Here is a 461,373-nt window from a genome sequence, read left to right on the forward strand (position 1 = left end):
CGATCCCCACGCGCACCCACGCCTCGACCCACCCGCCCGATCGCGCCTCGATCATGCCCCGCAACTCACTCCGCGCCTTGGCACGCGTCGATTCATCGCCAAGCCGCGCCGCCACAAGGCTCGACACCAGCGACAGCCCCGGGTCATTCCCCTCGATCCGAAGCAGCAATGAGAGATCGCCGACCTCCAGCCCGCACTCGCCACGCGCCGCCGCCAGATACAACCCGGCAAGTCGAGACGCGCGTCGTCGCGCTGGACCAGCGTCCTCTGACAGGTGGCTCACCTCGCTCAGCGTCTCGCCGCGCGCCAGCGCCTGCACCGCCGGCGTCTTCTGCCAGATCGGCGGGAGCGACGACACCAGCCCCAACTCCGCATCAAACTCCAGCCCGCGCTCCAGCGCCTCGCGATCCTCCGATCGTGCGAACAACTCCGAGATCGGGACGCCCGACCCCACCCACACGAGCCAGGGCTCCAGCGCTAGCGTCTGCACGCCCCGTGCCAATCGACATCGCACCAATCCCGCCGACGCGATCGCCGCCGTCGGGCCTTCCTCCCGCGCGAACATCGGCATCACCCGCTCGAACAAAGGCTCTGCCCCGGGAACATCACCGCGCTCCAGCCGTTCGCGCGCCCGCCACAGGTCCTGCCCGCCCTCCAGCCACGTCGTGATACTCGCCGCACGCTCCGTCCCCGCCGCGGCACCCTCGATCGACCCCACACGATCCCACCCGATCACCGTCGCCGCCATCTTCCCGTCGGCGTCACGCTGCCGGATCGTCACTCCCGCCGCCGAGAGCGACTCGACGCCCGCCCGCTCCCACCCGGCTCGCCGCGCATCACCAGCGCGCAGCATCACGGTCAAGACCTCCTTCGCCTCCGCCGGGGCCGCATCACCCTTCCCCGCGCCCTTCACAGGTGCGGCGTCCTGGGCCATCACAGGCGCGGCCCACACCCACGACACCGCCAACGCCGTCACACCCACACGAGAGGCTGTCCACACACCTCGTCTCATGGGGGCCCCGCGATAAACGTGTACGAACCCTTGCTCAGCGCCGCGATCTGCTTCATCACCTCTTCTGAGTCCCGCGTCCCGAAGCAGATGCAATGGATCGGCACACGCAACTTCGCATTCAGCACCGCGATCTCGTCCGCCGTCACCGGGTCGAACTCGCCGTCGGTCATGAAATAGATCGCCTCGGGGCGCGGCTTCATCGCGAACGCGACCTGAAACGCCGGCAGCGGCACCGTCCCCCCCGCATCATGCAGATTCCCGATCTCCGCGATCGCCCACCGCTTCCCGCTCCACACCGCCTCGGTCCACTCCGTCTTGTTCCCCAGTGGCATCGCCCCATCGCTATACGGCAGCACGATGAACTGAGCCGTCTCCGACAGCGACCGGATCGACTCGCTCAACTGCCCCTTCAAGGAATCGAGTTTCCCGCCGACACCCATCGACCCCGAAACGTCGACGATGTACACAAAGCGGTTCCCCGTCGCCTCGACGCCGAAGAAACTCGCCCCGCCGCCACCCGCGCCGCCCATCGCCTCGCCCGATGTGCCCACGTCGCCGCCCCCCGCGAGCGTGCCGATGTCCGAGATCTCCCCGATCGCGCCCTCCAGCCCGCTCGCCGCGCTCGCGTCCATCAGGTCCGCCGCCACAGGCTCCTGCATCGACATCTCCGGGACGGCCGGCGCATCAAGCGCCACGGCACTGTCCTGCAGCGACGCCAACTCCTCCTCCGACGCCACCGCGAACTCGACACCAGGCCCCTCAGAGTCCACCCGCCCCGGCCCCGCCGGCCCGCCCCACCCGATCAGCATCGACATCAGCGCCATCAGGATGTGGACGACCACCGAAACTAGGACGCCCACGACCGCCGCCCGCCTCCCCCAACGCCACAGCAGTACCCGCAGGCTGGGCGGAACCTCCGCGTCGCGGTCATTCTGCAGTTCAACGTACTCCGTCACAACCTTCTTCATGGATATCGCTCGGGCGGGCGTTGTCACACATCATCGGCGACACGCCACGCGCTCACGCACTCGGCATGAGAGTCCTTCGCGCACGCCCATGCTCGGGGTCACGCCGCCCACGCCAAGCCTGGTTCCAGACCCCGTTCGCGCAGGATCCGCCACGCGGGTCGTGCGACGCTCGTGCGGGTAGCGACCATTGGGGGCCGCCCCAACAGTCTACAGACATCGCCCGAGCCGGGTTGCAACCCCCTCGTCACCCCCAGCATGTCACCCGCTCAACGCGTGACCCGCCCATACGTGTCGATTCGACGCCGAAACGCCCCTGGTTCGCCCCCATTGGCCCACCCAACCGATTTCCAGACATATCCTTGGGCAAAGTCCCTTCCGCCAGCCCACGCACGCCACCATCCCGCCCCAGCCGCCCCAAACCATGCCAAACCACGCCGACGCATCCAAGCCCTACCGCCGGGTCCTCCTCAAACTCTCCGGCGAGTCCTTCGCCAAGCCGGGCCAGTTCGGGATCGATGGCGAGGAACTCTCCTCCATCGCCAAGGAGATCAAGGCCGCCACCGGCGCCACCCAGATCGCCGTCGTCGTCGGCGGCGGAAACATCATCCGCGGCGCCTCCCTCGCCGAAGCCGGCCGCATCGAGCAGGCCACCGCCGACCACATGGGCATGCTGGGCACCGTCATCAACGCCCTCGCCCTGAAGGAAGCCCTCTTCGCCGAGGGGGTCGATTGCCGCGTGATGTCCGCCATCGAGATCCGCGCCGTCGCCGAGCCGTTTATACGCTCCCGCGCCCTGCGCCACCTCGAAAAGGGCCGCGTCGTCATCCTCGCCGCCGGCACGGGCAACCCCTTCTTCACCACCGACACCTGCGCCGCCCTCCGCGCCACAGAACTCGCCTGCGATGTCCTGCTCAAAGCCACCAAAGTCGATGGCGTCTACTCCGCCGACCCCAAAAAGGACCCCAAGGCCACACGCTTCGACCGCCTCACCTTCGCCGAGGCCTTGAGCAAAAACCTCCGCGTCATGGACATGACCGCCCTCGCCATGTGCGGCGAGCACAAACTCCCCGTCCTCGTCTTCGATTACAAGAAGCACGGCAACATCGCCAAGGCCGTCCGAAAGGACCCCATCGGCACCCTTCTCTTGCCTTCGTAAGAACCCCACCCGATCAACCACCCGACCAGCCAAGGAGCCATCCATGTCCTTCACCGATCCCGATTCCATCCTCCTGTTCGCCGAAGAGCACATGGAGAAGGCCGTCGATTATCTCAAGCAGGAGTTCCGCGGCATCCGCACAGGCCGCGCCCACCCCGCCCTCGTCGAGTTCGTGAAAGTCGATTACTACGGCTCGATGACCGAACTCAAGTCCCTCGCCGCCATCAGCGTCCCCGAGCCGAGCCAACTCCTCGTCAAGCCCTTCGACGCCGGAAGCGTCGCCGCCATCAAGACCGCCATCGAGGGCGCGGGGCTCGGCCTCAACCCCATGCCCGAGGGCAAGCAACTCCGCATCACGATCCCCATGCTCTCCTCCGAGCGACGCCAGAAACTCGTCGCCCAGTGCAAGAAACTCGCCGAAGAGCAGAAGGTCGCCATCCGCAACATCCGCCGCGACGCCAACAAGCACGCCGACGCCCTCGCCAAAGCCCCCACCGGCGGCCTCCCCGAGGACGAGATCGACACCCTCAAGGAAGAGATCCAGAGCCTCACCAAAAAGGCCGAGGAAAACGTCGACACCCTCACCAACAACAAGATGAAGGAAGTGCAGGAAGTCTGAGCGACCGTCGTTGGCTCGACATCACGTCGTCCCGCAATGAAAAAGGGCTGGAGCACTCGCTCCAGCCCTGATCCTTCTCAGACTCGTGGCGCAGGCGTCCCGCCTGTGCTTCTCACTCTACAACTCAATACCGATAGTGATCCGGCTTGTACGGTCCATCCGCCGACACGCCCAGATACTCCGCCTGCTCCTTGCTCAACTTCGTCAGTTTCGCTCCCAACTTGTCGAGGTGCAGCCGCGCGACCTCCTCGTCGAGTTTCTTGGGCAGGACGTACACCTTCTTCTCGTACGCCTTCGTGTTCGTGAACAACTCGATCTGCGCCAGCACCTGGTTCGTGAACGAGTTGCTCATCACGAAACTCGGGTGCCCCGTCGCGCAGCCCAGGTTCATGAGCCGCCCCTCCGCCAGCACCAGGATCGAGTGCGCCTTCACGCCCTTCCCCGCCGGGAACGTCCACTCGTCGAACTGCGGCTTGATGACGTGGCGCTTCGCCCCGGGGAACTTCGCGAGCCCCGCCATGTCGATCTCATTATCAAAGTGCCCGATGTTCGCGACGACGGCCTTGTCCTTCATTCGCGCCATGTGCTGCACGGTGATCACGTTCTTGCTCCCCGTCGCCGTGATGAAGATGTCCGCCGACTCGATGTAATCCTCGGCGAGCACCACCTGGTACCCCTCCATGCACGCCTGCAACGCGCAGATCGGGTCGATCTCGGTGACGAGCACGCGGCAGCCCTGCCCGCGCAGCGCCTGGCAGCATCCCTTGCCCACGTCGCCATACCCGAACACGATCGCGACCTTGCCGCTGAGCATCACGTCCGTCGCGCGGTTCAGCCCGTCAAGCAGCGAGTGCCGGCAGCCGTACAGGTTGTCGAACTTGCTCTTGGTGACGCTGTCGTTCACGTTGATCGCCGGGAAGAGCAACTGCCCCTTCTTCTGCATTTCATACAGTCGGTGCACGCCCGTTGTCGTCTCCTCGCTCACACCGACGATGTCCTTGCCCATCTTCGTGAAGCGCCCCGGCCGGTCCGCGATCGAGTTGCGGATGGTGTCCAGGACATACTTCCATTCCTCGGGGTCGCTCTTCGCGTTATAGGCCGGCACCTTGCCGGTCTTCTCGAACTCCGCGCCCTTGTGCACGAGCAGCGTCGCGTCGCCGCCGTCGTCCAGCAGCATGTTCGGCCCCGAGCCGTCCGGCCAGGTCAGCGTCTGATCGACGCACCACCAGTATTCCTCCAGCGTCTCGCCCTTCCACGCGAAGACCGGGATCCCCTTGGGGTTGTCGGGCGTCCCCTTGGGGCCGACCGCGATCGCCGCCGCCGCCGAGTCCTGCGTCGAGAAGATGTTGCACGAGCACCAGCGCACATCAGCGCCGAGTTCCACCAGCGTCTCGATCAGCACGGCCGTCTGCACCGTCATGTGCAAACTCCCCGCGATCTTCGCGCCCTTGAGCGGCTTCTTGCTCGCGTACCGGCTGCGGATCGCCATGAGGCCGGGCATCTCATACTCCGCGAGACGGATCTCATCGCGCCCCAGGCGGTGCAGCGTCAGATCCTTCACGCGATAATCGGGCGTGCTCACGGCAGACTTGTTGCTCTTCATCTTCATACTCGGTGCTTTCGTCGGGGGCATGACAGTTCCTTTGTAAATGTCCAAATGGTCAAATGGCCAAATTGCCAAATAAAGTCGTTCGTCTCTTCGTCTCTTCGCTCTTATCTGTCTTCCTCTGTTCTCCCTCTGATCCTCTGCGTTCGCCTTTAGATCCTCGCCACGCACGCAAACAGCCCAGGCCCCATCGCCTCCGGTTCACTCGGCAGCGGCGTCACCTCGCACGAGCCAAACCCCGCCTCCAGCGCCCACGCGCGGATCGTCGCCGGCTCAAAGCCAAGGTGCTTGTGCCCCATCGTCCGTTTGTACGCCTCGCGCGTGTGCGGCAGCATGTCCACGATCAGCGCGATCCCACCGCCGCGCTCGGTCGTGAGCACGCGACGCATCTCGCGAAGGATCGCCCTGGGATCGTCCGCGTGGTGCAACACAAGCACGCACACCGCCGCGTCCACCGTGCCGTCCCCAAAGACGTTCCTCGGCAACTTCTCGAGGTCCCCCTTGACGAACCGCACGTTGTCGAATCGCGCCAGCCGCGCCCTCGCCGACTCCAGCATCGCCGCCGACGAGTCCACCGCGATCACCCCACCCACTCGTTTCTCGACGCCCCCCCCGACGCCCCCCCCGACGCCCCCCTCCCACCCGCGCTCATGGCTCGACAGCCACGGCGCGATCAACTCCGCCGCGTTCCCCGTCCCGCACCCAAGGTCCGCCACACGCCAGTCCGGCCACACCAGCGCCAAGAGCGAGACCGCCGTGAACGACGAGCCATACAGCGTCTCGCGCACGCGTTCCCACTCGCTCCCGCCCCCGCCGCCGACGCGCCCGAAGAACGACTCGCTGTCGGTCCGCCGCTCCTCGATCACCGCCCGCAGCCGCCGCAGGTCCTCATCGAGTTCCGGATCGCTCACGCTGTTCGCGCCGCTGGCCACGCCGATCAACTGGTCCTTCACCACCAGCCACAGCGCCCGCGACTCCAACGGAAGATCGTCGAGCACCAATCGATATAAGGTCTGCGTCCCCTCGTTGCGGCGCACCAGCCAACTCGTTCCCGATCCCCCCGCGCCCTCGGCCAGCACCTTGAGGTGCCGGCTCACCGTCGACTGCGGCAACTGCACCACGCTCGCCACCTCGCCCACCGAGAGTTCCTCGATCTCGAGGATCCGCAAGATGCGCAGCCGCACACGCTCGCTGAGCGCCGCCAGCCGCTCGGTCACCGGCGAGACCCGAGCCGAAGGCTCCCGGTCACCGGCCCGGCGCCTCGCCGACCCCACCCCCACCCCCGCCCCCACCCCCACCCCCGCCCCCGCCCCCGCCAAGGGCGCGGCCGGGCTCGCCGGATCTACCTGGGGCTTGGGGTGGGGTGCACGCGGAGTTGGGGTGGCTTTGTGCTTCATCCGTTCATCCGGATGAATGGTAGAAGCCGCGACATCCCTCGGCAAACTCCGACGCCAAACACCCCACCCGATTGTGGCCGCCAAATCAGCCTGTTCGAGTCCCGTCCAGGCCCATCCGGCCTAGACCCAGACCCGCTCCATGGCCCTCCACCCCTATTCCAAGCCCACAGGGCATCATCCGGAAGTTCTCCAGACGTTTTCTGGAACAAAAAAGCCCTTGACGAGAGTAGTAAAGCCCTTGACGAGAGCCGTAAAGCCCTTGACGAGAGCTGTAAAGCCCTTCACGAGAACAAAAAGGCCCTTTACGAGAACAAAATGGCCCTCTACGAGAACAAAAAAGCCCTGCACGAGCGTCATTCAGCCCTCTTCGAGAGTAGAAAAGCCCTCGTCAGGAACAAAAACCACGCCGTCTGCTACAGACGACGCCCTGTTCACGACCATCTCCAACGCAGCAACACCGGAGCAAAGGCCCGAGAACCGCATCGCGTCGCCGCGTGATCGCGTGACCACCGGCCCTCAGTTGTACTCCGGCACCGCGCCGAACGTCGACCCCTCGACCTGGTTGTACACCTTCATCATCTTCAGGACGCCCGGATCCTTGGGCGCGATCGCGTACGCGTACCGCAGATGCCGGATCGCGCTCACGCGGTCGTTGATGTCGCCGTAGAAGTTCGAGAGGTTGAACTCGTGCACGAACGACTTTCCGCCGTCGAGCCGCGCCGCCGTCTTGAGGGCCTGCTCCGCCTCGTCATTGAACCCGCACTTGTGCGCATAGATCCCAAGCAGCGAGTGGTCCTCGGCATTCCCACGCTCCTCGATCCGGTGCCGCAGGAACGTCATCAACTCGTCCTTGCTCCCCGCCTGATACATCGCCTCGGCGAGCAACTCCGCGTAGTGCTGGTTCCCCGGACGCGTGTCGAGCGCCAGGCGGAACTCGTACGTCGCCTCCTGCGCCTGCCCGGCCTTCAGCAGCGTCTCGCCATACCGCACACGCGCCTCGACGTCGTCGGGCCGGCGCGAGAGATACTCGCTGTAGTCCTTGAGCGACTCGGGATATCGCGCGTACAGCGCGTGCCGGTCCGCCGACTCGAGCACCGTGTACAGCGGCCGCTCCTTCTTCGCGCACCCGCCGAACATTCCCGCCATCGCGACCAGCATCGCGCCGCTCGAGATCGCGCCCAACACCACCGCCCGAGTCGAAGTCCGTCCCATCCGTACACTCCATTGGCTCTCGCTGTGCCCCACAACCAAGGCGCGGCAGCCCGCCGCACGCCAGATGGCACAGGTCGGCATCATACTCAAACCCAACCCGCTCATTCGATGATCCCCACAACGTTCCCGCACTACCGCGTGCCCAAGGCTCCACAGAACCTTGCCCATGTCCACCACCCCGCGTGACACCACTCCCCTCGGCCCGCCGACACGCACGGTCGTCCTCCTCCACGAGATGCCCGACGCCTCGCCCATCCCCACCCACCTCGACTGGCTCCTCGAACTCCCTCTGCACTGCCGCCCCGATCCACACAACGACCCCAACTCCCGCTCGCTGCTCGCCTTCCGACTCAAAGACGGCACCGACACCCGCCCCGATCGCCTCCAACCCAGCATCACCCTTTCCGCCGATCGCCTCGACAACCACCGAGCCCTCTACCTCTTCCACCAGGGCCCACTCCCACCCCCATCCGACGCCATCCCCCTCGGCACACCCCGCGGCTCCCTCACCCGCCTCGCCACCGGCGAGATCCACTGGAAGTCGCTGTCAGAAAACCAGTTAGAGTTCATCGCCCGCTGGCCCCTCACCGAGGGCCATCTTCTACGTGTCCATGAATACGCCGCCACGCTCACCCGCGAGCCAGAATCCGCCGCATGGCCGCGCGCCCTCCCCCCGGGCGTCCTCGCCCGTTTCGTCCTCGTGACCCACAAACCCTGACCCGAAAATCCCAATTCTGGTATGGTGGGTGGGAAGGATCTCACACAGGACGGACCGCCGGGCTACCTCGGCGTGCCCCGGCCACACACGGGAACTCTCCCGAGAAAGCCGGCCACACCAACGCCCGTCGACCGCCACTCGTCTTGACCAGGGACCGCGCGCCAAAGGCGGCCCCGCACGACACAGGGAGGCCGACCATGCCGAACACGCTCTTCTCGCCCGAGAGTCCCATGGGAAATGGTGGTGGAGGTAGTGCGGGGGGTGGTGCAGGCGGTGGGGGGGGTGGTGGAGGGGGGGGGATGATCCGCCACAACCGCCCCCTCGGCGCCCCCCTCGGCACTCCATCTCCAACATCACAACGCCAGGACCACGACGACGTCCTCCCCCCCGAGCCGCCGCCACCAAAGATCACGGCCTTCGAACAGAAGTTCGGCGCCAAACGCCACGAGGACGAGTGGGACCGCACCCCCAACGTGACAGGCACCGGCGCCATCCACGTCCGCTGCTTCCATTGCAAACTCAACGACGACGCCCTCGCCCTCCTCGAGCAATCCGTCAACGAATGGCTCGACGCCCACCCCCAATACGAGGTCAAGTTCGTCACCACCGCCATCGGCGAATGGCAGGGCAAAACCAAAGAACAACACATGGTCGTCCAGGTCTGGGTGTGATCGCCCAAGGACGCCGACGACTCTTCGGTGGCACCACTCTCCAGAGTGGTGAATCCCACACCCTACCAATTCTCGTGGGGCAGGCGGCCCGCCTGCCCCTACTTTCCTCTACATCCCTTCGTGGCACACGACAGGTGTCATGGCTCGACCCCTGCCTCGGGTGCCATCAGTTGGCCGCACCTGCGATGGGCGGATCGGCCAACTGATACCGGGCGTCGTGTGACGACGGACACCCCGCTCCACCGCACGGGTGTCGCCTCCTCATCGCGAATCGACACCGCCGCACGAGGCGACGGCCCAGAGCCGCCGTCGTCTCGTGGCACCCACCAGAGAGAGCGCGGACGCCACACGTTCCTACACTCATCGAAAGAGCATCAGTTGGTTCAGAGCAACCGACTGATGGCACCCAAACCTGAGGAACCCACGCCACCCGCCCGTAGTCATTTCTGAACATGATACTGCGTAACTCACTAATCACCCTGGCCTGTGTGTCTGTCACAGGACTATTCTGGAGACTCTCCGTACTGCAGGTCGGACTTCTTCCAGTATCTCATGGCTATTCAGCGGCATTTGCATACTCTCGCAACGGACAATTATTTACATCGTTCACATCGTCCAGCAACCCATACGATGTATTCATTGGAGGAGCTGGCGTGTCAGTTGTCAGCGACACTGAATGGTGGTTTTTTACCAGAGTTCAAAGAGTTGATGAGTTTAGCAGGACTGGCAGAGTTGCAACTATTCCAGATGAGTACAAGGCACTTGTTTCTCGTCCAGGTGAAATCGACGCCACCTATGACGCGTGCTTCATAAAGGCATTAGCTGATTCTGGATTGCATGTTGGAGCCAATGATGTTATTTTCCACACTCCGAATGCTTCGACTTTAATTATTTCAAGGCCTGGCGCCGTAAGATTATCATTTGCATTGATCGCATCGTTATTCACAGCACTCACATTTCTATATTGCTCTCGTATACTGCTCGATGTTCGCGGCATTCGTCGCTTGCATTTGGGACTTTGCCCACGCTGTGCATACCCATTAAATACCACCGGTGATCGAAAGTGTGTTGAGTGTGGCTGGAGTATGTCAGCATAGTGCCTCTTGGTTCCTTTACAAATATTCATCCTTCCTGTACAAATATTCATCTCGCCTGATTCGGTGGCAGTTCCGCCCGCATTCGCATCACGCCGCCTTCCGGTAGTAGTGCTTGATTACGCCGCCAAGCTTCCTGTACAAATACTTCCTGTACAAATATTCAGCCCGCCAGAACTAGCGGCCAACTCAGCCCGCAATCAGCATCACGCGGCCTTTCGGTAGTAATGCTTGATCACGCCACCTAGTCTTGATCGGCAGCGGACCTCAAGGCGACCAACCGGCCCGGCACGGGTCGGCCGCCTCCGATCCATCGGCGCCGCAAACTCCAGCGACGAGTGCGGCCGGTCACGGTTGTAGTGGTCGACGTACTCGCGGAGCATGTAGTCCAGATGCCGCGTGCCGAAGATCACAAAGTGATCAAGACATTCGGCCTGGACGCTCTGGAACAGCCGTTCAACATGCGCGTTGAGGTTCGGCGTTCGGCACGGCAGCGGCATCGACCGCATCCCACGCACACCCAACTCCCGCCCGACGCCGCATCGAGCCGATACACCACCCCATGTGCGGCCTGGTCGGCATCCTCTGTGCCCATGGGCATCGCTCCCAAGCCACGCGGGGCGATGTGGTCCGCATGCGCGACGCCCTCGCCCATCGCGGGCCCGACGACGCCGGCGTGCTGGTGTGGCCGGACGCCGCCACCGATTCAGCCGACTCGCCCAGCATCCTGCTCGCCCACCGCCGCCTGAGCGTCATCGACCCAGGCTCCGGCGGGCACCAGCCGATGACACGCGGGCATTCCGCACTCGTCTACAACGGCGAACTCTACAACGACGCCGAACTCCGCAAGGACCACCTCGCCGCCTTCCCCGGCACCCGATTCGAAACAACATGCGACACCGAAACCATATTACATATGTGCCTCGCCCGCGGCGGCCGCGACTGGCGCGTCGGCGAGGTCCCAAGACTCCTCCGCGGCATGCACGCGCTCTGCTACGTGGACATGGCCGCCCGAAAGGCCCTCCTCTCCCGCGATCCGCTCGGCATCAAGCCGCTGTACTACTGCATCTCGCCCGACCAGCGCGAACTCGCTTTCGCCAGCGAGGCCCACGCCCTCTTCGAGCATCCGGCGATCTCGCCCACGCCCGACATGCTGGGCGTGGCGGCGTATCTGGTCACCATCCGCACCACGCTGGGGCACCGGACGATGTTCGAGGGCGTGCGCACGCTCGAGCCGGGCGAGTCGATCGAGGTGGATTTCTCGGGGCCTCGCCTGCGGCTGTCTCGGCGGATCACGCCGATCGAGCGGTGCCACTTGGAACGCCCGGTGGAGGAATGCCGTGCGGTGGTGGAGGATTCGGTGCGGCGGCATTTGCGGTCGGATGTGCCGGTATGTTGTTTGCTCAGTGGTGGATTGGATAGCACGATTCTTACGAGTGTTTCACGTGAAACGTTTGCCGAGAATGCCGTGTTACGAACATATGTGGCCGGGGCGGCGGGCGGGGATGATCTTGATGTATCGACACGTGTTGCGCGCGCGCTCGGGACACATCATGCGACGGCGGTGGTGACTCGGGAGATGTTTGTGGAGCGGTGGCGATGGCTAGTGGAGGGGGCGGGGGTGCCGTTGTCCACGCCGAATGAGGTGGCGATCTATGAGGTGGCGCGGCGGCTGCGCGAGGACGGCGTGGTGGTGGCGCTCTCGGGGGAGGGGGCGGACGAGTTGTTCGCGGGGTATCACCTGCTGATGGAGGCGGTCGAGAGCGAGAGCGGCGGGGCGAGGGCGGACCGGTTTGACGGGGGGATGGCGATGCTGCGAGCGGCGTCGTGGCTGCCGGCGTCGATGCTGGGGGAGGTGCTGAGCGAGCGGGCGCTGCGGGAGGCGGAGTCGGGGCGCGGGCTCATGGAGTGGTATCGCGGGCGGTGGGAGGAGTTGTCGCAGCGCGAGGCGAGTCCGTTGCAGGTGGCGCTGCGGATGTTGCGGCGGATCAACCTGGAGGGGCTGCTCACGCGGCTGGATTCATCGATGATGCGGGCGGGCGTGGAGGGGCGAACGCCGCTGGCGGATGCGCGGGTGGCGGCGTTTGCGGAGTCGCTGTTGATGGGGGACAAGTATGACGGCGGGGTGGAGGGGGCGGCGGGGACGAAGGTGGTGCTGCGGCGGGCGTTTGCGGATCGCGTGCCGGTCGAGGTGCTGACGCGGGCGAAGGCGAGTTTTCCGCTGCCGTTCCAGGAGTGGATGGTGGGGGCGGGGCTGGAGGATGTGTTCGCGGGAAGCCCGGCGCGGGAGTGGTTTACTGAGGCCGCGTGGGAGGCGTTGACGGCGCCGGATGCGGCGCGGCGGTCGATCGCGGCGTGGCCTGTGGCGAATGTGGCGATGTGGGCGGGGAGGTGGTGGGGGTAGCAGTAGACACCGCAGAAAGCGATGAGCGACAGAAGCCGCTGGATCGCTCACTCTCCGTGTTCGGCTATCCACTTAGCAGTTGCAGCAGCGTTGTCGAGTGTGGGCATCAGTTTCGCATCAGACACCCCCTCGGCCATGAGAGCCAGCCGCAAGGCGTGTGCTTGAGATGCAGGTAGCGTCAGGCATCGCATGAACGGGTTTTCCAATGGCGGGTCTGTATCCTGAATTGAAATCGCCTCATTAATTGTCACGTCTAGCGGTACCCAGTTTCCGGAGTTCAGGTACTCCAAGAACACAAAAGGATCAAATATCAGTACCCCTTCTTGCGCAAACAGGAAGCTCGTTCGCGCTCGTGCGGGCGTGACATATTGGAGTTCGCCACCGTATTTGTCAACCCAGTATCGCTGGCGTCGGAGTGCCCACACACAGATACGTCGATCGGATCCGACAGGACTTGGGTCTTCAACTTTTCGAGCAGCGAAGAATGACGCAAATGTTGCGCTTCGTGTCCAATCAAGTAGGCGGCAATCAATGGCATGATGACGTGCGAATGCCCATGTGATCTGCTGGCCGGCGGGTATGGGATCCTTCATCGAGAGAAAGTGTCCAACTTTCCATCCCATTTCGATATTGAGAGGAGCGATTTCAATGCGGTGACTGGCAGGCCACTGCTCCAATGGAATTCCAATCGAATCGGCCTGATCAACAAACTCACGGACCGAATCTCGTTCGATTTGTATTAATGCCATGACATCTTTGAAACGTTCACGCACATCATCAGGGAGGTGTTGCGAACGTGAGGCAACGGATCTTTTGAGGACGATTCTCTCTCTCAAATCCTTCCATCTGCGAGCAAGTTTAGGAGCACTACTTCCTCTCCACTCAGTTGCTGTTGAACTATTCGAGAGATATCGCCACAGTGTTGGTATCAGCGGGTCGTCAACATTGGACTGGCCGCGAAACAGCCATGGGCATCGATGCGAGCCGTATGGAGTCCAATATGTGCTGCTTGTGCGAATGTGATTGAGAAATTCCTCAGCCGTGTCGAGATCAAGTCGTTCCACAGCGTTGTTTGGCTTCGTGTCTGTACTCATAATGTTGGCCATCAAGAGTAACCCGGTGAGTGCAAGGAGTGCGGCGTCCTACTCAGACCTCTTTTCATCGTACATGCCGGGTGTAGCAGGGTTCAGTCAATTCTGTGCTGACAGGGCGTGATCGAAGGAAGAATAGATCGGATGGGTATCATCGCTCAAGCGACGTGATTGGGATCTGTAATGGAGTAAGGCGTCTCCGCTGCCCCTTTGGGGCAGGGGGGTACTGGGGCGCGGGTGTCCACGGGTTGCGCTTTGCTTCACCCGTGGCTACAGGCCTTGGCCCCTTTGGGGCCGGGGTACGTGCGGCCACTCGGCGTGCTGATTATGAGTCGGTGCGCTTGTGGATTCTGGTCAGTGCACGTTTGAGGCCTGGATATGTGCGGCACCAGGGCATCGCCTTGGGGCATCTGGCGGGACATAGGGCATCTGATTCATTTCTGTCACGCTCGCGGATGCTGGCGAGAGCGATTACTGGTGGACGGGAGACTCTTGCATCAGTTGGCCCAGAGCGGCCAACTGATGGCACCCGGCTTCCTTGCTTCGAGTGTGCGGTTTCGGTTTCTTGGGGAGTCGATTGATCGGTGATGAGGATTCGCGTCTCGGTTGTGGCAGGGGGCTGCGTTTGGTTGGGGGCGACAGGTAGAACTTGTAGTAGAAGTAGACACAGGCGGGACGCCTGCCCCACGAGGAGGGGTTGTGACGTGCGTGTGTTTTCCCGCTTGTGATCAGGCCGCGGGGTGTGACGGTGGTTGTGTCGCAGGGGGGCGGGCGTCGGCTCGTTGGGCGGCGATGCGTTCTTTCGAGGGGACCTTGATGTCGTAGACGAGGTGGAGGGCGCGCATGGCTTTGATGATGAGGTAGGACGCGTCGAACTCCCACCAGCGGAGGCCGTGGCGTGCGGAGGCTGGGAAGGCGTGGTGGTTGTTGTGCCAGCCTTCGCCGAAGCCGAGGACGCCGAAGAGGGGGTTGTTTCGGCTTTCGTCGTGGCTGCGGAAGGGTCTGGAGCCCCAGAGGTGGCAGACGGAGTTGATGCTCCAGGTGACGTGGTGGACGAAGAAGACTCGGACGAGGCCGCCCCAGATGAAGCCGAGGAGTGCGCCCATCCAGGACATGGTGGCGAGGCCACCGATGAGGGCGGGGATGGCGAGGCCGAGCATGGCCCAGAGGAGGAAGGTTTTGCTGACGACCCTGCTGACGGGGTCGTTGTAGAGGTCTTTGACGTATTTCCAGGGGTCCTTGGCGTCGGTGGATTTGCCAAGGGTGTCTGCGGTGAAGACCTCGTGGTCGAAGAGCCATCCCATGTGGGAGTGGAAGGCTCCTTTGATGGAGGGCCAGAGTCCATCGCCATGGGTGTGTGGGGAGTGGGGGTCGCCGTGTTTGTCGCTGACCTGGTGGTGGCGGCGGTGGGTGGCGACCCAGCGGAGGAGCGGGCCTTCGAAGGCCATGGATCCGAGGATGGCGAGGGTTGCGGAGACAACCTTGTAGGTTTTGAAACTTCGGTGGGTGAAGAGGCGATGGAAGCCGACGGTGATGCCGAGTCCTGTGAGGAGGTACATGCCGACGAAGAGGGCGAGATGGATCCAGTCGAAGGCGACGCCCCAGAGGAGGATGGCGGCGGCGACAAGGCCCAGGAAGGGGATGACGACGACGGTGCCGTTGACGAGTTTGAGAGACCAACTCGGGGTTGGGTCTGCGGGGTGTTCTGTTGGGGTGGCGGGCTTTGGAGCCGGGGCGTTGATGTCGGTGAGGATGTCAACGATGTCTGGGATAGCGGTGCCTTGACTCGACATGGCGAATCTCTCCTTGACTCTGCACACGCCGAGTGCGACCAACACCCGGGAATAAGGGATGCCGCCTTTGGGCGACACCCTTCTCGGTTTTAGAACGAAGGCTGGTGATTACCAGCGCCGGTCGCCGCCGCGATCGCCACCGCGACCGCCGCCACCGAATCCGCCGCGGCCACCGCCGCCGCCGCCACCGAAGCCGCCACGGCCGCTGCCGCGATCTTCGCGGGGCTTGGCCTCATTGACGGTGATGGTTCGGCCGCCGAGGTCGGTGCCGTTGAGCGACTCGATGGCCTTTCGGGCATCGGCGTCGTTCATTTCGACGAAGCCGAAGCCACGGGGGCGACCGGTGTCGCGATCCATGACGAGGCTTGCCGACTGGACTTCGCCGTGGGCGGAGAAGGCGGCGCTGAGTTCTGATTCGGTGGTCTGGAAGGAGAGATTACCAACATAGATCTTCATGTGAGGATCCCTGGCCGAGTGCCGAGCCAACAGAGATCCTCGGAGACGATCTAGGTCGGGCTCGCCGGGTTGTGGGCAACGTTGTCCACGCGCCGGCGTATCAAGATGATTGCGGGTGATGATAGCCGGGGTGGGGCTGGGCGAGTGTGGGGTGGTTGAGTGCGGGTGGTTGGTTTGGGTTTGGTTCGTTGACTCGGTGGCTGGAGTGTGCTTTTATTGAGGCCCTTCCGGGAATGGCCCGGGAGACCGGATCAGGACGTCGGCCCGCAGTCGCGGACGGCCGGCAGATCGCCCGATGTGGATGCACTCCACGTTTGGCACCTCGGAGCCCGTTGGCATCCGAGAGACGGAGAAACTCATGGCACGTTACACGGGTCCCAAGCTCAAACTGTCTCGCCGCGTCAATGCTCCGATCGCGGACATTCCGAAGCACACGACGAAGCGTGACCTGACGTTCCCCGGGATGCACGGGTATCGCGGGCGTCGTCTGCGAGACTACGGCATCCGTCAGAACGAGAAGCAGAAACTCAAGTTCCACTACTCGGTGCTGGAGAAGCAGTTCCGTCGGTACATTGCGGAGGCGACGCGTCGCCCCGGGAACACGGGCGACGTGTTGTTGTCGCTGCTCGAGCGTCGTCTGGACAATGCGGTGCGTCGCGCGGGGCTGGCGCGGACGATCTGGCAGGCTCGCCAGATGGTGGTGCACGGGAACGTGTTCGTGAATGGTCGAAAGACGGACCGCCCGAGTTTCATGGTTCGGGTGGGCGACACGATCACGCTGAGGGCCAAGGCACAGAAGATCGGGAAGGACTCGATGGAGTCGCTCCCGGGGTTTGAGGTGCCTGGGTGGCTCGAGTTGAATCCTTCGGAGATGACGCTGAAGGTCGTGGCGATCCCGTCGACGGACCAGATTCCGTTTGACGTGAACACGAACCTGATCATCGAGTTCTATCGCTAAACCTTCGGGTGGGCACGTCTGCTGCGTGTGCCGCGCCGATGGGCGTGGATCGTGGCGGGCGAAGTTCTCCCACGCGAACCCCGTTCGTCGAAGCGAGGAGTTGGTGGCATGGTCAAGGCGCTGCGGAAGTATCAGAAGTGGGTGCTGGTGATCGGCGGCACGCTGCTGATGCTGGCGTGGCTGCTGCCGACGGCGATCACGCAGTGGGGTCAGAGCGTGGCGGCTCCGACGCTGGCGACGATCTCCGGGAAGAACGTGAAGCCGAAGGACTTTGAGCCGTCGCGTCTGGCGTACACGCTGGTGAAGAACATCATGGTGCCGTCGGAGACGCTGCGTGCGGGGCTGAAGCAGGAGGAGATGTTCGCGCGGATGAGCGGCGCGGAGAGCGCGTGGCACTGGTATCTGCTGGACCGTGAGGCGCGGGCGGCGGGGTTGGTCGGCGCGGCTGGTGACGGGGCGGCGTGGCGGCAGAAAGTGCTGGACTCGTCGGTCGAGGCTGAGATCATGCGGTCGGGGGCGAGGGACACGGAGGAACTCGCGAGTCTGCGGTCGCTGGCGACGCAGTTCTTCGAGATGCGTGAGGGGCGCGAGGCGGGGAACATGCGCCTGTCGGAGCGTGAGGTGAACGAGGCGTGGGCGTCGTTCGCGGGGATCATGCGGCTGCGGATGCAGTATGGCTCGATCGCGCAGTTGTCGGACGCGCGGGCGCGGAAGGACATCACGGATCGGAACGCGGCGGCAACGGTGAAGATCGCCGAGGTGAGCGCGCGGGCGCTGGCGTCGACGATGCCGGCGCCTTCGGAGGAGGAACTGGCGGCGCACTTCGAGACGTACAAGGCGGTCGATCCGGCGGAGGCGAAGAACGGGATCGGGTATGTGCTCCCGAATCGGGTGCGGGTGAAGTGGTTCGCGTTCTCGCGCGAGAAGATCGGGGCGGCGATCACGCTGGACGCGGTGGATGTCGCGAAGCACTACACGCAGAACCGCGAGACGTTCAAGGGGGAGTTGGGGGCCGAGCGGGCGAACGTCGAGAAGGCACTGCGTGATCGGAAGGTCGAGGAGGTCGTCTCGGAACTCACGCGGGTGTACTCGTCGTCGCTGACGACGCAGATGCGAGGCGTGGAAAGGCGGGGCGGGGTGTATGTGCTCGGCGATGACTGGGCGTCGAAGGAGTCGATGCTCGGCACGCTCGCGGGGCAGATGATCGAGGCGGTGAAGACGCGGACGGGCGTGACGCTTGAGGTGCCTGGGGTTGAGGGACGCGACACCTGGCTGACACAGGCGGAGGTTCAGAGCCTGCCGGGGATCGGGTTTTCGGCGATCCAGGCGGGGCAGAGCCGCATCCCGTTCAATGCGTTTGTGATGGGCGTACGCGAGTTGGACGCGGCGTCGCTGACGGGCGTGCAGGCTGGTGTGCCGTCGCCGGTGTGGTCTGAGGGGTTGGTCACGAGTGAGATCTATTTCTTTGAGGTGACGGGCGCACGGGAGAAAGGGCCTGCGGGGGACCTCTCGGAGGTCCGTGAGCAGGCGATCAAGGATTTCAACGCACTCAAGGCGTACGAGACGATCTCGTCGCGGCAGGGGGCGGCACTGGCCGAGGCGTGTCTGCATGGGATCGATGCGGGTGTGGATGCTTTGATGTCCGGGTTCACGGCGGAGAAGCCGAACGTCCGCGACACAAGGGTGGCGGGGGAGAACCGTCGCGGTTTCAGCGTGGAGACGACGGACGAGTTTGTGGACGCGTCGCTGTCGATCATGCGGCTGCTCGACCCGAGGGTGGCGTCCACGGACGAGAATCAGGCACAGCGGACGCTGGTGGTGCCGCTCCCGGAACGGCTCGTGGTGGCGGTGGCTCGGTTGGAGTCTCTGGAGCCGGTGACGGTGGAGGCGCTTCGGGGTTCGCGTGGGGCTTCGTGGATCAGCGGGGCGATCGGGGCGGAGTTCGAGAGCGCGATCGACAAGACCTCGATGCCGTTGGATTTCGAGACGCTGTCGAAGCGGTACGACTTTTCGATCGTGGAACGAGAGGACCGGCGGTAGGTTTCGCACGGGCGTTGGGTCGGGGGAGTTGGGGTTGCGAGGGTCGGGGTCGCGCTGGCGCGGGTTTTTGGCGTGCCGTATAGTCGGACCCCTGTTCGTCGGGCGCCGGTCGAGCGCCTTTGCGACTGGCGCATCGGATCCCTTCGTGGATGAAGATCGAGATCGACATTGAGATTGATGCGCAACCGAACGATGAGACGTGCGGGCCGACGTGTCTTCACGCGCTGTATCGGCACTTTGGCGTGGAGATGCCGCTTCGGAAACTGATCTCTGAGGTGCGTCGGCTGGACAGTGGTGGGACTCTGGCGGAGATTCTCGCGGTGCACGCGCTTCGGCGCGGGCTGAGCGCGACGATATATACGTACAACATGCAGATGTTCGACCCGACGTGGTTCGCCGATGATGGTGTGATCCACGATCCGGGGAGCGTGATCCAGCGGCTGGCGCAGCAGTTGAAGGCGAAGCGTTCGAAGGGGGATCGTCGGCTTCGGGCGTCGACGCGGGCGTATCGGGATTTTCTGACCGAGGGGGGCGAACTGAAACTGGAGGATCTGACGCCGGCGCTTTTGCGGGGGTATCTCGCGGAGAGGGTGCCGATCATTGTGGGGCTGAGTTCGACGTACTTGTATCGCACAGCGCGGGAGATCGAGCGGAACGGGGTGATCACGGATGATGACGTGCGTGGCGAGCCGCAGGGGCACTTTGTGATGCTGGTGGGGTATGACTCGGAGCAGCGCGAGGTGCTGATCGCGGATCCGCTGGATGCGAACCCGCCGTTTCATACGGCGAAGTATCGGCTGGACATCGATCGGTTGATCAATGCGATCCTGCTGGGAACGATCACGTACGACGCGAATCTATTGATCATTCGGAAGAAGGCGCCGGTGTCGAGTGGGCGGTCGAAGAGTCGAGCGAAGGCGGCGGCGGGGCGAAAGGCGTCGTCGCGGGAGCGCGGCGAGCGGGCGAAGGCCCCGGCACGGAAGGGGGAGCCCAAGCGGCGCTGAACCATGTCGGTCCTCATCGTGATGGACAACCCGAAGGACTGGCCGCTCAACATCGAGGGCGTGGAGGTGGTGTCGGCGCGGCAGTATCTGGCCGAGGCGGGGTACTCGCAGCGCAAGGGCGCGAAGGTCTTCAACCTCTGCAAGAGTTATCGATACCAGAGTTTGGGGTACTACGTGTCGCTGCTGGCGGCGGCGCGGGGGCACAAGCCGTTGCCCGACATCTCGACGATCCAAGATCTCAAGATCTATGAGTTGATCCGGTTCGCGGGCGAGGATGCGAGCGAGCAGATCCAGCAGGCGCTCAAGAACGTGAACGCGGACTCGTTCGTGCTGAATATTTACTTTGGGCAGTGCACGCAGAGCCAATATGCTCGGCTGGGGCTGATGCTGTTCAACCAGTTCCCGGCGCCGTTCCTGCAGGCGCAGTTCGGGAAGGAGAAGCCGCCGGCGTCGATGGCCGAGAAGGCCGATCCGAACAAGTCGGACTCGTCGAAGTTGTCGCCCAAGCCGGTGTGGGTGCTGGAGACGCTGCGTCCGATTGCGGCGAGCGAGATCCCGACGGATGATTTTCTGTTTGTGCTGAACGCGGCGACGCACTATTTCAACAGGCCGCATCGGCGACGTCGGCAGGTGGAGTCGCGGTATGACCTTGCGATTCTGCACGAGCCTGGCGAGGCGACCTCGCCGACCGACGCGAAGGGGATGAAGAAGTTCGTGAAGGCGGCGGAGTCGATGGGGTTCGACGTGGAACTGATCACGCGCGACGACTATGGACGCCTGGCGGAGTTCGACGCGCTCTTCATCCGGGCGACGACGAGCGTGAACCACTACACGTTCCGGTTCGCGAAGCGGGCGGTGTCGGAAGGGCTGGTGGTGATCGACGATCCCGAGTCGATCATCAAGTGCGGGAACAAGGTGTATCTGGCGGAGTTGTTGTCGCACGCGCGGATCGCGACGCCGACGACGCTGGTGTTGCACAAGGGCAACTGGGAGAGCGCGCCGACGATCCTGGGGTTGCCGCTGGTCTTGAAGCAGCCGGACAGTTCGTTCTCGCTGGGGGTGGTGAAGGTTCGGACGCAGGAGGAGTATGCGGCCGAAGCGGAGCGATTGTTCAAGGTGAGCGACCTGCTGGTGGCGCAGGCGTTCATGCCGACGGACTACGACTGGCGCGTGGGGGTGCTGGATCGCGAGCCTTTGTACTGCTGCAAGTACTTCATGGCGAAGAACCACTGGCAGATCCGCGACAAGACGAAGCAGGGGGACGCGGCACTGGGGAACTTTGAGACGTGGCCATTGGCGGCGTGCCCGCCGGACATTCTGAAGACGGCGGTGCGTGTGGCGAATCTCGTCGGGGACGGGTTGTATGGCGTGGACCTGAAGGAGATCAACGGGAAGGCTCACGTCATCGAGATCAACGACAACCCGAATATCGATGGCGGGATTGAGGACGAGATCCTGGGTGACGAGTTGTATCTGCGGGTGATGCGGGTGTTTTTGAAGCGGCTCGAGAGCCGGGGGCGATAGGCATGGCGCGGAAGCCGCTCCATCTGTTTGAGGCGTACGGGATCGAGCTTGAGTACATGGTCGTGGACCGCGAGACGCTCGCGGTGCGTCCGATCGTGGACGAGTTGCTGCGCGAGGCGATGGCGCTTCCCGGGGCGCGGATCGATGAGGAGGACGAGGAGGATCCGTCGTGGCCCGGGACTGTTGAGTTCGACGACGTGTCGTGGTCGAACGAACTGGTGCTGCACGTGCTGGAGTTCAAGACGACGACTCCGGTGGGGTCTCTCACGGGGGCCGACGTGCCTTTTGCCTCGCACGTGAGGCGGGCGAACGAGATGCTGGCGCGGCATGGGGCGATGCTGATGCCGACGGGGATGCATCCGACGATGGACCCGTATCGCGAGATGCGGCTGTGGCCCCACGGGTATTCGGATGTGTATGAGGCGTTCAACGCGATCTTTGACTGCCGGGGGCACGGGTGGGCGAACCTGCAGTCGGCGCATCTGAACCTGCCGTTTGGTTCGTGGGAGAAGGATGAGGACGAGTTCGGGAGGTTGCATGCCGCAGTCCGGGCGGTGCTGCCGATCATGGCGGCGCTCTCCGCATCGACGCCGATCATGGATGGGCGCGTGACGGGGATGCTCGACAATCGGCTCGAGGTGTACCGGACGAACAGCCGTCGGATCCCGCAGGCGGCGGGGCTGGTGATCCCGGAGGCGGTGTATACGAAGGGGGAGTATGAGCAGCGGATCTTTGAGAGGATCTATGCCGCGATGGCGCCATTGGACCCGAAGGGCGTGCTGCGAAACGAGTTCGCGAACGCGCGCGGGGCGATCGCGCGGTTCGTGCGGAACTCGATCGAGGTGCGTGTGCTGGATGTGCAGGAGTGCCCCAGGGCGGACGCGGCGGTGATCGCACTGAACTGTGGCGCGGTGCGGATGCTGTGCGACGTGTCGGGCGAGGATTCGCGGCGGCTGCGGGCGCTGGCGGTGCACTCGATGCACACGATCCTCTTGGATGTGATCCGGGCGGGAGAGCGGGCGGTCGTGGACGACGGAGAGTATCTCGGTGTTTTGGGATATCCCGGGACCCGATGCACGGCCCAGGAGTTGTGGCAGCACCTTCGAGAGCGGATGGCGAACGTTGTGGATCTCACTCCGCACGCGCAAACGGTCGATATTCTGTTGTCGAAGGGGCCGCTCTCGCGACGGATCGCGCGGGCGTTGGGGTTGTCCCTGGATCGAGGCATGGCGGCGCCGATGGACCGGGCGAGGATCGATGAGGTCTATCGGGCGCTGGCCCGATGTCTGCAGCAGAACGAGATGTTCCAGCCCGACTGACCGGGACGCCAGCGACACGACTTCAAACCATGCGCCTCATTGAATCTCCATTCCGCGCCCGGCGTTCGCGCTCTTCCCGGCCTGAGGCGAGGACGATGGCCGCGATGCGGTTGCGGTCGGACCTTCGCGCGTGCACGATCGATGGTGTGTTCTACCAGATCATGGTGGGGATCGCGGAGGTGTTCCTCCCGAACTTTGTGATCCATCTTCGGCTGGGGCCGATCGCGGCGGGGCTGGTGGTGACGGTGCCTGTGCTGTTGGGGTCGGTGATCCAGTTGTGGTCGCCGGGGTGGATCCGTTGGGCGGGGTCGTATGCGCGGTGGACGGCTGGGTGCGCGTTCGTGCAGGCGTTGGCGTATGTGCCACTGGCGGCGCTGGCGTGGGTCTCGCCGGAGATGGTGCCCGAGTCGCTCTCGACCGGGGCGACGTGGCTTCTCGCGGTGTCGGTATTTGCGCTGCTCACGCTGTACTGGGCGGCGGGGTTGGCGTGCGGGCCGGCGTGGTCGTCGCAGGTTGGAGCGATTATCCCGCGTAGCCTGGCGCCGAACTACTTCGCCTATCGCTCGCGGATCCTGCAGGCAGTCATGCTGGTGGCGATCCTGGGGCACGGGACTCTGATGGAGGAACTTGGCGGTGGGAAGGATTCGGCGCTGGGTGCGCCGGCGACGATGCGGGTCTTTGCGTTGGTGTTTGTGCTGGCCGCGGCGTGTCGTGTAGTGTCGGCGGTGTACCTGCTGCGATACTCGGAGCCCGAGCACACGCCCAGGGATGAGGTGGATGTCTCGCTTCCGACGTTCATCTCTCGATCGGCGCACAGCGCCGACGGGCGGCTGTTGCTGTATGCGCTTGCGGTGACGCTGGCGGCGGGGATCGCGCAGCCGTTCTTCAATCCGTTCATGCTGGACGTGCTGGGGCTGGATCGCACTCCGGCGATGGATGTGGCGGGATGGACGGCGAGTTGGTACAGCGTGCTGCTGGCGACGGCGTATGTGGGACGGATTCTGGCGCTGCCGGTGGTGGGGAAGATCGCGGCTTATCTCGGGCCCCGCAAGGCGCTGCTCCTTGGCGGCGTGGGGATCGTGCCTATGAGTTTGTTCTGGTTGTGGCCTCACAGCATGGTCGTGCTGATCGTGGCGCAACTCGCGTCGGGGGTCTTCTGGGCGGCGTATGAACTGGGGTTGTTTCTGATGTACTTCGAGGCGATCCCCAGGCGCGAGCGGATCGCGGTGCTGACGCGGTTCACGCTCGTGAACGAGTTTGCGCGGACGTCGGGGTCGCTTGTGGGCGCTGGCACGCTCTCTGGAGTGGGGACTGGTGAATCGGCGTATCGCACGGTGTTCTTGGTGTCGGCGGCGTGCCGCCTGTTGACGTTGGGGCTCCTCGCGCGGGTGGGGCGGCACAAGCACTGACGTGAGTAAGAAGTCGACGCGCGGTGCAACCAAAAGACAAACAGAACGAGAATGGTTCTCGGACGTTTGTGTCTCTCACCTCTGGTGGAAGCGATGTTGTGACACAGTTTGGGGTGTCATTGTGCATTTGTTCATTGCGATTTGGTGCCCGTGCGGATAGCCTAGTTGAGGTATCAACGCGGCAAGAGGGCGGTTCCACACACGGATCGTCCTCGCGTTGTGGGTCCTGAGGTGGGCTCGACAGGCCGAGGGTTTGTAGCACGAAGAAGGAGAAGGATCATGCGTAACTGGGCTATGGGTATGGGTCTGGCGGTGTTCGCCGGGTTGGCTGGTGCGCAGCCAGCGACGTTTACAGATCTTGGTGCTCACACAGGGAATGAGAGCCTTACGGTTGACGTGGTGCTTCCTGCACCGAACGCTGTGGAGTGGTATCGAATCGAGTTGCCCGCGGCTCAAGATGCGCTGGCGACGTACATGGACATGTGGACGGTGAGCGGCGGGGACAACCCGATGACGGACACCGAGGTTGGGGTGTACGACAGCGTCGGCAATCTTGTGGCGAGCGACGACGACGATAGCGATGGGCTCTTCACGGCCCTCTCGTTTGGTCAGATGAATCCGACACGACCGGCCGTCGGCACGGGTGTGGTGTTCAACGGTCGCGATGGACAGATCGACGCGGGCGTGTACTGGATCGCCGTGGGTCGATTCAACGTCACGTTCAACACGACCAACTGGGATGCGACGAGCACGTACACGGGGACGCAGACCACGACGACGCTGAATATGAACATCCAGGGCGTTCGTCCGCTCGCGGGGAGCGCGACGGTGACGCCCTCGCCGGTGGCACCGGGTGGGCAGATCCGGTTTGAGTTGACGGCGTCGCCGGCGGACAACCCCACGAGCACGGGGATCGCGGGGACGATCAACCTCACCGAGGTCGGCGGGAGCGCGTCGCAGGCCCTCTTTGACAATGGGACCAATGGCGACACGACCGCGGGCGACAACATTTTCACGTATACGTACACGATTCCCGGCGGGACCACGTCGGGCGTGAAGAACGTGCCGTGGACGCTGACCGACGCGCAGTCGCGTACGGCGAGCGGAAACCGCGCCTTCGCGGTCTCTGGCCCGGGGCTGTACTTCGACACCGAGCCGAACGACACAAAGGATGCGGCGACGATCATCAATGGGTTTGGCCCGGGGAACACGATCATCGGGTTGACCACCGGCGCGACGACCAATGGCGATGATGGGTCACAGGACACATACCGCATCAAGACTCCGGCGGCGGCTTCGGGGATTTACAAATACACCGTCACACTCTCTTCGGACACCCCTGGCCATACGGCGACGCTTCGTGGCCTGACGCAAACCGGAGGCGTGATCAACGCGGGAACCGATACCACGTTCCAGACTGCGTTTACCGATGTGGACACGACTCGGAAGAACGTGTGGTACGGCTTTGGCCGCGAGGAGGAGATGTACTACCGCGTGGCGGGAACGGCCTCGACGACTGGTTCCTACACGGTCACCATCAATCGCGAGTCGGTGACGCGCGAGGGTCTACTCACGAATCCATCCAATGCGGGACAACTCACCGTTCGCGTCACGGGCGGCGACCCTGAGATCTGGGTCATGAACGGCGACACGCTCGTCACGCTCGATGGCTACAACAACGACGACACAATCGGCGGCGGGTTGGTCTCGACGCTGACGCGAGACTTCCAGGCCGGGCGCTACACGCTCGTGCTCTCGGACTACAACCTCGGTTGCGATCTTCCCAGCCCGGTCGATGAGGCCGGCCCGGTCGATCCAGTCGTGGATTTCCCCAACAGCATGGTGAGCAGCGATCGCGAGACCACAGGCCCGACGTTCACGGTCGAGGTGTTCGAGGGCGATGTGAATGGGACGCTCGTGACGACCGAGACGTTTGTTCAGACCGGTGACTTCGGCATGGTCTTCGTCGACATGATCGTCGGCGGTGGATCGACCTGTGTCGCCGACGTCGATGACGGCTCGGGCACGGGCACGAGCGACGGCGCGGTGACGATCGACGACCTGCTCTACTACATCACGATCTTCCAGACCGGCGCGATCGCGGCCGACGTGGACAACGGGACGGGCACGGGCACGCAGGACGGGGCCGTGACCATCGACGACCTGCTCTACTTCATCCAGCGTTTCCAGGCCGGCTGCTGAGTCTGGTTGCGGATCAATCCTGAACCTTCGTGAATGCCGGCGCCCTCGAATGGGCGCCGGCTTTTTTTCGTCGAGAGAGGAAAAGGCGGGCCAATTTCGGAGATGTTCTGGTAGGATGGACTCGGCCGGCTTCGTGTTGGATTTCGATCGGATGTTGTTGTCCTCTTTGGGCCACCCTTTGTGAAGGTGACTGCCATGAATAACGTGAAGTTCGTGCTTGCAGGTGTCGCGTCGTTTGTCTCGGTGGTGATGGCCCAGCCGACGGAGTTCACGGATCTCACGGCGACGACGGGGACGCAGACGGTGGATGTGGAACTGGCCGCCCCGAACGCGATCGAGTGGTATCGCATCGAACTCCCCGCGGCCCAGGACGCGCTGGCGACTTTTGTGGACCTCTGGACGGTGAGCGGCGGCGCGAATCCAATGAGCGACACAGAGATCGGTGTCTATGACAACGCGGGGAACCTCGTGGGGAGCGATGACGACGATAGCGACGGGCTCTATTCGGCGATGTCGTTCGGGCAGATCTCGCCTGTGCGGCCTGCGGTGGGTTCGGGGTTCGTGTTCGATGGACGAGATGGTCAACTCAATCCCGGGGTGTACTGGATCGGCATTGGTCGGTTCAATGTGACGTATGGGGCCTCGGGTTGGGGCGCCGCGAGCACGTACACCGGGACACAGACGACGACGCAACTGGTGCTAAACATCTTCGGCGCGAGGCCGTTGTCGGGCGATGCGGCGGTTGCGCCCACGACGGTGGCGCCGGGGGAGCAGGTGCTCTTCACGCTCGCGGTCTCGCCGGCGGATGATCCGGTGAGCACGGGGGTCGCGTGCGTGGTGAATCTGTCGGCGGCGGGCGGGAGCGCGACGCAGGCTCTGTTTGACAATGGGACGAATGGCGACGCGACGGCGGGCGACAATGTCTATTCACTTCGTTACACCCTTCCCGGTGTGATGACGCCGGGCGTGAAGGTGATTCCGTGGTCGCTCGCGGATGCGGAGTCTCGGAACGACTCGGGAACGCTCGTGGTAGCGGTGACGGGTCCGGGGCTGTCGTTCGATGCCGAGCCGAACGAGTCGAAGGCGACGGCGACGACGATCGTGGCGGAGACGGAGACGCACTCGATCCTTGGGACGACAACGGGGAACGCGACGACGCCGGGTGATGCGTCGGTGGACTATTACCGGATCAAGACGGCCGCGGCTCCGGCGGGGATCTACAAGCACACGCTGACGCTGACCTCGCCGACGCCGGGGCATACGGCGACGATCCGCGGGCTCTCGCAATCGCTCTCGGGGATCGTCAACGCGAACACGGACGTGACGGCACAGAACGCTCTTGTAGGTGGGGATGAATCCCGGACGAACTCGTGGTATGGGTTTGGCCGTCGCGAGGAGGTGTTCTATCGCGTCTCGGGGAACTCGACGACGTCGGGGATGTACAGCGTGGTGCTGACGCGAGAGGCGGTGGCTCGGCAGCAACTCACGACCCAGCCGCCGAATGCCGGGATGCTGACGATCCAGTTGACGGCGACCGGAGCGACGACGGACACGGAGGTCTGGGTGCTCGACGCCGACACGCTCGCGCCGATTCCCGGGTTTAACAACGACGACACGGCAACATCGGTCTTCTCGTCCACACTCACGCGGACCTTTCAGCCGGGACGGTACATCATCGCGGCGACGGACTACAACCTGATGTGCAACCTACCCAGCCCGCTGGATGAGCCGGGGCGGGGCGAGACTGTGCTGGACTTCGCCGACGCGTTCCTCGCGAGCGATGCGGAGGGCGAGGTCACGGTCAATGTTGTGGTGCGCGAGGGCGGCACGGGCGGGGCGATCGTCAGCACGAACTCGTACACGCAATCCAGCCCGTTCGGAATCGTGTTCATTGACATGATCGTCGGAGGCGGTGGTGGGTGCGTGGCCGACGTGGATGATGGATCGGGGACCGGTGTCGCCGACGGGGCCGTCACGATCGATGACTTGCTTTATTACCTCGGACTGTTCCAGGCGGGCAACGCGGGGGCGGATGTCGATGACGGCTCGGAAACAGGCGTCACCGACGGAGCGGTGACCATCGACGACCTGCTGTACTTTGTGGAGCGGTTCCAGGCGGGGTGCTGAGCGCGATGTGATTCGAGTGAAAGCCCCGGTTGATGCCGGGGTTTTTCATGCGCGGAGGACTCATGCCGGAAGGACCAGCCCCTCGCACTCGCCGAAGGAGATCCGGGCCTTGCCTGGCGCCTCGCAGAATCCGCGGATGATGACTCGATCGCCGTCGGCGAGGAAGGTGCGGGTCTCGCCTGTGGGGAGGGTGATGGGTTTGCGCGGGAGGGGCTTGTTGTCGGGGCCGAGGCCTTGCCAGGTGAGTTCGAGGAGGCAGCCGCGCGATTCGGGCTCGGGGCCGCTGACGGTTCCGCTGGCGATGAGGTCGCCGGGGTGCATGTTGCAGCCGCCGGAGGTGTGGTGGGCGAGCATCTGGGCGAAGGTCCAGTACATGAATCGGAGGCTGCCGCGCGAGACGCGCATGGGGGCAATCATTTTTTCGCGCATCTGGGCGGACTCGAGGGAGACCTCGAGCGTGACGTCGAACCCGCCATGTGATTGGTCGTCGGCATCGAGGAGATACTCGAGCGGCCTGGGGTCGCCGGCGGGGCGCTCATACGCGGCACATCGGAAGGGCTCGAGCGCCTCCATCGTGACGACGTAGGGCGAGACGCTGGTCGCGAAGTTCTTGGCGAGGAACGGGCCGAGGGGCTGGTATTCCCACTTCTGGACGTCGCGCGCGGACCAATCGTTGACGAGGCAGAGGCCAAAGAGGGTGGCGCGGGCGTCACGGATGGAGACGGGGTGGCCGAGGTCATTGCCTTTGGCGATGTAGGCGCCGACCTCGAGTTCGTAGTCGAGCATGGTGCAGGGGCCGAAGGTTGGCGCGTCGGCGGTGTCGGCCTTGGTCTGGCCCTTGGGGCGTTTGATGCTCGTGCCCGAGACGACGATGGAGGAGGGACGCCCGTGGTAGCCGATGGGGATGTGCTTGTAGTTGGGGAGGAGCGGGTTGTCGGGGCGGAACATGCGGCCGACGTTGGTGGCGTGGTGGACCGAGGCGTAGAAGTCGGTGTAGTTGCGGACGCTCATGGGTTTGTCGAAGCGGGCGGTGAGACGGTCACGCAGGCATGTCGTGGCCTTCTCGATGAGTTGCTTGTCGGCGTCGGAACGAAGCAGTTCCACGAGCCGCTGGCGGATGGCCGGCCACTTCCCGGAGGTCGCGATATTGTCGGCATCTCCGAGGAATCCAACGCCATCGACTGCTGCTGAGAGCAGTCCGGCTTCGCGAGCCTGTTCCAGATCGAGGAGGTGGTCGCCGATCGCCACGCAGACGTGCTCGTGCCCATCCTGAACGGCTACGCAGATCGGCAGGTTCTGAATCGGAAACTCGCCGGAGGTGGGATCGGACTTGCGTGCGCCGGGGACCCAACTGGTGAGGGACTGATCGATGGCATGGCTCATGGTCGAGTGTACTCATGCCATTCGCATTCGCCCCTGGCGGAGCGGGAAATACCATTGCGGATGCACACTCCATGTCATTTTCCATCCCGCGTCGTGGCCGCGATCTTTGCCGGGGTGCTCTCGCTCACGCCGGTGGGTGTTGCGTGGAGTGGTGTGCCGGCCATATCGCCCGAATCGGACGCGGCGGCGCTCGCGATCTCGAAGACGCTGGCGGAGATGGAGCGTGCGGTGTTGGACGCCGACACGAGGGCGTATCTCGCGTGCGTCGATCCGGGTGAGGCGCAGTTTGTGGCCGAGCAGACGTACCTTGCGAAGGATTTGGCTCGCCGCACGCCCCAATCGATCGACTACACCATCACCGGTCCGATCGCCCTGGGCGACGGCTCGGCGCAGGCGCCCGTGACGATCCGATGGACGCTCCCTGCTCCGCCTTCCTCGACGAGCAAGGACGGCGAGCAGAAGGCCGCGTCACCCGTTGAGAAATCCATCGACATCACCGCGCGGTTTGTCGAGCGTTGGGTGAATGGCGTGCCTCGGTGGCTTTACGCGGGCGAGGTCTTCGGTCGTCTGGATGCGCCGGGCGTGATCGTGTACTTTGAGCCGGGGCTGGACGAGGTCGCGACGCGGACGCTCGAGGCCTTCTCAGAGATCCGCGAGCCTGTGCTGGTGGACTTTGGCCTCTTGAACGAGGGCGAGTCGGTGGAACTCTCGGCCCACGCTATCTCGACGGATGATACAACACCGTTGCCGCATCGGACGCAGACGATCAAGTTATATCGAACAATGGCGGCGTTGCAGTTCTCGATCAGTTACGCGTACACGGACTCGCTCTCGGGGTGGAACGAGCCGGGCGAGCCGATCAAGGTGCTGGCGAACCCGCGATCGTCGAAGGCCACGCTTCGGCCGCTGCTGGCGCACGAGTTCGGGCACGTGGGGGAGGCGGAACTCGCGACGTCGCTGGATGCGCTGCCGTGGTGGGTGATCGAGGGTGCGGCGGATCTTGTGGCCGAGCCGTTCGGGAGGTTGCAGAGCAGGCAAGAGGGCAAGCCCGCGCCCGAGATCGACGGCGTGGACCGGGCCGTGATCCGCTGGACCGATCGCGGCGAGATCGCCCCGTGGGCGGAGATGGCGGACTTCTACAACACGCCCGCAAAGTTTCGGCGGAACGTCTACACACAGGGGCACCACATGATGCGCTTCATCACGCGGCGGTGGGGGCAGGCGAAACGCAACGAGTGGATCGGCGTTGCGGGGAAGGAGGCGGCGCGGCTGACGGCGCTGGCTCGCGCGGGCGCTGGAGACGGGGCACCGATTGAGTCGCGGACGACGCTCGCGTTTGATTCGGTGAGCGTGGCGAAGGGTTTGGATGTCGCCTCGCGCGAGGTGCTGGGTGTGGAGGACTTCGCCGCGGTGGACGCGGCGTGGCGGGCGGCGATTCAAGACCTGATCGAATCGTCGAAGACGAGGAAGGAGGCAGAGGTGGAAGGAAAGACGGAAAACAAGAAGAGCGAGGACGGGAGTGCGCAATCGGAAAAGGGAGAGATCGACCCCGATCTGGCAAAGCCGTAAGGCGGGTGGCGAGGATTGCACTTGCTCGGGTGCCATCAGTCGGTCGCATTGGACCGACTGATGCAAAACGCACCAATGTGATCAGGCACAGGATCTCAATAATCGTAATGGAGCCGGGGGGAATCGAACCCCCGTCCCGTGGCAGTCGGCAGGCCGCGTCTACGGCGTGTGTCCGATTGTTTGATCTCGACCATCACAGCGGGAATCGGCACTCTCCGCGATGGTCCAGCCCCCGGTTAGGTCTTGGCTGATGTCCCGCGGGCGGCAACACCAACCGGAGCCCGATATTTTCGATCCACGCCCCATCGGGCGTCGGGCGTGGATCGCACGGCCAGTATTAGGCCGCGAGAGCGTAATTGCTAGGAGCAATTATTATGGTGCATGCTTTTTACGAGGCCAGCATGCTCCTCGACGCGCAACGGCAAGCTTCACATGCCCGGTCGAATCCAGTCGGCCCCGGTTGTCAAAGAGCGGCCCAGGGTGATGCCCTGTGACGAAGGGATTGTACGCGTGGGGCGTGCCGGGTGTTCGGCTTTGGTGATTCGGCATTCGTGATTCGTGATTTGGCATTCGTGGGGGAGACGGTGGCGGTGCATGGAGTGCTTCGGATATGGCGTGCGGACCATGGTCTGGTCCCAACACTTCTCCTCTGTGTTCGGCCTTGTGGGCCAGTCTGTCTCCAGGCTTGGCCACGGCCCCGCGCCCATCACATCGTGTAGAACCCGCCGCCCTGGTCTTTGATCTTGCCCTGTCGGGCGAGTTCCTGGTAGACCTCGCGCGGGAACTGGTTGGGCGGGATGATGCCCATCCCCTCGGACTTTCGGCCCGAGGTCATGGGCTTATTGGCACCGAGTTTGGATTCCGCATCGAGGCGCGTGAGTTTCAGCCGCTTCTTGAAGGCGTGGAGCGCCTGCTTGAGCGTGTCCTCCGGGATGGAGGATGACGTGGACGAGGAAGGGGCGGGCACTTGATTGGGGTTGTGATCGGCGGTCATGGAGAAGGGTACGGACCCGCCGGCGCGGCCGCACGAATCGAGAATGGAGTGTGGAATCGAGGGTGTGTCTCGGTGTTTACTTGGCGTCTGTGCCCTTGGCCGGCGTGACGCCCTTGATCGGGTCGATCGGGAGGGACTCGGTGCTCGGGGCGGCGGGTGCGCGAAGTCGGAGGGCCATCGCCTGGGCCTGGCGGCTGAAATCGATCGACTCGCCAAGGATCCGCGCGGCCTCCTGATCGGCGTGGAAGCCTCTGGAGTTCTCGCTGCTGATGTAATCCAGCCGCCACATCGCCTTGCGCTGCAGGGAGAAGACGGGGGCGAGTTGCTCGGGCGTGGCGCCCACGGCCTTGGCCTCGAGGATCGCGTCGAGCATGTCGGTCATGGCGCCCGCCGCACGCTCCATGAGCGCGGCGGTCCGCGACTGGATCGTCTCGACGCGGTGGCGCAGTTCCGTCTCGTCCATGTGGTGGCATTGCTGGCAGGCGCGGTTGATGTTCTCCAGGGGGCTTTGGACGTTGTGGCTGCTGACCTTCATGGCGCCGTGGCGTTCGTAGGGCATGTGGCAATCGGCGCAGCTCACGCCGCTCTGCGCGTGGATGCCCTGGCTCCAGAGTTCGAACTCGGGGTGCTGGGCCTTGAGAGCGGGCGCCCCGGTCTCGCCGTGCTTGAAATCAAAGAATGGCGTGCCGTCGGGGAACGTCTTGGCATCCCAGTGGGCCTCGAGTTGCTCGACCTTCAGCCCCTTGCCCCAGGGGAACTCGAGGGTGTCCTTGCTGGCGCAGTAATACTCGACGTGGCACTGCCCACAGACGAACGATCGCAGTTCCTGTCGCGAGGCGTCGAGGTTCGGGTCGTAGGCGCGGGCGCGATCGCCGCGGCGCCACTTTTCGATGCTGGGAAGATGGGGCGTGGGCTCGGCGCTCTCTGCGAGCGCGGCGATGCCCAGCACGAACCCGGGCCTGGTCACGCGGAGGGCCATCGACTCGGGGTCGTGGCAATCGATGCACGAGACGGGGTGGGCCTCGCCCCCGGCGTTGGCGGGGTGCCCCTCGGGGACCGGCTCACCCTTGAACTCGTGCGTGAAGCCGCCGATGGGGGGCTGGGGGACGATCGGCGTGTTCTCGCCGGGCGTGCCGTCGGGCGTGGCGAGCAGGAGCGCGAGCACCTCGTCGTACGGCTTCTTGCTGACCTCCTGGAAGCCGCGGATCACGGCAGGCATGTTGAAGTCGCCGGCGAGGGCTTTCTCGTCGGCAGGCTGGCCCATGGCTTCCAGTCCGATCCGGCGGTACATCACGGTGTTCGAGGCGTGGCAGTGCAGGCAGGCGCCGGCCTGGGGCTTCTTGGTCACGCGCTCGGTGACGCCCTGGTCGTACAACATGTACGCGTGCCCGCGCGCTTTGCGATAGTCGATGCTGAAGGCGTACCCCGCGTAGAGGCGCTTGAGCCAGGGCTGTGCCGTGAGTTTGCTCTCGGGCATGGCGTTGCTCCCGCCATAGAACGTGTCGCCCGCGGTTGCCTTCCACCCGTCGAACTGGTGGGGCCAGTTGCGTCCCCACGGCTCGGGGTCGGTGCTGATTTCTGTGACCTCGGCGACGCGGACGAAGGGATGGCGGGCGTCCTGCTTGTGCCCGAGCATCCGGATCAGCACCCACGTCACCAGCAGCGTGCCCACCACCGCGAGGATGAAGACCAGTGCGTAGAGCGAGGTGCGACCCCGGCGGGCGCGGGGCCGAGGCGTGATCGGTCGGGTCGTCGTGCTGGACATGGGGCTCATGATCGAGGATTCCTGGAAAGACGAGTTGGGTGCGCGGGACGAGGGGAGGATGGGAGGAGGGGAGGAGGGGGGGAGGGGGGGAGGGGGGGAAGGGGGGGGGGTCAGTCGCGAAGGGCGTGGCCCGCCGAGGCGTGGCAGTGAACACAGTTGAGCATGTCGCCCCCCCCCTCTCGCCCCCCATCCTTCGCGGGGAGCATGTGGTCGACGAACTCGGCGTGGCAGTGCAGGCACGCGCCCTGGGTCACGCGGCGGTTGCGGGGCTTGATCTCGATGGGCTCGTGGAAGGAGCCCGTGGTGAAGGCGAGGGAGTGGAAGAACCCGTTGTCGGCTTTGGTCGCCCACTTGCCGATCGGGTCGTGGGGGAGGTGGCAGTCGTTGCAGGTCGCGACGCCGTGGTGGCTTGATTTCTGCCACGAGTCGAGGTGGGCCTGCATGACGTGGCAGTTGGCGCAGGAGGCGGGGTTGTTGGAGAGATACGCGGCCCCGTCGCCATAGCCGAAGGTGAAGGCCCCAAGCCCCCCGAGCACGCCGATGGCGCCCGCGCAGAGCAGGGCGATCATCGATCGGCGTCGCGAGGGCGGTCGGTCGTGTGTCTGGAGTGCCATCGTGGAGAGCGTCCTGGCCCGTCACGCCGTCGCGCGCCATTCGCGAAACGGCGAGACGGCGAGGGGGTTAATAGGGGCAGGATGATATCGCACCGACGACTCCGAAATAGCCGGACGTCGCGAGACGATAGCGGCTCGGCATCGGTCGGCTCCACTCGCCCACCGCAGGGGCCGCCGACTGAGGGACCCCCCCCTCCCCCGAGGCGGGATCGGACCCATGCCCGACATCGTGCGTGTCGCTGAAAGTAGATTGACTGTCCCTTCGGGCGCGATGCCTGTCCCTTCCGGCGTGGCCTTTGTCATGGCGGGAGCCGTGTCTGTCGCTTTGGACGCGCGTTCTGTCGTTTCGGGAGTTCTTCCTGTCGCTTTGGGCGTCGTTTCTGTCGCTATGGGCGCCGTTCTTGTCACTGCGGGCGTCGTGTTTGTCGCTGCAGGAATCATTCCTGCAGCGATCGGAGAGGTTTCCGCAGGCTGTTTCGCGCAGGACTGCCGGATTCTGGCCCGAATCGCGGCTGTGTTTGGGTGTTGAGGGGGCCGGGAGAGAGATTCTTTGAACGTGGACGAAAGTGGGGCGCGGGACGCGTCGATGGAGGTTTGTGGAGTGTGTGGAGAGTGGCGAGTTGGACGAGTTCCGCGTATGAACGAGTGAACACGGGCGAGCGAGCGAAAGCGATGAGACGAAGATAAGAAATCGAAGGAGCGTGCGACGATGGCCAACGTGGCGACCGGAACGATGGAAGAGCGGATGGTCTGGCTCGAGACGCATCGGCAGTTGTGGGAGAGTGACCCACAGTCGCTCGGGCTCACGAGCGAGGACGTCCTGGCGCTGGGGGCGATGCTCACCGCGGTGCGCGAGGCGGATCGCGCCGCCGAGGTCGCGCGGCAGGCGAGCCGCAACGCGACGACACAACTGAACGTCTCGCTCGAGGCGGCGCAGGCGCGGGGGAGCGCCCTCTCGCGGCGGATTCAGTCTTACATTGACGAGACCCAGGACGAGACGCTCTGGTCGCGCGCGGGGCTGACGCCCCCGGCGCGGCGCGGCGAGGCGCCCCCGCCGGTCGCGCCGACGAGCCTCTTCGCCGCGCTCGACTCGCTGGGGAACCTGCGGATCACGTGGCACGCGCGCCAGCCGCGCGGCACGCAGGGGGCGGTCTACGTCGTGCGCCGCCAACTCGACGGCGAGGCCAACTTCACGCTCCTCGAGGTCGTCGGCGGCAAGGCCCTCGTCGACCGCACGATCCCCCGCGGCACGACGGGCGTGCGCTATGTCGTCCACACCCGCCGCGGCGAGTCGCTGAGCGCGCCCAGCCCGGTGCTGGCGGTGCGCTTCGGGAGCCTGGACGCGGGGAAGTCGGCGATGACCATCACCGCGCGGGCGGCGTGATCGCAATGCGACAAAATGGCCACATGGTCAAACTGCCAAATGACCAAATGAGGTGAAGAAGTCACGATGTCTCAGAGGTCACTGGGGCCTCTTCATTTGGCCATTTGGCCATTTGGTCCTTTGGCTATTTCACGTGTTGCTGTCCACGCTCTCAGGATTCTCAATACCCCACCGTCTCGACGATCTCGATGCCGTAGGCCTCGAGGCCGTGGGGGGGGGGGGTCATGGGTGGCGGGGAGTTGGTGAGCAGGCGGAGGCGCGAGAGGCCCAGGTCGCGGAGGATCTGGCAGCCGATGCCGAAGGAGTGGGAGGTGTCGGGCCGGGGGGGAGTGACCGGCGCCGAGGCGGCGGGTGATGACTGGAGCAGGGTCTCGAGGTCGTCGGCGGGGGTTCCGCCCCCCCCCGCTTTATTCCACGGCGTGCGGAGATAGACGAGGGCGCCGCCGCGGCCGGCTTTGGCCTCGGCTTGCAGGGCTCGCATGGCGCGATGCAGGTCGGCGTCGTGGGCGTTGGTCGTGCCCACGCCGAAGGCGTCGTTCAAGAGGTGGCGGCGGTGCATGCGGACGAGCGTGGGCTGTGGGTGCTTTGTGGCCGGCGGGGGGGTAAGCCCGACGCCGCCGACGGTGAGGGCCAGGTGGGGGAGGGGATCGACGGCCGAGGAGTAGGCGATGGCGTCGAAGGGGCCGAAAAGAGTTTCCAACCGAGTCGGCGGTGCCAGGCGCGTGACGAGCGTCTCGCGGGCGAGGCGGTACTCGATGATCGAGGCGACCGAGCAGATCTTGAGGTTGTGCTCCTTCGCGATTGTCTTCAGGTCGGGGAGGCGGGCCATGTGCCCGTCCTCGCGCATGATCTCGATCCCCATGGCGGCGGGGGTGAGGCCGGCGAGGCGGCAGAGGTCGATGGCGCCCTCGGTCTGTCCGTTGCGGACCAGGACGCCGCCGTCGCGCGCGCGGAGCGGGTTGATGTGCCCGGGGCGGACGAAGTCGTCGGGCTTGGCTTTGGGGTCGATGCACATCAAGATGGTGCGGGCGCGCTCGAAAGCGCTGACGCCGGTGGTGAAGCCGTGCTTGGGGTGCCCGTCGATGGAGACCATGAGGGGCGTGCCTCGGGCGGAGGTGTTGACGCTGGTCTGGGGGTGGAGGTCGAGGCGGTCGCAGGTCTCTTCGGTGAGGCTGACGAAGAGATAGCCCCCGGCGCGGCGGACCATGAAGGAGACGGCCTCGGGCGTGACGAACTGGACGGGGAGGATGAGGTCGCCCTCGTTCTCGCGGTCCTCGTCGTCGGTGAGGATGATCATCTTGCCGGCGCGGAGTTCGTCGAGGATCTCGGGGATGGGTGAGAAGGCGTCGGGCATGGTGGAAGGGGTCGGAGTGGGGTGGTTTGGGGTGGGGTTTGGGGTGGGGGTTGGGGTGGGGCGGGCGGCTGGGGCGTACGGAGCAGGCATGGGCATGGGAGATTGTTGGCGCGCGGCGGGGGGAGGCCGATCGAATGGCCGGTTGCGCGGGCGGGACACGTGCGGTTTCTGGTTCTCTGGTACACTGCACGCATGCAGAACCGGGTGATTCTTCGCGTGATCGTGGCGTTGATGGCGGTGGTGGGGCTAGTTGGGCTCGATGCTGGGCTTGATGGGGGTTTGGCGAAGGCGGCACCCGCTCCATTCACCCCCCCCGAGGCGGCCCATGGCGGGACGAATCGCCCGCCGGCGAATGGCGTGCGCCGGAGCGAGCCGAACTGGTACGCCCTGGTCGACGCGACGCTCCACCCCAGGCCCGGCGAGACGATCGAGCACGCGGTGATCCTGATCCGTGACGGACGGATCGTGGGCGTGACGCGCGGCGGCGAGGGTTCGACGCGTGTGCCGCTCGGGCCGACGCCGATCCAGGTGACGGGGATGCACGTCTATGCCGGGTTTATCGAGCCATGGCTCGAGATTGAGGCGCCGCAGCCGGCGATGGACGCGGCGAGCGAGCACTTCCTGAAGAACGTCACGCCGCAGCGGCGGGCCTCGACGGGCGACTGGGGAAGCAGCGCGGCGTCGCTCCGCAAGATGGGGTTCGCGGCGGCGGGGATCGCGCCGAAGGTGGGTGTGTTCCGGGGGAAGGGCGCGGTCGTGTCGCTCGCCGAGGCGCCCGAGGAGGCGTCGCTCCCCAGGCCGCCGATGCTCCTTGAGGACGCGTTCCACGCGATCAGTTTCGATCGGCGCAGCGAGGGGTACCCGGACTCGCTCATGGGCGCGATCGCGCTGGTGCGGCAGACGCTTTTTGACGAGGCGTGGCAGCGCGAGCGGCGCGAGGCGGGGATCGACACTGGGCCATTGAACGCGATCGATGCGCTGAGGCCGGCGGTGGGGGAGGGGAACGCGTCGCGTGCGGTGCCCTTGTACTTTGACACGGAGGACGAACTCGACGCGCTTCGTTCGCTGAAGATCGGCGAGGAGTTCGAGCGGCCGGTCGTGATCGTGGGGAGCGGAATGGAGTTTCGTCGGCTGGGTGGTGATGGCCGCGATGGGCTGGCGGGGCGGATCCTCGCGGACGACTCACGGCGAAGTGGACGCCCGGGATTGATCGTGCCGCTCGCGTTCCCGGAGGAGCCCGACGTCGAGACGCCGGGCAAGGCCGAGGCGGTGGAGATGCGGTCGCTGATGGCGTGGGAACAGGCGCCGACGAATCCAAAGCGGCTCGCGCAGGCGGGCGTGGCGTTCGCGCTGACCAGCGGCAAGGGCAAAGATCGCGGCAACTTCATGAAGAACCTGCGCCTCGCGATCGCGTGCGGGTTGAGCGAGGACGATGCCCTCGCGGCGCTCACGACCAACGCGGCACGCGTGCTGGACGTCGGCGATGAACTGGGGACGGTCGAATCGGGCAAGCGGGCGAACCTCGTCGTGTGCGATGGCCCGATCTTCGCGAAGAAGACGAAGGTCCGGGACGTGTGGATCGACGGGCGCCGGCATGTGATCACGCCGCCGATGCTGGAACTCGAGGGAACGTGGGACGTGACGCTCCCCGCGGGGTGGGCGGCACCGGGCGATTGGCCGCACACGCTGGAGGCGGCGAGTGGCGGCGGGCTGACGCTGAAGCGCGAGAAGGTCGAGGGCAAGGAGGGCGGCGGGATCGACGCGGCGAGCGTGTCGTGCGAGAAGGTTCAATCCTCGCCCGCCTCCTTCGACGCCCGGCGGGGGACGATCGAGTTCGTCTTCGATCGCGCGGCGTTCGCGGGCGAGGGGAACGCCGGCGTCGTCGTCGTGAGCGCGAGCGTGGACCTCTCGGAGAATCCGCCGACGATGCGCGGCGTGGTGGTTCAGCCCGACGGCACGCGCGTGGAGTTCTCGGCGTCGCGGCGTCCGCCCATGCGTGTCGTGGGAACATGGCGCGTGGTCGAGGCCGATGGAAAGCCCGTGGCCGAGGACGATCCCAAGGCGCCGGTGATCGAGATCGCGGGACTCGGCGACGATTCGCGTGGGCGAGACGACGACCAAGGCCACGGACGTCAAGGTCGATGCGACGCGTGTGCGGTACACGTATGAGGAGAACCGCGGCGACCAGGCCGTCCGCATGGATGATCAGGGCGCGATCTCGGGCGAGGGCGACAGCGAGCGGCTCGTGGGCCAGACGGTCTTCGCCGATGGGAGCCTGCACGAGTGGAAGGCCGCACGCGTTGGCGATGACGACGAGGCCGACACCCCGGCCCGGGCGCGGGATATCCCCGAATCGCTCCCGTTGCCGTTCGGGCCGTATGGGCTGGTGTCAATGCCGGAGCAGGGAACGGTGCTGCTCACGGGCGCGACGATCTGGCCATGCACGGAGGGCGAGAGTCCGGTGATCGAGCGCGGGCATGTGCTCATTTCCGACGGGAAGATTGCGGCGGTGGGCGTGGGCGACATCAAGATCGAGTTGCCGACGGGGGCAACCGTAATCGCGTGCGAGGGGAGGCACATCACCCCCGGCATCGTCGATTGCCACTCGCACACGGGGATCAGCAAGGGTGTGAACGAGGGAGGGCAGGCGATCACGTCGGAGGTGCGGATCGCCGACGTCACCGATCCGGATTCCATGAGTTGGTACCGCCAACTGGCTGGCGGCGTGACGTGCGTCAACAACCTGCATGGTTCGGCCAACGCGATCGGCGGGCAGAGCCAGACCAACAAGAATCGCTGGGGGTCTGCGCTCCCCGATGACCTGCACGTCGAGGGGGCGATGCCCGGCATCAAGTTTGCGCTCGGCGAGAACCCGCGCCAGGCCAACGGCGGGAACGGCTCGCGATACCCCAACACGCGCATGGGGGTCGAGACGCTCATCCGCGATCGATTCACGGCGGCACGGGAGTATCTGGAGGCGTGGAGGGCGTACGAGAAGAGTGGCGATCGACGCGAGAAGCCACGCCGGGACCTCGAACTCGAGGCCCTCGCGGAGGTCCTCGAGGGCAAACGCCTCGTGCATTGTCACTCGTATCGCCAGGACGAGATCGTGATGCTCTGCGAGGTGGCGCGAGAATTCGGCTTCAAGATCGGGACCTTTCAGCACATCCTGGAGGGGTACAAGGTCGCGGATTACGTGCGAGACTACTCCGGCGGCGGGAGCGCATTCGCCGATTGGTGGGCGTACAAACTCGAGGTCCAGGACGCGATCCCACAGGCCGGCGCGATCATGCACGAGCAAGGTGTCGTCGTGAGTTTCAACAGCGACTCGGACGAGATGGCGCGACGGATGAATCTCGAGGCCGCCAAAGCCAACAAGTACGGCGGTGTGCCGCCCGTCGAGGCGCTCAAGTTCGTCACGCTCAACCCCGCGAAGCAGTTGAAGATTGACTCGCGTGTGGGGTCGCTCGAGGTGGGGAAAGATGCGGACGTGGTTGTGTGGAGCGGGCCGCCGCTCTCCACGATGAGCCGCGTGGAACGGACGTTCGTCGATGGACGCCTGCTCTTCTCCCTCGAACAGGACACGGCGGCGCGCGAGGCCCAGAAGGTCGAACGACAGAGGCTCATCCAGAAGGTGCTGACGATCGACGCGAAGAAGCCGAAGAAGCCGCGTGATCGAAACGAGAAACCGGACCGCCCGCAACACCCGGAGTTCAAGCCGGGCGGCACGAATGAAACGTCCTCGACGACGAACGAAACCGATCTCGCGCGCCAGCGAGAGATCCTCCGAAGGTACAACCGCGGGCAACTCCCCGGCGGAAGCCGACCCGGCGAGTGCGGCTGTGGACTGGTGCACGAATGAGCCGACACATGCAGACACCCATGAATCACACGACCGACACATCCTGCCGCACTTCCACAAGGCCAACGGCGCGACCGACAGCGGTCTCGCGCGTGTCAGACATCACGAGAATCACTCGTGCTGTTCGACTCGCCATCGCGTGCCTCGTCAGCATGACCGTGACCACCACGGCTTCAGCACAGGATCTCGGCCTCAAAGCGCCCACCGACGCCCGTTCCATCGCCATCGTCGGCGGCGACATCCACACCATCTCCAGCGGCACCATCGAGAAGGGTGTCGTCCACATGCAAGGCGGGATCATCAAGGATGTCTTCACGCCGAGCGAGTGGGACTTTTACAAAGCGACGATCAAGACCAACTGGGGGCAGTGGGAGATCGTGAACGCCGAGGGCAAGCACGTCTACCCGGGTCTCATCGGAGCGTGGTCGCAGATGGGCCTCACCGAGTTCCAGGCCATTGATCAATCCAACGACACCAACGAGACCGGCTGGGCAACACCCGAGACCATCGCGGCGACTGCGGTCAACCCAGACTCGACGCTCATCCCCGTCACCCGGAGCAACGGCGTGCTCCTCAGCGCGACGTACCCCTCCGGCGGGACGATCTCGGGGCGCGCCTCGGTGATCCGCATGGACGGCTGGACGATGCCCGAACTCGCGATCGAGACGCGCTGGGGGCGCTCCGTGGGGTTGGTCGTCAACTGGCCGAACGTTCGACCGGTCCGCGCGTGGTGGATGCGTGACAACGAGGAGGAGCAGAAGAAGCGAATCGAGGAGACCCTGAGGAAGATCGGGACGTTCTTCGACCAGGCGGCGGCGTACGCGCGTGCCGTCGAGGCCGATCCGACCACGCCAAAGGACCTGCGCTTCGAGGCGATGAGGCCGATCTTCCCCGAGGCGGCCAAGGCCTTGGGTGTCGAGGCGATGCCGGTCCTGGTCTCGGCGGGCGAAGTGGATCAGATCACCCATGCCGTGAACTTCTTTGCCGAACGCGGCGTGCGAGTGGTGCTCGTGGGCGGGCGGGATGCGCCGCTGTGTGCCGACCTGATCAAGCGGGCGAATGTTTCGGTGATCGTGCTGGGGACCTTCAGTGTGCCCCGGCGCGACGACTCGGCGTACGACGAGGCCTACACGCTTCCCGCGAGACTCGCTGACGCGGGGATCGAGTTCGCGATCGCCTCCGGCGACGACACCGCCCACGAGCGGAATCTCCCCTACAACGCGGCCATGGCGGCATGCTTTGGGCTGGACCAGGATGTCGCCCTCCGCAGCATCACGCTCGCGCCCGCGAAGATCCTGGGCCTCGACGCGACCTATGGATCCATCGAGAAGGGCAAGAGCGCGACGCTGATCGTCGCCGACGGCCCGATCCTCGAGATCACCTCGAGCGTCACGGCGGCGTTCATCGACGGACGCCGGATCGATCTCTCCAACAAGCAGACCGTCCTCGCCGAGAAGTACCGCGAGCGGTATCGCCAGATGAAGCGAGCCGACGAAAACTCGAACGCCAAAGGCACAAACACGCCAGCGAGGAAGCCATGAACCACACGAATACTCCCGCGGCCGTCGCGAGAACACCCAGGAGAATCCGCGGAGTTGCCGGGTTTGTTGCCGCGCCCGCGATGGGCTTGGCTCTGCTGGCCGGGATGTTCACGGGCGCGATGGACGCATTCGCGCAGGGGTACGTCGTCGCCGAAGGTGGTGGTATTGGCGGCTCCTCCGCTTGGGCCGACGAGATCTTCTCATGGATGGTCGAGAAGGTGAAGTTGACTCCCGAGCACAAGCCGGTGGTCGCGATCATCGGGGCCGTGCCGCTCGAGATGGACGATCGAGTTCCGGTCTTTCAGAAGGCCGGCGCGGGCGAGGTCCGCACGATCGTCATCACCAAGGAGAACGCGAACGACCCCAAGGTGGCCGCCCAGATCTCCACAGCGAGCATCGTCTTCATCCGTGGCGGCGACCAGGGACGCTACGTCGGCTGGTGGAAGGGAACGGGCATCGATCGTGCGATCCACTCGGTGTACGACAAAGGGGGCGTCGTCGCGGGCACAAGCGCGGGCTGCGCGATCCAGGGCGAGGTGACCTATGACGCGCTCAAGAACTCGCTCCAGCCGCTCCAGATCCTTGCCGACGCGCAACACGAGAACCTCTCGCTCACGCATGGATTCCTCGGGCTGGTGCCCGGCGTGATCTTCGACACCCACTTCACCGAGCGCGGACGACTCCCCCGCCTCGGCGTCTTCCTCGCGCGATCGCGCGAGGACCTGCACGCCAACGTCGTGGGCCTGGGCGTCGATCCGCGCACGGCCGTCTGTGTGGGGATCGACGGGATCGCCGAGATCAAGGGCGAAGGCACGGTCACGGTCCTCGTGCTCGACCGCGATGCGGAGGTCCGACTCGAGGCCGGGAAGCCGCCGAGCGTGCCGTCGCTCTCCTACGCCCAACTTCCCGCAGGAGCGAAGTACGACATCAAGAAACGCCGGGTGATCTCCTGGCCGGCGTGGGTGAAGCCCTTTCCCGACCTCGTGCCAGGTGAGAGACCAAAGCCCCGGGCGCCCATGCCCCCCGGCGGGATCGTTCCTGGCGATCCATACGCCGAGAGGCCTGATCCCGTGGCGCTCGACGGCTCCACGCCCGAACTGGCCGAGCGCGGCGCGTGGTACATCCGCGACAACTCCAAGCAGTCGCCCAACGAGGATGGTGGGACCGACGAGCCGGCCGCGGATGCCTCGCTCATACCAGGCAAGGGCGATCTGCCTTTCCTCATCTCGACCCAGACATGGAGCGAGCGCGACGCGTGGACGGCGATGCTTCTTGGACAGGTCGCGTGCGCGAGAGAGAACGTCGCCGCGACACTCTGGCTCGATGACGGCGTCTTCGGCGAGTACGACGGCACGGGCATCCTTCGCATCGATCTCAAGTCAACTCGATCGGCCGTGCTCCTCCGCACGGACTCGGCCCGGATCCGCCAGGCGATGGCCAAGGGCCCGCCGCGAACCTCGAGACGAGGCAAGGCCCGTGAACGATGGCTCGTCGCGATCGACGGGGCCAGGCTCGACCTGCTCGCGCCGGGCGCCACGGCCGATCTCGGCCAATCGACCTCGCGCCTCGGTAACGACCGCACGCCGAGCCGAGTTCCAGACCCGGTCCGGGACGCCGATCGGTAAGACCATCCAGTAAGGCCCGCGCGTAAACGGACCGAGAATCCCGGCCCGAAATGCACGGGCGGCGAATCCGAAGAAGCCATGGCGCCGGCGCTCCTCTTCGCTGTGGCCGGCCGATTCGGAGGCCTTCCCATGCCGGGCATGTTCACGTGGTTCGGGCGTATCGCATTCTTTCCCGCGTGGATCCTCTGGCGCGGGTACACGGGCCTCTGGTGGGCCTTCGATGACACCCGCCCGGCGAAGCGGTTGTCCGGCAACGATAACCACACGTCGAATGATGGAAAGAGCGGTGCCGTCGGCGATGAACCGATGCCGCTGCTGGTGCCCAAGAGGCCGACGCCCGCGCTCGTGATGGGTCTTCTCGCGACGGTCGGCGTCTCCCTCGCCATGCTCGTGGCGATGTCCGAGGCCCGGGCCCAGGGGGTGATCACACCCGATCGCGCCGGGGCGGCGTGGATCCTCGCAACGCTCGGCACGGGCGTCGGGACGATCCTGCTCATCCGTTGGCGCCACCGCCAGCGGGTCGCCAAGGCGCAGCGCGGCTGGCGCGGGATCGTCGCTCGCGCGTCGAAGAAGGTGCAGGGCAACGTGGGTGCCGCTGCTCGCCACGCTGTCCATGGCGGCAAGGTCGCGATGGATGCCGTCGTGAGCAAGGCCGGGCCCGTGGTTGAGAACGTCTCTCGTGTGGCACGCACGGCCATCAACCCGCCACCGACTGGTCCTGCCGGTGAACATGCAAACCGAGCGGCGACGCTCACGAGTCCTCGTTCCTGGCGTGCGCGCGGCGAAGCCCACGTTTGCGCGATGTGCGGTCGGGCACGGCACGCCTGGTCCGCGATCTGGACCCCGGCTCGAAGGGCCCGGATGAAGGCGGCCTGGTCGCGGGTGAGCACGGGCGAGTCGGCGTCCTGATGCACAGCAAGACCCGCTCCGCACCGACACAATGCATCCGTTTATGGTGAAAGGCGCGTGTGGCCGTTCAAGTGGTCAGGCATGTGCCGTCAAAAAGAAGAACGGCCCGGGCGTTTCCACCCGGGCCGTGTTCACTCAAGAGTTGGCGTGCGTCTTAGCAGCCGGCGTTGAAGCGAGTGAGGTAGTAGAGGAGGTCGTCCACGGTCACGCCGCCGTCGGTCGTGCCCGTGCCGCTGCCGTCGTCGACGTCGGCGGCGAGAGCGCCCTGCCCGTAGATGGTGAGGTAGTAGAGGAGGTCGTCGACGGTGACGCCGCCGTCGGGCGTACCCGAGCCGGTGCCGTCGTCCACGTCGGCGACGCAGGTGGGCGCCGGGGTGAAGTCGAGGGTGAGCGTACCGTGGCCTTCGGCGCCGTTGAAGCCGCCAATGCGGATGAGATAGTGCGCGCCGTCAACAACGGGGATGGTGACCTCGCTCTGCAGACCGCAGAAGTCGTCGTTGCACGCGATGAAGAGGGCGTTGAAATCGCCGCAGGTCGGGCCCTGGTAGACAGCGATGATGGTGTCGAAGGTGGTGGAGACATCACAGGTGGAGATGCGGAGGGTGCCGTCGCCGACCTGCGGGTGGTTGAACCAGACGTCGTTGGTCGCGGTGCCGCAGCCGGCGTGCGCGGGTCCGTCCGTCGTGGCGTCCTGGGTCGAGAACGGCGTTGCGCCCAGGCCCAGGCCGATGCGTCCGGCGCAGTCGTCGTTCGCGGGCGGATTGGTGACCGTGCCGCCACCGCCGGTGACGAGGAGGTTGTAGTTGCCGGAGTTGCCATTGAATCCCGTGACGCGGATGTAGTAGGTCTGGCCGGCGTTCAAGGTCGCGGTGATGGCGGACTGGAGCGTTCCGGTGCAGGGACCGGTCGAGCCTTCGTCGTCGTTGCAGGCGACCTGGGTGAACGAGCCGCAAGCGCCCGAGTAGAGCCCGAGGACGGTGTCGTACGCGCTGCCGCAGGTGTTGATGGAGACCGAGGCGGTGTTCGCCGGGGTGTAGGTGTACCAGACGTCGGGCGACCCGCTCGACGAGCCGCAGGGCGTCGGAGAGCCGGGGAGGCCGCCGGAGTTTGTCGCGAGTGAGGTCGACCCCGTGATCGGAGTACCACCGCTTAGCGCACTGTCAGCGACGGGAATCGCATTGGCGCAGAGGTCATTGGCCGGGGGCTGAGGCCCGCAGTTGCCCGGCGCGGTGATGGTCAGCGTGCCCGCGCCTGTTGCCGGGGGGTTGGCGCCGCTGGCGTAGCCGCCGACGCGGATGAGGAAGGTCTCGCCCGCGAGAACAGGGAAGGTGACCTCGGACTGGAGCGTGCCGGAGCAGGACCCGGTCGTGCCCTCGTCGTCGTTGCACGCGAGAGCCGTGCCATCAACCGTGGGGCAGGACGAGCCCGAGTAGACGGCGATCTTCGTGTCGAAGGAACTGCCGCAGGTGTTGATCACGGCGTTGCCGTCGCACGGTCCGTTGGTCCAGAGGAACCAGATGTCGGACCCGATCTGCGAGTAGTTGGAGAAGGTGCATTCGTTGGGCCCGTCGGTGGTCGCGTCGGTGGTATTGAAGGCCGTCGCGCCCGCGGAGATGACCGTGGGGAGCGAGCAGTTGTCGTTGATTGGTCCCGGGACGCCGCTCGCGCTGGGCGTGAGCGTGGCGCCGGCGATCGACGAGAGGGTTCCGGGCTTGAAGAGCCCGATGGTCGCGGTCCCCGCGGCCGGGGGAATGTCGCAATCAAACCAGAAGTTGTAGATCGTGTCCCAACGGAGCGCGTTCGCGTTGGCGTTCTGTGCGAACGTCTCGGTGCAGTTCCACGTCACCGCGGTGGACGTGACCGTGTTGGTCCAGTCCGTGCCGTTGTACGGCTCGCCCGAGTGGTAGTCGACGTCGCTGAAGCCAACGTTCGTGATGTTCGCCGTCGTCGGAATGGCGACGCTGAACGATCCGCTCGAGCGGTCGGAGTTGAGATTCTGGACGGCGTACTCGTAGCGGTACGGGCCCGAGCCGGTGACGCGGACGCCGACGATGAACCGGCCAGTGTCCGGGTCGTCGATGTTGGTGAGCACCACGCCGGGATCGTTGTCCTGCCATGCCTTGATGGCGGGCTGCTCACGCTGGGTGGTGCCAACCATCGTGAGAGCCTTGGTGCTTGCGTTGACACTCACCTGTCGATACGACTGGTTGTTGTGCTTGTTGCCCGCGGCGGCATCGTCCGCAGCGACGTACATCGACGCGACGAAGTACAGCCCATCACCGGAGATAAGCTTTGAATCAAGAGCCTGGAGGCGCTTGAACTTTGTGCCACTGCCCGAGCCCGCAGCGAAGGGATACGGAAAGACACCGGTCGTGGCGTTGACCTGGTACTTCGGGCCGAGTCCGCTCTGCGTGCCGTTGAGCCCCGAGCCGTAGGGATCAGAGCATCCCGGGGGGAGCTGAGGGCCACCCGTGCCAGAGCACCCGAGGTTGCAGGCGTTCTGTGTCAATGCCGTGAAGCCATGCTTCAGCCACGATTGACCGAGTTGCTCGAAGCGGTTGTTCGACAGTTTGTACAGGTTCTGTGAGATGACGGGGTGGGCCGGAGTGCTGGAGACCCAGCTCAAGTTCGCGTCGCCCTTGTTGCACGAGACCGTGCCCACGGCGTACACCTGCACCGTGCCATCCAACCCGTAGTTCGACGGTCCCGTCAGGTCTCCCACGATCACGTCCGGGCCGGCCAACGCCGTCCCGCTACACGCCGCGATCGCGAGACACACGGCCCCGCCCCATTTCACGTGCTTCCCCATGTCCAGTTCTCCATTCTCTTGATATGAAACACCCACATACGAACAAAGCACTCACGGCAGAGGGCCGCGAGTGAGACAAACCGAGATAGTCGCTCCGTACGTCCGCAAACGTCCGAGGCTGCAATTCTTTTCCAACAACTCCAGAATGTACAGGTAAATTTCCCGATCGCCAACCAGACTTTTCCCCCAATCCGAAGATTTTTTTATTACCGTGCGCTTAGGCAACCTGGGTTGCGGGGGTTTTCCTGATTCAAGACTACGACATCATCCGGGAACCCAGAGCATGCCCAGGTCTTGCCCGATAACCCGGTCCGAGTGCGGGCTTGCGGCCTTCTGCAACCTCGCGAGCGGTTCGTCCGCCGCCTCGTTGCTGAGTTTGAACGTCCTGTGATGGATCGGCAGGAGGTACCTTCCGCCCGAAGCCTCGTGCATGGCCCACACCTGTTCGGGTGAGGCGTGGGCCTCGATCCAGGGGTCGTAGGCTCCGATGCCGAAGATGCCCAGGTCCACGCCGCCCTCATTGGCCAGGGAGTTGAACGCGTCGGTCTTGGCGGTGTCTCCGGCGAAGAGGGTGCGATGCCCGTTGGACTCGATGAGGTAACTGTTGAACCCGCGGTGGCGGTCCCAGGCGGTGCGTGCTCCCCAGTGCTGGGGCTGGAGGGCGCGGAGGCGCACGCCGCCCAGGTCGATGTCTCGGCCCCAACCAAGTTCTTGGACATCGGCGAACCCTCGCGGGATGAGGCGTCCGGTGTTGGCGGCGGTCACGACCACGGTCGAAGGGCGCACGAGCGCCTGGAGCGAGGGTTTGTCGAGGTGGTCGAAGTGCGCGTGGGAGATGAGGATCGCGTCGAGTTCCGGGAGGTCCTCGGGATGGACCGGCGCCGGCTCGAGACGCTTCACGCCGACGACGAGCGGACCGAAGCGAACGCCGATTCGCGAGGAGAAGACCGGATCGGTGAGGATCCACTTGCCGCCGAGGTGGAGGAGGACGGTGGCGTGCCCGAGCCACGACGCGGCGAGCGGCGCGGCGAACCCCTCGGGAATGAATGAGCCGGCGCGCTCGAGGCCATGCCCATGGTGACGCGTGCGGAGTGAATCAAGGATCTCGCGCGGGTACCGCCTGACACTGGAGCGGGCGATGTCGCCGGCCCTTCGGATCCGATCGCGGTGGTTTCGGCGCGGGGCACTCACGAGGCGTTCGCACCAAGGTCATCAGGGGAGATCGATGGGCGTGCCCGAGGGCTGAGTCTGTGGCTGCTGAGGCGTGACGGGCGTGGACGAGGCAGGCTCGTTCGGGGCGTCAATGATCGTCACACCTTCGGGGAGATCGTTCGAGGGCGTCGGCTCGACGACCGGTGCCGGACGAGAGGCGCTCCCTGTTGGGTTCCTTCTCGGTTGACTGACGGCGACGGGCTGCTGACGCGAGACGCCGACATACTCCTCGGCCCCGTCTCGCAGCGTCACGCTCACGCGACGGCTGGTCATCGGAGGCACCGTCACCTTGTTGCGATACGAACGTGACGTCGTGCTCGCGGAGACAAGGCTCCAGGAGAAGGTGTCCTCGCCGGTATCGACGGCCTTGGTGTTGTTCACGAACTGCCCGACGAGCCGCTGTCCGAGGGGGATCTCGATCGTCCAGACGTCCTCGCCGGTGTCGGTGTCGATGATGGTGACGTTGTAGAGCGCGTGGGGCGTGCTCCTGAAATCCACGCGGTCGCGGCTGACACCCAGGCCCGCCTGCTCCGCAGCACACCCGCCCAGCACGAAGCCGACGGCAATCGAGAGGGCGAGAACGATTCGGGAAGTAGAGCGCATCGATCCGGATCTCCTTGGTGCACGCCGAGGTCGAGCCAGGGCGGCATGGGAATGGTCGGCGGGCTGGCGACACGGGGCCACCGTGTCCGATAACCCGCGGCTTCGAGGAGAAGCCGAGGATGGTATCGGCGAAGTGACGCCCGGGTTCGCTGATTCGGGCGGGTGGCGTGGCGGGGTACAGTGGGCGAGCATGGGAGCCACTCCAGTTCAAACCCGATTCCGAATCGGGCATGGGTACGACCTGCACCGCCTGGAGCCGATCGGCACCGAGACCACAGGGCAGGGTGTCAAGCCGCTGGTCCTGGGGGGCGTCCGAATCGAGCACGATCGCGGGCCTGTGGCGCACTCGGATGGCGATGCGCTCCTCCATGCCGTCACCGATGCGATTCTCGGGGCGTTGGCGTTGCCTGATATCGGGCAACTCTTCCCCGATACCGATCCGAGGCATGAATCGCAGGATTCGAGTGTGTTCCTTCACGAGGCGATGCGTCACGCATCTTCACGCGGCTATCACGTGGTGAATCTCGACGCGACGGTGATTCTGGAGCGTCCGAAGTTGTCGCCCCACAAGGAGGCGATGCGAGAAAGAGTCGCGGCGATCCTGGGTGTCGATCGGTCGTGCGTGAACATCAAGGGCAAGACGCACGAGCGGGTCGATGCCGTGGGTGAGGGTCGCGCGGTTGAGGTGCATGTGGTCGTGCTGCTTGAAGCGATGAAAGAGTTGAAGTAGGACTGAGAAGGCCCAGGCGAGACGCATGGGTCACGAGAGAGGGAAGTGCCTCCCGCGGAGTTCACGTGCCGCCGCGTTTCTTGTAGCGTCGTCGGAGGATGGCGTCGGCGAACGGCGGGCAGGCCGTCCCCAGTGCGATGAGCAGGCGCGCGGGCAGGCTCGTCCAGACCTCACCCTTGGGGCGCTCGAGGCATCGGACGATGGCGTTGGCCACGCGCTCGGGGGATTGCTTGAAGGTGACGGACGTGCCTGCGGTGCGCTCCTTCCCGCCGGCACGCTCGACCATCGCCTTGCTGAACTCGGTGTGTGTCCCGATGGGGTGGATCGTCGAGACGTGGATGCCGCTGGATTCGAGTTCGATGCGCATGGCTCTTCCGAGGTGGTCCTGGGCGGACTTGGTCGCGGCATAGGCGAACATGAGCGGGATGGTGATCTTCGACATCGCCGAGGAGCAGATGAGGACATGCCCGGACTTCTGCGCGAGGAGGTGGGGGAGGGCGGGGCGGATGGTGTTGATTGTGCCGAAGAAGTTGCACTCGAAGATGTCGCGGAGGTCCTTGTCGGTCATCTCGTGGGCCTTGCACTCGACGCCGTAGCCCGCGTTGGCGAAGACCGCATGGATGGAGCCGAAGGACTCGATGGTGCGGGCGACGACGCGCGCGCAGTCGTCGGGGTTGGTCACATCGCACGCCTCGGCGACGGCCTTGCCGCCCGCCGCGATAATCTCGGCGACGGCCTTATCGAGCAGTTCGGTGCGCCGGGCGCAGAGCAAGACGTTCATGCCGTTGCGTGCGCAGGCGTGGGCGGTGACGAGGCCGATGCCGCTGCTGGCGCCGGTGATGAGGATGGATTTGCCGTGGAGATTGGTGGGCATGGCGGGACGTGGGGTCGAATGTCGGAGTAGGCGGCCAACAGATCGTGGAGGCAGGAGTAGATGAGCGTAGATGCCGGCTCGGAGAGCCGGCGTCCCTACTCGTTGATCGTGACCCGTTCGCCGGTGCCCTTGTGGAGGAGCCAGCGCCATTCGGGGGCGCGGAGGAGAATGGCAGCCAGGGCGTAGGTGATGCCGCCGACGACACAGAGCGAGAGGATGACCCAGGCGCGGTGCATGCCCGTGCCGGTGCGGGGGAGGAACGGGCTCACAAAGTAAACGGCGGCACCCATGATCGCGGCGGCGAGCACGATCCGTGTGATCGCGAGGATCGTGTGGCGGTCGAGGGTTCGCACGCCCTGGCGGAATCGAAGGAGGAACCCGAGAACGAGGCATTGCACGATGGCGGTCGTCGCGGTGGAGTAGGCGAGCCCCGCCTCGCGCAGGGGCCAGATGAGGACGAGATTCAGGACGAGGTTGAGCACGACGATGCAGGCGGCGAGCGTCATGGGGGTCTTCGTGTCGCCCCGCGCGTAGAAGGCGCGGGTGAAGACGTGGTTGAGGGAATATGCCCAGATTGCCGGGGCAAAGCCGGAGAGGACCACGCCGGCACGAGCGAGACCCTCGGCACTGAATCCACCACGGTCGCGTGAGCCGGTAAAGAGCGTGGAGACGATGTCGTCGCGGACGAGCCACAGGCCGACCGAGGCGGGGAGGCCGATGAAGAGTGAGAGTCGTACGCCTCGACGGAGGACATCGAGGAACTCATCGGGCTTGTCGGCGGTGCGAGCGAGGAGCGGGAAGACTGCGGTGGCGACGGCGATGCCGAAGACGCCGAGAGGGAACTGATACACGGTTTGGGTGAAACTGAGGATGGCGTTGGAGTTCTGGTCGAGGGTGACGCTCCGCCCGAGCATGGTGGGCCCGATCCAGATGGGCCACATGGCGATGAGCATGTCGAGGAAGGTGTTGAGTTGGAGCGTGCCCAGGCCCAGGCTCGCGGGGATGAATCGGTCTTTGACGTTTCTCGCGGGTTCTTTGACGAGGTCGAAAAGGCCGACCCATCGGACCTTGCCGCGGAGCGCGAAGAGCGACCACGCGACCTGAGCGGCGCTCGCAAGCAGGGCGGCCGCGGCGATCGCGTAGGCGAGTGTCGGCTGGTCGGTGAGGGTGCCGGTGAAGAAGAGCACACCCACGGCGATCTGGAAGAGATTGAGGATGATCGGTGCGGCGGCGGGCGGGGCGAATCGGCCGTGGACCTGGAGCATCCCGCCGAGCACCGCGGTGAGGCAGACCGCGGGCATCATCGGGAGCATCAGCATCATGAGTCGCAGCGACATCGCGAGTTCGGCGTTGTCACGGCGGAGCCATAGGCCGACGAGGAACGCGATCTCTCCCAGAAACGTCAGGGCACCGGTCGCGAGGAGGACGAGTCGAACGATGAGCGAGGAGAGTTGGTCGGCGCGCTTTGGGTCGTCGCGCGAGAGGAGGGTGTACTCCGGGAGAAAGGCGGCGGAGAGCGCGCCCTCGCCGAAGAGCCGGCGGAAGAGGTTGGGAATGGCGTACGCGGCACGGAAGGAGGAGGCGAGGGCCGTGTCGCCGAAGATCCGCACGATGACGACGTCTCGCGCGAGCCCGGCGAAGCGGGAGACGAGCGTCAGCCCGGAGACGGTGCGGACAGCAGCGGCGATGGAGCGTGAGGCGTGGGTGGGAACGGCGGGGGAACCTTGCCCGATGGTCGGCGCGGTGGAGGGATCACGCGGCGTTGCGTCAGGTGTGGGCCGCATGGGAGGGGTCATGCGTGCGTCACTTTGCGGGAGAGAACGAGCGCGACGATGCTGACAAGCACAACACCCAGGCAGTCGGCGGCCCAGTCGTCGAACGCCGCGGTCCGATGGAGGACGGGAATTGCCTGGAGGGCTTCGTCGAGGGCGGCGTAGGCGATGCCGAGCAGGCCCGTCGCGAGGATGTTCGTGCGGGAGAGGCGCGGGCCGAAGAAACCGCATGCGATTGCGAGGCCGGTCCACACGCCGAAGACGCCCGCGTGGACGTAGAGGTCCGAGCGCGGGACGACCATCGGGACCTCAAGCCTCGGCCAGTGGGTCGCGGTGAAGAGTGTGGCGGCGTAGAGGGCGAAGGCGACGCGCCACGAACGACGCGGGCTATCACTCACGCGGAAACTCCGACGTTGGGCTCGGGATGATCCTCTTGGGCCGGGGTGGATGTCGCGGGCTTGGTCTCGACCTGCGTCGTCGATCTCTTGGCGAGCATCGCGTCCCAGGCTTGCAGGAGGGCGTTTGCGAGGGCGGCGTAGTCCTCGGCCCCGGGAGCAATGGGGGCGTACTCGAAGATCGTCTGCCCGAAACTGGGGCACTCGGCGAGTTTGATGTTCCGGCGGATCACGGGCCGGAGCACGCGGGCGAAGCGCCAGGGGACGTCGTTCTCGCGCTGCTGGTCGAAGAACTGCTCGAGGTCGGCGACGACCTCCTTGGTGTGCGTGCTCTGGGCCTCGTGCATGCAGAGAACGACGCCCGCGACGCGGAGGCGCGGATTGAGCGACTGCGTGACGAGGGAGACGGTCTCGAGGAGTTTGCTGACGCCATGGAGCGCGAGGAAGTGCGCCTGCATGGGCATGATGACCTCGCGGGCGGCGACGAGGCCGTTGATCGTGAGTTGGCCCAGCGATGGCGGGCAGTCGATCAGCACGAACTCATAGCGATTCTGGAGGCGGGCGAGGGCGTGTTCCAAGCGGCGCTGGCGGTCAACATCGCTGGAGAGCGCGAGTTCGGTCTCGGCCCCGGCGAGATCGGTCTGGGCGGGAAGCACGTGCAGGTTCTCACGCGTGCGGTGGATCGCGGCATCGACGTCGGCGTTGGAGTCGATGAGCACGTCATAGACCGATCGCTCGATGCTCGACGTGTCCACACCAAGGTGGAGCGAGGCGTGGGCCTGGGGGTCCAGGTCCACGACGAGCGTGGGGCGACCGGCGCGGGCGAACGCGGCGGCGAGGTTCACGGTGGTCGTGGTCTTCCCGACGCCACCCTTCTGATTCATGAACGCGATGACCCGGGCCATGCCCGAGCGATTGGCGCTCAACTCCGTTTGGGCTGCCATGGATGGAGTGTATCAGCGGCACGATGGCGGGGAGTGCGGCCTACACGCGTGTCATTGGGACGCCGGTTCGGGCGTGGGGGTTCGCGGAGCGATCGGCGTTGCCGGGGACTTGGGGGCTTCGGCGGTTGGATTCGACGTGGAGGCGGGTCTGGAGTCGAATCGGTTGGCCTGTTCCTCGATGAGTTTCTTGCGGGCGATCTTGATGGCGATGACGCCGATGAACGCCGCGATGACCAGGGCGATGGCATAGATCGACCGGGCCCTGACCATGCTGATCAGGACGCCCAGCGTGGCGAATGAGGCGGCGATGCCATAGAGCACAAAGACCGCGCCCTTGACCCCCAACGACCGCTTGAGCATGTGGTGGAGGTGCTGGTCGTCGGCCTCGGAGATGGACTTCCTGGCCATGACCCGTCGCACGATGGCGAGGGAGGTGTCGATGACAGGAAGGGCAAAGACCAGCAGCCCCGCCACGACAATGAACGTCTTGCCAGTGTCGCCGAAGGACAGAATGATGACGCAGGAGGTGAACCCCAGGAGCATCGACCCGGCATCGCCCAGGAAGATGTTGGCGGGATTGAAGTTGTGGGGAAGGAAGCCCAGGCAGGCGCCAAAGAGGGCGAGGCAAAGGACGATGCGCTGGGAGTCGCGCGGGCCATCGTCGGCGAGCGCCAGTCCCAGGGCAAGGACAAGGAACCCGACGGAGGAGATGGCGGTGGTGCCGGTGAGGAGGCCATCAAGCCCGTCGATGAGGTTGGCGGCGTTGCACAGCCCAATGACCGCGAAGGCGATGATGGCCGTCCCGGTCCAATAGATCACGTCGAGGGTGATGTGGTCGAGGTTCAGGCCTGGGATCGAGAATGGGAGTGGGATATTCCAGACGAGGTGCTCATTGCCGATGAGCATGCCGATGGGCTGGAGGAATCCTGTGGCGAGTTTCACGCCGAAGTTCTCGACGGCGAGGGCGGCGGCGGCGACGAGTTGTCCGCCGACCTTCACGCGCGGGCTGATTCCCGTCACGTCGTCGATCAGCCCGATGATCATGATAATGGTGAGACCCAGCAGCACCGAGAGAGGCACGGGGGCGACATCGCCGGCGAAGTCGGTGTGCGTGGTGGCGTGCGTCGTGAGCAGGCCGGGGATTCGAGGACCGATGTAACTAAAGAGAATCCCGAGCATCAGGCCTGCATAGACGGCGACGCCGCCGAGGTAGGCGATGGGCTGCTTGTGGACTTTTCGCGCCTCGTTGGGGCGATCGATGATGCCGTGAGAGACGGCCAGCCGCCGCATGATCGGCGTGACGAGGAGCGTCCCGAGAAAGGCGATGAAGAAGACGCCGATGTAGCCGTGGAAGATGCTGAGGCGCGTGGCGTGGTCGGCGGCGTGCTCGATGCCTGCGGCCTGGGCGACCTGGTCGACCTGGTTCGAGAGTTCGACCACCTTGGCGCGCAGGATCTCGATCTGGTCGTTCACGTCGGGCGACTGGGTCTCAAAGAGCGAGGAGGAGATCTGGGGAATCATCGGGTATTCCCCTTGGAAACGGCAGTGTGGGCCGAGGACTGGAGAGCGGACACGTCGCGCCGGTTGATCGATTCGGCAAGATCCACGATGGTTTGGTCGAGCGAGAACCTCGGCTCGAAACCAACCGCGTCACGGAGCCGATCGAGCGAGGGGACGCGGCGAAGAAGATCCTCAAAGCCGACGGGATAGTCCGCGGCGTAAGGCACCATCTTTACGGACGACTTGGACTTAAGGACCAACTTCACCCGATTCGCCAGGTCGAGGATGCTGATGGGCGTGTCGCTCCCGACGTTGAAGACTCGGCCATGGCATGCTGGCGCGCGGAGGAGCCGGGGCAGGACCTCAACGACATCACGCACGTCACAGAAGCAGCGGATCTGTGTGCCATCGCCATGGACGGTCAGTGGCGCGTCGTCGAGAGCGGCGGCGACGAACCGGGGGAGGACCATGCCATACTCCCCGAGTTGGCGCGGGCCGACGGTGTTGAAGAATCGTGTGACCACTGCGGGGACGGCACGCTGGCGGTGATAGGCGAGGGCGAGGAACTCATCGATCGCCTTGGAGCACGCGTACGACCAGCGCGTGATCGTCGTCGAGCCATAGACCGAGTCGTCGTCCTCGTGGAAGGGCGTCTTGGTCGATTTGCCATACACCTCGGAACTCGAGGCGATGAGGACAGGCGCAGGCGATTGTCTCGGGCCCGCCCTGGCGGCGAAGCGAAGGACCGCGGAGGTGAGCTCGACATTCGTGTCGATCGCGGAGATGGGGTCGTCGATCACGAGTTTGACGCCGACGGCCGCGGCGAGGTGATAGATCTCGTCGAAGGTCTCGTGGGTGAGCGGTCCCAGAATCGCCTCGCGGACGTCGCTCTCGATGAAGGACAGATCCTCGTGCGTGGCGGGGAGATTGGAGCGTCGACCGGTGGAGAGGTTGTCGACGACGACGACGGATCGCCCCTCGGCGAGCAGTTGGTCGCACAGGTGTGAGCCGATGAAACCCGCCCCGCCGGTCACGAGGACGCGGCGCGGGTGTTTCGTCGTCGGGTTGGATCCTCGGTCGGGCATGGGTGGTCGTGCTTAGGACTCGGATTTCGCGTTGTACTCGCTGGCGACGCGGATGTTGCCACGGAGGTAGCCGCCGCTCGCGGCACGAACGGCGTTGATCACAACGCCCAGGAACTCGGCCTTGGTGTCGATGAGTTCGTTGCGGACGCGGGCGATCATGCCCCGCTTCTCGCCGAACGCCTTGACGACGAGGATGGAGGCGTCGCAGCGTGAGGCGAGCGCCACGCCGTCGCCGGCCACGATCGCCGGGGGCGTGTCGATGAGGATGATGTCGTAGCGATGTCGAAGATCGGTGAGCAGGAGGCCCATCGTGTCGCTCGCGAGTCGCTCGACGACGCGCTGGGTGCGAGACCCGGCGGGGAGGAAATCGAGCGTGCCATCGATGTGCTGGATGGAGCCATGAAGATCGGCCTCGCCGCTGAGGATGTCCGAGAGGCCCGGATGCTCGGGGCGAGCAAAGACCTTGTGGAGCGCGGGCTTGCGGAAGTTGGCGTCGACCGCGAGGACCTTGAGGTCAGCGGCGGCGGCGGCGAGGGCGAGGTTGGCCACGATGCTCGTGGCGCCCGACTCGGGAAGGCCCGGAGTGACCACGATCGTGCGAAGACCGCCGATCTGCGCACGCTTGAGGACCGACGCGCGGAGTTGGCGGAACGATTCGGCGACCACACCCTGGGGCGCGTCGCGGAAGGCCGTCTCGGGCGTCCCGCCGGTGATGTGGTCCTCTGCGGCGTCGGGGATCCAGCCGAGGAGTTTGGTGCGGGGAATCGCGGTGATGTCGGCGGGGCTTTTCACACGCTGGTCGATGAGTTCGCGTGCCACGGCGATGCCGCCCACGAGCGTGACCATGAGCAGGACGCCCGCGGGGAGCATGAGGGCGATCTTCGGGAAGTCGGGCTCGTTGGGGACCTGCTGCGGCTGGGCGATGACCACGCGGCTGGCGGTCTCGAGTTTCGCCGCGCTCAGGACTTCCTGGAGGTCGCGTTCGCGGTCCGCCCTGGCCTGCTCGTTGTTCTCGAGGCGTGCGCGAATGTCCTCGAGTTGGGCCTCGATGCGGAGGAGGTCGTTGAGACGCAGCGCGAGTGTCTGCTTTCGTTCGTTGAGCGTGCTCAGCGTGCTGAGGAGGACTTCGGTGATTCGTTGTGCTCTTTCGAGCGTGCTCGCGAAGAGTTTGCGCTGTGCCTCCTCGCGATTTCGTTCGAGCGTGGCCTTCGAGGCGTTGAGCTGCGACTCGACCGAACGGACCGAGCGGTGATCCGGGCCGTATCCCTGGTCGCGGAGTGCCTGCAGCGATGTCTGCAAGATGTTGACCTGTTGCTTGGAATCCATGACCGCGGGGTCACGCTCGGCAGAGTCGATGATCTCGTCCGTGTAGGTGATGCCCGCGGGGCTGGTCTGCTGGGCCAGGAGCGATTCGTACTGCTGCCGGGCATCCTCGTGCTGCCCCTGGACACGGACGATCTCCTCGTTGATGAAGCCGAGTTCCTGGAGCGTGGCTTCCTTGCGCTCAACAACGGTCCCGTCGTTCTGTGCCGAAGTGATGTTGTTGCGCTCCAGGACGAGCGCCTTGTTGTCGTTGCTCAGTTGCGTGATGGACTCGCGGATGGCCTTCGAGAGGTCGTCGGAGAGAGCCTTGCTGTTGTCGTCGAGATCGCGCCGGTAGGCATCGCCGATGAGGCGGAGGATCGAGGTGGCCTCGACCGGATCGCGCCAGCCGAAGGAGAGCTCGATGTAGACCGTGGACGTATAGATGCGGGCGCGGGCGTGGTCCACGAGTTCCTCGAGGGCCTTCTTGGAATCAAAGACCGTCCCGCCTGCCCCGGTCTTCATGAACCGTGCGCACCATTTGGGGGCGACGTTCTGCAGCTCGATGCTGTTGGCGACGCGAGTCAGGATCGACTCCTGCACCATGTGCTTCGCTTCGGTCGCCATGAACCGGGTCGTGTCCTCGGACGACATGTACGCCACCTGATTCGGATTGGCGCTCTGGGGCGGAAGGCACTTGAAGATGATGGCGGGGCGCCACACCGGAGCGAGTCTGCCCAGCACGAGATGCGACCCCACCCCCAGCGCCGCGCCGAAGATCGCCGCGGCGGCCAAGAGCCACTTGTACTTGTTGAGGAGTTTGATGGGATCGATCGCGCCGAGAGCCGCCTGGGCGACGGGCGTGTGGGCCTGCGATTGCGGGCGTGGCTGGCTGGGGTTGAGTGGTACGGTGCTCATGGGTCGTCCTTGAATCCGAGAGGGCGATCAGCGGGTGATCCCGGCCTTGAGGGTTGCCATCTGCGCCACGAGTTGGTCGCGATTGTCGCGGGGCATGCTCTGCCCATAGGTCTCGATGAGTTTGTCGAACTGCTCGGCGGCCTGCGCAGCGGCCGACATGTCGCCCTTCTTGATGAGCGCGTCGGTCAGATGCACGAGCGCGGCGGCAAGCGACGGCGGCGACTGCTCCAGTTCCACGCAGTGCTTCAACTGCGCAATCGCCTTCTCGAGGTCGCCCTTCTTGATCAGGACCGCCCCGTAGGTGTCCAGGATTTCCGGCTGGTTCGGAGCGGCCTCGACGGCGCGCTGGGCATAGGGGAGCGCCTCCTCCGGCCTGTTGAGGTTCTCGCTCAGCACATACGCGAGGTTGTTCGCCATCGTCGCCTCTTCCGGGACGAGTTGCAGGTGGGCCTTCATGACCTCCACACACTCGTCGTATTTTTGCGTCGCGAGAAGACACTGTGTCAGCGCGCGCGAGGCGAGGACTCGCAGGCCGATCGTCGTGTCCGTGCCGATTAATCCACGCAGGAGTCCGATTCCCTGCTCGCGCGTGGGCGGATCGTTGAAGAGAACGTTGCCCTTGAAGAACGCGACCCACTTGGGATCGAGGATCCCCTGGGAGAGTTGATCGAGGAAGGGGATCATGTCCTTGGAATCGGTATAGACCGTGGACGCCGAGCCGTACCAGCGCATGACAAGGTCGGCGTTGGTCTGGTCGGTCTTCTTGATCGCCAGCGCAAGCGTCTCTCGTGCTTCGGCGGGCTTCTTCTGCATCGAGAGGAGTTTCGCGCGTGTCTGGAGCATCGCCGGCTCCCCAAGGATCGTCGGGGGCAGCGACGTGACGATGCGATCCGCCTCCGCGAGTTGGGGCGGCTTCTGCGACATCAGGATCTCGACCACGGGCACCGCGGTCGAGAGCGACTGCTGGGCCTCGAACGCGGCCTTGTAGTAACGGAGCGACTCGGTCGCATTCCCGAGTTGGGCCCACAGGCGACCCATCTCGAGGCTTGCCGACGCCGGATCACGCGTGGTCTGCACATACGTCTGCGAGATCGCGCTCGCGTCGGCTTCCTTGCCCATCTGCACGAGTTGGGCGATCAACGCCCTTCGAAGGTCGTCGAGTTCCGGCGCGACCTCGAGGGCCTGCTTCAGGTCGGCGATCGCTCCGTCGGTGTCCCGGATCGAGTTCTTGTATCCGGCGCGCATCCGCAGAATCGCCGCCGACTTGGGCTGGAGCGAGACGGCCTTGTCGTAGTCGGCAAGCACGTCGCGACTCGATCCGTCGTGCCGCGCCATGAACTGCGCCCGCTGCAGGAAGATCAGGGCCGAATCGGGGAACTTGTTCACCGCCTGGCTGAGGACCTGCGCCGCCGCGGAGAAGTCCTTCGTGTCGTTCGCATTCGCCTTCGTCTCGAGGACGCCCGCCCGCGTCAGGAGCGCCACGGGGTCCGTGCCCTGGATCGGGTCGAGCATCGACAGGGCTCGCTCGGCCTCGGTGTATTGACCCTTGCGCAGGTACGCGTCGATGATTCGCCTCGCGTACACCATGTTCGGCGTGTCGGCCTTCGCGTCCACGACGCGCCGCGCCGCCTCGATCCCCTGATCGAAGTTGCCGAGGCGAAGGTGCGCCTCGGCCAGCGCACGGTCGGCGGGCATCGTGCTCTTGTCCTGGTACGCGCGAGCCTCTTCCAGGGCGGCAAAGGCCGCGTCGTACTCGCTCTGCATCCCGCACAGGCTCGCGAGCATGATGTACGGATCAGCCGTCAGTTTCGACGGCTCATGGCGATCGATGAACGCACGCATGATCTGGCGCGCATCGGCGATGCGGCCTTGCTCCTGCGCCAGGCTGGCCTCGAGCCGCGCCGCCAGAAGATCGTCGTCGCTCTTGCGCAGATCCGCGATCGTGGCGCTCGCATCCCCGAATCGTTTCATTCGAATGAGCAGCCCGGCAAGGGAGGCCGTGATCGCGCGATCATTCGGATCCTGCCGAAGCATGCCGCGATACATTCTCTCGGCCTTGCTCGCGTCGCCGACCGTGCCCTCCAGTTGCGCCCAAACTCGCACGAAGAGCTGGCTCGTGATCCCCGTGCCCTCGAGCGACCTTGCCCGCGCGAGCGCCTCGTCGGAACGCCCCTCGGAAATCAGCGCGCCCATGAGGTCGGTCATCGCCTCGACGTCCGACGCCCGCGCGGCGAGGGCGTTCTCGAAGGACCCGATCGCCTCGGCGGTCCGGCCCGCATGGACCAGGATCCGCCCGTGAAGGCGCCAGGTCTCGGGCTTGGGAACGCCGTAGTTCTTCAACACGCTCTGCATCGTCTGGAGCGCGGGAAGCACGTCACCCCGCGCGTCCTCGAGACGGGCCTTGAATGTCAGGCCATCCGTGCCATCGATGTTCTGTGAAGTCGCCTCGTCCACGAATGCCGTGGCCTTCGTGAAGTCCTTCGCACCGATCGCCTCGATGAAGTTCAACTCGAGGAGTCCCGGGTGCTTCGGATCGATCTCGTTGGCTCTCGCGAGGAAAGCCGCCGCCTCCTGCTGCTTGCCGTAGCGCTTCGCGATCGCGTACTTCGCGATCAGTTTCTCGATCTCTGACAGATTGCTCGCATCAACTTGCGCGATTTCCGCGTCATACGGCGAGGCGCTCGTCAACTGGATCCTCATCTGCTTGAGCGTCTCGTTGTCCTTATGAATCGTCAGCCCCTCCTCCACCGTGGCGAGGGCGCCCGGGCGATCACCCGAGCGGAGATGCAGCCCAGCGCCCGCGATGAAGAGGCGGACATCGTTGTTGTAGGTGGCGCGAAGGCCCTTGAGCGTCTCGATGGCCTTCGTCTGTGCGGGCGTTCCATCTTCCGCCTTGAACGCCTCGCTGATCGCCTTGATGACGGGATCCTCGATCTCGGCCTCGCCCTTGCGGATGGCGATGCGCTTGAGACCCTCCTTCGCCATCGCGTTCTGCGGGTCCACCCTGAGTGCCATCTCATACGCCCGGATCGCGGCGTCATTGTTGTTCGACGCGTCTTCAATGCGCGCCAGCATGAGCCAGGCCGCGGCGTTGCGTGGCGAGATCTCGAGCAGCCGCTGCAGCGGCACGCGGGCCGAACCGGGCGTCCCACGCTTGATGAGTGTCAATGCCGCGAGCGCCAGACCGTCGGTGCTGGTGTTGTTCGTCTTCTGGTTATACGTCGTGACCATCCGATCCGCCTCGGCGAGGTTGTCCTCGGCAAAGGCGATCTGGGCCGCCACCAGCATGAAAGGCGCAAGATCCTTGGAGATGAGTTTCTCCAGGCGGTCGCGGTACTTCTTCATATCCGCCAGAGCCGCTGTTGCGGCCGGTTCGTCCTTGTCGTCCTTCGAGATTTGCCACGTATGGAACGACCAGACGGCACAGTTGGCCTCCGCCGACACCTTCGCGTCAAAGAGACGCAGGGCATCGAGCGAGACTGGAAGCGGCTCCTTCTCTGCGATGCCGCTCGCCACCACGATCGCCGCGTTGCGATTCCCCGATGAGGACAACTGCTCGGCGTAGTAGAGCCCCAGAACCACGTCGTTGGGTCTCGCCTTGGTCATGCGCTCGGCGAGTTCGAGCGTCGCGGCCTGGCGCGACGCCGGATCGATGATCGATTCCATGTTCGCGAGCACGTTGAGGTGATTGATCTCCAACACGCGGGCCGCCTGGTCTCTGGTCTTCGCGAAGACCGCATCGAGCTGGGGCTTGAACCTCGACCCCAACTCACGGACAAGTTCGGTCTGCCGGACGGGATCGGTCTCGCGCACGATCGGTTGCTGGGCCGCGCGCAGGTCGAGCCGGAGGCGTGAGATCGCCATGCGCACGTCGTCCGGATTGCTGCCGAAGAACGAGTCGACCACCGCACGTTGCTTCGCGACAGTCACGTCCACCACGTCCATTGCTCCGAGATTCCGCGCCGACTCCTCGCGGCTCTCGTAGTACGCCATCAGCATCTCCGCAGAACCCGCGTCGGTCGGGTCGGCGGCGAGGGCGGCTTTGAGATCCGACTCGGCGCGCTCGACCCACTCCTTTGAGGCGTCTGGGGTTTCCGCGACGTATCGGGTGATCGCCAGGCCGCTGTACCGCCTGAGCACGTCCGCCTTGTCCTTCGACACGCCCTTCGCGGTCGCCGCAGCGATCGCGGAATCGACCAGGCGCGAGATGTCCTGGGTCGATTGGAGCGTCCCCTGCTGGAACAGCGAAGCGGAGAACTCGATGTACTCACGCTGGATATCCAGGTCGTCCTGCTTGAGTTGGGCGCGCTGCATCTTGATCGCACGCAGGTCCTGGATGAGTTTCTGCACCTTGTCGCGATTGGGCGAGGCGATCTTCGAGAGCGACTCGTTCCACTTATCCAGGTACGCGAGGACCGTCGGGTCCTTGTTCACCGCTTTCGAGAAGGACTCGGCGGCGTCCTCGAACTTTCCCGCCGACATCTGCGCCTCGCCGATCTTGACGAGATCGCCCGCCGATTTCCGCGTGAGTTGCAACGCGGCCACGGCCACGCCGAAGAGCACCACGGCTCCGATGGCGAGGGAGACGACGAACCGCGTGTTGACCTTGCCCTTCATCCGATTCTCCGATCGTGTGTGTCGCGGTCCAGGGGGCCGCGAGGTTCTGTGGAGCGTGCCGCTCCGCGGGTGGGTGTGGTTGATGACGATGCCGCGCCCGTCGTGGGCATGGCGTCGGCGTCCTTCGGCTTCGGCCAGTTGCCCTTCTCGACCTCGACCCAGTCCGGGACGACGGTCATGATCTCGCCGAGGAGTTCGTCCAGGAGCCGCGCCGTCTGGGTCGCGAGATCCTGCTTCGAGCGTACCGACGAACTGGTGATCTGCACCTTGAGGTAATAGGCGTATCGTTCCTTGAGGTTGAAGGCGAGGAGACGGACGTCGTTGGCGCTGGGCGTCGTCCGACCGTTCGCGATAAAAAAATACCCCGCGTAGAGATTGCTCCCGCCCTCGTTGCTCTTGAACTCGGTGCAGCGCATGCGGATCGACTCTGGCTCGCGCGGGAGGCGCACCATCGATCCGGGCTTGCTCGAGTACGTGTTGTTCAGGCGAACGTGCTTCACCTGTCCCTTGAGCAACTCGGGGGCGCTCGGGTCGTTGCTGAACCGCTTCGTATCAAGAGGGAGCAGCAGATCCTCGGGGAGCGAGCCGAGTTGCAGCCCGCCGCCCACGAAGCACCGATCCGGCACATGCGGCACGGTGTCGATCATCCCGGTGTAGTACGCGAGATGCAGTTCGAGCACGATGGGCTTCTCGCCCGGGGCGGGATGCTTCTCGATGTACACGCGCGAGAGGTAGTTGTCCGTCCCCAGCGTCTTCTCGACCTCGGCTTCTTCTCGACGGTCCGTGCCGATTCGGATCCACGACTCGGTCTCGAGGGGGATGTCGCTGGTGACTCGACCGGACTCGGGATGGATCGCCTCCTTGCGGAGCGAGAACTTCGCCGCTTTGATCGCGGCGTTCATCCCTATTGCCGAGGCGAGCATGAGCGTGAGCGCGACACCAAACGCAACGGTCTTGAAGGGGTGGCGGGTGTTCATGCCGCGGACTCCTTCGCGCCGCGATCGGTGACGATGATCCGCTCGAGCGCCCACATCATCAGGAGAAAAAGCCCCAAACCGGGGACGAGCAGAAGCGTCCCGATGATCTTGTGGGTCTCCCCCTTGGTGAACTCGGGATTCGAGAGCGAGGCCAGCCCCAGCACCGCGACGCGGATCACGTTCATGAAAACCGCGACCGGGACCGACATGAGCAGGAGCGCGATCCGCTGCCACCACTGCGTGCTCCGGATCAGCCCCACGGCCCCGGCGAGCGCCACGAACGCGACAACCATGCGCATCCCCGAGCAGGCGTCGGCGACATTGAGTTTCACCTCACCCGAGGAGGGGCTGGTGATCGAGAGGATGTTCCCCTGCACGTCCACCACATACCCAAAGAGCCCGCTCAGCATCGAGAGGAGCGCGCCTGCGCCATGCGAGGCGAGGATCTTCAGTGGAAACGTCAGTCCGTTCATGATCGCTTCCGAGATCGTGATCCCCATCGCCAGATACAGGATTGGCAGCGCGGTCAGTCGCAGCACGCCGGGCCCGAACAGCAGGAGAACCAGCGACCCCAGCGTCCCGATGATCGAGAGCCCCTGGAGCATGTGGTTCGGGAACCCGACGGTAAAGAAGACATACGAGAAGATGCCCAGGCACATCGGCGCCAGCGCCGGCCAGAACGCCCTCGCCGTCGTCCGGTTCAATGCCTCCCGACGGGTCCATACCAGATACCCTGAGACCAGAGGCACCACAAACGCGTGCCCCCAGTCATCCAGGTACATCGTCGAGTACTCGATCTGTGTCGCGAACCAACGATAGAACAGGCCCACAAACGCGAGCGTCAGCAGGCCCGCGCCCACGAGCGAACTCGGCGACGTGAACGCGCGCGCGACCGTGTCTGGGGCTCCAAGCCCAAGGGCGGTCCGTGTTTGCGTGCCTGCGGAACTCAACCGTTCAATCCCCGTCACGTTCGATGGACAAACAAGGCCTCGTCGTGAGTCGATGAGGCCCGGCATGCATTCTCGGTCTCTCGCCAATCCATCGGCTGTTGACAACGCCCACCCGCGTCCGATCGGGCGGTTCGGACGGTCTGGAACGCACAAACCGCCCCCCGTCCCCCCGCGCACCGACATTGGCAGCGATACCCCGACGATGCCAGAACGCGAGGAACCGAACCATCCATGCCCCACTACGCCTCAGGCGGGCAGGATTGTTCGCCGCTGCTCGCCCGGTTTCACCTGGGTTCACAGAGAAATAGCAAACAAATACCTACTGGACGATTGCGCAATAATTGCGCGAACGCCACGGAGCAGAATGAATCAGTTGTTGGTGAGGCGTCGGGCGCCGTAGACCTCGGTGTCGAAGTTTCGATCGAGGAGGAATCCGAAGCCATAGGACATCCGGAACCCGTTGCGGATGACCGCCAGGGGCTGGGCCCAGAAGTTGGTCCCGACGTTGATGAGGTCGTCGGGCTTGAGGATGATGTCCGGCTCGGTCTCGTTCGCGATCGCCCGGAGATTGATCCGGATTGTTGCCTGGCGCTTCTCGCTGACGATTCGGGTCAGTTCAGTACGCTCGGGGATGGCGAACGTGCCAAGACCACCGCTCGACACGATGGCACGGCGGACCGTGAACAGCCCATTGGCGGGCAACTGGTATGGCCCGGGCCGCCCGACGTTGCCACCCATGTACACAAACCCCGACGGCTGGGGCGGGATGCGGATCACGTCGCCCGGGCGGACGACGACATTCACCTCACGACGACCCTCATCGAGCAGTTTCTTCAACGGGATGCGGATGATGCGCTGGGTGGCGATGTCGCCGCCGGGTGTGCCTCCGGGCTGGGCCGCGGCGCGATCTTCCTGGATGCGGACCCACTGCCCGTTGAGGAAGACCCAATCCGAGAGGCCCGACGAGGCCGTGGCGCTGGGCTGAGCGTTGGCGGCCGGGGGCATGCGCTCGGGAAGATCGATCACGGGCTTGGACGCCTCGGGCTGCCTCGAGAGGGCCGCCGGCGAGGGCGTGCTCTTGGTGCCGTCCGGATTCGTGATGGTGTTGAGGAGTTCGTCGAACTTCGAGGGGTCCATCGGCGCGTTGCCGGCGTCTGGATCGGCCGGCGTCGTCGTGTTCCCGCCGGTCAGTCCTCGGGCCTGATCCGAAAGTCGCACCTGACGAATGACATAGACATAGGGTGCGTTGCTGTCGATCTGCCCGCCCGCGGTCAGGGCCTCGGAGAGTCGATAGTCGGAATCCGGGATGAAGTACTGCCCGGGCTGGTTCACGGCTCCAACGAGCGTGAAGACCTGCTGACGCTGCGACATCGGGCGGATCTGCGCCAACGGGTTCGGCACAAGGCGCTTCATCGCCTGCATCACCGCTTCTTCCGCCTGGGTCTGCGTCATTCTCGCGACGTACACGTCGCCCAACTGGGGCACGGGGAGGAACCCGCGCGTATCGATCGTCAGTTCGAGTTCCTCGGAACGCCCCGGCTCGATCAGGTCCCACGCCACCAATGTCACGCGATCGCCAGGCGACAAGCGGTACTTCGTCGGCACCGGGAGCAGGTCCGCCGGGAGCGGGTCGCTGTACTCGACCGCGGCACCACGATCCTCGATCACCGCGATGCGGTCGAGAATCGGCATGACCCGCGGCGTGTGGTTGAACGCCCCGAGTTGGCTCGGGTCCATGAACGATTGCACCTCACACCCGGAAAGCCCCGCGAGGCCCGCCAGCGCGAGAACGCCGCCGATCGCGACGCGGAAGGTGAAGGGACGAGTGGCAGCGGCAGAATGGGTGTGCGAGTCCACGCACGGCTCCTTAGGAAGCGAGCCCGATGCCGTGTGCACCGGGACAGGTGAGGACAGTACGTCGATGCCGCGACAAAGATCGCGACGGCCGATAATACGAGTGCAACCAGCGAGACGTTGGATCGGCGAGACCCTCACTGCAACGCGAGAATCCCCACCAGGAAGGCACCCCGCTCCGCGATGTGGCGGTCATCATCCTCGTGAGAGCGAGATTTCCATGCCATCATCTCGCGTCGTCGGAGCCGATCGGGCCGATTCCTACACTGTGGATATGGACGAGATCGGTACCACCGCCAGCGCCCCGGGTCCCAGGCACATCGTGCCTACCGCTGCCAAGCATGAAGCGGCGAAATCTGCGCTCCAGCCGGCCGCGTCGGATCCCACCACCCGCACCCTGGCCCGCCACCCCAGGCCCGCCGGGGGCGATCCCCTCCGCCGCGTCGATCCACCGGCCTTCAGCCTCAGCAACATGGTCCTCAACAACGAGGGCGGGGCCGTCTCGCAGTTGTCCCTCAAGCGCAAGCCGCCCTGGCTCCGAGCGAAGGTGCCCGGCGGCGAGGGATACAAACGCCTCAAGGGCGTCCTCTCGGAGCATCGCCTCTTCACCGTTTGCGAGGAAGCCAGTTGCCCCAACCTCGGCGAGTGCTGGGCGCGCGGCGTCGCGACCATCATGATCCTGGGCGACACCTGCACCCGCGCCTGCGGCTTCTGCAACGTGAAGACGGGCCGCCCGCCCACGCTCGACCGCGACGAGCCTCGGCGCGTCGCCGAGAGCCTGAGATTGATGTGGGAGGAAGCGAACCTCAAACACATCGTCATCACCAGCGTGAACCGCGACGAACTCCCCGATGGCGGGGCAGGGATCTGGGCCGAGACGATCCTCCGCAGCCGCGAGGCCTGCCCGACGATGTCGATCGAGGTGCTGATCCCCGACTTCGAGGGCAACTGGGGCGCGCTCCAGATGGTGATCGATGCGAAGCCCCACATCATCAATCACAACATCGAGTGCGTCCGCCGGATGTACCCCGCCGTGAGGCCGAGCGCCAAGTTCGACCGCTCGGTGGAACTCCTGAGGCGCGTGAAGGATCAGGGCCTTGTCGCGAAGACCGGCATCATGGTGGGCATCGGCGAGCGCGACGAGGAAGTCCTCGACCTGATGGATCAGGTCCAACGCGGCACACGCGTCACGAATGCCGAATCACGAATGCCGAATGCCGCGACACATGCCGCTGATTCCTGCGACATCCTCACCATCGGGCAGTACCTCCAGCCGACGCGGAATCACCTTCCGATCGACCGTTGGGTGACGCCCGAGCAGTTCCAGATCTTCAAGACCGAGGGACTCTCCCGAGGGTTCAAGGTCGTCGAGAGCGGCCCGCTCGTGAGGAGCAGTTACCACGCGGATCACCAGGCGGATGTCCTCAGCACGATCGAGGAGGAGCGCCGGCGTCGGTCGTAACTCTGCTGGCTTCGTTTCGTTCTGTCAAAGCCCCATCCACTCCCGCAGCACCTTCGCCAACGCCTCCGGCACGGGCATCGCGCTCAATCGTGACTGCTTCACCAGCCCGAACGCCGCGAATCGTGTGTCGGCCTTGATGGCCGCGAGCGTGACGGGTGTCTTCGTCGGCTTCCCCGGCATGAGATCCACCACCGCGAACTTGGGCAGGCCTTCGTCCGTCGTGCCGGGACGCTCGGGGTCTTCATACGGGTTCGACGCGGCCTTCGCCAACCCGACGATCGCCTTCTCGTTTCCCGTGTGATAGATGAATATCTCGTCGCCCTTGCGCATCGAGCGCAGCGCGATGAGCGCACCGGGGTTCGACACGCCCGACCACACGCAACGCTTCTCGCGCACGAGGTCGGCGAACGAGTACTCGCCCGGCTCGGTCTTCAGGAGGAACATCGCCATGCGAAGAGTCTATTGAGGCTCTTGGTGTTCGACGACCGTCGTGCACTCATCTCCAAGTTGCCCGGAGACAAGAAGCGAAAAAGCACAGGCGAGCCTGTGCTTTGGTGTGATCGATGTCGTAGTTGCGAAGTCGTAGTTGTCGAAGACCTCATTGTCGAAGATCAGTTGTTCGAGGCCACAGGCTTCGCGGCCTCAGGCGCATCGACCGGAGCCACGATCTTCGGCTCCGTCTTCTCATCGCTCGGCGTCGATTCACCCGAGCAGCACCCGCTCTTGGCCTCGCCGCCGCAGCAGTCGGACTTCGCTTCGCCCGAGCAGCACCCGGAGGAATCGGTACCGCCGGTCGTGCTCGTGGGCGTGATGCTCGACGACACAGAGTCTTTGGAGCACATGCCCAAGGGGCACCCGGTCGTGATGGCGTTGTAGCCGCCGACGCCGACGCCGATGATGCCGACAGTCGCGAGCAGTCCGGTCCAGAGGCTTGTTCCACAGGCGCACTTCATGAGCGGTCTCCTTGAGTTGATCTCTGATCGTACTGAGTCTGAATCGTTCTGAATCGGCGGGCCAGCGTGTCGCCGGTTTGGATGCGTGATCCGGTCGCGGGTTTCTCCCGCCCATGTGCCTCTACGCCGAAGCAGTCACCCGCATGTTATCGGTGTTCGGACGGGGCGACGACCCCATGGGCACACTGGGCGATCCGGATTGTGAGGGGGACATGGCCCGGAGATGCCGAAAACGACGCCCGTGGCATGCAGGCCGGTGCGCGGCGCGTCGATAGGACGCTGGTTTGAGGATCCGGCCGACGTGCCGGGTCGTGACATTGGAACGCAACTGCTTCTTCGGAGAAGAGGGCCATGGATCAATCGACGCCGCACACCAGTTCCGAGAACTCCGCCAAGCCCCTCGACGCGTCGCACGCGTCGAAGGTGATCTCGGCGTTCTCGAACTTCGAGGACGCGCTGACGGCGTTGCGCGCGCTGTACGACGAGGCCCAGTTCAAGAAGGCCGAACTCGAGCAGCGAGAGGTCGACCTGGTGATGCGCCAGAATCAGGTCGCCGAGCGTGTGCGCGAGGTCGAGAACGAGCGCGCCGGGCTGGAGGCGGAGGTCGCCAAGGCCCAGGAGGAGCGGTCGACGGTCGAGGCGCTTCGAGCCGAGTTCGAGTCTCGCGAGCAGGACCTGCGTCGGCGCGAGGCGGAGCATCTCGAGGCCGTCAATCAGTTGACGCGCCGGGCGGAGGAACTCGAGGCCGAGTCGACGGCGTCGGGCGAGGCGCTTGAGCGTCAGGGGCACGAGTTGTCGCAGGCGCGCGCGCAGGTGGAGCAGATGCGCTTGTCAACCGAGGACCAGCAGGGCGAACTGGCCCGCGAGCGTCAAGCAATCGAGTCGATGCGTCAGGACGTGGAGCGTCGCGAGCGGGATCTCAAGCGGACATCGCAGGAACTGATGGACGCGCAGTCGGAAATCGAGTCGCTGCGGACGCGTCTGCTCGAGGCCGAGGATCTGGCCGAGCAGCGTCAGCACCAGGTGGAGCGGGCGATCGCGCGGGCGGGCGAACTCGGGGCGGATCTGGGGCGGACGCTGATCCGGGCCTCGGAACTTGAGGCGCAGGTGGAGGAGGCGCGTCGCGTGACGCGGGTGGACCCGCAGGCCGAGGCCGCCCACGAGGCGCAGGTTGCCGAGTTGACGGAGCGCGTGCGGTCGCTGACGGAGATGGTGGAGGAGTACGAGAAGTCGTGGCGTGCCGAGCACGCGCACGTGGAAGAGTTGACGGCGTCGCTGCAGCAGCGGGCCGAGCACCTCTCGGAACTCGAGGTGGAGATCCAGTCGCTGCGTGCCCGACTTACCGAGGCGGAAGAGGCGCCGGGCGTTGCGCCCGACGACGCGGAACTGCGGGAATCGCTCGAGAGCGCCCGCTCGCTGGCGGCGGAACTCCAGCAGGAGATCGAGCGTCGCGACGCGTCGCAGCAGGAGATGCTCGATCGTGCCGAGGCCGCCGAACGCGAGTGGACAACGGCCCAGGACAAACTCGACACGGTGGCGGAGGAACTGATCAAGACGAAGCGGATGCTTCGGGAGGCCGAGTCGAACGCCGTGGCGGTGATGCCCAGCGATCGCGAGGAGGCGCTCGAGCGTCGCCTGACGCGTCTGCGTCACTACAAGTCGCTGGTGCGCGCGCGCGCGGACAAGTTGCGCAAGGCCGGCGAGATGATGAAGAAGAAGTTCGACCTGTGCGAGCAGTTGCTGCACCAGCGTGCGGAACTCTCGGAGGTGCATCAGAAGTTGATGCAGGCGCAGCGGAAGACGCAGAAGGTCAACGCGATGGGGAAAGCCGGGGTAGCCACGATGCTGACCGCGGTCGCCGTGCTGATCTGGGCGGCGATGAGTTGGGTCGTGTCGATGCAGGTGCTCCCCGGGCGGTATGTGGCGACGACAGAACTCCGGGCCGACGGTCGCGGGCGGGCGCTGAACCCGGCGGAACTCGCCGAGTGGCAGCGGTACCACGAGGAACTGCTGAAGGATCCGCGCTTCGTGGACGCCGTTGCCAAACGGTTTGCGCGCAAGAGCATGGAGTCGATGTCGTCGGCGGGGACGGTCTCCAAGCGCCTCGGCGAGGACCTCGCGTACACCTCGCCGGCGGACGGCGTGATCAAACTCGAATGGATCGGCGATGGGCCGGATCGTGCCGAGCGCGAGTTGGATACCGTGGCGACGGCGCTCGCGAGCGAGGCGAACGCGGCCCGCACCGAGCGGATCGACGGCGGCTCGACCACGCCCCCGACACCCGCGAAGGCGGCGTCACGCCCGATCGACAACACGCAGTTCATCGCGGCGGCGTCGATGATGGGGGGCGGGACGCTCTTCTCGCTCTTCGTGGGCTTTGCTGCCTGGCGACGCCTCGCCTCGGCGAAGACGAAGTTCGAGCAGGACACGCAGATGGCGGCGATCCTGGAGGACGCGCACTGGCCCGACCCGCGGAAGATGTGAGTGTGGTGATTGCCCGGGGCGGCGAGTGTGCCGCTCTTGCGAAGCGGGAGTTCGCGCCTGTCTGGTGGGATAAACGGAGTAGGACGAGGAGAGAGAGCCCTCGCGGAGCGAGGGGGTACCCCGGAGCGAGGATCGTCAGAGGGTGACGGTCATCAGGAGGCGGGCGGCCGACGACGACTGTCCGACGGCGGCGGACGCGATCGCGAGTCGCATGCCGGGTTTCAGTTCGCTCGCGGCGATGGGAACCTGCAGACTCACGAACTGCCCGTTGGAGGCGAACTGGGAGAGTTCGCGGAGGACAGCGCCCGATTCATCGACCTCGACGAGACGGAACGATTCGCCGGGGATGGCGGCGACGCCCTTGACGAAGAGTTGGGCCTTGTCCCAGGTGTCGGCGAAATGGATGGCGGCGAGGGCCTTTTCGGCATTGAAGCCCGGCTCGGCCTTGAAGACTCGACGTTGGTGAGCGTCGGTGAAGACGACATCCTGGAAGCGGTTGCCGCCGAAGGACTTCACGTAGGACCCGAGCAACTGGTCGCTCGCCATGCGTTCGGCGAGGCGCGAGTTGGTATCGAAGACATAGACGAAGGCGGCGAGGAGCAGGGCGGCGGCGGAGGCGAACCCGATGGCGCCGGCGCGCCACGCCGGGGAGACGCGGACCTTTGAGGCCGGGGCCATAACCACGTTGCCACGGGCGATCACACCCGCGACGGCATCGCCCAAGGCGCTGTCTTCGACGGTTGTGCCGGCTTCGATCTCGGCGCGGATGGCCTTGAGGACGCGCTCGCGGAGCGAGGCGGGAGGCTCGGTATCGAGCAGGATGGCGTGCGAGCCGGCCCAGCGGGCCTGCTCGGTGCGGACGTGGGCCTGGATCTCAGGCGAGGCGCGATCGAACGCGTGGTCGAACTCGCGGTGCTCGGACTCGTCAAGGAGGCCCAGGGCGTCGAGATGTGCGGCCTCGAGTAGTTCACGAATCGTCATACAACCAACTCCTCACCCATCCGTTCTCTCAGCCTCACGAGTGCGCGGCTGAGCGCCGACTTGATCGTCCCCAGCGGGGTGTTCAGTTCTTCGCCGATCTGTCGGAGGGTCTGCCCCCCCAGATACGCCCGGAGCACCACGGTTCGCTGGAGTTCCGGCAGGGCGTCTATTCGTTTCATCAGCGCTTTGAGTTTCTCTTCTTGCTCCAATCGTGACGAATCGGCCTTGGAGGCCGGGAAGTTGCCCGGGAGGGCCGCCTCCAACGATCCGGCCTTGATGCGGGCGCGGTTGCGTCGAAGTTTGTCCACCAGGTGACGTCTGGTAATCAGCATCACCCAGGTGACCAGGGCGGCCCGAGCGTCGTCATATCGGCCTGCGGTCCTCCAGAGGCGGACAAAGACCTCCTGGACGGCGTCCTCGGCCTCGGCGCGGGTAGGCATGGTCTGGAGGGCCATCCTGTAGACGAGGGAGCCAAAGCGGTCGTAAAGATGGGCGATAGCCTCCTGATCGTTCTGGGCTACCCGCTGCATCAAGTCGCGGTCGGAATCGTCGTGCTTGGTCCTTCGTTCGGCCATGTCCCCACACGATACCACAAATATTGGCCTTGGAAGAGTTTCCACGCGGCAATTCGTTGCCGAGTGGCGTCCTCCGTCGTCCGGGAACGATCCGGACAGGCACTGATACGTTGGTGACCACAAGTGGGATCCCCACGACCGAGATCAGGATTGTAGGAGACATCGCAAATCATGTTTGTGTTTTGTATGGAATCAGAGTCTTTGTGTGTGCATCAAAATAAGGTGGAATAGGGGCAGTATGTGGGTTGCATGAATCGAGAAAAGTCGATAGATTTTTTGAAGGACTACGTGGGCCGGGTGTGCCTGCGGGATCCTGAGTTGGGAATCGACGGCATGGACCTCTTGGGGAACATGCGGGGGCAACTGCAATCTGCATCAGGCGGCGGGCTTCGGGTTCGCGCGTCTCGTCGCGCGTTCACGCTGATCGACGTGCTGGTGACGATTGCGGTCATTGGCGTGCTCATCGGGATACTGATCCCCACGCTTTCGGGCGTGAACGAGGCGGCTCGCCGTGTGGCGTGTCGGTCGAACGTTCGGCAGATCGGGATTGCGATCGCGCTCTATTCGGATCAGCACGACGGGATGCTGCCCAGCAGCGTGTTCCTGCCGTTCGATTCGATCGTGGCGCGCGAGGCGTCCCAGCCGCAGCAGATGATCATGATCCGTGTGAATCCGAGCATGGCCTCGGTCACGCCCGCAACCTCACCGGCGATGACGGGGTGGGATGGGCTTGGCGTGCTGCACTCGTCCGAGTTCATCACCGATGGGCGTCTGTTCTACTGCCCCTCGCACCATGGCGAGAACTCGTTTCGGGTGTATGCCCAGGCGTGGAGCCAGGGCGCGATGAGCGAGATCGCGGGGAACTATCACTATCGCGGGGCGGGTCCATCGAGCAGCGGGCCTGGTGCGCCGCTCACGAACGTGATGTATCGCATTAGTCCGCAGCACTCGGCCCTGGTCTCCGATGGGCTTCGCACGCAGTCGGACTACAACCACCGCGTGGGTTCGAATGTCTTCCGGGCGGATCTCTCGGTGGTGTGGGTGCCCGATCCGCGGTTGATGGTGAGCGAGGCGCTCCCCGAGAAGAAGGAAGACGCCGTCAGCGCGTCGCCGGTCGAGAACGCGTGGCACTTCTTCGACACGTCCGAGATCGTGTCGGATGTCCTCGGCGCGGGCTCGATCAATCGTGCGGCCCTCGCACGATAATCCGAACATTCCAGATCGATGAGGGAGCGTGGACATCGCTGCACTCCTCGTCGTCACACGCGCCGGCGTGCGTTGTTGTGATGGTCGTGTGTGCCCTTTGCAGTAGTCGTTGGGGCACGTGATGCCCCTGGGTGCGTGGGCCTACATTTTGGCATGACCACACAGAACACTCGAACGATGATCTCTCGCCTCGTGCTCCTCGCTGGATGGGCCGCGATGGGCGCCCCGGCCTTGGCGCAACTCAGCCCCACACGCACCTATTTCGGCGTCGACAAGCCCGTGATGGTCGACGTGGCCGACTCAGGCGGCAAGGGCGAACTCTCGATCAAGGTCTATAGCGGCGATGTGTACGCGAACCCCGAACCCGTGGCGTCGGTCTCGGTCGTCGCGGGGAAGGTGGACCTTCGCTCGGCGTTCGACGGGTTCTGGTCGAAGACCGCGACGAGCGTGAAGTACTTGCAGTTGTACTCGGGGACCGAAGCGCTGGGCTCGCCGGTCGTCGTGCAGCCGATGCGGAATCCGGCGTCGGCGTCGATCAATCCGCAGACCGGTGGCGTGATGTTCGCGCCGGCGCCGCCCCAAGTCTCGGGCGTGCGGATCTACAAGGACCAGCACGCGGTGCTCAACACGACGCTGGGCGAGGTCGAGATCCGCTTCCGTCCGGATCAGGCTCCGAACACGGCATGGAACTTTCGCCAGTTGGTGGCCGACGGTTTTTACACGGACATCCCGTTCCATCGGATCATCGGGCCTCGCGATGGTCGCGAGGGGTTCATGGCGCAGTCGGGCGATCCGACGGGGACGGGCGGCGGCGGTCCCGGGTTCAACATCGACATCGAGCCATCGCGTCTGCCGCACGACATCGGCGTGATCTCGATGGCGCGTTCGGGCGATCCGAACTCAGCGGGGTCTCAGTTCTTCCTGTGCTTCAGCCGGAAGGGGACGAACTTCCTGGATGGGAACTACTGCGCGTTCGGCGAGACGGTGCGTGGGAAGGAGACGGTCAAAGCGCTCGAGAGCGTGAAGGTCGAAGCCTCTCCCAGTGGCGAGCCGAGCAAGCCGGTCGGTGAGCCGCCGAGGATCATCGATGCGAAACTCGTGGATGCTCCGCCGATCTTGACGGGCCCACGGCCGATCTCGCAACCTGCGGTGGCCGCGCCGAAGTCGGAGTGAGCCTGTAGTGGGTCCACATGTCGGGTGATGGTGTGATCACGGGCCGCCGACGGGGCGATCCCAGATCGCGGCGGGGACGCCGCGGCCGAAGTACCAGTCGTCGATGAGATAGAGAATCGCCTCATCAACGGACTTGCCAAGATCGCTTGCGAAGTTTTCTACGAGACGATCCTGATAGGCGGCCATGGAAGCGTCGTCGACTCGCCACTCGTTGTCCTCAAAGACCCAGCGGATGGTGACCTTGGCTTTCTGGCGACGGGAGAATCGGTATTCCAGGTCCATGTTCGCCCACTCGTCGGTGGCGCGGACCTTGGTCACGCGGGGCGGGAACTCATCGTCGGCCCACCAGACGGTATCGCCCAGTTCGGCGATGAGTTGACGCCCACTGAGTTTCGTGAGTTGCGTCGTGTTGAATTGGGCCCGAAGTTGGAGGACGGCGAGGCGATCGGAGGGCTTGAGGCGCTGCACCTCGGCCCGCGAGGCCTTGAGCGCGATCTTCGCCAGTCGTTCGATCTGTTCGAAGGTCGCCTTGGAATAGAAGTTGAGAACTTCCTCGCCCGTGGCGTTGAGGGAGGCGTTGAACGCGGTACGGACGCTCTTGGCATTGGGATCATCGCAGCCCGGGAGCGCCACGAGGAGCACCAACGCGAGGATGATCTGTTTCATGTTCTGCATGGCTGGCTCTCGAGTTTGGCCCGGAAAGTGGAGCGATGGGCTATCGGATACAACGATCCCAGACATCGGTGAGGTCGCGGTCCGTGAGTCCAGCAACGGTGCCGAGGCCTCGTACAAAGGCTCGGTCGGTCTCTGAACTGACGGTACGAGGCGATCCGGAGAGTTCTTGCTCGATCGCCTGGAGGCGGTCTCTCTCGTCGAACAGCCATCGATCTCCCACTCGAACGAGGCGGAACGTCGTGGCGGCCTGACCGTTGGCTTCGGCCTTGAGTGTGATGTCGGCGTAGTCATCGGTGGCACGGACCCTCATGATCGGGAGCATTCGCTTGCGCGGGTCCATCGTGTGCCCAATCCGGGCCATGTATTCCACGTAGGCCCGACCGTCCATCTTGAGGAGTTCCTTCCGAGGAACCATGGCCCGCATGAAGAGAACTTCGTACTTGTCAGCGTTGGACATCGCCCGGATCTCTTCCCGCTTGCCGAAGGCGAGCGCGATTGGGATGAGCCTGGTGTAGCGATCGATGGTGTCCTTCTGGCACATGTCGGCGATGGTCTTCGTGTCGCTCGACGAGTACGCGTTCTGCCAGGCCTCGAAAGCCTGTCGAGCCTCGCGGGCGTTGTAGTCCTTCTCGCCGCACGAGGGGAGGAACACAAGGGTGGCGCACACAAGCGTCGCGGCCAGGAGAACGTGGAAGTTCATTCGGAGTGGCAGGCGGGCGTGCACGGGGCCTCCTTTCGAAGTTCCCCGGCATGATACCAAAGAAAACGCCGCGGGTGGTCGCGGCGTGGAGGACGACGAATGTAAAGATTGCGTCAGCCGCGGGGGCCGGCCTTGCGGACGGCGTCGGGCATGTCGAACTGCTTGTCGTTCTCGCGGAAGAGAGCGGCGAGTTTCTTCGCCTGGGCGTCGTAGGCGGCGGAGTCCTTCCATGTGCCGCGGGGCTGGAGGACGTCGCTGGGGACGTTGGGGACGCTCGTGGGGATGGGGAGGCCGAAGATCGGGTCCGGCGAGAAGGTGGACTTGGCGAGCGAGCCATCGAGGATCGCGGTGACAAAGGCTCGGGTGTACTTGAGGCTGAAGCGTTTGCCCGTGCCATAAGGTCCGCCGGTCCAGCCGGTGTTGAGGAGCCAGACGTTGGTGCCGTGCTTCTTGATTTTGTCGGCGAGCATGTGGGCGTAGACGACGGGAGGGCGTGGGAGGAAGACGCCGCCGAAGCAGGGGGAGAAGTTGGGCTGGGGCTCGGTGACGCCGGCCTCGGTCCCGGCGAGTTTGCTGGTGTACCCGTTCATGAAGTAGTACATCGCCTGTTCGGGGCTGAGTTTGGAGACCGGGGGCATGACGCCATAGGCATCGGCGGTGAGGAAGATGACGTTCTTGGGGTGCCCGCCAACGCTGGGAATGACGGCTCCCTCGATGAAATCGACGGGATAGGTGACGCGGGTATTCTCGGTGAGTTTAGAACTGTCGTAGTCGGGGACGCGTGTCACGGGATCGATGATGACGTTCTCGAGGACCGAGCCGAAGCGGATGGCATTCCAGATCTCGGGCTCGCCCTCCTTGGAGAGTTTGATGCACTTGGCGTAACACCCGCCCTCGAAGTTGAAGACGCCGTGGTCGGACCAGCCGTGCTCGTCGTCGCCGATGAGGGCGCGGTTGGGGTCGGCGGAGAGGGTGGTCTTGCCGGTGCCGGAAAGCCCGAAGAAGAGGGCGGGATTCTCGTGGGTCTTGCGGTCCACGTTGCAGGAGCAGTGCATGGGGAAGACGCCGGCCTCGGGCATGTCGTAGTTCATGGCGTAGAAGATGCTCTTCTTCATCTCGCCGGCGTACTCGGAGCCGAGGATGACGACGCACTTGCGCGTGAGCGACTGGGCGATCAAGACCGGGGCTTTGTAGCCCATGGCGGCCTGCTCCTCAGCAGTGAGGCGGCGTGTGCCGGCATTGATGATCGTCCAGTCCTTCTTGAAGGCGGGGGTCGGTTGGCCGGGCTTGACGCCCGCGGCCTGGGTGCCCTGCTGGATGAAGAGCGTGCTCGCGAAGAGGCTGTGCCAGGCCTGCTCGGTGATGACCTGCACGCCCAGGCGATACTTCGGATCGCCGCCGGCGTAGCCCTCGAAGCTGTAGAGCCTCGGTCGCGAGTTGAGGTGCTTCTTGGCGATCTCGAGCGCCATGTCGAACTGCTTGGGCGTGACGGGGGTGTTGACCTTGCCCCACCAGATCTTGTCGTGGATGGCGGGGACATCCTCGAGGTGCTTGTCCTTGGGGCTGCGTCCCGTGCGGTCGCCGGTCAGGCAGACCAGGGCGCCGTTGGAAGCGAGTTTCCCCTCGCCTGCGGCGATGGCGCGCTCGACGAGTTCCGGTGACGGGGCGTTGGTGAGAACGCGGTGGGGGGTGAGGTCGAGGCCGTGAAGCAAATCGGTGCTCATGGTGTGGAACTCGTGGTCTGTTGAGTTGGCGTCGGGTATCGATGGCGCTCCCCCAACGCGGTTTCTCGGCCGGCGTCGCACAGGTGGACGGGTCGGGGGGAGCCGTAAGCCTAGAGCGCCATCCCCTGGTTTGGCCAGTGGTTGGAACGGTTTCGGTGAGGTGGACGGTTGGTCTAGGCGGACTTGGCGTTGGCCTGCGAGTTATCGCAGATTGCCGAGAGTGCCGTCAGATGCGATTCAGAGTCCTTGAGTGAGCCGGTGGTCTTGATGGACTCGAGGGCGGTCTCGGCGATGGCGATCAGGGGGCGAAAGCCCTGGGCACGGGAGATGTTCAGGATCCGCTCGACGGCGGTGGTGGCCTCATCGACGTTGGACTCGCTGACGGCGATCTGGAGGAGGGCGCCGGCCTGAGAGAGTTCGGCGGAGGAGTTTGCCTGGCCGGCGTTGGACCCGGAAGCCTGGGAGGGCGCCCAGTTCTCGCGCTCGATGAGGAGCCATTCGGCGCAGGCGCGCATGAGCGAGGACTGGCTGAGCGGGTGGGCGAGGAAGGCTTGGGCTCGCGCCCCGGAGATGTTCTGGCGCGTGAGCGGGCCCGAGTCGGCGGTCACCATGATGACCGGCGTGAGGGCGCCCATGTCGCGGAGGTCCTGGATGATCTCCGAGGGGGAACGTCCGGGGATGCCGGCGCTCACGATGACGAGATCGCACGATTGCAGCGATGACTCGTTCCCCTTGATCTCGTTGTGGACGCGGATCGCGAGATTGGTCGCGGAGAGGAGGCGGTGGATGTATTGCGACTCCATGGCGTCGTGGGCGATGATGACCACGCGACCCTGGAGTTGTTCCGGGTTGACCTTCTCGAGCGTGTTGGCGTTGGCGAAGGGGTCGGGGTTGATGAAGTCGCGGACTCGGATCGGCACATCGAAGCAGATGGCGATCTCGTGGATCATCCCCAGTCGATGGATGCATCGCAGGATCTTGCCACGGATGATGATCGCGCCCTTGCGGAGGTGGTGGAGTTTGATGCGGCAGGTTGAGCCTGGATGGAGGTAGGCGTTGTGGAGGACGGCGATGCCGTTGCGTGAGAGGTTCCGACCGGCGGCGATGAACTCGGACGACGTGCCATCGGCGTGCATGAGCCCGATGGGGACGAACTCGGCGGGGAAGGGCCAGCGTGAGGCCTCGCGTTTGGCGGAGGGTGCGCCCTTGGCGCTCTCGGCGGCATCGAGGGCGGCGAGGACCTTCGCGAGCGCTGGCGCACTGAGGTTGAGCGAGTTTCTTCGGGCAACTGGGGGCATAGGCGACCCGTCCGACGAACCGGCCCCGTGGTCGGGGGACCTGATGTCACCATCGGACAGGTGGGGTGAGTATGCGCGTGCGGATCCCCCGAGTGGTGTGCGGTTGTGCCGGTTGGGGGGATCGTTCGTATCGGGACGAATCTGGGGGGATGGCCTGGAGGTGGGTGTGCGGTTGTCGCCCGGGGGGTCAGGCCGTATGGTTACGGCTTGCGGGAATGGTCCCGCGGATGGTGGCCATAGCTCAGTTGGTTAGAGCACCGGGTTGTGATCCCGGGGGTCGCGGGTTCGAGTCCCGTTGGCCACCCTTTTCGAGGGATGTTTGGGGGCGGGTGATGGGGCGTTCGCCAATCAGGCGGCGCCGGCGGCGGCGGCCCGCTCCAGGGACGCGATCAGCGATCGAACGCTGCGGAGCGACTCGGTGACGCTGGCGGTGGCGGCGAGCATCGTGGCGGCCTCATCGGCGACGTTGCCCAAGACATCGAACCCGAGCGTGGGGGCGAGGCCCTTGAGTTGCATGGCGACGGTCCTGGCGACGTGGTCGTCATCGCGTGAGATCGCGTCGTTGAGGCGTTTCAAGAACTGGGGGATCTGCCCGATGAAGGCCTCGACGAGGACGTAGTTGGGGTTGTCGCGATCGAGGCTGGTCGTGCCGCCGATCGTGCCGTCTTTGCTGGCGACGAGGAACTCGGCGACGGCGCGGAGGAGCATGTCCTGGGTGACGGGCTTGGCGAGGAAGCCGTTGACCGAGACGGTCTCGATTTTCTGCCTCGTGACGGGGCTGGTGTCGGAGGTGGTGATGATGATGGGGGTGTTGATTCCGAGTTTGCGGACCTCGACGGCGAAGTCGATGCCGGTCATCCCCGGCATCTGATAGTCGGCGATGATGAGGTCGCACCCTTCTCGCGCGAGTTTGAGGGCCTCCTCGGCGTTGGGGGCGGTGCGGAGGCGGAGTTGGGTCTCGCGGAGGTAATGGCGGATGATGCGCAGGTCGAGTTCGGAGTCGTCGACGTAGATGAGAGTGCCGACGAGATTGCCGGCCTCGACGTGCTCGAGCGAGAACTGGGTGTTGGTGGTGTTGGTCTTGAAGTACTCGCGGGCCTGGATGGGCTTGTTGAACTTGATGCCAATCTCGTGGATCACGCCTCGGAGGTGGGTGCAACGGACCACAAACGCGGCGATGGAGACGTTGCCCCGCTCGGGATGGGGAAGGGTGACCTGGACCTTGGTGCCGAGGTGGACATAGGCGCTGTGGAGGAGGCTGATGCCGCCGCAACTGAGGTTCCGGCAGGCGACGTGGATCGGGGTTGGGTTGGAGCCGCCGTTCTGGAAGATGTGGACGAGGAGCGAGGACTGGCGGAAGGGCCAGCGGACGAAGTCTCGCTTTTTATTGGACTCGTTGGAACGTCCAGCATCGAGTGCTTCGAGGAGAGCATCGAGGTCTTTGCCCTGGATGCCAATGGTGTTGACCCGGCCTGAGGCGCCGGTCTTGGTCTTGTTGAGGGGGATTTTCCTCGCGGTCGACATCGCCACTCCCGTGCTGCGTCCGGCGGACCGCCGGAACAGGTGATGGCGGATCGATCGGCAACTGAGACAGTGACCTTCATCGGCAAGCACGATGTTCGAATTTGCAGTCGGGGGAAGGAATGGTGCGGGTTGTGCAGGCCGCACACGTCGCATGGTTTCACTCGGGAAACCTTGGCGGCTCTATGAGGTCGGGCGAAGATCAGACGTCGAGATTCTTCGCCTCGAGGGCGTGGTCCTCGATGAACCGGCGGCGTGGCTCGACGGCCTCGCCCATAAGGACCGAGAACAACTGGTCGGCGCCGCTGGCGACATCCCACGAGACGCGGAGGAGCGTTCGCGTGGAAGGGTCCATGGTGGTGGTCCAGAGTTCGGCGGCGTCCATCTCGCCCAGGCCCTTGAAGCGTTTCACGCGGAGGCCACGCCCGCCGATCTCGCGGAGGCCATCGAGGACGCTGGAGAGATTGGGGCACTCGACCTGGCGGCCTTTGGTGGGCGTGCGGCGGCGGACGGTGGACTCGGGCTCGGTGTCGTCGGACGTGTCGGCGTCGTCGGGCTTGGAGTCGTCTTTGGCGTGGTCGGCGTCGTGGGCCTCGTGGAGGATCCAGGCGAAGCGTGTGGTGAGTTTCTCGCCGGTGACGGACTCGACGAGGACGCGCGAGTAATCGTCGGGCTTGAAGCCGAGTTGGGCGAGTTCGACGAAGAGGCGGTCGAGTTCCTTGTTCTCGTGGAGTTCCTTGATCTGGGCGGGGCGACCTCGAGCGGCCTCGGGTGACTCGGTCTCGGTCTCGGCGGAGTCCACGACCAGGCGGAGTTGGTTCTTTGCGATGATGTCGAGGGCGTCGGCCTCGGACCAGGCGAAGGCCTCGCCCGCGCCCTCGTCGCCGGTGGTTCCAGTGCCGCCGCGCCAGGTGACGCGGTGGGTGGGGAGTCGGTGCTTCCTGGTCGGGTCGTTGTCGCGCTGGGCGAGGAGGTCGTTGAAGCGCACGCCGCGTCGCTCGGCGATGGTGCTGAGTTCGACAAGGCGCTTCAAAAGATGGACGGCCCGCTTGGCCTGATCGCCCTCGAGCGTGCGCTCGGTGGTGGGGGCGGCGCCCTCGTCGAGTGACTTTGGATCGCGGAGGACGAGGGAGGCGCGATCGAGGCCGAGGCGCTCGAGGGTCTCGTCGAAGACGCGATCGTTGAGGACGTACTCGCCCGAGTGCTTGGCGGCCTTGCCCGATTTCTCGAGTTTGTAGAGCGGGGGCTGGGCGATGTAGACGTGGCCCTTGCGGATGAGTTCGGGCATCTGGCGGAAGAAGAAGGTGAGGAGGAGCGTGCGGATGTGGCTACCGTCAACATCGGCGTCGGTCATGATGATGACCTTGCCGTAGCGCAGGCGGGAGATGTCGAGTTCGTTCCCGATGCCGACGCGGAGGGCGGCGATGAGGGTCAAGATCTCGTCGTGGCTGAGCATCTTGTCCACGCGCGCCTTCTCGACATTCAAGATCTTGCCCTTGATGGGAAGGATGGCCTGGGTCTCGACGTCGCGGCCTTGTGTGGCGGAGCCGCCGGCGGAGTCGCCCTCGACGATGTACAACTCGCTCTCGTCGACGTTGCGGGTCTTGCAGTCGCGGAGTTTGGCGGGCATGGAGCCAGAGTCGAGAGCGCTCTTTCGGCGGGTGAGTTCGCGGGCCTTGCGGGCCGCCTCGCGCGCCTGGGCGGCGACGATGCCCTTCATGCAGAGGCGCTTGGCCTCGGCGGGGTGCTCCTCGAACCATGTGTCGAGCGCCTCGGCGACGGCGGCGGAAACAAAACCCTCGACCTCGGGGTTGAGGAGTTTCTCCTTGGGCTGGTTGTTGAAGGTGGGGTTGGGGATCTTGACGCTGACGATGGCGATGAGGCCCTCGCGGAGATCCTCGCCCGTGGGGACGGGGTCCTTTTCCTTGAGGACGCCGGCTTTTCTCGCGTAGTTGTTGAGGACGCGGGTGAGGGCGACCTTGAACCCCTGGCCGTGCGTGCCGCCGTCAACGTTGTTGATGTTGTTGCAGAAGGTGAGGAGGGTCTCGTTGTAGCCGTCGTGGTATTGGAGGGCGACCTCGCAGATGGTGGACTGCTCTGGGTCTTCCTTTTTGATGACGACGGGGGCGGAGACGGGGCTCTTGCCCGTCATGAGATGGGTGACGTATTCGAGCAGGCCGTTCTCGGCGCGGAAGGTCTCGGCGCGGGTCTTGCCGTCGGCGCCGACGCGCTCGTCGGTGAACTTGAGGGAGACGCCGGGGTTCAGGAAGGCGAGTTCGCGGAGGCGCGTCGCGAGGGTTTCGTAGGAGAATGTGACGTCGGGGAAGATGGTGGGATCGGGGCGAAAGGTGACGGTGGTGCCGCGGGTTCGAGCGGCGTTGCCGGGGATCTTGCCGACGTGCGCGAGGGGCGTGGTGACGCGGCCGCGCTCGAAGCCGATGGAGTAGATGTCGCCGTCGCGGAAGACCTCACAGTCGAGGTATTCGCTGAGTGCGTTGACGCAGGAGACGCCGACGCCATGGAGCCCGCCGGAGACTTTGTACGCGGAGCCTTCCTGCTGGAACTTGCCGCCGGCGTGGAGTTTGGTGAGGACGATCTCGACGGCGGGCTTGCCGTTGAGGTTGGGGTCCTCGTGCTTCATGGGGTCGGTGGGAATGCCGCGGCCGTCGTCGATGACGCAGCAGGAGCCGTCGGGCTGGATGGTGACCTGGACGAAGGAGGCGTGGCCGGCCATGGCTTCATCGATGGAGTTGTCGACGACCTCGTAGACGAGGTGGTGGAGGGCGTTGAGGCCGGTGCCTCCGATGTACATGCCGGGACGTTTGCGGACGGCCTCGAGGCCCTCGAGGACCTGGATCTGCTCGGCTCCATAGGCTCCCGCCTGCTTGGTCGTGGTGGATTTGGCTGGTGTTGCCGCGTCGGCGTGGGGGGTGGGGGGCGTGGTGCTCATGTCGATTTTGGGGGCTGTTGTTCGCGAGCGGGCGTGCGACGCGGGGGCTTTGGTGTCGGCGGCGGGTGTATCGGTCGCGGGCTTGGGCATGGCGGCCTCGTGGGTGTGTGCCGGCTTATTCAGGGGGGATGCACGAAGAAGAAAATGAGAGAAGCGTGTTTGGTATCGTGATGAGAAACAAAGCAGATTGAAGGGGTCGCGAAAAGTCCGAAATGTACGCGAATTTCGGGTGCGTCTATGATAGGCAAATGGGGGCTATCTGGCCGGTTTTGTGGGCGAAAAACGTGGGTTCTTTGGTCAGAACGACACCATGTGATGAGGTCGGGATCGGGTTCCATGTCGAAGTCGAGTCTTGATGATTCGATTGGGTTGAACCGGTGAGATTCGTATGCAAACGACACCTGAACAAAACTCGATCAAATCGGTGGATGCAAGGCCGTCCGAAGTGGACGAGTTGCTGGGGCGCGTGAGCTTTGTGTATTCGGATTGGACGATCGAGGCAAAGGACTGGAATCGTGGGTCTGTATCGTCGTTCCGGATGCAGGTCGTGCCGACGCTTTCGCCCGGGCCGATCGCGGTTGTGGGTGTGGTGATCATGCTCGGCTCGATCGTGGCGATGGTGTTTGGATCGGCCATCGGGCCATACTTCGCTGATGTGGTTGGCATCATCACGATCGTTGCGGTGTTTGGTGCGTGGGTGGCGCTTCGGCCTCGTCGTGAGTCGATACCGGCGTGGTTCGAGAGTCGCATCCTGCCGAAGGGGACGAAGGGCGGCGAGCGTGGAGCGTTGGGGAGGGTGTGTGTGTTGGCGCGGAAGCCGCGACGGCTGTGGGCGGTGAGGCCGATGACGGGCGAGGCGTTCGAGCCGCGCGTCTTCTTTGTGCCGTTTTCATATCGCGGGGCGGTGTGGTTGAATGTGGTGCTCTACGTGATCGTGTTTGGCGTATCGATGGTGGCGATCTGGCAGTTGAAGCGATCACTGGGAGTGGGCGGTTGGTCGAAGATCCGGGCGTGGGACATCTGGGCGGCGATGGGCGTGCCCTCGCTCCTGGCGACGTTCATCTATCCGGCGTATGTGCGAGTTGTGCCGGGGCGGATGGATGTGTTCCGGTATCCGATGTTCGGGCGTGGGCGGCCCGCGGTCGAATCGGTGGATCTGCGGTCGGGCGAGGTGATTGTGCGTGCGGACGGGTGCGCGGTGAACGTCACGACGCCGACGGGTCCTCGCGAGTGGACTTTGCCGGTGTTGATGTTTCGTCGTGACGAGGCACTGCGATCGGTTCTGGAGGCGGCGATCTCGGAGCACGAGGCGCCGGACATGCCGATGGACGCGTTGAGCGGGTGAACGGGGTGGGGGGGGGGCGGGGAAAATGCGTCAGTGCATGTCGCTCGAACGTCGCTTCTTGATGTCGCCGCGGCGTTTCTTCTCGGCGATGCGGCGTTCGATGGAGCCTCGCGTGGGCTTCGTGGGCTTGCGCACCTTGGGCTCGGGGATCGCCTGGATGAGCAGGGCGCGGAGTTTGGCGAGGCACTCGGCGCGGTTTCGGGGCTGGGAGCGATGCTCGCCGGATTCGATGATGAGTTCGCCGGCGTCGGTAACGTAGTGCGAGCCGAGGCGGAGGAGGCGCGATCTCGCCGAGCCGCGCAGGGGGAGATCGGCGATCGAGAGGCGGAGGACGGCGCGTGTCGCGCGCTTGTTGACGTTCTGCCCACCTGGGCCGGTGCTGGTGGTGAATGAGAATCGCAGGGCGGCCTCGGGGACGCGGACACCCGGCGCGATCTCAACGCCTGATGGCACGGCATCGCGTGCAGGTCGAGCAGGGCGGGAGGGTTTGGGGTTGTCGCTACGATCGGGCATGATGAACACGGGTGAGAGGGAGACGCATCGGTCGTGGCTGCTGGAGGTGTGCGGGCTTCCGACGGCGTCGGGAAAGGAAGATCGCGTGATCGAGTGGATTCGCGCCTGGGCAGCGAAGCGCCCGGACGTGAGTCTTTCGGCAGATTACGCCGGGAACCTGCACCTGGCACTCGAGGCGCCGGCGTGGGCGGGTGGGGCGAGGCGGCCTGTGTACTTCACGGCCCACATGGATCATCCGGCGTTTGTCGTGGAGCGTGTGCTGGGGGCGGCGAGCGTCGAGGCGTCCTTCCGCGGCGGGGTGATGGCGGACTACTTCACGAACGCCGGAGTCGCGATCCACACGTCTCGCGGTGTCGTACGCGGGCGAGTGGTGAGGCAGATCGTGCCCGAAGAGGGCGTGAAGCAAGGGCCGCTCAAGCGATACGAGATCAAGGTCGAGAGTAGTGGTGGGGCGTCGGGGGTGAATGTTGGCGATGTCGCGACGTGGGACTTGCCGGCGGCGGAGATCAAGGACGGCATCCTCCACGCGCCGGTGTGCGATGATCTCGCGGCACTGGTCGCGGCGTTCGCGGCGTTCGATGTGCTGCGACGCGTCTCACCGCGTGAGGATGTGCGTCTGCTGCTGACGCGCGCGGAGGAAGTCGGTTTTGTGGGGGCGATCGCGTCGTGCCGGGCGGGGAGGCCCGCGACGATGCCGGTGGATGCGCGGGTGATCGCGCTCGAGAACAGCCGGGCGATGGGCGAGGTGCTGGTGGGTGGCGGGCCGATCGTGCGAGTGGGGGATCGATTGAGCGTCTTCTCGCCGAGTCTGACGGAGGCGATCGCCGCACGGGCCGAGGAGCACGCGGCGGCGGTCTCGGGCGGCGTCGGGGCGGCCTCGCCCACGGCGACTCAGAAGTCGAGCGAGATGTCGGCGTGGCGCTGGCAACGCCGGCTCATGTCGGGCGGGGCGTGCGAGGCGTCGGTCTTCTGCGCGTCGGGATATGAGGCGACGTGCGTCTGCCTGCCTTTGGGCAACTACCACAACATGGGCGACCTCGACGCGGTGCAGTCGGGTACGAACACCAGACCCGCGACGATCGAGCGCGAGTTCATCAGCGTGCTCGACTTCGAGGGGCTGGTGGACCTGCTCATCGCGTGCGGGACGCGTCTGCCCGAATCGCGGTCGCTGCTCCCCCGTTTCGAGAAGTTGTGGGGCGACATGGCGTATGTGCTGGGCGACGTCGGCGACGCGAGGGCGTAGCGACACACGTCAATCGCGTCGAAGTTCGAGGGTTCTACGAAGGTAGTTATTTGAAGATCTTGGGGATGCCCTTGAGGAGGTCATCGACCTTCTCGGCCGGGTTGAGGCTCTTGACGACGTCTTTGGCGAAGAGTTCGAGGTCCGGCTTGGTCGATGGGTTTGTGGCCGGCCCTCTGGTGCGGAAGGGCATCATCGTCGCGTTCTCGAGGCCCGGGATCGCGCGACCCGCGGCGGCGCCGAGACCCGTGTTGAGTTTGAAGAGGCCTGCCGCCTCGTCGGTGAGGGCGCCGAGCGGGATCCACGTCACGACATCCACAGAGTTGTCAGCGAGGTTGAAGGAGCCTTCGGTCTCGATGGTGAACTCGCCGAGGGGCAGTTTGTACTTGGGGTAGGCCGCGACGCCGTTGGTCACGGTGAGAGAGAGCGGAGCGAGTTTGCGCCCGACGAATCCTTCCGGATGGGCGCCGACGAAGGAGAGGGCCTTGGCGAAGTAGGAACTGGCGGCGAACTGGGCATCTCCTGGCGAGATGGTGAGGGTGCCGTTGAGTTTGGAGAGATCGCCGTTGAGCGGGAGCGCAAGGTTTTCGGCACGGATGAGCGCGGGTGCGTCTTGGGGCGATTTCTTCAGGCTGCCGACAAGTGGCAGGCCTTTGACGAGTCGCCCGCCGAGCGATTCGGTGATCTCGAGGATGGAAGCCTCAACGGGCTGGGCACAAGTGAGGACGCTGTCGCCGACGTTGCCGGCGAGCTTGGCCTTGGCACGCGGCGAATCGAAGTCCACGTCGAGAGTGCCCTTGGCGGTTGTGTTGGCCTTGGGATCGAGGGGGAACTGGACGATCGTTGCCTTCAGGGCAGTGGTGGGTCCGAGGGCGTCGGCAAGCAGGCCATCCTGAGCGGCGATCGCGTCGAGGATCGACGTGGGCACCGCGGCGAGATCGGCCTGGGCATCGACCAGGGCGCGTTCCATCGTGACCTTGCCGTTGGCGTCGGAAAGCATTGAGAGGATCGTCTCGGCGTGGAGATTTTGGGCGGGCGCGGCGTCGCCGCTGGTTGCAGAGGCGATGGTGAGTTTCACGCTCGCCGCGTCGGGACCAGGCGAGGCGTCGGCACGGCCCGCGCGAATCGTGGTCTTGAGATCGGTGAGAGTCAGCGGACGCCCATCGGACGTGGTCGCGGCGACGCTGGGCATGGTGACATCGACCGCGGCGCTGAAGACGCCGGGCTTCAGTGGGCCACCGGTCTCGTCGGAAGATTTTGAGAGCGTGAGCAATGGGATGGCGATGTCGATCGGGGCGATCTCGGTGAGGGTGAGCATCGGCTCCGCGGGTGTCTTGGTGTTCGCGGGCTTCTTCGAATCCGCCTCGTTCGCCTTGGGCTTGAGGAACGCCGTGGCCCATGCGGGGTCGGGCGTGAGCCGGACCGATGCGGGCTCGGCGAGCGTGATGGTGCTCTCTTCGATGTTGATGCGGAAGGGCTTGGGCGTCGAGAGGCGATCGGCGGTGGCGCTGGCGCTCGCGGTGAGGCGGGCGGCCGCGAACTCGTAAGGAGCTCCCGGGGCGGCGTTGGTCGGCGGGCGGAGGTCCGATTCGATGTTGAGGGTGATGGCGCTACCGATCGCGCCGACGAGCAGGCCGTTCTGTCCGGCGATCGCATCGACAAAGGGCGTGGAGAGGCGATCGGCGCGGAGTATGCCTTTCATCTCGCCTGCGGGCTTGGCGGCCAGCATGGGGCCTGTGAACTCGCCGGAGAGCGTGCCGAGATCGGCGCCGGCGGTGTCCTTGAGGGCGGCGGCAAGAGTTGCGCGAATCGTGGCGGGGGCGCCGGATTCCGCAAGAGCGACGAGCGGAACTCGCGCCTCGACGCCCAAGCCTTGCATGCCGATCGTTTGCATGTTCTCGCCGACCTTCGTCTCGACGACGAGGGGCGACGGGGACGAGAGTTTGAGCGCCAGCGCACCCGACGACGCGAGGTTGGGTGATTTGTCGTCATTGAGTTTCACGACGAGCGGCTCGATCGCGACGTGGAAGCGGGCGTCCTCAACGAGACGCGGCCTTGGCGCCTCATTGAGTTGGGGCGTGGCCGGCTTGGTGAGTGTGTCGAACGCGTGGGGCGTGACTCGGAGGTCACCAGAGGCGCTCGTGAGCGAGATCTCCCTGGACGTCGCGGCGAGACGTGTCGTCCACGTCGCATTGTCAGAATTCACGTCGAGCGCGAGATCGACGGCGTTCGAGCCCGCGGGGGCCGAGCCGGTGACGATCACGTTGACCTTGGGCCCAAGGGCCGCCATCGCGAGTTCGCCAAGATCGCGCGTCGGCGTGCCATCGGTTGAGGGCGTATTGAAGACGGCCGCGAGTCGCGAGGGGATGTCCTTGAGTTTGAACGTGCCCACGGGGCGGGCACCAGCGGGCGTGAGTTGCACGCCGCTCTCGGTCCGCGCGAAGAGGCCCTGGATGACCATGTCGGCCTCGATGGTGAAGGGGACGCCGATGTAGCCGAAGTCGCACTGGGTGATCTTGAAGGTCGGCGCGTCGTCGTTGTGGAGCGTGGCTGCGAGTGAGAGTTGGTTGAGCGCGACCGGTTCGGCTCGCGTACCAGTTGACGACGGCGGAATCGCGGCCAGCCCGCCGAAACTCATGCCGAGAGTGGCCGCGGCGTTGCCGACGACGGGCTTGCCGACGGGAACGCGGAGGTCGTGAACGAGCATCGTCGCCCACCCTGGTCCGCCGGCGAGGCCCTCGATCTTCCAGCCGGCGCTCGCGGGGATGAGTCGCGAGGCGATGGCGCCGAGGTGTTCGATGTCGAGTTTGACGGGTTTCTTGCTGACACCGGTGAGAAGTTCGTTCTCGAGCCGCAGGGGCGCATCGAGTTTCAACTCTCGGCAATCGACACTGATGGTGAGATCAGTGGGTGGGAGCGCGGTCGAGTTTGCGTTGGCGGCGGCGGCGTTGGTCCGCGCCTGAAGGCTCGCGTTGAGCGTCGGCCCGAGATCACGCGGGAGGTCGAGACCCGTCGCGCCGAGGAAGGGCTGGGCGATCGCGGTGGCGACGTTGGTGAGGGCCGCGGTTCCGGAAATCGAACGAGGAAGGCCACCGGTGGGCGCGCCCTTGTCGTTGAGCAGGCCGCCGACGATGAGATCGATGCCAAGGACCCCCGCGGAGTCGTTCGCGAGTTTCGCGGAGGAGTTGGCCTTGATGGTGACGCCACCGGCAAGATCGGCGGTGGCGACAGAAGCACGCAGCGGTTCCACGGCGAAGGGCTTGGCGGGCGCGTTGGGATCGAGTTTCACGCTCCCCGCGATCGCGGTGGTTTCGAGGGTGATCTGGGCCTTGGCGCCGCGGAAGTCGAGGGGTGCGGTGCCCAGGCCGTTCTTGGGCGTGGCGACGCTCAGACTCGCGATCGTGAGCGTGACGTCGGGCATGGCGTCGATTGTGGCGCCGCTGTCGATGATGGATTTCTCGAGTGAGGGGACGAGGTCGCGGAGCGTCTCTCCCTTGGCGCGTGCGATGATGGGCGTCGTTGCGGTGAGTGAGCCGTTGGCGAGGTCGAGCGTGCCCGACAGCGCGAGGCGTGCGTCATTGGCGCTCGTGCCGGTGTGGAAATCGAGGACGACGTTGGCACCCTTGGCGTTGCCGAGGGCCTTCAAGTCGAGTGACGCGGTCTTTCCGAGTGCGGCTGAGAGGCCGTTCGGCGCGACGCCCTCGGGAAGCGTCACGAAGGCGTCGGCGAGCGCGACGGGGAACGAAGGGACATTGATCTTGGCGTCGATTCGAGCGGCGTCGGGCGTCACGCGACCGGCAGCGTCAGACCAGTTCTGGATTTTGACGTCGATCGCGACAGGGCTCGGAGTGGAGGTGCTCTCCTTAGCCTCGGCATCGAGTTTGATCGTCGCGTCGCCACCGACGGTGGCGCTGATCGCGCCCCTGAGATTATTGAGCGAGGCGGAGATCGGCGTGGAGAGCGCCTTGTCGGTGAAGGTGATGTTGAGCGCGTCGATCGCGAGCGTAATGGCGGTTTTGGCGGGGAGCGTGGTCTGGCCCTGGTATGACGGGGTGGAACCCGAGCCTGTTGGCGTAGAGGATGACGCGCTGTTGGATTTCACCAGTCGCTGCAGGTTGGTCGTGCCGTCGGCCTCTCGGACGACGTCGGCGGTTCCCGAGATGGTGATCGTGCCGTGGTCGGCGCCCATGAGTCCGAGCAGGCCCTTGCTCGTGGAAATCGTGAGATCGGCGACCTTCGCGCCTTTGTCGTCGTTGATGGTGACCGGTCCGATCGATTGCCCGCCGAACCAGGAGAGACTCACCTTGTCGACCTTGAGCGTGCCGTTGATCGCGGGGGCGGCAGCGGAGGCGATGGCTCCCGGCGCGAAGGATCCGGCGATCGTCGGCAGAAGCGCGATCAGCGCGACAATGACGATCACGAGCGCCAGGAAGAGTTTCAGAATTATCCGACGTTTGCGCATGGGCTTCGGTGTTTCGATGTCGGTGGTGGTCATGGTTCCCTTCCCCGTTCGCGTCCCTGGTGCGTGCGTCGCTCGCGAGAATGCGGGCGAACGGTGCATCCTAAGCGTGGCATGATGGAGGGGCGAACGCCCCCGTCCACGACCCTACTCTCCCTCGCACAACTCTCACTCGCACATGAAGGAGTCCGCCATGTCGTACATCGATGCGTTCGTCCTCCCCCTCGCGAAGAAGAACCTGCCCGCGTACACCAAGATGTCCAAGGCGGCGTCCAAAGTGTGGATGGAGCACGGAGCGGTGGACTACCGCGAGTGCGTCGTCGAGGACCCCAAGCCCGGCTTCGGCATGCCCTTCCCCACGCTCGTAAAGGCGAAGAAGGGCGAGGTCGTCGTCTTCTCGTGGATCATGTACAAGTCGCGGGCGCACCGCGATCGCGTGAACGCGAAGGTGATGAAGGATCCACGCCTGGCGGCGATGTGCAAAGGCCCGATGCCGTTCGACATGGAGCGCATGACGACCGGCGGGTTCAAAGTCTTCGTCAAGCCCTGACCAGTGACGCGTCTTGGGTTCACGCACCGAAGGCGGGATCGGTGGCGTAGGCCAACCCGGTTGCGGTGAGCGCGGCCGTGGTCGTGGTGAACGCGCCCAGTGTAGAGTCGCGCCGGGTGAGTTGCGCGAAGGCGAAGGCCGAGATGTCGCCGCTCGCGGTGCCGGTAGTGCTCCCCGTGACGAGCAGGGAGAATCGGCGGAAGGCCGGACCCGACGAGACCTTGTTGAGCACATCGGTGATGGTGTTGATCGCGAGATCGACCCGCGCCTCGGCCTCGAGCGCGCCCGAAGCAACGGCGATCGACGTGCCATCGGAAAAGAGGGCCGTGACAGAGTACGTGGAGCTCGATCCGATGCGGGCGAAGGGGCTGAAGAGCGAGAGCGTCAGGACCTGCTGGTTGAGGTCGTGCGTGGGGTCGAGGAAGGCGTCGGTGAAATAGGCCGTGGACGTCGGGGCCGCGTTCGAGAACATCGTGGAGAGGCCGTCGCGGGGCGTGGTCGTCGCCTGGCCGCGATTGGTCTCGTCGACGCTGGTGTACTGCACGCTGACGCGGCTTCCGCTCGAGACCTCGTAGGTGATGCTGAAGGTCTCGCCATCGGTCAGGCCGAGGGCGGCGGCGTCGATGACGAAGTCGGTCCGGTTGTTGGCGGCGGTGATCGCGAACTGTTGGATCGGCGCGTCGCCGGTGAGTCGGCTGCTGCGCCAGAACTTCAGACGCACGATCGCGCCGGCGTTTGAAGGATTAAACACGCTGACGGTCGAGGTGAATCCGCTGAGCACTTCCGCGCCGGAGATAACACCCTTGGACGCCCCGCCGGCATGCGTGCCGAGGACGGCCCAGGCGGGCGTGGACGCGGTCCCCGTCACGCCCACGGCGGGCAGATCAAAGTCGGAGAGTGCCGCGACGATGGGCTTGGTCGAAGAGACGCGCGCGCTGTACACGCCGTCGGCGAGGCCCAGACTGAAGACCTCGATTCCGCCGCGACGGTACGCGTCGAGGGTGAACGTGAAGGTCTGTGGCGAGGCGCCCTGGGTGTAGAACGTCACGGTGATCGTCGCGCTCTCGTCGGTGAGGCTCTGCCAGAGGAGGAACTCGCGGCTCTGGCTGTTGCGTTCGATACGCGAGAAGTCCCACGTGCGGAGTTCGGTCGCGGTCGCCGTCGTCGTGTCGAAGAACGACTCGCTCGTCTCGGCGCCGAAATCGCGCCGGTGGGCCGTCGCGACGACGGGTTGGGGCGTCGTCACCGTCGTGGGGACGGAGGTCTGGAGGACAAGGGAGTAGGGCGTGTTGGCGCGGACGAGGCGTCCGGTCGCCTGGCCCGCGACGGAGATGGGGAGCGTGAGGGTGGAGTTCGCGGGGATCGTGCCCGTACTGATGATCGAGTCGCGGACGCCGTCCTCATAGTGGGCGATGAGTTGGTACGTCGCCTCTTCGGCATTGGGGTTGAACAACTCGACGGTCTCGGTCGAGGTCGCGGTGGCGTTCCCCTCGGGGAAGACCATCTCTCGCGTGAAGAAGCCGTTGGTGCCCGCCGGCTTGATGAGTTCGGCATTGATGACGTAGACCAGCGAGCTTTCGCGGATGCCGCTGGATTGGGAGTACTGCTCGGTGACGGGAAGGGTCGTGAAGACGCTGCTGAGGCTTCCGGCCCAGGCGGGATCCTCGGTCTGCGCGTTGATGATGTCGAGGGCGAAGATCTGCTGGATGACATCCCACCCCTGGATGACGCTCCCAAAGACGGCATACCCGGTGTTCGGTCCGGTGGGATCGAGGGCGGACGAGTTGTCGGTTGTGTTGATGAAGAACTGGCTGGTCGCCGAGTTGGGGTCGTTGGTGCGCGCCATCGCGATCGTGCGCTCGATGTTGCTGCGGTTGGTCGTCTCGAGGACGATCGGGGCGTCGGCGGTGGGCTGAGTGACGCCGGCGAGGTTGTCATACAGGAACCCGCCACCCTGGAGGATCCCGATCTGTCCGGTCTGGCTGATCATCCGGTGGAAGAAGGTCTCGTCGAGGCGCCCGGTGTTCACATACGTCAGGAAGTTCGCGACCGTGATCGGCGCGTCGTCGGTGTACAACTCGAAGTCCACGTCGCCATACGTCGTCTCGAAGCGGATCACCGGGTTCGTGGCCGTCTCGAGCATCGAGACATCCGGGAGCGGTGTCCCCGAAAGGGCGAGCCTTGGCTCGAGCGCCTCGAGGAGCAGCGTGGGGGCGTGGTCGACGGTGGTGGACCGATCGGTCATGGATCACTCCGGCTCAAGAAAACTCGACTCGACGGATCTGGTACTCTGGGTGGGCAACGTGGTCCGTCACGTTGTTCGGCGTCGTGCCGATCACGGGTCGTCCCTCGTCTGGTCTGCCCGCAGAATCAACTCCTCGACTCGACGAGTCCCACTCTCCCCCTGTGGGCAGGGCAAGCCTCGGTATCCCGCCTGTGGGATTTCCCGCGGACGATCATCATTCTACGGGCAAACTCGGCGTGCGGTTTGGATGGAGTCGGGGTCGGCTGCTGTCGTGGGAGGCGATTGATGGCCGATCTTGGTCATACGGAAAGTCCTAAGGAACCGGGATGGGCATGCCAAACGGATATACTCCACGAATGACAGCCCAGCCGGCGCCCACGGGCGTCGCCCCCGCGCCCCTGGCCGAACCTGGTCGGGCCCAAGCGGTCATCGAGTTCAAGCCGGTCCCGTTGCGTGAGCGGATTCGCCTGGTGCGCCCGCCGCAGCGGGCGAGCCGTCGCTACAGAGTCGCCGCGGTCACCCCGTGCTTCAATCGGGCGATCGACATCGAGCGGCTGCTCGGTGACATGGCCCGCCTCGATCGCCGCGGCATCGATCTTGTTGTCGTTGTCGTGGACAACGCCTCGAGCGTCCCGCTCTCTCAGATTCCCACGCCCCCGGGGCTGGAGGTCGAGCACGTCCGCCTGAATGAGAATCGTGGCGGGGCCGGTGGGTTCAACGCCGGGATGGCTCATGTCCTGTCGGGGTCGGGGATCTGGGCGAGGCGGCGCGAGCCGGACTTCATCTGGATCCTCGACAGCGACGCGCGGGCCACGAAGCGTTGCCTGCGTGAACTCATCCGCGCGATCCGCAGCCGCGATGATCTGGCGGCCGTCGGCTCGGCCCTCGTCGATCCATTGACCAAGCGCGTTTATGAGATCGGTGGCAAACTCCAGCGGCTCACGGGCTACTACGTCCCCGCAGCCCAGGGGAGCGTGGACCATCGCTACCTCGTCGAGGCCGATTATCTCGCCGCCTGCTCCACGCTCGTGCGGCGTGAGGCGATCCGGCGCACGGGCCTCATGCCCGAGATCTTCATCAATGGCGACGACGTGGAGTGGTTCCTGCAGATGCGGGCGGCCACCGGTTGGCGCGTCGCGGGCGCGCCTCGGGCGATTGCGTATCACCCGCTCCCCAGCCGAAAGTTTCAGACGTGGGTGCGCTACTACACGACGCGGAACTCGTACGCCCCGCTCGATTGCATGGGATATGGCCGAATCACCCGGTTCACGCGCGGGCTCGTGGACACGGCCCGAGCGACGGCCCAGGCGATCATGGGCCTCCCGGAACTCGCCGATCTCCATCTCCAAGGAATGGCCGACGCCGCTGCGGGACGGACCGTGGGCTTTGGGCCCAAGGGTGGCATCGCACCGATCGCGCAATCAACACGAATGACGCCGTTCGTCAGCCTCGCCGAGCAGGTGCGCGTGGCTCTGATGAAGCGGCCGGGTTCGCGGCTCTTCGTGCATCCGATCCTGAAGGTTCACTCGGTGGATTTCGATGGACTGCGTGAGCAGTTGGATTTGCTTGAGGTCCGTGCGACCGAGGCCGACCATCTGGCGTGGGGGAAGCGTTCGCTGGGCGCACGCCGATTCCGCGACATGGCCGCCGCCATGCTCCGAGTGCTCACTCCGGGGAAAGCGGATGTCGCGATCGTGCCGACCGGCTGGCCGACCGGCTGGTTCCGCGGGCGGACGCTCTTCCAGATCACCAACGATGGCTATCTCGTCCGCGAGATCACGACACAACGGAGCGTTGGCGAGGCGATTCGCGTGATCGCCCGGGGTGGTCTACTCGCGTTGAGACTCGCGATGCGTCGGCGGCAGTGCAATCCGCTTCCGCCGGCTCCGGTTCGATCCGGTGAGGCGAGGTTCGCCCCGCCGAATGCCGGGCCGAACTCTGTGACCAACTCACCGGTGCAATCGACCGCTTCGTGATTCACCGTTCGAAGAAAGACGAACCCAACCGCCCGGAGGCGCCGCGTGCTCTCCGTCATCGTCCTGAGTTTCAACCGACGCGACGCCCTCGGACGAACGCTCGACTCGATCGACGCATGGACTGTCGCGATCGATCGCGAAACGATCGTCGTCGACAACGCCTCGACCGATGGGACGTCGGTGTGGCTGCGTGAGGCGAGGCCAGGTGTGAATCTCATCGACCTTGAAGAGAATGTCGGCGTTGAGGGATTCAACATCGGCGCCCGTGCCGCCCGGGGTGAGACGCTCCTGATTCTCGACGATGATGCCCACGTGGATGAGCCGACGCTTCTCGCCGCGCTCGCCTGGCTCCTTGACGCCTCGGCTGGCGCGCCGCGAGCCGGAGTCGCCTTCGCGCCGGTGCATCCGTCAACCCGCGTCCCCGAGTGGCCGGGGCTTCATGAACCCACGAATCACTGGCCGGCGATGGGGTGCGCGAATCTCATCCGCGCCGACGCGTGGACCAAGGCCGGCGGCTACTGCCCTGCGTTTTTTCTCTACCGCAACGACACCGATCTCGCCCTCACGATTCGAGGGCTGGGAATGGATCTCCATGCCGACCCGGAATGGATCGCGTGGCACGACAGCCCTGCGGCCAAACAGAAATCCGCACGATGGCACACGCTCGCCACGCGAAACTGGATCTGGATGACCCGCCGCCACGCCCGAGGCCTCTGGATACTCCTCGGCGGGACACTCGGTGTTGTCTGGGCCCATCGGCTCGCGGGATGGAACCTTTCGCGACACGTGGCCACGCTGCGAGGCACGATCGCGGGGCTGTTTCGAAACGTGCCACCGGTTTCCGCACCGATCGGACGCGATGGCGAGGCCTATCGGTCCCTGATTCGTCATCAACTTCGAGCGCGAGGCCGCGCCACTCGCGAATGCCTCGGCACCTCTCAGGCTTCGTCGAGCAGTGCCAGCAGCCAGCGCCACTCCGCGTAGCGATACGACACGCCGAGTTCGTCGTGCACGTCGCGGATCCACCCGAGCGCCCGCTCGCTCAGGTCATGCTGCCACTCCTGGGCCGTGGGATCGCAGAAGTACACGCGGCACCCCAGCGGCTTGATCGTGTGCACGCCGCATGACGTGCCGTCGAGGAATGGACACGCGTCGAGGGTCGGCGCGTTGCTCAATACCGGCAATGAGCGTGGGGGCTTCTGCGCGCCGGTCTCATCTCCGGCGATTCGATGTGGTGTGACTGGATCTGCCGCCTGCACGCGTGCCCGCCGGATGGTGCACGCCGCCTCCAGCCCCGTGACATACAGCAGGTGTCCATACTTCGCGAAGTTGCAGCACCGCCCCGAGGCCTCGCACAAGGGCCGGCGCTCGGCGATCTCGGCACCGACGCGGTTGTAGATCTCATCAAGCCGGGCCACCACCGATTCGTCCATCACCGAGGCCTTCCACGCCGCCGCGTGGGTCCGGTCCTCGTCGTCGAACGTGCTGGGTCGGAAGGCCATCATCGCGAGCACCGCATTGCTGAAACTGTGGTCACATCTCCACGCGATCGCGCAGCACGCGGATCTCTTGCACGCTGTGGCGCGTGCCCTTGCCGATGCCCGGGCAGATCGCGCTCGCCCGCGCCCATGCCTGGGGTGACTTCACATTGCTCTTCCAGAATGGCCACGTCCGGCACTGCGTCGGGCGATCCTCGTACACGCCGCAGACCGCCCGCCCCGGCACGCTCGTCCGATCGAGAAAGACGCAGTCGTGTCCATGCTCGGTTTTCGTCTCGTTGAGCGATCGGCCCAGGGTCGTCTCGTGCGTGTAGCGCTCGATGAACTCAGCGTGGCTGAGTCCCAGACGTGCCGCGAGGGCCTTCGCCTCATCGTCGGTGAAGAGCACGTATCCCTCGGGCCCCGTGCAGCAGCGCCCGCACATCGTGCACTCAAAGGAAAGCCCCGCCTTCCCTGTCCCCTCGTCGGGAATCGCGAACCACTCGGTCGTGTCGTTCTGATACGCCATGGTGCTTTAGGCCTCACACGACTGCTCGACCTGGCGCACGAGTGCCGCCGAGTCGTGGAGCATCGCGTTCAACTGGCGGCTCGTGTGCAACCGATCCTGCTCCCCCGAGAGTTGGGCTGCGTTCACCACGACGTTCCACCGCGACGCGCGCGCGGCGGCATCGGCAAGCACGGCCGAGATCCCCAGATCGCTGCGAAGGTGCTTGTTCGTGATCGGCGCGAGTTCAAGAAAGAGCCGCAGGAGATCCACGCACGCCGCCATGGTGGCCAGGGGGACCTGCACGCTCGCGCGGAGCGCGTCATCGAGGGTCGCCTTCCGCCGCTCGTCGTCCTCGGGAAGCCTCTGGAGCGTGTTGACAAGGTTGTACGCCTCGGCGTCCTCGTCGGCGAGGCCCAGCAGAAGCGCCCGCGCCCGCTCCAGGCGCAGGATCGCCCCACGCAAGCGAGGCTCGTGCTCGGCGAGCGATTTCTTCCCCACCGAGTAGGCCACGACCATCTGCCCGAGTGCCGAGGCCAGCGCCCCCGTCATCGACGCGACGGCCCCGCCGCCGGGCGCCGGAGTCTTCGACGCCACCGCGCCCAGAAACTCCGCGACGCTCAGTGAGCCGAACGACGATTCCGATTCCCCATCATGCTCCATAGGCCCGATCGTACGGAGCGGACCACGGATCGTCCGAGCATCACCCGAACTTCGTGGGCAAAGCGATTGGGAGGCGCGTGATCCGATCGTCAAGACACGGTACCATGCCCCCAACCTTTCCACGAAGGAACGGGCGCATTTCTTCGAACTCTCTGTACCGGAGCCACCCTCAGCCATGGCCATCCCGCAACTCACCGAAGAGCAGATCAAGACCTACACCGTCGCCCAGAAGGACCGCTGGTGGTTCGAGAACGTCTTCAAGGGGAACATGCCCCAACTCACGCTCCGCACCGCTATAACCGGGTTCATCCTCGGCGGCATCCTGAGCGCCACCAACCTCTATATCGGTGCCAAGACCGGCTGGTCCCTCGGCGTCGGGCTGACCAGCGTCATCCTCGCCTTCGCCCTCTACCGCGTCATCTCCTCCATCGGGATCGGCAAGGACTTCACGATCCTCGAGAACAACTGCATGCAGTCCATCGCGACCAGCGCGGGCTACATGACCGGCCCCCTCATCTCCGGGCTTGCCGCCTACATGCTCATGACCAACGAGCCTATTGGCGTCTGGAAACTCATCCTGTTCACCATCGTTCTTTCGCTCCTAGGTGTGCTCGTTGCCTTCCCGATGAAACGCCGGTTCATCAATGACGAGCAGGCGCCTTTCCCCGAAGGTGCGGCGTGCGGCGTCGTCCTCGACACGCTCTACCACTCCGACCCCGGCATCGGCATGTTCAAGGCCAAGGCCCTGGTGGTCGCGGGCCTCATCAGCGGCGGCCTGAAGTTCCTGGGCGGGGCCGCCTATATGACGTTGATCCAGGTCAAGATGCTGGGGCTCGACGCCATCAAGTTCATGATCCCCGAGCATCTCGACGGGTGGTTCTATAGACTCTTCGAGAAATCGGGGAGCGGCATCCCCACACTCTGGGGCGCCGATCCGCGAAAGTTCGGCCTCTCGCCCACGCTCGACATCGCCCTCTTCGGCGCGGGCGGCCTCATGAACATCCGCTATGCCGTCAACATGTTCGCGGGGATGATCATCGCCTACGTCGGCATGGCCGGGTGGGTCGTGCAGAGCGGCTGGGTGAAAAAAATAGACGCGAAGACCCAGCAACTCACCGAACTCAGTGCGAGCAGTGCGTTCGGCTATCGCGACGTGCTCACCGGGTGGCTCCTCTGGCCCGGCGTCGCGATGCTCGTCTGCGCCAGCATGGCGGCCTTCTTCGCCAAGCCCCAGGTCTTCGTCGCCGCCTTCAAGGGCCTCACCGGCAAGCACAAGGCCGACGACGACGTCCTCAAGGACATCGAGTTCCCCCTCTGGATCTCCCTCGTTGGCGTCCCGGTGGTGGGGGCGCTGGGTGTGTGGATGATGCACGACTGGTTCGATGTGGATTGGACGATGGGCGCTCTCTCCGTTCCGCTCATCATCATCCTGACCCTCATCGCCGCGACCTCCACCGCCGCCACCAGCATCACGCCCACGGGCGCCGTCAGCAAGATCACGCAGTTCACCTTCGGCGTGATGCGCCCGGCCCAGCCCCAGGTCAACCTCATGACCGCCGTCATGACGACCGAGGTCGCGAGCAACGCCAGCAACCTCCTCATGGACATCAAGCCCGGGTACATGCTCGGGAACAAGCCCCGCCACCAGGCGATCGGGCACTGCATCGGCATCGTCGCGGGCGCCCTTGCCTCGACGCCCCTTTTCTACATCATGTTCATGAAGGACAATCCCAAGAACCCAATCATCGATTACTCGGACATGCCCGCGAAGTCGATGGAGGCGACGCTCATCACCGAGCAGTTCGGGTTCCCCTCCGCCGTGCAGTGGAAGGGCATCGCCGACTTCATGCAGGGGCTGACCGGTGACAAGGACATCACCTCGATCATCCACCCATCCGCGCTCTACGCCCTCGGGATCGCCGCGGTCTTCGGCGTCGTCTTCGAGGTGATCCGTCTCATCACCAAGGGCAAGAGCCTCATCTCCCCGGTCGCGCTCGGCCTGGGCTTCGTCATCCCGCCCGATTCCACGCTCTGGATGTTCCTCGGGTCGGCCTTCTTCTGGCTCATGCACCAGTTCTACGCCAAGTCCAAGGAGTCCTTCGGCAACCGACTCTGGGTCCTGACCCACGAGCCGATCTGTGCCGGGTTGATCGCCGGCGGCGCGCTCGTCGGCATCGGCGACACCCTCCTCGATGTCTTCCTGCTCAGCAAGTGACAACGAATCCAATGAGCGAGCCATCTACAACAACGGCCCGAGCAGCCGCGCGAATCCTTGCGCCGCACGCCGACCGAACGGCCGCTGTTTCCACGCCCCCAGCGTGATCCGCTCTGACTTCTCGATGTACGACTCCTGCAGCCGGGCGAGTTCCTCCGCGAAGGCCGCGTCGTACACGAACAGGCTCACCTCGAAGTTCAGCAGGAACGACCGGATGTCGATGTTCGCGCTCCCGATGAGCGATAGGCACCGGTCCGCTGTCACGGTCTTGGAGTGAAGCAGGCCGTCGGTGAACTCGACGACGCGCACGCCCGCGCGGAGGAGGGCCTCGTACGTCCATCGCCCCGCCGCCGCGACGACGATCGCGTCGCTGTGTCGCGGGAGGACGAGCGTCACCCGCACGCCGCGCCGTGCCGCTGAGATCAGCGCCGTCTCCGTCGCATCATCGGGCACAAAATACGGCGTGGTCACGATCAACTCCTGACGCGCGCCATAGATCATCGACAGGAGCGCATCTCGCATCGCCCCGGCGTCCGGCCCCGGACCCGTCGGCACAACCTGCGCCACGCGACCGTCGGTCACGTCCCCGATCGAAACGCGTGGCAAATACGTGTCCTCAAGGTGGACATCCTCATCGGTCTCGAGCGCCCAGTCGCGCAGGAAGACGAGTTGCAGCGCCTGGGCCGCCGGCCCCTCGACCCGCACCGACGCGTCGATCCATGGGCCGATCTTCTTGCGGATCGATCGCTTGAAGCCATGGTCCGTAAGATTCTGGCTCCCCATGTATCCCACGCGCCCATCAAAGACCGCGATCTTGCGGTGATTCCGTAGATCCAGTCGCGCCACGAGCATGCGCAGCGCACCCACCGGGAGCGCCTCGAGCACGCGCACGCCCTCGCGATCCAGCATCCGGCGCTGCTCGCTAGCGAGGAACTCCTTGCTCCCAGCGGAATCCACGAGCACTCGGCATTCCACGCCACGCTGCGACGCGCGCACGAGGGCCGCCGAAATCTCCTCCGATCGTCCCCGCGCCATCCAGATGTAGAACAGCAGATGGCAGTGGTGCGTGCTCGCGTCGATGTCGCGGATGAGCGAGTCGAGAAACTCATCGGTGTCGCTCAGGAGCGTCAACCGATTGCCCTTGAGTGGCGGGAGCCCGCCGACGGCCGTCGCGTGCGGCGCCACCAGTTCCAGCCCGCCCGATCGCACGCTCGGCCGCGACCGCGTCAGGCCCAACTCCGCCCATCGCGCGACGACCGAGGGCTCGGCCTGGCGCATGATCTGGTCGTGCTCCATCCGCCGGCGCGTGCCAAGACGGTTCTCGCCCACCAGAACGTACAGGATCGAGCCGATCAACGGCACAAAGAGCACAAGGACCAGCCACGCCAGCGTCGTCGGCACGGGCCGGCGACGCGCGATCACGACGAATCCCATGAGCACGCGGAGGCCGAACTCCACAAGAAGTCCCGATGCGGCCAGCCAGGGATGATTCGAGATCCACTCGAGCATGCGACAGATTGTCGCACGCTCGGGCGCTCTCCGCCGGGATTCGTCCGGTCGGATCGCGTAGACTGGCGCGTCAAAGGAGGCACCATGCCGCGCGAATCAGAATCCGGGCACGCCAGGGCGTCACGCCGAATCGTCCAGCAGGGCAACGACATCCGCTCACGGATCAACCGTCTCGCCCGCGGCGCGATGGCCGGGAACATGGCCGAGGTTCGTGAGGTCGTCTCGTCCACGCTCCATGGCGTGAAGGAGGAACTCGCGAGCGTCCTCCCCGAGAAGCGAGAGAGCGTGCTGCGCCAGGTCGTCGATGGTCTGGGCGACGCGATCGAGGCCGGCAGCGACGCCGTCAAGGAAGCCGTCGATCACGCCGCCAAGCGTGGCGAGCGCCTCCGCAAAACGGATCTCAAGGCGATCTCCAAGGAACTCCGTGGCATCGAGGAGTCGTTCGTGGACACCGTGAAGGAGTCGGCGAGCACGCTCGAGCGCCACGCGCGGCTCGAGGCCCGCGACGTCGCCGCGATCGCCAAGAAGGCCGCGAAACGAATCGCCCCCGCCGCCCGCTCCGCCGCCGACGCCCTCGATGGTCACGTGGTGGACGCGGCCAAAGAAGCCGCGAGCACCGCGGGAAAGGCGGCTCGTGTCCTCGCCGGATCCGCCGCCGAGGGCGTTGCGGGTGTCCTCAAGAAGGCCGGCAAATCGCTCAAGAAGGGCGCCGCGACTAACAAGGCCGCGAAGAAGACCACAACGAAGTCGAGCGCGAAGAAGGCCTCCAAGAAATCCGTGGCCAGAAGGTCGACCAAGAAAACAACGACCAAGAAAGCCGCGAAGAAATCGACCTCCCGGAAGGCCGCGAAGAAGACCACGAAGAAGAAGTCCCGCTAATCCTTCCGCGACCGCAGCCAGCGCCTGTTCCGCAATACGTGCCCGATGGTCAGCACGAGCGCCAGCGCCAGCCCGATGATCCCGATCGTCGCGAATGGAATCGTCTGTCCGGGCCGATCCGCGTGCACCAGGATCGATGACCCCACCACCAATCCCGCGATCGCCAGCGAGAACGCGATGTTCCGGCTGGCGTGCTCGATCGTCTGCGTCATCCGCGTCAGCCCGCGGTGCTCGAGATTCACCGCCAGTCGATTCCTCCGGATCTGCGTCAGAACCTGGCGCACCTCCGTCGGCAGGTTCTCCGCCAACTCGGCGTACTCCGCCATCCCGCGCTCGAACCGCCGACGCATCGCCCCCACGCTGTACTTCCGCTTCACCAGTCGCTCGACGTGGGGCGAGGCGAACTCCACGAGATCGAACTTGGGATCAAGGTCCCGGGCGACCGACTGGATCGTCGTGAGCGCCTTGATGAGCAGCACGAGATCCGCCGGGCATCGCAACTGGTGCCGGCGCAGTTTCTTGAAGAACGCGTCGAGCAGCGCGGGCATGTCGATCCGGCCCACCGTCGCGTGCTCGAACTGGGCCACAAAGTCACGCACGTCCGCACGCACCGCCCGATCCTCGAGTTTCGCCGGCTCCGCGTCGGACAGCGTCCCCACCACACGCATCACGCTGTCGAGATCCCCCCGCACGACCCCGAGCACCAGCGTCGCGAGGCTCTCCGCCGTCCGCGCCTCGATCTGCCCCGTCATGCCGCAGTCGATGAACCCCACCGCGCCGTCCTCGAGCACGAAGAGATTCCCCGGATGCGGATCGGCGTGAAAAAAACCAAGATCAAGACACTGCCGCAGCACCGCCTCGGCCCCATGCCGAACGACCGCGTGCCGATGGTCCTCGGGAATCTCGCTCGCCGGCACGCTCGACAGCAGCGTCCCCTTGAACTCCTGCATCGCCAGCACGCGATGCGTCGAGGCCGACCAGTAGATCTCGGGAAACCGGATCGACGGCGCGTCATCGAAGTACGCGCGGAGCCTGTCGGTCGCGCGCCCCTCGTGCGTCAGGTCCACCTCGCGCTCCAGTTCCCGCGCGAACTCGTCCACCACCTCCGTCGGGCTGTATCCAAGGTCCGTGAATCGCGATTCGGCAAACTCCGCCAGCGTCCGCAGGATCTCCATGTCGCTCTGCGTCACGTCCTCGATCCCCGGGCGGAGCACTTTGAGCACAACCGGCGTGCCGTCCGTCAATCGTGCCCGATGCACCTGCGCCATCGACGCCGCCGCCAGCGGCTGTGGATCAATCCACGCGATCACCTCATCCAGCCGATCCCCGAACTCCTCATTCAATCGCCGCTCGATCTCCTCGAACGGCAGGCGCACCGCATTGGATTGCAGGTTCCGGAACTCTTCTGCCCATTCTTCGGGAATCAGGTCGGGACGGCACGAGAGCACCTGCCCCAACTTCATGAACGTTGGCCCGAGATCCTCCATGGCGCGACGAAGTCGCTGCGCCCGCGTCTCACGCGATTCATGCTCCTGCGGCGCGCTCTGCCGGAGCAACAAGCGTTTCCCCGACTCCAGCCAGCGATCCAGCCCCGTCTCCGAGACGATGTCGCGGAATCCATGGCGAAACAGGACCTCGATGATCTCGCCATACCGCCGGACGTTCTTGATCGTGCGATGAATTCCACCGGCATACATGGCGGATGGTACCCCGTGCCGCCGCTACAACGAATACTCCGCATCCGCGCCGGGCGTCTCGGCGCGAACGCCGAGGTCCCTCGAGAGTCGTGTTGCGAGCGCCAAGCGCGCGTAATCCTCGCCATGATTGAGGAGCACCCGGGGCCTCGACTTCGCCCACGAACTCGCCCACGCGACCAGTTCGCTCTGCCCCGCGTGGGCCGAGAACCCGCCCAGCGTGTGGATCTTCGCGCGAACCTTTACCCAATCGCCAAGCACGCGCACCACCCCCGCGCCCTCGGCCAGTCGCCGACCGATCGAGCCCGATGGCTGATACCCCACGATCATGACCCGCGCGTCGCGCCGCCAGAGGTTGTGCTTCAGGTGATGCACGATCCGCCCGCCGGTGCACATCCCGCTCCCCGCGATCACCACCGCCGCCCCGCTCATGTCGTTGAGCCTTCGCGAGTCGTCGGCTTTCTCCAGGAACGTGTACACCGGAACCGAGTTCGGCTTCTCGGCATATTCGAACATCGCCCTCGCGTCCGTGTCCAGTGAGCCGCGATGCTTCATGTACACCTCCGTCGCCTCCGACGCGAGCGGGCTGTCGATATACACCGGAAACGACGGCACGCGCCCGCTCTGCCCGAGCGCCGCCAACTCATACATCAGCAACTGCGTCCGCCCCACCGCGAACGCCGGCACAAACACCCGCTGATGCTCCCACACCGCGTCGTGGATGATCGACCGGAACTCCTCGACCGTCGCCTCGCGCGAGCGATGGTCGCGATCGCCATAGGTGGATTCCATCACCACCAGGTCCGCGTGCTCGAAGCGCTCCGGGTTGTGGTTGATGGGCACGTTCGAGACGCCGATGTCGCCGGAGAAGACGATCGTCTTTGTCCCCCCACCCTCCTCGATCGTGACCTCCACGCTCGCCGAGCCGAGGATGTGCCCCGCGTCCACAAGCCGCACACGCACACCCGGCGCGACCTCCGTCGGCGTTCCGTACCTCACAGGCTTGAACGTCCCCAGCACCTGCTCCGCCTCGGCCTTCGTGTAGAGCGGCTCGACCGGCTCCTTTCCCCGCCGAAGATTTCTCCTCGTGTCCTCCCGCGCGTCGGCCTCCTGCACCTGGGCCGAGTCCCTCAGCATCACCCGGCACAGGTCGATCGTCTCGGGAGTGCACCAGATCGGACCCTTGTAGCCGAGCGACGCAAGCAACGGCAGACGCCCGGAGTGATCCACGTGCGCATGCGTCAGCACCACCGCGTCGAGACGAGAGAAGTCGTGCCGACGCCGATTCTTCGCGTCCTGCCCCGGGCCGCCCTGGAACAGCCCGAAATCAATAAGCACACGCGCCCGACCCGTTTCGAGCAGCGTCGACGAGCCCGTGACCTCGCCCATGGCGCCAAGAAATCGGATGCTTGTGCCCACGATAAGTTACCTCTCACTTGAAGTGGATTTTACGCGAAATGCAAGCCCGACACAGGGGAGAAACATACCCTAAATCGATCAGAGGGAGATACGGTCTGCGCCCAGGCGAGTGGTTCGATTCGTGTCCAGCGTAGCCATGACCGAAGCAACCCCAAAAACACTGGTGTACGTCCCTCGCCATTGGTCATCACATCTGGGGGTGGCGCTCGCCTCCATCTCCCAGGACAAAGTCGGTACGTTGCTCGATGCGCCCGACCTCTCGTCCGCGATTGACATCCTGATGCACGCCGAGCGCACATGCACCGTTGTCGTCGAGTACGACGGGCTCGACATCGTGCGCTCGGTCGAATCGGTGCGGGATCGCCTGGTCAACGTCCCGTGCGTCGCGATGCTGCCAGTCGAGGACTCCGGCATCGCCGAAGCGATCGTCAAGAACGGTATCGGCGCCATCCTCTACCCCGGCGAGTTCTATCCACCCAGAATCGAGCGTGTCATCACTCTCACAAACGTGAGACACCGAATCACCAGTGCCGAACGCCTCGTCCGCGAGCGATTCGAGTTCGCCGCCAGGGTCATCTCCGACACCATCTGAGACTGGTGGATCCACGAACCGCACCGCACCTATCACACGCCCCAGTTCGACACGCTCCTGGGGTATGAGCCCGGCGAACTCCCCGTCAGCGTGGACTCGTGGATCGAGAATCTCCACCCCGAGGATGCGCCGCGCGTCCAGGCCGCGATCCAACGCAACTGGGAGACCGGCGAGACCTACGACTGCGAGTACCGCCTCCGCCACAAGGACGGCTCCTATCGCCATGTCCGGGCCGTCGGCGATTGCCTGCGCGACTCCGCCGGCAAGCCCTATCGCATGATCGGCATCATCGAAGATGTCACCGATCAAAGGGCCGCCCTCGAACTCCAGCGCAAACGCGAGGAAGACCTCCGCCAGACCCAGAAACTCGAGGCCGTCGGCCTCTTCGCCAGTGGCGTCGCCCACGACTTCAGCAACCTTCTCGCCGCCATCCGCGGGTATGTCAGCATCGCCCGCGCCACGATCGCCCCCAGCACCCAGGCCGCGAAAGCCCTGGAGCAGGTCGAGAAGGCCGCCGCCCAGGCCACGGGCGTCGCGCGATCGCTCCTCACTTTCGCGAAAAAATCCGACTCCCACTTCGAGCCGATCAATCTCGCCTCGGTCGTGAAGGACACCACGCGTCTCCTCCGACGCATGCTCCCCGCAGGCGTCCACACCGTCATCGACACGCGCTCGGCCGCCTCACTCTGGGTTCGCGCCGACGCCGTCCAGATCCAGCAGGTCGTCATCAACCTCGCAATCAACGCTCGAGATTCCATTGCTGGCTCCGGCACCATCCGCATCGCCGTCGAGCCATCACCTCAGCCGCCCACAACCGACGTGCCCAAATCCAAACCCGCGCCCACCCACGTCCGCCTCGTCGTATCGGACACCGGCGCCGGCATCCCCCCCGACATCCTCCCTCGGGTCTTCGAACCGTTCTTCACCACCAAACCCAGAGAGGATGGCTCAGGCCTGGGCCTCTCCATCTGCCACGCCATCGCACGCGATCACGGCGGCTCCATCGACATCACCTCAAGGCCCACAGAGGGAACAACAGTTATCGTCACCCTTCCAACCATCCCCAAACCCGCGACGATCAGTGTGGCGACCGGTCCAAAGCCCACCGCCTGTGTCGTTCTCGACGATCCGCACGTCCGAGGCGTCCTCAACGCCATGCTCACCAGCCTTGGGCACGATGTCCCCCTCGTCTCCGCCGCGGACGCGCAGCGCACCATGCTCGATCCCGCCGCCGACATCGATGTTGTTCTCATGGACGAGTCGCTCGTCCCCGACACCTTCGCTGCCGGTCTCGCGGACCTCCGCGCCCGAAACAGCAAGAGGCGCTTCATTCTGGTCGCCGATCCCACCGAGAACCGCCTGCCCGCCTCCGATCCGCTCGTCTCGTTCCTAGTCCGTCCCTTCCGGCGTGAAGACCTCAAGTCCCTCCTCGAAGCCAAGCTCAAATCCGAAGGAGTCACGCGATGACAGGTCCGCTCACCATTGTCGTCGCCGACGATCACGCCCTCGTGCGACGATGCCTCGCCGAGATGCTCACGCGTCCCCCCGCGCTCCAGGTCGTCGCCGATGTCTCAACGACCGATGAGGCCATCACCGCCGCCATCCGTCACCAGCCCGACATCGTCATCCTCGACATCGACATCCCCGGCGTCGGCTCCTTCGAGGCCGCCAAAATCATCCAGTCCCGATGCCCCAAAACCAAAATCATGTTCCTGAGCGCCTTCTCCCACGACCGCTACATCGAGGCCGCCCTCAAAGCCGGTGCCATGGCCTATGTCACGAAAACCGATCCCCCCGAGGTCCTCGTCCGCGCCATCCAATCCGTCGGCCTGGGCAGCACCTACTTCTCCCCTGAGGTCCAGGATCGCCTCGTCATCGAGTCCAACGGCGTAAGCCTCAAGTTCACAGCCTCCACCAAAGTCTCCAGCCTCACGCCCCGCGAACTCGAAGTCCTTCGATACATTGCCAAGGGACTCTCCAAGAAAGAGATCGCCAACACGCTCCATCTGTCGGTCAAGACCGTCGAGAACCACGTCGCGAGAGTCATGGGACGCCTCAATATCCACGACCGTGTGGAACTGACGCGATTCGCCATCCGCGAGGGTCTCGCTGAGGCGTGATCAGACTTCTTTGTCAGATTCTCCGTAGATATACGTGCTCCCGACGTGAAAACGACCTTTAGGTTCTTTTTTACACTTGGAAACCATGGCGTTTGATCGCCAGAATAGGGTAGAAGTCCTCAATGGCCCTGCTCTTGCGCTTCGCCGATACTTCAGAGACATACGGGTAAATTATTTCCTCTGATGGGTCATGCAACAGTAATTGATTGAAGAACGGATTAGAGATGGACATCCCAAATCTTGAATCTACATCGAAGGTGGCGACCCTTGTCTGCCAGCATTGCGGCATGCCTGTGTCACACAATCAGGGGATGTTCACTGTTGAAACAAAGACCCTCCTCGGCAAACTCAGCGAGGCCCAGCGACGCGTCCTGGTCCACCTGCTCGAAGGCCTCTCCGAGCCCGAGATAGCCGATCGCATCCACCGCAGTCGGCACACCGTCCACGACCACACCAAGGCGATCTATGCCGCCCTGGGTGTCTCCAAGCGCGTCCAACTCGTCCACCTCTTCGCCGGGATCGAGCCCAAGGCCGTCGCGCCCTCGCTCTCGTGATCCCCGACACACGTTCCTGACGATCTCTTGATACTCTTGGCGTTCCTGGCGCGGGCCTTGCGGTTCGCGTCGTGCCATTTCTCAGGAGTTGGACGCGCATGAACACGCCCGAGCACTCGGATTCCCTCCCCCCGGCCGAGATCCCCGCGCTCCCTCCCGACGCCACCCCCGAACAGAAAGACCACCACTGGCACACCTATGTGTACCAGGGCGACCGCATGCCCCAACTCACGCTCCGAGCCGTCCTCATGGGCGGCATCCTGGGCATGGCGATGGCCGCCGCCAACCTCTACACCACCCTCGCCATCGGCTGGGGCTTCGGCATCGCGATCACCGCCTGCGTCATCTCCTACGTCATCTGGACGGCCGTCCGCGCCATCAGCGGCAACTCCATCTCCCAGATGTCCGTCCTCGAGAACGCCTGCATGGCGTCCACCGCGTCCGCCGCGGGCTATTCGACCGGCTCGACTATCGCCACGATGTTCGGCGCCCTGGTGCTCCTCAAGGACCCAGGCCCGGGACAGACCCTTGAGGACATCACCACGCTCGGCGTCTCGCCGTGGTGGGTCGTCGGCCTCTTCACGCTCTGCACGGGCCTCATGGGAGTCTTCCTCGCGATCCCCATGAAGCGCCAGATGATCAACCAGGAGCAGTTGCCGTTCCCCTCCGGAACCGCCGCGGCTGAAACGCTCCGAAGCCTCTACAGCCAGAGCAAGGAGGCGGTGCGCAAGGCGTACGTGCTCGTGGCCGGTCTCGCGGGGGGGCTGCTTATCGGTTTTCTTCGCGCGCCGCAGGACGTTGTCGATAAGGTCCCAATTCTCACGAAGTTCTTTGGCCTCTTCGGCGGACACGCTCCCATTCCCAGCGAGGTTCCGGTTGGCTGGTTCAATTGCATGTATGCCACGTCGGCCACCCCCAAGGGGCGTCATCCCTATGGCGCCGCGGTGGAGCCCTCGGCCCTCCTCATCGCCGCAGGAATGATCGTCGGCCCGCGCATCAGCACCTCGATGCTCATCGGCTCCTTGCTCCTCTATGGCGTGGTCGGCCCGAAGATGGCCGCCATGGACGCCGACCATCTCGAGCCGGGCGCCACCGCAGTGCACGCGGCGGTGCTGACCCAGAAGAGCACGCTCACGGATCCCGCCACTGCGGCCGATTCGATCGTGAACGCGATCATCGCCGCGGCTGGCGATCCCAAGATCGGCGTGACGTTCACGGAGGAACAACTCAAGAGTTTCCGCTCGGCGGGCGACGACGCCCGAAAGGCCGTGCTCGATGAGGCCAAGAAAGCCGCTGAGTCCAATCCATCGGCCCCTGCGGCAAAGCCGGAGGAGCTCGCGGAGGCGCAAATCAACGCGGTGGTTAAGGCCATCGATGATGCCGCGGTGCCCGTCGCCGCCGATGCCTTCGCCGAACTCCCGGCGAAGAAGGCCAAAGCCGACGCCATTGCGGCCGCAAAGGCCCGGGGCGATACCGATGACAAGGCCTCGATGGCCGGCGACATCGCCTATCAGGATGCGAAGTATCGGAAGAACTTCACCTGGTGGTCGTGGTTCGGCCACGAGAACAACTTCAACATGCTCCGCTGGGCGCTCTGGGGCGGCACCGCGCTCATGGTGTTCAGCAGCCTCATGAGCATCGCCTTGCAGTGGAAGACGTTCGTCCGCGCCTTCAAGGGCGCCCGCGCGGGATCCACTCCCGGCGCGGTCGATATGTCCGACATCGAGGTCCCCGGCTCGTGGATGGTCATCGGCATGCTGCCCATCACCATCGCGATGGTGTGGCTCCAGGTCCAGGCCTTCGGCGTCTCCTGGTGGGCGGGCGTCATCGCCGTCGCCATGAGTTTCGTCCTCTCCCTCGTCGCGAGTCGTGCCACAGGCGAGACCGACACGACCCCGATCGGCGCCATGGGCAAGGTCATGCAACTCATGTTCGCGGTCCTCGCGCCCAAGAACATCTCGGCCAACCTTGCCTCCGCGGGCATCGCCGCCAACAGCGCGAGTTCCTCCGCCGACCTTCTCACCGACCTCAAGACCGGCTACCTCCTCGGTGCCAACCCGCGCAAGCAGTTCATCGCCCAGTTCCTGGGCGTCTTCTTCGGCACACTCGCGATCGTCCCGATCTGGTATCTGATGGTCCCCGATCGCGCGAAACTCGAGTCCTTCGCCATGCCCGCGACACGCGCGTGGGAGGCCGTGGCTCGTGTCCTCGTCGAGGGTGTCAGCGAACTCCCGCCCTCCGCCATCACGTCGATCTTCGTGGGCGCGGCAATCGGGTGCCTCCTTCCGATCGTGGAGAAGTTCCTGCCCGCGAAGGCCAAGCGGTTCATGCCCAGCGCGATGGGCCTGGGGCTTTCCTGGGTCATCCCGTTCCAGAACGCCCTGTCCTTCTTCATCGGAGCCATGATCGCCGAGATCTGGCGCCTGCTTAGCCCGAAATCACAGGAGCATTACAACGTGCCGGTCGCCTCGGGACTGGTCGCCGGCGAATCCATGATGCTCGCGTTCCTCGCGATCTCGGCCACAGTTGTGGGTCTCATCTGGGGTTGATCGAATCGGAGTTTCGCGAAGTCGAGAGATCCACTCGCGTGTGCGATCACCGACATCCATATCGGGCGATCCGGCGTGGTACCGAGATCACGCCGCGCCAGACATGACAAACAGCTTCCGATGCGTCCACACGCTCAGCGGCAGCGTGAGCAGGTACGTCCCCGCGATCGCCGCCAGCGCCAGCCACGGGTCGCGCACGATGAGCCCAAGGATCAGCCCGATCGCCGCCAACAGCGGCGCAATCCAGCCCTTTCTCAATCGCATCTTCTTGAACGAGAACATCGGCACACGGCTGATCATGAGCCATGCGATCAGCAGCGTGAATCCCGCCACCACCCACGAGACCCACGATTCCTTGGTCTCAAAGTCGATCGTACGCGACTGCTTCAGCATCACCGGGATCAGCACGCACCCCGCGGCGGCCGGCGTCGGCATCCCCGTGAAGAACTTCTTCGCCAGCGCCGGCGGCAGGTCCCGACGCCCGGCCGAGTCCTCAGGCTCGTCGTCGCCGCCCGCGGGCTCATTCGCCGCCGCCGTGAATCGCGCGAGCCGCAGCGCCGAGCAGAGCGCAAAGGTCATGACGGCCGCCGTCACGTGCGCGTCCTGCTTGAGGGTCTCGGGGTTCTTCGCGAGCCAGAGATAGAGCATCATCGCCGGCGCCACGCCGAACGCGACAAAGTCCGAGAGCGAGTCGAGCACGACGCCGAATCGAGACTCACCGTGCAGCAGGCGGGCCGTGCGCCCATCGAGGGCGTCAAAGAGGGCGGCAAACGCGACCGCCAGGAGCGCCTTGTTCCAGTTCGCCGCGTGCATCGAGGTGTCCGGGGGAGAGGCAAAGGTCGCCTTGATCGCAAAGTGCATCGACGCCAGCCCCGCGCAGAGCGCCGCCGTCGTGATAACGTTGGGGATCACGATCCGCATCGGCACCCGCCCGTCACGGGCCGCACGCGTCGCCTCGCTCGCGCCGTTCGTCATCGCGTCCGAGTGATCATCATGATCGGGCATCATCTCGTGCATCCGCTCAGGCATCCGGCTCCTCCGCCTCGGCACACAGCGACCGATCCCTACCGCCTTCATCCACGACCGCCGCCGACGCCACCAGTCGCGCGAGCACGGTCTCCCCCGCGATCGCTCGATCGCCCACCCGCACCATCGCCTCCGCGCCCGCCGGCATATGGACATCGACCCGTGAGCCGAACCGGATCAGTCCATATCGCCCGCCTCGGCCCAGAACATCGCCCACCCGCGCCCGGCACACAATCCGCCGCGCGATCAGCCCCGCGATCTGCACCGCCACGACATGCGAGCCGTCCTCCTGCTCGAGCACCAGCGACAGCCGCTCGTTCTCCGCGCTCGCCTTGTCGAGTGAGGCGTTGAAGAACCGCCCAGTGGTGTGCTTGACACCCACCACTCGTCCCGAGACCGGTGCCCGATTCACGTGCACGTTGAACACATTCATGAACACGCACACACGCAGCATGCCACGGGACTCATCGTCGCTCAGCCCCGCGTCCTTCGGCGGCGGCACACGATCCACCGCGCACACCACGCCATCCGCCGGCGACACAACCACACCCGCGTCCCCCGGCACATCGCGGATCGGATCACGGAAGAACCACACGCACCACGCGCAAAGCACCAGGCCTATCGCCCCGATTGCCCACCCCACAACCCCGAACCATGCGAATCCGCTCCACGTCGCCAGCGTGGCACTCAGCACGAAGACCGCCACAATCGGCCAGCCCTCTCGCGCCACCACCGGGTACTTTCGTTCGTCGTTCTGCAAGCGTCATTCTAAGCAGAACCTCGTGCAATGCCACGTTACCGGACGCCAAACCGGGATGGCTCCATCCGCACGATCCGAGGACCCACTCCGACCCAGTCCCTTCACAGGGGATGTTGTCCCCACATTCCACAAGTCACGATCCGAAATCGACGAATCTCGATTCGGGCCTTATTCGCCCGTTGGAGAACCGCGACTTCATGCCCGAGACCCCGTACGTCCTCATCTGCGACGACGACGCCCACATCCGCTATGTGGTCGCGGCCAAGGTGCGCGGCGCCGGGCTTGAGGTCGCCCAGGCCCGCGATGGACAGGAAGGCCTCGAACTCGCGCGCATCCGCGTGCCCAGGCTCGTCCTCACCGACTTCCAGATGCCTCGCCTCAGCGGGCTGGAGATGTGCGAGGCCCTCAAGTCCGACCCACGCACCGCCGACGTCCCCGTTCTCATGCTCACCGCGCGCGGCTACACCGTCGAGCCCGAACGCATGGCCAAGACCAACATCCGACGACTCATCGACAAGCCCTTCGGCGCCAAGCAACTCCTCGACACCGTCTGCGAGACGCTCGGCATCGAACTGGATCCTGCCACCGGAAGGGTCCGCCAGGCCGCTTAGGAATCTATCCGCGTGGAGCCCCACCAGACGCACCACAAACCGGCCTTTGTCACGCGATGCGAGTCGCTCGGCGTTCCCGTGTGGACGCTCGATGAGACCTGCGCCATCATCACCCAGCCCGAACTCCACACCCGGCACCTCACGCCCGAAGTGCTCCGCTGGCTGGCGTCGTCCGCGATCACCGAACTCGTCGTCCAGTTTGCGACTTCGGGCACTTCCAAAGAGACCGGCCTGCGCTTCCTCCGGGCCGAGGACCGCGCCTCGCCGGGGCGATCCTTCGTCGCCCTCGTCCTCTCACGCGAGTTTCTCGGGAGCGAGCGCCTCGCGTCCGCGGTCAGCAACTTGGGCATGGATCCCGGGTCCTTCGGCGACGCCCTGGCGCCGCTCGCCGGACGAACTGCCGACGCCGCAGAAGCCGTCCACGAGTGCCTCACCCTTGCCGCCTCCGATCTCGCCGAACTCGACGAGTCCAAGACGGTGATTGACGGTTTCACCGCCCAACTCACCGACTCCTTCGACACCATCGACTTCCTCTATACCGTCGGGCGAGGCATGCGCAACCCCGAACACCCCGAGCGATTCGTCGAACTCGTGGTCGAACGCATCTTCACCTCGCTCAACTTCGAATGGGTCACCGCCCAACTCGGCGAAAAATCTCGGAGCGCCCTCTCTCTCCCCACCTTCCAGCGCCAGTTCCATGCCGGCGTCTTCCCCGAGGGCACGAAAAATCCGCGTGAGATCATCAGGGGCATTGTCGATCGCCTCCCGCGCGAGGCCGCCTCACACGTCCTCGACCGTGTCGAGGGCCTCAGTTCCGGGAAAGTCGGGCAGGTCCTCGTCCAGCCCATCGTGAAAGACGGCATTCCCTTCGCCGCCATCCTCGCTGGTGGCAAACGAGGCAGCGACCCGTGCGTCAGCAGTTGGGATATCCAACTCATCGAGTCCGCCGCGGGATTCCTCGGCTCGTTCCTCGAGACCGTCTCGCTCTACGAGACCCAGAAGCGAACCTTCATGGGAACCCTCCGCGCGATCACCTCCGCGATCGATGCCAAAGACCACTACACCCGAGGCCACTCCGAACGCGTCGCCCATCTCGCCGAGCAGATCGCCAAAGGCCTGGGCATGTCGGAGGAACGCTGCGAGCGCGTCCGCGTCGCGGGCCTGGTCCACGACGTCGGCAAGATCGGCGTCCCCGAGGCCGTCCTCACCAAGGCCGGGCGCCTCACCGACGCCGAGTTCGACGCCATCAAGCGACACCCGCAGATCGGCTACGACATCCTCCGAGATATTCCGCAACTCGAGGATGTCCTCGCCGGCGTCCTCTACCACCACGAGCAGTGGGGGGGCGGCGGCTACCCGTGCGGCCTGTCGGGCGAGAGCATCCCGCTCATCGCGCGCATCCTCACCGTCGCCGACACCTTCGATGCCATGAGTTCCACGCGGTCCTATCGCCCCGCCATGCCCCGCGAGCGCGTCCTCGAAGAGTTCCGCCGCTGCGCCGGAACACAATTCGACCCGACGCTCGTCCCCGTCATGCTCGCGCTCGACCTCTCCGGCTACGACGGCCTCGTCGCACGCCATGCCGCGGGCGCACCCTCGCAATCCCACCTCGCCGCTTGATCGCGCGTCGCGCGGAATCACAGAAAAATCTACGCGTTCTTGCTCGGACGGATCGCCGCCATGATCGCCTTGATCAGGTCCTCGGGCGGCTTGCTGCATGCCTTCGGCGGCTCACACGCCTTCTTCCCCATCCGGATCGTCTCGGCGTACGACTTCAGATAGTCCACGCACGGCGGGCACATCGCCATGTGCAGGTCGAATCGCTTCGCCTGCTCCGCGGGCAACTCCCCATCGACGTACGCCAGGATGAAGTCCGCACATTCTTTGCACGTCAGCCGTGGCTCACTCATGCCGCACCCCCGTGCGTGTTCGATTCGGTAGGACGCTCGGAGAACTTTGTATCGACCAGTTCCCGCAGCGCCTGTCGCGCCCGATGCAGGCGCGTCTTGACCGCATTCTCGGACGCGCCGATCACCGTCGCCGTCTCGGCCGTGTCCAACCCTTCAACATCGCGCAACATCAGCACCTCCCGATACGCCTCGGGCAGTTCCTCGATCGACGCACGCACAAACCGACGCATCTCCTCGCGTTCGATGCTCGCCAGCGCGTCCTGGTTCCACTCCCGTGGACGTTTCGAGTTGTGCCCATCTTCGGTGAATCTGGGCAGAAAATCCTCAATGGACCGCTCCGGGCGACGCCGCCGCGACCGCAGTTTCATCAGCGATGCGTTGATCACGATCCGATGCAGCCACGTCGAGACCCGCGACCCGCCCTTGAAGTCCTTGATGTGCTTGAACGCCGAGACATACGCGTCCTGAACGGCGTCGGCGGCGTCCTCGTCATTGCCGAGCAGACGCCGCGCCGTCGCCAGCGATCGGGGCATGGTCTCGCGGACCAACTCTTCGAACGCCGACTCGTCGCCCGTCATTAACCTCGGAACCAGTGCGTCCAGTTCGATCATCCGATTCGGCCTCGCGTTGCACGAGCGGCGCACCCCGCGCCCGTGTGGTCTGCTCTTCGAGCCGCCCCGTGTCCATACACGAGGCCGCACAGCATACGTCCCCGGATCGGGCGGCGTTCGAGCGGGCCCGCGGCCGCTACTCCTCGCTCACGCCCGGCAGCATCGGCTGCCCGCCCTCGGGAAGCCGGATGTTCCGCGACACGGGCTTGATCTCCGCGATCTCCTTCCCGCCGCGAACGCCCGCGTCCTCAAACTTCTTCAGCGTTGGCTCGAGGCGCGACTCATAACTCCCCACGAACCGGTTGTAGTGATCGACCGCCTTCTCGAGCGAACTCCCCAGTCGCCCCACATGCTCGAGCGCGCTCGCCGCCCGCTCGTGCAGTTCACGCCCGAGGTCGCGCAACTCACGGGCCTCCTCGGCCAGGCGCCGCTCCTGAAATCCCACGTGCACCGCGCGAAGGAGCGCGATCAGCGTGCTCGGGCTGGCGAGGATCACCCGCTGCGACGCCGCGTGTTCGATGAGGTCGGGCCGGCGCGACAACGCCGCGTCCACAAACTGATCCCCGGGCACAAACATCACCACAAACTCGGGCGATCCCGAGTAGTGCTTCCAATAGTCCTTTCGTGCGAGAGCCGCCGCCTGATTCGCAATCCCGTTCGCGAACGCGTCGAGGTGCCGGTCGGCCTCCTCAGGAGAACGAGCCTCGAGCGCATCGAGATAAGGCTTCAGGTTCGCCTTCGCGTCGACCGCGAGCGTTCTCTCGTTGGGCAGTTTCACAACCATGTCAGGGCGAAGCATCTGCCCGTCGTGGTCACGCACGGATTCCTGCTCCGAGAAATCGCAGTACTCACGCATCCCGGCCAGTTCCGCGACGCGCTTCAGTTGCATCTCCCCATACATCCCGCGAACCTTCGGCTCACGCAACGCCGTCACCAGACGCCCGGCCTCCTGACGCAGCATCTCGCTGGCGCCATGCAACTGCCGGAACTGCTCGCCGAGCGTCGCCTTGTCCTTCGTCCAGTCGCTCTCGATCTTCGCGAGTTTCTCGTCGGTGCGTTTCAGCGCCTCGCCGATGGGCTGGACGAGTTTGTCCACCGCCTCGCGCCGCTTGTCGATCTCCGCCGTCCCCGCCTGCTGGAGCGCCCCGAACTTCTCCGTTGCGAGTTTCAGGAACTCCTGCGTCGATGAACTCAGCGTCTTCGCCGCCAGCGAATCGAACGTCGCCCCCAACTGTGCCGAGAGCCGCGCGATCTCGGCCTCCTTCTCCTGCTTCAACTCCTTCTCCCGCGCCTGCAGCGACACCTCGCGGTCGTGCATGCGTTCCTGCAGCGCGCGCAACTCCGTCGCGTGCCGCTGCGCCATCCCGTCGGCCTCGGCCTCCAGTTGCGTCACACGCACCTCGAGCGCCGTGCTCGCGCGCGCACGATCGTCGAGTTCCTGCTGTGTCTGGGCCGCCTCGGATCGCGCTTCCCCCGCCTCGCGTTCGGCACTCGTCCACGCCGCCTCCGCCGCCGCCTTCCGCGCGAGCAGCCACGCCGCCGCCGCCATCAACACCGCCACCATCGCCGCCAGCACCACATGCCACACGTCCATAACCAGGAGTGTACCCGATTCTGGTGCATGTTCGGATCAAGTCTGGGTCAAGTCTCTGCGATCCACCGCAATCGGCGCCCTGCCGATTTGACACCTCGGGCATCATGCCGAGCGGCCAGACCACGCCGAAATCGAGCCAAACTGCCCGTGATATCTCCACACCCCCACAGAAGCCGCCCCAAACGCGAGGCCATGGAGCGGGTTGGCACGCCATTCGTTCCCCAGGATCGGCACACGGCTTGCCCTTGTCCCCTGTACATGCTCCCGCCCAGCGGCCAACCCGATCAGCCGGCAAACCGAATCCCGAACGGGACCGGCGGGAGGCTCAATCTGCTCCTGTCCTACGCCGGCTGGGAGCAGGACGCCTGGGTCGATCACCTGCCGCGACTGTTAGAGCCGATCGGCGTCTCGTCGTTCCGTGCCGGAACGGGTCGCCAGGCTTCCGAAGTCATCCGCAGCGTCCCCATCCACATCGCCGTCGTGGATCTCGGCCTCCCGCTCGAAGAGTCGGGCGCCCGGTCCGACGATGTGGCCGAGGGCGGCACGCGCCTCCTCGAGTTGCTCTCGCGCCTCCCCGAGCCGCCGCCCACGGTGGTCGTGAAGCGCTCACGCACACACCGCGATGATCTCCGCGAGATCTCCGCCGCCCTTCGCGCCGGCGCCTTCGCCGTCGTCGATCGCCCGCGGGGCACGGGGGACCTGAATCTCATGCTCGAGGTCATGCGCCGATGCCTGACTCGGTTCTATCAGGGGCGCTGGCCCACAAACGTTGTCTGAGTTGTGTCCCCGGCCGGGATCGAACACGTCCCCGCCGGTCATTGTCCACCAAGTTGATACGAGGAGTTCATCATGGCGAAGAAGAGCAGCGTCCGTCCCCTCCACGACAAGATTCTCGTCAAGCGCGACGAGGCCCAGACCAAGACCGAGAGCGGGATCTTTCTCCCCGAGTCCAGCAAGGACCGCCCCAAGTCCGGCACCATCGAGGCCGTCGGCACCGGCGCCCTCAACACCGACACCGGCGAGCGCATCCCCCTCACCGTCAAGAAGGGCGACAAGGTCATCTTCTCCTCCTACGCCGGGACCGAGATCAAACTCGACGGGCAGGAACTCCTCATCATGTCCGAGGACGACATCCTCGCGATCGTGGACTAAGAGATGACCACCGACCAGTTGCGCAAGGCGCTCGGAGAACTCAACGGCGAGCGTGACGCGGTCTTCGCGTTCACGTCCGTCGCCGAGCACGCCGGCCTCCTGACCGTCCACCGGGCGATGCTCATCCCCGACGAGCCCGACCACCTGGTCAAGGTCACCGACGGGCACAGCGTCTATCTCATCGACGCCGAACGCGTCGCGTATGTGCGGATCTCGCTGGGAAAGAAGGACCTGGCGCCGCGGATGTAGTCACCAGTTTTCGCATCACCCGCGGCCACAAACCGCGACCAGAAAAGTTCGAGAAAGGAACAGTTCCCATGGCAGCAAAATCCATCGCGTACAACACCGACGCGCGCGAGCGCATCCTCAAAGGCGTCCAGAAACTCGCCCACGCCGTCAAGGTCACCCTCGGGCCCTCCGGACGCGTCGTCGTCCTCGAGAAGTCCTTCGGCTCGCCCACCGTCACCAAGGACGGCGTCACCGTCGCCAAGGAGATCGAACTCGAGGACCAGTACGAGAACCTCGGCGCCCAGATGGTCAAGGAGGTCGCCAGCAAGGCGTCGAAGGACGCGGGCGACGGCACGACCACCGCGACGATCTACGCCGAGGCCATCTATTCCGAGGGCCTGAAGAACATCACCGCCGGTGCCAACCCCAACGCCGTCAAGCGTGGCATCGATGCCGCTGTCGAAGCCATCATCGATGAACTGAAGAAGATGTCCAAGAAGGTCGACTCCTCCAAGGAGATCGCCCAGGTCGGCACCTGCTCCGCCAATCAGGATGAGCAAATCGGCAAAATCATCTCCGAGGCGATGGACAAGGTTGGTAAGGACGGCGTGATCACAGTCGAGGAAGGCAAGTCCCTCGAGACCGAGGTCGAACTCGTCGAGGGCATGCAGTTCGACAAGGGCTACCTCTCGCCCCACTTCGTGACCAACGCCGCCACGATGGAGTGCGACCTCACCAACCCCTACGTCCTCATCCACGAGAAGAAGATCAGCAACGCGAAGGAACTCCTCCCGATTCTCGGCAAGATCGCCGACCAGGGCGCGAGCCTCCTCGTCATCGCCGAGGACGTCGATAGCGAGGCCCTCGCCACGCTCGTCGTCAACAAGATCCGCGGCGTGCTGAAGATCGCCGCCGTCAAGGCCCCGGGCTTCGGCGACCGTCGCAAGGAGATGCTCCAGGACATCGCCACGCTCACCGGCGGCAAGGCGATCATGGAGGAACTCGGGCTCGAACTCGAGAAGATCGACCTCGCCGACCTCGGGCGCGCCAAGAAGGTCACCATCGACAAGGACAACACCACCATCATCGAGGGTGCCGGCAAGAGCGCCGATATCAAGGGGCGCATCGACATGATCCGCGCCCAGATCGAGAACACCTCCAGCGACTACGACCGCGAGAAACTCGAGGAGCGCCTCGCGAAACTCGCCGGCGGCGTGGCCCAGATCAACGTCGGAGCCGCCACCGAGGTCGAGATGAAGGAGAAGAAGGCCCGCGTCGAGGACGCCCTCCACGCCTGCCGGGCCGCGGTCGAGGAGGGCATCCTCCCCGGCGGCGGGGTCTCGGTCATCCGCGCCCGCAAGGCCCTCGAGAAACTCCGCAAGAAGTTCGACGGCGACGAGCGCGCCGGCGTCGACATCATCCACCGCGCCCTCACCGCCCCCATCAAGCAGATCGCCGCCAACTGCGGACTCGACGGCTCGGTCATCGCCGCCAAGGTCGAGGAGGGCGCCGAGAACAACTTCGGCTACAACGCCCTCACCCACCAGTACGGCGACCTCGTGAAGATGGGCGTCATCGTCCCGACGAAGGTCGAACGCGTCGCCCTCCAGAACGCCGCCAGCATCGCCAGCCTCCTCCTCACCACCGAGGCCGCGATCGTCGAGATCAAGGAAAAGAAGAAGTCAGGCGGCCACGACCACTCGCACGACGACATGGACTACTAGTCGCAGAGAAAGACTCGCGGAGCGACCTACTCAAACTCGTAGCACAGGCGTCCCGCCTGTGCCTACCACTCCTTCCAGTTCTCTTGAAGAGTGGTTCGAAGCGACGCGAAACTCACAAGGCCCGTGGCACACGCCGCGGGCTTTTTCATTCATGTGAATCGATCAAGAAAACGCACTATGCCCGCGCGTCACACTCCGGACACGGCTCGTCGGTATGAAGACCCTTGCGGTCGTAGCCGCACTCGAGGCACTGGTTGAGTGACCGTCGTTCGCGCACTCTCTCAAGGCGATTTCGATAGAGGAGCGGAACGCCAATCACCCATATCGGGATCACCGCCAGAACCAGAAGACACATCATGACCCCAAGCCACCAGAATTTGAGACTAAAGACAACAAGGGCAAGCATGCAGAGCGTTAACTCAACGATTCCCATCGCGACAAGATGCAAGTCAGGATTGACGATCTTGGTGTGAATTTTGGGTGGATGCTCATGTTCGCTCGGTGACGGTGGCTCAGGAGGTGGCGGAAAAAGTGCATCGGGTGGGTAACGCAACGTTGGCGTGGCGATCTCCTTGTCGCCACCACGCACGGTGCGGACTTCGGGTCCAACCGGGTGCCTGTGTGGAGATTGGCCTTCGAATATGACCATGGAATACCTTGGGACCACCCGTTTTGATAAAGGGCCTGACGGTTTATTCGCCAGCCTCGACCTTTGAGTTCTCAACGGTCCACCGCGCCGGCGCCTTCGTCTCCGGCGCCATAAGGCTCAGCATCGCCATCGACGTCCCGAAGGCGCTCGATCTCGGGAAGACGCGGTCGTTCCACGAGCCGTCCTCTTCGCGTGTGGCGAAGAGGACCTCGGCGTAGCGCCGGCGGTACTCGCCCCGTTCCATCGCCGGGAGCATCTCGATCGCCCGGGCGGCGGCGAGGTGGGCGTAGTAGTAGTAATACGGCGCGACCCCGTACGGGCCCTCGTGCGTGCCGTTCTTCTGCCGGCGCTGGTCGAGCCAGGGCCAGTGGACCAGGAACGCGTCGATCGCGCCGCGCAGACGCGTCTGGTCGCTCCGCCCCGCGAGATACAGCGCGGTCTCGGCGGAAAGCATCCGCCCCACCGAGCCCGGCGTCGGCTCGCCACGACCGGCGCTCCCCGAGTAGACATACGACCCGCTGGGTGTGCGGGCCGCGTCGAGCGCGTCGAGCGCCCGCGACACGACCTTCGCGTCCACGTCATATCCCGCGGCGTGCGCCTCATACAGCGCCTCGAGCGTCGGCCCGGTCATGAACGGCGAGGGCGGCGCGACCTTCTCCTTCCCCGCAGGCCTCGCATAGTTCCACCCGCCGGCCTTGGGGATCTCCGTCTGCTCGATGCCATGGATGTAGAACTGGATCGCGTCCTCGACGCCGACGGCCAGGTCATCGGGGACCTTGAGTGCCGTCCGATACGCGAGCAGGAACTTCAGGCCATAGGTGTACCCCCAGCCGCGGACGTCGTATCCGCCGTCGTATCCGGGGTCCATGAGCGGATGCTTGATGGCGTCAACCACAAACCTGGCGCTGCGGCCAAGGGCGGCCTGACGGTCGGCATCATCGGCAAGACCCGGCGCCTGGAGGAGGGCCAGGCAGGTGATGCTCGTGCCGCCGACGCGATAGCCGACGGGGATCTCACCCCGAACGCGATAGACGCCCTCATACGGCCACAGGGCGATCGCCCCGGAAGCCTCGTCCGCTTCCTGCTTCGCCAGGAGCAGTTTCACGCCCTCGGTAATGGCGGCGGCACGTGACTCGGCGGTCACAGGTTGCAGCGTCGGCGGCGTCGGCGCGGGCCAATCCCGATTTGAACGTCGCTGGCCAAGTGCACCCGATCCGAGCGATCCGGCGATGGTCAGGGCTAGCACGATCGCAGCGGGACGAATGAGTATCATCACAAACTCCGAAAATGCATGGATTTACGTTGAATTCGCACAATCGAAGAACGAACCAGAAGGACACGATACCCGAAATCGAAGGGGGCCGAAAGCCCGGGGTTTTCACTGGGTATCTGTGACATAGATTTTTTCGGTCCTCCGGAACCGCCCCGGAACGAGGGCGAATCGGATGCCGCATGAGAGGGAGATTCCCTTTCAATGCCGGGCCTCGAGGATTCAAAACCTTGGCTCGCAACCCAGACCCCCACGAGACCCGGTGCTCGGCAACGTGCTGAGTGCCGGGTTTTTTCTCGCCCAACTGGCGGTCGCAACCGGCCTCATGAGCCTGCGGAGGGCTTTGGCTCTTCGGTCGGTGCGGCTGACGGCGTCGGCGTGGCGTCGGACGGCTTGGGCGTGCCCGGCTTCGCGGTCGAGTTCTTGAGTTTCAGCGCGATGTCGTCCGGCAGGATCTTGACCGATTCGATAAGGAAGTGCTCATCGCTGGAGTAATCCACGCGCATGGTGAACTCGATCTTGGAGCCGACCTTGACACCCTCGAGGGAGACGCCCTTCTTGAGGTAGGGGAACTCCATGGTCATCTCGCCCATGCCGACGTCCTTGCCCTCGCGATTGTGGAAGGGGTGGACGGGCTCGTGGTGGATGCGCAAGGGGCGACGCTTGGCGGCGGTCTCAGCGTCGGTGGTGGGGAGGGCGACGACGATGCCACGCATGGTGTAGGTGTGGACCTGGGCGGCGGGCTTCTTGATCGGGGCTTCCGAGTCCTTGTCTCGCGAGGTGCAGGCGGTCTGCATCAGGCCGAGGGCGAGCGCGGCGAGCACGATGGCGGTGGTGGTCTTCATGCAGAATGATTCGTTCGGCATGACGGCGGGTCCAGTCTTATGCTTGCGGCATGGAGCGATTCGGAAGTCGAATCTCGGAACGTGACGCACTAGTGCGTGTGCCGCGGCATTGCGGACGGCGTGGAACGCCAGTCCATGGACTCGCGGTCTGCATCGCATTGACACTCGGTGCGATCTCGTCAACGGCGATGGCCCAATCGCGCGAGTACACGCTCGACGCGAGCGGTCAGTGGGTGGAGGTGAAGGCGCCGGACGCGGGGACGGATGCCGCGGTGATCGCCGAGGCTCGAGTGGCGCTCGCGTCGGGCAAGCCCTCGGTCGCCAAGGAGATCCTGTCGAATTGGCTGGAGCAGCCGGGGTCACTGAAGAGCCCGTATGCCGCGGAAGGCTACCTGCTCCGAGGCGACGCGAAACTCGCCGAAGGTCGCGAGGAGGCCGCCATACGCGACTATGAGCAGTTGGTCACGCTCTTCCCATCCTCCGAGCACTTTGTGACGGCCTTGGAGCGCGAGTTCGAGATTGCGAACACGTACCTCAATGGGCGGCGTCGCAAGGTGCTGGGCGTGCGGATCGATACGGGCGTGCCCGTAGCCGAGGCGATCATCTATCGCCTCGGGCTGCGCCTGCCCAACAGCCGTCTGCTCGAGCGGGCGTTGCTCGCGCTGGGCGATTACTACTTCCGCGATCGAGACCTGAAGATGGCGATCCAGGCGTACGACGTCTTCACGGCGATGTTCCCGCGCAGCGAGTACCTCTCGCTCGCGAAGCAGCGCCGGATCTATGCGACGATCGCGATGGTGAAAGGTCCTCGCTACGACGCCTCGCCCTACAAGGACGCGATCGTGCTGACGCGCGAGTTCGCCGAGCAGTTCCCGCGCGAGGCCGAAGAGAAGGGCCTCAGCGATGCGCTCGAGGTGCGCCTCGTCGAGTCGATCGCCCAGCAGCGCCTGCAGACGGCACGCTTCACTATGAAGCGCGGCGACGACGTCGGCGCGCGATACATCCTCAATCGCATCGTCCGCGACACGCCCGAGACGGCGGCCGCGGCCCGCGCCCTCGAGATCCTCAAGGACAAGGGGTGGGCGGTCTCCAAGCCCGGTGCCGCAAGCACGCTCGAAACGACTCCAGATGGCTCGTCCGTCCCTACTCTGCTCGGGCCGGCGGCACCCGAGATAAAGAAGGATCCAAACGAATCGATGCCGAGTGTTCCAGTCGAGACGCCGCAGGAAGGCCCAGAGGGCACGCCATGAATCCATGTGCCGCGATTCGGACCGTGGGTCTTCTCGTCGTCTTCGCTACGGGCGCGTCGTTGCTGTCGGCGTGCTCGAACGACCCTTCGAAGGGCTATTCCTTCGCCAGCACGATGTCCTCGGCCGGCACGAGCCGCGTGCGGACGATTGCCGTCCCGATGTTCGAGAACACGACGTTCGCCCCGGGGATGGAGGCGACGCTGACCGAGGCGATCATCAAGGAACTCCAACGCTCCACCGACGTGCGCGTGGTGAGTAGCGGCGCGGCGGACACGCAACTCAAGGGCGTTATCCGCGGCGAGAACCTCCACCAGACGGCCCGCGACTCGCAAACGGGCTTTGTTGATCAACTCGCCGTCGAACTCCGCGTGGACTTCGACTGGACCGATCAGCGGACGGGTGACGTGCTCGTGAGCCGGCGCGGGTTCGCCGCCGTGGACACGTTCGTGCCTGCGCGCGGCACCGGTGAGCGGCTGGCTATGGGGGAGCGGGCGGCGATCGACCGCCTCGCTAAGGACCTCGTTCGCGAACTCCAGACGCAGTGGTAGATGATCTCGAATGCCGATTCGAGTTGCTCGTCCCACTCCACACGAACTTTGGATGTTCGAGTTGCGTATGGGACGTTGTCGAAGGTCACCCACACTGGGTGTGGTGCCATGACTTGGTGCTCCCGTGTGGGAACCCTTGGTAAATCCCTATACTCTGTGTGAGGGAGAGTTGGGCCGATTGGGCAACCCGGGGAGGTTGATGGGGGCAAGACCGAGAACCTTATCTCCTCGGGCTGCATCTGTATCTGAGTGGGACCGAAGAACGATGAAGTGGAGTCGGTCCGACAGGGACGCTTCAGGAGCACGACAAAGGGAGTTCAAGAACACACGGTCGCCAATTTCCCTGAGTGAGGGGCGACGTTCGAAGTGGACGTGAATCGAGGCAGGATGATCACAGGGCTGGCACAACGCGTTCTCGATCGGTTTGGATTCGCCGCGCCCGGTCCGTCGTCGGACGATGGGCAGGGGACGCCGCGCCCGCGTGTGTCAAAGGGATCAGGCCCGGGTGGTTCTGGTGGTGAGGGTCCGGGTGGCGGTGGTCCGGGCGGTCGTCCGCCGACACCGCAGCCGTCGCGTTCGCTCTTCGGCCTCGTGGCGTTCATGGTTCTCATCATGGTCGCGTTCATGCTGCTCAACACGCAGCATCGCGGGCGTGAGATCACGGTGCAGGAGTTCGCAAACCTGTACCCCAACTCGATCGACACCGACTCGGTGATCGTTCGAGACGAGTCGATCGAGGCGAGACTCACCGGCTCGGAAACCTCAGCCGTCATCATCCCCCTCAATATGGCGACACGCGAGACGATCACGAGCGAGGGTCCTGCGGATCACCTCGGGGAACGTCAAGAGCGTGGCGGCCAAGCCCTGGGTCACGCTGTTCTATACCTTTGTGCCCCTCCTGTTGATCGTGCTCCTCGGGTGGTACCTGATCGGCCGGATGCTGCGTGGCGCCGGGGCGGGCGCAGGGATGCTGGGGAACTTCGGCAAGAGCCGGCACCGCACGCTGAACAAAGAGATGACCGGCGTGAACTTCGCCGACGTCGCGGGTGTAGACGAGGCCAAGGAGGAGGTCCACGAGATCATCGAGTTCCTCAAGAACCCCAAGCGATTCGCGAAACTCGGCGGACGCATCCCGCGCGGCGTGCTGCTCGTCGGCGAGCCGGGGTGCGGGAAGACGCTGCTCGCCAAGGCGATCGCGGGGGAGGCCGATGTGCCCTTCTTCTCGATCTCCGGGTCGGACTTTGTCGAGATGTTCGTGGGTGTGGGCGCCAGCAGGGTGAGGGATCTGTTCAAGCAGGCCAAGGAGTCGGCGCCGTGCATTATCTTCCTGGATGAGATCGACGCGGTCGGGCGCCGGCGTGGCAGCGGCTACAACACGGGCGGGCACGATGAGCGCGAGCAGACGCTCAACGCGATCCTCGTGGAGATGGACGGCTTCACGCCCAGCGACGGCGTGATCGTGATCGCTGCCACCAACCGGGCCGACGTGCTCGACCCCGCGCTCGTCCGCCCGGGCCGATTTGATCGCCAGGTGACGGTCCCGCTCCCGGACATCAAGGGGCGCGTGGAGATCCTCCGCGTGCACGCGAAGAAGGTGAAGATGGGCCCGGACGTGGACCTCGAGCGTGTCGCTCGCGGCACGCCGATGTTCAGCGGCGCGGACCTTGCCGCGATCATTAACGAGGCGGCGATCTCCGCGACGATGCAGGAGAAGGACTTCGTTGAGCACGAGGACCTCGAGGAGGCCCGCGACAAGGTGAAGTTCGGTCGCGCCAAGAAGAGCCGCGTGCGGGAGGCCGAAGAGAATCGGGCGACGGCGTACCACGAGGCCGGGCACGCCGTGCTCAACGCGTTACTCAAGGACGCCGACCCGCTCCACAAGGTCACGATCATCCCGCGGGGGAACTATGGCGGGGCGTCGTTCAGCCTCCCCGAGAAGGATCGACACGGATACGGGCGGCGCTGGCTCAACGCCCACATGCGAATCGCGTGCGGCGGCCGCATCGCCGAGGAGAAGGCGACCGGCGATATCTCCTCCGGCGCGTCGCAGGACATCCTCCAGATCACGGGGATCGCCCGGGCGATGGTCCTGGAATGGGGCATGAGCGACCGGCTCGGGTTTGTGCGGTACCACGGCGTGGACACGCGCGAGCGGTACATCGCCGAGCGGGATTTCTCGGAGGACACCGCGAGTGAGATCGATCACGAGGTCAAGCGCCTCGTGGACGAGGCGTTCAACGACGCCGCTCGGATCCTCGAGGACAACTGGGAGAAGGTCATCGCGGTCGCCGAGGCGCTCCTGAAGCACGAGACGCTCTCGGGCGATGAGGTCCACCGCCTGATGCGGGGCGAGTTGCTCACGCGACCGACGGTGAGCGAGATCTTAAAGGCCGAGTCACGAAAGCCGGCGGACCCCAAGGCGCCGCGGGCCGGCGACGCCCCGCCCGACTTGCCGCCGGGGACGATGCCGACGCCCGCATAACTCGATCTCGTGGTCTTACTCTCGCTCGTGGTCGCGGGTGGCCGATCCTGACGCCATGAAGCGTCTGCATTTCGTCGAGCAATCGCTGCTCCGTGGAATGGCGTTGTTTGCCGGGATGCTGCTCGCGATCGGAGCGGTGGGGACAGCCCGCGGATGGGCCGAGGCGGGGGCGATCCTGGTTGATGCCCGGCGTTTCGGCGTCGCGGGGATTCCAATCCTTGTCGGGCTGGCCGCAGCGTTGATTGTTGGCGGAGTTCGATCGACGCCACTGGGCATACGGATCGCACGGGTGGGTCTGGCCATGCTCGCGTTGTGGGCGTGCGTCGATTCCATCCGATTCTGGAGGTTGATCCACGCACACGAGATCGACTCCCTTCTGCCTGTGCCATTCTCGATCGTCGTGGCGGGTGCGGCGATGTTGGCGGCGCTCCGCCTCCGCGCCCTCGACACGTCCTGGCGTTGGCTTGCCGGTGTTGTTGTGATGTCGGGTGTGTGGGCCGCGATGTTTCCGTTCGGTGTGATGATCTTTGCGGGTCGAACCGATTACCGCCAACCCAGCGACATGGCACTTGTCTTTGGAGCGCGTGCGTATGCCGACGGACGCGCGTCGGATGCGCTCGAGGATCGGATGCTGGCGGCCTGTGACGTCATTCGCGAAGGTTTCGCACCGGTGCTCGTCGTCTCGGGCGGTCCAGGTGATGGCGATTTCCACGAGACCGATGTCATGCGCCGGATTGCGCTCGAGCAGGGACTCGACGAGGGCCAGATCATCGTCGATCGGAATGGCATGAGCACCCGCGACTCCGTCGAGTTCGCGGCACACCTCGCCCGAGAGCCGCGGATTCACGCGTGCAATTGCGGTGAGCCATTTCTATCACGTGCCAAGGATCCGGCTGGAGGCCTCGCGCCTGGGGCTCGACGTGCGCACCGTCCCGGCCAGTCAACGCGGGCGGATCCTGAAGGCGCTCCCGTGGTTCATGTTCCGTGAGTCGGCGGCATGGTGGCGAACGATCGTGCGAAACGCGATTCTGTGATGCGAACATTCGCCCGAAATCGGCCCTGAAACCCGAACTCGGCCTTTCCGAACCAGTGTGTCTAGGGTTCCTTGCCAGGATGTCCGTCAAACGGGCTTCGGAGAGATAGGACGGGGGGGGGCACGAGGAGGTTTTCCATGTCGAATCGTCGAATGACCGCCGGGTTCGTGCTGCTCGCCTTGGTTGGCGCTCCAATCGGTGTGTGCCATGCTCAGGAGTCTGGCGGTGGACAACCCCCGGCCACGACACCAGCCGCCGCCGGGCAACCTGCGGATTCGGGCGTGCCCCGGAACGTGATGGAGGACTTCCTCCGCGGGTTCGATGGCGACACCGAGGCCATGACCCGGGCGATCGCCGCGACGGATGAGATTCTTCGACAGAATCCGAACAACGCCGAGGCCATGGCGTGGCGCGGCTCGGGCATGACCGCGAGTTGCGGGCAGGCGTTCGCCTCGGGCAATCCGCAGGAGGGCATGCGCCTGTGGACCGAGGGTGTCGCAGGGCTGAACCATGCTGTCGAACTCCAGGGCGACAACCCCGTCGTGCGCATGGTCCGTGGCAAGACCATGCTCGAGTCGTCGGTCTATGACCCCAATCCCGAGAGCAAGGCCAAGGCGCTCAAGACCGCCGTCGAGGATCTCGAACTCGCGCTCGTGCTCGTCAACGATCCGAACGAGCGCGTCCCCGCGTCGGAGTCGCGGATGATCGCGGCGTGGCTGAGCGACGGGTGGGAACGTCTGGGCGACAAAGCCAAAGCGGACAAGTACAAGTTGATGGCGGGCGAACAGCTCAAGAAATCACAGGCCGAGGACGCCGCGCGAAGGCCCAAGGACACGACGCTGCTGACGATCGACTCGGCCCTGGTGCTCCGTGAGGTCGAGTGGGTGAAGCCGCTGGTCAAGGACATCCGCGCGGGCGGGCGTGGCGATTACAAGGCGCTCGACCGCGCGATCGCGGTGGTGGATGCGCGCCTCGAGGCCGATGCCGCCGACGCGAGTTCGAGGGCCTGGCGCGGCTTCCTGCGCACGATTCGCTGCAGCGAGTGGTTCGCCAAGGGCGATTTTAAGGAGGGCATGAAGCACTATGGGCAGGGGATGCAGGAAATGGACCGGGCTATCTCCGACGACCCCACGGTCCTCGATGGGCGGGCGCTCAAGGCGGTGACGCTCCTCAACTCGGCGCGGCATGAGCAGGGTCACGAGCGGATCAAGGCGCGTGCGACGAGCGCGGCGTCGGAACTGGACCGGTTCGTACGGGCGTGCATCGACGCGAAGACACCTTTGGCAGGTGCCGCGGAGATCGAGTCTCGCCTGATGCACGCCGAGTGCGAGATGCTCTGTCGTGAGCCGGCCAAATCCCGGGCGATCCTGGCGAAGTTGCCGGGCGAGTTGACCAAGGAGCAAGCCGCGCGTCGCGACGAGTTGCTCGGCCGCGTGAAACTGCTCGAAGAGAAGAAGGCCGAACTCTCCCCCGCGGGCAAGTGATTTCTCGGACCGCGACATTCTCGGTCACGCGCCAAGGTAATTGAATGCCCGCACGATCGATGCGACCCGCGCGATCGCCACGCCGTCGCTTCCACCACCCCCGACGGGGTGGCATTTCCACACACCGTATCGCAGATCTCCGATGGTGAGTCGAAGCCGCGGGCGGAGGGATCAGGGATCCTCCACGAGCGGCCCATGCCCGTCGAATCGGAAGAGCAGTGTCGCTTTCCCGCGTCGGCGTCGCTCACTCTGGGAGGATGTCGATGGAAAAGAATGGGAATTGCTCGTGGCTGAATCGTCGAGCCGCCGCGGCGACGCTGATCGCCCTCGCGGGCGTCGCGGCGTTCTTTGCCGGTCGCGGACCCAAGAACGCCGCGGCCCAGAACTCGCCACCGGCCAGTTATCCGCTGATCACGATCGTCCGTGACTTCAACTCGGGCAGCGCCGACTTCCAGTCACACGTGATGTCGGGCGCTCGCCCCACCGCGGGAAACGTCTCGACCACGCTCGACGGCACGGGCGCCCCGGTCTATACCGGCGGTGGCAAGGTCGTGGACTCGCCCGCGCGTGACTCCAAGGGTCGCACGATCCCGCCTGGCGCCGTCAAGGCTCACGCGGTGTCGTCCTTCTCGATCTCGGGCGACCGCGTCGTCGCGAACGAGCCGATGGCGGCGAAGATCACCGTGATCGGGTCCGAGTTGTATAGTGGCAACCTCATCTATCCCGTGACCACGCAGATCCTCGCCAATGGATCCACCTTCGAGCCGTTCGGCCCGTACAACAGCCCGACTACAGGAAATGTCGACGACAAGAACAACCCGCGATACACGGTCCTTCCCGTGATGATCCAGCCGGGCTCGTACGTCGCCGTCAACGGCAAGAGTTGGGAGCCGGTCTCGGGCAACCAGGCCTCGACCGTGGACTCGGGATGGAAGACGCTCATGGAGGCGAACTCCAGCGCCGGCAGTGCCTAGGTGATCGCGCTCCGCAACGGCGACACGGTCCCGACGGTCGCGGGATTCGGCAAGCAGACCTCCGTCGCCCAGATGCTCAGCACCACGACGGACGCCTCGGGCAAAATCAAACTGAAGGACAACCAGGTCGTCTACCTCTTCGAGTTGTATACCTCGAACCAGAGCAACTCGGCGTTCGACCTCCAGGACCTCGTTGTCCTGGTTGAACTCGCGAGCGATCCGTCGTACTTCAACACCACGACAACCGGTACGACGGGCGGATGTCTTGCGCTCAGCGATACGGCGGCTCGCCTCGGTTCGGCCAATAGCGGCTCGATCACCTCGTCCAACAGTTTCTCCCAGTGGTTCACCAACGTGAGCGGGCAGAACCTCGCCGCCAAGCACACTCTCAAGATGATGCTCGATCCGGCGACCGGGGTCTATTCCTACTCGACGCCCGACCTCCACCCCATCGACGACATGCTCTATGGCAACATGGGCGCCGCGCACAACCGCGGGTTCACGATGGTGATCGACGCCGAGATGGACTGCAAGGCCTGCGGCGGGCAGTTCATCGAGGTCGCCGGCGACGGCGACGCCTGGCTCTTCGTCGATGGCAAACTCGTCATGGATATGGGCACCACCAGCGGCAGCGGGTCGGGCGGACAGTACCTCGAGTTCGATCGACTCGAACTCGGCGACAAGACCGTCCGTGTCCAACTCTTCTACGCACAGCGCGGCGACAGCGCGGCCTTCACCCTCCGCACCAACGTCCACCTTCGCTCGGCCAAGAGCGTCGATCTCCCCCCCGTCTCCGGTCTCTACGACTGATCCGGATTCCGAACACATCTCACACGGGTGGCGAGAAATCGTCACCCGTTTGTCATTGGACGATCCCGGGTACCCCCACGCTCCGCGTGGGGTTCCACTTCTCCCCACCCTCCACTCCACGCGGTAGCGATCTGGTTCATCTTCACGCACGAATCCCGGCACCACCTCGGCACATCGCCTCACATCCGCTCGACCGTGGGCATTCCCAGCACGCCAAGCCCATCTTCGAGAACCCGGGCCGTCAGATGGCAGAGACGCAGCCGCGATCGTCGCGTGTCCTCGTCCGAAGCCGCCAGCACGGGGCACTGGTCGAAGAACGTGCTGAATGTTCCCGCGAGCGTGAAGAGATACGTGCAGAGCCGGTGCGGCTCGAGCGACGCCGTCACGCCCTCGAGCGCGCTCGAGTAACCCAGCAGCGTGAGCGAGAGCGCCTTCTCCGCGGGCTCCTGGAGCGTGATCGGCGTCGACACGAGATCGGTCTGGGTCGTGGGGATGCCACGGGCCGCCGCCTTCCGGAAAATGCTCTTGATCCGCACCAGCGCATAGAGCAGATACGGCCCGGTGTTCCCCTCGAACGAGAGCATCCGGTCGAACGAGAAGACGTAGTCCTTGATTCGGTCGTTGCAGAGGTCGGCGTACTTCATCGCCGTCACCCCGATCGCCTCGGCGGTGCGCGAGATCTCGTCGGGCGTGAGCGGCGGCTCGGCGGTGGCCGCCCGCGACTCCACCGCGACGCGTGCCCGCGAGACCGCCTCGTCGATGAGCGACTGCAAGTTCACGCTCTCGCCCGATCGTGTTTTGAAGGGTCGCCCGTCCTCGCCCAGCACCGAGCCGAACGCCGCGTGCTCCATGACCGCGACTCGATCCGTTCCCGGAATCGTGGCGTATCCAGCCTTCGCCGACGCCCCAAAGACCTGGCGCAGGTGCAGATTCTGTCTCGCGTCGATCACATAGATCAGTCGCGTCGCGTGCATCGTCTGCACGCGCCGGCGGATGGCGGCGAGGTCCGTCGTCGCATAGAGATATCCGCCGTCGGTCTTGCGGATCAGGCACGGCTCCTTGATCCCGCCGTACGTGGGCTCCTCAAGCCGCACCACGAGAGCGCCCTGATCGACCTGCGCCACGCCTCGCGACTCGAGGTCGGCGACCAGCCCGGGGAGTTCCTCGGCATAACTCGATTCCCCCGCCGAGTGCTCCGCTGTGACGTTGACATTCAATCTCTTCGCCACGCTCAGACACACCGACATCGTGACATCGGCGAGGCGCTGCCAGACGCCAAAGGTCCTGGGCTCCTTGCGCTGCAGCGCGACGAGCGTCTCGCGTGCGTGCGTGAAGGCCTCGGTCGCGCCCTCGACCTGGGCCTCGAGTTCGGCGATCGCCTTCGGGCCCATGCCGAAGCGTTTGGCGGCCTCCAGCCCCGCCATGTCGCGCTGGCACTCGGCCTGGGCGAGTTTGTAGTTGCGATCAAGGTCGTCAAGCGTGAGAGTGTTGAGATCGATCTCGCCGCGTTCCTGCTGACGCATGAGGCGTGCTGTCACCATCGCGATGGGCAGGCCCCAGTCCCCGACGTGATTCTGGCGGATGACGGTGTGCCCGAGCCGCTCGAGCGTGCGCGCGATCGCATCGCCGATGAAGGGCGAGCGCAGGTGTCCCACGTGCATCTGCTTGGCGAGGTTCACGCCGAAGAGATCGACGACGATCCGCTCGGGGTGTGATGACGGGGTGACGCCGAGCGAAGGCGTGTCGAGAGCCGCGAGCATCGCCGAGAGCGCGTCGGGATCGAGCGTGATGTTGATGAATCCCGGCCCTCCAATCGACGCCTCGTCGAGAGGCAACGCCACGTCTCGAACATCGACCTTCGAGACGATCGCCTTCGCCACCTCACGCGGCGGCTTGCCGACTCGCTTGGAGAGGCCCATCGCCACGTTGCACTGGAAGTCTCCGGTCGCGGCATTCTTCGCGCCGGCCTTGCTCGCGACGATCAATGGATCGACGTCGCCCGTGAGTTCCGGGAACGCGGCGTGGATCGCGCGGATGAATCGATCGCCAAGAATCGCGACGGGATCGTGCCCGCCGGGTGGTGTGCCGTGAGTCATGGGCGGATGGTATTCGCGGCGTCTGCCGGTTTCGGTGTGCCCTTTCGCGCGTCACGCCACGACTCCAGCGTGCGGGCCAGTCGCTCGCCCACGTCGATCAACGCCGTGCTCGGCGTCTGACAGAGCGGGTCACTCTCGATCGCGACGCGCCCGGACCGAATGGACGGCAGATCTAGTCGAGAGAGCGGACCCATCGATTCAAGAGCGGTGGGGGAATCACGAGCTGGCTCATCCGGCCCCCGCGGCGAGAAGAGCACGATCCCATCGGGCGCGAGCCGCACCAGGTCCTCGTGGTCCAGCCGCATGTACGCCAAACCCTCCGCCATCGCGGGCACGCCACCGAGCCGCACGAGCAGATCATGATGGAACGAACCCGGTCCGAGGGCGGTCGGCGGATCGACCGAGGCGAGCAGTAGGATCTTCCCCGCGCCCTCCAGCCCGTCGCGCCGCCGCCACGCTTTGGTCATGCGATCGGCGAGCGCTGCACCTCGCGACGCGTCCTCGGGCGAGAGCCACGCCGAGAGTTCGAGCGTGACGCGCGGAATGTCGTCGAGCCGCACAAGCCCGACATCGTGCAACGTCCAGTGGTTCGCCCGCGCGAGTTCCTTCAGCCGCGGCGGCAACTCGCGAGAGCCCCATTGCGTGATGATGTGCGTCGGGTGAACCCGAAGCAGCGCCTCAAAGTCGATCCCCGCCTGATCGCCACAGATCTCCAGCGTTCGTGGCAGGGCGATCTCGTACGACGATCGCCCGACGACTCGCTCCTGAAGATCAAGATCTCTCAGGATCGCCGACACCGCCGGGCTGAGCGAGACGATCCGTAGTTGGCTCGACGCCTCTCGTCCGTCCGTCGGCGATGTGTCGCCATGGCTCTCGCCCGTCGCCGGCGTTCCCGACGATCGCCGTTCACACCCGGCAACACACACAACCACGAAGACAGCAAGCGCAACGACGACACGGACCACCCACCGCGCGGGCTCGTCGACACATCGATCGATGGAAAGAGAGCCCATCATCCAATGCTCCCCAAGTGCGTGCCCTGAAGCAGCGTGAGACGCACACGATCACGGAGTTCGTCGAGCGCGCGCGTGTCGTGGAGCAGCACGCTCCACGTCCGACTCCGGGCGATCGACGCGCCCGAAGCCCTGCTCGCGATGGCTCGTGCGTCCAGATCCGCAAGAGTGCCCGCGTGCCTCGATCGGAACTCGGCCAGCCCCGCGTGCATCTCGCGATACAGCCGCGCCCGCTCGTCACGATCCGTGCTTCGCGCGATCAGGCCGACGCGCTCGAACTTCGTCTCCTGAGCCGCGGCACTCTCCGCCGAATCCGCGAGCACCGGGTTGTGCCTCGCTGCGTGCGCCACCCACGCGAGCCGATCCGCGTCGTCGTTGGCGGGAAGGTCCAGTCGAACGGTCGCCGTCGCCACGCCCATCGGCGCGAGCCACGCACCTCCACCAAGCCACCCGGCGATCCAATCGTGCATCACGGCGTCGTATCCCTCGTGCCCCTCGTCTCCGCCGCCGCCGGTCCCGTGCACGAATAGATCGCACGCGTATCGCCGGAGGAGGTACGTGAGCAGGAGCGCCCGCGGCACAAGCCGGGCATCTCGATCCGCCAGAAGCGATCGAACCTGGCTCGCGTACACGGGCCGTCGCGTCGAGTCTCGTTCCAGGCTCCACAGCGGGAGTTCGATCTCATCGCCGGCGATCCGCAACGGTCGCACGCGCGTCGCGCGATGCTTCAATGCTGCGGCGTTGTATGCCATAACGCACGCACCGGCCTCGCTCGACATCCGCTCCACAATGTCCCTTGTCACGGGCGCGTCCAGGAGCGACGTCGCCCGAACGATCGTCGGCGTAGCCGAGAATCTCCGCAGAAACTCCAGCATCACTCGCGTCGCCTGCGTGCCCGCGTCCGGCGCATCCGCCTGGGATTCGATCAACTCTAGTGCGCGAGCCACCCGATCCCGGATCTCCACAGGCACATCATTTGGCACACGCACGCCCCGCGTGGACACCGCCGGGCGATCGCACGCCGCTCGTCCCCGCGCCTCGCCCCGCTCGGGGAGCACACGCACGCGCCGAACGACTCCGTCGCCATCGATCGTGGGCACGTCGAGCGTGAGAGGTGCGACGGCATCATGATCCACGACCACCCACGCCGGAGTCGCGCCCCACGAGTTGACCGCCGCTCCGATCGCTAGCCACTTCGCCGCGATCCCCGCGTGCCACAGCGTCGGCTGGTGCCCACTCATCACGATCGCGCGATCCACAGGAAGCCCCAGCGCCTCGCGGAACGTCCGCGCCCCCTCGTCGATCGCTTCACTGCGGACGCCTCCACCAGCGCGGAGCGCACGAGACCACGCGGATCCCTCGGGGGCCACGCGGACGCTCTCGATCTCTGAACGAAGGGGCACGTCAGGAGTATTGGACGCGATCGGCACCGGCGTGCTCAGGCCTTCTCGTCCGCCATCGCCGACGCGCCGAGGTGACGCATCGCCCGCGTCCCGCAGATATCAAGACCCGCGAGAGCCTCTTGCGGCAGGTGGTCGGCCTGGCGACAGATCTCGCGGTGCATCACCTGGCGATAGTGCGCCAGCCGAATCTCCGGATTATCCAGCACCTCGCCAAACGTCCGGTTCGGGTCGTTGTAGATGAGACTCACCGGGAGTTCCGCGACGCGGAGCCCCCGGGCCGCCGCCTGCGCCCAGAACTGCATCGGGAACGCATATCCGCTCACGGACGGGCGGAGCGACCGCAGCGTCTCGACGCGGTACGCCTTGAATCCGCAGAACGCATCGGTGATCGTCGCGCCCAGACGCCCCGCGAATCGGTCGTTGATCTCTCTGGTGATGGTCCGATTGATCGCTCGCCGATCCGCGGGCGCGGCCGACGCGTCGTGTCCGGCGGCGTCATGGCCCATGTACCGCGAGCCACTGATGACATCCACGTCGAGTTGAGCCGCGGCCTTGATGAAGTGCGGGATCGACTCGGGCTCGTGCTGCTCGTCGCAGTCCATCGTGATCAGCCAGTCGTACCCCTCTTGGATCGCCCATCGGAACGAGTCGCGCATCGCCCGCCCATACCCGCGATTCCGCACGTGCCGGATCATGTCCACCGGGGCGTCGGCGAGGTAGTGGGGGGTGTCGTCGGTCGAGCCGTCGTCGATCACCAGGACATGCTGGGCAAAGGAGAGCACGCGATCAAGCACGCGCCGGACATACTTCGCCTCGTTGTAGACCGGAATAGCGACCAGCGTTCGTGCCATGCGAAACTCCACGAGAGGATCAGATCAAACCACCACTGCCCGCTTCCGATGCCGAACCCGACGCCGGGTTTCGTGCATCGCCGGCGAGCCGACACGCCCATCGGTCCCAGAAGTCCTGTCAGTGGACCCATCAACACCAAACCGAACGCCTCACCAACACGCGTGACACCCCCAGCCATCCTTGCTGGTTGATTCCAGCCCCTGGCCTTACTCCCCAAAGTACCCCGGCTCATACGTGTGCTCGGACTCCCCTGACCCTTCCGAGCCTCGGGCGAGCGAGGTGAACGCCGCGAACCCGAATGGCGCTTCCTGGGCCGTCTCACCCGCTTCCTCACGAGAGGACTCGACGAGTTTCTGCATGAGTTCATCCGTCAGCGAGTGGAACGCCCGGATCTCGTGCACGGGGAGCGTGAAGACCTCGCCCGCGGGCGTCCGGATCTCAAAGACGGTGCACTCGATGGCCGTCGAGAGCCAGTGCTTCCCGCCAGGCCCCGGCACGCCGCACGCAAAGACCGGACTGACCTCGGCGATCGGGATGCGCTGCCCGAGCGTCGTGATCACGGCCAGCCGTCCATCGAAGAGCGCCTCGGGCCCGCTCGGTCTGGTCGCAAGGGCCCGCTGATCCTGACCCTCGCCCTCGCCCGCGTTGCTCGCCGAATCCGCCATGCTCGTGATCGACGTCAGCACCGGCCCGCCGGAGTTCTCGAGATCGTCGTCGTCCTCGAACGCGCTCCCCACGCCGCCGGACTCTGCCGCGAGTTTCGGCGGCTTCGCGGGCGAGCTCGGCGACGGTCGGCGGGCCCCGATCCGCGCCGACAGCACTGAGAGCGAGGTCAGGATCTCACGGATGATGTTGTTCCAAAACAGTTCACGAGCGGCGGCCACATTCGCCATATCGAGCCGACCCGTGTGAGCCATCGATGCCATGGGCCCCGCGCCCGACCGAACGCCACGAGCGCCAGACGATGGCCTCCCACCCCCCGGCACTTTCGGACGGGCCGCGGCCTTGGCTGGCGCCCTCTTGGGATCCCTTGCCGCGTTTGTCGCAACGGACTTGCCGGAGCTGGTCGTCTTCGCCTTCTTCGCCATGATGCGTGCCACGCCTCCTACGCCCGAGTCTGCACGCCCAGCGTGAGATTCGCGCCATATTCCCCAGGCTCAAAGACATGGACCAACGCGGCATCAACGCCAAGCGTCGCCGTCTCCCCCGACGAATGCGTCACGCTCGCCGGGACCCGCGCCACGACTTGTTTCCCACCGGGTGAGACGCACGTCAGATCCATCGTGTCGCCCAGCGGCTCAACCACGCGAACCTTGAAGGCCCCGCTCGGCATCGTCGTCGGCGGCCGGTCGATGAGATGCTGAGGCCGAATTCCAAGAACGACTCGCTGCCGGGCACGGTTGCGAACTTTGGCGCTCTGCTCACGCGTGAGCGTGACGACGAGTCCACCCGAGCCGTCCTCGCGGAATGCCACGTCATCGCCCGACGCCTCCAGCACGCCCTCCAGAAAGTTCATCGGTGGCGTCCCCACAAACCCCGCGACGAACCGGTTCGCCGGGTGGCGATAGACCTCCAGCGGCGGGGCGGCCTGTTGGATCACCCCCGCCGACATCACCACGATCCGGTCCCCCAGCGTCATCGCCTCTTCCTGGTCGTGCGTGACATAGATCGTCGTGGTCTTCAGGCGCTGGTGGAGGCTCTTGAGTTCCGCCCGTGTCGTCACGCGGAGTTTCGCGTCGAGGTTCGAGAGCGGCTCGTCAAACAGGAACGCCCGCGGGCTGCGCACGATCGCCCGCCCAAGGGCCACTCGCTGGCGCTGCCCGCCCGACAGAGCCTTCGGCTTGCGATCCAGGAGTTCCTCGATCCCCAGCAGCCTCGCGGCGTCTCGCACGCGAGTCTCGATCTCGGCCTTGGGCGTCCCGCGGAGTTTGAGCGCAAAGGCCATGTTCGCCCGCACGGTCATGTGCGGATACAGCGCATAGTTCTGGAAGACCATCGCGATGTCGCGGTCCTTGGGGTGGACCTGGTTCACCACGCGGTCGCCGATGGAGACCGTCCCGTCGGTGATGTCCTCCAGCCCCGCGACCATGCGCAGGGTCGTGCTCTTGCCACACCCCGAAGGGCCGACCAGCACCACAAACTCACCATCGGGGATGTTCAGTGACACGCCCCTGACGGCCTCGAAACCACCCGGATAGGTCTTGCGGACAGAAGAAAGAGCCACGCTCGCCATGATGGGCATCGTACCCGATTCCAAGCCGGCGGTACGTGATTCGACATTGGATCAGGCGTCCCGGCCGCATAGCCCGCACACCCGGCACGCGTTCACGCCACAAACCGACCGAAACTCCGCCGGTCCGAAAGCCACCGGCAAAACCCGCCGATGTGCTTGCCAATCAACCGGGGAGCAGCCTCATGGGACCGTCCGAGAAGTCATTCAACCAAGTCAAGGCGATCCTGAACAAACTGGATCAGAACATCGACCAGTTGCGCGCCCGCCGATCGCACAAGCCCGGCGCCGACGAGCCGCGCTCCGCCTCGCGCCAGCCCGAGCAGGCTCCGGCACCGCAGGCTCAGCCCACGCCGGCTCCCGAGGCTCGCCCCGCGCCCAACTCCCCCTACGGGCAGTATGGCCGGGCCACCCCGATCCCGCCGTCCTTTGCCTAAGGCCTACCGCCGGTTCACAAAGTCCACGACGACGGGCATGTGATCGCTCACGTCCGAGTCCGACACGTCCAGACCGATGCCCATCAGGGCCGCATCCGACAGCCGCCGCGTGTCCAGCACGAACGAGTCGGCCACCATCAGGCTCGAGTCCGAGAACAACACATAATCCAGCCGCCCGGGCGTGAACGACTCCGCCTTGTGGTACCACGTCGAGAGCGTGTTGTCCCCAAGCACCTTCGCGTTCGCCATCGACAACTCGCTCCCGTCGGCATCAAGGCCCGTGGCCAGAATCTCGAGCGGCGGCCGCGAGCCGACCAGGTTCATGTCGCCCGCGATCACACGACCCTTGGGAGCCCTTCCTGCGGCGGCAAACTCCTTCCACGCCGTGTTGATCGCCTCCGCCTCGGCCATGCGTCGAAGATCCTCGGGGCTCCCCTTGCTCCCGCCGCTCTTGAGGTGCGTGCTCCCCACCAGGATCTCGCCGCACGGCGTCCCCGAGACGACGGCACTGATAAACCGCACGTCGGCGGAGCGCCCGGCCTGGCTGTTGGGAGCCGTCGTCAGGAGCGCCGGCCCGCCCGCGAGGGGATACCGGCTGATCACCGCCACTCCTCCACCATGCCCCATGTCCGTCTCCGTGGAGAAAACGTGCCAACCGCTCGCGAGCGGGGTGTTGCGCTGGAAGTAGTCGAGCAGCGTCTGAGCGTCGGTGACCTCCCATTCCTGCACGAGGATGATGTCGGGGTTGAGCGCATCGAACATCCGCTTGAAGACATCGGGCTTGGACATGGGCGAGGAACGCAGCACGTTCCATGACACGACCCGCACGCTGTTGGCCGCCTGGGGCGGGATCCGCACGTCGCGCCGGACCGACTCGAACGTCGCGCTCGCCCGCGGAAGATCCACGTACGAGGGATCCGAGTACTGATCGAGCGTCGATTCCGGCGTCAGCGTCGCGAAGAAGGCCCCCGCGCGACCGACCGACCGCATCCCACCCTCGGGCAGTTCCGCCAGCACGCGCGCGTTCCGCCGAATCCGGCCCTCATACCACACCGATGCGTACGTCGGCGAGAACTCCACCCCCGCGTCATTGGCACCGATCGGCGACCGCGAGCCGTCCGACCGAACCTCGAAGACCTGCACACCCACGCCATCCTGCGTGCGAGGCGAGAACTCGATCTGCAGATCGATCCCCAGATCGGTCAACTCGGGCTCGCCCATCCGCAGGCCTGTCGAGGCGCTCCCGTCGGCGTCAATGAACATCACCACCGACTGCGGCGCCCGCTGCAGCGTGAACTCACGATCCTGCACCGTGAATCGGAAGTACACGTAGTTCGCATCGGCGGCCAGCACCTTGTCGCTCGGCCAGTCCGTGATGTCGCCATCAAGAAGTGGCACATTCGACGAAACGCGGGAGATCACCGTCCCTTCCGAACCCCCGCTCGGGCGGCCCGATCCGCACCCCCCAAGGAGCGCGGCCGCCAGCAGCCCCAAGCCCACTCCATAGAGACCCCAAGCCCTGCCCGTCGTCCGCGTCGCGTGGTGCGTGTTCATGCCGACATGGTTGGGATTCTCCAGGCCAATGGCAAGCACGCCACCCTGCTCCTTCTCTCACGAAAGCGGTTCGACCCACCCCTGGCTTATGAAGACCACCCGGGCCTCCACCCTCGAACGCGCAAGAGTTGCGAGTCTCGCCGCCGCTTCTCTATACACCTCGACCTGGGGTCGATGGGTCTCGGCCGCCGAATGAGCGCCCGCCCGGTCCGTTGCCTGCGCCTCGGTCTTGAAGTCGATGACCTCCGCCCGTGTGGTCTTGCCGGAGGCGTCAAGATGGAGCACCAGCCGGTCGATGCGCCCCGTCCGCAGCACGCGCGAGCCATCCTCGCCCGACTCGGTGAACGCGAACGACTGCTCACGGAGCACTCTCGTCGGCAACTCGGGCCGCACGAGCAGCGCCCGAACCTCGTCCGCACCGATCGCCGCGCGGAAGAGGCCGGCTTCTTTCGAATAGTCCAGCGTCGCGAGAGAGGGCACCTCCGAGGCGAGTTCCTCCCAGCGGGCGCGGAGCGCCGCGTCCGTCGGCCCCTCGCCCTCCAGCCACTCGATGAGTTCGAACCACGCGTGGGCGACAAGCCCCCGGGCCCGCGCCACGCCATCGTCCAGCTGGGGTCGGTGGCGACTCACGCCCGCACCGATCTCCACCTCGCGCGTCGCGCTCACACGCACGACTCGCCGTGACGCGGGCACAAGCGAGATTCGCACGGGTGTCTTGACCTCCACCTCGCGCTCGACCGGGCTCGTGCTCGCGGGCGGTGCCGTGCCGATTGCCCACACCGTCCGAAGACGCAACTCGTCATGCGTCACGTCGGTCATGCCTCCCGATGCCCCCTGACAAAAGAGCGTGCCCCGCAGCACCCGCTCAAACGTCGGCGCCGCACTCGATTCCGACCTCGGCTTCGTGGTGCGCTCAACCGACGCCGGCACGATCATGTCCAGCCGCTGCCTCGCTCGCGTCATCGCCACATACAGCACGCACAACTGCTCATGCACACACCGCGCTCGCCACGCCCGCCACGCCTCATCCAGCATCGGATGGCACGCCTTCACCTCCGCGCTCGGATACCGCCCCGCCCACGCCGCTGGCTTCATCGGATCCGGAGCGTGCACCAAGACCTGTGGTGACCTTCCCACCAGGCTCTCCATCAGCGTCGGCAGCACCACGGCATCGAACTCCAGCCCCTTGCTCGCGTGCACCGTCATCACCCTGACCCGCTCGGGCTGTGGCGACTCCACCCCATGCCGCTCCACACGATCGACAAATCGCCGGGGCCTCTCCCCGGCCTCAGGCCCGAATCGCTCCGCCACCTCCACCAACTGCGACAACCGCCGACGGCTCCACGCGTCGAGTTCACCTTCAATCGATCGAGCCCACGCGGCGAGCACGCTGTCATACCCCTCGGTCGCCAGTCGGAACCGAAGCCGAGACGCCGCCCGCCGCACACGCGTCCGGCTTGGGAACTCGTCCTCGATCCCCAAGAGTGACCGTGCCGGCGAGTGCATCGCGTGGTAATACGCCACACCGTCGCTCGGCGAATCCGCAAACGTCAAGGCGCTCATCGCCGCCCGCACGATCGGCGCATCGGTCAGCGGATTACCCCCCTCCTGGCTCGCCGGAATGCCCCGTTTCCGCAGCGCCCGCATCACCGCGAACAATCCCTTGTGGTCGCGTACGAGCACGCCGATCGTCCATCCCGGCTGCTCGGCCATGAGCCGTTCGACCAACAACGCCGCACTCGCCGCACACTCCGCGCGCCGATCCTCCTTCGTATCGCTCACGTTCGCCTCACTACCCTCGTCCGACGGGCCAACGGTTTCATGCAACGCGGCAAACCCCACGGCCTCCTGCCGCGTTGCCTTCGGGTCCTTGCGATGCTCCCGATACATCGACGACCACGCCGAGGCCACATCGTCAAACCCATCCCCCAATCCGTCGTGCAAGTTCAGGAACACCTCGTTCACCGCGTCGAGCACCGCCGGATCACTCCGGAAACTCGTGTCCCGAGGCTCCGCGACGCCGCGCTCCGCCAGCATCGGGAGCAGCCGCGGCTCGGCCCCGCGCCACTGATACAAACTCTGCTTCGGATCGCCCACCAGCAGCACGCTCCGCCCCATCGCCGACTCGCCCGCCCGCGCCCCCTCACCCCCACCGATGATCTCGTCCAGGATCGGCCCGAACAACCGGTACTGGTCCATCGACGTGTCCTGGAACTCGTCGAGCAGAACATGATCGATCCGCCCGTCAAGCCGGTAGTACGCATCGTCGATCTTCAAGTGACTGAGCGCCCTCGACAGCGCCCGTGGCACGTCATCAAACTTCACCAGCCCCCGCGCGAGCTTCAAGCGCGTGTAGTGCGCACCAAAGTCCTTGAGAATGTCATGCAGCGCCAACCCGCCACGAATATGACGTGTGAGCAGGTCGTTCCTCGCCTGCTCGACGATTGGCCAGAGTGCCGAGAGCAGGTCTTCGCGGAGCGGACTTCCGGAGAACATGATCGTCTCGGCGCCGCTCGAAATGCTCTCCACAATCGGCTTGCCGAATCCAACAGTGATGATCGCCTTCGCGGTTCGATTTGTGACGTGCTCGCGAAGCCGAGCGAGCGCATTGACGTAGATCTTGTTCGGCGAGCCGTCCTTGTTCTTCGCCAGCATCTCCTCACGAATCGCGGCAGCGCTCCTCTCCGCGATCCCCCATTCCGCCTCGCCCGGCGGCGGAATCGTCTCCCACGCCCCATCCGCCACATCCCGCGACACGTCATACGTCGCGGCGACCGACCGCTCGAGCGACGAAACGATCTCTCGCTTCGCGTACTGCCCATGCAACGTCCGAATCACCTGCGCCTGCTCGATCACGTCTGCGGCCTCGAGCGAATCCAGCAACGCCACCCGCCGCAGCTCCCGGTCCGTCTCCTCGTCCGCGATCGACCACGTCAGCGGCAGGTCCAGGTCGAGCGCACACGATGACGCAAACCGATGGAAGAACGAATCCAAAGTACCAACAAACGCCGTGTGGATCGATCGCGTGAACACGCGCAGTGTCGAGAGGCACTCCGCCGCCGTCAGGCCGTTCACGCCGATCGCTGCTCCCAGCGTTCGCGCCTGCGTGTCATTCGCCGCCCCCTCACCCAATCGCTTCAGCAGCCGATCAAGAATCTCACCCGCCGCTCGCCGGGCGAACGTCGCCGCCAGAATCCGCGTCGGCGGCACGCCATGCACGAGCAACCGCAGATACGCGCTCGTCAACTCGTGCGTCTTCCCCGAACCCGCCGAAGCCAGAATCGTCCGCAGCCTGGGCGGACGCTCGAGCGGCACTCGCGCGCGAGCGTCGCCCGTCTCGCCGTTCGCGCCGCCGTTCAACTTCCCCGGAGTCACGCTCATTCGTCCACCTCATCGGTGTCATCACGATCGAACATCCCCAGCAGCCGCACCAGCGACGCCCCAGCGTGCGTCGGCACGTCGCCCTCCTCCTCAAACTCCCCATTCACCATCGCCTGCGCGATCTCCTGCGCTCGCGCCTGCGCCTCCGCAAGCGACGATTTCTCCCACGTCGCGGGCGTGAACGCCACCGCGTCACCATCCTCGCCCCCAACGCTCGCCGGGATGCACACATACCCCGCCTTGATCGTCGCCTTCGGATACAGCGCCGCCACGCCGCGGACATACAGCGGCAGTTGCAAATCGATCCATCCCCGCATGCGTTTGTAATGGGCGCTGTCTGCCGTCGTCGCCTTGTCGCCGGTCTTGAAGTCGATGACGCGAATGTCGCCCGTCTCGGCATGAACATCCACGCGATCGATCCGCCCCGTCACGAGCAAAGATTGAGGCGTCGCCCCGCGCTCCCGGTCGAGATACTCCACCTCAAACCTCGTGAGCACGTCGCCAACACCCTTCCACTCGCTATGCATCACGCGCCACCCCGCCTGCGCCTCGCGCGCCTGCCACGCCGCCACCGCCAGAAGCCGCTGCCGCGCCGCCTGAAGTTGCAACTCCACATGCCGGGGCACGTGGCCACCAATGTGCGTGCGAACCCAGCGCTCCAGCCCCGCGTTGAGCGCGTCTCCCACACGATCCTCGAAGAGGCTGTCGCCCTCCGTCATCATCGAGATCGCCTCGATCGCCCCGTGGATCATCGTTCCAAACCCGAGCGCGCCGATCTCCCACCCTTCCTCCTCCCGCTCGCGAAGCCCCAGGATGTGCTTGTAATAAAAGTACCGGGGCGAGAGGAGATAGTCCTTGAACGCCGTCACAGGGACACGGAACACGCCGACGTCGACCGGTTCGAATCGCGCCTCGACCCCTCGCGACCCGTCGCCCACGACCACCGGGCGCGATCGCTCGCTCCCGTCCCTCGTCCACAGGCCCACCCGCCGGAGCAGCGTCTCGTCATCGCCACGAAAGAACAACCGGCTCGGCGTCACCGCGTCCGCCCGGGCCGACCTCCGGGGCACAAAGACGCGAACCAGTCGCCTCGAACGCGCCACCCACTGAAGCAGATACGCGTCACGCGCCGCCCGGCTCTCGTCCGTCTCCAGACCGAGTCGCGTGCGCACCCGCCCCGGAAGCAGCGGATGCGCCGCGACTCTCGTGGGCACCACGCCCTCGCTCAGGTCCAGCACGATCGCCGTCGGAGCATCGTCGAGCGCCAACTCCAGCCACCCGATCATGTCCACGCTCTCACGAGTGGACTCCTCGGCCACCACGCGATCACGCACCAGCGACAGCGCTACACCGAATCCCTCGGCCACGCCCACACGCGGCGCACTCGTCGGGTTGGTCTCTTCCTCAATGCCCACGAGTTCCTCGCACGCCCCACGAATCGAATCCAACGCCGCACGCGTCACGTCAGCAAAGTCATTGCTGATCTCTCGATGACTGTCCTCGTGCACCTCACGCCCATAGCCCGACGCATACACCACACCCAGCACGCGCCACACCCGCCGCGCCCATTCTCTAATCGTGGTCGTCGTTGCAGACGTCTCCCTCGAAACTCGCACAGAGTGCTCTACCCCACCTCGTGGCCCAAGCGTCCCGCTTGTGTTTCCCTCATCGACAAGCATCCTCCCCGCTACGTCGTTGCATCCGCCACCGTCGCCGCCTGGCGACGACCCCATCACCACATCCACAAGATCCTGAACACACCGGAACAGGGCACGGAGCACCACCGCGTCGCTCCGTGTCGCGTCGGTCGCCTCTGCCGCCAACTCGCGTGCCTCGATCCGCACCGATGGCCGCCGGCTCACCGCCCTGTCCAGCGCCTCCAGCCACATCTCCGTTCCGCCGCGTGCATCAACACCCGGCGATCCCAGCCGATTCGAGAGCCACCGCTCCATGTCGGGATGGCGCACGAGCGACGAGAGGTGCTCCAGCGTCGGCGACTGTGCATACGCCGCCAGACCCTCGAGCAGACGAACCGGAAGCGTGTGCGCAAGACGCACACCCGCGGCATCATGGAACGCCACGCCCCGCGAAACCCCTTCGATCTCCAGGTGCCGCGATCCCTCGGGCGAGGGTGCACACACGACCACATCATCTGCGGCCAGATCGATTCCGCTCGACGCCGCCTCCCCCGCGAGCGAGTCGATCGTATCGAGCACCCCCTCGGCCTGCTCGCCCTGATCCTTCACGACCCGCACCGGATCTTCGCCATCACGCGACAGATCGATCGCACGCTCCGTCCAGCCTTGGGCGTGAGCCGCGTCAACGCATCCATACTCATCAAAGAGAGAATGATCGCTCTCCGGCGCACCCACAAGCGACACGACGGGCACCTTCGCCTCGAGCATCACGAGAATCGCCGCCCGCGAGAGCCCGTCGAGTTCGGGGACACCGAGCAGCACGACCGCCGATGGTCGCCGGTCCGACTCACGCAGGCGTGGCAGAACGTCCTCCTCAAAACCCAACGATCGTTTCGACAGAATCGATCGTGTCCTCACCTCGAGCCGCTCGAGCGTGCCCCAGCGTTCCTCGTCGCCGGGATGGATCTCGCTTGCGACCGCGCCCGCGCGTTCAAAGCACGACCCTTCCACAATCCCCGATCGTGCGATCGTCCCGCGCAGCGACTCGAACGACCTGGCCAACCCCAATCGCCCCATCAGCGTCGATCGTCCCGACTCCAACGCCGGCAGCGCGTCGAATCTGCCCCGCTCCTCGTCGATCGCTCGCGCCCACGCGAGCAAACGCTCGGCCTCGCTCGCCACACGTCTCACCGGATCCCGTAAACGCAGAAGCGACACCAACGCCCGTGGCTGCACCACTCGTGGCGGCACGCACACACCCTCTCCCGCCCCCTCGGCCAGCACCACCACCAACCGCCGTCCCGCGCGGGCTCCGGGAATCACGACGATCACATCCCCCAGCGAGACCTCGCCATGGAATCGCTCGCGCAGCCACGCCGCCGCCCGCGGAAGCAGCGGCCCGTCCCAGCCCAGAAACACACGCTCGATTCGCACGATGGTCTGAGCATATCGCCGAGTCGGCGATCCATGTCCGTGCCGATGCTCCACACTTCCAAAAAACAACCCGCCCGCGATTCTCTCGCGGGCGGGCGTAGGTGTCGGTTGAGTTGCGTACGTTGGAGGCTTAGCAGCCGGCCTGGAAGCGGACGATGTAGTAGAGCAGGTCGTCGATCGTTACGGCGCCATCGGCGGCGCCCGTCCCGCTGCCGTCGTCGACATCGGCCCCGATGTTGCCGTTGCCGAAGATCCCGACGTAGTAGAGCAGGTCGTCCACAGTGACGCCGCCATCAGGAGTGCCCGTGCCGGTCCCGTCGTCCATGTCGGCGACGCAGGTCACGCCAGCCGTCACCGAGATGGTGCCCGTTCCAGTGGTCGTCCCGCCGACGCGGATGGTGTAGTTGCTGTTGGCGTTGGCGGCGAAGGTCACCGCGGCATTGGTCCCCGAGCCGCCCGTGTCGCTGCACATCACCAGACGCGAGGCCAGATCGGTGCAGCCCGCGCCGGAGTACACAGAGATCGCCGAGTCAAACGTCGCGTTCGTGGTGATCGTCACGTCGCCGGCGGTGTCCGTGTGGAGGTTGTACCACACGTCATTGGGAACCGGGCAGCCCACATGCGTCGGGCCATCGGTCGCCGAGCCCAGGTTGTTGAAGTTGGTCGTGCCGAAGGGCAGGACCTGGCGGTTGAGGCAGGCGTCGTTGGGCGCCGGGAGCACGCCGCCGCCGCCCGTCGCCTTCATGGCGTACGAGCCGCGAGAGTTGTTGGCGCCCGCGAGACGAACGCGGTACGTCGTCCCCGCCGTTCCGACGATCGCGGCCAGAGACTGGTTGCTCCCCGCGCAATCGCCCGACTGGGCGTTGTCGTTGCACGCGATCTGGGCGCCGCTCGCGTGGTCATAGACGCTGAGCACGGTGTTGAGTTGGCTGCCGCACGTCGTGAAGAAGATCACGCCGCTCGTCTGCGGACGGTAGAGGAACCACACGTCGGGCGAGGTCGCCGAGTTGCCGCACGTCGCGGTCCCGTCGTTGGTCGCGAGGCTGGTCGTCCCCGTGACCTCGACCGCGTCGGCCAGCCACTGAGCGCCAGCGATCGCGTTGTTCGCCGGGGGCTGGGGCGTGCAGGACGGCCCGACGATGCTCATCTCGGCATCGCCCGAGAGGTCACCGTTCCCGCCGATCCGGATGAAATACGTCGCATTCGCCGTCGCGTTGAAGGTCACGCGTGACTGCGTCCCGTTCCCCGTGGGGCAGAGTGGATCGTCGTTGTTCGAGGCGATCTCCGACCCCGCCGCCGGAACACCGGCGCTCAGGGCATACACCGCCATCTTCGTGTCGAAGGCGCTCCCGCACAGCCCGATCGTCGTCGAGCCCGTGCACGCCGCCGTGTAGCGGAACCACACGTCGTTCGCGATCGTCGTCCCGTCGGTCAGGTTGTTCCCGTCCGTCGAGGCGCCCGTGGTTGTGAACGGTGTCGTGCCCGCGCCCACCGGCGGCGCGAACACGAAGTCGTCATTCGTCGGGCCCGTCTGACCCGTCACGCTCGGCACACGGATCCCAACGCTCGCGCTCGCGGGCGTCCCGGGCTTGAAGAGGCCCAGCGTCCCCGTCCCGTTCTCCGGCGGGAAGTTCACGTCCATCCAGAAGGAGTAGATCGTGCCCCAGCGCAGCGCGTTCGCCGTGTCCGCCGTCTGCGGGGCCGGTGGCGCCGGATTCGGCACATACGTCCCCACCACGTTCCACGTGATGGAGTCCGCCGTGACCGTGTTCGTCCAGTCCGTGTTGTTGTACGGCTCGCCCGAGTGGTAATCCACGTCATGGAACCCGACGTTGGTCACGACCGCGCCCGCAGGGAGCGGGATGCTGAACGAGCCGCCGGAACGATCCGACGTCAGGTTCTGGATGGCGTATTCATACCGCCACACGTTCGTCCCGACCGAGGTCGCCTTGGACCCGACAAAGAAGTCGCCATCCTCGGGCACCTGGAGGTGCGTGATGATGACGCCGGGGTCGGGGATGTTCGCGCCAAGGCCGTGATCCTGCCACGCATAGATCGCCGGGATCCCGCGCTGCGTCGTGCCCGTGACGGTGATGTTGCGGTTCGGAGCCGCACCGACCGTCGCGCGGCGATACGACTCGTTATTGGTCTTGTTGCCCGCCTGGGTGTCGTCCCACGTGACATACTGCCCGGAGACGAAGTACTGCGATCCATCCTCGGGCGTCAGTTCGGTGTCGTTGACCTGCAACCGCTTGCCGATCGTGCCCGTCGTGCCCTGATTGATGAACGGATACGGATAGAACCCCGTCGCGGCATTGACCTCGGACTTTGGTCCAAGGCGCGACTGCCCGCCGTTGAGCGATGAACCGTACGGATCCGAGCACAGAAGGCCCAGCCCCGACCCGCCGCCTGGATTGGGCGTGCAGCTCGTGCTGCAGACCGTTCCCTGGAGTGCGGTGAAGCCGTGCTTCAGCCAACTCTGGCCGATCTGCGTGAATCGCCCGTTGCTCAACTTGTACAGGTTCTGCCCGATGACCGGGTGCCGGTTGTTGCTCGCGATCCACTGCAGGACGACCGTGCCGACGTTGCACGACGTCGTGCCCACCGAGTACGCGCGAATGCCGTTGACCGGCGTGCCCGCGGTCCAGTTCGAGATGTCGGGCAAATCGCCCACGATCACGTCCGGACCATCCGCCGCCAGACACGTGCACGCAAGACCGGCGCTCATCGCGAACGCCCCGATACCAATCAGACATTTCTGTTTCATGGGAAACCTACTCCATAAAGCCGGCACGTTGACGACCGGGCACACCCAACGACACCCACTTACACCCCGCACCGTTTCCAGTGCGAGTCTCCAACCTCCACGAGATCACACGACCCGAACGGGTCCTGGACAAAGACAGTGTACCGAAAACTGAACGCATCGCAAGCAGAACGCCCGTACTCAAAGACCCCAATTCGTCTCCAACTTCGCCTGGCCAACCATTCCAGATTCCGAGAATGTGCCTGTTCGTAATGTGTTAGCACCCTGCGTTGAAGCGGGCAAGGTAGTACAGCAGGTCATCGATCGTCACCCCGCCGTCGGGTGTCCCCGTGCCTGTGCCGTCGTCCACATCCGCGCTCACCTGGCCGAGGTTGAAAATCGACAAGTAGTAGAGCAAGTCGTCGATCGTGACACCGCCGTCGGGTGTGCCTGTGCCCGTGCCGTCGTCCACATCAGCGACACACGTCGGCACGCTCACACCGAACGATCCGTCAGGATTCACGCGCAGAGCCCGAATATCCAGATCGCCCGCCGACGCCTCGCCATACGCGAGCGCCATGGACCCGTCCGCCGTCGCCGCCGCGCTCAGGCGCGTCTTCGACGCAAAGTTCGTGTCCACCGTCACGACCGAGCCAACGACGGCTCCGGTCTCATCGACCTTCGCCGCACGCACGTTCGACGCCGTTGGTCCCACGGCGTCGAACCACGCCACCATCGCCCCGCCGCTCGTCTTCGTCGTGCGGACAAAGGATGTCTGACTCGACGACAGCGCCGTGATCGCCGCGCCGCCATCACCCCACAATCGCGCCCCCGTCGCGTCGAACTTCTGCCCATAGACGGCGAAGTTCGCCTGCAGCGCATCGGACTCGCCATAGAACACATACGTCGAACCCGATCCCGCGTCGAACATCACGTCGGGCGACACCCGCAAAGGCCCGGCCGTCGACGCCACCGCCGCCCCACCCGCCGGGAACAAGAGCGCCCCGCTCGAATCCACCCGCTGCGCCCGGCACATGAACGCGCCATTCGGCACCTCATACCACGCGATCACCGCGCCGCCCGCCCCATCCGAGACCGCCGACGCGAAGTTCCCGATCTGCAACTGGTTCGCCGTCTGCACCACGATCGGCACGCCAGCGTTCCACACCTGCGCCCCCGTCGCGCTATCGAGTTGCTGCACGTGCACGCGACGGTTCGCCGTGAAACTCCCGGACGTCTGAAGCACCGCAACCACCGAGCCGCTGTCTCCCGCGACCATCGTCCCCGCCGTGTAACTGTTCGTCGCCGGCGCGATCATGACGCCCGATCCCCACATCGCCGTGCCCGTCGGCGTGATCTTGTGGTACCACGCGCGGCCGTTCGTCGTCGTCGTCCCGCGCGAGTACCCCACCACATAGTTCCCGTCGCTCGTCACCACCACGCCCGGTGAGTGCACCTCGCCCGCCGAGGTCGCCGCCGACACCGTCACGCCGAACGGCCCCCAGGGGAGCGACCCATCCGGCGCGATCTTCTGCAGCCCGATCTGCGTGAACGTCCCATGGTCATCGCGGAACGCGACGAGCGTGTTCCCATCGCCATCGACGGCCAGCCCATAGTCCTCGGTCGAACTGAAGTTGGTGTCGGCGCAGTTCACGCCGTTGTGCGCCCACTGCTCCACGCCCCCCGCGTCCAGCCGCTGCACGAACGTGTCCCACCCCGTCCCCTGCGTGCTGAGGTATGAGATCGAGAACCCGCCGTCAGGCCGGAGCACGATCTTGGGCTGATTCTGATCACCCGCGGCATTCCCCACCAGAAGGTGGTTCGCCGGATCTGTGGACCATTGCCCATACGCCGACCCCGCCAGGAGTACAGCCAGAGACGCGCCAGACAACCACCCCGTGCTCAACATCTTGCGGTCAAACATCTTGGAACCTCCAAGCCCCGTGAGAATCGTGCGAACCCAAACTTCGCCCCGAAACGATGGGGCGAAGGCTAAGTGTAAAAAATGACACTGCGCACTATACCCGAGATCATGGGCAAGTGCCAAACAAATTCTCCATCACAATGACTCGGAGTCCCGGGTACCACCTCGCTCCGCGAGGTGCTCCCACTTCTACCTCTATCTCCATCCTGCCCCCGGCAGGTGCGGACCCGGGGGCCCGCACGTACCTGAATCAGAACTCCGCCTGCTTCGGCGCCCGCGGGAATGGGATCACGTCGCGGATGTTCTGCATCCCCGTCACGAACTGGATCAGGCGCTCAAACCCCAGCCCGAACCCGGCGTGGGGCACCGTCCCATATCGCCGAAGATCCCGATACCACCAGTACTCGGCCTTGGGCAAGCCCATCTCATCAATACGACGATCGAGCACGTCCAGCCGCTCCTCGCGCTGGCTCCCGCCGATGATCTCGCCGATCCCCGGCACGAGCACGTCCATCGCGCTCACCGTCTCGCGACCCTTGTCGCACCCGTCGTCCATCCGCATGTAGAACGCCTTGATCCCCTTCGGATAGTTCGTCAGGATCACCGGCTGCTTGAAGTGCTGCTCGGTCAAAAACCGCTCGTGCTCCGACTGCAGGTCCTTCCCCCACGAGATCGGGAACTCGAACTTCGTTCCCTTCTTCACGGCCTCCTCGAGAATCCGGATCCCCTCGGTGTACGTCACTCGCAGGAACGGCTTCTCGATGATGTGCTGGAGCCGCGACACCGCCTCCTTGTCGATGCGCTCAGCAAAGAACGCCATGTCGTCCGCACGCTCGCTCAGCACGGTCTTGAAGATCGACTTCAGCATCGCCTCGGCGAGCGCCGCGTCCGCCGCCAGATCCGCGAAGGCGATCTCCGGCTCGATCATCCAGAACTCCGCGAGGTGCCGGCTCGTGTTGCTGTTCTCCGCCCGGAACGTCGGCCCGAACGTGTACACCTTCGACAACGCCATGCAGTATGTCTCGACGTTCAACTGCCCCGACACCGTGAGGTGCGACTCCTTCCCGAAGAAGTCCTCGGCGTAATCGATCCCGCCCTCGGGGGTCTTCATGGGATTCAACGCGTCTAGCGTGCTCACGCGGAACATCTGCCCCGCGCCCTCGCAGTCGCTCGCCGTGATGATCGGCGTGTGCACCCACTGGAACCCCTGCTCGTGGAAGAAACGGTGGATCGCCATCGCCAGCGTGTGCCGCACGCGCGCGATCGCGCCGAAGGTGTTCGTCCGCACGCGAAGGTGCGCCACCTCGCGCAGATACTCGAACGTGTGCCGCTTGTTCGAGACCGGATACGTGTCGGGGTTCTCCACCAGCCCGATCACCCGCACCGCGCCGCCCTGCCCCGCATCCACGGCGATCTCGACGGCCTGCCCCTTTCCCTGGCTGGCGACGAGCACGCCATCGACCTCGACCGAGCAGCCCGTCGTGAGTTTCTGGACCTCGCCGAAGTTCGCGATCGAGCCGCGAACCACGCACTGGATCGGGTCGAACGCGCTCCCGTCGCTGACGCCCAGGAAGCACAGCCCGCCGTCGGCCTTCGACTCCCGATTCGTCCGCACCCACCCCTTCACCGTGACCGTGGTGCCGACCGGAGCCTTGAACGCCTCAGAAACGCGGAGCCACGACATGCCGAATCTCCCAAAAAAGTCGAGCCGATCCTAGGCACAAACGGTTCCCGAACTTGTGTTTTCCGCCGAGTGTGATAAATTACAGTCATGATTCGGAAGGCGTTCACCCTCATCGAGTTGCTGGTCGTCATCGCCATCATCGCGCTGCTGATCTCGCTCCTGCTCCCCGCGCTCAGTAAAGCGCGCGAAGCCGGGCGGACCGTCGCGTGCATGTCGAACAACAAACAGATCGGCGTCGGGCTTCAGGCCTACGCCAACGACTTCAAGGGGCGCGTCTGGGAGACCGGAGTCAACAACCCATACCGCTTCTGGTACGCCCAGCCGCGCAATCCGCTGCAGGCGCTCTCGGCGGCCAACCCGGCGGTCGTCGGTCCAGGGTTCATCTATCTCACCAACGTGGACAACATCTTCGCCTGCCCCACCAACAAGCGCCGCACGCCGACGCAGTTTGTCGCGAATCCATCGGCGCCGGAATGGCAGGACCCGGCGCGGCGATTGCAATTGGTGCTCTTCAACGAGTTCCTCACGCCGCGCGCCATTAACTTTGATTACACCATGATCACCGGCGCCTCGGGCGCGCGCGTGGATGGTTTCTATGAGACGGCGTGGGACAACCGATGCCGCACGCGCACGGCCCAGGCGACGCGCGCCGGTCAGCCGCCGGCGATCAATCTCGAGAAACTCGCCGGTTTGCCGGCGTATCTCGAGGAGGACATCGAGTGGTGGAACAGCCGCAGTCCTGACGGCATGTTCAGCAACTGGGATCAGTTGACGAATCGCCACGGCGGGAAGGGGCACATCCTGTACATCAATGGCGACGTGCAACTCGTTGGTTTGCCGCGCGGGCCGCGCGGCGATTCGCAGGCGGACTTGGGCGACTGCGTGGCGAACGACATCTATGTTCGCGGGAAGACGGGTTGGTTCACGATCGGTCCGAGTTGGCCGGCGACGGTGAGGCCGTTCGGCTGGGCGGACAATCCCAGGCCCTGAGTGACTCGAGTGTGCGAGTGTTCCACGTGAAACGCTGGCGTGGCGTTGTTGCGCGCGCGACACGCACACTCGCGGGATCGGGTACACTGTCGGCGAAATCGTGTGTGAGAGTTTCGCAATCACCAGTATCGGGCGGCGAGGCGTGCACCAGGCCGGATGCTCGAGATGGGGGTCACCATGCAGTTGATCGTGCTTGTCATCGCGATGGTACTGGCGGTGGGAATTCTGTCCACGATTCCGAGGATCCCGATGAAGGGTTTGCGGATCGTGGCGCTCATCGGGGCGGTTCTCGTTTTCGTGGGCGGGCTGGTGATGAGTTCGGTCGCGTATGTCGGGGCGAACGAGGTCGGCATCGTGACGAAGAACGCGCTGGGCTCATCGCTCAAGGACGGGCGGATCATTGCGGTGGACGGCGAGATGGGCGTGCAGGCCGAGGTGTTGGCGCCGGGATGGCACTGGGGGTTGTGGCCGGTGCTGTACAGCGTGTCGAACGAGGATCTGGTCGTCGTGCCGGCGGACCAGGTGGGGATCATCGAGACGACGGACGGCGTGGCGATGACGCAGGGGATGCTCTTTGCGCCCGAGTGGGGGGCGGGTGAGGTCTCCAGCATGCTCGACGCGCAGACGTTTCTCACGACGGGCAAGGGGTTCAAGGGCAAGCAGACGACGGTGCTGAAGCCGGGGACGTATCGCCTCAATACTCGGCTGTACAAGGTGAAGTTCTCGCCCCAGACCGTGGTGATCCCCGGCGAGGTGGCGGTGCTGACGGCAAACTTCGGCGACCCGCCGACGAAAGTGGTCGAGGGTCCTGCCGGCTCGCTCGAGTCGGGGGCTGATTCGCCCGAGGCGAACGCGACGCCGCCCTCAAATTCACGGCGGTTGCGGCTGGCGGGCGAGGGGGAGATGGGGATCCGGGCCGAGACGCTGCCGCCGGGGAAGTATCCGCTCAACACGGACGCGTTCACGGTGACGGAGATCTGGACGACGCAGATGATCGCGCACTACACGGCGAGCGGGTCGTCGAACCCCGTGCCGAGCAAGAACGATCCGTCGCGGGCCACTCGCGACGCGGCGTCGGACGAGCGGGCGATCACGGTGATCACGCGCGACGGGTTCCAGTTCCCGGTTGATGTGCGGATCGAGTATTTCATCGAGCCGCATAGTGCACCGATCGTGGTGGCGAAACTTGGGGATGACGAGAAGGACCGTTTCCACAACGCGCTGAACTCGGCGGTGCGGGCGATCTTCCGCAACAACGCGGAGAAGGTCGCGGCGCTGGATTATGTGCAGCAGCGATCGCACCAGGAGAAGCAGAGCCTGGACATGCTGGCCGACGAGATGTCGCGATTCGGCGTGAGCATCACGGCGGTGCGCATCGGGGCGGTGGGGGACGAGGAGACGCTGGGGACGCTGCTCAAGACGCAGCGCGACCGCGAGATCGCCAAGCAGCAACTCGAGACGTACAAGGAGCAGGAGAAGGCGGCGGAGCAGAAGAAGTCGCTGACGCGGGCCGAGCAGGAGGCCGAGGAGGAGCGGAAACTGGCGACGGCGTCGTATGCGGTGCAGATCGCCGAGCAGGAGAAGTCGAAGAAACTGATCGAGGCGGCGACGGAGGCGGAGTCGATCGAGATCCGCGCGAAGGCGCAGGCGGCGGCGTACGCGAAGATCGCCGAGTCGATCGGGGCGAGCAACGCGGCGCTCATTGAGATCCTGAAGGTAGTGGGGGAGCGGAACATCCAGATCACGCCCCGGGTGATGGTGAATGGCAGCGGGGGGAGTGGCGAGGGTGCGGCGCTGGTGGGGACGATGCTGGACGCGCTCGTGAAGGAGGAGGGGGCGGGGGGTGGGGAGGGGAAGAAGTAGTGGGCCTTGTGACGGGGGCGGGGCGCGAATGGGTGATCGATGTTGGTGGTTCATGAATCGGCATTCGTGATTCGTGATTCGGCAATCGTGGGTGGGCCTTCGTGGGGCGGGTCGGGGGCCCGGTCGTTTCCCTGAATCTTCCAGAATCCGGCTCCTTAGGTTGACAAACCGGAAGCGTGGTGCACATTCCTCCCTGGAGGCCCCAGTGTGACGGGGTCCAACCTGACGGGGTCTGGAGGCGGCACGATGCGAACTCGGGCGAAGACTGCAGTGGCGACGAGTGTGGCGACGAAGGCGGTCGTGTGGGGCGTGGTGGCCGGGGTCGCGGGCCTGACCACGCCTTCCACCCCTGCCTTCGCCCAGACGCCCTCGATCGAGTACATGCAGCCTTTGCCCGGATATGCCATCACACGGATCAGCGGCATCGCGGACGATGGCACGGTGGTTGGATGGCACGATCCCAACGGCGGGTTCCAGCCGGGCCCGGTGTTCCGGTATACCCCTGGCGGGACGCGAACAGAGCACGGCGTCGGATTTGGCCCGGTCATCTCTGGGGACGGGCGTGTGATCTCGATCGGCACCAGCGGCGCGCTGGCGACGCCCCGGCTCTATTACGACGACGGCACCACGCGCGATCTTCCGAACCTGACGCTGGCCGGGCAGGAGCGCCAGGGGTTCGTGACCCATCTCAACCACGACGGCAGCGTCGCGATGCTCGCCGCGAGTTACGACCGCCCGGGCGAGGGCCGCAAGACGTCGTACCGCTGGACGGAATCCGGCGGCACTCAAATCCCACCCTTCCCCCTTGGCGGGAGCACGTGGAACCAGACCAACGGCCTGTCGAGCGATGGACGCGTGGCCGTGGGCGATTGGTCGCCCTCGTCGTTTTCATTTGAGATGCCGTGGGGGTGGACGAACGCCGGATCGACGCTCGATCCCCTCGTGGACCTCGACGGCAACATGATTACCAATGGCCGGATGCTCTCGGTCACGGGCGACGGCCTGACGCAATATGGGTGGTACGACACGGGGAGTTTCAACATACATCCGTTCTCGATCACCGGCGGCGTCATCAGCCCGCTGGACCTTGGCGTGGTGATGGGCATCCGGCCCGTTCCCGAGGGCACGTCCTACGACGGCAGCGTCCTCGTCGGCAGCCTGGGCGGGAACAACGGCTCCTGGATCTGGACGCAGGAGACCGGGGCGATGCGGGCCGCGGATTTCTTCGTCGCGCACGGCGTGAACGTCAATACAGAAGATTCGTTTTTTCGTATGCTCGTCTCGGCTGATGGTAAACACTTTGCTGCCCTTGCCGAGTCCGGTGCGTCGATTCTTGTAACGATTCCGGCATCGGGTCCGACTACGGTCCTGATGCTTTCATGGATCGGAGCATCGCTCCGTCGGCGTCGTCGGTAAGAACCGCTTCTCCCACAGCACAACGGAACATGATTGGATTCACGTGAAAGGAGTCGGTCCATGCGTCCTCGAAGCATTCTCGGCCCTGGCGTCGCGTGCACGCTCGTTCTGCTGGCACCCTCTGCCCAGTCCCAGCGGGTGCCCCGAGACGAGGGCTGCTCTGAGCCATCGCCTCGGGCCGAGGGGACGTGGCACTGAACTCATGATCCCGTGCCACTGAAGTCCGGTTCCTCCGGACTTCGGTATTCGTCGGCCCCAAGGGTCCACAGGGCCGTCCCCCCCCCGCCCCCGCCCCACGCGACGCGGGCGGGCCGGGCGGCGGGGTTGATCTGTCCTTCGGCGTGGCGCCCTTTGGGCGCGAGGTCCCGTCCCTTGGGCGCTGCTCTTGGTCCCTGCGGCTCGGCTTTCCGTCCCTGCGGCGCGGTTTTTCGTCCCTGTGGCGCGGTTTTTCGTCCCTGTGGCGCGGTTTTTTGTCCCTGTGGCGCGGTTTTTTGTCCCTGCGGCGCGGTTTTTTGTCCCTGCGGCGCGCTTTTTTGTCCCTGCGGCGCGATTTTTCGTCCCTGCGGCGCGATTTTTCGTCCCTGTGGCGCGATTTTTCGTCCACAAAGAATCGTGCTCGAGATCTCGGAAAACGATTTTTCCTGTCGTGGAAAATGATTTTCGAAAGTGTTATCCGGTCCTTCCTCGCGGGACGGGCGTTGGATCGTCGCACGACCAGCATGGAATGACGATGGGGCGGAACGGACAGGGCGCACGTTCTGCGCCCCCCCCCACCCCCCTACCCACCACCCCCCACCCCCCACCCCCCCCCCCACCCCACCCCCCACCCCGTCCGTTTCAACCGTGAGCGTGTGGCCTGTCGCGGGCGTTCGCGGGGCCGGGCCGCGGGTGGCCCCGGCGCGTGTAGTAATAAGGCTTGGGGGAGAGAGGATGAGCAGGTGAGCAGGTGAGCAGGTGAGCAGGTGATTGTCCCCCCACGCGCAAGGAATGCCCTCTACACCCCCCCACCCCCCCCACCTCTTCACCTCTTCACCTCCCCACCTTCCCAGCTTTTCACGACATCCCCACCCACCTCGCACCCTCGTCCTTCTCTACGCCCCTCGGCCGGCGGCGCGGATGGTGTTGGCGGCGTCGATCGCCTGGGCGAGAAAGAGCGGGACGATCACGAGTCCGGCGAGTCCCGTGAGGACGCCGACAAAGGGGATCGCGCCGAGGATCGAGCAGACGCACCAGGCGATGCCCAGGCCTCGCGAGACGCGCGGGGAGGGGGGGGAGTTGGGATGGACGTGGCCCATGGCCTCGAGGGTGCGGTTCACGTCGGTGGCGAGGCCGGGGACCGCCTGGAAGGCCCAGTAGAAGTTGAAGAAGGGGATGAAGAGGAAGCCGACGGCCTTGCCGGGGGTGGTGCGGGCGAGGCCTTGGATGCCGCCGCCGATGGGCGGGGCGGCGATTGTTTTCCAGCAGGCATGCAGCGTTGTCGCGATGAGGACGGCGACGAGGATGACGGGGATGAAGGAGAGCCCGATCAGGCCCATCGCCAGGCCCGCGGTCTTGCGGTCCTGGGCGAGGGCGACGCCCAGGGCGACAAGGAGCAAGGTAAGAATCGCGGCGAGAACGATCCCGCCAAGACGGAAGCCCTTGGAGATCGGGGGGAGGCTGGGGAGACCGGGAAGGGGCGGCATGGGGGCGGCGGAGGTCGCGTTCCCGGCGTTGAGGCTCTGGGTTGGTCCTGCGGAGGCGACGACGACGGATCTCGCGCCCATGAAGGCGGCGAGGATCAGCAGGGCTTTGGAGAGGAGGCCGAGTTTGTCGAAGGCGAACGAGCCCCAGCGGATGGCGTTCGAGACGTTGTCGCCACGCATCGCCCAGTCGGCGTTGGTGGAGACGACGTATCGCATGTAGGCCATCGAGCCCCAGCGGGTGATGAGCGCCAGGACCATCGCGATCGCGACAAGGATCGCGGCGCGTCGCAGGCGGTTGGAGTTGAAGATCAGGATGCAGGCGGCGATGAGGGCGGCGACCTCGAGCAGGGTCGAGAGCACGACCGACGCCATGACGAGCGGGTCCTGGCCTTCACCAATGGCAAATGCGTTGGGACTCATGGTTGCGCAGCCTAAACCGGGGGGATGGGGCGCGTCAAACATTGGGGCGTCGGCCACGCGGGTTGCACACGAGACCATCGTGGACATTTGGGGGTCTCATTCCTACCCTTCGCGGCTTGTTCCGGGGGCTGTTCGGGGAATCGTCGGGTCTGGGGGGGGATGGGGGGAGGACGAGCAGGAGGGGGGAGTCGTAGGGGTGGGGAATGGCTCCGTGATCGTGAACCAGGCTCGGACGGGATGACTCCCGGCGGGCTGCAAGAGGGAAGCGAGGTCCCGGGCGATGGCGAAGAAGACCTCCAAGAAGGCCGCGAAGCCTGCGGCGAAGAAGGCGGCGGCCAAGGCGTCGAAGCCGGCGGCGAAGTCGTCGTCCAAGTCTGCCGCGAAGCCCGCCAAGAAAGTGGCACCCAAGGCCGCGAAGTCGGCTCCCAAGGGCACCTCGAAGGTTGCGGGAAAGGCGAAGGCTGGGGTGAAGGCTGGGGCGAAGGCCACCGCGAAGTCAGTCGCGAAGACCAACACGAAGGCGGCCCCGAAGGCCGACGCGAAGAAGATCGCCTCGAAGAAGGTGGAGTCGGCGAAGGTTGATCCCAAGAAGGGGGCGGGGAAGGGTGCGGCCGGGAAGGGGACACAGGCGCCCGCTCCGGCTCCAGTGACGGGGAAGAAGGGGAAGGCCAAGACGCCCAAGGGTGTGTTTGTGTCGGCGGTGCCGGCGCATATGACGCGTCTGTTGCCGCTGGGGCCGACGGGGCAGCCGACGGGGAACGCCTCGGGCCACTCGTCGGGGAAACACACGTTCAAGCCGCTGATCCCGTCGGGGCCGAAGGCGGCGAGCATCCGACCGCTGGGGGCGCAGTCGCCCGAGCCCGAGATGCCCGAGGTGCAGAAGGTCAAGAGCCCGTACGGCAAGCGAGACCTGGAGAAGTTCAAGCAGTTGCTGCTCAAGAAGCGCGCGGAACTGGTGGGGGATGTCTCGCAGATCGAGGAGGGGACGCTGGGGCAGAGCAGCGGGGCGCTGTCGAACAATCCGCAGCACATGGCCGACGCGGGGAGCGACACGTATGACACGACGCTGGCCCTGGACCTCGCGGCGGCGGACCGGAAGTTGATCCGCGAGATCGACGCGGCGTTGCAGCGCATCGCGAATGGAACGTTCGGCGTCTGCGAGATCACCGGCAAGCCGATCAACCCGGAGCGGCTCGACGAGTTGCCCTGGGCGAGGTATTCCATCGAGGCGGCGCGCGAGATGGAGCGTCGCTCCATGCGGGTGTAATCGTTCATGGCGGACGCCGCGACGCCAGCCTCGCCTGTATCGGCTCCCCGACCGACGGGTATCGACGTGGCGAGTTGGACGAGCGGGCGTGCGTGGGCGTGGCTGCTCGGCTCGACGGCGGTTTCGCTGGCGATCGATCTGTGGACGAAGGCGGCGGCGTTTGCGCGGGTGGCCGACGCGCCGGTGGATGTCGTGCGTGAGCGCGTGGTCGAGATGCAGAACTCGGGGCGTTCGCTGCAGTCTCTGATTCCGCCGCACGAGCCGGTGAGGGCGCTGGGCGACTGGTTGCATCTGACGCTGGTCCTGAACCCCGGGGCGGTCTTTGGGATCGGGGCGGGGAAGCGGTGGTTCTTTGTGGTGTTCACGTTGATCGCCGTCGCGTTCGGCGTGTACCTCTTCAAGACGTGGACGCGGGCGCGGGACACGATGGCGCACGTCGCGCTGGGGCTGGTGCTCGCGGGTGGGCTGGGGAACCTGTACGACCGCCTGGTGTTCGCGTGCGTGCGGGACTTTCTGCATCCGGTGCCCTTGATGAAGATGCCGCTGGGGCTGAAGTGGCCGGGCGGGAACGACGAGTTGTGGCCGTATGTCTCGAACGTGGCGGACCTGTGGCTGATTGTGGGCGTGGGGTTGCTCCTGATCTTCTCGTTTCGCGGGCATGCGGAGCCGAAGGAGCCGGCGAAGGCGGACGCGGCGGGGTGAGTGGGCGAGATAGTGGGGCGAGATTCAAGCGTTACGACACTCGGGGCGAGGGCGGTCGTGGCGGTGTTGATGCCGGCCTTCAGGCGTTGGTCGTCCGGGGTGGTCTCCTAAACTTGGCGAGTCACGCGGCATGGGTCGCGTGATTGGTGGACTTTGCTTTGGGTCTGGTGCCTGAGGCTTTGGTGGTCGAGTTCGGGTCTGTGTGCCGCACGTAGCTCAGGTGGATAGAGCAGCCGCCTTCTAAGCGGCAGGTCGCTGGTTCGAGTCCAGCCGTGCGGGCTTGTTCGATTGGGTGGTGCGGGTTTGGAGTGTGCCTCCAATGTGTCGTTTGATTGCATCATCCGCGTGGAGGCGTGCGGATCTTGGGGTATGTTTTCGTGAGCGTCGTCGTCTCGTGGGAGTGATGCGATGGATCGCGGAAAACCAGGACCGGGGCAGGTACGCTCGCGATGGTCGTGGTGGTTCATCACGAGATGGATGATCGCCGGCGCCGTCTTTCAGGTTGTCATGGCGTGGCATCTCGCGTGGAATGGCGATGCGATGAGCGTGCGAATGCGAGTGCCTCCACCGGGCACGAGGGAGGTGTCGAACGCGCCGGGTCGCGTGATTCGATTCTTGACCCTGGCTCGCGAGTGCGTGGAACGTGTGAGCGTTGAGCGTGGGGTCCCGAATCTACAGATCGTTGTGGCGTGGTCCACGAATCGCGGCGTCTATTCACCCACGTGGACGATCACGCGATACGACGATCTAAACGCCAAGGTCTCACGTGGCCGGCTGGAGACTTCGTGGGAGCCGGCGTGTTATCTCGTCGTTGAATACGGCTTCCCGATGCGTGGGCTCGCGGTCGATATGCCGCTTTCGTGGAGGGGACCGTATGAAGCGGGACCGGGCGCCGATGATCTTCGCCCGTCTGTGCCGATCGATGAGATCGATCCAGGCGGCACGTGCGTGGGCCTTTGGCGTGGAGGCCTCGCCGTGGAGGAATCCCGATGGCCACTTCCGACTGGGGTGCTGCCCCTGGGTTTCCTGGTGAACTCATTCTTTCATGGTTTGCTTGCGTGGTCGGCGCTGACCGGCACGGTTCACTTTGTGAAGTGGTCGCATCAACGGGCCGAGGAGCAACGTCGGCAGCAAGAAGAGCGGCGACGCCTCGGCGGGGTGGTAGTGAGACTGGTGCCGCACTGCCCCGAGTGCCGATACGAGGTGCGCGGGTTGGTCATCGACGAGGGGTACATCCGGTGTCCGGAGTGCGGGCATCTCCACCGGGCGGAGATGGAAGACGACGAGGTTCGCGTACGGATCGAGCGGATCGATCCTTCCTTTCGCTGATTGGGTCAATCGGACCGTCATTCAGGCATCTCTGCGCCCGACTCAGTGTGAGAATTTTGACTCCGATTCGAACCGGGCATGGGCCGATCAAGTATGCTAGTCGAGCCTGTATCCGGCTTGTGTCTGGTCGGAGCATGCCCTTTGGAGTTCATTGATCATGCCCACGGAACGCTCATGGTTTCGGCTGCTTGATGCGCTTCTTCGTGGCGAATCGACTCGCGATCCGGTCGGGCTGACCGAGCGGTTGCCGCTGCGGCGGTTCACGTTGTTGGGCGTGGGGCTCGGGGTCGCGTATGGCGTGTTCATGGGCCTGTACGCGGTGACATGGCGGTGGGGGACCGCTGGGGCCGTCGATGGATGGAAGCAACTCGCGGCGGGGGCGTTGAAACTTCCGGCGCTCTTCTTTCTGACACTGCTTGTCACGTTCCCGTCGCTCTATGTCTTCAGTGCGCTCATGGGGACGCGACTGGGATTCCTGGCCACGTTGCGTGTGCTGGTGTCGGGGATCGTCGTGAACTTGTGCGTGGCGGCGTCGCTCGGGCCGATCGTCGGGTTCTTCACGCTCAGCACGAATGACTATTCGTTCATGGTGCTCCTGAACGTGATCGCCCTTGGTGTGGCGGGTCTCGTGGGGATGGGGTTTCTGCTTCGAACGATGCGGAGCCTGGGGCGTGGCGACGGGCGCTTGGCGTGGGAGTCACACCCGGATGTGCCTGGTGAGATGTCCCACGGTGCGGCTGGGAACGGGCCACTACCACTGAACACGGTCACGGTGCCTGGCGCGTCGAACGGCCGGGGTGGCGTGATGGGGATGTTCGTGATCTGGATGTTCATCTATGGCCTGGTCGGCTCGCAGATGGGGTGGATTCTGCGGCCGTTCATTGGGCATCCGAATATGCCCTTCGTGCTCTTCCGCGCGGCCGAGGATGGGCGCACGGGGAGTTTCTTTGAGGCCCTGTTCCAGACGCTCGGGCGGCTGCTCGGCGTGAACTAAGGCTGCTCCTGCAAAGCGATGCCACCTCTCGCGATCATGTCACGGTTCACACGAGTTGCCGCATGGATGGACGCGGAACTGCTGGTGCTCGGCGGTGTTGCGTCGTCGCGTGCGCACGTTGCGCACTTGTCGGCCCGAGGTCTCGTCGTGGTGGCGCTCGTGTGCGGTGCCTTGTACGGCGGCGTGATGGGATCGTGGGATCTCTCGGACTCGCAGCGTCTCCTGCAGGTGGTCTATGGCGCGATCAAGGTGCCGCTGATGGTGGCGGTGTCGACGCTGCTGTGTCTGCCGGGATTCATCGTGTTGAGCACGATTCTTGGGCTTCGCCACCAACTGGGGCGGTCGCTCGGCGCGATCCTCGCGTCGCAAGCGTCCTTCACGATCGCGCTGGTGAGCCTTGGGCCTGTGACTCGATTCCTGTATTCGTCGGGGCTTGACCATCGCGGGGCGATCCTGATGAATGGCGTGATGTTCGCGCTCGCGACGTTCATCGCCCAACTCGTGCTCCGCCGGCGGATGCGTGTCCTCGTCCGTGAGGCGCCCCGGCAGGCGATCATGCTGTGGGTGTGGGGCGTGCTGTATGTCTTTGTCGGGATCCAGATGGGATGGATGATGCGTCCCTTCATCGGCACGCCGGGGAGGCCGATCACGTTCTTCCGTGAGGAGCCGTTCAGCAACGCGTACATGGCGCTCATCGACATCATCGCTCGGTAACAACATGCCAGCGAGCCCCTTGTTTACGAGACGGCGCTCAATCAGGCCGGCAATGATCCACCATGTCAACGGATCTGACGTGGATCGGGCGCGTGTTCACCTCGTGGTGGATGTTTGGTGGCGGCGTCGCGCTCGCGTTGGGCGGGGGATGGTTGCTCTGGCGGGCGATCGGGCGTGACTGGTGGATCGGTCGGCGTGAGGCCAGCAAGGGCACCCCCCGGCGGCGGTGCCCGAGGTGCTGGTATGACCTGGCGGGGCTGACGGCACTCTCGTGTCCAGAGTGCGGGCACGTCGCGGCGAGCGAGCGGGCCTTGCGGCGATCACGACGGCGATGGGGCGCGGCGGGTGTCGCGATGGTGCTGGGTGTGCCGTTGGTGCTGAGTGTGTTCGCGCGATGGCATCAGCCGATCCTCGCGTTTGTGCTGCCGGAGCGAATTCTGAAAGAGCGGCGAGAGTTCGGTGGTGGGGGCGGTGTGGGTCGTGGAGGCTCGGGCTTGTTGCGCGCCGAAATTCTCACGCCGCTGTGGGTCAACTGGCTCGAGCGGGTTGGGTTGCGATATGAACCAACGGAGATGGAGGACCTCGCGATCGTGACGATCGATAGCGAGCGTGTGTACGAGAAAACTTCGCGCGTGGGGTCGCTGGGCCTGCCCATGTGGACGAGCGGCACGGAGAGTTTCATCGGTAACCCGATCGATCTCGATGCCGACGGGACGGAGGAACTCGTCGTTGCGTCATGGTCGGGCGGGGCGCACTGCTGCTGGACGGTGGCGATCTTTGAACTTGGTGCATCGCCTCGACTCATCGAGGAGATCGACGCGCAGAATGGGATGGGGATCGTCAAGGAAAGCGACGTGACGGGCGTGCCGACGAGTGGCGGGCCGGCGCGATACCTGCTCGACATTCCGGATCAGTCGTTCTGCTACTGGAACGCGCCGTATGTCTCGTCGCCGAAGCCTTCGGTCTATTCGCGGCTCGATCACGGACGGCTCGTGGTCGCGCTCGACGTGATGCTCGCGCGCCCTGTCGACTGGCCGGCGTACGAGAAAGAAGCGGGCCAACTCAATGCGAGCATGTCGCCCGAGGGGGCCGCGCTCGAGCCGCGGTTGTGGGGTGGGATGCTCGAACTGCTCTATCGCGGGCGCGATGACCTTGCCCAACAGTTCTTCGACCTGTGCTGGCCAAACGCCAGGCCCGGCCAGGAGGAGTTTCTCGACGAGTTCCACGACGTGCTGGACAAGAGCGATCGCTGGCGGGCGTACCAGACGGCACGTGGCAAGGCGGACTAAAGTTAGTGCATGCATACAAAGCCCCCCAAGGTACTCATTGTCGTCGCCTCGCTCATCGTTCTCGTCGGGCTCGGGTGGTTGCTGAGCGGGCTTGGGCTTATGCCTGAGGTCAACTGGATCTGGGTCGGCGGACTCACGGTCTCGGGCTTGCTCGTCGTGGCGCTCGGCGGGATCGATCGCATGACGCTGACTGTCGGCCCTTTTCTGCTTGCGGCAGCGATCGGCTCGTTCCTGCGTCAGAGCGGCTCGCTGGACGCGAAGATCGAGCTGCCGGCGCTCGTGCTGGTCTTCGGCATGCTCATGCTGCTCAATCTTGTGCTGCCCGTGAAGAATCCGGAGTGGATGCGAACCGATGGCGGCACGAAGCCAGGCGCGAGGTAGCCCGGCACGACGCTCCCGCTCGATGACCAAGGGCGTCCGGGCGATGCTGCTCCTACCCTCTCGCTCACGGCGGCCTGATCCCCGATCTCGCCCCGAAAACCGTACCCAATCGACCACTTTCTGGAGGTTCCTCCCATGGCGTCCGCGATCACGATGAAGGCCGGCACACTCAGCGTCCCCAACGACCCCATCATCCCCTTCATCGAGGGCGACGGCACCGGGCCCGACATCTGGCGCGCGAGCGTCCGCGTCATCGACGCCGCGGTGGCCCGGGCCTCCGAGGGCAAATGCAGGATCCACTGGCACGAAGTCCTCGCCGGTGAAAAGGCCTTCAACAAAACCGGCAACTGGCTCCCCGATCAGACCATCGAGGACTTCAAGAAGTACCTCGTCGGCATCAAGGGCCCGCTCACCACGCCCGTTGGCGGCGGCATCCGCTCGCTCAACGTCGCCCTCCGCCAGCTCCTCGATCTCTACGTCTGCCTCCGCCCCGTGCGCTGGTTCAAGGGCGTCCCCAGCCCCGTGAAGCGCCCGCAGGATTGCGAGATGGTCATCTTCCGCGAGAACACCGAAGACATCTATGCCGGCATCGACTTCGCCGCCGGCAGCCCCGAGGCCAAGGTCATCCTCGACGCCCTCGCCGAGAAGATGCCCAAGGAGTTCAACAAGATCCGATTCGGCACGCGCGAAAAGGCCCTCGACTACTTCGCCGCGGCCATGGGGGGCATGGACAACGTCAAGAACCTCCCGCTCCCTGTCCTCGTCGGCATCGGCATCAAGCCCGTGAGCAAGTACGGCTCGCAGCGCCTCGTCTGGGCCGCCATCGAGTACGCCCTGAAGGGAAAGCGTAAGTCCGTCACGCTCGTCCACAAGGGCAACATCATGAAGTTCACCGAAGGCGCGTTCAAAGACTGGGGCTACGAAGTTGCCGTCCAGGCCTTCCGCGAGCAGTGCGTCACCGAGCGCGAATCCTGGATCCTCGGCAACAAGGAAGCCAACGCCGACTGCACAGCCGAGCAGAACGCCAAGATGATCGATCCCGGCTACGACATGATGACCCCCGATCAGAAGGCCAAGCTCGTCAAGGAAGTCGAAGGCGTCCTCAGCGCCATCTGGCCGACCCACGGCCAAGGCAAATGGAAGTCCAAGCTCATGATCAAGGACTCCATCGCGGACATCACGCTCCAGCAGGTCCTCACCCGCCCCAAGGATTTCGACGTCATCGCTACGCTCAACCTCAACGGCGATTACCTCTCCGACGCGCTGGCCGCCCAGATCGGCGGCATCGGCATCGCCCCGGGCGCCAACATCAACTACGTCTCCGGCCACGCGATCTTCGAGGCCACGCACGGCACCGCCCCCAAGTACGCCAACCTCGACCAGGTCAACCCCGGCTCGGTCATCCTCTCCGGCGAGATGATGCTCCGGTATCTGGGCGCGGGCGACGCGAGCTCGCCGTGGTCCAAAGCCGCCGACCTCATCATCAAGGGCATGGACGGCGCCATCAGCGCGAAGACGGTGACGTATGACTTTGAACGATTGATGAAGGCCGAGGGCGACACGAGCGTGAAGAAGGTGAAGTGCAGCGAGTTTGGGGATGCGGTGATCAAGCACATGGGGTGAGTTCTCGTTGATTGAGACTTCGAGAGCACGCATGAAATGCCATCAATGCGAGTCGGAAGCGCGTGCTATCTGCAAGTTCTGCGGGCGAGCGGTCTGCAAGGATCACGAGAGCACTTCGAACTACTTTGCGGGGTATGGGAAAAAGGACTGGGAGTCTCTGTTCTTTCGTGGAACGGAAACGGCTGTAGTCGTTCACAATGCTGTTTGGTGTGGCAAGTGCAAGGTTGACTATCACAAGACCTATTGACCAGAAGCTTCAGTTGTGTCTTGACAAAACACACCGCCCCGGGCATCATCGCCCGGGGCATTTTTGGATATGGCGTTCTCTCATTCTCTGAAGTACTCGTCGCGGTTTACGCCATCAAAACCAGCCTGTGGCCAGGCAGCACTTCTTAAAACCGCTTCCCGGATCCGCACGGGCAGAGATCTTCTCGCCCGAGTTTCTCCTCAAAGTCCTTGAAGCTGGTCATGCCTTGGCCGAGATTTGTGTGCACACCTCGCGAACCACGTTTGACCTTTGTCTCGGACGGGAAGCCCTTTCGTCGCTTTCGTGTGACCTCGAACGGGATGTCATCAAAAGCAATTCCAATCGTTGCTGTTGCACATGGTGCACCTCCTTGGTTTGAGTGATGTGCCCGTCACGTCATGCTCAAGGACACATCACAGTATGCGCAACACCGAAACTCAAGAAAGTGCTGCTCACCCCTGCCGTGTCACCGCATACAACCCGCCCAGAATCGCCGCGGCCACGACCCACTCCATCGCGATTGAACTCACGAGGTAGGTGTCGGCACAGATGGCGATCCCGGCGAGGGCGGGCCACATCGACGCTGCTTCTTGGCGTACATGAGCAGCACCGTGCCCACGAGGCCCAGGAAGAGGCCGGTGAAGAGTGAGGCGGGGTCGGTCAGGTCCATGGTGGGGTCCTCTCGGGCGTGCGGTTTACGAGGACACCGCTCTGGAGAGCGGTGCTACCTGGGTGCACCACGCTGGAGAGTGATGCCGCCATTGGAGCATCGGCGAGTGGCCATAGTCGGCCCAGAGTGGGTGCCTGGCCTGGGCGGATTCGCGCGAGGCCGTAGGGCGCGGTGGGGCAGGTCCGGGAATGTGTCGCCTGTGTAGAAGATGGAGAAGCAGGCGGGCCGCCTGCTCCGCGAGAGTGGGTAGGGCGAGCTACCGCGTGCTGACGGGTTCGAATCGCGTTGGAATACCATTGGCCTCGCGGCTCGCGTGGAACGCGCGAGTCGCCTGCATTTCGTGCCCCATCGAACACGAGGAGAGTCCCGCATGGCCGGCAAAGCGCCCGTTGACCCCAACAAGAAGTACATCTCGCACCACCTCGCCGAGTGGGCAACGAAGTTGCGGTATGAGGATCTCTCGCCCGCGGCGATCGAGAAGGCCAAACTCTTCTGGTTCGATTCCATCGGCTGCGCCCTCGGCGGCAGCCAGCAGGAGGACGCCCACATCCTCCTCGCGCATCACAAGGAGATGGCACCGGCGTCGAATGGGCCGTGCACCAGTTTCGTGACCGGCTTCAAGACGAATCCCGTGGACGCGGCGTTCCTCAACGCCCACATGATCCGCGCGATGGACTACAACGACATCTACTGGAAGGCCGACCCGTGCCATCCCAGCGACATCATCGCCGCGCCACTCGCGCTTTGTGAGATGCTGGGCCTCTCGGGGAAGGACCTCATCCTCGCGACGGTGATCGCGTATGAGGTCGAGCAGCGTCTCTGCGAGTTCGGCGTGCCCGGCGTGCGTGAGTATGGCTGGCACCACGCGACGCTGACGGCGTTTGCCGCGCCGATCGCAGCGGGGCGTGTGCTGAATCTCGGCGTGGACCAGATGGTGCAAGCGATCGGGATTTGTGCGAGTCGCACGTTCACCCCCGGTGCGGTGACCGCGGGCAAACTCACGAACATGAAGAACACGGTCGATCCGTGGGCGGCCCGCATGGGTGTCGAGAGTGCGATGCTCGCGAAGCGCGGCTACAGCGGGCCCGAGCACATCTTCGATGGCAAGGAGGGGCTGTATGCCGTGTTCGGGCACGTGCAGTACAAGGGCGCCCCGGCGAAGTTCAACACCGAGATGCTGCTGGAGTCATTGCCGCACTGCCCGAAGTGCCACTATCGCATCATCGACTGCGGCATGAAGTCGTTCCCCATCGAGGCGCTCAGCCACGCGCCGCTGACGGCGATGATGAAGTGCGTGAAGGAGAACGCGATCAAGGCCTCCGACGTGCAGGAGATCAAGGTCGAGGTCATCGCGCGGGCGGCGGACATCCTGGGCGACCCGCACAAGTATCGCCCCGACAGCAAGGAGACGGCGGATCACTCGCTCCCGTATTGCATGGCGGTTGGTCTCGTGGATGGCATGGTCACGCCGCTGCAGTTCAAGGAGGAGCGCGTGCTCGACAAGAGCCTGATCCCCGTGATGGACAAGGTGAAGGTCGTGGCGAACGACGAGTTCGAGGCGCTCTTCCCGAAGTTCCAACCGAGCCAGGTGACGATCACGACGACCGACGGCAAGTCGTTCACGAAGCGCGTGGACGTCCCCAAGGGCGACCCGCGCGACCCGATGACGGCCGAGGAGATCGGCGTGAAGTTCCACGCGCTTGGCGACGGCGTGATCGGCAAGGCGGCGTGCGATGCGCTCGCGAAGGCAACGCTGGAGATGGAGAAGATCGGCAATGTGCGGGAGTACACGCGGCTGGCGGTCAGGGCGAAGTAGCATCCGATGCCCAAACGACCCGCCAAGAAGGAACGCAAGGGACGAGGTCCTGCTCGCGGCAATCCCGCATCGTGTCAACTTCGGGTGGGCACAGTTCTGGAGACTCGGTACTACGAAACGAGCGACGGGGAGGGCGTCTATCGCATCGAGGCGGTGCGGTGGAGCGATGGCACGATCCGGGCGCGGTGTGCCGTGGAGTTGATGTGCGAGGCTCGGGTCCCGAAGGGTACATACAAGGGCGCAGCCGCATTGAGATGGTGTACGGTGTCGCTGTTCGATGAGGATCGTGGATGGCCTGTGGGTGACGACGCCGAGTTTGCGTCGGTTCAATCCATGTATGAAGTCGCCGAACGTGAACTGGCAAAGCACGTGGACCGGTGATGCCCACAGCCAACTGCACAGTACGAAAGGAATGGATCGAAGGACATGAAACATATACACGTCCCTTGGACGCGGGGCGACAGCCGATGGGCCATCGCAGCATTCGCGTGGGGACTCGCTGAGGGCACTCTGTTCTTCATCATTCCGGATGTACTGTTGTCGTTTTCTGCGGTACAACGACCACGAAAGTCTCTCGTTCATCTTGCTTCGATCGTTCTCGGGGCGTTGCTCGCGGGGCAGATCATGTTCGCGTGGGCATCGCGAGACCCAGAAGGAGCCGTGCACACTGTTGACCAGGTCCCGTTTGTGACGGAGAAGGTTATTGCTCGTGCTGAGGCCGATTATGAGCGTGTGGGGATCTGGGCGCCATGCCTCGGGCCACTCAGTCGAACGCCATACAAAACGTACGCGGTTGTCGCGCCTCGGCATTCGAGTTGGTGGTCTTTCGGCATGATGACGATTCCAGCGAGGGCAGAACGACTGGTCGTGACGTGGACGATGTTTGCCGCATTCGGCATTCTTGTACGCCTCAAGTCAGTTGGATCAACGGCCTGGGTGAATGCCACGATCATTGTGTTCTGGGTAGTTGTATATGCGATGCTCTGGTTGAACCCGTGATTGCGGTTGCAGAGCGTGGGTCTATGTCGGATACTCTTTGGCGCGGATATGGAGTCTAGCCGATGCGAGGACCAGGACAGACTGAGCGGTTTGATCGTCGGCCGATTTCGGCGCGACGTTTCAAAGTGTCACGAGCGATCGCGTCGTGGCTCGCACGCCTCGGCGTTTCACCCAACACGATATCGATCTTCGGTCTCATCGCGGCGGTGGTGGCGGGATCGTGTCTTGCATGGACCGGCTCGTACGAGTCGTATCGACCGCTCCTGTTCATTGGCGCGGCGGGGTGCATCGGCCTACGTCTCCTGGCGAATATGCTCGACGGCATGGTGGCGGTTGAACACAATCGGCTTTCGCCAACGGGAGAGGTATTCAATGAGGTGCCGGATCGACTGGCGGACATCGCCGTGCTCGTCGGTGCGGGATACGCCCACACGTCTGAGCCTGCATTGGGGTATCTGGCGGCGATCGCCGCACTCATGACCGCCTATGTCCGTGCGCTGGGCAAGTCGCTCGGACTTCCTAGCGATTATCGTGGGCCCATGGCGAAGCCGCATCGTATGGGCGTTGTGATACTCGCCTGCCTCGCTCTTGCGATCATCCCTTCATTGAGTACAGCGCGAATGTTCTGGGACAGTGTTGGTGGTATGGGCGCGGCGATTGGTGTTGTGGCTCTAGGATCGACCGCGACGACGCTTCGACGATTGGTACACTTGCTCCACAGACTGCGATCACAGGGGTCCTAAGCGATGCAGGAGTTGTTGAGCACCAATGGGTACCTTGCGCATCCGCTGACCCGGTTCTCCGTCGTCACCGTAGCCGTCGCGCTGCTTATCACCCCGGGCATCACCGTTGTGCTCTCGCGCATGGGTGTGATGAGCAAGAAGACATCGGATGATGTCTGGGTTCGTTACTGGACATGGCTGGTGCTCGCACCGGCCATGCTCGTGCCATTGATCCTCTGCCCGGCCTCGGCGATGAGTGCGGTGCTCATCATGTCGTTGCTGTGCTATCGCGAGTATGCACGGGCAACAGGAGTGTTCCGAGAGCGGCTGATGAGTGCGATAGTCGCCCTGGGGATCGTAGCGATATGCCTTGCCAGCCTCGACAACTGGTACGGTCTCTTTGTGGCGCTGCCCTCTGTAACCGTGACCATTCTTGCCGCGTCGGCGGTGCTCAACGATCGACCGAGCGGTTATATCCAACGCGTATCGCTTGCCACGGTTGGATTTCTTCTCTTTGGTGTTGGATTAGGCCATCTTTCGTACCTGGCAAATGCGACTCAGTTTCGGCCCCTGCTCATTCTGATCGTGATGAGCACGCAGGCATCCGACATTGTTGCCTATTGCGCGGGCAAGGCCTTTGGTTCGCGTCATGTGTTCCCAAACACGAGTCCCAACAAGACACTTGCGGGCCATCTCGGCTCGCTCGTGATTGTCGCGCCATTATCGGCCTGGGGGCTTCGGCTTATTGTCGGTACCGATTCGGACATGAGCTTGTGGCATCTGCTAGGCTTTGGACTGGTGGTCGCGGCGGGAGCACAACTCGGTGACCTTGTGCTCGGATCGATCAAGAGAGATCTTGGAATCAAGGACATGGCCGCAACGCTACCAGGGCATGGTGGGATTCTTGACCGATTCAACTCGATCTTGCTCGTCGCTCCCGCCGCGTTCCACTATCTGAGTTACTACGACGCGCTCGAGTTCATCGCATCACCACGATTCCTCGGAGTCATCGATTGAAGCGATGGGACTATGCAAGTGCGCGAGATCATTCGCTCTCGCTTTGGGCAAGAATCAGGAGCCCCATGCGAGAGAAGGGACTCGTGTCGAGTCTCGCGCACGAGACGGCTGGGATCGTTGTTGGAGCGGCGCTGCGGACATACAACCGGCTCACGGTCATCGGCGCGGATCGGCTTCCGACACGGCCGCCCTTTGTGCTTGTTGCGAACCATACAAGCCATCTTGATGCGCTGATACTCGCCGCGACTCTCTCACGCGAGGCGAGAGACTCTGCCTATTGCGTGGCCGCTGGCGACGCGTTTTTTGAGAGCGTTGGAGTCGCAGCGGCAACGACGATCCTCTTCAACGCTCTTCCTCTCTGGAGAAAGAAGGTCACCTCGCACACCCTGCAAGGGCTGCGCGAGCGTCTCGAATCGGGACACACGGGATTGATCATCTTTCCGGAGGGAGCACGTTCGAGAGATGGCCTGCCGCTGCGGTTCAAGCCGGGAGTGGGCATGCTCGTTTCGGAAAGCTCGATACCGGTGTATCCCTGCCACATCGACGGTGCATTTCAGGCCCTTGCACCTGGTGTACGAATGCCCCGGCCTGTGCGGATTACCGTTCGTGTCGGGACGCCGTTGACATTCCAGTCGCTTCACAACTCACGTGAGGGATGGAATCAAGTTGCGAATCAGATACGCGAATCAGTTGCGGTGCTATCACCGCATCCGTGGCCAATTGTGGAGTAATGCGTAATGGATCGTCTGAGTAATCGTTCGCTAGTGTAGAACTCATGATGAAGCGGCAAGGGCTGTTCCCGACCTCGCCAACTCCCACACGATCGTCCCGATATAGAGCGCCACGAGGAATGCGCCCTCGAGGCGTGCGATGCCGCCCTTGGCCGTCTTGCTCATGGGCCAGAGGAGCGTGCCGAGTATGAGCATGAAGATGGTCGAGGGGAGCGAGCCTTGGGGTGGCTCGGCGGGGTGGACCACGCCGCAGAGCCCGTAGATCGCGCCGATGTTGAACATGCAACTGCCCACGGCGTTGCCGACGGCGAGGTCCACCTGCTTCTTGCGAACGGCGATGATCGAGGTGATGAGTTCGGGCATCGTGGTGCCCACAGCGACGACCGTCGCGCCGACGACGCGGGGGGACATCCCGAGCGAAACGGCGATGTCGGAGGCGGCGTTCGAGGCGATGCTCCCGCCAAGAGTGAGCAGGCCGATGCCGGCGAGGAGCATGAGGACGCTGACCCACGCGGGGCGAGTTTCGAGGGCCTTCTGGATCTGGTGAACATCGACGGCGAGTTCGACGTTCTCGACGCGCTCTTTGAGTCCCGCCCAAAGGATGAAGGCGCTGTAGGCCGCGAAGAGCACGAGAACGATCACGGGGACCGCGACGTCGGCGAGATGGCTGTGAAGGGCGACGACCACGGCGAAGCACGCGAAGAGCGCGAGCATCATGGGAATCTCACGCTTGATGACACGGGCGTCGATGATCAGCGGCGCGATCATGGCGCTGATGCCGATGACCAGGCCCAGATTGCAGATATTCGCGCCGACGACGTTGCCGAAGACGAGGTCGGGCTTACCCGAGAGGCTCGAGGTCAGGTTGAACGTGAGTTCTGGAGCGGACGTGCCCCAGGCGACGATGGTGAGCCCGACCAGCAGCGGCGGCACGCGCGCCCGTGTCGCGAGATCAACAGCACCAGAGACGAGGATGCGCCCGCCGACGAGGAGGAGGGCGAGGCCGAGGAGGAAGAGGAGGAGGGCCATGTCAAGGATCTATCAATACCACGGAAGCGTGAGTCTCGTCGAACTCATTGTGGATCAGAGTTGATGCGTTCGTCAATCCCCCTGATCCAGCACCGCCATGAACGCCTCCTGCGGGATCGTCACGCTCCCTATGGACTTCATGCGTTTCTTGCCCTCTTTCTGTTTCTCGAGCAGTTTGCGCTTGCGGCTCACGTCGCCGCCGTAGCATTTCGCGAGGACGTTCTTTCGGAAACTCTTGATCGTCTCGCGGGCGATGACCTTGCCGCCGATCGCCGCCTGGACGGGGATCTCGAACTGGTGGCGTGGGATCTGCTCGCGGAGTTTGGCACAGAGGGCCCGCCCTCGCTGTTGGGCACGATCTTTGTGCACAATGACGGCCAGTGCCTCGACCGGATCGCCATTGATGAGAATGTCGAGCCGCACGAGGCGGTCGGCGCGATACTCCATCACCTCATAGTCCATCGTGCCATAGCCACTCGTCATCGACTTCATCTTGTCGAAGAAGTCGTAGATGATCTCGGCGAGAGGGATCTCGAATGTGAGCATGTCGCGCGTGGGCGAGATGAACGACTGGTTCTTGTACAGGCCGCGGCGATCAAGACAGAGTTTCATCACGTCGCCGATGAACTCCTTGGGCACCATGATCTCGATCTTGCAGATCGGCTCGCGGATCTCCTCGATGTGCCCCATGTCCGGGAGGTCGGCGGGGTTGTGGACCTCGAGGAGTTGCATCCCCTCGGGCACGCCTTCCTTCGGGTAGTTCGGGCTGTCCTTGTCGACGGGCGTGAGGGCCTGGCCGTTGCTGCCGGTGACGGTGGACGTGCCGCGGACGAGGACGTGGTACGAAACGGTGGGGGCGGTCTGGACGATCTCGACATCGCCCTCGCGCTCGAGTCGCTCCTGGATGATGTCCATGTGGAGCAGGCCCAGAAACCCGCAGCGGAAGCCGAAGCCGAGCGCCTCGGAATGCACGGGCATGAACGTGAACGAGGAGTCGTTCAGGCTGAGTTTTTCGACGGCCTCGCGGAGTTCCTCAAAGTCCGATCCTTTGCCGTCCTCGCTCGTGGCGGGATAGAAATCGCAGAAGACCATCTGGCGTGGCGGCTGATATCCCGCGAGGGCCTCGGTCGCCGGGTTGTGCTCGAGCGTGATGGTGTCGCCGATGCGCACGTCCTTGAGCGTGCGGATCGCGGCGACGATGTAGCACGTTTCTCCGGGGCCGACGCGACCGTTCTCCAGGCGATACGGCTTGGGGTTCATCTTCCCGATCTCGGAGACCTGGAACGTGCGCCCGATGCCCATCATGCGGATCTTGTCGCCGACCCGGAGTTCGCCATCGAAGATTCGGGCGTAGACGATCACGCCGCGATAGTCGTCGTAGACTGCGTCGAAGATGAGCGCCCGCAACTGCGGCACGACGGCGGCCCGGGGCGCGGGGAGTTTCTCGCAGATCGCCGCGAGGAGTTGCGGCAGGCCGATCCCCGACTTTGCCGAAACGAGAAGGCAGTCCTCCGCGGGGAATCCGAGCGTCTGTTCGATCTCCTCGGCGACCTCGACGACGCGGGCCGAGGGAAGATCGATCTTGTTGATAACCGGGATGATCGTGAGATTCTCGTTGACGGCGAGGTACGCGTTGACCAGCGTCTGCGCCTGCACGCCCTGTGTCGCGTCGACGACGAGGATCGCGCCTTCGCACGCCTTGAGCGCCCGGCTCACCTCATAGTTGAAATCGACGTGCCCGGGCGTGTCGATGAAGTTGAGCATGTAGACCTCGCCGTGCGACTCGGCCGACTCGCCCTTTTTCGTCTTGTGGCTTGGTGCCGGCGCGTCGTCGTCGACGGGGTTCTCGAAGTCCGACTCGAGTTCGTCCTGTGAGGTGCCGGGTTTGTGGCGATGGAAGACGGTGACGGCGGAGGCCTTGATGGTGATGCCCCGCTCGCGCTCGATGTCCATCGAGTCGAGCATCTGCTCGCGCGCCTCGCGCTTGGAGACGGCGTTGGTCGCCTGCAACAGGCGGTCCGCGAGGGTGCTCTTGCCGTGGTCGATGTGGGCGATGATGGAGAAGTTACGGATGTGCGGCGTCTGGTCGGGCATTCGGGGAGATCGTAGGGAGGCACGTGTTCGGGGATTCGAGCAAACCTATGGACGCCGCGCTCATACACGCGAATCTCGGGGCGAATGGTGTTGATCGGGATGGCGGATGTTTGGTACGCTGGCGGAGTCGATCAGCAAACCCGGAACAGCATTCGGAGGCCATCATGTCGCGATCACCAGTTCATCGGCCAAGGCTGCAACACATCGCCTTCGGGGTAACGCTCGCGCTGTCATCGGGTGCGGTTCTCGCCCAGTCGTGGTTCTGGCCTCCCGAGAGTGTCCAGATCGAACGCCAGTGCGTCGGACCGAGCAACATCTCGCTCCGAATCACGGCTTCTGGTCAGTGGCCGGACAGTTGCACCCCGAGTGGGGTCGCCGAAGTCCAGGCCTCGCCGGGGCGTGTTGATGTCATCGTGCAGCACGGGTATCAGGCCGGGACGGGTTGTCTCGCCGTGATCTCTTCGTGGTCACGAGATATCTTCATACAGATTCCGCGCGACAACGCCGAGGTGTACGTGTCGCTCTCAAGCGAGATGGGCATCTCACAGCCGCCAGTGCTTGTGGGGACGATCCAGGCGCTCGAGCCTGGAGAGATTCCGGTGATCTGTTGCAACGGCACGTGCGCGACGGACATCGATGACGGATCCGGCACAGGCACGCCTGATGGCGGCGTGACCATCGACGACCTTCTCTATTACATCCAACTCTTCCGTGAAGGATCGAGCCTGGCGGACGTTACCGACGACGGACTTCAATGCCATGGCGACGGTGCGGTCACTATCGATGATCTCTTGTGGTACATCAATGCATTGCATGGGAGCTGCTGAGAAATGCATTCCTGAGATGAGTCCGGGAAGTACTTGGTTGGAACTCCTAGCACCCCGCGTTGAACTCTCCGAGGAAGTAGAGCAAATCGTCGATCGTCACGCCGCCGTCGGGTGTGCCCGTTCCAGTGCCGTCGTCAAAGTCGGCATCAATCGAGCCCATGTTGTAGATCCCGAGGTAGTACAGCAGGTCGTCGATGGTGACGCCCGCGTCGAGGGTTCCCGTGCCGCTGCCGTCGTCGACATCGGCCGGGCAGCACGAGGCGCTCATGGTGCTGACCGCCGTCGTCGAGAGGCCCTGCGCGTCGGTCACGGTGAGGCGGAACTCATAGAAGTATGTCTCCGGTTCGCAGCCGATCGGTGTGAACGTCGCGGACTGCGAGCAGCCGACCATCGGTGGGTCCGGGTGGGTGTGCGTGTTGTGGTGCAGGATCAGTTGCCACGAGCACGTCGTCTGCCCGGGGGTCTCGGCGTCAGAGACGTTTGCGGTCATCGGCACCGTCACGTCTGGGAAACGCATGGTGTAATACGACCCATCGAGGGGTGAGGTGATCGTCACGCTCGGCGGCGTGTTGTTCCCGAAGACCTTGACCGTCTTGGTGACGGCGTTCGATGCCGTGTCTGTCACGGTCACGCTCGCCGTGAATGTCGTCGGTGTGCCGGGTGAGCCGGCGTAGGTGTGCGAGGGGTTCGGGTTGGTCGAGGTCGGCGAGCCGTCGCCAAAGTCCCACAGATACGTCAGCGGCTGGCTCTCGGGGTCGAAGGTCCCCGCGGTCGAGAACTGCACGTTGAGCGGGAGCGGGCCGAAGTTCGGCGTGGCCGAGGCCTGCACAACGGGGAGACCGTCGCCGCCGTACGAGATCCTGTGCAACTCCGAGACGCCCTCGAAGTTGAAACTGACGTAGTACATCGTGCCGTCCACGGGGTTCACCGCCATAGAGACCGGTCCCATCGCGTTCTCGAACTCGCGGACCTCGGTGATGTTGTAGTTCGCATCGAAGACGATGTTGCGGATCCAGTTCGCGGCATAGTCCATGATGAAGAGTGTGTCGTGGTACTCCTCGGGGAAGTTCTCGCCGTGGTACCAGGCACCCGCGCCGGCGGCGTAGCCGAAGAAGTCGTTCCCGGTCGTCGGGCAACCCGGCGTGCCGAGGCGCGACGCCGTGGGTTGGCCCGAAACGTCGTAGGTGGGGACGTACGCGCCAAAGCCATGGCTCCACATGATGGCGGCTCGCCGATGCTTGTGGCGCGGAATCGACGCGGGCACGACCTCGAGCACGTTGCACGGGTTCGGCCAGATGGGCGCGGTCTGGGTGTCGGGCGCGAGTAGCGCCTGGAAGTTGAAGAATGTATCGCACGTCGGCGGCGAGGCCAGCGGATTCGGCGCGTCCATGTTGGGGGCGTACGTGCTCCCGTTGTTGTACAGGGGTTGCAGATCGAAGCCCTCATAGATCGGCCAGCCGAAGTTCTGGGCCGCCGCTGTGCAGACGTTGAGTTCCTCCCAGTCGTTCCACCCAACGTCGCCCGAGATCAAGACGCCGGGGAAGTTGTCTCCGGGATGGCTGTGTCCCGTGCCCGGGACGAGGACGAGTCGATACGGATTGCGCAGGCCCATCGCCCAGACGCGTGACCGGGGCGCGCGGGGCTGGGCGGCGTCATAGAACGGATTGTCGGGAAGCCCGTCGCCCGTGGCGGGATCAAGGCGGAGGATCTTGCCGCAGAGCGAATCGACGAGTTGAGAGCGGTACGCGCCGACGTCCTCCTTGGGCTGGCAGATGCCGTCGGCCATGAAGTTGTAGATCGTGCCCGGAACGTCGCCGCCGGCATCCTGGATCACGAAACTCGCGGCGTCACCGGTCGTCACGATCATCGACCCGTCGTCGCCGAACAGGATCGTTCCCACGCCGTGCGACTCGTTCACGACCGGGATGCCGGTCGTGATCGTCTCGCCAACGAGGATCGTGCGCGAGCCGGGAACGACGGTCGTGTAGTTCGTCGCGGCGTCGGCGGTGTATCGCGTGATGCGCCCGATGCTGTCGAACGAGGTGAGCGAGACGGCGGGGTTGTACTCTGGCTCGTTGAGGAACTCGAGGTAGTACCAGTCCACGACATAGAGCAGATAGATGTAGTGGTTGGTGTCGTAGTTCGGATCGAGCGCGAACCCGAGCAGGCCGTAGTCACGGAAGTTGCGGACCTCTTCCGTGATGTCCACCAGCGGCTGCGACGACTTCACGCCGCCGTCCACCGTCCAGACCTTGCCACCCTTCTCCCACACATACGCACGCCCCGAATCGTGGAACGCGATGCCCACGGCCTGGTCGAACGAGAGCGGAAGCGTCTCATCGAGAAAGTTTGGCGGGAGCGCGGACGCCGATCGCGGCATGCTCACAAGCATGATGAAGGACACAAGAGTGATCACCAATCCGTTGAAGCATGCGCGCACAGTCATCACTGAGCCTCCACCATTTTTGGCCACCAGATTGGGGCATCGTAGCGAGTCTTCACCGCAACACATGAGAACAGACACCAACCGTGGCGTCATGCGTATGTCAATTTCGTCCCGACACGCGAGTTCATGAAGCCACAACTCTCGATTCGCGCTTATCGGGCGTCGCATTCCCACACAATCTGACACAGCAACCCTGCGATCGCTCGAGACAGTCCGACCAACAGGGCCTCACGCGGGCGATCATCGATCGAGATCAGCACCCGTCCTGGAAACGTTGCAGGTAGTAGAGCAAGTCGTCGATCGTGACCGCTCCGTCGTGGGTGTTGGTCGCGGTGCCATCGTCAAGATCGGCGGCGATGTCGCCGAGTTGGAAGAGGCCGAGGTAGTACAGCAGATCATCGATCGTGATCGCGCCGTCGATTGTGCCCGTGCCGCTCCCGTCGTCCACGTCCGCCGGGCAGCATGCCGCGGACATGAAACTTGAGACGGTCGTCGTCAATCCCTGGGCGTCGGCGACCACCAGGCGGAACTCGTACGAGAATGAGTCAGCCTCGCACCCCAGCGACGTGATCGATGCGACCTGCGTGCAGCCGACGATCGGCGTCTCCGGGTGCGTGTGCGTGTTGTGGTGCAGGATCACCTGCCACGTGCACATCGTCTGTCCGGGCGACTCGGCGTCGCTCACGGTGGCGCTAAGCGGGATCTCCACGAGCGACCCGCTCAGCGGATAGTGCGAGCCATCCACGGGCGAGGTGATGCTCACGCTCGGCGGCGTGTTGTTCCCAAAGACTCTGACCGTCTTCTGGACCGCATTCGACGCGGTGTCCGTGACGGTCACGGTTGCCGTGAAGGTGGTGGGGGAGCCGGGCGATCCCGCGTAGGTGTGTGAGGGATGTGGATTGTTTGAGGTGGGCGAGCCATCGCCAAAGTCCCACAGGAATGTGAGCGCCTGACCCTCGGGATCGATCGTGCCCGTGGTCGAGAACTGCACCGCAAGGGGGAGCGGACCAAAGTTGGGCGAGGCGCTCGCGTGCACGATCGGCATCCCGTCACCGCCGTACGAGATCCGGTGCATGGAGGCCGTCCCGTCTTCGTTGTAACTGATGTAGTAGATCGTCCCGTCGAGCGGATGGATGGCCATGCACACCGGACCCTGGGCGCCGTCGAACTCACGCACCGCGGTCACGTTGTAGGTCGGGTCAAAGACGATGTTGCGGATCCAGCCGGCGGCATAGTCCATGAAGAAGAACGTGTCGTGATAGTCCTCGGGGAAGTTCTCACCGTGGTACCACACGCCCGCGCACGCCGCAAACCCACCGAAGGAGTTCCCGGTCGCGGGGCAGCCCGGTGTTCCCAGTCGAGAGGCCGTCGGCAATCCTGACGGTCCATACGTCGGGACAAACGCCCCGTCGGCGTGATCCCACGCGATTGCCGCACGCTTGTGGACGTGACGTGCGATCGACGAAGGAACAGTCTGCAGCGTGTTGCACGGGTTGGGCCATGCGGCAGGGTTCAGTGAGTCCGGCGCGAGCAGGGCCTGGAAGTTGAAGTACGGCCCGCATGTTGGCGGCGACGCAAGCGGATTCGGTGCGTCGAGATTCGACGCGAACGAGTTCCCATCGTTGTACATGGGCTGGAGGTCGAAGCCCTCATAGATCGGCCAGCCGAAGTTCTGCCCGGGCGCGGTGCACACATTGATCTCTTCCCATTCCTCCCAGCCGACGTCGCCGATCACGAGAACTCCCGGGAAACTCGCGCCCGGGTGGCTGTATCCAGTCTCAGGCACGATCGTGACGCGGAAGGGATTGCGAAGGCCCATCGCCCACACCCGCGATCGCGGATCGCGCGGGCGTGCCTCGTCATAGAAGGGATTGTCGGGAAGCCCATCGCCCGTCGCCGGGTCGAGGCGGAGGATCTTGCCATTGAGCCCATCGACGAGTTGCGCGCGATACGCGCCGACGTCCTCCTTGGGCTTGCAGATGCCGTCGGTCACGAAGGTGTAGTACGTCCCGGGGACGTCGCCGCCGTGGTCGGCGAGTGCGAAACTCGCGGAGTCCCCCGCGGTCGCGAGGAGCGACCCGTCCTCGCCGAAGACGAGCGTGCCCACGCCGTGGGATTCGTTGACCATGGGGATGCCGGTGGTGATCGTCTCGCCGACAAGGATGTGCCGTGAGGAGGGGATCACGCTGTTGAAGTTCGTCGCGGGGTCGAGGGTGTATCGCGTGATGCGCGCGATGGTGTCGAAGGTGTCGAGCGAGGCGTTGGCGTCGTAATCCGGTTCGCCATAGTTGAGGATGTGGTACACGTCGGCGACGTAGAGGAGATAGATGTAGTGGTTGGTCTGGAAGTTGGGATCGAGGGTGAACCCGAGCAGGCCATGGTCGCGAAAGTCGCGGACCTCCTCGTGGATGTCCACAAGTGGCTGGGCAGACTTCACGCCGTTCTCGACCGTCCACACCCGTCCGGCCTTCTCCCAGACATACGCCCTGCCGGTGCTGTCAAAGGTCAGCCCGGTCGCCTGCTGCCAGGAGATATCGAGCGCCTCGTCAAGAAAGCCCGGCGGAAGCGCCGCCGACATGGAAGACAGCCCGATCAGCCCCGCCATCGAGACTCCACGAGCACCAAGCCCCACAGACCAGTTTCTCACAGTCCAATCCCCCAAAGGACAAGGCCACCCCTCTACCACTCGTGACCCACCACACGCGAGCCCAAAGGAATCATCGACGCCACATAAGGGCGCATCAAGGCTCTACGCTCCGAAACCTCTGCCCCTGCCGGTCTTATCGGGCAAAGAACGTTCGTCTTGCAAGGAGAAACCTGGCGACGAGTTGGCGTCGCCACGTGATACCCGTCGCGATCACTCGTGCGAGTAAGCTTTGGTGGATTGGTTTTCGCTCAGCGTGATCAGCACCCGTCCTGGAACCGCTGGAGGAAATACAGCAGGTCGTCGATCGTGACGGCACTGTCCTGGGTGTTTGTGCCCGAGCCGTCGTCGACGTCGGCCGCGATGCTTCCGCTCTGGAAGAGGGTGAGGTAATACAGCAAGTCGTCGATGGTGACGGCACTGTCGGGCGTGCCCGTCCCCGAGCCGTCGTCAAAGTCCGCAACACACGCGGGTATCGGCGAACCTGCCGCCCAGAACCCCCCGACGATCGTGAATGACCCACCCGACATCGGAGCGCCGGCGTCGGGCTGTCCGATCGTCCCGGAAAGGGTGAAGAGACCTCCAGAGCTCGTCCCGCCACCGCCGTCGATCGTGTACCAATCGATCGTGGGCTGTGCTGCCGCGAACGGTACGAACGCGAACGCCAAACCAGCGGCCAGACGCAGTCGATTGCTTGCCATGTTGTGGCTCCTCGATCTCGTGCGGAAGACTCATTCCCTACCCCACCAAGATACCCGATTTCAGGCAGGATTCAAGCCCGACTCGTGAACTCTGGAAGTTATTTGTTTGGGTACTGGTCCAATTGACGCATTCTGCCTGGATTCACAGCCCGAAAACCATGCCTCAAGCCTCAGTATCAATGTCTGTTTTCAGATCATGACGGGACTGATCCGTGAATGGGCGGTGTGACGGTGGTGGACGCGGGCTTTGTCGAGGTGTGCCACATGTATCCCGCCGCCACGATCAGGATGCCCGCAACGATCCATTTGAGCACATTCCGCGAGACTCGATGTGTGAGCGAGGCCCCAATCCAAGCGCCCACCACACCTCCCGCGCCAACGACTCCGGCGATCCCCAACGCGTGAGCAATGGTCAATCCGTGCTCGGCGAGCGTGGGTGTCGTGAGGCTCCACAGTTTCGTCCCGGAACCGATCACCGATGAGACGCAGATAACCGCCGAACTCGTCGCGATGGCACGACGGAGGTCCACACGGGCGAGCACCTGCAACGCGGGAACGAGAATCACGCCGCCGCCAAGCCCCAGCAATCCTGCGATCACGCCCGCGGCGAGTGAAACCATGAATACCGCGATGGGATGAGGTCCTGGGTGCTCGCCCTCGTGCGACTGGGCCTGTTTGACGAGAACATCCCGTACAAGACCGATCACGACCATCACGACGATCAGAATCGCGAGCCAACGCCCAATCATCAGCCCGCTGAGTCGATTCCCGACAAACACGCCCGTGACGATGCCGACGATCTGCCCAGGGAGGACGCTCTTGAGAAGATCCGCGTGGACGGCTCCGGCACGGGCGTGCCGGATCGTTGCCGGGACCGCCACGGCAAAGTTCACGCACATGGCGGCGGCGGTGTACAGGTGCTGCTCGGAGTGTGCTTCGGTCGCGTATCCCAGAATGAGAGCCAATCCGGGGAGGACAAAGAGCGATCCGCCAAGCCCCGCCATGGCTCCAAGCATGCCCGCGACCAGGCCGAGCGCGAGGAGCCAGGGCATGTGGATGAGTTCGGGCATCGTGAAGAGTGGGGGGAGTCGAACAACGCGGCCGGCGGGATTCGAACCCACGACCTGCGGTTTAGGAAACCGCCGCTCTATCCAACTGAGCTACGACCGCACGATACAAGCATATTGCGGATTCGCACCCCCCGCACGCGATGTCGTCCCATTCGTCCTCGCGGCATGCTTCCCGAGTGGCGCTACCATCCCCGCCCCACGCCGAATCGGGCGTTTTTCAGGCCACACACACCCTCTCCGGAGTTTCCCAGCAGGATGGAAGCAGGAATCGTCGGTCTCCCCAACGTCGGCAAGAGCACGCTGTTCAACGCCCTGACCCAGGCCGGGGCGCTCGCGGCCAACTATCCCTTCGCCACCATCGAGCCCAACGTCGGCGTTGTCCCCATCCCCGACCCACGACTCGACATCATCAAGTCCCACATCCAGACCCAGAAGATCCTCCCCGCGTCGCTGCGACTCGTCGACATCGCCGGCATCGTCAAGGGCGCGAGCGAGGGCGAGGGTCTGGGCAACAAGTTCCTAAGCCACATCCGCGAGGTCGACGCCATCCTCCAGGTCGTTCGCTGCTTCACCAAAGCGCCCGGTGGCGAGGACATCGTCCACGTCTCGGGCAGCGTCGATCCCCTCCGCGACATCGAGATCATCCAGACCGAACTCATCCTCGCCGATCTGCAATCTGTGGAGCAGGCACTCTCCAAGGCCGAGCGAGCGGCGAAGGGTGGCAAGCCCGAGGACGTTGCACGGGCCGCGATGCTCAAGGCCGTCCTGCCCGCCCTCCAGGCCGGCAAGCCCGCGCGCACGGTCAGTGTCTCCGACCCCGAGCAGCAGCGTCAACTCCGCCAGTTCGGGCTGATCACGGCCAAAAAGATCCTCTACGTGATGAATGTGGACGAGGACGACCTGCTGGGCGAGAGCGAGATGTGCAAGGCCGTCCGCGCCCACGCCGCCAAGGAAGGGGCCGAGGTCGTGCCGGTCTGCGCCAAGATCGAGAGCGAACTCTCGCAGATGGAGCCCGCCGAGCGGCAGGAGATGCTCGAGGCGTTGGGGCTGAAAGAGCCCGCCCTCGCCGCCGTTGCCCACGCGGCGTACCACCTGCTCGGCTTGCAGAGTTACTTCACCGCCGGGCCCAAGGAGGTCCGCGCGTGGACCGTCCCCGTGGGCGCGACCGCGCCCCAGGCCGCGGGCGTCATCCACACCGACTTTGAGCGTGGCTTCATCCGCGCCGAGATCTACTCCGTCGCCGACCTCGAGAAGTTCAAGACCGAGAAGGCGATCCGCGAGGCGGGCAAAATGCGCGTCGAGGGGAAGGACTACGTCATGCGCGATGGCGACGTCTGCCACTTCCTCTTCAACGTCTGACGCCCCGCGTTCAGCACCCAGCCTGGAATCGGACCAGGAAGTACAACAGGTCATCGATCGTCACGGCACCATCGGGGGTTCCTGTGCTCGTGCCGTCGTCCACGTCGGCCGCCGTCGTGCCCGACTGGAAGATCACGACGTAGTAGAGCAGGTCGTCGATGGTGACAGCCCCGTCGGGCATGCCCGTGCCGCTGCCGTCGTCGATGTCCGCCGTGCATCCGACGATCCTTGCGATGTTCGCGCCGGAGGCGTTGTCGATCGCCGCGAACGTGCCGCCGATCACGAGCGTCCGGGCGCCGCCGCCCTGGTATGAGTACCCAACGCGTGGCTGGGCGCCAAGCGTGGTGTCGGCGCCCGTTCCGACCTGGCACCAACTCGTGCCGTTCCACTTGGCGATTCGTGCCGCGGGGATGCCGCCGATCGTGTTGAAAAAGCCGACGGCATAGAGGGCGTCGCCCGACCCGTCGTTGTGCGTGAAGAGGTCATAGATCTCGCCATCGGCGCCGCCGGCCACGTCCTGCCAGCCGTTGGTCGAGTCCCAACGCGCGATGCGATTCGCGGAGGTCAGGCCCGCGGTGGTGAAGGTGCCCGCCACGTACAACTGACCGTTATAGATGGCCAGGCAGTTCGCGTTGTTGTTGAGCCCCTGCGCGATCCGCATCCACGTCTGCGTCGCCTCGTTGTAGCGGGCGATCCGCAGCGCGGGCTGGGCGGCGTTGCTGTTGTAGTTCTGGGTGAAGATCCCGCAGGCGTACAACTCGTTGTTGTACACGACCATGTCGTACACCCAACTGTTGAACCCGTCGCCGACCTGCGTCCAAGCCGTCCCGTTCCACCGCGCGACGCGACCCACCTGCGTGGAGCCCGAGAAACTGAAGGCCCCGGCCGCGATCAGTTCGTTGTTGAATGTTGTGAAGTTGTACACATCGCTGTTGAACCCATCACCCGCGGCGACCCAGTTTGATCCGTCGAATCGCGCGACCCGGTTGTATCCGGTTCCCGCGTTGACGTAGAAACCGCCGCCCGCCCAGAGTTGACCGCCGAACGAGGTGAGGGCGTAGATGTCCGCGATGAAGTCGTACGAGCCGACACGCTCGAAGGTCGCCCCAGTGAATCGCGCGATGCGCCCCACCGGCAACCCGTCGGCCCGGCTGAACGAGCCCGCGACGTACAGGTCATTGTTGTGCTTCACGAACGCATACGGCCGACCGTTCACGCCGTGACCGAGGTCCGACGCGTATGCCCCATTCCACTCCGCGATGTAGTTCGCGTAGAGCAGTGGTAGATTCGCCGGCGATCCCACAGCGTTGAAGTCGCCCCCCACGAGGAGTTTCGTCCCCGAGCCGTCGTTGTACGCGATCATGGATCGAATCGTGGAGTTGAAGTCCGCGATCTGGGTCCACTCGGTGTTGTTCCAGCGTGCGAGGTATCGATAGTTGTCCACGCCCGCCACAGAGAACGCTCCGCCCACAAAGAGCGCGTTCCCGCTCCCGTCGTCATGCTCATAGAGGGTGTACACAGTGCTGTTCACGCCCGCTCCGACATCCACCCAGGCCGTCCCGTTCCAGCGAGAGAGTCGATTGAGCGAGGTCGTCCCCGACTGCGTGAAGTTTCCGCCCGCGTAGAGCGAGCCGTTGTAGGTTCCGAGGCAGTAGACGTCGTTGTTGGCGAAACCGGCGCCGACGGCGGCAAATGAGTTCCCGTTCAGGCGCGCCACGCGGTTCACGGTGACCCCATCGGCGGTCAGGAAGCGTCCCGCGACGTACATCTGATTGTTGAACACCAAAAGCGAGGAGGCCGAATCGCTCAGCCCGCTCCCGATCGAGGTCCAGATTCCCCCGCTGAGCCTCGCGATCCTGTTCAATGGTGTCGCGCTCCCGAAGGCCGCCGTGAAATCACCCGCGACGTACAACTCGTTGTTATAGACCGCGAGCGCATTCACACCGGAGTTGAAACCCACGCCAACAGGCTCCCACGCCGAGCCGTTCCACTTGGCGACGTACCGAGTATTGGTCGTCCCCGACATCGTGAAGATGCCCCCCGCGTACAACTCGTTGTTGAAGACGCACAGCGTGTACACGTACGAGTTGAAACCGTCCCCGATTGGGTGCCACGATCGCCCGTCCCAGCGGGCGACGTATCTCGCGGTCGTGCCGCCGGCATGGCTGAAGAGCCCCGCCGCGTACACCTGTCCGTTCCAGATCACCATCGAGCGCACGGAGTTGTTCATGTCTCCCGAGGCGAAGGAGTCGCTCCAGGTCGTGGGACACGACTGGGCCCGAGCCGGCGAAGCACACAGGAAAAGAACAACGCCCGCAACCAGCGCGAGCCCGCGCCACACGTTCGTCATGCCACGCATTGCCAAGCACTCCAGACGGACAGGGTTCAATCTCGGATGAGTCGAATCTGAGAACTACCGACCTCATTAGGCTACCGATTCCAAAGGCGACGTCAAGGAAGAGCATGCACCACCGGGTCTCTCGCCATCTCGATCGATGAACCTCGGACATGCATGGACGCGACTTGGAGTTGGTCCCATAATCGCGTTGGTCTGGCGTCCGCAAGCCAACGTTACCCGCCCACAAGGAGGCTGAAGATCGCCTCGGAGCCGAGGATCACGCCGGTGTCAAGGCCGAGCGCTCCGGCGATCATGGCGAGACGGCGCTCGAGTTTGGCGCGTTGCCACCACGCGATGCCGAGCATCACCAGGCTGATCGCGAAACCGGCGATAACGATCTCGGGCCCGCCTCCCCAGTGCCGCGCCGCCGAGAGCCCCAGCGAGAGCATCGCCGCGCTCGCCGCCGCGAAGACGCTCAGCCAAAGGAGGAGCAACGACGCGCCGACTCGTCGAAATCCGATTGTGGTGTACCACGGATGACTCAGGAGCGTTCGCGCCGACTCGAGGGAGACCGTACGGAGGAGATCGGGGAACCCGAACGCCCTCTCGAGCAGCGCGGGATTCTGCGAGGTGAAAGCGCGGAGGAGCGCGCGTTTCGCTTCGAGTCGCTCGCGATTTGGAGCCAGTTCAAAGCCACGAGGCCCGCACACGAAGTTCGCTCGAGTATGCACGGCCTGGATCGCGAGTGCGCGTGCCAAGAACGGGATGCTCATCACCAACTGCAGGAGCGCCCGCTTGGGCGTGCGAGTGAGCGAGACGGCGGCGTTGTACTCGGGGGCTTCGAGGATCTCGAGGTCCGGGCGATCCACGGTGCGGAGCGCCGAGAGAGACAACCGCCGCGTGGTCGCGTGATCGGCGTGCAACTCACCGTCCGCCGGGATGACCACGCGAGAGTGTGTCGGGACGCTCCGCAGCACGTCCGCGATCGCGGCCTCGGCGTCACGCAACTCCGCCACCGTCTGGGCGCTGTTCATGCCGATCGGCGTCTCGGGGAGATCCATGAACGTCAGCGACGGCTCCGGAACGCCCACGGATTCCCAGGCGGCCACGGTCTCGACGCGCCGACGCGTCGAAATCTCCGAGCCGGGCTTGGTGCACCCTGCGGTCAGATAGACAATGCGGACCTCGTGTCCCTCGGCGAGGGCCGCGAGCGCCGTCTCGCCCGCCATGATGACGCAATCGTCCGGATGGGCCGCGAGTATGAGCAGTGGCTTGGGCGCGATCGCGCGTTGCCCGGGGCGGAACATCACCCACCAGACGCCGACGCACGTCATTCCTACAAGCACGGGGACACTCGCGGCCACAGGAACATACTGATACATTGCGCGATCTTCCGTGAAACGACGGGTTGAACTCTCGTGCACGCCGGTTCCACCGGCGAGAGCGTCATTCTACAAACAAAGAAAAGCCCCCGCATAGGGGCTTCTTTGAAAGTCTCAGATTTGTGGCGACTCGGATCAGGCTCGGGCGAGTTTCCGCCGGCGGGCATACCGAACGCCAGCCAAGCCGACGAGCATCCCGACGCCGGCCAACGCCGCCGGGGGCAAGGGGATGATGATCAACTGGTCCTGGCTCCCGCCTCGCGAGACCGCGCTGAACCCGGGGAGTGCTGTGCTGTACGACAGCGCCGCGTCACGGAAGTTGAGGAAGTAGTTCATGACCGACGTGCTCATGTTGCTGAAGCGCATCATGCCGTTGGAGGCGAAGTTCGCCGCGTCGGGGTTGTCGAAGACGATCTCCCAGACGAGCATCTGGAAGGCGGCGGCCATGTCGGAGTTCGCGGCGTCGGCGGCGGATGCCGTGCTGGTGTTCATGTTGTTCCACCCGCCGAACGTGTTCAGGAGCGGATTCGGGCCGCTCTGGGCGAAGTTGTAAAGTTGGGCAAGTCGCTCGGATCGGGCCAGGCCCATGGGCGAGACGATCGGGCCGTTGGTGGCCGGTGCGTTCTTGGCGTCGATCATCTCGTAGCGGCGCCAGCGGGAATCGACGCTCTCGAGCACGTCGGTGCAGAACGTGCCGAGGACCATCCCGTCGAGGGTGCTCGCGGTCGCGTTGTTCAGTTGCGTCATCGAACTGGTGCCGCGGTCGCTGAACTGGTGTTGCAGCGCCCCGATGCGAAGCGCGCCGTTGTACACGCGAGCGCTCCCGGCCCAGATCTCGGTGTTCACGACGCGGCTGGGGCCTGCCCCAATGAACCGCATGTCCACCTGATCCGCGAGTGCCGATGTGCCGACGACCGACCCGGCGACCAGCGCGGTCGCCACCACGAGAAGTCCCTTCCGCATGGCCCAACTCTCTTTCTGTCCGTTCGCCGTCGCGTCCCTCCCAGGATGACGGCGAACTCCCTCAAACCCAATCTCCCACCGATGCTCCCTCAGCACCGGCGCTGGGTCGCCACAAGTTCGCAAGCACTAGGCTCGCGGTTGCGACGAACTCAAACCCGATTGACAAAGCCATCGCCTTGCCAACAGTCCATGCTCCCAGGCGGTTCAGAAACCCTCACCGCAGGCCGCTCTCCCAGCAGCCCTAGAAACCGATCGCGTCAGACACGACCGCTCCCACATTAGGGAAAAATACTCCGCTCCGTCACGTGAAGTGTACTTGACAATCTGCCGTCCGACAAGGTATTACGCGCGATTATCACGAAGATTCATTCAGATTTTTTGTCTGTTGTGTAAAAAACAACAGACCTCACGGCTATCGACCCTGAGTCGCGGGATCGTGTCCGGCCGAGAACGTGTTCCGAAGCACGGCGAGTTCACGGATGGACCCCAATGACAGAGCCGAGAACTCCGACGGGCGTTGAACCAGGGATTCCACCAGTCCACGCGCCTCCTCACGCTCGGCATGGCTGCCATCCATCAAGAGGGACGCCAGGACTACCCGCGCGTTCCCGGAAGCCGGCTCCAAGGCGATGCCCTCGCGTAGGCGGTCGATCGCCTCGCTTCTCGCACCCAGACGGCGCAAAGCCCGCGCGAACGTTGTGAACGTCGCCGCTGAGGGAAGGTCGGCACACGCCACCGAGGCCAGTTCTCGGGCGTGGTCGAGCATGGCCCGCTCAGACTTGGTGTTCAGGATCGATCCTGCGACGTTGTTCATGATTCCGGCTCGAACCTCCTTGGAGAGCCCCTCCAGGCGGAGCAGCCGCTCTCCGATCGCAATGGCCGCAGCCGGGTCACCCGCAAGATCCTGGGCCTGGGCGAGGGTGAGTTGGAGCGACAGATCGCCCGGGCGACGATTGGCAAGTGGGGCAAGCAGCGATACGGCCCTCTTGGCGACCGGGGCCGGATCGGTCTGGTCTCGCTGGGCGAGCCTCGCGTCGATGCCGTCGAGGAGTGCTTGCGCCAGCGCCAGATTGAGCGCCGGAACGTTCGCGCCAAGGCGGGTGTACGCGTCCTCGAGCATGGCGAGGGCCTCGGCCCGATGCTCGGGCTTCGCACGAAGGATCGACGCGAGGTTCACGATCGCGTCCACGTTGACCGGATCGATCTGCAGCACACGCCTATAGGAATCGGCGGCCTCATCGAGTCGATCTGCACGCTGGAATGCCTGCGCCAGAATCCGATGGATTCCCGCGTCGGAGGGCTCGGCGTTGCGCATCAGCGTGAGGATGTCGAGGGCCTTGGTTGAGAAGCCCGCACGCTGGGTCTCGAACCGCCCGGCGAGCGTGGACCACGCTGCCGCCAGCGCGAGCCGGTCCTCGCGCGAGGATGACGCGCTCGACGCGGAGGCCCGCTCGATCCATCGCTGGGCGACATCGAGGGTCCCGAGTTCGCTGGCCGCAGGGAGCCACACCGCGTCGCGGATGATCGGGGAGTTCTCGATGAGCGGGCCGACGAGCGACTCGGCCTCGTCCGCGTGCCCGCTCGCGAGGGCGGCCCGAACATAGATATCGATCACTCCGCGCGAGAAGGGATCCGACGGCGAGGCGACGGCGGCATGGATCACCTCGCCGAGCATCTCGTACGCCCTTCGGCTCTCGTCGAGGGAGAGATTGGCCATCGCGATCGCGGCGACCACGAACTCGTCGGAGGACGGGTCGCGATCGCGCCATGCGCGGGCCGACGAGATCACCATGGGCCAGGCGCCAAGCCCGGAATAGACGGTCGTCGCGAGTCGCGCCGGTTCCGAGGCCGTGGGAAATCTCGAAAGTGATCGGCTGACGACGCTGGCCGCCCGCTCGAGTTCCGGCGGATCGAGCGTGAGGAGTTGGCGCACGACGAGATTCTGCACGGGGAGGCTCGCGGGATAGCGCTGGGCGAGCGAGACGAGGAAGTCCGGTGTGTCGAGTTGGCCCGCGTCGTACGCGCGCCCGATGGCGCGGACGATCTCGGCATCGTGCGCGTGCCGAGGATCGTTGGCGAGCGCATCGGCGAGACCCGAGAGTCCGCTCATTCCATGCTCGGCGACGAGCGTCTGCTGCTCGAGGAGCGCGATGGGGGCGCTCGACGAGAGCGTGGCCTTGGCGCGGGTGATCGACTCCTTCGCGCCGCGGAGGTCGCCACGTCGCAGGAGCAGCCCGATCCGGCGGATCCACGCGTCCTCGTGCGATGGTTCAGCGTCGCAGGCCTCGGCGTATCGATCGAGCGCGAGTTCAAAGTCGCCCTGGAGTTCCGCCGACTCGCCCACGATCACGAGTCGTTGTCCCGGCGAGATGGACAAGGTCTCGAGTTTGGCCAGAACACTCGCGGCCTGATCCCGATCGCCAAATCGAGCGAGCGCCGCGCTCACGATGGGGATCGAGGAGAGCGACAGGTTGGCATCGACGAGCGAACGGTACTGACGCCGGGCCTCGGTGGTCTCGCCAGTGTCGCTCAGGAGTTCGGCGTACGCGAGCACGAGATCAGGGTCGGGCGTCGCGCCACCCGTCTGCACGAGGTCGCGATAGATCGCGAGCGCGGGCTGATCGGCGCCTTGGACGCGGAGCATCGAAGCGGCACGACGGCGGAGATCGTGATTGGTCGGGTTGTCGCGCGCCACACGCTCGAGTTCCGTGCGGGCCGCCTCAAAATCCTGGAGCGATTGCAGCACCGCGGCGACGCGGAGCCAGATCGGGCCCGGGTTGGGCGAGGCGACCGCGGCCAAGCGGAGGTTCTCGAGCGCCTCGCTGGGCATCGGACGGACGCCGCGGTCGGGGGCCTCCATCAGCAGCGCATCGGCCAGGAGCACGCGAGCATCGACCATCCTTGGGAAGTCCCGGCAAATGCCGCGCAGGATCGCCGCGGCGTCGTCACGTTGTGCGAGCGTCGGGTTGTTCAGCAGAATGGCCTGCGCACTCGCGAGGCGGGCGTCGACGGAGGACTCGGGGTCCTGTCCGGTTGCCGCGCGGAGGCTTCGGTTGATCTGCGCGAGGAACTCCGCATCGCGCGAGGCGAGCGAGGATCGCAACGCGGCCTGGAGCACGCGCGCCTGATCGCCGCCCTCACGCACCACGCCGCGCCACGCCTCTGCGGCCTTGTCCGAGTGGACCGAATCCAGATAGACCGCGCGCGCGAGTGAGAGATCGAGTTTCTGTTCGGGCGAAGCGCCAGCGATCGCGTCGTCGAGAACCCTGAGCCCCTCGTCGGGTGTGCCGCGATCCGCGAGGATCGCCGCGTTGCACGAGGCGAGGTTGGCATCCATCCCGAAAGCGCGCTCGGCCGCCGCGATCGCCTGGTCCTCGACGCCCAGGTGATGCCGGGCCGAGACCCGCGCGAGTTCGACGAGTCCGTTCTGTCCCAGTCGCTCGGGCGAACGGGTCCACGACTCGGCGAATGTGGTCGCATCCTTGGAACGATCGAGCATCGCGAGCAGGGCCGCTTTCTTCGGCACGATCTCGCTCATCATGCCCGTGTTCGCATTTGCGTCGGCCTCGAGCGAGACTAGGGCATCATCCGCGAAGCGCAGGAGCGCCTCGGCGTCGTTCGGGACAGTGGCCGCCACCCCCGCGCGCGCGACGCCCGCCGAGAATCGGGCGAGTGCCGCCGCCGAACTCCGTGGCGCGATCTGTTGCGCGACGTCGGCCGACTTGATCGCGTCCTCGATCAGACCGAGCGAGAGGTATCCGCGGGAGAGGCTGACATGGGGGAGCGCCCACCCCGTGCTCGCGGGGAGTTCGACGCACGCCTTCCATGACGCGATCGCCTCCTCGGTTCGACCAACGCCCGCGAGCATCTCGCCGAGCATGAAGTGCAGGATCGGTTCTGCGGCGTACACACTCAAGGCCTCGCGCACCGGGGCCAGCGCCTGATCGAACGACTTGGTATCACCAGGCGTCGAGCGCATCGTTGCCCGGGCCGCGAGCGCGAACGCGTGCGCGCGATAGTCGAATGCCCCGCGGGCCTCGAGCATCGTGAGCCGCTCGTCCGCCGCGGCGTTGTCTCCACGCTGCTCGGCGGCGAGGACCTGGGGAATCAGGAGCAATGTCCCCGGCTCACCGCGCGGCCCGGAATCATCGCGGAGTTGCATTACATCGTCGAGGCGTCCCGCGTACAGCCCACGACGGGCCGCCACCATCACGAGTTCCGGTGAGAGCGTCCGCAACGCTCCTGCGGCAAGGACGGCGGCGGCGTGCTCGTGCCCACCGAGTGCGTCCATGATCGAAGCCACACGCGTGACGAAGACCTCATCGTCCGGTACAACGGCGTGGTCGGTGGTTCGAGGCGGTTGCACGGTCAGGCCCACGAGCGTGCACAACTGCGGGAAGAGCGATTCGAGGTCCGAGCGCCGTGAGAGATCCGCCGTCGCGAGCAGCGAGATGAGCCGCGCCCGCTGGTCCAGCGGGTTCGCCTCCAGCAGTTTCGCGGCGATGGCGGCGCACTCCTCGGGCTTCCGCGCGTCGCGAAGGAGCGTGAAGAGGTCCAGGTGGGCCGCGACATCCAGTGGGCGGATGTCGATGATCCGGCGAACCAGTGGCATGATCTGCGACTCGGGGGCGCGAAGTCCCACGAGCGCGCCGACCTCGGCCCTCAAGACAGGAAGATCACTTTCTGTCGCGAGCGAGAGCGGATCGGGGCGGATGAGGCGGGCGCGATCCCGCGCTTCGAGCATCATCCCCGCGCGTTCATACACTTTGAGGAGTTCGATCGACACATCACGATCCGTTGGGCTCGTGCTCAGGTACGACCCGATCCAGCGTGCCGCATCGCGCAAGCCATCTCCTGTGGGACTGGGCGACTCTCGACGCGCCCGGCCGTACTCAAGCATCGCACGCGGTGCCGCTTGCGACGGCTCGACTCGACGCAGATACGAGCCCAATCGCTCTTGCACCATCGCGTAGTCGTGGCGATCCGCGGCGGCGAGTCCCTCTCGAAGGCTCACCGTCGTCGCCTCGTGCAACTGGCTTTGTCGTGCGGCGTACAGCCCGCCCCCGGCCGCCGCGCCCACCACCAGGATGATCGCGAGGAGTTTCAGACGACGCACGGTCTTGGTTCGAAGTCTCATCGGCGCGTGAATCCTCGGACCATCATCTCGACGGTCTTGTAGATGATGTACAGGTCAAACCAGAGGGACTGCTTCTCGACGTATTCCATGTCGTACTTGATCCACTCCTTGAAGTCCTCGTCCTCCTGGCGCGTGCGCCGGACCTGCCACAGCCCCGTGATACCCGGGCGGACCGAGAGACGCGTCTCGCGCCACGGGGGCGAGAACTGGTTCTCCTTGTACGGGCTGGGCCTCGGGCCCACGATCGACATGTCGCCCTTGAGCGAGTTGAAGAACTGGGGCAACTCGTCGATCTGGTACTTCCGAAGGACCTTGCCGATCTTCGTGAGGCGAGGGTCCTTGTCCGGATCAAGAAAGAACTGCGGGCCGTCGGCCTTGTTCTCGGCTTTCAGACGCTGGGTGATCTCGTCCGCGTCGTTGCGCATCGAGCGGAACTTCATGCACCCGAACTCGCGGGCGTGGATCGTCTCCCGCTTGTGGAAGTAGAAGATGGGGAGGCCGTCCTCGAGCCACGTGAGCAACGCCACGATCGGATACACGGGGAGCGTGAGCAGTATTGCCAGGATCGAGAAGACGATGTCGAACCCGCGCTTCACCATCGCGGAGAAGGGCGGGATCTGGGGGACGAACTCCTCGCTCTTGCCGTCGAGCGCCTCGAGTTCCATCCACTCGACGGTGTCGCGCGGCGGACGGGCCTCGGGCTTGTCCCACATCACGCTCGGGCCGACGGCCGTCGTGCCGTCCTTCACCTCGCGCCCCGCGCCGATCCACAAGGGACCGACGCACGCTCCGGGTCGATCGATCGTCGAGGAAGCGTGGGCCCAGACGCCCGGCGTGACCTCGCGCAGTTGCCGGATCGTCGCGTCGGGTCTGGTCCACGTCGCCATGAGTTCCTGGAGGAAGAGCGCCCGTTCGAGCGGATCGCTCGCGTTGAAGACCCGCCCCTCGATCTTGCAGGTGTACCGCTCGGCCCGCGGGACGCGCTGCAGGAAGAGCGCCCGGGCCGTGTGCGTGTCCGAGGCCAACTGCCAGATCTTGGCGATCTCGCGGTCGGGCGTGAGTGCGACGCGCGCGACGCGGTGGTCCACGCCGCGATACACGCGTGAGAAACGCACGAATCCGCCGTCGTCAGTGGTCTCGACGTCCTCGCGATAGCCGCTCTGCCGCGGATCGACAAGGCGGATGTTCGTCAGTTTCGGGTCGAGCCAACTGATCTCATCGAGGATGCGTGCCGGCCGGAAGATCGCCAGGGTGTCGGGGTGGAGCAAGAGGTACAACTCCGCCTGGGGCACGAGTTCGACGCTCTTGTCAGGAACGACGACCTGGATCCCACGCGACGCCCAGAATCGCGCGTGCAGATCGGCGGGTCCAAGTCCCCACAGGCTCTGCTCGCTGGTGCTCTCCTGGACCACGCACGCCTCCTCGTGGTCAGGACTTTGTCGCCTTCGGCGCGCTGGAATCGCTCGAGCGGGGCGTGCCAAGGTCAGCATTGGTGCCCGCGTCGTCAAAGGCCTCATCGTGCGCGTGATTCGAGGTCCCGTTCTTGCCGGCGCGGTCGTCCTCGCCCACGCCGATCTCCATCGCGAGCGTCTGCGCGATGGGTCCGGCCTTGGAGAGACGGCTCTTGGCGCGATTGAGCGCCTCGCGATCAGGGAGTGCGCCCGGCACCGTCCGGACAGACGCCGTCGTCACCGAGCGACGGAAGTCGCCCCCGGTCGCTCGATTGAACACCACGCCCAAGACGCGCCCGCCCAGCGAGTTGATGCGGTTGATGGCCTTCTGCACGAACGAACTCTGCTGCCCGCGCCCGACCACGAGCACCACGCCGTCCACAAGCCCCACGCACATCGACGCCTCGAGGCTTCCCAGGATCGGTCCCGTGTCGATGAGCACGGTATCGAAGTTCTCGCGGGCCTCGGCGATGAGGTGCTGGATTGCCTTGGTTGAGATCCGCGAGACGTGCGCGTCGTCGCCGGCATTGCAGGGAATGATGCTCAATCCCGGGATCTGCGTCTGCTCGACGTACCCCTTGATCGTCCCCGCGCGGATCGCCGCCATGACCCCGGGGCGATTGCGGACATCGAGATTCGACGTCAACCCCGTGCCCACGAGGTCGAGATCGATGAGCAGCGTCCGCGCGCCCGAGGCGGCGTACGACAGCCCGAGCGAGAGCGTCAGGCTCGTCTTGCCATCGCCCGAGGTCGGGCTGGTGAGAGAATAGACGCTCCCGCCCTCGATCTGCTGCGCGTTGATCTGCATGAGCAGACGGATCTGGTGCACGCAGTGCGCCGCCATCGCCCGTTGCTCTTCGGTCGCCATTTCCTTGGGAAGAATCGGCAGGATCCCCAGGAGCGGCCCGGGAAGCCCCGTATGGTCGCCATCATCTGAATACCGGAAGCGACGATCGACGAGTCCGATCAGCAGCATCGCGGCGATCGGGATCGTTCCACCAAAGACCAGGCCTGCCGCGGCGTACGTCTTGCGCTTGTCCACCGTCGGCTCGCTCGGCGAGAGCACGTCGGGACCGACGGCAACCTCTTGCAACCCCTTGGATCGATACTGCCGATCGATCATGCGCCGGCGCAACTCGCTCTCCAGGTTCGTCGCGTACTCCACCCGCTCCTTGAGCTGCGAGGTGAGTTCCTGGATCTTGGTGCTCTTTACCGCAATCTGGCGGGCGTTCTCGGTGGCGGCGTCGGCGGCACGCTTGGCTTCCTCGTAGCGCTGCCGAAGCACCTCATCGGAGTCGCCGGGGTTAATGCCGGTTCCATTCGGCGTGATCGCGATCTCGCCGCCGTTGTACTGACGCACGCGCACGTCGATCTCGGCGTTGACCTGTGCGAGTGTCTGCCTCGCCCGTTGGAGCGGCGCCCACTCGTCCTTGTAGCCGACCTTGGTCCAGGCCTCGATCTGGAGCTCAAGATCCTGGCGATTCTTCAGCAGTTCCCTCATCGCGGGATCGATGAGCGCGATGTCCGCCGGGGTCTTGGGCGTGACGGGGTCCGTGGTCTTTGGCTTGCCCGCGCCCTCGACATCGAGAAGCCCCCGCGCCCGCATCTGCTCCTCGAGCGCGATCTTCTTCAGGCGATACATGCTCGCGGTCTGCTCGGCGGCCTGATACACGTTGCCCAGGTCGGGCGTCCCGAACTCCTCGGAAAGACTCGCGACCTGCTTGCGCAGAGTGTCGATCTCGTTCCGTCGGACCTTCAGTTCGTCCTCGAGGGTCTCGAACTCCTGCTCGTGCCCGAGTTGCTGCTCGACGGAACGATCCTCCTTGAACTTCTCGAGCAGGAGCGTCGCGGCGACCCGCGCGAACTCCCGGTCCTTGCTCACCATCTGCACATAGATGAAGTCCGAGTTCGGCGAGACACGGATGTGCATCGCGTCCACCACGTCGTCCACCGCGTCGGGCGCCTGCGAGTACCCCGCCTTGCGCCAGCGGTCGTCCGCGATCACCTTCTGGAGCAGTTGCGGGCGTTGCAGCAGCGTCGCCTGCGTCTGGGCGAAGCGATCGGGATTGACATACGGCTGGGCCGGTCCAACAAGCCCGCCCTGGTTCGGGTTCAGGCGGATCGTCCCCTCGCTGAGGAACATCGGCTTGGTGGACTTGAACCCGACGACCGCGCCCGCGACACCCAACGCCGACGCGAGGCAGAGCGTCAGCGTGTACCGTCCGCGCAGGAGTTTGTGGACCGTCTTGAAGAGGTTGGAACCAGACGACGCCTGGCCGGCACCCATGTCGGGCATCGCCGGCGCACCGCCATAGGGCAAGTACCCCGCCGGTGCGCTGTGGAACCGAGGGTCATACGAGGGCTCGCCATCACGCGGATAGCCCTGTGGGGGTTGTGATCGGAAGTTGTTCATCCCTCGTGCTCGGCACTCCCCTGTAGGTTCTCAGGCGTTCCTGGGTTCGCCTGGATCGTACGAATGACGTCGGTTATCAGACCAATCATCATCGAGACGTCTTTTTCTTCTTCGGCCCGAGGACGGGTGCGGGTCAAGAGCACCTGGACCTGAGTCGCGCCGAAGTTCCGGAGCGTGAGGTCTCCCGAGGCGTCGCGGACCGCCGCCATCGACGCGACCACCCCGCGCTGAGGAAGCATGAAGAAGTCGTACACGACCATCTCGGAGCGCGAGCCGAAGGTGTCCTGGAGATAGGTGTAGCGGACCATCGGGATCGTCCCAGCCGGGGTTGGCACAAGGACGCCCTCGCCGGGTGTGGTCTCGACCCAGCCGTGGGCCGGGTAGCAGTTGGGGGGGTAGTGACCGCTGAGATCGCGGATCCGCTCGCAGTGGACGACAACGAGGCGCGCGCTGGCGCCGGTCCGAGTATTGGTGTACTCGCGGGCGAGCGTCGCCGTCGGGCGGAGGAGTTCCTGCGCCTCGGTCGGAACGGGAATCTCGGTGCTCTCCCACTCGCCGAAGGTTGCTGGCACGCGCTCGATCGCGGCGGCCACGCGCTCATGGAACGGGCCGGCATCCACGAGCACCGTGCGCGCGCGACGCTCGAAGAACAACCCCACCAGGAGCAGCACGATCAGGATCTTGGCGAACTTGTTGAACACAGGTCGAGGATCTCCGGGCTATTGGTACGCGAGCGTGTATCGGTTGACGGGGAGGAGCGCCCACTGCAGCGCGCGCACCACGCCCAGCAGCAGGAAGAAGCAGATCGGCAGCATCAGCCACCCGCTGATCCGGTGGACGTCCTCGGCGTATCGGCTGATCGTCTCGCTCCCAAAGAGCAGGGCGAGCGCCGAGAGACGGAGGACGTTCATGCCCAGCGCGATCGCGGGGCTGGCGATCAGGATCGTGATCCGGGCCCACGTCTGGAGCGGGCGGCTGAAGGCGAACGCGTACGAGACGAGCACCAGGGCAAAGACCATGCGCATCCCGTTGCACGCCTCGGCGATGCCGACGTCGACGCCATTGATCTGGAGCACGTTTCCTGTTCGCTCCACGTTTTTGCCGAGCGTCTCGAGCAGGGCCTGCGAGGCCTGGGCGCCGAGTCGCTGGAGCGGGATCGAGAGCGACTGGCGGACAACCCCGGGGACGGGAACGAGGAAGAGGAGCACGAGAAACGCCGGGAGGAATCGGAAGAAGACGTACTTTCCCAGCGCGCCCATCGCCAGCCCGACCGTGACCAGCACCGCTCCCAGATGGAAGAGCGATTCAAAGCCCTGACGCGAGCCGACAAAGAGCGAGAGCCAGCCGAGGCCCGCGATGATGGGACCGATGATGAGTCCGCCCGGAGGGCAGCGCAAGAGTCGGATCCGACGCGTGTGCGCCATCCACACCGCCACGATCGGGACGAGGAAGATGTGGCTCGCTTCCTGGTCCTTCACGGCGATCTCGAAGATGTCTCTCCACGCGTCGAGCGTCAGCCAGACCCCGGCGCACGCGAGGGCGATCGCGCACAGGACGTGCGTGGGCTTCCAGCCTTGCTGTCGAAGCGACTGAGGGATCACGCTCGGCCTCCCGAGCGGCTGCTCCCGGAGAGCCCGCGAACGACCGTGCCCACGACCGTCTCACCCGCGCCCACCTTGCCGCCGGGGCAGACGACCGAGCGGATGACCAGGGCTCCGGCCTCGACGCGCCCGCCGCGCAAGACGACCGCGTCGTGCAACTTCGCCGACTTCTCCACGATCGCCTCGTTCTCCATGAGGCTGAAGGCGCGTTCCCACTGCTCGAGGTTCGCGAAGTCGGCGCGGGGCTTGCCGTCGCGCGCGTGGCACCACTCCTCGAGCGCGTAGATGTAGTTCTCCAGCGTGCGGATGGGGAGGCCCACGCCATGCGATCGCCGGACGACGCGGACGCGATGCGACTTCGAGAGCAGCGGGAGCGCCTGCTCCTTGAGATCGAGGTAGCCGCGCTCCTTCAGCGATCGAACAGCCCCCGCTCGAATGAGGTAGAGGCCGACCGGCATGCCGTCGTCGTGGGCGAGGAGCGCGATGTCGGCCCCGGTCGCCAGGAGGTCGCTGACGATGGGCGCGAGTTCGTCGATGAGCAACTGATTCCCGCTCGCGACGAGCAGATAGTCGTCGGGCGCATAGTCGCGTGAGAGATCACGAATGATGCCGGCCGTCCCGCGGATCTCGGCGAAATCGGTCTCGATCGTGACCGAGGTGCGCGGCATGGCGCGCGGGCGACGTGGGACGGGCGAGGTCCGATCGATGATCACGCGGATCGGAAGGCTTGAAAGGCCGAGGCGCTCGGCCGTCGCGGAGACGTTCTTGCACCACACGCCCATGACATCAAGCCCATCGGCGACGGGGAGTTCGATCAGCGGGCGCTCGGCGCCGATGGAGAGGTCGCTCTGGCGCAGCGTGCCGCCGAGCAGGAGCATGGCCTTGAGTCGGCTCGGGGCGATCGGGGGTGTTGTGGGCATCGTTGGGCGTGGGTCCTTGGCGATGCCGTGGCGTGGATCCTGTGTGGGCGACCCCCCAAGACCAGGGATCGACGCCGATCCCGATGTGCGATTCTCCTCCAACATGCCAGCCCCCGCGCACGAGATACCTACCGGGCGGACGGTTCATCGGCCATTTTCCCGGCATAGTCCACGCCACTGTCACGAGTTCACGGAGGCCCCAAAGAGGAGCCCGGCGTGGACACGATGGTAAGCCCAAAGGCCTGTGGTTTCCGGACTTCGTGGTCAGTTGCCGCGGAGCCCACGCCACGCCGACCACACGAACAGCCGTAGCGCAAATGGAAGCCCGTCCACCAGATACCGCTTCATCAGCCTTCCCGGCTCCTGGATCATGCGGTGCAACCATTCAAAGCCCAAACGCTGGATCCACATCGGCGCGCGTTGGACCTCGCCGGTGACGAAACTGAAACTAATTCCGATGCCGAGGAACCAGGCCTTGGGGACGGCGTCGCGGATGGCGGCGGTCAGGTGCTCCTGCTTGGGGAAGCCCAGGGCGACAAAGACGATGTCAGGCATGGCACGCATGACCTCGTCGGCGATGTGGGCGATCTTCGCGGGATCGTTCTCGAAGCCAAACTCGGGACAGTGCGTCCCGGCGATGACGAGCGTTGGATGCTTCGCGAGGAGTGTCGCGGCGGCACCTTCGGCGGCCTTGGGGTTGCCGCCGAGGAAATAGACGCGATGGCCGAGGCGGGCGGCTTGGGCGGTGAGCGACCAGATAAGGTCGGAGCCGGCGACGCGCTCGGGGAGGGGCGTGCGCTTCAGGCGGCTGGCCCAGATGAGCGGCATGCCGTCGGGAACTCGCACGGTTGCGCGCGCGACAAGGGCTCGCTCGTCGGTATTGGTAGCGCAACGTCGGAGGATCTCGAGATTCGGCGTGACCACCCAGCCACCTCGACCTGCGGCGAGTTCGGCGGCGACAAACGACGGCAGAGAGTCATTGGTGAAGGCGTCGAGATCCACGCCCATCAGGTGAACGACGGGAGGGCGCGGCGGGGAGTCTTGTGAGTTGGTGGACATGGAAGGCGAACGCAGAGGACGTGGAGGAGTTTCAGAGGGAGACAGAGTGGAAGAGGGTGGATGGTGTGGGATGGGGGTCTATGTGAGTCTGTTCAACCAATGGAGAAAGGGGAGGAGGGGAATCCCCATGCGGAGCGTGGGGGTACGCAATGCAAGGAGTCACTCTTTCATCCCTTTGTGTTCCTTTGTGAATCCTCGGATTTCCTCTGTGTTCCGCCTTTCGGGTTCCAGCGACTCGCCTGGCGCTCGTTGAGCGATCTGGTGGCGGCGGCCTTGCCATGGATGAGGGCGTCGCGCTGGTAGGCGCGGAGGAACTTCCGGAACTCGAGGTCGTTGTAGCGGGGCTTGGCGGTGAGCGCGCTCTTGATGTAACCCCACCACATGGCGAGGCCGCCGATGAGGACGGGGTGCTTCGGCAGGCGGAAGATGGCGCTCGCGGTCATGTACGAGAAACTGGTGCCCATGAACCACTGGCCGAAGCCGTGACGAGTGCGGCCTTTCCAGATGCTCTGCTGGCTGGACCCCATCGGGCGAAGGTGGGTGAAGCGGATGTCGGGCTCGTCCCACGAGGCGGCGATCCAGCCGAGCATCCGGCAGCGGTGGCAGTCGATGCCATCCCACATGACCTCGCGGACGAACCCGCCGATCTGCTTGAAGCACTCGACGCGATAGAACTTGATCATGCCAACGGACATCTCATCGCCGCACCCCTCGCTGACGAGTTGTCCCGTCGAGGGGTGGGGGAAGTACGGCTTGCCGGAGCACGTGCCGAGGCGGGGCTGCGCGGCCATGCGTTCGCACATGATCTCGAAGTATCGGTTTGGGATGTCGAGGTCGAGATCGAGTTTGACGATGAAGTCGAACTCGTCCATGGTGATCGTGTCGAGCCCGGCATAGAAGGCCTCGATGACCCCGGGGCCGACGGCCCGCTTGCCGCGGTCGCTGCGCGTGAGCACGCGGAGGTAGGGCATTTTGGGTTGGTATTCGGCGAGGATCTTCGGGGTGTCGTCGGTGGAGCCGTCATCGACGACGAGGAGGAGCGCGGGCTGGATGGTCTGGTTCAGGAGTGAATCGAGCGTGCGGCGCATGTACGCGGCTTCATCGCGACAGGGAGCGACGATGGCGTAGCGCGTGGGCATGGCGGGCGAGGGCGGCGTGGTCATGCGGCGATCGCCTTGTCGCGGTTGTAGGTGCGGCGCTCACGCCAGCGGTCGAAGAGCACGCCGATCGAGACGCCCGCGAGGCACGCGACCAACGGCGTCGCGGGGATGATGTATCGATCCTGGATGACATAGATCGCGTGAAGGAGGGCGAAGTAGACCCAGATGACGAGGATCGGGTTGGTGACGGTCTTGAGGAGACCGACCTCGCGGACGAGCATGACGATGCCGACGATCGCCCCGGCGATGGCGGCGAACCAGTAGGCAGTGCTGAGACCCTTCAGGAGTTTCATGCCCATCTCGCCGATGCGCGGGCGCAGGGCGTCCTTGTTCCAGACGACGCCGATGGTCTGCGGGCCGTGCTGGAGGATGAACTTGGTGGTGGTGCGTTTCACAAACGCGCCGGGTTCCTGCTTGATGTAGTCGGTGGCGCGGCGCATCAGTTCGCGATCGATCTGGGCCTGGTTGAGGTCGGGGAAGACGGGCGGCTCCTGGTAGTTGCCGTTGGTTCCGGGGTTGTTGCCCATCCAGAAGTTGGTGCCGTTGTTCGCGGAGATGGGGACGAGGTCGTGGTAGAGGGTGTAGTTGCGATAGGTCCACGGGGCGATGATGGCGGCCATGAGAAGGCCCAGGCCGAGCGCGGTAACGAACGTCCGGGCGCGGCGTGGCATGAAGAGGAACTCCAGGCCCGCGAGGATGGGCGGAATGAGGATGGCGGTCGCGCGGATGTAGACGGCGAACGCGAAGAGAACGCCCGTGAGCAGAGCGCGAATGACTGGTTTCTCGCGCATCGTGACCCAGGCGAGCGTGCCGCCGACGAGGAACGTGGTGAAGGGGAGCTCGCTGGAGAGGACGGAGGTGAGTTGGATGTGGACAGGCCAGAGGGCGAGGATCGCGCCGGCGACCAGGGCCGGGGTTCGCGAGAGGAGCGTGTCGGCGAGGCGGATCGTGAGGTAGACCGAGAGGCTGCCGAGGATGATGTTGAGGACGACGACGGGGAAGAAGGCGATGCCGAAGATCTTGTACATCGCGGCGATGATGAAACTCGTGCCGGGCGCCCAGAAGGCGGAAGGCTCGTCGGGATGGAAGCCGAACGTGCCGTGGTTCACGAGATTCTGGGCGAAGGTGTCGTAGGCGACGCAGTCGGAACTGGGGATGCAGGGGATGAGCACACCCCAGAGCAGGCGCAGGCCCAGAGCGACGAGGACGATCAACTGGACCTCGCGCGAGCGCCACGACAGCGGTGGGGCGGATGGATCGGATTGGACGGTCGTGCTCGTCACGTGCGTGTTTCCGCGTGGTGTGGGTCGAGGTGCTTGAGAAAGAGATCGGTCATCTGGCGGCCGAGATTGGCGATGTTGTACTCGTCGATGATTGTTTGTCGGGCGGCGCGGCGCATGGACTGGAGTGTGTCGGGAGATTCGGCGACGGTTCGGATGATCCTGGCGAGGTCCTCGGGCGATCCGGGCGGGCAGACAAGGCCCGAGACGCCGGGAACGATGAGTTCGGGGACGCCGCCGACGGCGGTGGAGATGGGGATGAGTTCCTTGGCCATCGCTTCCATGAGGACGACGGGGACCCCCTCCATGAAACTGGAGACGATGAGCGCGTCGTTTCGGTCGTAGGCGGCGGGGATGTCGTCCTGGCCGAGCGGGCCGGTGAAGGTGATGCGGTCGGCGAGGCCGAGGCGCGCGGCCTGGTCCTTGAGCGAGCGCTCCATCTGTCCCGAGCCGACCATCTCGAGGCGCCAGTCGAGGCCCTGGGCCTTGAGCATGGCGAGCGCATCCAGGAGCATGGGATAGCCCTTGATCGGCTCGAGGCGACCGACGGTGAGGAGGCGGATGGGCCCGGGGTGACGCGGTGGGGCGGGTGTCAAGACCTGTGGATCGACGGCGCAGTGGGCGATGTGGAAGCGATCCCAGACGCTGGGGCTGGTCCACGCCATGATCTGGGCGCGGCAGAAGTTGGAGATGGCGCGAACGAAACGGGCGGACTCGCACTTGGCCTTGAGGTTGATGCGATGGACGTCGAAGAACTCGGCCGAGCCGTGGATCGTCATGCTGAAATCGATGGATGGTTCGGCGACGCAGGCGAGGAGGGCGACGGCGGCGCCGTTGTTGGCCATGTGGACGTGGAGATGGCAGATCGATCGGCGGGCGAGTTCGCGCGCGAGGAGGATGGCCTCGCAGGCGTAGGTAACGGATCGGAGCCGAGCGGCAAGGCCATCGGCGGAGATGGATTGGGCGCGGGCGTGGGTGCGGAGCGTGCGGATCGGGTGCGTGATCGCGTGAGCGAGTTGGGCGAGGAGGAGGCGTGGCTTGGAGGCGAGGAGGCAGAACGTGTTGGCCGCTTCCTTCGCGTGGTGCTCGCCCAAGGTGTCCTCGCGTGAGGGGATGCGCACGGAGAAGGTGTCGATGGTGAGATCGATGGAATGGGCCGCGACGTGCTCGCGGATGGCCCGGATCTCGCGCTCGATGAACGTGTGCGAGAGTTTGGGGTATTGGGTGTTGAGGTAGGCGATCTTCACGATTGGTGTATCGGCTGGGTTGGGGAGGCGGTGGAGGAGTTGGGCGATGGCTTGGGTGCAGGCGGCGCTTTGCCGGCGAGTTTTCGGATGGCGTGTCGGAGGAGGGAGATCTCGGCGAGGAGGGCGCGCGGGTCGTGTGTGCCGTGGGCCGTCACGTGGTGCGGGTTCATGTCGATGCGCGGGATGGCGTAGGTGTCGGTGTGCTCGTCCATTCGGCCTGGGGCGGTTGAGACGGCATAGGAGTATCCCGCGAGGCGGACGGCCCGCGCGGTGTCGGTGGAGTAGGAGCCGTTGGGATAGCAGAAACCGGTGGGGGCGTTCGGCTCACCGAGGATCGTGGTGAGGGCGGCACGAGAGGAATCGATCTCGGTGCGCTGGGCGTCGAGTTCGAGCGTGGTGAGGATCGGGTGGGTGACGGTGTGCGCGCCGATCTCGTGGCCCTTCGCGGACATGGCGCGGAGTTCGTCGAGCGACATCATGTGATCGAGGTCGTGTCGCGGCGGGGTCGAGGGTGATTCTTGAAGAGCGTCAATGGCGGCGTCGCGGGCGGAAGGAGAGAGCATCTTGAGCGCGTTGACCCACTCGCGGGCGGTCATGGTGGAGGAGGAGTTGGCGAGAGTGGCCGCGCCGAGGGCGTTTCTTGCGGCGTCGGGCGTCGAACCACGGAATCGACGGATGGCGCGATCGAACCAGAGTTCGCCGGGCGTGCCGACGAGACCGGTGACGATGTAGAACGTCGCGGAGAGACCGGCGGCAACGAGGATGGGGGCGGCGACCCGGGCGTTGTCGGCGTAGCCATCGTCGAAGGTGATCGCGATGGTGGGGCGTTCTTCGGCATAGTCGCCCATGCGCGCGCGAGCGACGGCGTCGTGGGCGCGTCGGACATCGAATCGGCGGGCGAAGAGTTCGACCTGGGCGCGGAAGGCCGACTCGGGCATCACGAGATTGGGGAGCGTGGAGCGTGCCCAGAGATCGTCGGGAAGGACGCGGTGGTACATCAGGATCGTCACGCCATGGCGCATGGCGCGGGCGCGGCGTTCGATGACGCCGAGCGCGCCGAGCGTGCGATCGAGGATGGACCTGGCGAGGGACATGATTGCGTTACGATGCAACGTTGCGTGTGGGTTGTGGCGATGGAGATTGAGCGGCCGCGGGGCCCTTGTACTCGATCAGTCGGCGATCGCGGCGGAAGATCCCATCGAGGATGCTGCGGAGGACGCCGATCGCCTGCGAGCCCTTGCAGAGCAGGATGAACGAGGCGTAGCGCTCGGCGACGTCCTCGTCGATGCGCCTGGCCCGGCGGTAGAGCGACCACCAGATACGCGCATAGAGCAGCGTGAGCACGAGTGCGGCGGGCCAGAAGACGATGGCGAGCGTGAGGATGAAGATCGGCAGGAACAGGCCATAGATGAGAGCGCTCGCGGCCCGCTTGACCCACGGTTTGCCTGGGCCATGGCGGTGCATCCAGCCGACCTGGGCGTAGCAGTAGCCGCTGCGTTGCTCGCGTTTCCAGAAGGCACGGAAAGATCGCATGTTGATGTCGTGGAGGACCATCTCGTGGGCGAGGCGGTGTGAGGACCAGCCGTGCTCGGTGAGGCGGAAGCCCAGGTCGGGGTCCTCGCCGGCGATGAGGTCGGTGCGCCAGCCGCCGATGTCTCGCAGGGCGGCGACTCGGCAGAGGGAGTTGCCGCCGGGATAGGGCGCGGGGCCCGGTTCGGCGTGCCAATCGACGTTGGTCAGGCGGTTGTAGATCGTACGCTCGGGGAACTCCTCGCGCCAGCGCCCGCTGACGGCGGCGACCTTGGGGTTCTCGTCGAGGAACTCGACGCCGACATCGATCCAGTCGGGGTCCATCACGCAGTCGCCATCGATGAACTGGACGAACTCGAGGCTGGGCAGGTCGGTGAGGAGGGCGTCGAGGCCGGTCTGGCGTCCTCGCGCGGCGGTAAAGGGGCCATCTTTGAGGGCGATGGTGTGCACGCCGATCTCGTGGGCGTTCTCGACGCTGTTGTCGCTGGAGTTGGAATCGACGTAGACGACGCGCGCGACATGGGGCAGCGCGGCATGGAGGGCGCGGACGAGGCGCTCGCCTTCGTTGCGGCCGATGATCACGGCGCCGACGCGATCCTTCGCGGGCGGGCCATTTGGCGAGTTTGGCGGTTGCTCGTGGTCCATAGCGTGAGAAGGGCCAGATTCCCGTTACAGATCCAGTCGGCTGGTGATCGTCTCGTACGCGGCGTGATTGTACTGGTATTTGTCCGAGGCCTTGCCCGATCGGAATCGATGCCACAACGCCCTCGCACCAAAGAGGAGCGTGTCGGCGGCCCGCACGATGAACTCGGCGAGGCGGCCATAGCAGATCCGCTGAACGAGGTACCGCCCTCGCCAGAACTGCACGCTGCGGGCGGCCTGGGCCATGCGCGTGGGATCCGACGATGAACCGCCGAGGTGGGTCGTGGTGCTCGTGGGGTCATAGAGGAGACGCCAGCCGTGCTTGCTCAGGCGGTGCGAGAACTCAATGTCCTCGCCATAGAAGAAGAAGGCCTCGTCGAGTAGGCCGAGTTTCTGGACGATCTCGCCGCGGGTGAGGATGAACGCGCCGATGATCCAGTCCACGTCGCGCTTGGTCGTGGCGCGGTCCCACTGAAGATCCTCGGTGTCGGCCCACTCGAAGAGCGACGGCAGATACCACGGCAGACCCAGACCCCGCACGACAAGACGCAGCGGCGTGGGGAAGCGTCGCGTGCAGACCTGGACCGTGCCATCGGCGTTGAGGAGTTTGCACGTCATCGCGCCAACGTCTGATTCACGTTCCATCACGTCGATGCAGGCCTTGAGGCAGCCGGGGTGGACGATGGTGTCGCTGTTGAGGAGAAGGATGTACTTCGCGGCTGGGCCGGCCTCGTAGCCCCGGTTGTTGCCATACGAGAATCCGCCGTTCTTGGGAAGCGGCGCGAGCGTGCACCACGACGCCCACTCGTTCTCGTCGATTGCGGCCTGGATGCGTGCCAGGGAATCATCGCCCGAGGCGTTGTCGGCGACGACGACGTGGGTCGTGGCGACGGTTGGGATCTCGGGCGCGAGCGAGCGCAGGCAATCGATCGTGACGTCGGGCGTCTTGTAGTTGACGATGACGATGAGAAGCGTGTGGGTGGTGCTCGTGCTTCCCTCGCGCGATGGCGTTGTGGTTGGAGCCGTGGAACTCATGGCGAGGCGCTCCTGGAACCGGTCGCCGAGGGGCGGTAGGGCATGCTCATGGTTCGCGCCTGCGAAGGGCGATACGCCATGTGTGCCGCGGCAGCCATCATGCGAGCCTGCTGGGGCGACGGCACAAGCCCGCCCGCGGCACCGAAGGCGAGAATGAAGACCGGATTGATCATCGCGTTCGAGAGGCAATCTGCGAGATATAGCCCGCACGAGACGACGATGAAGATGACGGGAGCGACGGCGGGGTGGGTCCAGGTGTGCCTGGGCGTCGATCGGAGAAGGGCGACGATCGGCGCAAGCATCGAGGCGAAGAATGTCGCGAGACCGATCAGCCCGAGTTTGCCGAGATAGATCATCCAAAGGCTGTCGGCGATGATGCCCTTGCTGCTCTCGCTGGTTTTCAGCCCGACGAACATGAACCGGGCCGCTCCCAGCCACTTCTGGCCTTGAACGAAGTACCAGAGTTCATTCTCGCTGTTGAGGCGCGTCCAAAGCGAGTCGGCCCGCGCGGGTCCGGCGATGCTCTTGGCGAGGTCCACGAGTTGGTGCCCGTCCCACCCGCCGAAGGTGCGGGCGATGGGGTAGAGCAGGGGCAGAAAGAGGATCGCCCACAGGGGCGTGCGGAGATTCGCGAGACGCATCGCCGCGAGGATCAGGATCCCGACCACCATCCACACGAGCGCGCCGAGCGAGAGGCACCCCGCGGCGGTCACGAGGAGCACCGGGACGATGATGATGAGCGGGACGCCCAGGATCTTCCGATCCGTGCGGCTCCACCAGAGCCAGACGCCGGCGAGCGCACCGGTGCACATGAACGTCGCGACGGCGAGGCCGTGGACCATGAAGACGGTTGGTCGGAAGAACGAGCCGCGTTTCGATTGCTGCCAGTCGGCCTGGTGGAACCCATAAACCATCTCGTGGAGTCGCGGGCTCATGCGCATCTCGAAGAGGCACAGCGGGACATAGATCATCGCGCCGATGAGCATCGCGAGGACGAGTTCGCGCGCGGCCTTGAGATCGGTGATGTAGATCCGACCGATGGCGTAGGGCAGGACCCAGGTCACGAGCTGGTTCAGTGTGTTCGACAGCCCGTCGTAGATGCCATAGCCGTTCACCATCGATGAGGCGAAGGGGATGATCGCCCACAAGATCATGGGGAGGTCGAACCAGCGAAGTCGGTAGGCGATGAGAGGCCTGGCGTCGGAGATCAGCGTCGCGAGGAAGATGCTGATGCATGTGGCCGAGGTCTTGGTGTAGTCGGGCCACCCCTTGAAGCTATAGCCGGCAACGGGGAGGAACATCCACGCGGCGAAGAAGGCGACGAGCATCGCCCGCCGCGCGGGGAGCACCTGGAAGAGGATGATGATCCCCGGGATCAGCCCGAAGAGCGTGAGGGGGACGAGCGGGCTCATGCGTCGGCCACGCGCCGCAGCGCGCCCTCGAAGAGTTCGACGGCCCGATCCCAACTATGGTGCTCGGCGATCGTGCGGGCCTGCTCCGAGCGGCGCGACCACTCGTCGTCATTTAGCAAGAGGATCTCGTGCAGTCCATCGGCAAGGGCGTTGGCGTCGTCGGACGGAACGAGAACGCCGCCATCGCCGCTCGCGAGGAGATCGGGCGCGGCTCCCGCGCGGGTCGCCACGACGGGAGTTCTGCAGGCCATCGCCTCGAGAATCGGGAGCCCAAAGCCCTCCTGGCGGCTCCCCCAAGCCCAGGCGGTGCAGGAGGAGTAGAGATCGACGATGCGTGCGTGCGATGGGCAGGTGGTGTGCTCGACCCAGTTGGGAATAGAGAGCCGCGGCGTGGAGCCGATAAGCCCGAACGAGCGCACGCGGAGATCGGGATGCTTGGCCCTGAGTTTCTCGAGCGCGCCGAAGATGAGATCGCAACCCTTGATGGGCAGATCGTGATACACAAAGCCGATAGTGGGTGTTGCGGGCTTGGTGCGACGTGGAGCGGCGTTGAAGAGCGTCGTGTCCACGCCGTTGGGCACGATGATCGCGTTCGGGTCGTTGAACTCGTCGCGTGCCATGTCGGCGAGCCACTGGGCGACCGTGATCTTCTGCATCGGAAGCCGCCACGTGGCGTCGACACGGTCTGCCGGTTGCCCCGAACCCGCGTCGTATCCCTGGAGGAAATAGACGGGTTTGCCCTTGGAGGGCGAGAGATGTGAGACCCACTCGGCCGTCTCCCACCACGTCGCGACCACCACGTCGGCATCGGGGAGATCGTGATCGTCGATCGGGCGAAACTCGTTGATAACATGGAGATCGGAGTCGATGCGGTCGAAATGGGTGGGGTCGGCCCAGCGTCGCCACACGCCGCGACCCGCGAGGAGTTTCCTCGCGATGTGCGACTTTCGGAGCGGTCTTGGCCGCCGGGCGGCGAGGAGGATCTGGTGCCCGCGCGCGGTGAGCCTCTCGGCGTAGAGCGCGGCGACGCGCAGGCCGCCGTCCAGCCCGATGTTGGGGATCACGATGGTGATGCGCATGGGCTTCATCGGCGTCGGAATACCTTGGTGAAAGCATGCCAGCAGGGGTACGCGAAGCACGCCGTCACGATCGTGCCCTTGACGAGGAAGGCAAGGATTGTGCCGTCGCGAAGGCCAAGGAGGCCCGCGCCCTCTTTCGCGAGCCAGAACGCCGCGGCACATCCAAGGAACAAGACCAGGTCGTGCTTGAGGAACGAGAGTTTCAGTCTTTTGGCGGCGAAGGCGAAGACCGCGTATCGGCCGAGGTCCGCGACGGTGACGCCCGCGACCGCCCAGAGCAGGCTCTCGTGGCTGTTGGTGTGCCCGACCCACTCCTTGAATCGCTCGAGCGTGGTCCAGGCCCACCCCTGTGGCGTGAACCACTCTTGCATCGCCGAGAGGTGCGACTGTTCCCACGCGATCCACGAGTCGGGAATCCAGCCGCCGATCATCAGGCCCAGCGTCACGAAGATCAGCAGCCCGATGACCTTGGCGAGGTTGCCGTAGGCGATTATTTTGGCGTTGCCCGCGGCGAGGACGGCGGCGCCGACGGTGAACTCAAAGAGTTGGAAGAGTCCGCCCGCGGCGATGATCGGGACAAACGCCGCCGCGCCCGAGTAATCTTTCTTGTACGCCATGAGCACGAAATCAGGCCCTACGGCGGCGGCGCCGGTGATGAGGAGCGCGCCCCCGATGGAGATCGGAGAGCGAATGGTCTTGAACGTCCGACGGAGATCGCCACCCTCGTGGATCGTGCGGCTGTATGCGGGGAAAGCGACCGACTCGCCGATTCGGCGCGAGACATCGAGGGGCACGATCGCGAGCATCACAGCGATGCTGTAGACGCCGAGGACCTCTTTGGTGATGTGGTCGCCGAAGAGCAGTTTGTCACCCTGCTGCGCGAAGAAAGTGAAGACGGTGCTGACGAAGATCCAGCCGCCGAAGTGCATGAGCGACTTGACGGCCTTTGGCTCCCACTGGAAACGGTCGCCCGGAGCAGGCTCGAGGTAGTGGCTCGCGACGGCTCGAACGACCGCCGCAGTGATCGTCCCGGCGACGAGCGCCCACACGCTGGGATAGAAATACGCCCACGCCACCATGACGATGGTCTGGACGATCTGCACCGCGACATCGAGGAGGGCGATCTTGCGGACGTCCATTCGGCGTTGCAGCGTGAAGAGCGACGTCGAGTTGAACCCCGAGATGAGTGCGGCGACGGAAACGAAGAGGATGACGGGCGTCAGGGCGGCGGCGTTGGTGTCTGGCGAGTCGGCGTCGCCGAAGCGTAACGCAAACGGATACGCGAGCGCGCACGCCGCCAGCCACACGATCACGCCGCGGATGACCTGCATCGTCCACGCGGTGTTGAGGAACGCGCGGTTCCTGCCGCGTGGATTCTGGACGACGCTTGGCCCGATCCCGATGTCGCTGAACATCTGCAGGCCCGACATCAGCGTCCCGACGATCACGGTCATGCCGAAGTACTCGGGAAGAAGAAGATTCGCGAGAAGGATGTTGCCGATCAGTCGAATGACGTTCGAGGCTCCAAAGGCGATCGTGGACCACATCGACCCGCGGATCGCGAGCGAGCGCATCGAGTTTGATGGTGCTGCTCTTTGAGTCGGGGCGGCTTGGGCTCCCGTGCCTGCGGCGCTCATGACCGGACCCCGTGCTGATCGACGATGCGCTTGAGCCCATGGAAATATCGGCGGACGTGCTCGTCCATCGCGTCGCCCTCACGCCCCAGGGCGCGCTCGAGGCGTTCGGACATGTGCACCATCCACAGCGCGTGGATCGGCTTCATCTTCGAGAGATCCACGCCCCGGCCCCAGAGCGGAACGACGGTCTCGCCCTTCTCGATGATCGGGACGAGGTCCCGCAACTCCTCCGGCGAGCCGCCGATGAAGTTGTAGTAGGGAATCATGAAGAGGTTGTTGTTCCCAGGGACGAATCGACCGGCGCGATGGTCCACGTACTGGCAAATCATCTGGCTCGGGTGGACGAGTTCGGACTCTTCCATGGGAAGCACGTCGCGCGTGCCGGCCCTGGTCTCGGCGTGGAGAAACGTGTCGAACTCCACGCGGCGATCGCCACGCCGACCCATGCGGTTGAAGAGATCGATGGCGTTGAACCGCTCGCGGACGAACGCCGCGTCGAACATCATCTCGAACGTGCGGACGAGCCGGTCGGACTCGATCACGCCAAGGCCCGAGTACCAGTCGATGCCGAGATACTCGACGCCCCGAGCCTTGATCGCGTCCGCGCGCTCGCGGAGCAGGCCGGGCCGAAGCAGGAGCGCATCGAAATCGTGGAGCATCGCGTATCGCGTCCGCGTCCTGGAAATGCCCAGCGTCCACGACAGCCACGAGTACACCCAGCCCCAGTCGACGCGCCGGGCGCGATCCACCTGGGCCTGCGAGTAGTACACGAACTCCAGTGGTCTTTCACCCGCGATCTCTCGTGCCCGCTCCTCAAAACCCGCAGGGCGTTCGGCGAGCGTGCAGTCCACCACGCACAGGATCTTGTCGCACCCCGTCAAGTCGAGGCGGCACAGAAACTCGAGATTCGCCCAGAGCATCGACGCCAGGCGATGGGCACACCCGATAATCACGGTGTACCCGTCGACGGGGTTCTCGAGCGGCGTCCACGAGGAGAGCCCCCGGATGTACATCCGCAATGCCGTGCGGGAGAGCGACTTGCGCGCGAATCGGCCCAACCCGTGCGAGCCGGGAGCGACGGTCGGGGCACCGGGGGGCGCCTTGGTCTGGGCGTTCTGCGTGGTCATCGGTCCTCACCCCCATCATCGGCCCGAAGGGTGGCCTTCCTTGGGGCAACGAGGGTGAGGATATACGCCCGGCGTGCGGGGGCCGTTCGTACCCAGGAACGGGCTTTGCACACAAAGAAGCACCGGCCGAGTCTTTCGACCCGGCCGGCGTGGAAGTCAAGAAAATGAGATCGCCGTTGGTTATGGCGTGACCGTGTAGCCCTGACGGAAGTAGGAGAGCAGCGAGTCGATGGAGTAGTTGGTCATGGGGTTGCCCCGTGAACGCTGCTTGATGGCGGTCATGAAGGCGTCGTGGGTGTTGCCGCTGCCCTGGGTGGCCTGGTAGGTGCCGAGGGTTCGGCTGGGGTCGGTGAAGGTGATCGTGCCGCTCGAGGAGCCGGTCTCGCCGGTCTGGGTGAGCCACTGCTGGTAGGTGTAGAGGTCGCCGGCGATGTCGAACCAGCGGTTGGCGGGTCCGGCGTCATTGTACTTGTTCCCGTTGAAGCGGATCACCGAGGGCGTCGTCGAGAAGGTGTTGACGAGTTGGGAGAAGGCGAAGCCGGTGCCGGTGTCGACGATCACGTTGTTCTCGACGAGGTGCCCGTTCGAGACGCGCCCGTTGTTGGGGGCGTAGGCCTGGATCGGCCCGTGCCAGTCGTAGACGATGTTGTTGCGGACGGTGGCGTTGCGGCACCCGATGCCGACGGTCCCGTCGATGTTGATGGCGAAGTTGGGGTCGTTGCTGATGCTGTGCGCGAAGATGTTGTTCTCGACGATGGCGCCCGAGGCGTTGACGTTGAGGAGTTCGATGCCCCACCCGCGGGGGTTCGTCGAGTTCATGTCCCGACCCTCGAGGATCACGTTGCCACGGATGGCGGCGGTGATCCCGAGCGGGTCGGGGTTGTCGCGGCTGCCGATCATGATCGCGATGGCGTTGCGAGCGAAGATGTTGTCCTCGATGATCCCGCCGGCGCGCATCTGGAGACCGTGCGAGGAGCCGTCGGCGACGAAGTTGCGCCGGAAGGTGACGTTGGTGCAGTCGGGCTGGATGTAGACGTTGTGGTTGTAGATGGTCGCGTCGTTGGTGGTGCGTGACCAGCCGTTGTGGTCGAAGATGTTCTCCTCGAGGAGGAAGTTGTCGATCTGCGAGCAGTACATGCCCTCGGAGTGGGCGGCGCCCGTGGGGCGGTTGTCGGCGATGATGCAGCGGCGGATGGTGACGCCGTTGATGCGCCCCGTGTACCCCTGCATGGTGATGCCGTGGGTGAAGCCGTGGATGTAGAGATCCTCGAAGGTGACGTTCTGACCCGGGTCGAGCCAGGTGATGCCCTCGGAACTGGGATTGCCGTTGGGGGTCATCTCAACGCCGGAGATCACGATGTGGTCGACGCTCGGGGGCGCGCTGCTCCCGACGGTGCGGAGGAAGCCCGTAGTGCCCGAGGGGACGATGAAGAGGGGGCGGCTGGGGCTGTTGCCATAGGTCGTGACGACCATGGGCTCGGTGGCGCTGCGCCCGCTCTTGCGCCAGGTCGGGAAGGTCTCGTTCCACGTGTCGCCGCGCTTGAGGTAGAGGAAGTCGGGCATGCGGTCGCGGAGGAGTCCGACGCCGGCGGCGATGGTGCGCACCGGGGTGGACGGGGTAAGCCCGTCGTTGCCGTTGTTGCCTTCGGTAGCGCTGACATAGATGGTGCGCGAGTCGGCGCTGGGACGGCCGACGTAGTAGCCGTTGGCGTCGTAGTCGCCGTTGGTCCCGCCGCCGCCTCCCTGGGGCGTGCCCGCAGCGATGGTCGCGGTGACCCAGGCGGTGAAGGCCGAGCCGCCCGCGGCATTGAGCGCGCGGACGCGGTAACTCACGGTGTCCAGCCCCGGGGTCTCGGTGAACCCGGTGACGTTGGCGCTGACGGTGCGCGTGCTGGGCGACCCGAACGAGGGGTTGCGCTCCAGTTCGAAGGAGGTCTCGTTGTTGGAGTTGTCGCTCCAGGTGACCTGGGCGACGCCGTTGCCGCCGTCGACAACGCTCAGCCCGCTGGGCGCCGCGGGGACGCCGGCGATCGTGACCGTCGCGAAGGAGGTCCAGGCGGAGAAGGCGCTGCCGACGCCGGCGCGGACCTGGTAGCGGTGCGTGCCCGGACCGGGCGTGTCGGTGTAGGCGGTGGTGTTGGCGGGCGAAGAGAAGACCTGACGCGAGCCCCACGTCGAGCCGCTCTGCGTCTCGCGAGCGACCTCGAAGGTGGACTCGTTGGACGAGTTGTCGGCCCAGGTGACACGCGCCTGCGTGCCGTTCACGATGGAGACGACCGTCCCGCTCGGCGCCGAGGGGGCGACGACGGCGACGGTGACCTGCGCGTTGGTGGTGTAGGCCGAGTTGCCCGCACTGTTGACGGCGCGGACGCGGTAGCGGAAGGTGCCGACGCCCGGAGCGTCGGTCAGCGTCGTGGTGTTGGCGCCGGAGTTGAGCGTCGTGGCGCCGGTCCAGCTCGAGCCGCTCTGCGTCTCGCGGAGGACCTCGAAGCCGGTCTCATTGGTCGAGTTGTCGGTCCAACTGACGCGGACCTGCGATCCGTCGCCGAGATCGCTGGCGGTGGGGCTGCTGGGCGCGTCGGGCGGGATCTCGAGAACCTGGGCCGTGACATACGCCGTGTAGGTCGAGGCGCCGACGCCGTTGACGGCACGCCCGCGATAGCGGTGGGTGCCCAGGCCCGGAGCGTCGATCATGGAGGTCTGATCGGCGGCGGCCGAGAGGGTGACGCTGTTCACCCACTGCGAACCCTGCTGGGTCTCACGCACGATCTCGAACCCCGACTCGTTGTCGGAGTGGTCGAGCCACGTGATTTGGACCTGGGAGCGATTGCCCAGGTCCGTCGCGGCGAGGCCCGCCATGGGGTCCGGCGGAATGTCGGCGATCGTGGGAATGACCCACGCCGAGTACTCGGAGTTGCCGGCGCTGTTGATGGCGCGGATGTGGTAGCGGAAGGTGCCCACGCCGGGGCTGTCGTCGATCGTGGTGGCATTGGCGCTGGCGTTGATCTGCGTCGTGCCGATCCAACTCGCGCCGCTCTGCTGCTCGCGCACGATCTCGAACCCCGTCTCGTTGAGCGAGGTGTCGTTCCAGGTGAGGCGGGCGCTGCCGCCGGTGCCGAGGTCGGCAACCTGCAGACCCGTCGGGGCCGTGGGAGCGACCTCGTTGACGGTCACGAGCGCAAAGGCTGTGAACGCCGAGGTTCCCGCCGCGGTGATGGAGCGGACCTGATAGCGATAGACACCCGGACCCACGCTGTCGGTGAGCGTGGCGCTCTCGCTGGTGATGACGGTGCGCTCGACCCAGGTGGAGCCTTGCTGACGCTCGCGGGCGAGTTCGAAGGTGCCGTCGGCCGGGTCGGCATCGACCCAGGTCACGAGCACGTTCCGCCCGTTGGCCATATCGAGGGCGCGGAGCGTGGTGGGGGCGATGACGGTCCCGCCGCCGGATGTCCCGGGCGTGCCGCCACCGGTTGAACCACCGGTCGAGCCACCCGTGGATCCGCCAGTCGAGCCGCCGGTGCTCCCACCGGTCGATCCGCCTGTGGAGCCTCCCGTGCTGCCGCCGGTGGAACCACCCGAAGGCGTTGGGTTTGTGGATCCGCCGCCACCCTGGTTGTTGGCGTTGTTGATCGCGGCGCGAGCGGCTGCGGCCATGGCACGACGCCACGCCCGGCTCCCGACTGGAGCCGAGGTCGTGGGTGTGCTCGTGTTCGTTGATGTTGAGGTATCAGACGGCGGTGGTGTCGCCGGCGCTTGGTTCTGCTGTCCATGTTGGCGCGAGCGACGGGTGTGCGGATTACCAGACGAGTTCTGGGCCCAGGCCGCAGGCGCAGTTGTGCCCGCAACCATGACCCAGACCAGGCCATACGTGATCGGACGAACGTAAGACTTCATCAATCCCTTTCCCTCCACGCGAATCGGTCGCGTGAAGACACTGTCGGATACAGAGGGGAGTTTGCCGAGGTGGGTGATCCAGGTAGTCTGGAGAATTCACATGGGCACATCCTGCATTCCGACAACTCTGCCCGCGCCCCACCATGGGCACAGACACCCCCGAGGGCAAATCTTGACGGCGAATGTCCGAGAAAGAAACCCCAACATCTGCCTTCTACGCGCAAATCCGCTCTTCAACCTACGAACAAAGCACTACCATAGGCGAATTCCCATCAATCTCTAGGATCGATAGCAGAATCAGGGCCCAATTGGGAGCAGATCCGAACCTCGAACGACCACGTCCGGATCGCCTACGCCCCGCGGTGGCCATATTGACGCTGGTAATAGTCCCGGTACGCCCCGGACCGCACGCGTTCCCACCACTGTGGATGGTCCACGTACCACTTCACGGTCTTCTCGAGAGCACTCGGCCAGGCCGACCGGCTGGGGCGCCAGCCGAGTTCCCGGTCCATCTTCGTCGCGTCGATTGCGTAGCGCCGGTCGTGCCCGGGTCGGTCGGCGACGGGCTGGATCATGTCGTGGCCCTTGCCCAGGATCTTGAGGATGGAGTGCGTGAGTTCGAGATTCGATCGCTCGTTGTTCCCGCCGACGTTGTAAACCTCGCCGGCCTTGCCCTTCTCGAGCGCGACGCAGATCGCCTCGCAGTGGTCGTCGACGTGGAGCCAATCTCGGACGTTCTGCCCATCGCCATAGAGCGGGACCTTCTTCCCCTGGATGAGATTGGTCACGAAGAGGGGGATGACTTTTTCGGGGAACTGGTAGGGTCCGAAGTTATTGGAGCAGCGCGTGGTGACGACGTCCATGTGGAAGGTGTGGTGGTACGCGCGCGCGAGGAGGTCGCCGCCGGCCTTGCTCGCGGCATACGGACTATTCGCGGCGAGGGGCGTCTTCTCGGTGAACAGAATCTCGGGCTTGTCGAGCGGAAGGGAGCCATAGACCTCGTCGGTCGAGACATACACAAACCGGCGCGAGGCCTTGGATTTCCAGACCTTGCGGGCGGCATCGAGCAGGACCTGCGTCCCCACGACGTTGGCGAGGATGAACGGCGCCGAGTCGAGGATCGAGCGATCGACGTGGCTCTCGGCGGCCATGTGGACGCAGCAGTCGCACTCGTCGAGCAGGCGTGAGACGAGCGCGGCGTCGTTGATGTCGCCCTTGACGAAGCGGTAGCGAGGGTCCTGGTCCACGCCGGCGAGATTCTCGAGGTTGCCCGAGTAGGTCAGGCTATCGAGATTGGTGACGCGCCAGGTGGGGCGGTTGGCGAGGACGAAGCGGACGAAGTTGCTACCGATGAATCCGGCGCCGCCGGTGAGGAGGAGGTGCATGGTGAATCGTTGGCAGGGTCGGCGACGCGGGTTCGAAGTTCGAGCGATCAGCAGTTAGTTTTCGCGCTTGGCGATGATCTCAAAGACCGGCGGGCAGACGACGAACTCGCTGGGCGAGCGCTCGATTGTCTCAAGGTCCGCAAACAACTCGACCTGGTCGTGCTCGGTGAGCAGGCCCATGGCGACGAGTTTGGGGGTGTAGATGTGCCACCAGGTCTTGAGCCAGTGGAACATCGCGTCTCCGGCCCGACCGAGGCGTTGGTGGACGCGGATGCTCTCGATCGTGAGGCCCGCGTTGGCGCAGAAGGCGGGGACCTTGCCCATGATGTCGGTGTCGCCGCCCCGGGCTTCCCAACTGCGGATCGTGGCATCAACGGCCTTGGACATCGATGATCGCCTCGGGGCGGTCGTCATCGCCCGATAGTTGAAGTAGTCGTGGATCACGAGCCGCCCGCCTGGCGCGAGCAGTGAGGCGGCCTCGCGTACGACGCCGGCCGGGTCCTTCACGAAACAGAGAACCCAGCGCGTATAGGCAAGGTCGTACGGCCCGCCCTCGCGCACGGCATCGATTTCGCCGAGAGCGTGGACATCGCCAACGACGCCACGCAGGTGGGCGAGCGAGCGCGAGGCGGCCTGCTCGTTGAACCATTGGATATAGGTCGCGGACTCGTCCACGCCGACGACGGAGCCGGAGGGCGTGACCAGGGCCGCGAGGTCGAACGACGCGTATCCGGGGCCGCAGCCGATGTCGAGCGACCGCTTCCCCGGCGCGATCCCGGCGTCACGCCACGCGGCATGGGCGGCGTCGGCCCAGAGGCGATGCTGGAACGAGAGGCGAGCAAGTTCATCGGCGCCCGTGCCCAGCACGTATTCGCGCGGTGGTGTGGTGTTCGGCATAATCGTCATCGCGTGGAACGAGCACGATCGTGAATCGGATCGAGTGAGTCGGCGCCTCAGGCCGGGAGGAAGTATCCCAGGTGCAACTCGGCGTGACGAAGGTTCGCCTGGATCCACTCGTCGTGGGTCATGGGCCCGACGATCGGGTGAGGCTGGACCGGCATGGTGTGCTCCAGACGATCGAAGGCCTTGTTGAGTTCGTCGAGTCCCTGCTGGGTGGAGACGGGTTCGATGCCGAGGGTGCCGCCGGGGATGTTGGGGATGCGCAGACCTGCGGGAAGCGGGCCACGGAGGAACTTCTTCTTGAAGGGTTTGAGCAAGACGCGGATGAGGAATGGCGGACGGACGGGATAGCCGTCGAAGGCGAAGTGGACCCACGTGGCAAGGTGGTGGAGGGTCTGCCCGAGTTCCCAGTTTCCGAGGCGTTTGAGCGTGCCGGCGTTCTCGGCGGCGATGAGGGTCTGGACCTCGCGATTGGCATCGCCGAGCGTCAGGAACTTGAGCGTCCGGCGGCCTTTGACGGCCTTTGTGTTGACGTGTTGGGCCATCATCGTCTCCGTGTCGCGGTCGTTTGCGGCGTGGGGCGAGGTATGGTAACCTGATATGTGGTCTGGCGGTCTCGCGGGGGCGATGAGGCCAGACCGAATCCATGATGCAGGAGAACTCGATGAACACGCCGCGTTTGTGTGTGAGTGGATTGGTTGGTGTGGTGATCGCTGGTTTGTGCTTCGGTTTGGGCGCATGCCATCAGCACCGGCACACCCAAAGCGCGTCGATGGCCGTCGTGGGTGCGCCTGACGCCGCCCACAAGGCGGCGTTCGACCGGCTGGCGTCGCTCTCGGGGACGTGGCAGAATCTTGGTGAAGATGGCAAGCCCACGGGCACGGTCGAGTTCGCCTTGTCGTCGAACAAGTCGTGCGTGCGGGAGATCATGTTCCCGGGTTCGGCGCACGAGATGACCAACATGTACACGCTCGACGGGCCGGAACTTCTCGTGACGCATTACTGCGCGATGGGGAACCAGCCGCACATGCGGGCCACGAAGGTCGAGGCGAATCGCATCGTCTTCGACATCGTCTCGGTCTCGAACATGCGGGCGGAAGAAGAGATGGTCATGGGGCATCTCACCGTGGACTTCACGGACGCGAATCACATCACCCAGACCTGGCGCACGCTCACCAAAGGCGAGCAGAAGATTGAGCCCACGATCATCACGCTCCAGCGTGTGGGGTCTTGAGCGACTGATATCGTGACTGACCCTGCCGACGGGCCGGGCATCAATCTTTCCCTCGCCCCGCGAGGTAGTTCGACGATTCCTTGGTGATCGTGATGTCGTGGGGATGATTCTCCACTACGGTCGCCGTGGAGACCTTGCAGAATCGGGCGTGGGTGCGGAGGTCCTCGATGGTGGGGCAGCCGCAGTATCCCATCGCGCTGCGAAGGCCACCCACGAGTTGATAGACAAACTCGGCGAGTGTGCCTCGGAAGGGGACGAGTCCCTCGACGCCCTCGGGGACGAACTTCTTGGCGGCGGCAGCCTTGTCGGCCTGGCCATAGCGGTCGGCGCTCCCCGCGTTCATCGCGCCCTCGGAGCCCATGCCGCGGTAACTCTTGTAACGCCTGCCGTGGGTGATGATCATCTCGCCGGGGCTTTCCTCGAGCCCGGCAAAGAGCGAGCCGAGCATGACGACGTGGGCGCCCGCGGCGATGGCCTTGGGGATATCGCCGCTGTGGCGGATCCCGCCATCGGCGATGACGGGGATGTCCACGCCCATGTCCTTGACCTGCTGGGCGACGTGCATGACGGCGGTGATCTGGGGGACGCCGACGCCGGTGACAACGCGAGTGGTGCAGATCGAGCCGGGCCCGATGCCGACCTTGATGGCGTCGGCGCCCGCCTCGATAAGGTCGCGGGCGGCTTCGGGCGTGGCAATGTTGCCCGCGATGATCTGGACGTCGCCCCTCGCAACACGTGGCAGCGCCTTGATCGTGCGAACTGAGCGAAGGACGTTCTCGCTGTGCCCGTGGGCGGTGTCGACGACGATCACATCGACCTCGGCATCGAGGAGCGCCTCGACGCGGTCGTACTGGTCCACGCCGACGGCCGCCCCGCAGCGGAGCCGGCCGCGAGCGTCGCGACAGGAGCGTGGGAACTGGCTGAGGCGGTCGATGTCGCGCATCGTGATGAGGCCCGCGAGATTCCCTTTCCCGTCGGTCAGGATGAGTTTCTCGACTTTCGCTTTGTTCAATACACCTTCGGCCTCGGCGAGTGTTGTGCCCGCGGCGGCGGTGATGAGGGCTTTGCCGTTGCTCGGGCCGCTCATCACGTCGGCGACGGTGGTCGCGTTGTCCTCGACGAACTTGAGGTCACGCCGAGTGATGATGCCCAGGACCTTGCCCTTGCCGCGGAGGCTCCCCCCGGCGACGGACGAGCCGTCCTCGGTGACGGGAAAGCCCGAGACGTTGTACTGACGCATCAGGTCCCGCGCCCGGGCGACGGTGTCGGTGGGGCCAAGGGTGATGGGGTCGGCGATGATGCCGTTGGCGGAGCGTTTGACCTTGGCGACCTCGCGCGCCTGGGCCTCGGTGGAGAGGTTCTTGTGGATGAAGCCCAGGCCGCCCTCTTGGGCGAGGGCGATCGCCAGCGCCGACTCGGTGACGGTGTCCATCGGGGCCGAGAGGAGCGGGATATGGAGGGAGATGGCGCGGGTGAGCCGCGTGGTCGTGTCGGCCTCGGCGGGCATCACGCCAGAACGTCGCGGGAGGAGCAGCACGTCGTCAAACGTGATGCCGTCGAAGGCGATCTTGGTGCCGGGGAGGAATCCGCCCGTCGAGGGACGCGGCGTCGAAGCGGGATGGCTGGAGGTCGTGGCGGCGGGCTGGCTGGCGAGGTTCGGCATCACACAGCGTTGGGGGCCTCGTCCCCAACGTCAAGATGGGCGTGCACCGGCGAGCGAATTCTCGTGAAATCGCGTGTGGTTCAAGCGGGAGTGGGGGAGGGAGCCGATGGGTTCGTGCATGCAGCATGACGCCTCGATCGATCCCCAACCGAACCCCCTGGCCGAGGTCTCCCTGCGCGGTCGGACGCTGCGAGAGTGGGCCCGGAGCGAGTGGGTGCTCACCAACAGCCTGGGCGGGTTCGCGATGGGGACCGTCTCCGCAACGCCCGAGCGGCGGTATCACGCCTTGCTGATCGCGGCGACAAAGCCGCCGGTGGGACGCGTAGTCGCCCTGTCGGCGGTGGATGAGGTCGTCGTTCTGGAGGCTCAGGGCGGGAACGGCTGCGTCGCGCTCCGGCGGGAGTCACTGTCGTCGTTCCGCTGGGCGAGCATGCCGGCGTCGGCCACGACCGTGAACCCGGCGCTCGTGCGCTTCTCGATGGAGCCGGGCGTGGTCCGCTGGGAGTATCGCCCCGGCGGTCGCGAGTCGGGAGTGACGATCCGCAAGGAACTGGCGCTCGCGCATGGACGCAACGCGTGCGTGCTCCGGTACACCATCACCGCGCCCAACCGCCGGGCGTGGCTGGAACTCCGCCCGTTGGTGGCGCTGCGTGACTTCCACGAGTTGCTCGGCGGCGTGCTCGAGGCGGAGAGATACACCGTGGGCGTCGAGAGCGATCGCGAGTTGGTTGTGGATGCCGGGGCCGAGCGCGTGCGTGTGATGGTGAAATCCTCGCGCGAGGATCGGCGAGCACTGGCGCCGCCCAGGCTTCGTCCCGAGGTCCACGTGTGGAAGGACTTTGAGTATCGCAAGGATCTCGAGCGGGGGATGCCGGGGCGGGAGTCATTGCTCTGTCCGGGCGTCTTCGTCGCGGAGTGCGGCGGCGGGCGCGGGCACGCCGATCCGCATGCGCCGATCATCGAGGTCGCCGCCTGGTGCGACGAAGACGAGCCGCCGACATTCGATCAGGTCGTGGCCTCGAACGCGGCACGCACCCGCACGCTTGTTCGCCTGGCGCAGGCCACGAGTCTCGAGCGTCGCGCGCTCGTGCTCGCCGCGGATCAGTTCGTTGTGCGGCGTGTCGAACGCGACCAGGGCGAGGTCTCGTCGATCATCGCGGGGTATCCGTGGTTCAGCGACTGGGGGCGCGACACGATGATCGCGCTCCGCGGGCTGCTCATTAGCACCGGACGCCTCGACGAGGCGCGCGAGTGCCTCCTCGCCTTCGCCCACTTGCGCCGCGACGGACTGATCCCCAACTGCTTCGATAACGGGAGCGGCGAGGCCGAGTACAACACCGTGGACGCGTCGCTGTGGTTCCTCCAGGCCGCGTGCGACCTCGCCCAGACGCCGGGCGGGCACGACGTGGTGCGTGGCGAGATCCTCGACGCCTGCCTCGACATCATCGAGTCGTACTCGCGGGGCACGCGCTTCTCGATCGGCGTCGATCCCGCCGATGGTCTCGTGAGCGCGGGCGACGCGACGACGCAACTGACGTGGATGGACGCGAAGCGTAACGGCGTGGTCTTCACGCCGCGATGGGGGAAGCCCGTGGAGATCAACGCCCTGTGGATCTCGGGGCTTCGGCGCGTCGCGTCGCTGCTCGGATCGCTCGAACGCAAGGGATCGGAGAAGTTGAACGCGTGGGCGGATCGCGCGGGCGAGTCCTTCCTCGCAAAGTTCTGGGATCACCAACGTCGTTGTCTCATCGACGCCCTCACGCCGACACGCGGCGGCGACGAGACACGATCGACAGAGATCCGTCCGAACCAGATCTTCGCGGCGGCCCTCTCCGGTGTGCCACTCACCCAGACGCAGCGTCAGGGCGTCGTCGCGTGTGTTCGCGAGCATCTGTTGACGCCGATGGGCCTTCGCACGCTCTCGCCCCAGGATCCGAAGTACAAGCCGCGGTTCGAGGGCCCGCTCTTTGATCGTGACGCGGCGTATCACAACGGGACGGTCTGGCCCTGGCTCATCGGGGCGTATGGCGAGGCGGTGTTGCGGGCCGGCTGCTTCTCGCCCATGGCTCGCCACGAGGCGGCGTCGGCGATCGAGCCGCTCGAGCGTGAGTTGCTTGGTCGCGGGCGCGAGACGCCGCCGAGCGTGCTGCAACTCTGCGAGGTCTACGACGCGGACTCGACGCCGAGTCGCCCACGCCGTGGCGACGGGTGCATGGCCCAGGCGTGGTCGATCGCGGAGGTGCTGCGCGTGCGCACCCTTCTCGAAAGCAACGAGCGTCCGCGCGAGTCTACCGCGCCTTCGCCACGACGCGCCGGCGTGCGGCGTCCATGAGTTCGGGGAGCGTGGTCGCTCTGGCCTCGGGCGAGAGACCCAGCGCGACCTCATCGACCAGCGTGAGCGGTGGCGACGACTCCAGGTCGCCCGCGAGTTTCTTGCACGCGGTGATGATCGTCGAGTGGTTAGGACGTCCCATCGCTCGGGCGATCTCGGGGTAACTCAGCGTGGTCAGTTCGCGGGCGAGTCGCGCCACGAGCGCCCGGGCCATCACCACGCGCTTGTGGCGGCCCTTGCCGACGAACTCGGCGCGCTCCACGCGGAGCAGCGCGCACGTCTCGGCGATGATGAGATCCGGGGCGATGGGGCGACGAGGTCTGCTGGCGCCCGAGTCGCGCGTGCCCTGGAGCGCCCGGCGGACAAGCCCCGCATCGCTGATCTCTTCGGCGCTGCTGCCCAGCACGTTCCGCGTCGCGATGGTCTGGACGATCATTCCCTCGATGTCGCGGACCGAGGCCGGCTCGCCGTGACGGTTGCAGGCCTGGGCGGCGAGGCTCGCCATCACGCCCACCGCGTCGTCGGTGAGCGAGAGCCCGCGGAGGTGCGCCAGGTGGCGGATGACGTCGCGTCGAGTCGTGTCATCGAGCGGATCGATCTTCACGACGGGACCGGCCGAGAAACGGCTGGCGAGGTGCTTGCTGATCTTGCGGAGGTCCTTGGGGTGCTCGTCGCTCGCGAGGATGAGGCGCGCCCCGGTGCCGGCGATCGCGTCGAGCGTGTGCAGGAGTTCGCTCTGCGTTGCCTCCTTGCTCGCGAAGAAGTGGACGTCGTCGATGCAGAGCAGGTCGAGTCGGCGGTAGGCCTTGCGGAATGAATCCACCTTGCTGGTGCGGAGCGCCTCGACGAACTCGTTGGTGAACTCCTCGGCCGTCACGTAGCGGATTCTCGCGCCGTGGTGCGACTCTGTGAAGGCTCTGGTGCTGGCGCGGAGGAGGTGGGTCTTGCCCATGCCGCATCCGCCGTGGATGAAGACGCAGGGGAGGGCGCGATCGCCCTGGGCCACGCGCCGGCAGGCCTCGAACGCGACGCGATTCGACGGGCCGACCACGAACCCCTGGAAGGTCTTGTCGCCCAGGTCGCTCAGCGTGCGCCTCGGGCGGACGTGAGTGAGTGTGGGTTGGGCCGGAGATGCAACCGGGCGGGACTCAGGCGTCTCGCTGGGAGCCGGCGCGTTCGTGCGATCGACCAGAATGCGCACCTCGCTCGGCGCGCCCGAGCCGAGAACCCCCGCGGCGTCGGCGAGCGTGCGCCCGAATCGCCTCTCGATGAGGCGTGCAACGGTCTGATTCGGAACGGCAATCTCAAGCGCCGAGTCGCGGACGGTCGCGCTCGTGCCCTCGCCGAAGTATCGATCGAACTGGTCCTGCCCGACGTGCTCGCGGATGGCGCTCAGGACACGCTCGTCGGCGTCCTGGCGGGCTGGCGAGGACGGGACGGGGGACGGAGCACGCGTCGTGCCCCGGTCCCCGCCCGCTCGTTCTGACGCGTTCGGCACGTCGTGTGCCGCCATCCCTGTCCGTGCGTCGGCAAAGGTTCGGCCCATCGTCACCGCAAACCTCGTGTTCCACACTGGGCCCGATCCCGCGAGTCCACGCGGGGCGACGGCGAGAGGCTCCACGCCTCAGCGCCATCCCGAGCAGTCCCTTGCCGAGCGAATCCTTTCCCCCATCGAGTCGTCCACGCATGCGCCGTCGTCGCGTGATCGAGAAGAGTCTCGAACACGCTCGGGCTCGTCCGGGCGTCGTGCCCGCGTCGGACGCCTCGTCGGTCGTTCCCTGACCTTCCGCGAGTCGTGCATGACCTCGCGGCGAGTGCTCCACATCCCGCTTAGGCCGGGTGTGGAACCAGTCGATTGTCATGAGTCATTCGTCCACCACCCTTTGCAATGGGTGCACGCCGCGTGCACCCTGACGATCCAGTCTTTCGGATTCCGCACGCGTCGATCTCCCTTCGGAGATTCGAGCGTGCACGCAACCACAGCGTTCGGCGGGGGCTCATCACCTCTGCCGTTTGGCCACAGAGTCCTTCGGTCGGATGTGGCACTCGAACTCGTCACGACGCCGAACAAATCATCGTGGCGAACTCGAGTGGGGTGAAAAATAGTGCATGTCGGACCGCCGAGCAACCCCGCGTGTCCATCGCCACAGACACCGCGCAGCGCAGTGAGCATCTTTTCCAAGACTTAGCGAATCGAAAAAAAAGTTGTCCACGTTTGCAGAACTTCGTGTGCACCGGGTGTCGCCACTCAAGGCGTTTCAGTCGAGAGTGGACAGACCCACGCCTGGCGTCGCGCAAACGCCGTGAATCCAAGGGATTCGTACACCTTTCGCGCCGGCGTGTTCCGCTCGTCGACCGCGCACGCCACCCCGAAGCCGGGATGCCGCCCGCAGATCCGACGCAAACCGTCCACGAGTAACGGTTTCCCAAGCCCGCGACCCCGCAACGCAGACCCGAGACCCATGTACACCAACTCGATCGTGCCATGCTCGGCACTCTTGCTCAGCAGCAGGCACCCCACCGGCTGATGGTCCACGACATACACCCACCATGACGTGGGGTCGAACGACCCCGTGGCCTTGTGCGACTCGAGGATGTCCCGAGTCGAACGGAGACCGCACAGTTCCGGACAATCGAGCGTCCCCTCGTAACTCGCATCCAATGCGGCGATCAAAATCCGATCGCGATCGCGCCCAGGAAGGTCCGCCACCGCGCGCGCGTGCACGCCCGATCCCGCGGGGAGGCGAATCTCGGGGAGCGTGCCCGGCTGGCGTCGCAGGTAGAGCAGCGTGCCCACCGACTGGAACCCGGACCGGATCAAGGGTGTGACGGCCCAATCGTGCTCAGGCTCGGGAAGGGCTTGAGCGATCGCCGCCTCGTGCGCGCGCGAGCGGCGCACATGGTCGCAGAGCGCCCGCATGCATGCCGACCGCTCGGCACACGCGGCATCGGGGCCGTCTGGGTCACCGCCCGGACCTGGCTCGGAGAAGAACGTCATCGCCGTCCGCCCCGCGCCGAGGACGCCGAGGGCTACCTGGCGAACAGGAACAGAGTCGTCGGAGCCGAGCACACTCGCGAAGGCGAGCGAGAAGTCGATGTTGTGAGACTGGGCGGAGGCGACGAGATTGCGGGCGGCTTGGTCGATGTTCGGGACACGCTGCCCGACAAGCCGACGCGCGATCCGCAGGGCGTGGAATCGGTCGCCCTGGATGATCCTAACGCCGGGTGCCAGGCGGTCCTGGTCGTCGTCGGCGAAGCCTGGTTGAGTTGGTATGGCTTGGGTCACTGGAATGACACGGTTCGGAGAAGGGCGGGCCGGTTGGATCAGCGATACGTTGGGGAGCGTATCAAGGTCACGTGATACTGAGGTCTGGGTGATATCGGGGATGTGGGGTTTGTTGGGTTGAAATCGGGTGACGCGAATCAACCGGGGACACGGGAAGGTTTGACGCGTCGCCGATGGACCGTAGACTTGCGGGTCTACGAGCGCCTGCCCGAACTCGGGCTTTGTGCGTGAAGAGATCGAGTTTGGACCTTGATCCGCGAAGATTGGAACGCTAACGCATGTGTACTTCACGCTTGTCCTCGCGTTGTGGTTGGCTGCTTCCGGTGCTGGTGGCGATCGCCGCCTTGGTGCCTCTGGCGTTTCTGGCTTCGCCGGCCCCGTCGATGGCTCCCGAGCCGGATCCGGTGCCCCGGCGTTGGCAACTGAATCTGAAACTGGGCGATCTGCGTCTGGTGCAGGTGCCGGTCACGACGCCGGGCGGGAGCACGGAGATTCGTCGGTACTACTACCTGACATACACCGTGACGAACGGCACCAAGGACGATGTCCTCTTCGCCCCGAGTTTCGAACTGACCGATGGCGTGACCGAGCCGATCCGATCGGGGAAGGACGTGCCCGCGGACGTGACCAAGCAGGTCCTTGCGATGCTGAACAACCAGTTCCTCCAGGACCAGATCTCGATCCTCGGTGTGCTCTCGCAGGGCGAGGCCAACGCGAAGGAAGGCGTCGTGATCTGGCCGGTGCAGAACTCGTCGGCGGCTGAACTCACGATCTACGCCTCGGGATTCAGCGGCGAGACACGGAGCATCGAGGTGATCGATCCGGAGACCAAGAAGCCGACGAAGATCACGCTGCGCAAGACGCACATGAGCCGGTATCACCCGCCGGGAACGTTGGATGCGTTGCGGGCGAACGACGCGATCGAGCGAACGGAGCAGCGCTGGATCCTGCGTTGAACGCCGTTGGCCGCGACGGGCTTTGATCGACAGTCACCCCAGTGATTCGGCGTCCCGTGGCCTCGATGAATGTTCACTTTTCGTGCAGAATGGCGTATAGTCCCGCCGGATCGGACACTGATCCAACAATCTGGCCTCCCTAGCTCAGTTGGTAGAGCAGCTGACTCTTAATCAGCGGGTCGAAGGTTCGAGTCCTTCGGGGGGCACTTCGAGATCGCCTCTGGACATGGTCCGGAGGCGATGTCGTTTGGGGATGAGGCCTTCGAGGTCTGTTTGAATAGTTCGGTCGTGTGGTGGCTGTTGTTCTCGGCGTAGCACAATACATGGATGTGGTCTGAGTGGTCGTGGGGTTGGACGTACGCTGTGCGTCGTGGCGAGCCGATCGACTCGGATAGGGCGGGTGTGTTGGGTGGAGCCGATCCATGTTGCGGCATGGGTGGTGGTGTTGGTGTTCTCACTCGTGCCGATGGGGCTGGTGGTGGTGGGGATCGGGCGGGCGGTGGGGCATGGGTGGGGCGCGAAGGCCGTCTCTGGCGCTGGCGCCGGGGCGTGGACGTTTCAGGGCGGCGACGTTGCGTTGTTTTTGAGTTCGCTGGGGTGGGCTCTCGGCGTTGGGGTGCTGGCGACGGTGTTGGGGTTGCCGGGGGGGTGGGTGCTGTCGAAATGGTCGGATGGGAAGAGGAGGGGTGGCGGGGGTGTGTGGTGGTGGAGTTTGGTGGTGTTGCCGTTGGTGTTGCCGAACTACATCGCGTATGCGGGGTGGGGCGTGCTGCGCGGGCCTCGGACGCCGCTGTATGACTGGCTGGAGTGGCTCTCGACGCACGGGTATCCGTTGGCACCGGTTCTCGCGGGGCGAGTGCTGGCGGCGATCAGTCTTGCGGTGTGGGGGAGCGCGATCGCGAGTCTTGTATTGCGGAACGGGCTGGCTCGCGTGAGCGGAGGTGTGCTGGAGCAACTTGCGGTCGATGGAGGTGCGGGCGGCAGCGTTGATGGAGCGGGGCGGGGCCGACTGTGGGCCCGGATGGTGGCGGCGATCGGGCGCGCACGCGTGGTGGCGCGGTTGGCGTTTCCCGGCGTGTTGATGAGCGTGGGGGTTGTGTCGCTGGTGATGCTGGGGTCGGCGGTGCCGTTTCATCTGGCGGACGTGCCGACGTATGCGATCAAGGTGTGGTTTGAGTTGACGACAAATCCCGGGGGCGCAGATGGCTGGATCGCGGCGTGGCCAACCATGCTCATTGCGGCGGTGTGTGCGGGTGTGGCGGCGTGGCGGCTGCATCTGGACGGCTCGGATGGTGCGCCCGACGCGGATCTCGATGGAAATGTGTGTACTCACCCGTGCCTGAAGTGGGCGAAGTTTGGCGTGGTTGGTGTGGTGCTGGTCGGCGTGGTGGGGCCGATGGTCCTCCTGGTGGGCGACATGAAGTCCTACTCGCCGATCGTGAGCGTGGCAAAGGCGAACGCCAGGGAGATCGGGCAGACGCTCACGATCTCGGCGTGGGTGGGCGTGTGTCTGGTGCTGGTGTGCACGGCGTCGTGGGTGGTGGGGGACGATCGGCGTCGCGGAGCCGCGTGGCTCCGGGCGGTGGTGACGTTCGTGATGCTCGTGCTGGGGCTGGTGCCGGGCGTGCTGGTTGGGGCGGCGATGCGGCGCGGGGCGGATCTCCTGGGCGACCGCGTGATGGAGTCGGATGCGATGATCGTGCTCGCGCACGTCGCGCGGTTCGGCTTTGTGGCGATGCTGGTGGGCGAGGCGCTGCGGCGGACAGAAGCGAAGGAGTTGAGGGCGCTGCGACGCCTGGAGCGCGAGGGCGGGACGCTTGCGGCGTGGTGGGGGGCATCATTCCGGCCAGCGATTGGCGTGCTGATCGGGGTGGGGCTGCTCGGAAGCGTGCTGAGTGGTCACGAGATTGAAACAACCATTCTGGTGCAACCCTCGGCGGGGAGCGGCGGATTGGCGCACGTGGTGCTCGGATACCTTCACTTTCAGCGGATGGACGATCTCGCGGCGAGCGCGGTGCACATCGTCGGTGCCAGCCTGGCTTTGGGTGCGGCAGCGTCGGTGCTGGTCGGCTGGTCGTGGCGTGAACGAACGATGGCGCGAGCGAGGCAGGCGCCATGACGGCGCGAACCCGCGGGAACGATCATGTCTATGGAAGGCGGGAAGTTGGGACCTGTGAATCCGAAGGAGGTGCTTGGTCCAGATTCTGGGTGGAGTGGCTGGAGAGAGTTGGATCCAGGAATCGAGGATTGGGTCGCAACGCGTTCGGTTGGAAGTCTGTAGGATGTTGGGCATGCCGAGGCCGGGACAGGCTCGTGGGACGGGATCGGGGCGGACGTGGGTGTCGCGCGCGCCGATCGTTGGTCAAATGCTGGTCGTGGGGTTGTTGGGCGGTTGTGGGGGGAAGGCCGGGCCGTACAACGCGACAAATGTGGAGCGGCACGAGCGGATCGAGCGTTCATTCGGGGAGACGGGGTTGTCGCCCGGACAGTTCGCGTATCCGCGGTGCATGGACAGCGATGGGCGTGATCTGTGGGTGATCGACAAGGTCGCGCGGGTGCAGCGGATCGATGGGCAGACGGGGGCATCGGTGGTGTCGTGGCGGATGCCCGAGTGGGAGAAGGGGAAGCCGACGGGGGTGACGGTGTGGACGCCGGCGGGGCAGGATGAGGACGAGTACGTCTTTGTGGCCGACACGCACTATCACCGAGTGATGGTGTTTCGCGTGGGGGCACCGACTGGCGATCGGGGGCGGGAGCCTGAGTTGGTGACGCGGTTCGGGGAGTATGGCGAGGGGCCGGGGCAATTCATCTATCCCACGGATATCGCGGTGGAGCCGACGGAGGATGGACGTGGCGTCGCGAGGTTGTGGGTGAGCGAGTATGGCGGGAACGATCGGATCAGCGTGTTTGTGCCGGCGGATGCTGCAACGGTCGGCGACGCGGAGGCGAGTGATCGGCAAGCGGCTCTCCCGACGGCGTGGCGCTGCGAGCGGACGCTGGGCGGACGGAGCGATGGAGAGCCGAACGCAGAGGTGTTGTCGTTCAGTCGACCCCAGTCTCTCGCGCTGGATCTCTCGCGGAAGCGGCTAGTGATCGCCGACGCGTGCAACCACCGGCTCATTGTGGCCGATCTGGAAGGCGCGGTGGAGCGAACTATCGGGAGCATGGGCGAGGTGGGGGAGGAGCCGGGAAGGTTCTCGTATCCGTATGGGCTTGAGTTGTTGGATGACGGGAGTGTGCTGGTGTCGGAGTTTGGGAACTGCCGTGTGCAGCGGATCGACCCCGGGACTGGGGCGTGTCTGGGTGTGTATGGTGGGCGTGGGCGGGGGCTCAAGTTTCTTGCGATGCCCTGGGCGGTCGCGTCGATTGGGGGCGAGGCGTATGTGCTCGACTCCGGGCACGATCGCGTGGCGGTGTATGAGTTGCCGCAGGGTGTTCGGGCGGCAGACGATCGTTTTGGACGCGGCGCGATCGCGTCGGGAGGTGCTCATTGATGCCGGGCGGACTGCATCTTGGAGCGTCGGTGCTGGCGTCGATCCATTTCGGGCCGTTGCAGTTCGATCGTCCGTGGTGGCTGATCCTGATACCGGTGCTGGGCGTGATCGCGGTGGTGATCGCGACGGTGAACATGTCGGGGCTGGGGCGGGTGACGCGGGTGATGTCGCTGGTGGTTCGGCTGCTGGTGATCGCGCTGATCGGGATGTCGCTGGCGGAGCCGCAGTGGAGGCGTGAGGCGAAGGACGTGGCGACGACGCTGGTGTTGGACACGAGCGACAGCGTGCCCGGAAAACTTCGCGAGGACGTCACGACATACACACGGCTGGTGCTGCAGAACGCGGACCCGTCGAACGAGCGATTCGGGCTGGTGACGGTGGCGAAGGACCCGGTGGTGCAGGCGATGCCCAGCCTGAAGGCTCGCGACTTCGGGTTCTCGTATGTGGGCGAGTCGAGCGCGACGGATCTGGCCGGGGGGCTTCGGTCGGCGCTGGCAATCGCGCCGAGCGACGCGATGAATCGCATCATCGTGGCGAGCGACGGGAACGAGACGGTCGGGAACATCTTGAAGGTCGCGGAACTCGCCAAGGCGATGCAGATTCCGGTGGACGTGCTGCCTCTGAAGTTCTCGTACGACAGCGAGGTGATCGTCGAGCGATTGGCGGCGCCGGGGAGCGTTCGCGAGGGCGAGATGGTGTCGCTGCGCGTCGTGATCAATGCGACCAAGCCCGCGAGCGGACGACTGGCGATCCTGGTCAACGGGCAGGAACAGGATCTCAACGGCGACGAGCCTGGGAACAGCGTGCCGATCGACCTCCAGGCGGGGTCGAACGTGCGCCAGTTGACGATCCCCGCGATGGCGAAGGGGGCGCTGGAGTTCGAGGCGAAGTTCCTTCCCAATGAGCAGGCGGGCGTGTATGTCGGCGATTCACGTCCGGAGAACAACGTCGGGAGCACGGTGACGTTTGTCGCGGGTGAGGCGCGCGTGCTGATGATCACCGAGGACGACGCGTCGGCGGCCCCGATCCTGAAGGCGCTGGGCGAGGCGGAGATCAAGACGGAGGTGGTGCACGCCGATGCGGCTCCGCAGACGCTCACGGAGTTCAACGGGTATGACCTGATCGTGCTGATGAACGAGCCGGCGTACAGCTTTTCCGAGCGCCAGCAGGAGGACCTGCGTCAGTATGTCCACGACAGCGGCGGCGGGTTGATCATGATCGGGGGGGATCAGTCGTTCGGGGCCGGGGGCTGGATCGGCTCGCCGCTTGAGGATGCGCTGCCGGTCAAGCTTGACCCGCCGCAGAAGCGGCAGATGCCCAAGGGAGCGCTGGCGCTGGTGATGCACTCGATCGAGATGCCCCAGGGAGTCTTCTGGGGGAAGAAGGTGGCCTCGTCGGCCGTCGATGCGCTCTCTCGGCTGGATTACGTCGGCATCAACGAGTATCGCGGCGGGATGGGCCCGGGAACGAACCAGGGCGTCGAGTGGGTGTATCCCATGTCTCTCGTGGGCGACGGCACGCGCGTGAAGCAGGCGATCCAGACGCTGCAGTTCGGCGACATGCCCGACTTCACCCCATCGCTGGAGTTGGCGTATCAGGCGCTCTTCAAGACTGATGCCGGGCAGCGACACGTCATCATGATCAGCGATGGCGATCCGCAGACGCCGGGCACGAGTCTGCTCGACAAGTTCCGCGACGCGAAGATCACGGTCAGCACGGTCGGCGTCTTTCCGCACAGCGGGAGCGACACGAGCCGCATGGCGTACATCTCGACGTATACAGGCGGACGGCACTACCACGTGGACACTCAGGCCGCCCTCGCGACGGTGCCGCAGATCTTCGTGAAGGAGGCGCAAACGGTGCGGCGTTCGCTCATCCAGGAGTATCCGGGCGGGTTCCAGCCCAAGGTGCTCGCGGGGATCTCGGAGACGCTGCGCGGGATCTCGAGCGTGCCGGTCGTCCGCGGGTGGGTGGTGACGGCAGAGCGCGAGGGGCTGGCGCTGACGACGATCAAGGCCAAGGAGGGCGATCCGATCCTGGCGCAGTGGCAGCACGGTCTGGGCAAGGTCGTGGCGTATACGTCGGACGCGGCGACGCGGTGGAACTCGGACTGGGTCTCGTGGTCGAACTTCCGCTCATTCTGGGAGCAGCACGCGCGCTGGGCGATGAGGCCGACGGGGAGTGCGAACGTGCGCGCGTGGACGGAGTCGCGCGGCGACGAGACGGTGATCCGCGTGCAGGCGCTCGATTCGAATGGCGAGCGATTGGACTTCGCGAGATTCGCCGGGCGTATCGCGAGCCCCAAGGGGTCGGAGTCGTCCGAGGTGGAGTTCAAGCAGACGGGTCCGGGGATGTACGAGGCCGTGGTCTCCACGTCGCAGGCGGGGACACACGTCGCGGGGATCCGTTATGTCGCGCCGAACCCGATGGGCGAGGGGACGCTGGAGGGGAGTTTGCAGGTCGCGATCAATCGACCTTTTGCGGACGAGTATCGCGCGACACGCGACAACACGGCGCTCCTGGTCCAGGTCGCCAAGAGCACGGGCGGGCGGGTGCTGACGTTCGATCCACAGAAGGACACGGTGTGGGAGAAGGCGGGTCTCCGCGTGCCGGTCGCGCTCCGCCCGATCTGGCTGGCGCTGGCGCTCATCGGCGTGGGCGTGTTTCTCATGGATGTCGCGGTGCGACGCGTGCGGATCGATATTCCGGGAATGGTTCGCGCGGTGCGTCGCGGGATGGGGCGTGGCGCGGCGAAGAGTGGCGAGCAGATCACGTCCTTGAAGGCCGCACGGGCGACGGCGCGGCAGCGGATGTCGACGCGCGAGATGTCCCAGGCCGAGCGAGAGTCGGTCCGGGCTGCCGAGAGCGCGATGGCTGCGGCGAAGGTGAAGTTCGAGGCGTCGCCCGAGCGGGCGAAGAAGACCTCGGGCGAGGTGGCGCTCGGCGGCGCCGACGCGAGGCCAACGCCCACTACGCCCAGGTCGCCACAGAAAGATGGTGGCGCGTCGGACCCGGAGGGCATGAGCCGACTGCTCAAGGCCAAGCGCAAGGCCCAGGACGACATGCAGGATTAGAACGAATCTGCCTATTTTGGACAATTGGCCACGAATCACGAATCACGAATCACGAATCACGAATCACGAATCACGAATCACGAATCACGAATCACGAATCACGAATCACGAATCACGAATCACGAATCACGAATCACGAATCACGAATCACGAATCACGAATCACGAACCCCGACCTCAAGGAACACGAACAGTCGTGTGACGCCGCAGGAGTGAAGGCATGAGCGAGCAACAGATTGGATCCCCCGACAAAGTCCGTCAGATGTGCGAGGAGTTCCGCACGACCTTCCAATCGCTCAAGGGCGAGATCGGGAAGGTGGTGGTGGGGCATAGTGAAGTCGTGGAGGCGGTGCTGATCGCGCTCTTCGCGGGTGGCAACGTGCTGCTCGAGGGCGTGCCCGGGCTGGGCAAGACGCTGCTTGTGCGCACGCTGGCGCAGACGCTGCACCTGCCGTTCAGCCGCATTCAGTTCACGCCCGACCTCATGCCCGCGGACGTCGTGGGGACGAACATCGTGATGGAAGATCCCGACACGGGCCGGCGGAAGTTCGAGTTCCAGAAAGGTCCGATCTTCGCCCAGATCGTGCTCGCCGACGAGATCAACCGCGCCACGCCCAAGACCCAGTCGGCATTGCTCGAGGCGATGCAGGAACGCAGCGTGACCGTCGGCGGCACGACGTACGCGCTCGAGAAGCCCTTCCTCGTGCTCGCGACGCAGAACCCGATCGAGCAGGAGGGGACGTATCCGCTTCCCGAGGCCCAACTCGACCGGTTCATCTTCAAGATCGTGGTGGGGTACAGCAAACTCGATGATCTCGTGACCATCCTCGACCGCACGACAGGGGCCGCGAACCCGGACGCCTCGCGAGTCATGGACGGCTCACGCATCCTGAGCGCGCAATCGCTCGTGCGAGGCGTGGTCGTGGCGCCGCACGTGAAGGAGTATGTCGCGCGGCTCGTCCTCGCGACGCACCCCGGCACGGCTACGGCCGCCGGCGGACCAGAGGGCGTGACAAACAAGTACATCCGCTGCGGCGCGAGCCCGCGCGGGGCGCAGGCGCTGCTCCTTGGCGGCAAGGTCAAGGCGATGATCGAGGGTCGCTACAACGTCGGATACGCCGACATCAAGTCGATCGCGGCGATGTGCCTGCGTCACCGCGTGCTGCTGAACTTCGAGGCTGAAGCCGACAAGATTGACCCGGACGAGATCGTGCGTCAGATCGTGCAGTTGACGCCGACGGAGCCGGTGAAGGCGGGGGTCTAGCGGGAGAACGCAGAGGACGCGGAGGGGTGAGGAGGAAGACAAAGGGGAAGATGTGATTTGAATTGATGATCATGGATTGTTCTGGCGCGGAGTGTGATGACTAGGAATCAGGACATCGAGGCCTTTGAGGGTGTGCGCACGCTTCGGAGCGGGCGTGTGGTGCCCGCTGAGTGGAACGAGCTCAGCCGACGCGTGATCGGCGCGGCCATGCGCGTGCACACGGAACTTGGGCCTGGTCTTCCCGAGAAGTTGTACGAGAACGCTCTCGTGCTGGAGTGTGCTCGTTCTGGTGTTGTTGCGAATCGACAAGTTGTTGTGCCGGTTGCATATGGCCAGGAATCCATCGGCGAGGTCCGCCTCGACCTGGTGGTCGAAGGTGTCCTCGTCGTTGAGTTGAAGGCGGTCGAATCGATCGCCGACCTCCATCTGGCGCAACTCGTGAGTTACCTCCGCGCCGGCAAGTTCCCTCTGGGCTTGCTCATCAACTTCAACGTTCCCCACCTCCGTGATGGTCTCTACCGCCGCCTCAACGCCGAAGCCCTCCCGCCCTGAGATCTCAACAGTCCCTTTGTTTTCCTCGCCTTCCCTTTGTGTCCTCTGCGTTCGCCTTCTCCCATGCTCAAGAGCCTCTCCACCAAGCGTCCCCAGTCCCTCGAGGATCTGCTCCCCGGCGAGTTGATCGCGCGGCTTGATCCGCTCGATCTCCAGAGCCGAAAGGTTTTCTTCGGCAAACTCAAGGGCGAACGCCGCAGCAAGAAGCGGGGTGAGTCCGTCGAGTTCGCCGACCATCGCCCGTATGTCATGGGCGACGACATCCGGCACATCGATTGGAACATCTTCGGGCGGCTCGACAAACTCTTTCTGAAGCTCTTTCTTGAGGAAGAGGATCTCTCGCTGCATCTCGTGATCGACGCGTCGGCGTCGAGCGACTGCGGCGACCCGAACAAGTTCTTGTTCATGCAGAAGGCCGCGATGGCGCTGGGGTACGTCGGGCTCGTGAATCTCAACCGCGTCGGCGCGACGTCGATGGGCGGCTGGACGGGCGGGCGTGAGGAGAGCGACGGCGAGGAGAACGGCGTGCAGCCCTCGCTCGCGGTGGGGGCGACGATCCGCGACCTGCGCGGGCGGCGTCGCGTGCTCGATCTCTCGCGATGGGTCTGCTCGCTCCGCCCGGGCGGGGCGCTCTCGTTCCGTGCGGCGGCGGAGCGCATCACGCTGACCCGGCGCGGCAAGGGGATCATGCTCGTCTTCTCCGACTTCTTCTTCAAGGAGGGGTATGAGCAGGGGCTGCGGATGCTCGTCGGCGGCGGGTATGACGTCTTCTGCGTGCAGGTTCTCTCGCCCCAGGAGGTCGATCCCGCGGGCGGCGGGCGCGGCGGCAAGCCCGGCGACGGGATCGCGGGCGATCTTCGACTGAAGGACATCGAGGACGGCGACACGGCCGACGTCACGATCTCCGCGCCGCTCCTCAAGCGGTACAAGTCCAACCTCGCGGCATACTGCGACCAACTCCGTGAGTTCTGCCTGCGGCGTGACATGCAACTGCTGACGGTGCGCAGCGACACGCCGATCGAGACGCTCGTGCTCGATTACCTGAGGAAGCGAGGGATCGTGCGATGACGTATCTCACGCCGATCCTCGCGGGTGTGGCGGCGGCGATCGCCATCCCGTCGCTGATCATCCTGTACTTCCTGAAACTGCGCCGGCGCAACGTCGAGATCTCGACAACGCTGCTCTGGAAGAAGGCGATCCAGGATCTGCAGGCGAACGCGCCGTTCCAGCGTCTCCGCCGGAACATTCTGCTCCTGCTCCAACTCCTGATCCTGGGCGGGATGCTCTTCGCGATCGCCCAGCCGCAGATCTCTCGGATCGCGCTCGATTCGCAGCGGCACATCATCCTGATCGACCGCTCGGCGAGCATGTCGTCGAACGACGAGCCCGACGGGCGTGGCGGGTTCCGCTCGCGTCTCGACGCCGCGAAAGAGCAGGCGCTGGCACTCGTCGCGTCCTTGCGTGAAGGCTCGGCCTTTGCCACGGCGGGGGTCGGCGGCGGGGACGAGGCGATGATCATCGCCTTCGACGCGTCGGCGGCCATCCTCCAGAACTTCACCTCCGACAAGGCGCGCCTGAGCGACGCGATCCGCTCGATCCAGCCGACCGATGCGAGGACGTCGATCGAGGAGGCGTTGCGGCTCGTTCGAGCGCAGGGCAAGCAGCGCGTCATCACCGATACGGGCAGCAACAGCACCATCACGTCCGAGGAACTCTTCTCCGACGACAACGATCTGGCGCTGCACCTCTGGTCCGACGGTCGAATCTCGGATCTCTCGGCCGCCAAGCCGGGACCGGAGCGCTCGTTCGAGTATCACCAGGTCGGCAAGGCGGGGAGCGGAAACGTCGCGATCACGTCGATCCGGGCCGAGCGATCGTTCGATGATCCCAAAGAACTCTCGATCTTTGTGGGGCTTCAGAACAACGAGGCGATCGAGCGTGCGATCGATGTTGAACTCCGCGTGAACGACACGACGGCGCAGATCCGTGCCGTCCTTGTTCCGAAGGCGGCAATGCCAATCCAGGGTGGCGACGCGGCGGACGCGGCGACAGCGATCACACCCGGCGTCGGTGGCACGGTCTTCAAACTCGATCGCCCCGAGGCCGCGCTCATCCAGGTGACGCTGCGACAGCCCAGCAGTCCGGAGTCTCCGGCGGGGGATGTCTTGGCGACGGACAATCGCGCGTGGCTTGTGGTGCCGCCGGCGAAGCGGATGTCGGTCGCCCTCGTGAGCGATGGCGATCTCTTCCTCGAGTCTCTCCTGAGCGTGCTGCGACTATCCAAGGTGGACACGATGTCGCTCGCCCAGTTCGAGAAACTGGCGTCGCAGGGAAAGGCGACGGACTACGACGTGGTCGTGCTCGATCGCGTGCTCCCGAAGGTGGCTCTGACGCCAAGTGGGTTGCCTCCGGGTCGTTACATCGTCTTTGGATCGATCCCGACGGGTCCCGAGGCACCTCTGCAGACCACGGGTGAGGCCGGTTCGCAGGGCTTTCTCCACTGGAACCGCGAGCATCCGGTGCTCGATGGCGCCGACCTAGACCCCGTGAATATTGCCGAGTCGCGACAGGTCTCGATCGCTCCCGGTGGCGGGGCGATCACGCTCGCGATGGGCGACAAGGGACCGCTGATGCTTGAGGTAACGACGCCCGATACGCACGCGATCGTGACGGCTTTCCACCCGCTCGACAGCACCTGGCCGTGGAACGTGTCGTATGTCGTCGTCGGGGCGTCGATGGTTTCGTACATGGGCGAGGGGTTCGAACAGGGCGTGGCCGCGCGAATGGTGTCGCCGGGGTCGGTGATCTCCGATCGGTTGCCCTCGGACGCAAAGGACATCACGATCGACCTCCCGGGGAACGAGAAGGAGTCGCTCGCGCTCAGCCCCGATGCCCGGGTCACGTTCGGTCCCGTGGGAACATCGGGCGTGTATCGCATGACCTGGGACGGGTCGATGGGGCCTTCCGACATCACCGTCGGCGGGCGGGCGGCTCGGTATTTCACGGCGAATCTGCTCGATGGCGCGGAATCCGACACGCGCGCGGCATCGACGATCGCGCTTCCCAATAAGAACGTCGAGGCTGCGGCCAGATCGAGCAGCGATGGCAACCGCCCGCTCTGGCCCTGGATCCTTTTGGGAGCGCTCGCGATCATCATGCTCGAGTGGTTCGTGTACAACCGGAAGGTGCAAGTGTGAGCCACTCGCGGTTGATCGCGTCGTGGGTGGCGGCGGCGGTGATCGCGTTGCTCGCCGCCGCGTCGCCCTCGATCGCTCAGCGCCGGCTCGAGGTGGACATCACGCGTGTGGATTGGGGCGTCGCGGGCAAGCGGGCCGTCAGCCTCGAGTGGACGCCGATCGTCGTCCATGTGCGTTCGATGCGAGGCCCGGTCTCCGGTTTGATGACGGTGACCGCGAAGCAGGACGATCTGCACGAGGTGGCGGTCTCGACGGGGTTCTCGGCGACCATGGCGGACGACACGCCGATCGAGATTGCCATTCCGTTGTCGTGGGGACTCTCGAGCGTGGGGATCACGTTCGAGGCGGACAACCCGTGGAGGAGAAGAACGTTCGAGTTCACCACGGTCTCGAACGCGCTCACGGGTCCCGGACCACGGGCGCTTCCGGTCTTTGTTGGGCAGCGCCAGCCGAGCGTGTGGGTGGTGGAGGATGTGCGCCTCGGCGAGAAGGAGGCCGAGACTTCCGCGCCGCGGAATGGATACGTCGGCACCCCAAATCCAAAGCCTCAGCCCGTCGCGAATGACGCGAAGGCCGCGCTGGCCTCCGCCGCGGTGGTTCGTGTCGAACCGGAATCGATGCCCACATCATGGATCGTGTACCGTGGCGCGGACGTGGTGGTCGTTCGAGGCGATCTCGGCACCAAGGACGAGGATCGTGCGTCGAACGAATCGATCCGGGCCCTCATGGATTGGGTGCATTCGGGGGGCAGCCTGTTTGTCGTGGTGGACGGCGCCGGCACCGAGTGGCGACGATTCGTCGAGCCGCCCCAGAACTCCGTGAGTGCCACGCCGGTCGAGGCCCTGGAGAGCACGCCGGTCGCGACGCCGGACCGGATCGCCAAAGCGGTGGAGCGATGGAACGCCTTTGCCAGGATGAAATCGAGTGACGCCACGAGCGTGGAGGTCTCGTCCACGATCCGCGTGCGAGCGCTACGGCTGACGGATGCTGGCCGGCGCCTCGGGTGGACACTCGATGATGACGCGGTGCTCGATTCGCTCGAGGCCTCGGGTGTACGCACGGGTGCGGTGGCAACCGGCCCGGTCGGGCTGGGCATGGTCACGCTCGTGGGTTGTGATCCGACCGACGTTCCAAGGATCGTCCACTCGGGCGCCTCGGCAATGGTGTGGGACGCCCTGCTCTCGCCGACGCTCGACCACCTATGGAAGGGTCTCAACGACGCCCGTGAGAGCGGGAACTGGTATTGGGACAGTTATTCCCCGCGTGCCTCATCCGACATCCGAAGCGCCCAGGCGATTGTGAACTGCCTCGAGAGCGTCAGCGTGATCCCCCCCGTGGGGCACGGCACGTTCCTGACGCTCGGACTGGTCGTGCTCGCGCTCGGCCTGCTCCTGGGCCCGGGCGACATGCTGTGGCTGAGGTTCATGAAGTGGCGCCAGCACTGGTGGATCACGGCCTTGGGATGGATCGTGCTTGCGACCCTGGGTGCATGGTATCTTCCGAGGATCGTGCGTGCCGCGCCGAGTGCCATGTTCCGACTGACGCAAGAGGACGCGATCGTAGACGAATCCGGGAACACGCTGGTGTGGCGCGACGGCGTCACCGGCGTCTTTGCGGGGCGATACCTCCAGATGAATATCGAGGACTCGCAGGCGGGGACGTGGTGGCGCCCGGTCCAGCCTGAGGTCATGACCTGGCGTGATCCTGATCAGTCGGGGAAGGGACGACGGGTCGTCCAACTCGATCATCTCCGACCCAGCCCCGGCTCGCCCAGGCAGTGTGCGCTGGTGCCGTTCGCGATCCCCCAGTGGACGGCTCGAACGTTTGTCGATTCCGCCCCATCGGGCACAACAAGCCTCCCGGTGAAGTTCGAACTCAACAGCAGCAACGGCGACCAAACCGGCCCAATGGTTGTTGTGAAGACACGCCCGGGGTGGACCATCACCCAACCGCCCGCGCTCGAGGTTGAGAACGCGTGGATCACGTTCGCGAGCACCACGCCAATCGAGAATGGCGAAGGTCTGATCTACACCAAACCCTCCAAGAGCACGTCGCCGCCGCCAACGTCCGGGATGAATCGACAGAACAACGATTACGCGTACATGAATCTCGGCACGGTGACCTCGACCGATCTCATCGGACCTCGTGAGCGATCGCAGGCGATCGATGCCATGATCCACTCGGGCCATTGGGGCGTGATGCATCTCACGATCGTGGGCGACACGGATGGTGTCGCCATTGCTGGTCAGTCGGCCACGCGTGTGGAGCGAATCAACATGAAGACGACGCGATCGCTGCGTGTGCTTCTGCCGCTTTCCGAAGAGTTCAAGGCCGCGCTCGGACTGCCCAGTATCGAATCGGTTGACAAGAGAGACACCGGCACCTCACCCAAACCAGAGTGGATCACGTCGCCCGCCGCAGGCACACCCGGAGCCGTCGGCGAGAGCGGAGCCAACGAACCATGATCTCGACGCGCAACCTCACCAAGTCCTTCGGCTCGCTCGTCGCGCTCGACGCCCTCACGCTCGACATCGGGCCGGGCGAGATCTTCGGATTCATCGGGCCCAACGGCGCGGGCAAGTCCACCACTATGAAGATCCTCGCGGGCCTCACGAAACCCTCGTCGGGCAGGGCCTCCGTCGCCGGGCTGGATTGCGAGACGCGGATGGAGGACATCCGGCGCGTTATCGGTTACATGCCCGATTTTCTCGGGGTCTACGACGACCTCACCGTCCATGAGTATCTCGGCTTCTTCGCCGCGGCCTTCAAGATCCCGCGGGGCGAGCGCTCCAAGACCATCGACGGTGTTCTCGAACTCACCGATCTGCGTGAGAAGCGCGACGCCATGGTCGATTCCCTCTCGCGGGGCATGCAGCAACGACTCGGCGTCGCCCGCGTTCTCCTCCACGATCCCAAGGTCCTCCTGCTCGACGAGCCGGCGAGCGGCCTCGACCCGCGCGCCCGCATCGAGATGCGATCGCTCCTGCAGGAACTCGGGCGCATGGGCAAGACCCTCATGGTCTCGTCGCACATCCTGAGCGAACTCGGCGAGATGTCCACGTGCATCGGCATTATCGAGCGAGGGAAACTGCTCTACTTCGGCTCCATGGCCGACGCCTTCAAGCGCACGCGCGAACTGGGTGGGCATGAACGCGTCGATGTCCTGATCCGCGTCGAGCCGGGCGGGAACTCGGCACAGTCCATCGCGGATCGATTGACCCTGAACAATTCCATCCGCGCAGCCCGTGTCGTGAAGTCGCCGCCCAACTTTGCACTGGCCGCATCGACTCTTCCTGATGAATCGTCCTCGGCTCACGGGACCGCCGCGGAGCCGCCGCCCCTGCCCGCGGTTGAGGGCCTGGAGATCGAACTCCACCCTGGCGTCCACGATCACGGCTTCGTCATCGACGAGATCTCCAAGGCCGGCGGGCGCATCCTGCGTTTCGACGCCCACCAGATCAAACTTGAGGACGCCTTCCTGAAACTCACGACAGGAGCGCTCCAGTAGCACGCCATGCGACTCCGCGCACTCAATCCGGTCTACTGGGCGAGCCAACTCCGCAGCCCGATCTTCGCGAAGGAGGTCTATGTTGCCGGGCGGAAGTCGGGCCCGTTCCTTCAGCGGATGATCTACACGCTCGTGCTGCTGGTGATCGGCACGCTGATCTATGTAGGGATGATGTCCACAGGGCGTGGCGTACGGTCGGGGCTCGCACAACTCAGCCTGCTCGAGACGATCGCCCCGGCCCTCACCATCGGAACCGTGGCCGTCCAGGGCGTCTTCATGCTCCTCGTCCCACCGATTCTGACCTCGGCCCAACTCTGCGACGAGCGTCGCAAGGGGACGCTCTCGGCCCTGCTCACGACACCGCTCACGTCGATGCAGATCGTCCTGGGCAAACTCTTCGCCTGCCTCGTGCAGGTGATCGTGCTCGCGCTCGTCTCGCTCCCGGTGCTGCTCGCCGTGCGCGTCTTCGGCGGCGTCTCGACCGAAACGATCATAGGGTTCGAGGCGATGCTCCTGGCCTTCGCGATCAGCGGGTGCAGCATCGGGCTTGCGTGCTCGGTAAACGCGAAGACGCCGCTCCGGGCGGCGTCGATGGCGTTCGGGTGGATCGTGCTCCTGAACGGATTGCTCTCGCTGGGTGTGATGATGATCGCGGTGGCGCGTCAGGTTGGAGGATTCCCGATTGTTGAGTTCGCGATCGCCGGGTCCTGCTCCACACCGTTCGCGGTCATCCTGCTCATGACGCAACTTATGGGCGATGCCCCGCCGATGCTCGTAATGCCGGTCGTCTGGGCGAACGTGGGTTGGAATCTTTTCCTCGCGATCGTCTTCGTGCTCCTTGCGGTCGCGCGGTTCCGCAAGGCGATGCTCAAGGAGGCGACCGGGGAAGCCGCATCCGCGGTCGCCGTTGCTTCGCCGAATACCCCGACAACGTCGACGCCACAGGCATCGCCCGGCACGCCCGACCCGGTGGTGGGTGTTGCCGCGTCGGGGGTGCCCTCTCTTCCGCCGGCGATTCCTCAACCGGTGGCGGGTGTGACTCTCCCCCAGACACGCGTCAGTCGTGAGGTCGGCGACCAGCCCGTCCTCTGGCGTGAGATGCGTCAGCCGATCTTCCGTTCGAAGAAGTCGTCCATCGCCGCGGCCATCGTCGGCGTGGCGATCGTCATCTTTCTTCACGTCATGATCATGGTGAAGGGCGGCGATGAAGAGAATCACGCCATCCTCGCGACCGTCGCCGTCTGTGCCAGCGGGTTTATCTATTTCATCCTCGCCACGATCGGAACGACCGACGCTATCACGGGCGAGCGAGAGTCCCGCGCCCTCGATGTCCTGTTGACGACGCCGATGGCGCGCATCGAGATCCTTGCCGGAAAGTACTGGGGCGTGGTCCGGCGATTCACCCTCGTGCCCCTGATCTGTGCGGCGTATGTGTTTGTTGTGGCGCTGCTCTCTCCGGGCGCGCGGAGCATTCCGATCGCGATCGAACTCCTTCTGGCGATGTTCAGCGGCGTGATCCTCCTCGCGGCGAGCGGCATCTTCTTCAGCACCATCTCGCGCAGCACGACCCGGGCCGCGGTCCACAATCTCGCGTTCATGATCGGTGTCTGGGTGGTTCCCTTTGTGCTTCTCGCGATGGCCGACGCGTTTCTGGGGATTCACGACTCCGACGACGCCGCCCAAGCGCTCGCCCTTGCTCATCCCCCGGCCCATGTTGTCTGCACGCTGGTCTCGGGGTTGCACGATCGGGGATATGGGAGTTCACGCCCCCCGGTCGATCTCTTTGACATCGGAAGAGTGACGCACCTCCAGTACATCATGGTCCTCGCCGGTCTGCTCATCGTGCATGTCCTGGCCGCCGGGGCGTTGCTCGCCTGGGCCGCCCGGCTCGTGGATCGGCGCCACCAGGTGCTGGGCAAGTGACCGTATTTTGCTCGAATCGCCGGTCAATACCGCCCGTCCATTCAGCCCGGCCCGGATCCCAGCCGATAACGATTCCATGCGCCGTGCCGTCCCGCACCTGGTCCCGTTGCTCATCGTTCTGATCGCGATCCTTGTCGCGCCGCGCTTCTTGTCGGCCCAGCCGGTACCGATCGACCACGCCTCGACAGGATGGCGTCCCACCTTCGCCGGGCGTGTCGTGCGGACGTTCGACTTCGAGCAGGATGGCAAGAACCCCGACGCCGTCCCGCGATACTGGACCCGTCTCTACGACCGGGCGACCAACGACACGCCGGACTTCCCCGCGTGGAACAAGGGCGGCCTCCTCGTCTGGACGCCGACCTCCGGACTCCCTCGTCCGCCGTCGGGGGTCTCGTGCATTCGTCTCCCCACGGCCGGTGGCGGCACGCGGCTGGTCCTGGATCCCGGCGTCGTTCCGATCTTTCAGTCCGCCGACTATTTCGTCGCCGCACGCGTCCGCACGCGGGGCCTCCAGCACGCCCGGGCGCGCGTCACCGCGCGGCTGCTCTCTGCCGATTCCGTCCCGATCCAGGGAACCGAGCAATCGTCCGAGCCGATCCTCGCCGAGTCCGACTTTGTGGATGTCTACGTCGAACTCCGCGGCAACCAGCCCGGGGCGGCGTTCGTCCAAATCCAACTCGAACTCCTCCAGCCGGCACAACTCGTGCCGCAGACCTCGCCCAATCGCCACACGCTCCCCCAGGACTACCGCGGCGAGGCGTACTTCGACGACGTCAGCGTCGTCCAACTTCCCAGGCTCGAACTCGAGTCGAACGTCGAGTCCAATATCTCCTGGGAACAGTCGCCGCCGGGCGTTCGGGTGCGCGTTCGGGACCTCACGGGTGAGTCCCTCCGTGTCACGCTCACGGCCGTTGACGTGCGCGGGATCACGGTGGACCAAGCCGAGCGCGAACTTCGTCCGGGGCAGCGGTCGGTGGACTGGGTTCCCACGCTCCCCGAGCCGGGCTGGTTCCGCGTGGTGCTCGATGTGTGGAACAACGACGCCCGCGTCGGGGCGGACTATGTCGATCTCGCTTGGCTTCCGAACCGGATCGCCACCGAGGCGTTGCGTCCGGACTGGACCGCGCGTTTCGGACTGGTGGTGGACGACGCGAGCATGCCCGGCTTGCGAGCCACACGCCGCGCGAGCCAGGTCCTGGGCATCTCGAGCGTCACGATTCCCGTGTGGTCGTCAAAGACGGTGACCAGCCCTCTCGACGAGACGAATCGCGTCATCCGCGCGACGATCGATGAACTGATGAGCCAGGGCAAGCGCGTCACGATCGCGCTCCCGACCCTTCCCAGCGCACTGCCCGCGCACGAGCCGATGACGGTGATGGAGTATCTCGCCACCGAGCGCGCGAAGTGGATGCCGTTCCTCGAGAACTATCTCGATGTCTTCGGGCAGCGGGCGGCGGGGTGGCAGATCGGGCAGTCCGCCGAGGCCGACGTCCACGCCGAGCGTCTCGCGTCGGATCTTCGTCTCGTGGCCCACGCGTACCTGCCGTCGGTGGTGAAGCCGCATCTGGTTGTTCCGGCCGAGCCGAGGGTGATCGAGATCGCCGACGCCAAGGACGCCGGGGCGTTGAGCGTGCGTGTGGGTCACGAACTGATCCCCGATGCCGCCGCGGATATTGCCAGCGCGATGGAGCAACTCCCGACGCGTCCCGAGGCCGCCGCCCTGGAGACGAGTTCGATCGGTCGCGTGCTCCCCATCGAGTCTGCAGCGGCCCTTGTGCGCCGTGGCGTTTCCATGCTCGCCCACTCGACGAAGTTCCGGCTCGATCTCGTGCAGCCATGGGATGTTCCCTCGCGGCGGACCCCGGTCGCGATGCCCCGCCCGGAACTCGTTGCCTTCGCGGCGATGGCGCAGGAGTTGGGTGCGCGATCATACATTGGTGAGTATCCCGCGCCGGAGGGCGTCCGGTGCTATATCTTTGGTCCCCGCGCGGATCGCGCCGGCGACCCCGGCTTGCTCGTCGCCTGGAATCAAACGGCACCTGTTGAGAAGTCCTACGTCGAGGGCTATTTCGGCAACTTCCCCGTCGCCGTGCGCGATCTCTTCGGGAACGACCGCACGAGCGCCCTCTCGAGCGCCGAGTCGGGCCTCGTCTCGCGCATCGCGCTCTCGCCCGAGCCGATGTACATCGATGGCATCGACATCCCCCTGGCCCTCTTCCTCGCCTCGATCCGCATCGATCCCGAACTGATCCCCGCGACCAACGACCTCCACGATCACGCGATCGTCCTTTCGAACCCGTGGAACGTGCAACTCAGCGGGAAGATCAGCGTCGTGGAGCCGGGCCGCGGCCCCGACGTTGATCGCACGCTCGAGTGGCGTATCTCGCCTCGCGCCCACGAGTTTTCCGTGGCGCCGGGGCGTGAGGTGCGTCTCCCATTCACGGTCTCCTTCGGGCCCGGCGTCGAGACGGGCGACCACCAGTTCGTGCTCCAGATCGACGCCGCCGCGCGCGAGCAACTGCCGAGCATGAAAATCGTTCGCCCAGTGACGATCGGTCTGGAATCGCTCTCGCTCTCTGCAGCCGCTCGCGTGCAGGGCGAGAACGTCATCATCGAGGCCACACTCTCCAGACTCAGCGGCGAGAGCGAGGGGTACTCGCTCATCGCCCACGCGCCGGGATCGCCACGCCTCACCGCATCGGTCCCGAACCTTGCGGCGGGCGAGAGCGTCGTGCGCCGATTCGTCGTGCAGAATGCCGCGAAACGCCTGCGAGGGCAGCGCGTGATCGTGGTGGTGAACGGCCGTGAGGGAGGCGCCAGGCTCAACGCGGGCGCGACCGTCGAGTAGGCGGGCGCATCGCACGTTCTTGACTCTTCGGCTTAACGCCAAGGATCCACACGGCATACCCCGGCTCCGTGGGCATCGTGTCCACGCCATCCTGATCCACAACTCCCAGCACCGACAGCCCTGCCAGGTCCACGAGCCGACGCCATTGGTCCAGGCTATAGGTTCGCAACCAGTACGTGGAGACATCCTCGAAGACCACGCGCCCGGCGCGTGTGGAGCACGAGACATGGCTGATCACCCGCTCGCGCCGGCTTCCGAGCGTCGGCGGGATGTACTGCACCACTTGCGTCACACGCGCAGACCCGTGCCGAGCCGACCAGACGTCCTCGCTCTCCTGCTCGAATCCATACGCCGACAGGCTGAGACCCACGGCATAGATCCCACCCGCCCTGAGCACACGCGTCATCCCCCGCAGATGATCGAGCATCGTCCGGTCGGTCGCGAGATGGCGGATGGAGTTGATGAGGACGAAGGCCACGTCCACGCTGGCCGACGGCACAAGATCGCCCACACGGGCGATGTCGCCTTGCACGATTTTGGCGCGTCGAATGAGCGAAGCCTCACGCAGCCTAGCACGGGCGAAATCGAGCATCTCGCGCGAGGTGTCGATCCCGATGACCCGGGCGCCACGTGCCGCCGCGATCCGCAGGTGCCGGGCCGTGCCGCACGCCGGTTCCAGCCAGACCGCAGCCCGATGCGAGCCTGCCGCAGGCATCGCGCCGAATCGCCGGGCGAGGCGCTGGAGCGTCCGAACCTCCGCCCTGGTTCCGGGCAGGTGCAGCGCGTCGTACACGTCGGCATGTCGATACAACCCGATCGTTCCCAACAGGTCCCTCCAAGAATGCGGCCTTACGCGACCGTCTCGGTCGACGCCCGACGCACTCCTATATTGTGCCCGGAACCGTGGCGTGGCGAGGGCTCTCGTGGCTGATTCCCGAAATGGTTGATTTCCAAAGTCGAGGCCGAGCGTGAAGATCTCCGTGGTCATCCCCGCGTTCAACGAGGAATCCACGATCGTGCAGGTGATCGACGCCGTGCGCGCCCAGGGCCTCGATACCGAGATCATCGTCGTGGACGATTGCTCGACCGATGCCACGCGAACCAAAGTACAGTCCCTTGCCGATGCCGGGACCATCCGACTCATCCAGCACTCGATCAACAAGGGCAAAGGGGCCGCACTGCGGACCGGGATCGCCGCAGCCACGGGTGAGGTCGTCATCATCCAGGACGCCGACCTCGAGTACGACCCCGGTGACTATCGCAAACTCCTGCAACCGATCGAGGAGGGCCGGGCCGACGTGGTCTTCGGCTCGCGCTTTGCCGGCGGCGAGGTCCATCGCGTGCTGTACTTCTGGCACAGCATGGCCAACAAGGCCCTCACGCTCACCTCCAACATGCTCACGAATTTGAATCTCTCCGACATCGAGGTCGGCTACAAAGTCTTCCGTCGCGAGGTGATCCAGTCGATCCGGATCGAGGAGGACCGCTTCGGCTTCGAGCCCGAGATCACCGCCAAGGTCGCCCGGAAACGCTGCCGAATCTACGAGGTCGGCATCTCGTATCGCGGGCGGACCTATGAGGAAGGGAAAAAAGTGGGCTGGCGCGACGGGTTCAGGGCGCTCTACTGCATCGTCCGATACAACCTCTTCGACTAGCCCCGATCTCAACCGACCATGATCCACCGCCGCTCGCGACATCTCCTGGCTCTCCTCGCCATCGTCCTTGTGGCTCTCGTCGCGGCGGCGATTGGGGGCGGACTGCTCAAACTCGGCGTGATGTCCTCCGAGGCCGTCAAAGAAGCGATGGACAAGGCCTCGCCAGATGGCGTCGCGAGAACATTCCCCCTCGAACGCGTAGCCAAGATCGTGGAACGTTCCCGGCTCTGGGGCATCGTCTTGATCGCGTCATCGGGGACGATGCTTCTCGTGTTCATCGTGGTGCGTCGCCTGCTCGGTCGGGCCCTCGCCACGGCGATCGATGCCCTCCGTCGTGCGCCTTACCGCGTGGTGCGATGGTTGCGCGAAGAGCCGGCCCATGCCGCCCTTCTCGCGGCATTCCTCCTGATCGGCGCCGCCATCCGGGTCTCGTTCCTCTGGATGGAGATCCGAGGCGACGAGGCCGTCACCATCATGACGTTCGCCTCGCGCCCGCTCGCCTACGCCCTTTCCGACTACCCAAGCCCGAACAACCACGTCTTCTACACCTTCCTGTGCCATGTCGCGCTCCGCGTCTTCGGGTACCCGACCGGTTCCAGTGGCGAGATCTGGGCGGCCCGTTTGCCCGCGTTGATCGTCGGCGTGCTCACGATTCCCGCGCTCTATGCCGGCGCCCGATCGATCTTCGATCGTCGTGTCGCCCTGCTCGCGAGCGCGATCGCGATGGGCATGCCATATCTCGTGTACTACTCCGCCAATGCGCGCGGCTATGGGATTATTGCCCTGGCGACAGTCCTGCTCATCTCGCTCGCAACACGGGGCGTGCGCTCCAACGCCTCTCGTGCCTGGCTGTGCATCCCCATCGTGGGCACGATCGGGTTCCATGCCGTGCCCACCATGCTCTTTCCGTTCCTGGGTGTGTGCCTGTGGATCGGGCTCGAGTCGCTCGTGGCCACGCGAGGACCCGGGCGATGGTCCCGACTCGGGCGGCTCATGATCTCGGGACTCGCCACGGTCTGGCTGACGCTCCTGGCCTACATCCCCGTGCTCGTCGTCTCCGGGCCCCGGGCGCTCGTGGCCAATCGATTCATCACTCCAATGACGACGCCCGAGTTCTGGCACGAGATGGCCTTGCGTGGCGGCGACTTCCTCCGACACCTCCATGCCGGCGTGCCCTTGCCGATCGTCGCCATCATCGCGCTCGGACTTGGGGCGTCGTTCGTGGCCCACTTCTGGATCGCTCGGCACCGTGTGCCGTGGATCATCATGCTCGCCCTGGGCGCCGGAATAATCCTCCTGGTCCAACGGGCAGCGCCCTATCCCGGTGTGTGGATCTTTGTCGTTCCCGTTTACATCATGCTCGCGGCGAGCGGGCTCGTCTGGCTTGGGGACATGATCTTCCGCGATGTCGACGCGCGCGATTCCACGTCCATGGTGCTTTCCGCCGCCCTCGGCTCCGGGCTGCTCGCCTTCCTCGTCATCCGTCGCGGGCCGGAGGGCATCCGTGAGGGCGACCTCTTTGGACACGCGGAAGTTGTCGCCGAATATCTCACCCAGAACGCCCATCCCGACGATCGCTTGCTGATGGCCTGGCCGACGCTCCCCGTGCTGGAATACCACGCCCCGCGAGTCGGCCTTTCCAACGACCTGATCTCCCGCGACACGCCCGACGGCTCGCACACGCTAGTACTCATCACGACGCCCCCCGAACTCCTCAGAATGGTCGCGCCCTCGCGCGTCGATGAGGCCGCCCTCGACGACTTCAACAAGAAACTCGAGTTCCTCCACAAGTCGACGCTCTCGCTGGACCAACTCGTGCTCATCCACGACTTCGAGAACGCGAGGCTCTATCGCATCCGGCGCACGATCGGAGACGGGCCGACATCGCCTGATTCCGAGCATGGATCGGAGAGAAGCGAAGAGTCCGGGTCCAGTGCAACCCCGCTCCCGTGAATCGAATCACTCGGCCTCATCAGACGATTCCGATGGGCCTGAGCCCGCATTGCCAAGCAGTGACTCCACGACCGACGCGATCTCGCGTTCGTGCGCGGGCGAGTGCCCAGTGCTCCCGTACACCACAAGCCCGTTCGCGTCGATGACATAGAACGACGGAAACCCCTGGATCTTGTACGGCCCGAGCGTCGGGTCCGCGCCAAGCAGCAACTGGTACGTGTAGTTCCGCTCGCGCATGAACGCCGCCGGGTCGGCCTTCGATTCGTGCTCCTTGTTGATCCCCACGATCGCGACGTTCTTGTCCTTGAACTTCTCGTGCAGACGTTGCATGCCCGGCATCGCCTTGCGACACGGCGGGCACCACGAGCCCCAGAAGTCCAGCACGAGCACCTTCCCCTTGTAGTCCGCGAGCGACCAGGATTTCCCGTCCGGATCCTTGAGTTGGAAGTCCGGTGCCTTGTCTCCCACCGCGAGCATTCCGGGGTCGGTCCGGCGCTCACTGGGCTTGCTCTCATTCGTGCTCCGCCCTGATGGCCGCCGAACGCCAGGCCCCGCGAGCGGATTCGGGTCATCCGTCTCGGGAGCGATGTTCGTGCGTGGCTTGGCGCCGGTGCGCACGCGATATCCATCGGGGACGGCCAGCGTGTACCCCCAACCGGAAACGTCGCGATCCGTCTTCACTTCGCTGAGCGTGAGGCGGTGGACCCGCCCTCCGATCGTGCGTTCGACCATCCGAGGCAGGTGATCGCTTCTTGCGATCGCGAGGCGGAACGACGTGCCCAACTCGTCCTCGCCCGGGGCATCTGTGTTGCTCGTCGAGGAGGCCACAGGCCCGATCGCGAGCACGTCGCACTCCACGCCGTCGATCGTGCGGGGCGCCTCGAGCGTCGCGGCGAGCGGCGCAAACCGCATCGGGGTCTCCGCGAGCATCGACCAGAAGACGACCTTCCACGCCGACTGCTCTCGGAAGAATGTCTCCACATCTATTAGTGACACGGCGGAACGCTCGAAGATCGATTGCTCCTGGGGGACGATCGCCCGCGCCTGCACACCATCGAACCCGAGTTGGATCGAGGTGATCTCAGGCGTGCCGTCCTTGAGCGTGGTGACCTCGCCCTTCACCGCGAGTTTCCATCCCCCCGCGTCAGCCCGCCCGGCTATGACGCTGGCGCTGTGCTTCGGGGCCGACGGATCGATCGTTCCGTCCTTCTCGATGACCGAATCAGCGTGATATCCGAGCACACGGACCTTCGCGATCGCCTCCGCGCTTTGCTTCAGCACCGCCTCGGCATCCGCGCCATCTTTGACCGGCCCGCCCCACGCCACCACCGCCCACGCCGCAGCGAACGCGACTCCCCATTGCGTACCACGCATGACGTCCTCCAGATCCTGCCCGGTCAAAATCCGACCCCGGCCTGGACTAGTCTACCACATCACCACAACTTGGGGTGGTCTTTCGCGACTGCATGTGTGTCCTGTGCTTCCACGCCCGATGCATTCGTGGGCTGGGACGTCCTATTGCCCCTGCGCCAGGCTGTACCCGCGGGCCCCATCGAACGTACGCAGCAGTTCATAACTGCAGACCGTGAAACTCTCGGCGATGCGATCCAGGAGCGCGATGCACCGGCTCTGCCCGAACGTCCCGGGCGTGACGCCATCCTTCAGTTCGAACCGCACGCGGTAATAGTCCACACACTCGGTGTACACGCTGCCCGTCGGCCACACCTGCGTCCCGCGATTGCTGATCAGCGTCAACCGGAACGGCGTGTCCACCGCCGCACGCTGCATCTCCTCCGCCAGCGCGAGCGGCGCGAGCGGCGTGTCGAGATAGATGTCGCACCCCACCGCGTGCGTCACCAGGTTCTTGAACGTCCGCATGATCTGCGGGCCCGTCGGCTTGGGAGGCCGCGTCCAGCACGCCTGCGAGAACTCCGCGTCGGGCACCGGCGGCACGCTCGTGGGCTTGGTCCCCAACCGATCGACGATCGCCTTCATGAACTCCCCCGTCCCGACCGAGGGCGTCTGCTTCGAACCGAAGTCTCCCGTGTGCACGCCCGATTCCAGCGTGGCAAGCAGCGCGTTCTCGATCGCCGCGGCATGCTTCTGCATGCACACGTGGCGGAGCATCATCAAGCCAGACAGGATCAGGCTCGTTGGGTTGGCGATGCCGCGCCCCGCGATGTCCGGTGCCGTGCCGTGCACCGCCTCAAAGATCGAGACGTGATCGCCGATGTTCGCGCTGGGCGCGAAGCCCAGGCCGCCGACGAGGCCCGCGCACAGGTCCGAGACGATGTCGCCCTGCAGGTTCGGGAGCACGATCATCATGTACTGCTGAGGGCGGACCACGAGATTCATGCAGAGCGCATCGACGATCACGTCCTGGGCGTTGATCTCCGGGAAATCCTTCGCCGTCGCGCGGAAGCGATCGAGGAAGAGCCCGTCGGTCATCTTCATGATGTTGGCCTTGTGCCCGCAGTGGACGTGGGGGAGGCCCAGTTTCCGGGCCGTCTGGAAGGCAAAGCGATGCACCTGGTCGCTCCCCGGCGCCGAGATCAGTCGCTTGCACTGCACCATGTCGTTGGTCAGGCGATGCTCCACGCCGCCATACGTGTCCTCGATGTTCTCGCGAACGACGCACATGTCGATCGACAGCCCGGCCTTGGAATAGACCGTCTCCACGCCCGGCAGCGTCTTGAAAACCCGATAGTTCGCGTACGCGTTCCACAACTTCCGCGCCGTGACGTTGATGCTCTTTCCGCCGCCACCCTTGGGCGTCTCCATCGGGCCTTTGAAGAGGATGCCGCACTCCTCAACGGAGCGCACGGCCTCTTCGGTCATGCCGCGCGTATTCCCGCGCGCAAAGACGCTCGCCCCCATCTCGACCGGACGGAACTCGATGTGCTCCTGGACGCCCGCCGCCTGGAAGAGCGAGAGCGTCGCCTCCATGATCTCGGGGCCGATCCCGTCCCCAGCCGCACACGCCACCGTCACCTGCTTCGCCATCCCGCCACACTCCTCACGCCATGAGTCCACGTCGTCCCATCTGCTCGCGCCCGCCACGTCCGACAAAAAGTCTGGTGCTGAAATCGACCGGAACCCGAACGCCGGCTCGTGTCGGGCGAAATATGCTTGGCACGGGGTGTCTAGCGTAGACCCCCGGCATCCAATGCCGCGCCCAACGACCCGACATTCCACCACTCCGATCGTTATCGGCACACCGGAGACCTCACATGACCGCATCCCCTAAGACTGGACACTCTCAAAAGCCCAAGGACCACGCGCTGGAACTCCTCCAGTTCGGGCACTCCGTACTCATGCAGCAGGTCGAGTCCTTCCCACCGGACAAGGCCCTCTTCCAGCCGACGCCGACCGACAACCACCTGATGTGGACACTCGGGCACCTCGCGATGACGTACGCGTGGGCCGTCTCGCTTTTCGATGGCAAGGGGGTGCCCATGCCAGAGTCCTACGAGGCCAAGTTCGCGTCAGGCTCGAAGCCCACGCCCGATGCCGCCGAGTATCCGCGTCTCGCCGAACTCCGCCGCCAGTTCGAGGCCGCGTACGACGAGATGGTCCAGACCGCCCAGGGCATGAGCGATGAGGACCTTCGCGTCTCCATCGCCGACAAAACCGGCGGCTTCGCGACCGACCGCCTCGACCTGCTCATGAAGATGTCCTGGCACGATGGCTGGCACGGCGGGCAACTCGCATCGCTCAAACGCGCGTTCAAGTCGTAAGAAGACAACTTCCAAGTTCGGCGGAGCACGTGATTCGCCGTCACGCAGGGCCGCACGCGCGCCGCAACCGGTCCATGATCGCGTCCCACAACGCGCCATGGCCGTCATCGGTTAAGGGCATTGGATCCACGACGAGGATCGTGTCGGGTTCCATCGCATCCGCGTCGCGTAGGGCCGAGTACAACCTACGCGCATATCCGACGGCGTCTTCGGGTAGCACGATCTGCCGCATCCCTTCGGGAACTTGATCGCGCTCCGTCGCCACGACGACAATCGCGGTATGTGGCCTCATTCGCCGAGCTCGATCGAGTGCCTCTACCAGTTGCTCGCGCGGCACAAGGCGGCACGTCGCCCGCGGCGCATAGTGAACCTCGAGAAGCCCCGGGCCAGGGAGCGCCACGTTGCTCTCTCCTTGTGCGTGTGTGACCATCGCCACGGGCCGATTGTCTCCCGTTCCACGAAGCATGCGCCCGATCGCCTCCGCCGACACCGCGCCAAGCCGAAGTATCTCCGCGCTGACTCCCTTGCTGTCTCTCGGCCTCAATCGCACCACGGTGGACTCGATCCCAACCTCGCGTGTCGCTTCTGCATCATCCAGCACCATGACATCCTCGGCGTTGAACGCCTCGCGAACGTGGGCCGCCGTGGTGGGGGAGACATACCCCGACCGATTCGCGCTTGGCCCAACCACGCCCAGCCCTCCCAATCGCTCGAACGCGCGCAACAGACCAAGCGCGATGTTGTTCCGAGGACAGCGGATCCCAACGCTCGCCCCGCCGCCGCTCACCAACTCGGGCACGCGTTCACTCTTGGGAACCACGATCGTGAGCGGCCCGGGCCAGAACGCCGACGCGAGCGCCTCGCACCGCGCGTCCCACGCCCCATCGGCACACAGACGTCGGGCCGCCTCAACACCAGACACATGCACGATGAGCGGATTCCGCGAGGGCCGACCCTTGATCTCATAGACACGGCGAACCGCGATTTCGTTCAACGCGTCCGCGCCAAGCCCGAAGACCGTTTCCGTGGGGAACGCGACCAGTCCTCCCGCGCGGAGCCGCGCCGCCGCGGCGTCGATCGCCTGTTCATCCGACTTCTCAGAATGGGTAACCGGCTTCGCCACGCGAGCATTGTTGGATCGCTCGATCGCAGCCACTGATCGATCACCGTTACGATCCCAGGGCACATCGTCTCGCAGAGAAATGGCGTTACTACCGCTCGTCCGCCGTCGGGACGACAAAGTTGATCCTGTTCCGCTCCAGGTTTGTCCCCATCGCGGCGTAGAGGTCCGTCAGGGCCGAGTTGTACTCCGCGAGTGCCTGCGACTCCTCGCGCTCGGCCTGGGCGAGGGCCTCCTGCCGCGAGAACTCGAGGTCCAATCGCTCGGGCGTGATGTTCGGCGCGTTCTCTTTCTCGATGAGGAGCACGCGAAGGACCTCCGCCGCCGCGATCCGGCTCGTGCGCGTCTGCTCGATCAGTTTGTAGTTCAGGACAAGCCGGTCGAGCGCGCTCTTGACCTCCTGCGTCACCTGCTGCACCGTGTTGCGATACGCGATCACCGACTGCATCCGCTCCAGCACGCGCCGGCGATAATCCCCCTCGGCCTTGCGATTCCCGATCGGCATCTCAAAGACCAGCGCAAAGAGCGCATCGAAGAACCGCCCCTCGATCGATTGCCCATACGCGTCATACGTCGTGTCGTCGAGCGACGAGAGTTTCGCCTGGAGACGAAGCGAAAGGTCGGGCAGGCGTGCGTTTTCTGCGACGATCGCCCGGATCGACGAGTCATCGATCGCCAGCACCGCCTGCTGCACCTCGGGGCGGAACTGCACCGCCGCCAGCACCGAATCCGGCAGGCTGAACCGCACCGGCTCGTCCACCGGGCGATCCGTCGGAGCCAGAATGATCTCCGACCCCACAGGGACAGCAGGGTCATTGATGAGTTGCTTCAGGCGATCGCTCACGATGCGCAGTTGTGTCTGCGCCCGGATGATGTCGGCCTTGCGTCGCTCGACCTTCGCCCGCGCGTCGGCCAACTGGGCCGTCGTGCTCTCCCCCTCGCGCGCGATCAACTGATCGCGCACACGCTCGCCCCGCTCCAGGAGACGCTGCAAGATCAGAAGGTCCTTGTGCGCCAGCGTCAGTTGCCAGTACGTCCGTTCGACGTCCGAGACGACCTGTCCCAGGTCCCGCCGAAGCGTCTGCACACTGTTCCGCTCGGCATTCCTCGCCACGCGCACATCCGCGAGCGACACCTCCGACCCCAACCCCCGCAGCAGCGGCTGGTCATACTGCACCGTGAACGACAGCAGGTTCGCCGGGTTCGGACGGCTGGTCTGAAAGGGCGTGCTGTCGTCGGTGTAATCAAGCCCGTGCTGCAGCGTCAGCCGCCCGCCGCCGACGAGATTCCGACGCAACCCGACCGAGGTTGTCAGGCCCGTCTGCTCCGTGGTGCTGGGCACGCCCTGCGTGTTGCTCGAGAAACTCGTCGCGACGCGTGGCGAATCGGTACGCGTCGCCGAGAAGTTCGCCGTGAACGTCCAGTCGAAGGCTGCCTCCGCCGCGACGACCTGCGCCTCGCCGATCCCCGGCCCGATCCGCGCAAAGCGAACGGCGATGTTGTGCTCAACCGACGCCTTGATCGCGTGCTCCAGGCTGATCGCGACCGTCTCGGCCTTGGTTCCCAGCAGGTTCACGCCGAAGTCCGCCTTGGCGCCTTCATACGACCGCGGCCCGGAACTCTTGTCGAGTTCCTCCAGAATGCCAGGCCAGAGTCTCAGCCCCTCGACCCCGCTCTCACGCGAAAGGACAACCGCCTTGTCCTCGCGTCCGGCCTCCGCCACCTCGCGAGCCGCCGCATCAATCACAAGCCGCCGAAGATCGCGATCGGCCTGATCCCCAAGCGGGCTTGGATTCGAGCACGACCCAGCCCCAAGCGCCAGCATCAGCCCCACGCCCACCCGTGTGTGGCGAGACGCCCGACGCCAACCGTTCATTTCACAAGGCCGTCGATTCAAAGTGTGTTCCGAGCGTGGGTTGTGATCGGGTCATCCGATTTTTCGGAGACCGGCCTGGTGCTCATGTGTGGCGTGGCCTCATCGAGCCTCGTCCATGGCTCGTGTGTCCCGGATTGTTCGTCCTGGTTCCGACGGTTCGGCCCGTCGGCGTCGCGGTTCCCACCTTCACCCGGGCGTCCTGCCCGGAAGGCCGTGCGAACAATAGCCATCCGAACCCCGATCGGCCCTGTCACACGCCTCCAGCGACGCGTGTTTTCGTACTCTCTGACACGTCCGTGACCATCGCAAATCGACCGCCTTGCCTAACGTCCTGACCCGGGTCGAACTGTCGCATGATCGACGCTCTGAGCCCGGCAATTATGGATCGTTCGCCAGCGAAGGGAGGCGCGTGACATGAGTTCTCGTCCGTGGCATTGGGTCGCGACCAGTGGTGTCGCCATCGTTGCATTCCTCGGTCTGCCGTCCGCGAGCACCGTCGCGGCCCAGGCCGAACCGTTCTACGTCGTCGTCACCGCCGACAAGGCCCCGCTCCGCTGCGCCGACAGCGAGCAGCACTACTCCATCGCCGAACTCGCCAGTGGCACCGTGCTCCTCTGCGATGAGCAGCCCGGCAACTGGATGCGCGTCGCCTATCCGCCGACCCTCGGCGTCTTCGTGCGCGCCCAAGAGGCCGCCGTCAGCGGCGACACGGTCACCCTCACCAAGGACACCTCGCTCAAGGCTGCCAGCCTCGTCTCCGGGTTTGCCGGGAGTTGGAAGTCCGTCCTTGCCGAGTCGCTCCCCGCGGAAACCACGCTCAAACTCATCGAGCCGACGATGGACGCCAACGGCACGGTCGTTGCCTATCGCGTCGTCCCGCCGGCCCAAGCACGAGCCTGGGTGAGCAACCAACTCGTCCGCCGAGCCACCGACGCCGAGGTCGACGCGTACACGACGGCAAAGGGCCCCATCGCGGTCGAGGGTGCTGTAAAGGTGGCGAGCAAGACCGAGCCGGTCGCTCCCGTCTCGCCGACCGATCCCAACGCCAATCCGAACGCTGTTCCGAACAAGGCCGCAGACGGCACGATTCAACCCAACATCAACCCGGAGGCCACAACACCCGGCGCTCAGGACACCACGCCAACGACGATCACCGGCAACAACCCCGAGGGCGTCAAGACCGACCCCACCAAGGTTGAGCCGATCGATCCGGCCAAGCGTCTCGTCGCCTCCGTCGAGAGCCTCGAGGGCTCCTTCAAGGCCGTCCTCAAAGAGCCGATCGCGACCGCGGAATACGGCGAACTCAAGGCCGAGTTCGAGCGCACCATCGCCGACTGGGACGCCCAGAAGGCCAACCTCAAGGACGACTTCGCGATCCGCAAGCACGAGTACGTCCAGAAGCAACTCGATCGCCGCCTGCAGTGGCTGACGATCGCGATCGACTCGCGCGAGCGGGCGGCCCGCCAGCAGTCCGAGCGCGTCATGCTCGACCAGGGCCAGATTGCCCTCGCACAGCGCCTCCAGGAGTTCGAGGCCAGCCGCGTCTACCAGATGATCGGCACGCTCCGCGCCTCAACCCTCTACGACGGCAAGCGCCTCCCGCGCATGTTCCGCGTCGAGTCCGTCGGCGGAATTCCCCACACCATCGGCTACGTCAAGCCCGACACCAAGCGCAACCTCGACGTTCTCGTCGGCCGCATCGTCGGGATCATCGGCGACACCCAGATGGACCCGACCCTCAACGTCCAACTCATCACGCCCACGAGGATCGATGAACTCAAGGACGCCGCGGGCCAGAACCTGACGCCGCCGCAGGCTCCGGATCTGGGCACGCAGCCCAACGCCGCGCCCGCCAGCGACGTCCCCGCCGCGGAAGGTGCGAACGTCGGCGGCTGAGCCGATTTCCACATGTCTGAAACACCCCACGCCCCTCGGCCCACACGTCGAGGGGCGTTTCGTTGCGCCCCGCCAACAATCCCACGACACGCTCGACCACACCGATGATGCCCATCCACCACGAGTCCGGCCTCAAACTCGCCTCGGCCCTCTCGACCAATGCCCGGTCCGAGGCCGCGGGCGCCCACGTCGCACGCCTGCTCAGCGAATCGCTCGGATCCGATACTCCAAATCTTGTCCTCGTCTTCTTCTCGCCGCACCACGCCGAGTCGGCCCATGAACTACTCGCTGCGCTTCGCCGGGATCTGCCGAACGCCGCGATCGTCGGCGCCTCCGCCGGGTCGGTCCTCGCCGACGCCGTTGAACTCGAGGGCTCTCCCGCCGTGGCGGCCCTCGCCCTCCACGCCACGGGCGCCCGCATCCACCCCTTCGCCCTCGACCACGCCGACCCCATCGACGACACCCAGGCCGCCCACGAGCACCTCCGCGAGCGACTCGGCATCACCCGGGATCTCTCGGGGATCCTCTTCTTCCCCGATCCCTTCAGCATCCCGCTCATCAAACTCCTCCCCTCGCTCAACGCCGTCTCCACGCTCGCCTGCCCGGACCATCCCGCGCCCATCCTCGGCGGGCTGTGCTCTGGTTCGAAAACACCGGGCGGCAACGTGCTCTTCCTGAACGATCGTGTCATGCGCGCCGGAGCCGTCGGCGTCTCCATCTCGGGTGATCTCACGATCGACACCGTGGTCTCGCAAGGGTGCCGCCCCTTCGGTCCGCCGCTGGTCGTTACCAAGGCACGCCACAACCTGATCCTGGAACTCGGCGGCCGGCGCGCCCCGGAGGTCCTCGCCGAGGCCATCCAATCCCTCGGCGAGAGTGCCCGCGCCACGCTCAGCGACGGCCTGCTCGTTGGCCTCGTCATCAACGAATACAAAGAACGCTTCGGCCGCGACGACTTCCTTATGAGGCCCGTCGTCGGTCTCGACCAGAACTCCGGCGGCGTCGCCATCAACGATCTCGTCCGAGTCGGCCAGACCGTCCGCTTGCACTACCGCGACAAGACCACTGCCGAGGAGGATCTGGCTCTGCTCCTCGACGCCCAGCAACTCCGCGACCCGCCGAAAGGTGTCTTTTTGGTCACATGTCACACCCGGGGCCGACGCCTCTTTGGAAGGCCGCACCACGACGCCCAGGCCGTCCAGCGGGCCTTTGAGCCTCCCCAGGCCGGCGAGGACCTCGCCAAGGGTGGACGCCCCGTCGCCGGAATGGCCAGGTCGATCCCTCTCGCCGGATTCTCCGCACTCGGCGAGATCGGCCCGATCGCCGGCCAGTCCTTCCTCCACGGGAGCACGGCCTGCCTGGCCCTCTTCCGCCCCAAGGCCAGGATTCACGAACCGAATCCAAGCCAGTCGCCACAGGGGTTGCCTTGAGTGGCCAAACGCCTACAGTTGCCTCCCTCACGCCGGGAGCATTTCGGCGTGACTTGTTCGTACTTTGATCTGTTTCGCCGAGGTTTCCCATGCCTGCTACCTGCGCGTTCACCGGTAAGACTGTCTCCCGCGGCTTCAAGCGCGCGTGGCGTGGCCAGGCCATCGCCAAGGGCGGCTTCGGTCTCAAGCCCACCGGCATCACCCGCCGAACCTTCAAGCCGAATCTTCAGGACGTCGTCGCCCTGATCGATGGTCGCCAGGAGCGCGTCCGCGCCTCCACCAAGGCCATCCGCACCGGCATGGTCGTTAAGGCCCTCAAGCGGAAGTACGGCTACACCCGCCAGCAGAAGGCCGGCGCCTGATCTCGCACACGAACGAAGTGTCCTCACGAGCCGTCCCACGCGTGGAACGGCTCGTTCCACTTTTGAGATGCGCAAACGGCGAACCGCGACCTTCGCGTACCATTCCTCGACATGAAGTGCGATCAGTGCGACAAGGAGGCGACGGTCCACGAGGTCACGGTCCGCAACGGCGTGAAGGTCGAACGCCACCTCTGCGAGTCCTGTGCAGCCAGCCAGGGCATCCCCGTGCAGGCGCCCGTTCCGCTCAATGAGTTGATGTCGAAGTTCCTCGTCAGCCAGGCCGTGGGCAAGACTCCCGCCGCCACGCCGCCGAAGCAGACCTCCTGCCCCGGCTGCGGGCAGACGTTCAACGAGTTTCGAAAGTCCGGTCTGCTCGGGTGTCCGCGCTGCTACGCGGCCTTCGTCCGCCAACTCTCGCCCCTCATCGAGCGTGCCCACGAGGGCGGCGTGAAACACATCGGCAAGCAACCGCGACGCGCTGGCGCAGGCCACGAGGTGTCCGAAGCGCCGACGCCAAGCCCGGAGGTCTCGCTCCTCGCCGAAAGGGCCGAACGCCTCAAACGCCTCCGCGCCGATCTTGATTCCGCCATCAAAACGGAAAAGTACGAAGAGGCCGCCAGACTCCGCGACGAACTGAAGAAACTCAACGAGTCGAACGCGAGCGACGCGGAGGACCAGGCGTGAGCGATGCCCCCGGCGTGCCGTCGTCGCCCCAGCCCTGGAATCGCGGGACGGAATGGCTCAAAGGCGAGGGCCCCGCGAGCGACGTCGTGATGTCCTCTCGCGCCCGCCTCGCGAGGAACATCGCCGACTGCACCTTCGCCTCGCGCGCCTCGCGCGCACAGCGACAGCACACCCTCGACACATCACGCAACTGGCTCCTCCAAGCGGGCCTCGCCGACCGCATGATGTGGGTCGATCTCCACGAGACGAGCGAGGTCGACAAACTCCTGCTCGTCGAGAGGCACCTCATCTCCAAGCACCTCGCGCGAGGCAAATCGCACGGGAAGTCCAAGTCCGACGACGCCTCGGGGGATCCGCGTGGCGTCGCCGTCTCTCTCCCCGACGAGCGACTCTGCATCATGGTCAACGAGGAGGATCACCTCCGCATCCAGGTCATCCGGTCGGGACTGGCGCTGGGTGAATGCTGGCGCGCAATCGATCAGATCGACGACCGCGTCGAGGCCGGGATCGAGTACGCCTTCTCCTCTCGCTTCGGCTATCTCACCGCCTGCCCGACCAACGTCGGCACGGGCCTGCGCATGAGCGTCATGCTCCACCTGCCGGGGTTGCGTCTCTCGGGCGACATCGACAAAGTCAAACGGGCCGCCAGCGATATGAACCTCGCCGTCCGCGGGTTCTATGGCGAAGGCTCCGACTCCGCCGGCGATTTCTACCAGATCTCCAACCAGACAACGCTGGGCAAGACCGAGCAGACGATCGTCGAGGAACTTGACACGCAGATCATCCCCCGCGTCGTTGAGTATGAACGACACGCCCGTCGCCAACTCGTTGAGAAACGCCGACTGACCCTCGAAGACCAGGTCTTTCGCGCCTTGGGCGCTCTGACCCATGCACGGCTGCTCTCGACCGACGAGGCCATGCAGCACCTCAGCCACGTGCGATTGGGCGTCATGTTGGGCATGATCCCCAGCGTCGAGGCCACAACCGTGAACACGCTCATGCTCCAGGTCCAGCCCGGGCACCTCCAGCGCGCGCTGGGCAAGGACCTCGACCAGGACCAGCGTCGCAGCGCGCGCGCCATGGTGGTCCGCCGCGCCCTCGGGCGATCCTCGTAATCACGACACGCCGTCGAAATCAGTGAATCACGGTGGAACCCACAACGACCCAATCCGCCGACTTCCGCTGGCCTCCAGGGCCATCTTCAGAGCCTTCGTCCACACCCCAGGCCGACGCACACGCCACGCCGGTCGCTCTGCCGCCGCCCAAGCACTGGTGGCGCGAGATCGAAGAGCAGTGGCTGGGCCTGACCCACGCGACGTGGCCCGAGCGAGCACGCGATCACTCGTGGGCCGCGGATCCGCCTGGGTCGTACTGCCCACGCTGCCTGACGACACTCGGGCCGAACGAGCGATTTGAGGAGGGGTGCCGGCATTGCGCGCGCAAGAAAGTCGCCTGGGCCCACGCTGTGCGACTGGGCGAGCACGACGGCCTGTTGCGCGATTGTGTGCTGGAGGTGAAGTTCCACCGCTCGCGGCGGCTGGGGATCGATCTCGGTCGTGAACTCGGACGCGCACTTCTCAATGCACTCTCGAAGTCATCGATCGATCGGAACTCGGTCGTTCTCGTCCCCGTGCCGACGTCGTTTCGCCGGCGTGTGGCCCGCGGTATTGATCACACGGTTGTCCTCGCCAAGGGCGTCTCGCGTGAGACGGCGTTCCCGATCGTCCGGGGCATCGCCCGACGACATCGTCCTCAGCAGGCCAATCTCCCGGCTTCCAAGCGCAAGGCGAACGTTTCTGGCTCGATGCGGGCAACCCGAGAGGCTCTCGGACTCGACGGGCATCATGTCGTGCTCCTGGACGACGTCCTGACGACCGGGGCCACGATGAGCGAGGCCTGCCGGGCGCTCCGAGCAGTGGGGGAAAAGCACGCTCCGGCAGGTATCTGGGCGTGCGTGCTGACGGCGGGTGGGGTGTGACGCAAACACAAACCGAACATACGGAATATTAGGGGTTGTTAGTGACCGTGACAAGTTCCCAACAGGTTCCGGATTTGGGACTTAGGAGAATTTACGACGAGATGGCTTCCCGGCGGCTTGACCGTGGAGGAGTTTGGCTTAGACTTGTCCCCTGCCCATTGAGCAGGCCGGACGACGGGCGTGATGCCTGAAGCCTTGGAAACAACTGGGAAACCAAGTGGTTTCTTCGGCGAGTTGCCCGGCGGATCTTTGAAAAGTGAACAGTTGGGAGCCGCGCGAGAGTGTGCGTCTTCGACATGGGGACCATCCCCAGCCCTTCGGACAGGGCGGTCGTTGACGAATCCACAAAACCGATCCACCAAGAGATCGGTGTCCGAGCCGGGGTCACAGCCCCTGGCGTTGGCATTCTCGTGTGGTTCACGAGTGAACCCTTAAATTTAATGATTCACAAGTGAGTGAATGCCAGATTTTTCCGTCGGAACAAGCGCCGACGGCATCGGGATCCATCCGAGAGGATGGGTTTCGGTGGAGACCACCACGAGTCCAGTTCCATTCCAAGTCGCAAGACTTGGGACGGGTTGGATGAGTGGATAACCTGGTCAGCACTTCCATTGAAGATCACCCGTCACGAGAAATCGTGTTCGGGTCCAACGGAAATCAATTGAAGAGTTTGATCATGGCTCAGACTGAGCGCTGGCGGCATGGCTAAAACATGCAAGTCGAACGAGCCCGCAAGGGCAAGTGGCGAAAGGGTCAGTAATACGATCGAACGTGCCCTGAGGTGGGGGATAGCCGCGGGAAACTGCGAGTAATACCTCATGATCTCTAAGGAGCAAAGCTTTCGCGCCTTGGGAGCGGCGATCGGCCTATCAGGTAGTTGGCGGGGTAAGAGCCCACCAAGCCGAAGACGGGTAGCAGGTGTGAGAGCACGACCTGCGACATCGGGACTGAGACACTGCCCGGACTCCTACGGGAGGCTGCAGTAACGAATCTTCCGCAATGGGCGCAAGCCTGACGGAGCAATGCCGCGTGTGGGATGAAGCGCCTCCGGCGTGTAAACCACTGTCAGGGAACAGAAACACTGATCGTTCCCAAAGGAAGTGGCGACTAACTCTGTGCCAGCAGTCGCGGTAATACAGAGGCCACAAGCGTTAGTCGGAATCACTGGGCTTAAAGGGTGCGTAGGCGGGCTCGTAAGTGTTGTGTGAAAGCCCTGGGCTCAACCCAGGAACTGCACGGCATACTGCGAGTCTTGAGGCAGGTAGGGGCCGGAAGAACAGTAGGTGGAGCGGTGAAATGCGTAGATATCTACTGGAATGCCGATGGGGAAGCCGTCCGGCTGGGCCTGTCCTGACGCTGAGGCACGAAAGCGTGGGGAGCAAACAGGATTAGATACCCTGGTAGTCCACGCCGTAAACGATGCGCACTAGACCGGTGCGGTTTTGACGCCGTATCGGTCGTAGTAAAAACGATAAGTGCGCCGCCTGGGGAGTACGGTCGCAAGGCTAAAACTCAAATGAATTGACGGGGGCTCACACAAGCGGTGGAGCATGTTGCTTAATTCGAGGCAACGCGAAGAACCTTACCTGGGTTTGACATGGCCGGATTAACTCCTGGAAACAGGAGCCACACCCTCTGGGTGGAACGGTCACAGGTGCTGCATGGCTGTCGTCAGCTCGTGCTGTGAAGTGTCAGGTTAAGTCCTTTAACGAGCGCAACCCCTATCGTTAGTTGCTCGGCGCAAGCCAGTACTCTAGCGAGACTGCCGGTGTCAAACCGGAGGAAGGTGGGGATGACGTCAAGTCCTCATGGCCCTTACATCCAGGGTTGCAAACGTGCTACAATGGCGCGCACAAAGCGAAGCGAGGCCGCGAGGCGGAGCAAATCGCAAAAAACGCGCCCCAGTTCGGATTGCAGGCTGCAACTCGCCTGCATGAAGTCGGAATCGCTAGTAATCGGAGATCAGCTACGCTCCGGTGAATGTGTTCCTGAGCCTTGTACACACCGCCCGTCACGTCATGGGAGCCGGGAGCGCCCGAAGCCGCCACATCTCAGTGGTGTCTACGGCGAGATCGGTGACTGGGACGAAGTCGTAACAAGGTAGCCGTAGGAGAACCTGCGGCTGGATCACCTCCTTTCTAAGGGATTTCCTTAGACTCGCCCAAACCGAAGACGAGAATACCGGTCCAAAGCCGGCAACTCGAGAACCCTTCGGCCGCACAGCGATGTGCAGCGAGTACGTCAACACAATCTCGTTCGCCCTCTTCGGAGAGCGACAGCCTGGCCGTGAGGTCAGGCAAACGCGGCCCCAACTGTTTTCTTGTATACCAATGCACATGCGCGCCGGGCCAAAACCCGGCGTGCTGTGTTTTTGTGCATGCATTCTATTTTTCAACGCCACCAGTTCGGCCGAACGCTCGTGTGTTCGCGATGCTCGCGGCTATCGCGTGCGTGTGGCCAGGGCGTTCCCGAGTGCGAGGAGGCCATCCGCCGATGGCCCGAGCGGTTTGAGCGACTGGAGGCAGACCTCGCGCAAGCGTGCGACCTCCGCACGGGCCTCGTCGATGCCGACGACGCCCGGATACGTCACCTTCCCCGCGGCGGCATCCTTCCCCGTCTTCTTGCCGGCATGCTCGGCGCTCTGCTCGAGATCGATCAGGTCGTCCACGATCTGGAACATCAGACCCGCGGCCTCGGCAAAGGCGGTGATCGCCTTGAACCGTGGGTCACGAGATGAGCCGCCCGAGCCCAGGACACCCAGTCGGCATGCGGCCCGGATGAGGGCGCCCGTCTTGAGACGGTGGATGCCCTCGATTCGGTCGAGCGCGGTGTGATCGCCACTCGGATCGGTCCTGACTCGTGCGGCATGAGTGCCAGACACGATGCCGATGGGAAGTTCGTCGCCGATCGTGTCGCAGACCTGACCATCGATCATCGCGCGTGTGGCCGACGAGAGTTCGAGCGACATTTCCAAGGCATGGGCGGACGACGGCGCGACCTGCTGGATGGTCTCGAAGGCGAGCGTGAGCAAGAGATCGCCCGCGAGGATGGCGAGGGCCTCGCCCGCGTGCTTGTGGAGTGTGGGCCTCCCGCGACGGAGATCGTCGTTGTCAAGCGCGGGGAGATCGTCGTGGACCAGGCTGAACGCGTGGACGAGTTCGACGGCCCGTCCGGCTCCGAGCGAACGCGTCGGATCAAGGCCGCACGCCGCGGCGGCCCACCAAGCCAAGAGCGGACGGAGGCGCTTGCCGCCGCCGAGCAGGGCGTATCGCACCGCCTTATGCGTCCTGGGCGTGGTCGAGAGCGAGTCGACATACCGGACGAGCGACGACTCGATCGCGGGGAGGGTCGCGAATGGATCGATCGGGGTGATCATGGTGGCGTGAGGCGTCGCCGGCGTGGCGATTACGACTTGTTCTCTTGGCTCTGGAGCAAGGCGAAGATTTCTTCGGAGGACTGTGCGGCGTAGATGCGCTCGCGAAAGTCGTCCATGATCATGAGGCGCGTGACCCGGGCGAGCGCCTGGATATGGTCGCTCGTGCGATCGGGGGGGCTGGCGAGGAGGACGACCAGTCGGACGGGCTGGCTGTCGATGGCCTCAAAGTCGAGGGGCTTGGCGGGCTTGCCGATGGCCATGGAGAGGCTCGCCATGCCGGCGCACTTGCCGTGGGGGATGGCCAGCCCATTGCCGATGCCGGTGGTCCGGGTCTGCTCGCGGGTCCAGACGGCGTCTTTGAGGGCCTTGGGGTCGCCGACGCGGCCGGCGTCGGAGAGGACATCGACGAGTTCGTGGATAACGGCGCGCTTCTCCTGGCCTTGGAGGGGAACGCGGATGCAGTCGAGCGTGAGGATGTCGAGAAGGTTCATCGATCGTCCCCGAGTTGGGCGGAGTGGAGAGAGGGCGTGGATGACGCTCGGCGACACGAACGCCGGGCGGCAACTGTGGAGATCGTACGCCGATGACACGAACGGAAATGCTGGTGCGTTCGGCGTTGTCGACTCGGTTCAAGCAATGAACCGGTGGTGACTCATCGACGGCGGAGAATCGCGGAGAAGGAGCCGTCGCGGTAGGAGTGGGGCGGCTCGCCGGGGCCTCCGACCGGGAGGGCGAGATGATGGGATTCGAGCTCGATCGGCGTCTGGAGACGATGCTGGGCCTGCTCGACACGCTCCAGATTTTCGCGCGGGTCGATGCTGCAGGTGGAATAGACGACTCGGGACTCACGGCCGGACGCGAGGAGTTCGAAGGCCTTCTTGATGAGGCCTTCTTGGATGCTCGCGAGCCGGTCGAGTTGGCCGGTCTGCGTGCGATACCGGGCCTCGGTGCGTCGCGCGAGGACGCCGGTGTTGGTGCAGGGGACATCGAGAAGGATCAGGTCGAACGTACCGGCATGGTCGCGCAGGGTGTCGAACGCGATGACGGTGACGTTGGGCAGGTGGCGAGTGGATGATGAGAGCGTGCTGAGGCGAGCATGATCGACATCGGTGGCGAGGATGCGCGCGTTGGGGAACGTGGCGGCGAGTTGGCGCGTCTTGGTCCCTTGGCCGGCGCACGCATCGAGGACGACACGTGGCGTGAGATGGGCGATGCTCCGCACGGCCATGCCCGCGGCGGCGTCCTGCACCCAGATGCCTCGGTGTTCATTGAGAGCCGTGGCGAGGCGGGCGCCCACGAGCGGCGTGACGGCGTGCCCGGGCGTTGAATGCGGCGTGAGTTCGAGTGCCGCGAGATCGGCGTCGCTCGCCCATTGAACATTGAGCGTGATCGGCGGGCGGGCATGGGAGTGGAACGCGAGTCGGACGGCCTCGTCCTGGCCGAAGTCGGTAGCCCACGCGCGAAGGAGCGCCTCGGGGTGACTCAGGAGCACCGCGGCCTTGGCGAGCGGGTCGGGAGGCAACTCAAGAGAAAGAACCGCGAGCGAGCGTGTCGACGTGGCGTGGAGCGGGAACGAATCCGGTGTCAGTCCATCGAGGCGCTCGACCTTGAGTTCAGAGACTCGGCGGAGGATGGCGTTGACTAGGCCGCTGGCCTTGGGCGATTCACGCTTGATCCACTCGACGGTCTCGTGGAGGGCGGCGTGTGGCGGGATGCGGTCGAGAACGAGGAGTTGGGCGGTGCCGGCGAGGATCGCGGCGCGGACGACGTGGGAGAGCGAGTTCCACGGACGCGACGAGAAACGGGCGGCGATGAACTCGAGGGAGAGCCAGTGGCGGAGGACGGCATCAACGATCGCGTTGGCCAAACCCGCGTCCTTGGGAGAGAGCGAGCGTTCGTCGATCGCGAGCGGCTCCAGGTCCGGAAACCGGCGGACGTGCTGAGCGATCACGCGAAGGGCGCTGTCGCGTGCCGAATGTGGCGGCGTATTGGCCTCAGAATGTGATCGTGGGTTCGGCATGGCGATTCGGACGGGCACGAGGCGGGCGTCGGGATTGGAAGTCGCGGCCCGGCTAGGGTTTCGAGCGTATGACGCCCGGAACGAACACTTCGGAATGGAGCGAGACGGGCGACCCAAAGCGTCGGGCCGGGCTTCTGGCCGGGATGCGTATCCGGAAGAAACTGATTTTCCTGCACACGGCGTTCTCGCTCGTGCTCGCGGGGATTCTGATTCTGGCGCTCCGCCCGGCGGTGCGAAGCGTGGTCGAGGCCGCAGAACAGGACGAGTCGCTAGTCGTGATGCGGGCGCTCGTGCCGTCGGTGTTGCGTGAGGGGTGGCACGACGGCGTGAACCTCGCGGTGTCGATGGAGTCGGTCCGTGTGCGTCACGGCTCGGCGTCGGAACTGGGGCTGCTCCCGGATCAGGCCGCGGAGATCCGGGCGCGATTCGGCGACGCGGTGATCGCACCGGTGGCGGATCTTGGCGCGAGTGCCGTGTCCTACGTCCCCGGGGCGCGTGAGGGCGATTATGTCGCGATTCGAGTCGTGATTCCCGCGGCTCGGCGCGCGGTGTGGCTGCTCTATCTGCTCGCGTCGCTCGCGGTAGTCGCGGTGTACGCGTTCGTGGCGGTGGCGCTCGAGGTCTTTGTCCTTCCCAGGAACGTCTACGACCCGATCCGCAGGCTGCTCGCCGCCGACCGGGCGACACGTGAAGATCGACGGACCGACGAGATCATTCCTGCCGCGGTGATCCCTGCCGACGAGCTCGGCGAGATCATGCGGTCGCGCAACGAGACGATCGGGATACTCCGGAAAAACCAGGCGGATCTCGCGGCGGCACTGGAGCAGTTGGAGGTCGTCGCCGTTGATATGAAGCGGAGGAACCATCTTCTGGAGATGGCGCGGCGGAATCTGGCCGACGCCGACCGGCTGGCGAGTCTGGGGATGATGTCGGCGGGCCTGGCGCACGAGTTGAACACGCCGCTTGCCGTGCTCACGGGACTCGTGGAGAAGTTGAACGGCTCGCCCACGAAGAGCCTTCCGGCGGCCGAGGCGGCGCTCATGGGGCGCGTGGTCCATCGACTGGAGCGATTGGGCGAGAGCCTCTTGGACTTCGCGCGGGTGCGCCCGCCGAGGACGAGCGTTGTGCGGATGGCGGACATCGTCGAAGAGGCGGCGACGCTGGTGAGACTCGACCCGGATCGGCGTGGCGTCGAGATCCGAAACCGCGTGCCGCTGGAAGTGGTGGTGGAGTGCGACGCCGATCGGATGGTGCAGGTCTTTGTGAACTTGCTTCGGAACTCGTGCGATTCGGTTGTGGCATATGAAGAGGGCTTGCTCTTTCGGAGCGAGGGTGGACGATTGGGATCGGTCGAGGTGCGTGGCCGCGTGGGGCCGCAGGAGTCGGTCGAATGTGAACCGGACACAAGGGACGCGGAGTGGGTGACGATCACCGTGATCGACGATGGCGGCGGAATCGATCCGGCGGTGCTCCCCCGGCTCTTTGAGCCGTTCGCCTCGACGCGGCTGGACGCACGGGGCACGGGACTGGGATTGGCCGTCGCGGAGGGGATCGTGCGCGAGCACGCGGGCGTGATCCTCGCGAAGAACCGTCCGCCGGTGGGTGGGGGTGAGCACGGGGCGATCTTTGAGATTCTGATGCCGCTGCGTCAGCGGGTTGAGCACGAGGATGATTCAACTCGGGCCTCGGCCCACGCGGGGAGGTCGTGACGCATGGATCCATCCCACACGCCCCAATCTCGTACGCCACAGAATCGGCAAGGCACTGGGCATGCGTCTGCGGAGGAATCGGTCACGCCATTGAACATCGTCGCGCTCGACGACGATCCCGATTTTCGCGAGTACATCCAGGGCGTGCTGGACGCCGATGGGCATCGTGTGCGAGTGGTGGCGACACCCGATGAGTTCTATCGCGCGTGCGAGGCCGAACTCCCCGACGTGGTGCTCCTGGACATCAAGATGGGCCGGCACAGCGGCGAGGAGGTCCTCTCCGAGATCCGCAAGCGTTGGACGAAACTCTGCGTCCTCGTCGTCACGGGCTATCCGACGATGGAGGGCATGCGAACGACCTTCAAGCAGGATGTCTTCGACTATCTCAGCAAACCCTTCACGATCGCCGAACTGCGTCGAGTGCTCGCCCAGGCGACGGCGGCGCTTGGGCTTGGGGACGCGCCCCAGGATCGGCTCCGTCGCGAGGTCGGGCACCAGATTCGCATGAGTCGGACGGCCAAGGGCTGGACGCTCCGCGACCTTTCCGAGGCGTCGGGCGTCAGCGTCAGCCAGTTGAGCACGATCGAGCGCGGGTCGGTTTTTCCAAGCCTGGAGTCCATCGTGGCGATTGCGACGGCACTGGGCTCGCGGCCTTCGGCGTGGTTCATCGCGGCGGGGCTGTAAGGGGAGTGGGCGTCTCTGGGCGAATCGCCCGGTTTGGGGTGCGCTTCTACCATCTTGCGGTGGCCACGATGAACGTGGCTGTGGTCTTTGGTTGATTGAGTTCGGCGTCCGGCGAGTGCTCACGCATCGAGCCGGGGTTGGAGGATGTTGGCCTGGTGGTCTCGAACGCGGAACAACAGAACTCAACGCCCAACGCCCCGGATCGGGCGTCGGTGTTGTTCACCGCCTTTGAGCCCAGCGGCGACGACCACGCCTCGACCGTGATCCGCGAACTCAAGCGGATGCACCCGGAGGTCCAGGTCTTCGCGTGGGGCGGGCCCAAGATGGAGTCCGCGGGCGCAAACCTCATCGAACGCACCGGCGAGGACGCGGTCATGGGCGTGCCGGGGATCACCAAGATCATCGACCACCAGCGGATCAACGCTCGGATCGAGAAGTGGATGGGCGAGCACCATGTGTCGGCCCATGTCCCGGTGGACTCGCCCGCGGCGAACTTTCCGATCTGCGCGATCGCCAAGAAGCGGGGTGTGCGCGTCGTCCATCTCGTCGCGCCGCAGATCTGGGCGTGGGGGCGCTGGCGGATCCACAAACTGCGGCGCCTTACGGATCTCGTGCTCTGTCTCCTGCCCTTCGAGGAGCGGTTCTTCGATCGTCGGCGCGTCCCGGCACGATTCGTGGGGCACATGCTCTTTGATGAACCGCTCGACTTTGGCACACTCGACCGGATCGCGTCAGCGTATCCCAAGGGCGAGCCGCGAATCGCGATGATGCCCGGCTCGCGCCCCGACGAACTCCTCCGGAACTTCCCGCTGATTCTGGAATCGTTCCGGACGGTCAAGGAGCGGTTCCCGGGTGCCGTCGGCGTGGTGGCGGCAACGAGCGAGCCGGTGGCTCGGCACCTGCGCGAGATGGCGGGGGAGCACGGCGGCTGGCCGAACGGTGTCTCGATCGCGGTGGGGAACACCGACGCGGTCGTGCGCTGGTGCCAGTTCGCCCTCGTCAAGAGCGGGACGGTGACGCTGCAGGTCGCCAAGCAGGGGCGCCCGATGGTTGTCTTCTACAAGAAGTCCAACGTCCCGATGTACTGGCTGGCGAAACTGGTCCTCTCGACCAAGACGTTCACGCTCCCCAACCTGATCGCGGGGAAGCGGATCGTGCCCGAGTTTGTGCCCCACTTTGCCGGGGCCGAGCCGATCTCGGCGGAACTGCTCCGATTGATCGAACAGCCCGAGGTCGCCGAGCAGCAGCGCCGCGACCAGGCGGAGATGGTGGGACTGTTCGCGGGGCTTCGCGCGTCGGAGGCGTCGGCGAGAGCGATCGCGGATGTGCTGGGGCTTGAGAAGGTCAACGCCCGCGCGCCCGTGGCCCCTTCGCGCCTCACGCCCGCAACAGCGTGAGCGAGCAGCAGACGTTACCGATCCGATCGAGAATCGGGAGTGTGGCCGAGGCGTGCTCGCGGAGGCGTGCGCCCAGGTCGATCGCGCGGTGCATCGCGGCGACACGGTCGTGTGTGGCCGTCGCCTCGTCGGCGGTGAAGAGGACCAGCAGCAGGCCGGCGTGGGTCATGGCGGAGGCGGAACTCCTCGTGCCACGTTTCGGCTGTTGTGTCACTTCATTATCCTGGTGCTCGATTTCGCGTGAAAGTTTCAGAAGATCATCTCGAATGGCGGCGGTGATCTCGCTCGAATAGGCGGAGTTGGGTGTCGGCACGCCGGCGCGGAAGCAGAACTGCCCGACGGCCTTCACCTCAAGCCAGAAGGCCTCGGCGGGATCGACGCCGGGTGTCGGCGGCAGTTGGGCGCTCTCGAAGAGTGAACCAACGAGAGCATCGCGCTCGAGCGTGGCGGCGACGGGATCGCGGAGCACGACGCCTGGCTTGTGCGTGAGGACCAGATCGCAGCGCTCTCGCGCCGAACGCTTGGCCCGCGAGCCGGGCTTGCCCGGAAATGGCTGCTCGCGGAGAACGCCCAGGCCTTCGGTGGTGATGGCCGCCGCGAGAATCTCGTGGATCTTGAGTTCGTCGAGCGCGTCGAGGCCATAGACGGCCTGCTCGCGTCGGAGGAGATCCTCGCGGGCGATCAAGGCCCGGGCGCACAGGTCGAGGACATGCTGGGTGGACCACACGGACGACTGTAGTTTGCGGAGGTATAACGAGAATGGCGGGACGGGAAATAGATTGCGCTGTTTCGCGTCACGATTCCGAGTTGAGCACAGCCCGCAACGACTCGATCTGTTCCACGGCGTGCTCGCGGGCTGCTGGCTCGGCGGCGTTGCTCATCTTCCGCCACACCCATGGCACGGGCAGGACAAAGAGCGGGAGGTACCACGCCGCGGTAATCCACATGGAGACCGAGTACGACGGGATGTAGGTGCGGATCATCGAGTCGGTGATCCACATGCCGGGCCAGATGGAGAGGATGGTCACGAGCGCGATGATCATCGCCGGTCGCTTGGGATGGATGATCGAGAAGGAGACCTCACGCGGCTCGGCGTTTTCGGTGATGCGGGCAATCATCGTCGCGTTCAGTCGTCCCGCGAAGAGTTTGGTTTGGAATACTTCACCCGCGGGGGCGCCCGGTGAGGCCTCGAACCCCGGGAGTTTGCCCTTCTTCGCGAGCGCCTCGGCCCGAGCCACGATCTGTGTGGCGGCGAGTCGGGTCGTGATCGTGGGGAGTGGGTCCATGTCGGCGTTGTTCTCGGACGAACGTCGGCACCTGATGCCGCACCCTTGTGCAATCCGGGGCGAGACGATACGCTCTCATCGGCCCGGCGAGTGGTGGCTCGCGAGCGTTGCATGGTGAGATGTTCGGTGTCGGGAGTGTGGCATGGGTGGTCGGGCGTGCACATTACGGCTGGTGGGGGGGCGTCCGCGTGATGGTTCGGCTGGTGATGCGCGTTCACGCGTGGCCTCGGCGAACGTTGAATCGGCGTCGTTGTCGGCGAGCGACGTGCGTGCGGCGTTTGCGATCGAGGTCGCCGGGTCGCTCGAGGGCGGGCGGGCGGCGCTCCTCCGGCCCGAGGTTCGAAGGCGTCTCATCGCATCGGGTGTGGACATGGGACTCCGCGAGTTTGATTCCAATCTCGTGATCGCGATCGTGCAGGATGCGGCCCGGGCGGGGGAGCGTGTGGATGATGGTCGACTGGCCATGGTTGGAACGGCGAGGCGGCCAGAGCGGGTGTGGCGTGCGGCGGCGATTCTGGGGTGGACGCTGGCACTGGCCCTGGTGATCGCGACGGTGCTGGCGTCGTGGGTGCGCGACTGATCATGCCGGCGCGGCGCTTGCTTTGAACTGAAAGACAATGTAGAAGATGTAGACACAGGCGGGACGCCTGTGCCACGAGGCTTGGTCGCGTCGTTGCGCCAGTACCTAGTTTTCGTCGGCCCTTCGGAGCCACTCGGCTTCGAGTTCGCTCAGTTTCCTCTGCGCGACCTCGCGGCGTTCGGTCAGGTCCTGCATCATCTCGGCATCTTTCCATGCCTCGGGCTCGCCGAGATCCTTGTCGATCTCGTGGACCTCGACTTCGAGCATGGTGATGCGCTTCTCGAGTTCCTCGTCCTTGAGTCTGGCGAGCGGGTTCGAGGCCTGGTTGGACTTTGGCGCGGGCGACTTTGATCCCTCCGGCCTTCGCGGCTGGTTGCGTTGCTTGCGTCGCTCGGCTTCCTCGCGTTCCAGGGCGGCGGCTCGCTGCTTTCGGACCTCGGCCTCGTGCCATTCGGTGTAGCCGCCCAGGAACTGTTGGGCGTTCCCCTCGCCATCGAGGATGAGGAGGTGATCGCAGGTCGCGTCGATGAGGGCGCGGTCGTGGGAGATGAGGATGAGCGTGCCGTCGAATCCGAGGGAGCCGTCCTCGTCGGGGATGGAGAGGGCCTCTTCGAGGCGTTCCGAGGAGGGGATGTCGAGGTGATTCGTTGGTTCGTCGAGCACGAGAACGTTCTTCGCCGAGGCGAGGAGCGACGCGAGGACGGCCCGGGTCCTCTCGCCCCCCGAGAGCATGCCCATCTGGCGATCCTGCTCGCTCCCCGAGAAGAGGAACGCGCCGGCGAGATTCCGCGCCTGCTGCTCGCTGAGCGCTTGCCCGGGAGCCTCGCGGAGGATCACATCCTGAAGGAATCGATAGACGGGGACCTCGGCGGGGAGGTTCTCGTGGGTCTGGCGGAAGTAGCCGACTTTCACGTTGGTGCCGAGGCGAACGGTTCCGGTGTCCGGGGCGAGTTCATTCAGGAGGCACTTGACGAGCGTGGACTTCCCCGCGCCGTTGGGACCCAGGATGCCCCAGCGCTCGCCCCGCGCGACGACGAGGTCGAGGTCCTTGAAGAGGGTCTTGGTGTTGCCGTGCTCGTCGGTGTAGGCCTTGGAGAGTCCGCGTGCCGCGACGACGACGTCGCCGGTGCGTTCGGCCTTGGGGAGCGTGAGTTTGAAGGTGCCGAGTTCGGCGGGGCGTTCGAGCGTGGACGACAGTTTCTCGCGCTCGAGTTTGCTGAGTCGTCCCTGGGCCTGGCGGGCGCGCTGCCCGGCCTTGTAGCGGCGGATGAACTCCTCTTCCTTCTTGAATCGCGTCTGCTGGGCGTCGAAGGCGCGCTGCATGACCAGTCGCCGCTCGGACCGGAGGGCGCGGAAGGCCTCGTAGTTGCCGGGGTAGTCGATCAGGCGCGACTGCTCGACCTCGATGATGCGGTTCACGACGTTGTCGAGGAGGTAACGGTCGTGGCTGATGAGGACGACCGCGCCCTTGTACTCGTCGCGGAGGAACGATTCGAGCCAGAGTCGTCCGGCGAGATCGAGGTGGTTCGTCGGCTCGTCGAGGAAGACGATGTCGGGCTGCTCGAGGAGCAGTTTCGCGAGCGAGAGACGCGCCCGCTGCCCGCCCGACAACTTGCCGACGAGGATCGAGAACTGGGCGTCGACGAACCCGAGGCCGTGGAGGACCTCCTCGATCTTGTGATCGGTGACATAGCCGCCCGCGGCCTCGATGTCGGCCTCGAGTTTCGCCTGCTGCTTCATCAGGCGGTCGAGGGCGTCGCCGGTCGCGGTCGCCATCTGGTCGTAGACATCGTGCATCGCGTCGTGCAGGCGGCGGAGTTCGGCGAAGGCGTCCTCGGCGGCCTGACGCAGCGTGTCTGTCGGCTTGAGATTCGGCTCCTGGCTGAGGTGGCCTACGCGGGCGCCGCGTTGGACGACGACCTCGCCCCGATCGGGCTTGAGGAGGCCCGTCAAGACGCGGATGAGGGTGGACTTGCCCGCGCCGTTTCGGCCGACAATGCCGATGCGGTCGGTCGGTTCGATGGAGAGCGAGACGCCGTCGAGGATGACGCGTTCGCCGTAACTGTGGGCAATGTTCGTGGCGGCCAGGACGGGCATGGGGCGGAGAGTGTATGAGTGTCGGGGCGGGGAGTGGCCATTGTGCGGGCGTTGTGAGGCACGGTCGGCACCCGTCATGCACCCCTAGTACGATCTGGGCGTGAAACGACGCCAATCAGCCGGATCGAAGGACGCGGGGCGAGTTCCATCGACGAATCCCGGAGGCATTCCGAGCCTGGGGTTCGAATCGAAGGGCCGCGAGGCCAGGGTGACGCTCCGCACGATCCGACGCATGGTCCGCGATGGCGAGGTCTTCGCCTGCCTGACGTGCTATGACGCGACGACGGCCCGTTGGCTGGAGCGTGCGGGGGTGCACGTGCTGTTGGTGGGTGACACGGCGGCGGAGATGATCCTGGGCTTCGATCGCACGGTGGACATGCCGCTGGATGTGCTGTTGGCGTTGACAGCCGGCGTGAAGCGTGGGGCGCCGTCGCGGTTGGTGATGGGCGACATGCCGTTCATGTCGTACCAGGCCGACGACGCCGAGGCGATCCGGAATGCGGGCCGGTTCGTGACGGAGGGGCGTGCGGACATCGTCAAGGTGGAGGTGGACGCGTCGTTCGGCCCGCTGGTGCAGAAGATGGCCCGCGCGGGGATTCCGGTGTGCGCGCACATCGGGAGCCGGCCGCAACTCGCGGGACTCACGGGCGGATATTCGAGTGCGGGCAAGACCAAAGAGCAGGCCGACGCGATCGTGAAGGCGGCGAAGGTCATGGAAGAGGCCGGGGCGGTCATGCTTTTGATCGAGGCCGTGCCGGATGAACTCGCGGCTCGGGTCGTGGAGCGTTCGGGGATTCCAGTGATCGGGATCGGGGCCGGCCCATCGCCGCATGGGCAGGTGCTGGTGTTGCACGATCTTCTCGGACTGAACGATCAACCCCCGACGTTTGCGATGCGTATGGCCAGCGTGGGCGAGGAGATCCAGCGGGCGGCACAGGAGTGGGTGCGGGCGAGCGCCGAACGTAGGGTGGGCGGTGTGGCGTCGATCGCGCCGCGGGCATCCAAGACACCAGCGGCTCGTGGCGGCGGACGACGACGCAAGCCATAGTGGGCGGCACGTGTGAGGGGTTGGAGGTGGTGTGATGCGGCGAATCGTGGCCTTTGGACCCGCGTTCGTGGTGCTGGCGACGGCCGGCGTGGTGCTGCTCGCCGCGCCGGAGGCCATCCGGCGGATCTCCGGCGCACGCACCGAGGCGAACGTCTCGCTCGCCCGCCACGAACTCGAGGTCGATGACATTCTCGAGCGCGTGAATCGCGCCACGAGGTCGATCGCTCAGGCCGTCGAGCCGTCGGTTGTGCACATCGAGGTGTGGTCGGCGACGGGTCCTCGCTCGGCGAACGGGTCCTCTGGCTCGGGGTGGATCTATGACACGCAGGGACACGTCGTCACCAACGCGCACGTCGTGGCGGGAGGCACAAGACTTCAGGTCCAACTGCACGATGGGCAGGTGATGCGGGGCGAACTCGTGGGGGCCGATCCGCTCTCGGATATCGCCGTGATTCGCATCCGCGAGTCTGCGTCGCTCATTCCGATGGAGCGAGCGACGCTCGATCGCCCGGAGTTGGGTGACACGGTCTTCGCGTTCGGCTCGCCCTTTGGCTTCAAGTTCTCGATGACGACGGGGATTGTCTCGGGGCTGGGACGATCGGCGCGCGGCGTCTCGGGGACGACGGGCGTCACGAACTACATCCAGACCGACGCGCCAATCAACCCTGGAAACTCGGGTGGCCCTGTCGTCGATATCCGTGGGCGGCTCGTCGGGATGAGCACCGCGATCGCCACCAACCACGCGCCCGACGGCACGACCGAGGGCCAATCCGCCGGGATCGGGTTCGCGATCCCGCTCGCAACGATCGAGTCGCGCGTACCCCAACTCATCAGCACGGGCACGACCGAGTCGGGATTCCTCGGCATTCGCTTCCAAGGCTCGACATTCATCGACGATAACGGGCAGAGCGGGAAGTCTGGCTATCGCGGGCGAGCGTTCCCGGTCGAGGTGCAGGCCGGCACCCCCGCGGACCGCGCGGGGCTTCGCACCGGCGACGCGATCATCAGCATCAATGGCACCTCGCCCACGGAGGAGAGCGGACTTCGGTCACTCATTGCCAGCGAGCCACCCGGCTCAACGATCGACCTTCGTGTCTGGCGTGACGGCTCGATCGTGAGCATCCGTGCCACGTTGGGCGACGCGCCCTCAAGCATCAAGGAGGATCAACTCCGGCGGATGCTCGAGGAGCGCGCGGGGCTCACGGTCATGACTCGGCGCCGGGGGGTTGTCCTTGGTGCGATGATCCCGGGAACCGTGGCCTCCGATGCCGGACTGAAGCCAGGCATGCGCGTCACCCACGTCGGCGGCACGCCGGTCGCCGACGAACCGGAGTTTTTGCAGACGCTCTGGACCCAGGGGTTCTTCGTCGGCTCGCCCGTGAAACTCTCGGTCGAATCGAGCGCGGACAGCGGCGAGGTCGCCCAGGAGTTCACGCTCGAACTCGCGCGCTAGCCGTGGACGTTGGTTCACTCGGCGGGGCGGATGCGGACGACGATCGGCGTGCCGCCCGGCGGCGTCGCGTCCTCGCGCAGCACGAAGACCGGCGCCTCGACCGATGTCTCCGGGCTGTGCATGTTTCGAAAGGCGATCGTCTCGGTCCCGAACGTCGTGAGGCCGATGAGCGTCCCCGAGCCGTCCGCCTCGTATTCCTCGGGAAGGCCAGGCCCGCGCACGACGAACCCTGAGCCTGCAAGCACGAACGCGCCGCGGCTCGACTCGCCCAGCGTCTCGCGGAGCGTCTTCCCCGTCGTCTCGAGCGTGATCCAGTCCAGGGGCGACTCTTCCCGCGTTGTGCCATTGCGATCGATGACGAAGGTCACGTCGAGTGCCGGTCCTTTGGGCGGGATCGGGATGAGTTTCTTGTCCTTCCATTCCCATGATCCGGGCGAGCCGGGCTCGAGGCCCAGCATCATGATCGCCGCCTGGATCTCGGAGGGTTTCGCGTCGGTGATCGCGAGGACCTCATGGTCGCGAGTGCCACGTGTGCAGACGACCTGCTCGAGATACACGACGGCGAACGCGCGTGGCGGGACGACGGCGTCGAAGTCGACCGTGCGTGCGTCGCGGTCGAGGCGGATGTGGGGGAAGACCTCGATCGGGCCGGTGGGTGTTGTGCGCGGAGGCGTGGCGGGGTTGGTTGCAGATGGCCTGTCTGTGGATGGCGTCGGCGCGGTCGATTCTGTTGATTGGGTCGCCGTGTGCCGTGGAAGAATCGAGTCGTGCGATGATTCCGGCTCGTGTGGTGTTACGGTGATGCGCCCATGGCAGCCGAGGAGCAAGACGGACGAGGTGAGTATCGCGAAGGGCAGCATCTTCACGCGTGTGGCTCCATGATGGTCGAGGAATGGTGTCTGGTATTCGACGTGGTGGAGCGTGTGGGCTGGGTGTGCGTCGATCGCGCGAGGCTCGCGAATCGTTCGCCGCGTGCTTCGTAGTTCTCGAACTGGTCCCAGGAGGCGCAGCCGGGGCTGAGAAGGACCGAATCGCCCTGGCGTGCAACGTTGGTGATCTCGCACATCGCCGAGTCGAGGTCACCCAGGTATCGTGCACATGCACCGCGTGATTGCGCGGCGATGGCGAGAGCCTCGCCCGTGGTGCCGATGGTCCACAGTCCCGCGAGCATGGTCGCGGCGTCGGCGATGGGGGACAAGTCGGAGCCTTTGTCATAGCCGCCGGCGATGAGATGCGTGCGCGAGGGGTCGTCCATGGCGTGGATCGCGAGCGATGTCGCCTCGGGCGTTGTGGATTTGGAGTCGTTGATGAACCGCAGGCCGTGGTGCTCGCCGACGAACTCCAGGCGGTGGGGGAGGCCGCGAAAGGAGCGAAGCGCTACGTCGATGTTGTCGATCTGGGGTATGGCTTTGTGCTTAGCGCCAAGTCCATCACGAACGGTGTTGTCGTTGTCGCAGAACGCACACCGCACGGCACAGCGTGCGACCGCGGCATTGAGCGCGTTGTGTGAACCGGGAATCGAGAGACCCTGCACGCGTTCACTCACGCCCACGCGCTCCACCCGTATGCCGCCTGGCGTCGACCACGTCACGACATCCGGCCCGAGCACGAGCGTGTCGCCGGGTTGCTGATGGGCCGTGATGAGCCGTTTGCACGCGGCATAGTGCTCGGCGGTGCCATGCCAGTCGATGTGGTTCGGGGTGATGTTCGTGACGACGCCGATCCCGGGCGACCATGTGCCGCGTTCCGCGAGCCAGTAGAGCATGGCGCTCGAGACCTCGAGCACGACCCAGGTTTCCGAATCGATCGACGCGAGCGCGGGGAGCAGCGACCCGCCGATGTTGCCGCCGAGGACGGACTTCACGCCGAGTTCCCTGAGGGCGTGATGCACCAGCGATGAAGTCGTGCTCTTGCCCGCCGAGCCGGTGATCGCGATGACACGCTCGCGCGCGGGCAATCTATCGACGAGCAGGCCGATCTCGGTCGTAATGGGGACGCCCGCCGCCTCGGCCGCGCGAAGGAACCGATTCTCCCAGGGCTTGGGCACGGCCGGGTTGGCGACGACGATGTCCGTGTCGGTGAAGTCCGAGACGTTGTGCTCGCCGAGGCGGAGTCGCACGCGGCCGGTGTCGATGAGCGGTTTCAACTCACGCAAGCCGCTCTCGAGTTTCACCGCAGGGTCCTTGTCGGTGACGAGCACGTCGGCGCCCTGGTCGACGAGCCAGCGCGTGACGCCCACGCCGCCACCGAATCGGCCCAGGCCCATCACCGTGACGCGTTTCGACTCAAAGTTCTTCACGCCCGCTCCATGGCTCGTGCCGCTGGTCCATCTCACACTCTGGATTGTTCCACATCCAGTCACATGATCGTGTCACATCAAGGATACGGGATCGACATCGACCGCCGTGGCGTGGTCGCTCTTGAGCCAGCCGCGCCGTCGGGCGTCGGCCAAAGCCTGCTGGATGGTCCCGGCGGATCGGGCGATGAGCCGGAGTTCCCAGCGATGGAACCCCGCGATCCGTGCGATCTCGCAGGGCATCGGCCCCTCGACGGTCACGCGATCGCCCGAGACCGAGGCGATCGCCTCGGCGAGATCCTTCGCTCGTGTTCGGGCGACCGATTCATCCTGATCACGGCAGACGACTCGCGCCATGCGTGCCATGGGTGGCAGTCCGAAGAGCGCTCGGTCTTTGAGTTCGTCTGCTGCGAATCCCTCAAAGTCGTGCGCCGCCGCGCGCACGATCGCGCGGTTCGTGGGGTCAAAGGTCTGGACGATGACGTGTCCCTCGTGCTCACCTCGACCGGCTCGGCCGGCGACCTGGGCGATCAGTTGGAACGAGCGCTCGCTGGCGCGAAAGTCGGGGAGGTTGAGCGCCACGTCCGCGTCGAGCACACCGACGAGTCGCACGTTGGCGACGTCCAGCCCCTTCGCGATCATCTGGGTGCCCGCGAGGATTCGGATCTCGCCTTTGGAGAACTTGCCCAGCACCTGGAAATAGTCGGCCGCAGAACGCATCGAGTCGGAATCGACGCGCCAGAGCGTCTCGCCCGCGCGGATGCCATGATCACCGAAGGTGGCCTCGATCTCCTGCTCCAGGTGCTGCGTGCCCGGGGCGAGGCGCCGGAGCGTCGCGTCGCACTGCGGGCATTGTTTCGGCACGCGCGTTTCGGCATGGCAATAGTGGCAGCGCACGACGCCTCCCAGACGCAGCGCCGCGTCGGCGTGCAGCACAAGCCGGCTGTCGCAATGCTCGCATCCGACGACATGGCCGCACGCCGCACGCGGGCAGGCGAGATACGCGTTCAGGCCGCGACGATTGTGGAGGAGGATGATCTGGCCCTGAGCCTTCAACGTTCGCTCGATAGCGCTACGCAAGGTGGGGCCGATGAGGTCGCGGTCGCTGGCGCCGGGATGGCGTCGCTCCTCGGCTCGATCGACGATGCGCACCGCGGGGAGTCTGCCGCCCGCGACGCGTTCGCTGAGCCTCCAGAGTCTGGAGCGATGTCCCTCGTGGGCGAGGCGTTGCGCGTTGTGCCATGATTCCAGGGAGGGCGTCGCCGAGCCGAGGACGATGGGGCAACCCTCGAGTTGGGCGCGCTTGATCGCGACATCGCGCCCGTGGTAGCGGGGCAACTGGTCCTGCTTGTAGGAGTGGTCGTGCTCCTCGTCGACGATGATCAGGCGGACGCGATCAAGGGGCGCGAAGACTGCGGATCGTGGGCCGATGGCGATGCGTGCCTCGCCCCGCGCCAGCCGGTCCCATTCCGCGTGGCGCTCCGACGCGGATAGCCCCGAGTGGAGGACCGCGACGTTCTCGCTGCCGAAGCGCGAGATGAACCGGTCGGCGGTCTGTGGCGTGAGGGCGATCTCGGGGACGAGCACGATGGCACCGGGCGCCGGCCTCTCACCACGCCCATCATCGCTCGCCTTCTCGTTCATCAGCGTCAGTTCGAGCAGACGCAGGTAGACCTCGGTCTTTCCCGAACCGGTGACGCCGAAGAGCAGGTGCGTCGCGAACGTGCCGAGAGTCTTCGAGATGCCCTCGACCACTCCCGACTGGCTCGGCGTGAGGGCATGACCGGTCGAACGAGTCTCGCTCGCCACGCTGTCGATCAGCGTCGTGAATCGCCCGCGGGCACGCACGCGGTGCCGATGCTCGGCGTGCAGCGCCCCGGCCGCCAGGAGCGCCCGCACCGACCTCGGCGACTTCAGCCCCAAACGCACGACAAGTGCCGACTCCTCGATCGGGAACTCTGCTTCGTCCAGGTCTGCGATGGCGCTCCATGTCTTCTTCGAGAGAGGCGTGAGCGAGTCGAGATCGGGTGCCTCGCCCCTCGACAGCATCGTCTGTGACTCGCGCCCCACGCCCTTCTTCACGGCACTCGGGCGCATCGTCGCGAAGACCATGCCGAGAGGGCAGACGTAATAGCGCGAGATCCACTCGCCGAGTTCGACGAGTCGTGTCGGCAGGGTGCCACCGGATCGCGACTCGACCGCGCGCACAACGTCCTCCGGCACGCCGCCGAGCAGTTCCGGGCCGCCGATCTGGACCACGACACCCGGCACGCTTGCGCCGCGCAGGGGCACGCTCACGCCCTCGCCCACGCGAAGTCCCAGCGGGTCGGCATAGACCAGCGACGCCTCGGGCGCGTCCTCGCGGGTTCCCGGCCGCCGCGATCCGCGCTCCACGCCCCGCTCAATGGCGACGAGGACATAGCGTCCAGCCTGGTCGGCGGAAGCGTCGGACTGGAACAGCGAGGTGCGTGTCACTGGCGCGTACACTGTAGAGGTCGGTCCCGAACCGTCGGCACCGGATGCCGTCGCGCCCGACCTGGCCCATCGTTGGGAAGGAGCGGCTCGCGGTGCACACGAATCAGACTCGGTCAGAAGGTCGCTTGGCGCTCGCGGACGGCTCGGTCTTCCGCGGGCTGGCCTTCGGCGCCACGGGCCAGGGCATCGTGCAGGCCGCCGAGGTCGTCTTCAACACCGCGATGTCGGGCTACCAGGAGTCGCTCACCGACCCGTCGTACACGGGCCAGATTCTCGTGCAGACCTTTCCCATGATGGGCAACACCGGGGCGAACCCGGAGGATGTCGAGTCGAGCAAGGTCCAGGTCGCCGGGTTTGTGGTGCGCGAGTTGGCACGCCGTCACTCGAACTATCGCGCGGATCAGTCCTTGAGCGAGTATCTCGGGTCGGAGGGCGTCCTCGGCCTCGAGGGCGTGGACACTCGCGCGATCACCATGATTCTGCGCACGCAAGGCTCGATGACGGGCGTCATCACCGATCGGCCCGCGACGGGTTCAAACTCGATCAGCGATGCCGAACTCGTCGAACGCGCGCGCAACGCCCCCAACATGGCCGGGCAGAATCTCGTCACGGGCGTCGGCTGCACCGCGCCGCTGTCCTGGTCCGAGACCCTCGGCGTGTGGTCACCCAACGTCGGCCACTCGACAGAGCGACCGCTCACCGTTCTTGCTCTTGACTGCGGTGCGAAACGGAACATCCTGCGGAATCTCGCGGATCGCGGGTGCGCGATCAAGGTCGTGCCCCATGACGCTTCGGCCGCCACAATCCGCGATCTGTACGCGCATGGCGAGATCGACGGACTCTTCATCTCCAATGGTCCTGGCGACCCCGCGGCTGTTGAGGCGACCATCGCGACGCTTCGAGAAGTCTTGAAGGATGCGGGTCCGAGAACCATCCCGACCTTCGGCATCTGCCTTGGACACCAACTCCTCGCGCTGGCGGTTGGGGCGAAGACGTACAAACTCAAGTTCGGGCACCGCGGGATCAACCAGCCCGTCTTCAACGCCGATCGCGCACGCGTCGAGATCACGAGCCAGAACCACGGCTTCGCGGTGGATCGGGCCTCACTCGATGCGGCGGGGGCCGAGGCGACCCATGTTCACCTGAACGATGGCACGGTTGCCGGGTTCAAACTCCGCCACGCGCCGGTCTTCTGCGTGCAGTATCACCCCGAGGCTTCCCCGGGGCCTCACGATGCTGGGTATTTGTTCGACGACTTTGTCGAGGCAATGCGAGCCCGGCGACATGAGGCCAGCATCGCGGCGAACTCGCGGTAATTGGGCGGGTTTTGCTTGCGTCATGCGGTGATCGTTCGGTATCATGCGAAGTACGTGTGAGCGGCGTCGATTCCGGGCAACCTCTCGGGCATCATGCCCGTAGGGTCTTTGGAGCGTTGGAAGCTGCGGGCTGTCGGTGTCGGCGTGCGGAGTCAAGGTGTGATTGTCGCGAGTTTGTGCGTCCCTCGCATCTCGGTTTGGTTGAATGACAGAGGAAACGCACAGAATCAGGAAGTCGTGATCTCTAGAAGCGAGGAGTCTGAATCATGAGGTGTTCCGTAGCCCTTGGTGTCGTGCTGGCCGCGGGTGCGGCGACTTCGGTGTTTGGTCAGGCCGTTCCCGCGCCGGTGTTCGTGCAGGAATCACCGGTTCGCCTGGAGATCAACTCAGTGAATGGTGTGCCCTTCACAGCCCAGCCGGTGATAACGAACCGTGCCGTGGAGTTGACGTATGACAACCTCACGGGGCGATGCGCGAACTTCCTCATGGGCGCTGCGGCGGGCGTGGATGATGTCTCGTTCGCGCCGGGACCCTGGGCGACGACCAGCAACAACCTCATCACGGCGCTCTCATTCCGGATCGGGATCACCCAAGCGGTGAATGCCCGGCCTTTCGATGTGATCATCGGGATTTACAACACTGGCGACTTTGCCGCGGCCAACATTCCAGGAGACGTTATCGCGCGATTCCGCGTGGGCTTCAATCCGATCACCACGGCTGGCGCCGGCCTGTTCGTCGGCAATTTGCCGCTGGATCAGTTCTTCCCGGAGACGGGCGGCATCATCATCCCCGATGGCGACATCTTCGTCGAGCAGGTCTTCACCGCGCCTGGCGGGAATGTGCCTCTCGCCAACGGCGATGTGTTCACGCTTGCCGCCGCCGTGGTGAATGGCGGCGTGACGCTGGGTTCGACCGAGGACGACTATTCGCTCGATTTCGCCGCGCCGTTCCAGACGTACACGGGCGGCGTCACGGCCGATCAGTTCAATATCAACGCTCCCCCGGCGGGAATCAATAGCGAGCGTTTCATCTTCACGGCGCCCGCATCGGCCTGTGGCACGCAAGTCCTCCAGATGCCCCTCTCCATCTCCGGGGAGACGGGCACGCCCATTCCGGCAACGCCCATCGCCCTCGGCTCGATCGCCGACGCGGGGCTGAATCGCCTCACCGAGACGCTGAACAACGACATCAAGTTCTACACGTTCACCCTCGCGGGCGACGCGACCGATGCCGCCCTCCAGTTCCTGGATGTCGACACGGAAGGCTCGGCGACGGATGTCTCGATGGCGCTGTACTACGCCAACGGTCGCCTCGCCGGACGGAACACCGGCGTCGGCAACTCCGCGATCGATGACAACGATGGATCTGGGAACAACGCCCTCTTGACCTATGGCATCGGGCGTCGCGCCGCCGTCAGCGATGGCACGCAGTACGACGGCCGCGACGGGCAGCTCTTCGCGGGCGACTTCGTCCTCGCGGTTGGGCCCGGCGGCTCGCTCTTCGACCAGAACTTCACGACCTTCCCCGGCGCCGGCGCGGGCAACTTCCAACTCCACTTCCGCACGAACACCAACGGCGCGGCTCTCACGCCAAGCGTTCCGCCTTTGGTGGTCCAGGATCTCGGGCAGATCCTCTCGCCCGGGAACACGACGGCGACGACGGCCCAGACCGGGCCGGGCGGGATCGTGTGGTACAAGTTTGATGTCTGCGCCGGGATGCGTGATCCGGGAACGTTCTTCGACATCGACCTGAGCCGATCGGGCTTCTTCGGTGGTGCCGTGCCGAACTTCGGGACGGCGGCGTTGTTCGATGCGAACGGGAACCTCGTGGACGCCGATGGTCCCGATTCGGTCGACATTGTCTGGCCGACGTTGTCCTATGGCAATGTCGGTCCGCGTCCGGCGCACAGCGGGAACGCCGCCGAGGTGAACAACACGGGGCAGGACGGCGCCCTCGGGCCTGGAACGTATTACCTCGCGGTGGCTTCGGGTTTCCTCGATGTCTCACCCGCCGCGCTCGCCGATGGTCGCTGGCACGTTCGTCCTGACATCGCCGAGACGGTCGATGTGGTGGTGCAGCCCGATTTCTTCACGGACGCGGCCCAGTGCGATCCCACGCCGGTCGCGCCGCCGGCCTTCAACTTCACCGAGGCCGAACCGAACAACGACAAGGCGACCGCGACGCTCGCCGCGGGCATGAGCAACGGACAGATCCTGGGCGGCGTGACGACCGGCATCATCGCCGAGCGAGCCGCGCCGGGAACGCCTGATTTCTGGAGGATCAGGACCGCGCCCGCGGCGTTGGGCATCTATCGCCACCAACTCGAACTCAACACCAACGGGTGGGATGGACACGGGTCGGCGATCATGGGTCTCGCGCAAGCGAACGGCGTCATCACCGCCGATGACGCGATTGTGCAACTGGCGCAGATCCTTGAGGATCTCAACCGTCGAACCGTGTGGTACGGATTCGGTCGACAGGAAGAAATCTTCTGGCAGGTCCAGGGGAGCCCGAGCACGACCGCGCCGTATTTCGCAACGCTGACCACGACACAGGTCTCGCCGACCTCGCTCGGTGCCGCGTTCGAGGCGGGCGATATCACGATCACCACCGTCGGTCAGACGGGCGCCGCCCAGACCGACAGCGACCTGTGGATCTATGACTCGAACCTCGAGGCGATCGCTGGCGCGGGCAGCGACGACGCCGGGGCCTCAACGGGGAGCACGCTCACGCGGAACCTCGGCGCGGGGACCTACTTCCTCGCGCTCACCAACTTCAACCTCGCCAACAACCAGGCCTCGCCGGTCGCCGACGGCTTCCCCAATGGCAATGTTCTTGACTTCGCCAATGCCATTGCGAACTCGAGCGTCACCACAGGACTGGATCTGGGCTTTGCGATTACCGATTCGACAGGGACTCGAACCTTCACCGCGACCAAGGATCAGGCCCACCAGATCCTCTGGTTCCAGATGGACGTCAGCGGGGGCGCGTGTGTCGCCGACGTGGACGACGGGTCCGGCAACGGCACGCCCGACGGGGCCGTCACCATCGACGACCTGCTCTTCTACATCACGATCTTCCAACTCGGGAGCGTCAACGCCGACGTGGACGACGGCTCGAGCACGGGCACACCCGACGGGGCCGTCACGATCGACGACCTTCTCTACTATCTGATCCGTTTCCAGGCCGGGTGCTAACGCCCGTCTAGAATCCGAACCAGTGGCCCTCGGGAGCATTCCCGGGGGCCTTTTTTGTCCCTGGAGGCCCTACCGCTCGCCATGGCCTGGGCTTCGGCTATTATCTCGGCCCAAAGGGAAGGCGACGCCGACCCTGCTTGAAGAAGTTGGAGTGGACGATGTACGCGATCATTGAAGAATCCGGCTCGCAGCGGTGGGTCAAGAAGGGTGATGAACTCCTTATCGACCTCGCCGAGGGTGGCGAACTTGCCGCCGGCAAGAGCATCAAGAACAGCCACGTGCTCGTGGTCGGTGAGATCGGTGGCACGGCCAAGGTCGGCGCGCCCTACGTCTCGGGCGCCCATGTCTCCTTCGAGGTGATCGAGGGGAAGGAACTCGGCGAGAAGGTGCACATCCAGAAGTTCCGCGAGAAGAAAGCGTGGAAGAAGAAGACCGGGCACCGCCAGCCCTACACGCGGGTCCGCGTGACCGAGATCAACGGCTGATCGATTGGTGCGCCGCGTTGGGTGCGCCGATGTCGCCGCCACAGTGTGAATCAACTCGACGAGGGTCGGCGCGTGCGCCGGCCCTCGCGTTGTTTGGTGCCATGCGAGCCATGTTGAGACCATGTGAACGAGTGCGACACCGATCGGCTTGGACGCGTAATGTCGATCGAGGAGGTCCAGCCTTGTGAGCCCGGAACTCGCCGACCTTGTGCCGATCGCGCTCCACACGAGCGTCATCGAGATCGGTCTGTTGCTGGCCTACTGGGCGTATCGCCTGTGGCGTGGGTTCGAGTCCACGGTCGAGTCGCCCCAGCACTCGGTGTCGTTCAACGGTCGCGTCGGGGCGATGGTGCGTGGGCTCGTGTCGAGACGCGGGTGCTCGGTGCGGGCCTCGCGTCGGGGGCTTCGTGCCGTGGACACGCCCGCGTTGCTCCTCGCGGTCGCGGGGCTTGTCTTGGTGCTCATGAGTTCGCCGATTGGCCCTCAGATCGTGGACCTGGCGCTGGTGGCCGTGCTCCTTGTCGAGTTTGTGCGACTTGGGGGCTGGTTGCTCCACGGCACACTCGCGCCGCTCATGCTCCCGCTCACGTTTTTGGGGGCCATGCTGATCGGCTCGATCGGCCTGAGCCTTCCCGCGTGCACCAACGAGAAAATCCCCTGGATCGACTCGCTCTTCACATCGACCTCGGCCGTGTGCGTAACGGGTCTCACCGTGCGGGACACGGCGTCGACGTTCACCATCGCCGGGCAGGTCATCGTGCTGGTCTTCATCCAGCTCGGCGGCCTGGGCATCGTGCTCTTTGGGGCGGGCGTCGGCTGGCTCTTTGGCGAGGCCGGGGCGTCGGAGTCTGGTGCACGGAACAACGAACGACGAGCACGCGGCAGCACTCGGGCAGTGACACCCATGGCGGCGTCGCTCCGCGGGAGCATCACTCTCCGCGAGGTTCTTGAGCACGCGTCGATCGGCGGCGTGCGGCGATTCGTGCTCGTGGTTCTGATCGCGACAATTGCTTTCGAGTTGCTGGGCGCGGTGCTCCTCTTCGCCGCGAGCACGCCCGAAGACGGCAGCATTGCGCAGCGTCTCTGGTCGAGCGTTTTCCACTCGGTCAGCGCCTTCTGCAACGCCGGGTTTGACATCTCGGGGAAGAGCGCCATCGGCTGGCGCGAACGCCCGGCGATGCTCCTGCCGCTGATGGCGCTCATGATGCTCGGGTCGCTGGGGTTTCCGGTGGTGCTCGAACTGTGGCGCGTGGGTCGCGAGCGGTATCACGCGTGGAGGTGCAGGGAATCCAAGGGGCGGCGCGTGATGCCACTCAACCTGCACGCCCGGGCGACCATCATCACGACCGCGGTTCTCTACATCGCGGGGTTCATCGTTCTGGGGCTCGCGCAACGGACTGCGACCCAGGATCAGGAGTGGCGTGTGCTCAGCGATGCCGCGTTCATGTCGGTCAGCGCCCGCACCGCGGGGTTCTCGAGCCTTCCGAGCGAGGAACTCGCCCCCGCCTCGCGCGTGGCGCTCACGGCGCTCATGTTCATCGGCGGGAGCCCCGGCTCGACAGCGGGCGGCATGAAGACGACGACGCTCGCGGTGCTCGTGCTCGCGGCGGTCGCGACCGTTCGCGGGCGCGCCGAGACCGAGGCCTTTGGGCGGGCGATCCCCGAGCGCCTCGTACGCAAGGCCGGAGCCGTCGCGATCAGCATGCTCGCGATCACGCTCGGCTCGACGCTGCTGCTCTCGATGACCGATCCCTTGCCGATGCACGGCGACATGGGCGTGCGTGTCTTCGAGAGCGTGAGTGCCGCGACGACGACGGGGCTTTCTCTGGGCATCACGCCGGAGTTGTCCACGTCCGGCAAACTGGTGCTCATCGCGACGATGTTCCTGGGGCGCGTCGGTCCGTTGTTCCTCGTCGGCGCGCTCATCATGCACAAGCCGCCGGGTCGCGGTTTCGCGTTCCCGCGCGAGGAGGTGACGCTTGGCTAAGGAGATGGGACGATGAACGGACCCGTGGTGGTCGTCGGTCTGGGCCAGTTCGGGACGCCGCTCGCCAAGAGCCTGGCGTCGCGGGGCGTCGAGGTGGTGGCATTCGATCGGCGTCGTGACCTCGTCGAGTCGGTGCGAGATGACGTGACGCTCGCCGTTGCGCTCGACGCGACCGACGAGGAGGCGGTGAAGGCGAACCTGCCCTCGAACACCCGTGTCGCGGTCGTCGGCATCGGCTCGAGTTTCGAGGCGCAGTTGCTGGTGACGGTGCTTCTCAAGCAACTGGGCGTGAAGCGGGTCGTCTCTCGCGCGACGTCGCCCCTTGAGGCGAGGATCCTCCGCAAGATCGGAGCCGACGAGGTTGTGAGTCCGGAAGAGGAATCGGCCGAGCGCTGGGCGAACCGCATCAGCGCGCCGCAACTCTTGAATCAGATCGAGTTCCACGAGGGGTACAGCCTCGTCGAGATCAAGACCCCGCGCGATTGGATCGGCAAAACGCTCATCGACCTCGACCTGCGCTCCAAGTTCAAGTTGCACGTCGTCGCGGTGAAGAGCCTGCGCAAGGACCGGCATCCGGCACCCGCGGAGCACGCCTCGGACGCGACGCCGAGCAACGCCGACGCCAAGATCGAGATGCCCAAGGCCAACGAGCCGCTGCGCGAGGACGACATCCTCATTTTGATGGGCAAGGACGAGGACATCGCGAAGGTGCCGATGGACAGGCACTGATCGATCGTGCCGGTCACGAACGGTCCGGGCGGACGTCGGCCTTGGCGAGAAAATCCTGGATCGTCTTCCAGTAGGCGCGGGCATCGCGTGGATGGTCGTTGTGCCCGCTGGGCGTGATGCTCAACTCGACGATCCGTCCCGGCCGCGGGTGTGCGTCGAGGATGGCCCGGAGTCGACTCGCGTGCTCGGTGGGAACGATCGTGTCCGAATCGCCGTGGAGGATCAGCACACTGGCATCGAGCGATTCGAGCACTCGATCGGTTCGGTATGAGTCCTTCACCAGGAACGTCGGCACGCCATACTTCGGCGCGAAACTGGCGACGCTTGTGAACGACGATTGCAGGATGAGGGCCTTGGGCGTGTGGCGTGCCGCCAGTTGGGCCGCGATGCCGCCGCCGAGAGAGCGCCCGTGGAAGACGAGTCGATCCGGATCGATCGGGGCGCTTGCGAGCGTTTCTTCAAGGAACCACGCGGCGTCGTCCACGATGGCCGCCTCAGATGGCTTCCCGCCGCTGCGGGAGTACGAGCGATACTCGGGGAGCAGCACGGCACACCCGAGCCTGTTGTAGACGCTCGCCGTGGTCCACGCGTCCACGATCGACTCGGCGTTGCCATGCGTGAAGACCACGAGTGGTACGCGATCCTTGTCGCTTGCCGTGGTGGGTACGCTCAGCCAGGCCTCGACCCTCTCACCGCCGTCGATGTTTCGCCACAGCACTTGCACGCCCGGCGGCACATGATCGTCGCTCGTGATCGTCGACCCGAAGCGGGGGAGATACATCATCGACCGCTGCATGAAGTAGATCGTGGAGCACCACACCACATAGATCACGGCACCGAGGCTCAGCACGCGAACGAAGGCACGCCGCACCGAGCGCGGGCGTTTCGGGGTTGCTTGTGGATTGTTGGGGGTGCTCATGAGTGTGGTTCGATAGCAGAATGTGAGCAATGTAGAGTGTGAAGCGACCCGTAGTCACCATGAGGAATGAAGAACACAGGCGGGACGCCCCCCTCCCTGTGCCACGTGATCATGAAGATACGGACAAGCCGCCTACCGGTTCATCCGATCGGCCAGCACGCCCGCGACCTGATCGAGCGCGATGCGTTCCTGCTGGCCCGTGTCGCGATCGCGGAGCGTCACCATCTGCCCGCTCACGGTGTCGCCATCGATCGTGAGGCAGAAGGGGCACCCGGCCTCGTCCATGCGGGCGTAGCGTTTGCCGATGGACTGCTTCGCGTCGATCTCGACGAAGCCGCTCGTGCCGAAACGCTTGAAGAGTTCCACGTGCAGGCGCTCGGCGATCTCGGGCATGCCGTCCTTGTTGACCAGCGGGAAGACGGCGGCCTTGATCGGCGCGACGCGCGGGTTGAGTTTCAGGAACTCCGGGCTGGCGCGGCTCTCGTCACGCGTGTACGCCTCGCAGAGGAGCGCGAGCACGCCGCGATCCAATCCGGCCGCTGGCTCGATGCAGTGGGGGAGGTATCGCTCGCCCTTCTTGCCGCCGTTGGGGAGCGTCTCGCCGCGATCGGTGTCGAAGTAGTCGAGTTTGATGCCCGAGTGCTTCTGGTGCTGGGTGAGGTCATAGTCGCCCCGGTGGGCGATCCCCTCGAGTTCGCCATAGCCCGGCGCGGTGAAGGGGAAGCGATACTCGACGTCGCTCGTGCCGCAGGAATAGTGGCTGAGTTCGTCCTTGTCGTGCTCGCGGAGGATGAGGTTCTCGCCGGCGAGGCCGATGGACTTCCACCATTCCATGCGGAAGTCGCGCCAGAAGGCGTACCACGCCGCCGACTCGCTGGGGTGGCAGAAGAACTCGAGTTCGGCCTGCTCGAACTCGCGCGATCGGAAGGTGAAGTTGCGTGGCGTGACCTCGTTGCGGAAACTCGTGCCGGTGTTCCCGATGCCGAAGGGAACCTTGACGCGTGTGGTGTCAACGACGTTTTTGAACTGGACGAAGATGCCCTGGGCGGTCTCGGGGCGGAGGTAGGACTTGTCGTCTTCCGAGGCCGTGGCGCCGATGTAGGTCTTGAACATCAGGTTGAACTGGCGTGGTTCGGTCAGCGACCCGACTTTCTCCGCGTCCGGGCCTAGGACCTTGGAGAACTGGGCCACCGGAATCGACGTGAGGGCAACAACCTTGACGGCACCGAATGCCTTCTCGGCTTTCTTCAACTGCTTCGTCTCGCTCGGCGAGTCTTTCATGAATGCGAAGAGCGGCTTGTCCCCCGCGTCACCGGATTGTGGCACGAAAACACTCACGTGGTCATAGCGATACCGCTGCTTGGTCTCTCGACAATCCACCATCGGGTCGTTGAACCCGCCGACGTGTCCGCTCGCCTCCCACACCTTCGGATGCTGGATGATGCGTGTTTCCACCGGCACGCATCGCACGCGCTCGCCGTTGGGTCCCTGGCGTCCCCAGCAGGGGTTGAGGATCATGTCCTGCCACCACGCGTCGCGGAGGTTCTTCTTCATCTGGGCGCCCAGCGGGCCATAGTCCCAGAACCCGTTGATCCCGCCATAGATTTCAGAGGCCTGATAGATGAAGCCCCGGCGTTTGCAGAGCGCCATCAGGGCGTCCATGGACTTCACAGGAGAGGCCGCCGAAGCGGGTTGGGCGGCGGGATCAGGCTGTTTCGAAGGCTCATTGCTCATAGGAGGCGATCGTAGCGTCCGATCACGCCCGACTTGATCTCGAAGCGCCGGCGACTGGCGGGTTGCTCTCATTCTTGCGGTGCTCTCTGCGGTCGGATCCGGACAATCCGCGTCGCTTCTGGACATTCCGGAGCACCACGAAAGTCACTTGATTCATGGGCCGATGCTCCGCGTGCATGGATCTCTCCCAGATGACCTTCGACCAGTTCAGCGAACTCATGGGGCGATGGGCCCCGGTAGTCGTCGGTGGGCTCTTTCTCGTCGTCGGCGTCGTCATGGCCATCCGCGCCACACGTCTGGCCGTGGCGAGCCGGAACTGGCCGAGCGTGCCCGGGCGGATCCTCAAGAGCCTCGTCACGACCGAGCAGCCTCCGACCCAGGTCGGTGAGTTCCGCCCGGATGTCTTTGTCGCCAAGATCGAGTACGAGTACGTCGTCGCGGGCGAACGCCACACGGGCACGAACATCAGCGTCGGCGGCGACCTGCACACGAGCAACCGCCAGCGTGCCGAGGATGCCGTGGCGACGTATGGCGTGGGTGATGCCGTAGACGTGTTCTATGACCCGAGCAAGCCTTCGCGAGCGGGGCTGGTGCACGACGCACCGGGGATCGGCGTGATGCTGGCCGTCGCTGGCGTGGGGACGGTGGTGCTGATCGTGTCGGTGGTCCGGGCCATGGGGTGAGGTTGGACGTCACGACGCGCCGGAACCCGAATTGAATCCAAACATACTGATCGCGGCGACACGTGTCTCAACTCTTCATGCCAGAATCTCGTGTCGGCTCGAGCCTTGGCGTGGCCCCGCTCGACCCCGACGGGGGCAGCCGCCTAAACTCTCGACCCTGCGGAGGGCATGGTCCCTTCCAGGTCACGAACGACGAACCGCGAGAATCTGACATGGCACATAAAAAGGGCCAAGGCTCCACCAAGAACGGTCGCGACTCCAATCCCCAGTATCGCGGGATCAAACTCTACGGCGGCGAGGTCGCCCAGCCCGGCTCGATCATCGTGCGCCAGGTTGGCACGCCCTTCCTCCCAGGGTTCAATGTTCGCCGGGCGAAGGACGATTCCCTCTTCTCGGTCGCCCACGGTCGCGTGATCTTCAAGGGTCGCAAGGTCCATGTTGATCCGAGCGATCCCAAGGCCGCCCGCCCGAACTATCTCGTGGCGAGCGCAAACTGAGCGACTCTCGCGACCTTCGCATCATCACGATCTCAACGCAACCCGGCCCGCGAAGCCGGGTTGTTTGTTTGCCGAGTTGTTTGGTTTTTTTATTTTGGGTTGTGCCCGCGACTACATCAGTGTCGCAGATGACGTCGGCGTGAATGACGCGAGTTCGGGCGGGATGAGGTCGCGGATCTCGACGACACGTCTCGCGAAGTCTTCGAGTTCTGCGGGCTTGGGCGTGCGGCGGATGGTGACGCAGATCGCGCCCTGGCCGACGTCCACGCGGAGTTGGCCCTTGTCCTTGGGGAGGTTCATGCACCATCGCTGGGCCTCGGGCGTGAGGGCCAAAAGGGCGAAGTCCTCGTCGTCGCAGTTGACGCGGTAGCGCTTGTTGAACTCGGCATCGTCGAGTTGGAGGTCCTTCTTGCCGAAGCGTTCGGTGAGACCGAACTTGTCGGCGAGGCGGTGCATGAAGTGCTCGCCATACACGGAGAGGATCGGCCAGGCTCGCGGCGCCTCGAGCCAGGCGATGGTGTGGATGTGGACCTGGCGGTTCTTTCCCGAGCCGGTGGAGTAGAGATGCCCGAGCATCCGCACATTTGTGGTGCCATGCGGGAGAATGGAGAGCGGCACGGTGGCGAGCCATTGCACGCCGCGTGAGCCGGTCTGGAGTTTCTGCCACGGGCCGACGCACAGGAATGCCTCGTGCTTCTCGTGGTCCTGGGGCTTCTCGATGAACGTTCCGCCGAGAGCCATGCAGCGTTCGCTCATCTCGCGGCGCCAGCGGCGCTTGTTCATGACCGTGGCAAGGATGATGGTTGCCACGATGCCGAACATCCCGCCCACGACGAGGAACGGCAACCATTGCGGCGATGCGGCGAGAGTCCACATGATCCGAGTCTAGACGATCGCTTTGGGCAAGGCCTTGCGGATCGCCGCGAGATCCTGGAGGAGCGCGGGCACATCCTTGAGCGGGAGCATCGTCGCGGCGTCCGACATCCCCTTGGACGGCTCGGGATGGCACTCGAGGAAGACGGCGTGCACACCCGCGGCGACGGCGGCCCGCGCGAGGAGCGGCGCGCGATCGGGACGTCCGCCGGTTTGCTCCGCCCCGCCGCCGACGCTGCCGCCGCCGGGGAGTTGCGTGGAGTGTGTCGCGTCGAAGCACACCGGTGGCGAGCCTCCCTCGGCCTTGAGTTCGATCAGATCGCCGACGCCGAGGAAGTCGTTCACGAGGCGACCATAGCCGAACGTCGTGCCACGCTCGGTGCACATGACGTTGGAGCAGCCGGCCTCGGCGAGTTTCTTGACGGGCCCGCGCATGTCGCCTGGGGCGAGGAACTGGCCTTTCTTCACGTTCACGCCGCGTCCGTGCCTCGAAGCCGCCGCGCCGGCAGCCGCGAGGAGATCGGTCTGGCGGCAAAGAAACGCGGGGATCTGGAGCAAGTCGATCGACGTCGCGATGGGTTCGGCCTGTGACGGATCGTGGATATCTGTGGTCGTCGGGCGTTTGGTCTCGATTCCGATCTCGTGGATCCACGCCACGCCGCGTTCCAGTCCGGGGCCGCGAGGCGAGGTGATGCTCGAGCGATTGGCCTTGTCGAAGGAGGCTTTGAAGATGTACGAGAGGCCGAGTCGATCGCACGCCTCGCCGACAGTGCGCGCGATCTCCAGGCCGAGTTCCTTGGTTTCGAGCACGCACGGGCCGGCGATGATGGCGAGGGGTTGGCCTGTGCCGATGGAGACCGAGCCGGCCTTGCAGAGTCGCGTCATGCGTCAAGCGTAGCGAGATCGCGGGGACTTACGCCCGCTTGATCACCGGGAACGGATCGAAGTTGCCCTGGAGCACGTCCTTGCTGCTCGCGACGAGCCACGACTCGAGGATCGCGGCGTAGACGCTGCGGAAATCCACACCATAGATCAGATCGCCCTCGTCGAGTTTGGTGAGCGAGGGGTGATCGGCGTGGACGCCGGGCTTGACCATCTCGCCCATGAGGAACATGGGGGCGGCGGTGCCGTGGTCCGTGCCGCCGCTGGCATTCTGGCTGACGCGGCGGCCGAACTCGGAAAAGGTCATGGTGAGGACTCGGCCGGAGTTGCCCTGCTGGCGGAGGTCTGCCTGGAAGGCCTTGAGCGCGTCGCCGAGTTGGCGCAGGTTGTTGGCGTGGCGACCCTGGGCGCCGCCCTGGCCGGCGTGGGTGTCGAAGCCGCCGAGTGTTGCGTAGTAGACGCGCGTCTTGAGTCCCGCGGCGATCATCTGCCCGATCATGCGCAACTGGCCCGCGAACTGCCCGTTGGGATACGCGACGCGCGGCGCCGAGGCGATGGCCTTGCGGATGAGGTCGCTCGAGACCTGGGCGTCGAGCGCGGTGCGCAGCAGGAAGTCGGCGTTGGTCTCCTTGCCCGCCTTGTTCTCGCTTCCGCGCAGGTTCGACTGCTCATAGGCCTTGGCGAGGTCCTTATCGACGGTCTCGCCCGACCAGCGGAACATCTCGGGGGACTCGAAACTGACGCCGGTGATCTGACGGCCTTGCATCGAGAGCGGCGCGGTGCGCCCGATGGCGATGCCGGGGGGGCTGGAGGTGGTTGTGGAAGACTTCTCGCTAGTGTTGTCCTTGTGCCCGCTCTCGCCTTTGCCGAAGCCGCAGCATTCGGAGTCGAAGTAGCGGCCCAGCCACCCCTCGCCGGTGGCGCTGATGTCGGCGGTCTGCCAGATGTCGGTGGACTTGAAGTGCGACCGGTTGGGGTTGGGATAGCCGACGCCCTGCACGACGGCGAGCGCGCCATCGTCATAGATCTCCTTGAGGCCGGCGAGCGCGGGATGGAGCCCAATGCCGTCGGCACCGGAAAGGGCGAGCGCGTCTTTGGCTCCGACGCCGATCCCCGGGCGGGCCTTGTGGTACGCGTCCATTCCGAAGGGCACGACGGTGTTCAGCCCGTCGTTGCCGCCCGAGAGTTGGATGACGACGAGGATGTGGTCATCGGGAACGCCTGCCACGCTGGAGACGCCCAAGAGCGGTTTCGACATCGCGATGGCGCTGCGCTGCAGGAACGCGGGCACGGCCAAGGCCGCGGAGGCGAAGACCAGCCCGCTGCTGAGGAACTCCCGCCGTGTGTATGCGCTGTGCTCAATGCTCATGATCGGTCTCCAGCCTTTGCGTACCCGTCCGACTCCATCTCGTGGCACAGGTGTCTCGCCTGTGACTTCGTATATCTACTCAGATCCGTCCGCATCTCAACTCAAATCTGTTCGTTCCACACTCGATCCTGATTCTCTAGCACAACTGATACTCGGGCATGGCCGTGATGAGCAGGAGCGTGCCGACGATCGCCTCGCGATCGGAGGGGTTCTTGGCCTTGCCCATGACATCCATGCACACTTCTTTGGCCGACGATCGCACGCTACCCAGGGTCTGGCGCAGCAGGTGCTCGACGACGCGCTCGGCGTCGCGTTTGGCCGCATCGCCACCCTCGATGTCCGCAAGGAGGTGCGAGGGGTCGTACTGGGCGTCGGGCTTGCCACGCCGGTTGGTGCTCATCCCGGTGAGCGAATATGTCAGGACATTCTGTCGCACGAACATCGTGGTGGTGTTGACCCATGCGCGCCCGCCGTCCCAGCCTTTGACACTCGGCGGCATCATGAGGTTCTGGCCCATGCGGTCCATCGCGTCGAGGAGGATGTTGAGGTCGCGCACGGGCGTATTGAGCGAGCGGATGGAGCCGACGACGAGTTGGGCTGGGCTCTTGATCTGCTGCCCGAGGAAGGCCGGCGAGTAGAAGTGCTCGCTGAGGAAGAGTTTCTTGAGGACGGGCTTCACGAAGTAGTTCCGGGAGCGCAACTCGTTCGAGAGGTTGCGCAGCACGGCGCGCTGTGGAGTAGGGAGCGCCGAGTCGCCGCCGCGTTCGTCGGGGGGCACATCGGCGACGAAGAAGTTGTACAGGCGCCGGACGACGAAGGGTGCGCACGCCGGATTGGCGAGGATCGCCTCGACGAACTCGTCGCCGTCGAGGTTGCCCTTGTGACCGAGGATCGCCTTGCTGCCGTTGTCGTGGTTGCGCTGGTCGAAGTCGAAGTCGTCGTCCTTGAAGGTGTACCCGGTGAGGGCCCGCGCGCCCTCCTTGATGTCGTCCTCGCTGTAGTTCCCGAGGCCGAGGCTGAACAACTCCATGATCTCGCGGGCGAGATTCTCGTTGGGTTTGCCCTTTCGGCTGCGGTCGTTGTTGAGATACTTGAGCATCGCCGGGTCTCGGATGAGGCCCTTGAGGAGATCGCGGAAACTCCCCATGCCGTTGGTCCGGAACATGAGGTTCTGCATGTACATGTGGAACGAGTCCTCGACGCCGCGATAACTCGTGGCGAAGTGCCCGTGCCAGAAGAGGGTGAGTTTCTCTTCGAGGGGGCGCGAGGTCTCGATCATCCGGGTGAGCCACCAGCGCTGGAGTTCGCGGAGTTGCTGGCGATCGAGGCGTTCGCGCTTCTGTCGCTCTTCCTGGAGGCGGGCGAGAGTCTCCTCGTCGCGGTCACGACGCGCGCGGCGCTGGGCCTCGGCTTCCTCGGAGGTCGCCGGGCGCATCAGGTCGCGGTCGAACTGATCGAGTGACGGCTCGGGATAGGTGCTCTTGTCGTCGTTGAGGAGGATGTCCACGGCCCGCTCGGGGCCGAGGTCGGCGAGATATCGAACTTGGGCCGAGGTGCCGCCGAAGCCGGCACGCCACAGGAGATGCCGCGCCTGGTCGTAGCCGAAGTCCTTGCGAGCGATGGGGCGGAGCGAGGCCTCGATCTCATCGCCCGTGGGTTCCGGGCCGTCGGCGTGAGGCGCGCCGGTGAGAATCTGGGCAAGACGTGCCGCGAGGCCTTGGGGCGTGGGTGTGATTCCGGTGTGCACGCGTCACCTCCAGTCGTGCCGTGCGGGACCACAAGCGGGGCTCCGCGCGGGCCATGACCAAGGCCTAACGCTCGGCGTCGGCCTCTGATTGCAGCGTACCACGACAGGGCGTGGGCTGCCAAGGAATATCGGCTCGTTCGTGGAACACGGGCCTGAATCCTGGGTTGTTTGGTCTCACGAACTTCGGATTGCACTCGTCGCGCGACGGGCTGTTCCGAGCACTTCGAGGACTGAGGGGTTAGGCCGATGCCGCTGTTGCCCTTCGATGGAGTTGGCGGGCAAAGACCGCGAGGATGGCCATCGAGCCGAAGAGGAGCGCCCCGTTTGCCTGGTGGGCGGTGCGAACAACGGCCTGAATCGCGTTCTCGGGCGTGAGCGTCTTTCCGCCGAGTAGGAACGCGACCCACCCGAGCACGAACTGGAGCGAGACGAGCGTTCCCACGGCGATGCCCCATGTGCGAGTCGCGCGGGCGAGCGGGCCGGCCTCCTTGTCGGGGCGGAGCGCGAAGGCCACCGCGACGAGGCCGAGGGCGAGCACCACGATCGACATCCCGATGTGCGACATGAGGGCGTGCCCGCTTCGCAGGTGGCGATACATCGCGCCGAAGACGAGTTGGAGGATCGCGGCGTGGAACGCGCCCGTGGCCATGCCCTTGATGGCCTTGGTCTTCGTGACCTCGTGTGAGAGTGGGGCGGTGTAGGCCGGGCTGAGATACGCCGCGAGTGCGCAGCCGGCGGCGAAGACGAGTTGCCCGAGCACGCCGTGCAGCAACGCGAGCCAGCGCTGATCGGATTCGGGATCGGCGTTGCCAAGACGCACGCGATACCCGCCGAGCACGCCCTGCGCGATGACGAGCGCGAGAATGCTGAATGTCCAGATCATCACGAAACGCCGTGGATTCGAGGCCACAATGGAAACGGTCGCCGAGATGATGGCCATGCCCGCGAGGATGCCGAAGAGTCGGTGCGCGTGCTCCAGGAAGACGCCCGGTTCCGAGCGTGGTCCGATCGGATACAGGAACATCATGCTCCCGAACGTCCCCGGCCAGTCGGGCACGGCCATGCCCGAGTTGGTGCTCGTTACGAGTCCGCCGATAGCGATGAGCGGCACCATCGTGAGCGCCATCACGCCGGCGATGCGCGCGTTCGCCTGCTGGGTGGTGATGGCGCGTTCGGTGCGCGAGATCGCGTGTGCCACGAGCGAGATCACGAGCGACGTCGCGAGGAAACCCAGCACGATGAGCGCCGCGTCGGGCCTCGTCGCGCCGGCCGTCCCGCTTGCAGAGGGTGCCTCGGTGAGTTTCGATCCGACGGCGAGCAACCCGATCACGCCGGCGACGAGGCCCGCGATGGCTGCGACTGACCACTTTGTAGACGGCGCGAGCCTCGCGCCAGCAATCGCGGCTAAAAACCATGCGATTCCGATGATGCCAAGGGCGACCGGTTCGCTGATGCCTGCCCAGGGGATGTGCGTCGCGAACCATGCCACCCACAGGCCGAGTGAGATCACCAGCCCGCGGAGGATGCCAAGTCTCCAAGTGGCTGCGGATTCAGCAGTTGCGTTCGAAAGTGGTGTCGGTGTTCCCATGGATCAAGGCTCCGATTCGGTGTTCACGCAGGACTGATGAAAGAAGTACTTGGCCAAAGTTTTATATTTGTTTGGTATTCTTGGTGTTCTCGGTCTTTGATGTTCGGCCGAACACGAAAGGTTTCCGGTTTGACAGTAATCCGCGTGTGCGGCTAAAAATAGGCTGACCAAATCCTGAACTCGTCGCCGGGGGCATTCGGAACGCGCCACGGTGACGCCAATTGGAAAGGGGTCGCCCGTTGTCCGTCTCGATATTTCCGAAGTCGATCAACACGATTCGTGTGATCGCGGCCGTCGTGGGGCTTGGGGGCGTCTCATCGGTGGTGGGCGGGATGTGGTATTACTTCACGCCGAAGTATTGGAGCGTGGGCTATCAGCCGACGCAGCCGGGGGGCGGGTTCAATCACCAGATCCACGCGGGCAAGTTGGGGCTGGATTGCCGCTATTGCCACACGAAGATCGAGCAGAGCGACGAGGCGAACATCCCGAACGTGGCAACGTGTTATGGCTGCCACGCCGACGGGCGTCTCGCCAAACTCGTCGATCCCTCGCCGACGAACACGCACAAGGGCAAGACGCAGTTCATCCGTGACGCGTTTGCCCTGGATGCCTCGATTGATTGGCGTCGCGTGCACAAGGTGCCGGATTATGTCCGCAACTTCCCGCACGCGGCCCACATCAAGGTCGGTGTGAGTTGCGTCTCGTGCCACGGTCGTATCGACACCATGCCGGTGGTCTATCAGCACGAGCCGCTGAGCATGAGTTGGTGTCTCGATTGCCACAAGAGCGGCAAGGAGAACCTGGTGGACCCGACGCGCGTGACGGACCTCGCGTACGCCGAGGAGACCCTCCGCGAGCGACAGAAGGTCAAGAAAGAGACAGGAAGTTCGCAGGGCACGCTGGGCGACACGAAGATCCCAGCGTTCCACGTCCAAGGCCCGACCAACTGCGGCGCGTGCCACTACTAGTTCCACTCTGAGTCATTGGCGAACCGGATCGATTTCCCCCGGGCCTGAGAGCCACGACGCCTCGCCCGGCACAGTGAGCAAGAACCCATGAGCCACGCCGATCAATGTCCTTCGACGAACGGGCCCAAGGCCAAGTCGCCCAAGGCGTCCCGAGAGGAACTCGCCGGGATGCGGCGCGATCTGCCCCGTCTGCACGGCAAGCCCGTCTGGCGCAGCCTCGACGAGGCGGTGGACTCCGCCGACTTCCGCGAGCACCTCGAGCGTGAGTTCCCCGCGGGCGCGTCGGAACTCTCGCGCGTCAGTGGCGAGGCCGAGGCGCTTGGATTAGCGGGCGTCGCGGGAGGCGAGACACGCCGAGACTTTTTGAAACTCATGGGCGCTTCTATGGCGCTCGCTGGCGTGGCGGTCATTCCCGGCTGCCGGCGTCCGGATCACAAGATCATGCCCTACTCGCGCGAGGTGCCCGAGGAGATCGTCCCCGGCAAGCCCCTCTTCTATGCGACGAGCATGCCGCACCCCGATGGCGGCGCCGAGGGCCTCCTTGTCGAGACCCACGAGGGCCGCCCCACCAAGATCGAGGGCAACCCGCTGCACTCGATCAACCGCGGCCGCGCCTCGCTCTGGTCGCTCGCGAGCATCCTCTCGCTGTACGACCTCGACCGGTTGAAGTGGCCCGAGTATCGCGGCGAGCGAGCGGCGAGTGCGCCCAAGGACGCCGAGCCGACGTGGGACGACTTCAAGGCCTGGGCCGGGCCTCACTTCTCGACGCACGCGAACGATCGCGGTCGCAAACTCGCCTTCATCGTCGAGAAGAAGTCGGGTCCGACGCGTGAGGCGTTGCGGGCCGCGGTGAAGAAGCGTTTCCCTGAGGCGTCGTGGGTCGAGTATCGCGCGATGGACGACATCGCCTCGATCGAGGGCTCACGCGTCGCGTTCGGGAAGCCAATGCGCCCTGTGTACAACTTCTCGCGGGAGAGCACCAGGTGCATTCTCTCGCTCGATAGCGACTTTTTGGGCTTCGGTCCCGATGGTCTCACGAACGCCCGCGGCTTTGCCAGCACGCGTCGCGTGATGGACGTGCACGACCCGATGAGCCGCCTGTATGTCATCGAGCCCGGGTTTACGGTGACGGGCGGACAGGCCGATCACCGTCTGCGGCTGTCGCCCTCGCGCGTCGTCGCCGCGGCGGTCGAACTCGCGAAGTACATGCTGCCCAAGTTGGGCCAGGGAAGCGCGGCACTTGTCTCCGCGCTCAACGCCGTCAAGGCGGCGCCTTTGAGTGACGACGAGTCCAAGTTTGTGAAGTACGCCGCCCAGGATCTGCTCGACGCGACGAATCGCGGCAAGTCGCTGATCGTCGCCGGGCCGAGCATGCCCGCGGCGGTCCACGCGATCACGCACGCGCTCAACGCCGCGCTGGGCAACGTGGGCACGAGCGTCTCGTACCTCCCGCTGACGGACGAGGAAGCGACGAATGGCACGACGATGCTCTCGCAACTCACGCAGCGCATCCTCGCCAACGAGATCTCGACGATCGTCTGCGTCGAAGCGAACCCGGTCTTCAACGCGCCGGGCGATCTGAAGTTCGCCGAGGTCTTCGCGAAGGTCCCGACGCGGATCACGCTCTCGGTCGGTTCGACCGAGACGGCCGCCGCCTCCACCTGGGCGCTCAACGGGACGCACTTCCTCGAATCGTGGGACGACACGATCGCGTACGACGGCACGATCGCGCCGACACAGCCGATGATCGCGCCGATCTATGAGCCGGCGCTCAGCGAGGTCGAGTTCCTCTGGATGCTCGCCCAGGACGCGATCCCCGAGAAGATCGAGGCGTATGAGATCGTCCGCGAGGTGTGGAAGCAGAAACTCGGAGCCGCCGACTTCGAGAAGAAGTGGCGACGCGCCCTGTTCGATGGCGTCGTCGCCGGGAGCACGGCGAAGACCGTGACCCCGGCCGCCGACCCCGCGAGCGTGGCGCGGTCGCTCGGCTCGCTCGATGGGCTGGCCAAAGAAGGCCTGGAGATCGTCTTCACGCTCGGGCGCATCCACGACGGGCGGTACGCCAACTGCTCGTGGCTCCAGGAACTCCCGCAGATCGGGACGATGGTCACGTGGGACAATCCGGTGCTCATGAGCCCCAAGACGGCGGAGCACCTCGGGCTCGCGCCCGTGTCGTACAGCGACCGCGATCCCAACACGATCTACAACGACGAGAAGTATCCCAAGGCGCGCATGGCCGACATCACGCTCGACGGGCGCACGGTCCATGCGGCGGTGTGGATCCTTCCGGGCATGGCCGACGACACGATCCTCGCCACGGTTGGCTATGGACGCGAGAAGACCGGGCGCGTCGCCGATGGCGTGGGGTTCAATGTGTTCCCACTCCGTCACTCGAGCATGGCGTCGCGTTCGGCGGGCGGCGTGGTCGTCGCGAAGGCCGATGGCACACACATGATCGCCAGCACGCAGAATCACTGGTCGATGGAGGGTCGCACATCGATCGTGCGCACCGCCGACCTCGCCGCGTGGCAGAAGCATGGCGGCCTGATGAAAGAGGGCGGCGCGACGTTCTATCAGGACTCCGCCGAGATCAAGTTCGGGGAGTGGCTCGGCGAACTCGCCCACGCTCCGCCGCTCAAGTCGATCTACGAGAATCCGTACAACGCCTCCAAGGGCGACGCCGCCCCCGGCTCGGTCTACTCGATGGACCAGCAGTGGGGGATGACGATCGATCTCGCGTCGTGCACGGGGTGCGGCGCGTGCACGGTCGCCTGCCAGAGCGAGAACAACATTCCCGTCGTCGGCAAGCGCGAGGTCGCCAAGGGCCGCGAGATGGCGTGGATGCGCATCGATCGCTACTTCATCGGTGACGATTTCAACAACCCCGAGTTCATGCTCTCCCAGCCCGTCGCGTGCGTGCACTGCGAGAACGCGCCGTGCGAGACCGTCTGCCCCGTCAACGCGACGGTGCACGGGCCCGAGGGGATCAACTACATGACGTACAACCGCTGCATCGGCACGCGGTACTGCGCCAACAACTGCCCGTACAAGGTCCGGAGATTCAACTTCTTCGAGTACGGCAAGTTCTCGTTCAACGGCGACTACATCGGCAAGGACATCGTCGAGTCCGTCGCCCCCGATCGCGGCGGCGTCAACGGGAGCGGCGAGCACAACAAGATCAATATCAACCTCATCCCGCCCCGCCTCCGCTCCACCAAGGAGAAAATGGCCGAGATCGAGCGCATGAGCAAGAACCCCAACGTCTCGGTCCGCATGCGTGGCGTGATGGAGAAGTGCTCGTACTGCATCCAGCGCATCAACGGCGCCCGCGTGGAGGCCAAACTCAAGGACCTGCGCGACGATCAGGGTCGCGTCGTCGTCCCCGACGGGTTCTTCCAGGTCGCGTGCCAGCAGGCCTGCCCCAGCGAGGCGATCACCTTCGGCAACACCATCGATCCCAAGAGCAAGGTCCATCACACGCGCAATCACGCCCGCAGTTACATGCTCCTGGGCTATCTCGACACACGCCCGCGCACCAGCCACATGGTCCGCATCAACAACCCCAACCCCGCGCTCCGCACGCCGGTCGCCGATCCTGTGCACCACGAGGGTGGGCACGACGAGGGGCATGCCGAGCCGGGCGCCGGACACGCGCCGTCGGAGCATTCCTTCCGCATTGATCCCAGGAAGCGCCGCGGTGATCGGGGCTATGCCCTTAGTCTCAACGTCCTGTCGGACCAGAACGCCGGCATGGGAGTCCACGCATGAGCAGTTCCTCGACGCACCATCCCGACGACCTCGCCGCACGTCGCGAGGCCGGCCTCGAGCGGGGTGCCAACATCGGATTCAACCTCGATCCCGTCACGGGCGACGGCTCGCTGATCGACACGCCCGGCGTGCGCTCGCCTCTCGTCCTCAACAACCGCTCGTTCCACGAGGTCACCGACATCGTTTGCGGTTATGCCGAGAACCGCGCGCCGCGATGGTGGCTCCCGGTCTTCATGGCCGCCTTCACTCTCGCGCAGATCGGCGGGCTCTTCATCCTCTATCTCGTGATCACGGGCATCGGCTCGTGGGGTATGAACAACGCCGTCGATTGGGCGTGGGACATCACCAACTTCGTCTTCTGGATCGGTATCGGGCACGCCGGAACGCTCATCTCCGCCGTGCTCTGTCTCCTAAAGCAGAAGTGGCGCACGGCGGTGAACCGCTCGGCCGAGGCGATGACGATCTTCGCCGTCGTCTGTGCTGCGACGTTTCCCGGCATCCACATCGGGCGCCAGTGGATGGCGTGGATGCTCCCGCCGATCCCCAATGCCAACGGCATCTGGCCGAACTTCCGCTCGCCGCTCTTGTGGGACGTCTTCGCGATCTCGACCTACGGCACGGTCTCACTCCTGTTCTGGTACATGGGCATGATCCCCGACCTCGCGGCTCTCCGCGATCGCGCCCAGATGCGGTTGCTCAAAGACCCCGAGCGCCCGGTGCTCACGCCGCTGATCCCGATCCGGATCGACATGATCCGCGCCAAGGTCTATGGCCTGCTCTCGCTGGGCTGGCGATTCAGCAGCCGTCACTGGCACCGGTATGAGGCGGCATACCTCATCCTCGCGGGCATCTCCACGCCGCTGGTCTTGAGCGTGCACTCGATCGTGTCGTTCGACTTCGCGACGTCGGTGCTCCCCGGGTGGCACACGACGATCTTCCCGCCCTACTTCGTCGCGGGCGCCATCTTTGGCGGGTTCGCCATGGTGCTCCTGCTCATGATCCCGCTGCGGGAACTCCTCCCCAACTTCAAGGACCTGCTCACCCTCCGCCACCTGGAGAACATGGCGAAGATCCTTCTCGCCACGGGCTCCATGGTCGGCTTCGCGTACTCGATGGAGTTCTTCATCGCGTGGTACGGCGGGAGCGATCCCGAGGTCTACGCCTTCATCAACCGTGCGACCGGCCCGTACTGGTGGGCGTACTGGACGATGATCACGTGCAACGTGCTCTCGCCGCAACTCTTCTGGATGAAGCGGATGCGTCAGAGCCCCGCCGTGATCTTCCTGGTCTCTTGCCTGGTCACGATCGGGATGTGGTTCGAGCGATTCGTCATCATCGTGACGAGCCTCCACCGGGCCTACATCCCCGCCGAGTGGCACATGTTCCACCCGACGCTCGTGGACATCATGATCTTCGCCGGCTCCTTCGGGATCTTCATCACCCTCTTCCTGATCTTCATGCGAGTCATCCCCGTCTTCGCGATGGCCGAACTCAAGGCCGTCATGCCCCAGGCCAGCCCGCACCACCACGACGACCACCACGATCACGCCGCCCACGCGGCGACCGGAGGGGCCCACTGATGTCCCACGCCACCAAGGTGTACGTGACCAAGTCCGGCGAGGAGATCTTCGGCGTCATGGCCGAGTTCAAAAATCCCGCCGACCTTTACCACGCCGCCGAAAAAACTCGCGACGCCGGCTTCACCCATTGGGACGTCTACACGCCCTTCCCCATCCACGGCATGGAAGAAGCGATGGGTGTGAAGCGCACCATCCTCCCGGTCATCGTCTTCGTGATGGGGATCTCGGCCGCGGGCCTGGGCTACCTCATGCAGTGGTGGATGAGCCGCGACTATCCACTCCCCGTGCAGGGCAAGCCCTACGACGCGTGGGAAGCGTACATCCCGATCACGTTCGAGATCGGCATTCTCATCTCGGCGTTCACCGCCCTCTTCGGGATGCTCATCATGAACGATCTCCCCCTCTGGTTCCATCCCCTCTTCAACCGCGAGCGGTTCCTCCGTGTGAGCGACGACCGCTTCGTCATCGCGATCGAGTCCAAGGACTCGAAGTTTGATCCCGAGAAGACCAGGGCGTTCCTGAGCGGCGTCGGAGCCACTCATGTCGAGTTCGTGGAGCAGTAAGCCATGCGAGGGAACACCATGAGCACACACTCAATGAGCACGACACACACAGCACGGCACGGCAGGATCGCCATCGCCGGCCTCCTGGCGCTCGCTTCGATCGTCGCCGGCGGCTGCCGCGGCGAGCGATCCGACAAGCCGCCACACCAGTTCTTCCCCGACCTCGACGACCAGCCCAAGTGGCGCACGCAGTCGCAGAGCGAGTTCTTCGAGGATGGGCGCACCATGCGCCACGTGGTTCCGGGCACGGTCGCTTTCGGCCAAAACGCCATGACCACGGACGATCTCGACAACGCCGATTGGGCCAAGCGACGCGCCGCCGACCGCGAGGCGTATCTCCACGAGGACACTGTCTACTACACAGGACTTGCCGACGCCTCCAACCCCGACTCCTTCGTCAACACGCTCCCCGCGCGAGTCGCGGTGGATGAGGCGCTCCTCGCCCGAGGCCGTGAGCGGTTCGATGTCTACTGCTCCGCGTGCCACGGCTACGCGGGTGACGGCCAGGGCATGGTCGGGCGCCAATGGGCCTATCCGGTTCCCAACTTCCACGATCCCAAGTACAGCGACAAGACGCAAAAGACCGGTAAAGACGGCTACCTCTTCTCGACCTCCCGTAACGGCGTCGAGAACGGCGCCAAGATGCCCGGCTACGCCCACGCCCTCTCGATCAATGACTCGTGGGCCATCGTCGCGTGGATCCGCGTCCTTCAGGAAAATCGCCCGGCAACGGGCGCAACTCCGGCTGCGGCAACCGCGCCGGTCTCGTTGCCAGCCGCGAGCACACCGATGAACTCGACAACCACTGGGGGCCGCTCATGAGTCAGATCTCGGCCGAATCCGCGAGCGTCCGAGCGGCGATCAACCACCCCGCGCTCCGCGACCTCTCGAACATCACGCTCCCCACCGGCTCGAAGGCCATGAGCCAGGGACTGATCGGTGTGGGTGCCGTTCTCGCCATAGCGACCATCGGTCTGGCGAAGGCCGGACTCGCCGGCGTGAGCGTTGCACAGGGCCTGGCTGCTGTTCACGTCGGCGCGTGCTCCGTCCTCGCGATCTGCTGCGCCGCGACGATCTTCGTGATGATCTTCCACCTGCTCAACGCCGGGTGGACGGCCACGGTCCGCCGCCAGTTCGAGAACATCGCCGCCTTCACGCCCTTCGCCCTCATCTTCGTCGCGGTCATCGCCCTGCTCGACCTCTTCATGTTCCATGGCAAACTCTTCACGTGGATGGACCCCGCGATGCGGAGCGACCACTTCCTGCAGAAGAAGTGGGCGTTCTTCTATCTCCCCGCTGGTCTTCCCAAGGGCGATCACGCCCACGACTTTGTCTTCCCCCTCTTCTTCTTCGCTCGCATGGCCTTCTACGCCTTCCTCTGGACGTTCCTCACGCGTCGCCTGATCTCCCTCAGCCGCGCCCAGGACACCCATCCCGATCCGCACCTCTCGGCCAAGGCCCGCTTCACCAGTTCGTGGGGCATCCTCGCGATGGCCCTCTCAACCGCCTTCGCCGGGTTCGATTACACCATGTCCCTCGACTTCCGCTTCTACAGCACGATGTGGGGCGTCTACTTCTTCGCGGGCGGGGCGTATGGCGCGATCGCCGTCGTCATCTTCCTCTTCGCCCGCCTCAGCGCCGCGGGCAAACTCAAGGGACTCGTCACCCAGGAGCACTTCCACGACCTTGGCAAACTGATGTTCACCTTCACCATCTTTTGGGCGTACATCTCGTTCAGCCAGTACTTCCTCATCTGGTACAGCAATCTCCCCGAAGAGACCCACTACATGATCTACCGCACGGAAAACGCGTGGAAGACGTTCTTCGTCGCCATCATCCTCGGGCACTTCGCCTTCCCGTTCCTGTTCTTCATCAGCCGCGTTATCAAGAAAAACGTCGGCCTCGCCGCCGTTGGCGCGTTGATCGCCCTTCTCTTCCACGTCGCGGATATCTACTGGGTCGTCCGCCCCTTGACCTACACCGGCGTGCCCGAGTCGGAACTCCCCGGGGCCGGCCGATTCCTGATCGACGCCCTGGGCATTCTCGCGGCGTTCGCCTGCTTCGCCGGGTTCGTCGCGATGCGGATGCGTTCGGTCCCGCTCGTCGCGGTGAACGATCCCTGGATGCCCGAGTCCCTGGAGCACAAGAACTACGTCTGACCTTCGCACCACTGTTCGAGCCAACCCGGGCCCACCCGCCCGTTGGAGACCGTGACCATGGCCCACCACAACCCCACACTCGGCCACACCCCGTCGCTCCACGAGCACGCCGACGACTGGCACAGCCACACCCGGGCCGAGGGCATCCCTCAGCAGGAGCACGCCGGCATCGCCAACGCGAGCGTCATCTCCCTCTGGGTCTTCGCCACCATCGTCGCGGTCGCGATCACCGTTGCCGCGCTGTGGTACTACTTCCAGTCCTACACGGCCCAGTACAGAGACACCTTCGTCGAGCGCGAGGGTTGGACACGACTCTCACAGCCCGCACGCGAGTACAAGGCGACCGCCCGCGAGCAGGTCGACGCCAGCCTCGATGCCGCTCGCACCGCCGTCATCAATCGATACAAGACCCGGGGTTCCTGATCACGATCCAGAACCGCTGAACCAACACACGCCATGACGCAACACGCCGCTCCAGCACGCCGCACACGACTCTGGGTTCTCACCCGGGCCGTTGTTGCTGCGCTGTCGGCATTCGCGTGTCTGCCGGGCCTCGCCCAGTCCAACGAGCAGCCCGAGGCGACCACGGGACTCGACATCGAAGAGCACCTTGGCGCCAAACTCCCCCTCGAGACCACGTTCACGAACCAGGATGGCAAGACAGTCCGACTCGGTGACGCCTTCACCTCCAACAAGCCCTCGATCGTGGTGATGGTCTACTACAACTGCCCCGTCGCCTGCCCTGCCGTCCTCGACAAACTCCTCTCCGGCGTCAAGAACCTCGAAGGCCTCGACGTCGGCAAGGACTTCCAGATCCTGATCTTCAGTTTCAACCCCGACGAGACGCCCGACCAGGCCAAGGCCCAGCAGACGTACTTCCTCGAGGCGTACAACCGGGACACAAGCGACACCACCGTCGCCCAGAACATCAAGGACCACTGGCAGTTCCACGTCGGCGAGACCGCGTCCAACCGCGCCCTCGCCAACGCCCTGGGTTTCCCGTACCGTCGCCTCGACAACGGCGAGTACGCTCACCCAACCGCGATTTTCATCACCACGCCCGACGCCAAGATCGCCCGATACTTCCACGGGTTTTCGTATCCAGCGAAGGACCTCAAACTGGCACTCAACGAGGCCGCCTCGGGCCGTCTGATAAAGTCCATCGGCGAGAGGATCGTGGCGTACTGCTACCTGTACGACCCCAAGTCCGGGTCGTACACGCTCCAGGCTTTTCGCATCATGCGTGTCGGCGCGCTCGCCACGCTCATGCTGCTCGCCTCGACGATCGCGATCTTCCTCGTCGGCGAGCGCGCCATCAAGCGCCGCCGCAAACGCCTCGAGGCCGAGAACACCGCCACACCTTCGACCGATCCCGTTCCACACGATTCGCCCTCTGACCGTCCGTCGCGAGGAACTCCCGCGGCTGGCTCGGGAACCCACGCATGATCGACATGTTCCACTCCATCCCGATGTTCACCACGCTCGCAGAAGCCGATTTCTTCAAGAAACTCTGGCTCCGGACCGACGCCGCCTCCGATGCTGCCAATCACACCGACTTCGTCTTCATGGCGATCTGGTGGATCTGCGTCGCATGGTTCGTCTTCCTCATGGTGCTCATGGCGTACTTCGTCGTCCGCTATCGGCGCGTCCAGGGCAAGCCCGCCGAGCCGAGCAAGGCCCACAACACCACGCTCGAGATCGTGTGGACGATCATCCCCACGCTCTTCTTCGTCTGGATGTTCTTCGCGGGGTTCAAGGGCTACGTCGCCAAGCAGATCGCGCCGGGCGACGCCGAGGAGATCATCGTCGACGCCAAGAAGTGGAACTGGACCGTGACCTATCCCGGCGGGTACCAGTCCTACGACGCCAAGGACCTCGGCGCCAAGTCGCAGCCGGTCTTCTATATCCCCGCGGGCCGGCCCCTCAAGTTTCGCCTCCTGAGCGCCGACGTGATGCACGCCTTCTGGGTCCCGGACATGCGGATCAAGTCCGATGTCTTCCCCAACCGCTACACGTACGTGTGGTTCGACGCGAAGGAACCCTCAGGCAAAGAGACCATCTCACGCGACATGGTCCAGAAGGGGTACGAGGACCTCATCGGCGCGCCCTACGCAGACCACTGGCTCTTCTGCGCCGAGTACTGCGGCGACGACCACTCCGAGATGGCCGCCATCTTCCGCGTCGTCCCCGAGCCCGTGTACAAGAAGTGGCTCGCCGCCCTTGACAAGGCCTCGCAGAACATGCCCCCATGCGAACTCGGCGAACGAACCTTCAAGATGCAGTGCGCCTCGTGCCACAGCGTCGATGGCTCCAAGAACACAGGCCCCTCCTGGAAAGACATGTTCGGGCGCACCGAAACCTTCACCGATGGCAAGTCCGCCGTCGTCGATGAGACTTACGTCCGCGAGTCCATCCTCTATCCCGCCGCCAAAATCGTTCAGGGTTTCCCCAACTCCATGAACAGTTTCCAAGGCCAACTCTCCGAGAAACAGATCAACGGCCTCATCGCCTACATGAAGAAGATCAGCGCCAACTACACGGGCCCTGATCCCTGCGTCGGCGCCGTCACCCCCGAGGGCGAGACGCCCGCTGCAAATGAGGCCCTGAAGACCGATGCGCCAAAGCCCGAGGCCGTACCAGCCCACTGACCAACGAACCACCGCCACGCGATTTCCCGACTTGAGTAGGACGAAGCCATGAGCACGATCGACACATCCAGAGCCAAGCCCCACGCGGCCTCGCACGGGCACCACGACGAGAGTTACCTCGCCTCCCGGGGCAGCCTCTTCTCCAACATCTGGGACTGGTGCACCACAGTCGACCATAAAAAGATCGGCGTGATGTACCTCTTCGCTGTCCTGATCCTCTTCTTCATCGGTGGGCTCGCCGCCATCCTCGTTCGCCTCGAACTCTTCGAGCCGACACGCGTCGTCGGCGGCAAGGTCGTTGGCTCGCTCTTCCAGTCGCTCACCGCCCCCGAGGCCACCAGCACCGCCGCCGGCAACAACTGGTACAACCGAACCTTCACCCTCCACGGCGCGATCATGGTCTTCATGGTCATCGTCCCCAGCGTCCCCGCCTCCCTCGGCAACTTCTTCCTCCCCATCCAGATCGGCGCCAAGGACGTCGCCTTCCCGCGCCTCAACCTGCTCTCCTGGTACATCTACGTCATCGGCTCCATCTTCGCCGTCCTCTCCATCATCCTTGGCGGCGTCGACACCGGCTGGACCTTCTACACCCCCTACTCCACACTGACCGATCTCGGCTTCTCCCGCGTCGCCATCATGGTCTTCGCGGTCTTCGTCCTGGGTTTCTCCTCCATCCTCACCGGGCTGAACTTCGTCGTCACCGTCCACAAACTCCGTGCCCCCGGCATGGGCTGGTTCGACATGCCCCTCTTCATCTGGGGCGTCTACTCCACCGCCATCATCCAGGTCCTCGCCACCCCCGTCATCGGGATCACGCTCCTGCTCCTCTGCATGGAGCGGCTCTTCCGCATCGGCATCTTCGATCCCTCTCTCGGCGGCGACCCCGTTCTTTATCAGCACTTCTTCTGGTTCTACTCCCACCCCGTCGTCTACGTCATGATCCTCCCGGGGATGGCCATCATCTCCGAGCTCATCGCCGTTCACGCCCGCAAGCGGATCTTCGGCTATCGCGCCGTCGCGTTTGCCTCCCTGGGCATCGCCGCCGTCTCCTTCCTCGTCTGGGGACACCACATGTTCACGGGCATGGGCGAGATGGCCTCCTTCATCTTCTCGGGGCTCACCTTCCTCGTCGCGATTCCCACCGCCGTCAAGGTCTTCAACTGGATCGCCACGCTCTACAAGGGCTCGATCGCCATCAACACCCCGATGCTCTACGCCCTCATCTTCCTCTTCCTTTTCACAATCGGCGGGCTCACCGGACTCCCCCTCGCGACACTCGCGACCGACGTCCATCTCCACGATTCCTACTTCGTCGTCGCCCACTTCCACTACGTCATGATGGGCGGCACGATCATGGCCTTCGTCGGCGGGATCCACCACTGGTGGCCGAAGATGTTCGGCAAGATGTACGCCGAGAAGCCCGCGATGGTCGCCGCCATCCTCGTCTTCATCGGATTCAATCTCACCTTCATTCCCCAGTTCCTCATGGGCGCCCAGGGCATGCCCCGCCGATACGCGTCGTACGTCGATGACTTCCACATCTATCACCAACTCTCGACCTATGGCTCCTTCCTCCTCCTCGTCGGCTTCCTTCTCCACGCGTTCGTGCTTGTCCACTCCCTCGTCGCAGGGAAGAAGGCCCCCGCGAATCCCTGGGGTGGCCTCACCCTCGAGTGGGCCACCGACTCGCCCCCGATCGCCCACAACTTCCACCACGAGCCGATCGTGACCCACGGCCCATACGACTACGACTCGGTCGTCCCGCCACACTGGGATCCCAAGGACTACCCACTCCCCGACCAGAAGCAGGTCGCCCAGATCCACGCCGGCCACTGATCGACCACCATCGCTGGTCCACAAGCGACCCAGGAACCCACGATGACCACTCTCGACGCTCACACCCACAACCCGGCGGACCCCAACTCCCCCGCCTTCGCGCGATACAAGCACGGGCACCATTGGCGCTCGCAAGCCGAAGAGTTCGATGGCACGAAACTCGGCTTCTGGCTCTTCCTCTCGACGGAAGTGCTCCTCTTCGCCGGGATCTTCTGCGCCTACGCCATCTTCCGCATGCTCTACCCCGAGGCGTGGGCCGAGGGCTCCAGCCAACTCGACTGGCGCTTCGGCGGCGCGAACACAATCGTCCTGCTTCTCTCGTCGTACACCATGGCCGCCGCCATCTATTCCTGCCAGACTGGCAAGTTCGCCCGCATGAGGATCAATCTCCTCATCACCATCGCCTGTGGCATCCTCTTCCTCGCCATCAAGTTCCTCTTCGAGTACACCCCCAAGTGGTCCGGCTGGTTCTTCTTCCTCGATCCACACCTTGCCGATGTCCACCACACCAAGGAAGCACTCGGTGGGCTCTTCAAGTTCGTCGAGGGCTACGGCGGCAAACGCCCCGGCCAGTTCTTCGACTACCCCTTCGCCAAAGACGCCAACATCCCCCTCTGGTGGTCCGTCTACTACTGCGGCACCGCCCTCCACGCCCTCCACGTCATCATCGGCATGATCCTCATCGCCCGAGTCTATCTCAAGTCACTCAAGATGACCTACGGCCCAACCTACTACACCGGCGTCGAGATCGCCGGCCTCTACTGGCACCTCGTCGACCTCATCTGGATCTTCCTCTTCCCCCTCCTCTACCTCATCCACTAGCACGTAGCACTCTTCATCCACTTCCCCGCCCCATTTGGCCATTTGGTAGTTTGGTCCTTTGGAAATTTGGATCTCCCCATGTCCCACACCAACGACCCATCCCAGGCCTTCGACGTGCTCGACCCCCATGGCTTTGAGCAGCCAGGCCATGGCCAGCACCACTCCCACGTCATCGTCGGGCCCTTCACCCTGCGCAACATCCTCGTCGCGCTCCTGTTCCTGACGCTCCTCACCGTGGGTCAGGCGCAGGCCGAGGCCTATCTCGCCCACGCCTTCCACATCGAGTTCCCACGATGGGTCAACGTCGTCTTCTGTATGGGCATCGCCGTCGTCAAGGCCCTCCTCGTCATGGCCTACTTCATGCAACTCAAGTACGACAACCCTCTCAACACCGTCGTCATGGCTGTCACCCTTTTCGCCTTCATTCTCTTCCTCGGCTTCACGTCCATCGATCTCGGCAGCCGCGGCATGATCTACGCCGAGAAGGGCGGCCAACTCCAACGCGGCGGCATCGCTCAGGGCGGCATGAAAAATGTCGCCGATGGACACGCGATCGTCACCGACAGCCGCGAGCGTTGGCTCAAGGAGTGGGGCCCCGAAAAGTTCGCCGAACTCGAGGCCCATGCTTCGCATGCCCACGCCGCCGAGCACCACACAACCCGCAGCGACCGCGATCGCTCTCGCCCCTCCACGGGCATCTCCGGAGTCATCCCCGGCGTCGCCGCGCCAGATCACGGTACATCCAGCCATGGCGCCGCCGAGCACGCTCCCGCTAGCCACTGATCCGAACCCCATGCCCGATCCCTCGCCAGCCTCATCGAGCGACGATCGCCCCGCGATCGCGCCCTGGCTCCCCTGGCTCATGATCCTCCTCGGCGTCGCGGGCTTCATCGCCAGCGGGCTGGCCCTCGCCTATCGCGTCCACAACGACAACGTCGCCAAGGATCGCAAGTACTGGGTATTCCGCGCCGTCGGCGAAACCGAGTTCACGTACGCTGGCAAGCGCGTCACGCTCTCCGAGATCGGCGATGGCCATGGGCCCGATGACGCCGTCCTCGTGACCTTCGGCGATGAACAACTCCGCCTTCGCGTTCAGATCCCTCCCCAGCAACCGCTCCCGGGTCTGGTGAAGCACGCCGATTGGCTCACGGTCCTCCGCTTCTTCGATGCCACGGGCCTCAAAGACAAAGAGATCGAGCAGGCCTTCGGCGATGAAGGCCGGACCGATCGCCTCGTCATCGTCACGCGCAACCTCCCCCCGGGCATCAACCCCGAGACCTTCGGCAAGGTCCTCAAGACCGACTGGACCTTTGACCTCTACGAGGTGATGTCCGACGGCACCTTCCACAAAGAACACTTCCAGTACCCATCGCGGAAGAAACGCCCCCAGGAACTCCAGGTCGGCACGTGGCAGTACGACGCCGCCCTCCACCTCATGCCCCGCAGTGGCCCGACGCACCAGTTCATCGACAGCCCCGTCCGCAGCACCGGGTGGCTTCTCCCCGCCGCCGCCGCCGCGTGCGTGCTCGCGATGCTGGGCATCGTGCTCGTCGCGATCAATCGCAAGTCTCGCCCCACACCGGCTTGACCTCGTAACACAACTCGAGTTTCAAGTCGTGGTCAGTTGAACACCGACTGCACCCCGCCGGTGATCATCAGGTCGATGTCGTTGAGCACCTTCGCCAGCACCAGGCTCAGGATGATGATCGCGATGAAACTCGCGACGAACGCCTCCGTCGTCGCGCGCCCCACGCCCTCCGCCCCCGCGTCGCACGTGAAGCCCTTGTAGCACGCGATCGTCCCGATCGCCCCGCCAAAGAACACGCTCTTGATCAGCCCGCTCAGGATGTCGTACCCATTGATGAACTGGGCCGAGAATCGCCAGTACGCGCTCGGGTCGGCGTCGTAGAACTTCGTCGTCACGAGATACCCACCCAAGACGCCGCACAGGTTCGACACAACCGAGAGTGCCGGGATCATCGCCACGCAGGCCACAAACCTCGGGACCGCCAGCACCCGAATCGGATCCGACGCCATCGCCCGCATCGCGTCGAGTTGCTCGGTGACACGCATCGTTCCGAGTTCCGCCGCGAGCGCGCACCCGACGCGCCCCGCGAGCATCACCGCCGCCAGCACCGGCCCGATTTGCTTCACCATCGAGAGGTTGATGACGCCGCCTAGTCGAGACTCCTGCCCGATCGAGGCAAACTGGAGATACCCCTCGAACGCCAGAATCATCCCGATGAACGCCCCAGTCAGTCCGACGACCGGCATCGACATCGTCCCGACAAAGAACAACTGACGCGACAGCCGCTCGCCACGCGTCCACGTCCGCACCGACGCCAGCCCCCCGAGGATCGCGAGCGTGAAGCGCACCAACCCGCCGAACCCCTCGATCGAGGATCGCACGTGCCGCCCAAAGTTCTCGATGGGTTGCAGGACCATTGGTGAAACGGAGCGTAGCCACGGCGAATACGAGCCGCGATAGACCCTCTCTGTGTACCCCCTCGCACGCGAGGGGCCTACTTCCTCCTCTTCTTCTCCATATCCCTTCCCAATTCCGACACGGCCGTTCCACTCTCTGGATACGACAACACAATGCGTCCAATGAAAAAGGGCCCGCGTCACGCGCAGGCCCGTTTGAATAGTGTTTCAATCAACAGGAGTGAGGCGAACGATTCACTTTGTGACGTCGATCCCTCGCTCGGGCTGCGACACCTTCTCGGGCTGTCCCTGCACGTTTGTGGTCGACGCGCCAGACTCCCGGGCCCTGGCCAGATAGATCTCCACGCGACGATTCGCCGGCGTGTTCCCATTGGAGTTGTTCGCCACGGCCGGGCGATATTCGCCCCAACCCGCCGCCATCATTTTCGCCGGGTTGACGCTGAACTGAGACAACTGGTCGATGACCGCGATCGCCCGGTGTGCCGAGAGCGCCCGGTTCGTCGGGTGCTGGCGGAGCGTCGCGGGGTTGGCGATCCGCTGCGAGTCGGTGTGACCCTCGATCCACACCTCATACCCGTTCGCCGCCGGCGAGTTCAGCACCTGCGACAACGCCTGCAGCGCCGGCCGGGCCTCGCTCTTGACCTCCGCCGATCCGGATGCAAACGTGAGATCCGAGTTGAACCGCAGCATCCCGCGGCTCGCATCGAACGCGATCAGGTCCGGGTATCGAGCCGCGAGATCCTCGAGCGCCGCCGCCGTCGTCGCGTCGAGTGGCCCGAACTGGATATCGCTCATCGACCGCTGGAGATCGCGATAGTCCGCGAGCGCCCGATCTAACTGCGACTTGAGCGAACTGTTCTGGGCGAGCAGGTCCGACATCGTCCCCTCGCCGCGACCGATCCCCTGGCTCAGGCGGTCACGCTCCGAGGTCAGGTCCGTCACCTCGCGCTGGAGCGTGGCGTTCTGGTTCTGGAGCGAGCGATTCATCGCGCTCAGACGATCCACCTCGCTCTGGCTGACGCACCCCGTCAGACCAAGGACCATGCCCACAAGCCCGCCCACGACCACGATCGCCCGCACTCCGTTTCGCTTCTTCATGACGCCTCCGAAATGTGTCCTTCCACCTGCGTCGCGCGATCCCTCGGGCGCAACTCCGAGCTTGGTCCCCAGGCGTTCCCGCCGGGCCTCCATCCTATCCTCCGCGCCAAGACAAGTGGCTCACGGGCCACGACTTGCGACCCGCCTCGTCTATTTCACCAGGTCCCCACACCGGCACAACCATCTGTGAGCCAAGGTGTTACGGAGTTATCTCGATCGCCGCCCACCGTGACAAACATGAATCACCCGCAAGATTGGTCCCAGGCGATGCCGGTCTGATCCGCCTCGATCTCGCCGGTATCCACACGCTCCCGCCCGGCCCATCGACCGCCATCCTCGAACTCCGCCACGCCGAATCCTCACCCTTCGGCGTCACTCGCGCGCGCATCACGATCCTCGCCCTCGCGCCGACCACCGAGTTTGCAAGTTCTTCGCGCTTTGCCTCCGCCCAACGAATCAACGCCACCGATTCGATCCTCATTCCGGGCCTTATCAACGCGCACACTCACCTCGACCTGACGCACATCGGCGCGCAACCCCACAACGCCGATCGCGGGTTCGTGGGATTCGTGGATCTCGTGCGCGCGCACCGCGCGTCCGACGATGAGGCCATCGCTCGCTCCGTCAGTCTTGGTATCGAGCGCTCGCTCCGCGGCGGCGTCGTCGGCGTGGGCGACATCGCTGGCGCCCCGCGCGGCACGCCCAGCCTCGTCCCATTCCAAACACTTGCCGAATCGCCACTCTTCGGCACGTCGTTCCTCGAGTTCTTCGCCATCGGCAAGGGCGAGGCTACGGGCATGGCCGCCATCGCTCGCGCGGTCGCCGAGGCCGCTCCTCGATCGCGTGGCGAGCGCGCCCGCCTCGGCCTCCAGCCCCACGCCACCAACACCGTCTCACCCCGGGCGTACGGGCACGCGATCACGTTGTCGCGTGCGCACGATTTCCCGCTCTCAACCCATCTCGCCGAGACGCTCGAGGAGCGCGAGTTCATCGCCCACGCCTCCGGCCCACAGCGGGAACTCCTCGAACGCCTCGGCGCTTGGGACGACTCGATTCTCGAATCGCACGGGCACGGCCGGACACCGGTCGAGCACCTCTCGCCGATCCTCAGTCAGGCACCATTCATCGCGGCCCACGTGAACGACGCGACGGACGCCGATCTCGAACGTCTGGCACGAACACACACGACCGTGGCGTATTGCCCACGCGCCCACGACTATTTTGGTGCCCGTGACCGATTGGGCCCGCATCGCTACACGCAGATGATCCGAATGGGTGTGCCGGTCGCCCTCGCGACGGATTCGGTGATCAATCTCGATCCGAGCGAGGCCTGGCGTCTGACGCCGCTGGACGATGCCCGCTTGCTGTACCAACGAGACGGGACGAACGCGGACCTGCTGATGGAGATGATCACCACCACCCCAGCGCGTGCGATCGGACTTGATCCAACTCGTGCGGAACTGCGCGAAGGCGGCAAACCGTATGGATTGGCACTGGTGGCGGTCGCACCCGATGCCGAGGGCGCGCCGCCGAGATCACCCGCGTGCCGTGTGCTTGAATCGATGGCCACACCAGAGTTGTTCTGCATCGCGACACGATAAGTCATGCCCGTCCCTTCACCCATGCCCAGACCCTCTCGCGATTTCTATGACGTCGATGCCCAGACGCTCGCCGAGCGATTGATTGGGATGGTGCTCGTACGCGCCACAACACACGGCTCGCGGTTGGCGGGCCGAATCGTCGAGACCGAGGCCTATCTCGGGCCCATCGATCGCGCCTGCCACACGTTTGGCGGGCGGCGGACCGAACGCAACGAGACCATGTGGGGTCCCGTCGGGCACGCATACGTCTACTTGACCTATGGCATGCACCACATGCTCAACGTCGTCTGTGTCGAGCCTCGGGAAGGGCAAGGTGGGGCAGCGGTCTTGATCCGGGCGCTCGAACCGATCGAGGGGACCTCACTCATGGCAGAGCACCGCGGGCTGTCGGCGCCGAGATCACTCTGCAGCGGCCCCGGCAAGTTGTGCCAGGCGCTCCGGATCGATCGCGCCCTCGACTCGACAGATCTCGTCACGAGCGACGTCCTCTGGCTGGAACTCGGCGATCGCCCGGCGGATTGGCGAGTGATCCGTTGCTCCAGAATCGGTGTGGACAACGCCGGAGTGTGGGCCACGCGACGCCTCCGCTGGCTGGTGCGCGCGCACCCGCACGTCAGCGTCCGCGCCAAGAGCGAGCGGGCGAAATCCCCATCAGCGCGAGCCTCGACGACATCGAGTGTGAATCGGAAAGTGGGACGACGACGCCCCCAATGACCGATCGGAGAGTTGCAGAACCCTTGGCCGGTGCCACGTGCGTGGCGCGGGCTTTGCGTGGCATCGGAACGGGTCTGGCACGGGCCTAGGATCCGTGCCCGCGTCCGGTTGGCGTGTGTTTGGTTGTGTGCCACGTGCGTCGGGTGAGATTCGTGGGACGGGGAGGTCGAGCGGTGAGCGATTCCAGTTGGTCAGAATGGAAACTGTGGAAGACCATGCAGGGTTCGGCGGGGCCGTTCCCTCCCGAGGCCTTCCAGTTCGTTCGCGAGGGACTCTCGCACACGGTGAAGATCGTCCACGGCGACGCGGCGGCGTCGGCCCCCGTTTCCGATGAGGACGACTCACGCCACGTCTCCGGGCAGCAGTTGTGCATCGGCCTGCGCGACTTTGCGATCCGCCAGTATGGACTGCTCGCCAGGACCGTGCTCACTCGCTGGCACATCCAGCGGACCGACGACTTCGGGCGGATCGTCTTCGCCATGATCGACGCTGGGCTTCTCCGCAAGACCGACGACGACACACTCGAGGACTTCCGCGAGGTCTTCGATTTCGATGAGGCCTTCTCCGAGTTGAAATCGAACTGACCGGATTCCACCGGGATTCGCCGAACGGACGGCCGATTCCGGTTCACTTCACCCGACCGACTCTTCTCTCACACACGAGGAGCCGCATGCCCGAACGAGAACCGTCGAAGAAAACCTCGACGTGGGAGCATCTGCACGTCTGGCAGATCCAGCCGGTGCGCGACGGGCTGGTGGTGGCGGCGGTGCTCTCGATCTTCTGGCTGGGGTACAAACTGAGCGTCGTGACGGTGCCGATGCTGCTGGCGCTCGCGCTCGCGTATCTCTTTGAGCCGCTCGTTGGGTGGATGACGCGTTCGAAGCATGTGAGCCGGAACGGGGCGGCGTTGGGGATCATCATCGCGTTTGCCGCCTTCGTGATCACGCCTGTCGTCATCGGGACGGGCTTCGCGACCGTGCAGGGCGTGCGATACGTCCAGCGGATGGTGGGGGACGTGGACGAGTTGATCGTCTCGCTCGATCGCCCGAATGATGCCGAGGCACGCGAGCGTGTGCGGGCCAACGGGAAGACATGGCTGAAGGTCCGCGACTACGTGGTCGAGCAGGAGGAACGCCGGCGCCAGCAGCAGGAGCGCCAGGCAGAGGAACTCAAGATCCCGCCATCCGAGGACACCAAACCCGAATCATCGAACGAGTCCACCAAGAGCGCGGAGCGTCCGACACTTCTCTCGGACACAATCCGCCAGACGATTGAAGGGACGCCCGCCAAGCCCGCCGAGAACGCCGACGCGTGGCCGAGCGGCGGGAGCGTGATCGCTCCCACCGAGTCAACACCCAACACCGCCGAGGCCAGCACACCGAGTGTCGCTCCGGCATCTGGCGCCATCAAACCCTCGCACCCGATTCCCGTCGGCGTGGTGAGCCCCTCGGGCGAGCCCTCAGATGTCTATGCCTTCCTGCGCTCTTCGATCGTGTGGATGCGCAACAACATGGCCGACATCGGGCAGAAGGCGCTCAAGAGCGGCGCGGGAGCCGTCGGCCTCCTGAGCGGGCTGGTTGGTTCGATCTGGAAGATCGGGTTCACGGCGTTTCTGACGGCGTTCTTCTTCTACTTCTTCTGCACCGGTTTCGGCCGCGTGATCGCCTTCTGGCAGGGGCTCATCCCCCAGCGAAAGAAAGGCCGCGTGATCGAACTCGCGCAGAAGATGGACCGCGTGATCGCCGGGTTCGTCCGTGGTCGCATCACGATTTCCGCATTGATGGTCGTGTGGTACTCCCTCGGGTTCTGGCTGATCGGCGTGCCTGCGCCGCTGGTCGTGGGGACGGCCGTGGGCCTGAGCGTGCTCGTGCCGTATCTCGCCGGGGCGGTCGGCGTCCCGCTCGCGATCCTGCTCATGGCTCTCGAGCCACCGGGCGCCGCGGGAAGTTGGCGCAACGAGTGGTGGTGGATCGTCGGCTCGCCGATCGTCGTCTTCGCGATCGCGCAGGCCCTCGATGACTATGTGCTCACGCCGCGGATCCAGGGGAAGACGACGAACATGGACACGCCGACGATCCTGTTCGCGTCGATCGCGGGCGGGTCGCTCATGGGCGTGTATGGCCTCTTGATCGCGATCCCGCTCGCCGCGTGCATCAAGATCCTCATCATCGAGGTCTTCTGGCCGAGGTTCCGCGCGTGGAGCCATGGCAAGGCGCCGGACGTGCTCCCGATCTCCGAGCGATAACCGCAACACTCTCAGGCCGAGCGACGATCACTTGCGCTTCTTGAAGCGTGACTTGCCCCCGCCGCCGCCCGCGGATGATCCCTTGAGTTTGGGCATGCCGGGCATGGACATCCCCGGGAACATCGACCCGATACCACCCGTGCCGCCCATTTCCTTCACCGCGCGGATCTTGTCCATCGCCGACATCGACGCCATCTGCTTGCTCATCTTGTTGACGGCGGAAAACTGCTTGACGAGTTGGGTGACCTCCTCGACTCCGACGCCACTGCCCCTTGCAATACGCTTGCGGCGCGACATGTCGATGAGTTCGGCGTCGTTCTTTTCCCTTTGCGTCATCGACGAGATCATCGCCTCGACGCGGTCGAGGTGCTTCTCGTCGAGGTTGAAGTCCTTGAGCGCCGAGCCGACGCCCGGGAGCATGCCGAGGATCTGGCGCATCGGTCCCATCCGTCGCAGGGCCTTGAGTTGCTTGAGGAAGTCGTCGAAACCCATCTGCCCCTTGGCGAGTTTCTTGTTGAGTTCCTGGGCCTCTTCTTCGGAGACTTCCTGCTGGGCCTTCTCGACGAGCGAGACCACGTCGCCCATGCCGAGGATCCGCCCCGCGGCACGCACGGCGTGGAACTCCTCGAGCGCGTCGAGTTTCTCGCCCACACCCACGAACTTGATGATCGCGCCCGTGACCGAACGCGCCGAGAGAGCGGCACCGCCGCGCGTGTCGGAATCGAACTTGGTGAGGATCAAGCCATCGACTTCGAGCTGGCTGTGGAAGGCTTTCGCCGAGGCGAGCGCATCCTGGCCCGTCATCGAGTCCACGACAAGAAAGATGTGGTGCGGCGAGACGGCCCGATTGACCTGGGCGAGTTCACCCATGAGCGCATCGTTGACGTGCAGGCGACCCGCGGTATCGAGGATCAGCGTGTCGATCCCCTTCTCGCGAGCGGCGGCGAGCGCACGACGGCACACATCCACCGCGACGCCGACGGCTTTGCCATACTCCGCGACCTTCTCCGGCTCGGCGTAGAAACTCACCTGCGCCCCGCCGGACATCTCGGCCTGGACCTGTTTCGCCACCGTCTCCAACTGCTCCACGGCGGCGGGGCGCTGAAGGTCCGCCGCGGCGAGCATCACGCTGCGCCCGCGCTTCTTCAGGTACGCCGCGAGCTTGCCGCATGTCGTCGTCTTTCCCGACCCTTGCAGGCCGCACATCATGATCACGGTCGGCCCGGGGCTCATCCGCATGATCGGCGGCGGGAGCGTGGCGGCCGGCCCGGCCTCGGCATCCTCGGCGGTGCCGCCGAGCAAACGGACGAGCTCGCGGTGGACAACGCCGACGATCTCCTGCGCCGGGTTCAGCCCCTTGGTCACCTCGTGCCCGAGGGACTCCTTGACGACGCGATCGCAGAACGAGTTGACGACGTCGACGTGGACGTCGGCCTCGAGGAGCGCGCCGCGCACCTCGCCGATCGCGTCCTTGACGTTCTTCTCGGAGAGTTCGGACTGGCCCGCGAGTTTCTTGTACAGGCCCTGGAACGTGTCGGTCAGGCGATCGAACATGGAGACTCCTTCCGCACGCGGATCGCGGCGGTGGATGGCGGCTCAGATTCAGGACTTGACCGGACGTGAGGGTACGCCGGAGACGCGATGAAGGTCTAATCGCGACGGCGCCACCCGGCGAACATCCCTGCCGACGCCGCAGCCCCTGAGGGAAGCGCGCCGGTCACGAAGGTCTTCACCGATTCGAACTGCGACGAGAGCCACGAGGTGAACGAATCGATGTGGTCGCCGCCGAAGTGGTCCCAGTGGATGGTGATGAACCCGATCCGCTCGAGGCCAAAGAGCGCGAGGGCGAAGAACCCCAGCGAGGCGAGGCTGAACTTGAAGAAGGCCCGGAGGGCGTATCCGACGGCATAGGCGGCGGCGAAACTGAACCCAAGGCGGAATGTCCCGCTGCCCAGGATCGACTTGGTCTCTGAAGTCGCGCCGGAGTCCGCGGGCGAGCCACCATCGATGAGTGAGGCCCCGCCGGGGACTGCGCCTCCGCCCGTTGGAGCAGCCTCGTGGCTTCCGCCGGCGAACAAGGGCCAGGCGATTCCGAAGACCATGAGCACGACCGCGCCGATCAGGAGCCATCGCGCCCACGACGGGCTTCGTCCCATCACGCGTGCCGCGCGTTCCGCGTGCGATTCGTGCTCGCCCGTGGCCTGGTTCCCGCGTTCGTCCTCACGGCTCATGCGCTGTGTCCATGCCCGAGGGCTTCACCATCTATCGCCGAATGAAGAACGCGATGTATTCGAACTGCTCTTCCGTCACGCGGACCGGGACCCACGTCGTCGTGGTCTCGGTGTAGGTCGAGTAGCGACGACGCCCATCGGTCGCATCGGGGAATCGATCCGTTCCCGTCGTGTACGAGGTCACTGGCGTCGGCTGGATGCGATCGGCCATCCCGCGCGAGCAGGCGCTCCACACGACGAGATTCGCTCCCACCTCGCGAGCAAACTTCACGATGCGTCCGCGGCCCTGCTCGGTATCTGGGCGCGCCGAGTCGGTCGTGATGAACCGAGACTCACCCAGGACCGTCACGCTCATGGGCGCCTCGGACACCTGGAGACCATGAAGCAGCTTCGTCTTGGCCTCGAGACGCCGTGCATCGTCCCATTCGTCGGGATGGGTGTTCGTCGCGTTGGCCATGTCGGCCATCTGCTGCTTGGTGTCCTGCATCCGTGACCAGGTGATCTGGCGAACGTCCACCGAATCGCCCGCAGACAGGGCCGGTGCCGCCGTGGCGATGGCGTACGAGGCCTTCCATTCTGAGGCACGACAGCCTCCCAACCCGCATGCGAGGAGCACCATCCCCACGGCGATGGCGGCAACCGAAACGAATCGCTGTCCGAATAGTGCGTGCAGAGTCATGGGAGAAGTGTAGGGTCCAAGAAATCTCGGACCTTGCCGGTTCAACAGGGAGTGGGACGGAACGAATCAAGACCATCCGGTCTGGGTTCGGGATTTTGGGGTGGGGTGTCTTTACAGGGAGTGTGGCCCGATCGGTGTTTCGGGTCGCAATGGGGGCATGACAGTTCACGGTACGAGGTTTGATCGGTCGATGCTTCCAGGTGGTATTCTTGCGCGCCCGACGAGGTCGCATTTGCCGCATTTGGGGTTTCCGTCCGATCGTCCGCTCCCGCCCATGTGTTTCTCACCGGATCCATTCATCCCACGTCGCTCCTTGCCAGGCATGCCACGCGTGCTCGTGGTGACGGGGATGACCCACTTCGGCCGGGGCGGGATCCAGCGCGAGACGGATCGTCTACTGATATCGATGCGTGCCGGCGGAGCGGCGATCGCCCTGGCCTCGGATCGAGCCCCGGGCGAGTATGAGCCGTCGCTTGTGGGCCTCGAGCACTTTCCTCTCGCCTATCCATGGGACGCTGCCTCGGAGCACGATCTTTCGCGGGCGATCGAGGCCTTCGCGCCCGACGTCATCCACGTCATCGGCGGCGGCGCCCGACTCCTCACCCACGTCACGACGCACGTCTCCGTGCCCGTGGTCCTCACAATCCACTGCGTGCCGCCGTTCGAGCAGACGGCACCGGCATTCTTCGGCATCAACGCGGGCTATCGCATGCTGCGAAACCTGATTCGATCGCCCCGGCATGCGCTCTGGAGCCGAGTGCTTGGCGCGGGCCGGTTCACACACGCGATCACCCACAGCCAGGCGATATTGGAGAGTGCGCTCCGCGCGGGCTGCGCGGGGACGAAACTGCGGAACATCCCGCTCGGTTGGGAGCCATCGCCCATCGCCTCGACGCGCGTGGGCACGAACAAAGGCGCCACGTTCTCTATCGTCAGCGTCGGGGGCATGGTCCACCACAAGGGCCACCACGACACCCTTCGCGCCATGGCCGCCGCCCGCGAGCACCTGCCCCATGCCCGGCTCACCATCCTGGGCGAGAATCGCCAGCCCAAGTACCACACATGGCTCCGCAGGCTGTGCACGAGACTCGGGCTTGACGACATCGTGACCATCATCGCCGACGCGCCCGAGCACGAGCGGGCGTCGGCCCTTGCGAACGCGGACCTCTACGTCCAGGCCTCTCACGAAGAGGGGTTCTGCCTCTCGTTCATCGAGGCCGCGGGGATTGTCCCAAGGCTCGTCGGCACGCGCACCGGCGCAATCGCCGCGGTCGCGGGGGGCGATCCCCTGGCGCGCGTCGTCACGCCCGGCGATCCCATCTCGATCGCCCACGCCCTGCGGGCGCTCTCGGCGCTCCCGGCGTCGGAGCGAGCAATCGCCGATCGCGTGGCTCGGTTGCGCCGTGAGTTCTCATGGGCCGCCCATGCCGAGGCGCACGTCGCGATCTATCGGGAAGCCGTCACCGAGTCTCGAGTGCTTGCCAAAGGGTCGTCTCGATCGAGTCTGCCTGCAGCGCCCGCCCCGAGTTGACGATCTTCCCCGTCTTCGCGTCGAGAAGATAGATGAGCGGGTTGCTCGACCCGACGTGGTACGTCTCAACAAACTCCGAGGCCCGCATCGCGTCGAGCGCCTGGGGCCAGATGAGTCCGGCACGCTCCCACTCGCCGGCCATGGCGCTCCGTGTCGCCTCGCACCACGCATCGGGGGCCGGCGGCCCCACAAGTCCATCCACCACGGGAATTACGAGGGCGTCGGCACTCACACCGATGTACTCAATCACCCGCCGATTCGCTCCAATCGGCGTGGACTCGCCAATCGCCACTCGAGCACGGTTGACGCCCTCGGCCAGTTCCATGCTTGGTCTGTACGACAATCGGTAGACATGGACCAGGACCAGATGGTCCGCGAAATCCTCGGGGAATCGCCTCGTCGTGCCGTCGGCCATGTCGAGCGTGAATGGCCTCGCCGTGGCGCCCGGTCGAACGTCTGGTGGGAGGGCTATCTCGCGCACCCAGGCGTAGGAGTGTGCGAGCATGAATGTGGAGCCATCGGCGACCATGTCCTGGGCCTGATACACCACGCCGCCCACGTTGAACGGTTGATGCGGGTCGAAGATCTCGCCCCGCTTGCTGAACGCGCCGTCGCCGTTGAGATCGAGGAGCAGACGGATGCTCGAGTCATTGCCGTTGACATCACCGCGGTAGTCGCCCCGTCCGGTCTCGTCGAAAAGGAGTGCCACGACCTCGGGCCCGTCGGGCGCGAACCGAATCTCGCCCGCCATTCCGAAATCGCCGATGACGAACAGCGATCCCTTGAACGGCGCGCGGGCGGCGTCGCGATCGTCCCAACGAGTGAGCATCACGCTTCCGGGTGTCCGCACACCATTGGTGTAGGGAATCGTGACCGGCGCGGTACAGGTGAACTTGATCAGCGTTTCTCCAGCCTGGCCAAGATACTCCTCGCGAGTCAGAACAATCGGCGGATCATCCGTGAGATCGGCGTTGGCGTTCGAATCCACCCAGATCATGGGCGGGTGCTCCGCATCGGTGTCCCGCCAGGCGATGTGGGTCGGGTGCTCGAGCGGGGCGTCGCCCAGATAGACCTGCGTGAAGAGAAGATGATCCTGATCGGCGGGCACGCGGATCGCCGCTGGGCGCGTGTCGGTCAGGCGGCAGGCGAGCGGGAAGGCGCCGCCACGCCGGGTGGCGCACCCGGTCGGAGATGGATTCAACTGGACCTTGATGCCGGGCGGCGCACCCGATGTGTCGGGTGTCGGGGGGTCGGAGGACACCGGAGAACATCCAAGTCCCACGGACATGATGAATACGGCCAGACCTTGTCCATTCGACATCATCGACAGAGGCATATCCGGATCATTCGCAGCATCCACGAACGAAACCGGAGCGAACGATCCGGCATGAGAATGCTTGAGGTCTCCCAGTGGCTCCCTGTGACGACCGATGAACTGTGGCCCTTCTTCACGGACATCGCAAATCTCGAGCGGATCACGCCCGAATGGGTGAACTTCAAGATCCTGACGCCGCCCGGAACGCCGGTACACGAGGGTGTCATCCTGGACTATCGGATTCGGATCCGGGGTGTGGGCGTCCACTGGCGGACCCGGATCTCGGTCTTTGAGCCGCCGCATCGTTTCGTCGATGAGCAGATCAAAGGGCCGTATTCACTCTGGAGGCACGAGCACCGATTCCACGAGGAACGCGGCGGCACACGCTGCCTCGATCGCGTGGACTATCGATCTCCGCTCGGCGTCATCCTGCACCCGATGTTCGTGGATCGTGATGTCCGCCGAATCTTCGAGTTTCGTGCGCAGGCGCTTCGGAAACTCTTCGGCGGCATCGACGCCGATCACCCCGTGATATCGATCACCCGACCCACGGGCACTCCCGTGAGCATCGCGTAGGACGTCACCACACGATCGCGGCTTGCCGGTGGCGGCTCCGCTGCCACGGGAAGCACCTCGCCCAACCTTGCCCAACCGGCGGGCACCAATCCTGTGTGACGAGCGGGCGGCTCAACGGACGCTGCTGCCTCGGCCTTCGGCGTGGATTCCACACGCGGGCATGACGCGACATGCCGATGGAGACGATCCTCGCCGCGTGAGAGTTCTCGGACGCCATGTCCATGTCGCGGCGTTGACTCGATGCCGAGCACGCGTTGCCAACCGCTTTGGAAACCTTCCACTCGCACGAGGAACCAATGGCGAGCGGCATGCCGACGAGGGCATTCGACGATCCGTCCGAGAAGATCGCGTCACTAGTTGTCGGAGGCCCATCGCCAGACCGAGCGAGCCGGCCGGTTCTACCGTGTGTTGACGTGTGGCAACACCACAAAGTCGCGTGCGGAGGACGGCGTGCTTCGAACCAGCGATCTCGACTACGACCTGCCCGCGCACCTGATCGCCCGGCATCCGGCCCGGCCTCGCGATTCGGCGCGGATGCTCGTCACGAGAAACTCACAACTACCCGAGCATCGTCACGTGGGTGATCTGCCGGACTTGCTCCGAGCGGGGGACTTGCTCGTCCTCAACACAACGCACGTTCTACCGGCATGGCTGGTCGCCCGTCGCGAGGACACCGGAGGCTCGGCCGAGGGGCTCTTCATCCATGCCCTCGCGGGCGAAACGGGTGATTCGCCACGCTGGGTCGTGTTCCTGCGGGCCAAGCACGTGCGCGAGGGCATGGCGTTCGAGTTGCTACGAAGCGATCGCGAGCCGTCCGGCGTGCGACTCCAGGTGGAACACCGAGCCGAATCTGAACCGGGTGCATGGGTCGTTCGTGTCGAGGACTCGGCACCGGGCAAGAGCGCCTCGGAGATCCTTGCCCGTGTCGGAGACACGCCCATCCCGCCCTACATCCAAAGGGCACGGCGCGAGGCGGGCGAGCCCGAGCACATCGAGCGCGACGCCACCGACTATCAGACAATCTTCGCCGACGCGACAACCGACGCCCCGACCCATTCGAGCGTCGCCGCGCCGACGGCTGGCCTCCACCTCACTCCCGAACTGCTCCAGGCGATCGAGTCAAAGGGTGTCGAGCGCGCTGGCGTGGTGCTCCACGTCGGCCCGGGGACGTTCAAGCCCGTGGAAACCGAGTATGTGGAAGATCACCCGATCCATGCCGAGTGGTGCCTGGTGCCCAAGATGACGGCGGATGCCGTCGCGCGAGCCAAGCGAGAAGGGCGTCGCGTGATCGCCGTGGGCACGACGTCGGCGAGAACGCTCGAGGCCTTCGCCGGGCTGGAGGATCCGAGGCCGGACGAGTGGTTCGAGACGCGGATTCTGATCACGCCCGGGTATCGGTGGCGGTGGGTCGATGGGCTGATGACCAACTTCCACCTGCCCAAATCGACCCTGATGGCGATGGTGGCGGCGATCCTTCCCGGCGGTCCAAAGGAACTCCGGTCGCTGTACGCCGAAGCCGTCCAGGCCGAGTACCGGTTCTATTCCTTTGGCGACGCGATGCTGATTCTCCCCCAAAGCTGAAACATGGGCCGGGCGCGGGCGGGTGGTCGATATGATCGCCGGTGCGGCGCGTGGCGCCCGCGGGAAACGTGGCGCAGGCGAAGGGGCGACCGATGAGACTTGGGGGCCTGATCGAGGGACTGCCGATCCAGTGTTCATCGGTCCCGCCACGGGTCCGCGACTGGGCCTCGATCCGAATATGCGATATCACGGAGGACAGCCGGACCGTCGTGCCTGGATCTTTGTTCGTAGCCCGTCAGGGATTGAAGCAAGACGGCAAGAAGTTCACGGCCGAGGCTCTCCGCTCCGGAGCCGTGGCAATCCTGGCCGACGCCCCAATCGACCCAGCGCCCGGCGTTCTTGTGCTGACCACCGAGGATGTTGATGCCGCCACGGCCCGCCTTGCCGAGCGGTTCTATGGCGATCCGTCGTCGGCGATGAAGTTGGCGCTCGTCACCGGGACGAATGGCAAGACGACGACGTCGTTCCTGATTTGGAAGATCCTGAACGCCGCGAGCGAGCGGTGCGGGCTGATCGGGACGGTGATGGTGGACGATGGCGCGGAGGTGGCGCGGGCGTCGATGACCACGCCGCCGGCGATCGAGTTGTCACGATCACTCGCGGTGATGCGCGAGGCCGGGTGCACGGCGGCGGCGGTCGAGGCCTCCAGCCACGCGCTGGACCAGCGTCGCGTGGATGGGCTTCGCGTGAGCGTGGCGGTCTTCACGAATCTGACGGGCGATCATCTGGACTATCACAAGTCCATGGAGGAGTACGCGAGCGCCAAGGCCCGCCTCTTCGAGATGCTCGACAAGGACGCGACGGCGGTCATCAACATGGACGACGCGCACGCCGAGCGGATGGTGCGCGGGTGCAGGGCGAAAATCGTGCGCTGCACGGCGTGCGGGGCCAAGGGTGCGGACGCCTCGGTTCGGATCATCGAGGGCGATATCCATGGCATGGTGCTGGAACTCAAAGGCCCGTGGGGCATGCTCACCTCGCGCGTGCCTCTCATCGGCGTGTACAACGCCATGAACGTCCTTCAAGCGTGCGTCTCGGCCTACGCGATGGGCCTGGACGACACGCGCCTCGCCGAGGGCCTGGCCCACGTGAGCGCCCCGCCGGGACGGCTGGAGCGAGTGTCGCGCGACGACGAGCCGGTCTCGGTCTATGTGGACTTCGCGCACAGCGACGACAGTTTGAGAAACGTTCTTGCGGCCGTGGCCGGGGCGATGCCCGCACCGAGGCATCGCGCCAGCCCCGTGGTCACCGGCGCGGGTTCCGCCGCATCCTCCTCAAGCCCGCTCCTCTGGTCGATCTTCGGCTGCGGCGGTGACAAGGACAGGACCAAGCGTCCACGTATGGGAAAGGTCGCGACGAGCATCGCGGATCGTGTGGTCGTCACCAGCGACAATCCAAGGTCTGAGAAGCCCTCGGCCATCGTGGACGAGATCCTCACCGGCATCGATGCTCGAGATCGCGAACGAGTTGTGGTGCAGATCGATCGTGAGCGGGCTATACGCCACGCCATCGAGCACGCCACGCCCGGCGATGTCATCGTGATCGCCGGGAAGGGCCACGAGACCGAGCAGATCGTCAGCGACGGGCACGGCGGCCTGCTGAGCGTGCGTTTCGATGACCGCGAGGTCGCGCGGGCGATTCTCGACGAGCGTCACCCGGGAAAACCCAAGGCACGACGCCCACGCGCGGCCGGCATGAGAACGCGAGGAGCCGTGTGACGAGTTGGACAGGCGAGTTTCTGTCGCGATCGACGGCGGGCCAGTGGCTCTCGCGCGTGGATCCCTCACGCGAGTTTTCCGGAGTCTCGACCGACACGAGGGCGATCCTGCCCGGACAACTCTTTGTCGCGATCCGAGGCGATCAGTTCGATGGTCACGAGTTCCTTCAGGACGCCGCCCGCGCGGGGGCCGGGGCCGCGATGGTGCATCGCGTGCCCCGCGACATCCCCTCCGGCCTCGCCGTGCTTCGCGTCGCCGACACACGCAAGGCGCTCGGCGACCTGGCCTTTGCACACCGCAGTCGGCTGGACGCGACCGTGATCGCCGTCGCCGGCTCCAATGGCAAGACCACCACGACGCGCCTCATCGACGCGGTGCTCTCGGCCTCGATCAAGGGCACGGCGTCGGCGAAGAGTTTCAACAACGACATCGGAGTCCCGCTCACGATCCTGCGTGCCACGCCCGAGGACAGGTACCTCCTGTGCGAAGTGGGGACCAACGCGCCCGGTGAGTTGCTCCCGCTCGCGAGGATGATCCGGCCCGACGTGGGCGTGCTGACCTCGATCGGGCGCGAGCATCTCGAGGGGTTCTCGACGCTCGAGGGCGTGATCGAGGAAGAGTTATCGATCCTCGACGCGATCGCGCCCGGCGGATGCGTGATCGTGAACGCGGACAATGAGGACTTGGATCGTGCGGTCACGGCTCGCGCCCCCTCGTGTGTGCGGCGTCGTGTCGGTAGCAACGGCGACACGGAACTCGCGTTCTCGCTTCGGAGCGCGTCCTTCAATGGCTCGACCTTCTCGCTCGGCGGACGCGAGTGCACCACGAAACTGCTCGGTATCCACAACGCCCTCAACGCGGCGCTCGCTCTGGCGGTGTCGCGCGAGATGGGTCTCGATTGGTCCACCAGCCTCAAGGGCCTCGCGGCGGCATCGGGACCTCCCATGCGCCTCGAGGCGGTGGAGGAAGGCGGTGTTCGAGTCCTGAACGACGCGTACAACGCGAATCCGGACTCCGCCCTCGCGGCCCTTCGCGTCTTTTCGAGCGTGAAACCCGCGGGATCTCGCGGCGTGGTCGTCTTCGCCGACATGCTGGAACTCGGCCCCGACGCGCCGGCGATGCACCGGGAGATCGGACGCGCGATCGCCTCGACGCCGGGCGTCGACCGGGCGTTCTTCATCGGTGAACTCTCGCGTCACGCCGCCGACGAGGCGATCGTCTCCATGGCGCCGGCGTCGGTCACGAGGCACGACCATGCTGATGATCAGACAATGACATTGGTCGCCGAGATGCTCGAGCCCGGCGACTTCGTGCTGCTGAAGGGTTCACGCCGAAACGCGCTCGAGCGGATCGTCCGCCGACTCTCGCCCGCGGCCGCCTTCGCCCGATAGAGCCACTACGCGAGCGATGATCTACCTTCTCCACGAGGCTCTGTACAAACTCGAGACCGACCTTGGGGTCTATCGATACCTCCAGGTGCTGGAGCAGCGAGACTTCCGCGCCCTGGCCGCCAGCCTCCTGAGTTTCGCGATCGTGCTCCTTCTGGGCAAACGCGTCATCCGCCAACTCGTTCGAATGAAGATCGGGGACTCCGGGCTGAGCGACGCCGACGCCCTGAAGATCCACGCCAACAGCAAGGCCAACACCCCCACGATGGGCGGCATCCTCATTGTCGGCGCGATCCTCGTCAGCGTGCTCCTCCTCGCCGACATCCGTTCGTCGTACATCTACCTTGGCCTGACCGTGATGCTGTGGCTGGCGGCGGTCGGCGGCGTGGACGACTACTTGAAACTCACCGCGAAGTCACGCGGGAGCGCCAGCCGCCAGGGGCTCTACGCCTGGGAGAAACTCGTCTTCCAACTCGGCATCGGCCTGATCGTCGGCTATTTCCTCTATCGCCAGGGAAGCGGAGCCGAGGACCTTCGCCACGTCCTCACTCTTCCGTTCCAGAAGACGTATGTCAAAGGAAACCCGTCACCAGGCCTCATCTATCTCTCGGCGCCCGTCTTCATCGTGCTCGCCACGATGATGGTCGCGGGGATGAGCAACGCCGTGAACATCACCGACGGGATGGACGGCCTGGCGACCGGGACGAGCGCCATCACGACGGTGGGGGTGCTGGTCGTCTGTGTCATCGGGGTGAACCAGTCGCGGGCGCAAGAGTTGCTCGTGCCGTTCGTGCAGAATGCCGAGGAGTTGCCCGTGCTCGCGGGGGCGGTGATCGGCGCGTGCCTTGGATTCCTGTGGTGGAACTGCTCGCCGGCCCAGGTCTTCATGGGCGATGTCGGCGCGCTGAGTCTCGGCGGATTGATCGGGTACTTCGCCGTCGCGATCCGCCAGGAGTTCGTCGTGCTCCTGATGAGCGGCGTCTTCCTCGCCGAGATCGGGTCGGTCGCGCTCCAGGTGGGCTATTTCAAGGCCACCGGCGGCAAGCGCATCTTTCGTGTCGCGCCGTATCACCACCACCTGCACCTGGGTGGATGGACCGAGCAGCAGGTCGTCGCGCGGGCGTGGATCGTCTCGATCCTGCTCGTGGCGGCGGCGCTCACGACCATCAAGATGAGGTGAAGCGATCGTGTGCTATTCGAGGAGCAGCGCCCGCCGGACGAGGATCTCGTTCTGGATGGGCCCCGCCTTGCCCGGCTCGATCGTGATCGAAAAGGTGCGGTCCTTGGCGTTGCCCGACTCACCCAGGTCGGCCTGGACCTCGGCTCGAGGCGACTCGGGCGTGAGATGGTGACTCGCGACCTCGCGTGAATCGATCAGCACACGGACGGTCATGTCGCCATACTCGCGGCTTGTGGGCGCGAGTTCGATGATCATGGAGGTCCGCGTCGTCGCGTCTGGGATCAGCCATGACGCGGTTCCCGGGCCGGAGATGTGAATGTCCGCGGCTCCAAGGGGCGCCGCACGATCACGCTCGACACGCATTGGAGGGATCCAGAAGCGAGAAACCGGGCCGGTCATCGAGCCGCTGTGGCGAGCGAGCGGCACGAGTCGCTCGCTCGCGAGATTGACGCTGACGACCTCTCGGAGCGAGATCTCCTTCGGCTCGGCGCTTCCGGCGGTCGTGATCGTGAGGGTGCCGGCGTCGTAGGCGTTGATTGTGCAGGCGACGATCGTGCCGTCATCGAGGCGCAGCCGCGTGCCCTTGGCCGGCATGCCCGGGTTGGCGAGGCGCACCACGCGGACCCGGGTCGCCGGGATCTCGAGGGGTTGCCCGCCGACATCCATCGTGAGCATCTCGCCGATGGAGGCGACAAAGCCTTCGAGTCGATCGCCGTTGGTGAGCAGGACGACGTCGCCGGCGGAGGGCGGCGGGACGTCTTTCGCAAGAACATCGGACTGCATCGCGAGGATGCTCACCGATTCGAGCGACCAGGACGAGACGCCCAGCGACGGATGCCGCCAGGAGACGGTCTCGGGCTTGGAGTTCGCGACCTCGAGTCGCCCTGGGAGGTGCTGCCCATCGGTGAGTTCGATCCATCCCGAGGGGGCGATGCGATCGCGACCGACCTGGATCCACTCGGAATCCTCGGGTTGGGTCGCGCTCGTGGCCCGATCCGGGAGCAGGGCGAGCACACCCGAAAGCGGCAGGGTTTGTGGCGTGTTGGAATGCTCGAGGAAGTGGAGCACGCCCCCCTCGAGCCGCAGCTCACGCACGTGGTGCTCGCGGAGGTGGGCGTCGAGTACGACCTGCGCGCCGGCCGGAGCCGCCGCGATCAGGGTGACAAGGGCAAATCGATGGAAAGGCTTGGGAATCACTTCTGGAAAATCGGCAGATATCGCTTGGGCATTTGCAGGATAATGAGGGCCATGGCGGTTCCGTAGGGTTTTCCGACGGAAGGATCGTCCCAAAGCCCATCTGTTCCCTGTTTTCTCAGGAGTTCTTCTCGGACCTTGGGCCACCAGGTGCTCCAGTGCTTCCCCCCGGCGAGGAACATCGCCTGCACGCCGTAGTACTGCCCATAAAAATAGTGCATCTGGCCCATGGACATCGAGGCGTTGGCGGAGTTGATCTCGAGGTAGTCCAGGCCAGACTCGATGGCGCGGTCCTCGTAGATCCCCGCGTAGTACAGCGTGGCCACGCCCGCCGCCGACCGGGGCCAGGCCGACGCGCCGACCTGTTTCATATATCGAAACCCGCCGTCGTCGTTCTGGCACGAGCGCACGTAATCCACGGCCTTGTCGATCACGTCTTTCGAGACTTCCAGCCCCGCGTTGCGGGCGGCACGCAGGCCCATCACCGCGCAAATCGTCACGCTCACGTCGGCCTCGAACGGAACGGGGTTGTACCGCCAGCCGCCATCGGGGTTCTGCGTCGTCTCCAGGAGCCGCACCGCCTTGACGAGCGCCGTGTGCACGCGCTGGGAGAGGGCGGCGTCTGGCCCACCACGCGTCATGCCGTAGATCTCGCCCAGAAAGACCGTCGCGAAACCGTGACCATACATCGGAACATTGGCCGAGGGCGTCGCGACCAGCCCGTTCTCCTGCGAGTTGGAGAGGATGAACTCGAGTCCCTTGGCGACGTTCTCGCCATAGATCCCGCGCCCGGGGACGTGCCCGTCACCCATGAACGCGAGGCAGGAGAGGGCGGTGATCGCGACATTGCTCCCAAAGGCGCCGTCGCCGAAGGATCCGTCGTCGCGCTGCTCGCGCGCCAACGCGGCGAGCCCCGTGCGCCACGCGGTCTCGAGTTCGGGCGTGATCTCGTTCTCGCTCGGCGCATTGACCGCGGAATCGTGACGCGGCGCCGGGGCGCCCGTCGAGGGCGCGTCGGGGACGGGCTGTCCCGCGTACCCGGCGACGAGCACGCCGAGCAGGGCTGTGGCGAAGGTCGGCGTCATGGATTGGTGTTCTCGCCCCGTCCCGCTCGGGTGGCATCCTCGGCAAGGCGCTTGTAGTAGGCCTCGGTCTTGGCTCGGTACGCCGCGCTGAACCGATCGGCAAGGCCCTGGCGGAGCGCGTCACGCATGTGCGCGGGCAGATTCCCCCACAACGCCTCGCCACCGGCACGCACCTCGGCGCCCGGGCCATCCTGCCTCGCGATGTTGGGCGCCCCGGCCTGATTCGTCGGTTGAGACTGTTGCTGCTGCTGGCTCTGCTGCTGTTGTTGCTGCTGCTGATCGGGCTCCTGCCGATCCTGCGGCTTGTTCTTCTTGTCTTGCTTCTGTTGCCGCTGCTTCGCCTCCTCGATGAGTTTGTCGAGTTTCACGAGCACATCGGCCTGGGCACGCTGCGTCTGGATCCCCGTGTCCGACGCCGTGCGCAGGCGATCGGTCACGAACTCCATGAGGTCGATCGCCGACTCAAAGGGATCGGATCTCGTCGTCCCATCGAGCGCGTGATCGAGGTCGCGATCTCGCCGTGCCGCCCCGGTTGGATCATCGCCCGAGGCCGGCGTCGACGTGTCCTGTGGCTTGGCCGTCGGAGTCAACCCGAGAAGATCATCCAGCGTCGGCTCATCGGCAGCTTTCGACGAGGCCGCGTCCATATTCACGTTCGTCGCTGCCGGCTTCGCGTCTGCCGGCGGATCTGTATCGGGTGCGGCCCATGCAGACATGGCGAGTCCAGTTCCGGCAATGAAAGCCACGAACTTGGCGAGCACAGTTTCCGACAATCGTGTCATGACGCACCTCCCGGTGGCGCTGGTGGTTGAGCAGGCTCCTCGGGCGTCTCGGGTGGAGTCTCACCGCTGTTCGAGAGTTCCTCGAGCAGTTTCTTCGCAAGGCCCGTGATCTCGCCCTGCAACTCCGACGCGGCCCGGGCGTCGTCGGTGGAGTTGTTGTCGGCTGCGTCGCGAGTCAGCGTCGCCGCCTCCGCCTGGAGATCGCGAAGGAGTTTCAGTTGAGCGACCGGTGGCACGAGCGGCGGCGGCCCACCCGATCCACCTCCACCCCCGCCACCACCTCCGCCAGAATCTTCCTCGAACTCGTCACGCTTCTTCTTCGCCTCGGCCAATGCACGAAGCAGCGATGCGAGCGTACTCTCCGTCAGAGTCTGATCCCGACGGACCGCTGTCGGGACCGCACCCTCGCCCAGCGCCGCCGACGCACGCTGCATCGACCCATCGATCCGACGGTGCGCGAACGCGAAGACCACGGCGTCGGTCAACCCTTCAGCCTCCGATTCCATCGCCTTCACCCGCTCGCGCAATTCGGCCTGCTTCGCCCCAAGCGCCCGCACGCTCAGCCGATCCCGCCGCGTGAGGTCCTTCCCCGCAAACGCCTCGGTCTCGGCGCTCAAGGCAACCTGGAGTTCGAGGATCTCCGCGTACTTCTTCGCCAGTTCCGCCCGCTGCCGATCCTGCTCACGCTCGCTGGCGTCTTCGTCAACCTTCTTTGCCGCGTCCTCGGCGTCGACGAGTCGCGCGAGACTCTCCCGCTCACGCTCCTCGGCCAGTGACGCCGTCGGTGGCGACGCACGCAACCGGCCCACGGCCTGCGCCTGCGCCGATTCCGCGGCGTTCAGGTGCGCGCGAACCTGACCGAGTTCATCACCCTCGGCCCTATCAATCACGCCCAACGTCGCCTTGTCGAGTGCAACCATTCCCGCGTCAAGTCCCGTAAGGTCGCCCTCGCCGGCGTCAATCAGCCGCTTGAGTTCGCCCTGCTGCATGGCGATCAGCCCACGAATCAACTCTAAAACTTCCGCGACCTGCCGGCGAAGGGCCGCGTCACGCTCACGCTCGACTTGCTGCAGTTGCTCGAGCATCTGCTGGAGCGCCTCCGCCGCCTGCTCCTGCTGCTGATCGGCGCGACCCGTCTGATTCTGCCGGATCTGCTGGGCCGCGTCCCGCTGACGTTCGGCGAGTTGGGCCTCGCGTGCACGCTGCGCCGCCTGACGCATCGCGTTCGCCTGCCCGGGATCGGCCTGCTGCATGTGCTGGGCACGCTGCTCGATCGTGTCGATCGCCGCCGACGCCGTGCGCGAGAGTTCTTCCTGTCGCTGTCCCAGCCGCTCGAGATCCACTCGCTGCTGCTCGGTGAGATTCTCCAAAGGCTTTCCCTGCGTCTCGGCGGCCGCCGCACGCGTCTGCGATTGAATCTGCCGCTGGTCACTCAGCAAGCGCTCCAGCGTGCGACGGATCGCCCACGAATCCTGCCCCGATTCGAGGAGAGCCGCGAGTTCTGTCAGGTTCCGCGCCGCCTCACGCTGGGCCTTCTCGGCCTGGGATCGTGCCGCTTCACGCGCATCGCTCGATGTCTCATCCTGAGCGAGCGCATCGAGCGCACCCTCGGCGGACTCTGCCGCGTCCGAGGCCCTCTGCACCAACTCGCCCGCCTCACCAAGCAGATCTTTGATCGCGTCATCGTCCAGCCGATTCCGCGTGACACGACTTTCCAGCCGATCAAGCGTCTCGTCCACCGGGTGCAGCCGATCACGAATCGCGTTCTGAACGGCACGCTGCTGGCGGGCGGCGGCGTGTTGCGCCGCAGCCAGACCGAGCGATTGCGTGAGCCGCGACTGCTCTTCCTCGAGCCGCCGGGCCGCATCGCGCACCGCCTGCAGTTCGGTGCGAATCTCCTCGACGAGTTGCGCGTCGCTGATAACAAGCAAGCGTCGCACCGGCGAAACCACCGGCCCGCGCGGCGACTCGCCAAGGTCAAAGCCATCGGTCGCGATCGCCGTCAGCCAGATCTCGTCGCCAGGCGTCACGCCCAGAGGTGCAAGGTCGAGCGTTGATTCTGCCCGCACGCGAACGCGGGAGCCGCTGGTCTCTGTGGTGCCCGCGGTGATGAACTCGACCGGCTCCTCGATCGCTTCCGCAGGTGCCCCCGCGGAGTTGCCAGGAGGCCTCGCCGTCTGGCGTTGCACGATCAGCGAACGCACGCCCACGTCGTCACGCGCCTCACCCACGATCTCGACCACGGCCGACGCCAGCACCGATTCATCGCTCGCGGGCGAGAGGATCGCGCTCGTCGGCGGCGTGTCCTCGAGCACATCGAACGCGAACGCCGTGTCCTGCTCGCTCTCGATGCCGAACGAATCGACAAGGCGCGGCAGAAGCGTCATGGCGCTCGTCGCGTGGAGCGTGAGAGTCCATCGTGTCGCGTCACGTGTGAGCAAGGGTGCGGCATTCTCGGCAAAGCCGGAGAACATGGCGCCGACGCCGCCATCGGGTTGAGCCGGGTCCACGACAGGGATGGGCTTATTCAGTAAGAGTTCGAGCGTGACCATCGATCGGGCCAGGATCGGGGCAATCGTGACGCGGTCCGTGGTCTCGATCGGGAGACCTCGCGAGCCGTGCACGAAGACGCCGGCGCTCGAGACGTCCGCGTCGGCGTACTCGGGCGGATCCACACGCACGCTCGCCGAGAGAATGCGAGGAGCGCGGACCAGACGCAGACGCTCGACGTCGGTCGCGTCGTCGGACGACTCGAACCAGTACTCGAGCTCGATCTTCTCGTTCTCCGGGACTTCTTTCCCTACAGAGCCGGCGCTCGCGAGGATGGGTGTGGTCTCGACCAGACGCTCAAAGAGCGGGAGCGTGAGGGACCGCGCGGTATCTCCCTCGGCGCGCGGCTGGAACGTCATGAGCGCTCGCCGCGCCTCGCTTGCGATGCCGTTGATCCGGGCGCGATAGAACACGCTCACCTCGGCCTGGTCCGCGGACGTTGTGGACTTGGTGAGGACCGCGCGGAGGGGGACCGCCGACCCGAGGGCAAACGCGCGGATCTCCGTGGCGTTCTCGACCCCGGTCCGCTTCGGCCACGAGACATTCGCCCACGGCGTGAGCACGCGACGTGTGCCGATGCCCATGAGCGTCGGCGTCCACGCACCCAGCGTCACGACCACGATCGCGGCGACGCCGCCCCACACCAGCGCCCGCCGAAGGTGCTCGGCCCGATACAGGCGTTTCACCCCGCCGCGATCGAGCCGCTCGAGCGCCGACTTCGCGAGCGAGTCGGCCTGTTCGGGCGCGATCCGACCGAGTTCAAGCCCCGACGTGAGTACGCCCCGGATGCCGGCGGCCTGGGCCTCGGGGAGTTCCTCCAATCGAAGCGCGACATCCGAGAGCCGAGGATGGAACCCCCACGCCGGCCGGACGAAACGCCACAACGCCACGCTGATGCCCGCCAGCCCCGCAACCCAGACGACGAAGCGTGCCGCCTTGGGAAGCCGGAGCAGGAAGTCGAGACCGGCGAAGGCGAATATGCCCAGAATTGCCAGGGCCACGACGAGCGCGAACGCCGAGAAGACCAGACGAAGCCACGCCAGTCGGCGGACGCGAGCAAGGCGCGATCGCAGTGTCGAGACCGACGCCGGCTCACCGCGTGGATCGTGCTGTGCCTCCTGCCTCTCGACCCGATCTGACATCCGTGGCGCTCCGTCGTCGGCCAGACATGGTGGGCCGATTCAGCATGGTCGTATCGACTCCTTCTCCGAATCGGTACGGTCTCAGAATACGGTCCGGACCATTCTATTCCATAGATGCGTGTTTCTCGGACCTGTGACGCCCAAGTCACACGTCCCAAGACCCACGCCCAAATCACACGAATCGTGCCTGCCTTCGCTCAGGCCAACCGCACCAAACGACGCCCGATCCATTCCACGACGAGCAGCAGAAGCAGAATCGTCCAGATCCCAGGCTTGTCCCACAGCGTCTCAACCTCCGAAAGCCCAAGCGTCCGGACCTCGCGGTTAGGGAGCAGCGGCGCGATCGAGGCGATGTCCGAGGGCTTGATGACCTTTCCCCCGGTCGCCTTCGCGATCGTCTCCAGCGTCTGATGGTCCGTCTGGGGCACGCGCATCTCATCGTCGGGAGCCACCACAAGCATTTCCGCAGAAACACCCGCGGCGGCCAGCGCGGGGTCACGAGTCACGATCGTGTACTCGCCAGGCTCTGTGAGAACAAGTCGCCCGCTGTACACGCTCGAGAGCGACTCGGTCGCGCCATCACTCTCCGGCACGAGTTCGACATCACCAGCGGGCTCGCCGCTTCCCTTCTTCACCGCACGCACGGGGATCGTGCCCAAGCGTCGAGACAGCAGCGCCTGGTCGAGCACTCGCACGAGCACCCGCACCGGCTCGTCGGAGACCACCTGCTCCGCCGACAGTTCCATGATCGCCGGCTTCCCTGCCCGTCCCAGTCCCTCGCGAGCCAGCATCCGGATCAATGGCAGATAGAACCGCTCGGGCAGCGCCTCACCACGCGCGTAGCGAAGCCGCCAGATCTCGTCCGTCCCCACATACACCACGCGGCCCGCCCCAAACCGCATCGTCGCCACCAGCGGCACGCGCTCGCCATCGACCGAATCAGGAACGCGCGCATACGCGAGCGTCTCGGCCGTCGGTTTCAGTTGGCTCGTCTCGATCCGCTGCGCCCAACGCAATACCGCCCACGATGACGAGCCATCGTTCAAGAACTCCGGCCAGCCCTCGCCGGCGGTATCACCAAGGTGCAGCACGCCCAATCGCTCGGCCGCCGGTGCCGGGTCCATCACCACACCACTCGTCCATGTCGAGAGCGTGCCCAGCCCGCCCGGTCCATCTCCCAGCACAAACGGCATGAGGTCCGCCAGCGCCGTCTCCCGCCACGCGTCGGGCATCGCCCCCTCGCCCCCGATGAACATCAGCCCGCCGCCGCGCTCGGCGACATACATCTTCAGCGATTCGAGTTGCTCCTCGCTCATCTGCCCCGGGCGGAAGTTGCCCAGCACAACCGCGTCGAAGGGTGCCCAATCCTCCGGGCTGCGCGGAACGAACTCGATCGGATCCGTCCCCTCCTGGATGAACCGCTTCCCCGACGCGAGGATCATGCACGTCGAGCGGATCGACGACTCGCGAAGCACGAGGTTCTTGATATACCGATACTCCCACCGCGGCGTCCCGTCGATCACCAGCACGCGGATCGGGCGATCGATGAGTTCCAGCCGAACGTCGCGCGTGTTGTTCGACTCCGACAGATCGCGCGAGCCCGAGACGATCCGCACGCTCCACGAGGCGCGCCCCGTCCCGCCGGGTTTCGCCGTCAGCGTCAGGCGATGCCGCCCCGACGCGAGATCGCCCGCGGAGACGTCCGCCGAATCCAGGACATCGCCGGTCGTCGTGTCAATGAGTTCGACTCTCGCGCCCGCGCCAGGCCCGTTCGTGCCCATCTCGCTCTGGGCGTGACGCTGGATCTCCACGCTCACCGGCACAAGGTCCTGCACGAACGCCGCGGTGGGAGCGTCAACCCGCGCGATCGCGTCGTCGGTGAGCGGCTCCTTCCCGCCAATCTCCACCGGATAGATCGGCACACGCCTCGCCTCAAACGACCGCGTCGCCCCTCGGCCGAACGAATCCGTCGATCGACCATCCGACAGCAGGATCACCCCCGCGAGCGGTCGCGACGCCATCCGTGACGAGACCTGCTCGAGCGTCCGTCCCAGCGAGGTCTTGGAGCCGCTCGCCTCGCCAAGATCGATCGCCAGCGTGCCCTGCTCGATCCGGCTGGGGAGTTCACGCACACCGCTGTCGAACCCGAAGATCGCCACCTCGCGCGTCTGCTTGAGTTGTTCGATCATCGCCCCCGCGCCGGCGAGAGCGCGCCGGAGTTCCGCGTCACGCGATTCCAGTGAGCCGTCGTTGCTGAGCGAGTCCTGGATCTGCATCGACGCCGACCGGTCCGCCAGCACGACCACCCAATCCTTCTCCACTCGCTCGACACGCTTCTCCAGTTGAGGCCCGGCGATCAAGACGAGCACCAGCCCCAGCACCAACGCCCGAACCACCCCCAACGTCACTCGCGGCCACCGCCTCCCGACCAGCCGCCAATATCCCCAACCGGCCACGAGCGCGACGACCAGTCCCAGGCAGACCCACACCCACGCCGCCATCGGGTGTGCGAAGGCAAACTCCACCTGCGGATCGCTCGGATCGAGCGACTTCACGCCCAGCAATCTCCACCAGAGGCCGCTCATGCCCCCACCCCCGCCGCCACATCCTCTCGCGTGGCCCGCCCGGCGTGGCTGAAGATCTTGCCGAGCAAGACCTCGATCGCACCAATCACGGCCGCCGCGATCAGCAGCGGCAGACTGATCGGTGGCGCACGATCGAGCGAGGACGCCGCCTCAAACGTGCCGTTCTTGCCCAGCCACGCCACACCCCCCGACGTCGTCCCAAGCCCCTCGAGCCACGCCCCGATTCGGTCCTGATCCTGCGTCTCGACATTGCCGCCACGCGAGGCGGCGTTCGCGGCGATGAACCCTACCAGCCCGCCATCGCTCCCGCGCGATTCCCAAATCCCAGTTCGCCGCACGACAACCGGCGCGTCGCCGGCCACACGCCGCTCGTCACGCTCCTCGCCCACGCGAGGCTGCACCAGCCGCAGGTCCGTCGTGTGGGCCGGCGCCCGGAACGACTCCCCCGCGACCACAGGCCGATTGGAAAGCCCGCGCCCCACGCCCTGACGCACGAGATCCTGGAAGAGCGCCACCATCAGCGACCGCGCGGGAAGATCGGTCCACTCGAGCACCGGCGCACTCGCCAGATACGCCACGACCCCGCGCGAGGTAGTGCTCTCGCCCGTCCGGTCCGCGCTCGCCGCGCCGAGGACGAGCCAAGGCGAACCGTCCGAGAGCGTGAGCATCGCGTCACCGCTCGCCGAAGTGCCCAGGAGCGGAAGCGTCCGACGGACCGCGACCGGTCCGACAAGTTCCTCGAGTTCCGACGAGATGCCCATGAGCAGTTCGCTCGCCCTCGGGCCCGTCGCGAGCCGAAGCCCCGCGTCTCCCTCGCCCACAACCGCCGACTCGCGCGCGATCTGCCACGACACGCCCAGCGACGACATCATCGCGTCCGACCACGTGTGCACCGTCTCGCCCGCCGGTGGCATGACCAGCACAAAGGCCCCGCGGTCCAGCGCCGCACGGATCCATCCCCATCCCGCGGCCGCCAGTCGCTGCGGCTCGGTGACGATCACCGCGTCCAGCCCACCCAGCGCCGACGCCGAGCCCACATCGCGAGCCGCATCCAGCCGCACGATCTCCATCTCCTCCGTCGAACGTGTGCGGATCGTGCCATCATCGAGTGGTGCCAGCGCCGCCGCGATCCAATCCTCGGCATGGAACGCGCCAAGCCCGTCGGCCCGCCCGGGTTGCCCGACCAGCCCCACACGCACCTTGTCCCGGATCTCCACGATCGTCTCGGCGACATTGTCCGCCTCGAGCGCGTCGCGATCGATCTCCGCTCGGATCGCCACCACGCCACGCCCCGCGCTCCCCGAGCCGCCCGTCCCGCCCTCAACCGTTCGCCGAAGATCGAGCGGCACGACCACCGATTGCTGCTCCTGCCCCGCGTCGAATCGAACCACACGCTCGGAGGTTCCCGCCGTGGCGCCGATCGAGGGCCACAACTGCCGAGCCGAAAGTCGAACACGGATCGACGCCGGCTCGTCCATGGCCGCCGCACTCCGCCGCAGATCCACACGCAGACTCGTCGACGCCGTCTGCTCGCCAAGATTCGAGGCCTTCGCGATCAGCACGCCGCTCGACGCCTCGAGCGCCGCGATCGACGTGTTCCCCGAAGCAACCACGCTCGGCGGCGTCGCCACAAGGTCCAGCGTCCTCTTCTCGAGTTCCACGCGCGACAACGCAGCGCTCGTGTCCGCCGACCCCGCACGAAACTCCGAGACCACGCCCAGCACCACACGCTGTGTCTGTTCCGTGCTCACCATCGAGGCCGCCAGCGGTCCAAGCCCCGTGAAGTCCGCCCGGCTTTCGACCGGTTCGAGCGACGAAAGTGCCGCGAGCACCGACGCGTGATCCAACGTCGGCTCGCGCACCAGCGCCTCGGCCGGCGACGCCAGCGCGATCAGCGCCACGCGGTCGCCCCGAGTTGCATCGAGGTCGCCCACGAGCGCCTTCGCCTGATCCTTGAGGGTGTCAAACGCCAGCGTCCGATCGCTCGTGAGCCCCGACGTGATCGAGTTGTCGATCGCGAGAATCAGCGTTCGCGCCCCCGATCCGCCCCCAGATGATCCGCCCAGCACAGGCTTACCCACGGCGAGCGCCAGGAGCGCAATCAACAGGCACCGCGAGGCCAGCAACAGAAACTGCTCGAACCGCACGCGACGCCGCTGCTGCCGATACGCCTCCAGCAGGAACTTCATCGCCCCCCACGCGATCGGCTTGCGACGCCGGCGCAGCAGGATGTGGATGAGGATCGGCAGCGCCACGCACGCCAGACCGACCGCCGCCAGTGTTGGATTCAGAAACTGCATCACGCTCCCAAAAGTCCCACAAGGACTCAGCCGTACTTGCTCTTCTTGATCATCGCGTTGCGTCTCGCCACAAACGTCGCCAGCGGCGGCCCCAGCCACTCGTGCGTGCTCACCCGCTGGTAATCAAACCCGAACCCCATGACGAGTTTCTCCACCGCCTCGAGGTGGGTGTTGATCACACGCAGGTACGCCTCGCGCAGCGAGCGTGGATCGACGCGAAGCGACGCCTCGCCCTCCAGCCCCTCGAACGGGGCCGCATCGAGAAAAGCAAAGCGCGTCTCCTCACGATCCAGAACCTGGAACGCGATGACATCGTGCCCGGCATGCTTCAGCCGCGCGAGCGCCGCCCGGATCGACTCGAGGTCGCCGAAGAAGTCGCTCACCAGCGCGATCATGCAGCGATTGGTGACCTTCGCGAGCGCCTCGTCGATGGCGCGCCCGAGATCCGTCGTGCGGTTCTTGTTCTCCGCGTCCGTTGGGTGCAACGCGAGCGCGCCCACGATCTGACGCCAGGCGCTCTGGCTCGACGAGCGACGCACCATCGCCCGCACGCGATCCGAGAAGACCACCAGACCCGCCCGGTCGCCCTGGTGCAGCGTGATGTACGCTAGAGCCGCCGCGAGTGCCGTCGAGTGGTCGAACTTGCTCCAGTGCGAGCGCCCGTCCGGGCTGAGCGTGTGTCCCGCGCCCGACGCCTCCTCGAAGGCCCGGCTGCCATACATCATCGATCCCGACGCGTCCACGAGCAGCACGAGATCAAGGTTCGTCTCCTGCTGATACTGCTTCAACTGCAGTTTGTCGGTGCGGCCAAAGACCTTCCAATCCAGGTGTCGAAGGTCGTCGCCCGCAACATACGGCCGGTGCTGCGCGAACTCCACGCTGAACCCCTGGAACGGCGAACGATGCAGCCCCGAGTTGATCCCCTCAACGATCAACTTGGCTCGCAACTCCAGCGAGCCGAGTTTCGCCAGCGTCTGCGGATGCAGATAGAGCGACGCCTCCATCTCTGGAGCCGCGGCCCGACCTCCCGAGGGGTCGCCAGCGTTGGAATCCGTTCCGCGTGTGAACATCCGAGAACATGCTATCGGCCGATCCGGGCGTTCGAACAACTGTCATCTGTGAGCCATCGAGGAGCGGAAGGTTCACGGTTCAAATGTGACCCAAAAGTCACATAAATCGACGACCGACGACTCTTCCAAGCGACGTGGAGTACGAATGTGCGAATTCACAATTGTGTAATCAAGCAACTGGTGATTTTACCTGGTATCAAATTGCTCCATCAATATTGTGTTGATACCGTACAAAATAAGACTCTGGGAATCGTCCAGGAAAAATGTCAGAAAAACTAAAAAAAACGAGCAGATGCGCGTGACATAAAGGGCGATTTCGGGTAAAACTCTCCCAAGAGATAGCCGCATAGGTGCGTGAGAGAGACGCTTACCTGGAGTGCGGCGAATGAAGCGTCTGGTGTTTGCACTGGGTATTTTGGGTGGAATCACCCCGGCGTATACGTGGGGTTCTGCGATTCCACTCCCTGACAGTATCCAAGTGAGGGATCGTGTCGGCGGCGAAACCGGCTTCGGGACCCCCGACGGCTACTACGCCGACGGCACCGGAAGCCGGGTCCGGGGCACCGCCATTGACGGCCGGATCGGACGCCAAAGCGTCGGCCTCCTCGATTTCGAGATGAAAGCCCACGGCGATTTGGCATTCACGCCCATCAAAGCGTTCGTCCTCGACCCCTCGTGGCGCGATGGCATCGGCTATGACCCCCAACCCGCCGACACAAACGGCATGTGGTACGTCACCGTCTCGCCGACGGACCCCCGGCTGAAGTTGCCGATCACACCCGCCGACGAACTGGCCCTTACGGCCCTCTTCACCCACGCCTTCGACCTCGCCCAGACCGAGCCCCGATACGCCGCGGCGTTCCAGTGGCTGGTGTGGGAGTATGTCTGGGATTCCCAGGTCGATCTGAGCGTGGGAAACGTTCGCATCGTCGCGGGTGACGGCTCGTACAGCGATCGAGTCGCCGACATCGCCCAAGCCTGGGCGGACATGATCTCAAATGGCGAATGGACCCCCTCGGGTGGCGTCGCCGTCCTTTACAACGGATGCACCGCCCCGCTCATTGTGCCCAGCCCGGCTTCCGGGGCACTCCTGCTCGCGAGTTTCGCGGCCTTCGCCGGACGCCGCCGCCGCAGAGTCTGAATCGGGTTTCTCCCTCGGCCGACGAACGACCGGCTGAGTTTCTGACCAACGACGATGCGGGCCGAGTCCTGGAGGGAGCGGCCCGCACGTCGTTTTTGGACATCGAACTCTCGCCGGCTCTGGATCCATAGGGCCGAACGACCGATATTCCACCCATGAGCCTTGCCACCACGTGCCCGACCGTCCGCCGAATGGCCATCCTCACCGGAGGTGGCGACTGCCCCGGTCTCAACGCCGTCATCCGGGCGGTCGCCAAGGATGCCATGAACTGCGGCATCGAGGTGCTGGGCGTCGAGGACGGCTACCTCGGCCTGATCGAGAACCGCTTCAAGGAACTCACGCCCAACGACGTTTCGGGGATCATCGCCCGCGGCGGCACCATCCTCGGCTCGAATAACAAGGCCAACCCCGCCCGGTTCGCCCTGGGCAAGAACCCCGACGGCTCGATCCTGTACAAGGATGTCACCAGCGATTGCCTGCGCAACCTGCGTGATCGCCGGATCCAGGCGCTCGTCGTCATTGGTGGCGACGGGACCATGACCTCGGCGGCGTGGTTTGCGCGCCAGGGCGTCGCGGTGGTGGGGGTCCCCAAGACGATCGACAACGACATCGAGGGCACCGAAATCACCTTCGGCTTCCAGACGGCCGTCGCGACCGCCACCGATGCGCTCGACCGATGCCGAACGACCGCCGACTCGCACCACCGGGCGCTGGTCGTCGAGGTCATGGGCCGCAACGCCGGGTGGATCGCCCTCCACGCGGGCGTGGCGGCGGCGTCGGACGTGATCCTGCTCCCCGAAATTCCCTTCTCGATGACCTCGCTCTATGAGACCGTGCTCGCGCGGGCGAAGATGGGCAAGCGATCCTCGATCATCTGCGTCTCGGAAGGGGCGCTCCCCGAGGGCGGCAAGCAGGTCGTCGCGAAGATCGATCCGACCTCGCCCGACCCGATCCGCCTGGGCGGCATCGGCAAGGTCATCGCCGACCTCATCGAGAAGGACACCGAGGTCGAGAGCCGGCACGTCGTCCTCGGTCACGTGCAGCGCGGCGGGACTCCCGTGGCGTCGGATCGTGTGCTCTCCACGCTCCTGGGCAATCACGCCATGACGCTTCTCCGCGAGGGAAAAGTCGGACGCATGGTCGCGGTGCAGAAGGGCTGCCTGACGGACGTGGATCTCGAAGAGCCCGCCGGCAAGCAGCGGCGTGTGCCGAAGGACGAGCCGCTGCTCCAGGCGGCAAAGGCCGTGGGCACGTCGTTCGCGGACTGACTCGAGGCCACTGAGCGCAAAACCAAAGCGACCAGAAACCGAGTAACTTGGATGATGCCGGCGAGTTCCCGCGTTGTGCGAATCTCGTCGGCACCTGAAAGGGGTGCGGCATGCAAGAGTTCAAGTCAACAGGTGTGGCGTTCGGCTTGTGGGCGTTGTGCCTGGTCGGGTTCGCCGGGATCCACCGGTTCTACGCGGGCAAGCCGATCAGCGGTGTGATCTGGCTCTTGACCTGGGGCGTCTTCGGGATCGGCTCGATCGTGGACCTGTTCCTGATCGGCGGGATGATCGAGCGGCGGAACAAGGAGCTCGCGGCGAAAGGCCGTGGGTTTGTGGCCGCCTTGTAGTGAGTGCGGGATCCGTTCCTGTTGGAGTTACCGCGCGCTGGTGATGCCGGCGCTCCGGGCCGCGGGCTTGTACTCGACGTGCTGGTGGTTCGAGGTCGCGTGTCCGGCGGTGTGGTTCATAGTCGCCCCCGCGGCATGGGCCTGGGCATTGGCGGACTGGGGCGCGCCCAGTTCGACGCTGTCACGCATGAGGCGGCCGGCTTTGAACTTCACGGAACGCTTGGCCTTCACCTCGACGCGCTCGAGGGTCTTGGGGTTCTGGGCACGACGGGCGGCGCGCTCGCGGACCTCGAAGACGCCGAAGTCTCGGAACTCGAGGCGGTTGCCCTTCTTGAGTTCAGCGATGACCTGGTCGAGGAACTCCTGCACGACGTCGCGCACGATGGGCTTCTTCTGCCCGCTGCGATTGGCGATTCGTTCGACGAGGTCGCGTTTGGTCACGGTCGCCATTCGATCTTGCTCACTCTCGGATGGGGCGCTCGGGGTGGCCTTGTGGGGCGTCCCTCGCGGCCGAACTGTTGGGTGTGGTCTCTCGCTCCAAATCCAATCGCGGGCGTGACTTGGAAAGCCAGAATCGCGCCCGTGGGAACGGACAGTATCGCCCGTCCAAGCGTCGGCGTCAACGTCTTCAAGGAAAGTCCACGTGCCCCAGATTCACGTTTTTGTGGTGCGGATGGCGTTGGCTGACCTTGAACGCCGAACGTCCGCCTCACCGTGCAACAATTTTGTTGTGACATGAATTCGCTACGAACGACTTGACAGCGATACGACGTGCGGGGTCAGAACCTGAGGACGGCCCCGAAATACAGCCCGGCCATGGCGCCGGTGTAGTCAAAATCGTCATTCCCGCCGGCCGAGAGCGAGTAGGCGAGTTGGCGATACCCGATCTGCACGCCGAAGTGCTCGGTGGGGTTCCACTGGAAACCGATCTGGATGTCAACAGAGAGGCCGGTGGAGGCGATGTTTCCCGGGCCGAGGGTCAGGCGAGCGTCGATGGTGACTTCTTCGTACAACTCGAGGGTGTACTTGATGCCGATGATCGGCTCGAGAATGTGCTGGGTCTCGCTCGCACCGCCCCCGGCGACACGGTCGAAACGCATGGAGAGGTCGTAGTAGCGGAAGCCCGCGATGCCGTCGAGGTCGCTGCGGACGCGGAATCCGCCGCCGTCGGCCTCATCGCGAGGCTCGAGGGCCGCGGAATAGGCGCGATACATGCCCTCGAGTTCAATGACGGCGAGGTCCATCGACGTGCGGGCGGCATCGCCGGCGGTGAAGGTCTGGTCGCCCAGTTCGAAGGTGGCGGCGGCGGTCCAGGCGCGGTTGGTCGAGGCGAAATCGAGGGCGCGGAAGGAGAGGCCCCACTCGCCGTCGGTGGCGTTGATCTCGGGGAAGGCCGAGAGCCGCGGGCTGTCCATGTTGGTATCTCCGAGTTCGATCTTGTCGGAGGCGCCGGACTGGGAGAAGAGCCTCATCTTGCCGGAGGGAGCGACGTACCAGAGTGACGGTTCGAAGGAGAGGGTCCAGCGCGATGGAGGCTGCTCCTCTGTCGGACTCTGAGTTTGGATGTGATCCTGGTCTTGGACTTGATCCTGGGCGAGGGCGTGTGGCGCGGTCGTCGCCGTAAGGATGATGGCCGACACGACGCCGATTGCCCGGTGTGGAATGCTCATGGTCGCCTCCGTGCTCCGGGCAAAGCGTACGTCGCGCGGGCCGCTCGTACCATGCGTGGATGTCGATCATGCTGGCGATCGAGACGTCGAATCCGTCGAGTGCCACCGGGGGCGGTGGGGCGGGTGTGGCGCGCGACGGAACTTCGGCATTGCGAGGCCCGGGCATCGCGCTGGGGCGGCGCACGTCTGGCGGTCTGGACGTTTTCGCGGTGCATGAGATCGATCCGGCCCGGCCCCACGACGACCAGATCATGCCACTGATCGATCGGGCCTTCCGCGAGCATGGGCTTCGGCCCCGGGATCTCGGGAGCGTGGGCGTCTCGATCGGGCCGGGCGGGTTCACGAGCGTGCGGATCGCGATTGTGACGGCGAAGATGCTGGCGGAGGCGACGGGGGCGCGGTGCCTCGGCGTCCCGACGGCGATGGTGGCGGCACGGGCGAGAGTGCGGAGAGTTGGAGGCGAGGCCGAGCCATCCGGGAACTTTGCGGTGGCGTTGGCTTCGAAGCGTGAGACGGCGTGGCTCTCGGTCTTTGGTCCCGATGGGACGGTGATCGAGGCGGGCGTGCTTGCGGACGCCGCAAAGGTGAAGGACGTGTTCGATCGGCACTCGGTCCGGGAACTGCTGGCGGATCGGTTCCTTCCCGAGTCGATGGCTCGCACGGCGACGACTGGCGGGGCGATCGTGGCCCCGATTCAACTGGATCCTGTCTCGTGTCTTCACGCGATGTCGGGCGACGTGTTGGCCGTGGAGCCTTTGGAGTTGCTTCCGATGTATCCGCGGGAGGCGGAGGCGGTGACGAAATGGCGCGAGTTGCATCCGCCGCCTGATACGAGTTCCGCGTCGGCACCTCCAGGCCGATAAGGCGAAACTCTGCCTGAATCAGGGTGCGGTTGGTTCGTGCGTTCGTAGGGCACATAGGCCTGCCGATTTGACTTCTCGGGTGCTCGTGAGTGCCCGAAAGTCCTCGAACTCGCGCTCCTTCGTGTTATGGCGCGTCGCGTGCTGTCCATTCGTCACATCTGCACCGTGTCATTTTCCACGCGTGAACGTGGGGAACATGGGCACCGATACTCGACTGTGCCGTCGGGGCAACATGGGAAGACCCGGGCACAATGGGCCGGCATCGGCAAACTCCGGCGTGGAGGAGCGACTCATGAAGGAAGGGCGAAAGAGCGGGCAGGCGACAGCGGTAGGCGACTGGGCGACCAAGCGGATCTTCACGACCGGCGAGGCGGCGACGATCTGCAAGGTCTCGCAGCAGACGATTATCCGGTGCTTCGACGCCGGGCGCTTGCAGGGCTTCCGCGTGCCCGGGTCCAAGTTCCGGCGGATCCCGCGGGACGAGTTGATCCGCTTCATGCGGGCCAACGACATCCCCACGACGATCCTCGAGAGCCCCACGGGCCTCAAGCGCGTCCTCGTGGTCGATGACGAGCCCAAGATCATCGAGGTCTTCCGCGACATTTTCGCGCGGGACAACCGGTTCATCGTGGAAACCGCGGCGACGGGATACGACGCGGGTCTCCTGACCGAGTCGTTCCGACCGAACCTCATCATCCTCGACTACATGCTCCCGGACATCAACGGGAATGTCGTGCTGCAGCGTTTGAAGTCGCACCCGGAACTTGCGACGACCAAGGTGCTGTGCGTCTCGGGCGTGGTGAACGAGGACGAGATCCAGTCGCTTTTGGACGCGGGCGCGTCGGACTTCCTGCGCAAGCCGTTCCGCATCGATGAACTGTACCAGAAGGTGGAGCGTTTGCTCGAGATGGAGCCGCGTCCGTCGCAGCACCAGCACGCGAGTTGAGTGGACTGTCCCCACCGCACCCGGAGGTCGAGCACGTGAGCGTTGACCCGACGACCGCAGGCCAGTCGCCTGTCGCCAATCTTGTGACGCCCAGCCAGGAGGCGGCCCGGCAGCGCCAGATCGAACTGGTGCTGCAGGGTGTCGACTCGCTCCCGACGCTGGCGCCGATCGCGAGCCGTCTTCTCGCGCTCGGGAGCGCCAACGACGTGGACATCGCGGAGATCTCGAAGATCATCGAGTCTGACCCGGCGACGTCGACGCGGATCCTCGCGCTCTGCCGAAGGGCCGACAAGGGGCTGGGCGAGAAGGTGACGACCGTCCGCCGGGCGATCGTGATGCTTGGTTTGGATGCGGTGCGGTCGGCGGTGCTCTCGGTGTCGGTGTACGACCTCTTTGAGCGTGAGGCGTCGAGCCTGGATGAGCCGCCGACGGGGTACTGGGGTGCGCCGGCGAGCGGCACTCGGGCCGAGGCGAAGGTTGATGTGCACGCGTTTGATCGCGAGGGATTCTGGAAATACTCGGTCGCGGTAGCGGCCGCGGCGGAACTGATCGCGACGCGCCGGCGAGAGATGAAGGTCTCGCCCGAGGAGGCGTTCACGGCGGGCCTTCTGCACGCGATGGGCAAGCCCGTGCTCGAACTGGTGCTCCCCAAGTGCTATGCGCGGGTGGTCCAACTCGCCGAGCGCCAAGGGACGGACTCGGCGCCGATCGAGCGCCAGATCATCGGGCTGGATTCGTTCACCGCCGGACGGCGGATCGCGGAGCACTGGCGCCTGCCGACGTATCTTCGCGACGCGATGTGGCTGCACTCCCAGCCGCTCAACTCTCTGCCGACGACGGAACACAAGAACCTCGTGGCGATCGTGACACTGGCGAGGACCGTGGTGCGGAACCTGCATCTGGGCTGGTCGGGGGACTTTGGGACGATTCCCGATTATGCCGCGGTGTCGAGGCACGTGGGGCTGGCGACGCCGTCGGGCCAGCCGGCGCTCAAACTCGACGAACTCACGCCGGCGATCCACGCCGAGATGACGGATCGCCTCGAGGCGCTTGGGTTGTCGGCAGGCGGGTCGAGTGAGGTGCTCCTGGAGTCATTGGCGAAGGCCAACGCGCACCTGGGCAAGTTGAACGCGCAGTTGGACGAGCGTCAGAAGGAGACGCGTTCGGTGGCGCGTGTGCTCGAGGCCGTCGGCGCGTTCAACACCCACGCGCTCGATGCGCGGTCGCTGACCGAGACGCTATCGCACACGGCGTCGAGCGCGGTGTCGGTGCTGGGGTGCTCGGCTCCGTCAATGCTGCTGCAAGTGCGCGACGACGAGGCGTGGCGGCTCTACCGATTCTCGGCGAACGGGCAGGTGTTGAGCACGAGCGAGGTCCAACCGCCGCCGCATTTTCGAGATCCTTCGTCGCGCGTGCTCGCGGGGGTGATCGATCCGACGCAGAGTTCGGCGATGCTGCCGCACGTCTTTCCGTGGCTGGCGGAGTCGCTCGCCGAGCCGATGGACGCGGCGAAACTCCGACTCGTGCCGATCACGCGTCACTCGCCGACGGCGGTGCTCATTGTGGACAAGGACCCGATGGCGGCACTCTCCGTGGCGAATCTCGGCGTGATGACGAGCGCGTGGGGGCTGGCGATCTGCGACATCGCGCGGAGCGATGCCGCAATCCGCCAGGGGGAACAACTCGCGCAACTGAATCGAGACCTGGCCGATGCTCAGGCGCGACTCGCCGAGGCGCAGTCGTACGCCCGCCTGGGCGAGATCGCGGCGGGAGCGGCGCACGAGATGAACAACCCGCTGACGATCATTTCCGGGCAGGCGCAGTTGATGCTCCCGAGAGTGAAGGATTCGCGTGATCGGGCGTCGATCGTCCAGATCGCCGAGGCTTCGGAGCATCTTGGGGCGCTGGTGCGCAGCCTGCACCTGATCGCCTCGCCGCCGAAGCCTCGGATCGCGACGTGCGACGTGGCGTCGGTGGTGCAGGAGGCGCTCGCGCTGGCGCAGATCCGCAACGGGAACACGCCGGTGCGGGCGTCGGTGCGCGTGGGTCGCGCGACGGATCGGGCGCGTTTGGATCCCAAGTTGCTGGCACTCGCGCTGGCGGAGTTGCTGGTGAACGCCGCCGAGGCCGACTCGCGTGGTGAGATCGAGTTCTCGACGCACGTGGACCCGCTGGATGACGCGCTGCTCTTCCGCGTGACAGATCATGGTCCGGGGTTGTCGAGCAAGGCCGCGACGCACGCGTTCGATCCATTCTTCAGCGAGAAAGCCGCGGGCCGGAGCCATGGCCTGGGCCTGACGCGCGCCAAGGCGATCGTTGAGGCGATGGGCGGGCGGATCGTGCTTCAATCGCATCCAGAGCGCGGCACGATCGCCACGCTTGCGATTTCGAACTGGCGTCTTGCGGGCCCGAAGACCATCGCGGCCTGACCGCGTGCGGTCGACCACCGGGCGATCGAGACCCGCAGACCGACAGACGTGACGTGGCCAACACGATCGGCGGGTGGTAAACGGATTCAGGGTCAGAATGTGATCGCGGCGCGAAGCCCCGCGACGATCGCATCGTCCACGGTCGAGACGCCCGAGGGATTCATGATGTACTGGAGGTCGGGCGTCAGGCTGATCGCCGGCGTGAGTTGGATCTTGTAGTAGACCTCTACGGCGATCTCGTCGTCGGTGAAGGGCGAGCCGGCCGCATCGGAGAAACCCGCGAAGGCGATGAGAAGCCCGGCGTTGTCGTCGAAGCGGGAATCGAAAGTCCCCTTGAGGACCAGGCCCGCGGCGATGCTGACTGCGGCGGCGGTGACCTCCTTGTCACTCGTGCCGCCCTGGGCGAAGGCGAAGAGGCCCTTGTCCTTGAGTTCATCGGTCTGTCCGCGGCGCCAGGCTTGCTGCTCGATTAGGGCGTAGAACCCGGTGTTGCCGCTCGATGTGCCGCCTGAGAACTCGGGAAGGTCGGCGGTGTGGTGCCAGGCGCCGATGGTCGCGCGACCGGTGCCCGCGTCTGTGTCCCAACTCAGGCCGGCTTCTCCGATGTAAAAGAGGCTGTCGGAGTCGTCGTCGCTGAAGAATGTTGCTGGCCCGCGCGGTCCTGTGGGGAAGCCGTCGAGTGTGGCGCCGTCGAAGAGACCAATGCCCAGATAGGTCTGTTCGGTCGGATAGGCGAAGGCGACGACACCGGTGGCGGGGTTTGGATATGTCGGCAAGGACGAGAGCGCATTGACGGTGTTGATGCCGGCGGAGTTGAGGAAATCGCCCGCGAATGAGATGAAGTCGAACTCGCTGGTGGCGTCGATCTTGCCGGCCTTGAGTCGAAGACGATTGTCGAGGAGTTCCTGCTGCAGCCACAGCTGGCTGATCTGGTGGATGTTCTTGGTCCCGGTGGAGAGGCTGGAGATGCCCTGGAAGTCGCCGGCGTCCGCGGAGCCGCCGCCGGTGAACGAGAACTGGGCATCGACGAACGCTTTGGCGCCCTTCCAGCCGAGGGATTTCTCGAGGTTCCATGCGGCATTGAGGTCGATGAGTTGACGGAAGGAGCCGGTCGTCTCGATCCCGCCATCGAGGACGCTGGCGTAATCAACGACGTATGAGCCGGAAATCGTGAGGCCATTGTCCTCGAGCCACGTCCGCCCGCCGTTCCAGTCGCCGGTCACACGTGTCCAGTGGGTCCAGGGTGTGGAGCCGAACCACTCGCGTGGGGGCGTCTCGATCGGCTCGGTCGTCGTGGTGCGCGGACCGCGTTCCTGGCCGGGAAGGGTGCTCGGGCCTGTATCGAGGAGTTCATTGAGTTCGAAGGAGGCGGTTGCCGTGCCATCATCGGCGGACTGGGCAAGCGCGGCAGCCGTGGTCGAGAGGGCAACACCCATCGCAAAGGTCCGAATCTTCATGGCGTCGTGTTCCGAGCGATCTTCCGTAAGAGCGACACGCCCTCAGGATCGATGCACACCGCTTATCGGGGCGGAGAGCACGCCACTTTGGTCCTGGGGGCACGTATTTGCGGGACTTATCGGCGAACCCCCACGGGCGTGGGAGCTTCTCGGACGCGGATCACGCTCCTCGAACTCGCCGTCAGGGTGTCGCTAGCATTGCAGGAACGAGAGTGGAGGGCCCATGCGCGACGACTGGATGGTTCTCGGACTTGCGTCTCAGGCGGCGTCGCGCGGCGAGGCGTTCGTGCTGGTGACCGTGACGGGCGCGAAGGGGAGCACGCCGAGGGATCCTGGTGCACGGCTGCTGTGGATGCCCGGCGACGATGGCGGAACCTGGCACGGCACGGTGGGCGGGGGGCAGTTCGAGCATCTCGTGCGAGCCGACGCGGAGGAATGCCTCGCGAAACGCGAGTGCTTCTCGCGCGAGTATGTGCTCGGCTCGGACGCGGATCAGTGCTGCGGCGGGGTGATGCAGGTTTTCTTTGAGTTCGTGGGGCCGCGCGAGCGGGTCGTGATCTTCGGCGCGGGGCACGTGGCCCTGGCGATCGTGGATTTGCTCGAGGCCGCGTCGCTTGAGGTCGTGGTGGTGGACGATCGGCCGGAGTGGAACAGTGCCGAGCGGTTCCCAGGAGCGAAGCGAGCGCTGACGTGGGACGAGGGCGTGGAGGCGGTGTCGCGCGAGCCGGGGCGAACGCTCGCGCTGGTGATGACCTGCTCGCACGACACGGACTTTGAACTCTTGCGACGGCTCGTGCCCGTGTCGCCCGCGTTTGTGGGATTGATCGGGAGCAGGAGCAAACGGGCGTGCCTCTTTGGACGGCTCGTCGCGAGCGGGTTGGACGAGGCGGCGGTGGGTCGGGTGAAATGCCCTATCGGCGTCGGGGACACGGGGAAAGAGCCGAAACTTGTGGCGATCTCGATCGCGGCGGAGATCCTGATCGAATCGCGGAAGATGTCTGGTGTTCGTGATCGCGGGGGAGTTGGAGTGCGTCGTGGATGAAGTTGTGGTTGCGGTGCTGGCGTCGGGGCGAGGCACGCGGATGGGCGGGCCGAAGATCCTGATGCGTGTCGGCGGGCAGGTGTGGTGGCGTGTGCAGCGTCGACGATTGGCGGGTCTGGGCGATCGTGTGCGATTGATTTGGATCGTGTCGGGGATTGTTGAAGAGGCCTTGAGTGGGGAGGCGGACGCGCCGGGGCCTCGAGTGCTGGGCGACGACTCCGCGCCGATGTTCGAGAGCGTGCGGCTCGCGGCCAAGAGCGTCCATGAATCCGGCGAGTCCGTCGGGATGTTCGTGCTGCCCGTGGATGTTCCGGTCCCTTCATCCGGCGTTTTCGAGACGCTCGAAGAAACGTCGCGGGAGTCGGGGCGATCGGTGCCGACGAGGCCACAGTTTGAGAACAAGACGGGGCACCCGGTCTTCCTTCCAGCAGAGTGGATCGCGAAGATCGCACGAATGGACGAGCACGAGGTTCGCTCGCGCGCCACGACTGAGTCTATGCGGCTGGATCGGCTGATTGAGGGAGAGGTGATGTCGGTCGAGGTCGAGGATGCGGGCGTGCTGGTGAATCTCAACACACCCGAAGATGTTGCGGCGTGGGTGGCGAGCGCGACTGATTGAGGTTGTGTTCCCGGTGGTTGGGCGAGACGCGCCGCACGATTCGAGGTGTGAACATCGAGTGTGTGGGTGTCCTTCGACACCGCTCTGGAGAGCGGTGCCACCAGGAGATCGGTGCCACCAGAGTGCGGTGCCGCTGCATGTTCGTCTACACACGTCGGTCGAGGAGTCGATACTGCACGGCCTCGGCGACGTGGGGCAGGAGCACGCCCTCGGCGCCCTCGAGATCCGCGATGGTGCGCGAGACGCGCCGGATTTTGTCGTAGGCACGGGCCGAGAGCCCCAGTTCGTTCATCGCCTGTCCGAGGAGCGTCTTGGCGTCGTCGTTCATGCGGGCGTGGACGTCGAGTTGGTTGCCGGTGAGCCGGGCGTTGGGCGTGTTTCCCTGGCGAGCGTGCTGGCGCTCGCGGGCGGCAAGGACCTGGGCTCGCATCGTCTGCGTGCTCGTGCCCCGCGGCGATTCGGCGAGTTTCTTCCAGGGGACGGCCGGGGCCTCGACGTGGATGTCGATGCGATCGAGCAGGGGTCCGCTCAAGCGTGACAGATATTGCTCCATGGCGCGGCGACCGACCTCGCCCGGCGCGACGTCGCCCTTGGGCGTGGGATTCATCGCCGCCACGAGCATGAAACTCGCGGGGAACTTCACGGCTCCGTGGGCGCGGGCGATGGTGACGACGTGGTCCTCGAGCGGTTGGCGGAGGGTTTCGAGGACGATTCGCGGGAACTCTGGAAGTTCGTCGAGGAAGAGGATGCCGTGGTGCGCGAGGGAGATCTCGCCGGGGCGTGGGATCATCCCGCCGCCGACGATCGCCGGGGAGGACGCGGTGTGGTGCGGGCTGCGGACGGGGCGGCGGGTGACGAGTCCCTGGCCCTCGGGAAGGAGACCAGCAGCGGAATAGATCCGCGTGACCTCGAGTGCTTCCTCGACGGTGAGCGGCGGCAAGATGCCCGGGAGAGCCTTGGCCATCATCGTCTTGCCCGTGCCCGCGGGCCCGAGCATCAGGATGTTGTGCCCGCCCGCGGCGGCGACGACCATGGCGCGTTTCACGCCCTCCTGCCCGCGAACATCCGCAAAGTCCACGAGCGCGGGCGCGGTGTCGAGAAGCCCCGCGACGTCGAGGGCGCCAATGGGCGAGGGATCGATGAGGCCGTTGACGATGCCAACGCCTTCGGCAAGCGTGGAGATGCCGTGAACCTCCAGCCCGGGGACCATCGCGGCCTCGGTCGCGTTGGCGCTTGGGACGATGACGCCCTTGGCGCCCTTGGCCTTGGCGAGGGCGGCCATCGCGATCACGCCGGCGACGGGACGGACGCGGCCATCGAGGGCGAGTTCGCCACAGATCACGAACTGGCGGAGATCCAGGCCGCCGTCGTCGCGAACGGGGCGAATGACGCCCTGGGCGGCGAGGAGTCCCAACGCGATGGGGAGGTCATAGTCGGGGCCTTGCTTGCGGACGTCGGCGGGGGCGAGATTGACCAGGAGTTTGCCACGCACAGCCCCGAAACCGCTGTTGAAAAGGGCCGTTCGCACCCGTTCGAGGGATTCCTTGACGGCCGCGTCGGGGAGGCCGACGACGAGTTGCTTGTCCAGACCCTCGTCGTCGAGATCGACCTCGACCTCGCACGGCTCGGCGTCGATCCCTTGCATCAAATAGGATTGGACGCGGGCCACCATGGCCGGGCAGCATATCACTCCCAAACGTTCGACGTACAACCATGCCCAGGCTCATCTCACCAACCTTGGCCTCCACGCTCGAGTCGCTCCGCGGCACATCCATCGTCGCGGGGCAGTCGTCGCCGGCGTCGTCCGTCACATTCAACTCCATTAACCCGGAAACGGGCGATTCGCTCCCCATCCAGTTTTCCGCGGCGAGCAACCAGGACCTCGATCACGCCACGGCCTTCGCGTGGGAGGCGTTCTATGACCTCGACCAACGACCTCCCACACAACGTGCGGCGTTTCTCGCGCTCGCAGCGGAGAAGATTGCGGCACTCGGGGAATCGATCCTCGAGGTTGCCTCGGCCGAGACGGGCCTGGCGATCGCGCGCCTCGCGTCGGAGCGGGATCGAACGGTCTTCACGCTCCAGATGTTCGCCGAACTCGTACAGGCGGGCGAGTGGATGCGATCGACGATCGATGGACCGTCTCGACCCGGGGCGCCGGCGTTCCATCAGATGTTGCGGCCGCTGGGGCCGGCGGCGGTCTTTGGCGCGGGGAACTTTCCGCTCGCGTACGGCGTCGCGGGCGGCGACACGGCGTCGGCGCTGGCCGCGGGGTGTCCGGTGGTCGTGAAGGGGCATCCGTCGCATCCGGCGACGGGTGAACTCGTCGCGCGGGCTGTAACCGAGGCCGTGAAGGAGTCGGGCCTTCACGCGGGGACGTTCTCGTATCTCCAGGCCGGCGGCGAGCGGGAGATGACGATCGGTTCGGCGTTGGTCGGGCACCCGTGTATTCGGGCCGTCGGGTTCACGGGATCGGTGGGAGGCGGGATGGCGATCGCGGCTCTCGCGGCGAAGCGGCCGGACCCGATTCCAGTCTTTGCCGAGATGGGGAGCGTCAATCCCGTCTTTGTGATGCCGGTCGCACTGGAGTTGCATGGTCGCAGCATCGCCGACAAACTCTTCGCGTCGGTCACGGGATCGTGCGGGCAGATGTGCACGTGCCCGGGCCTGATCTTCGCGATCAAGGGCGACGAGTTCGAGACGTTCTCGCGCACGCTCGCGAGCCTCTTTGACACGGGGCAGGCGCAGCCGATGCTCTCGAGGCGGACGCGTGACACGTTCGCCAAACGCGTGGGCGAGGCGGCGACGGTCTCGGGCGTGGAGATCCGCGGCGGCAGCCCGCCCCAACCGGTCGCGTCGTCTTCGGCGATCACCGGGTCGCCGATTCTGCTCCGCACCAAGGCCGAGGTCTTCGAGCAGTCGCCGACGCTGCGTGAGGAGATCTTCGGGCCGGCGACGATCCTGGTCGGTTGTGATTCGTTCGACCAGATGCGCTCGTGCGCGGGGCTGATTCGAGGGTCGCTGACGGGATCGATCTTTGCGAATGCGCAGGATGCGCCGTTGGCCGCCGCGATCGTGCGCGTGCTGGAGATGCGCGTCGGGCGGATCGTGTTCAACGGCGTGCCGACGGGCGTCGAGGTGCGCGAGTCGATGGTCCATGGCGGCCCAAGCCCGGCGACGAATCAGCAGCACACGACCGCCGTTGGCCCGCGCGCCATCGAGCGATGGTGCCGACCGATCTGTTATCAGGGCTTCCCCGAGCCGATGCTCCCCGCGGCGTTCCTGCATCTTGGCGGTGGGGGTGGGGGAGCGACGGGGGGTGGGGCGTGAGCCTGGCGATGGAGTGGACCATCGCGCGGGGGCGGTCGATCTCGCTCAAACGCCCTGTGGTGATGGGGGTCGTGAATCTCACGCCGGATAGTTTCCTTGAAGCGAGTCGCGTCGAGGTTGACGAGGTCGCACGCACGGCGGCGGCGATGGTCGAGGCCGGCGCGGATGTGCTCGATCTTGGCGCGGAATCGACAAGGCCAGGGAGCACGCCGGTTCCCGTGGAGACACAGTTGGCGCGCGTGATCCCGGCGATTCGTGCCATCCGGTCATTGCCCGACGCGCACGCGTCCGCCATCCCGATCTCGGTAGACACGACGCACGCCTCGGTCGCGCGTGCGGCGTTCGACGCCGGGGCCGACATCATCAATGACACTTCGGCGGGTCGCGACGACCCGGCGATGCTGGCGACGGCGGGCGAACTCGGGATGGGCCTGGTGCTCATGCATCGTTTGCGTGAGCCGGCGAGCGACCAGTATTCCGACGCGTACGCCCGAGCGCCGCGGTATGCGCGGGGTGTTGTCGAGTGCGTGCGCGAGTTTCTCGCCGAGCGCGTCGCCGAGGCGCGCCGCGCCGGCGTGCATGACGAGTCGCTGGTCGTCGATCCCGGGCTGGGATTCGGGAAGTCAGTGGAGGACAACCTGGAACTGATGCGCGCCACGAGCGAGTTGGCGGCAGGGTCGATTCCGGTGATGAGCGCGCTCAGCCGCAAGAGTTTTGTGGGGCGGGTGTCGCTGGGGCGAGACTCGGAGGCGTCTGAGCGGCTGAGCGGGACGCTCGCGTTCTCGGTCCTTCACCTGGGCTTTGGGGCGATGATCTTTCGGGTTCATGACGTCCGAGAGCATCGCGAGGCGTTGGATGCGGCGATTTCGCTGCTGGGAACGGCCGACGCCAGCCTCACGACGGGTGTTCCAGGGCCGATCGGCGAGTGGTGAATCGTCCGGGGGGTCCCTAACATCCAAGCCTCGGTCGTGGAAGGCTTGGAGCCGCCCACGCGAGGAACGGTTCGCGGCACGGTCGTGCGTGCGAACGGGTTTGAATCACGTTTCAATTGGAGTGATCCATGGCCAACGCCAACGTCAAGGAGTTCACGGACGCCAACTTCGACGCCGAGGTTTTGAAGTCGTCGAATCCAGTGCTGGTCGACTTCTGGGCCGAGTGGTGCATGCCGTGCCGGAATCTCGCGCCGGTGATCGATGCCGTCGCGGACGACTTCGCGGGGAAGGCGAAGGTCGGGAAGGTGGACACGGACGCGAATCAGGCGATCGCGGTGAAGTATGGGATCACGGCGATCCCGACCGTGATCGTCTTCAAGGGTGGGCAGCCCGTGAAGAAGTTCGTGGGCTTCCAGAAGAAGGACATCCTCGCGGCGGCGTTGTCGGACGCCGGAGCCGCGTGAGGCGAACACGGAGGGCTCAGAGGATTTCCAGAGGATGACCGAGGGAACATAAGGGCCCTTGTTCTTGAGAATCTGGAGCGCACCTCGGTGTGAGAGCCTGTGTGTTCGGAGTTTGGAGAACGATGCGATGACTCGTGCGGCGTCACAGGCTCCGGTTGAAGTTCCCCACTCGCTGCTCGTCGATCGGTTCGCCGGTCGGCCCATTCGCTGCGGCGTGGTGGGGGTGGGGCGGATGGGCCAGCACCACGCGCGGGTGTACAGCCAACTTGCCGGGTGCGAACTCGTGGGCGTCGTGGACGCGAGCGAGGAGCGTCGCGGCATGATCGCATCGAAGTTCAACTGCAAGGCCTTCGCGACGGTGGAGGAACTGATCGCCGCCGGCGTGGATGCCGTGTCGATCGCGGTCCCCACGACGCACCACGAGCGTGTCGCCGGCCCGTTGCTCGAGAAGCGCATCGCGTGCCTCATCGAGAAGCCGCTTGCGCAGGACGTGGAGACCGCCCGAAGGATCAAGGAGGCGGCGGAGAAGCACGCGGCGGTCCTGATGGTGGGGCACATCGAGCGTTTCAACCCGGTGATGCGCGCCATGCAACGGGCCGCCGACGACGGGCTGAAGATCATCCCGCGGTTCATGCAGGTCATCCGCGTCAGTCCGATGTCGTTCCGCTCGATCGACGTGGGCGTGGTAATGGACATGATGATCCACGACCTCGACGTCGTGATCATGATGATGGGCGGACGCGAGCCGGACTACATCCGGGCCGCGGGTGTTGCGGTCGTCACCGAGCACGAGGACCTCTGCAACGCGTGGCTGGAGTTCAACACGGCCCACGGGCGCTGCGTCGCGAACGTGACGGCGAGCCGTCTGGCGCTCAAGACCGAGCGTGTGACGCGGATCACCGGCGAGAACGCGTACATCAAGATCGACTATGCCGCCAAGTCCGGGACGATGATCCGTCGCTCGGCGAACGACCTCCAGATGAGCGAGGTCCGCGACCAGATCCGCGAGGGGACGGACCTGTCCAACCTCAAGTGGAATGAACTTGTGAACATCGACCACCTGATGGTCGACGACGCCGAGCCGATCGTGGCCGAGATCCAGGCGTTCGTGAACGCGATCCGGACGGGGAAGCGCCCCCCGATCGACGCCGAGGCGGGGTTCGCGAACGTGCGGACGGCCCAGCGGATTGTCGAGGCGATTCGCCGCACGGTCTGATCGGGTCGAGTCGATTTTCCTCTCTCACAGGAACCGAACCAAGACACACCAAGTGTGAGACCAAAAGCACGCGGGGCGTGTACACTGTGGGTCCCGCCGGATGCACGATCCGAGCCGGCGGGGAGATCCCCTCATCATCCATCGGATCACGCTGGTGAAGAAGCCTGTCCATGAGCGCCGAGCCCACGAACGTTCCCGATTTGTCCCCGGAGTTGAAGGCCGAGATCGACGAAGCGATGCGCTTCCTCGACACGATGGATGAATCCGGGAAGTCGCAGCCGAAGCAGAAGGTTGTGGATCCCGCGGTCGCCGCCGCCGCGAGGCCGGCCGCCGTGCGCGGGCCAAGGGTGATCCAGGCCGGGCGTGAGCATCGCTCGGGCATGGTCGTGAGCGTCGGGCCGACGGACATCTTCCTTGAGTTCGGCCCGAAGGAACTGGGCATCCTCCCGCGGATCCAGTACAAGGAAGAGGAACTCCCGCAGAAGGGCCAGCAGATCGACGTCGTGGTCGATCGCTTTGAGCCCGAGGAGAGCCTGTTCGTCTGCTCGCGTCCTGGGACGGTGCAGAAGGCCGCGTGGGAGATGCTCGAGGCGGGGCAGATCGTCGAGGCCCGCGTGACGGGCGTCGTGAACGGCAAGGACGGGAAGCCCGCGGGGCTTGATCTCGAGGTCGCCGGACATCGCGCGTTCATGCCCGCGTCGCAGATCTCGTTCGAGCGTGTGCAGGATCTCTCGGTGTACGTCGGCGAGAAGATGGCGGCGGCGGTGTCGCGCGTCGATCGCTCGGGTCGCGGGAACATCATCCTCTCGCGGCGCGACGTGCTCGACACCGAGCGCAAGGCCAACGCCGAGAAACTCAAGACCACCCTCCAGGAAGGCCAGACCGTCGAGGGCGTGGTCCGCAAGATCATGCAGTTCGGCGCGTTCGTGGACCTGGGCGGCGTCGATGGGCTTGTGCATATTTCTGATATCACGCACGACCGCATCGGGCATGGCGAGAAGGCCGTCGCGAAGTTTCTCTCCGAGGGCCAGCGCGTCTCGGTCCGCATTCTGAAACTCGACTGGGAGAACAACCGCATCTCGCTGGGGCTCAAGCAACTCCAGGCCGACCCGTTCTCGAGCGCCCCGCTCGCGGAAGGGTCGGAGGTGACGGCCCGCGTGACGAAGATCGCCGAGTTCGGCGCCTTCTGCGAGGTCGCGCCGGGGGTCGAGGGGCTGATCCACATCTCCGAACTTGATCACAAGCGCATCGCCAAGGTCGACGACGTGGTGAAGCCCGATCAGGTCCTCCAGGTCAAGATCCTCAAGATCGATCCGCAGACGCGGCGCATCGCCCTCTCGCTCAAGGCCCTCAAGCCCGCGCCCGAGGTCGATTTCGGCGGCGGCCCGGGCGGCAAGGGGAAGAAGGGCGGACGCGATCGCGACGGACGCTCTGCCGAGGAGATCCTCAAGGAGACTCCCGCCCTGCGGCGCATGCGCGAGAAGTTCAAGAACTCGCAGTTCAAGGGTGGCCTAAGCTAACCCGGCATCGGCGGTCGTTCTCCACCTACAAGATGTCCGCGCTCATGAGCGTGCTCGCGAGTGTTGTGGCCGTGGCCTGCCGCGAAACACGTTCGTTACTTCTCGCTCTCTTCGGGTGTGGATCGGCGTTGCCCCAACGTGATGGAGAGATACTCGCGCAGGATCGTCGCGGCGGCGATCCCGTCGCGGCGCATCTTCTTCTGCTTGTGCGAGAGCCCCGAGCCTGCCATCTGCCAATCCGCGTCGGCGGTGGTGAGGCGCTCGTCCTGGAAGACGGGTTTGGTGGCGAGCCTGGCGCCGATGCGATCGGCCAAGGCGCGGACCTTCTTCGCCTGCGGTCCCTCGCTTCCGTCCATGTTCAGTGGCAGGCCGAAGACGAGCGTCGGCGCGGGGCGTGTGCCGACGGATCGCTCGATCTCGCGGGCGATGGCCTCGATGAGCGCGTCGCCGCCGCGGAGGGCGAAGGGGACATCGACCACGGGGAGTGGCGAGACGAGGCGGGTCTCGGGGTCGCCGATGGCCAGCCCGGTGCGCGAGTCGCCGATATCGATGCCGACGTATCTCACGTGGGAGATCATTAGGGGGCATCGGGACGTAACGTTGCCTGGGCGTTTGGAATCAGCGGGCACGGATTTCGCCGGCGATGAATGCCTAGCGGATGCGCTCGTCGAGTTTCTCGTGGAGTTTCTTGAGATCCTCGGCCTTGGACCTGGGCATGATGAGCGTCGCGTCCTGGGTGTGGATGACGATGAGGTCGTCGACGCCCAGCAGCGCGATCGTGTGCCCCTTCACGTCGTTCACGATGAGGTTGTTCTTCGCGGCGTGCGACGCGAGTCGGCCCACGCCCGTGTGGCGATTGGCGTCGGCATCGGGCTCGATCGTCTCGGCGTAACTGGGCCAACTCCCGACATCGAGCCAGGTGAGGTCCATGAGCACGGTGCAGACGCTGAACTTGGGCGTGCTCTTGGCGCTCGCGGACGACTTGGCCGCGGGCTCGAGGACGGCATAGTCCACGCTGATCTTGGGGAGCGTGGGGTAGACGCGTTCGAGCGTGGACTTGGCCCCTCGCTTGCCCCACGCCGCCTGGATCTCCATGAGCCCCGCGTGGCTCTCGGGCTTGAACTTCTCGAGGGCCTCGAGGAAGGTCGAGGCGCGCCAGACGAACATGCCCGAGTTCCACGCGAACTCGCCGCTGCGCACGTACGCCTCGGCCCGTGGGAGGTCGGGCTTCTCGACGAATCGCGCGACGTGGAAGGCCTTCTTCTCGGCTCCGGGGACGCCGCGGATCGGCGTGCCTCGCTCGACATAGCCGAAGCCCGTGGCGGGATACGTCGGCTTGATGGAGAAGGTCACGAGTCGACGCGGGTCGTCCTCGACGAGTTTGAACCCGATGTCGAGACGCTCGCGGAAGGCGTCGATCGGCTCGATGATGTGGTCGGCGGTGAGGACGGCGAAGATCGCCTCGGGGTCGTTCTTGGCGAGGATTGCGGCGGTGAGACCGATCGCGTTGACCGTGTCGCGGGCCACGGGCTCACCGATGACCTGCGAGTCCTTGTACCCGGGGAGTTCGTCGAGGACGGCCTCGCGATACTGCTCGGCGGTGCAGATGTAGCGGTTGCCCAGCGGGATGATGCCCTCGATGCGTCGGGCGGCGATCGCGAGGAGCGACGTGGGGTCCTTCGAGTCGCCGCGCTTGCCGCCGGGGCGCGGGATGAAGCGCAGCAACTGCTTCGGGAGCCCTTTTCGGCTCAGGGGCCAGAGTCTCGTGCCGGCGCCGCCGGCCATGATCATCGCGTGACGCATGGAGGCAGAGGATATCGGCTCTTGCGGGCGTGGCCTTGGGCGAGGGCAAGTTTTTCGGGATAGTCGTGGGCGTCAGCGCGAGGCAAAGACGAGTTCGAGGAGGCGATCGACATTGGTCGTGTCGCCCGCGCGCTCGATCGCGCGAAGGACGGCACGCTGGGCATCGCCCCGCACCTCGCCAAGCGCGATAAGCGCCTCGACCGCCTGCTCGGCCTCGGGCGGGAGTTTGGGCTCGATCGTGCCGGTTGGTCTTGCCGAGGATCGGAGGCCCGGCTCGCTGCCGAGCACGAATCGTCCCACCTTGCCGCCGAGTTCTGCGATGATGGTCTCGGCGAGGCGCTTGCCGACTTCGGGAAGTTCCTGGAGTGCTCGGGCGTCCTTGGACTCAATGGCGGACGCGATCTCGGCGGGCGGCATCGCGAGAATCCGCAAGGCCTTGCGATTCCCGATGCCCTTGACGGTGTTGAGCGCCTCGAAGAACTCGCGGTCGGAGGCGGATGAAAATCCGAGCAGCCTTGGGACGAAGGACGTGCCCTGGCCCTGGCCTTCAAGGTACAGATGTGTGAAGAGCGTGAGGGATTGCCCGGGAGAGATGGCGGCGGCGAGATACGCCGGGAGCAAGACCTCGACCAACATCCCGGGCATCCCGCCCGTGGGTTGGAGTTCGATCGCGCCCTCATCGACCGAGGCCACCGTGCCGGTCATCCGTGAGATCATGCTCCCAAAGGTAGGCGTGTGCCCCTGACAAGTCCCGACTCTGCGGTTCTCGGATCCTGCTGTCGTCGCCCCCGGCGAGTGCCGATAAAGAAGTTTGGAGGCACCAGAGCCAGCATGCAGACCGAACCGAAGCCAACGAGTCCTTCGCACGCCGCGCCCGACGATCGGCCCATGTGGGCACGCACACTCCTGATCGGGACGCGGCAAACCCTGCCGAGCCTGGCCGCCCAACTTAGGGCGTCGAGCAAGGGCATCGGATTCGCCGGGTGTCTCGTCGTGAATGAGAGCGAGAGGGATTCTCGTCGCACGATCGAGTGGCCTGCGGGAGTCTCGCTTGCCGTGCTTGGTGATCTCACGAATCTGTCCGACGCTCACCGGGTGCTCGGCGTCACATCGGCAGTGGTCTCGCTTCCCGAATCGATGGGTGCGCAGCGATTGAAGGTCTCGGCGCGGCTCAGCGAACTCGGCGTCCGTACTCGGTTTGTCCCGCCGATCGATGATGTGCTCGATGAGTCGCGGGCGCCAGTCATACGCCGGTCCGCATCGGATGTCAGCATTGTGGAACTCATTGGTCGTGTGCCCTTCGGCATCGATCGGAGGTCCGTGGCGCAGGCGATCGCGGGCAAGCGTGTGCTGATCACCGGGGCGGGCGGGTCGATCGGGTCGGAACTCGCGCGGATCTGCGCGACGTTCTCGCCGTCGTCACTCATCCTGATGGAGCGGGCCGAGAACGCGCTCTTCGAGATCGATCGGCAGATCGGGACTCGTTTTCCGGGGCTTTCACGCCGGGCGGTGCTGCACGACATCACCGACGCCGATCGCACGCGCCGGCTCTTCGAGGACTTGAAGCCGCAGGTCGTCTTCCACGCGGCGGCACACAAGCACGTGCCGCTGATGGAGGACCACCCCGCGCACGCTGTCACGAACAACGTCTTCGGGACGAGGTCGGTCGCCGACGCATCGATCGCGGTGAAGGCCGAGCGGTATGTTCTCGTCTCGACAGACAAGGCCGTGAACCCGACGAGCGTGATGGGCGCAACCAAGCGGATCGCGGAGATGTACGTGCAGTCGCTCGGGCGCGCCGGGCGCGAATGCCCGACGCGGTGCGCGATCGTGCGGTTCGGCAACGTGCTCGGCTCGGCGTGCAGCGTCGTGCCGATCTGGGCCTCGCAACTCGCCGAGGGCGGCCCGATCACCGTGACCGATCCGCGCATGACGCGGTATTTCATGACCATCCACGAGGCCGCCACGCTCGTCGTGCAGTCGGCGGCGGCGACGAAGAGCACGGGCGAGGCGCCGGTGTATGTCCTCGACATGGGCGAGCCGGTGAAGATCCTGGACCTGGCGACGCGCTTCGTGCGTGCGCACGGATTTGCTCCCACGCTCCCCGGCGAGACACCGATGGTGGGCGATCAGGCGCCGATCGAGATCGCCTTCTCCGGGGCGCGCCCGGGCGAGAAACTGCATGAGGAGTTGGCCTACGCCGACGAGCAGTTGCAGTGCACGCCCAATCCGGGGATTCGTGCGTGGCGTGGGAGCCTCGACCCGAACCTCGACATCCAATCCATGATCGCCGAACTCGACCGAGTTCGCAACGATTCCTCGGGTGCCGAGGTGATCGAGTCGATCGCGGCCCATGTCCCAGAACTCGCCGAACGCCGAACACAGTCCTATCAACTCAAGAAGGATTTTGAAGCCGCGGCTTGAGTCTCGCGGCGGAGGTGGCTGTAATTGACATCCCGGTTCTTCGGGTCGGCTTTCGGGTCACGGACGAGCGCTCAACGGTGAGCCCCCCAAGCGACACATGCCGAATGCTTCACGTTCGGCCCGCCTCGCGGAGTGAGGTCCACCCTTCCGGAAACACCATCTATGAACGAACGCGCGCGCATCATCGAAGAGACATCCAAAGCCCGCGACCGCGCCTCGGCGCTCCTCAAGGGACTCCTGGACGCCAAAGCCTCTTCGGAGCGGCACTTGTCGGAGACGGGCCAGCGGGACGTGTACAAGACGGTGACGGGCAAGTCGAGCCTGGACAACGCGATCCAATCCGCCCAGCGTGTCGTCGAGACGCTGACGAAGGCGCTGGCGGAGTATCGGCGGAATCTTCAGGATGGAGACCTCGCGCTAATTCGTGGCGACTCGATCGCGGATGTGACAACCGTGCGCGCGCAGTGATGCTCGCGGCGAATGCGGTCTACGCTGGTGCGTGAACGAGACACTCACTTCGGCGGCGCTTCGGATCCGGAAACTGAATGAGCTCGCGCGCGTGCCGGCGTATCAAACGCCCGGGGCGGCGGGGCTGGACCTTGCGGCGTGTCTGCCCGAGGGAGACATCGAGTTGAAGGTTGGCGAGATCGCGCGCGTGCCCACGGGGCTGGCGATGGCGATCCCCAGCGGGTTCGAGGGTCAGGTCCGGCCACGATCGGGGCTCTCGAGCAAGGGCATCACGGTCGTGAACGCGCCGGGGACGATCGACGCGGATTATCGTGGCGAGTTGCAGGTGCTGCTGATCAATCTGTCGCGTGAGCCGGTGCAGATCACGCATGGCATGCGCATCGCGCAGATCGTGATCGCGCCGGTGGTGCAGGCGGCGATCGAGGTTGTTGAATCACTCGATGAGACGGTGCGCGGGGTGGGGGGGTTCGGATCGACGGGGCACTGAGTCTGCATCGTGTCGAAGAGATGTAGAAGCATGGAGATACAGGCGGGACGCCTGTGCCACGAGGATGGGTAGTTCCGACTGAAGTCGAACTACGGGCATGGTGCCACGAGTTCATCGTGCGTACGGCCTGGCTCGAAGGGAAGCCAATCGACGTGGTCGGTGGCGAGTTCGCGGGTCTGCGCGAGGTAGTCGCGGGCGTCCATCTCGAACATACCGAACTGGGCGAGGTGGTCGTTGTGGAGTTGGGCGTCTAAGAGTTGGAAGCCACGGCGGCGGAGATGGTGGACGAGGTGGACGAGGCAGACCTTGGAGGCGTCGGTGCCGCCGAGTGTGGGCCTTGAGAACATGGACTCGCCGCAGAAGACCTTGCCGAGGGCGAGGCCGTAGAGACCACCAACGAGCCGCTCGCCGGTGTCGTCGATGATCCAGGCCTCGACGCTGTGGGCGTGGCCGGCACGGTGGAGATTCGTGAACAGATCGATGATGTCGGTGGCGAGCCAGGTGTCTTCGCGCCCGGAGGCGGGCGCGGCGCACTCGCGGATGACCCGATCGAACGCGGTGTCGGTGCGAAGGGTGAACGTGTTGGCACGGATGCGGGCGCGGAGGGATCTTGAGACTTTGAACAGGTCCGGGTCGAGGGGGATGACGGCCCGGGCGCGTGGCTGGACCCAGCGCGTGGTCTTCGATTCGTCGTCGTGCATCGGGAACCAGCCGCGGCGGTAGAACTCGAGGACGGTGCGGACGACGCGCGGGTCGATGGGGCGGTTGATCGGTTCGGGTGGCAATTCGCGCGGCGGGCACATTGGTGTACTCTACAGCGGCATGATGGGGCATCACGGCACGATTCTCATGAACCCGAGCGACTCGGGTGGAGGCGGTGGGGGACGGATGATTCCCGCTCGCCCGCGCGATCGATTGTCGTATCTGTCGGTGGTGCAGTGGCCCGACACGTTCACAGAACAAGACCGGATCGACGCTTTGGTGGAGGCGACCGAGGCCGGGCATCGCGTCAACAGCGCATCCTTGGCGATCGACGACGCTCAGGCGCGGCTGATCCTTCGGCGTGGGGTCCCCGCGATCGTGCGATGGATGCATCGAGACGCCGCGAAGGCCGCGGAGGAATCGCTCTCGACTCTGGGCGTCGCGGCGTACGCCATCGACGTTCTGGCGATGGGCGAGTTGCCCGAGGTGCATCGCTTGCGAGCGATCTTTCTCGCCGAGGGTGGCGCCGGCTCGCCGGGGACCGTGTACGCGATCGACACGTGGAAGGAAGTCCTGGCCAGGATGCGTCTCGATTCGATCTCTCTCATCGTGCGCGGATGGGTGACGCAATCCACGACGACCGTCACGCCCGGGGACGGGGGCGTGATGGACGCGGACTGGGGCGGACGCGGCGTGCACGGGTCGACGTGGATGGCGACGATGGGCCCCGACGCCGCGGTGCTCGGCGCGATGTTCGATGACACCGGCGGATCGGGTGGGGTGATGCGCGAGTCGTCGTCGCGCCGGTTCGCGATGCTCGATCTGTGGGACGTGAATGGACAGTGCTACCGCGTCGAGAGCAAGAAGTTCGACTTCTCGATCCTCGGGAAGGACAAGACGGTGACGAACATCGAGAACATCGATCGCATGGCGGTGCGGTTTGCGATGGAGGCGCCCCGCGCGGTGGTGGACACGAACTTCGCGTCGTTCCGCTGCCCGCCCGACATCGTGAAGAACCACGCGCGCTCGATCGGACGGGGCGTGCGCACGACGCGCGACGACGTGCCGGGGTTCGACCTCTACTCGTCGTGGCTGTACCTGGTCACGAGGCGGATGATGGGGGGGTGAGGGTGGGGGAAGAGACGGAGTTCCGTAAGGACGAAGAGACGAAGTGGCAGGGTGTCGAGCCGTGCGGTGTGTGTGGTGTGGCGTTGGATATGGAAATCGGCCTGATTTCGACCGATTCGGGCGGGGTTCGTTCGTATTCGACGCCTGTGTGAAATCGTCGTGGGTGCTTGCCCAACAATGGTGGGTGGAATTCGGGCGCATGGAGGCGTTCGCGTGGTTCGCCGGCCGCCGTGATGAGGAGATCTGGCGATGGAGACTCAACCCGTGTCGGCCGCCCTTTGGCGCACGACCTTGACCGGAGGCCGCTCACCCTTGGGGCGCGTGATTCTGGCTCCGGCCGGGATGGCGGCGGGCGTGCTGGGCGTGCTCGCGTGCTCGTCGGTGGCGCTCGCGACCGAATCGGCGCCGGGCGAGGGGCGGGCGACGATTCCCGAGGCCCTCTTGAACGACGGCGTGCTCGTGCCCTCGATCGTGGGGGCGGTGATCGTGGGGATCGTGCTCATCCGCTCGGTGAGCGGCGTCATGAAGACGTCGGCGCGGGAGCGGACGCGTCGCGAGATCGCCGCGTACATCGCCGAGGGGAGCATGACTCCCGAGCAGGGGGAGCGGCTGATGAAGGCGGGGAAGAACGAGGCGTGAGTGACGCCCGAGCTGGGGCTGGTGACCGGCCAGAGTCGAGCGATCCATGGCTGGCGCGGCGAAGGAACGAACGAGTGCCGGTGAGTCTCGAATGGAAGAAGGAGAATCGCGATGTGTCCCCCTATGATGGAGTCCGCCACGAACTTTGCCTCGACCGCCGGTGACGCTGTGGGCCACGCCGGCGACGCCGTCACCCAGGCCGGGAGCGGGCTCTCCGAAGCGCTGGGCGCGATCTCGATCCATCTGCCCGCGCTCACGGGCTCGACGCTCGCGCTCCAGCCCGCGGGCGTGGCGGGCACGAATATGAGCAGCGACGACGTGACGAAGATCGTGCTGATCGCGCTGGGCGTCTCGCTCATGGTGATCCTCGTCGTGGTGAAGGCGGTCCAGCGTGTCTCGATCGCGCGGGCACGCGAGCAGAGCCGCCGCGAGATCGCGGCGTACGTGGCCGAGGGAAGCATCACCCCCGACGACGCCGTGAAGATGATGAACGCGGGTGGGAGCGCGTGGGAGAAGTTCAAGGGCGGGTGCGGGGTGTGAAGAAGGGAATTGGGAATAGGCAATGGCACACGAATACCGGTGCGGTGCCCGCGAACACGGCTTCGTCTCTGCGTCACTTCGGAACTTCGTCTCTCCTCCCTGCCTTCCCCTCCACGACGTCTGTTCTTACCTCCGCGTCCTTTGCGTTCGTCTTCGTCTGTGAACCGAATCGGCATTCGTGATTCGTGATTGGGCATTCGTGGGGAAGGGAATGGGGAATAGGCCATGGGCAATGGCACACGAGTTCCGGCGTCGCGCCCGCGATCCCTTCCATATCTCGTGGGGCAGGCGGCCCGCCTGCCCCTACCCAATCTTCATCGCGCCCTGCTCACCCAATCCTTTCTCATCCCCCTCTTCTCCCCTCCGCGTCCTTTGCGTTCGCCTTCACGGCTGTCCCGTTCTCGGACGCCGCCGCGATGCTCGCGTTCGCCCCCCCCCCCCGCGTCGCGCTCGCCCCACCCGCATTCTTGCGCGAATAAGGCCCGCGGACGCTCCACACAACTCTGATGACGCCCGTCATCAGAGTGATGACGCGCGTGATAGAAACGATGACGGGCGTCATCAGAGCAATGACGGGCGTGATCAGAGCAATCACGCGCGTCATCAGAGCCATGAAGCCCCACATCGGAGCGATGTGGGACGAGATAAGAGCGATGTGGGGCCACATTGGAGTTGTGTGGGGCGGGATCGGAGTGCTGGCGGGCGAGAACACCAGCCCCGAGAACCATTCTCTCCCCTACGAATGCCGAATCACGAATCACGAAGGCCGATCCGGGTCACTTTCCAATACGAACGCATAGGACGCGGAGGGGAGAGGAAGGGGATGAGGGGGGATTGGGTGAGAGGGGCGCGATGAAGGTGAAGTAGAGGCAGGCAGGCCGCCTGCCCCACGAGAGTGGGTCGGGATCGCGGGCGTGACGACGGGGGTGGTCTGCCTTGCCCTGGTGCCTGGTGCCCAGTGCCCGATGCCTCCTCCCCGGCCTTTCAAGATTTGTTCGGCCATCACCCGATACACGACTGAAAGTGAGTCGAAGGAACGCCAGGATGGCGTTCTGGTTGGCATGGGGCGATGGGTCGCGGGCCTGATGGGCCTGGGCGCGTCGCCATCGGTGCGAAACGTCGAAGGAGTTGGCGTGCGCGTCATCGCGATTATCAATCAGAAGGGCGGGTGTGGGAAGACCACGACCGCGATCAATCTCGCGGGGATCCTGGCTAGAGGCATTGGGGGCGGGAATGGGCCTGGCGCGGGGGGGATTTCGGGTGGGGCGGCGGGGACGAGCTCGGCGGGGGGGATGAACTGGGCCGGTCGGCGCGTCTTGCTTGTGGACATGGACCCGCAGTCGCACTGCGCGGCGGGGCTGGGCGTGCCCGAGCACCGCATCGATCTCGACGTGGGCGACGCGATGATGGCGGTGGGGCAAAGTGAAGGAAATCAGAAGGGGAGAGGGGTCGATCGGGCCCGGCTGGTGTGGCGCTGCGGGCGGAATCTGGATCTCGTGCCCAGCCGGATGAGGCTGGCGGGGCTGGAGGCGCCGCGCGGCGGGCTGAGCGATCTGCCCGCGGGCGATCGCGAGACGAGATTGGCCCGAGTCCTTCGCGAGATCGGGCAGGACTACGACGTCGTGCTCATTGATTCCTCGCCGGCGATCGGGCTGCTCACGTACAACGTGCTGGTCGCGGCGGACGCGGTGCTGATTCCGGTGGAGACGTCGTTCTTCTCGCTGCAGGGGGCCCAGAAGCAGATCAACACGGTCCGCGCGATCCAGAAGCGGCTCGCGGGGAGCGGTGCGGGGTGGGGGGGAAGTGGTGCGGCGAACGCGATCGGCGCGGGCGCGGCCTCGAACGCGGGTGCGAAGCCCGTGTGGTTGCTCCCGACGATCCACGACGACACGAGCGTGGTCGCGGAGGATCTGCTCCAGGAGATGAAGCGCAAGCACAAGGACCGGCTGGTGCCGGTCGTGATCCGGCGGAACTCGAAGTTGCGCGAGGCGGCGAGTTTCGGGCAGGGGATCGTGGACTATGCCCCGCACAGCACGGCGGCGCACGACTACACGCAACTCGCCGAGTGGGTGATCGGACGCCTCGCGGCGCCGTTGGAGTCGAGCGCGGACGCCAGTGAGGTGGAGGAACGCGGGACGATCGTCGAGGTGCTCACGCGCGGGCTGGACACGGCCGTGCTCGAGGGCGCGGCGTCGCCGTGGAGGCCCGGGGCGAAGGGAACGGTCGCGATGGAGGCCAAGTCGGTCCCGAGCGCGGCGACGAGTGGGGAGATTCCGATGCCGATGATCAGCCGGGCGGAAGATGTCGCGAGGCGGGCGCAGCAGTTCCTTCGTCGCTGGGCGACGAGCGGGGGACAAGGCGGCGACGCCACGAGCAAGACGGGCGAGAGTGGCGGGAGCGCGGCAGAGGTGGCTGCGACCACGATTGCTGCAGCGGCGAGACCATCGACGATCGTGGGGACGCCGCCGCATCCGACGCTGCGCGTGGTGGCGTCGGAGATCAAAGCGTCGGTGACACACAGTGGCCCGATCCCTATCGATCCGTCCACGCAGCGGTTGCTCGGCGCCCACGCCACGAGCCAGGGCGTCCTGTTCGTGCAGCCGTTGTCGGCGGCGGGGACGATGTGCGTCGCGGGCGAGTTCAACGCGTGGTCGATGACGGCGACGCCGATGAAGCGCAACGAGACGCTGGGGGTGTTCGAGGTCTGCGTGCCCTGCCCCGCGGGCAAGAACTCGTACCGCCTGGTCCTCGATGGGCGGTGGGCGACGGATCCGTACAACAAGGCGACGGAGGTCAATCCGTACGGCGAGATGAACAGCGTGATCGAGGTGCCGATGAGCCGGAGCGTGAGCACGGTGGGCGGGTCCTCGGGCACAGCGTCGATGGTCGAGGGAAAGCCCAGGGCGATGGAGATCGTGCGCAATGAGCCGGCGTCGGCCGCGGATTGAGTTGGGTTCGGGATTGGTGGGCGTGGATGATGTGCGAGGGCGTGCGGGAGTGAGTCGAATGCGTCGGCGTGCGACGCGATGAAGGAGGCGTGTGTGGGTCGTCAGTCGTCATTTCGGAAGAACCCGCCACCACCACCGCCGCCACCGCCGGGAGGGCAAGGTCACAGCGGCGTGAGCGCGACGCGCCCGGGCCAATCGCATGGCGTGGTCGAGGGATCCGAGGCCAAACGGGCCGCGCCGCAGGCGTTCTCGTCGGCGTATGACGCGCTGGCGGACTTGTTCCTCTCGGAAGAGGCCTTCACGCCCGGTGTCGCGTCGGCGCTTCGGCTGGTGCCCTCGGACCACGACGAGGCCGCGGAGCATGAATCGTCCGCAGCGAGCGAGGCGACGCGCGACACGGACGAGTCGAGCGATGCGTCGCGCGTGATCGAGCCCTCGGGCGAGCGGTCGGTCGAACTGCTGGTCGTGGGGCACCTGCCGGTGCTCGCGTCGGCGTGGATCATGCCGTATGTCCGCTCGATCGCGGGCGAGGCTGGCGCGATCACGCTTGTGCGCGCCCAGCGCGGGCAGGTGTCGGTGGAACTCGTCGGCGAGGTGCCGCAGGCGGTGCGTGAGATCGCCGGTGTATCGGACGGGACCTTGTCGCTCGCGCACGCGATGGCGATCGCGGCCCGCGTCACGAGCCGGGTCGTGATCCGCGTGGACACGACGAGCGAGGCCGAGGCGCTGCACCATTCGGGCATCACGGACGTGACGCTGCTCTCCGGGGCGGACGATGCCGCGATCGTGGCGTCGTATCGCACGCTGAAATCGTTGGGCGAGCGGCTTGCGGAGCGGGCGGATGAGACGGGTGTGACGCCGCGTGTGCGTGTCGCGATTTTGGGCGCCGATCCGGATCGAGCGGAGGCGGCGAGAGCGAAACTGCGCCAGACGACGGCGGCGTTCCTTGGCGAAGAGGCGGAGATCGTCGTCGGGCCCAAGCGCGTGGCCGGGGGTGGAACGGTGACACTCTGCCGCGGCGAGCCGGCGGGCGAGGGGAACGGAGCCGGGGAGATCATCGACATGATCGCCTCGGCGGCACCGGCGATGGAGGCGAGCATGCACGCGTTCGCGGGAGCGTCGTCGAGCCGCATCGGACCCGCGGCGGCGTCGGTGGTCGAGGCCAAGCCGATGGCGGAGATCACGCACCCGAAGGCTTCGATGGATGCGGAGATGTTGCGAGTCAAGCCGATCGAGACGAGCGGCTCTGCGCTGCATGCTCTTGAGGTTGGTGGAGACACAGGCGAGACGCCCGTGCCACGAGATGGGGAAGGGCAACCCGCTCGCGATTTGCAGACGCTCCGGTCTCGCGAGGGCGTGGCGAGTGGTGACGTTGCCGAGAACGAGCGTGCTCATGTCGACGCGATGGACGAGTCGCGGCCTCGCGTGCTGGCCGAGCAGATCGAGGGGCTTGTGCCGCTCAAGGCCCGGTGCCCATACGCCCCGCGCGTGGAACTCGCCGCGGGGAGCGACGGACGGTTGCACGTGCTCGCGTTCGCGGGCGGGGTGGACGCGAGCGAGGGCGAGAAGGCCGCGGGCCCGGCGGCGGTCGTCGCGGAACTCGTCTCCGTCGCGGGGTGGGCGTACGACCACATCGACCTGATCCGGTTGTCGTGCCACGGCGTGGAACTCGGCGCCGACCCGACGACGGCGTCCTTGCACCTCATGACCGATCGCCCGCGCGAGGCGCGGAGGTTCCTCGATTCGGGCGTGCACGTGCACGTGCTCGCGAGGGCGCGCGTGGGGACGCTGACGGCGTGGGTCTGCCGCGAGATGAACTAGAACTCGTCGAAGGATTGATGGCGCGACCCTGAATCTCGATCGATGAATCGAGGCGTGACGCCGTCGGGGAGCGCCGCGAGGAACAACCGGCCATAGGCCTTGGTGCGCACGCGACCGTCGAGGATGACGACGCGCCCGTGGTCGGTCTTGGATCGGATGAGCCGGCCGAAGCCCTGCTTGAAGCGGACGAGGGCGCGAGGGAGCGAATCTTCGCTGAAGGGGTTGCCGCCGCGGGCGCGGATCGCCTCGCCGCGCGCCTCGACGAGCGGGCGATCGGGCGGGTCGAAGGGGAGTTTGGTGATGATGACGTTGCGGAGGTTCTCGCCGCGAACGTCGACGCCTTGCCAGAATGAGGCGGCACCGAAGAGCACGGATCGGTTCGATTCGCGGAATCGCTCGAGGATGTGGGCACGCGAGCCGTCGCGCCCCTGGGCGAGGAGGGGAAGGCCGAGTTCCGCGAGTGGCCCGGCGAGTTCAGAGGCGCAGGCGCGGAGCGTCGCGAGGCTGGTGAAGAGGACGAACGCGCCACCGTCGGTCTCTCTGACGTGGTGGAGGATGCGCTGCGCGAGCGAGGCGATGGAGGCACGCCAGGCGGAGCGGCCGGTGTTTGAGGCGTTGGGCGGGGCCTCGTCGGCGGGATCGACGAGGACCTCGACCTGCCTCGCGTAGTCGAAGGGGCTGCCGAGTTGGAGGGTGCGGGCGCCGACGCAGCCGAGCGTATTCAGGGTGTGGGCGAAGGCGGTCTCGGCGTGCTCGGACGACTCGTGGTCGTGCGTGGTGCGTGTCGTGAGCGTGGCGCTCGTGAGGACGACGCCGAAGTCCTGGGCGAAGAGGCGTTCCTTGAGGATTGGCGCGACATCGATGGGGGCGCACGCAAAGGTGATACGCTGGCGTGCGTCAGCATCGGAGGTGCCCGCATCGACCCAGTAGGCGCAGCCGGGGATGGTCTGTGAGATGAGCGCCTCGGCGTCGAGGGCGATGCGCTCGGCACGCTGGGCGTAGGAGTTGAGTTCGAAGCGGTCTTCCTCGAGTTTCACGCTGTCTTTCAGGCCCGTGAGGCGGAGGGCGAGTTCACGCATGATGGGCGTGAGCGTGTTGTCGATGAGGCCCGGCGACCGGACGCGCGAGGTTTCCTTCGCGCGCGAGTCGTCGAAGGGCGAATCGGGAAGGACGCGGGCGGCCTTGGCGACGGACTCAAAGAAGAGGAGCGAGACGTGGTGGGCCTGCTCGACGAGGCGGATGGCGCGCGCGGTCCCCTCGGTCTCCTGGCCCATGAGTGTCAGGCCGGGGAGATACCCCTTGCCCGAACGCTGGGTGTAGAGCGAGTTCAAGAGGAACGAGACGCGCGACTCGGAGAGTTGGGCGCCGAAGTGATCGCTCGCGACCTCCTCGGCGGCGTGGGCCTCGTCGAGGATCACATGGTGGTATCGCGGGAGGAATCCGACGTCTTGCGCGCGCAACGCGAGATCGGAGAAGAAGAGGGCGTGGTTGCAGATGAGGAGGTTGGCGCCGTCGAGTTCGGCGCGGGCCGCCTGGAAGAAGCACTGGGTGTAGTTGGGGCACTTTCGGCCCATGCAGTTGCCCGAGTCGGACTGGACCTTGTCCCAGACGCTCTGGCGCTCGAGGATGGGGAGCGTCGAGAGCGTGCCATCGTCGGTGCTGCGCGCCCAATCCTCGATGACGTGGAGGGAGCGACGCGCGGCAGGATCGGCGAAGAGTCGATCCTGGCGCTTCGACGCGAGGCCCAGTCGGCGGATACTGACATAGTTGGCCCGGCCTTTGACGAGGACGGGCTTGATCGGGGCGACCGCGCCCTCGGGGAGGCCCTCGCACGCGCTCTCCAGGGCGTGCGTCAGGCGCGGGATGTCGCTCGACATCAGTTGTTCCTGGAGCGAGATCGTGTTGGTCGCGACGAGGACGACCTCGCGGTGGACCATGGCGCGGAGCATCGCGGGGACGAGGTAGGCGAAGGACTTGCCGACGCCCGTGCCCGCCTCGACGAGGAGGTGAGACTTTTCGGCGAGCGTGCGTTCGACGGCGGCGGCCATCTCGAGTTGCTCGGGGCGCGGCTCGTAGCCCTCGCCGAAGAGCGTGGCGATGGGGCCATGGATCGAGAGCAGGTCCTTGGCGGTCGCGGTGAGCATGGCGTGCTTAGGACTCGCTTCGCTTCGGACGCACCACGCCGAGGGGGGTGCGCTTGGGTTCGCCGTCGGCGCGCGGATAGACGCGGGGCGTGGCGGAGGACTTCTCGAGGACGAGGATGCGACCGGTGGGCGTAGGGATAGTCGTGGCGTGGGTGATCTTGAGCAGGTGCAGCGCGGGGGCCGCCTCTTCGAGTTCAGCGTCGGCCTGCTCGCCCTTGATGAGCGCGATGCGCCCGCCGATTCGCGCGAAGGGCGCGGTGAGTTCGGCGAGCGTGGGCAGGCGGCCGACGGCACGCGCGATCACGGCGTCGTAGGCCTCGCGATGCCCGCCGGTGCGTGATGTGCCGGCGTTGTGGGTCTGGGCACGCTCGCCTCGATCGTGGGCGGCACGCTCGGCACGCTGGGCGAGGACGGTGACGTTGGCGAGCGCGAGCATGTCGGCGTTGGCGATGCGCTCGAGGAACGCGGCTTTCTTCGCGGTGGCTTCGAGGAGTGTGAAGCGGAGGTGGGGGAGGCAGATGGCGAGGGGGATCCCGGGGAGGCCGCCACCGGAGCCGATGTCGATGACGCGCGCGCCCTCGGGGAGGTCGGCGAGGACGGGGAGGAGCGTGAGGGAATCGAGGATGTGTCGCCGCCAGATCTCGTGGGCGTCGGTGACGGCGGTGAGGTTCATCTGCTCGTTGGCGGCGAGGAGGAGGGCGAGATACAGCCCGAGCCGATCGAGATCGCCGGACTCGAACTCGACGCCGATCGACGAGGCCTCGGTGGAGAACTCGGGCGGTGGGGTGAGCGGCGCGGGGCGAGGCAGGTCAATCAAAGGACGCGACGGCGGTGCGTCGGCGCGTGCGGATCGGTTCGTCGATGGGGACGCGGGGCGACGGCTTCCCGGATGTTGGGAGGTCGGGCGTGGCCTAGAAGTCGGGCGTGCGGGCTTGCGGTTCATGCGTCGTGCTACTCGTCCTCGTCCTGGGCGGCGTTGAAGGCTCGGCGTGGGGCGACGCCTCGGCGGAGGGCGACGCTCGCGACGAGGCCCGACATCATCCAACTCGCGAGCATGCTCGAGCCGCCGTAACTGACGAAGGGTAGGGTGATGCCGATGATGGGCAGAAGCCCGAGATTCATGCCGAGATTCACAAAGACCTGGCCCCCGACGAAGGCGGCGCACCCGACGCAGACGAGTCGGCCGTAGGTGTCGTGGGCGGTGGCGCCGACGAGGAGCGACCCGGCGATCCAGACGCCAAAGAGGCCGAGCATCATGAGCACGCCCACCAGGCCGAACCGATTGGCGATGACGGCGGGGATCATGTCGTTGTGGCGTTCGGGGAGGCCGCTGTATCGAATGTACACGCGGCTTCGTGCATCGGAGTTTCCGGTGATGCCGCCGGCGGCGAGGAGGCGCTTGGCCGTCGAGGACTGCATGTTGATGTCCTGGTCGGCGCTGGTGTCGCCCTTGAACTGCTGCATAAGCCCGACGATTCGGGCCTTCTGGTGGGGAAGCAGGAGCGGATACGCGGCGGGGGCGATCGCGAGGGCGGCGACGACGATGAGCGTGAGGTGGCGGAGCCTCGCGCCTGCGACGATCAGCATGGCGAAGAGCGCGGGGACAAAGAGCGAGGCCGTGCCCAGGTCGGGCTGGAGGTTGATAAGCCCGATGGGGATGAGCGTGATGGCGAAGGGCATCGCCAGCCCTTTCAGCGTCTTTCGCCCTTTGTGGCGGCGGAGAAACCACGCGAGGGCGACGACGTAGGTGATCTTGGCGAACTCGCTGGGCTGGAGTTGCAAGGGGCCGATGTCGATCCAACTGCGCGCGCCGTGGCGGGGCTTGACGATCGACGTCGGGACGGCTGGGATCAGCAGGAAGACGAGCAGGAGGATGGTGAAGACCGCGAGGGGGATGCTCGCGAACCCCAGCCAGCGCGGCGGCACGAGCATGACGACGAGCGACAAACCGAAGCCGACCGCGGCGAAGACGAGTTGCTTGGAGGCATACGCCGAGAGCGTCTCGCCGGGCGCGTGCGTGAGCGTGGTGGCGAGATCCACGGCATAGACCGAGAGGGCGCACAGGATCGCGGTGGCGAGGAGCGTCAGCCACGCCGGACCGATGGAGACGATCGCGCGGAGGAGCGCGAGCGGGCCGAAGGGCGCCGCGAATCCAACCGGGTTGGCCCGTGGCGAGGTCACGGTTCCAGGTATCCCTCGGCAATGAGGGCGTGGACGATCTGGTTGGCGATGGGTCCCGAGACCTTGCCGCCGCTGCCCGCGTAATCACAGACGACGGCGATCGCGTATCTCGGGCGATCGCGGCCCACGAGGATCACGAACCAGGAGTGATCGCCCGCGGCGATGGTTTCTTCATTGGTGGATGTGCCGTCGGGGCTGAACTTCAGTGGGCTGGCGGTGGCGGTGCCGGTCTTGCCCCAGATCTTGACGCCCTTGGCGTTGAAGATCGGTTCGCGGGAGCCGTTGATGGTGAGGTGGTTGCCTGTACCGTCGCTGTCATTGACGCTGAGCCACAGGCCGTGGAGCGTCTGCTCGACGGCGGACTGGTTGAGGTTGACGCGCCCGGCATCGGTGATGGGATCTTCCTCCACGATGCGTGGCTCGACGCGGGCGCCGAAGCGGGCGAGCGTCGCATAGGCGTTGGCGGCGTGGAGGGGTGTCCACGCGACGGGGCCCTGACCGATTCCCATCTGGATCGCCTGACCCATGCTGATACCCTCGCCATCGGCGTAGAGGAACCGTCCAGGTTGTGTGGGATCGGGCCTGGGCGGGCCGAGTTCGCCGGGATATTCGAGACCGATGCCGAGGTTGAACGCGGTGCCCACGTGGAAGTCGCGGAAGACGTCGCGGACGCTCGAGGGGCCGAGGCGCTTGCCGAGTTCGAAGAAGACGATGTTGCAGGAGACCATGATGGCCTCGTCTCCAGCGAGGTCGTGCCCGAGGAAGTCGGAGTGGGTCTGCTTGTATTCCTTGTAGATCCAGCATCGCAGGGAGTCGGGATCATTGGGAAGGAAGTGGCCCGTGCAGGCGATGCGCTCGTCGACACCCATCACGCCGCGCGATTCGGATTCGGAGAGGATGAGGGCCTTGACGATCGAGCCGGGTTGATAGGCGCTGGCGATGGCGCGATTGACGAGAGGCGTGCGCAGGGCGAGGTCGCGTGAGTTGGTGGAGAGTTCGCCGGATTCCAACTGCTCGCGCGTGTACGTCGGCGTCGAGACCATCGCGAGGATCTCGGCGGTGTCCACGTCGAGCACGACCGCGGCACCGCACAGGGGTGTGCCCAGGGGCAACTCGCCGATCAGGACCTTTTCATCGGGCTTGGGTTCCTTGCGTTGCCAGGACTGCACGACGGCAAGGCCGGCCTCGGGAGTCATGGCGGCCTGCACGCGCGCCTGGAGCATGGCGTCGATGGTGAGGTGGAGGTCGCGCCCTCGCGTGGGCTTGCGGATGGAACTGTCGTCGGTGGCATCGACGCGGACGGACTTCACGCCGCGCAAGCCACGGAGTTCGTGCTCGCGGGAACTCTCGATGCCGGCGTCGCCGACGCGGTCGTCGTCGAAGTATTGGCCGAGGTCGAAGGTGCGCCCACGGCCGATCTCGGCGAGGGCGCGGTCCTTCACGTCGGGATGGGCGTCGAGGTAGGCCCGGCGCGCGGGGGCGTCCTCGGCGTAGACCTTCGACCGAACCTTGCCCAGGACGTGGCAGAGCAGTCCATCAACGTGGACGGTGAACAGCGAGGGCGTCGCGTCGGAAGTCGCCGTGCGTAAGGGGCTGGGGAAGGTCGATCGATCGAGTTCGATGTCGACGGATTCCATGGGGTACTCACGCTCGCCGGCGTTGGTGACGGTGAGGCCGGGGATCGTCTCGACGAACTGGGTCGTGCCCGGCTCGGCGGCGGCGAGAGAATCGTCGGCGGTGGAGTCGGCGCGCGACTCGACGCCGGGCGGAAGGACTTCCACACGCTCGCCCACCAGGAGCAGACAGGCGAAGGCGGCATCATCATCGAGGGCACGGATGACGGTGTGGTTCGATCGCTGCTCGGCGATCTCCTTGTCGGTGCGTTTCTCGACCTGCTCGCGGACCTCGTCGGTGATCTCGACGCCCTGATCGCGAAGGGCGGCGAACTCGCGGATGCGCCAGAAGTCGACGAGGGTCGCCCGGCGGGACTCGACCTGGCGCACGATCGAGTCTCGCGCCTGATCGAGCGTGGACCGGTCCACGCCGGCGCGCTCGGCGAGGAGATCCCACGCGTGGGCCAGGTGGGCGTTGTAGACGGCCTCGAAGGCGAGGACGCGCTCGGCACGCTGCTCCTTTGACATCGCGGCCCAGGCGTGCCCCGTGCTCGATCGGGCGTGCGACGCGGCCCGTGCTTTGGCCCACTCGCCCGAGATCACGTCGTAGGGAAGATCAACGCGGTATCCCGGGCGATCCATGGCGAGGATGCGCCCCTTGCGGTCGAGGATCGAGCCGCGGGCCGCGGGGATGAAGGTGTTTTGCAACAGACGGGCCTCGGTGTCCTCTCGTGCTGCGTCGGCGTGGAGGATCGCGAGTCTCGAGGCCTGCGTGGCGAGGACGAGGCTTAGCACGAGGAAGATGCCCAGGATGAGCGCGAGGCGCGGGATCGACGACCCGCGCGTCGCGGGGCGCTGGCTGAGGAGCGTGGTGTGGGCCTGGCGATCCATCGCGGCTCCGCGTGCTTCGTTGGGTGAGGCCTACGCCTTGGCCTTGTCCCTCGTGATCTGGGCGTATGCGTTGTGGTTGTGGATCGATTCGAAGTTCTCGGAGTTGATCGAGTACCACGAGATGCGAGGCTCGGCCTCGAGCGAGAGTGCAAGGTCGCGGACGATGTCCTCCACGAACTTCGGATTCTCATAGGCCTTCTCGGTCACGAACTTCTCATCGGGGCGCTTCAGGACGGCATAGACCGGGCAACTCGCCGCATTCTCCAGCAACTCGACGAGTTCCTCGATCCACAGGTCGGAGTTGAGTCGCACCTTCGCGGCGATATGGCAGCGCTGGTTGTGGGCGCCGTGGATGCTGATCTCTTTGGAGCAGGGGCAGAGGCTCGTGGCCGGGGCCGAGACGCTCATCGTGAAGTCGCCGACCTCCTTGGAACCGCCGTGGCTGGAGTCGAGCGTGCTCTCGGCCTCGAAGGAGACGCGATAGTCCATCAGGCCGGGGTGTCCCGTGACGGGCGCGGCCTTCTTGATGAAGTAGGTGAAGGAGACCTCAAGGTGGGCGGTCTTCGCGTTGAGTCGTTCGCGGATGGCGTGGGCGATGCCCGGGATTTTGTCGGGAGTGATCGGCTCGCTCGTGTGGTCGTTCAAGACCTCGAGGAAGCGGCTCATGTGCGTGCCCTTCTGCGTGTGCGGTAGGGAGACGTACATGTTGATCGTGGCGACGGTGGTCTGCGTGCCGCCATGCATCTCGCGCAGGCGGATGGGGTAGGTCACGTCCTTGACGCCCACTTTATCGATCGCGATGCGGCGTGCATCGCGTGAGGCTTGCACGTCGGGAATTGCGGAGGTCTCTGGCTCAAATGTCATCGGCGCATCGTAGGTCGCGAGGGGTCTGACGCCCGGCACGGAATGTCCGTCGGTCAGGCCGGTTTGGCGCCAGTCACCGCGGGACGCTCCAGCATCGAGTTGGCCCAGGCGATGCCGATCGGCGCCCCAAGGAACGCCCCGGCGGCCCAGTCCAACGAGGTCGGGCGGAGCATGCCCAGAAGTCGACCCGAGGTCGCCGACAGCACGGGATCCTTGAGCGTGACCATCCCGACGATGGGGGCGACGATCGACACCAGGAGGGTCGCGGCGATGGGGGTGAGCGGCGAGAGTCGCACGCCCAGCATCGACGCGATGATCTGGGAACCGGCGCCGGCGCCCAGGGCCGCGAGCGCGACGCCCATGACGGTCTGGCCTTTGAGCGACTCGTAGACGATGAGGCTGGCGAGGGCACCGGCGAGAATGGCGCCGGCGATGATCGATCCGCCGAGCGAGATGGCCAGCGGCTTGGCGTCGGATGTCTCTTCGAGGAACCGCGTCTTGATTCGTTCACCCAGAGTCAACGCAGGGTTGGGCGTCGCCATGGGCTGCCCATGATCGTTGGTCCCGAGGCGTTCGATCGCCATGGCCAGCCCGAGGCCGAGGGCCGCAAGCATCGCATGCTCGGCGGCGAGCGTGCCCCAGATCGAGCCAATCTTGGAGTCCACCGGTTGGGCCTGGATGATGTTCTGGATCAGGCCCAGGTGCCACGCGGCCCAGGCGAGGATGATCCCCGCGACCATGTATCCCATGTCTCGCGCCATGAATCGGGCGCCGATAAGGCCGAGCGCAGCAGCACCGACCAACGCCGCCAGAGCGCCCAGGAGCGTGCCAACGGGTCGGGTGCCGATGAAGATCGTCGTGCCGGTGGCGCCGTCGGCCGTCGTCCCGAAGCCCAGCAGGCTCCCCAGGAGCGGGCCGACAAGAAGCAGGGCGGCGAGCACGAGAATCCAGCGAAAGACGGCCTTAAGCATGGGACATCGTTGGAGGCCTCGGAGTCCGAGGCGAATCCTGTGCATGCCCGCGAGCGAGGAGCCAATGTCTCACTGGCCTCCACGCCAGAGTTATGTCTGAGATGGCTCATCGTGTGGCGTTGGATGGCCATGATGTGTTCGGTTCATGGCCCGGGCTACCGTCCGCCGATGCCTACATGGGGTGCGTCGTCGAATCGTGCCCCGGCCGCCCTCGGCAAGGAGCCACCGATGCCTCCATCCCCATCACGCGAGACCAACGCCGCCCACGATGCTCTACCGATTGCTGCCGGCTCGTGGTGGCGGGGGTGGATCTGGCCGCGCTGCTTCGAGGCGTGGCGGCTCTCGCTTCGGCCGGCGAGCATCGGGCTGGGCACGCTGCTCATCGTGCTGGTGCTCCTCATCGCCCAGATGCCGGGCCTGTGGTCGTCGGACACGCAGACGAGAGCACGTGAGGACGAGATCGAGAAGTTCGACTGGGCGGCCACGGAGATCACGTCTGGTGTTCTCTCGCTCGCGCACATGCGTGTCGCCAACGGTCTGAAACTCGCGCTGGAGGCGCTGCTCGGGCTGCTCACGCATGACCCCCTTGAGACGCTCCTTGTGGGAATCCCGGCGCTCGCGATACTGGCGGTGTTGGGCGGCGCGATCACGCGGATGAGTGCAGAATCATTCTCGCTCCGTCGGCGCATGCCCTGGACCGAGGCGCTCGGCTTCGCGTCGAAGCGCTGGGCGAGCCTGGTCGGCGCGATGCTCGGCCCGCTCGCGATCATCGGGCTGCTCGCGCTGGCGCTGGCGATCTCGGGGCTGCTGGCCAAGGCCGAGGTCACGCGCTTTGTCCTCGCCATCGGTCTTGGCGTCGGATTGCTCGTCGGCCTGCTCGCGGTGCTGATGCTCGTGGGCTATCTGCTGGCGCTCCCCCTGCTTCCCGCGGCGGTGGTCGTGGAGTCCACCGACGCCGTCGATGCCGCCCAGCGGGCGTACGCGTACGTGATCGATCGGCCCGTTCGTCTCATCTTCTACTCGGCGATTCTGCTGGCGCAGGGCGTGCTCCTGGCCGTGCTTGCCCAGTGGCTGGCCGACTTCATCATCGGGTTCACGCACTGGTCGATGCGCTGGTTCGTGGGCGACGCCCTTGGTCGGAGCGGCGAGGGTGTCGCGACCGATGCCCAGTGGCTGCTCGACGCGCTCTCGAGTTCGGGTGAGCACATCGAGCAGCGAGGCGTCGCCGCAAGCATCGCTGGGTTCTGGGTCGTTCTTGTCCGCATCCTCGCGAGCGGCGTGGGCGTGAGCGCGTTCTTCGCTTCGGCGTCGGTGGTGTATCTCTTGATCCGCCAGGCCGCGGACGGACAGCACCCGTCGGACATCTGGACGCCGGGATCGGTGCCGGGGGTGTCGAATGTGGTGGTGGAATCGGAGAATACCGCATCAGACGATGAGGGCGACGATTGAACGTGTCTCATCAGGATCGTCGCCGAGTCTCAACTCAACTCATCTCCAGAATCTGACGCTTCAACTGAGGGTGGAGTTTCTAGATCCGCTTGAGTGAGCGGACTAGGCACGCCATCGATCGTTTGTGCCGCCGCGACGTCGAACTCTCCCGATCGCGTCCGTCGCAAGGCCGTCAGCATCCCGCCGACGGTCGCGACCTTCTTCGCGAGCGACGCCCCGATGTCGCGCGCGAGGCTGCGGATGTATGTCCCCTTGCCACAAACGACCTCGACACGAACGCTGGGCCAGGCGAACTCAAGGACCCGAATCGACCGGACGAAGACGGGACGCTCGGCGAGGACGACCATCTCCCCGGCTCGCGCCATCTCGTGGGCCCGCCGCCCGCCGATGCGCATTGCCGAGAACGCCGGCGGCCGCTGCAGGATCGTTCCCTGGAACTTCTCGATCGTCGCGATGAACGTCGGCTCATCGATCGTGCGTACGCCCATGTGCCGCGTGATCTCGCCCTCGGCATCGTCGGTGGACGACGACGCCGAGAAGTCGATCGTCGCGTCGTACGTCTTGTCGCCGATCATGATCTGGTTGCAGAGTCGCGTCGCCTTCCCCACAAGGACGACGAGCAAGCCCGTGGCCATGGGGTCGAGCGTGCCGCCGTGTCCGACCTTGATGCGTTTGGGCGCGCCGCCCTTGCGGAGTCGCCCTCGGATGATGGCGCAGACATCCATCGAGGTGAAGCCGGGCTGCTTGTCGATGAGCAGCAGCCCGCAGGGCGTGGGAGTTTCTGGAGTTCCATCGCCGCGTGCATGTGGAGGATTCTCGCTCATGGCTCCCGCTCCACCACGAGCACCTCAACGAATCGCCCCTTGGAGTAGTTGAACCCTAGCACGCGATCGACGATGCGGAGCGAGGCCTGGTGGAGTTCATCGTCGTCGGCGACGTTCCGTTCGAGGAAGAGGATGCCGTCGGGATGGGCCTTTGCCCAAGCCTTCCATTCCTGTCGCCACAGGCGCTCGCAGCGCCCGCGCGTAAGGAAGATCAGGCTGTCCTCGTCGTAGCCGTATTCAAGACGGGGGAGTCCCGGGCGATCCTCGTGCCCCCCTCGCACGCACGCGAGCGGTCGAGAGTGGGTTGGATCAATCGGCGGCATGGCACGCACGAGTCTTTCGCTCGTCCTTGCGATCGTGATCTGGGGAATGACCACGCCCACACCCGCCGCGAGGACAATCCCGCACGAAACGCCCGCGACCGAGGCATGGAGCCACGCCCGCGATCGAGTGCTCCGGATCACGCCGTGTGCCACGAACACTCCCGCGCCCGCACAGAGCACGATCGTCGCGATCCCGATCGACCTGGCAGACGCCGACGCATCGGACCAACTCCACCACACCCACGCCGTCGCGGCGAGCGCGGGGAGCATCGCCATCACGCCCATCATCACGCCCCACGCACGAGCGAGCCACGCCGCCGCGTTCGGCACAACAACCCCGTCACACGCCACCCGCACCACCAACATCGCGCTCACGATCGCCAGCACCGACAACAGCGGCATGGTGTAGTGGGGGAGTTTCGTGCTCGAGATCTCGAAGACAATCCACGATGGCAGCACCATCGAAGCGCACCACACCAAGGACACGTCCAACTCGGCCTCACGACGCCACATGCCGCGGGCCGCACGCACAATTCCCCACCCGGCGAAGATCGACCCCGCGCCCAGCACGAGAGGCATGAGCAGAATGTGGTATCCCGGGAAGCCGCCGTGGCCCTCCGCCGCGCTCCCCGCCCGACCGATCGTCTCCGCACGGATCGTCTTCCAGTACTCATCAAACCCGATCTCGCGCACGACCAGCAGCACCCACGGCAGCGCGACGGCACACGCGAGCGGCACGCCCCACCAGGGTCCGAGCGTCCGCCACCAGCGCCACTCGCGCGACGCGATCGAGAACGCGATCGCCCCAAGTACAACAACCATCGGCGTCACCGGACCCTTGGTCATAATACCGATACCCACGAGCAGCCAGAGCACGATCGCGTCGCGCACGCCGCGCCAAGTGCCACGATGCTCGAAGACCCGCCACAGGAACAGGAGCGCGGCGGTCGTCACGCCGACGAGCACCATGTCCGCCCGGCCTTGCCTTGCCTCCCACGAGATCACCGGTGAAACAGCGACAAAGAGCGCGGCGAGGAGCCCCGTGGCGTCTGCATGCCCGCGGCTGTCGACGTTCGCGCCCGATCGGTGTGCCGCGATCGTGCCCAGCCGCCTTCCCAATCGCCACGTCGCGAAGACGGCGACGATCCCCGCGATCGCCGAGGGCAGGCGATACATCCAGATCGCGTCGCGCGTCGCGTTCGGCCCGATATCGCCCGTCAGCGCCGCGGCCGTCCCCGCTTGGAGCCAATAGATGAGTGGCGGTTTGTTCAGGCGCGGGCGGTCCTGCACCATCGGCACGATCCACCCCGAAGCATCCGGCGAGTTGTACATCTGCCGGCTCGCCTGCGTGAATCGAGGCTCGTCGCGATCGATCGGTGGGTTAGTGAACAAACCCGGCACGAACGCCAGGAGACACACGGCAAGCAGCAGCAGCGCACCGCGTCGGGGCGTGTGCGACATGACTGTGCTCGCCGTGGCCTCGAGCCATCGAGGAAGCTGAAACGGCGGGGAGCACGCGGTCTCGTTGGTGTTTGCTACGATCGGCTTCAAGACAAATGGCGTTCGGCACGCCTCCGATGGAACCGTCTTGGCCAGGCCGCTCCCGAGCGCGACGCAGGAACCCCGACGAGTTGAACGAGACCGACTATAACGCGATCGAAACGACGCTGGGGCCGCCCGTTCGATGGCGTCCTGTCCTGATCGCGTCCGGCGTGCTCGTGGTGGCGGGGTTGGCGTGCATCCCCTTCGACGCCACGATCGCCGACGCCGCCCAACGAGCGGGCAAATCCCTCGGCGGCGACCTCGAGCGCACGCTCAGACTCCTCGAGCAGTTCGGCGATGTCGCGACCACCATCATCGTCGCCCTCGGTGTCCTGCTCTGTGGCAGCGGCTCGCTCCGCGCACGCCTCATCCTCTGGCTCTCGGGAGCGATCACCACCTCCGCCCTGGTGCACGTCCTGAAGATCGCCATCGGTCGCCCGCGCCCGCGGTTCCACGACCCTGACACCTTCGCCTGGTTCTTTCGCACCTATCCCGTCCAGCATCAGGGCGAGGAGGTCGCGCGCTACTCCTGGCAGACCTGGATCGGCAGCAGCAGCGACCTCGCCTCCATGCCCTCCAGCCACACGTCCGCCGCCTTCGCCATGGCCGTCGGACTCAGTGTCGTCTTCCCCAGGGGTCGATGGCTCTGGCTCACTCTCGCGACGATCGTCGCCCTCGCGCGCGTTCTGCATGGAGCGCACTATGTCTCGGATGTGCTCGTGGGGGCCTCGGTCGGACTCCTGGGCGGCTCGATCGGCGTCTCTCTTTCCCGGCGTGGTCTGTCGAAGCGGATGGGTCGATAACGCAGACAGTGCCGTCGCGCCAACGCCGGCGTCTCAGGCCGAGCCGCAGCCAGGATCGCCTCCCGACGACCCCCGACGACCCGGGCTAAACTCGCTTCCCCTTTTTCAGCACGGAGAGGTGTCCGAGTGGCTGAAGGAGCAGCACTGGAAATGCTGTATACGGGTAACCGTATCGGGGGTTCGAATCCCCCCCTCTCCGCTTGAATAGCCCCGAGCCGATTCGGCCTCGGGGCTTTTTCATTGGTACACACTCACAGTCGCGAGTGTCCGCAGGCCATTACCGCCCGGCGTGATCGAGTGACTCGGCCCGAAGGATGTGCAAATCGGCGAGTTGCTCAAGCGTCCCTGTGATGGTGGTTGGCATGCCTACGAAGTCGCGGACGGTGTCGATCGTCGCGGCGTGACCCTGCGCGTCAGTAAGCAGGTAATACGTCGGTATCCCGGTGGCGTCGCGGGAGAGGAGCATGGGGGGGATGCCGCCCTGGATGCAGAGGATGGCGCAGGCGCGGTGGGCCTTACCCTCGCCGGGTTTCATGGCTCCGAGGTAGCACTTGGGGTCGATGACCTCGCCGGTTATGGTGATGGGGCCTAGGGATTTGGGCGTGGGGATCTCGCGTGGCGGCGAGTCGGGGGTGGTGGCCACCGAGGCCATCGCGTCGGGTGATGAGGCGACCTCGATCATGCGGCGGTGGTCGCGCTCGAGGAGTGTGCCCTTGATGGTGGCGGTGGTGTGGTTGAAGGGTTTGATGCGTTCGCGGATGCCATGCTTTCCTTCGGCGACGAGGAGGATGACGCTCGGGCCCTGGTGTTCGCTGACGATGAGCATGGGCTGGGGTTCGGCGAGGATGGTGCCGGTCCAGGAGTTGGTGTCCACGTGCCAGACGGCGTTCCCGGGGGAACGCTGGGCGAGTGCGGCGAGGCTCGCGACAATGGCGAGGAGGATCATGATGAGGGGGAGCGCGAGGCGGACGGTGTCGCGATGCTCGCGAGGGGCGGGGAGATAGCCGACGTAGATGCGGTTTGGATTGTCGGGGGTGGTGGGCATGGGATGTTTCTTGGTGATGAATCGGATCGATTCCTACTGCACGCTGCCGTGATAGGCGCAGTCCGCATATTCACGCAGCCAGGAGGGCACGTCATCACGCTCGAGAAACTTCTCGATGAATGACTGAAGCTGCGGTGCGATGTCGCGGCGTTTCTTCGCCCGGTGTACTGAAACGATGTGCCCGATTCCGTGAAGGGCGCTGATTCGGCACGCACTCGTGCGGCATTTCAAGAGAGCCGTTTCAAGGATGTGAACTCCTGGCTCAACCAAATGGGGTGCCTTGTCTGGAAACATGACGGTTCCTGCAAGGTTGTCCATGTCCCAGATCATGTAGACCGCACCGTCGATTATGTGCTTGAGATACAGTTGGCTGTCTGGGTCTGAGCCCCTATTCCCGCAAACTCGATCGAAGAGGTTGGTGTACATGGTCGCAATCGATCGGATGCAGCCGGACTGAAGATCTACGGGAATCTGGGAGTCGCGGACCGTTTTGATATACTCCGAACCCGTTCCGAAGAGAAACCACGTGGCCTTTGCAATCTGATTGTCCGTGAACTCCTCCACAACCGAGTTGGGTGATTCAAAGAGTCTGGTCATGTATGTCGCCAGCAACGAGACTTCCAAGTTCAAGAATCGTTCCTGTCTGACAATGCCAACCTCCCACGAGTCCGCGTCGTTTCCGCTGAAATCGTCCCACGCTTGAGTAAAGCAGTAGTATCGCCATTCCTCGAACGTTGGTGATTGTGATTCCATTTATCCTCTGCGGCAATTTGCCAGTCACACATCGGCCATGAGTTCCAGTCCTGTAGTCACACACATTACGGGATCGGTGCCGGTGTCGCGGGATCGTTGAGCGGGCGCGGCTTTGGATTGACGAGGATGCGGCGGCCCTCGATGCGGACCTCGTGGGTGGGGACGCGATCGTCGAAGGGTGGTGGGGCGGCGCCGGATTCGGGGCGGTATTGGTAGCCGTGCCAGGGGCAGGTGATGCAGCCGTCGAGGATCTGGCCCTCGGCGAGGGGGCCGCCCTGGTGGGCGCAGACGCCGGAGATCGCGGCGATGGTGGTAGTGTCGCGGAAGACGGCGATGGGCGGGCCGGCTTTGGTGCAGATCGAGACGGCGCGAGAGGGGGCGATGTCGTCGATGGAGCCGGCGTCGAGCCAGGATGTGGCGGGGTCTGTGGGTGTTGTGAGGGCGTCCTTGCGTTTCTGCTTGAAGGCGGCAGCGAGGTGGAGCGTGGTGAGTGTGGCGAGGCCGAGGATCAGCGCGATTGGGATGAATCGTGAGGGCTCGGACTGCATGATGCCGAGGGCGACGTGGAGGACGAGGAGCGCGTAGGCGAGATAGACGAGCATGTGGATGGACTTCCACACGCGGGGCGTGAGGTTCTTGAGCCAGAAGTCGTGGCTGGTGGCGGCGAGGACGAAGAGGATCAGGAAGGCGACGAATCCGAGGATCTCGAAGGGGAAACGGCTGATGGAGGCGTAGTCGTGTGTGGCGTCGAGGAGGGCGCTCGCGGGGTTCCGGACGCCGAAGCCGCCATAGAAGCCGATCGCGATCAGGGCGTGGAGGAGGGCGAGGAGGAAGATGGTGACGCCGAGATGGCGACGGTTGTAAAGGAGCGGGGCGAAGCGTGTGGAGAGGCGGGCGAGAGGGCCGATGGCGAGGGCGACGTGGAGGAGGGTGAGGCTGGTGAGGCCGAGGGCGCGCATCGCGAGGATGGGTGGTGAAATGGCCTCGGCGCCCGCGTGGGTGAGGGAGGTGATCGTCGCGAAGGTGATGAGGAGGATGAGCGTGGCGGCGACGATCGCGAGGTCGTAGAGACGCTTGTGGCGGTTCCACTGGATGGCTCGATAGGCGACGCTCATGGGAGGCTCGAGGCCTGGGGGATGTCGGTGTGAGCGCGATCCTCGCGGGTGGCGATAGTGGCCCACAGTGCCGCGGCGAGGAGGATTGGGAGGATGATCCAGATTAGGCGATGGATGGAGCGTTGGGTGCGGGTCATGGAGTGCAGGTCATGGGTGATGATGCGCGGACTCGCGTGAGTGGTGACGGAGGTTGGCGCGGAGCATGAGGGGCCAGAGGGCGATGAGGCCGGGGATGATGAGGAGGCGGAAGGGAAGGGAGCCATTGGCGGCGGCGGGGTCAACTGAGTTGATGCCCCGGAAGGCGAGGGGGATGGCGAGGAGCGCGCCGATGGCGAAGTAGATGCTGAGGGTCAGAAGCATGAAGTCCATGGGAGACATGCGGGGTTTGATGCCAGGGGGTGGGCTTGGTCTCAGATTCGTGGATTCACGCTTGATGAGTGAGTTACAGGAGATTTGGCTTTGCCACGTTGCAGGTCAAGAGCACCACTCTGGAGAGTGGTGCCACCTTTACACAGAGAAACCCCCGGGTGGTGGGACCCGGGGGTTCAGGGAGTTGCGGGGCGCTCGTGCTCCGGTCTTTCAGGAGCCGCGGACGCGGAGGGTGGGACTCGGCGTCGCGATCGATGCCCCGCAGGTGGTGGGCTGGGAGTTGTGTCGTTCACGGTCGTTATATCAGAGGCGTGCCGTCGGCGTGGGCGGCGTGGGTGGACGCGTCGCGGATGCTCCTCCGTGGGGTGCTTTGGCCGAGTGTGGGCGGCCTTGGGGCTGTCCCTGCCCCATCACACCGGTGAGTGTGACGCACGTCGAGTGGAGCGGCGAATCGCGGGGCTGATGAGTGTCGGGGTCGATCCTCGACGCCCGTCACCAGCATGTATCCATCCTGTTGCTGACCCTTGTGTCCCTCCTGCTGGCCGCGTGCTTGTGACGGCACGCCTCTGATGTGAACGATCTGGAAACGAGACGGAGTTCCGAAGTGACGAAGTAGGAAGCACAGGCAGCGGGACGCCTGTGCCATGTGAGATTTCAACTGCAGCCCATGCTGTTGCCGCAGTTCAGGCACTTGTGGCAGGTGCCCGAACGAACGGTGACGTTGCCACAGATATCGCAGGCGGGGGCGTCGCCCATGCTCTCCATCGCCACCGAGAGCGTGGAGGAGGCGGTGACCTGGGTGCCTGTGATCTCGACCGACGAAGACTCAACGATCACGGTGCGCGAGGCGGAGGTGATGGCCGCGTCGTCGGCGTGGTCGTCGGCCCAGTCGTCGTCGACCGAAGGCGGGGCGACAAAGCGGGAGGCGTCCTCGGTCGCCGGCGGGGCGCTCCAGTCGGAGCGGGGCTGGAACTCGATGACGCTGGAGGGCTTGGGGGAGGACTCACGCTTGGGGGCGTACTGCTCGCGGAAGCCGGGGATGAACTGCATGCCCATCCAGCGGAAGATGTAGTCGACGAGGCTCTGGGCGATGGGGATGTCGGAGTTGGTGGTCATGCCCGCCGGCTCGAAGCGCTGGAAGGAGAACTTGCCGACGAGGCTGGAGACAGGGACGCCGTATTGCAGGGCGACGCTGGTGGCGGTGCCGAGCGAGTCCATGAGGCCGCCGATGGTGGATCCTTCCTTGCTCATGGTGATGAAGAGTTCGCCGGGCATGCCGTCGTCGTAGAGCCCGACGGTGAGGTATCCCTCGTGCCCGGCGACGTTGAACTTGTGGGTGATGGAGCGACGCGTGTCGCTGAGTCGGCGGCGCATGGGCTTGTGGACGATCTGGATGATGGGCTCAGGCGCCTGGATCGAGGAGGCCGGCGTCGCCACAGCCGGGGCGAGGGCACCAGAGGTGGTAGGGTCCGGGCGGAGGTCCTTGGAAGGCTCGTCCTTCTTCGTCTCCTTGGCCGAGTCCTTCTTGAGTTCGTTCTTGGCCTCGTCGGCGGTAGCGGAGAGGGGCTGGCTGAGTTTGCAGCCGTCGCGATAGAGGGCGTTGGCCTTCAGCCCGAGTTCCCACGAGAGGCGGTAGCACGACTTGATGTCATCGACCGAGGCCTCGTTGGGGAGGTTGATGGTCTTAGAGATCGCGCCGGAGATGAAGGGCTGGGCGGCGGCCATCATGCGGATGTGCCCCTCGGCGGCGATGAAGCGCTTGCCGAGTTTGCCGCACTTGTTGGCGCAGTCGAAGATAGGAAGGTGGGCGGCTTTGAGGTGCGGCGCGCCCTCGATGGTGGCCGTGCCGCAGATCGCGAGGTTGAGGGCGCTGATGTCGTCGTCGGAGAGGCCGAGCGCGGCGAGGAGATTGAAGGACGAGTCGGCCTTGGCGGCTTCGGGGGCGATGCCGCACGCCCGGAGCGAATCCTCCGAGAGCGACCACGCCGAGAAGGCGAAGAGAAGTTCGAAGACGCCCGGGAGCGAGGCCTCGATCGCGTTGAGATCAACCGTGGTGACGCCGCGATCGGCGAGGAACTTGCGGAGGGTGCCCGTGCCGCTGGGCAGCGGCGTGTTGAGCGTGAGCGTGCCCAGGATGTAGGTCATGATGTCGCGGACGTGGAGCGGCGAATACGCGAGCGCGTGCAGGGCCGGCTCGACGGACTCGTTGGCGATCTTGAAGTAGCCGCCACCGGCGAGTTTCTTGAACTTCACGAGGGCGAAGTCGGGCTCAACGCCCGTGGTGTCGCAATCCATGAGCAGGCCGATCGTGCCCGTGGGCGCGATGACGGTGGTCTGGGCGTTGCGATAGCCGTGCTTTTCGCCCAGGGCGAGGGCGTCGTCCCAGACGGTGGTGGCGCGCTTGAGGAGGGCGTCGGTGTTGGCGACGCGGAGCGTGCCGGCCTTGCGACTCTTGGTGATGAGGTCGTGGTCGATGGGGACGGGGCGGATGGTAAGGTCGATGTAGTCCTTGCTCGTGCGCGACGTGCCGTGGGCCGCGAGGCGATGGTTCTTGATGACGCGGAGCATGGAGTCGCGGTCGTCATCGAAGCCCGGGAATGGACCATGCTCGCTGGCCATGAGGGCGCTCATGCGATACGAGCGGCCTGTGAGGATCGACGTGAGTGTGGCGCAGATGGCGCGGGCCTCGTCGGAGTCGTAGGGGATCCCCGCCTGCATGAGCATGGCGCCGAGATTGGCATAGCCCAGGCCGAGGGTGCGGAAGCGATACGAGAGTTCGGCGATCTGCTTGCTTGGGAAGGCGGCCATGAGGACGCTGATCTCGAGGACGATGGTCCAGAGATCGACGCCATGCTCGAAGCGCTCGTGGTCGAAGGTGCGGGCCTTGTCGTCATAGAAGCGGAGGACGTTGAGCGAGGCGAGGTTGCAGGCGGTGTTGTCGAGGAACATGTACTCGCTGCAGGGGTTGCTCGCGTTGATGCGGCCGGCGCTGGGGCAGGTGTGCCAGGCGTTGATGGTCGAGTCGAACTGGACGCCCGGATCGGCGCAGCGCCACGCGGCGAAGCCGATCTGGTCCCAGAGGTCGCGGGCGCGATAGGTGTGCGCCACCTTGCCGGTGATGCGCCATGTCGTGTCCCACGAGGTGTCCTTGTCGATCGCCTCGAAGAAGGAGTCGGGGATACGGACGGAGTTGTTGGAGTTCTGACCGCTGACGGTCTGGTAGGCCTCGCCGTTGAAGTCATAGTTCAGCGTGAGTTTGAGTTCCTCGCACTGCTTGGCGACGCCGGGGTCGTGCTTCTTGAGGAGGCGCAGGCCCTCGACCATCGCCTGGACTTTGATCTCTTCGCGGACCTTCCAGTTGATGAACTCGGCGATGTCGGGGTGGTCCATGTCGAGGCAGACCATCTTGGCGGCGCGGCGTGTGGTGCCGCCGGATTTGATCGCGCTTGCGGCACGGTCGCCGATGCGAAGCCAAGACATGAGCCCGGAGGACTTCCCGCCGCCGGAGAGTTTCTCGCCGTCGCCGCGGAGGTGGCTGAAGTTGGTCCCGGTGCCGCTGCCGTATTTGAAGAGTCGGGCCTCGCGCACCCAGAGGTCCATGATGCCTCCTTCGTTGACGAGGTCGTCATCGACGGACTGGATGAAGCAGGCGTGGGGCTGGGGGTGGGTGTAGGCGTCGTCGGCGAGTTTGGGCGTGCCGGTGTTGGGGTCGACGATCCAGTGGCCCTGGGCGGGCCCGGAGATGCCATAGGCGTAGTTCAGCCCGGTGTTGAACCACTGGGGGCTGTTGGGCGCGCACATCTGGTGGACCATCATGTAGACGAGTTCGTCGTAGAACGCCTGGGCGTCGTCGGCGGAATCGAAGTAGTTGTGCGTCTCGCCCCAGTAGCGCCAGCAGCCGGCGAGGCGGTGGATCACCTGCTCGGCGGACTTCTCCGGGCCGGTCTGCGGCTTGCCGGACTCGAGGATGGGCTTGATGGCGCCGGCGGTGTCCCGCGCGACGCGCCCGGCGGACGTGAACTCGCACTGCGGCACGCCGGCCTTGCGGAAGTACTTGCTGACCATGATGTCCACGGCCAACTGCGACCACGACTCGGGGAGCCAGGCGTCCTTCATCTCGAAGACCACCGACCCGTCGGGGTTGGTGATCCTGGAGGAGCGCTTGGCCCACTTCACAGAGTCGAATGCATCCTGGCCTTTGGTGGTGAACTTTCTCGTGATCTTCATGATTCTGTGGCCTTCCTGCGTCCGTGCTTCAAGGAACCTTTGGAATCGGCATTCGTGATTCGTGATTCGGCATTCGTTGCCGAACTCGCGGCTTTGGGCGATTGCATGTGTCGAATGAGGCCCGCGAGCACCTTGCTGACATCGTTCCAATCGGCATGCAAACTCTCGTGACCTCGTGTCGTGATGTATCCCATGTCACGGGCGAGTTGCAGTTGTGTGTCGAGTTCGAACAGGCTTCCTCGGGCAACTTTCAGGAATCGTGTGTAGTCGACTCGACTGCCACGCCCAAATCCTTCGGCGATGTTGCTCGGAACCGAGACGGCCGAACGACGCATCTGCGATGCAAGTCCAGCTGCTTCACGCTGCGGGAGCGTGTTCGCAGCCTTCATCACGCGGTTCGCAAAGTCCATAGCCAATTGCCAGGCCCTCAAGTCTCGATGGGAACGGATGCTGCTCACGCGTCACACGAATGCCGAATCACGAATCACGAATGCCGATGCCTAATCAACCCTCGGCAACGTTAATCCACCCTGATCCTGATACTTCCCACCCTTGTCCGCGTAACTCTTCTCGCAGACCTCGTCGGCCTTGAGGAAGATGAACTGGGCGATGCCCTCGTTCGCGTAGACCTTCGCCGGCAGCGGCGTGGTGTTGGAGATTTCGAGCGTGACCTTGCCGCGCCATTCGGGCTCGAGGGGCGTGACGTTCACGATGAGGCCGCAGCGGGCGTAGGTGCTCTTGCCGACGCAGACGACGAGGATGTCGCGCGGGATCTCGATGTACTCGACGGTCTCGCAGAGGGCGAAGGAGTTCGGCGGGATGACGACGTGGTCGAGCCCGAGTTTGGCCGTATCCACCTCGACCATGAGGTCGTCGGTGAAGCGCTTGGGATCGACGACGGCGACCTGCCCGGTCTTGGGCGTGGGCGTGAAGATCTTGAAGTGGGTCCCGACGCGGACGTCGTAGCCGTAGGAGGAAACGCCGAAGGAGATCTTGCCCGGGCGCTTGACGGCGTCCTCGAAGGGTGTGATCTTGACCTGCTTGCGGATTTGTTTGTCGGAGAGCACGCCCACGCTGTCCACCCGTGTCCCTGTTAGGCGATCGGTGCCGTGGTCCCACCCGTGGCGTCGATCGCGTCGTCTCTGTCTGTCGCCGTCGCGGGCGTTGGTGGCTCGCGACCTACGGTGATGTGCGGCGTTCGAGGTTTGGATTTGACCCTTGGTGAGGGAGTCCGATTTTCGAACACAGTACGATCGTAGTCCTAACAAAATGAACAGAATATCGCGTGCTCGGGCGTGATTGACGTCCGAGAACTCGTTATTCTGGCCTCGCGTCCTGCGAACCCCGTGATGTGGGGCTGCCCGTTGTACCGGCGGAGCAGGTTTGAGGGGGGCAAGCATACCACAACAGATCGTACATGCAAGGGTAGTGAAGTACAAAAGAATGTGGGTTTCCTGTCGGGAAGTTGTCCATAGGGCGCAAGAGTGGCACGAAACTGGATTTGCGCGGTGTGGATTTGGTGAAGATTTGTTTCTGAGTTGTCCCGAAAGCGCAGTGTTCGTGCGTACACAATGCGAACATTGCTGGAATTGAATATTGCGCGTTGGGTGCGGTTGTCGGCGGTAGCATGTTGGTGGATTTCGAGTCGGCACACACGTGGTGCACGGCTTGGACGGGTGCGTGTCGCGTCGAAAGCGCGATGTGCCATGGGCCTTGCAGGCCCTCCTTTGGGAGTCGATCGATGCGGGTGATTCGAGTTGGTGTCGCGTGCGCACTAGGGACCCTGGGCGTATTGCTCTCAGGATGTGGCGGCGGTGGCGGGAAGGCGAAGCCCGTGACGCCTGTGGTGCGCGCGGTGCCCGATGCGTTGCGCGGGACGATCGGGACCGAGGCGACGATCCGTGGCGCGCAGCCGCAGTTGGTAAGCGGGTTCGGGATCGTGGTGGGGTTGAACGGCACGGGCGGGAAGCCTCTGCCCGACAAGATCCGGGCGACGATGGAGCGTGAGATCCAGATGCGGAGCATCGGGCCCGATGGGTCGATCGCGCCTGGGTCAAAGATCCGATTGAGCGATCCCAACGTGGCGGTAGTGGTGGTGCAGGCGGCGATCCCGCCCGGCGCACCCGACGGCGCGACGTTCGACGTGGCCGTCTCGGCGGTGAACGCGGACAGCCTCGAGGGCGGTCTGCTGTACACGACGGCGATGCGGATCGGGGCGCCCTCGCTGCTGGGCTCGCGACAGACGCGCGAGATCGGCGAGGCGCGAGGGCCGATCTTTCTCAATCCGTTCGCGGATCCCGGACGCGAGGATGAGGGCGTGACACGGACCGCAGGGCGAATCCTGGGCGGCGGTCGCGTGACGAATGCTCTGAAACTGGAACTGGTCCTCGACAACGCGAGCCACGGACGGGCGACCGCGATGGTCGAGGCGATCAACTCGCGGTTCCCGGCCTCGCGCTACGGCGACCGCGACGAGGTGGCCCGCGGGCGCGACGCGTCGAGCATCGCGCTGCGCGTGCCGTCGTGGTATAAGGATCGGGCGTCGGAGTTCCTGGAACTGGTGGGGCACCTGGCGATCGATCGACGGGCGTCCGAGCAGCGGGCGCGGCAGTATGTAGAGGCGCTCAAGGCCGAGCCGGTGCTGGCGTCGGAGTTGTCGTGGTGCCTGGAGGCGATCGGGGACAAGGCGCTGCCGTATTGCCGGGAGATGTACGAGTATCCCGAGTTGAATCCCCGTCTGGCGGCGTTGCGGGCGGGCGCCCGGCTTGGGGACGTCCGGACGGCCGAGCCTTTGATGAAGATCGTGACCTCGAGCAAGGGCCTCGAGCGGTTGGACGCGATCGCCCTCCTGTCTGATCTGAGCGGCCCGAATATCGATCTCTCCCTGAGGGGGCTCCTGGAAGACACGGACCTCGCGACGCGGATCGCGGCGTACGAGGCCTTGGCCAAGCGGGCCGAGAAGCGCCAGTTGGCGACGCTCGCCGGACGATATTTGCGAGGAGGGGCGGGGGAACTCTCGCCGGCGTATGTCGAGGAGTTGTCGAAGGTGGCGCTCCCCGCTGGTTCGATTGAGGGTGTCCAGCGGGAAATGGTCGCCGGGTCGTTCTTCGTGGACTACGTGCCCGTGGGCGATCCACTGGTGTATGTGACCCAGCAGGGGCGCCCCAGGATCGTGGTCTTCGGGAAGGATCTAACGCTCGACAAGCCGTTCCTGGCGTCGGCGTGGTCGGAGCGGATGATGCTGGTGTGCGATGGAGATGGCGGACCGGTCCGGGCGCTCTATCGCGACCCCGAGGGGCGTTCGACCAAGACCACCGTTCGAGGCGATCTCCGCGACCTGATCCGGATGTTCGCCCAGCATCCTTCCGTGGACGACCAGCGCCCCGGCTTCGCGCTGTCATACTCGGAGGTGGTGGGGGCGCTGCACGAGTTGCGCGGGTCGGGCGTAGGGCCCTATCGGTTCGCGACCGAGGACGATCGACTCCGCGGGTTGCTGGTGGCGGCGTCGAACACGCTGGCGGCGAAGGACCGCCCGGAGACCGCCGACGACGCGCCGCAGGCGGACGCAGTCGTGCCCGTGCTGGCGGATCGCGCGACGATCGAGGCGGCATCAGAGTTCCGCCCACGGATCGTGCCGATTCCACCCAAGAGCAAGTAAGGAGTCGTCGTTGGGGGGAATGCGTGTGTATGGTTGTGGACCCGCGGGGAGATCGGTTCTGGATGGACCGGTTCCGCGGATGATGTGCAGTCCCCGGGCGCGCGGTCTGTTGTGCGCCGGCCCGGGGCGCGACATGGAGGTTGCATGCGTCTCTCCAAGTTGACCCTCAGCGGCTTCAAAAGTTTCGCTGACAAGACCGAGTTCACGTTCGATGACGCGGTGACGGGGATCGTCGGTCCCAACGGCTGCGGGAAGTCGAACGTGGTGGACGCGGTGAAGTGGGTGCTTGGTGAGCGATCGAGCAAGAGCCTCCGCGGGCACGAGATGATGGACGTCATCTTCGCGGGCTCGGCTGGTCGCAAAGAGAGCGGGATGGCGAGCGTCTGCCTCTCCTTCGAGAACCCGGTGCTCCATGGCGAGGCGTTCCCGACGGGCGATGGCTCGCTCGGCGAGGCCGAAGTTGAAGGCGAGGTCGAGGACTCGAGCGGGGGTGAGGCTGACGCGGCTGCGGCCGTAAACGCGGGCGAGCAGGACGACCCGATCGTTCGACGGGACCGCAAGATCGGTCGAGCGCTGCCATATGACGCCGATGTCGTCGAGATCGAGCGTCGGCTGTATCGCAGCGGCGACAGCGAGTACCTGATCAACGGCCGCAAGGCGCGCCTCCGCGACATCCGCGAGTTGTTCATGGACACGGGCATCGGGGCCGACGCCTACTCGATCATCGAGCAGGGGAAGGTCGACGCGATGCTGCTCGCCAGCCCGCAGGAACGCCGCACGATCTTCGAAGAGGCCGCGGGGATCGCGAAGTACAAGCAGCGCCGCATCGAGGCGCAGCGGAAACTCGACCGGGCCGAGACAAATCTCAAGAGCACCCGCGAGCAACTCGAGAACACCGAACGCCGTCTTCGCATCGTGCGCGGGCAGGCGGCGAAGGCGCGGACGTTTCGCGAGTTGGACGTCGAGTTGCGCGCGTGGCGGATGGCGCTCGCCTTCGATCAGTACGACGATCTCGTCGAGCGGCTCACGGGCTTGACCTCGCGCCAGGAAGACCTCGACGGGCAGCGCCACGAGGCGGCCGAGGGACTGGCGACGGCCGAGGGTGCGCTCGCGGAGGCGGAGGCGAGGCGACAGGAGGTCGCGCGCGATCTGCGAGAGCGTGAGCAATTGCTGCAGAACGCGAAGCACGAGGAGGAGCAGGCGAGGCAGCGCGTGCGGATGCTGACGGCGTCGATCGAGGATGCAAAGCGCCAGCACGCGATCGATGAGCAGCGACTCAAGGAGATGCGCGAGCGCCAGTCATCGAGCGAGACCGATCTTGTCGATCGTCGCGAAGAGTTGGCGGCGCTCGCAGAGCGATTGGCCGAGGCCGAACGCACGCTGGAACTCGCCACACGCGAGCGGTCGGAAGCGATCGCGGCGGCATCGGACCTGAAGCGGTCCTTCACGGAAAAGCAGATCGCGGCGACACGCATCGAGCGAGAGCGACAGGGCGTGCTTGCGTCGCTCCAGGCCGAGCGGCATCGCGAGGAGACGGGTCGCGAGCAGTTCGAGGCCGCCAAGGCGAGGCGGGACCAGGCCGAGGGCGAGATCACGCGCGTCGAGTCGTCGCTGGATGACGCGAAGGCCGCGCTCGAGGAAAGCGTGCGTGTGGTGCGCGAGTCGGAAGCGAAAGTGCAGGACCTCGAGCAGTCCGTCGATCGGCTCGGCGCGGACCGTCGCGAGCGGGCAAAGCAGGTCGGCGTGCGCGAGCAGGAGCAGGTGCGCCTCTCCACGCGGGCGACGATGCTCAGCGCGATGATCGAGTCGCGCGAAGGGTTCGCCGAGGGCGTGAAGAAGGTGCTTGAGTCACGCGATCGCGGCGAGGGCTTCGACGGCGTGATCGGCACGCTCGCGGATCTCATCGAGATGCGCGGCGTTGGCGGGATGGGAAGAGGGGGAGATGGCGAGTCGAGCGGGGATGCAGGATTGTCCTTGGCGCTCGAGCAGGCGCTCGGGGCGGACCTTCAGTCGCTGGTCGTCGATTCCACGGACTCGCTTCCCACGCGCGAGGAGATGGCCGCGGCGGGCGTCATCGGTCGCGTGACGTTCCTGACGCTGCGCGGCGTGGGGTCGTTGTCGAGTGGCACGAGCGACGGCGTGCCCGTGCCACGCGTTGGCGATGCGCTGCTGGACGAGTTAGGGGCGGAGCCCGGGCGTTCGCGATTGGTCTATCTGCGTTCGCTTGTTGGTGTTCGTGCGGGCGAGGGTGGCGGCGACGCTCGCGAGGCTTCGGTGCACGAACTTCTGGATCGGCTGCTCGCGTCGACGTATCTGGTCTCGGACATGGACGCGGCGATCCTGCTGGCGGCGGGGCCGTTGTCGGGACGGCGCGTGCGATTCGTCACGAGCGAGGGCGGCGTGCTCGACGCGGATGGTCGCGTGACGATCTCCACGGGGGCCGAGGGCGGCGCAGCGGCCGGCGTCGGTCTGCTCGCTCGGCGTGCTGAACTCGAAGGCATCCAGGAATCGCTCCCGGGCATCGAGCAGGAACTCGACGAGGCGCGGAGCGAGTTGGAACGCCTGGACTCCGACGCGGCAGGGTTGAGCGCGGAGTTGGCCTCGGCGCGAGGCATCGTGGCTCGCCAGCAGCGGACGACTCTCGAGGCGCAGGCGTCGGTCGATCGATTGAATGCCGAACTCGGGCGGCTCTCACGCGAGCGGGAGAGTTTGTCACAGGAGTTGACGCAGGGTGAATCGCGACTCCTGGGTCTCACGCAAGCGATCGCGACGCTGGTCGCTAAAGGTGAGAGCCTGCTCGGGTTGTGGAAGGATGAGTCGTCGAACGCGTCGCGCCTTGAGGGCGAGGTGCAGGCGGCGCAGGAACAGGCTGAGGCGCTGCTCGAAAGAGCATCACAGGCGAAGGTCGAAGCGGGACGACTCTCGGAGCAGGTCTCGGCGGCCCGGCGTGAGTGCGGGCGGCTGGAATCCATGCGCGACGAACTCGAGCGGGCGCTCCTCGAGGTCGCGGGGCACGCGGAGCGCACGGCGGCACGCGTGAGCGAGCACGAGAGCGGATTGGTCGAGGCGAACACAACGATCGAGGAGTCTCACACCCTGGCCGAGAGGTTGGCGGGCGAGGTCACGTCGCTCGGTTCGGACGCGCGCGAGGCCCAGGAGGAGTTCGAACGCCTCGGCACGCTCGTCGGCGAGGCCCGCCAGGTGGCGCAGCGTCTCGAGCGAGATTGGCACAGCCTGGAGACCTCCAAGCGCGAGGTCGAGGTCAAGCGCGAGGCGACCGAGGATCGCTGCACGGCGGATCTCGGGCTGGACGTCAAGAACGAGCACCTGGACTATCGCGCGATGATGGCCGGGGGCGAGGTCTCACGGATCGATCCGCCCGAGGCGGCGCTCAAGATCGACTCGCTCCGCGAGCAGATCAAGAAACTCGGGCACGTGAACCTCGACGCGATCGATGAGGAATCGAACCTGTCCGAGCAGAACGACTCGCTCGTCTCGCAGTTGGCCGACCTGGACCAGGCGAGGACGCAACTCATCGAGTTGATCGAGAAGTTGAACGAGGTCAGCCGGGTGCGCTTCGGCGAGGTCTTCGACCTCATCCGCGAGAACTTCGGTGGCGCCGACGGCATGTTCCGCAAACTCTTCGGCGGCGGCAAGGCCGAGGTCCGCCTCATGCCGCTCATCAAAGAGATCGAGACCCCCGACGGGATCCAAAAGGTCGAGACGAACGAGACGGATCTCCTGGAGAGCGGGATCGAGGTCATCGCGAAGCCGCCGGGCAAGGAGCCGCGAGCGATCAGCCAGTTGTCGGGCGGCGAGAAAACGCTCACCGCCGTCGCGCTCCTCATGAGCATCTTCCGAAGCAAGCCCAGTTGCTTCTGCGTGCTGGACGAAGTAGATGCGGCCCTCGACGAGAACAACGTTGGCAGGTTCAACCAGGTCATCCGCCAGTACACGGACCGCTCGCACTTCATCGTCATCACGCACAACAAACGCACGATGCAGAACGCCGACCGCCTCTTCGGCGTGACGATGCAGGAACGCGGCGTCTCCACGCGGGTCTCGGTCAAGTTCGATCAGGTCGGGAAGGACGGCCGCATCGACGCTCGCGCCGCAGGCACGCCGGAACAGGAGCCGATCGGGGTCTCGACGCGGGCGGCAGGGGCGGAGGCGTTCCTCAACGGTTCGCGGGCAAAGGCCGATGCCGCCGGTTCAGCCTGAACTCGTGTGACCGAACGCAAGCGATAGAAGCACGTCATACACCCCTCGGTGGCCCGTCGATTCGGTTTGAAGTGTCTCAAATCGTGGATCGATCGGATCGGCCTGACGTGCCCGCATCGTCCAGGTGGCTCGTCGCCGAGCAAACATAGATCTCACGATTCCAGTTCGACCCAGTCAGTCGCCCATCACGAGGCCTCGATCAACGCCGCCGACGCGAGGCGAACAATCCGGCGAGGGTGAGCAACGCGACCGACGACGGAGCGGGGATCTGCACGACCCGGAATCCGAAGTCGCCATTCTCGTTCGTCGGGAGGGTGCGACGGCGGTTGGTGGCCCGCATAAAAGTCTCGTCGCAATCGAAGGATCCCCCCCGAATGCCGCGGTCCGTGCCCAGGAGGATCGAGTCGTTCCACTCCCAGAGGTTTCCGCCCTGGTCGAACGTGCCGTACGGACTCGCCGAGTTCTGGAACTCACCGCCGAGCGTGGTGTAGAAGGGGGAATCGATCGGGTAGGTGGGCGCCCCCGTGTAGTAGTTCGCGTTGTTGCCTGCGGAATCGACCAGGCTGCTGCCAGGTGTCGTGTTGCTCCCGGTGGGATAGAGCCAGTATCCCGCGTCGGTGCCTCCACCCATGGAGAAGGCGGCCTTGTACCATTCGTCCTCGCTCGGAATGGCCCATTGGGCGCCAGCGTTGCGGCCGACGGTGTTGCTCGCGATCCCCTCGGGAGTGAGGCTGTAGGCGCCATCCTCGGTGGTGGTGTGGTCCTGGCTGCCCGTGGGCTGCCCATTGTGAAGCCAGTTGGCGAATCTCGCGGCATCCCAGAACGAGATGTAGTTCACGGGTCGATTCTCAAACTCCGGCAGGACGCTGTAGGTGTATGTGCCACCAGAAAGAGCGCGGGCGATGCCGCTCCCGACGGAGATGCTCGCCATGCTCGTGTTGTAGAGGTTGTGCGTGTCCGTGCGGGCGACGGCGTTCAGGAACGCGGTGTATTGCCCGGCGGTGACCTCGTAGGTCGCGATGTTGTACGGATGCGCCACGGACCCAAAGCCGGTGATGTCGGCCGAGTTGCCCGCATCGCCGACGGGCACTGTGGGAATCGTGATCGCCGCCGAACCGATCGAAGCCCCAACCCACATGACGCTCATGAATGCGGTGACGCGAACACATTGATTCCAGGACATCCGAGAGCTCCACGGGACAAACAACGCCGTGTCTTGCCGTCGGCGTCGCGGGTCGGGATACTCTCAGCGTCCTATGAAAAAGAATGTAACCCATCACGCCCGAATGTCAAGGAGTTCCGTGGCGAACATGAGGCCAGTTGCCCCATCCAGCCCGGTGTAACTGCCCGGTGCCTCTATCCGACCCTTCCAACAAGGTCCGAGATCGAACCCACTCGCTGATCCCGCACCCATCGCTCGAGGCCCTTGATCACCTTGAGGGGCGATCGCGGGTCGGCGAAGGTGGCCGTGCCCATTTCGACCGCCATCGCTCCCGCGAGAATGAACTCCGCGGCATCCTCCCACGTCGTCACGCCGCCGACGCCAACGATGGGCGTCTGGGTGTCTCGCGCAATACCTACGAAGCAATCATGCACGAGTTTGACGGCGATCGGATGGATCGCCGGCCCTGAGAGCCCACCAGAGCCTCGTGAGAGTCGCGGCTTTCGCGTGTGGACATCGATGGCCATCGCGGGCACGGTGTTGGCAATGGCGAGCGCGTCCGCGCCGGGGCGTTGGTTGGGGCCGCCCGGATTGCCACGAGCCTCGATCGCGGCACGGGCGATGGCAACCACCCCCGATTCGCCGGTCGGCCCGCGATACCCCATGACCACCGGGCTGAGTTTCACGATGAGCCGCGTCGCGGTCAGCGCCTCGCGCACTCCGGCCACAAGGTCCCGCAGAAGCGCCTCGTCACTCCCAAACTCACACCCATGCGCGACATTGGGACACGAGACATTCAGTTCCACGGCCGGCACGCCGATCCGCCCGAACATCGCCGCGACCTCGACAAAGGCCTCGATGGACCACTCCGAGATCGACCCGATGATGGTCGTTGGGGCGGCCTTGAGTTTGGCGGCATAGTCGCGCTCGAAGGCGAGCATGCCGACATTGGCGAGCCCGATCGCGTTGAGCATCGCGGCGTGCCGCCGATCCTCGATGATCCGCCAGGTGGCGTTGCCGTCGCGAGGCTCTCTCGTGATCGATTTCGTGCACAGGCCGCCAAGCCGCGACAGATCCAGCACGTCGCCCAACTCGTCCACATACCCCGCCGTGCCCGCCGCCAGGATCACGGGGTTCTTCAGCCGCATCCCCGCAAGATCGACCACGAGTGGCGACGCGTTCTGTGATGGAGGCGAATGAGGACTCATCGGGCGTGTTCGGCGGCATCGACCACATTGAGCAGCAGCATGGCCACGGTCATTGGCCCCACGCCGCCGGGGACGGGGCTGATGTGGGAGGAGATGTCGCGGACCTGATCGAAGGCGACATCGCCCACGGTCCTGGTCTTGCCGGTCGCGTCGGTGACACGGTTGACGCCGACATCGATGACAATCGCCCCGGGCTTGACCATCTCGGCAGTGATGAGGCCAGGCACGCCCGCCGCCGCCACCAGCACGTCCGCCGTCCGTGTGATCGTTGGCAGAAATGGCGAGTACTTGTTGCACGAGACGACCGTCGCCTCGTGACGCATGAGGAGCACCGCGATCGGCTTTCCCACGACGTCGCCCGCACCGACAACCACGGCAATCTTCCCCCTCAAGAGCGGCGGTGTCGCCCAAGCGCCCAACCGACTCGCCTGTGGGTGACCCTCAGGGGCAAGCACCGACTCGATCATCTTGATGACCGCGAGGGCCGTGCACGGCGCGTGCGACGATCGCCCATACACCACGTTGCCGATGTTGGCGGGGTTCACGCCCTCGACGTCCTTGTCCGGGTCGATGAGGCGCTGGATGGAATACGGATCGACGCCCGCAGGGAGCGGCAGGTGCAGCATCACCGCGTGCACGTCGTCGTTTGTATTGAGCAAAAGGATCCGCCCCGCGATGTCGTCGTACGACGCGTCGGGCTTGAGCAGGTGCAGGCGATAGTCGATGCCCAGCGATTGGCAGGTCCTGGCCTGATTGTCGGCATACACACGCGCGGCGTTGTCCCCCGACTCGACGAGCACGGCATCAAGCCGAACCGGATCGCCCTTCGACTTGATCGTGGCGGCGCGGGCGGCGATGCGTTCGCGGTGTGATTTCGCGAGGGCGAGTCCGTCGATAAGGGCGGCGGGCATGGCGTGAGTGTACGGGGCAGGGGGAGGCTCAGGAGACACTCCGCTTCGCCTGGGCGTTGCGGATCCGGATGTTGACGATCTCCACCAGCAGCGAGAAGGCCATCGCGAAGTAGACATACCCCCGGCTGATGTGCTGGTCGAAGCCATCGGCAATGAGGAGGACGCCGACGAGAATGAGGAACGAGAGGGCGAGGATCTTGATAGAGGGGTGACGCTTCACGAAGTCGGAGATCTTCCCGGCGAAGGCCATCATGACGCCGACGGCGATGACGACCGCCGCGATCATGATCCACTTCTCCTTCGCCATGCCGACGGCCGTGATCACCGAGTCGAGCGAGAAGATGATGTCCATGACGACGATCATGGAGATCGCGGCGGAGAACGACGAGGCCTTCTTGTGCTCCTCAAGATGCCCCGGCGCCTCGAGATCGTGGTGGATCTCCTTGGTGGCCTTGAAGATCAGGAAGAGTCCGCCGACAATGAGGATGAGGTCCTTCCACGAGAGATCGATGTCCACCGAGAACAGATTTGCTTTGTAGATCGACGCGGTGAGCGACATCACCCAGCCGATGGCCAGGAGCAGGCCGACGCGCATCAGCATCGCGAGGGCGAGGCCGATGAGCCGAGCCTTCGCCTGCTGGTGTTGTGGAAGCCGCGACGTCACGATCGCGATCACGATGATGTTGTCCACGCCCAACACGATCTCGAGCGCGGCAAGAGTGACCAACGCGATGAGATTCTGTGTCGTGAGCAGTTGATCGAGCGGGGGCATATCGGGCGGATTCCTTCCTTGGGAGATTGAATTCCGGAACTACTAAATCTAGTGGGGCAGGCGGCCCGCCTGCCCCTTCCACTTCTACGTCTTCTCGTGGCACAGGCGTCCCGCCTGTGTCTACACAAACTACAAATCTAATTCCATGAAACGCTCTACAACTCAGGCGCAAACCCGCGACGCAGCGTGTTCTCCGCCGAGGCTCGCGGCTCGACGAACTGGAGAAGGTAGTCCTTGCCCCCGGCCTTGGAGCCGACGCCCGACATTCCGAACCCGCCGAAGGGGTGGCGGGCGACGAGTGCGCCGGTGATGCCGCGGTTCAGGTAGAGATTGCCGACGCGGAACTCGCGCTTGGCCTTCTCGAGGTGCGCGGGCTTGCGGCTGAAGACGCCGCCGGTGAGTTTGTAGGCGGCGCTGTTGGCGATGCGGAGCGCGTCGTCATAGGTGGACGCGTGCATGACGGCGAGGACGGGGCCGAACACTTCCTCGCGCGCGAGTTCGTGAGACTCGGGCACGGGGTACACGATGGTGGGGGGGACGAAGTGCCGGCGTGTCTCGCCCTCGAGCGTGCCCGGCATATCGAGCGACATGGTCGTGAGGCCCGAGGCCCTCGTGCGTTCGATGAACCCCATGATCTTGCTCTTGGCGTCGGCGTCGATCACCGGGCCGACATCGGTCCCCGGGCGGAGCGGGTCGGCGATGACCAGGGCCTTGGTCGCCTCGACGAGGCGGTGGACGAAATGGGTGAACGCCAGCCCGGTCGTGCCTTGAGGGTCAACCACGATGCATCGCGAGCAGGCGGAGCACTTCTGCCCCTGAAACCCGAACGCCGACTGTCGCACGGCAAGCACGGCCTCGTCGAGATCGGCCGAAGTATCGATGATGAGCGCGTTCTTGCCACCCATCTCGCAGACGACGCGCTTCACGTGGGTGAGCGCGAGGGCGTCGGCGCGTGTGCCGGAGTCGAACGGCGTGGCCGGCGCGGCGGCGTGGAGAATGTCGAGGCCGACGTCGCGGGAGCCTGTGAACGCGATGAGCGCGACGCGCGGATCACGGACGAGGGCGGCGCCCGTGGTCTCGCCCGGCCCGGGGCAGAAGTGCAGCACATTCGCGGGCGCCCCCGCGGCCTTGAGCGCGTCCTGAAGGATCGAAAAGAGCACGCTCGCGATGCCCGGCGTCTGCTCGGCGGGCTTCACAATCACGGTGTTTCCGGTGACAAGCGCCGCAACGGTCATGCCGCAGCAGATCGCGAGCGGAAAGTTCCACGGCGCGATGACCACGGCAACGCCCCGCGGCTGGTACCACTGCTCGTCGAGTTCGCCGATGAATCGCCCCAGACGCTCGCGTGTGAAGAGCGGCACGGAGCATCGCGCGTAGTACTCACAGAAGTCGATTGCCTCGCACGTGTCGGCGTCGGCCTCGCGCCACGTCTTGCCCGCCTCCTTGATCATGATCCCCGAGAGTTCATCGCGCCGGGCACGCATCGCGGCGGCGGCACGCACGAGAACCTCGGCGCGGAGCGCGTGCGGCGTGTCACGCCAGCCGGGGAAGGCGGCATGCGCGGCCTCGACCATCATTCTCGCCTTGTCGGGCGTCACGTCGTTCGCGACCTGCGGCACTCGCGCGTTCTCGACCGTCTTCGCGAAGGTGTCGCGAACCTTAGCGTGGGCGAAGTCTCGCATCGGCTCATTGAGGAATGGCTTTCCGTCGCCGATGTTCGGAGCCGACGGCGAGAGCGTATGGCGCGATGGATCAAGCCGCGAATCAGCCGGGTCGATCTCACCAGGCCGGGGAGCGGCAGGAGGCGTGAGCAGCGTCGCCGGGTCGGCGTTGTCCAGGAAACCCGCCTTCAGCCATGACTCGTTCGACGTGTTCTCGAGAAGCCGCCGCACGAGATACGCCATGCCGGGGATCATCTCCCCGACGGGGACGTACTCACGCATGCGAAGGCCCATCTCCTCGGCGGCGTACTTGAGTTGGTCCGCCATGCCGTGGAGCATCTGGAGTTCGATCGCGCTGTGCGGGAGCGACCGCTCCTCGCACGCGGTGAGGGCGGCGGCGATCGAGCGCACATTGTGCGACCCGAGCGCGAGCTTCACGCCGGCCTCCCCCTTCGCCCGTGGCGTGTGGTCGAGGAAGATCCGCGTCATCTCCTCGAAGCAGGCGTCGGTGTGCGACTTCTTCGACCACACCGGACACGCCCAACCATGCAACTCCGCCTTGATCGTCTCGGCATCCCAGTACGCGCCCTTCACCAGGCGCACCGTCACCTGCTTGCCCTTCGCCTTGGCCCACTGGCAGATCCGCCGGGCGTCGTCGGGACCCGATCGCAGGTATGCCTGCATCGCCAGCCCGCCATGAAAATCCACAGCCTCGACGCAACGCTCAAAGAGCGAGAGCGTCAGGTCCTTGAGCGCGAAGTGCTCCATGTCGAAGTTAACGAAGACGCCTTTGGCCTTCGCGCTCTCAAGAATCGGCACGAGCCGTCGCATGAGATCCTTGATGGATCCTTCCGTGTCGATCGGATCGACGCGTGCGGACAACGCCGAGATCTTGACCGAGACATTCGTCCGAGGAATGGGCCCCAGATGGTCGCTCTCCAGCCGCGGCTGCCCCCTCCACGCCGAGACCTTCCCGGGCAGATTCTCAATCAGATCGAGATATTTCCTCTGGTACATGTCGGCCTCTTCATCCGACACGCACACCTCGCCCAGAAGGTCCACGCTGAACGCGATGCCGTCATTCCACAACTGCGTCAACCGAGGCAGCGCCGACGCCGCGTCCACGCCCGCAATGAACTTCCCCGCCATCCCCTCGACCTGTCCCGCGATGGTCTTCGCCGCGATCCCCTTCGCCACGCCCCCCATCTTGAGAGCCGCCGCGATCGGCGCGGGCACGATCACCCCGGGCTGGCTCAGATAATCCTGCAGATGATCAAAGACCGCGTCGGGCGTCTTGAGCATCGGGAACGCATCGACAAACCGGAACATCTGCACCTTGAACTCGTGGTCCTTCATGGACCACTCCATGAGCGCATCCGAGTAGAACTTCGCCGACAGCACGCTCGTCTTGTGCCCGCGCGCCCGGCGCAGCATCTCTGTACCGAGTTCAAGGATGCGAGGCGAATCCGAGGGCGGCGGCGGCGCGGCAGGCCGCGCAGGAACGGGGGCGGGCTTGGGCTTGCGGGAAAAGATCGACATGGGTGGATGGCTCAGATGGTGTTGGGTGCGGCCGACGGGGACGCCGGTCATGACTCGCAAGCGCGAGTCCTGAACCGAGCGAAATAATACGAGGATCGGGTTTCGCCGTATCACAGGAACTCGCCGTGCCGGCCCGATCGACGCCCCATCGCACACCCGTCCGCCCTACCGTCCAGCCTGTCATGAACCCCGCGGCGAGAGCGATCACCATCGGCAACTTCGACGGCGTGCACGCGGGGCATCGGGCCTTGCTCGAAGCCTGCCGCGCCCGCGTCGGGCCAACCGGCTCCGTCGTCGCCATGGCCTTCGATCCCCACCCCCTGACCCGCCTCAAGCCGGCGGCGGCCCCCGCACGCCTCACCCGGTTCCAGCGAAGGGCCGACTTGCTCCAAGCCGCAGGGGCGGACGAGGTCGTACGCCTCTTTCCAACCGATGACTTCCTCGGCATGAGCGCCCGAGCCTTCGTCGAATCGATCGTGCGCGATCACAAACCCGCCCTGTTCGTCGAGGGCGAAGACTTCCACTTCGGTCGCGGGCGCGAGGGCTCCACCCAAACGCTCGCCACCCTCGGCCGCGAGTTCGGGTTTGAGGTCGAGGTTATCGACGCCGTCGAGGTCGACCTCCTCGATCAACACCTTGTCCGCGCCTCCAGCAGCCTCGTCCGCTGGCTCCTCTCGCAAGGCCGTGTTGGCGACGCCGCCCGTGTCCTGGGCCGCCCACACCGCGTCGAAGGCCGCGTCGTCCGCGGCGATCGTCTCGGCCGCACCATCGGCTATCCAACGCTCAACATCACGACCGATGTCATGACCCCCGCCGACGGGATCTACGCGGGTTCGGCAACGCTCCCCGATGGCCGAGTCTTCCCCACCGCCGTCAGTCTCGGCACGCGCCCGACCTTCGATGGCCTCGACCGCCGTCTCGAGGCCTACCTCATCGGTGCGCCGAGAGACCACACCGGCGCGATCATGGGCCTCGACGAATACGGCTGGGAGGTCTCCATCGACTTCCTCGCGTTCCTCCGTGATCAGGTGAAGTTCGATGGCATCGAGCCCCTCGTCGCCCAGATTGAGCGAGACGTCGAGCGAACCCTCGACTGGACGAACCGCTCAGCCCGCCAGTCTCTCGCCCCAACCGCGCACTCTCAACCCACGGAACCCGCGAGCGCATGACGAATCCAACAGAATCCAACGCATGGGGCTCCACGACGACCCTCGAAGCCATCGCCTCATGGCTCGCCACACGTGATCGCGTCATCGTCACCACCCATGTCAAGCCCGATGGAGACGCCGTCGGCTCCACCCTCGCCCTCGTCCGCGCCCTCAACGCCGTCGATCCCATGAAGGCCACGCGCCGAAACGACGAGTCGCGAGCCGAGGCCTGGTACTTCGGCCCGCCTCCATCCTGGCTCGCCGACATCGCCAAAGGAACACCCCATCGCGTCCTCGGCCACGACGGCCCGCCGAAGCACATCCCCGCCGACGCCGTCGTCATCGCCGACACGGGATCCTGGGCACAACTCGAGGCCGTCCGCGAGTTCCTCGTCGAGCACGCCAGCGACGCCGCGATCGTCGATCACCACGCCCATGGCGACCCCGAGGTCGCGCCGCGCCGCGTCGTGGACACATCCAGTGCCGCCGCCTGCCAACCCATGGCCGAACTCTGCCGCATCATCCTCGGCGTGAAACGCGTCGAGGACCTGCCGCGTGATGTCGCCACCGCGCTCTACCTCGGGCTCGCCACCGACACAGGGTGGTTCCGCCATAGCAACGTCGACGCCAAGGTCATGAGCGCCGCCGGCGCCCTCCTCGCCGCGGGAGCCGAGAACGTCTGGCTCTATCAGAACATCGAGCAGCGCGACACCCCGGCCCGCCTGCGCCTGCTCTCCGCCGCCCTCGCCTCGCTCGAGTATTTCGATCTCGTCCCAGGTTCCGCGAAGGCCGGCCAACTCGCCGTCATGCGTCTCACTCGCGCCGATATGCAGAACGCCAAAGCCGAGTCGGGAGAGTCGGGCGGATTCGTGGACTTTCCCCAGATGATCGCCGCCGTCCGCGTCACCGCCCTCCTCACCGAGGCCTCCCCCGCGGAATACGGCCTGACCGGCGAGATGAAAGGCGGCCTCACCAAGATCAGCCTCCGAAGCAAGCCCGGCGAGCACGCCATCGACGTCAACGCCGCCGCAGGCACGCTCGGCGGGGGCGGCCACACGCGTGCCGCCGGCGCACGCGTGGCGAAGGATCTTCCCGCGACGGTCGACGCCGTCGTCGCCGCCGTGCGTGCCCAGGCCGCGATCGCGATGCACGCCAAAGGATGCCGCGCGTGAGCGACCATCGACCCCGAGGCAAGAGGCCGCCCGCGCGCGCCGCGCGTCCGCCGATGCGTCTCATGACGACGACTCTCTGGGAATATCCCAGCCAGCACTACGACGCCGCGTCGGGCGCCATGCAAGGCGACAAGGAGTACGTCGGCGCCACGCCCAGTTGGGTCATCTGGCAGGTCCTCTCTCGCTACACCCGCGAGGGCGACACCGTCCTCGACCCGATGTGTGGCAGTGGCACAACCCTCGACGTCGCCGCCGATCTCAAAAGAACCGCCCTGGGCTTCGACCTCGCCTCCTGGGAACGCCGGGATGACATCGTCCAGGCCGACGCGCGCGAACTCCCCGTCCGCGATGCGAGCGTGGACCTCGTCTTCATCGATCCGCCCTATTCCACCCACGTGGACTATTCCAACGATCCCGCCTGCATCGGCAAACTCGACGCCCTCAGCGATGATGGCGGCCGGGCGTACTACAAGGCCATGCGCGAGGTGATCCACGAGTGCCATCGCGTCCTCAAGGACCGGCGCTACATGGCCCTCTACGTCAGCGACTCCTTCAAGAAGAAGAAGGGCATGGACGCCGCCGGGCGATTCGCCCCCATCGGCTTCGAACTCTTTTCCATCATGCGCGAGCGATTCGTCCCCGTGGACATCATCGCCGTCGTCCGCCACAACCAGAAACTCGGGCGCGGCAACTGGCACAAGGCCGCCGAAGAGGGCAACTTCTTCCTCCGCGGCTTCAACTACCTCTTCATCATGAAGAAGGAATCACGCGTCGGCGCCGCCACGAACACTCGCAAGCCCGCCAGACCGCGATAAGAAATCCCGCGCCGCATTCCTACCAACCCTCGTGGGGCAGGCGGCTCGCCTGCCTCTCCCTTCTCTACACCTACTCCCCCTTCACCCCTTCACCACTCGGCCCCACCACAGGCCCCATCGGCTCAACCTTCGGCACCGGAATCGCCACCAACTCCGCCGGCGGATGCTTCATCGCCTCGACGGCCTCACCGATCTTCGCCCGGCAGGAGTCCACAAACTCCCGAATCGACGAGTACCGAGGAACTACCATCAACCCGAGCGGCCCGAACTCGCCCTTCGCCACACGCTCTTCCACCGCCCGCACGCTCTCCAGAGGAGATTCGGATCGCCAGGCCAAGGCCACCGCATCAAACGCCGCCACGATCCGCTCCGCCGCCGCGGTCAGCCCAGGCCCGTCCATCTCCGTGATCGCCTTGTAGAGCCCCTCAGGCTCACCCCCCTGCTGGATGTCCATGAACAGCCGAGCGCCCGCCGTCCGACCATTCTCATCCGTCGGCCCGGCATACCGATCCACAAGGTGCTTCGAGAGCACACGCCCCTCCACACGGATCGCGTTCACGAATCCATACGCATCGTTTTCCATGGCTCGCCGCAGGTCTTCGTCAAACGCTTTGACATGCGCCTCGGTCAGCCGCACGTGCCGGATCGCTCGAAGGATCTCATCCGCGCCCATCACGGCAAACCCAAGTCCGACCGTGCACGATTGCGTGAACCCGTCCGCTGTCGTGTGGTGGCTCATCGTCAGGAGCGATCGCGTCGAGGCCACGAAGGTGTCCATGTCCCCGCGATTGAGGCACAGCCGCGCGCTCGACACGAGGATTCTCGACGACTCGCGAAGGCGTTCCAGGTGCGACATGTCGGCGCCCAATCCCGCCGTCTGGTCCACGCCAAAGTCGCACACAGGCATCTGCGCGGCCACACGCAAGGCGTCGGCCAGGGCGCGATTCGTGTCGAGCTGCTCGGCCAAACTCGCGTCAGGGGCCCAGTCCAGATCGCGTCCATTGAACGACTGCGTCAGCCCGATCTTGAGATCCTCGGGCACCTTCTGCCAGAGGCGCCAGTACACCAGCGCCGCATTCCGAGGCCCGTGGATCTCCACCGCCGGGAGCGTGCCGAGATCGCCGGTGGCAGCATCCTGCGCGATCGCAACTCTCGGCACCGCCACGATCGCGCAAACCGCCAGCAAACACGCCGCGCACGCTCCGGGTGCCACCAGTCGTCGCCGCCCTGGGCGATGACTGGTGCCGGACCACGAGCGACCCACATTCACACGCCCAAGACAATCAGCACCGCTCACGTTTCGGCTCCTTCACGCGTCAACGCACGATCAACGCTCGACGCACCATCAACACGCTCACCAACGGACTCGATCCAGCCGCCCCCGACAACCCAGTCCGGCTCATCGCCGTCATACAACACGACCGCCTGCCCCGGCGCGATCGCCACCTGCGCCTCGTCGAACTTCACCTCGAACCGCCCCAGCCGTCCCGAGGGCGTCGCCGCGCGCGCGTCATCAACCACCCGAACCCGCGCCCTCGCCGCCGGCGTGTTGTACCGATACTTCGCCCACACCGCCCGCCACGACTCCGCCCCGCTCGGCGGGTCCACCAGCCAGTTCGCCTCACCCGCCACGCACATCTCGGCGAGCAGGTCCTCCTTCTCGCCCACCACAACCCTGTTTGCGCGCGCATCACGAGACACCACATACACCGCGTGCCCCAGCGACACCGACACGCCACGCCGCTGCCCGATCGTGAACCGATGCTGACCGGCGTGCGTGCCGATCGCCGTCCCCTCGGCATCAACGATCTCTCCCGCGCGCGCGACACCAGGCCGCAGCCGATCCACAAGCCCCGCGTAGTCATTGTCCGGCACGAAGCAGATCTCCTGCGAGTCCGGCTTGTCGAACACGGGCAACCCGAACGCGCGCGCAACATCGCGAACCTGGTCCTTGTGCATTCCGCCGATCGGCAGAATCATCTCGCCAAGTGTTTCACGTGGAACACCAAACAGCACATACGACTGGTCCTGCGCGCGTCGAGGCCGCGCATGAGTCGCGGCGTGCCGGTCGAGTGGTCCACGCGGGCGTAGTGCCCCGAGGCGACGGCGTCGGCACCGAGGGAGCGGGCGTACTCGTGCAACTTGCCGAACTTGAGCCAGTCGTTGCAGCGGACGCAGGGATTGGGCGTTCGGCCGGCGACGTACTCGTCGGCGAAGTAATCGATGATGCGCGCGAAATCGCGCTTGAAGTTGCAGACGTAGAACGGAATGCCCAGTTGGCCCGCGACCGCGCGCGCGTCGGCAGCGTCGGTGATGGAGCAGCACCCCTGGTGGCCGATGCGGGTGGGAGTGGGGTGGTCGATGGATTCGCCGGGGGAGCCCAGGCGCATGAAGCAGCCGATGACCTCGTGGCCGGCGTCCTTCAGGAGCGCGGCGGCGACGGAGGAGTCCACGCCGCCGGACATGGCGACGAGGATCCGCCGGGGCGGGCCGGGCGGCAGGGCATCCAGGAGTTGGACGGCGGCGGCGTTCATGGCGTGATCCAGCGAGAAGGGTAGGGAAGCGTGCGGGAGTTGATGTGATCGTGGGGATGGTCCGGAAACGGCGGGTCTGGTGCGGCACGCGTGTGACGGCAATTGGTGTGGGTCTCCGGCGTTTTGCCTGTGCGGGCGTGGACTGCGTGCGAGGCGTGTGTTCCCTAGTATTCCTCGAACTGGTCGCGGTGTTTCGGCGCGGCTCGAGCGTGGGTGTCCTTCATGGATCGTGGGACGCTGGGGTGTTGGGGATGTGCAGGCGGCAAGTCGGCCCGCAAGGCCGGAAGGATTGGGTATGAACGGTGCGTACACGATGGCGGCTCAGACGCTGGGGTTGGGCTTTGAGCCGAGCCTGTGGCAACTGATCATCATTCTGGCGATCGGGCTTTTGATCTTCGGGCATCGCTTGCCCGAGGTTGGTCGTTCGATGGGTCGGAGCATTGTGGAGTTCAAGAAGGGGCTGAAGAACATCGAGGACGAGGTGAGCGACGCGTCGAAGCGTGAGCCTCGGGGTCGGATCGAGTCGGATCGGGAGTATCGCGAGCCGCTGCCCCGGGGCGAGGGTGACGGCCGCCGCGTGAGCCGGGCGGATGAGGTGGAGCGTTCGGAGAGCGAGCGCTGAGGCGGGACTCCGCGGTCGGCAAGGGTCTGGAGTGCGGGCTAAAGTTGTGGCCTTAGGCCGAGGTAGCTCAGCTGGTTTAGAGCGCTGGATTCATAACCCGGAGGTCGGCGGTTCGAGTCCGCCCCTCGGCATTTCGTCCCTCATACTGCGACGGGATTCAAACTGACGACCTAGCCGACCTGCTCGAGGTCCTTGCCCGGCTGCTCCGCTCGAGGAGCAGCGGCCATGACGGTCGATCAGCAGCATCCCGGCGTCCCCCACAATCCAGAACCTGACAAGCCCTGGCACACACCTGGGCCATGGCGATACGAGGATCACGACCCTGACCCATCAGACCGTTGTGCCACTCGATGCGAGGTATTCGCTGGCTCCAATGAGAATCCATTCCGTGTATGCCTGATCGAAGACACCACGCATGACCACGACCCGCAAATACCGGACATCAGAGTCCTTGCTGCCAAGCGTGATCTGGCGAATGCTCGACTAATCGCCGCTGCCCCAGATCTCTTCGCCGCACTCCGCCAGGTCGAGTGGGGAGTCACCGTGAGTGACGAGGGTGGCGCAGAGTTGGAGATCTGCCCGTGGTGTGGGAACCCGCAGGACAACGGGCATCTGGAGGGGTGCGCACTCGCTGACGCCATCGCCAAGGCGATCGGGGGTGCCAAGTGAACCTCACCACTCATCAACAACGTGAGCTGTCGTCGCGAGCGATGCCTGTCCAGGCTGATTCAATGGGGAATCTCACGCGTGACGAGGATGGACTCACTGTCCTTCTCGAACTCGCACGATCGGCGCCGCCGATGCCCGACGACTACATGGCGTTCATCGAACCGCCTGAGGATCGGAGCATTGACAGCATCGTCGAGCGGCACGCAACCTGGGCTGTCGAGTGGGCGTGCCATGTCTTTGCCGCGGCCGAAGCGAAGTTGAGCCAACGACCGCTCCCGAGTCTGACCACGGGCGAAGGGGGTGCCGCGTGATTACCACCTGCACCACCTGTGGAAAGAACTACGAGGCTGGCTCCGAGGAACAGGCCAACGAGCCCATCCGTTACTGCCAAACGTGTTGGACAATCGAGAAGTCGCGTCGCGTTGGCGCATCCCGATCACTTGCCGGCGACGCCCCGGACGATGGCATGTCCACGATTCCATCGGGCGTTCGCGAGATGCTTCTCACCGCCCATCTCACTGCTGAACTCCTCCACGAGTTCACACGCGATGTCCAAGCCGGAGCCACGCCCGGCTTTCATCCTCGGGCCAGGGCCGCACTTCTGAGAACGCGCGAGCACCTTGAACAAATCAAGACTCAGGTCTGCGTGGCTATCGCTTCGCTCGAGCGTGCCGGAATCACAAAGGCCGTGGCAGCGTCGGTGAGTGATGGCGTCGCCGAGACCACGCTCGCGGTGACCGGTGCTGACCAGGAGAGCGTCGCCGAGCAGGACGCCCAGTCACGCCGCTCATTCAACGCCACGCTCACGGCGCTCCAGCAGAAGCACATCCCCGGCGTCAACGTCGACGTTGTCGGCTGATTCCCATCGTTCATTCAGGAGTGTTCCGTCATGAAACTGTCACAGATGTATCCGTCGAAGTTCCTGCAGGCCGAGGATCTTCCGAAGAACCAGAACACCATCGTCACCATTGAGAAGGTGTACCCGGTCGAAGCTCGCGATCGCGGAGGAAGCGACGAGCCTGAGGTTCGGTACAACATCAGGTTCCGCGAGTTCCGAAAGCCCATGACACTTTGGAAAAACACTGGTCACATGATCGGAGAGGTCCTCGGTACTGATGAGACAGAGGAGTGGGTCGGACAACAGATCGCGATCTACCCGTCTACATATCTCTCGTTCGGTGAGATGAAGCCGTGCATCAACGTCGACAAGTGGCGTCCCGAAGTCACCCAGCGCAAGCAGCCAGGCAACTCGCTCGTCATAGCCGGCGATCGTCGTCCTATTCCTGACGCTGCGATGAAGCGATTCCTGCTGCACGCAAAGAGCGGTGGAGGTTCATGGGACGCGTTCTTGAAATGGTCAAAAGCAAACGCGATGGAGGCGTTCGATCTCGCATACGGCAGAGAGCTCACTGAGATCCCGGCGGGCATCCTTCCGGCGATGGCCCAGTTCCTCAAGACCCTGCACATTCCAAGTTCAGGCGATGAGGTCAACACAGCGACGGGTGAGGTGGTCTCGAATCCACAGCGGCCGTCGGTTGCCGCGGCCTCGTCACCGATTCCACCTTCCGAACTTCCGGTCGACGACGAAGACATTCCGTTCTGAACCTCAAACCAGCACCCATCGCCGCTGGACACGGCGGCGATGGGCTTGTGTCATTGCTTCCTGCCCAACTTCTGTTCCCGTGCGACCTAGGTCGCATGATCGAACCAGGCGTCGCCGAAGGCCTCTCGACGCTTGAGGTTGGGTCTCTCTATCGCCTCGTTCGGTTCGCATGGCACCAAGAGGAACCATGCACGCTCCCCGACGAGGATTCGTCCCTGGCGATGGTCGCCGGGGTCATGGATGAGGACTGGCGGAGGATGCGTCCTCGCCTGTTCCTGGCCCTCGCCGCCACCGGGTGCACTCCCGGCGGGCGCCTGCTCTTGCAGCACGCCCGGAGGGTCTTCGATGATCTGGCCTCCAAGGCATCCACGACGTCGGCCGCCAAGCGTGCCGCCGGCCTCGCGGGTGCTCGGGCCAGATGGCAGCAGGATGGCAGACGCATGGCAGCCGATGGCAAGTGCCATACACGTGCCATGCAGGTGCCATCTGCTGCGCCCTCGGTGCGCCCAGAGCGCAATTCTTTCTGAGCGCTCTGTTCTATCGCTCCCGCTCCAGCGCTCTCCTCAGGGCGCAATTCCTGGCGCTCCGCTCGAGCGCTCGGGCGCGAGCGGGGAAGAAATCATCGCGATCGTGGGCGAGGGGGCGAGGGCGATTCTGTCGGAGAAGGTCGAGTCGTGGAGACGCGCCCAGTCTCTAGGGATGCTGCAGTCCGCGATCGCTAGGTGGCGGACCGCTGGCTTCACCTCATGCCCGGTGACGAAAGCCTCTGAGCTCTCGGCCGGCCGGTACGCCGAGCCTGCACGGGTCGATGCCCTCATCGAGGAGGCCGACGCTCTGGTGGTCCAAGCCAAGACCTGTGGCAAGCGATGCAATCCGGTGGGGTTCCTCATCCATGGGCTTGGCGCGTCGGATCGATCTCGAGGCCGGCCCTCGGAGATCCCGCTGTTCGTCTCTCAGAAGTGGTCCAAGTTGCAGGCCTCAACGCTCAAGACGCTCGAGGCCCAGGCCGCGCTCACCGCCAAACTCCGCCAGGCGGGCGAGGTCCTCAAGTCGGCGGAGAAGGCTGCCCAGCAGCACGGAGCATGAAGATGGCGAAGCAGAAGGCAGTGGAACTCCCCAACATCACGACCTGGACGCAGATCGTCCGTATGCAGGAGGCCCGCGACGTCGTCAAGCAGAACCTCTCGAACGTCGAGTCGGATCTGACCGACGCCCGCCGCGAACTCGACGAGATCGGAGCCCAAGACGAGTCCAGCGAGGACTTCCAGGTCGCCGCGGCCCGGAAGGAGCGATGCCTACGCACCCGCGATGTCTACAAGGAACGGCTCAAGACGCTCGCCGACAAGATGGACCAGGCCGTTTCCGCCGCGGCCAAGGGCGTCAATGAACTCCTCGAGATGTTTGACGCGGCAGGGTTCGTCGCCAAGCCCAAGCCCGAGGACCTCTACACGCCCAAGAAGGTCGAGCACGAGGAGCCCGACGATCGCCCGGTCGGCAAGCCCGGACGCGCCCGCCCGGAGACTCCCGATCCGAGCAATGGTGATGGCGTCGATGAGCACCTGAACGCCTCGGTCAACGAGCTCGACTGCCGCGAGGACCTCAAGGGCAAGCTCATCGAAGCCGGGCTCACGACGATCGGTCGTGTCGCCGCGGTCCTCGACTCGAAGGACCAGGACCTCCGTGACATCTTGAACTGCGGCGAGAACATTGCGTCGGCGATCAAGCGATCAGTGAAGTTGTATCGCACTGCCCATCGAAAGGCCGCCAAGGCCGCGGAGTCGGGCGAGTGATCAACACGACCGGAATGTTCATCTTCGGATACTCGCAAGTCTTGCTTGCAGCGGCCTGGCACTGCCTGCCAACGTACGTGGACCCAATCCGTGACGGAGAAGACCTCAGACCTAGCTGGATTGTGATGCGAGATTCGTCTTTCACCATGGCCGTGATGGCGTTTGCCGTGTTGGCCATTCGAGTTCTAAACGCTCGTTAGTTCGCAACATCAGCACAGGAGATCACGCATGACCGCCACTGCGACCAAAGAGAAGAAGGGGAAGAAGAGTCCAAAGTCTGCCGTGCCCGCGACTCCAGCGACGCCGGCGAAGCCGATCCTCGGCGTGGATCTGAAGGGCGAGTTGCTCGACATCGCGATCGATCGGATCATCGACCCAAAGGGGCAGGCCGATCGCCTGCCGCGTCCGGGCGATGCCGAGGCGATCGAGCAGTTGTCCAGGAGCATGGCCGAGTGCGGGCAGCTGCAGCCCGTCATGCTCGAGCGTCTGTCCGACGGCCGATTCTGCCGCGTGTTCGGCCGGCGCCGGCTCGCCGCGGCCAGGCTGCTCGGGTGGTCCACCATTCGCGCCTCGGTCGTTCCTCCGCTGCCCGACGACGTGCGTCGCACGATCGTGGCGATCGAGAACGTCCAGCGGCAGGACCTCACGCCGGCCGAGGAGACGCTCGCGGTCGATGAACTCATGGAGTTGCAGGCGATCCCTGCGGCTCGGCAGATGGGCCAGCCGATGGGTCCTGAGTGTGGGGCGTGGGCAGGCAAGACGGCGAGCCAGGCGACATCGTTCGACGGGCTTCCGCCAAGCACGTCCGAACAGGCTCGCAAGGCGCTCTCGCACGACGCGCTCCTCGACCATCGCGTCCGCCGGATCGCCAGCGAGATGGTCGCGGCGATGCTGGGCAAGTCGCCGCAGTGGGTCCGCGATCGTCTCTACATCGGCCGGCTCGGCGACGCCGCGAAGAAGCTGGTTCTGCAGGGCAAACTCCCGCTCGCCCACGCCCGCGAGATCTCGAAACTCGCCGACGAGAAGCAACGCAACGAACTGGCGAAGGACTACGCCGCCGGCGGCTCGGACTCGGTCAGCGACGTCGAGGCGGGTCCGCTCGAGGAACTGCAGTTCGAGGTCCGGCGCTCCGTGTTCTCGCTCGACGTCGTGCCCTGGCAGCGGCACGTCGCGTTCGCCGGCCGGCAGCCGTGCGAGGGATGCCAGTTCAACTCCGCGACCCAGCCTGGGCTTTTCGAAGGCGGTGGCGAGGTCTCAGTGAACATGATCGGCGGGCGTGGGACCTACGACGCCGACAAGGCTTCCGATGTTGCGGTCGGCATCTGCACGAAGCCCGATTGCTATCAGGTCAAACTCCGGGCGGCGAAGGGCGCGATCTCCGCGGCCGCCAAGCGCATCGTCGATGGCGAGAAGAAGCCGTCGGAGGCCAAGGTGCCCGAGTTCGTCGAGAGGCGTGCGCTCGAGAAAAAGGTTCGCGATCGACGTGCCTCGGCGAAGGTCCGGGCGAAGAGGCCGATCTCAGAGGGCACGGCTTCCAAGAAGCCCACGGTCTCGGAGAAGGAGGCGCAGGAGCGGCATCTCGCCATCTCGAAATATAACGACGCGATCCGGGAATGGGCACGCAAGAAGGTCGAGCCGGAGATGGTCAAGAAGGTTCTCGCGACTCCAGGACTCTTCACCATTCTGAAGATGATCACAGCGACCAAGCTGTACCAGGCGACCGAACACTGGCAGAACTCGAAGGCCACGAAGGCGGCGGAAGCACCAGGCCTACAGCGACTTCTCAAGTTCCTCGAGAAGCCTGATTGGAAGGGCATCGTCGAGATCGAGAAGGAATGCGGGCGTCGGTTCGGGCTCATTGAACCGCACAGCGACGGGGTGTCCGGCATGGCCGAGCGATTCGCCAAGGCCATGGGCATCGACGTCGATGATCCTCCGGTCCTCGAGGACTTCCTTCCGAAGCCCAAGGGCGCCGTAACGCCCAAGGCCTCGCCGGCAACGAAGCCGAAGAAGTCACGCCGTGCGCCAGCGTCGAAGTCGGACTCCGACGTGGAGGACGACGAATGACCCGCACGAAGCCTGTGAAGCGATCGACGCTCACTCCTGGCAAATGTCAGGTGTGTGGGTGCACGGATGAGCACGGATGCGACGTCGGATGCTCCTGGGTGGATAAGCACCGCACGCTCTGCTCGGCGTGCGATCGCTGGGCAAGCCGAGCTGACAGGCGTGGACACACGGAGCCGAGCAAGGTGCCCGTCTATGGGCTCTGGATCATCGATGGCGGTCCCAAGGGCAAGGGACACTGGCTCGTTGATATGTACGACGACGCGGATCGAAACTTTCCAGCCATCTTCTGGAGCAAGAAGGACGCTGAGACCGCCGCCAAGAAGGAGCGAGAGAACGGGCTCGACGTCGTTGCGCTTGAACTCCGAGCGGTGGCGAAGACAGGAGGCGTCCGTTGAAGAAGAACGTTCTACCCCTTGAGGCCCTCACCCAGCACGTCGCGATTCTCGGCCGGACCGGATCGGGTAAGACCTACGCCGCGAAGGGCCTGGTCGAGGAACTCCTCGGCGAGGGTCGGCGGGTGTGCGTCCTGGACCCGACCGGCGCGTGGTGGGGGCTCAAGTCCAACGCCGCCGGCGACAAGCCAGGGTTTCCTGTCGCGATCTTCGGCGGCGATCACGCCGACGTGGCGATCAGCGAGCACTCGGGCGGCCCGATCGGGGAACTCGTCGCGTCGCAGAATCTGCCGTGCATCATCGATCTGTCGGGTACGACGCTGGGCGAGCGGCATCGATTCGTCGAGCGGTTCGCCGAGTCGGTGTTCCGATCCAACAAGTTGCCGCTGCACCTGGTGATCGACGAGGCCGACGAGTTCGCGCCGCAGTCGGGCCCGCCGGGAACGGAGCGGATGCTCGGGGCGATCGACCGGATCGTGAGACGGGGTCGGATCAAGGGCTTCCGGGTGATGCTCATCTCCCAGCGCCCGGCCGTTCTGAACAAGAACGTCCTCACCCAGGCCTCGACGATGATCGCGATGCGGCTGCCCGCTCCCCAGGATCGCAAGGCCGTGGAGGACTGGATCAAGGGCCAGGCCGACACCGACAAGGGCAAGGAGGTCCTCGCCAGCCTCGCGAAGTTGAAACTCGGCGAGGGGTGGGTCTGGTCGCCTGATCGTGGCCTGCTCGAGCGCACGCAGTTCCCGAAGATCTCGACGTTCGACTCCGGACGCACTCCCGACGACGGGGAACAGATCGCCGCGCCGGCGTCGCTCGCCGAGATCGACCTCGAGGCGGTGAACTCGGCGCTCCTGGCGTCGACCGAGGAGGCTAAGGCGAACGACCCCAAGGAACTCCGCAAACGGATTCGCGAACTTGAGAAGGAACTCGCCAGCCGGCCGAAGGAGGCCGCCGAGGACGCGGTTCGAGTGAAGCAGGTCCGCGATCTCATGGAGCAATCCGCGATGCTCGGCGGTCAACTCCGGGCGCAGAAGGCCGAGACCGATCGGCTGCTCGGCGAATTGAACCGGATCTTCACCGTCGTCGACCAGGCGAAGTCGGCACGGCCGTCGACCGGAGCGCCGCCGGTCGAGGGATTGAAGCTCGCGAACACGCCCGCGCCCGCCATACAGCGCCCACCAGTCACGCCGCCGGCCGAACACGACAACTCGGACGGCGAGTGCCGGCTGCCCGACGCGACGAAGCCGCAGCAGAAGGTGCTCCAGGCGATCGCGTGGTGGAATGCCATTGGCATCGACGTGCCGTCGCGCGTCCAGGTCTCGCACGTCGCCGGCTACACCCCTTCGGGCGGAACGTGGCGGAACCTCCTCTCTGAGTGTCGATCGAGAGGCTGGATCGAGTACCGGTCCGAAGGGATCGTGCTTGCCGGCGACGCGGTCTTCTGCGTGACTGCCGGTCGCGTGGACGGGCTGGGTGAAATGCACTCCACCATCCGCGACCGTCTCAGTGGTCCGCAGGTCAAGCTGTTCGATGTTCTCCTGGTCAACGGGGCCATCGAACGCAAGGAAGCCGCGAACCTGGCGGGGTACGAGGCGTCGGGCGGGACATGGCGGAACCTCTGCAGTGAACTCAAGTCGCTCGGGCTCGCGATCTACCCGTCACGCGACACGATCGCGCCTGCAGCATGGCTCCTTACGGGATCTGCCGCATGAGTGACGGTCCGCGCATCCCGCTCGCCGCGGCCCAGCGTGCTGCGGTCACGCTGATAGATCGGTGGGGGCTCTCGACCCTCGATCGCAAGGCCACGAGCCAAATCGAGGTTGTCGGGTCCGTGCGCAGGCTCCGCCACGAGGTCGGAGATCTCGAACTCGTCGCGCCGCTTCCAGCGGGGTGGCGATCGAAGAACCTGACGCCCACCCAGGACGATCTGTTCATGCGGATCAATGGATCGATGCAGAATCCCTGGTCCGATCCGGCCGCTCCACTCTTCACGCCTGCCGGCGATTCTGTCGCGGTCGAGTCGGCCGTTGGACGCGCCGTTCGAGGGCTCAAGCCCGGGTTTCTGGCGTGCTCGCTGATGCTCACTCCCTGGGACGGCATCGATCTGCCGTGCCAGGTCTATCGGTGCACGCCACACAACCACGGATGGATGATGATCGAGCGGACGGGGCCTACGGAGTTCGGCCGGTGGTTTCTGTGGCGGTGGAAGGTGCGATTCGGTATTCCTCTCGGTGATCCCCTGCGCCCGGCAAGCGTGCAGAACCACCTCGTGGACACCGTGGGCCGTCTGGTTGACGTCCCAACCGAGGCCGAGGCATTCCGCCTAGTAGGTGAGAGGTACATCCCGCCCCACGAGCGTGATGAGTTCATGGCGAGGCAGCAGGCGTCTCGGGAGGCACTGCGTTGATCAAGCGGGCAATCGTCAAGGCGTGCTGGTGGATGATCTGGAGACTGGATTCTCGCCGGGAGGCCATGGAGTCCATGCCCGAATCTGTAGCCGGCCCCGCGAGTTCAGATGTTTCTCCCGAGCCGAACGTCGAGGAACCAGACCTGACGTTCGTCACAACCCAGGACCTGTTCTCCGTGATCTCGTCTCGATACGAGTGCTGCACGCTGATCGTGTGCCGAGTCAGTGGCGACGCCAGATCTGCGGAGCTAACGGCCCTGACACACCAGATCGGCGACCTCAAAGCCTTCCTCAAGAGTTACGCCGAACACATTGACCAAGGCGGCTGGGTCCAACCAGGCGACGCCAATCTGTGAGTGAAGGTGCAAGTATGCGAAGCGTGGACGTTGCAAGGAGTGATCCATGAGAATGACAAGTGTGTTCGTGCTGGCGGTGACGATGGCCGTCGTGTCGATGCTCTCGGCCTGCTCGGCGCCCGCGGGCGACGTGGGCATCGATTCCAGCCTCAGGTCCAGGAAGGTCATCAAGCAGCCGGCGAAGCCTCAGCCTGCCCAGACGGCGACCAAGCCCGTGGCCGTCGATCCTGTGATCATCACCGTGGCGCCGAAGGTGAAGCCGCTCTTCCACTCGACGGTCACCTTCAAGCCGAGTGTGTTCCCCAAGCCGCCCGATCTTCCCTACGCCGTCCCGGTCGCGCCGGCCGTGATCCTGTACGAGACACCCTTCGATCCCGAGCTCCCGCGCCGGGGTCCGCACCAGATCGCCGGCGATCCCAAGTTCTACGAGAAGTTCCGTGACCGTGTGAAGCAGGTGGTGCTCACGGCCATACCCGATGAGAAGTACGACGGCCTGGCCCTCATCGACTTTGAGTCGTGGCATCCGCTCTGGATGGAGCCATGGCACAGGCCGACCACGCCCGGCCCCTGGCAGGAGTGGATGGACTACATCGCCGAGACCCACAAGGACGAGGTGTCCAAACTCGACGCCGCCGGCCTGGAGATGCTCTGGAAATCGACGTACGAGGAGGTCGCGCAGAAGTTCTGGACGTCCTGGATCGTCTGGTGCAAGGAGTTGCGGCCCAACGCGAAGTGGAGCTTCTACGACGTTCCCAACACGGTTCAGCACGGGTATGGCCGCACCGAGCCGGTGTTCAGGTTCTGGGGGGAGCGGAATGACCGACTGGCGTGGCTGTGGAAGCAGGTCGACTTCCTGGCTCCATCGCTCTACTGCATCAACAAGTCGGTGCCCAAGGGCGTGACGCCCGGCCCTGGTGAGATCGTCGAGGGTGCGTACGACTCGGTCATCTCTTCGAACATGCTCGAGTGCTACCGGATCGGCAACGGTCTTCCCGTCTATCCGTTCGTGTGGTGGCGGTACCACGACAACAACCCGACACACGGCGAGAAGTTCATCAACGCGTATGACCTCAAAACCGCGATGACGTTGCCGCTCGAGTACAAGGCCGCAGGCCTGATCCTGTGGGATTCCATCGCAACGAAGGACCAGCTCGACAAGACGAATGACTACATCAAGGAGTCCTGGAACCCGGTCGCGTTGGACGCTCAGTCGCTCCGCTGAGTCGCGATCGGTATGACACCGGACGGCGTGCGGGGGCTTGAGACCCACACCTCGCCCCCGCATTGCCACCGGCGAATCCCGATCCAGGAGGCGCCCATGAGTCAGTCCACCAACCGCCAACCTCGATGCCTGTCGACCAGAGAGATGGAGATCTACGAGGATCTGCTCACCGGAGATCCCGTCAAAGTCATCGCCAGTCGACGGTTCCGATCGATCAAGACCGTGCAGAACCACATCCTTCGCATCTACTCGAAACTCGGATATCACAGCCGCGCCCAGCTCATCTCCGACGCGCTGAAGAATGGACGTCCGCCGGGCGCCATGCTGTCCAAAGAGACCGAACAAGGAGGAACACCGTGAGCACGAGGAAACGGATCGAACTCGCCGCACAGCAAGTTGCCCATTTCACCAACGCCGCGATTGATCACCACGCGCCAGGCTCTGCGTTCTGCGTCCTGATGTGGGGCGCAGACGAGGGGGGAACGCAGTGGAGGACCCACGTCTCGAACACAGCCCCGATCGAAGGCCCCGACGACACCCGATCGCGTCGGCTCGCGCTCGCCAGGGAACTCCGCCAGTTCGCCGACACCATCGAGAACAACGAGGACGTTCCTCCGGGAGTCGTCGGCCGTGGCTGATCGACTCGAGATCGTCGCGCCCGGAATGCCCGTGGCCCAAGGCCGCCATCGGGATCGCGTCGTCACGCCGCTGGGTAAACCGGCGTTCGTCCAGCGATACACGCCCAAAGAGACCACGAGGTGGCGGCAGGCGGTGCTCTTCGCGGCGAGGACTACGTCCGGGTATCCAGCCGATCCCTGGGATGGCCCTGTCCGCATCACGCTCGACGCATACTTCGAGCGTCCGAAGAGCATGATGTCGAAGCGATACCCAGACGGGCCGATACGCCGCAACAGCAAGCCCGACGCGGACAACCTGGTCAAGTCGGTGCTGGATGCGCTCACGCCTCCGAAGGTGAAACGCAAGGGCAACGCCGTCATCGATGAGATCAACCGTCAGGCCGCCCGTCGTGGGTATCTCTGGATCGACGACGGCCAGGTCCACCTCGGCCGCGTCGATCGCTGGTACGCCGCCAAGGGGTGCGGTCCTGGCGTGATCATCGTGGCCGAGCGAATCTTCGAGATGGCCCCAGATCTGGGGCACGAGGTGCTCCCGTGCTTGTAATCACCGTGAGGGTCGGAGAAGAGATCGTTGTCAAGACACCCCAGGGCAACGTGCGGATCTACGTCGGCCCCAACAAGGGTCATCGATCGAGGCAGATCGGTGTCGACGCGCCATCGGACTTCCAGATCGTCACGCCGCGAGATCTCGAGCGCAGGACACCGCGAAGTCAGCGGAATCCTCGATCGATGCAGGGGGATCGCCGTTGAACACGAACCAAGTCCTGCGGATCATCGGCCGCGAGCTCTTCCGGCTCTCCGAGCACGCGAGATCGGTCTCGAATCTGTGCTACACCAACGCCCAGCTGTCGTCACTCTCGGAGATGCGGCTCGGTTTCCAGCGACAGGCCCTTGGCCAGATCGAGGACGCCATGGTGGATCTGGCCGGACTGCTCGACGAGTTGGATCGCTGCATGGCCGAGGCGGAGCGTCAGGACGTGAACCCACCGGTCTCTATCACCGCGCCGCAGTCTCCAGCCGAAGTGGAGCCGGCGTCCAAGCCCCGGCGCCGACGCAAGGCCTCTTGATTCTCTTTCGAACCACGACGGGTAGTATGCGGCTCACCGTGGACATCGAGGGCCTGCCATGTCATCTCGCGTCACGCTCGTGACCCTTGCTGCGCTTCTTTCCATGCTGGCGGTGTTCCTGTTCGTGCCGGCGTGCCAGCCCAAGGCGACCAGCCCGTTCTCGAACAAGCCGGTGACCTCGACCGAGCTCAAGGCCGAGGCCGCCATGTACGACGCTAAGAAGAAGGCCGAGGAGCTCCAAGAACAAGCCGACGCCGAGCGAGAACTGCGACGCCTCCGAGCTGAGGCCGCCGTCGAGGCCAAGCGGCTGGTCAACGGCTCGGACACGGCCATGACCGAGCTCCAGGCGAGGACCGACGCGGCCGTGCAAGACGTCGTCGATCGCCTCGCGGCGAATCGCCAGGCCCGCGACCTCGAGATCGAGTCCATGCAGACGGGGGTGGACGCCGCGATCGAGAACATCACTCTCCAGGCCCAGCAGCGTCAGGAGGTCTTCGGCATCGTCTCCTCGATCCCGGCCGTGCAGGCTCTGCCCGGGTTCGGGATCGCGTCCCAGCTGCTTCCCATCCTGCTCGGCGGTGGTCTCGGCGCGCGCGATCCAGATCGGCAAGCGAAAGGTGCAGAACGAGCTCGCAACCACCAAGGCCGCGGCCGCCCGAATCGTCGACTCGATCGACGTGCTCAAGACGGCGTCACCGGCCGTTGCCGAGGCGTTCAGCGAGCACGGCGACCTCCTCGACGAGTGGCAGGGCGAGACCGGCAAGGCTCTCGTCAACGCTCTCCAGAAGTAATCACATCACGCCAGCGCCAACGCACCAGGAGGAACGATGACGCTCTCCACGGACACCAAAATCACCATCGGCACCGCGATCGCGGTTGTGTCCACGTCGATCGCCGCGACGTGGTGGTTCAGCCAGCAGCTGGCTCATTTCCGGAGCGAGCTCGCGACGTTGGCAAGTCGTATCTCTCAGGGCGAGGCCGAGGTCGCCAAGTCCTACACCCTGGCGGCCGCGAGTGAGCAGGCTCTGCGCATGGCGCTCGAGAACCCGGGGCTCCGCGTTCCCGATCCACGAAACCCCAGCCAACTGATCACTGCCAGACGATCGAACGACGCCATCACCAAATGATCAGCACGCCGCCGTCCTTGCCGGCGATGCCGACTGGCGGTCCCGTCGTTCCGCTTCCGTAGCCACCGCCGCCGAAACCCGATCCAACCGGGCCGGGTGCGGCGCCGGATCTGGCGTTGGAGCCCCCGATGCCGCCCATCCCGGCGATGCCGGTCATCGACGTGCCGCCGGCGAGGTTCACGTCGCCACCCGTGGCGTTTCCGCCGCTTCCTCCGAAAGGTGTGGCACCTCCGACGCCCCCGAGCCCGCCGACGCCCGTGATGGTCGTTGCCCCGATTGTCACCGTGGTGTTGCCCCCAGCGGCTCCGTTGGCGTTCGCCGGACCGATCCCTCCCGCGCCGCCGGCGCCCACGCTGATGTTGACTGTCGATCCTGGCGTCACGGACCAGACCTTGACGGCCCCGCCGCCGGCACCGCCTCCGCCACCGTGAGGGTTCGGGCTCGCGCTAAATCCGCCACCACCGCCGGCGCCCCACGCCTCGACGATGATCTTCGTGACGTTTGCCGGCACGGTCCAGGTCTGCAGTCCGGCGGTCTGCCAGGCAATCATGCCTGTCGCGATCGGGATGACCGGCAGGTTCACCGCCGGCACCTTCGAGTCGGAGCCGAGCGGGCAGACGCCGTTGGCCTGGTTGCGGCCGCTGATCACGTTGGTGAGGTCATTGAACGCGTTGAGCAGATCGGCGCGAGCGGCCGATGGGCTGTCGCTTCCGTTGTCGACGTTCCCTGTGCTGTATCCGGGCGTAGTGGGCCAGGTCATGGTGCTCTCCTGTGATCAACGAGGCGCATTGAGGCGAACTGAGGCGGCGATTGGCATGTTTCTCGGTGCTGGAACTCGATCACGACTTCTGCGTGTACGCGACCTGGATGCCCACCGTTGATCCCGCACCCGTGGTCACACTCAACCCCTGGCCGGCGCTTGTCTCGAACCAACCCGACAGGCTTTCCGGCAGGACCATGATGCCATTGGCCGGAAGAGCGAACGTGGCGCTGATCGCCGTGCCAGCGCCGCCGGGCTTGGTGTTGAAGGTCACCGTGGTCGCGGTTCCGCCGCACACGACCGCCAGGGCGTGCACACGGAGTTTCTTGCTTGCCACCGCGGCGATCACGGCGCCATCGGTCGTTGAGGCTGCCACGTTGGCGAACCCTCGGATGAACGAGGCGAAGTCGCTTCCGTTATCGTGGGCAACGCCGTCGGCGCACTGCACATTCTGAACATACAGGCGGCCGTTCTCGTCGATCATCAGCGGCGTGTAGTTGCCGTTTGATGAGGCCATTGACGCCGGCGTCTTCTGCTGGACGCCCATGATCATGACGCCGACGTCGTTGCCGGCGAAGGTGGTGTCCTGTTGCTTGGCGAAGTGATCGGCGCCCACGCCCGTCCCACTGTGCGGGAGCCCATTGATGGTCCAGGCGCCAGATTGAGCGCAACCGACGATGCTCCCGGTCACATCCACGAAGCTTCCGGTGGCATCGACGATGCTCCCGGTGACGTCGACGGTTCCGGAGATCCCCACACTCCAGGCGCCCGACTGTGTCGCCGCGACCGTTCCCGTGATACCCACGTTCCAGGTGCCCGATTGCGTCGCCGGCACTGGTCCGGTGATCGAATCGACGATGTGGTGTGTGACGTGCTCGGACGAGGCGATCGTCGTCTTGAGCGCCGTGGTCGATCCATTGCCGTCGAGAACCGGAAGTGCCATGCGTCCTCCTTGACTACACCGCGCCGATCAGTGGCGAGTTCGCCGCGAACTGGAAGTCCAGCCTACCCGCGCGGATGAACGCGCGTGAGCCGTCGGCCGATCGCAGTCCTCGGATCACTGCGTCGATCACCGCGTCCGCCGGCTGGCCGTCGGGACCGAAGAGCCGGATGCGTGGACCCGGCACCGTGAACTTGCTGAGCACCTCCCAGGTCCACCCGGCGCCGGTGTCGTTGAACGAGACGGAGATCGTCCGGACGACGGCAAAGAGGGCCGACGAGATGGGCAGGTGGATGTCGCCAGGGCCGTGCCGAAGCTCCGGGGACAGCGCCTCGGTTTCGAGGTCCTCGATGTCCTGGGTGATCGTCTCGGCCCGCAGGAGCAGCACGAGCTCTCGGATCCGTGGGAAGGTCGATCCATTGCCGATCGAGACGGTGACGCGGAAACGGCAGAACCGCGCCCGCACGGTGCGGCCCTCGAAGAGGCCGAGAGGGAGCCAACCGGCCCAGTCCACACCATCGGTCGAGTAATCGAACTCGACCGCGATCACGCCGTCGACCAGGGCGTACACGCCGGGCTCAAAGTCAAAGAGGAACCCCGCGTCGATCGTCAGGTGCTCGTAGACGATGACAGGCTCAGGGTCCATGGTCCAGGCCGACCACTGATCCCACGTCGAGATGCCATAGGGCGAGGCGAGCGTGTCCCAGGTCTCGCGGCCAACCGCGGCAAGCGTGCCGTCGGAATCGACCGCGCAGCCGGTCTTGGTGCCGGGCCAACGAAGCACCCTGCAGTCCTCGCTGAACGCGATGTCGTCCTGCCTGGGTGGTCCGAGGGTGCGATCGATCAGCAGGGCGTTCACGCTCTCGTTGCCGCTGGTGTCGACCATCTTGATGCCAAAGGTCCACGTGCCGGCGAGCGGGGCGTTGAGTTCGGTCGGCGAGGCCCCCTCGAGCACGCCCGCGTGGAGCGGCTGGAGCAGATCCCAACCGCGTCCCTCGGCCCCGATGCCGTATCGAATCACGACGCCGGCGACGTCGGGCGGGATCACGCCGAGGTTCCACGAGTATCGACGCGTTCCATCGGCGAGCCGGATCACGTCGAAGCTCTGCACGTCGGGCGGAGGTCCGATCTTCCCGATGACCGTGTGTTCGGCCTCGACCCAGACGCTCGTGAGCCCGGTCGGCGTCACCGTTCGGAGTCGGATCTGGTAGGTCACGCCCTCCTCGACGCGCTCGACCGAGACCTGGTTGTCGTCGATCGGGATCAGCGGTAGGTGCGTCCACGGCCCCTCGCCGGCCGCGCCAGGCTCGGGGATCGATCGCAACCGCACCTGGGCGGCGTTAGCGAGCGGCCGCGTCCCGCTCGATGGCCGGCGGAGCGTGATGAGCATCCGAGGCCTGAGCGACCCGTCGGCGTCGCGGATCATCACATAGTCATCGGAGCGGATGCTCTCGATCACGGGCGCCTCGGGTCTGTTCTCCCAGGCCGGCGGGAGAGAGATGCCGGGGTCGAAGTCGGGGATCTCGCCCTTGTCGGCGTCCTGGACCGCTGGGGCGTGGTCGACCAGCACCAGTGTCGCGCCCAGATCGCTGTCGATCTCGATGCTCTTGACAATGAGCTCACGGGTTTCCGAGCCAAGCCGCCCGAACATCCAGAGGTCGCCCACCTTGGGCCGTGGATCGCTGGGGCTCACCGGACCTTGGAGCGTGACGGTGGTCGCCTGCCCCTCGACCGTTTGGACCGACCGGAGCCAGCTGGTGCCGTCCTCGAGGCGCACGCGGACGACGTAATCCTCGCCGGCGTCCATCGTGACCTGTTCGTCGAGATCCAGGCCGATGAGGTTGTTGTCGGTGTCCACGACCAGGCGGGTCACGCGGCCGAAGTTCAGCCCCCACAAGGGGACATCGTGGGTGACGAGGACCAGATCGCCGCGGTTGCACGCCAGATGCTCGACGTCGGTGGAGAGCTCGTACAACTCGGGCCGAAGTCTGGCCACAGCGATCGTGTACCGGCCATGCTTCCAGACCTCATTGGCACTCGTGACGCCGAAGAACTCGACCACCTCGAAGCGAGAGGCGACAGGAAGATCGCTCCGCTCGACTCCGAAAGCGTCTCGCAGGACGCCGTCGTTGTCCGGGTAGACATACCCGTCATCGAGAACGATCCGATCATCCCACTGGTATCCGACATCCTTGTTGAGAAACGAGCATCGCAGGCCGTGGGGCAGATCGGGAAACGCCTTGCGTCCCTTGAAGCTGTGCGAGTTGCGGGGTGTGAAGTGCTGGACCGGCGTGGTCTGGGGCTTGTCGCGGACCACCGAGTGCAGTCCGTCCCGCATCGCCGGCGACGCCCTGCCGGCGGCCGCGATGTCGGTGAGCCGCTCAAAGACGGTGCCCTCGAAGTCGATGACCGCGTTGAACTGGAACCCGTTGTCGACATTCCATTGGTGCCACGCCTCGAACTCGGACAGATCGACGCGGGCGTCATCGATGGGCCTGGCGTTGCTCCGACCCTGTAGCACCGCGCGGTAGCACGAGGCCGGGTTGCTCGTGGTCCTCTCGATCCACTCGCCCGTCTCTGAGTCGTAGTCGGGAAGGATCGATCTCGCCAGGCAGTTGAACTGGTCGACCACGCCGCTCAGCTGGTCGGTCGCCTTGATCCGGATGGCGATCTTGGCGCAACCCATGATCTTGATCGGATCCTCGTTGCGGATCGTCCGAAGGGCCGTCCAGTAGACCTGGTCGAAGATCCGGTCGGACGTGGCGTCGGGCGTAACGCGGCGCACGCGGACGTCGTATTGCCCACGGGCGACGGCCCAGGTGAGCGACCGGCGGATGGTCTCGGTCCGGTCGGACTCGACAAGGAGATTGCTCGTGTAACCCGATGTGTCGAACCAGCGGTAGTTGAGCTTTCCGCGGCTCGACATGGCGCCGTCGGCTTGAGTGGCCAGATGGTCGGAGGGAATGACCGTGAACCCAGGATCGCCCACGCGCTTCCAGCCGAGCGCCACGGCGCCGTCGGTCGATCGTGATTCGAGGCGGACCTGGATCTGGTGCCAGCCGCGGCGGAGCAGGATCGTGCCGGTGTGGGAGAACGACGGGCTTCCGCCGCCCTCTGTCCCATGCGAGCCGTACCAGCTCGCGACCACGGCGCCGTCGACGATGATCTGGCCGGCGTCGGAGCAGTCGATCGCGAACTCGTAGGGCTGGAGCGTCCGAGAGGCGATGTCGGCGTGGACGTATCCCGAGGCCTCCCACGAGTAGTTCGTCGCCGGCAGATACGAGGGCTTGGCGCCGGAGAACCCCAGCCCCCACTGGACGGCGCCGACGTGGGTTCCAGATCCGCCGAGTTCGACCTCGGGCGTCCTGAACATGAAGTCCATGGCCCTGGCGCTCTCGGGCGATCCGAAGTTCACGGGCGTCCATGTGTCGGCGCCAGCCGGTGAGAACTCGACCGCCACCTCGACGGTTCGGACTTGTCTGTCGCCGTTGGTCGAGAACTCCACCAGGCCGTTGGGGAACGTCAGGTCGATCGAGATCTCGTCCCCGCTGTTGTCGGTCGTCCTCGACGTCCAGGAGGCAACCTGCTCGAGCAGAATCTGGTCGGCGTTCTCAAAGACGATCCCGGGATAGAGACTGAGCGGCTCGTCGGTGAGTCGGCCCTCCCGGACCTCGATTTCGACGCCCTCATAGTCCTCGATCGGGGTGTTGCCGATCTTGAAATCTGAGAGCTCGAGTGGTCCCTCGCCCATGACGAAGACCTGGCGGAGATACTGATCGTCGCCGACGATCTCGGTGTATGGCAGGGCTCCAAACAGCGGCGCGACCCGATGCTCGCCGAAGATCCTGGGCACGACTCCGCGGGGCCTGGCCTCGTTGCGAGAGCCGGTGATGGTGGGAGAGTTCGCGCCGCCCGCGTTGTCGCTCAGCCGCGGCCGTGGCAACGGGATCAGGGCGTTGATGGCCAGCGTCCCGGCGAGCGTGACGCCCGCTGTCACCAGGGCCTGCCCGACGACGGAGGTGCCGAAGTACCCGGTGGCGCCGAAGAGGCCGGCGCCTGTGTACACGGCCGCGGCCAGCACGGCGATCGAGAGGACGATTCGCAGTGGCGACTTCCCGTCAACGGCGGGTATCACCGATGCGGTAATCATCCGGCCGGCCTTGGGTCGCACGCGACCCCAGTGCTCGCGATCGACCTCGGCGCCGCCGATCCAGACGCGGAGCAGTGGGGAGGGATGCACGCCAGCGGCCTGGAGGATCTCCTCCAGAGTGCCGCCGGCGGCGACGGCCATATTGATCGTCTCGGGCTTGAAGGGCGAGGCGCGGCCGGCGATTCGGATGGGTCCGCAGAACTCGAACACGCCGTCGAGCCTGGGCCTCCAGGCCAGGTCATCGAACCGTTCGATGCACGAGTCGGTCCCATGCCGCGCGTGCAGCATGCGGTTCCTGGCGATCGCGATGCCGCAATGCCAGAGGTTACCGGCGCCGGCTCGGAAGAGCAGCACGTCTCCGAGCCGTGTGTCGCCCTGACGCGGCTTCCAGTGGCCGGCCTGGCGGAGCTCGTGATCGACGACGCCTGCAATGCCCGGCGCGTCCTCGAGTCCCCGATACCCGTCGTGGTGTGAGGGCAGGTAGATGCCGAACTGCTCTAAATACACCAGACGGGTCAGACCCCAGCAGTCGACGCCATCACGATCGCGGCCGTTCTCCGTGAAGGCGAGGCCGATGTATCTGCTGGCCCAGAGGGGCGGGTTTTCGATGAGCCTTGGCACTCGTGGTTCTCTAGAAGAGCCCCGGGAACTTGTCGGGGGTGAGTTTGTCGGCGGGATACGGCTCGCTCAGGAAGTCCTCGAACTGCAGACTCCCCTCCACGATCGCGGCCTCGTACGTGACGTCGCGGAGTTTGAACTCGAGCGGACCGGCCTCGATCGTGTCTGGCGAACTTGCCAGCACGACCGAGAGCTCGGCCGTCATGGCCTCACCAGAGAGCGACCGGACAGCCTGGACGAGCGTTCGGTCGGCGCCGGCGACCCGGAGGTTCACCTTGGGAGGGGCGTCCTCGTTCTCTGGAGGCATGTGCACGTCGAACGGGAAACGCTGATAGACGAATCCGTCGCTCGTGACGTCCTCGTTGTTGTTGACGACGCGGATGGGCTGAAGGAGTTGGGGATGGCTCAGCGTGAGCAGGAACAGGAAGACCTCGCCCGTTTCCTGGGCGTAGATCGCGCGACGGGCCACGCTCGAGAGATTCCTGGCGATCGATCACCTCCTGCCGGCCGCGATTCGATCAGCCGAGTTCGATCTCCATCCACGCGCGGACGTTTTTGCCGCTGGCGCCATAGACGCGCAGGCCGATCTGCTCGGACGGGTCGAGCGCGATGTCGGCGAAGGTTTCGAAGGTGCCCGTGGGGGGAATGAGTTGCGCCCGCATGATCCTCGTGCTGGCGTCCGAGGCGGGCTCGGCGGTGAAGTTCTGGAACGCCCCGCCGACTTGGGTGGTCTTTCCCTCGATCGTCGCGATTTCGGTGGAGATGTCGGTGGACGTCCCCGCGGACGACGGCTTTTTCTGGAAGTCGACGGTGGCTCGCGCGTCGACGGCGGAGGTGCCGTCGAAGCTCACGCCGAACTTGGTGATCCTGGCGGCGACACCGGATGCGGGCTTGTACGCCAGGATGGTCTTTGCCGTGCCGGCGCCGGCTGCGACATTCGCGTTGGTCGAAACGATGATTCGCGTTCCCATGATGCCTCCTTGCAAGCCCTGAGGGCGTCCACGTTCATTTCTTCTCGCCGTCGTCGAACCAGATCGATTGCTGGATGTACTGCTCCTCGAGTAGGTTCTGACGCAGTCGTTTGGTGTTGTGCGGGGTCAGGATCACCGGGCTGTCCTCGGCGACCGGCGTGATGGCCTGGGGCTCATCGAAGACCAGGACCGGCGGGATGCGCCGGCGTTCGGCCTTGCGCTCGCGTTCCTGCGCCTCGACGTCTGGTGTGATGACGATGACCGGCGGGTCTTCTGGGGGCGGTGGATCTGGCGGATCCGGCGGTTCGCTCGTGACCTCGGTTCCGGGCATGGTCTCGAGCCGGAAGGTCGCGACCCAATACTCGGTGCCGCCCTGGCGAGGGGCGCGGGGCACGAGCACGGGGGCGCCCAGGAACCGGTAGTCGATCTCGTTGCCGGTCTGGTGGTGCTTCCAGGTAAAGGCGAGAGCCCCGGCCTGGATCGACTCGCGGTAGAACGTCTTCAGCAGGGCGACCTGGGTGCGTGTGAGCTTGATCTCGACGTCGCAGTTCTCGACGGCGGCCGTAGCGCGGCGACGAACCTTGGCCGGTCCCACGGCCATAGCCGTGCGGACGGTCCGCTCCTCGTCTTGCTGGCTGTAGCCGGCGACCTGGGGAGCCTGAGGCAACCCAGCCGGCCAGATCACGTCCGCCATGGCTCCGACTCGCCTGCCGGTCCACGGCGGCCGGCGATACTACCCGTCGCAGGGTGCACCGCCAGCCGCCGCGAACGACAGGCCGTCAGCGGATCAACACCCGGCGTTGTACCGCTCGAGGAAGTACAGGAGATCATCGATCGTCACGGCTCCATCCGGGGCCGTCGAGGGCGGGTCCTGGAGCTCCCAGGCGTCGGCACTCCAGAGATCTGCCGCCAGATCGCCAGCGAAGAACGCGTCCGTGAATTCGATCAGATCGTCCACGGTGACCGCGGCATCGAAGGTGACGTCGGCGGGGCACCGGGGCGGGTTGTCGGCCAGAGTTGAGAGTGCGAGTGTGGCGAGGGCGAGAACGGTTGCGCAGCGAATCATGGACAACTCCATCTGTCCACGTGGAACGCATCCTACCTAGGAGCGCCCCTGGTAGCCTCTTTGGAGTGAATTGCGGAAAATCGCCGATGGTTGATCTGTCCTATCGGCTGGGATAGAGTCCTTCGAAGTCTGGGAGAGGAGAGCGAGTCGGCTTCAAGGAGCGAGGCGTCTATTCAGGACCTAATAAGGAGGCTGAAATGCCCAGACGAGGACACGAAACGGAGTTTCGAGAGGTAGTGTGCACGTGGGACATGGTGAGCGGATCGGAGCGTCAGTTGCTGACGTTCATACAACTCGATCCGTACACGGAAACATTCATCAGATTCGGTCTTTCGGACGATGAGCAGCGACACATCGAAACTCTGATCATGCTGAATCCAACACTCATGCCCATCATCCCTGGGACGGGCGGGATTCGAAAGTTCGATTTCGGGATGCCAGGAAACAGCCGTGGATCACTCAAACTCACGGCGTTCTACGCCTATCTACCCGAGTCCGAAAAGGTTGCCCTCATCGGGATCACCGAAACGGACGATACAGGAGACCTGAAACTGGAAGAGCAGCGCCAGTTGAAGGAGATCTTTGAGGACATCCAGAAGTTCGGTCCAGAGGGATGGACGCCCGACAGGTCGACTGGATTTCCGAGAAGCAGGTAACGCGCTCAGGGGCACAGGAGGTTAGTCATGGCACGCGAAGGAGCCCAAAAGGCAAGCCCGGGTCCCATGCTCATACGTGGCATGCGGCAACTCCGGGATTCACTCGAGGCGGGGAACGTCTCCGATCGGTTCACAATGCGAACCGTGGAGATGATTCTTGCGCCACGGGAGTACACGCCGGATGAGATCCTCAAGATCCGAGATTCGCTTCGTGCGAGTCAGGGGGTCTTTGCGATGTTGCTCGGCGTGTCGATCAGCACCGTTCAGGCGTGGGAGCAGGGCGCTAATCCGCCCAATCCCACCGCCAGGCGACTGCTCGACACGATTGCCGAGGATCCGGCGTCGTGGAAGCAGAAACTCCGCGAAGCCGCCGCACAGCCGGCGTAGTGGAGAACCAATCAGGCAAAGGCCGCATCTCGAAAGGGGTGCGGCCTTTTTCGTAAACGGAGTTGGTGATTCTAACGGTTCGTTCGACGGGCTCGTTCAGGATGTATACAGCGTTTTTCTCTTGGGCGAGCGGTATGGGCTTTGGCCGGATTATTCAGAATTTTTTCGGACCGACGAATCAATTTCGGTATTTATTGCCTGAAACCGCATTAGGATATAGCCGAAAATATCATGGTTGAAGTCAAACTCCTCATTCCCGCTGGCCGTAGTATTCTCACGGAGGTTTGGATTTCCGATGAGGCCGAACGCCTCATACGACAGGATGTCAAAGACGCGAAGGCTTGCGTCCAAAAACTCTTGGGATTCGCTCAGGCAGGATTCTGGAGACTTGAGGGCGAAGAGAACGCGATCATTCGGCACGAAGTTGGAGGTGCATACCGAATCCGATGGCGAAACTCATCTCTCTTTCGAATCATCGGATTCTACGAAACGGAACAACGGAAGTGCTTCGTGATACTGGACGCATTCGAGAAAGACGCGAACGGATACACGAAGAAGCAATGGGGTCGAATTCAAGCAGTGGCTCAAATTAAGCAGGCAAACGAATGGCGCAGAAGGACAATGTGAACGAGCTATCACTTCGGCAGATCGTCGACGAGTTGATCGATGACCCCAAGATGGTGGGTGTAGCGCTGCGTATGGATGTTGCGGCAATCGTGCTAAAGGCCTTGAAGAAGAAGAAGTTGACACAGTCGCAGCTCGCCAAGGCTGCTCGCATGAATGATCCCGAGATTAGCGCGATCGTTCACGGAGATTCGAATCTCAGGCTAGAGACGATTGGCAGGGTATTTCACGCGTTGGGCATCAGGGTCCATATCGTAGAGACTTTGGAAGCTGAGGAAGACTTTACCGAAACCGCGGCGGCGGGTTCTGTATTTGAAATGGGGAGCATCGATGGCAAAGAAACCGAGTACGGCGTCTGGAAAAAAGTCCAAATCAACAGCAATGAAGACTTCTCCTCAGCAAGCGGTGGAGGCAGCCCATCAACACACTACTCACTCGGTGTCAGTAGACCCAAGTACAGTGCGTCCGACCTGGGTGGACAGTGCGCGGCTCTCTTTCCGTCGGGACGTTCCGGTAGCCATTCTGTCGTTCTCAGTAAACTACCACGACGTTCAAGCAAACTTCGAAGTCGCGAGATTGTGTACCACTGTTGAACACGTAAAGCTGATTGCGGAAATGCTGCGTACAAACGTTGAGAGGTATGAAAAAGAGATGGCTGGAAATTCAAAGAAATCAGCTCAATAGACTGAACGGCTTCGTTCATTGACTCACAAACTCACGGCCGGCATCGCGAGCATGGCGTCAGTCCTGCCGTCTGGGCATAGTCGAGGCGGACTGAGATCGAACTCTTCCGGAGATATGAGCAGCCCGCACGGTGGTACTTAGTACCCGTGCGAGTGCGGTAGACTGTGAAGGACACTTGCGATTGAGACGCGGCTACAGACGGTCGCGACCTGGTCTCGACCTGAGCAATGCCTGAGGCTGAAGTGGTTGGGATCGAAGGCGGGGATGCCGAGTCCGGATCTGGCCTTCCCCCGCACGCCGCAATCGAAAACGCGACAATACCTGCGATGAGTTTGCAGCTCTTGAGCATGGTGTACCAGTGTGTTCTAGCGGTCGGAGATGGTCGCACATCTACCTCGTCACCACGGCATTGGTGACCTTGCCCTCGTCGACGTGTACCTTGGCGTGGGCGGCCCCTCCGGTTACCCGATTCTCGTTGACCGCCCAGAAAATGTTGCACATGAGGTAGTAGTCGCCCGCCGCCAAGCCACCGAACCTGAATCTGCCATCGCCGTCGGCAATCGTCGTGTGTGATGGCGGCACGGCATCTGGCGCGGGCTCGAGATTCTCACCATGGAGTACCGCTCTGGCGTACCACTCATTCGAGAACGTCGTCACAGGGTTCAGTCTGACTTCTCGGCCTGCACCGACCTTGACGTCTCCTCCCATAGTCACCAGAAATGCCTGACCCTCGATCGAACCCGTCCCACCACGAAGAAATGACTCGTACTCGCTGGGGATGTATTGAGCGAGCCGAGGCTTAGGTTGCAAGGCACATCCGCAGAGCATACAGGTGAAGACTACGAGAATCAGTCCGATTCGTTTGTTCATATTGAACCTCAGCGATCGATCGCGGTGACGAGCTGCCCGGTGAAGTGCACGTACCCCCTGGCGCCAGGCCGCGTCGCGTTGTCGCGATAGTGCCAGATCGCGTAATCCCGATCGAGCCCGTCACGGGTGAGGGCATCATCCGGCGGCCCCCACGACGCGTACGTGAACGTCATCGAGTCGCCCGGCTTGAGTTCCCGCTTTTGGATCCTGGCCCAGTCGGCGTCATTGAATGCGTCACGCCGCTTGAGCTCGGTTTCGAACGGCTTTGGGTTCATTGGCCAGCCGATCCTTGAGTTCCCATACGCCTCGGCGATAGAGATAGTCGGCTGCTGCTGGAGCTGGTCAGCGTTCATTGCGTAGATGCCCGATTGACATCCAGAGATCAATGAGATCGCCACCGCAAGTATCAAGATTCGCATGCGTTCCTCCCGGCGAGTCCGAGGGGAAGTGTAACACAAATCGGGCCTATCGGGAAGTCCCGCGGCGTCCAACCCCATAGTTCGAAGCCAGAGATCGGTCCAGGCTGCCGTCTCCCATCATGCCCCGGACCTCATCCCGGATCAGGACTCTGATCATTCTCCGACCATCTGGACCACGGTTCTCGGACACTTCGGGCCTCGCACCTCCACTCCGCTGGTCAAAGATCTGCACCAATGTGTTCCCGCCAGGCATCACGCCGTTGGGGTAGACATACCCCGAACTGCCGAAGTGAACAAGCTCAGGGCCTCGCTCCCCGACCCAGGACCAGCTGCCACCAGAGACTGGTCCACCATCGGCGTTCGTAGCGGCTCCAGTAGGGGCTTGGCCGGCAGGTGTCGTTCCGAGCCAAGTTCCAAATTTTGCACCAAGGACGTCGAATAGAGGTTTGAAAATCAGTGCTTGCGATGCCATTGCGAACAAGGTCTTGCCCCAGCTCTTCAGGAGATCCTTCATTGAGCCCTTCGCATCGAATATCCAATCCGTCCAAGATTGAGATGCATCGGACGCAAACCCTTGGATAGCGTCTCGCATGTCATTTGCGAGATTCCTGACTTTCTCAGGAGACTCTGCGTACGACGCTCTGATCTTCTCGATTGCCCTTGTGACATCCTCCGCGGTGAGTTTCGCGCCCAGCCCGAGTTTCACGAGTTCGTCGCGAACGGCGCGGACATTGGCGATCTCCGCCTCCATCTTCTCCTGCGGGTAGATGCTGAACCGGATCTGGTCCGCGTCCTTGAGGACCTCCTGGGTTTCCTTCCAGGTGGTCTTTGCCCGCTCCTTGAGGTATGAGAAACCATCGGCGAGGTTCGCACCAATCTGCTTGCCGGTGTCCTTCGCCTTTGACACCATCCGGTCGAAGAACCCGCCTATGTCCGGGAACGACGGTCCTCGCCCGGTGGACTCGGTTGCCTCGTCCTTCCTGTCGTAGAGCGCGACGAGTTCGTTCCTGGCTTCGTCGAACTTCGCCGTGGCCTCGGCGATCTTCTTCTTTGCCTCGTCCGCAGCGTTGCCCGTTGCCGTGAAACCTTCGGCGAACGCCTTGGCGAGCACCAAGGCACGATTCGACTCCTCCAACGCGACCATCCGCTCCTGGGCGGCGAGTTTCTTCTGGATCGCGGCGACGTCGCCGAGCCTCTTGAGCTCGGCGTTGAGCGAGTCGAGCTCCTTCTCGACGTTGAACCGGTCCTGGCCTTCGAGATACGGGTTGTTGTCGAGGTTGTCCTGGACCTTCTGGATACGGTACAAGACGTCGCTGAACCTCGAGTACTCCTCACGCAGCTTCGCGAGCTTGCCCTTTGACGACAGCTCGATGTCAACTCCCGGGATTTCGCTCAGGATCGGACCGATGCTGTCGCGAAAGACGTCCTCGATCGCCGGCGCCGCGGCAGTTATCCCGATGACGACGGTCTCGACGAGTGCCGTGCCGGCAACTCTGCCAAACTCGATCGAGCTCGTTTTCAGGACGCCGATCATCGCGTCTCGCGTCTTGGTGAGCGAGTCGGCCGCCTGCTTCCTCTGGTCCTCGTCTCCGAGACTGAACTCTTTCAGCGCCGTGCCGGCGGCACGGATGAGCTTGGGCATGCTCGCGATCCGAATGGACCACGCGTTGAGCATGTCTGTCACGAACGGAGCGACTTCGGTCGCGAGGTTCACCTTCACACCCAGCCAGGCCTCTTTGATACGGCCCACGGAGTCTCTATACGCGGTCAGTTTTGCGACCTGGTCATCGGTGAAGAGCACGCCCAACTGCCGCGCCCGCTCGGTCTGCTCGGCGAGGCCCTTGACGTACCCGCCGCTCTCCTTGAGGAACGTGAGGAACTTGGCGCCGCCTTCACGGCCGAAGAACTTCTCCGAGAGCCTCACCTTCTCTGCGTGGCTGCTCGCGGACTCGATTCCCTTGGCCAGCGAGGGCAGGAGTTCAGAGATGCTCCGGACACGGCCAAAAGTGTCGGTGAGCCGGATGTTCAGTCGGCCGATCTTCTCAGTTGTCTGGCCCTTGGCCACGATCGTCGCGACTTCCTTTGCCGCCCGGCCAGCCATGGTCGCCAGCCGCTCGAACTCGATGCCGGACTCGCCGGCCGCGAACCGCAAGGCCGACATCTCCTCGACCGTCAGGCCCACCGCCTTGGCCGACTTGCCGATCTTGTCGACGACGTCGGCGGCGTTGTCCAGGGCCGACACGAACCGGTACGCACCCAGGACCGCGAGCGTCCCGGTCAGCACGGCCTTGAAGCTGGTCGCCGCCGACGCCGTCTTGTCGAACCAGGTCTTGGCGCTCGCGAGCTCCTTCCTGGCGAACTGCCCGACCTTGAGCGACATCGCCGTCACGCCCTTGGTGACGTCGCGCGTGTCCCTGGCGAACTGACCAACGTTCGCGATGAAATCGACTTGTACGGATCCGATCGCGGTCATGGTTATCCCAGTGCGGACGCTATGTGATCCATCTTCCCCTCTAACTCGCCATCGTCCGGCCACTCGTGACTCTCGCTCTGGAGTGTCTCGAAGAAGTCGGCCGGGTAGTACGGGATTGGGTGTGTCTTCGAGCTGCGATGCACGTTGGCGATGAGCGCCGAGAGACGGCCGAATCTCAGGTCACGACGTCGCTCTCGCCAGCTCCAGGCGTCGAAGAGTTCTCCAATCTCCGCCATCGACATCGAGCCGAGCTCCAAGGGCGTGATGCCCAGCTCGACCCTGGCCCAGGCTCTCAGGCGGCGGAGGCCTGAGGGGCGTCTGAAGGGGCTACCGGTGGGTCCTCGTCCGGCGTGCTTCT

The 461,373-nt window shown here is 65.2% G+C and carries 361 protein-coding genes, 6 tRNA genes, 1 rRNA gene, 1 other RNA gene and 2 pseudogenes (2 of these 371 only partly in view); 186 read left to right on the top strand and 185 right to left on the bottom strand.

Annotation, left to right across the window (positions count from 1 at the left end; translation table 11 throughout):
• Both IPK69_10045 and IPK69_10050 read right to left on the bottom strand, forming a co-directional pair.
• Positions 1 to 1,012: the 5' portion of a hypothetical protein gene (locus IPK69_10045; protein ID QQS08330.1), read on the bottom strand. It extends 293 nt beyond the left edge of the window; 1,012 of the gene's 1,305 nt are visible here — the first part of the coding sequence; the start codon lies at positions 1,010 to 1,012; its stop codon lies off the left edge, out of view.
• A complete protein-coding gene (locus IPK69_10050; protein ID QQS08331.1) occupies positions 1,009 to 1,980 on the bottom strand; it encodes a VWA domain-containing protein in 972 nt (323 codons plus the stop codon). The genes IPK69_10045 and IPK69_10050 overlap by 4 nt, the downstream gene beginning before the upstream one ends.
• 421 nt (positions 1,981 to 2,401) lie before the next feature.
• Between IPK69_10050 and IPK69_10055 the strand changes: the two genes are divergently transcribed.
• Together IPK69_10055 and frr are read left to right on the top strand one after the other, a co-directional pair.
• Complete coding sequence (locus IPK69_10055) at positions 2,402 to 3,136, top strand: UMP kinase (GenBank protein QQS08332.1); 735 nt, start codon at positions 2,402 to 2,404, stop codon at positions 3,134 to 3,136.
• 43 nt (positions 3,137 to 3,179) lie between these two features.
• Complete coding sequence (gene frr / locus IPK69_10060; GenBank protein ID QQS08333.1) at positions 3,180 to 3,755, top strand: ribosome recycling factor; 576 nt, start codon at positions 3,180 to 3,182, stop codon at positions 3,753 to 3,755.
• Positions 3,756 to 3,879: 124 nt separating this feature from the next.
• On the opposite strand, the gene IPK69_10065 is transcribed toward frr, so the two are convergent.
• The 4 genes from IPK69_10065 to IPK69_10080 form a co-directional block, all read right to left on the bottom strand.
• Positions 3,880 to 5,388 carry an adenosylhomocysteinase gene (locus IPK69_10065; protein QQS08334.1) on the bottom strand — a complete coding sequence of 503 codons (1,509 nt, stop codon included), beginning with the start codon at positions 5,386 to 5,388 and terminating at the stop codon, positions 3,880 to 3,882.
• Between the two features lie 125 nt (positions 5,389 to 5,513).
• The gene (locus IPK69_10070; GenBank protein ID QQS08335.1) at positions 5,514 to 6,758 is read right to left on the bottom strand and encodes an ArsR family transcriptional regulator; all 1,245 of its coding nucleotides are present in this window, start codon (positions 6,756 to 6,758) and stop codon (positions 5,514 to 5,516) included.
• 174 nt (positions 6,759 to 6,932) lie between these two features.
• On the bottom strand, positions 6,933 to 7,115 hold the full coding sequence (locus IPK69_10075) for a hypothetical protein (protein ID QQS08336.1): 183 nt from the start codon (positions 7,113 to 7,115) through the stop codon (positions 6,933 to 6,935).
• A gap of 159 nt (positions 7,116 to 7,274) precedes the next feature.
• Entirely contained in the window at positions 7,275 to 7,970 is a 696-nt protein-coding gene (locus IPK69_10080; protein QQS08337.1) for a hypothetical protein, read from the bottom strand.
• 166 nt (positions 7,971 to 8,136) lie between these two features.
• On the opposite strand from IPK69_10080, the gene IPK69_10085 reads away from it, so the two are divergent.
• From IPK69_10085 to IPK69_10095, 3 genes are all read left to right on the top strand, one after another.
• Positions 8,137 to 8,688 (top strand): hypothetical protein, encoded by a 552-nt coding sequence (locus IPK69_10085; GenBank protein QQS08338.1) that lies wholly within the window; start codon positions 8,137 to 8,139, stop codon positions 8,686 to 8,688.
• Positions 8,689 to 8,987: 299 nt separating this feature from the next.
• Positions 8,988 to 9,359, top strand: a complete 372-nt coding sequence (locus IPK69_10090) for a hypothetical protein (GenBank protein ID QQS08339.1) — start codon at positions 8,988 to 8,990, stop codon at positions 9,357 to 9,359.
• A 653-nt stretch (positions 9,360 to 10,012) separates the two neighbouring features.
• Positions 10,013 to 10,456 carry a hypothetical protein gene (locus IPK69_10095; GenBank protein QQS08340.1) on the top strand — a complete coding sequence of 148 codons (444 nt, stop codon included), beginning with the start codon at positions 10,013 to 10,015 and terminating at the stop codon, positions 10,454 to 10,456.
• Between the two features lie 203 nt (positions 10,457 to 10,659).
• Here IPK69_10095 and IPK69_10100 read toward each other — a convergent pair whose 3' ends face one another.
• On the bottom strand, positions 10,660 to 10,953 hold the full coding sequence (locus IPK69_10100) for a transposase (GenBank protein QQS08341.1): 294 nt from the start codon (positions 10,951 to 10,953) through the stop codon (positions 10,660 to 10,662).
• Positions 10,954 to 11,015: 62 nt separating this feature from the next.
• Here IPK69_10100 and asnB point away from each other — a divergent pair, with 62 nt between their 5' ends.
• The gene (gene asnB / locus IPK69_10105; GenBank protein QQS08342.1) at positions 11,016 to 12,857 is read left to right on the top strand and encodes an asparagine synthase (glutamine-hydrolyzing); all 1,842 of its coding nucleotides are present in this window, start codon (positions 11,016 to 11,018) and stop codon (positions 12,855 to 12,857) included.
• A 47-nt stretch (positions 12,858 to 12,904) separates the two neighbouring features.
• On the opposite strand, the gene IPK69_10110 is transcribed toward asnB, so the two are convergent.
• The 3 genes from IPK69_10110 to IPK69_10120 form a co-directional block, all read right to left on the bottom strand.
• Positions 12,905 to 13,963 (bottom strand): FRG domain-containing protein, encoded by a 1,059-nt coding sequence (locus IPK69_10110; protein ID QQS08343.1) that lies wholly within the window; start codon positions 13,961 to 13,963, stop codon positions 12,905 to 12,907.
• Positions 13,964 to 14,676: 713 nt separating this feature from the next.
• The gene (locus tag IPK69_10115) at positions 14,677 to 15,741 is read right to left on the bottom strand and encodes a fatty acid desaturase (protein ID QQS08344.1); all 1,065 of its coding nucleotides are present in this window, start codon (positions 15,739 to 15,741) and stop codon (positions 14,677 to 14,679) included.
• Positions 15,742 to 15,849: 108 nt separating this feature from the next.
• Complete coding sequence (locus IPK69_10120; GenBank protein QQS08345.1) at positions 15,850 to 16,197, bottom strand: RNA-binding protein; 348 nt, start codon at positions 16,195 to 16,197, stop codon at positions 15,850 to 15,852.
• Between the two features lie 358 nt (positions 16,198 to 16,555).
• Here IPK69_10120 and rpsD point away from each other — a divergent pair, with 358 nt between their 5' ends.
• The 8 genes from rpsD (at position 16,556) to IPK69_10160 (ending at position 28,780) form a co-directional block, all read left to right on the top strand.
• Positions 16,556 to 17,155 carry a 30S ribosomal protein S4 gene (rpsD, locus tag IPK69_10125; GenBank protein ID QQS08346.1) on the top strand — a complete coding sequence of 200 codons (600 nt, stop codon included), beginning with the start codon at positions 16,556 to 16,558 and terminating at the stop codon, positions 17,153 to 17,155.
• 108 nt (positions 17,156 to 17,263) lie between these two features.
• Positions 17,264 to 19,195 (top strand): hypothetical protein, encoded by a 1,932-nt coding sequence (locus IPK69_10130; GenBank protein QQS08347.1) that lies wholly within the window; start codon positions 17,264 to 17,266, stop codon positions 19,193 to 19,195.
• 149 nt (positions 19,196 to 19,344) lie between these two features.
• Positions 19,345 to 20,199, top strand: coding sequence for a hypothetical protein (locus tag IPK69_10135; GenBank protein QQS08348.1), 855 nt, complete (start codon positions 19,345 to 19,347; stop codon positions 20,197 to 20,199).
• 3 nt (positions 20,200 to 20,202) lie between these two features.
• Positions 20,203 to 21,723, top strand: a complete 1,521-nt coding sequence (locus tag IPK69_10140; GenBank protein ID QQS08349.1) for a RimK family protein — start codon at positions 20,203 to 20,205, stop codon at positions 21,721 to 21,723.
• 2 nt (positions 21,724 to 21,725) lie between these two features.
• Positions 21,726 to 23,042, top strand: coding sequence for a glutamate--cysteine ligase (locus tag IPK69_10145; protein ID QQS08350.1), 1,317 nt, complete (start codon positions 21,726 to 21,728; stop codon positions 23,040 to 23,042).
• 95 nt (positions 23,043 to 23,137) lie between these two features.
• On the top strand, positions 23,138 to 24,451 hold the full coding sequence (locus IPK69_10150; GenBank protein QQS08351.1) for a hypothetical protein: 1,314 nt from the start codon (positions 23,138 to 23,140) through the stop codon (positions 24,449 to 24,451).
• Between the two features lie 279 nt (positions 24,452 to 24,730).
• The gene (locus IPK69_10155; protein ID QQS08352.1) at positions 24,731 to 26,653 is read left to right on the top strand and encodes a hypothetical protein; all 1,923 of its coding nucleotides are present in this window, start codon (positions 24,731 to 24,733) and stop codon (positions 26,651 to 26,653) included.
• A 195-nt stretch (positions 26,654 to 26,848) separates the two neighbouring features.
• On the top strand, positions 26,849 to 28,780 hold the full coding sequence (locus tag IPK69_10160) for a hypothetical protein (protein ID QQS08353.1): 1,932 nt from the start codon (positions 26,849 to 26,851) through the stop codon (positions 28,778 to 28,780).
• A 60-nt stretch (positions 28,781 to 28,840) separates the two neighbouring features.
• On the opposite strand, the gene fahA is transcribed toward IPK69_10160, so the two are convergent.
• Complete coding sequence (gene fahA, locus IPK69_10165) at positions 28,841 to 30,163, bottom strand: fumarylacetoacetase (GenBank protein QQS08354.1); 1,323 nt, start codon at positions 30,161 to 30,163, stop codon at positions 28,841 to 28,843.
• A gap of 93 nt (positions 30,164 to 30,256) precedes the next feature.
• On the opposite strand from fahA, the gene IPK69_10170 reads away from it, so the two are divergent.
• Positions 30,257 to 31,732, top strand: coding sequence for a hypothetical protein (locus IPK69_10170; protein ID QQS08355.1), 1,476 nt, complete (start codon positions 30,257 to 30,259; stop codon positions 31,730 to 31,732).
• Between the two features lie 105 nt (positions 31,733 to 31,837).
• Here the strand turns inward: IPK69_10170 and ssrA are convergent.
• The 4 genes from ssrA to nrfH all read right to left on the bottom strand — a co-directional run bounded on the left by ssrA (position 31,838) and on the right by nrfH (position 35,105).
• Positions 31,838 to 32,190: a transfer-messenger RNA gene (gene ssrA / locus IPK69_10175) on the bottom strand.
• A 248-nt stretch (positions 32,191 to 32,438) separates the two neighbouring features.
• On the bottom strand, positions 32,439 to 32,726 hold the full coding sequence (locus tag IPK69_10180) for a hypothetical protein (protein ID QQS08356.1): 288 nt from the start codon (positions 32,724 to 32,726) through the stop codon (positions 32,439 to 32,441).
• Between the two features lie 76 nt (positions 32,727 to 32,802).
• Positions 32,803 to 34,491, bottom strand: coding sequence for an ammonia-forming cytochrome c nitrite reductase subunit c552 (locus IPK69_10185; GenBank protein QQS10464.1), 1,689 nt, complete (start codon positions 34,489 to 34,491; stop codon positions 32,803 to 32,805).
• A gap of 110 nt (positions 34,492 to 34,601) precedes the next feature.
• Positions 34,602 to 35,105, bottom strand: coding sequence for a cytochrome c nitrite reductase small subunit (gene nrfH / locus IPK69_10190; protein QQS08357.1), 504 nt, complete (start codon positions 35,103 to 35,105; stop codon positions 34,602 to 34,604).
• A gap of 217 nt (positions 35,106 to 35,322) precedes the next feature.
• Between nrfH and IPK69_10195 the strand changes: the two genes are divergently transcribed.
• Together IPK69_10195 and IPK69_10200 are read left to right on the top strand one after the other, a co-directional pair.
• The gene (locus tag IPK69_10195) at positions 35,323 to 35,634 is read left to right on the top strand and encodes a hypothetical protein (protein QQS08358.1); all 312 of its coding nucleotides are present in this window, start codon (positions 35,323 to 35,325) and stop codon (positions 35,632 to 35,634) included.
• Positions 35,635 to 35,814: 180 nt separating this feature from the next.
• A complete protein-coding gene (locus IPK69_10200) occupies positions 35,815 to 36,489 on the top strand; it encodes a hypothetical protein (GenBank protein QQS08359.1) in 675 nt (224 codons plus the stop codon).
• Between the two features lie 160 nt (positions 36,490 to 36,649).
• Here IPK69_10200 and ribB read toward each other — a convergent pair whose 3' ends face one another.
• A complete protein-coding gene (ribB, locus tag IPK69_10205; GenBank protein QQS08360.1) occupies positions 36,650 to 37,843 on the bottom strand; it encodes a 3,4-dihydroxy-2-butanone-4-phosphate synthase in 1,194 nt (397 codons plus the stop codon).
• 192 nt (positions 37,844 to 38,035) lie between these two features.
• On the opposite strand from ribB, the gene IPK69_10210 reads away from it, so the two are divergent.
• The 5 genes from IPK69_10210 to IPK69_10230 all read left to right on the top strand — a co-directional run bounded on the left by IPK69_10210 (position 38,036) and on the right by IPK69_10230 (position 45,780).
• Positions 38,036 to 40,012 (top strand): amidohydrolase family protein, encoded by a 1,977-nt coding sequence (locus tag IPK69_10210; protein QQS08361.1) that lies wholly within the window; start codon positions 38,036 to 38,038, stop codon positions 40,010 to 40,012.
• A complete protein-coding gene (locus IPK69_10215; GenBank protein ID QQS08362.1) occupies positions 39,945 to 41,705 on the top strand; it encodes an amidohydrolase in 1,761 nt (586 codons plus the stop codon). The genes IPK69_10210 and IPK69_10215 overlap by 68 nt, the downstream gene beginning before the upstream one ends.
• Positions 41,706 to 41,857: 152 nt before the next feature.
• On the top strand, positions 41,858 to 43,246 hold the full coding sequence (locus IPK69_10220) for an amidohydrolase family protein (GenBank protein ID QQS08363.1): 1,389 nt from the start codon (positions 41,858 to 41,860) through the stop codon (positions 43,244 to 43,246).
• On the top strand, positions 43,243 to 44,871 hold the full coding sequence (locus tag IPK69_10225; GenBank protein QQS08364.1) for a cyanophycinase: 1,629 nt from the start codon (positions 43,243 to 43,245) through the stop codon (positions 44,869 to 44,871). The genes IPK69_10220 and IPK69_10225 overlap by 4 nt, the downstream gene beginning before the upstream one ends.
• Before the next feature lie 129 nt (positions 44,872 to 45,000).
• Positions 45,001 to 45,780, top strand: coding sequence for a hypothetical protein (locus tag IPK69_10230; protein ID QQS08365.1), 780 nt, complete (start codon positions 45,001 to 45,003; stop codon positions 45,778 to 45,780).
• 154 nt (positions 45,781 to 45,934) lie between these two features.
• Here IPK69_10230 and IPK69_10235 read toward each other — a convergent pair whose 3' ends face one another.
• From IPK69_10235 to IPK69_10245, 3 genes are all read right to left on the bottom strand, one after another.
• Positions 45,935 to 48,589 (bottom strand): hypothetical protein, encoded by a 2,655-nt coding sequence (locus IPK69_10235; GenBank protein QQS08366.1) that lies wholly within the window; start codon positions 48,587 to 48,589, stop codon positions 45,935 to 45,937.
• A gap of 264 nt (positions 48,590 to 48,853) precedes the next feature.
• Entirely contained in the window at positions 48,854 to 49,780 is a 927-nt protein-coding gene (locus tag IPK69_10240) for an MBL fold metallo-hydrolase (GenBank protein ID QQS08367.1), read from the bottom strand.
• Positions 49,781 to 49,801: 21 nt separating this feature from the next.
• A complete protein-coding gene (locus tag IPK69_10245; protein ID QQS08368.1) occupies positions 49,802 to 50,404 on the bottom strand; it encodes a hypothetical protein in 603 nt (200 codons plus the stop codon).
• 190 nt (positions 50,405 to 50,594) lie between these two features.
• Between IPK69_10245 and ispF the strand changes: the two genes are divergently transcribed.
• Complete coding sequence (gene ispF, locus IPK69_10250; GenBank protein QQS08369.1) at positions 50,595 to 51,134, top strand: 2-C-methyl-D-erythritol 2,4-cyclodiphosphate synthase; 540 nt, start codon at positions 50,595 to 50,597, stop codon at positions 51,132 to 51,134.
• A 61-nt stretch (positions 51,135 to 51,195) separates the two neighbouring features.
• Here ispF and IPK69_10255 read toward each other — a convergent pair whose 3' ends face one another.
• From IPK69_10255 to IPK69_10305, 11 genes are all read right to left on the bottom strand, one after another.
• On the bottom strand, positions 51,196 to 52,008 hold the full coding sequence (locus IPK69_10255; GenBank protein ID QQS08370.1) for an SDR family NAD(P)-dependent oxidoreductase: 813 nt from the start codon (positions 52,006 to 52,008) through the stop codon (positions 51,196 to 51,198).
• A gap of 95 nt (positions 52,009 to 52,103) precedes the next feature.
• Positions 52,104 to 53,792, bottom strand: coding sequence for a murein biosynthesis integral membrane protein MurJ (murJ, locus tag IPK69_10260; protein ID QQS08371.1), 1,689 nt, complete (start codon positions 53,790 to 53,792; stop codon positions 52,104 to 52,106).
• 8 nt (positions 53,793 to 53,800) lie between these two features.
• The gene (gene vanZ / locus IPK69_10265; protein ID QQS08372.1) at positions 53,801 to 54,178 is read right to left on the bottom strand and encodes a VanZ family protein; all 378 of its coding nucleotides are present in this window, start codon (positions 54,176 to 54,178) and stop codon (positions 53,801 to 53,803) included.
• Positions 54,175 to 55,080 (bottom strand): ParA family protein, encoded by a 906-nt coding sequence (locus tag IPK69_10270; protein ID QQS10465.1) that lies wholly within the window; start codon positions 55,078 to 55,080, stop codon positions 54,175 to 54,177. The genes vanZ and IPK69_10270 overlap by 4 nt, the downstream gene beginning before the upstream one ends.
• A gap of 90 nt (positions 55,081 to 55,170) precedes the next feature.
• Entirely contained in the window at positions 55,171 to 56,640 is a 1,470-nt protein-coding gene (locus IPK69_10275) for an undecaprenyl/decaprenyl-phosphate alpha-N-acetylglucosaminyl 1-phosphate transferase (GenBank protein ID QQS08373.1), read from the bottom strand.
• On the bottom strand, positions 56,637 to 57,704 hold the full coding sequence (locus IPK69_10280) for a GDP-mannose 4,6-dehydratase (GenBank protein ID QQS08374.1): 1,068 nt from the start codon (positions 57,702 to 57,704) through the stop codon (positions 56,637 to 56,639). Before IPK69_10280 ends, IPK69_10275 begins: the two co-directional genes overlap by 4 nt.
• A gap of 12 nt (positions 57,705 to 57,716) precedes the next feature.
• Positions 57,717 to 59,924, bottom strand: coding sequence for a polysaccharide biosynthesis tyrosine autokinase (locus tag IPK69_10285; GenBank protein ID QQS08375.1), 2,208 nt, complete (start codon positions 59,922 to 59,924; stop codon positions 57,717 to 57,719).
• 27 nt (positions 59,925 to 59,951) lie between these two features.
• Positions 59,952 to 64,541, bottom strand: a complete 4,590-nt coding sequence (locus tag IPK69_10290; protein QQS08376.1) for a tetratricopeptide repeat protein — start codon at positions 64,539 to 64,541, stop codon at positions 59,952 to 59,954.
• Positions 64,538 to 65,518 carry a hypothetical protein gene (locus tag IPK69_10295; GenBank protein QQS08377.1) on the bottom strand — a complete coding sequence of 327 codons (981 nt, stop codon included), beginning with the start codon at positions 65,516 to 65,518 and terminating at the stop codon, positions 64,538 to 64,540. The genes IPK69_10290 and IPK69_10295 overlap by 4 nt, the downstream gene beginning before the upstream one ends.
• Entirely contained in the window at positions 65,515 to 66,534 is a 1,020-nt protein-coding gene (locus IPK69_10300) for an exosortase/archaeosortase family protein (protein QQS08378.1), read from the bottom strand. Before IPK69_10300 ends, IPK69_10295 begins: the two co-directional genes overlap by 4 nt.
• A gap of 303 nt (positions 66,535 to 66,837) precedes the next feature.
• On the bottom strand, positions 66,838 to 68,325 hold the full coding sequence (locus tag IPK69_10305) for a polysaccharide biosynthesis/export family protein (GenBank protein QQS08379.1): 1,488 nt from the start codon (positions 68,323 to 68,325) through the stop codon (positions 66,838 to 66,840).
• 469 nt (positions 68,326 to 68,794) lie between these two features.
• Here IPK69_10305 and lipA point away from each other — a divergent pair, with 469 nt between their 5' ends.
• Entirely contained in the window at positions 68,795 to 69,784 is a 990-nt protein-coding gene (lipA, locus tag IPK69_10310; protein ID QQS10466.1) for a lipoyl synthase, read from the top strand.
• Positions 69,785 to 69,808: 24 nt separating this feature from the next.
• Here lipA and IPK69_10315 read toward each other — a convergent pair whose 3' ends face one another.
• Entirely contained in the window at positions 69,809 to 70,234 is a 426-nt protein-coding gene (locus tag IPK69_10315) for an EVE domain-containing protein (GenBank protein ID QQS08380.1), read from the bottom strand.
• A 161-nt stretch (positions 70,235 to 70,395) separates the two neighbouring features.
• Positions 70,396 to 70,737 (bottom strand): hypothetical protein, encoded by a 342-nt coding sequence (locus tag IPK69_10320; GenBank protein ID QQS08381.1) that lies wholly within the window; start codon positions 70,735 to 70,737, stop codon positions 70,396 to 70,398.
• A gap of 351 nt (positions 70,738 to 71,088) precedes the next feature.
• Between IPK69_10320 and IPK69_10325 the strand changes: the two genes are divergently transcribed.
• Positions 71,089 to 73,221: a hypothetical protein gene (locus IPK69_10325; GenBank protein QQS08382.1), complete on the top strand. Its 2,133-nt coding sequence runs from the start codon at positions 71,089 to 71,091 to the stop codon at positions 73,219 to 73,221.
• 135 nt (positions 73,222 to 73,356) lie between these two features.
• Here IPK69_10325 and IPK69_10330 read toward each other — a convergent pair whose 3' ends face one another.
• Positions 73,357 to 74,202 (bottom strand): hypothetical protein, encoded by an 846-nt coding sequence (locus IPK69_10330; protein ID QQS08383.1) that lies wholly within the window; start codon positions 74,200 to 74,202, stop codon positions 73,357 to 73,359.
• Positions 74,199 to 74,777, bottom strand: a complete 579-nt coding sequence (locus tag IPK69_10335) for a sigma-70 family RNA polymerase sigma factor (protein QQS08384.1) — start codon at positions 74,775 to 74,777, stop codon at positions 74,199 to 74,201. Before IPK69_10335 ends, IPK69_10330 begins: the two co-directional genes overlap by 4 nt.
• A gap of 249 nt (positions 74,778 to 75,026) precedes the next feature.
• Between IPK69_10335 and IPK69_10340 the strand changes: the two genes are divergently transcribed.
• Positions 75,027 to 75,983, top strand: a complete 957-nt coding sequence (locus IPK69_10340; GenBank protein QQS08385.1) for a DUF1559 domain-containing protein — start codon at positions 75,027 to 75,029, stop codon at positions 75,981 to 75,983.
• A 558-nt stretch (positions 75,984 to 76,541) separates the two neighbouring features.
• Positions 76,542 to 77,156: a peptidylprolyl isomerase gene (locus tag IPK69_10345; GenBank protein ID QQS10467.1), complete on the top strand. Its 615-nt coding sequence runs from the start codon at positions 76,542 to 76,544 to the stop codon at positions 77,154 to 77,156.
• 36 nt (positions 77,157 to 77,192) lie between these two features.
• Here the strand turns inward: IPK69_10345 and IPK69_10350 are convergent, their stop codons facing one another.
• The 4 genes from IPK69_10350 to IPK69_10365 form a co-directional block, all read right to left on the bottom strand.
• Complete coding sequence (locus tag IPK69_10350) at positions 77,193 to 77,831, bottom strand: hypothetical protein (protein QQS08386.1); 639 nt, start codon at positions 77,829 to 77,831, stop codon at positions 77,193 to 77,195.
• A 40-nt stretch (positions 77,832 to 77,871) separates the two neighbouring features.
• A complete protein-coding gene (locus tag IPK69_10355) occupies positions 77,872 to 78,555 on the bottom strand; it encodes a hypothetical protein (protein ID QQS08387.1) in 684 nt (227 codons plus the stop codon).
• Between the two features lie 89 nt (positions 78,556 to 78,644).
• Positions 78,645 to 80,255 (bottom strand): phosphoenolpyruvate carboxykinase (ATP), encoded by a 1,611-nt coding sequence (pckA, locus tag IPK69_10360; protein ID QQS08388.1) that lies wholly within the window; start codon positions 80,253 to 80,255, stop codon positions 78,645 to 78,647.
• A 173-nt stretch (positions 80,256 to 80,428) separates the two neighbouring features.
• Entirely contained in the window at positions 80,429 to 81,553 is a 1,125-nt protein-coding gene (locus tag IPK69_10365; protein QQS08389.1) for a response regulator, read from the bottom strand.
• 230 nt (positions 81,554 to 81,783) lie between these two features.
• Here IPK69_10365 and IPK69_10370 point away from each other — a divergent pair.
• Positions 81,784 to 81,857: transfer RNA gene (locus IPK69_10370), tRNA-His, on the top strand.
• Positions 81,858 to 81,901: 44 nt separating this feature from the next.
• On the opposite strand, the gene IPK69_10375 is transcribed toward IPK69_10370, so the two are convergent.
• Positions 81,902 to 83,077: a response regulator gene (locus tag IPK69_10375; protein ID QQS08390.1), complete on the bottom strand. Its 1,176-nt coding sequence runs from the start codon at positions 83,075 to 83,077 to the stop codon at positions 81,902 to 81,904.
• Positions 83,078 to 83,276: 199 nt separating this feature from the next.
• A complete protein-coding gene (locus IPK69_10380; protein ID QQS08391.1) occupies positions 83,277 to 86,114 on the bottom strand; it encodes a DNA gyrase subunit B in 2,838 nt (945 codons plus the stop codon).
• A 376-nt stretch (positions 86,115 to 86,490) separates the two neighbouring features.
• Here IPK69_10380 and IPK69_10385 point away from each other — a divergent pair, with 376 nt between their 5' ends.
• The gene (locus IPK69_10385; GenBank protein QQS08392.1) at positions 86,491 to 87,369 is read left to right on the top strand and encodes a hypothetical protein; all 879 of its coding nucleotides are present in this window, start codon (positions 86,491 to 86,493) and stop codon (positions 87,367 to 87,369) included.
• 30 nt (positions 87,370 to 87,399) lie between these two features.
• On the opposite strand, the gene arfB is transcribed toward IPK69_10385, so the two are convergent.
• Positions 87,400 to 87,882: an aminoacyl-tRNA hydrolase gene (gene arfB, locus IPK69_10390; GenBank protein QQS08393.1), complete on the bottom strand. Its 483-nt coding sequence runs from the start codon at positions 87,880 to 87,882 to the stop codon at positions 87,400 to 87,402.
• Between arfB and IPK69_10395 the strand changes: the two genes are divergently transcribed.
• Entirely contained in the window at positions 87,881 to 89,125 is a 1,245-nt protein-coding gene (locus tag IPK69_10395) for a M20/M25/M40 family metallo-hydrolase (protein ID QQS08394.1), read from the top strand. The genes arfB and IPK69_10395 overlap by 2 nt on opposite strands.
• A gap of 46 nt (positions 89,126 to 89,171) precedes the next feature.
• Here the strand turns inward: IPK69_10395 and IPK69_10400 are convergent, their stop codons facing one another.
• The gene (locus IPK69_10400; protein QQS08395.1) at positions 89,172 to 93,617 is read right to left on the bottom strand and encodes a hypothetical protein; all 4,446 of its coding nucleotides are present in this window, start codon (positions 93,615 to 93,617) and stop codon (positions 89,172 to 89,174) included.
• Between the two features lie 157 nt (positions 93,618 to 93,774).
• Between IPK69_10400 and IPK69_10405 the strand changes: the two genes are divergently transcribed.
• Positions 93,775 to 94,131: a DUF1428 domain-containing protein gene (locus tag IPK69_10405; protein QQS08396.1), complete on the top strand. Its 357-nt coding sequence runs from the start codon at positions 93,775 to 93,777 to the stop codon at positions 94,129 to 94,131.
• Positions 94,132 to 94,150: 19 nt separating this feature from the next.
• Here IPK69_10405 and IPK69_10410 read toward each other — a convergent pair whose 3' ends face one another.
• Complete coding sequence (locus tag IPK69_10410) at positions 94,151 to 96,376, bottom strand: peptidylprolyl isomerase (protein ID QQS08397.1); 2,226 nt, start codon at positions 96,374 to 96,376, stop codon at positions 94,151 to 94,153.
• Between the two features lie 356 nt (positions 96,377 to 96,732).
• On the opposite strand from IPK69_10410, the gene IPK69_10415 reads away from it, so the two are divergent.
• Together IPK69_10415 and IPK69_10420 are read left to right on the top strand one after the other, a co-directional pair.
• Entirely contained in the window at positions 96,733 to 98,352 is a 1,620-nt protein-coding gene (locus IPK69_10415; protein ID QQS08398.1) for a glycosyltransferase family 2 protein, read from the top strand.
• Between the two features lie 45 nt (positions 98,353 to 98,397).
• Entirely contained in the window at positions 98,398 to 99,336 is a 939-nt protein-coding gene (locus tag IPK69_10420; GenBank protein QQS08399.1) for a glycosyltransferase, read from the top strand.
• Here IPK69_10420 and IPK69_10425 read toward each other — a convergent pair.
• From IPK69_10425 to IPK69_10435, 3 genes are read right to left on the bottom strand one after another with little or no spacing between them, the layout of a single operon-like run.
• Complete coding sequence (locus tag IPK69_10425) at positions 99,291 to 99,857, bottom strand: YkgJ family cysteine cluster protein (GenBank protein QQS08400.1); 567 nt, start codon at positions 99,855 to 99,857, stop codon at positions 99,291 to 99,293. The two genes, IPK69_10420 and IPK69_10425, sit on opposite strands and share 46 nt — an antisense overlap.
• A gap of 28 nt (positions 99,858 to 99,885) precedes the next feature.
• Positions 99,886 to 100,359 carry a YkgJ family cysteine cluster protein gene (locus IPK69_10430; GenBank protein ID QQS08401.1) on the bottom strand — a complete coding sequence of 158 codons (474 nt, stop codon included), beginning with the start codon at positions 100,357 to 100,359 and terminating at the stop codon, positions 99,886 to 99,888.
• A 6-nt stretch (positions 100,360 to 100,365) separates the two neighbouring features.
• Positions 100,366 to 100,998: a cyclodeaminase/cyclohydrolase family protein gene (locus IPK69_10435; GenBank protein ID QQS08402.1), complete on the bottom strand. Its 633-nt coding sequence runs from the start codon at positions 100,996 to 100,998 to the stop codon at positions 100,366 to 100,368.
• Between the two features lie 175 nt (positions 100,999 to 101,173).
• Here IPK69_10435 and IPK69_10440 point away from each other — a divergent pair, with 175 nt between their 5' ends.
• Complete coding sequence (locus IPK69_10440; GenBank protein QQS08403.1) at positions 101,174 to 103,213, top strand: OPT/YSL family transporter; 2,040 nt, start codon at positions 101,174 to 101,176, stop codon at positions 103,211 to 103,213.
• Positions 103,214 to 103,237: 24 nt separating this feature from the next.
• Here the strand turns inward: IPK69_10440 and cls are convergent, their stop codons facing one another.
• A complete protein-coding gene (cls, locus tag IPK69_10445; GenBank protein QQS08404.1) occupies positions 103,238 to 104,722 on the bottom strand; it encodes a cardiolipin synthase in 1,485 nt (494 codons plus the stop codon).
• Between the two features lie 84 nt (positions 104,723 to 104,806).
• On the opposite strand from cls, the gene IPK69_10450 reads away from it, so the two are divergent.
• Complete coding sequence (locus IPK69_10450) at positions 104,807 to 105,601, top strand: hypothetical protein (protein ID QQS08405.1); 795 nt, start codon at positions 104,807 to 104,809, stop codon at positions 105,599 to 105,601.
• Here IPK69_10450 and IPK69_10455 read toward each other — a convergent pair.
• A complete protein-coding gene (locus IPK69_10455) occupies positions 105,598 to 107,298 on the bottom strand; it encodes an AarF/ABC1/UbiB kinase family protein (GenBank protein ID QQS08406.1) in 1,701 nt (566 codons plus the stop codon). The genes IPK69_10450 and IPK69_10455 overlap by 4 nt on opposite strands.
• A 24-nt stretch (positions 107,299 to 107,322) precedes the next feature.
• Entirely contained in the window at positions 107,323 to 108,684 is a 1,362-nt protein-coding gene (locus tag IPK69_10460) for an MBL fold metallo-hydrolase (GenBank protein ID QQS08407.1), read from the bottom strand.
• Positions 108,685 to 108,850: 166 nt separating this feature from the next.
• Here IPK69_10460 and IPK69_10465 point away from each other — a divergent pair, with 166 nt between their 5' ends.
• The 5 genes from IPK69_10465 (at position 108,851) to IPK69_10485 (ending at position 114,529) form a co-directional block, all read left to right on the top strand.
• Positions 108,851 to 109,306, top strand: coding sequence for a hypothetical protein (locus IPK69_10465; GenBank protein ID QQS08408.1), 456 nt, complete (start codon positions 108,851 to 108,853; stop codon positions 109,304 to 109,306).
• Positions 109,307 to 109,396: 90 nt separating this feature from the next.
• Positions 109,397 to 110,773 carry a PAS domain-containing protein gene (locus IPK69_10470; GenBank protein QQS08409.1) on the top strand — a complete coding sequence of 459 codons (1,377 nt, stop codon included), beginning with the start codon at positions 109,397 to 109,399 and terminating at the stop codon, positions 110,771 to 110,773.
• The gene (locus IPK69_10475) at positions 110,770 to 111,426 is read left to right on the top strand and encodes a response regulator transcription factor (GenBank protein ID QQS08410.1); all 657 of its coding nucleotides are present in this window, start codon (positions 110,770 to 110,772) and stop codon (positions 111,424 to 111,426) included. The genes IPK69_10470 and IPK69_10475 overlap by 4 nt, the downstream gene beginning before the upstream one ends.
• A gap of 287 nt (positions 111,427 to 111,713) precedes the next feature.
• On the top strand, positions 111,714 to 111,980 hold the full coding sequence (locus tag IPK69_10480) for a helix-turn-helix transcriptional regulator (protein ID QQS08411.1): 267 nt from the start codon (positions 111,714 to 111,716) through the stop codon (positions 111,978 to 111,980).
• Positions 111,981 to 112,078: 98 nt separating this feature from the next.
• The gene (locus IPK69_10485) at positions 112,079 to 114,529 is read left to right on the top strand and encodes an OPT/YSL family transporter (GenBank protein ID QQS08412.1); all 2,451 of its coding nucleotides are present in this window, start codon (positions 112,079 to 112,081) and stop codon (positions 114,527 to 114,529) included.
• 87 nt (positions 114,530 to 114,616) lie between these two features.
• Here IPK69_10485 and IPK69_10490 read toward each other — a convergent pair whose 3' ends face one another.
• Both IPK69_10490 and IPK69_10495 read right to left on the bottom strand, forming a co-directional pair.
• Entirely contained in the window at positions 114,617 to 115,558 is a 942-nt protein-coding gene (locus IPK69_10490) for a phosphatidylcholine/phosphatidylserine synthase (protein QQS08413.1), read from the bottom strand.
• Positions 115,551 to 116,315 carry a phosphatidylserine decarboxylase gene (locus tag IPK69_10495; protein QQS08414.1) on the bottom strand — a complete coding sequence of 255 codons (765 nt, stop codon included), beginning with the start codon at positions 116,313 to 116,315 and terminating at the stop codon, positions 115,551 to 115,553. The genes IPK69_10490 and IPK69_10495 overlap by 8 nt, the downstream gene beginning before the upstream one ends.
• 197 nt (positions 116,316 to 116,512) lie before the next feature.
• Between IPK69_10495 and IPK69_10500 the strand changes: the two genes are divergently transcribed.
• Both IPK69_10500 and IPK69_10505 read left to right on the top strand, forming a co-directional pair.
• A complete protein-coding gene (locus IPK69_10500; GenBank protein ID QQS08415.1) occupies positions 116,513 to 116,926 on the top strand; it encodes a response regulator in 414 nt (137 codons plus the stop codon).
• 12 nt (positions 116,927 to 116,938) lie between these two features.
• A complete protein-coding gene (locus IPK69_10505; protein QQS08416.1) occupies positions 116,939 to 118,546 on the top strand; it encodes an HD-GYP domain-containing protein in 1,608 nt (535 codons plus the stop codon).
• Between the two features lie 29 nt (positions 118,547 to 118,575).
• Here IPK69_10505 and IPK69_10510 read toward each other — a convergent pair whose 3' ends face one another.
• The 3 genes from IPK69_10510 to rmuC all read right to left on the bottom strand — a co-directional run bounded on the left by IPK69_10510 (position 118,576) and on the right by rmuC (position 121,041).
• A complete protein-coding gene (locus tag IPK69_10510; GenBank protein ID QQS08417.1) occupies positions 118,576 to 118,836 on the bottom strand; it encodes a zf-HC2 domain-containing protein in 261 nt (86 codons plus the stop codon).
• The gene (locus tag IPK69_10515) at positions 118,833 to 119,447 is read right to left on the bottom strand and encodes a sigma-70 family RNA polymerase sigma factor (GenBank protein QQS08418.1); all 615 of its coding nucleotides are present in this window, start codon (positions 119,445 to 119,447) and stop codon (positions 118,833 to 118,835) included. Before IPK69_10515 ends, IPK69_10510 begins: the two co-directional genes overlap by 4 nt.
• 136 nt (positions 119,448 to 119,583) lie before the next feature.
• Entirely contained in the window at positions 119,584 to 121,041 is a 1,458-nt protein-coding gene (gene rmuC / locus IPK69_10520; GenBank protein QQS08419.1) for a DNA recombination protein RmuC, read from the bottom strand.
• 258 nt (positions 121,042 to 121,299) lie between these two features.
• On the opposite strand from rmuC, the gene IPK69_10525 reads away from it, so the two are divergent.
• The 4 genes from IPK69_10525 to groL all read left to right on the top strand — a co-directional run bounded on the left by IPK69_10525 (position 121,300) and on the right by groL (position 124,145).
• Positions 121,300 to 121,818 carry a response regulator gene (locus tag IPK69_10525; protein ID QQS08420.1) on the top strand — a complete coding sequence of 173 codons (519 nt, stop codon included), beginning with the start codon at positions 121,300 to 121,302 and terminating at the stop codon, positions 121,816 to 121,818.
• A 72-nt stretch (positions 121,819 to 121,890) separates the two neighbouring features.
• Positions 121,891 to 122,193, top strand: coding sequence for a co-chaperone GroES (locus tag IPK69_10530; protein ID QQS08421.1), 303 nt, complete (start codon positions 121,891 to 121,893; stop codon positions 122,191 to 122,193).
• A 3-nt stretch (positions 122,194 to 122,196) separates the two neighbouring features.
• Positions 122,197 to 122,442 carry a hypothetical protein gene (locus tag IPK69_10535; protein ID QQS08422.1) on the top strand — a complete coding sequence of 82 codons (246 nt, stop codon included), beginning with the start codon at positions 122,197 to 122,199 and terminating at the stop codon, positions 122,440 to 122,442.
• A 68-nt stretch (positions 122,443 to 122,510) separates the two neighbouring features.
• Complete coding sequence (groL, locus tag IPK69_10540; GenBank protein ID QQS08423.1) at positions 122,511 to 124,145, top strand: chaperonin GroEL; 1,635 nt, start codon at positions 122,511 to 122,513, stop codon at positions 124,143 to 124,145.
• A 175-nt stretch (positions 124,146 to 124,320) separates the two neighbouring features.
• On the opposite strand, the gene IPK69_10545 is transcribed toward groL, so the two are convergent.
• The 3 genes from IPK69_10545 to IPK69_10555 all read right to left on the bottom strand — a co-directional run bounded on the left by IPK69_10545 (position 124,321) and on the right by IPK69_10555 (position 126,909).
• Entirely contained in the window at positions 124,321 to 124,734 is a 414-nt protein-coding gene (locus tag IPK69_10545) for a hypothetical protein (GenBank protein ID QQS08424.1), read from the bottom strand.
• 103 nt (positions 124,735 to 124,837) lie between these two features.
• The gene (locus IPK69_10550; GenBank protein ID QQS08425.1) at positions 124,838 to 126,067 is read right to left on the bottom strand and encodes a hypothetical protein; all 1,230 of its coding nucleotides are present in this window, start codon (positions 126,065 to 126,067) and stop codon (positions 124,838 to 124,840) included.
• 320 nt (positions 126,068 to 126,387) lie between these two features.
• Positions 126,388 to 126,909: a copper-binding protein gene (locus IPK69_10555; GenBank protein ID QQS08426.1), complete on the bottom strand. Its 522-nt coding sequence runs from the start codon at positions 126,907 to 126,909 to the stop codon at positions 126,388 to 126,390.
• A gap of 188 nt (positions 126,910 to 127,097) precedes the next feature.
• On the opposite strand from IPK69_10555, the gene bamD reads away from it, so the two are divergent.
• The 7 genes from bamD to IPK69_10590 all read left to right on the top strand — a co-directional run bounded on the left by bamD (position 127,098) and on the right by IPK69_10590 (position 135,491).
• Positions 127,098 to 128,159, top strand: a complete 1,062-nt coding sequence (gene bamD, locus IPK69_10560) for an outer membrane protein assembly factor BamD (protein ID QQS08427.1) — start codon at positions 127,098 to 127,100, stop codon at positions 128,157 to 128,159.
• Positions 128,156 to 128,707, top strand: a complete 552-nt coding sequence (locus IPK69_10565) for a hypothetical protein (protein QQS08428.1) — start codon at positions 128,156 to 128,158, stop codon at positions 128,705 to 128,707. Before bamD ends, IPK69_10565 begins: the two co-directional genes overlap by 4 nt.
• A 784-nt stretch (positions 128,708 to 129,491) precedes the next feature.
• Entirely contained in the window at positions 129,492 to 131,189 is a 1,698-nt protein-coding gene (ftsH, locus tag IPK69_10570; protein ID QQS10468.1) for an ATP-dependent zinc metalloprotease FtsH, read from the top strand.
• A 55-nt stretch (positions 131,190 to 131,244) separates the two neighbouring features.
• Positions 131,245 to 132,177, top strand: coding sequence for a YdcF family protein (locus IPK69_10575; GenBank protein ID QQS08429.1), 933 nt, complete (start codon positions 131,245 to 131,247; stop codon positions 132,175 to 132,177).
• 183 nt (positions 132,178 to 132,360) lie between these two features.
• Positions 132,361 to 133,707, top strand: a complete 1,347-nt coding sequence (locus IPK69_10580) for a hypothetical protein (protein ID QQS08430.1) — start codon at positions 132,361 to 132,363, stop codon at positions 133,705 to 133,707.
• A gap of 263 nt (positions 133,708 to 133,970) precedes the next feature.
• A complete protein-coding gene (locus IPK69_10585; GenBank protein QQS08431.1) occupies positions 133,971 to 134,681 on the top strand; it encodes a hypothetical protein in 711 nt (236 codons plus the stop codon).
• On the top strand, positions 134,682 to 135,491 hold the full coding sequence (locus IPK69_10590; GenBank protein QQS08432.1) for a hypothetical protein: 810 nt from the start codon (positions 134,682 to 134,684) through the stop codon (positions 135,489 to 135,491).
• A gap of 179 nt (positions 135,492 to 135,670) precedes the next feature.
• On the opposite strand, the gene argS is transcribed toward IPK69_10590, so the two are convergent.
• The 6 genes from argS to ugpC form a co-directional block, all read right to left on the bottom strand.
• Entirely contained in the window at positions 135,671 to 137,587 is a 1,917-nt protein-coding gene (gene argS / locus IPK69_10595; GenBank protein QQS08433.1) for an arginine--tRNA ligase, read from the bottom strand.
• A complete protein-coding gene (locus IPK69_10600; protein ID QQS08434.1) occupies positions 137,584 to 138,603 on the bottom strand; it encodes a hypothetical protein in 1,020 nt (339 codons plus the stop codon). The genes argS and IPK69_10600 overlap by 4 nt, the downstream gene beginning before the upstream one ends.
• Positions 138,600 to 140,003 (bottom strand): hypothetical protein, encoded by a 1,404-nt coding sequence (locus IPK69_10605; GenBank protein QQS08435.1) that lies wholly within the window; start codon positions 140,001 to 140,003, stop codon positions 138,600 to 138,602. Before IPK69_10605 ends, IPK69_10600 begins: the two co-directional genes overlap by 4 nt.
• 35 nt (positions 140,004 to 140,038) lie before the next feature.
• A complete protein-coding gene (locus tag IPK69_10610) occupies positions 140,039 to 140,854 on the bottom strand; it encodes a glycosyltransferase family 2 protein (protein ID QQS08436.1) in 816 nt (271 codons plus the stop codon).
• Positions 140,855 to 141,061: 207 nt separating this feature from the next.
• Positions 141,062 to 141,781 carry a hypothetical protein gene (locus IPK69_10615; GenBank protein ID QQS08437.1) on the bottom strand — a complete coding sequence of 240 codons (720 nt, stop codon included), beginning with the start codon at positions 141,779 to 141,781 and terminating at the stop codon, positions 141,062 to 141,064.
• Between the two features lie 179 nt (positions 141,782 to 141,960).
• The gene (gene ugpC / locus IPK69_10620) at positions 141,961 to 143,088 is read right to left on the bottom strand and encodes a sn-glycerol-3-phosphate ABC transporter ATP-binding protein UgpC (GenBank protein ID QQS08438.1); all 1,128 of its coding nucleotides are present in this window, start codon (positions 143,086 to 143,088) and stop codon (positions 141,961 to 141,963) included.
• A 182-nt stretch (positions 143,089 to 143,270) separates the two neighbouring features.
• On the opposite strand from ugpC, the gene IPK69_10625 reads away from it, so the two are divergent.
• Entirely contained in the window at positions 143,271 to 143,522 is a 252-nt protein-coding gene (locus tag IPK69_10625; protein ID QQS08439.1) for a hypothetical protein, read from the top strand.
• Between the two features lie 3 nt (positions 143,523 to 143,525).
• On the opposite strand, the gene IPK69_10630 is transcribed toward IPK69_10625, so the two are convergent.
• The 6 genes from IPK69_10630 to asnS all read right to left on the bottom strand — a co-directional run bounded on the left by IPK69_10630 (position 143,526) and on the right by asnS (position 157,882).
• A complete protein-coding gene (locus IPK69_10630) occupies positions 143,526 to 145,076 on the bottom strand; it encodes an endonuclease/exonuclease/phosphatase family protein (GenBank protein QQS08440.1) in 1,551 nt (516 codons plus the stop codon).
• A gap of 57 nt (positions 145,077 to 145,133) precedes the next feature.
• Positions 145,134 to 148,457 (bottom strand): UvrD-helicase domain-containing protein, encoded by a 3,324-nt coding sequence (locus IPK69_10635; protein QQS08441.1) that lies wholly within the window; start codon positions 148,455 to 148,457, stop codon positions 145,134 to 145,136.
• On the bottom strand, positions 148,454 to 151,528 hold the full coding sequence (locus IPK69_10640; GenBank protein ID QQS08442.1) for a PD-(D/E)XK nuclease family protein: 3,075 nt from the start codon (positions 151,526 to 151,528) through the stop codon (positions 148,454 to 148,456). Before IPK69_10640 ends, IPK69_10635 begins: the two co-directional genes overlap by 4 nt.
• A gap of 130 nt (positions 151,529 to 151,658) precedes the next feature.
• Positions 151,659 to 154,295: a hypothetical protein gene (locus IPK69_10645; protein QQS08443.1), complete on the bottom strand. Its 2,637-nt coding sequence runs from the start codon at positions 154,293 to 154,295 to the stop codon at positions 151,659 to 151,661.
• 256 nt (positions 154,296 to 154,551) lie between these two features.
• On the bottom strand, positions 154,552 to 156,198 hold the full coding sequence (locus tag IPK69_10650) for a hypothetical protein (GenBank protein ID QQS08444.1): 1,647 nt from the start codon (positions 156,196 to 156,198) through the stop codon (positions 154,552 to 154,554).
• Between the two features lie 250 nt (positions 156,199 to 156,448).
• Positions 156,449 to 157,882 carry an asparagine--tRNA ligase gene (gene asnS / locus IPK69_10655; GenBank protein QQS08445.1) on the bottom strand — a complete coding sequence of 478 codons (1,434 nt, stop codon included), beginning with the start codon at positions 157,880 to 157,882 and terminating at the stop codon, positions 156,449 to 156,451.
• A gap of 87 nt (positions 157,883 to 157,969) precedes the next feature.
• On the opposite strand from asnS, the gene IPK69_10660 reads away from it, so the two are divergent.
• From IPK69_10660 to IPK69_10675, 4 genes are all read left to right on the top strand, one after another.
• The gene (locus tag IPK69_10660; protein QQS08446.1) at positions 157,970 to 158,872 is read left to right on the top strand and encodes a DUF1559 domain-containing protein; all 903 of its coding nucleotides are present in this window, start codon (positions 157,970 to 157,972) and stop codon (positions 158,870 to 158,872) included.
• Between the two features lie 156 nt (positions 158,873 to 159,028).
• A complete protein-coding gene (locus IPK69_10665) occupies positions 159,029 to 160,735 on the top strand; it encodes a hypothetical protein (protein QQS08447.1) in 1,707 nt (568 codons plus the stop codon).
• A 246-nt stretch (positions 160,736 to 160,981) separates the two neighbouring features.
• Entirely contained in the window at positions 160,982 to 162,151 is a 1,170-nt protein-coding gene (locus tag IPK69_10670) for a hypothetical protein (protein QQS08448.1), read from the top strand.
• Positions 162,152 to 162,211: 60 nt separating this feature from the next.
• A complete protein-coding gene (locus IPK69_10675; GenBank protein QQS08449.1) occupies positions 162,212 to 162,349 on the top strand; it encodes a hypothetical protein in 138 nt (45 codons plus the stop codon).
• An 893-nt stretch (positions 162,350 to 163,242) separates the two neighbouring features.
• Here the strand turns inward: IPK69_10675 and IPK69_10680 are convergent.
• Positions 163,243 to 163,686, bottom strand: a complete 444-nt coding sequence (locus IPK69_10680; protein ID QQS10469.1) for a DUF4328 domain-containing protein — start codon at positions 163,684 to 163,686, stop codon at positions 163,243 to 163,245.
• An 847-nt stretch (positions 163,687 to 164,533) separates the two neighbouring features.
• Here IPK69_10680 and IPK69_10685 point away from each other — a divergent pair.
• From IPK69_10685 to IPK69_10725, 9 genes are all read left to right on the top strand, one after another.
• Positions 164,534 to 165,520 (top strand): TraR/DksA family transcriptional regulator, encoded by a 987-nt coding sequence (locus tag IPK69_10685; protein QQS08450.1) that lies wholly within the window; start codon positions 164,534 to 164,536, stop codon positions 165,518 to 165,520.
• Between the two features lie 66 nt (positions 165,521 to 165,586).
• Positions 165,587 to 166,222 carry a signal peptidase II gene (locus tag IPK69_10690; GenBank protein QQS08451.1) on the top strand — a complete coding sequence of 212 codons (636 nt, stop codon included), beginning with the start codon at positions 165,587 to 165,589 and terminating at the stop codon, positions 166,220 to 166,222.
• Positions 166,223 to 166,427: 205 nt separating this feature from the next.
• Positions 166,428 to 166,501: transfer RNA gene (locus IPK69_10695), tRNA-Arg, on the top strand.
• Positions 166,502 to 166,630: 129 nt separating this feature from the next.
• On the top strand, positions 166,631 to 167,551 hold the full coding sequence (locus IPK69_10700) for a hypothetical protein (protein ID QQS08452.1): 921 nt from the start codon (positions 166,631 to 166,633) through the stop codon (positions 167,549 to 167,551).
• A 157-nt stretch (positions 167,552 to 167,708) separates the two neighbouring features.
• Positions 167,709 to 168,545, top strand: coding sequence for a hypothetical protein (locus IPK69_10705; protein QQS08453.1), 837 nt, complete (start codon positions 167,709 to 167,711; stop codon positions 168,543 to 168,545).
• Positions 168,546 to 168,581: 36 nt separating this feature from the next.
• The gene (locus IPK69_10710; GenBank protein QQS08454.1) at positions 168,582 to 169,259 is read left to right on the top strand and encodes a hypothetical protein; all 678 of its coding nucleotides are present in this window, start codon (positions 168,582 to 168,584) and stop codon (positions 169,257 to 169,259) included.
• A gap of 62 nt (positions 169,260 to 169,321) precedes the next feature.
• Complete coding sequence (locus tag IPK69_10715; GenBank protein ID QQS08455.1) at positions 169,322 to 170,548, top strand: hypothetical protein; 1,227 nt, start codon at positions 169,322 to 169,324, stop codon at positions 170,546 to 170,548.
• A 9-nt stretch (positions 170,549 to 170,557) separates the two neighbouring features.
• A complete protein-coding gene (locus IPK69_10720) occupies positions 170,558 to 170,929 on the top strand; it encodes a hypothetical protein (protein ID QQS08456.1) in 372 nt (123 codons plus the stop codon).
• Positions 170,930 to 171,064: 135 nt separating this feature from the next.
• Positions 171,065 to 172,552, top strand: a complete 1,488-nt coding sequence (locus tag IPK69_10725) for an NADP-dependent isocitrate dehydrogenase (GenBank protein ID QQS08457.1) — start codon at positions 171,065 to 171,067, stop codon at positions 172,550 to 172,552.
• A 361-nt stretch (positions 172,553 to 172,913) separates the two neighbouring features.
• Here the strand turns inward: IPK69_10725 and IPK69_10730 are convergent.
• A pseudogene (locus IPK69_10730) lies at positions 172,914 to 173,136 on the bottom strand (SEC-C domain-containing protein).
• Positions 173,137 to 173,325: 189 nt separating this feature from the next.
• Positions 173,326 to 173,469: a hypothetical protein gene (locus tag IPK69_10735; protein QQS08458.1), complete on the bottom strand. Its 144-nt coding sequence runs from the start codon at positions 173,467 to 173,469 to the stop codon at positions 173,326 to 173,328.
• A 370-nt stretch (positions 173,470 to 173,839) separates the two neighbouring features.
• On the opposite strand from IPK69_10735, the gene IPK69_10740 reads away from it, so the two are divergent.
• The 5 genes from IPK69_10740 to IPK69_10760 all read left to right on the top strand — a co-directional run bounded on the left by IPK69_10740 (position 173,840) and on the right by IPK69_10760 (position 178,754).
• The gene (locus tag IPK69_10740; protein QQS08459.1) at positions 173,840 to 175,285 is read left to right on the top strand and encodes an MmgE/PrpD family protein; all 1,446 of its coding nucleotides are present in this window, start codon (positions 173,840 to 173,842) and stop codon (positions 175,283 to 175,285) included.
• A gap of 6 nt (positions 175,286 to 175,291) precedes the next feature.
• The gene (locus tag IPK69_10745) at positions 175,292 to 175,666 is read left to right on the top strand and encodes a hypothetical protein (protein QQS08460.1); all 375 of its coding nucleotides are present in this window, start codon (positions 175,292 to 175,294) and stop codon (positions 175,664 to 175,666) included.
• Positions 175,667 to 176,409: 743 nt separating this feature from the next.
• On the top strand, positions 176,410 to 177,027 hold the full coding sequence (locus IPK69_10750) for a CDP-alcohol phosphatidyltransferase family protein (protein ID QQS08461.1): 618 nt from the start codon (positions 176,410 to 176,412) through the stop codon (positions 177,025 to 177,027).
• Positions 177,028 to 177,030: 3 nt separating this feature from the next.
• Complete coding sequence (locus tag IPK69_10755; protein ID QQS08462.1) at positions 177,031 to 178,023, top strand: phosphatidate cytidylyltransferase; 993 nt, start codon at positions 177,031 to 177,033, stop codon at positions 178,021 to 178,023.
• A 65-nt stretch (positions 178,024 to 178,088) separates the two neighbouring features.
• Complete coding sequence (locus IPK69_10760) at positions 178,089 to 178,754, top strand: 1-acyl-sn-glycerol-3-phosphate acyltransferase (GenBank protein ID QQS08463.1); 666 nt, start codon at positions 178,089 to 178,091, stop codon at positions 178,752 to 178,754.
• Positions 178,755 to 178,796: 42 nt separating this feature from the next.
• Here IPK69_10760 and IPK69_10765 read toward each other — a convergent pair whose 3' ends face one another.
• A complete protein-coding gene (locus IPK69_10765; GenBank protein ID QQS08464.1) occupies positions 178,797 to 179,783 on the bottom strand; it encodes a calcium/sodium antiporter in 987 nt (328 codons plus the stop codon).
• 72 nt (positions 179,784 to 179,855) lie between these two features.
• A complete protein-coding gene (locus IPK69_10770) occupies positions 179,856 to 181,748 on the bottom strand; it encodes an elongation factor 4 (protein QQS10470.1) in 1,893 nt (630 codons plus the stop codon).
• 293 nt (positions 181,749 to 182,041) lie between these two features.
• Here IPK69_10770 and IPK69_10775 point away from each other — a divergent pair, with 293 nt between their 5' ends.
• Complete coding sequence (locus IPK69_10775; protein ID QQS08465.1) at positions 182,042 to 182,704, top strand: hypothetical protein; 663 nt, start codon at positions 182,042 to 182,044, stop codon at positions 182,702 to 182,704.
• A 46-nt stretch (positions 182,705 to 182,750) separates the two neighbouring features.
• Here the strand turns inward: IPK69_10775 and IPK69_10780 are convergent, their stop codons facing one another.
• The 5 genes from IPK69_10780 to IPK69_10800 all read right to left on the bottom strand — a co-directional run bounded on the left by IPK69_10780 (position 182,751) and on the right by IPK69_10800 (position 189,665).
• Positions 182,751 to 185,150, bottom strand: a complete 2,400-nt coding sequence (locus tag IPK69_10780; protein QQS08466.1) for a PQQ-dependent sugar dehydrogenase — start codon at positions 185,148 to 185,150, stop codon at positions 182,751 to 182,753.
• A gap of 253 nt (positions 185,151 to 185,403) precedes the next feature.
• A complete protein-coding gene (locus IPK69_10785; protein ID QQS08467.1) occupies positions 185,404 to 187,755 on the bottom strand; it encodes a PQQ-dependent sugar dehydrogenase in 2,352 nt (783 codons plus the stop codon).
• Positions 187,756 to 188,054: 299 nt separating this feature from the next.
• Entirely contained in the window at positions 188,055 to 188,495 is a 441-nt protein-coding gene (locus tag IPK69_10790) for a hypothetical protein (protein QQS08468.1), read from the bottom strand.
• A gap of 194 nt (positions 188,496 to 188,689) precedes the next feature.
• Positions 188,690 to 189,565 (bottom strand): sulfite exporter TauE/SafE family protein, encoded by an 876-nt coding sequence (locus IPK69_10795; protein QQS08469.1) that lies wholly within the window; start codon positions 189,563 to 189,565, stop codon positions 188,690 to 188,692.
• A 26-nt stretch (positions 189,566 to 189,591) separates the two neighbouring features.
• Positions 189,592 to 189,665: transfer RNA gene (locus IPK69_10800), tRNA-Arg, on the bottom strand.
• A gap of 155 nt (positions 189,666 to 189,820) precedes the next feature.
• Here IPK69_10800 and ychF point away from each other — a divergent pair.
• Positions 189,821 to 190,924 carry a redox-regulated ATPase YchF gene (gene ychF, locus IPK69_10805; protein QQS08470.1) on the top strand — a complete coding sequence of 368 codons (1,104 nt, stop codon included), beginning with the start codon at positions 189,821 to 189,823 and terminating at the stop codon, positions 190,922 to 190,924.
• Positions 190,925 to 190,934: 10 nt separating this feature from the next.
• Here the strand turns inward: ychF and IPK69_10810 are convergent, their stop codons facing one another.
• The 24 genes from IPK69_10810 to IPK69_10925 all read right to left on the bottom strand — a co-directional run bounded on the left by IPK69_10810 (position 190,935) and on the right by IPK69_10925 (position 227,061).
• Positions 190,935 to 193,274, bottom strand: coding sequence for a hypothetical protein (locus tag IPK69_10810; GenBank protein QQS08471.1), 2,340 nt, complete (start codon positions 193,272 to 193,274; stop codon positions 190,935 to 190,937).
• A 221-nt stretch (positions 193,275 to 193,495) separates the two neighbouring features.
• Entirely contained in the window at positions 193,496 to 194,608 is a 1,113-nt protein-coding gene (locus IPK69_10815; GenBank protein ID QQS08472.1) for a PIG-L family deacetylase, read from the bottom strand.
• Positions 194,609 to 194,779: 171 nt separating this feature from the next.
• Positions 194,780 to 195,607 (bottom strand): hypothetical protein, encoded by an 828-nt coding sequence (locus tag IPK69_10820; GenBank protein ID QQS08473.1) that lies wholly within the window; start codon positions 195,605 to 195,607, stop codon positions 194,780 to 194,782.
• 412 nt (positions 195,608 to 196,019) lie between these two features.
• Positions 196,020 to 200,744 carry a hypothetical protein gene (locus tag IPK69_10825; protein QQS08474.1) on the bottom strand — a complete coding sequence of 1,575 codons (4,725 nt, stop codon included), beginning with the start codon at positions 200,742 to 200,744 and terminating at the stop codon, positions 196,020 to 196,022.
• Positions 200,741 to 202,156 carry a sugar transferase gene (locus tag IPK69_10830; protein ID QQS08475.1) on the bottom strand — a complete coding sequence of 472 codons (1,416 nt, stop codon included), beginning with the start codon at positions 202,154 to 202,156 and terminating at the stop codon, positions 200,741 to 200,743. Before IPK69_10830 ends, IPK69_10825 begins: the two co-directional genes overlap by 4 nt.
• A 16-nt stretch (positions 202,157 to 202,172) precedes the next feature.
• Positions 202,173 to 204,608, bottom strand: a complete 2,436-nt coding sequence (locus IPK69_10835) for an AAA family ATPase (GenBank protein QQS08476.1) — start codon at positions 204,606 to 204,608, stop codon at positions 202,173 to 202,175.
• Positions 204,605 to 205,309, bottom strand: a complete 705-nt coding sequence (locus IPK69_10840) for an exosortase-associated EpsI family protein (GenBank protein ID QQS08477.1) — start codon at positions 205,307 to 205,309, stop codon at positions 204,605 to 204,607. The genes IPK69_10835 and IPK69_10840 overlap by 4 nt, the downstream gene beginning before the upstream one ends.
• A gap of 18 nt (positions 205,310 to 205,327) precedes the next feature.
• A complete protein-coding gene (locus tag IPK69_10845; protein ID QQS08478.1) occupies positions 205,328 to 206,209 on the bottom strand; it encodes an exosortase/archaeosortase family protein in 882 nt (293 codons plus the stop codon).
• On the bottom strand, positions 206,206 to 207,129 hold the full coding sequence (locus tag IPK69_10850) for a hypothetical protein (GenBank protein QQS08479.1): 924 nt from the start codon (positions 207,127 to 207,129) through the stop codon (positions 206,206 to 206,208). The genes IPK69_10845 and IPK69_10850 overlap by 4 nt, the downstream gene beginning before the upstream one ends.
• A gap of 264 nt (positions 207,130 to 207,393) precedes the next feature.
• Positions 207,394 to 208,188, bottom strand: a complete 795-nt coding sequence (locus IPK69_10855) for a WecB/TagA/CpsF family glycosyltransferase (protein QQS08480.1) — start codon at positions 208,186 to 208,188, stop codon at positions 207,394 to 207,396.
• A 167-nt stretch (positions 208,189 to 208,355) separates the two neighbouring features.
• Positions 208,356 to 209,327, bottom strand: coding sequence for a glycosyltransferase (locus tag IPK69_10860; GenBank protein QQS10471.1), 972 nt, complete (start codon positions 209,325 to 209,327; stop codon positions 208,356 to 208,358).
• Between the two features lie 20 nt (positions 209,328 to 209,347).
• A complete protein-coding gene (locus IPK69_10865; GenBank protein ID QQS08481.1) occupies positions 209,348 to 210,631 on the bottom strand; it encodes a glycosyltransferase family 39 protein in 1,284 nt (427 codons plus the stop codon).
• On the bottom strand, positions 210,628 to 211,875 hold the full coding sequence (locus tag IPK69_10870; protein QQS08482.1) for a glycosyltransferase: 1,248 nt from the start codon (positions 211,873 to 211,875) through the stop codon (positions 210,628 to 210,630). The genes IPK69_10865 and IPK69_10870 overlap by 4 nt, the downstream gene beginning before the upstream one ends.
• Complete coding sequence (locus IPK69_10875; protein ID QQS08483.1) at positions 211,872 to 212,969, bottom strand: polysaccharide deacetylase family protein; 1,098 nt, start codon at positions 212,967 to 212,969, stop codon at positions 211,872 to 211,874. Before IPK69_10875 ends, IPK69_10870 begins: the two co-directional genes overlap by 4 nt.
• A gap of 7 nt (positions 212,970 to 212,976) precedes the next feature.
• Positions 212,977 to 213,987: a glycosyltransferase family 2 protein gene (locus IPK69_10880; protein QQS08484.1), complete on the bottom strand. Its 1,011-nt coding sequence runs from the start codon at positions 213,985 to 213,987 to the stop codon at positions 212,977 to 212,979.
• Between the two features lie 87 nt (positions 213,988 to 214,074).
• Entirely contained in the window at positions 214,075 to 215,082 is a 1,008-nt protein-coding gene (locus tag IPK69_10885; GenBank protein ID QQS08485.1) for a glycosyltransferase family 2 protein, read from the bottom strand.
• Entirely contained in the window at positions 215,079 to 216,494 is a 1,416-nt protein-coding gene (locus IPK69_10890) for an O-antigen ligase domain-containing protein (GenBank protein QQS08486.1), read from the bottom strand. Before IPK69_10890 ends, IPK69_10885 begins: the two co-directional genes overlap by 4 nt.
• Positions 216,491 to 217,573 carry a glycosyltransferase family 4 protein gene (locus IPK69_10895; GenBank protein QQS08487.1) on the bottom strand — a complete coding sequence of 361 codons (1,083 nt, stop codon included), beginning with the start codon at positions 217,571 to 217,573 and terminating at the stop codon, positions 216,491 to 216,493. Before IPK69_10895 ends, IPK69_10890 begins: the two co-directional genes overlap by 4 nt.
• 5 nt (positions 217,574 to 217,578) lie before the next feature.
• A complete protein-coding gene (locus IPK69_10900; protein QQS08488.1) occupies positions 217,579 to 219,210 on the bottom strand; it encodes an oligosaccharide flippase family protein in 1,632 nt (543 codons plus the stop codon).
• A complete protein-coding gene (locus IPK69_10905; GenBank protein QQS08489.1) occupies positions 219,207 to 220,337 on the bottom strand; it encodes a hypothetical protein in 1,131 nt (376 codons plus the stop codon). The genes IPK69_10900 and IPK69_10905 overlap by 4 nt, the downstream gene beginning before the upstream one ends.
• Positions 220,338 to 220,517: 180 nt before the next feature.
• Positions 220,518 to 223,991, bottom strand: a complete 3,474-nt coding sequence (locus tag IPK69_10910) for a fibronectin type III domain-containing protein (GenBank protein ID QQS08490.1) — start codon at positions 223,989 to 223,991, stop codon at positions 220,518 to 220,520.
• Between the two features lie 590 nt (positions 223,992 to 224,581).
• A complete protein-coding gene (gene rfbB / locus IPK69_10915) occupies positions 224,582 to 225,616 on the bottom strand; it encodes a dTDP-glucose 4,6-dehydratase (GenBank protein QQS08491.1) in 1,035 nt (344 codons plus the stop codon).
• A 54-nt stretch (positions 225,617 to 225,670) separates the two neighbouring features.
• The gene (locus tag IPK69_10920; GenBank protein ID QQS08492.1) at positions 225,671 to 226,522 is read right to left on the bottom strand and encodes a class I SAM-dependent methyltransferase; all 852 of its coding nucleotides are present in this window, start codon (positions 226,520 to 226,522) and stop codon (positions 225,671 to 225,673) included.
• 47 nt (positions 226,523 to 226,569) lie between these two features.
• The gene (locus IPK69_10925) at positions 226,570 to 227,061 is read right to left on the bottom strand and encodes a DUF1569 domain-containing protein (protein ID QQS08493.1); all 492 of its coding nucleotides are present in this window, start codon (positions 227,059 to 227,061) and stop codon (positions 226,570 to 226,572) included.
• Positions 227,062 to 227,180: 119 nt separating this feature from the next.
• Between IPK69_10925 and IPK69_10930 the strand changes: the two genes are divergently transcribed.
• Complete coding sequence (locus IPK69_10930) at positions 227,181 to 227,750, top strand: hypothetical protein (GenBank protein QQS08494.1); 570 nt, start codon at positions 227,181 to 227,183, stop codon at positions 227,748 to 227,750.
• Positions 227,751 to 227,790: 40 nt separating this feature from the next.
• Here the strand turns inward: IPK69_10930 and guaB are convergent, their stop codons facing one another.
• The gene (gene guaB / locus IPK69_10935; GenBank protein QQS08495.1) at positions 227,791 to 229,413 is read right to left on the bottom strand and encodes an IMP dehydrogenase; all 1,623 of its coding nucleotides are present in this window, start codon (positions 229,411 to 229,413) and stop codon (positions 227,791 to 227,793) included.
• 118 nt (positions 229,414 to 229,531) lie between these two features.
• On the opposite strand from guaB, the gene IPK69_10940 reads away from it, so the two are divergent.
• Entirely contained in the window at positions 229,532 to 231,745 is a 2,214-nt protein-coding gene (locus IPK69_10940) for a glycogen debranching enzyme family protein (protein QQS08496.1), read from the top strand.
• Here IPK69_10940 and IPK69_10945 read toward each other — a convergent pair.
• On the bottom strand, positions 231,702 to 233,297 hold the full coding sequence (locus IPK69_10945) for an ATP-binding protein (protein QQS08497.1): 1,596 nt from the start codon (positions 233,295 to 233,297) through the stop codon (positions 231,702 to 231,704). The genes IPK69_10940 and IPK69_10945 overlap by 44 nt on opposite strands.
• Positions 233,298 to 233,993: 696 nt before the next feature.
• Positions 233,994 to 235,031, bottom strand: a complete 1,038-nt coding sequence (locus IPK69_10950) for a GNAT family N-acetyltransferase (GenBank protein QQS08498.1) — start codon at positions 235,029 to 235,031, stop codon at positions 233,994 to 233,996.
• A gap of 323 nt (positions 235,032 to 235,354) precedes the next feature.
• On the opposite strand from IPK69_10950, the gene IPK69_10955 reads away from it, so the two are divergent.
• From IPK69_10955 to IPK69_11015, 13 genes are all read left to right on the top strand, one after another.
• Positions 235,355 to 235,987: a hypothetical protein gene (locus IPK69_10955; GenBank protein QQS08499.1), complete on the top strand. Its 633-nt coding sequence runs from the start codon at positions 235,355 to 235,357 to the stop codon at positions 235,985 to 235,987.
• 133 nt (positions 235,988 to 236,120) lie between these two features.
• A tRNA-Lys gene (locus IPK69_10960) sits at positions 236,121 to 236,193 on the top strand.
• A 242-nt stretch (positions 236,194 to 236,435) separates the two neighbouring features.
• The gene (locus tag IPK69_10965) at positions 236,436 to 238,106 is read left to right on the top strand and encodes a hypothetical protein (GenBank protein QQS08500.1); all 1,671 of its coding nucleotides are present in this window, start codon (positions 236,436 to 236,438) and stop codon (positions 238,104 to 238,106) included.
• Positions 238,107 to 238,278: 172 nt separating this feature from the next.
• Positions 238,279 to 239,481 (top strand): hypothetical protein, encoded by a 1,203-nt coding sequence (locus IPK69_10970; protein ID QQS08501.1) that lies wholly within the window; start codon positions 238,279 to 238,281, stop codon positions 239,479 to 239,481.
• Complete coding sequence (locus IPK69_10975; GenBank protein ID QQS08502.1) at positions 239,481 to 242,555, top strand: VWA domain-containing protein; 3,075 nt, start codon at positions 239,481 to 239,483, stop codon at positions 242,553 to 242,555. Before IPK69_10970 ends, IPK69_10975 begins: the two co-directional genes overlap by 1 nt.
• A 261-nt stretch (positions 242,556 to 242,816) precedes the next feature.
• A complete protein-coding gene (locus IPK69_10980) occupies positions 242,817 to 243,818 on the top strand; it encodes a MoxR family ATPase (protein QQS10472.1) in 1,002 nt (333 codons plus the stop codon).
• Positions 243,819 to 243,914: 96 nt separating this feature from the next.
• Entirely contained in the window at positions 243,915 to 244,370 is a 456-nt protein-coding gene (locus tag IPK69_10985) for a GxxExxY protein (protein QQS08503.1), read from the top strand.
• A gap of 63 nt (positions 244,371 to 244,433) precedes the next feature.
• Entirely contained in the window at positions 244,434 to 245,438 is a 1,005-nt protein-coding gene (locus IPK69_10990) for a DUF58 domain-containing protein (protein QQS08504.1), read from the top strand.
• Positions 245,435 to 247,567, top strand: a complete 2,133-nt coding sequence (locus IPK69_10995; GenBank protein QQS08505.1) for a BatA and WFA domain-containing protein — start codon at positions 245,435 to 245,437, stop codon at positions 247,565 to 247,567. Before IPK69_10990 ends, IPK69_10995 begins: the two co-directional genes overlap by 4 nt.
• On the top strand, positions 247,564 to 250,032 hold the full coding sequence (locus tag IPK69_11000; protein ID QQS08506.1) for a hypothetical protein: 2,469 nt from the start codon (positions 247,564 to 247,566) through the stop codon (positions 250,030 to 250,032). The genes IPK69_10995 and IPK69_11000 overlap by 4 nt, the downstream gene beginning before the upstream one ends.
• The gene (locus tag IPK69_11005) at positions 250,029 to 251,075 is read left to right on the top strand and encodes an ABC transporter ATP-binding protein (GenBank protein ID QQS08507.1); all 1,047 of its coding nucleotides are present in this window, start codon (positions 250,029 to 250,031) and stop codon (positions 251,073 to 251,075) included. Before IPK69_11000 ends, IPK69_11005 begins: the two co-directional genes overlap by 4 nt.
• 6 nt (positions 251,076 to 251,081) lie before the next feature.
• Positions 251,082 to 252,998 (top strand): ABC transporter permease subunit, encoded by a 1,917-nt coding sequence (locus IPK69_11010; protein QQS08508.1) that lies wholly within the window; start codon positions 251,082 to 251,084, stop codon positions 252,996 to 252,998.
• A gap of 76 nt (positions 252,999 to 253,074) precedes the next feature.
• Positions 253,075 to 255,846, top strand: coding sequence for a hypothetical protein (locus IPK69_11015; GenBank protein ID QQS08509.1), 2,772 nt, complete (start codon positions 253,075 to 253,077; stop codon positions 255,844 to 255,846).
• Here the strand turns inward: IPK69_11015 and IPK69_11020 are convergent.
• Positions 255,821 to 256,672: a class I SAM-dependent methyltransferase gene (locus IPK69_11020; GenBank protein QQS08510.1), complete on the bottom strand. Its 852-nt coding sequence runs from the start codon at positions 256,670 to 256,672 to the stop codon at positions 255,821 to 255,823. The genes IPK69_11015 and IPK69_11020 overlap by 26 nt on opposite strands.
• A gap of 142 nt (positions 256,673 to 256,814) precedes the next feature.
• On the opposite strand from IPK69_11020, the gene IPK69_11025 reads away from it, so the two are divergent.
• Together IPK69_11025 and IPK69_11030 are read left to right on the top strand one after the other, a co-directional pair.
• The gene (locus IPK69_11025; GenBank protein QQS08511.1) at positions 256,815 to 257,501 is read left to right on the top strand and encodes a glycosyltransferase family 2 protein; all 687 of its coding nucleotides are present in this window, start codon (positions 256,815 to 256,817) and stop codon (positions 257,499 to 257,501) included.
• An 18-nt stretch (positions 257,502 to 257,519) separates the two neighbouring features.
• On the top strand, positions 257,520 to 259,454 hold the full coding sequence (locus IPK69_11030; protein ID QQS08512.1) for a glycosyltransferase family 39 protein: 1,935 nt from the start codon (positions 257,520 to 257,522) through the stop codon (positions 259,452 to 259,454).
• 6 nt (positions 259,455 to 259,460) lie between these two features.
• Here IPK69_11030 and IPK69_11035 read toward each other — a convergent pair whose 3' ends face one another.
• Together IPK69_11035 and IPK69_11040 are read right to left on the bottom strand one after the other, a co-directional pair.
• Positions 259,461 to 260,828, bottom strand: a complete 1,368-nt coding sequence (locus IPK69_11035; protein ID QQS08513.1) for a TlpA family protein disulfide reductase — start codon at positions 260,826 to 260,828, stop codon at positions 259,461 to 259,463.
• 141 nt (positions 260,829 to 260,969) lie between these two features.
• A complete protein-coding gene (locus IPK69_11040) occupies positions 260,970 to 262,445 on the bottom strand; it encodes an isocitrate dehydrogenase (GenBank protein QQS10473.1) in 1,476 nt (491 codons plus the stop codon).
• A 239-nt stretch (positions 262,446 to 262,684) separates the two neighbouring features.
• Here IPK69_11040 and IPK69_11045 point away from each other — a divergent pair, with 239 nt between their 5' ends.
• Positions 262,685 to 263,191, top strand: a complete 507-nt coding sequence (locus IPK69_11045; GenBank protein ID QQS08514.1) for a DinB family protein — start codon at positions 262,685 to 262,687, stop codon at positions 263,189 to 263,191.
• Between the two features lie 40 nt (positions 263,192 to 263,231).
• On the opposite strand, the gene IPK69_11050 is transcribed toward IPK69_11045, so the two are convergent.
• Positions 263,232 to 264,314, bottom strand: coding sequence for a threonylcarbamoyl-AMP synthase (locus IPK69_11050; GenBank protein ID QQS08515.1), 1,083 nt, complete (start codon positions 264,312 to 264,314; stop codon positions 263,232 to 263,234).
• Positions 264,315 to 264,402: 88 nt separating this feature from the next.
• Entirely contained in the window at positions 264,403 to 266,187 is a 1,785-nt protein-coding gene (locus IPK69_11055) for a TolC family protein (protein QQS08516.1), read from the bottom strand.
• Between the two features lie 414 nt (positions 266,188 to 266,601).
• Here IPK69_11055 and IPK69_11060 point away from each other — a divergent pair, with 414 nt between their 5' ends.
• The 7 genes from IPK69_11060 (at position 266,602) to IPK69_11090 (ending at position 274,675) form a co-directional block, all read left to right on the top strand.
• Positions 266,602 to 268,083, top strand: coding sequence for a hypothetical protein (locus IPK69_11060; protein QQS08517.1), 1,482 nt, complete (start codon positions 266,602 to 266,604; stop codon positions 268,081 to 268,083).
• A gap of 104 nt (positions 268,084 to 268,187) precedes the next feature.
• Positions 268,188 to 269,513, top strand: coding sequence for an FIST C-terminal domain-containing protein (locus IPK69_11065; protein ID QQS08518.1), 1,326 nt, complete (start codon positions 268,188 to 268,190; stop codon positions 269,511 to 269,513).
• Positions 269,514 to 269,602: 89 nt separating this feature from the next.
• Positions 269,603 to 269,875, top strand: a complete 273-nt coding sequence (locus IPK69_11070; protein QQS08519.1) for a 50S ribosomal protein L28 — start codon at positions 269,603 to 269,605, stop codon at positions 269,873 to 269,875.
• 111 nt (positions 269,876 to 269,986) lie between these two features.
• On the top strand, positions 269,987 to 270,559 hold the full coding sequence (locus tag IPK69_11075) for a UvrB/UvrC motif-containing protein (protein ID QQS08520.1): 573 nt from the start codon (positions 269,987 to 269,989) through the stop codon (positions 270,557 to 270,559).
• An 89-nt stretch (positions 270,560 to 270,648) separates the two neighbouring features.
• A complete protein-coding gene (locus tag IPK69_11080; GenBank protein ID QQS10474.1) occupies positions 270,649 to 271,674 on the top strand; it encodes a protein arginine kinase in 1,026 nt (341 codons plus the stop codon).
• 32 nt (positions 271,675 to 271,706) lie between these two features.
• Entirely contained in the window at positions 271,707 to 272,537 is an 831-nt protein-coding gene (locus IPK69_11085; protein ID QQS08521.1) for a ComF family protein, read from the top strand.
• Between the two features lie 658 nt (positions 272,538 to 273,195).
• Positions 273,196 to 274,675 (top strand): 16S ribosomal RNA (locus IPK69_11090).
• Positions 274,676 to 274,977: 302 nt separating this feature from the next.
• Here IPK69_11090 and IPK69_11095 read toward each other — a convergent pair.
• From IPK69_11095 to IPK69_11105, 3 genes are all read right to left on the bottom strand, one after another.
• A complete protein-coding gene (locus IPK69_11095; protein QQS08522.1) occupies positions 274,978 to 275,913 on the bottom strand; it encodes a polyprenyl synthetase family protein in 936 nt (311 codons plus the stop codon).
• A 29-nt stretch (positions 275,914 to 275,942) separates the two neighbouring features.
• Positions 275,943 to 276,404 (bottom strand): PTS sugar transporter subunit IIA, encoded by a 462-nt coding sequence (locus IPK69_11100; GenBank protein ID QQS08523.1) that lies wholly within the window; start codon positions 276,402 to 276,404, stop codon positions 275,943 to 275,945.
• 161 nt (positions 276,405 to 276,565) lie between these two features.
• The gene (locus IPK69_11105; protein QQS08524.1) at positions 276,566 to 277,933 is read right to left on the bottom strand and encodes a hypothetical protein; all 1,368 of its coding nucleotides are present in this window, start codon (positions 277,931 to 277,933) and stop codon (positions 276,566 to 276,568) included.
• A 68-nt stretch (positions 277,934 to 278,001) separates the two neighbouring features.
• Between IPK69_11105 and IPK69_11110 the strand changes: the two genes are divergently transcribed.
• The 3 genes from IPK69_11110 to IPK69_11120 all read left to right on the top strand — a co-directional run bounded on the left by IPK69_11110 (position 278,002) and on the right by IPK69_11120 (position 281,723).
• Positions 278,002 to 279,642 (top strand): HAMP domain-containing histidine kinase, encoded by a 1,641-nt coding sequence (locus IPK69_11110; protein QQS08525.1) that lies wholly within the window; start codon positions 278,002 to 278,004, stop codon positions 279,640 to 279,642.
• 3 nt (positions 279,643 to 279,645) lie between these two features.
• Positions 279,646 to 280,326 carry a response regulator gene (locus tag IPK69_11115; protein ID QQS08526.1) on the top strand — a complete coding sequence of 227 codons (681 nt, stop codon included), beginning with the start codon at positions 279,646 to 279,648 and terminating at the stop codon, positions 280,324 to 280,326.
• A 95-nt stretch (positions 280,327 to 280,421) separates the two neighbouring features.
• Positions 280,422 to 281,723, top strand: a complete 1,302-nt coding sequence (locus tag IPK69_11120; protein ID QQS08527.1) for a hypothetical protein — start codon at positions 280,422 to 280,424, stop codon at positions 281,721 to 281,723.
• Here IPK69_11120 and IPK69_11125 read toward each other — a convergent pair.
• The gene (locus IPK69_11125) at positions 281,704 to 282,450 is read right to left on the bottom strand and encodes a hypothetical protein (protein QQS08528.1); all 747 of its coding nucleotides are present in this window, start codon (positions 282,448 to 282,450) and stop codon (positions 281,704 to 281,706) included. The two genes, IPK69_11120 and IPK69_11125, sit on opposite strands and share 20 nt — an antisense overlap.
• A gap of 67 nt (positions 282,451 to 282,517) precedes the next feature.
• Positions 282,518 to 283,009 carry a hypothetical protein gene (locus tag IPK69_11130; GenBank protein ID QQS08529.1) on the bottom strand — a complete coding sequence of 164 codons (492 nt, stop codon included), beginning with the start codon at positions 283,007 to 283,009 and terminating at the stop codon, positions 282,518 to 282,520.
• A gap of 220 nt (positions 283,010 to 283,229) precedes the next feature.
• Between IPK69_11130 and IPK69_11135 the strand changes: the two genes are divergently transcribed.
• Positions 283,230 to 283,589: a hypothetical protein gene (locus tag IPK69_11135; GenBank protein QQS08530.1), complete on the top strand. Its 360-nt coding sequence runs from the start codon at positions 283,230 to 283,232 to the stop codon at positions 283,587 to 283,589.
• A gap of 105 nt (positions 283,590 to 283,694) precedes the next feature.
• On the opposite strand, the gene IPK69_11140 is transcribed toward IPK69_11135, so the two are convergent.
• Positions 283,695 to 285,686, bottom strand: coding sequence for an ABC-F family ATP-binding cassette domain-containing protein (locus tag IPK69_11140; protein ID QQS08531.1), 1,992 nt, complete (start codon positions 285,684 to 285,686; stop codon positions 283,695 to 283,697).
• A 100-nt stretch (positions 285,687 to 285,786) separates the two neighbouring features.
• On the opposite strand from IPK69_11140, the gene panB reads away from it, so the two are divergent.
• On the top strand, positions 285,787 to 286,734 hold the full coding sequence (gene panB, locus IPK69_11145) for a 3-methyl-2-oxobutanoate hydroxymethyltransferase (GenBank protein QQS08532.1): 948 nt from the start codon (positions 285,787 to 285,789) through the stop codon (positions 286,732 to 286,734).
• A gap of 34 nt (positions 286,735 to 286,768) precedes the next feature.
• Entirely contained in the window at positions 286,769 to 288,187 is a 1,419-nt protein-coding gene (locus tag IPK69_11150) for a trypsin-like peptidase domain-containing protein (GenBank protein ID QQS08533.1), read from the top strand.
• Between the two features lie 14 nt (positions 288,188 to 288,201).
• Here IPK69_11150 and IPK69_11155 read toward each other — a convergent pair whose 3' ends face one another.
• From IPK69_11155 to priA, 3 genes are all read right to left on the bottom strand, one after another.
• A complete protein-coding gene (locus IPK69_11155; GenBank protein ID QQS08534.1) occupies positions 288,202 to 289,053 on the bottom strand; it encodes a hypothetical protein in 852 nt (283 codons plus the stop codon).
• On the bottom strand, positions 289,050 to 290,486 hold the full coding sequence (murD, locus tag IPK69_11160; protein ID QQS08535.1) for a UDP-N-acetylmuramoyl-L-alanine--D-glutamate ligase: 1,437 nt from the start codon (positions 290,484 to 290,486) through the stop codon (positions 289,050 to 289,052). Before murD ends, IPK69_11155 begins: the two co-directional genes overlap by 4 nt.
• Positions 290,487 to 290,558: 72 nt before the next feature.
• Positions 290,559 to 292,958, bottom strand: coding sequence for a primosomal protein N' (gene priA, locus IPK69_11165; protein QQS08536.1), 2,400 nt, complete (start codon positions 292,956 to 292,958; stop codon positions 290,559 to 290,561).
• 44 nt (positions 292,959 to 293,002) lie between these two features.
• On the opposite strand from priA, the gene carA reads away from it, so the two are divergent.
• The 5 genes from carA (at position 293,003) to IPK69_11190 (ending at position 300,672) form a co-directional block, all read left to right on the top strand.
• A complete protein-coding gene (gene carA / locus IPK69_11170; protein ID QQS08537.1) occupies positions 293,003 to 294,274 on the top strand; it encodes a glutamine-hydrolyzing carbamoyl-phosphate synthase small subunit in 1,272 nt (423 codons plus the stop codon).
• A 266-nt stretch (positions 294,275 to 294,540) separates the two neighbouring features.
• Positions 294,541 to 297,471 carry a hypothetical protein gene (locus IPK69_11175; protein ID QQS08538.1) on the top strand — a complete coding sequence of 977 codons (2,931 nt, stop codon included), beginning with the start codon at positions 294,541 to 294,543 and terminating at the stop codon, positions 297,469 to 297,471.
• Between the two features lie 158 nt (positions 297,472 to 297,629).
• A complete protein-coding gene (rplU, locus tag IPK69_11180) occupies positions 297,630 to 297,956 on the top strand; it encodes a 50S ribosomal protein L21 (GenBank protein QQS08539.1) in 327 nt (108 codons plus the stop codon).
• Positions 297,957 to 298,140: 184 nt separating this feature from the next.
• Complete coding sequence (locus IPK69_11185; protein QQS08540.1) at positions 298,141 to 299,943, top strand: hypothetical protein; 1,803 nt, start codon at positions 298,141 to 298,143, stop codon at positions 299,941 to 299,943.
• A 12-nt stretch (positions 299,944 to 299,955) separates the two neighbouring features.
• Entirely contained in the window at positions 299,956 to 300,672 is a 717-nt protein-coding gene (locus IPK69_11190) for a TrkA family potassium uptake protein (protein ID QQS08541.1), read from the top strand.
• 13 nt (positions 300,673 to 300,685) lie between these two features.
• On the opposite strand, the gene IPK69_11195 is transcribed toward IPK69_11190, so the two are convergent.
• Both IPK69_11195 and IPK69_11200 read right to left on the bottom strand, forming a co-directional pair.
• The gene (locus IPK69_11195; protein ID QQS08542.1) at positions 300,686 to 301,591 is read right to left on the bottom strand and encodes an alpha/beta hydrolase; all 906 of its coding nucleotides are present in this window, start codon (positions 301,589 to 301,591) and stop codon (positions 300,686 to 300,688) included.
• A gap of 132 nt (positions 301,592 to 301,723) precedes the next feature.
• On the bottom strand, positions 301,724 to 303,253 hold the full coding sequence (locus IPK69_11200) for a glycine--tRNA ligase (GenBank protein QQS10475.1): 1,530 nt from the start codon (positions 303,251 to 303,253) through the stop codon (positions 301,724 to 301,726).
• 248 nt (positions 303,254 to 303,501) lie between these two features.
• Here IPK69_11200 and IPK69_11205 point away from each other — a divergent pair, with 248 nt between their 5' ends.
• Together IPK69_11205 and rpmA are read left to right on the top strand one after the other, a co-directional pair.
• Positions 303,502 to 304,008: a DUF3592 domain-containing protein gene (locus IPK69_11205; protein ID QQS08543.1), complete on the top strand. Its 507-nt coding sequence runs from the start codon at positions 303,502 to 303,504 to the stop codon at positions 304,006 to 304,008.
• Between the two features lie 212 nt (positions 304,009 to 304,220).
• Positions 304,221 to 304,505, top strand: a complete 285-nt coding sequence (gene rpmA, locus IPK69_11210; protein QQS08544.1) for a 50S ribosomal protein L27 — start codon at positions 304,221 to 304,223, stop codon at positions 304,503 to 304,505.
• A 111-nt stretch (positions 304,506 to 304,616) separates the two neighbouring features.
• Here rpmA and IPK69_11215 read toward each other — a convergent pair whose 3' ends face one another.
• From IPK69_11215 to IPK69_11235, 5 genes are all read right to left on the bottom strand, one after another.
• Positions 304,617 to 305,381 carry a hypothetical protein gene (locus IPK69_11215; protein QQS08545.1) on the bottom strand — a complete coding sequence of 255 codons (765 nt, stop codon included), beginning with the start codon at positions 305,379 to 305,381 and terminating at the stop codon, positions 304,617 to 304,619.
• 9 nt (positions 305,382 to 305,390) lie between these two features.
• Positions 305,391 to 306,263 (bottom strand): 3-deoxy-8-phosphooctulonate synthase, encoded by an 873-nt coding sequence (gene kdsA, locus IPK69_11220; GenBank protein ID QQS08546.1) that lies wholly within the window; start codon positions 306,261 to 306,263, stop codon positions 305,391 to 305,393.
• A gap of 28 nt (positions 306,264 to 306,291) precedes the next feature.
• Positions 306,292 to 307,629, bottom strand: a complete 1,338-nt coding sequence (locus tag IPK69_11225) for a DUF1501 domain-containing protein (protein QQS08547.1) — start codon at positions 307,627 to 307,629, stop codon at positions 306,292 to 306,294.
• Between the two features lie 136 nt (positions 307,630 to 307,765).
• Entirely contained in the window at positions 307,766 to 309,376 is a 1,611-nt protein-coding gene (locus IPK69_11230) for a DUF1800 domain-containing protein (GenBank protein QQS08548.1), read from the bottom strand.
• A 238-nt stretch (positions 309,377 to 309,614) separates the two neighbouring features.
• Positions 309,615 to 310,886 carry a COX15/CtaA family protein gene (locus IPK69_11235; GenBank protein ID QQS08549.1) on the bottom strand — a complete coding sequence of 424 codons (1,272 nt, stop codon included), beginning with the start codon at positions 310,884 to 310,886 and terminating at the stop codon, positions 309,615 to 309,617.
• A gap of 317 nt (positions 310,887 to 311,203) precedes the next feature.
• Here IPK69_11235 and IPK69_11240 point away from each other — a divergent pair, with 317 nt between their 5' ends.
• The 13 genes from IPK69_11240 to IPK69_11300 all read left to right on the top strand — a co-directional run bounded on the left by IPK69_11240 (position 311,204) and on the right by IPK69_11300 (position 326,896).
• Positions 311,204 to 311,932, top strand: a complete 729-nt coding sequence (locus IPK69_11240; protein QQS08550.1) for a cytochrome c3 family protein — start codon at positions 311,204 to 311,206, stop codon at positions 311,930 to 311,932.
• Between the two features lie 87 nt (positions 311,933 to 312,019).
• Positions 312,020 to 315,700, top strand: coding sequence for a TAT-variant-translocated molybdopterin oxidoreductase (locus IPK69_11245; protein ID QQS08551.1), 3,681 nt, complete (start codon positions 312,020 to 312,022; stop codon positions 315,698 to 315,700).
• A complete protein-coding gene (gene nrfD / locus IPK69_11250) occupies positions 315,697 to 317,280 on the top strand; it encodes a polysulfide reductase NrfD (protein ID QQS08552.1) in 1,584 nt (527 codons plus the stop codon). Before IPK69_11245 ends, nrfD begins: the two co-directional genes overlap by 4 nt.
• Positions 317,280 to 317,843, top strand: a complete 564-nt coding sequence (locus tag IPK69_11255; protein QQS08553.1) for a DUF3341 domain-containing protein — start codon at positions 317,280 to 317,282, stop codon at positions 317,841 to 317,843. The genes nrfD and IPK69_11255 overlap by 1 nt, the downstream gene beginning before the upstream one ends.
• A gap of 18 nt (positions 317,844 to 317,861) precedes the next feature.
• Positions 317,862 to 318,665 (top strand): c-type cytochrome, encoded by an 804-nt coding sequence (locus IPK69_11260; GenBank protein QQS08554.1) that lies wholly within the window; start codon positions 317,862 to 317,864, stop codon positions 318,663 to 318,665.
• On the top strand, positions 318,662 to 320,002 hold the full coding sequence (locus IPK69_11265) for a hypothetical protein (GenBank protein ID QQS08555.1): 1,341 nt from the start codon (positions 318,662 to 318,664) through the stop codon (positions 320,000 to 320,002). The genes IPK69_11260 and IPK69_11265 overlap by 4 nt, the downstream gene beginning before the upstream one ends.
• 57 nt (positions 320,003 to 320,059) lie before the next feature.
• Complete coding sequence (locus IPK69_11270; protein ID QQS08556.1) at positions 320,060 to 320,425, top strand: hypothetical protein; 366 nt, start codon at positions 320,060 to 320,062, stop codon at positions 320,423 to 320,425.
• Between the two features lie 33 nt (positions 320,426 to 320,458).
• On the top strand, positions 320,459 to 321,448 hold the full coding sequence (locus tag IPK69_11275; protein ID QQS08557.1) for an SCO family protein: 990 nt from the start codon (positions 320,459 to 320,461) through the stop codon (positions 321,446 to 321,448).
• Positions 321,445 to 322,650 carry a cytochrome c oxidase subunit II gene (locus IPK69_11280; protein QQS08558.1) on the top strand — a complete coding sequence of 402 codons (1,206 nt, stop codon included), beginning with the start codon at positions 321,445 to 321,447 and terminating at the stop codon, positions 322,648 to 322,650. Before IPK69_11275 ends, IPK69_11280 begins: the two co-directional genes overlap by 4 nt.
• A gap of 48 nt (positions 322,651 to 322,698) precedes the next feature.
• Positions 322,699 to 324,486: a cbb3-type cytochrome c oxidase subunit I gene (locus IPK69_11285; GenBank protein ID QQS08559.1), complete on the top strand. Its 1,788-nt coding sequence runs from the start codon at positions 322,699 to 322,701 to the stop codon at positions 324,484 to 324,486.
• A 42-nt stretch (positions 324,487 to 324,528) separates the two neighbouring features.
• The gene (locus tag IPK69_11290) at positions 324,529 to 325,308 is read left to right on the top strand and encodes a cytochrome c oxidase subunit 3 (GenBank protein ID QQS08560.1); all 780 of its coding nucleotides are present in this window, start codon (positions 324,529 to 324,531) and stop codon (positions 325,306 to 325,308) included.
• 78 nt (positions 325,309 to 325,386) lie between these two features.
• A complete protein-coding gene (locus IPK69_11295; GenBank protein QQS08561.1) occupies positions 325,387 to 326,091 on the top strand; it encodes a cytochrome C oxidase subunit IV family protein in 705 nt (234 codons plus the stop codon).
• Between the two features lie 10 nt (positions 326,092 to 326,101).
• On the top strand, positions 326,102 to 326,896 hold the full coding sequence (locus IPK69_11300) for a hypothetical protein (GenBank protein QQS08562.1): 795 nt from the start codon (positions 326,102 to 326,104) through the stop codon (positions 326,894 to 326,896).
• A 32-nt stretch (positions 326,897 to 326,928) separates the two neighbouring features.
• Here IPK69_11300 and IPK69_11305 read toward each other — a convergent pair whose 3' ends face one another.
• Together IPK69_11305 and IPK69_11310 are read right to left on the bottom strand one after the other, a co-directional pair.
• Positions 326,929 to 327,753, bottom strand: coding sequence for an ABC transporter permease (locus tag IPK69_11305; protein QQS08563.1), 825 nt, complete (start codon positions 327,751 to 327,753; stop codon positions 326,929 to 326,931).
• Between the two features lie 234 nt (positions 327,754 to 327,987).
• Positions 327,988 to 328,851, bottom strand: coding sequence for an OmpA family protein (locus IPK69_11310; protein QQS08564.1), 864 nt, complete (start codon positions 328,849 to 328,851; stop codon positions 327,988 to 327,990).
• 254 nt (positions 328,852 to 329,105) lie between these two features.
• Between IPK69_11310 and IPK69_11315 the strand changes: the two genes are divergently transcribed.
• From IPK69_11315 to IPK69_11330, 4 genes are all read left to right on the top strand, one after another.
• Complete coding sequence (locus tag IPK69_11315; protein ID QQS08565.1) at positions 329,106 to 330,452, top strand: amidohydrolase family protein; 1,347 nt, start codon at positions 329,106 to 329,108, stop codon at positions 330,450 to 330,452.
• A 21-nt stretch (positions 330,453 to 330,473) separates the two neighbouring features.
• A complete protein-coding gene (locus tag IPK69_11320; protein QQS10476.1) occupies positions 330,474 to 331,166 on the top strand; it encodes a DNA-3-methyladenine glycosylase in 693 nt (230 codons plus the stop codon).
• Between the two features lie 173 nt (positions 331,167 to 331,339).
• Positions 331,340 to 331,750, top strand: coding sequence for a hypothetical protein (locus IPK69_11325; GenBank protein ID QQS08566.1), 411 nt, complete (start codon positions 331,340 to 331,342; stop codon positions 331,748 to 331,750).
• Positions 331,751 to 331,836: 86 nt separating this feature from the next.
• Positions 331,837 to 333,411 carry an AI-2E family transporter gene (locus IPK69_11330; protein ID QQS08567.1) on the top strand — a complete coding sequence of 525 codons (1,575 nt, stop codon included), beginning with the start codon at positions 331,837 to 331,839 and terminating at the stop codon, positions 333,409 to 333,411.
• 27 nt (positions 333,412 to 333,438) lie between these two features.
• Here IPK69_11330 and ffh read toward each other — a convergent pair whose 3' ends face one another.
• The 3 genes from ffh to IPK69_11345 form a co-directional block, all read right to left on the bottom strand.
• Positions 333,439 to 334,965, bottom strand: coding sequence for a signal recognition particle protein (gene ffh, locus IPK69_11335; GenBank protein ID QQS08568.1), 1,527 nt, complete (start codon positions 334,963 to 334,965; stop codon positions 333,439 to 333,441).
• A 95-nt stretch (positions 334,966 to 335,060) separates the two neighbouring features.
• The gene (locus IPK69_11340) at positions 335,061 to 335,642 is read right to left on the bottom strand and encodes a hypothetical protein (protein ID QQS08569.1); all 582 of its coding nucleotides are present in this window, start codon (positions 335,640 to 335,642) and stop codon (positions 335,061 to 335,063) included.
• A gap of 31 nt (positions 335,643 to 335,673) precedes the next feature.
• On the bottom strand, positions 335,674 to 336,321 hold the full coding sequence (locus IPK69_11345) for a hypothetical protein (GenBank protein QQS08570.1): 648 nt from the start codon (positions 336,319 to 336,321) through the stop codon (positions 335,674 to 335,676).
• Between the two features lie 322 nt (positions 336,322 to 336,643).
• Between IPK69_11345 and IPK69_11350 the strand changes: the two genes are divergently transcribed.
• Positions 336,644 to 337,852: a glycosyltransferase gene (locus tag IPK69_11350; protein QQS08571.1), complete on the top strand. Its 1,209-nt coding sequence runs from the start codon at positions 336,644 to 336,646 to the stop codon at positions 337,850 to 337,852.
• Here the strand turns inward: IPK69_11350 and IPK69_11355 are convergent.
• A complete protein-coding gene (locus IPK69_11355) occupies positions 337,782 to 339,113 on the bottom strand; it encodes a hypothetical protein (protein ID QQS08572.1) in 1,332 nt (443 codons plus the stop codon). The two genes, IPK69_11350 and IPK69_11355, sit on opposite strands and share 71 nt — an antisense overlap.
• A 126-nt stretch (positions 339,114 to 339,239) precedes the next feature.
• Between IPK69_11355 and IPK69_11360 the strand changes: the two genes are divergently transcribed.
• From IPK69_11360 to mraY, 5 genes are all read left to right on the top strand, one after another.
• Complete coding sequence (locus IPK69_11360; GenBank protein QQS08573.1) at positions 339,240 to 339,743, top strand: SRPBCC family protein; 504 nt, start codon at positions 339,240 to 339,242, stop codon at positions 339,741 to 339,743.
• Between the two features lie 450 nt (positions 339,744 to 340,193).
• Positions 340,194 to 341,324 carry a tRNA preQ1(34) S-adenosylmethionine ribosyltransferase-isomerase QueA gene (gene queA / locus IPK69_11365; GenBank protein QQS08574.1) on the top strand — a complete coding sequence of 377 codons (1,131 nt, stop codon included), beginning with the start codon at positions 340,194 to 340,196 and terminating at the stop codon, positions 341,322 to 341,324.
• Between the two features lie 92 nt (positions 341,325 to 341,416).
• Positions 341,417 to 343,042, top strand: coding sequence for a UDP-N-acetylmuramoyl-L-alanyl-D-glutamate--2,6-diaminopimelate ligase (locus IPK69_11370; protein ID QQS08575.1), 1,626 nt, complete (start codon positions 341,417 to 341,419; stop codon positions 343,040 to 343,042).
• The gene (locus tag IPK69_11375) at positions 343,039 to 344,433 is read left to right on the top strand and encodes a UDP-N-acetylmuramoyl-tripeptide--D-alanyl-D-alanine ligase (protein ID QQS08576.1); all 1,395 of its coding nucleotides are present in this window, start codon (positions 343,039 to 343,041) and stop codon (positions 344,431 to 344,433) included. The genes IPK69_11370 and IPK69_11375 overlap by 4 nt, the downstream gene beginning before the upstream one ends.
• Positions 344,434 to 344,449: 16 nt before the next feature.
• Positions 344,450 to 345,610, top strand: a complete 1,161-nt coding sequence (gene mraY, locus IPK69_11380; protein ID QQS08577.1) for a phospho-N-acetylmuramoyl-pentapeptide-transferase — start codon at positions 344,450 to 344,452, stop codon at positions 345,608 to 345,610.
• A gap of 12 nt (positions 345,611 to 345,622) precedes the next feature.
• On the opposite strand, the gene IPK69_11385 is transcribed toward mraY, so the two are convergent.
• The 7 genes from IPK69_11385 to IPK69_11415 form a co-directional block, all read right to left on the bottom strand.
• On the bottom strand, positions 345,623 to 346,807 hold the full coding sequence (locus IPK69_11385) for a hypothetical protein (protein QQS08578.1): 1,185 nt from the start codon (positions 346,805 to 346,807) through the stop codon (positions 345,623 to 345,625).
• On the bottom strand, positions 346,804 to 347,889 hold the full coding sequence (locus tag IPK69_11390; GenBank protein QQS08579.1) for a terpene cyclase/mutase family protein: 1,086 nt from the start codon (positions 347,887 to 347,889) through the stop codon (positions 346,804 to 346,806). The genes IPK69_11385 and IPK69_11390 overlap by 4 nt, the downstream gene beginning before the upstream one ends.
• Positions 347,886 to 348,671 carry a hypothetical protein gene (locus tag IPK69_11395; GenBank protein QQS08580.1) on the bottom strand — a complete coding sequence of 262 codons (786 nt, stop codon included), beginning with the start codon at positions 348,669 to 348,671 and terminating at the stop codon, positions 347,886 to 347,888. Before IPK69_11395 ends, IPK69_11390 begins: the two co-directional genes overlap by 4 nt.
• The gene (locus tag IPK69_11400; GenBank protein QQS08581.1) at positions 348,668 to 352,363 is read right to left on the bottom strand and encodes a hypothetical protein; all 3,696 of its coding nucleotides are present in this window, start codon (positions 352,361 to 352,363) and stop codon (positions 348,668 to 348,670) included. Before IPK69_11400 ends, IPK69_11395 begins: the two co-directional genes overlap by 4 nt.
• 197 nt (positions 352,364 to 352,560) lie before the next feature.
• Positions 352,561 to 354,948: a hypothetical protein gene (locus IPK69_11405; protein QQS08582.1), complete on the bottom strand. Its 2,388-nt coding sequence runs from the start codon at positions 354,946 to 354,948 to the stop codon at positions 352,561 to 352,563.
• Positions 354,945 to 357,248 carry a BatA domain-containing protein gene (locus tag IPK69_11410; protein QQS08583.1) on the bottom strand — a complete coding sequence of 768 codons (2,304 nt, stop codon included), beginning with the start codon at positions 357,246 to 357,248 and terminating at the stop codon, positions 354,945 to 354,947. Before IPK69_11410 ends, IPK69_11405 begins: the two co-directional genes overlap by 4 nt.
• A gap of 26 nt (positions 357,249 to 357,274) precedes the next feature.
• Positions 357,275 to 358,318, bottom strand: coding sequence for a DUF58 domain-containing protein (locus IPK69_11415; GenBank protein QQS08584.1), 1,044 nt, complete (start codon positions 358,316 to 358,318; stop codon positions 357,275 to 357,277).
• A 478-nt stretch (positions 358,319 to 358,796) separates the two neighbouring features.
• Here IPK69_11415 and IPK69_11420 point away from each other — a divergent pair, with 478 nt between their 5' ends.
• From IPK69_11420 to IPK69_11430, 3 genes are all read left to right on the top strand, one after another.
• Positions 358,797 to 359,459: a hypothetical protein gene (locus IPK69_11420; protein ID QQS08585.1), complete on the top strand. Its 663-nt coding sequence runs from the start codon at positions 358,797 to 358,799 to the stop codon at positions 359,457 to 359,459.
• 155 nt (positions 359,460 to 359,614) lie between these two features.
• Complete coding sequence (locus IPK69_11425; protein QQS08586.1) at positions 359,615 to 360,727, top strand: 6-phosphofructokinase; 1,113 nt, start codon at positions 359,615 to 359,617, stop codon at positions 360,725 to 360,727.
• Between the two features lie 110 nt (positions 360,728 to 360,837).
• Positions 360,838 to 361,074 (top strand): NINE protein, encoded by a 237-nt coding sequence (locus tag IPK69_11430; GenBank protein QQS08587.1) that lies wholly within the window; start codon positions 360,838 to 360,840, stop codon positions 361,072 to 361,074.
• Between the two features lie 27 nt (positions 361,075 to 361,101).
• Here IPK69_11430 and IPK69_11435 read toward each other — a convergent pair whose 3' ends face one another.
• Together IPK69_11435 and IPK69_11440 are read right to left on the bottom strand one after the other, a co-directional pair.
• Positions 361,102 to 361,524 (bottom strand): integration host factor subunit beta, encoded by a 423-nt coding sequence (locus tag IPK69_11435; GenBank protein ID QQS08588.1) that lies wholly within the window; start codon positions 361,522 to 361,524, stop codon positions 361,102 to 361,104.
• 329 nt (positions 361,525 to 361,853) lie between these two features.
• Positions 361,854 to 362,744, bottom strand: a complete 891-nt coding sequence (locus tag IPK69_11440; protein ID QQS08589.1) for a hypothetical protein — start codon at positions 362,742 to 362,744, stop codon at positions 361,854 to 361,856.
• A 59-nt stretch (positions 362,745 to 362,803) separates the two neighbouring features.
• On the opposite strand from IPK69_11440, the gene tsaB reads away from it, so the two are divergent.
• From tsaB to IPK69_11455, 3 genes are all read left to right on the top strand, one after another.
• The gene (tsaB, locus tag IPK69_11445; protein QQS08590.1) at positions 362,804 to 363,607 is read left to right on the top strand and encodes a tRNA (adenosine(37)-N6)-threonylcarbamoyltransferase complex dimerization subunit type 1 TsaB; all 804 of its coding nucleotides are present in this window, start codon (positions 362,804 to 362,806) and stop codon (positions 363,605 to 363,607) included.
• A gap of 292 nt (positions 363,608 to 363,899) precedes the next feature.
• The gene (locus IPK69_11450; GenBank protein QQS08591.1) at positions 363,900 to 364,553 is read left to right on the top strand and encodes a response regulator; all 654 of its coding nucleotides are present in this window, start codon (positions 363,900 to 363,902) and stop codon (positions 364,551 to 364,553) included.
• A gap of 35 nt (positions 364,554 to 364,588) precedes the next feature.
• A complete protein-coding gene (locus IPK69_11455; GenBank protein QQS08592.1) occupies positions 364,589 to 366,982 on the top strand; it encodes an HDOD domain-containing protein in 2,394 nt (797 codons plus the stop codon).
• A gap of 92 nt (positions 366,983 to 367,074) precedes the next feature.
• Here IPK69_11455 and IPK69_11460 read toward each other — a convergent pair whose 3' ends face one another.
• The gene (locus IPK69_11460; protein ID QQS08593.1) at positions 367,075 to 368,439 is read right to left on the bottom strand and encodes a carbohydrate porin; all 1,365 of its coding nucleotides are present in this window, start codon (positions 368,437 to 368,439) and stop codon (positions 367,075 to 367,077) included.
• A gap of 223 nt (positions 368,440 to 368,662) precedes the next feature.
• Here IPK69_11460 and xdhC point away from each other — a divergent pair, with 223 nt between their 5' ends.
• Complete coding sequence (gene xdhC, locus IPK69_11465) at positions 368,663 to 369,481, top strand: xanthine dehydrogenase accessory protein XdhC (protein QQS08594.1); 819 nt, start codon at positions 368,663 to 368,665, stop codon at positions 369,479 to 369,481.
• Complete coding sequence (locus IPK69_11470) at positions 369,474 to 370,100, top strand: NTP transferase domain-containing protein (protein ID QQS08595.1); 627 nt, start codon at positions 369,474 to 369,476, stop codon at positions 370,098 to 370,100. Before xdhC ends, IPK69_11470 begins: the two co-directional genes overlap by 8 nt.
• Positions 370,101 to 370,245: 145 nt before the next feature.
• On the opposite strand, the gene IPK69_11475 is transcribed toward IPK69_11470, so the two are convergent.
• Positions 370,246 to 371,772 (bottom strand): YifB family Mg chelatase-like AAA ATPase, encoded by a 1,527-nt coding sequence (locus tag IPK69_11475; protein QQS08596.1) that lies wholly within the window; start codon positions 371,770 to 371,772, stop codon positions 370,246 to 370,248.
• Positions 371,773 to 371,813: 41 nt separating this feature from the next.
• Here IPK69_11475 and IPK69_11480 point away from each other — a divergent pair, with 41 nt between their 5' ends.
• The 5 genes from IPK69_11480 (at position 371,814) to IPK69_11500 (ending at position 377,562) form a co-directional block, all read left to right on the top strand.
• On the top strand, positions 371,814 to 373,430 hold the full coding sequence (locus tag IPK69_11480) for an aldehyde dehydrogenase (NADP(+)) (GenBank protein QQS08597.1): 1,617 nt from the start codon (positions 371,814 to 371,816) through the stop codon (positions 373,428 to 373,430).
• Positions 373,427 to 374,362 (top strand): dihydropteroate synthase, encoded by a 936-nt coding sequence (gene folP, locus IPK69_11485; protein QQS08598.1) that lies wholly within the window; start codon positions 373,427 to 373,429, stop codon positions 374,360 to 374,362. The genes IPK69_11480 and folP overlap by 4 nt, the downstream gene beginning before the upstream one ends.
• A gap of 128 nt (positions 374,363 to 374,490) precedes the next feature.
• Positions 374,491 to 374,826 carry a thioredoxin gene (gene trxA, locus IPK69_11490; GenBank protein ID QQS08599.1) on the top strand — a complete coding sequence of 112 codons (336 nt, stop codon included), beginning with the start codon at positions 374,491 to 374,493 and terminating at the stop codon, positions 374,824 to 374,826.
• Positions 374,827 to 374,953: 127 nt separating this feature from the next.
• Positions 374,954 to 376,042, top strand: coding sequence for a Gfo/Idh/MocA family oxidoreductase (locus tag IPK69_11495; GenBank protein QQS08600.1), 1,089 nt, complete (start codon positions 374,954 to 374,956; stop codon positions 376,040 to 376,042).
• Between the two features lie 170 nt (positions 376,043 to 376,212).
• Positions 376,213 to 377,562: a S1 RNA-binding domain-containing protein gene (locus tag IPK69_11500; protein ID QQS08601.1), complete on the top strand. Its 1,350-nt coding sequence runs from the start codon at positions 376,213 to 376,215 to the stop codon at positions 377,560 to 377,562.
• Between the two features lie 95 nt (positions 377,563 to 377,657).
• Here the strand turns inward: IPK69_11500 and ruvX are convergent, their stop codons facing one another.
• The 3 genes from ruvX to IPK69_11515 form a co-directional block, all read right to left on the bottom strand.
• Positions 377,658 to 378,140 (bottom strand): Holliday junction resolvase RuvX, encoded by a 483-nt coding sequence (gene ruvX / locus IPK69_11505; protein QQS08602.1) that lies wholly within the window; start codon positions 378,138 to 378,140, stop codon positions 377,658 to 377,660.
• A gap of 73 nt (positions 378,141 to 378,213) precedes the next feature.
• On the bottom strand, positions 378,214 to 379,365 hold the full coding sequence (locus IPK69_11510; GenBank protein ID QQS08603.1) for a mannose-1-phosphate guanylyltransferase: 1,152 nt from the start codon (positions 379,363 to 379,365) through the stop codon (positions 378,214 to 378,216).
• Positions 379,366 to 379,437: 72 nt separating this feature from the next.
• Positions 379,438 to 380,070: a hypothetical protein gene (locus IPK69_11515; GenBank protein QQS08604.1), complete on the bottom strand. Its 633-nt coding sequence runs from the start codon at positions 380,068 to 380,070 to the stop codon at positions 379,438 to 379,440.
• A 183-nt stretch (positions 380,071 to 380,253) separates the two neighbouring features.
• On the opposite strand from IPK69_11515, the gene IPK69_11520 reads away from it, so the two are divergent.
• The 3 genes from IPK69_11520 (at position 380,254) to dut (ending at position 382,744) form a co-directional block, all read left to right on the top strand.
• On the top strand, positions 380,254 to 381,789 hold the full coding sequence (locus tag IPK69_11520; GenBank protein QQS08605.1) for a polysaccharide biosynthesis protein: 1,536 nt from the start codon (positions 380,254 to 380,256) through the stop codon (positions 381,787 to 381,789).
• 162 nt (positions 381,790 to 381,951) lie between these two features.
• Positions 381,952 to 382,257 (top strand): hypothetical protein, encoded by a 306-nt coding sequence (locus IPK69_11525; protein ID QQS08606.1) that lies wholly within the window; start codon positions 381,952 to 381,954, stop codon positions 382,255 to 382,257.
• 64 nt (positions 382,258 to 382,321) lie between these two features.
• On the top strand, positions 382,322 to 382,744 hold the full coding sequence (gene dut, locus IPK69_11530) for a dUTP diphosphatase (protein ID QQS10477.1): 423 nt from the start codon (positions 382,322 to 382,324) through the stop codon (positions 382,742 to 382,744).
• An 89-nt stretch (positions 382,745 to 382,833) separates the two neighbouring features.
• Here the strand turns inward: dut and IPK69_11535 are convergent, their stop codons facing one another.
• Positions 382,834 to 383,529: a leucyl/phenylalanyl-tRNA--protein transferase gene (locus IPK69_11535; GenBank protein QQS08607.1), complete on the bottom strand. Its 696-nt coding sequence runs from the start codon at positions 383,527 to 383,529 to the stop codon at positions 382,834 to 382,836.
• Between the two features lie 37 nt (positions 383,530 to 383,566).
• On the opposite strand from IPK69_11535, the gene IPK69_11540 reads away from it, so the two are divergent.
• The 3 genes from IPK69_11540 (at position 383,567) to IPK69_11550 (ending at position 385,753) form a co-directional block, all read left to right on the top strand.
• On the top strand, positions 383,567 to 384,574 hold the full coding sequence (locus IPK69_11540; GenBank protein QQS08608.1) for a hypothetical protein: 1,008 nt from the start codon (positions 383,567 to 383,569) through the stop codon (positions 384,572 to 384,574).
• Between the two features lie 249 nt (positions 384,575 to 384,823).
• On the top strand, positions 384,824 to 385,213 hold the full coding sequence (locus IPK69_11545; protein ID QQS08609.1) for a hypothetical protein: 390 nt from the start codon (positions 384,824 to 384,826) through the stop codon (positions 385,211 to 385,213).
• Positions 385,214 to 385,324: 111 nt separating this feature from the next.
• Positions 385,325 to 385,753: a hypothetical protein gene (locus IPK69_11550; protein QQS08610.1), complete on the top strand. Its 429-nt coding sequence runs from the start codon at positions 385,325 to 385,327 to the stop codon at positions 385,751 to 385,753.
• A 343-nt stretch (positions 385,754 to 386,096) separates the two neighbouring features.
• Here IPK69_11550 and IPK69_11555 read toward each other — a convergent pair whose 3' ends face one another.
• Positions 386,097 to 386,366, bottom strand: coding sequence for a hypothetical protein (locus IPK69_11555; protein ID QQS08611.1), 270 nt, complete (start codon positions 386,364 to 386,366; stop codon positions 386,097 to 386,099).
• Positions 386,367 to 386,814: 448 nt separating this feature from the next.
• Here IPK69_11555 and IPK69_11560 point away from each other — a divergent pair, with 448 nt between their 5' ends.
• Both IPK69_11560 and IPK69_11565 read left to right on the top strand, forming a co-directional pair.
• Positions 386,815 to 388,701, top strand: a complete 1,887-nt coding sequence (locus tag IPK69_11560) for an AAA family ATPase (protein ID QQS08612.1) — start codon at positions 386,815 to 386,817, stop codon at positions 388,699 to 388,701.
• A gap of 171 nt (positions 388,702 to 388,872) precedes the next feature.
• The gene (locus IPK69_11565; GenBank protein QQS08613.1) at positions 388,873 to 390,522 is read left to right on the top strand and encodes a hypothetical protein; all 1,650 of its coding nucleotides are present in this window, start codon (positions 388,873 to 388,875) and stop codon (positions 390,520 to 390,522) included.
• On the opposite strand, the gene IPK69_11570 is transcribed toward IPK69_11565, so the two are convergent.
• From IPK69_11570 to IPK69_11595, 6 genes are all read right to left on the bottom strand, one after another.
• On the bottom strand, positions 390,519 to 392,666 hold the full coding sequence (locus IPK69_11570) for a helicase (GenBank protein QQS08614.1): 2,148 nt from the start codon (positions 392,664 to 392,666) through the stop codon (positions 390,519 to 390,521). The two genes, IPK69_11565 and IPK69_11570, sit on opposite strands and share 4 nt — an antisense overlap.
• A 7-nt stretch (positions 392,667 to 392,673) precedes the next feature.
• The gene (gene rsmG, locus IPK69_11575; protein ID QQS08615.1) at positions 392,674 to 393,483 is read right to left on the bottom strand and encodes a 16S rRNA (guanine(527)-N(7))-methyltransferase RsmG; all 810 of its coding nucleotides are present in this window, start codon (positions 393,481 to 393,483) and stop codon (positions 392,674 to 392,676) included.
• A 134-nt stretch (positions 393,484 to 393,617) separates the two neighbouring features.
• Positions 393,618 to 394,847, bottom strand: coding sequence for a rod shape-determining protein RodA (locus IPK69_11580; GenBank protein ID QQS08616.1), 1,230 nt, complete (start codon positions 394,845 to 394,847; stop codon positions 393,618 to 393,620).
• Complete coding sequence (locus IPK69_11585; protein ID QQS08617.1) at positions 394,844 to 397,351, bottom strand: penicillin-binding protein 2; 2,508 nt, start codon at positions 397,349 to 397,351, stop codon at positions 394,844 to 394,846. Before IPK69_11585 ends, IPK69_11580 begins: the two co-directional genes overlap by 4 nt.
• 30 nt (positions 397,352 to 397,381) lie before the next feature.
• Positions 397,382 to 398,215, bottom strand: a complete 834-nt coding sequence (locus tag IPK69_11590) for a GTP cyclohydrolase I FolE2 (protein QQS08618.1) — start codon at positions 398,213 to 398,215, stop codon at positions 397,382 to 397,384.
• Positions 398,216 to 398,268: 53 nt separating this feature from the next.
• Entirely contained in the window at positions 398,269 to 399,186 is a 918-nt protein-coding gene (locus IPK69_11595; GenBank protein QQS08619.1) for a hypothetical protein, read from the bottom strand.
• Between the two features lie 228 nt (positions 399,187 to 399,414).
• Here IPK69_11595 and IPK69_11600 point away from each other — a divergent pair, with 228 nt between their 5' ends.
• Positions 399,415 to 400,635, top strand: coding sequence for a hypothetical protein (locus IPK69_11600; protein ID QQS08620.1), 1,221 nt, complete (start codon positions 399,415 to 399,417; stop codon positions 400,633 to 400,635).
• A 29-nt stretch (positions 400,636 to 400,664) separates the two neighbouring features.
• On the opposite strand, the gene truB is transcribed toward IPK69_11600, so the two are convergent.
• Together truB and IPK69_11610 are read right to left on the bottom strand one after the other, a co-directional pair.
• Complete coding sequence (gene truB, locus IPK69_11605; protein ID QQS08621.1) at positions 400,665 to 401,459, bottom strand: tRNA pseudouridine(55) synthase TruB; 795 nt, start codon at positions 401,457 to 401,459, stop codon at positions 400,665 to 400,667.
• The gene (locus IPK69_11610) at positions 401,456 to 403,243 is read right to left on the bottom strand and encodes a glycosyltransferase family 39 protein (protein ID QQS08622.1); all 1,788 of its coding nucleotides are present in this window, start codon (positions 403,241 to 403,243) and stop codon (positions 401,456 to 401,458) included. The genes truB and IPK69_11610 overlap by 4 nt, the downstream gene beginning before the upstream one ends.
• A 170-nt stretch (positions 403,244 to 403,413) precedes the next feature.
• Here IPK69_11610 and IPK69_11615 point away from each other — a divergent pair, with 170 nt between their 5' ends.
• Together IPK69_11615 and IPK69_11620 are read left to right on the top strand one after the other, a co-directional pair.
• Complete coding sequence (locus IPK69_11615) at positions 403,414 to 404,127, top strand: phosphatase PAP2 family protein (GenBank protein QQS08623.1); 714 nt, start codon at positions 403,414 to 403,416, stop codon at positions 404,125 to 404,127.
• Positions 404,128 to 404,239: 112 nt separating this feature from the next.
• A tRNA-Ser gene (locus tag IPK69_11620) sits at positions 404,240 to 404,326 on the top strand.
• A 78-nt stretch (positions 404,327 to 404,404) separates the two neighbouring features.
• Here the strand turns inward: IPK69_11620 and IPK69_11625 are convergent.
• From IPK69_11625 to IPK69_11655, 7 genes are all read right to left on the bottom strand, one after another.
• Positions 404,405 to 405,172: a hypothetical protein gene (locus IPK69_11625; protein QQS08624.1), complete on the bottom strand. Its 768-nt coding sequence runs from the start codon at positions 405,170 to 405,172 to the stop codon at positions 404,405 to 404,407.
• 33 nt (positions 405,173 to 405,205) lie between these two features.
• Complete coding sequence (locus tag IPK69_11630; protein ID QQS08625.1) at positions 405,206 to 405,925, bottom strand: hypothetical protein; 720 nt, start codon at positions 405,923 to 405,925, stop codon at positions 405,206 to 405,208.
• Positions 405,926 to 405,990: 65 nt separating this feature from the next.
• Entirely contained in the window at positions 405,991 to 407,040 is a 1,050-nt protein-coding gene (locus IPK69_11635; GenBank protein ID QQS08626.1) for a ferric reductase-like transmembrane domain-containing protein, read from the bottom strand.
• Positions 407,041 to 407,187: 147 nt separating this feature from the next.
• Entirely contained in the window at positions 407,188 to 407,418 is a 231-nt protein-coding gene (locus IPK69_11640) for a hypothetical protein (protein ID QQS08627.1), read from the bottom strand.
• 645 nt (positions 407,419 to 408,063) lie between these two features.
• Complete coding sequence (locus IPK69_11645; protein ID QQS08628.1) at positions 408,064 to 411,636, bottom strand: adenosylcobalamin-dependent ribonucleoside-diphosphate reductase; 3,573 nt, start codon at positions 411,634 to 411,636, stop codon at positions 408,064 to 408,066.
• Entirely contained in the window at positions 411,633 to 412,025 is a 393-nt protein-coding gene (locus IPK69_11650; protein QQS08629.1) for a four helix bundle protein, read from the bottom strand. Before IPK69_11650 ends, IPK69_11645 begins: the two co-directional genes overlap by 4 nt.
• 111 nt (positions 412,026 to 412,136) lie before the next feature.
• A complete protein-coding gene (locus tag IPK69_11655) occupies positions 412,137 to 413,036 on the bottom strand; it encodes a dCTP deaminase (protein ID QQS08630.1) in 900 nt (299 codons plus the stop codon).
• A 434-nt stretch (positions 413,037 to 413,470) separates the two neighbouring features.
• On the opposite strand from IPK69_11655, the gene IPK69_11660 reads away from it, so the two are divergent.
• Together IPK69_11660 and IPK69_11665 are read left to right on the top strand one after the other, a co-directional pair.
• Entirely contained in the window at positions 413,471 to 415,294 is a 1,824-nt protein-coding gene (locus tag IPK69_11660) for a flagellar basal body P-ring protein FlgI (GenBank protein ID QQS08631.1), read from the top strand.
• A 144-nt stretch (positions 415,295 to 415,438) separates the two neighbouring features.
• On the top strand, positions 415,439 to 419,515 hold the full coding sequence (locus IPK69_11665; GenBank protein ID QQS08632.1) for an AAA family ATPase: 4,077 nt from the start codon (positions 415,439 to 415,441) through the stop codon (positions 419,513 to 419,515).
• A gap of 199 nt (positions 419,516 to 419,714) precedes the next feature.
• Here IPK69_11665 and IPK69_11670 read toward each other — a convergent pair whose 3' ends face one another.
• From IPK69_11670 to IPK69_11690, 5 genes are all read right to left on the bottom strand, one after another.
• Positions 419,715 to 420,698 (bottom strand): SUMF1/EgtB/PvdO family nonheme iron enzyme, encoded by a 984-nt coding sequence (locus IPK69_11670; protein ID QQS08633.1) that lies wholly within the window; start codon positions 420,696 to 420,698, stop codon positions 419,715 to 419,717.
• Between the two features lie 173 nt (positions 420,699 to 420,871).
• A complete protein-coding gene (locus IPK69_11675; GenBank protein QQS08634.1) occupies positions 420,872 to 421,885 on the bottom strand; it encodes a dihydroorotate dehydrogenase in 1,014 nt (337 codons plus the stop codon).
• A complete protein-coding gene (locus tag IPK69_11680; GenBank protein ID QQS08635.1) occupies positions 421,882 to 422,796 on the bottom strand; it encodes a bifunctional 5,10-methylenetetrahydrofolate dehydrogenase/5,10-methenyltetrahydrofolate cyclohydrolase in 915 nt (304 codons plus the stop codon). The genes IPK69_11675 and IPK69_11680 overlap by 4 nt, the downstream gene beginning before the upstream one ends.
• A gap of 28 nt (positions 422,797 to 422,824) precedes the next feature.
• Positions 422,825 to 423,568 (bottom strand): TerC family protein, encoded by a 744-nt coding sequence (locus IPK69_11685; protein QQS08636.1) that lies wholly within the window; start codon positions 423,566 to 423,568, stop codon positions 422,825 to 422,827.
• Positions 423,569 to 423,723: 155 nt separating this feature from the next.
• Positions 423,724 to 426,768, bottom strand: coding sequence for a proline dehydrogenase family protein (locus IPK69_11690; GenBank protein QQS08637.1), 3,045 nt, complete (start codon positions 426,766 to 426,768; stop codon positions 423,724 to 423,726).
• 125 nt (positions 426,769 to 426,893) lie between these two features.
• Between IPK69_11690 and ribF the strand changes: the two genes are divergently transcribed.
• Genes ribF through IPK69_11705 form a run of 3 tightly spaced genes read left to right on the top strand, consistent with a single transcriptional unit; the run spans position 426,894 to position 429,903 of the window.
• Complete coding sequence (gene ribF / locus IPK69_11695; GenBank protein QQS08638.1) at positions 426,894 to 427,937, top strand: riboflavin biosynthesis protein RibF; 1,044 nt, start codon at positions 426,894 to 426,896, stop codon at positions 427,935 to 427,937.
• Positions 427,934 to 429,088: a DHH family phosphoesterase gene (locus IPK69_11700; protein QQS08639.1), complete on the top strand. Its 1,155-nt coding sequence runs from the start codon at positions 427,934 to 427,936 to the stop codon at positions 429,086 to 429,088. Before ribF ends, IPK69_11700 begins: the two co-directional genes overlap by 4 nt.
• A 53-nt stretch (positions 429,089 to 429,141) precedes the next feature.
• Positions 429,142 to 429,903 carry a methyltransferase domain-containing protein gene (locus tag IPK69_11705; protein QQS10478.1) on the top strand — a complete coding sequence of 254 codons (762 nt, stop codon included), beginning with the start codon at positions 429,142 to 429,144 and terminating at the stop codon, positions 429,901 to 429,903.
• Positions 429,904 to 429,973: 70 nt separating this feature from the next.
• On the opposite strand, the gene IPK69_11710 is transcribed toward IPK69_11705, so the two are convergent.
• Both IPK69_11710 and mnmA read right to left on the bottom strand, forming a co-directional pair.
• Entirely contained in the window at positions 429,974 to 431,062 is a 1,089-nt protein-coding gene (locus IPK69_11710; GenBank protein ID QQS08640.1) for a hypothetical protein, read from the bottom strand.
• Positions 431,063 to 431,196: 134 nt separating this feature from the next.
• A pseudogene (gene mnmA, locus IPK69_11715) lies at positions 431,197 to 432,368 on the bottom strand (tRNA 2-thiouridine(34) synthase MnmA).
• Between the two features lie 382 nt (positions 432,369 to 432,750).
• On the opposite strand from mnmA, the gene IPK69_11720 reads away from it, so the two are divergent.
• The 5 genes from IPK69_11720 (at position 432,751) to IPK69_11740 (ending at position 435,331) form a co-directional block, all read left to right on the top strand.
• Entirely contained in the window at positions 432,751 to 433,059 is a 309-nt protein-coding gene (locus tag IPK69_11720; GenBank protein ID QQS10479.1) for a twin-arginine translocase TatA/TatE family subunit, read from the top strand.
• A gap of 56 nt (positions 433,060 to 433,115) precedes the next feature.
• Positions 433,116 to 433,190: transfer RNA gene (locus IPK69_11725), tRNA-Met, on the top strand.
• A gap of 600 nt (positions 433,191 to 433,790) precedes the next feature.
• Positions 433,791 to 434,039 (top strand): hypothetical protein, encoded by a 249-nt coding sequence (locus IPK69_11730; protein ID QQS08641.1) that lies wholly within the window; start codon positions 433,791 to 433,793, stop codon positions 434,037 to 434,039.
• Positions 434,040 to 434,194: 155 nt separating this feature from the next.
• On the top strand, positions 434,195 to 434,587 hold the full coding sequence (locus IPK69_11735) for a hypothetical protein (GenBank protein QQS08642.1): 393 nt from the start codon (positions 434,195 to 434,197) through the stop codon (positions 434,585 to 434,587).
• A gap of 30 nt (positions 434,588 to 434,617) precedes the next feature.
• The gene (locus IPK69_11740) at positions 434,618 to 435,331 is read left to right on the top strand and encodes a hypothetical protein (protein ID QQS08643.1); all 714 of its coding nucleotides are present in this window, start codon (positions 434,618 to 434,620) and stop codon (positions 435,329 to 435,331) included.
• Between the two features lie 86 nt (positions 435,332 to 435,417).
• Here the strand turns inward: IPK69_11740 and IPK69_11745 are convergent, their stop codons facing one another.
• Entirely contained in the window at positions 435,418 to 435,795 is a 378-nt protein-coding gene (locus IPK69_11745) for a hypothetical protein (protein ID QQS08644.1), read from the bottom strand.
• Positions 435,796 to 435,961: 166 nt separating this feature from the next.
• Here IPK69_11745 and IPK69_11750 point away from each other — a divergent pair, with 166 nt between their 5' ends.
• From IPK69_11750 to IPK69_11805, 12 genes are all read left to right on the top strand, one after another.
• Positions 435,962 to 436,417 carry a hypothetical protein gene (locus tag IPK69_11750; GenBank protein QQS08645.1) on the top strand — a complete coding sequence of 152 codons (456 nt, stop codon included), beginning with the start codon at positions 435,962 to 435,964 and terminating at the stop codon, positions 436,415 to 436,417.
• A gap of 2 nt (positions 436,418 to 436,419) precedes the next feature.
• Positions 436,420 to 437,121 (top strand): hypothetical protein, encoded by a 702-nt coding sequence (locus IPK69_11755; protein QQS08646.1) that lies wholly within the window; start codon positions 436,420 to 436,422, stop codon positions 437,119 to 437,121.
• Positions 437,122 to 437,349: 228 nt separating this feature from the next.
• Entirely contained in the window at positions 437,350 to 439,188 is a 1,839-nt protein-coding gene (locus tag IPK69_11760) for a ParB N-terminal domain-containing protein (protein ID QQS08647.1), read from the top strand.
• A 98-nt stretch (positions 439,189 to 439,286) separates the two neighbouring features.
• Positions 439,287 to 439,583 carry a hypothetical protein gene (locus IPK69_11765; GenBank protein QQS08648.1) on the top strand — a complete coding sequence of 99 codons (297 nt, stop codon included), beginning with the start codon at positions 439,287 to 439,289 and terminating at the stop codon, positions 439,581 to 439,583.
• Entirely contained in the window at positions 439,580 to 441,292 is a 1,713-nt protein-coding gene (locus IPK69_11770; GenBank protein ID QQS08649.1) for a DUF87 domain-containing protein, read from the top strand. Before IPK69_11765 ends, IPK69_11770 begins: the two co-directional genes overlap by 4 nt.
• Entirely contained in the window at positions 441,289 to 441,987 is a 699-nt protein-coding gene (locus IPK69_11775; GenBank protein QQS08650.1) for a hypothetical protein, read from the top strand. Before IPK69_11770 ends, IPK69_11775 begins: the two co-directional genes overlap by 4 nt.
• A 74-nt stretch (positions 441,988 to 442,061) precedes the next feature.
• The gene (locus tag IPK69_11780) at positions 442,062 to 442,343 is read left to right on the top strand and encodes a hypothetical protein (protein QQS08651.1); all 282 of its coding nucleotides are present in this window, start codon (positions 442,062 to 442,064) and stop codon (positions 442,341 to 442,343) included.
• 46 nt (positions 442,344 to 442,389) lie between these two features.
• Positions 442,390 to 443,565 carry a hypothetical protein gene (locus IPK69_11785; GenBank protein QQS08652.1) on the top strand — a complete coding sequence of 392 codons (1,176 nt, stop codon included), beginning with the start codon at positions 442,390 to 442,392 and terminating at the stop codon, positions 443,563 to 443,565.
• Between the two features lie 96 nt (positions 443,566 to 443,661).
• Complete coding sequence (locus IPK69_11790; GenBank protein ID QQS08653.1) at positions 443,662 to 443,925, top strand: response regulator transcription factor; 264 nt, start codon at positions 443,662 to 443,664, stop codon at positions 443,923 to 443,925.
• Entirely contained in the window at positions 443,922 to 444,203 is a 282-nt protein-coding gene (locus IPK69_11795; GenBank protein QQS08654.1) for a hypothetical protein, read from the top strand. The genes IPK69_11790 and IPK69_11795 overlap by 4 nt, the downstream gene beginning before the upstream one ends.
• The gene (locus IPK69_11800) at positions 444,196 to 444,747 is read left to right on the top strand and encodes a RusA family crossover junction endodeoxyribonuclease (GenBank protein ID QQS08655.1); all 552 of its coding nucleotides are present in this window, start codon (positions 444,196 to 444,198) and stop codon (positions 444,745 to 444,747) included. Before IPK69_11795 ends, IPK69_11800 begins: the two co-directional genes overlap by 8 nt.
• Before the next feature lie 202 nt (positions 444,748 to 444,949).
• Complete coding sequence (locus IPK69_11805; protein ID QQS08656.1) at positions 444,950 to 445,270, top strand: hypothetical protein; 321 nt, start codon at positions 444,950 to 444,952, stop codon at positions 445,268 to 445,270.
• Positions 445,271 to 445,331: 61 nt separating this feature from the next.
• On the opposite strand, the gene IPK69_11810 is transcribed toward IPK69_11805, so the two are convergent.
• Positions 445,332 to 445,880 (bottom strand): hypothetical protein, encoded by a 549-nt coding sequence (locus IPK69_11810; protein QQS08657.1) that lies wholly within the window; start codon positions 445,878 to 445,880, stop codon positions 445,332 to 445,334.
• Between the two features lie 7 nt (positions 445,881 to 445,887).
• Here IPK69_11810 and IPK69_11815 point away from each other — a divergent pair, with 7 nt between their 5' ends.
• Both IPK69_11815 and IPK69_11820 read left to right on the top strand, forming a co-directional pair.
• On the top strand, positions 445,888 to 446,061 hold the full coding sequence (locus tag IPK69_11815; protein ID QQS08658.1) for a hypothetical protein: 174 nt from the start codon (positions 445,888 to 445,890) through the stop codon (positions 446,059 to 446,061).
• A gap of 36 nt (positions 446,062 to 446,097) precedes the next feature.
• The gene (locus IPK69_11820; GenBank protein QQS08659.1) at positions 446,098 to 446,397 is read left to right on the top strand and encodes a hypothetical protein; all 300 of its coding nucleotides are present in this window, start codon (positions 446,098 to 446,100) and stop codon (positions 446,395 to 446,397) included.
• Here IPK69_11820 and IPK69_11825 read toward each other — a convergent pair.
• The 7 genes from IPK69_11825 to IPK69_11855 all read right to left on the bottom strand — a co-directional run bounded on the left by IPK69_11825 (position 446,387) and on the right by IPK69_11855 (position 454,902).
• Positions 446,387 to 447,157 (bottom strand): hypothetical protein, encoded by a 771-nt coding sequence (locus tag IPK69_11825; GenBank protein ID QQS08660.1) that lies wholly within the window; start codon positions 447,155 to 447,157, stop codon positions 446,387 to 446,389. The two genes, IPK69_11820 and IPK69_11825, sit on opposite strands and share 11 nt — an antisense overlap.
• A 79-nt stretch (positions 447,158 to 447,236) precedes the next feature.
• Complete coding sequence (locus IPK69_11830; GenBank protein ID QQS08661.1) at positions 447,237 to 448,100, bottom strand: hypothetical protein; 864 nt, start codon at positions 448,098 to 448,100, stop codon at positions 447,237 to 447,239.
• Positions 448,101 to 448,113: 13 nt separating this feature from the next.
• Positions 448,114 to 452,868, bottom strand: coding sequence for a C40 family peptidase (locus IPK69_11835; GenBank protein ID QQS08662.1), 4,755 nt, complete (start codon positions 452,866 to 452,868; stop codon positions 448,114 to 448,116).
• Positions 452,869 to 452,878: 10 nt separating this feature from the next.
• Positions 452,879 to 453,334: a DUF1833 family protein gene (locus tag IPK69_11840; GenBank protein QQS08663.1), complete on the bottom strand. Its 456-nt coding sequence runs from the start codon at positions 453,332 to 453,334 to the stop codon at positions 452,879 to 452,881.
• A 49-nt stretch (positions 453,335 to 453,383) separates the two neighbouring features.
• Positions 453,384 to 453,836 (bottom strand): hypothetical protein, encoded by a 453-nt coding sequence (locus IPK69_11845; GenBank protein QQS08664.1) that lies wholly within the window; start codon positions 453,834 to 453,836, stop codon positions 453,384 to 453,386.
• Between the two features lie 34 nt (positions 453,837 to 453,870).
• Complete coding sequence (locus IPK69_11850) at positions 453,871 to 454,530, bottom strand: hypothetical protein (protein ID QQS08665.1); 660 nt, start codon at positions 454,528 to 454,530, stop codon at positions 453,871 to 453,873.
• 93 nt (positions 454,531 to 454,623) lie between these two features.
• Positions 454,624 to 454,902 carry a hypothetical protein gene (locus IPK69_11855; GenBank protein QQS08666.1) on the bottom strand — a complete coding sequence of 93 codons (279 nt, stop codon included), beginning with the start codon at positions 454,900 to 454,902 and terminating at the stop codon, positions 454,624 to 454,626.
• A gap of 275 nt (positions 454,903 to 455,177) precedes the next feature.
• Here IPK69_11855 and IPK69_11860 point away from each other — a divergent pair, with 275 nt between their 5' ends.
• The 3 genes from IPK69_11860 to IPK69_11870 all read left to right on the top strand — a co-directional run bounded on the left by IPK69_11860 (position 455,178) and on the right by IPK69_11870 (position 457,162).
• On the top strand, positions 455,178 to 455,558 hold the full coding sequence (locus tag IPK69_11860; GenBank protein ID QQS08667.1) for a hypothetical protein: 381 nt from the start codon (positions 455,178 to 455,180) through the stop codon (positions 455,556 to 455,558).
• 27 nt (positions 455,559 to 455,585) lie between these two features.
• Positions 455,586 to 455,945: a transcriptional regulator gene (locus IPK69_11865; GenBank protein ID QQS08668.1), complete on the top strand. Its 360-nt coding sequence runs from the start codon at positions 455,586 to 455,588 to the stop codon at positions 455,943 to 455,945.
• Positions 455,946 to 456,550: 605 nt separating this feature from the next.
• Positions 456,551 to 457,162 carry a helix-turn-helix domain-containing protein gene (locus IPK69_11870; GenBank protein QQS08669.1) on the top strand — a complete coding sequence of 204 codons (612 nt, stop codon included), beginning with the start codon at positions 456,551 to 456,553 and terminating at the stop codon, positions 457,160 to 457,162.
• 481 nt (positions 457,163 to 457,643) lie between these two features.
• On the opposite strand, the gene IPK69_11875 is transcribed toward IPK69_11870, so the two are convergent.
• The 5 genes in view from IPK69_11875 to IPK69_11895 are tightly spaced (at most 50 nt apart) and all read right to left on the bottom strand, a layout consistent with a single transcriptional unit that may run on beyond the window.
• On the bottom strand, positions 457,644 to 458,123 hold the full coding sequence (locus IPK69_11875) for a hypothetical protein (protein QQS08670.1): 480 nt from the start codon (positions 458,121 to 458,123) through the stop codon (positions 457,644 to 457,646).
• A gap of 8 nt (positions 458,124 to 458,131) precedes the next feature.
• Entirely contained in the window at positions 458,132 to 458,542 is a 411-nt protein-coding gene (locus IPK69_11880) for a hypothetical protein (GenBank protein QQS08671.1), read from the bottom strand.
• 46 nt (positions 458,543 to 458,588) lie between these two features.
• On the bottom strand, positions 458,589 to 461,015 hold the full coding sequence (locus tag IPK69_11885) for a hypothetical protein (GenBank protein ID QQS08672.1): 2,427 nt from the start codon (positions 461,013 to 461,015) through the stop codon (positions 458,589 to 458,591).
• Between the two features lie 2 nt (positions 461,016 to 461,017).
• Entirely contained in the window at positions 461,018 to 461,257 is a 240-nt protein-coding gene (locus IPK69_11890; protein ID QQS08673.1) for a hypothetical protein, read from the bottom strand.
• A 50-nt stretch (positions 461,258 to 461,307) separates the two neighbouring features.
• Positions 461,308 to 461,373, bottom strand: the end of a protein-coding gene (locus IPK69_11895; protein ID QQS08674.1) for a hypothetical protein. 354 nt of this gene lie beyond the right edge of the window; 66 of the gene's 420 nt are visible here — the last part of the coding sequence; its start codon lies off the right edge, out of view; its stop codon occupies positions 461,308 to 461,310.

The sequence above is a fragment of the Phycisphaerales bacterium genome, assembly GCA_016699835.1.
In the GTDB taxonomy this organism is placed as follows: Bacteria; Planctomycetota; Phycisphaerae; order Phycisphaerales; family UBA1924.

What these genes read in the sequence shown, in the direction of transcription:
- guaB (QQS08495.1), bottom strand. Translation starts at nt 229,413, where the DNA reads ATGCCGAACCTCGCCAGCCAGCCCGCCGCCACGACCTCCAGCCATCCC.
- IPK69_11705 (QQS10478.1), top strand. Translation starts at nt 429,142, where the DNA reads ATGCGTCTCATGACGACGACTCTCTGGGAATATCCCAGCCAGCACTAC.
- IPK69_11545 (QQS08609.1), top strand. Translation starts at nt 384,824, where the DNA reads ATGGAGACTCAACCCGTGTCGGCCGCCCTTTGGCGCACGACCTTGACC.
- IPK69_11205 (QQS08543.1), top strand. Translation starts at nt 303,502, where the DNA reads ATGGATCTCTCCCAGATGACCTTCGACCAGTTCAGCGAACTCATGGGG.
- IPK69_10330 (QQS08383.1), bottom strand. Translation starts at nt 74,202, where the DNA reads ATGACGATTCGTGAACTACTCGAGGCCGCACATCTCGACGCCCTGGGC.
- IPK69_10670 (QQS08448.1), top strand. Translation starts at nt 160,982, where the DNA reads ATGCGAACTCGGGCGAAGACTGCAGTGGCGACGAGTGTGGCGACGAAG.
- IPK69_11890 (QQS08673.1), bottom strand. Translation starts at nt 461,257, where the DNA reads ATGTCGATGGCGGAGATTGGAGAACTCTTCGACGCCTGGAGCTGGCGA.
- IPK69_11110 (QQS08525.1), top strand. Translation starts at nt 278,002, where the DNA reads ATGACGCCCGGAACGAACACTTCGGAATGGAGCGAGACGGGCGACCCA.
- IPK69_11320 (QQS10476.1), top strand. Translation starts at nt 330,474, where the DNA reads ATGCCCAGACCCTCTCGCGATTTCTATGACGTCGATGCCCAGACGCTC.
- IPK69_10910 (QQS08490.1), bottom strand. Translation starts at nt 223,991, where the DNA reads ATGGCCGCAGCCGCTCGCGCCGCGATCAACAACGCCAACAACCAGGGT.
- IPK69_10665 (QQS08447.1), top strand. Translation starts at nt 159,029, where the DNA reads ATGCTCGAGATGGGGGTCACCATGCAGTTGATCGTGCTTGTCATCGCG.
- IPK69_10810 (QQS08471.1), bottom strand. Translation starts at nt 193,274, where the DNA reads ATGACGAACGTGTGGCGCGGGCTCGCGCTGGTTGCGGGCGTTGTTCTT.
- IPK69_10500 (QQS08415.1), top strand. Translation starts at nt 116,513, where the DNA reads ATGCCCGAGACCCCGTACGTCCTCATCTGCGACGACGACGCCCACATC.
- IPK69_11515 (QQS08604.1), bottom strand. Translation starts at nt 380,070, where the DNA reads ATGACCGGCACGGTGGCCTCGGTCGATGAGGGCGCGATCGAACTCCAA.
- IPK69_10930 (QQS08494.1), top strand. Translation starts at nt 227,181, where the DNA reads ATGAACACGCCGCGTTTGTGTGTGAGTGGATTGGTTGGTGTGGTGATC.
- argS (QQS08433.1), bottom strand. Translation starts at nt 137,587, where the DNA reads ATGACTCACGGCACACCACCCGGCGGGCACGATCCCGTCGCGATTCTT.
- IPK69_11300 (QQS08562.1), top strand. Translation starts at nt 326,102, where the DNA reads ATGCCCGATCCCTCGCCAGCCTCATCGAGCGACGATCGCCCCGCGATC.
- IPK69_11080 (QQS10474.1), top strand. Translation starts at nt 270,649, where the DNA reads ATGTCCTCTCGCGCCCGCCTCGCGAGGAACATCGCCGACTGCACCTTC.
- IPK69_11635 (QQS08626.1), bottom strand. Translation starts at nt 407,040, where the DNA reads ATGAGCGTCGCCTATCGAGCCATCCAGTGGAACCGCCACAAGCGTCTC.
- IPK69_11035 (QQS08513.1), bottom strand. Translation starts at nt 260,828, where the DNA reads ATGCGTGGTACGCAATGGGGAGTCGCGTTCGCTGCGGCGTGGGCGGTG.
- IPK69_10835 (QQS08476.1), bottom strand. Translation starts at nt 204,608, where the DNA reads ATGAACAACTTCCGATCACAACCCCCACAGGGCTATCCGCGTGATGGC.
- IPK69_10580 (QQS08430.1), top strand. Translation starts at nt 132,361, where the DNA reads ATGTCGAATCGTCGAATGACCGCCGGGTTCGTGCTGCTCGCCTTGGTT.
- IPK69_11880 (QQS08671.1), bottom strand. Translation starts at nt 458,542, where the DNA reads ATGCGAATCTTGATACTTGCGGTGGCGATCTCATTGATCTCTGGATGT.
- IPK69_10895 (QQS08487.1), bottom strand. Translation starts at nt 217,573, where the DNA reads ATGCGCATCACCATCGTGATCCCCAACATCGGGCTGGACGGCGGCCTG.
- trxA (QQS08599.1), top strand. Translation starts at nt 374,491, where the DNA reads ATGGCCAACGCCAACGTCAAGGAGTTCACGGACGCCAACTTCGACGCC.
- IPK69_11100 (QQS08523.1), bottom strand. Translation starts at nt 276,404, where the DNA reads ATGAACCTTCTCGACATCCTCACGCTCGACTGCATCCGCGTTCCCCTC.
- IPK69_10515 (QQS08418.1), bottom strand. Translation starts at nt 119,447, where the DNA reads ATGATCGAACTGGACGCACTGGTTCCGAGGTTAATGACGGGCGACGAG.
- IPK69_11830 (QQS08661.1), bottom strand. Translation starts at nt 448,100, where the DNA reads ATGGCACTTCCGGTTCTCGACGGCAATGGATCGACCACGGCGCTCAAG.
- IPK69_11585 (QQS08617.1), bottom strand. Translation starts at nt 397,351, where the DNA reads ATGGATCGCCAGGCCCACACCACGCTCCTCAGCCAGCGCCCCGCGACG.
- IPK69_10725 (QQS08457.1), top strand. Translation starts at nt 171,065, where the DNA reads ATGGCGTCCGCGATCACGATGAAGGCCGGCACACTCAGCGTCCCCAAC.
- IPK69_10630 (QQS08440.1), bottom strand. Translation starts at nt 145,076, where the DNA reads ATGAACACGCACCACGCGACGCGGACGACGGGCAGGGCTTGGGGTCTC.
- IPK69_11755 (QQS08646.1), top strand. Translation starts at nt 436,420, where the DNA reads ATGGCGAAGCAGAAGGCAGTGGAACTCCCCAACATCACGACCTGGACG.
- IPK69_11245 (QQS08551.1), top strand. Translation starts at nt 312,020, where the DNA reads ATGAGCCACGCCGATCAATGTCCTTCGACGAACGGGCCCAAGGCCAAG.
- IPK69_11105 (QQS08524.1), bottom strand. Translation starts at nt 277,933, where the DNA reads ATGCCGAACCCACGATCACATTCTGAGGCCAATACGCCGCCACATTCG.
- IPK69_10970 (QQS08501.1), top strand. Translation starts at nt 238,279, where the DNA reads ATGCCGAGGCCGGGACAGGCTCGTGGGACGGGATCGGGGCGGACGTGG.
- IPK69_10745 (QQS08460.1), top strand. Translation starts at nt 175,292, where the DNA reads ATGCCCAAACGACCCGCCAAGAAGGAACGCAAGGGACGAGGTCCTGCT.
- IPK69_11010 (QQS08508.1), top strand. Translation starts at nt 251,082, where the DNA reads ATGCGACTCCGCGCACTCAATCCGGTCTACTGGGCGAGCCAACTCCGC.
- IPK69_10130 (QQS08347.1), top strand. Translation starts at nt 17,264, where the DNA reads ATGGTCAAGGCGCTGCGGAAGTATCAGAAGTGGGTGCTGGTGATCGGC.
- IPK69_11390 (QQS08579.1), bottom strand. Translation starts at nt 347,889, where the DNA reads ATGACGCCGACCTTCGCCACAGCCCTGCTCGGCGTGCTCGTCGCCGGG.
- IPK69_11825 (QQS08660.1), bottom strand. Translation starts at nt 447,157, where the DNA reads ATGACCTGGCCCACTACGCCCGGATACAGCACAGGGAACGTCGACAAC.
- IPK69_10195 (QQS08358.1), top strand. Translation starts at nt 35,323, where the DNA reads ATGCCCGACATCGTGCGTGTCGCTGAAAGTAGATTGACTGTCCCTTCG.
- IPK69_11820 (QQS08659.1), top strand. Translation starts at nt 446,098, where the DNA reads ATGACGCTCTCCACGGACACCAAAATCACCATCGGCACCGCGATCGCG.
- IPK69_11690 (QQS08637.1), bottom strand. Translation starts at nt 426,768, where the DNA reads ATGTCGATCTTTTCCCGCAAGCCCAAGCCCGCCCCCGTTCCTGCGCGG.
- IPK69_11065 (QQS08518.1), top strand. Translation starts at nt 268,188, where the DNA reads ATGATGCCCATCCACCACGAGTCCGGCCTCAAACTCGCCTCGGCCCTC.
- IPK69_10465 (QQS08408.1), top strand. Translation starts at nt 108,851, where the DNA reads ATGACCGAAGCAACCCCAAAAACACTGGTGTACGTCCCTCGCCATTGG.
- IPK69_10555 (QQS08426.1), bottom strand. Translation starts at nt 126,909, where the DNA reads ATGAAGACCACCACCGCCATCGTGCTCGCCGCGCTCGCCCTCGGCCTG.
- IPK69_10055 (QQS08332.1), top strand. Translation starts at nt 2,402, where the DNA reads ATGCCAAACCACGCCGACGCATCCAAGCCCTACCGCCGGGTCCTCCTC.
- IPK69_10795 (QQS08469.1), bottom strand. Translation starts at nt 189,565, where the DNA reads ATGCCCGAACTCATCCACATGCCCTGGCTCCTCGCGCTCGGCCTGGTC.
- IPK69_10490 (QQS08413.1), bottom strand. Translation starts at nt 115,558, where the DNA reads ATGCCTGAGCGGATGCACGAGATGATGCCCGATCATGATGATCACTCG.
- IPK69_11865 (QQS08668.1), top strand. Translation starts at nt 455,586, where the DNA reads ATGGCACGCGAAGGAGCCCAAAAGGCAAGCCCGGGTCCCATGCTCATA.
- IPK69_10395 (QQS08394.1), top strand. Translation starts at nt 87,881, where the DNA reads ATGATGAACACGGGTGAGAGGGAGACGCATCGGTCGTGGCTGCTGGAG.
- IPK69_10290 (QQS08376.1), bottom strand. Translation starts at nt 64,541, where the DNA reads ATGAAGGGCAAGGTCAACACGCGGTTCGTCGTCTCCCTCGCCATCGGA.
- IPK69_10200 (QQS08359.1), top strand. Translation starts at nt 35,815, where the DNA reads ATGGCCAACGTGGCGACCGGAACGATGGAAGAGCGGATGGTCTGGCTC.
- IPK69_10775 (QQS08465.1), top strand. Translation starts at nt 182,042, where the DNA reads ATGTCGCGATCACCAGTTCATCGGCCAAGGCTGCAACACATCGCCTTC.
- ribB (QQS08360.1), bottom strand. Translation starts at nt 37,843, where the DNA reads ATGCCCGACGCCTTCTCACCCATCCCCGAGATCCTCGACGAACTCCGC.
- IPK69_11540 (QQS08608.1), top strand. Translation starts at nt 383,567, where the DNA reads ATGATGGGGCATCACGGCACGATTCTCATGAACCCGAGCGACTCGGGT.
- IPK69_10375 (QQS08390.1), bottom strand. Translation starts at nt 83,077, where the DNA reads ATGTCGACCGCGAGGAAAATCCCCCTCAACAAGACCAAGACCGGCGCC.
- IPK69_10365 (QQS08389.1), bottom strand. Translation starts at nt 81,553, where the DNA reads ATGCCCCCAGTTGCCCGAAGAAACTCGCTCAACCTCAGTGCGCCAGCG.
- IPK69_10995 (QQS08505.1), top strand. Translation starts at nt 245,435, where the DNA reads ATGACGTATCTCACGCCGATCCTCGCGGGTGTGGCGGCGGCGATCGCC.
- carA (QQS08537.1), top strand. Translation starts at nt 293,003, where the DNA reads ATGCCGTCGCGCCCGACCTGGCCCATCGTTGGGAAGGAGCGGCTCGCG.
- ispF (QQS08369.1), top strand. Translation starts at nt 50,595, where the DNA reads ATGGGAGCCACTCCAGTTCAAACCCGATTCCGAATCGGGCATGGGTAC.
- IPK69_10460 (QQS08407.1), bottom strand. Translation starts at nt 108,684, where the DNA reads ATGGGCGAGGTCACGGGCTCGTCGACGCTGCTCGAAACGGGTCGGGCG.
- IPK69_11740 (QQS08643.1), top strand. Translation starts at nt 434,618, where the DNA reads ATGAAACTGTCACAGATGTATCCGTCGAAGTTCCTGCAGGCCGAGGAT.
- IPK69_11175 (QQS08538.1), top strand. Translation starts at nt 294,541, where the DNA reads ATGAGGTGTTCCGTAGCCCTTGGTGTCGTGCTGGCCGCGGGTGCGGCG.
- IPK69_11885 (QQS08672.1), bottom strand. Translation starts at nt 461,015, where the DNA reads ATGACCGCGATCGGATCCGTACAAGTCGATTTCATCGCGAACGTTGGT.
- IPK69_10760 (QQS08463.1), top strand. Translation starts at nt 178,089, where the DNA reads ATGCGAGAGAAGGGACTCGTGTCGAGTCTCGCGCACGAGACGGCTGGG.
- IPK69_11295 (QQS08561.1), top strand. Translation starts at nt 325,387, where the DNA reads ATGTCCCACACCAACGACCCATCCCAGGCCTTCGACGTGCTCGACCCC.
- IPK69_10230 (QQS08365.1), top strand. Translation starts at nt 45,001, where the DNA reads ATGCCGGGCATGTTCACGTGGTTCGGGCGTATCGCATTCTTTCCCGCG.
- IPK69_10780 (QQS08466.1), bottom strand. Translation starts at nt 185,150, where the DNA reads ATGACTGTGCGCGCATGCTTCAACGGATTGGTGATCACTCTTGTGTCC.
- groL (QQS08423.1), top strand. Translation starts at nt 122,511, where the DNA reads ATGGCAGCAAAATCCATCGCGTACAACACCGACGCGCGCGAGCGCATC.
- IPK69_11650 (QQS08629.1), bottom strand. Translation starts at nt 412,025, where the DNA reads ATGAAGGCTGCGAACACGCTCCCGCAGCGTGAAGCAGCTGGACTTGCA.
- IPK69_10050 (QQS08331.1), bottom strand. Translation starts at nt 1,980, where the DNA reads ATGAAGAAGGTTGTGACGGAGTACGTTGAACTGCAGAATGACCGCGAC.
- IPK69_10860 (QQS10471.1), bottom strand. Translation starts at nt 209,327, where the DNA reads ATGCCCACGCGCTACGCCATCGTCGCTCCCTGTCGCGATGAAGCCGCG.
- IPK69_11215 (QQS08545.1), bottom strand. Translation starts at nt 305,381, where the DNA reads ATGTGGACTCTCGCCGCATCGCCGCAATGGTTGCCGTTCCTCGTCGTG.
- bamD (QQS08427.1), top strand. Translation starts at nt 127,098, where the DNA reads ATGGCCCAATCGCGCGAGTACACGCTCGACGCGAGCGGTCAGTGGGTG.
- nrfD (QQS08552.1), top strand. Translation starts at nt 315,697, where the DNA reads ATGAGCAGTTCCTCGACGCACCATCCCGACGACCTCGCCGCACGTCGC.
- IPK69_10890 (QQS08486.1), bottom strand. Translation starts at nt 216,494, where the DNA reads ATGAGCCCGCTCGTCCCCCTCACGCTCTTCGGGCTGATCCCGGGGATC.
- IPK69_11675 (QQS08634.1), bottom strand. Translation starts at nt 421,885, where the DNA reads ATGAGTCCTCATTCGCCTCCATCACAGAACGCGTCGCCACTCGTGGTC.
- IPK69_10735 (QQS08458.1), bottom strand. Translation starts at nt 173,469, where the DNA reads ATGGACCTGACCGACCCCGCCTCACTCTTCACCGGCCTCTTCCTGGGC.
- asnS (QQS08445.1), bottom strand. Translation starts at nt 157,882, where the DNA reads ATGTCGTGGCTCCGCGTTTCTGAGGCGTTCAAGGCTCCGGTCGGCACC.
- IPK69_11570 (QQS08614.1), bottom strand. Translation starts at nt 392,666, where the DNA reads ATGCTCACCGCGACCGCCAAGGACCTGCTCTCGATCCATGGCCCCATC.
- IPK69_11600 (QQS08620.1), top strand. Translation starts at nt 399,415, where the DNA reads ATGCCTCCATCCCCATCACGCGAGACCAACGCCGCCCACGATGCTCTA.
- IPK69_11595 (QQS08619.1), bottom strand. Translation starts at nt 399,186, where the DNA reads ATGCTTAAGGCCGTCTTTCGCTGGATTCTCGTGCTCGCCGCCCTGCTT.
- IPK69_11310 (QQS08564.1), bottom strand. Translation starts at nt 328,851, where the DNA reads ATGAAGAAGCGAAACGGAGTGCGGGCGATCGTGGTCGTGGGCGGGCTT.
- IPK69_10085 (QQS08338.1), top strand. Translation starts at nt 8,137, where the DNA reads ATGTCCACCACCCCGCGTGACACCACTCCCCTCGGCCCGCCGACACGC.
- IPK69_11400 (QQS08581.1), bottom strand. Translation starts at nt 352,363, where the DNA reads ATGTCAGATCGGGTCGAGAGGCAGGAGGCACAGCACGATCCACGCGGT.
- IPK69_10885 (QQS08485.1), bottom strand. Translation starts at nt 215,082, where the DNA reads ATGAGTTCCACGGCTCCAACCACAACGCCATCGCGCGAGGGAAGCACG.
- IPK69_11775 (QQS08650.1), top strand. Translation starts at nt 441,289, where the DNA reads ATGAGTGACGGTCCGCGCATCCCGCTCGCCGCGGCCCAGCGTGCTGCG.
- ugpC (QQS08438.1), bottom strand. Translation starts at nt 143,088, where the DNA reads ATGGCGAGCGTGGCTCTTTCTTCTGTCCGCAAGACCTATCCGGGTGGT.
- ruvX (QQS08602.1), bottom strand. Translation starts at nt 378,140, where the DNA reads ATGATCTCCCACGTGAGATACGTCGGCATCGATATCGGCGACTCGCGC.
- IPK69_10685 (QQS08450.1), top strand. Translation starts at nt 164,534, where the DNA reads ATGGCGAAGAAGACCTCCAAGAAGGCCGCGAAGCCTGCGGCGAAGAAG.
- IPK69_10185 (QQS10464.1), bottom strand. Translation starts at nt 34,491, where the DNA reads ATGTCCAGCACGACGACCCGACCGATCACGCCTCGGCCCCGCGCCCGC.
- IPK69_10550 (QQS08425.1), bottom strand. Translation starts at nt 126,067, where the DNA reads ATGATACTCATTCGTCCCGCTGCGATCGTGCTAGCCCTGACCATCGCC.
- IPK69_11290 (QQS08560.1), top strand. Translation starts at nt 324,529, where the DNA reads ATGACCACTCTCGACGCTCACACCCACAACCCGGCGGACCCCAACTCC.
- IPK69_10650 (QQS08444.1), bottom strand. Translation starts at nt 156,198, where the DNA reads ATGTTTGACCGCAAGATGTTGAGCACGGGGTGGTTGTCTGGCGCGTCT.
- IPK69_11640 (QQS08627.1), bottom strand. Translation starts at nt 407,418, where the DNA reads ATGTCTCCCATGGACTTCATGCTTCTGACCCTCAGCATCTACTTCGCC.
- IPK69_11140 (QQS08531.1), bottom strand. Translation starts at nt 285,686, where the DNA reads ATGCCCGTCCTGGCCGCCACGAACATTGCCCACAGTTACGGCGAACGC.
- IPK69_10270 (QQS10465.1), bottom strand. Translation starts at nt 55,080, where the DNA reads ATGGCCCGGGTCATCGCGTTCATGAATCAGAAGGGTGGCGTCGGGAAG.
- IPK69_10210 (QQS08361.1), top strand. Translation starts at nt 38,036, where the DNA reads ATGCAGAACCGGGTGATTCTTCGCGTGATCGTGGCGTTGATGGCGGTG.
- IPK69_10610 (QQS08436.1), bottom strand. Translation starts at nt 140,854, where the DNA reads ATGGCACGAACGCTGGTCGCTATTCCGGTCTACAACGAGGCGAAGTAT.
- IPK69_11630 (QQS08625.1), bottom strand. Translation starts at nt 405,925, where the DNA reads ATGGAATCACAATCACCAACGTTCGAGGAATGGCGATACTACTGCTTT.
- IPK69_11200 (QQS10475.1), bottom strand. Translation starts at nt 303,253, where the DNA reads ATGGACGCCCTGATGGCGCTCTGCAAACGCCGGGGCTTCATCTATCAG.
- IPK69_11340 (QQS08569.1), bottom strand. Translation starts at nt 335,642, where the DNA reads ATGAGCCGTGAGGACGAACGCGGGAACCAGGCCACGGGCGAGCACGAA.
- IPK69_11410 (QQS08583.1), bottom strand. Translation starts at nt 357,248, where the DNA reads ATGCAGTTTCTGAATCCAACACTGGCGGCGGTCGGTCTGGCGTGCGTG.
- IPK69_10065 (QQS08334.1), bottom strand. Translation starts at nt 5,388, where the DNA reads ATGCCCCCGACGAAAGCACCGAGTATGAAGATGAAGAGCAACAAGTCT.
- frr (QQS08333.1), top strand. Translation starts at nt 3,180, where the DNA reads ATGTCCTTCACCGATCCCGATTCCATCCTCCTGTTCGCCGAAGAGCAC.
- IPK69_10135 (QQS08348.1), top strand. Translation starts at nt 19,345, where the DNA reads ATGAAGATCGAGATCGACATTGAGATTGATGCGCAACCGAACGATGAG.
- IPK69_11665 (QQS08632.1), top strand. Translation starts at nt 415,439, where the DNA reads ATGCGTCTCTCCAAGTTGACCCTCAGCGGCTTCAAAAGTTTCGCTGAC.
- IPK69_10705 (QQS08453.1), top strand. Translation starts at nt 167,709, where the DNA reads ATGCCCACGGAACGCTCATGGTTTCGGCTGCTTGATGCGCTTCTTCGT.
- IPK69_11655 (QQS08630.1), bottom strand. Translation starts at nt 413,036, where the DNA reads ATGCTTGCCCCCCTCAAACCTGCTCCGCCGGTACAACGGGCAGCCCCA.
- IPK69_11870 (QQS08669.1), top strand. Translation starts at nt 456,551, where the DNA reads ATGGCGCAGAAGGACAATGTGAACGAGCTATCACTTCGGCAGATCGTC.
- IPK69_11350 (QQS08571.1), top strand. Translation starts at nt 336,644, where the DNA reads ATGCCACGCGTGCTCGTGGTGACGGGGATGACCCACTTCGGCCGGGGC.
- IPK69_10280 (QQS08374.1), bottom strand. Translation starts at nt 57,704, where the DNA reads ATGCCCGACCGAGGATCCAACCCGACGACGAAACACCCGCGCCGCGTC.
- IPK69_10285 (QQS08375.1), bottom strand. Translation starts at nt 59,924, where the DNA reads ATGAGCACCGTACCACTCAACCCCAGCCAGCCACGCCCGCAATCGCAG.
- IPK69_10145 (QQS08350.1), top strand. Translation starts at nt 21,726, where the DNA reads ATGGCGCGGAAGCCGCTCCATCTGTTTGAGGCGTACGGGATCGAGCTT.
- IPK69_10150 (QQS08351.1), top strand. Translation starts at nt 23,138, where the DNA reads ATGGCCGCGATGCGGTTGCGGTCGGACCTTCGCGCGTGCACGATCGAT.
- IPK69_10635 (QQS08441.1), bottom strand. Translation starts at nt 148,457, where the DNA reads ATGAGCGTGACTCCGGGGAAGTTGAACGGCGGCGCGAACGGCGAGACG.
- IPK69_10315 (QQS08380.1), bottom strand. Translation starts at nt 70,234, where the DNA reads ATGGCGATGTTCCTCCTGAAGACCGAGCCGGGCGAGTACTCGTTCGCC.
- IPK69_11130 (QQS08529.1), bottom strand. Translation starts at nt 283,009, where the DNA reads ATGGACCCACTCCCCACGATCACGACCCGACTCGCCGCCACACAGATC.
- IPK69_11450 (QQS08591.1), top strand. Translation starts at nt 363,900, where the DNA reads ATGAAGGAAGGGCGAAAGAGCGGGCAGGCGACAGCGGTAGGCGACTGG.
- IPK69_11440 (QQS08589.1), bottom strand. Translation starts at nt 362,744, where the DNA reads ATGAGCATTCCACACCGGGCAATCGGCGTCGTGTCGGCCATCATCCTT.
- IPK69_11345 (QQS08570.1), bottom strand. Translation starts at nt 336,321, where the DNA reads ATGACTCTGCACGCACTATTCGGACAGCGATTCGTTTCGGTTGCCGCC.
- IPK69_10110 (QQS08343.1), bottom strand. Translation starts at nt 13,963, where the DNA reads ATGGCCAACATTATGAGTACAGACACGAAGCCAAACAACGCTGTGGAA.
- IPK69_10510 (QQS08417.1), bottom strand. Translation starts at nt 118,836, where the DNA reads ATGAGTGAGCCACGGCTGACGTGCAAAGAATGTGCGGACTTCATCCTG.
- IPK69_10825 (QQS08474.1), bottom strand. Translation starts at nt 200,744, where the DNA reads ATGAGACTTCGAACCAAGACCGTGCGTCGTCTGAAACTCCTCGCGATC.
- IPK69_11060 (QQS08517.1), top strand. Translation starts at nt 266,602, where the DNA reads ATGAGTTCTCGTCCGTGGCATTGGGTCGCGACCAGTGGTGTCGCCATC.
- IPK69_10080 (QQS08337.1), bottom strand. Translation starts at nt 7,970, where the DNA reads ATGGGACGGACTTCGACTCGGGCGGTGGTGTTGGGCGCGATCTCGAGC.
- IPK69_11425 (QQS08586.1), top strand. Translation starts at nt 359,615, where the DNA reads ATGAGCCTTGCCACCACGTGCCCGACCGTCCGCCGAATGGCCATCCTC.
- IPK69_10140 (QQS08349.1), top strand. Translation starts at nt 20,203, where the DNA reads ATGTCGGTCCTCATCGTGATGGACAACCCGAAGGACTGGCCGCTCAAC.
- IPK69_11785 (QQS08652.1), top strand. Translation starts at nt 442,390, where the DNA reads ATGAGAATGACAAGTGTGTTCGTGCTGGCGGTGACGATGGCCGTCGTG.
- IPK69_10120 (QQS08345.1), bottom strand. Translation starts at nt 16,197, where the DNA reads ATGAAGATCTATGTTGGTAATCTCTCCTTCCAGACCACCGAATCAGAA.
- IPK69_10985 (QQS08503.1), top strand. Translation starts at nt 243,915, where the DNA reads ATGACTAGGAATCAGGACATCGAGGCCTTTGAGGGTGTGCGCACGCTT.
- IPK69_10790 (QQS08468.1), bottom strand. Translation starts at nt 188,495, where the DNA reads ATGGCAAGCAATCGACTGCGTCTGGCCGCTGGTTTGGCGTTCGCGTTC.
- IPK69_11875 (QQS08670.1), bottom strand. Translation starts at nt 458,123, where the DNA reads ATGAACAAACGAATCGGACTGATTCTCGTAGTCTTCACCTGTATGCTC.
- asnB (QQS08342.1), top strand. Translation starts at nt 11,016, where the DNA reads ATGTGCGGCCTGGTCGGCATCCTCTGTGCCCATGGGCATCGCTCCCAA.
- IPK69_10325 (QQS08382.1), top strand. Translation starts at nt 71,089, where the DNA reads ATGGATCAATCGACGCCGCACACCAGTTCCGAGAACTCCGCCAAGCCC.
- IPK69_11480 (QQS08597.1), top strand. Translation starts at nt 371,814, where the DNA reads ATGCCCAGGCTCATCTCACCAACCTTGGCCTCCACGCTCGAGTCGCTC.
- tsaB (QQS08590.1), top strand. Translation starts at nt 362,804, where the DNA reads ATGTCGATCATGCTGGCGATCGAGACGTCGAATCCGTCGAGTGCCACC.
- IPK69_11070 (QQS08519.1), top strand. Translation starts at nt 269,603, where the DNA reads ATGCCTGCTACCTGCGCGTTCACCGGTAAGACTGTCTCCCGCGGCTTC.
- IPK69_11680 (QQS08635.1), bottom strand. Translation starts at nt 422,796, where the DNA reads ATGCCCGCCGCCCTTATCGACGGACTCGCCCTCGCGAAATCACACCGC.
- IPK69_10900 (QQS08488.1), bottom strand. Translation starts at nt 219,210, where the DNA reads ATGAGCGCCGCAGGCACGGGAGCCCAAGCCGCCCCGACTCAAAGAGCA.
- kdsA (QQS08546.1), bottom strand. Translation starts at nt 306,263, where the DNA reads ATGACGCGACTCTGCAAGGCCGGCTCGGTCTCCATCGGCACAGGCCAA.
- IPK69_11590 (QQS08618.1), bottom strand. Translation starts at nt 398,215, where the DNA reads ATGACATTTGAGCCAGAGACCTCCGCAATTCCCGACGTGCAAGCCTCA.
- IPK69_10220 (QQS08363.1), top strand. Translation starts at nt 41,858, where the DNA reads ATGACCGTGACCACCACGGCTTCAGCACAGGATCTCGGCCTCAAAGCG.
- IPK69_10070 (QQS08335.1), bottom strand. Translation starts at nt 6,758, where the DNA reads ATGAAGCACAAAGCCACCCCAACTCCGCGTGCACCCCACCCCAAGCCC.
- IPK69_11550 (QQS08610.1), top strand. Translation starts at nt 385,325, where the DNA reads ATGTGTCCCCCTATGATGGAGTCCGCCACGAACTTTGCCTCGACCGCC.
- IPK69_10565 (QQS08428.1), top strand. Translation starts at nt 128,156, where the DNA reads ATGAATCCATGTGCCGCGATTCGGACCGTGGGTCTTCTCGTCGTCTTC.
- IPK69_11780 (QQS08651.1), top strand. Translation starts at nt 442,062, where the DNA reads ATGCCCGAATCTGTAGCCGGCCCCGCGAGTTCAGATGTTTCTCCCGAG.
- IPK69_10525 (QQS08420.1), top strand. Translation starts at nt 121,300, where the DNA reads ATGCTCCCGCCCAGCGGCCAACCCGATCAGCCGGCAAACCGAATCCCG.
- IPK69_10765 (QQS08464.1), bottom strand. Translation starts at nt 179,783, where the DNA reads ATGGCCCTCCTCCTCTTCCTCCTCGGCCTCGCCCTCCTCCTCGTCGGC.
- IPK69_10350 (QQS08386.1), bottom strand. Translation starts at nt 77,831, where the DNA reads ATGCAGAACATGAAACAGATCATCCTCGCGTTGGTGCTCCTCGTGGCG.
- IPK69_10450 (QQS08405.1), top strand. Translation starts at nt 104,807, where the DNA reads ATGCCGCGCGAATCAGAATCCGGGCACGCCAGGGCGTCACGCCGAATC.
- IPK69_10785 (QQS08467.1), bottom strand. Translation starts at nt 187,755, where the DNA reads ATGGCGGGGCTGATCGGGCTGTCTTCCATGTCGGCGGCGCTTCCGCCG.
- IPK69_11030 (QQS08512.1), top strand. Translation starts at nt 257,520, where the DNA reads ATGATCCACCGCCGCTCGCGACATCTCCTGGCTCTCCTCGCCATCGTC.
- IPK69_10160 (QQS08353.1), top strand. Translation starts at nt 26,849, where the DNA reads ATGAATAACGTGAAGTTCGTGCTTGCAGGTGTCGCGTCGTTTGTCTCG.
- IPK69_11670 (QQS08633.1), bottom strand. Translation starts at nt 420,698, where the DNA reads ATGTCCTGGAATCAATGTGTTCGCGTCACCGCATTCATGAGCGTCATG.
- arfB (QQS08393.1), bottom strand. Translation starts at nt 87,882, where the DNA reads ATGCCCGATCGTAGCGACAACCCCAAACCCTCCCGCCCTGCTCGACCT.
- IPK69_10245 (QQS08368.1), bottom strand. Translation starts at nt 50,404, where the DNA reads ATGCGCTCTACTTCCCGAATCGTTCTCGCCCTCTCGATTGCCGTCGGC.
- IPK69_11415 (QQS08584.1), bottom strand. Translation starts at nt 358,318, where the DNA reads ATGTTCACACGCGGAACGGATTCCAACGCTGGCGACCCCTCGGGAGGT.
- IPK69_11760 (QQS08647.1), top strand. Translation starts at nt 437,350, where the DNA reads ATGACCGCCACTGCGACCAAAGAGAAGAAGGGGAAGAAGAGTCCAAAG.
- IPK69_10435 (QQS08402.1), bottom strand. Translation starts at nt 100,998, where the DNA reads ATGGAGCATGATGGGGAATCGGAATCGTCGTTCGGCTCACTGAGCGTC.
- IPK69_11115 (QQS08526.1), top strand. Translation starts at nt 279,646, where the DNA reads ATGGATCCATCCCACACGCCCCAATCTCGTACGCCACAGAATCGGCAA.
- IPK69_10400 (QQS08395.1), bottom strand. Translation starts at nt 93,617, where the DNA reads ATGACCACCACCGACATCGAAACACCGAAGCCCATGCGCAAACGTCGG.
- IPK69_10225 (QQS08364.1), top strand. Translation starts at nt 43,243, where the DNA reads ATGAACCACACGAATACTCCCGCGGCCGTCGCGAGAACACCCAGGAGA.
- IPK69_10255 (QQS08370.1), bottom strand. Translation starts at nt 52,008, where the DNA reads ATGCCCACCAATCTCCACGGCAAATCCATCCTCATCACCGGCGCCAGC.
- IPK69_11190 (QQS08541.1), top strand. Translation starts at nt 299,956, where the DNA reads ATGAACGGACCCGTGGTGGTCGTCGGTCTGGGCCAGTTCGGGACGCCG.
- IPK69_10905 (QQS08489.1), bottom strand. Translation starts at nt 220,337, where the DNA reads ATGACCACGCAGAACGCCCAGACCAAGGCGCCCCCCGGTGCCCCGACC.
- IPK69_10335 (QQS08384.1), bottom strand. Translation starts at nt 74,777, where the DNA reads ATGGCCGAACGAAGGACCAAGCACGACGATTCCGACCGCGACTTGATG.
- mraY (QQS08577.1), top strand. Translation starts at nt 344,450, where the DNA reads ATGATCTACCTTCTCCACGAGGCTCTGTACAAACTCGAGACCGACCTT.
- IPK69_10405 (QQS08396.1), top strand. Translation starts at nt 93,775, where the DNA reads ATGTCGTACATCGATGCGTTCGTCCTCCCCCTCGCGAAGAAGAACCTG.
- IPK69_10530 (QQS08421.1), top strand. Translation starts at nt 121,891, where the DNA reads ATGGCGAAGAAGAGCAGCGTCCGTCCCCTCCACGACAAGATTCTCGTC.
- IPK69_10855 (QQS08480.1), bottom strand. Translation starts at nt 208,188, where the DNA reads ATGTCCACCAACTCACAAGACTCCCCGCCGCGCCCTCCCGTCGTTCAC.
- IPK69_10680 (QQS10469.1), bottom strand. Translation starts at nt 163,686, where the DNA reads ATGGGCCTGATCGGGCTCTCCTTCATCCCCGTCATCCTCGTCGCCGTC.
- IPK69_10770 (QQS10470.1), bottom strand. Translation starts at nt 181,748, where the DNA reads ATGCTCGACTCGATGGACATCGAGCGCGAGCGGGGCATCACCATCAAG.
- IPK69_11260 (QQS08554.1), top strand. Translation starts at nt 317,862, where the DNA reads ATGAGCACACACTCAATGAGCACGACACACACAGCACGGCACGGCAGG.
- xdhC (QQS08594.1), top strand. Translation starts at nt 368,663, where the DNA reads ATGCGCGACGACTGGATGGTTCTCGGACTTGCGTCTCAGGCGGCGTCG.
- IPK69_10755 (QQS08462.1), top strand. Translation starts at nt 177,031, where the DNA reads ATGCAGGAGTTGTTGAGCACCAATGGGTACCTTGCGCATCCGCTGACC.
- IPK69_11720 (QQS10479.1), top strand. Translation starts at nt 432,751, where the DNA reads ATGGCGGCTCAGACGCTGGGGTTGGGCTTTGAGCCGAGCCTGTGGCAA.
- IPK69_10380 (QQS08391.1), bottom strand. Translation starts at nt 86,114, where the DNA reads ATGCCCAAGCCCGCGACCGATACACCCGCCGCCGACACCAAAGCCCCC.
- fahA (QQS08354.1), bottom strand. Translation starts at nt 30,163, where the DNA reads ATGAGCCATGCCATCGATCAGTCCCTCACCAGTTGGGTCCCCGGCGCA.
- IPK69_11855 (QQS08666.1), bottom strand. Translation starts at nt 454,902, where the DNA reads ATGATTCGCTGCGCAACCGTTCTCGCCCTCGCCACACTCGCACTCTCA.
- IPK69_10700 (QQS08452.1), top strand. Translation starts at nt 166,631, where the DNA reads ATGGATCGCGGAAAACCAGGACCGGGGCAGGTACGCTCGCGATGGTCG.
- IPK69_10485 (QQS08412.1), top strand. Translation starts at nt 112,079, where the DNA reads ATGAACACGCCCGAGCACTCGGATTCCCTCCCCCCGGCCGAGATCCCC.
- IPK69_11560 (QQS08612.1), top strand. Translation starts at nt 386,815, where the DNA reads ATGGGGCGATGGGTCGCGGGCCTGATGGGCCTGGGCGCGTCGCCATCG.
- IPK69_10940 (QQS08496.1), top strand. Translation starts at nt 229,532, where the DNA reads ATGCAGCATGACGCCTCGATCGATCCCCAACCGAACCCCCTGGCCGAG.
- IPK69_11850 (QQS08665.1), bottom strand. Translation starts at nt 454,530, where the DNA reads ATGGCGGACGTGATCTGGCCGGCTGGGTTGCCTCAGGCTCCCCAGGTC.
- IPK69_11280 (QQS08558.1), top strand. Translation starts at nt 321,445, where the DNA reads ATGATCGACATGTTCCACTCCATCCCGATGTTCACCACGCTCGCAGAA.
- IPK69_10115 (QQS08344.1), bottom strand. Translation starts at nt 15,741, where the DNA reads ATGTCGAGTCAAGGCACCGCTATCCCAGACATCGTTGACATCCTCACC.
- IPK69_10990 (QQS08504.1), top strand. Translation starts at nt 244,434, where the DNA reads ATGCTCAAGAGCCTCTCCACCAAGCGTCCCCAGTCCCTCGAGGATCTG.
- IPK69_10430 (QQS08401.1), bottom strand. Translation starts at nt 100,359, where the DNA reads ATGGCGTATCAGAACGACACGACCGAGTGGTTCGCGATTCCCGACGAG.
- IPK69_10585 (QQS08431.1), top strand. Translation starts at nt 133,971, where the DNA reads ATGGAAAAGAATGGGAATTGCTCGTGGCTGAATCGTCGAGCCGCCGCG.
- IPK69_11225 (QQS08547.1), bottom strand. Translation starts at nt 307,629, where the DNA reads ATGAGCATTGAGCACAGCGCATACACACGGCGGGAGTTCCTCAGCAGC.
- IPK69_11095 (QQS08522.1), bottom strand. Translation starts at nt 275,913, where the DNA reads ATGATCACCCCGATCGATCCATTCGCGACCCTCCCCGCGATCGAGTCG.
- IPK69_11510 (QQS08603.1), bottom strand. Translation starts at nt 379,365, where the DNA reads ATGCGTCACGCGATGATCATGGCCGGCGGCGCCGGCACGAGACTCTGG.
- ffh (QQS08568.1), bottom strand. Translation starts at nt 334,965, where the DNA reads ATGTTCGATCGCCTGACCGACACGTTCCAGGGCCTGTACAAGAAACTC.
- IPK69_11005 (QQS08507.1), top strand. Translation starts at nt 250,029, where the DNA reads ATGATCTCGACGCGCAACCTCACCAAGTCCTTCGGCTCGCTCGTCGCG.
- IPK69_10455 (QQS08406.1), bottom strand. Translation starts at nt 107,298, where the DNA reads ATGTATGCCGGTGGAATTCATCGCACGATCAAGAACGTCCGGCGGTAT.
- IPK69_11015 (QQS08509.1), top strand. Translation starts at nt 253,075, where the DNA reads ATGCGCCGTGCCGTCCCGCACCTGGTCCCGTTGCTCATCGTTCTGATC.
- IPK69_11610 (QQS08622.1), bottom strand. Translation starts at nt 403,243, where the DNA reads ATGTCGCACACGCCCCGACGCGGTGCGCTGCTGCTGCTTGCCGTGTGT.
- IPK69_11270 (QQS08556.1), top strand. Translation starts at nt 320,060, where the DNA reads ATGGCCCACCACAACCCCACACTCGGCCACACCCCGTCGCTCCACGAG.
- IPK69_11330 (QQS08567.1), top strand. Translation starts at nt 331,837, where the DNA reads ATGCCCGAACGAGAACCGTCGAAGAAAACCTCGACGTGGGAGCATCTG.
- murJ (QQS08371.1), bottom strand. Translation starts at nt 53,792, where the DNA reads ATGCGGCCCACACCTGACGCAACGCCGCGTGATCCCTCCACCGCGCCG.
- IPK69_10235 (QQS08366.1), bottom strand. Translation starts at nt 48,589, where the DNA reads ATGGGGAAGCACGTGAAATGGGGCGGGGCCGTGTGTCTCGCGATCGCG.
- IPK69_10720 (QQS08456.1), top strand. Translation starts at nt 170,558, where the DNA reads ATGCATACAAAGCCCCCCAAGGTACTCATTGTCGTCGCCTCGCTCATC.
- IPK69_11395 (QQS08580.1), bottom strand. Translation starts at nt 348,671, where the DNA reads ATGACACGATTGTCGGAAACTGTGCTCGCCAAGTTCGTGGCTTTCATT.
- IPK69_10090 (QQS08339.1), top strand. Translation starts at nt 8,988, where the DNA reads ATGATCCGCCACAACCGCCCCCTCGGCGCCCCCCTCGGCACTCCATCT.
- IPK69_11500 (QQS08601.1), top strand. Translation starts at nt 376,213, where the DNA reads ATGAGCGCCGAGCCCACGAACGTTCCCGATTTGTCCCCGGAGTTGAAG.
- IPK69_11555 (QQS08611.1), bottom strand. Translation starts at nt 386,366, where the DNA reads ATGGCTCTGATGACGCGCGTGATTGCTCTGATCACGCCCGTCATTGCT.
- IPK69_10625 (QQS08439.1), top strand. Translation starts at nt 143,271, where the DNA reads ATGGGACCGTCCGAGAAGTCATTCAACCAAGTCAAGGCGATCCTGAAC.
- IPK69_11285 (QQS08559.1), top strand. Translation starts at nt 322,699, where the DNA reads ATGAGCACGATCGACACATCCAGAGCCAAGCCCCACGCGGCCTCGCAC.
- IPK69_10480 (QQS08411.1), top strand. Translation starts at nt 111,714, where the DNA reads ATGCCTGTGTCACACAATCAGGGGATGTTCACTGTTGAAACAAAGACC.
- IPK69_11055 (QQS08516.1), bottom strand. Translation starts at nt 266,187, where the DNA reads ATGAACGGTTGGCGTCGGGCGTCTCGCCACACACGGGTGGGCGTGGGG.
- IPK69_11845 (QQS08664.1), bottom strand. Translation starts at nt 453,836, where the DNA reads ATGGGAACGCGAATCATCGTTTCGACCAACGCGAATGTCGCAGCCGGC.
- IPK69_10975 (QQS08502.1), top strand. Translation starts at nt 239,481, where the DNA reads ATGCCGGGCGGACTGCATCTTGGAGCGTCGGTGCTGGCGTCGATCCAT.
- cls (QQS08404.1), bottom strand. Translation starts at nt 104,722, where the DNA reads ATGCTCGAGTGGATCTCGAATCATCCCTGGCTGGCCGCATCGGGACTT.
- IPK69_11045 (QQS08514.1), top strand. Translation starts at nt 262,685, where the DNA reads ATGACCGCATCCCCTAAGACTGGACACTCTCAAAAGCCCAAGGACCAC.
- IPK69_10345 (QQS10467.1), top strand. Translation starts at nt 76,542, where the DNA reads ATGTTCGCGCCGGCGCCGCCCCAAGTCTCGGGCGTGCGGATCTACAAG.
- IPK69_10320 (QQS08381.1), bottom strand. Translation starts at nt 70,737, where the DNA reads ATGAAGTGCGCCTGTGGAACAAGCCTCTGGACCGGACTGCTCGCGACT.
- IPK69_11305 (QQS08563.1), bottom strand. Translation starts at nt 327,753, where the DNA reads ATGGTCCTGCAACCCATCGAGAACTTTGGGCGGCACGTGCGATCCTCG.
- IPK69_10715 (QQS08455.1), top strand. Translation starts at nt 169,322, where the DNA reads ATGTCAACGGATCTGACGTGGATCGGGCGCGTGTTCACCTCGTGGTGG.
- IPK69_11645 (QQS08628.1), bottom strand. Translation starts at nt 411,636, where the DNA reads ATGAAGATCACGAGAAAGTTCACCACCAAAGGCCAGGATGCATTCGAC.
- IPK69_11475 (QQS08596.1), bottom strand. Translation starts at nt 371,772, where the DNA reads ATGGTGGCCCGCGTCCAATCCTATTTGATGCAAGGGATCGACGCCGAG.
- IPK69_11625 (QQS08624.1), bottom strand. Translation starts at nt 405,172, where the DNA reads ATGCCCACCACCCCCGACAATCCAAACCGCATCTACGTCGGCTATCTC.
- IPK69_11700 (QQS08639.1), top strand. Translation starts at nt 427,934, where the DNA reads ATGACGAATCCAACAGAATCCAACGCATGGGGCTCCACGACGACCCTC.
- rfbB (QQS08491.1), bottom strand. Translation starts at nt 225,616, where the DNA reads ATGCACCTCCTCCTCACCGGCGGCGCCGGATTCATCGGTAGCAACTTC.
- IPK69_11255 (QQS08553.1), top strand. Translation starts at nt 317,280, where the DNA reads ATGTCCCACGCCACCAAGGTGTACGTGACCAAGTCCGGCGAGGAGATC.
- IPK69_10300 (QQS08378.1), bottom strand. Translation starts at nt 66,534, where the DNA reads ATGCCGGGCCTCATCGACTCACGACGAGGCCTTGTTTGTCCATCGAAC.
- IPK69_11150 (QQS08533.1), top strand. Translation starts at nt 286,769, where the DNA reads ATGCGGCGAATCGTGGCCTTTGGACCCGCGTTCGTGGTGCTGGCGACG.
- IPK69_11405 (QQS08582.1), bottom strand. Translation starts at nt 354,948, where the DNA reads ATGAGCGGCCTCTGGTGGAGATTGCTGGGCGTGAAGTCGCTCGATCCG.
- rpsD (QQS08346.1), top strand. Translation starts at nt 16,556, where the DNA reads ATGGCACGTTACACGGGTCCCAAGCTCAAACTGTCTCGCCGCGTCAAT.
- IPK69_10340 (QQS08385.1), top strand. Translation starts at nt 75,027, where the DNA reads ATGAATCGAGAAAAGTCGATAGATTTTTTGAAGGACTACGTGGGCCGG.
- IPK69_10155 (QQS08352.1), top strand. Translation starts at nt 24,731, where the DNA reads ATGCGTAACTGGGCTATGGGTATGGGTCTGGCGGTGTTCGCCGGGTTG.
- IPK69_10275 (QQS08373.1), bottom strand. Translation starts at nt 56,640, where the DNA reads ATGATTCCCCAGATCTCCTCCTCGCTCTTTGAGACCCAGTCGCCCGAC.
- rplU (QQS08539.1), top strand. Translation starts at nt 297,630, where the DNA reads ATGTACGCGATCATTGAAGAATCCGGCTCGCAGCGGTGGGTCAAGAAG.
- IPK69_10415 (QQS08398.1), top strand. Translation starts at nt 96,733, where the DNA reads ATGACAGCCCAGCCGGCGCCCACGGGCGTCGCCCCCGCGCCCCTGGCC.
- IPK69_10600 (QQS08434.1), bottom strand. Translation starts at nt 138,603, where the DNA reads ATGATGGGCTCTCTTTCCATCGATCGATGTGTCGACGAGCCCGCGCGG.
- IPK69_11730 (QQS08641.1), top strand. Translation starts at nt 433,791, where the DNA reads ATGGGGAATCTCACGCGTGACGAGGATGGACTCACTGTCCTTCTCGAA.
- IPK69_11075 (QQS08520.1), top strand. Translation starts at nt 269,987, where the DNA reads ATGAAGTGCGATCAGTGCGACAAGGAGGCGACGGTCCACGAGGTCACG.
- IPK69_10575 (QQS08429.1), top strand. Translation starts at nt 131,245, where the DNA reads ATGAAGCGTCTGCATTTCGTCGAGCAATCGCTGCTCCGTGGAATGGCG.
- ychF (QQS08470.1), top strand. Translation starts at nt 189,821, where the DNA reads ATGGAAGCAGGAATCGTCGGTCTCCCCAACGTCGGCAAGAGCACGCTG.
- IPK69_11460 (QQS08593.1), bottom strand. Translation starts at nt 368,439, where the DNA reads ATGAAGATTCGGACCTTTGCGATGGGTGTTGCCCTCTCGACCACGGCT.
- IPK69_10645 (QQS08443.1), bottom strand. Translation starts at nt 154,295, where the DNA reads ATGAAACAGAAATGTCTGATTGGTATCGGGGCGTTCGCGATGAGCGCC.
- IPK69_10875 (QQS08483.1), bottom strand. Translation starts at nt 212,969, where the DNA reads ATGTCCCTCGCCAGGTCCATCCTCGATCGCACGCTCGGCGCGCTCGGC.
- IPK69_10710 (QQS08454.1), top strand. Translation starts at nt 168,582, where the DNA reads ATGTCACGGTTCACACGAGTTGCCGCATGGATGGACGCGGAACTGCTG.
- IPK69_10425 (QQS08400.1), bottom strand. Translation starts at nt 99,857, where the DNA reads ATGATGGCCTTCCGACCCAGCACGTTCGACGACGAGGACCGGACCCAC.
- IPK69_11745 (QQS08644.1), bottom strand. Translation starts at nt 435,795, where the DNA reads ATGGCACTTGCCATCGGCTGCCATGCGTCTGCCATCCTGCTGCCATCT.
- IPK69_10925 (QQS08493.1), bottom strand. Translation starts at nt 227,061, where the DNA reads ATGGCCCAACACGTCAACACAAAGGCCGTCAAAGGCCGCCGGACGCTC.
- IPK69_10440 (QQS08403.1), top strand. Translation starts at nt 101,174, where the DNA reads ATGGCCATCCCGCAACTCACCGAAGAGCAGATCAAGACCTACACCGTC.
- IPK69_10535 (QQS08422.1), top strand. Translation starts at nt 122,197, where the DNA reads ATGACCACCGACCAGTTGCGCAAGGCGCTCGGAGAACTCAACGGCGAG.
- IPK69_11370 (QQS08575.1), top strand. Translation starts at nt 341,417, where the DNA reads ATGAGACTTGGGGGCCTGATCGAGGGACTGCCGATCCAGTGTTCATCG.
- rmuC (QQS08419.1), bottom strand. Translation starts at nt 121,041, where the DNA reads ATGGACGTGTGGCATGTGGTGCTGGCGGCGATGGTGGCGGTGTTGATG.
- truB (QQS08621.1), bottom strand. Translation starts at nt 401,459, where the DNA reads ATGAGCGAGAATCCTCCACATGCACGCGGCGATGGAACTCCAGAAACT.
- IPK69_10820 (QQS08473.1), bottom strand. Translation starts at nt 195,607, where the DNA reads ATGCGGAAGGGACTTCTCGTGGTGGCGACCGCGCTGGTCGCCGGGTCG.
- IPK69_10740 (QQS08459.1), top strand. Translation starts at nt 173,840, where the DNA reads ATGGCCGGCAAAGCGCCCGTTGACCCCAACAAGAAGTACATCTCGCAC.
- IPK69_10075 (QQS08336.1), bottom strand. Translation starts at nt 7,115, where the DNA reads ATGACGCTCGTGCAGGGCTTTTTTGTTCTCGTAGAGGGCCATTTTGTT.
- IPK69_11525 (QQS08606.1), top strand. Translation starts at nt 381,952, where the DNA reads ATGAACGAACGCGCGCGCATCATCGAAGAGACATCCAAAGCCCGCGAC.
- IPK69_11685 (QQS08636.1), bottom strand. Translation starts at nt 423,568, where the DNA reads ATGCCCCCGCTCGATCAACTGCTCACGACACAGAATCTCATCGCGTTG.
- IPK69_10675 (QQS08449.1), top strand. Translation starts at nt 162,212, where the DNA reads ATGCGTCCTCGAAGCATTCTCGGCCCTGGCGTCGCGTGCACGCTCGTT.
- IPK69_11430 (QQS08587.1), top strand. Translation starts at nt 360,838, where the DNA reads ATGCAAGAGTTCAAGTCAACAGGTGTGGCGTTCGGCTTGTGGGCGTTG.
- IPK69_11360 (QQS08573.1), top strand. Translation starts at nt 339,240, where the DNA reads ATGAGAATGCTTGAGGTCTCCCAGTGGCTCCCTGTGACGACCGATGAA.
- pckA (QQS08388.1), bottom strand. Translation starts at nt 80,255, where the DNA reads ATGAGCACCGATTTGCTTCACGGCCTCGACCTCACCCCCCACCGCGTT.
- IPK69_10850 (QQS08479.1), bottom strand. Translation starts at nt 207,129, where the DNA reads ATGCCCACAACACCCCCGATCGCCCCGAGCCGACTCAAGGCCATGCTC.
- lipA (QQS10466.1), top strand. Translation starts at nt 68,795, where the DNA reads ATGGTCCTCAACAACGAGGGCGGGGCCGTCTCGCAGTTGTCCCTCAAG.
- IPK69_10100 (QQS08341.1), bottom strand. Translation starts at nt 10,953, where the DNA reads ATGCCGCTGCCGTGCCGAACGCCGAACCTCAACGCGCATGTTGAACGG.
- IPK69_10180 (QQS08356.1), bottom strand. Translation starts at nt 32,726, where the DNA reads ATGACCGCCGATCACAACCCCAATCAAGTGCCCGCCCCTTCCTCGTCC.
- IPK69_11265 (QQS08555.1), top strand. Translation starts at nt 318,662, where the DNA reads ATGAGTCAGATCTCGGCCGAATCCGCGAGCGTCCGAGCGGCGATCAAC.
- IPK69_10475 (QQS08410.1), top strand. Translation starts at nt 110,770, where the DNA reads ATGACAGGTCCGCTCACCATTGTCGTCGCCGACGATCACGCCCTCGTG.
- IPK69_11195 (QQS08542.1), bottom strand. Translation starts at nt 301,591, where the DNA reads ATGAGCACCCCCAACAATCCACAAGCAACCCCGAAACGCCCGCGCTCG.
- IPK69_10660 (QQS08446.1), top strand. Translation starts at nt 157,970, where the DNA reads ATGATTCGGAAGGCGTTCACCCTCATCGAGTTGCTGGTCGTCATCGCC.
- rpmA (QQS08544.1), top strand. Translation starts at nt 304,221, where the DNA reads ATGGCACATAAAAAGGGCCAAGGCTCCACCAAGAACGGTCGCGACTCC.
- IPK69_11435 (QQS08588.1), bottom strand. Translation starts at nt 361,524, where the DNA reads ATGGCGACCGTGACCAAACGCGACCTCGTCGAACGAATCGCCAATCGC.
- IPK69_10615 (QQS08437.1), bottom strand. Translation starts at nt 141,781, where the DNA reads ATGGCATCGATGGCTCACACGGGTCGGCTCGATATGGCGAATGTGGCC.
- IPK69_11790 (QQS08653.1), top strand. Translation starts at nt 443,662, where the DNA reads ATGAGTCAGTCCACCAACCGCCAACCTCGATGCCTGTCGACCAGAGAG.
- IPK69_10920 (QQS08492.1), bottom strand. Translation starts at nt 226,522, where the DNA reads ATGACGATTATGCCGAACACCACACCACCGCGCGAATACGTGCTGGGC.
- IPK69_11735 (QQS08642.1), top strand. Translation starts at nt 434,195, where the DNA reads ATGTCCACGATTCCATCGGGCGTTCGCGAGATGCTTCTCACCGCCCAT.
- IPK69_11520 (QQS08605.1), top strand. Translation starts at nt 380,254, where the DNA reads ATGTGGGCACGCACACTCCTGATCGGGACGCGGCAAACCCTGCCGAGC.
- IPK69_10980 (QQS10472.1), top strand. Translation starts at nt 242,817, where the DNA reads ATGTGCGAGGAGTTCCGCACGACCTTCCAATCGCTCAAGGGCGAGATC.
- nrfH (QQS08357.1), bottom strand. Translation starts at nt 35,105, where the DNA reads ATGGCACTCCAGACACACGACCGACCGCCCTCGCGACGCCGATCGATG.
- IPK69_10295 (QQS08377.1), bottom strand. Translation starts at nt 65,518, where the DNA reads ATGAACACCCGCCACCCCTTCAAGACCGTTGCGTTTGGTGTCGCGCTC.
- IPK69_11495 (QQS08600.1), top strand. Translation starts at nt 374,954, where the DNA reads ATGACTCGTGCGGCGTCACAGGCTCCGGTTGAAGTTCCCCACTCGCTG.
- IPK69_10410 (QQS08397.1), bottom strand. Translation starts at nt 96,376, where the DNA reads ATGACCGATCGGTCCACCACCGTCGACCACGCCCCCACGCTGCTCCTC.
- IPK69_11275 (QQS08557.1), top strand. Translation starts at nt 320,459, where the DNA reads ATGACGCAACACGCCGCTCCAGCACGCCGCACACGACTCTGGGTTCTC.